Here is a 459,218-nt window from a genome sequence, read left to right as displayed (position 1 = left end):
AGCGCGCGCCGATCGGCGCGTTGCTGGCCCGTGGCGAGCGGTTCGGGCTCATCCGCTTCGGTTCGCGTACCGACGTCTACCTGCCGGCGGACGCCGCGGAGCCGCTTGTCGGGCCGGGCGACAAGGTGATCGGTGGAGCGAGTGTGATCGCCCGCTGGCGCTGAGACCGGGCGGTACCGGCAGTCCAACCGGAAAGGGCGTCGCGGCCTGGCCGCGACGCCCTTTCGGTAGTTTCCGGATCAGACGATGGTGCGACGCTGGCGCAGCCAGAGCACCGGACCACTGACCAGGTAACCGACCACGATCAGCCCGAAGGTGAGCCGGACGTCGATCAGGGCGCCGATCACCGGAGCGAGCCAGACCCACGGCGGCAGCTTGACCAGGCGGGCGAGCTTCGCGTACGGGAAGCTGCTGACCATGGTGAAGGCGAGCAGCGCCACCCCGGCGATCTGCACCGCCCCCGGCACCGGCATGCCGATCACCACCATCAGGGCCAGCACGGCGGCTGCCATCGTGGTGGGTACGCCGGAGAAGAACCGCCCGTCGTTCGGCGAGACGTTGAACCGTGCCAGGCGGATGGCGGCGCAGGCGGCGACGAGCGCGGCGGCCACCGCGGCGGCGGCGGTCGGCGCGGAGCCGGCCAGCGACGCGTAGACCACCACGGGTGCGGCGAGCCCGAAGGAGCACATGTCGGCAAGCGAGTCCATCTGGGCGCCGAACGGGCTGGACACCCCGAGCTTGCGGGCCAGCGCGCCGTCCAGGCCGTCGAACGCGACGCAGGCGATCAGGAGAAGCGCGGCCAGCCGCACCTCGCCCTGCATGGCGACGAAGATCGCGTTGATGCCGAGCAGCAGGCTGGCCAGGGTGCAGGCGTTGACCAGGGCGAACTTCATCCGCCGGGCCGGGGTACGCTCGCCCGGCAGCAGCGGCGCCGGTGTCGCTGTCGACCCCTCCAGCACCGCAGCGGGCGCGACGGGCGGGTTGACAGTCACCGGGCCGACCAGCTGGCTGACCGGGGCGATCGTCTCCATCCCGGTGCGGTGGAACCGCTTGAGGCCGTACCGGCGACGCGGCCGGTCCTGGTACCGCGGCTCGGGCAACAGGTCGGTCCCGCCGTGCAGTTCCGCACCTCGGCGGCCGACGCGGACCAGCAGGACCTGGCGGGCGAGGGTGCCGCTGCGGCGCAGCGGGCCCGTCCAGCTTCGCCCTGCGGGACGCGGGCTGTCAGTAGTACGACGCCGGCGCCATGGGGCTCTCGGCACGTTTCCTCCATCACCGGATCGGCTTACCGCCGCGTGGGCGGGCGTCCGGCTGTCTCGTGCCGGACCTTCCTGGTCCGGCAGCCGTTTTGCGGAGTACACCATCGCACAGGGGGTGGGGGAATGGCGATAGCTGCCGGCGGTACTTATACCCCCCGTAACCGCGCGAACCGCCGTCTTATTCCCATCCCGGACAGCATCGCCCGTTTTCCACCCCTGCCCTGCCTCGACTGTACCGGAGGTCGTCCGCACCGGCTCGGTGGCGAGATCAGCCAGCTGCACCCACGGTGGGTCACCTCGACGGCCCAAGGACCATCTCGGCGATCCCCGTCAACGAAAGATTCGGCAGCTCAGAGCTGGTGAACCAGGCAGCACGAGCAGTGGAACCGCCGGCCAGTTCGGTCACTGCCGGTTCGGTCGGCGCATCGACAGCCACCCGGTAGACGACCCGGACGCCGTGCCAGTCGATGGGGTACCCCTCCGGCCCCAGGGCCGCCGGGTTGTGCAGGTTGTCGACCCCGATCAGCTCGGTCACCCGGCCCAGCTGGCCGGACTCCTCGACCAGTTCCCGTAGCAGCGCGGTGACGGGTTGTTCACCATGATCGGTACCCCCGCCGGGCAGGTGCCACTGTCCCGCTCCGGGATAGCCCTCGGCGATCAGGGTCAGCAACACCCGTCCATCCGGATCGGTGACCACCCCGTACGCCCCGAACCGCTGCCGGCGACATTGCGCACCCGGACTTGCGAACGGTTCCCGACGGCGCGGCGTACCGGCCGGCAGCGGAACAACCGGCAGACCGAGAGCCTCGGCGGTGAACGGCAGCAGCGGCAGCGCCGCCGCCTGGTCCAGGGTCAGCCAACGGGCCAGATCGGTGCTGCCCTCGCGCTCGGCACGCAGCCGCCCGCCCACCGCGGTCAGCTCGAACAGCAGCCGATCGGTGTGCAGCGCCACATCTAAGTCCGGGTACGGCACCACATCCGCGACGACCGCCCGCAGCCCGGCCACCTCGACGGTCAGCCCGGTCTCCTCGGTGACCTCACGGACCACCGCGTGCGCGGGATGTTCGGCGTGTTCCAGCCCGCCACCCGGCAGCGACCAGACTCCGGGAAAATCCGCGTACCCGGACCCCCGCACCAGCAACACCCGCCGCTCGGCGTCCCGCAGCACCCCATAAGCCCCCACCCGCCGCACCCGCTCCACCCCACCCACCCTCCCCCGCCCCACCCTCGCCCGCCCCACCCTCCCCCGCCCCACCATCGTTGCGTCGATCATGAAGTTATCGCCACGCGCCGTGGCGTGTCCCGGCAATAACTTCATGATCGACGCACGCAGTGGCGGGGGTCGGGGGTGGGGGGTGGGGGGTGGGAGATTGGGGGGTTAGGTTAGGCGGGCGGCTTGGACGGCTTCGGCGGTGACCTCGGTGAGGCGGTCGGTGGGCAGGGCACCGAGTTCTTCCCGGGCGAACCAGCGGGCCTCACAGGTAGAGCCGCCGATGTCGCCGACGGTGGGTGGGGCCGGCTGGTCGACCACCACGCGGTAGAAGGCGCGCACCCCGTGCCAGTCGATCGGGTAGCCCTCCGGGCCGAGCGAGGCGGCGTCCCGGTGACTGGCCACCCCGAGCAGCTCGACGAGCCGCCCGGTCTGCCCGGTCTCCTCGACCAGTTCCCGGATCAGCGCCGCACCCGGCTGCTCGCCGTAGTCGGTGCCGCCGCCGGGCAGGTGCCAGCAGCCCGCGCCCGGGTACCCGTCGGAGACCCGGGTCAACAGCACCCGCCCCTCCGGGTCGGTGACCACTGCGTACGCGGCGAAGCGCTGCGCCCGGTGCAGCCCGTCCGGGCCGGGCACCGCGTAGAAGGAGGGAAACTCCGGTGCCTCGTCGGGCACGATGTCGGCCGACGAGGCGGGCAGCCCGAGAGCGCGGGCGGTGAACGACCGGAGCGGCAACCGCGCCGCCTCGTCCCGGGTGAACCAGCGGGCCAGGTCGGTCGGCCGGTCGACCCGGTCGGTCAGCGAGCCGCCCCGGACCGACACCCGGTAGACCAACCGGTCGGTGTGGATGGTGATGCCCCGCTCGGGCAGCGCCCGCATGTCGGCAAGCACGTCGTGCAGGCCGGCGACGGCCACCGACAGGCCGGTCTCGGCGGCGGTCTCGCGGACGACTGTGTGGTGTGGATCCTCGCCGTGGTCGACCGCCCCGCCGGGCAGGGACCACGTGCCAGGGGTGCCGGAGCGCTCCGATGCGCGGACCAGCAGCACTCGCTCTACGGAATCAGTACAGACTGCGTATGCCGCGATCCTGCGCAGCGGCTCCAGCATGGTGGTCACGGGGCCAAATTCTCCCCGCCGCCCGTTACCGACGCGGAAAAGAGTCGGATTCCTGACTGACTACTCGCCCCTGAGAGGCAGTTCAGGGTAGGGATCCGGGCGGTCACCGAGGTCGATACGCTCCGCGACGAGGACCGTGGAGACATGACCTCCACACCTCACGCTCCGTACCGTCAACTGCGCCGCCCGACCACCGACCGGATGATCGCCGGGGTGGCCAGCGGCCTCGGCCGCTACTTCGCCGTCGACCCCACGTTGATCCGAGTGGCCTTCGCCGTCGTCACGCTGGTGACCGGCGGGATCGCCGCCCTCGCGTACCCGATCATGTGGTTCCTGATGCCCGAGGAGCCGGCCGGCGCGCCCGCCTGGCCGCACCCGGCGCCCGGCGCGCCACACGGCCCCACCGCCACGCCCGCGCAGCCGGCCGCCACCCCGCACCCCGCCTGGCCGTTCCCCGGGCCGACCGGTCCGGTGCCGCACGCCGGACCGCCGGCACCCACCACCTGGCCGCCGGCCGCCACCCCGCCCGCGCCGGCTCCGCACGTCCCGCCCGCACGGCCTGAACCGTCGGTACCTGCCGACACCGGGCCGACCCGGTCCGAGGGCCCGTCGGCCCAGCCCGGGGCCACGCCAGCGAATCCCGACGGCCTGCCGGCACAGCCCGCGACCGGCCCGGCCGGAGCAGACGCCGGACCGGAACGTGCGGACACCACGCCGGAGGCCGGGACGACGCCGGAGTCGGCGCCGCGACCGGCGCCTCAGCCGCCCGCGTGAGGCGTCGCTCCGACGGGCAACCGCGTCACTCCCACTCGATGGTGCCCGGCGGCTTGCTGGTGACGTCCAGCACCACCCGGTTGACCTCGGCCACCTCGTTGGTGATCCGGGTGGAGATCCGGGCGATCACGTCGTAGGGCAGGCGGGACCAGTCGGCGGTCATCGCGTCCTCGCTGGAGACCGGGCGCAGCACCACGGGATGCCCGTAGCTGCGCCCGTCACCCTGCACACCGACGCTGCGCACATCGGCCAGCAGCACCACCGGGAACTGCCAGACGTCCCGGTCGAGACCGGCGGCGCTGAGTTCCTGGCGGGCGATGAAGTCGGCCCGGCGGAGCACGTCCAGCCGCTCCTGGTCGACCGCTCCGATGATCCGGATGGCCAGGCCGGGGCCGGGGAACGGGTGTCGCCAGACCATCGCCTCGGGCAGCCCGAGCTGGAGGCCCAGCGTACGGACCTCGTCCTTGAACAGCGTGCGCAGCGGCTCGACCAGGGCGAACTTCAGGTCCTCGGGCAGGCCGCCGACGTTGTGATGGCTCTTGATGTTGGCGGTGCCGGTGCCGCCGCCGGACTCGACCACGTCCGGGTAGAGGGTGCCCTGCACCAGGAACTCGACGTCGCCGTGGGAGGCGATCTCCCGGGCGGCGGCCTCGAAGACCCGGATGAACTCCCGGCCGATGATCTTTCGCTTCTGCTCCGGGTCGGTCACCCCCGCCAGCGCGCCGAGGAACCTGTCGGCCGCGTCGACGACCTTGAGCTTGATGCCGGTGGCCGCGACGTAGTCCTTCTCCACCTGCTCGGCCTCACCCGCGCGCAGCAGACCGTGGTCGACGAAGACGCAGGTCAGCTGGTCGCCGACGGCCTTGTGCACGAGCGCGGCGGCGACCGCCGAGTCGACCCCGCCGCTCAGCCCGCAGATGACCTCCTTGTCGCCGACCTGCTCGCGGATCCGGGTCACCTGCTCGTCGATGATGTTCTCGGCCGTCCAGGTCGGCTCGATCCCGGCGATCTCGTAGAGGAAGCGGGTGAGCATCTCCTGCCCGTGCGCCGTGTGCCCCACCTCCGGGTGGAACTGCACGCCCGCCCGGCGGCCGGACAGGTCCTCGAACGCGGCGACCGGCGCACCCGCCGACTCGGCGGTCACCGTGAAGCCCTCCGGCGCCTCGGTCACGCAGTCTCCGTGACTCATCCACACCGGCAGGTCGGCCGGCAGGTCGCGGAGCAGTACGCCCGGGTCCAGCAGGCGGGGACGCAGCGGGGTGCCCCCGTACTCGCGGCCGCCGGTGCGCGCCACCGTGCCGCCGAGGGAGCGGGCCATCGCCTGGAACCCGTAGCAGATGCCGAAGACCGGCACGCCCGCGGTGAACAACCCGTCGTCGACCTGCGGCGCACCCGGCTCGTAGACGCTGGCCGGGCCGCCGGACAGGATGATCGCGGCGGGGTTCTTGGCCAGCATCTCGGCCACGGGCATGGTGTGCGGGACGATCTCGGAGTAGACCTTCGCCTCACGTACCCGGCGCGCGATCAGCTGGGCGTACTGGGCTCCGAAGTCGACCACGAGGACAGGACGCGGCAGGCTCATAGCCGGCAATCCTACCCAGCGTGACGTTCCCTCCCCCCGCCCACCGCCCCCGTCGACACATCCCCGTCGATCTTGCACTTTCGGTCGCCGTTACGCCTGTCATGCCCCGTTATGCGGCGACACAAAGTGCAAGATCGCGGCGCGTCAGGGGTGGGGGATGGCGGGGTGGTTCGGGGGATGGGAGGGATGGGGTGGTATGGGGAGCCTAGGGGTGGGCGGGGGTCGGGGTCGTTCTTGTTGGGCCAGCGGGACATGGCGCGTTCGGCCTGGGCGGTGATGGTGAGGGACGGGTTGACACCGAGGTTGGCGGAGACGGCAGCGCCGTCCACGACGTGCAGGCCGGGGTGGCCGTAGACGCGGTGGTAGGGGTCGATCACGCCGTCGGCCGGGGTGGCGCCGATCACCGCACCCCCCAGGATGTGCGCGGTCACCGGGATGTCGAACGGCTCGGTCAGCGCGCCGCCGGGCGTACCGTCGATCTCCTCGGCGAGCAGCCGGACGGCCCGGTTGCCGGCCGGGATCCAGGCCGGGTTGGGGGTGCCGTGTCCCGGTCCGGAGACCAGCCGGCGGCCGAGCGGCCCGCGCCGCAGCCGGAGGGTGATCGAGTTGTCCGCTGACTGCATGACCAGGGCGATCACCGTACGCTCCGACCAGTTCCGGACCGAGAGCATCCGGGCAGCCAATCGTGGGTGCCGGAGCAACTGCCCGACCCACCGGCGCAGCCGGTGCGGCCCGCCGTCGACAAGCAGCGACTGGAGCAAACCCATCGCGTTCGAGCCCCGGCCGTAGCGGACCGGCTCGATGTGGGTCTGCGGATCGGGGTGGAACGAGCTGGTGATGGCCACCCCCTCGGTGAAGTCCACGCCCCGCTCGCGGGCGCGCCGGTGCGGGACGGAGGCACCGAGGATCGCCTCCGAGTTGGTCCTGGTCAGTTCGCCGAGCCGGGACGAGAGCCCGGGCAGGTCACCACCTTCCCGCATCGCGTGCAGCAACCGCTGGGTGCCCAGCGCTCCGGCGGCGAAGACCACCTGGTCGGCGTGGATCACCTGCCGGTTGCGGCGTAACCAGGCGCCGGTGCGCTCGGTGTGCACCTGGTACCCGCCGTCGACCGGCCGCACCGCGACCACCGTGGTCAGCGGATGCACCCGCGCTCCGAGCCGCTCGGCCAGCCAGAGATAGTTCTTGACGAGCGTGTTCTTCGCCCCGATCCGGCAGCCGGTCATGCAGGCACCGCAGTGGGTGCAGCCGGTACGCTCCGGGCCGGCCCCGCCGAAGTACGGGTCGGCGACCCGCTCCCCCGGCCGTCCGAGGTACACACCGACCGGGGTGGCGTGGAAGGTGTGCCCCACCCCCATCCGTTCGGCGACCCGCCGCATCGCCCGGTCCGCGCCGGTGGCGACCGGGTACGTGGTCACGCCGAGCATCCGTTTCGCCTGTTCGTAGTGCGGGGCCAGCTCGGAACGCCAGTCGGTGAGGTGCCGCCACTGGGGGTCGTCGTAGAAGCCGTCGAGCGGTTCGTAGAGGGTGTTGGCGTACGCAAGCGAACCACCACCGACGCCGGCTCCGGACAACACCAGCACCCCGCCGCCGGCCCGCCGGTCGGCGGCCCGGAGCAGGGTGATGCGTTGGAGGCCGAAGCAGCCCAGCCGCGGTGCCCACAGGAAGCGGCGCAGCCGCCACGACGTCTGTGGGAACTCGTCGTCGGCGAACCGCCGGCCCGCCTCCAGTACGCCCACCGAGTAGCCCTTCTCGGCCAGCCGCAACGCGGCGACGCTGCCGCCGAACCCCGACCCGATGACCACCACGTCGTACCGCATGCACGCATCATTACTCGTGAGTAGCTCTCGCGCCAGGACCCGATCACGCGCGATCATGCTCGGCACCGCGTCAGTTTCGCCCGACCGGGACGCAACCACGAGCCCGGCTCAGCGCGTTGGACCGGTAGACCCAGGGCGGGTGTCGAGGCCCTCCGTCGAGCCGAGGCGGATTCGCCGGCGGCCCGGGACTTCGACGGACGCCCCTAAGAAAGCGGGGGATGATGCTCGGAGGAGACCGAAAACGGTTGACGTTGGTGTTGGCCGGTCTGGCCACGCTGGCGGTGGTCGCGGTGATCGGCGTGGTGGTGGCCCGTACGGTGAGCGACGACCGCCGGACACCGGCCGCCGCCACCGGCAGCCCGAGCGCGTCACCAAGCGCCAGCCCCAGCCCGAGCCCGCCGCCGGGGGCCGACATCACCGGCCCACTCAACCTGCTGCTGGTCGGGGTCGACACCCGGGTGAGCGTGCCCGGCTGGGAGCCGCACGCCGACGCCGTACTCGTGCTGCACGTACCGGCGGGGCTGTCCCAGGCGTACCTCTTCTCCCTCCCCCGGGATCTGGTGGTGGACATCCCGGCGTACAAGGCGGCCGGCTACCCGGGCGGACGGACCAAACTCACCCACGCGATGAGCTACGGCAGCCGGGTGCCGGACCGCCCCAAGCGCCCCGACCCCGCCCAGGGGTACGAACTGCTACGCCGGACGGTGAGCGACTACACCGGCCTCCGCATCGACGCGGGCGCGGTGCTCACCTTCGGCGGCTTCGACGAGCTGGTCGACAGCCTGGGCGGCGTGGACCTCCGCATCGACCAGCGGGTCGTGTCACGGCACCGGCAGCCCGACGGCAAGCACCGGGAGCCGGGCCCGGGCGTGGGCGGCTACGTCGGACCGCAGATGGTGTACGAGCCCGGCGAGCGGCACCTCAACGGTTGGCAGGCACTCGACTACGCCCGCCAGCGTTACCTGCCCGGTGGCGACTACGCCCGGCAACGCCACCACCAGCAGCTGATCCGCGCGCTGATCGGGAAGATCCTCGACCAGGACCTGGCCCGGCAGCCCGAGCGGGTCGAACAGGTGGTCGCCGCGCTCGGCGACGCGCTGCTCTACGTCGGCGGCCGGCGGATCGTGGACTTCGCGTACGCCCTCGGCACGCTGTCGCCGCAGGCGGTCACGCTTGTCGGGCTGCCCGGTGCGTCGGTGGGCCGGGGCAACGCCTACCGGGGAGAGGAACTGACAGCCGTCGGCCGCCGCTTCCTCACCGAACTACGCGCCGGCAAGGCCGACGCCTTCCTGGCCGACAATCCGAAACTGAAGGTGAAGAGCTGAGCAGCCCGCCACCGGGCGAGGAACGCGTCGCCCGGTGGCGGACACCGCACTAGAGACGCTTCGGAGCGGCGGGCTTCTTCTTGCCGTAGAGCCAGGCGTCGAAGAGCTTGTCCAGCTTCTTACCGGAGACCCGCTCGGCCAGCGCCACGAACTCCTCGGTGGTGGCGTTGGCGTCGCGCTTCTCCCGCGCCCAGGTCTTGAGGATCTCGAAGAACGCCTTGTCGCCCACGGACACCCGCAGGGCGTGCACAGTCATCGCGCCCCGCTGGTAGACCGACTCACTGAACATGTTCTTCACCCCCGGCTTGCCGGGCGGCGTACGCCAGACCTCCGCCGGCACCCGCGCCATCCGGATGTCGAACGCCTCCTTCGCGGTGAACTCGTCGGTGTGCTCGGCCCACAACCACTCGGCGTACGACGAGAGCCCCTCGTTGAGCCAGATGTCCTGCCACCGGCTCAGCGCCACGCTGTTGCCGAACCACTGGTGGGCGACCTCGTGCGCGACGACGCCGGTGTTCTCGCCCCGCCGGAAGAAGCCCGCCGAGTAGACCGACCGGCTCTGCGTCTCCAACGCGTACCGGATCCGCTCGTCCGAGACGACCACACCGCCGTACGCCTCGACCGGGTACGGGCCGAAGACGGTCTCCAGGTAGTCGGCCACCTTGATGGTCTTGGCCATCGAGGCGTCCGCCGCGCCCTTGGACACCTTCGTGGTCACCGCGTTGAACACCGGTCGTCCCTTGTGGCTGCCCTCGGTGATCCGGAACTTCCCGATCGTCACCATGCTCAGGTAACTGGCCATCGGCGTGTTCTCGGCCCAGCGCCAGGTGGTCCAGCCGGCCGTGCTGGTCTTGCCGCCCGGAACGCCGTTGCTGATCGCGGTCAGCCCGTCCGGGACGGTGATCTCGAACCGGTAGGTGGCCTTGTCCGAGGGGTGGTCGTTGACCGGGAACCAGGTACTCGCCGACTCGGGCTGGCCGAGGGCTATCGCCCCGTCGCTGGTGTGCAGCCAGCCACCCTCGCCGACCGCCTGGTTCTTCAACGACTTCGGCTTGCCTGCGTACGTGATCTCGGTGGTGAATTCCCCGCCGGACACCAGCCCGTCGGCCGGAGTGACGACCAGTTCGTTCTTCTCCTGCCGGTGTTGTGCGGGCTCACCGTCCACGGTGACCGCGCTCACCTTCAGGTGAGCCGGGTCGAGGTTGAACGACGACAGGTCGGCCGTCGCCTTCGCCTGGATCGCGGTGACGCCGCTCAACCGGTCCTTCGCCGGGTCGTAGCGGACCTTCACCGTGTAGCCGGCGACGTCGTACCCGCCGTTGCCGTAGCTGGGAAAGTACGGATCGCCGGCCCCGGCGGCACCCGGCTGGAAGTCCGGTGCCGGCGCGGCCGACCCACTCGGCGTTGCCGCGCTCGGCTCCGTCTCCTCCGGGGCGGCCGAATCACAGCCGGTCAGCCCCAACGCCCCCACCAGCAGCAGAGCCACGCTCCGCCGAAGGTGCGTCCGCACACCTGTCATCGCACGTCCTCCCCGTGACACGTGACCGACCGACGGCCGGCCCACGCGATCGACTCAGTCCGATCGCAGGCCGCAGCCTACCGATCAAGTGATCACGGGAAGAACGTCGATCCGGCAGTGACCGCGAACCGTTCTCCGGCCGAGAGTGCCCGGGCGGATGAGGCGCCCGTCAGGGCAGGCCGGGTGCGGCGCTGCCGGTGAGCCAGGTGTCGAAGAACGAGCCCAGGTCGCGGCCGGATACCCGCTCGGCCAGGGCGACGAAGTCGGCGGTGGTGGCGGTGCCGTCGCGACGTTCGCTTGTCCACGTCCGCAGGATCTCGAAGAAGGCGTCGTCGCCGACGGTCCGCCGCAGGGCGTGCACGGTCAGCGCGCCACGCTTGTAGACGGCGGTGCTGAACATCTGACCGGGGCCGGGATCGAGGGTGCGCCGGGACCATTCGGTGGCCGCGTACTGGAGTTCGAAGTTGCGCTGGGCACTGCGCCCGCCGTCGTGCTCCTCCCACAGCCACTCGGCGTAGCTGGCGAAGCCCTCGTTGAGCCAGATGTCACCCCAACGGGCCAGCGCCACACTGTTGCCGAACCACTGGTGGGCCAGTTCGTGGGCGACCACGCTGTAGTTCGGCTCGCCACCGCGGAAGAAGCCGGGCCCGTAGACCGGCCGGGACTGGGTCTCCAGCGCGTACCCGATCCGGCTGTCGGAAACCACCACCCCGCCGTACGACTCGAAGGGGTACGGCCCGAAGCGGGTGGTCAGAAAGTCGGCGATCTCGCCGGTACGGGCCAGGGAGGTCGCCGCCGGCCCGGTCGCCGGCAGTCCGTCCGGTACGGCGGTGACCATGGGCTTGCCGGCGTGCTCGCCGGTCTGGACCCGGTAGTCGCCGATCACCAACGTGCTCAGGTAACTCGCCATCGGCGAGCGCTCGGCCCAGCGCCAGGTGGTCCAGCCGTCGGCGCTGGTCCGCTCCCCCGGTACGCCGTTGCTGAGCGCGGCGAGCCCGTCCGGCACCGTCACCTCAAGGTCGTACGTGGCCTTGTCCGACGGATGGTCGTTGACCGGGAACCAGGTCGCCGCCGAGTACGGCTGGCCGAGGGCGATCGCGCCGTCGTCGGTGTGCTGGAAGCCGCCACTGCCCAGCACACCGTCGGCATCCGCCTCGGGCACACCGCCGTAGGCGACCTCCACTGTGAACCGACTACCGGAGTCGAGGCCACGGGCCGGGGTGACCACCAGTTCGCTGTCGTCCCGCCGGTGCTCGGCCGGGGCACCGTCCACGGTCACCGAGCTGACCTCCAGCCCGGACAGGTCCAGGTTGAAGCGGGACAACCCGTGGGTGGCGGTCGCGGTGATCTCGGCGCGGCCGGTGAGCCGGTCGTCCGCCGGGTCGTACCGCACCCCGAGCCGGTAGTGGGCGACGTCGTACCCGCCGTTGCCGCTGCCCGGCACGTACGGGTCGCCGAGGTCGGCGCTACCCGCCCGGAACCCGGCAGACTCCCGGTCCCCGATGCCGCCGACCAGCACCACCGCCGCCACCACGGCGACGACCACGGCCGCCACGCCGGCCCACCACCACCTGCCTGACCTGCCATTCACCAGGTCGAGCCTACTGCCGCCCTGGGGGTCAGCGGTCGAGGACGAGGCCGACCTTCTGGAACTCCTTGAGGTCGCGGTAGCCGCACTTGGCCATCGCGCGGCGCAGGCCGCCGAAGAGGTTGAGCTGACCGTCGGGCTCGTCGGCGGGGCCGAAGAGGAGGCGCTCCATCGAGCCGAGCGGCTCGCCGGCGGCCTCGAACGCGCCACGGGGCAGCGACGGGTGGCTCGCCGCCGAGTGCCACCAGGACCCGCCGGCCGGCGCCTCCTCGCAGAGCGACAAGGGCTCACCGAGCATCACCGCGTCCGCACCGCAGCCGAGGGCCTTGGCGATGTCGCCGGAGGTCCGGATGTCGCCGTCGGCGATCAGGTGCACGTACCGCCCGCCGGTCTCGTCGAGGTAGTCGCGCCGGGCCGCGGCGGCGTCGGCGATCGCGGTGGCCATCGGTACCCGGATGCCGAGCACCGACTCGGTGGTGGACCACTCGTCCCCGCCGATACCGATGATCACGCCGGCCGCGCCGGTGCGCATCAGGTGCAGGGCGGTCTTGTAGTCGGTGCAGCCGCCGACGATGACCGGGAGGTCGAGGTCGGCGATGAACTCCTTGAGGTTGAGCGGCTCGTCGGTGGTCGAGACGTGCTCGGCCGAGACGATGGTGCCCTGGATGACCAGGATGTCGACGCCCGCGTCGAGGATGACAGGCGCCAGCGCCAGGGTGTGCTGCGGGGAGACCCGCACCGCCACCGTGCCGCCACCCTCGCGCAGCTCCCGGACCCGTTCGGTGATCAGATCCGGCCGGATCGGCTCGGCGTACACCTCCTGGAGCCGTTTGGTGGCGCGGGCGTCCTCGTCGAGACCGCCGAGCTCCTCCAGCACCTTGCTCGGGTTCTCGTAGCGGGTCCACAGCCCTTCGACGTTGAGTACGCCGAGCCCGCCGAGCTGACCGAGCCGCACGGCCGAGGCCGGGCTCATCGTGGCGTCGGAGGGGTGCCCGACACACGGAATGCCGAACTGGTACGCGTCGAGCTGCCACCCGGTCGAGACGTCGTCGACGTCCCGGGTCCGGCGGGACGGCACGATGGCGATGTCGTCCAGGTGGTAGCCGCGTTGCGCGGTCTTACCCAGCCCGATCTCGACCACGTCACGCATGGGGCACTCCAGATGTGTTCGGGGGTGGTGGGAGGGGTCAGCGGGTGTGGTAGTTGGGCGCTTCGACGGTCATCTGGATGTCGTGCGGGTGGCTCTCCTTGAGCCCGGCCGCGGTGATCCGGATGAGCTGACCCCGCTGGTGCAGCTCGGGGATGCTCTCCGCGCCCGCGTACCCCATCGCCAGCCGCAGGCCGCCGACCAGCTGATGGGCCACCCGGGCCAACGGCCCACGGTACGGCACCTGACCCTCGACGCCCTCCGGGACCAGCTTCTCGTCGCTCGTCACGTCCTGCTGGAAGTAGCGGTCCTTGGAGTACGACTTGGCCTGCCCGCGCGACTGCATGGCACCGAGGGAACCCATGCCGCGGTACGTCTTGAACTGCTTGCCGTTGACGAAGATCAGCTCACCGGGGCTCTCCTCGCAGCCCGCCAGCAGGCTGCCGAGCATCACCGTGTCCGCACCGGCGACCAGGGCCTTGGCGATGTCACCCGAATACTGGATGCCGCCGTCGCCGATGACCGGCACGCCGGCCGGGCGGGCCGCCCGAGCGGCCTCCATGATCGCTGTGATCTGCGGAACGCCGACGCCCGCCACGATCCGGGTGGTGCAGATGGCGCCCGGTCCGACTCCTACCTTCACGCCGTCGGCTCCGGCGTCGACAAGCGCCTTCGCACCGGCGTAGGTCGCCACGTTGCCGCCGACGATGTCGACGGCGACGTCCTTCTTGAGCCGGCTGACCATCTCCAGCACCGCGCGCTGGTGACCGTGGGCGGTGTCCACGATGATGACGTCGACGCCGGCCTCGACCAGGGCCCGGGCGCGCTTGTACGCGTCCTCGCCGACACCGATGGCCGCCGCCACCCGCAGCCGCCCCGCCTCGTCCTTGGTGGCGCTCGGGTACTGCTCGCTCTTGGTGAAGTCCTTGACGGTGATCAGCCCACGCAGCTTGCCGGAGCCGTCGACGATCGGCAGCTTCTCGACCTTGTGCTGGCGCAGCAGGCCGAGCGCCTCGTCCTTGCTCACCCCGACCGGAGCGGTGACCAGCGGCGCCTTGGTCATGATCTCGCGGACCGGCACGGCCGGGTCGGAGACGAAGCGCATGTCCCGGTTGGTGACGATGCCCACCAGTTGACCGTCGGCGTCCACCACCGGCACCCCCGAGATGCGGTAGCGCCCGCAGAGCTGGTCGACCTCGCGCAGGGTGTCGTCCGGGCTCGCCGTCACCGGGTTGGTGATCATGCCGGACTCGGAGCGCTTGACCAGGTCGACCTGGAGCGCCTGGTCCTCCACCGAGAGGTTGCGGTGCAGCACGCCGATGCCACCCTGGCGGGCCATCGCGATCGCCATCCGGGCCTCGGTGACCGTGTCCATCGCGCTGGACAGCAGCGGGATGGAGAGCGAGACGTTGCGGGTCAGCCGGGTGATGGTGTTCACCCGGCTCGGCACCACGTCGGACTCGCCGGGCTGGAGCAGCACGTCGTCGAAGGTCAGCCCCAGCGGCACCACCCTGGCCGAACCGGCGGGCAGCTCGGGCAGATGACCGCCCAGCTCGCCGCCCTCGATGCCGGCGGACGGGTCGGTACGGGGCGAATTCTCCACGATTGCTCTCCTGAGCTGCTCGAACCGGGCTTCAGCGAGGTGGCACGGGGGGCACCGGCGAACGCCGGGCGAGGGTGCGTCAGCCTCATCGTACCCACTGAAGCTTTCACCACCTGAACCGCGCGGCACCCGCCCCGGTAACGGCTCGCGCGACCGGGGGACAGGCGTCGACGGTGGCATGGGACTACGGTGAGGGGGTGCACGACGATCCCATCGACCCGTTCACCGGCGACCCGACCGATCCGGCGGCCGACCTGGACACCCCCGGCGACGACGCGCCGCTGGACCCACTGACCGACGTCGAGCGCCAGGACGTGCTTGAGGATCTCGCCGACCTGGAGATCTACCAGGCGCTGCTCGCGCCGATCGGCGTACGCGGGCTCGTCATCGAATGTGAGGACTGTCGGGAACCGCACTACTTCGACTGGGATCTGCTCCGGGGAAATCTGCGACACCTGCTCAGCTCCGGGCGACCCCGGGTGCACGAGCCGGCCTACGATCCCGACCCCGACCACTACGTCACCTGGGACTACGCGCGCGGCTACGCCGACGGCGTGCACGACACCCTCAGCGAAGGCACCGAGGACGAGTCCGGCGCCGACCGCTGACCGGCCACCGCCAACTCAGCGACACAGGGCGGCGGACGAAATCGGCCGGCCGGGCCGGCCGGCTAGTTCACGCGACCAGCCCGGCCCGGAATCCGGCGGCCACGGCGTGCGCCCGATCGCGGGCACCGAGCTTGCGGAACAGCCGTCGGGCGTGAGTCTTCACGGTGTCCTCGGAGACGAACAGTTCCCGGCCGATCTCGGCGTTGCTCTTGCCTTCCGCCATCCCGAGCAGCACCTGCAGCTCCCGTTCGGTGAGGCCGATCGTGGCCCGGTCGGGCCGGGTCGGTGACGGCTTCTCCGGCTCGGACTCGGCACCCGCCTCGGCCGGGTCGTCGCCGCGCTGCGCCGGCACCATCGCCGGCCCGCCTGCCGCGTCCGTACCCGGCCAGGTGGTCTGTGCCTCGCCACCGGTGCGACCGCCGGGCCCGGGCCGGGCGGGGCCACCGACGGCTGCGGCATCCCGGGCGGGGTCAGCGATTCGGTGCCGGTTGGCCCGGCCGGGCGCGGCCAGCAGCAGCAGCGCCTTGGCGACTGCGCTCGTCAGATCCTGGTCGACTCCCTGGATGAGCCCGCGCGCCCCGGCGCCGATTGTCGCCGCCGCCGCCTCGGACTCCTCGGCGCCGAGCAGCAGGACAGCGGCCTGCGGGGCGCGGGCCAGCACCCGGCGGACGAAGCCGACGCTGTCGGGGCGGGTGAGCGCGGTGTCGGCGAGCACCACGTCAGCCGGACGCTCGGCCAACCGCAACATCACCTCAGGGTCGGAGACCGCCGTCCGGACGGCACCCGACAATCCCAACCGCGCTGCCGCGGAGGTCAGGTGCTGCGCCGCGAGCGGCGTTCGAACGCACACGAGAACGGTACGCACAGGCATCTCCTCTCCGCTGACGAGCAGACCACGACCAGCCCCGGTCGGGAGGAGGTTCCGGGCAATCCTCCCAACTTTTCCGACAGACAGGGCATATGCCGCAATTCGTCAAGTGTTCTGGATCAAAGACGTGTGAGGCGAGGGACGCCCGGGTAGGGAGTGGCCAGGCCGGGAACGGTGCGCCTGCGCGGCCCGCCGCCCGGACAACCGGCCACAAGCTGTCTCGCGGTGCCGCGCGAGAGGAGGGGTGCTGATGTCGAACGTACGTAGACTGCCCGGACCCATCATCGACCTCTGGGACTGGCAGCGGCTCGGTGCCTGCCGGGGCCGCGACAGCGCCCAGTTCTTCCACCCCGACGGCGAGCGGGGCTCGTCCCGGCTGCGCCGGGAATCCTCCGCCAAGGCCGTCTGCCGTGCCTGCCCGGTCCGCGCCGAGTGCGCCGCGCACGCCCTTGCGGTACGCGAGCCGTACGGCGTGTGGGGTGGCTTCAGCGAGTCCGAGCGACTGCGCCTGCTCGCGGTCGGCTGGGAGGACCTCGCCGACCGCCGGCAGACCCGTGTCGACGTCAACCGGCTGGAGGCCCGGCTGGGCAGTTCCCACCGGTCGACGATGCCCATCCAACGCAACGTCGCCTGACCAACCGCACCACCGGCGCCGCGCCCCCACCGCAGGGGCGCGGCGCCGCCCTGCCCCCCGCCCCCGCCCCCGCCCCCGTCCCTGACCTCGTTGATCATGAAGTTGTTGTCGCGCCATCGGCGTGTCGACGACAACAACTTCATGATCAACCAGGCTGGGGTGGGGTGGGTGGGTGGGTGGGCGGGGGTCAGGTGATGGTGAGGGTTACGGAGTGCCAGCCGGTTGCGCCGTTGGGGGCGACGCCGCGCGGCTCGCCGGTCTGCGTCTCGCCGGTGCTGTCCGTCGCCCGGACCTGGAGGGTGTGCTCGCCAGGGGTGGCCGGCCACTGCCACGACCACTGCACCCAGGTGTCCACCGAGATCGTCGGCGCCAGTTGAGCCTCCTGCCAGGGCCCCTCGTCGACGCGTACCTCGACGCGGTCAATGCCCCGGTGCTGCGCCCAGGCGACGCCGGCGACGGTGACCGGGCCGGCGGCCGGGCGGTTGCGTGGGCGGGGCGTGTCGATCCGCGACTGCGTCTTCACCGGTCCCTGCGCCGACCAGCCCCGGGGAACCCAGTACGCGTCGAAGTCAGCGAAGCTGGTCAACTCCAACTCGGTGATCCACTTGCACGCCGACACGTAGCCGTACAGGCCGGGCACCACCATCCGGACCGGGAAACCGTGCTGCACCGGGAGCGGCTCGCCGTTCATGCCGACGGCGAGCAGCGCGTCCCGTCCGTCACGCAGCGCGGCCGTCGGGGTGCCACAGGTCCAACCGTCCACCGAACGCCCGACCACCTGGTCGGCGCCGTCCAGCGGCCCCACCTCGTCGAGCAGATCCCGGATCGGTACGCCGAGCCAGCGCGCGTTGCCGATCAGGTCGCCGCCGACCTCGTTCGAGACGCAGGCGAGCGTCACGTACCGCTCCACCATGGGTCGGGCCAGCAGATCGGCGTAGCTCAGCGTGATCGGGTTGCGGACCCGGCCGTGAATGCGCAGCTGCCAGGTCGCGGGATCGACCTGCGGCACCACGAGCGCGGTGTCGATCCGGTAGAAGCTGCGGTTCGACGTGACGTAGCTGGCCAGCCCGGGCTGGGCCAGGTCAGCGCCGGCCGGCACCGGTGGTGCGGCGGAGACGGGGGCCGGCAGCGTGATCGCCTCGCGGGCGGCCGACACGCCCTGACGGCCGGCCAGCCACCGCCCGGCGACTCCCCCGACGGCGGCCACCCCGAGCACGGTCCCGACGCCGGTGAGGAACCGCCGCCGCGAGTCCGGATCGACCCGCCGCCCCGGCCCTCCGGGGACCGACGGGTCGCCCGAGGCTGGCGGATTTCCGAGGGCCGGCGGGCCGGCCGGTGTCGGTGGGGACCAGGGCCACGGGTCCAGTTCCAGCGGGCCGGCGACGAACGTCCAGAGCGCCAGTCCGCCGACCGCCGCACCGACAAGTGACGGCAGCACGTCGGCGGCGTCCGCGCCGGCCCGGGTCAGGGCCGCCGCCGCGCCGATCCCGCCGAAGACGGCGATGCCGGCCAGTCCCACCGTCAGCCGGCGGGCGGCCAGCATGCCCAACAGGGCGGCGAAGCCGCCGAGCAGCAGCGCCGTACCCACCAGCAGGGCGATCTTGTCGTACGTGCCGAAGACCTCGATGCCGAACCGCTTGACCGGTTCGGGGGCGGTGTCCACCACGAGGCCGCCGACCGCGACGAGCGGCGACGAGCGGGGGCCGGTCAGGGCGGCAACCAGTTCGGCGGTGCCGATGGCCGCCGCAGCGGCGGCGACGCCGGCCAGGGCGGCGAACCGAGGTGTCGTGCTGCTCACCCGCCAAGTGTTTCCCACCGACCACCGGTCCGGTAGTCGGCGTCAGCGTTCGTAACCTCTCGTCACCGGTACGCCGACTCAAAGCGCGTGGGGCGCACCGTCTCGTCGACGGTGCGCCCCACGTTCGGCGTACGGCAGGGCTCAGAAGCCCGGGCCGTGCTGGTGGCTGTGACCGTGACCGTGGCCGTGCGAGTGGCCGTGGCCGCCCGCGGTGGGCTCCGGCTCGGCCGGCTTCTCCACCACGAGGCTCTCGGTGGTGAGCAGCAGACCGGCGATCGACGCGGCGTTGGTGACCGCGTTGCGGGTCACCTTGACCGGGTCGATGATGCCCGACTTGGTCAGGTCGACGTACTCGCCGATGGCGGCGTCGAGGCCGTGGCCCCAGTCGCTGTCGGTGACCTTCTGCACGACGACGTAGCCGTCGTGGCCGGCGTTCTGGGCGATCCAGCGCAGCGGCTCGACAAGTGCCTTACGCACGATCGACACGCCGACCTTCTCGTCGCCGGTGAAGCCGAGGTCGTCGGCGAGCACCGGCAGGATCTGCGCCAGGGCGGCACCGCCGCCGGGCACCGTACCCTCCTCGACCGCGGCCTTGGTCGCGGCGATGGCGTCCTCGATGCGGTGCTTGCGCTCCTTCATCTCGACCTCGGTGGCCGCGCCGACCTTGACCACGGCGATGCCACCGGAGAGCTTCGCCAGCCGCTCGGCCAGCTTCTCCCGGTCCCACTCGGAGTCCGAGGCCTCGATCTCCTTGCGGATCTGGGCGACCCGGTCGGCGACCTCGCTGGCCTGGCCACCACCGTCGACGACAGTGGTGGTCTCCTTGTCGACCACGATGCGCCGGGCGCTGCCCAGCACCTCCAGGCCGACCTGGTCGAGCTTGTAGCCCAGTTCCGGGGCGACCAGCTCGGCGCCGGTGAGGATCGCCATGTCCTGGAGCATCGCCTTGCGGCGGTCACCGAAGCCGGGCGCCTTGACCGCGCAGACCTTGATGGTCTTGCGGATCGCGTTGACCACCAGGGTGGACAGCGCCTGACCCTCGACGTCCTCGGCGATGATGAGCAGCGGCTTGTTGTTCTGGAGGACCTTCTCCAGCAGCGGCAGCAGCTCCTCGATCGCGGAGATCTTCTGCGTGGTGATCAGGACGTACGCGTCCTCCAGCACCGACTCCTGCGACTCCGCGTCGGTGACGAAGTTCGGCGAGATGAAGCCCTTGTCGAACTGGAGGCCCTCGGTGACGTCCAGCTCGGTGTGCAGGGCGGAGCCCTCCTCGACGGTGATGACACCGTCGCGGCCGACCTTCTCCATCGCCTCGGCGATCAGCTCGCCGATGGTGGCGTCCTGCGCGGAGATCGTCGCCACGTGCGCGACAGACTTCTTGTCGGAGACGTCCACCGCCTTGCCGAGCAGCGCCTCGGAGACCTTGGCGGCGGCAGCGTCGATGCCCCGCTTGAGGCCGGCCGGGTTGGCGCCCGCGGTGACGTTACGCAGACCCTCGCGGACCATGGCCTGGGCGAGCACGGTCGCGGTGGTGGTCCCGTCGCCGGCGACGTCGTTGGTCTTGGTCGCCACCTCCTTGACCAACTGCGCGCCGAGGTTCTCGTACGGGTTGGTGAGCTCGATCTCCTTGGCGATGGTCACGCCATCGTTGGTGATCGTCGGCGCACCGAATTTCTTGTCGAGGACGACGTTGCGCCCGCGCGGCCCGAGGGTGACCTTGACCGCGTCGGCGAGCGCGTTGACACCGTGCTCCAGCAGGTGCCGGGCGTCGTCCGAGAAGCTCAGGATCTTCGCCATCTATGTCCCTTCGAAAGCGACGTTGCCCCGGCCCGGCGAGCCGGACCGGGGCAACGACACTGATCGGTTGCTTACTTCTCGATGACCGCGAGGACGTCGCGGGCGGAGAGCACCAGGTACTCCTCGCCGGCGTACTTGACCTCGGTGCCGCCGTACTTCGAGTAGAGAACGGTGTCGCCGACGGAGACGTCGATCGGCACGCGGTTGCCCTTGTCGTCGATCCGGCCCGGGCCGACAGCGAGGACGGTGCCCTCCTGCGGCTTCTCCTTGGCGGTGTCGGGGATCACGATGCCCGAGGCGGTGGTGGTCTCGGCCTCGTTCGCCTGGACCACGATGCGGTCCTCGAGCGGCTTGATCGCAACCTTGGTCGCGGTAGTCACGGGCATACCCTCCTGGGGTACTTGGTTTCGTTGCCGATCGGCATGCCGACCGGCGTCAATCTGCCACATGCCACCGGGCGGGGCCGTCGTCGCGGGTGCCGGTCCGCCTGGCGTTCAACCCCCGGACACCAGGGCCCGAAGGTTGGCACCCTCAGGGTGAGAGTGCTAATCGCAGGTTATTCCTCGGCTAGCACTCCGTCAAGGAGAGTGCCAATCCGCCACCCTCGTGTCGCCGCTCTTCCGCACCCACGTCACCACTTTTCCCGCACTGTTCCGCAGTCGTTCGCCAGGGTTGACCGCAACACGCCGACAGTGACTTCCCCGCCGATCGGTCGACCCTTACTCTCCGGCGCGACAACGTCACGGAGGGCGGACAGATGGCGGACATCCCAACTCTTGGATTCCTGCGCGACCAGTTGCGTCGGGCTCGCAAGGTGCGCGGGCTCAGCCAGGAGGAGCTGAGCAAGATGATCAACTACTCCCCGTCGGCGGTGAGCGCGATGGAGATCGGCCCGAACCAGCTGAGCGCCGACTACCTGGCCCGGTTCGACAAGGTGCTGGAGACCGGCGGCCTCTTCGTCGGGATGCTGGAGCTGATCCGGCTGCACGCCGAGCCGGACTGGTTCCGGCCGTGGGGCGAGATCGAGCGGGAGGCGGTCGCGCTGCGCTGGTACGACCCGGCAGTGGTGCCGGGCCTGCTCCAGACCGAGGCGTACGCGCGGGCGATGCTGCGGGTCGGTCCACCGCTCAGCCACGAGCAGATCGAGAAGCGGGTGCTGGCCCGGATGGCCCGGCAGGAGGTGCTCGCCCGTGAGGAGCCGCCACAGCTCGTCGCGGTGCTCGACGAGCAGGTGCTGCGCCGGCAGGTGGGCGAGCGCGCGACGATGCGCGAGCAGGTGGAGCACCTGCGCAGCCTCGCCGACCGCCCGCACGTCCAGGTGCGGATCATCCCGGCCGAGACCCCGTGGTACGGCGGGCTTGCCGGCCCGTTCGTGCTGGCTCGGCTCGCCGACGGCACCGAGGTGGCGCACCTGGACAACCAGCTCCGGGGGCACACTGTGGACAGCCCGAACGACCTTGCCAGTCTGGGGCGGCGTTGGGAGACTGTGGCCGGTGAGGCGCTGCCGCGCCGGCAGTCCGCCCGCCTGATCGAGGAAGTGGCGAAGTCATGGACCTGACCCGTGCCGCCTGGCGCAAATCCTCCCGCAGCAATCAGAATGGCGGCGCCTGCGTCGAGGTCGCCGACAACCTGCCCGGCGTGGTCGCCGTACGCGACAGCAAGGACCCGGCCGGCCCGGCACTCACCTTCACCCCGCCCGCCTGGCGCACCTTCATCACCACCCACCGCCCCACTCACTGACCCCCACCGCCACCGCCGAGCCCGCCCGGCCGGCCGGCCAGCCGCACGTTGATCGTCTGCACTTCAGTGACTCGGACATCGGCGTGTCGACTCACTGAAGTGCAGACGATCACGCCGCGCCCCGGCGGGTGCCTGCCCCGGGGCGCGTGGGTCAGGCTGGTGCGGGTCGGGAGAATGGGCGGGTGGATCTGGAGCAGTTCGGCGCGTTGCGTACCGCTGAGGGGTCGGCCGCGCTCGACGCGGCGGCCCGGGTGGCCGGCGACGATCCGCTGACCGCGGCGGCGGCGCTGCGTTCGGCCGGGGTGCCGGCCGGGCTCGCGGCGGCGGCGCTGACCCAGGCGGAGCTGCGCCGCCGGGCGACCGGCAAGTTCGGGCCGGCGGCGGCCGGCATGTTCTTCACCCGGCCCGGCCTGGAGCAGGCCACCCGACGGGTCGTCGCCGACCGGCGGGCGCGGCGGCTGCGCGCCGCGGGGGTGCGCACGCTTGCCGACCTGGGCTGCGGGCTGGGGGCCGACGCGCTCGCCGCCGCTCGCGCCGGCATCCGGGTGTACGCGGTCGAGGCGGACCCGCTCACCGCCGCGCTGGCCGAGGCGAACGCTCGGGCCGCCGGGCTGGCCGACCTGGTCACCGTCGAGTGTGGCGACGCGACCGCGTTCGACGTGACAGGGGTCGAGGCGGTCTTCTGCGACCCGGCCCGACGCCGGGCCGGCACCGGCCGGCGGATCTTCGACCCGAACTCGTACTCGCCGTCGTGGGACTTCGTGACCGGCCTGGCCGAACGGGTGCCGCGCACGGTGGTGAAGGTCGCGCCGGGGATCGACCACGCGTTGATCCCGCCCGACGCGGAGGCGGAGTGGGTGAGCGTGGACGGCGACCTGGTCGAGGCGGCCCTCTGGTGCGGTGAGCTGGCCGAGCTGCCCCGCCGCGCGACAGTGCTGAAGGAGAAACTTCCGGCTGACGTCCCGAGCGGAGCAACAGCTTCCTCCGGTCACCCGGCGGACGGCGGAACCCACCACACCGACGGAGCCGGCGGCGGAAGCCGGCACACCGACGGCCCGGCGACGTACCAGCTGACCGGAACGGGGGCACGTGAGGCAGCGGTCGGGACGGTGCGACGCTTCGTCTACGACCCGGATCCGGCGGTGGTCCGGGCTCACCTGGTGGCCGAGCTGGCCGCCGAGCTGGACGCCACGTTGGCCGACCCGACAATCGCCTACCTCTACGCGGACGCGGCACGGCCCACGCCGTACGCCCGCTGCCTGGAGGTGACCGACGTGCTGCCGTTCTCCCTCAAACGGCTCCGGGCGCTGCTGCGGGAGCGGCGGGTCGGCCGGGTGGAGATCCTCAAGCGTGGCTCCGCGCTGGAGCCCGAACGGCTCCGACGCGACCTGCGGCTGACCGGTGACCAGCCGGCGAGCCTGGTGCTCACCCGGGTCGCTGCCGCTCCGACGGTTCTGGTCTGCCGGCCGGCGGCCTGAACCCGACCCGGCACACCACCGGCTGGGAAGACACTGGTTCGGGCATCGGGCCGGGGCTACCTTGGCGGTCATGGCGGGACGTGGCACCCCGGCGATCGCGCTGCTGGCACAGCGGAAGGTCGACCACCGCACCCATCCGTACGATGTCTCGCCTGACGAGCCCAACTACGGCGCGCTTGTCGCCGCCGCGCTCGCGGTGACGCCGCAACGGGTCTTCAAGACCCTGGTCACCGAGGTCGACGGAGCGTTGACCGTGGCGGTGGTGCCGGTCACCGGCGGACTCGACCTCAAGGCACTTGCGGCGGCCGTCGGCGGCAAGCGGGCCACGCTTGCCGACCGGGTGGTGGCCGAGCGGGCCACCGGGTACGTCCGGGGCGGCATCAGCCCGCTGGGCCAGCGACGGCGGCTGCCCACGGTGCTCGACGTCTCCGCCCTTGACCATCCGACCGTGTACGTCTCGGCCGGCCGCCGGGGACTCCAGGTGGAGCTGGCCCCCACCGATCTGGTCACCCTCACCGGAGCCCGAACCGCATCCGTCGCCACCGGCTGATCCTCGCCGCCGGCTGATCCGCCCGGGCGTCCGGAGCCGAATCGGACGCCGGGTACCGGAACACGGACGGTGGCGGCACGGTGTCGAGGGCGTTGCTGAATTGTTACCGCCGACAACAAACTCGTGTCCGGCTCACCCTTGTGCTGGCGTGTGGCGCGCAATACGTTGCCGGACACAACAAAACAAAACACCGACACCCTTCCCCACCCTCGAAAGGACCCTGCACATGCGCAAGGGCTTCCTCGCCGTCGGCACCGTGGGCCTGCTGGCCCTCGGCAGCCTGACGGCCTGCGGCGACGATTCCGGCGGCGACCAGGCCGGCTCCGACGTGACCCCGAAGATCGGCGTGATCCTGCCGGACAGCAAGTCCTCCGCCCGCTGGGAGGGCGCCGACCGCAAGTTCCTCCAGGCCGCCTTCGAGGCCGCCGGCGTCGAGTACGACATCCAGAACGCCCAGGGCGACAAGACCGCGTTCCAGACCATCGCCGACCAGATGATCACGAGTGGCGTCACCGCGCTGATGATCGTGAACCTGGACTCCGGCACCGGCAAGGCCGTCCTCGACAAGGCCAAGTCGCAGGGCGTCGCCACCATCGACTACGACCGCCTCACCCTCGGCGGCTCGGCGGAGTACTACGTCAGCTTCGACAACGAGGCCGTCGGCAAGCTCCAGGGCGAGGGTCTGGCCAAGTGCCTGACCGACCAGAAGGCCGAGAAGCCGGTCGTGGCGTACCTGAACGGGTCGCCGACCGACAACAACGCCACCCTGTTCAAGAACGGCTACGACTCGGTCCTCAAGCCCAAGTTCGACGCGAACGAATACGTCAAGGGCCCGGACCAGTCCGTGCCGGACTGGGACAACGCCCAGGCCGCCACGATCTTCGAGCAGATGCTCACCCAGACCGGCGGCAAGATCGACGGTGTGCTGGCCGCGAACGACGGCCTCGGCAACGCCGCCATCTCGGTGCTGAAGAAGAACAACCTCAACGGCAAGGTCCCGGTGACCGGCCAGGACGCCACCACGCAGGGCCTGCAGAACATCCTCGCCGGCGACCAGTGCATGACCGTCTACAAGGCGGTCAAGCAGGAGGCCGACGCCGCCGCCGAGCTGGCCATCGCGCTGGCCAAGGGCGAGCGCAAGGAGACCGGCCAGACCGTCAAGGACCCGGAGGGCAACCGGGACGTGCCCGCCGTCCTCCTCACCCCGCAGGCGATCTACAAGGAGAACGTCAAGGACGTCATCGCCGACGGTTTCGTGACCAAGGAAGAGGTCTGCACCGGCGACTTCGCCGCGCTGTGCACCGAAGCGGGCATCAGCTGACCTCACCCGCCTAGGCGGCGCCGCCCGGCACGGTAAACCCGTGCCGGGCGGCCTGCCGCCGCTGGACGGGCTCCGATCTCCCTCCGTGACAAAGGAGAACCCCGTGTCCGCGACCCCTCTGCTGGAGCTACGCGGGATCGACAAGAGTTTCGGTCCCGTCCAGGTGCTACGCGACGTCGCCTTCGCCGCCTACCCGGGCGAGGTCACCGCGCTCGTCGGTGACAACGGCGCCGGCAAGTCGACCCTGGTCAAGTGCATCAGCGGCATCTACCCGACCGACGCCGGGCAGTTCGTCTTCGACGGCCGGCCGGTGAACATCCACAGCCCGCGTGACGCCGCAGCGCTCGGCATCGAGGTCGTCTACCAGGACCTCGCGCTCTGCGACAACCTCGACATCGTGCAGAACATGTTCCTCGGCCGCGAGAAGCGCAGCGGCATCGTCCTCGACGAGCCGACCATGGAACAGATGGCGGCCGAGACCCTCGCCGGGCTTTCCGTACGCACCGTCAAGTCGCTGCGCCAGCACGTCGCCAGTCTCTCCGGCGGCCAACGCCAGACGGTGGCGATCGCCAAGGCGGTGCTCTGGAACAGCAGGCTGGTGATCCTGGACGAGCCGACCGCCGCGTTGGGCGTCGCGCAGACCGCCCAGGTGCTTGAACTGGTCCGGCGGCTGGCCGACAACGGCCTGGCCGTCGTGCTCATCTCGCACAACATGAACGACGTCTTCGCCGTCTCCGACCGCATCGCCGCGCTCTACCTCGGCCAGATGGTCGCCCAGGTGAAGACCACCGACATCACTCACGCGCAGGTGGTCGAACTGATCACCGCCGGCCGCTCGGGCGAACTCGGGCTGGCCAGCGAAGCGGCCACCAACGGCAACGGCGCGGCGCCGGCCGACAGCACCACGGGAGGCGTCTCATGAGCACCACAGCCGTCAAGCAGGACGGTCCCGCCGCCGTCACGTCGACGCCGTCCGTCGGCAACCATGTGCGCGACTACTGGCGACGGGTACGCGGTGGCGACATCGGAGCCCTGCCCGCCGTCCTCGGCCTGCTCGTCCTCTGCACGGTCTTCTCGATCCTGCGGCCGTCGTTTCTCAGCGCCGGGAACTTCGCCAACCTGTTCACCCAGGGCGCGGCGGTCACGCTGATCGCGATGGGCCTGGTCTTCGTCCTGCTGCTGGGTGAGATCGACCTGTCAGCCGGTTTCGCCAGCGGCGTCTGCGCGGCGGTGCTGGCCAACGTGGTGACCGTGCTCGGACACCCCTGGTACGTCGCGGTGGCCGCCGCCGTGCTCACCGGCATGGTGATCGGCACGATCCTCGGCCTCCTGGTCGCCAAGATCGGCATTCCCTCCTTCGTGGTCACCCTGGCCGGCTTCCTGGCCTTCCAGGGCGTGGTGCTGCTGCTGATGGAGCAGGGCCGCAACATCTCGGTACGCGACCCGGTGCTGGTCGCGATCGCCAACCGCAACCTGCCGCCGCTGCTCGGCTGGGCGCTCGCCGCCGTGGCAGTCGCCGGGTACGCCGCCGTGCAGCTACTCCGTCACCGCAACCGCGCGGCGCGGGGCCTGGTCACCGACCCGATCACGGTGGTGCTCGCCCGGGTCGGCGGGCTGGCGGTCATCCTCGGCCTCGCGGTCTACATGCTCAACCTGGAGCGCAGCCGCAACGTGCTGATCAGCTCGCTCAAGGGCGTGCCGATCGTGGTGCCGATCATCGCCGTGCTGCTCATCATCGGGACCTTCGTGCTCCATCGCACCAGCTACGGCCGGCACATCTACGCGGTCGGCGGCAACAAGGAGGCCGCCCGCCGGGCCGGTATCAACGTGGACCGGATCCGCATCTCGGTCTTCGTCATCTGCTCCACCATGGCCGCGATCGGCGGCATCGTCGCCGCGAGCCGGGCCAACTCGGTCGACCCGAACACCGGTGGCAGCAACGTGCTGCTCTACGCCGTGGGCGCGGCCGTGATCGGTGGTACCAGCCTCTTCGGCGGCAAGGGCCGGGTGCTGGACGCGGTGCTCGGTGGCGCCGTGGTCGCGGTGATCGACAACGGCATGGGCCTGATGGGCTACAGCTCGGGCGTCAAGTACGTGGTCACCGGCGTGGTGCTGCTTCTGGCGGCAAGCGTCGACGCCCTGTCGCGCCGACGAGCCGCCGCCACCGGCAGCCGCTGATCCGCTCCACCGAAAGTAGTCACAACCGATGCGCGTGGGACCGAGCCAGGACGAGATTCGTCGACAGAATCTCGGTGCCCTGCTGCGCTTCGTGCACGTGCACGGTGCGACCACGCGCGCGGAACTGACCACCGCGCTCGGGTTGAACCGGAGCACCATCGGCGCGCTCACCGCCGACCTCGCCGCGGCCGGCCTGGTGACTGAGGGGGCGCCGAGGGAAACCGGCCGGGCCGGACGACCGTCGCTTGTCGTCCGGCCCGAGTCGGACCGGGTCTTCGCGTACGCGTACAGCATCGAGGTGGACCGGCTGCGGGCCGCGCGGGTCGGGCTGGGCGGCGCGGTGCTCGACCGCCGGGAGCTGGACCGTCCACGCGGTCTCACCGCCGCGGAGGCCGCGCCGCTGCTGGCCGGAGCGGTCAAGGAGATGCGCCAGGCGTTGCCGGAGGACGCCGTCTGCGTCGGTGCCGGGGTGGCGGTCTGCGGCATGGTCCGCCGAGACGACGGCCTGGTCCGGCTCGGACCGACCACCGGATGGGTGGACGAACCCATCGGCACGGCCCTCGGCACCGAACTCGGGGTCGACGTGCCGGTCACCGTCGGGAACGTGGCCGACGTGGCGGCCTTCGCCGAACACGCCCGTGGTGCGGCGGCCGGCTGCGACAACGTCATCTACCTCTACGGCGACGTCGGCGTCGGCGCCGGGATCATCGCCGGCGGGCGGCGGCTGACCGGGCACGGCGGTTACAGCGGCGAGGTGGGCCACATGGTGGTGGCCCGGGACGGGGCCCGCTGTGAATGCGGCAACCGGGGTTGCTGGGAGACCGAGATCGGCGAGCACGGGCTGCTCCGGGCCGCCGGCCGCTCGGACGCCCGGGGTCAGGAGGCGATGTTGGCGGTCTTCGACGCCGCCGACCGAGGGGACGCCCGGGCCCAGATCGCGGTACGGCAGGCCGGCGACTGGCTCGGCTTCGGCGTCGCCAACCTGGTGAACATCTTCAACCCGGAGATGGTCATCTTCGGCGGCACCATGCGCGACCTCTATCTGGCCGCCGCCGCCCAGGTGCGCAGCCGGCTCAACTCGAACGGGCTGCCGGCCTGTCTGGAGCACGTCCGGCTGCGTACGCCCAAGCTCGGTGCCGACGCTCCCCTGGTCGGTGCCGCCGAACTGGCCTTCGACCGGCTGCTGGCCGACCCGCTCGACGTTAGCTGACCTCCAGTTCCAGATTTCGCGAGCCGGTTTCGCCAACCGGTGAACTGATCGGTCGCACAATCCGTACCTGGTTGCGGGACGGCCGACGGGGTGCGGACGTCCGACGCTCAACCGATCGGTTCTCGTCCGAGGAGGCGCCGCAGACATGGCACCGCTGGATTCCACTCGTCGCCGGCAGGGCAACCGGTCCCGTCGCTTGGCGGTGCTGCTCACCACGATCGCCGCAGCTCTCGTCGTCCTGCCCGGCATGGCGCTGGGCGCACCCGCCGCCCAGCAGCTCGCCGCCGCCGACCAGGCCCTGCTCGACGGGGTGCGGCTGGCCGGGCTCTGGGAGATGCCGGCCGGGCAGATGGCCGCCGAGAAGGGCCAGTCGAAGGTGGTCCGGGAGATCGGCGCGGAGATCGCCCGGCAGCACGAGGAACTGGACCGACTCACCGTGGAGGCGGCCAACAAGCTCGGTGCGACCATCCCGAACCAGCCGACCGCCGAACAGCAGGACTGGCTGAATGAGATGAAGGACGCCAGGGGCGCCCGCTTCGACCAGATCTTCGTCACCCGGCTGCGGGTCGCCCACGGAAAGATCTTCCCGGTCATCGGGGCGGTCCGGGCCAGTACCCGCAACGATGTCGTCCGCGACCTGGCCGACGCGACGAACAAGTTCGTCGGCGACCACATGATCATGCTGGAGAGCACCGGGCTGGTCCGCTGGGCCGAGCTACCGCCGGCCGCACTGCCGGCCCCCGGCAACGACGGCCTGCTCGCTGCCGCGTCGGCCAACACCGGCCCACAGATCGGCGTCAGCAACACGCTGATCTGGGCGATCTTCCTCGGCGCCCTCGGCACCGGCGGCTTCCTCACGTACCGCATGTTCCGCCGCAGCTGACCGCCACCACCTGATTCGATGACAGTTCGTACCCGAGCCGCTGCCCTGCTCGGGCTGATCCTCGTCGCACTGTGCGCCGCCCTGGGCTCCGCCGGCCCAGCGGCGGCGCACGCCGTCGTGGTGGCCACCACCCCGCAACGCGACGAGGTGCTCGGGTACGCCCCGCGCGAAGTGCTCGTGACCTTCAGCGAGACCATCGCCGTGGTCCCCGGTCGGGTGCAGGTCCTCGCCCCCGACGGCAAGCGGATAAACGTCGGCGAACCGGAGGTCCGGGACCGGACCATCCGGATCGCCCTGCGGCCCTCGGATCGTCCGCTCGGCACCTACCTGGTCAGCTACCGCGTCATCTCGGCGGACAGCCACCCGGTCGCGGGCAGTTTCACCTTCGCCGCCGGAGCGCCCTCGGCGACCCCGCCCGCGCCGGCCCTGGCGGATTCCGAGTCGCCGGCCGGGGTACTCGTCCCGGCCGCCAAGTACCTCGGGTACCTGGGGCTGCTCCTGGCGGTCGGCCCGCCGCTGCTCACCGCGACAATGTGGCCCCGACGCCGGTCCCGCAGGGGAGCGACAGTCGTGGCATTTGGCGGGCTCGGGCTGGTCGCCGCCGGCACCCTCGGCACCTGGGTCGGGCAGGCGGCCCAGGTGGTGGGTGCGCCGGTCGGTCAACTCACCCCGACCGACCTGAGGGCGGTCGCGGACAGCGACGTCGGAGTGGTGCTGGCGGTACGCCTGGCACTTGTCGGTCTGGCGGCGGCCCTGCTGCCGGCCGTGATGCGGGGTGGCAGTTCGTCGGCCGGTCGCGTCGCCGGCGCAGGCCGGTTACCCGGTGCGGCACTTGCGGTGATCGGCCTGGCCGGGCTCGTCACCTGGCCGCTGGCCGGGCACCCGGTCGCCTCGCCGGTGCCGCCGGTGAGCATCGTGCTGACCACGGTGCACATCGCCGGGGTCACCGTCTGGTTGGGTGGGCTGCTCACCCTCACCGTGTTCCTGCTTCGGGGCACCCACGAGCGGGTCCTCGCCCGGATCCTGCCAGCCTGGTCCAGGTGGGCCACGCTGGCCGTGGCCTGGCTCGTCACCGCCGGAGTCCTTCAGGCCGCCATCGAACTCGGTCGGCTCTCGGCCCTGTGGGGCAGCACCTACGGCCGTCTCCTCCTGGCCAAGGCGGCGCTGCTGGCCGGGGTGCTGGCCGTCGCGGCCGGACAGCGTCGACTGATCCGCCGCCGGGTCGCGGCGAGCCGGCCCAGGTGGATCACCCGAGCGGCCGGTGTGGAACTCGCCGTGACCGCTGTGGTGCTGGCGCTTACCGCGGTGCTGGTACAGACACCCCCCGGCCGCACCGCCGGCTCAGCGGCCGACGGGGTGACCCGGGAGGGCGTCGCGCAGTCGATCACCACCGATCTGTTCACCCTTCAGTTCGACATCTACCCGGCGGTCTCCGGCACCACGAACAGCCTGCACGCGTACGTCTACACCCCGCAGGCGAAGGAGTTGCCGGTGGCGGAGTGGACGGTCACCGCGGCCCTGCCGGCGGCCGGCATCGAGCCGATCACCGTCGACGTGTTCGCGCTGGAGCCGCACCACGGCAGCGCCGAGATCCACTTCCCGGTCGCCGGGGACTGGACGCTGCGGATCAGTGCCCGGACCAGCGAGATCGACCGCTCCACCGCCACCACCACGGTGACCATCCGCTGACCGGCGCGCTCCACGCCGCCGTCGAACCAGCGGCCGGCCCGGGTCGCGTCAGCGGTCGACCTGGGTGAAGTCCCAGGAATGCGGCTGCCGGGCGAGCAGCATCACCGGCGGGTCCGGCAGCGGCCGAGGGCTGCTGCGCCACTTGGAGATCACCACGACCCGGTGGTCGGTCGAGGAGAAGACCTCACTGGACAGGTGCAGCGGGTCGTGCTCGAACTCGGGCAGCGCGCTGTCGCAGACCCAGGTGATCAGGTCGGCGAGCGCGTACGGCTCCGCCCGTGCCTCCCACATCCGTACGATCACGTCGCCGTCCTCCTCAGACACTGACAGTGGTCAGCGGCAGGGCCGAATCCGCGGGCAGGTCGAGCCGGCTGGGCGCGACACCCGAGGCGACCAGGTGCGCGCCGAGGGCGGCCACCATCGCGCCGTTGTCGGTGCACAGGCCCGGCCGGGGCACCCGGACGCGGATGCCGTGCCGGGCGGCCCGCTGCTCGGCCATCGCCCGCAGCCGCGAGTTGGCCGCCACTCCCCCGCCGATCACAAGCGTCTCCACACCCTGGCCACGGCAGGCGTCCATGGCCTTGTCCACGAGCACGTCGCAGACCGCCTCCTGGAAGGACGCGGCCACGTCCGCGATCGGGACCGGTTCGCCGGCCCGCTCGCGGGCCTCCACCCACCGAGCCACAGCTGTCTTCAACCCGGAGAAGGAGAAGTCGTGCCGGTGCGCGACGAGATCCTTCGCGGCGGTCAGGCCACGCGGGAAGGCGATCGCCGCCGGGTCACCGGCCCGGGCCTCCCGATCGATGTACGGCCCACCGGGGAACGGCAGTCCGAGCAGGCGGGCCACCTTGTCGAACGCCTCGCCGGCCGCGTCGTCGATGGTGGCACCCAGCGGCGTGACGCCCCGGGCCAGGTCGTCGACGAGCAGCAGCGACGAATGACCGCCGGAAACCAGCAGCGCGATCGCCGGTTCGGGCAGCGGACCGTGTTCCAGCGTGTCCACCGCGACGTGCGCGGCGAGATGGTTTACGCCGTACACCGGCTTCTCGGCGGCCACCGCGTACCCCTTGGCCGCCGCCACCCCGACCAGCAGCGCACCGGCCAGTCCCGGCCCGGCGGTGACAGCTATCGCGTCGATGTCGGCGAGCGTCACCCCCGCCTCGGTCAGCGCCCGCTCCATGGTCGGCACGATCGCCTCCAGGTGCGCCCGGCTGGCCACCTCCGGCACCACCCCGCCGAACCGGGCGTGCTGGTCCACGCTGGACGCGAGCGCGTCGGCGAGCAGGGTGTGCCCGCGTACGACACCGACACCTGTCTCGTCGCACGAGGTCTCGATGCCGAGGATCAGTGGTTCGTCAGCCATGCGATGTCTCAGTCCTGGGTGCGCTGCATCACCAGCGCGTCGGTGTTGCTCGATTGGTAGTAGCCGCGTCGCACGCCGATCGGCTCGAATCCGTGCATCGCGTAGAGCCGCTGGGCCGGCGCGTTGTCGGCGGCGACCTCCAACAGCACGGCGCGTACACCCACCCGGTTGGCCTCGGTGAGCAGCGCCTCCAGCAGCAGCCGGCCGATCCCCCGGCGCTGCGCGTCCCGCCGGACCGCGACGTTCTGCACCCACGCCTCGTCGGGCGGAGCGACCGCCAGCCCGGCGTAGCCGAGCACGCCGCCGCCGTCGTCGGTGACCACCCGGTAGAAGTGCCCGTGGGACAGTTCGTTCCAGAACATCGCCGCGGACCACTGCTCGGCACCGAAGAGGTCCGCCTCGATCGGCAACACCTCGTCGATGTGCCACCAGCGGAACCGGGCCGGCCCCGACCGGCTCACGGCAGCACCGGCTTGCGCACGGTGGCCGCCACCGCGTCCGGACGGCGCAGGTAGAGCGGGGTGAGCGGATCACCGGGGGCACCGGCGCGGATCCGCTCCGCGGCCAGGGCGGCGAGCGCAACCGCGTCCGGATAGCGGGGCTCGGCCCGCAGCGGCAGGCCCAGGATCTCGGCGTAGCGGTGGGCACCGTCGCCGACGGCAGCGGTCACGCCCAACTCCCGGGCCCGCTCGGCGGCCACCGCGGGCGCGCCGACCTCCGGCCCGACCAGGCGTTCGCCGGCCCCGTCGTAGACCGCCCAGTAGATCTCCCGGCGCCGCGCGTCGCTTGCCGCCAGCACCGGCTCACCGGTCGCCGCCGGCTGGCCGATGGCGTCCAGCGAGCAGACACCGTACGCCGGGATGCCGAGCACCTGACTCATGGTGGCTGCGGTGACCAGCCCCACCCGCAGCCCGGTGAACGGGCCCGGGCCGAGCCCGGCGACGACCGCCCCCAGGTCGGCCGGCCGGACGCCGACGTCGGTGAGCACCCCGTCCACCTGCGGTGCGAGCAGTTCACCGTGCGCCCGCGCGTCGACCGTGCACCGGTGCGCCCGGGCCGTGACGCCACTCGCGGTGACCTCGACGAGCGCCGCGGTCACCGCCGGGGTCGAGCTGTCCACCACCAGTACGAGCACAATGAACCAGCCTAGCCGTATCGCCTCCGGCCCTTGGACGCCCGCCCGCCATCGCCGCCGGGTCGTAGCGCTCGCGCGCACCGCACCCAGGACGAGTTGTTTCGGGGCCAGGCCATGAGCCTGGCCCCGAAACGACGGATCAGTTGCGGCGGCTCCACTGCTGGTTTGCGCCACCCCAGCAGCTGTACAGCTGGATCATCGCCCCGTTACCGCTGCCACCGGCGTCGAGGCACAGCCCTGACTGCACTCCGGTGATCGTGCCGTTGGAGTTGATGTTCCACTGCTGGTTCGCGCCGCTGTGGCAGTCATACAACTGAATCCGGGTGCCGTTGCTCGTGCTGGAGTTCGGCACGTCCAGGCACTTGCCGTTCACCGTCAGCTGCCGGCTCGAGGTGTGGGTGAACCGCTGGTTCGAGCCACCCCAGCAGTCATACAACTGGATCTGGGTGCCGTTGCTGGTGCTGGAGTTCGGCACGTCCAGGCACCGGCCGGACTGCTGACCGACGATCATCTGGCCGGACCCGCCACTGGGCGGCGGGGTGGTCGGGTTGGGCGGGTTGGTCGGGCCGGGGCCGGGGGTGCCGCCTTCCGTGAGGGTGATGTCCGAGCTTCCCTGGCTCTGGTAACCCTCGGTCGCCATGATCTGGTAGTAGTGGTTGCCGAGGTTCAGGCCAACACGGGCCCACGCGTCGAAGTGGTTGGCGGTGGTGATGGTGCCGCTGCTGCGCTTCTGCTGCCGGACGCTCCAGTACTGGTAGAACGTCTGGGTGCCGTCGATCGAGGGCTGGTTGACCCGCTGGCTGCGCAGGATGTCGTAGGTGCCACCGTCGGTGGTCACGCTGCCCAGCCGGGTGGCGCCGCTGCTCGGGTTGTAGCTGCCGAAGTTCTCGACGATGTAGTACTCCACGAGCGGGTTGCGGGTCCAGCCGTACAGCGCGAGGTAGCTGTTGTTGTTGCCCGGGTTGTAGCTGCCCGAGTAGCTGATCGTGCGGCGGGTGCCAGGGTTCCAGCCCTTACCGCCGACCCAGTTGTTGGTGCTCCTGCTCCACGAACTGGTGTAGCGACCGTTCTCGCGCAACACCATGCAGGCGTCGCCGCTGTCCTTCCAGAACGAGAAGAAGAACCCGTTGTGGGTGCCTTCCGTGTTCGAACAGACCTGCCGGTCGGCCTCGGCCTGGGCGGGGCTGGCCGAGATCGCGACGGTGCCGGTGGTGGCCAACACCGCGGCGAAGGCGGCGGCAGCCAGCATCCTGACGCGGCCGCGTCGGCGACTCTTGGGGTGGGTGGGGACTTCGTTCATGGTGGTGTGCTTCTCCCTGCGAGAGGCGGCGTGACGTGATCGGCGGGGTGCGGGTGGTTGAGGGACGGTCACCACGCGCCGATGCCACGCCATAGTTGTACGAATTGCCGGACTGTCAGTTGTGTGGGTACTCCACTGCCACTTTGCGTCGCCACTGACCCCCAGACTTGAGACGTTAGCGAGCATCTATATTTCCGATATCGTTATCCAACGATCGACGACAGTCAAGGAATGTCGTCCGACCGGCTCCATCGACCAACCAGGCGGATGTCGCCGCCTGGTACGTGCGGGCGGCGTGGGGGCAGGAGCACACGGCTCAGCCGGCCGAGCGCTCCCAGTCGATTGTGGGCAGGCCGGCGTCGGCGAGCGCCTTGTTGGCCGCGCTGAACGGCCGGCTGCCGAGGAAGCCACGCGGGTTCATCGGGCTCGGGTGGCCCGCCTCCAACACCACGTGCTGCGGGTTGGTGACAAGCGCCGCCTTCTTGCGCGCGTAGCCGCCCCAGAGCAGAAAGACCACCCGGGAGTCCAGCGCGTCGAGTGCCCTGATTGTCGCGTCGGTGAACTCCTCCCAGCCCCGGTTCGCGTGCGAGCCGGGGGCACCCTGTCGCACGGTCAGCACCGAGTTGAGCAGCAGCACGCCCTGCGCCGCCCAGCCGTCGAGGTTGCCGCTGCGCGGCTTCGGCACGCCCAGATCCTCGCCCAGCTCCTTGAAGACGTTGCGCAGCGACGGCGGCACCGACACCCCCTCGCGCACGCTGAAGCTGAGCCCGTGGGCCTGGCCCGCGCGGTGGTAGGGATCCTGCCCGAGGATCAACACCCGGCAGGCCGACGGCGCGCAGCGCCGATAGGCCGAGAACAGATCCTCGACCGGCGGAAAGACCGGGCCGGCGGCGTACTCCCCGGCGACGAACTCGGCCAACGCGGACACCCGGGCCGGGTCGAGATGGGGGGTCAGCACCGCCCGCCACTCGTCGGGGAGCAGCGCCAGCAGGTCGAGAGCGGGGGTGTCGTCGGGCATCGGCAACCTCTCACCGGTCGGAACGTCTGCGGGCACTGTAGGTACCGGGTACGACAGCGCTCAGCCCAGGGCGGCGAGGCGCTCCGCCCAGTCGCCACCGACCGGCTCCAGCTCCGCCGTGCGGGTGTCGTCGTCGTGCCGGTGCAGACGGATCCGCAGATGGGCATCGGCAAGCTGTTCGACAAGCCCTTCGCCCCACTCGACAACTGTCACCGACTCGTCGACCGAAGCGTCAAGGTCGAGGGCGTCGATCTCGGCCCGGGGGTCGCCCGCCTCACCCAACCGGTACGCGTCGGCGTGCACAAGCGCCACCGCTCGCCCGCCGGCCGGGTCCGGGCGGTGCACCCGGGCGATCACGAACGTCGGCGAGGTGACGTCGCCGAGCACCCCCAGGCCGGTGCCGATCCCTCGGGTCAGCGCGGTCTTGCCGGCGCCCAGCGGACCGGTGAGCAGCACCAGGTCACCGGCGCGCAGCAGCCCGGCCAGCCGTTGCCCGAAGGCGTGGGTGTCCGCGACCGTCGGCAGCACGACAGCGGTCACGAGTCGTCCCGCCCGCAGGTGTCGAGGAAGCGGAGCAACGCGGCGTTGACCTCGTCGGCGTGCTCCAGCATCACCACGTGACCGCTGTCGGGGATCCTGACGAACTCGGCGTGCGGCAGCCGCCGGACGATCTCCTCCGAGTGCGTCAGCGGGGTGATCATGTCCTTGTCGCCGACGATCACCAGCACCGGCGTGCCGGCCAACGCGGCAAGTGCCGGGAACCGGGAGTGGGTCGCCAGGGTACGCAGGTAGCGGGTCACCGTGTCGGCGGAGGTACGGGAGTTCATCTCCTCCACGTACGACACGAGCGCAGGGCTCGGTTGTCGGGTGCCGAAGCCGTACCTGCGGGTCAGCAGCCAGGCCACGTTCGTGGTCGAGCGGCGGGCCCTGTCGATCACCGCCCCGCCGTACCTGGTGACGTTTCCCGCCATGTAGAGCACCGGCGCACCCACCCGACCCAGCAGGGCGGGCGCGACCAGCTTCGTCTCCGCGAGCAACCCGCCCGACGTGGCCATCAGCACGGTGCCCACCACCCGGTCGCCGAACATCTCCGGGTACAGCTCGGCCAGGGCCATGATGGTCATGCCGCCCATCGAGTGACCGACGAGCACAAGTGGCCCCTCCGGGGCGGCCCGGTCGATCACCCGGCGCAGCGTGCGGCCGAGCGTGGTCAGGTCGTACTCGCCGCTCTCCAGCCGCCCGGACCGGCCGTGCCCCGGCTGGTCGTACGCGACGATCCGGTGCTCGCCCCGCTCGGCGAGCAGTTTGCGCTGGAAGTGGAAGGTCCCCATGTCCAGGCAGAAGCCGTGCACCAGCAGCACCGTCGGGTTGCCCTCGACCGGCCGGGTCGGCTCGACCACCTCGACGTGGATGTCGGTGCCGTCGCTCATCTCCAGCCGGTACGCCTCGTCGTACCGCTGATCGCCGAAGACCTCGTCGGCGTACGCGTCGGCGGGGTCCGCCTTGAGCCGGCGGACCAGGGCGCGTTCCGTGGCGACGCCGGCGGCCAGTCCGGCGGCGGCCACCCCCAGCGCCGCGCCGACCAGACCTGCGGCCTTTCCGGCGGTGGTCCGGGGCCGGGGGATCTGCCAGCCGGTCATGTCCGGTCGCCGTCGTAGACGCGGGGTACCCGGGTGCTGCCGAACCGGGTGACGATCTCGTAGTTGATGGTGCCGACGGCCTCGGCCCAGTCGTCGGCCGTGGGCTCCCCCTCGGACCCGTCGCCGAACAGGGTCGCCACATCGCCGGCGGCCACCGGGTCGTCGCCGCAGTCGAGGACGAACTGGTCCATGCAGACCCGGCCGGAGATGGTCCGGCGTACCCCGCCGAGTTGCACCGGGCCGGAGTTCGAGGCGTGCCGCGGCACCCCGTCGGCGTAGCCGAGCGGCACCACGGCCAGGTTCGCCTCCCGCTCGGTCGTGTAGGTGTGGCCGTAGGAGACGCCGGCACCGGCCGGCACCCGCTTGGTCAGCATCACCCGGGCACGGGCGGTCATCGCCGGACGCAGCCCGTACGTCTCGCCCGCCACCGGGGAGAGGCCGTAGACGGCAAGCCCCGGACGGACCAGGTCGAAGTGGGTGTCCGGCCGGGTCAGGGTGGCCGCCGAGTTGGCCAGGTGCCGGTAGCGCGGGCGCAGCCCGGCCCGCTCCACCATGGCCAGCCCCTCATGGAAGACCGCCACCTGCCGATCCGTGGTCGGATGACCGGGCAGGTCCGCATACACGAAGTGGCTCCACACCCCCACCACCTCGACAAGTCCGTCGGCCTGTGCCTTCGCGGCGGCGTCGAGCAGGGTCGGCCAGTCGGCGACAGTCGCGCCGCCCCGGGCCAACCCGGTGTCGATCTTCAGGTGCAGCCGGGCGGGCCGCCCGGCCGTCCGGCTCGCCGCCAGCATCTCGTCGAGCTGCGGCAGGCTTGCCACGCCCAGGTCGACGCCGGCCGTCACGCCGCGGTGCAGCGGCAGCCCCGGCGCGAGCAGCCAGGCCAGCACCGGGGCCTCGATGCCGGCCGCGCGCAGCGCCAGCGCCTCGTCCAGGGTGCAGACACCGAGCCAGTCCGCCCCGGCGTCGAGCGCGGCCCGGGCCGCCGGGACCATGCCGTGGCCGTAGCCGTCGCCCTTCACCACCGCCATCAGTTCCGCGCTGGTGCCGGCGCGCAGCCGGTCCACGTTCTCCCGGATCGCGTCAAGGTCGACACGTACCTCGGCCTGCCACATGCTCCCACCCTACTTTCCGCCCTGATCACCACGGCGGGTACTCAGGGCAGACGGGCCAGCACGGCACGCAGCGCGACGGCGACGTCCGGCGCGGTCACCGGGCCGCCCCGGGCCGCGTCCCGACCGGCCAGCCCGTGCAGGTACGCCGCGGCGGCGGCGGCCCGCTCGGCCGGCAGCCCCGCCGCCAGCAACGAGCCGAGCAGTCCGGCCAGCACGTCGCCGGTGCCACCGGTGGCCAGCGCGGGGGTGCCGGTCGGATTGACGTACGCCCGCCCGTCCGGTGTGCCGATCACCGTGCGATCCCCCTTGAGCAGCACCACCGCGTTCATCCAGGCGGCCAGTCGAAGCGCGGCGGCGACCCGGTCGGCACCCGGTTCCTCCCCGCAGAGCCGGGTGAACTCCCGGTCGTGCGGGGTGACCACGATAGGCGCGTCCCGTCGGCGCAACTGGTCGGCGAGGGAACCGTCGACAAGCAGGGTCAACGCGTCCGCGTCCAGCACCACCGGCACCGGCGCGGCGAGCACCGTCCGCAGCTCGGTGGCCGCCCGCTCGTCGGTGCCCAACCCGGACCCGCACACCCACGCCTGCACCCGGCCGGCGTCGGACACCCGGCCGGTGGCGATCACCGAGGGATGCTCACGCACCACCTCGTCCCGCGCGCCACCGGCGTAGCGGACCAGGCCGGTCGGACCGGCGAGCGCGCCGCCGACGGAGAGCACCGCCGCACCCGGATACGTCGCGGAACCGGTGGCCACGCCGACCACCCCTCGGGTGTACTTCTCCGAGCTGGGGCCGAGCCTCGGGTACCAGTCGGCCACGTCCGACCATTCCACGAGGTGCAGCGCGGGGCTGCCGCGCAGCCACGGCGTCAACCCGATGTCGACGAGTTCCACCTCGCCGGCCAGCGCGGCGGCGGGGCCGACCGCAAGTGCCGGCTTCAGCGCGCCGAAGGCGACAGTCACGTCGGCACGTACCGCGTTCGGCCGGCCGGACGATGTCAGCGGCACCGCTCCGGTGTCCACCGCGACGCCGCTGGGCACGTCCACCGCCACCACCGTCGCCCGTTCGCCGTCACGTCCCCGGTGCCGCAGCAGACTCGCCGCCAACTGCTCGGCGGTCTCCCGCAGGCCACCCCGGCCACCGATGCCGACGATCCCGTCGAGCACCACGTCGACCACGGCCGGCGGTCGCGAGACGACCCGCCCGCCGGCCGCGCGCAGCGCGGCCAGTCCTTCGGTGTGGACCCGCTCAGGGCTGAGCAGCAACGCCGACACGGCGGCACCGCGCCGGGCGAGCCGGGCGCCCGCGTACAGGGCGTCGCCACCGTTGTCGCCGGAGCCGACGAGCAGCAGCACCGGCGCGGCGTACACCCCGCCGCGTTCGGCGAGCAGCAGCGCGCAGCGGCGGGCCAGTCCGGCGGCGGCGCGTTGCATCAACGTGCCGGGCGGCAGGGTGGCCATCAGGGCCGCCTCCGCCGCGCGTACGTCCGCGACCCGCCAGACCGGTCTCATGCCACACCCCGTTCCCCGATCACCCGGCCAACCCTACCGGCGCGCGGGCCGCAAGATAGCCGTCGGCCGCGCGTCCGGCAACGCCTGTGGACGAACCGGGGGTACGCCCACCGCCGGCTGTCCACAGGGCACCATGGCCGGCACCAGCGCCGCCTAGCGTCGTCGGCGTTGTGCTGACGCCGGGCGGGAGGAACCGATGGCCGAGGAGAAGCTGGCCGTACGACCGGAGCTGCTGCACCGGGTCGGGCTGTCACTTGGTGACACCGGCTACCGGTTGGCGAACGGGATGGCCGGCGGGGCAGGGCTCACCGCACCGGCCGGGGAGTGGTCGACGGCGCGGGCACTCGCCGCTCTGGAGACGGCCGTGCACGCCTGGTCCGGGCGGCTCGGTGCCCGGATCGCGGAGACCGGCGACGCGGTGCGCGCCGCCGCCGGGGCGTACGAGTCGGTGGACGACCGGGCCGCCGCCCGCCTCTCCGCCCTGCCCCGATGAGCGCACCGGTGGCTGTCGGCTACGCCCAGCTCGCCACGGCCGACCCGGCCGCGTGGCGGGCCACCGGGTCGGCCTGGGCGAGTCTGGCCGGGGTGGCCGAGCGGCGGGCCGGTGAGCTTGCCGATGGTGGCGTCACCCTGCGCACCGGCTGGTCCGGCAGTGCCGCCGAATCGGCAGGTGCCCGGCTGGCGGGGCTGCGTGACGACCTTGTCGCGCTGGTGCCGGTCGCGATCGAGACCGACCAGGTGCTCGCCGAGTTCGCCGCCCGGTTGGTGGCCGCCCGGGCCCGGCTGGCGACGGCCGTGGCGGCGGCCACCGCCACGGGTGTGCTGATCGACCGCCGGGGTGGCGTACGCGCCGACCCGAGCCGGGTGCCGTCCGACCGCGCCGACGCGACGGTGGCCCAGGTGGCCACGGCCCTGCGGGATGCCCTCGACCTGGCCGCGCGGGCCGACCGGGACGCCACGACCCGCCTCGGGCGGCTGGCCGGGGCCGCCGGCACCGGCTGGACGTCCCGGCCAGCGTCGTACCGTCCGCCGCCGGACGCCGAGCCCGGTGTGGTACGGCGCTGGTGGGCCGGGCTCACACCCGCCGAGCGCCGCTGGCTCGTGGTGCACGAGCCGGAGCAGACCGGCCGGCTCGACGGGGTGCCGGCCGACGCCCGTGACCAGGCCAACCGGCTGCTGCTCGCGGCCCGCCGCGCGGCACTCACCGAGCTGTGGGAGCAGTTGCTGGCCCGGGTGCCCCGGGGCCCGCTGGAAGTGGCCGGGCTGCGTGGCGTCGAGGGCAGACTGTCCGGGCTGGACGCGCTCGTCGACCGGCTGGAGTCGACCCAGCAGCCCCGGGCGTACCTGCTGGGTCTGGACGTCGGCGGTGAGGGCCGGGCGGTGGTGGCCCTGGGCAACCCGGACCGGGCCTCGGACGTGCTCACCTACGTGCCGGGGATGACCGCCGGGCTCGGCGACGCCACGGGTGAGCTGGGCCGGGCGGCACGGGTGCTGGCCCGCTGCGCCGAGCTGGCCCCGGGTGAGCAGACCTCGGCGGTGCTCTGGCTGGATTACGACGCCCCGGATTTCCTGCACGAGGCGGCCTGGGACGGGCAGGCCCGCGCGGCCGGGGAGGCGCTGCACCGGTTCCAGGAGGGGCTACGGGCCACCCACGACGACCCGCCCGGGCGGCAGACCGTGCTCGGGCACAGCTACGGGTCGCTTGTGGTGGGCACCGCCGCCCGCGACCACGGCCTCGCCGCCGACGCGCTGGTCTTCGTCGGCTCACCGGGGGTAGGCGTGGCGCACGCGGCCGACCTGGGGTTGCCACCCGGGCAGGTGTGGGCAAGCACCGCACCTGACGACGTGATCCGGCTGACCCGCCCCCCTGAGGAACTGGCCCTGCGGGCGGCGCTCGGCACCTCCCCGGTCGGCACGATCGCCGGTTGGCTGGCCGGGCCGGGCGACGAACTGTGGTTCGGGCGCGACCCGGCCGAGCCGGGCTTCGGGGGGCGGACGTTTCCCAGCGGCCGGTACGGCCACACCGGCTACTGGCATCCGGACAATCCGGCGCTGGACGGCATGGCGCGGGTGGTGCTGGGCAGGTGACGAGCCCTGGGCTACTCCACTGTGACGGACTTGGCGAGGTTGCGCGGCTGGTCGACGTCGTGGCCCCGGGCGGCGGCGATCTCGGCCGCGAGCACCTGGAGCGGCACCGTGGTGACGAGCGGCGCGAGCAGCGTGGGCGTACGCGGGACGTAGATCAGGTGATCGGCGTACCGGACGACCGACTCGTCGCCCTCCTCGGCGATCACGATGGTGCGGGCACCACGCGCGCGTACCTCCTGGATGTTGGAGACGACCTTGTCGTGCAGCATGCCCCGACCCACCGGCGACGGAACGATGCAGATCACCGGGGTGTTCTCGTCGATGAGCGAGATCGGGCCGTGCTTCAGCTCGCCTGCGGCGAAGCCCTCGGCGTGCATGTACGCCAACTCCTTGAGCTTCAGCGCACCCTCCAGCGCCACCGGGTAGCCGACGTGCCGGCCGATGAACAGGATCGTCGGTTCGCCGCGCAGCTCGCGGCCCAGCTCGCGGACCGGCTCGACCCGCCCGAGCAGGTCCCGCAGCTTGTCCGGCACCTGGTGGAGCTGCTCCACCACGGCCGCCACCTCATCGGCGAACTTGACCCCGCGCACCTGGGCCAGGTGCAGGCCGATCAGGTAGCAGGCGACAAGCTGGGTGAGGAACGCCTTGGTCGAGGCGACGGCGATCTCCGGCCCACCGTGGGTGTAGAGGACGGCGTCGGACTCCCGGGGAATCGTGGAGCCGTTGGTGTTGCAGATCGCCAGCACCCGGGCCTTCTGCTCCTTGGCGTGCCGCAGCGCCATCAGGGTGTCCATGGTCTCGCCGGACTGGGAGATCACCACGATCAGGGTGGACCGGTCCAGCACCGGGTCGCGGTAGCGGAACTCGCTGGCTAGCTCCACCTCGCAGGGGATCCGGGTCCAGTGCTCGATCGCGTACTTCGCCACCATGCCGGCGTGGTAGGAGGTGCCGCAGGCGACGATGAAGACCTTGTCGACGTCGCGCAGGTCCTGGTCGCTGAGGCGGACCTCGTCCAGCATGATCTCGCCGGTCTCGGTGAGCCGGCCGAGCAACGTGTCGGCTACCGCCTCCGGCTGCTCGGCGATCTCCTTGAGCATGAACCAGTCGTAACCGCCCTTCTCCGCGGCGGAGGAGTCCCAGTCGATGTGGAAGTCCTTGCCGCTGGCCGGCTGGCCGTCGAAGTCGGTGATCTCGATGCTGTCCCCGGTGATCAGGACGATCTGGTCCTGGCCCAACTCGACCGCGTCCCGGGTGTGCTCGATGAACGCGGCGACGTCGCTGGCGAGGTAGTTCTCCCCGTCACCACGGCCGACCACAAGGGGTGAGTTGCGGCGGGCGCCGACCACCGCGCCGGGAATCGCCGCGTCGACGGCGAGCAGCGTGAAGGCCCCTTCCAGCCGCTGGCAGACCACGCGCATGGCGGCGGTCAGCAGGTGCGGCCCGTCCGGCTGGCCGGCGGCGCGCAGGTCGGTCAGGGCAGCGGAAAGCAGGTGCGCGGCGCACTCGGTGTCGGTGTCGCTGGCGAAGGTGACGCCCTGGTCCTCCAGCTCGGTCCGGAGCTTGGCGAAGTTCTCGATGATCCCGTTGTGGATCACCGCGACCCGGCCGTCGGGCGACAGGTGCGGGTGGGCGTTGCGGTCCGTGGGGCCGCCGTGGGTGGCCCACCGGGTGTGCCCGATGCCCGTGGTGCCGTCGCCGATGCCGATCGGGCTGGCGCCGCAGCCGGCCGGGTCCTCGGCCGCCCGCTCGGAGAGCACCTTCTCCAGGTTGGCCAGCTTGCCTGCCTTCTTCTCGGTCAGCAGCTCGCCGTCGCAGACGATGGCGACGCCTGCCGAGTCGTAGCCGCGGTACTCCAACCGCCGCAAGCCGTCGAGCACGATGCCGAGCGCCGGTCGGGCGCCGGCGTAACCCACGATTCCACACATGGGTGGCAGCCTAACCAGTTTCGCTCACAATGTCTGCTCGAAAGCGGGGTAAACAATCACTGAATTTGAGCGATTTGGCGATGGCGGTGGAAGGTTGCCACAAACCACGCAGCCGGTGGGTGGGCAGGGCACGTGATCGCAGCCGTACCCTGACGGGCGTGACGAGCAGTGATGTCGACCCGCTGGTGGCCCGGATGCGCCCGTTCGGGACGACCGTCTTCGCCGAGATGTCCGCCCTCGCGACGCGTACCGGCGCGGTGAACCTCGGCCAGGGTTTCCCGGACACCGACGGCCCGCCCGAGATGCTCGCCGCCGCGGCGGAGGCCCTGGCCGCCGGCCGCAACCAGTACCCACCCGGTCCCGGCATCGCCGAACTACGGGCGGCCGTGGCGGCACACCAGCGCCGCTTCTGGGGGCTGGAGTACGACCCGGACGGCGAGGTGGTGATCACCGCCGGGGCCACCGAGGCGGTCGCCGCGGCCATTCTCGCCCTCTGCGAGCCCGGCGACGAGGTCGTCTGCTTCGAGCCCTACTACGACTCGTACGCCGCCTCGATCGCCCTGGCCGGCGCGACCCGGCGACCGGTGACCCTCCGTCCCGGCGTCGACGGGCGGTACGCCTTCGACCCCGACGACCTGCGGAACGCGTTCGGTGCCCGGACCCGGCTGGTGCTGCTCAACTCGCCGCACAACCCGACAGGCAAGGTGTTCACCCCGGACGAGCTGGCCCTGGTCGCGCAACTGTGCCAGGAGCACGGCACGTACGCGGTCACCGACGAGGTCTACGAGCACCTCGCCTTCACCGACGCGGCGAGCGGGCACGTGCCGCTGGCCACGCTGCCCGGGATGCGCGAGCGGACCCTGCGGATCTCCTCGGCCGGCAAGACCTTCTCCTGCACCGGCTGGAAGGTGGGCTGGGCCAGCGGGCCGGCGGCACTGGTGTCGGCACTGCTGCGGGTCAAGCAGTTCCTCACCTTCGTCAACGCCGCACCCCTGCAACCTGCGGTGGCGGTGGCACTCGCCCTGCCCGACGACTACTTCACCGCTTTCCGGGCCGACCTGCAGGCCCGCCGCGATCAACTGATCGACGGGCTGACCGCTGCCGGGTTCGACGTGTTCACCCCGGAGGGCACGTACTTCGTGACCGCCGACATCACCGCCCTCGGAGGCACCGACGGGGTCGACTTCTGCCGCACGCTGCCCGAGCGGTCCGGCGTGGTGGCGGTACCCACCCAGGTCTTCTACGACGACCCCGAGGCCGGTCGGCGGCTGATCCGGTTCGCCTTCTGCAAACGCCCCGAGGTGCTGGCCGAGGCGGTGACCCGGCTGCGCCGGCTGCCCGAGGTCCGGTGACCGGACCGGCGTCAGTACGCAACGTGAGCCGTACCGGTGTCGACCGGCGCCGCGCCGAGCGCCGACCGCGTGGCTCGGGCTCGCCGCCGCGCCGCCGACCAGGCCAGCACCATCGCCGCGAGGAAGAGCGCGGGTGCGAGCTGAGCGAATTCGGCTGCCGAACGGATGTCGTCGGTGACCGCGAGGTAGCGGGCACGCTCGGCCGCATCCTGCCATTCCCCAGGGTCCAACCCGAGGTAGTCGTGCACGAGGATGAGCGTGCAGGCCGCCGGCACCGTGACGAGCAGCAGGGGCAGCCGGCCTCGGGTCGACCGACGTAGCGCGGCCCACCAGGTCAGGGCGGCGAGTGCCAGCGTGCCGACCATGGTGAGCACCGATGCGGTGCCGAAGGTGGGCCACCAGACGTTGCGCCGGTCCAGTTCGTTCGCGGTCGCGCCGTACACGGTCAGCCAGGGCAGCGCGAGGCCGGCGAGCAGCGCCAAGGTGCCGGCCGCGGCAGCGACGATCCGGCCGGCGCCCGGCCACCAACTGGCCAGCACCACTGCGGTGAGGGCTGCCACGACGAGCACCGCGAACGTCAGCCCGGAGCTTTCGTAGGCGAACCAGATGGCCCCGTAGTCCCGGTCCAGGGCGGGCGCCACCCGGCGCACGATCTCAGCCCAGCGGGCGGCACCCTCGTCCGGCGTCGACGAGAGGCGACAAGCGGCACCGGCCAGGACCGTCGACATGGCCAGCAGGGCGCCACCCGCCGCGACGGCGGCGGTCCGTCCCGCGTACCCGGGCAGCGTCACCGAGGCCAACGTCAGCAGCACCACCGGCACCACCAGGAGCAGGTACGCCCATCCCCACCCGCCGATCTCCGTGACGCTGAGCCCGACCGTCGAATCCTGGTGAAGGAGCGAGCCGGCCCTGCTGCCCAGCACCTCGATCGTCACCTCGGACCACGGTGTCGCCACGGAGCCGATGATCAGCGCCAGGACGATCAAGATCATGAGCAGTCGACCCCAGCGGGCCCCGAGCCAGCTCTGCGGTGTCCCGGGCGGCGCCTCGTCCAGCGCACTGTCGGCGGGTTGCCCGACGGAACCGGGAGAAGCTGGGTGGGACACAGTCACCCCCGTGAGACGTGGTGTCCGCCCCTACGGCGGCCGGCGGCCATCGTCCCACGGCGCTCGACACGGTAGGGGGACACCCGTCCGGCCACAGTGGAGCCGACCACCGCAGTCGGTCAGGGTCAGGCCGGGCTGGCGGTTCGGACGTGGTCGGCGATGCGCTCGGCGACCTCGCGGGCGGTCTGCTCGGTGGCCGCCTCGACCATCACCCGGACCAGTGGCTCGGTACCCGACGGGCGCAGCAGCACCCGGCCGGTCTCGCCCAGCTCGGCCTCGGCCCGCTCGACCTCGGCGCGTACCGCGGGCGCGGCGGCGCCGACGGTGCGGTCGCCGACCGGCACGTTGATCAGCACCTGCGGCAGCTTGGTGACCACGCTGGCGAGGTCCGCCAGGGTGCGGCCGGTGGCCGCGATGCGGGCCATCAGGTGCAGCCCGGTGAGGACCCCGTCACCTGTGGTCGCGTACGCCGGCATCACGATGTGGCCGCTCTGCTCGCCGCCCAGGGCGTAACCGGAGGCACGCAGCTCCTCAAGCACGTACCGGTCGCCGACCTTGGTCTCGACCAGCCGGATTCCCTCGGCGGACATCGCCAGGCGTAGACCGAGGTTGCTCATCACGGTGGCGACCAGGGTGTCTCCGGTCAGCGTGCCGGCCTCCCGCATGGCCAGCGCCAGGATCGCCATCACCTGGTCGCCGTCGACCTCGTCGCCGTCGGCGGTCACGGCCACGCACCTGTCGGCGTCGCCGTCGTGCGCGATGCCGAGATGCGCCCCGTGCTCCACCACGGCCTGGCGCAGCGCCTCGATGTGGTTTGAGCCGCACCCGTCGTTGATGTTGAGCCCGTCCGGCTCGGCGTGGATCGCGACGACCTCGGCGCCGGCCTCCCGGTAGACCGCCGGAGCGACCTCGGCAGCGGCGCCGTTGGCGCAGTCGACCACGACCTTGATCCCGTCGAGCCGGTGCGCCGCGGTGCCGGAGACGTGCTGCACGTAGTGGTTCGCGCCGTCGAGCAGGTCGTGCACCCGGCCCACGCCGGCACCCACCGGACGCTTCCAGGCGCTTGCGGCGTTGGCCTCGATAGCCGCCTCGATCCGCATCTCGATCTCGTCGGGGAGCTTGTGCCCACCGGCGGCGAACAACTTGATCCCGTTGTCCGGCATCGGATTGTGCGAGGCCGACAGCATCACCCCGAGATCCGCCTTGGCCTCTGCGGTGAGGAACGCCACCGCCGGCGTGGGCAGCACACCGACCCGGATCACCGTGGCGCCCGCGCTTGTCAGCCCGGCCACCACGGCCGCCTCGAGCATCTCGCCGCTGGCCCGGGTGTCCCGGCCCACCACTGCCAGTGGAGCGCGGCCACGATCCGACTCGGCGAGGGTGTGGGCGGCCGCGACGGCCACCGAGAGCGCCAACTCCGGGGTGAGATCGGCGTTCGCCCGCCCGCGTACGCCGTCCGTGCCGAACAACCGGCCCATACCCACAAACCTCCGATGAACTGCCGATACAGGAAGAGTGCCTTGTCGTGAAGCGACGGAAACGGCCGGCCCACCTCCCCTGTCGAGGGGAGGCGGACCGGCCGTCCGTCAGAAGTACAAGGTGCGGCTGGAGATCAGCGCTTCGAGTACTGGGGAGCCTTACGGGCCTTCTTGAGGCCGTACTTCTTGCTCTCCTTGACCCGGGCGTCCCGGGTCAGGAAGCCGGCCTTCTTCAGGGCCGGACGGTCGTCGGGCTCGCTGACGATCAGCGCCCGGGCGATGGCCAGCCGCAGCGCACCGGCCTGGCCGGTGGTGCCGCCGCCACGCAGGTTGGCGATGACGTCGAACGCCTCGGGCTTCTCGGCGGTGACCAGCGGATCCTTGATCAGCTGCTGGTGCACCTTGCTCGGGAAGTACGCCTCCAGGTCACGCCCGTTGCAGGTGATCTTGCCGGTGCCCGGCACGATGCGCACCCGGACGATGGCCTCCTTGCGCCGACCCACGGTCTGGATCGGGCGGTCACCACGAGGCGCGCGCGCGACGGGCGCCGGCGCCTCGGTGGCCTCAGGGGCGACCTCGGTGGCGGTGATGTCGGTCATGCTGCTTCCTTCGCCCGCGCTCACTGCGCGATCTGCTTGATCTCGAACGGCATCGGCTGCTGCGCGCCGTGCGGGTGCTCGGCACCGGCGTAGACCTTCAGCTTCTTGATGAGCTGACGGCCGAGCTTGTTGTGCGGGAGCATCCCCTTCACCGCCAGCTCGATGGCCCGCTCGGGACGCTTCGCCAACAGCTCCTCGTAGCCGACCTGCTTCAGGCCACCCGGGTATCCGGAGTGCCGGTAAGCGATCTTCTGCTGGCGCTTGTTGCCGGTCAGCGCGACCTTGCCCGCGTTCACGACGACGACGAAGTCGCCCGTGTCAACGTGCGGCGCGAAAGTCGGCTTGTGCTTGCCCCGCAGCAGCGTGGCGGCGTGGGTGGCCAGGCGGCCCAGCACGACATCAGAGGCGTCGATGACGTGCCACTGACGCTCGATCTCACCCGGCTTCGGGCTGTACGTACGCACAGGTCTACCTTGTCTCGTCGTCGGTCTGGGGTAGCGCGCCGAGGTGACCAGGGCTACCCAGCCGGACCAGCGCGCACGAACGACCAAGCGTACCTTAGGCGGCACGCCACAGATGTCGTACAACAGCAGGCAACGATACCCGCAGCCCCACCGGCCGGTCAAAACGGGGTCCGGCTGGCGGGGCAAGCGGGGCTCGTATGACGACCGTCACACCCCGGCGCGGGCCATCCGGCTGCCCGGACGCAGGTAAGCCACCCAGGTGACCACCAGCAGTACCAGGAAGAACCCGACGTAGAAGCGCAATGCCGGCTGGATGCCCCCGTACGTCGACCGGGCCCAGGCGTAACAGATCGGTACCAGGAAGCCACCGAAGGCACCGACCGCGGAGATGATGCCCAGGGCACCGGCGGCCTGCCGGCGCATCGCCAGCATCACCTCCGGCGTGCCGCCCCGTTCCTCCCCCTTGACCTGGAAGATCCTGCTGATCATCCGGTAGGTGGAGCCGTTGCCGACGCCGGTGGCCACGAAGAGCAGCAGGAAGGCCGCGAAGAACAGGCCCATGCTGCGTCGCTCGACCGACCAGAGCGCGCCCAGGGCACCGACCGCCATCAGCACGAAGCTGGCCACCGTCACCCGGGCCCCGCCGACGATGTCGGACAGCCGGCCACCGAACGGCCGACAGAGCGAGCCCACCCCCGCGCCGAGGAACGCCCAGGCCAGTGCGACGTCCGGCCGGCCGAACACCGAGTTGAGCAGGGTGGGAAAGGCTGCCGAGTAGCCGATGAACGAGCCGAAGGTGCCGATGTAGAGCAGCGACATGATCCACGTGTCGCGGTGCCGCAGCGACGACCAGACCGGCCGCACGTCGGCCTTCGCCTCGACCAGGTTGTCCATGAACAGGTACGCGCAGACGGCCGCGATCACCGCGAGCGGGATGTACATCAGTCCGGCCCGGGCCAGCGCGAGACCGCCACCGAGCACGATCACCTGGGGCACCACGAACTGCACGACGGCCACCCCGATGTTGCCGCCCGCCGCGTTCAGCCCCAGCGCCCATCCCTTCTCCCGCTCCGGATAGAAGAAGGAGATGTTGGCCATGCTGGAGGCGAAGTTGCCGCCGCCGAACCCGGCCGTGGCCGCGATCAACAGCAGCGACACGAAGCCGATCTCCGGGTGCTCGACCGCCCACGCGAGTCCGGCACAGGGCACGATCAGCAGCAACGCGGAGATGACTGTCCAGTTGCGGCCGCCGAAGACCGGCACGGCGAAGGTGTAGGGCAACCGCAGCAGGGCGCCGACCCCGCTGGGCACGGCGGTCAGCCAGAGCGCCTGGCTGGTGGTGAGCTGCCAGCCGGCGTCGCCGAGCCGCACGACGACGATGCTCCAGAGCAGCCATACGGAGAAGCCGATGTGTTCGGCGAAGATCGACCAGGTGAGGTTGCGCCGGGCGACGCCGCTACCGATCCGCCGCCAGAAGGCCGGATCCTCGGGTGCCCAGTGCCCGATCCACCGCCCCGGTCGGCGGTCCAGGCTCTCCTCGTCGATTACCGTCGGCTGTGCGCTCGTGGTGGTCATGGCGCAGAAGCTAGGCAGCCGCCGTTACCACGGCGTTCGCCGTTCGGGTCGGCCCGGCAACGGGGATCGCACCACCCAGCGGCGACGGTGGTGAGGAGCGCGGTGCGGCACAGTCGCTGTCAGAGTTGCTGGAGGATCCGCAACGCCCGGTCCACCCGCCGCATGGTGTCCGTGTCGGCGACGTCCACGCACTCGGTGAACCACTTCTTCATCGGTGAGGAGATCCGGTCGGGCATCACCACCCGATCCTCCATCGGCACCGCAAGCGGCGAGTCACGCAGCAGCGCCGCCTCCACCACCTCGGCCACGATCACGATGGGCACGGCCGTCGAGTTGTAGACATCGGAACTGATCACCAGGCCGAGGCGCTCCCGGGCACCTTCGATCCGCCAGACCTCGCCCCTACGCAGCACGCGGCGGACCACCGAAGAGCAGGTCGTCGACCATGCCGACCTCCTGTGCGTCGGCCAGGGCGGCGGATTCCAGATCCAGCCCGGCCCGCCCGACCGCGGCGGCGTGCGCGGCGAAGACCTCGCGCAGCGCCTTCTCCCGGGCCGCCTGGTCCATCCAGGCGGAGAGCGAGAGCCCTTCCCGCTTGGCGAACCGCCGGGCGTCCGCGATCGTCTCGTCAGCGAACGACAGAGTCACCTTGGCTGTCATACCGGCAGACTACCCGCCGGTATGACCCATAGTCATCCCCGAAGGTTCCCCACCCGCCGGGCTGCCGCGGCCGACCTCGTGGCGCCGGTTCAGCCCGGCGCGTGGCCGCCGATCACGGCGAAGCGCCACGCCTTGAAGAAGCAGTCCACGTCCGCCAGGCCCGCCTCGGTCAGCCAGCGGCACTGCTCCGTCACCGGTGCGGGGCGGTCGTAGGCCATCCGTTGCCCGGCAGCGGCGATCTCGGCGGAATCGGAGCCGAGCGCTGCGACCTGTGCCAGCCAGACCTCGTGGTAGCGCCGGTCCAGTTCCGGGGTCGGGCCGGCCACCTGCTCGGCGTTGACGAAGACCCCACCGGGCACCAGCGCACCGGCCGCCCGCCGGTAGAGGTCGCGCTTGGCGGCGTCGTCCAGGTGGTGAATGGCCAACGCGCTCACCACCGCGTCGTAGCGCCCGGCGGGCAGCGGGTCAGCCAGGTCGGCCACCACCACCTGGTGCGCGACGCCCCGGCCGGCCAACCGCTCGGCGGCGACGGCCAGCATCTGTGGTGCGACGTCCACAAGGGTCAGCCGTACGCCCGGCACGACTGCGGAGAGTAACGACGACAGCAGACCGGTCCCGGCGCCGAGATCGAGCACCTCGGGCGTACGCCCGGCCGCCAGAGCGGTCCGCAACCGTGGCGCGGCCACCTCCACGGCGGTGGAGTAGAACGCGTCGAAACAGGGGATCAGCCTGCGGCGCGCGGCGTCGTAGTCGCCCGCCACCGCGTCGAACGCCTCGGCAACACTCACGACAGCCTCCCATATAGCAGGATCATTGTTCCACATTGTAGACCTCGCGAGCCGGCTCTCAGCCGCGGTGCGGTGTGAGCGGCTCTTGACAGGACCGAAACAAACGGGACGCGGACCGGAAACTGCCCAACGGCACGCTTTGCCGACATGACAGACGGTGCACGGCCGGCGACGCGACCGGGGCGGGAGCCCCGGGAGGTGGCCACCCACTGCCCGTACTGCGCCCTCCAGTGCGGGATGATCCTGCGCGAGGAGGACGACGCGGTAAGCGTGCTCCCCCGCCAGTTCCCCACCAACCGGGGCGGCCTGTGCCAGAAGGGCTGGACCTCGGCCGAGCTGCTCAGCCACCCGCAGCGGTTGACAAGTCCCCTGCTGCGCGACCCGGCCAGCGGCGAGCTGCGCCCGGCCAGCTGGGACGCCGCGCTGGACCGGATCACCACAGGCATTCGCGACGTGCAGGAGCAGCACGGCCGCGACGCCGTCGCCGTCTTCGGGGGCGGCGGGCTCACGAACGAGAAGGCGTACGCCCTGGGCCGGTTCGCGCGGGTGGCGCTGGGCACCCGGCACATCGACTACAACGGACGGTTCTGCATGTCGTCGGCGGCGGCCGCCGGCATGCGGGCCTTCGGGGTGGACCGGGGGCTGCCGTTCCCGCTGTCCGACCTGGGTCGGGCGGACACCCTGCTGCTGGTCGGCGCGAACCCGGCGGAGACCATGCCGCCGCTGATGCGCTGGCTGACCGAGCAACGGGAGCGGGGCGGCCGGCTGATCGTGGTCGACCCTCGGGTCACCGCCACCGCCCGGCAGGCCGACCTGCACCTGCAACCGCTGCCCGGCACCGACCTGGCGGTGGCCAACGCGCTGCTGCACATCGCCCTGACCGAGGGGTACGTCGACGGCGACTACGTCGCCACCCGTACCACCGGGTTCACCGAGGTGCGGCGCACCGTGGCGGGCTGGTGGCCGGCGCGCGCCGAAGCGCTCTCCGGGGTGCCAGTGGCCGATCTGGAAGAGACAGCGCGGGCCCTCGGCACCGCGGGACGAGCGATCATCCTCACCGCACGCGGCGCCGAACAGCACGCCAAGGGCGTCGACACCGTCACCGGCTTCGTCAACCTCGCCCTCGCGCTGGGTCTGCCCGGCCGTCCCGGCTCCGGGTACGGCTGCCTCACCGGGCAGGGCAACGGGCAGGGCGGTCGGGAGCACGGGCAGAAGGCCGACCAGCTCCCGGGGTACCGACGCATCGACGATCTGGAGGCCCGGGCCCACGTCGCACAGGTCTGGGGAGTGCCCGCCGACGAGCTGCCCGGGCCGGGCGTGCCGGCGTACCAGCTGCTGGACTCGCTCGGCACCGACCAGGGGCCACGGGCGCTGCTGGTGTTCGGCTCGAACCCGGTGGTCTCCGCACCCCGCGCCGCCCGGATCGAGGGCCGCCTGCGCGACCTGGACCTGCTCGTCGTCACCGACTTCCTGCTCTCCGAGACGGCGGCGCTGGCCGACGTGGTACTACCCACCGCCCAGTGGGCCGAGGAGGACGGCACGATGACCAATCTGGAAGGGCGGGTGCTGCGCCGCCGGGCGCTCCGTCCGCCCCCGGCGGGTGTCCGCACCGACCTGTCGATCCTGGCCGCTCTCTCCAACCGTCTCCGATCGCCGGGGCGGCAGCCGTCCGACGACCCGCACACGGTCTTCGCCGAGCTGCGCCGCGCCTCGGCCGGTGGCATCGCCGACTACGCGGGGATCAGCTGGGACCGGATCGACGCCGCCGACGGTGTCTACTGGCCGTGCCCGGACGACGAAGGGCCCGACTCCCCCCGGCTCTTCACCCACCGCTTCGCCACCGCAGACGGGTTGGCCCGGTTCCACCCCGTGGAGCACCGACCGGCGGCCGAGGAGGTCTGCGCCGACTACCCGCTGTACTTCACCACCGGCCGGGTGCTCGCCCAGTACCAGTCCGGCACCCAGACGCGCCGGGTGGCCGCGCTGCGCCGGGCGGCCCCCGAGGCGTTCGTGGAGCTGCATCCGGACCTCGCCGAACGGCTGGGCGTCGCCGACGGCGAGCCGGTCCGGGTGCTCTCGCGGCGCGGCGAGTTCCAGGCGCCGGCCCGGCTCAGCCCGGGCATCCGACCGGACACCGTCTTCGCGCCGTTCCACTGGGGTGGGCGGGCGCGGGCGAACTCCGTCACCAACGACGCCGTCGACCCGATCTCCGGCATGCCGGAGTTCAAGATCTGCGCGGTACGGGTGGAGAAGGCATGACCGGGCACAGCGAGCGGGTCGTGGTGGTCGGCAACGGGATGGCCGGTGCCCGGGTGGCCGCGGAACTACACGCCCGTGGCGAGGACCTCAAGGTCACCGTGCTCGGCGCGGAACCGCACCCCGCGTACAACCGGATCATGCTGTCCACCCTGCTCACCGGCAAGATCGGCGAGTCGGACGTGGAGCTGGCGGAGGTCGCCGGACGCGGCGTGGACCTGCGTACCGGGGTGACGGTGAACGCTGTCGACCGGGCCACCGGCCAGGTACGCACCGACGACGGCGACCGGATCCCGTACGACCACCTGGTCCTCGCCACCGGCAGCCGGGCGGTGGTGCCCGCGCTACCCGGGCTCGACCCGGAGCAGCTGCCGGAACGGGTGATCCCGTTCCGCACCCTTGATGACTGCCGGCGCATCCTCGCCCTCACCGGCACCGCCCGGCGCGCCCTGGTGCTCGGCGGCGGGCTGCTCGGCCTGGAGGCCGCCCGAGGGCTGGCCATCCGCGGGCTCGACGTGGGCGTGGTGCACCGGGTGCCGTACCTGATGGACCGTCAGCTCGACCCGGCCGCCGGTGCCATGCTCGCCGGCACGCTCGCCGGTCTCGGGGTGACCACGCACCTGGCTGTGGAACCGACAGCGGTACACGCCGACGCCGCAGGGGTGCGGCTGGAGCTGTCCGACGGTAGGTCGCTCGACGCCGACCTGCTGGTGCTCGCCTGCGGCGTACGCCCCGACACCGCGCTCGCCGCGGCGGCCGGCCTGGCCGTGGACCGGGGTGTGCTCGTCGACGACCGCCTGCGCACCAGCGACCGACGCATCTCCGCGATCGGCGACTGCGCCCAGCACGACGGCACGCTGACCGGGCTGGTGGCACCGGCCTGGACGCAGGCCCGGGTGGTGGCCCAGGTGGTGACCGGGCAGGACCCGCTGGCCCGGTACCGGCCCCGACCGGCGGTCACCCGGCTCAAGGCGGCCGGCATCGATCTCGCCGCGATGGGTGACCCGACGGGTGGCCCCGGCGAGGAGCTGACCTTCGCCGACCCGGCCCGGGGCACGTACGCCTGGCTGCGCATTCACGACGAGCGGTTGGCCGCCGCGATCCTGCTCGGCGACAACCCCTCGGTGGGCACGGTGATCCAACTGTTCGACCGTGGTCACCCGGTGCCCACCGACCGGCGGGCGCTGCTGCTCGGCCGGGCTGTCGGCGGGGCTGTCCCGGCACCGGCCGCGTCACCGGCGCTGATGCCGGACGCGGCCACCGTCTGTCAGTGCAACACGGTGAGCAAGGGCGCTCTCGTGCGGTGTTGGCGGGACGGCGCTCGCACTGTCGACGCCGTGGTCGCGGGGACTCGGGCCGGCACCGGCTGCGGCGGATGCCGCGACGCGGTGGCCGGCATCGTCGACTGGTTGTCCAGAACGGATCCGGTGGAGGTGGGGCGATGACCGGCGGAAACGTGGTCGTCATCGGCAACGGCATGGTCGGCCAGCGGTTCGTGGACGCGTTGCGGGCCCGCGACCCACAGGGTCGGTGGCGGGTCACGGTGCTCGCCGAGGAAAGCTGGCCGGCGTACGACCGGGTGCGGCTCTCGGCGTACTTCGACGGCGCCGACGAGGAGGACCTGAACCTGCACACCCCGCACGACGGGGTGGAGTTGCGACTCGGCGAGCCGGCCACCGGCGTGGACCGGAGCCGCCGGGTGGTGACCACCACCGTCGGCGAGCACCCGTACGACGTCCTGGTGTTCGCCACCGGGTCGTACCCGTTCGTGCCGCCGGTGCCGGGCGCGGACCTGTCAGGCGTCTTCGTCTACCGGACCCTTGACGACCTCGCCGCCATCCGCCGGTACGCGAAGGACCGCCGCACCGGGGCGGTGATCGGGGGCGGGCTGCTCGGCCTGGAGGCGGCGAACGCGCTGCGCCTGCTCGGGCTGACCACAAGCGTCGTGGAGTTCGCCCCACGGCTGATGCCGGTGCAGGTGGACACCGCCGGTGGCGCGATGCTCCGCCGCTACGTCGAGGACCTGGACGTGTCCTGCCACCTGGGCGTGGCCACCACCGCGCTGCGGCCCGGCGCGGACGGGACCGTGGCCGCCCTGGAACTCGCCGACGGCGCGGTGATCGAGGCCGATCTGGTGGTGGTGGCCGCCGGCATCCGGCCCCGGGACGAACTGGCCCGGGCAGCCGGCCTCGACATCGGTCCGCGCGGTGGCGTACTCGTCGACGCCGCCTGCCGCACCACCGACGAGCGGATCTACGCGGTCGGCGAGTGCGCGGCGGTCGACGGCACCTGCTACGGCCTGGTCGCCCCGGGCTACGCGATGGCCGAGGTGGTGGCCGACCGGTTGGTCGGCGGCGCCGCCACGTTCCCCGGCGCGGACACCGCCACCAAGCTCAAGCTGCTCGGCGTCGACGTCGCCTCGTTCGGCGACGCGCACGGCGCCACGCCGGGCTGCCTGGACGTCACCTGGACCGACCCGGCCGCCCGGGTCTACGCCAAGCTGGTCCTCTCCGACGACGCGTCGACGCTGCTCGGTGGGGTGCTGGTCGGCGACGCCAGCGCGTACCCGACACTGCGCGCCAGCGTCGGCGGGCCGCTGCCGGCCGCTCCGCTGGCCCTGCTGGCCGGCGACGACGCGGTGGGAGCCACGGCCGGTGCCCTGCCCGCGACCGCCCAGGTCTGCTCCTGCAACGCGGTGACCCGGGGGGACATCGACTCGGCCATCGCGGACGGCTGCGCCGACGTGGCCGCCCTGAAGGGGTGCACCCGGGCCGGCACGAGTTGTGGCTCCTGCGTACCCATGCTCAAGCAGTTGCTCGACGCGGCCGGTGTCGTCCAGTCCAAGGCGCTGTGCGAGCACTTCGACGTCAGCCGGCAGGAGCTGTTCGACATCGTCCGGGTGCGCGGCATCAGGACGTTCTCCCGGCTGATCGCCGAGCATGGTCGGGGACGGGGCTGCGACATCTGCAAACCGGTCGTCGCCTCGATCCTCGCCTCGCTCGGCAACGGTCACATCCTCGACGGCGAGCAGGCCTCGTTGCAGGACACCAACGACCATTTCCTGGCGAACCTGCAACGCGACGGAAGCTACTCGGTGGTGCCCCGGATCCCGGGTGGCGAGATCACCCCGGAGAAGCTGATCATCATCGGCGAGGTGGCCCGCGACTTCAACCTCTACACCAAGATCACCGGCGGGCAGCGGATCGACCTGTTCGGCGCCCGGGTGGACCAGCTCCCGCAGATCTGGCGACGGCTTGTCGACGCCGGGTTCGAGTCCGGGCACGCGTACGGCAAGGCGCTGCGCACGGTGAAGTCCTGCGTCGGCTCCACCTGGTGCCGTTACGGGGTGCAGGACTCGGTCGGACTGGCCGTCGCCCTGGAACTGCGCTATCGGGGCCTCCGCGCCCCACACAAAATCAAGTCGGCGGTCTCCGGCTGCGCCCGGGAATGTGCCGAGGCCCGCAGCAAGGATTTCGGGGTGATCGCCACGGAAACCGGCTGGAACCTCTACGTCGGCGGCAACGGCGGCTTCCGGCCGCGGCACGCCGACCTGTTCGCCACCGACCTGTCCACCGAAGCGCTTGTCACGCTCATCGACAGGTTCCTGATGTACTACATCCGTACCGCCGACCGGTTGCAACGCACCGCCGCCTGGATCGAGGCGATGGAGGGTGGCCTGGACCACCTCCGGGCGGTCATCGTGGAGGACTCACTCGGCCTCTGCGCCGAACTCGACGCCGCGATGGCCCGGCACGTGGTGTCCTACTCGGACGAGTGGCGGGACGTGCTGGGCGACGCGGACCGGCTGCGCCGGTTCACCTCGTTCGTCAACGCGCCGGAGGTGCCCGACCCGTCGATCACCTTCGTCAGCGAACGCGGGCAACCGGTACCCGTCGGCGGACATCCATCCGACCCGCAGGGCCGCCAGCCGGTCGCGCTCGGCCTGCCGGAGGTGCGTCGATGACCGCCGCGACGGTACTGAGCTGGGTCACCGTCTGCCCGTTGGATCGCCTCGACGAGGACCGGGGCGTCGCCGCCCTGGTCGCCGGGGTGCAGGTGGCGATCTTCCGGACCGCGGACGGGCTGTACGCGATCGACAACCTCGACCCGGTCTCCGGGGCGTACGTGCTCTCCCGCGGCATCGTGGGCAGCCGGGGCGAGGTGCCGACGGTCGCGTCGCCGCTGCACAAGCAGGTGTACGACCTGCGCACGGGGGACTGTCTCGACCTGCCGGGCGTTTCGGTCGCCCGGCACCAGGTCCGTTGCCACAACGGCATGGTCGAGGTGCGGCTGCGACAGGAGGGCTGATGCGCGAGGAACTGGCCGGCTTCACCATCGGGGTGACCGCCGACCGGCGGCGGGACGAACTCGCCGCGCTGCTCCAACGGCGCGGTGCCCGGGTGGTGCTCGCCCCCGCCCTGCGGATCGTGCCGCTCGCGGACGACACCGAGTTGCGCGAGGCCACCCGGGCCTGCCTGGAACGGCCACCCGACATCCTGATGGCCAACACCGGCATCGGGATGCGCGGGTGGCTGGAGGCCGCTGAGGGTTGGGGGCTCGCCGAGCCGCTGCGTGGGATCCTCGGTGACGCGTACGTGGTGGCCCGGGGGCCCAAGGCCCGCGGCGCGATCCGGGCGGCCGGCCTGTACGACCAGTGGTCGCCCGCCTCGGAGAGCTGTGACGAGGTGGTCGATCACCTGCGCCAGCGGGGCGTGTCCGGTCAGGTGATCGCCATGCAGCTGCATGGCGAACGGCAGCCGGAGTGCACCCGGGCGCTGGAAGAGGCGGGCGCCACAGTCATCGAGATCCCGGTCTACCGCTGGGCCCCACCTACCGACCCGGCGCCGCTGCATCGGCTTGTCGACCTGGTGGCGGGGCGACTTGTCGACGCGGTCACCTTCACCTCGGCGCCGGCCGTGGAGGCGCTGCTGCGGGCCGCCGGCGATCGTACGGACGCGGTGCTGGACGCGCTGCGCGGTGACGTGCTGGCCAGTTGCGTCGGGCACGTCACCGCCGAGCCGCTGGTCCGACGGGGGGTGCCGGTGAGCGCGCCGAGCCGGGCCCGGCTCGGCGCGCTGGTCCGCACCATCGTCGACGAACTGCCCCGCCGTACGGTGACCATCAAGGTCGCCGGGCATCTGCTCACCCTGCGCGGCCATGCGGCGGTGGTCGACGGTGAGCTGCGCCCACTGGCCCCCGCGCCGATGGCCGTGCTGCGAGCGTTGGCCCAGACCCCCGGCCGGGTGCTGTCGCGTACCGCACTGCTGCGGACGCTGCCCCGGGGTGCCGACGAGCACGCCGTGGAGATGGCGGTGGCCCGGCTGCGGGCCGGCCTGAAGGCACCACGCGTCGTGCAGACGGTGGTCAAACGGGGCTACCGCCTCCGCGTCGACTGACGCGGCGGGGTCCTCCCGCCGGCCCGGTCTCGGCCGGACCGGTGGGAGGACGCCGCGAACCCAGGGCCTATCCGACCGGGGTCGGGAAGCCTCGGTCGTGCTCGGCCTGGAGTCGCGCCATGGCGTGCTCGACGACCGTCACCAGAACGCTCTTGACCGACTCCCGCTGCCGGGCGTCGGTCATCACCAACGGCACGTCCGGCGAGATGGCCAACGCCTCGCGCACCTCGTCCAGCTCGTACTGAGGCGCGCCGTCGAACCGGTTGAGCGCGACGACGTACGGCAGGTTGCGGTTCTCGAAGTAGTCGAGCGGGGCGAACGCGTCGGTGATGCGGCGCGTGTCCACAAGTACCGCGGCACCTACCGCACCACGGATGATCTCGTCCCACATGAACCAGAACCGGGTCTGCCCAGGCGTGCCGAAGAGGTACAGGATCAGATCCTGCGCCATGGTGATCCGGCCGAAGTCCATGGCGACCGTGGTGGTCTCCTTGCCCGGCACCTTGGACGGGTCGTCGATGCCGACTCCGGCCGAGGTCATCACCGCCTCGGTGGTCAGCGGTGTGATCTCGGAGATCGCACCGACAAGCGTGGTCTTACCGACACCGAAGCCACCCGCGACGACGATCTTCGCGGAGATGATTCCCCGGCTCTGGCGGGCCCCGGCGGGGTCATAGCTCGCGAAGTCCACTCAGCACCCTTCCCAGCATTTCCATCCGCTCCTCGTAACCTGTGGCGGGAGCGGCCGTCTGTAGCGTCAACAGGCCCTCGGCCACCATGTCGGCGACCAGCACCCGGGCGACACCCAGCGGTAACCGGGTGTACGCGGCGATCTCCGCCAGCGACTCGGGCCGGCCCTCGCAGACCATGGCGATGCGATGCTTGTCGTGCCCGGCGAAACGTGACTCGGCGATCTGCGTGGGACTGGCCACCAACACCGCTTCCAGGGCGATGTCCTGCAACGGCTCGGTCCGGCCCCGGGTGACCGCGTACGGCCGGACCAACGCACCCCGTGGGTCACGTTGCCGATCCATCCGCGATCACCTCCTCTGCCTTCCGCCGGTCTGGTGCACCCGTTACGACCGCACCGCGTCCCGGGGCAGCGGTACCAGCGCCGCACCGACCCGTTCCACGAGCAGCGCCATCTCGTAGCCCACCTGGCCGACGTCGCAGCTGCGCGCCGCGAGCACCGCCATCGACGACCCGTCACTGATGGACATCAGGAACAGGTAGCCACTGTCCATTTCGATCACTGTCTGCAACACCCCGCCGGCGCTGAACATCCGCGCGGCGCCCTCGGTCAGGCTCACCACACCGGAGGTGATCGCGGCGAGCTGGTCCGCCCGGTCGGTCGGCAGGTCCCGGGAGGAGGCGAGCAACAGCCCGTCCGCGGACACCGCCACCACGTGGGCGATGCCTGCCACGCTGTCGGCGAAGTTGCTGAGCAGCCAACCCATGTCCTGTATGGCCGCTGGCCTGTTCATCGGCTCGTCTCCTTGGTCGAGGTGCTGTTCTGACTCGCTCCGGCCGTCCGACCACGCTGGACGCCTCGGTGGTAGGCCGACAGCAGACCGCGTACTTCGTCGGGGGTCCGGCGGCCGTGCTCACGCCCGCCGCGTGGCTCGATGCCACCCGGCACGAGCTGTGCCTGGGGCACCCGCTTCGGCAGCCCCGACCGGGTGGTACCGGCGGGGGTGGGCTCGGCCGCCCGACTGGCCCGTGACCAGCCCTCGTCGGCCGCCGTCCGCCAGGCGTCGTCCTCCGTTTGACCCGCTTCGGGCCGGGCGGACTGCGGTGGCGCGGACGGTGGTGGCGGCGTGGGCGAGGTCGGCGGCGCGCTCGGCGCCGGACCGGTCGTGCTGGCGGACGAGGCAGTGTACGACGGTGGCGGCGCTGGCGGCGCGGCGGCGGCCGTACCCGGCGTCCGCGTCGGTGCCGGCGCGGGTGTCGCGGCGGCGGCCGCACCCGGCGTACGGGTCGGCAACGGACTCCGTCCCCTGGTCGGCTCGACCGGGGGCGCCGGTGGTCCGGCAGCCGGCTGCGGGGCCGGCTCGTCGAACTGGGGCCGGCTGAAGATCGTGGTGACGTCGTTGCCGTGCGACCGGAACCAGACCGCCTCCATCTCCCGGAAGATGGGCGAGTCGGAGGTCCGCTCCGGTGGGGCGGTGATCGGCCGCGTCGGGGGTGGAGCGGTGGCGGCCAGGCTGGCGCCCAGCCCACGGAACCCGGAGCCGTCGAAACCGGTACCGCCGGGTTGCTGGCCGGCGGTCGGCGCGAATCCCGTAGGTGCGGCCACCCCCGCACCCGCGACCGGTCCCACCGGCAGCCCGGGCGCGGCGGCCTGGCTGTGGTCGCCGGCACCCCGGCTCGGCAGCGGGTCCAGGGTGGGTTGCGCGACAGTCGGCGTACCCGCGTTGAATCCGCTGAAGGCGGGCGGCGGCGTACGGGCCGGCGGCGGGTCCGCCGGAGCGGCCCCCGTTTCCGGCCAGGTCGGGCCGGCGGGAGTGCCGTTGTGCCACCTGTCGACAAGGGTGGCGGTGCTGCCGCGACCCGTGCCCCCGGCCGGATCGCCGAGGCCCACCGACGCGAGTGGGGGCTGCTCGACCGCGAGCGGCTGCCGGGGCCGGGTGATCGCCTGGTCGCGACCGCGCAGGCTGGGCAGCACCACGGTGGCGGCGGGCAGGGTGACCTGGGCGACGGTGCCGCCTTCGACGTTGCGGCGCAGCTCGACCCGGATGCCGTAGCGGGCCGCCAGGCGGCTGACCACCGCCAGACCCATCAGGCGGAACGCCGCGACGTCAACAGTGGACGGCGCGGACAGCCGCCGGTTGAGCGAGTCCAACTGCTCGTCGGTGAGGCCGAGACCCCGGTCCTCGATCTGGATGAGCACGTAGTCCCGGATTCGCCGCCCGTCGGCGACAACAGTGGTGTTGGGCGGCGAGAAGCGGGTGGCGTTGTCGAGCAGTTCGGCCACCAGCCGTACCACGTCGTTCACCGCGTGGGCGGCCACCGACACGTCGGTGTCGACGGTGCCGAACTCGATCCGGTTGTAGAGCTCGACCTCGGACTGCGCGGCCCGCAGCACGTCCACCAGCAGGGCGTCGTCGCGGCGCGGCACGGCCGAGTCCGCTCCGGCCAGCACGAGCAGGTTCTCGTCGTTGCGGCGCATCCGGGTGGCGAGGTGGTCGAGTTCGAAGAGCTGCGCGAGCCGCTTCGGGTCCTCCTCGCCGCGCTCGATCGCGTCCAGCTCGCCGATCATGCGGTCGACCAGGGTCTGACTGCGCCGGGCCAGGTTCAGGAACATCGCCGAGACGCTTGTCCGCAGGGCCGCCTGTTCGGCCGCGACCCGGACCGCCTCCCGGTGCACGACGTTGAAGGCCAGTGCGACCTGCCCCACCTCGTCGCGGTTGTTGAGCTGGATCGGGTCGCGTACCTCGCGGACGATCTCGTCGACGCTGCCGTCACTGACGTTGCCCATCCCCTGTAGCCGCCGCACCGCCTCCGGCAGGTCGTGGTTCGCCACGGAGAGCGCGCCCTCCCGCAGCCGGCGCAGGGAGTGGTTCAACGAGCGGGCCAGCACCACGGCCAGGGTCACCGCGATGATCAGCGTGAGCAGCACCAGCGTCGTCTCGACGACGGCCTGCTGGATGACGTCCGAACGGGCCTGCTCGGCCTGGTCGAGCAGCTGGCTCTGCAACTCGATCTCGGCCCACCGCATCAGCTCGTTGACCGCGCCGATCGCTGCCGAGGCCTCCTGCGCGGTGAACGGCGCGCGCTGGTTGACCGACCGGCTGAGATCGGTGGCGACCCGGTCGGCAAGCACCACCGCGTCACCGGAAACGGTGCTCTCGACAAGCGCCCGCTGCGCCGGGTCGGCGGCGAGCGAGAAGGCCACGAGCGCCTCCTGCTGCCCGGTGAGGGTGGCCACGAAGGAGGAGAACTGCTCGTTGTCCAGTCGGCCGGCGCTGAGTGCGGTGAAGGCGACCGCCTCCTCCTCGGCCACTGCCGCCTTCGCCCGGGCGAAGGCGGCGACCGCCCGGCGGGTGTCGCCGAGTTCCTCGTCGCCGGGCAGCTGGGCCAGCCCGTCGCCGTAGGCGACCAGGTCGTTGAGGACCACGCCGTAGCGCAACGCCGCCTCGGCTACCTCCATCTGCTGGCGGGCGAGCACCTCCTGCCGGGTGCCGTCGAGGGTGTCCAGGTGTGCGTCGATGGCCGCGAGCCGGTCCCGGATCGCGGCCGGCGCGTCGTCGATCCTGGCTCGCTCCGCGCGGTACTCGTCGATCCGCTGCTGGGTCTCCCGGACCCGCAGGTTGTACGCGTCGGCCCGCTGCTGCGGTGCGGCGAGGAAGGCCGCCGCCGCCATCCGCTCGGCGTGCAACTCGTTCGTCAGCGCGGAGACGTCGATGGACAGAGCCGTGAGAGCGCGGGACTGGCTCGCGTCGTAGGCACCCTCACCGACGGAGACCAGGCGTACCGTGGCCAGCGCGATGACCGCCGCCACCGGCACGACCAGGATCAGCGCCAGCTTGGACCGGATCCGGGCGTCGCGCAGCCGGGGCAGCCGACCGCCGTTTTTCGGCGCGGCGTCACCGCTGGCGGGCAGGGTCGTCGGTCCGGTGCTCACGACATCGCCTCCGTCGTTTTCTTCCCGCCAGAACCGCCGACCCGTGCGCCGGGCAACGGCCGGCGCCACGCGCGGCACGGCCGCGATTTCATCAGACGAGATCGTGTTTGGGAAGCCGCAGGAGGGCAGGAAACGGTCGGACGGCACGCAACCCGTGATCCGGTCAACTAATACCTACATTTCCACAGCGCCCCTGAACAGGGCATGTAACTCCAGAGTGGCCATACGTGTCGCCACAGTGAGCATTTGAAAACATTTGGTTACACCAACATGTGGGATCGGCGTCCCGAAACGTCATCGCTGGCCCGCTTGACCGCAGCGCCCGGCATTGGCAAGGTTTTGCAGGCTTCGCGCACACGGTACGGCAGCGCCGTCTCATTATCCACAGAGGACGGACGCGCCGCCGGTGACCGGGCCCCGCCCGTGCCGCATCAGGAGGACAGAGTTGACCCCCTTCCGCTCCGCGACCGCCACGGCGCTCGTGTCGACAGTGCTCGCCACCACCCTCGTCGGCTGTCAGATCGGTGGGGACGAGCAGGACACGAGCCCGATCGTGATCGCCGCCGACCTGGAACTCTCCGGGGCCGCGGCCGGGGTCGGCAAGGCATATCGGCAGGCCCTGGAACTGAAGCGCGATCAGTTGAACGCCTCCGGCGCGCTCAACGGCCGTACCGTCGAACTATTGTTGAAGGACAACCGATCCGACGCCAGTGAGTCGCTACGGAACATCGTCGACTTCAGCAACGATAAGAGAGTCACCGCCATCATCATGGGCGGCTGCAACGAATGCGCTGTCGGCGCGGTGCGCACGGTCAATGAGAAGCAGATCCCGACCGTCGCACTCGCCGCAGCCGGCGCTGTGGTGAACCCGGTCGCGGAACGCCGCTACATGTTCAAACTGGCCCCCAACGCCGACGACAACGCCGGGGCGCTCACCGTCGAGCTGCGGCGCCGCAACATCGACACAGTCGGTCTCCTGCGCAGCGACGACGCGTACGGCCAGGAGGGTGCCACCGCCCTGCGCCGCGAGTTCAGCAAGGTCGGCATCCAGGTGCTGGCCGAGGCGACCGTCCGTGGCACCGACACGGAACTGGACGGGCAGGCCGGGCGACTGGCCTCGGCCGACCCCGACGCTCTGGTCATCTGGACCCCGCCGGAGCAGGCGATGCTCGCCTCCAGCGCGGTCAAGCGGGCCAACTACACAGGCGCCCTGTTCCTGGACGCCTCGGCCGCGGGCGACCTCTTCCTCGGGCCAGCCGCCAGGTCGGCGGAACGGGCCACCCTGGTCTTCACCCAGACGATGGTGATCGACGACGTGATCGCGACCACCCCCGCGAAGGCCGCCCGCCGTCAGTGGTTCCAGGACTACACGGCCCGCTTCGGTGGGTACCACGGCTCCGCCTCGTTCGCCGCTGACGCGATCCAGCTGATCGCCGACGCGGAGCTACGGGCCGGCGGACCGGTCGGTGAGGTCGACCGCAACCGCCTCCGCGACGTGCTGGAGACGTCCCAGATGGACGGCCTGTCCGGCCCGATCCGGATGACCCCCGACAACCACTCCGGACTCATGCCGCAGGCGCTGACGACCCTGATCGCCCGCAACGGCAGGTGGCGCCTGGCGGGCTGAGCCGGCCCGGCCGGCTCAGCGGCTGGACGTGGTTTCCCGCAGCCAGGGCAGGCTGCGCCGCTCGATGACGACAAGCGCGGCGTAGAGCAGGATGCTGACCAGGGCGACGAGGATGATCGCGGCCCACGCGGTGGCGGTGTCGCCGATGCCGGCGTACTGCTGGATCACGTAGCCGAGGCCGCCCTCGCCGGCCTGGAACTCGCCGATCACGGCACCGATCGCGGCCAGTGGCATGGCGACCTTCAGGCCCACGAAGATCTGCGGAAGCGCGGCCGGGAAGCGGACCTTTCGGAACGCCTGCCAACGGGAGGCGTTCCAGGACCGCACCAGCTCGGCCAGTTCGGCGGGGGTGGTGGTCAGGCCGGTGGCGGTGGACAGCACGATCGGGAAGAAGCAGAGCAGGAAGACCATGGTGAGGATCGGCTTCTGACCCCAACCGAGCGCCACCACCAGCAGCGGGCCCAGGGTGATCTTCGGGACCGCGTTGACCGCTACCAGCAGCGGGGTGAACATCCGCTCGACCGTCCGGGAGGCGGCCAGCGCCAGGCCGATCAGCACCCCGGCCACCGCGGAGAGTGCGAAGCCGATCAGGATCTCGCCGGTGGTGGCGACGGTGTGCTCCAGCAGCCGGGCCGGTCGGTCGGAGAATGCCGCGAACACGTCGCCGGGCGGCGGCAGGGCAGCCGGGTGGATCAGCTCCAGCCGGGCCACCAGCCACCAGAGGCCGAGCGCGACGAGCAGCCCGGCGGCCGGTAGCACCGTCGCCGTCGTACCCGAGCGCAGGTCACCCGCTCGCCACCGGCGGCCACCCGGTGCGGCCGGGGACTGCTCGGGTGCGAGCGTCGCCTCCGGCTCCCGTGGTCGGACGTCGGTCATCGGATCCTCCTGCGGTTCGGCGCATTCGTGAACGGGGAGCGGAGTACGCCGCACCGCCGATGCGGTGCGGCGTACTCCGTGCGGTGATACCGGGCGACCTCAGGCCTTCGGTGCCAGGTTGAAGTCGATGATCTGGTCGGGGGTGAGATCCGACTTCAGGGCGCCGGCGCCGCGCAGGATCGCGATGCTCTTGGCGACCCGGCCGCTGTCCAGCGTGCCCAGCGCGGTGCCGGAGTTGCTGGAGCGGACGTACCCGGCCATCAGCTGCAACTCGGCGGCGGCAGCGGCGGGCACGACCGCCTCGGCGTTCTTGGCCAGGATCTCGGCCGCCTCCTGCGGGTTCGCCAGGGCGTACTCCAGGCCCTTGAGCAGCGCCTCGCTGAACCGCTTGACCTGCTCCGGCTTCTCGCTGGCGTACTGCTTCGAGGTGATCAGCACGTTGCCGTAGAGGTCCTGCATCACGTTGCTGTACGGCAGCAGCACGGCCTTCTTCTTGGTCACCGCCTCGATGGTCGGCTGGCCGACCACGAACTGGCCGATGCCGTCCACCGATCCGGAGGCCAGCGTGCCCATCAGCGTCTGCGCCTCGCCGTTGACCCACTTCACCTTGGTGTAGTCGATGCCGGCCAGCCGCGCGTACGTCGGGAAGAGGTTGCGGACCACCGAGCCGGGGGTGTCGGCGAGAGTCTTGCCCTCCAGGTCCTTGGGCGTGTTGATACCCGTGCCCTCGACGGTGGCGATGGCGGCCATGGTGCGCTGCTGGATGGCGGCCACCGCCACGAAGTCCTGGGCCTCGCCATTGCCGAACTGGAGCAGACCGCCGGTCAGGTCGATCGGACCGAACTGTGCCTGGCCGCCGACGACCGTCTGGATGATCGAGCCGGTGCCCTGCCCGGGCTTGATCTCGACCTCGAAGCCGGCGTCCTTGAAGTAGCCCTTCTCCTTGGCCACCCAGGCGTAGGCGTCGCGGCCGAAGTTGCCGAACGACGTGAGGTAGGTCACCTGCTCCAACGACGAACCCACGCCGTTGTCGTCGGCGTCGTCCGATCCGCTGCTGCACGCGGAGACCATGGCGAGGGCGGTGGCCATCGTGGCCGCGGCGACCGTGCGGGTCAGCCTTCTCATCAGTGCACCTTGTCCTTTCCAACCGGGGCGTCGGGCCGCCGGGAGGGAGTTGTCGGAGGCGGCACCGGCAGCCGGATGGAAGCCGACACCGCGTATCGAGGGGACTCTCGCGGGCACAGCGTACGAGAACCACACAGTTGCGACGCCAGGCTTACCGGGTTGCGGAACGGAAACAAAGTGATGTCCACCCCGGACGGTGCGATACCGGGCCGAGGCCGATAGCCTTTGCCAGTTCCTGACTTTCCACTCAGGGGAGGCCCGTCGGCGATGATCCGACTCTCCGAGGTGTCCCGCACCTTCGACGGCCGCGCCGGCCGGGTCGAGGCGTTGCGGGGCATCGACCTCGACGTCGCCGAGGGTGAGTTCGTCGCGGTTCTCGGCCGCTCCGGGTGCGGCAAGTCCACCCTGCTGCGGCTGATCTCCGGCCTGATTCCGGTCACCTCCGGCGAGGTCACCGTCGCCGGCAAGCCGGTCACCGGACCGCGCCGGGACATCGCCATGCTGTTCCAGCGGCCGGCCCTGCTTCCCTGGCGCACCGTCCTGGACAACGTCCTGCTGCCGGTGGAGATCTTCGGCTGGAAGCGGGCTCAGCACCGCGAGCGGGCCCGGGACCTGCTCGACGTGGCCGGGTTGTCCGGCTTCGAGAAGCGGCTGCCACACGAGCTGTCCGGTGGCATGCAGCAGCGGGTCTCGCTGTGCCGGTCGCTGATCGGCGACCCCCGGGTGATGCTGATGGACGAACCCTTCTCCGCGCTCGACGCGCTCACCCGCGAGGAACTCGCCGGCGAACTCCAGCGGGTGCACATGCGCAACGGCGCGACTGTCGTCTTCGTCACCCACTCCATCGACGAGGCGGTGCTGCTCGCCGACCGGGTGGTGGTGCTCAGCCCCCGCCCCGGCCGCGTCCGCAAGGTCGTCGAGGTGACGATTCCCCGCCCGCGCACCCTGGGTCGCAACGCGCACCTGGCGGACGTCGCCCGGGTCAGTGCCGACCTGCACGAACTGCTTATGGAACGTGACCAGCCGGCGGCAGCCGTTACGGAGGGACGATGAGCGAGCGCAGCGAGCGAATCATTCGGCTCAGTGCGGTGGTGCCTCATCGCGGCGCCGAGCGCAGCGAGGTGGCGCGATGAGCGTGCGGGTTGCCGTCTTCACCGAGCCGCACCGGGGCGCCACCTACGACGACCAGCTCCGCTTCGCCCGGCTCGCCGAACAGGGCGGCTTCGACGCCTTCCTCCGGGCCGACCACTACCAGGCCATGGGCGACGAACCCGCCCCACCCGGGCCGACCGACGCCTGGCTGACCCTGGCGGCGCTCGCCCGGGAGACCAGCCGGATCCGGTTGGGCACGCTTGTCACCTCGGCGACCTTCCGGCTGCCCGGCCCGCTGGCGGTGATGGTGGCCCAGGTCGACCAGATGAGCGGCGGCCGGGTCGAGCTGGGCATCGGCGCCGGCTGGTACGCCCGGGAGCACGTCTCGTACGGCATCCCGTTCCCCAGCACCAGCGAACGCTTCGACCGCCTCGCCGAGCAGCTCGAAGTGATCACCGGACTGTGGCGCACCCCGTCCGGCGGGACCTTCAGCTACGACGGTGACCACTACCGGCTCACCGACTGTCCGGCCCTGCCCCGACCGGTGCAGACGCCGGGCCCACCGGTGATCGTCGGTGGGCGGGGCCCGAAGCGCACCCCGGAACTCGCCGCCCGGTACGCCGACGAGTTCAACGTCCCGTTCACAAGCGTCGAGCAGGCACGCGAGGCGTACGAGCGGGTGCAGGAGGCATGTCACCGGGTCGACCGACCCGGCACCGGGCGCAAGCCGTTGACCCTCTCGGCCGGGATCGTGGTGGCGATCGGCCGTACCGACAGCGAGGCCCGGCGGCGAGCGGCGCCGCTGCACGTCAAGAGCGCCCTGCCGCCCGAGGACCCGGTGGTCGGCTCACCACAGCAACTTGTCGACCGGATCGGCGAGTTCGCGGCGATCGGTGCCACCCGGGTGCACCTCCGCCTGATCGATCTCACCGACCTGGACCACCTGGAGCTGATCGCCGCCGAGGTGCTCCCCCGACTGGACGGAACCCGATGACCGAGACGCCACCCGAGGTCTCCACGCTCGACCCCGCACAGGCGCTCGGCCCGGTGGGGCAGGAGATCGTCTTCGAGAACGACCGGGTCCGGGTCTGGCACATCCGGTTGGAGCCCGGTGAACGCCAGCCGCTGCACCGGCACGACCACCCCTACCTCGTGGTGGCCGTTCAGGGCGCGAAGAACCTCATACAGACCGTCGACGGCGTACGGATCGACGCCGACGAACCGACAGGTGGGGTGGTCTACCGCGATCCGGGTGCGGTGCACATGCTCACGAACGTCGGCGACACGACATACCTGGCCCGGCTGGTCGAGCTCAAGTAGACCCGCCGCGAGCAGGTCATACGTCCGTCCACGGCGTGCCGGTGGCGATTGGTGGAAACGGACCGTAACGTGCCGGTCATGGCCCATCGGACATCGAGCCGACTACTGTTCACCGCCTTCGGCGTGAGCCTGCTGGCCGGTGCCGGTCAGCTCGGCCTCGCCTTCGGCTTCGGGATCGTCCGGCTCACCGGCACCTTCACCGGCGCGAGCATCAACCAGTGGCCGGCACAGCTCGTCTGGGCCGGCTGGTTCGCCACGAACGCCGCCGTCATCGGTGCCGTGCTCACCGAACGGCTGGCCCGGCCCGGTGGGCAGCTCACCGGCACTGCCCGGCAACTGGCCGTCGCGGGCAGCGCCGCGCTGGGTGCCACGGTCGTGGCACCGCTGTGCATGCAGCCGGCCCGCAGCGCCGAACTCATCTCGGTCGATCCGGTCTGGGCCGTGGCCATCTGCGCCGGTCTCGGCGCGGTGGTCGGTGCCGGTGCCGCGCTGGCCGTGCTGGTCCGGCCGCCGTTGGCCTGGAACATGGCGGCTGTCGCCGCGGTGGTATGGCTGCTCGCGTTGCTCTCGGTGCTGCCGTCGCTGGGGGCGACCGGACCACTGACCCCGGTACGCCTCGGCGTGCTGGAACCGGCCTGGCTCGCCGCCGGCACCGCGCAGCAACTGGCCCTGCTGCTCCTGCCGATGGTGACCTTGCTGGCCGGCGCGACGACTGCGGCGGTGGCCCGGTGGCGTGGGCATCCACCGCTTGTCAGCGGACCCAGCGGGGTCGCCGGACCGGTGCTGGTGGCGTTCGCCTACCTGGCCGCCGGCCCCGGTGACCCGGGCGATCGGTACCAGCTCACCCCCTACTACGCGGCGCTCATCGCTGTGGTGGTCGGCGCGCTCGGGTCGGCCGCCGCTGCCCTGCTGCCCTGGACGGCCACCGGCTGGCTCACCCAGCGAGCCGCCGCCCCCGCCAGCAGGACCGCCATCGAGCCGACCGCCATCCTCCAGCCGCTGCCCGCGACCCCCGCGATCCCCTCGTCGGCAGGCACCCCGGCTGGCGCTGACGCCCCGGCCACCGCTGACGCCCCGGCCACCGCTGACGCCTCGGCCGCCGCTGACGGCTCACCGCCGCACTGGCACTGGCCGATCGCGCACACCGACCCGTCCGCCGTGACGACCACGCCGACCGCCAGCACTGCGGGTGCCCGCACCGAGGCCGCCGCCGTCACCGCACCACAGGCAGCCGCACCGCAGGCAGCCGCACCGCAGGCAGCCGCACCGCAGGCAGCCGCACCGACGATCGACGCACCGGTCGAGGACAGCGAGCGCCCTCGGGACGAGACACGCTCAGACGACAGCGAACGCTCCGGTGCTGTCGGCCAGGCCGACGGCAAGCCCGGGGCGACCGATCCGGCGCCGGTGGGTGACGGCAGCGACCTTCCCCGGACGACACCCACCACTGTGGAGACGGAGACGTCGGCGGTTCCCGTCGGCAAGACCCCGACGCCCCGACGCACCCGCACGCCCCGCACCCCAGCCGCAGCCGCAGCTCCTGCCCCGGCCCCGGCTCCCGCCCCGGCCCCGGCTCCCGCCCCGGCCCCGGCTCCCGCCCCGGCCCCGGCTCCCGCCCCGGCCCCGGCTCCCGCCCCGGCCCCGGCCCCGGCTCCCGCCCCGGCCCGCCCCGGCTCCGGCCCCGGCTCCGGCCCCGGCTCCGGCTCCGGCCCCGGCTCCGGCTCCGGCTCCGGCCACTGTCCCGGCCCTGGACGCTGTCCCGTCGACCGGGACAGTGGCGGCGCAGGACACACCTGTCGAGTGGCCGGCTGAGCCCGGCGACCCAGTCCACCAGCCGGCACCGGCGGGTGGTGCCGAAGCCGAAGCGGTGGGGGCGGAGTCACCCGAGGCGACACCTCGGCCACGGCAGTTCTCGTTGCCCGATCTCGGGCGAGCGACGGCCGAATCCGACGGGCCGGCCGCGCCCGGCATCGCGGCGACTCTCCCGGAGAACCCGGAAGTCTCCATCGAGACGTCCGCCGCCGCCCGGGACCTGTCGGCCGCCTTCACGAAACCACCTGCCGTACGGGCCGAGGACGTCCAGCCGGACGGCGAGCCGGAGAAGGGCCGACGCGGGCTGTTCCGGCGGGGCAGGTCCCGCTCCGGAGAGGGTGCGGCGACCGATCAGGACGAGCCGCTGGCGGCCCAGGACGAGGAGTACGTGGACTGGGTCGCCGGGCTCAGCCGGCCACTCGACGACGACGAACCGACGCCGCCGAAGGAGCCCCGCCGCTCCCTGCGATCGACCGGGCGGCACCACAAGCGCTGAGGGTGGAGCGGCGAGTGTGGGACCTCATGTCTGGGTGACATGATCATGTCACCCAGACATGAGGGCGCTCAAGACATCCTCGTCCTCCGGCCCGGAGCGATCAGGCCAGCGGCAGGTAGACCTTCCCACCGGAGGCGACGAACTCGTCGGATTTGTCCTGCATGCCGCGGGCGGCGTACTCCTTGAGATCCTGGGTGATCTTCATCGAGCAGAATTTCGGCCCGCACATCGAGCAGAAGTGCGCGGTCTTCGCCGGCTCGGCGGGCAGCGTCGCGTCGTGGTAGGACCGCGCGGTCTCCGGGTCCAGCGATAGGTTGAACTGGTCGGCCCAGCGGAACTCGAACCTCGCCTTGGACAACGCGTCGTCCCACGCCTGTGCCCCCGGATGGCCCTTCGCCAGGTCGGCCGCGTGCGCCGCGATCTTGTACGCGATCACGCCGGCCTTCACGTCGTCCCGATCCGGCAGTCCGAGGTGCTCCTTCGGCGTGACGTAACAGAGCATGGCGGTGCCGAACATACCGATCATCGCGGCCCCGATGGCCGAGGTGATGTGGTCGTACGCGGGCGCGATGTCCGTGGTCAGCGGGCCGAGCGTGTAGAACGGCGCCTCGTGGCACCACTCCTGCTGGAGGTCGACGTTCTCCTTGATCTTGTGCATCGGCACGTGCCCGGGCCCCTCGATCATCACCTGCACGTCGTACTCCCAGGCGATCTTCGTCAGCTCGCCGAGCGTACGCAGCTCAGCGAACTGCGCCTCGTCGTTGGCGTCCGCGATCGAACCGGGCCGCAGACCGTCGCCCAGGGAGAATGTCACGTCGTAACGGGCCAGGATCTCGCACAGCTCCCGGAAGTTGGTGTAGAGGAAGTTCTCCTCGTGATGCGCCAGGCACCAGGCGGCCATGATGGAACCGCCCCGGGACACGATGCCGGTGACCCGGTCCACCGCCAACGGCACGTACGGCAGCAGCACCCCGGCGTGCACCGTCATGTAGTCCACGCCCTGCTCAGCCTGCTCGACGACGGTGTCCCGGAACACCTCCCAGCTCAGCTTCACCGGATCGCCGCCGACCTTCTCCAGCGCCTGGTAGATCGGTACCGTGCCGATCGGCACCGGTGAGTTGCGCACGATCGCCTCGCGCGTCTCGTGGATCCGCTTGCCGGTGGACAGGTCCATCACGGTGTCCGCACCCCACCGGGTGGCCCAGGTCAGCTTCTCCACCTCCTCGGCCACCGACGAGGTCACCGCCGAGGTGCCGATGTTCGCGTTGACCTTGACCAGGAACGCCTTGCCGATGATCGCCGGCTCGCACTCCGGGTGGTTGACGTTGAGCGGCAGCACGGCCCGTCCCGCCGCGATCTCGTCCCGGACGAACTCCGGCGCCATCCCCTCCCGGATCGCCACGAACTCCATCTCCGGCGTGACGACACCGGCCCGCGCGTACGCGAGTTGCGTCGGCCGCTTGCCGTCCGAGCCGGCCAGCGGCGTCCCGGCACCGCGTACCGGCGCCACGTCGGCCCGCTCCGCGATCCACGGTCCACGCAACGGCGCCAGCCCCACCTCCGGATCGGAGCCCGGGCCGGAGGTGTCGTAGAGCCGTACCGGTGGGTTGTCCCCGGTCAGCTCCACCTCCGCGAACGGCACCCGGATGTCCGGTCGGGATCCCTCGACGTACACCTTGCGACGTGCCTGCATGAAAGCCTCCCTGATCAGGCGGACCAGCCGAAGTGGTCCATCGGTCCGCGTCCCGCTCCCAGCTCCCAGTCCCGCGCGCCGGTCAGCGCACGGGTCACGTACTCCTTCGCGGCGCCGACCGCCGCCGGCACCGGATCGCCGAACGCCAGCCGCACCGTCACGGCCGCCGAGAACGAGCAACCGGTGCCGTGGGTGTGCCGGGTCGGCACCCGCGGGGCACGCAGCACGGTCGTCCCCTCCGGGCCGTGCAGCACGTCCACCGCCTCGTCGCCGGCGTCCACGTCGCCGCCGGTGACGATCACCCACTCCGGTCCACCGGCCGCCAGAGCCCGCGCCGCGGTGGTCATCTCCGCCACGTCGGTCACGGCCGCCCCGGTGAGGGCGGCGGCCTCCGCGCTGTTCGGGGTCGCCACCCGGGCGTACGGCAGCAACCGCTCCACCGCCTCCACCACGCCGAGCTGATGCCCGCTGGTGGCCACCAGCACCGGGTCGACGACCAGTTGCGGCAGCCGACCCGCCGCCGCCGCGTCGGCGATCGCGGCCGCCACCGCCGGGGTGCCCAGCATCCCGGTCTTGACCGCCCGCACCGCGAAGTCCGACAGCACACTGTCGAGCTGGTCGGTGACCAGTTGCGGGGGCAGCGGCAGCACCGCGTCCACACCCCTGGTGTTCTGCGCGGTGACCGCCGTGAGCACGCTCGTGCCGTACGCGCCGAGCGCGGCGAAGACCTTCAGGTCGGCCTGGATGCCGGCACCGCCACCGGAGTCGGAACCGGCGACGGTGAGCACGGTCGTGGGGGTCACGGCACTTCCTCTTGGTTGTTGGTCTGGGGTTCCGTGGTTGCGGTTGGGGGCTGCGGCCGACCGTGCCCACTCCGGGCGGTCAGGCTTGATCCCTGCGTGGGCACGGTCGGCCGCGGACCCGTCGTGGTCGGTCCCGCCGGAACGTGCCGGCTTGGGGGATTCAAGGTCGTCTGGGCCTGGTAGACGGTCGGCTGCGGACCCGTCGTGGTCCGTCCGGTCGGGAATTGCCGGCTTGCGGGCTCCGGAGTGGTCGCCTCGGTTCTGGTGGCCTGTGCGAAGGCTCGGGTCAGCGTGCTGGCTGCGGCGGTCGGGTCGTCGGCGCGCATGACGGCGCCGAGGACTGCGACGCCGGTGGCGCCGGCGACGGCACAGGCGCGTGCCTGGGCGGGCGTCTCGATGCCGCCGAGGGACAGCACGGGCACCGGGCTCAGCCGGATCAGCTCGGCCAGGCCTTCGGGGCGCAGGGGCGGGCCGTAGCCGGGCTTGGTCCGGGTGGGAAAGACCGGTGAGAGGGTGACGTAGTCCTCGGTGGTGAGGCGGCGCAGTTCCGACGCGTCATGGCAGGAGCGACCGACCAGGTCGGCGGCGGGCGGCGGATAGGGGCCGGCCGCCGACAGGTGCAGCGCGACCGGCGACCGGCTGGTTCCGGTGGCGCCGAGCGCAGCGCGGTCGGGATCGCCGTGGTCGATCAGTGGGTCGGGGCCGGCGACGATGAGGGTTCCGCCGGCCTCGGTCAGGATCGACCGCAGCTCGGCGGCGAGGGCGAGGCGCTCGACGCGCGGCAGATCCTTCTCCCGCAGCACCACCCAGCGCACTCCCCCGGCCACGGCCGCCGCCACCACCCGAACCAGCCCACCCCGCGCCACCCGCCGATCCGTCAGCAGCACCACCCCCGAGGGCACCTGGATCTTGGTACGAACCGGCCCCTGGAGGGGCGCTCCCGGGCCAGGATCCACGAGATCTGTTTGTGCGGTCACAGGTGGGGGCGGCCTTCGTCTTGGGTGGAGGCGAGGGCGTGGAAGCGGCGGGGGATGCGACCGGCGGCGTGGGCGAGGCGGCCGGCGGTGATCGCGTACCGCATCGCGGTGGCCATCGCCACCGGGTCCGCCGCCCGGGTCACCGCGCTGGCCAGCAGCACCGCGTCGCAGCCCAGCTCCATGGCGAGCGCCGCGTCGGAGGCGGTGCCGATACCGGCGTCCAGGATCACCGGCACGCCGACGTCCTGCCGGATGAGCCGGATGTGGTGCGGGTTGTTGATCCCCAGGCCGGAGCCGATCGGCGCGCCGGCCGGCATCACCGCGGCGCAACCGACGTCGGCCAGCCGCCGCGCCAGCACCGGGTCGTCGGAGGTGTACGGCAGCACGGTGAACCCGTCGTCGACAAGTTCCTCGGCGGCGCGCAGCAGTTCCACCCCGTCGGGCAGCAACGTGCGCTCGTCGCCGATCACCTCCAGCTTGATCCAGTCGGTCTCGAACGCGTCCCGGGCCAGCCGGGCCACCTTCACCGCCTCGCCCGCCGTGTAGCAGCCGGCGGTGTTGGGCAGCAGCCGCACGCCACACCTGTCGAGCAGGTCCAGCAGACCGCCGGGGCCGCTCGGCACCGTCTCCACCCGACGCAGCGCCAGGGTGACCAGCTCGGTGCCGGACGCCCGGATCGCCTGCTCCAGCACGTGCAGGTTGGCCGCGCCACCGGTACCGAGGATCAGCCGGGAGTTGAACCGCACCCCGCCCAGCTCGAAGCCGGTCGACTCGTTCGCCATCCGACTCACCCGCCCTGGGCGGCGCTGAGCACCTCGACCCGGTCACCGCCGCGCAGCACCGTCGCCGGCCAGCCGGTACGCGGTACCACCTCACCGTTTACCGCCACCGCCACGCCACGCTGCTGGCCGGTGACGTCGCGGACCAGGTCGGCCACCGTCAACCCGTCCGGCAGGCTGCGACCGGCACCGTTCACCGTCAGTTCCACGAGTCATCCCTCCGTCGCTGGCTGGAAGGTGCTGCCGGCGGCAACCGCGCCCACCACGTCCGACAGGTCGGCGAACCGGTCCGGCCGGAAGGGAGCGAGCAGCGGGTCGGCGCTGCCACCTCCGATGATCAGTTCGGTGATCAGGTCTGCGGTGACCGGCGTGAGGACTATCCCGTGTCGGTGGTGACCAGCGGCGACGAGCACGTCCGGGTGCCCCGGCAACGGCCCCAGGATCGGGGCGTTGTCCGGCGTGCCTGGGCGCAACCCCGCCAACGTCTCCACCAGGTCGTACTCGGCGATCTCCGGCAGCAGGTCGACGGCGGCCCGCAGCAGCCGCAGCACCGCTCCGGCGGAGATGTCCAGGTCGGAGCGCTCCTCGACGGTCGCGCCGACGACCACCTCGCCGCTGTCCCGCGGCACCAGGTAGACGTGCTCGCCGTCGGCGTACCCCCGGATCACGTGCCGGAAGCCCGGCGGGCCGCCATCGGGCGCGCGCAGTCGCAGCACCTGCCCCTTCACCGGACGGACCGGCAGGCCGGTCAGGGCCGCGACGCCGCAGCCGGCGGCGACCACTGTCACGCCGGCCGTGATGTCGGACAGCCGGCGTACCGGCTCGGCGACCAGCACCGCTCCGGCCCGCTGCGCCGCCAGCCGCAGCGCCGGCACCAGCCGGCGCGGATCGACCTGGTGGTCGGTGGCGGCGAGCGCGCCGCCGCGCACCCGGGGCGCCAACGCCGGCTCGCGCTCGCGTAGCTGGGACGGGCGCAGCGGGGTCACCGGCAACCCCAGCCCCTGCTGGTACGCCCAGAGCCGGCGCGCCTCGGCAAGGTCGTCCGCGGTGAGCCCGACCACCAGGGTGCCCTCGGTCCGGTAGCCGATGTCGGCGCCGGTCGCCTCGGTGAGTGCGGCGGCGAACCCGGGCCAGCGGTCGGCCGACTCGGTCAACAGGCCGGTCAGCTCCCGCTCGCCGAAGTACGCCTCGGCGACCGGCGCCAGCATTCCGGCGGCCACGTGCGAGGCACCGGACCCGGGCGCCGGATCGTGCACCACCACCCGCATGCCACGGCTGGCGCACCGCCAGGCCACCGCCCAGCCGATCGGGCCGCCCCCCACGACCGCCACATCCGGCCGGTGCCGGGTCAGGTCGGTGGTGGCGGGATCGCCGGTCACCATGTCAGCGCCCGAACCAGGTCGGCGGCGGCGCGGGCGGGATCGGTGGCCCCGGAGAGCGCACCGATCACCGCCACCCCGTACGCGCCGGCGGCCCGCAACTCGGGCACGTCCGCCGCCGTCACCCCACCGATGGCGATCACCGGCACCTCGACCGCCTCGACCACCGCCCGGACACCTGCCACACCTATCGGCGGTGGCAGCCCGTCCTTGGTGGCGGTGGCGCGGCACGGCCCGACGCCCAGGTAGCTCGCCCCGTCAGTGACCGCCGCGAGCGCGGTTGCCGGTTGCCGCGCGGTGGCACCGAGCACGGCCGTTGGGCCGAGCACCTGCCGGGCCGCTGCCACGGGCAGGTCGTCGGCACCGACGTGACCACCTGCGGCACCGGTGGCCAGCGCCACGTGCAGTCGGTCGTTGACCAGGCACGGCACCTCGTACGGCGCACAGCGGGCGAGCACCTGCCGGGTCAGCTCGTACGCCTGCCGGTCGGTCGCGCTGTCCTCGACCCGGACCTGCACCACCAGTTCGGCATGGGCCACCGGCAGCACGGCATCAAGCACGGCGAGCGGATCCCGCCCGGGTCGGGTGTCGGTGATGAGATGCAGTCGTCCGAGGGACGGCACGGCAACACTCCTCCCTGCGCCGGCATTACCCGGATCAGGTTCGACGGTCGGGGGCTCACAGCCCCCCTCTCAGCCCGGTACACCGGGCTCCCGTGGGTTCGTTGGGTGTCACCGTACGTCGTTTCGCCGGCTCCGCCAACCCCCGTCCTGCGCCGTCGGCCGGGGCGAGGGCTGCCCAATCGTGCCGACCCGCCGCAGCCTGCTGAACCGACTCGCAGCAGCACGGCCGCCGAGGAAAGGCACCGATATACAGCGACTCACACCAATAAAGACTGGCCCCGTTACCAAAACGTTACAAGGGCCTACCTTGCTCGAAACTAGATTCACTAACGCCAATTGAGTGATCGGATCGGCTTGTCGCCACCCAGACCTCGCTCGTCAGGTATGGGCGGTCGGACCGACGGGAGTGACCACCGCCGTCCACTCCGACCCGTACCACGGACAGAGGAGATCTTCGTGCCCCGACCCCGTCGGCGGCGAGCACCGCTCGCCGCAGCGACCATGGCGCTACTCGCCCTTGTACTCATCCTGGCCGCCGCACCGGCCCCGATCGCCGGCCCGGCCGCCGCCCAGGCCGCCGTACCGGTCGCCGCGGCGGAGGCGGAGCCGTACTCCGTCCTCGTCTTCTCCAAGACCGCCGGATTCCGGCACGACTCGATCCCGGCCGGCATCAGCGCGATCCAGCAACTCGGCACGGCTAACGGGTTCACCGTCACCACCACCGAGGACAGCGCCGCCTTCACCGACACCAACCTGGCCAGGTTCAGGGCGGTCATCTGGTTGTCGACCACGGGTGACGTGCTCAACGCCAGCCAGCAGGCGGCCTTCGAGCGCTACATCCGCGCCGGCGGCGGATACGTCGGCGTGCACGCCGCGTCCGACACCGAGTACGACTGGGCCTGGTACGGCCAACTGGTCGGTGCCTACTTCAACAGCCACCCGGCCAACCAGACGGCCACGGTGAAGGTCGAGGACACCACCCACGAGTCGACCCGGCATCTGCCGGACCGGTGGTCCCGTTTCGACGAGTGGTACAACTTCCGCACCAACCCCCGCGCCCGCCAGGTGCAGGTGCTGGCCTCCCTCGACGAGCGCAGCTACAGCCCGGGCAGCGGGGCGATGGGGCACGACCACCCGATCGCCTGGTGCCAGAACTTCGACGGTGGCCGGTCCTGGTACACAGGGGGCGGGCACACCCAGGATTCCTTCACCAACGCCGAGTTCCGGCAACACCTCCTCGGTGGTATCCAGACCGCGGCCGGGGTGGTGCACGCCGACTGTGGTGCCGGCCGAGCCGCCAGCTTCGAGAAGGTGACGCTGGACAGCAACACCAGCAACCCGATGGAGCTGGACATCGCGCCCGACGGCCGGGTCTTCTACATCGAACGCGACGGCCGGGTGCAGATCATCAAGCCGGACACCGGCCAGACGGTCACCGCGCTGCGGCTGAGCGTCTTCGCGGGTAACGAGGACGGCCTCCTCGGCATCCGACTCGACCCCAACTTCGGCAGCAACGGGTGGGTCTGGCTCTACTACGCCCCGAGCGCGGGCGGCTCCCGCAACCACCTGTCCCGGTTCACCGTCACCGGGGACACGATCAACCCGTCGAGCGAGCGCGTGGTGCTGGAGGTGCCCACCCAGCGCAACACCTGCTGCCACATGGGCGGGACGATGGTCTTCGACTCGGCCGGCAACCTTTACCTGGCCACCGGGGACAACACCAACCCCTTCGAGTCCAGTGGCTACAGCCCGTTGGACGAGCGCTCCGGCCGGTCGGACTACGACTCGCAGCGCACCGCCGGGAACACCAACGACCTGCGCGGCAAGGTGCTCCGGATCCGGCCGCAGGCCGACGGGACGTACACCATCCCGAGCGGAAACCTCTTCGCCCCGGGCACCGCGCGGACCCGCCCGGAGATCTACGCGATGGGCCTGCGCAACCCGTTCCGGATCGGCATCGACCGGGTCACCAACGTGCTCTACGTCGCCGACTACGGCCCGGACGCCACCACCGCCAACGCGAACCGGGGCCCGGAGGGTCTGGTCGAGTGGAACATCGTCGACCGGCCCGGCAACTTCGGCTGGCCGTACTGCCACGGCAACAACCAGGCGTACAACGACTACCAGTTCCCGTCCGGCCCGAGCGGGGCGAAGTTCAACTGCTCCGCGCCGGTGAACAACTCCCCCAACAACACCGGCCTGACCAACCTGCCGGCGGCCATCCCAGCCACTGTCGACTACGGCTACGGCGGCAACAGCCGCTTCCCGGAGATCGGCGGCGGCGGAGCCCCCATGGCCGGCCCCGTCTACCGGTACGACCCGACCATCTCGTCCCGCCGCCAGTGGCCGGCGTACTTCGACGGCAAGTCGATCTTCGGCGAGTGGAACCAGTCGCGGATGTACACCATGCAGGTCAGCCGGGACGGCAAGTCCCTTGTCGACATCAACCGGATCCTCGACCAGATGACCTTCGTCCGGCCGATGGACTTCGAGTTCGGCCCCGACGGCGCGCTGTACCTGATCGAGTGGGGCAGCGGCTTCGGCGGCAACAACGACAACTCCGGCGTCTACCGGATCGACTACACAGCCGGTGCCCGCGCCCCGATCGCGGTCGCCTCGGCGAACCCCACCTCCGGAGCGCCACCGCTCGCCGTCACCTTCTCCAGCGCCGGCTCGCGCGACCCCGACGGCGGGACGCTCACCTACGCCTGGACGTTCGGCGACGGCGGCACCTCCACCCAGGCCAACCCGACCCACACGTACACCCGGTCCGGGAGTTACACGGCGCAGCTCCGGGTGACCAACCCGGCGGGACGGAGCGCGGTGGCGAACGTGCCGGTCACCGTCGGCAACACGGCACCGACCGTGACCATCGAGTTCCCGCCCGATGGTGGCTTCTTCGCCTGGGGTGACCAGGTCGCCTACACCGTCAAGGTCACCGACCCGGAGGACGGGACGATCGACTGCGACGACGTCGAACTCCAGGTCCTGCTCGGCCACGACGAGCACGCCCACCCGCTGGAGCGGCACACCGGCTGCACCGGCACGGTGCAGACCCAGCTCGCCGACGGCCACGGGGCGGACGCGAACGTCTTCACCGTGCTGGAGGCGACCTACACCGACAGGGGCGGGTCCGACGGGGCCGAGCCGCAGACCGGCCGGGCGCTCGTGGTCCTCCAGCCGAAACGGAAGCAGGCCGAGTACTACTCCGCCACCGGGCGGGTGACGGGTGCCACCGGGGGCGGCACCGCCGGGGTCGAGCGGGAGACCACAGGTGACACCGCCGGCGGCGGACAGAACATCGGATTCATCGAGGACGGCGACTGGTGGTCGGTGAGTCCGGCCAGCCTGACCGGCGTCACCTCGATCCAGTTCCGGGTCGCCTCGGCCACCTCCGGCGGTCGGATCGAGGTACGCGCCGGAGCCGCGAACGGACCGCTGATCACCACTGCGACCGTGGCCGGCACCGGAGAGTGGCAGACGTACACCGACATCACCGCGCAGATACCCAACGGTGCCGCCGCGGAGGGCGCGTTGTACTTCGTCGCCCGGGACCCGAATGGCGGCTCCGGCACCCTGTTCAATGTCAACTGGATGGACTTCGTCGGCCCCGGGGTGAGCGGCAACGCCCCACCGACGGTCGCCGCCACGGCCACCCCGACCAGCGGGACCGGGCCACTGGCCGTGACCTTCACCGGTACGGCGACCGACCCGGACGGGGACACCCCCCTGACGTACGCCTGGGACTTCGGCGACGGCGCGACCGCGAACACGCTGAGCGCCACCCACACGTACACCACGCCGGGCAGCTACACCGCCACCCTGACGGTCACCGACAGCCGGGGTGCCCGGGGGCAGGCGAGCGTGCCGATCCGGGTCGACGGGGCGGGCAACCCCTGCCAGGGACCGCAGGGACCACAACGGTCCGACGAGTTCACCGGCACCTCGCTGGACCTCCAGCGGTGGACAGGCGTGGTGCGGGGGAACACCTCGTACTCGGTCGCCGACGGTTCGCTGCGGCTGCCCACCTCGGCGGGCGACCTGTACGGCACCCGCAACGACGCCACCAACCTGGTGCTCCAGCCCGCGCCCAGCGGAGCCTGGCAGGCGACCACCCGGGTGACCCTGGCGGCCCGGGCCGACTACCAGCAGGCCGGTCTGCTCATCTACGGCGACGACGACAACTACGCCAAGTTGGACCTGCTCTACGGTGGCAGCCGCCGGGTGGAGTTCATCAGGGAGAGCGCCGGGACGCCGCGCAACGAGAGCACGGACTCCACCGCAGCGCCGACCGGTGACACCATCCATCTGCGACTGACGAGCGACGGGACGAACCTGACCGCCGCCTACTCGACCGACGGGCAGACCTTCACCGCGGTCGGCCGGTCCGCCGCGCTGGCCGGGATCACCAACCCCCGGATCGGTCTCTTCGCCCTCAACGGCGGCACCACCGCACCCGTGGTGAACGCCCAGTTCGACTGGTTCCGGATCACCCCGGACATCACCACCGGCGCCGTCACGCCGTCGGACGAGTTCACCGGCGGCAGCCTGGAGAAGTGCCGGTGGAACGCCATCGTGCGGGAGGATGCGACCCGCTACCGGGTGACCGACGGCGCGCTGCGCGTCGACGTGCCGAACGGTGACATCTACGGCACCGGCAACACCGGGCCGACGAACTTCATCCTCCAGAACAGCCCGGCCGGGAACTGGACCGTGCAGACCCGGGTCGACGGCAGCCTGCTCAATGAGCAGTACCAGCAGGCGGGCCTGCTGGTGTACGCCGACGACGACAACTACCTCAAGTTCGACTACGTCACGGACAACGCGGCCGGTCAGGCGGTCTCGCGGCGGATCGAGTTCCGCAGCGAGGTCGGCGGGGCTGTGCAGAGTACGCAGCCACAGGCGACCGGCCTGACCCAGGGGATCTGGCACCTGCGGCTGACCCGCAGCGGAAACACCTTCACCGCCGCGTACTCGGCCGACGGCACGAGTTGGACGAGCCTGGGGTCGTTGACGAGTACCGCGGTCGGGACGACCCCGAGGGTGGGCCTGTTCACGCTCGGTGCCAACCAGACCGCCGCCAAGACGGCAGCGTTCGACTACTTCCGACTCACGCCCGGGTAGTCAGCCGGCCCAGCCGCTCCATCGATGCCGGCCCGTATCTCCACCCCGAGGTACGGGCCGGCGCTGGTGGCGGTTTGGGTGGGCTGTGCGGGAATGTCACCCCCATTTACCGAAACGTTATCCATCGAAGTCTTGCCATTAATCGTTTCAACGGAACTAATTTGTTCAACGACTCGACATAAATGCTGGTACGGCGCCATCGGCACGGTGTCCGAACCGGCTCCATTTGGGACGGTCTTCGGCGAGCCGTCCCCCGCAACCCACGTCGAGTAACGACAGAGGAGACCGGAGTGCCCCGACCACCCCGTGCCCGCGTACCCATCACCGCCACACTTCTCACCCTCGGCCTCGCCGCGACCGGCCTCGCCGGTGTCCCTGCCGCACAGGCCGCGCCGAGCACCGAGACAGTTGCGCAGAGCACCCCCGTCCAGCAGGCCAAGCCGATGGCGGCTCCACAAGCCGCAGCCGACGAGTTCTCGGTGCTGGTCTTCTCCAAGACCGCAGGCTTCCGCCACGCCTCCATTCCCACAGGCATCGCCGCCATCCAGGAACTCGGCGCGGAACACGGCTTCACCGTCGACACCACCGAGGACGGCGCCGCCTTCACCGACGCGAACCTGGCCCAGTACCGGGCCGTCATCTGGCTCTCCACCACCGGAGACGTGCTGACCGCCGACCAGCAGGCGGCGTTCGAGCGCTACATCCAGGCCGGTGGCGGCTACGCAGGCATCCACGCCGCCGCCGACACCGAGTACAGCTGGTCCTGGTACGGCGAACTGGTGGGGGCGTACTTCAACAGCCACCCGGCCAACCAGACGGCCACCGTCAAGGTCGAGGATCCGGCGCACCCCTCCACCGCGCACCTGCCGGAGCGCTGGTCCCGGTACGACGAGTGGTACAACTACCGCACCAACCCGCGTGGTGCGGTGCACGTGCTGGCCACCCTCGACGAGACCAGCTACTCCGCCGGGTCCGGGGCCATGGGACACGACCACCCGATCGCCTGGTGTCAGGACTACGACGGCGGCCGAGCCTGGTACACCGGCGGTGGTCACACCGACGAGTCGTACGCCGAACCGGGGTTCCGTACCCACCTGCTCGGTGGTATCCGCACCGCGGCCGGGATCGAGGGTGCCGACTGCGGGGCGTCGCTGACCGCCAGCTTCGAGAAGGTGACGCTGGACAGCAACACCAGCAACCCGATGGAGCTGGACATCGCGCCCGACGGCCGGGTCTTCTACATCGAACGCGACGGCCGGGTGCAGATCGTCAAGCCGGACACCGGCAACACGGTCACCGCCATCGACCTCGACGTCTTCACCGGCAACGAGGACGGCCTGATCGGCATCCGCCTCGACCCGGACTTCGCCACCAACAACTGGGTGTATCTCTACTACGCCCCGAACGACGGGGTGGCGCGCAACCTGCTCTCCCGGTTCACGGTCAGCGGTGACTCGATCGACGCGGCCACCGAGAAGGTCGTGCTCCAGGTCGACACCCAACGCAACACCTGCTGCCACGCCGGCGGCACCATGACGTTCGACTCCGCCGGCAACCTCTACCTGGCCACCGGGGACAACACCAACCCGTTCTCCTCGGACGCGTACACGCCCATCGACGAGCGGCCCGGACGCGCCGACTACGACGCGCAGCGCACCTCCGGCAACACCAACGACCTGCGCGGCAAGGTGATCCGGATCCACCCGGAGGACGACGGGACGTACACCGTCCCGGAGGGCAACCTCTTCCCGCCGGGCACGGAGAAGACCCGTCCCGAGATCTTCGCGATGGGTTTCCGCAACCCGTTCCGGATCGGCATCGACCCGGCCACCGACACCCTCTACGTCGCCGACTACGGCCCGGACGCCGGGTCGGACAACCCGAACCGTGGCCCCGAGGGCCTGGTCGAGTGGAACATCGTCGCCGAACCGGGCAACTACGGCTGGCCGTACTGCACGGGGACCAACGAGGCGTACAACGACTACCAGTTCCCCTCCGGCCCGAGCGGGCCGAAGTTCGACTGCGCCGCGGTGGTGAACAACTCGCCGAACAACACCGGCCTGACCAACCTCCCGCCGGCCATCCCGGCCACCGTCGACTACGGCTACGGCGGTGACCCGCGCTACCCGGAGATCGGTGGCGGTGGTGCGCCGATGGGCGGCCCGGTCTACCGGTACGACGCCGACCTCGACTCGGCTCGCAAGTGGCCGGCGTACTACGACGGCAAGGCGCTCCTCGGCGAGTGGAACCAGTCGAAGATGTACACGATGCAGGTCACCGAGGACGGCAAGGAACTGGTCGACATCAACCAGTTGCTCACCGGGATGTCCTTCATCCGCCCGATGGACTTCGAGTTCGGTCCGGACGGCGCGATGTACCTGATCGAGTGGGGTAGCGGCTTCGGCGGCAACAACGACAACTCCGGCGTCTACCGGATCGACTACATCGCCGGTGACCGGGCGCCGATCGCGGTGGCCAGCGCCGAACCGACCTCCGGGCCGGCCCCGCTGGAGGTGGTCTTCTCCAGCGCCGGTTCCCGTGACCCCGACGGTGGCACGCTCACCTACGCCTGGACCTTCGGCGACGGCGGCACCTCCACCGAGGCGAACCCCACCCACACGTACACCTCGCCGGGCAACTACACCGCCCAGCTCACCGTCACCAACGCTAAGGGGCGTACGGCGGTGGCGAACGTGCCGATCACGGTCGGCAACACCGCGCCGACTGTGGAGATCGAGTTCCCGCCGGACGGTGGTTTCTTCAACTGGGGCGACCAGGTCAAGTACACGATCAAGGTGACCGACCCGGAGGACGGCGAGATCGACTGCGCCGACGTCCAGCTCCAGGTCCTGCTCGGTCACGACGAGCACGCCCACCCGCTGGAGCAGCACACCGGCTGCACCGGCATGGTGCAGACCCAGCTCGCCGCCGGGCACGGCGCCGAGGCGGACGTCTTCACCGTCCTGGAGGCCACCTACACCGACCAGGGCGGCACCGGTGGGGCCGACCCGCTGACCGGCCGGGACATCGAGATCCTCCAGCCCAAGCGCAAGCAGGCCGAGTACTTCACCGACACCGGCCGGGCCGAGAACGGCACCGGCGGCGGCGACCCCGGCGTGATGCGCGAGGCCAGCGGTGACTCCGCCGGCGGCGGACAGAACATCGGCGCGATCGAGGACGGCGACTGGTGGTCGCTCGTCCCGGCCGACCTGACCGAGATCGACGAGATCCGGTTCCGGGTCGCGTCCGCGACCAGCGGCGGCGTGATCGAGGTACGGGCCGGCGCGGTCGACGGCCCGGTGGTCGCCACGGCCACCGTGCCGGGTACCGGCGACTGGCAGACCTACACCGACGTCACCGCGCCGGTGACAGGTGCGGCGAGCGGTTCGCTGTACTTCGTGGCCCAGGATCCGGCGGGCGGCTCGGGTTCGCTGTTCAACGTCAACTGGGCGGATTTCGTCGGCAAGGGCGTCACCGACAACGCACCGCCGGTGGTCACCGCCACCGCCACGCCGGCCACCGGCACCGCACCGGTCACCATCGCGTTCGGCGGCACCGCCACCGACCCCGAGGGCGACACCCCGCTGACGTACGAGTGGGACTTCGGTGACGGCGGCACGGCCGACACGCTGAACGCCGAGCACACCTACGCCGCGCCCGGCAACTTCACCGCCACCCTGACGGTGACCGACAGTCGGGGTGCCCGGTCGTACGCCACCGTGCCGGTCCGGGTCGAATCGCCGAACACCTCCTGCCTCGGGGCACGATCGGACAACTTCGACGGCGACACGCTCAACCGCGACCGGTGGAGCAGCGTGGTGCGGGAGAACCAGCTCCTGTCCGTCTCCGACGGCACGCTGCGACTTCCCACCGAGGCCGGTGACCTCTACGGCAGCCGCAACGACGCGACAAACCTGGTGCTCCAGCCCGCGCCGACGGGTGCCTGGCAGGCGACCACGAAGGTCACTGTCCCGGTGACGGCCACCTACCAGCAGGCCGGTCTGATCGTCTACGGCGACGACGACAACTACGCCAAGGTCGACCTGCTCTACAACGGCAGCCGGCGGGTGGAGTTCCTCCGGGAGACTGCCGGCACGCCGCGCAACGACAGTGCCGACAACGTCGCCGCACCGGAGGGTGACACCGTCTACCTGCGGATCAGCAGCGACGGCACCAACCTGACCGCGGAGATGTCGGCCGACGGGCAGACCTACAGCCCGGTCGGGCGGTCCGCCGAGCTGGCCGGCATCGAGAACCCGCGGATCGGCCTGTTCGCCCTCAACGGTGGCACCGACGCCCCCGTCGTGGATGCCGCGTTCGACTGGTTCCAGGTGACGCCGGACGAGCCGGCCGGGCCGGTCGACCCGTCCGACGACTTCGACGGCATCTCGCTGGACAAGTGCCGGTGGAACGCGATCCTGCGGGAGGACCCGAGCACCTACCGGGTCAGCGGCGGCAAGCTGTACGTCGACGTGCCCAACGGTGACATCTACGGCACCAACAACACCGATCCGACGAACTTCATTCTGCAGAACGCCCCGACCGGCGACTGGACGATGGAGACCAAGATCGACGGCAGTCTGCTGGACGAGCAGTACCAGCAGGCGGGTCTGATCGTGTACGGCGACGACGACAACTACCTCAAGTTCGACTTCGTGGTGGACAACCAGGCCGGCCAGCCGGTGTCTCGGCGGATCGAGTTCCGCAGCGAGATCGGCGGATCGATCCAGGATCCCCAGCCGGGTGCGGAGAACCTGACCTCGTCCGAGTGGTACCTGCGGGTGTCGCGCGCCGGTGACACCTTCACCGCGTCGTACTCGGCGGACGGCACCACCTGGACGGCGTTGACCGAGCTGGTCAACGCGGCCGTGGGGGCGACCCCGAAGGTGGGCGTGTTCACCCTCAGCGGCAACCAGACCGCCTCGAAGTCGGCGTCGTTCGACTACTTCCGGTTCTCCACAGAGGCCGGACCGGACGACGACACCGCGCCCGTCACCACGGCCGAGGTGTCCGGCACCCCGGTCGAGGGTTGGCTCACCGGCCCGGCGACTGTCACCTTGACCGCCGCCGACAACGACGGCGGCAGCGGGGTGGCTCGCACCGAGTACCAGCTCGACGACGCCACCACCTGGACCGCCTACACCGCGCCGGTGCAGGTGACCGGGGACGGCGAGCACGAGCTGCGGTTCCGCTCGGTGGACGAGGCCGGCAACGTGGAGGAGACGAAGACGGTCGCCGTCCGCATCGACGCCACCGCGCCGGTCAGCACCGCGACGTTCGCTCCGGCGAACGACGAGGGCTGGCACGACGGCACCATCCCGGTGGTGCTCACCTCGACCGATGCCGGTTCCGGGGTGAAGCTGCTGGAGTGGTCGCTGGACGGCGGCGACTGGACGCCGTACACCGAGCCGGTGCAGATCAGTGGTGACGGGGACCACGAGCTGCTCTACCGGGCCACCGACACCGCCGGCAACGCCGAGACGCTCAAGTCGGCGGTGGTCCGGATCGACGGCACCAAGCCCACCCTGCTGGTCTCCGGCATCGCCGACGGCCAGCTCTACGGGGACAGCCAGGACGTCCGGGTGTCGTGGCAGGCGGTCGACCCGACCTCGGGCATCGCCTCAGTGGTCGGTCAACTCGACGACCGCCCGTATGTCAGCGGCACGCTCCAGGCGATGTACGAGCTGCCGTTGGGCCTGCACGAGCTGACCGTCACGGCGACCGACAAGGCGGGCAACGCCACCACCGCGTCGGTCCGCTTCTTCGTCACCACCTCGTTCCGGGACATGCAGAACCTGCTGGACCGGTTCAAGGCGACGGGCCGGCTCTCCACGAAGGCACACAACCAGTTGTCGAAGCGACTCTCCAACGCCCGTACGGCGGAGGCGGAGGGCAACGACAAGCGGGCGATCAACCAGCTCACCGCGTTCCGGACGCTTGCCGGTGACGCCGAGCTGGTCGGCGAGGCGGAGATCCGGGACGTGCTGATCCGGGACGCCGACGCCATGATCGTCCGGCTCGGTGGCACGGCCAGTAAGACCGGCGTACAGGCCAACGACGGCGAGTCCGTCAAGGGCGCCGGCCGCCTCGGCGGCGACCCCACCCGCCTGGCCCCGGGGCGTCGCCTCTGAGCGACAGTTCCCGGTAGCACAAAGGGGCCCCGTCCGGCAGCAGCCGGGCGGGGCCCCGCCATGTTCCCGGTTACCGGTCGAGCACCGCCCGCAGGGCCTTCAGGTCGTCCTCGGTGGGGTGCCAGGTGCCGGCTTCGGCGTTGGCGCGTACCTGCTCGGGTGTGGTGGCTCCGGCGATGACCGAGGTGACCGCCGGCTGGGCCGCCAGGCCGCCGATCGCCACGTGCAGCATCGGCACCCCGCGTTCCGCGGCGTACGCCTCGATGCCCTCGATGGTGTCCCAGTCGGCGGCGGCGAGGCGCTGGGCGTACCGTCCGCCACCGGCCAGGCGGCTGCCGGCCGGTGGTGCCTCACCCCGCTTGTACTTGCCGGTGAGCAGCCCGTTCGCCAGCGGGAAGAACGGCAGCATGCCCAGCCCGAACCGGTCGCAGGCCGGCAGCACCTCGATCTCGGCGTCCCGGTTCAGCAGGCTGTAGTGGTTCTGGGCGCTGACGAACCGGGCGAACCCCCGGGTCTTCGCCGTCCAGTCCGCGTCGGCGATCTGCCAGCCGGTGAAGTTGGAGTTGCCGAGGTACCGCACCTTGCCGGCGCGGACCAGATCGTCCAGGGCGGACAGCGTCTCGTCGATCGGCGTACCCGGGTCCGGCTCGTGGAACTGGTACAGGTCGATGTGGTCGGTGTCCAGTCGACGCAAGGACGCCTCGACGGCCCGGATCACGTACCGCCGCGAGCCGCGTACCCCGAAGTCCCGTCCGTTGCCACCGGCCATCGACATGCCGAACTTGGTCGCCAGCACCACGTCGTCCCGGCGGCCCTTGAGGGCCGCGCCGAGCTGTGCCTCCGACGCGCCGTGCGGCTCGCCGTAGATGTCGGCGGTGTCGAAGAAGTTGATCCCGGCGTCGAGGGCCGCGTCGACCACCGCGCGGGTGCCGTCGAGATCCAGTTTGCGGCCGAAGTTGTTGCAGCCGATCCCCACCACGGACACCACGAGCCCGGAGTCGCCCAACCGGCGATAGGTCATCTCACTCACGAGATCACCATATGTCGCCCCGTCGGGTGGTCGCAGGGCCGACCACCGTTACGGGTGTGGTGGTCAGCCCACGTCCCAGACCGGCTCGTCGGTCTCGACCACCTCACCGTCGCCACGGAACAGCAGGAACCTGTCGAAGGTCCGGGTGAACCAGCGGTCGTGGGTGACCGCCACCACCGTGCCGGAGAAGGCGGTGAGCCCGGCTTCCAGCGCCTCCGCCGAGGCCAGGTCGAGGTTGTCGGTGGGCTCGTCGAGCAGCAGCATCGTCGCGCCTGACAGTTCCAGCAGCAGCACCAGGAAGCGGGCCTGCTGGCCACCGGAGAGGGTGCCGAAGCGCTGGTCACCCTGCCCCGCCAGCTCGTACCGGGACAGCGCCGCCATGGCCGCGTGCCGGTCCATGCCGGACCGGTGCTCGTCGCCCCGCCAGAGGATCTCGACGAGCGTCTTCGCCATCAGTTCCGGCCGGTCGTGGGTCTGGGAGAAGTGACCGGGACGCACCCGCGCGCCGAGTCGGGCCACCCCGTCGTGGGCCACCGGGGCCAGCGCCGCCGCACCGTCGACGGGGCCGTTCGCCGGGTCCGGATCCGTTCCGCCCCGGGCCAGCAACCGCAGGAAGTGCGACTTGCCGGTGCCGTTGGCGCCGAGCACCGCGAGCCGGTCGCCGTACCACAGCTCCAGGTCGAAGGGGTAGGTCAGGCCGTCCAGCTCCAGCTGCTCGCAGACCAGCGCGCGCTTGCCGGTCCGCCCGCCGGCCAGCCGCATCCGGATGTCCTGCTCCTTCGGCGGCACGGGCGGCGGCCCGGCCTCCTCGAACTTGCGCAACCGGGTCTGCGCCGCCTGGTAGCGCGAGGCCATCCCATCGTTGTACGCGGCCTTCTGCTTGTACATCAGCATCAGCTCACGCAGCTTCTGGTGCTCCTCGTCCCAGCGTTTGCGCTGCTCGTCGAGGCGGGCGTGGCGGGCCACCCGCGCCTCGTGCCAGCTGGCGAAGCCGCCCGGGTGCACCCAGGCGCTGCCGCCCTCCACCGCGACCACCCGGTCGGCTGTGTGCGCCAGCAGCTCCCGGTCGTGCGAGACGTAGAGCACCGACTTGGCGGACTCCCGCAGCCGCGCCTCCAGCCAGCGTTTGCCGGGCACGTCGAGGAAGTTGTCCGGCTCGTCGAGCAGCAGCACCTCGTCGGGGCCACGCAGCAGCAGCTCCAGAGCGAAGCGCTTCTGCTGCCCACCGGAGAGAGTGCGGACCGGACGGTGCCGGGCGGTCTCCCAGGGCAGGTCGAGGACGATCGTGGCGACGGTGTCGAAGAGCACCTCGGCGTCGTACCCGCCGGTCTCGCCCCAGGCCGCCAACGCGTCGGCGTACGCCAGCTGGGCCTTGCCGGCGGCGGTGCTGTACTTGCCGCGCAGCTCGGCCTCGCGCATGGCCGCCTCGGTCTCGGTCAGCCGGCGACCGGCGTCGCGCAGGGCCGGCGGGGCGAGCGACAGGGCCAGGTCGGCAAGTGTCGACTCGTCGCCGATCATGCCGATGAACTGGCGCATGACGCCGAGCCCACCGGTACGCGCGATGGTGCCGGTGGGCACCGGCAGGTCACCGGCGACCATCCGCAGCAACGTCGTCTTGCCCGCCCCGTTCGGCCCGACAAGCGCCACCTTTGCGCCCTCACCGACCCGGAACGACACGTCGGCGAAGAGCTGCCGCCCGTCCGGGAGGACATGCCCGACCGCCGCCACGTCCACGTATCCCACGCGGGCATCCTGCCCGAGCCGGACCGGCCGGCCAACCGATTACCCGGTCAGTGGGTGACGCGCAACACCCGGAATCCCTTCTGGCTGGCGTGTCGGGTCACCTGCCAGCCCTGCTGGAGCAGCCAACCCTGCAACGAGTCACCGCCGAGGTGGCGGGCCACCACCAGCCAGCCGACGCCGTCCGGAGCGAGCCGGGGCAACCAGCGCAGCAGCAGTTGGTGCAGCTCGTCCTTGCCGACCCGGATCGGCGGGTTGGACCAGATCTGCGCGAAGCGGAGGTCGGCGGGTACCTCCTCGGGGGCCGTCACCCGCAGCCGGCCGGACAGCCCGAGCCGGGCGGCGTTCTCGGCGGTCAGCCCCCGGGCCCGCTCGTTCACGTCCACCGCCCAGGTCGTGGCCGTGGGGGCGACGGTGGCGAGCACGCAGGCGATCGGGCCGAAACCACAGCCTAGGTCGAGCAGAGCGCCGGTGGTCGTGGGAGCCGGTGGCTCGGCCTTGCGCAGCAACACGGCGGTGCCGGGGTCGAGGCGGCTGGCTGAGAAGACCCCGGACGCCGAGACCAGGGTGTAGTCGCGCCCGGCGACGGTGAACTGCACCTCGCGTGCCCGGGCGGGCGCGTCCGGCTCGGCGGTGAAGTAATGGTCCCCGGTCACGCGGGCCATTCTCGCACCGAGCCGGATCCGGCCGACGGTGCGGCTGTCGCAGTGGATCCGACACGTCCATCCACCGCATTTCGGCAAAATACCTTCTAAAGGGATAAACATCCCTACTCTGGACGACATGGTGTATCGGTACGACTCCGATGAGGACGCATACGTCCCCTACCGGGACGACGAGCCCGAGGACGTCGCGCCCCGGCCCGGCCCGCCGCCCCCGGCAGGGCCGTCCCCGTCGCGCTTCCCCACCCCGTCGCTGGCCCGGCCGAACCAGATCATGTTGCCGTCATCGGCACCGCCACGCGAGGCGTTCCCCGCCACGCAGCAGGAGCCGGCACCACGGTACGACGCGGCACCTGTCGCACCCGACGAACCGCCGCCTGTCGGCGTGGCGGCGGCACCGCCGGAGGCCGGCACCACGACTGTCGTGCCGCCCCGCCGGGGTGGCGGTCGCACCTGGCAGGTGCTGATCGGCGGCGCCGCGGCGCTGGTGCTCCTCGCCCTCTGCGGGCTCACCGCCGCGACCCTGCTGGACGGCCGGACCCTGATCGGTCAGCAGGCCGCGCCCAGCGCCGGACCGGACACCACCCGCGGGACGGTGCCCGCCGAGGCGAGCGATCTCGATTCCCGCGACACCGACCAGGCACCGCTCACCGCCCGCGAGGTCTTCCCCGCCAGCACCCTCACCGTCGGCGACGGCGAGAACGGCTACGAGGTGCTGCGCACCCAGTCCAGCGCCAGTTGCCCGGTGGCCGCCACCGGTGAGGTCGGGGAACTGCTGGTGCGGCTCGGCTGCAACCAGGTCGTGCGGGCCACCCTAAGCACCCCGGACGGCGACCATCTGGTCACCGCGGGGCTGTTCAACCTCACCGACAGGTCCAGCGCCGAGCGGGCCCGGGACCGGATCCGCCAGCTGCTCGACGAGCGGCAGGGCCGCTTCCGTGGCATGTCGGCAGGCGACGACACCGAGGTCATCGCCACCGCGCCGGCCCGGGTCGGCTGGCAGGTACGCGGTCACTACATCGCCTACGCGGTGGTCGCCCGCACCGACGGCGCCACCATCCGGGCCGGTGACACCACGGTCCGCGAGATTCTCTTCGACATGCTCGAACAGCACCTCAGCCAGGGCGTGCTGGAGCGGCGGGCCGAAGGCGGGACGGCGAGCCAGCCGACCGAGGCACCCTCCGACGACACCGGCGACCAGGGCGAGTCCACCGAGGACTGAGCCACCGGCGGACGGCGGGAGGCGCCGCCTCAGCTGTCGGCGGGAACCCGCAGCCGGCGGGTGGCCTCGGCCCGGCGTGCGTACTCGTCGGGATCGTCCGGGTAGCCGACCGCCACCAGGGTCAGCCCGTGCGCCGGTGCCACTGTCACCTCGCTGGCCCGCTCCCGTCGGGCCAGCAGGTCGGCCGGCCACCGCTCGGACCGGCGGCCGTCACCGGCGACCAGCATGGCACCGACCAGGCTGCGGACCATCGCCTGACAGAACGCGTCGGCCTGCACGGTGGCGACCAGGATCCCGTCGGCGTCCCGCCGCCAGTCCAGCCTGGTCACCTCCCGCAGCGTGGTGGCGTTCTCCTTGCGCCGGCAGTACGCGGCGAAGTCGTGCTCCCCCACCAGGCCGGCCGCCGCGGCGGCGAGGCGGTCGAGGTCGAGTACCCGGGGCCAGGCCAGGATCTCGTGCCGGCGCAGCGGATCGCACCCCCACGGCGCGTCGGTCACCCGGTACTCGTAGCGGCGGAAGGTCGCCGAGAAACGGGCGTCGAAGGTGGCCGGCACCGCCCGCATCGCCCGCACCCGCACATCGGTCGGAAGCAGCCGGGCCAGCCGACGCAGCAGCCGCCCCTCGTGGGCGCTCCAGACCTCGGTGGGCAGGTCGAGGTGGCAGACCTGCCCGGTGGCGTGCACCCCGGCGTCGGTGCGGCCGGCGACTGTCAGCCCGATCGCGACGCCGGCGCCGAGCACCAGGTCCAGCGTCTCGGCAAGCACTCCCGCGACGGTCCGCCGCTGCGGCTGGGCGGCCCAACCGGAGAAGGCGGTGCCGTCGTACGCGACATCCAGCCGCAGCCGGGTGCGCTCCTGCACGTGGTACCTCCCAAGGCGCTGTGACGACGTCCCCGCCCGGCCTGGGGCGGGCCCAGGCCGCGGTCGAGAACCTCGCGAGACCCTAAGGGTCGGGCCCGGCACCCCAGGGGGTACCGGGCCCGACAACGGCCTGGATCAGGCCTTGCCTTCCTCGGTGGCCAGGTCGCTGTCCTCGCGGGCAGCGGCGGTGTCACCGGAGGCCGACTGCGGCGGCTCGGCGTCCTGGTCGGCCGACCGCGACGCGGGGGCCTCCTCGGCCGGTGCCAGCGCCTCGACCTTGTCCTGCTGCGCGGCCTTGCGGCCGGCGGTCTTCTTGTTCGCCTTCGGCTCGGCGACCTGAAGCTCCTCGACCAGCTCGATGATCGCCATCGGTGCGGCGTCACCCTTGCGCGGACCGGTCTTCACGATCCGGGTGTAGCCGCCATTGCGGTTGGCGTACCGCGGCGCGATCTGGTCGAACAGGGCGTAGACCACGTCCTTGTCCTTGACCACGGTAAGCACCCGCCGACGCGACGCGAGGTCGCCCCGCTTGGCCTTGGTGATCAGCTGCTCGGCGAGCGGACGCAGCCGCCGAGCCTTGGTCTCGGTGGTCTGGATCTTGCCGTGCTGGAACAGCGCGGTGGCCAGGTTGGCCAGCATCAGCCGCTCGTGCGCGGGGCTGCCGCCGAGGCGGGGGCCCTTGGTGGGCGTGGGCATGCTTGGTGCTCCTCAGGTGTGGCGGCAGCGCGGACTAGAGCTGCTCGGTCTCGCGGTAGTCGTCGGTGTCGTAGTCAGCCTCGCCGAAGGTGTCCACGACGTGCGCCGGGTCGAAGTTCGGGGCCGAGTCCTTCAGCCCGAGACCCATCCCGGCGAGCTTCATCTTGACCTCGTCGATCGACTTCTGGCCGAAGTTGCGGATGTCGAGGAGGTCGGCCTCGGTACGCCCGATGAGCTCACCAACGGAGTTGATGCCCTCGCGCTTGAGGCAGTTGTAGGAGCGGACGGTCAGGTCCAGCTCCTCGATCGGCAGGGCCAGGTCCGCCGCCAGCTGCGCGTCCTGCGGAGACGGGCCGATGTCGATGCCCTCGGCGGTCTCGTCCAGCTCACGGGCCAGCCCGAACAGCTCCACGAGCGTCGAACCGGCCGAGGCCAGTGCGGTACGCGGCCCCATCGACGGCTTGGTTTCGACGTCGATGATCAGCCGGTCGAAGTCCGTCCGCTGCTCGACACGGGTCGCCTCGACGCGGTAGGTCACCTTGAGCACCGGGGAGTAGATCGAGTCGACCGGGATCCGGCCGATCTCCGCGCCCGCCTGCTTGTTCTGTGCCGCGGTGACGTAACCACGACCCCGCTCGACGGTCAGCTCCATGTCGAGCCGGCCCTTGCCGTTGAGGGTGGCCAGCTTCAGGTCCGGGTTGTGCACCGAGACACCGGCCGGAGGCTGGATGTCACCGGCGGTCACGTCGCCCGGGCCCTGCTTACGCAGGTACATGCTGACCGGCTCGTCGTGCTCGGAGCTGACGCAGAGCTCCTTGATGTTCATGACGAGCTCGACCACGTCCTCCTTGACCCCGGGGATCGTGGTGAACTCGTGCAGCACCCCGTCGATCTTGATCGAGGTGACCGCCGCACCCGGGATGGAGGACAGCAGCGTACGCCGCAGCGAGTTGCCCAGGGTGTAGCCGAAGCCCGGCTCCAGCGGCTCGATGGTGAACCGGGACCGGGTCTCGTTGATCGACTCCTCGGAGAGGGTCGGTCGCTGGCTGATGAGCATGTTTTCTCTTCTCTTCCGGGACGCCCGCTATATGACGCCCACGACACAAACTGTTCCGGTGGCCCGCCCCCGCCGGGGGCGGGCCACCGCAACGAGCCCTTACTTGGAGTAGAGCTCGACGATCAGCTGCTCCTGGACCTGGGTGTCGATCACCTGTCGGGCCGGGAGCGAGTGCACCAGGACCTTCATCTGGCTGGGGATCGCCTCCAACCACGCCGGAACGGTCTTGGAGCCGGCCTCGGCCTGGGCCACGATGAACGGGGTGAGCTCCTTGCTCTTGCCCCGGACCTCGATGATGTCGTGCTCCTTGACGCGGTACGACGGGATGTCGACCTTCTTGCCGTTCACCGTGAAGTGACCGTGCTTGACCAGCTGACGGGCCATGTCACGGGACTTGGCGTAGCCGGCCCGGTAGACCACGTTGTCCAGCCGCGACTCGAGGATCTGCAGCAGCACCTCGCCGGTCTTGGCCTTCTTGCCCACGGCTTCCTCGTAGTAGCCGCGGAACTGCTTCTCCAGCACGCCGTACACGCGGCGGGCCTTCTGCTTCTCCCGGAGCTGGAGCAGGTACTCCGTCTCCTTCGTGCGGCCGCGGCCGTGCTGCCCGGGCGGGAACGGCCGGGACTCGAACGGGCACTTCGGACCATCGCACTTGCTGCCCTTGAGGAACAGCTTCATCTTCTCCCGACGGCAACGGCGGCAGTCGGCACCGGTGTAACGAGCCATCTCTCTCTACCTCTCAGACCCGACGACGCTTCGGCGGACGGCACCCGTTGTGCGGCTGCGGGGTGACGTCGGAGATCTGCCCGACCTCAAGGCCCACGGCCTGCAGCGAACGGATGGCGGTCTCCCGGCCGGAGCCGGGGCCCTTGACGAACACGTCGACCTTGCGCATGCCGTGCTCCATGGCCCGACGCGCGGCGGCCTCGGCGGCCAGCTGCGCGGCGAACGGAGTCGACTTGCGGGAGCCCTTGAAGCCCACCTGGCCGGAGGAGGCCCAGGAGATGACGGCACCAGTCGGATCGGTGATCGAGACGATGGTGTTGTTGAAGGTGCTCTTGATGTGCGCCTGCCCGTGGGCGACGTTCTTACGTTCCTTGCGCCGGACCTTCTTGACAGCGGCTCCGGCACGAGCCTTCGGTGGCATAAGTCTTGTGCGCTCCTGTTTCGGTTCTCGATCGGCTTCCGGTCTTCCGCCCCGCTGATTCCGTGGACACCGGTTCCAGTTGGAGCCCGGCCGGCCTCGGCGGAGAACGACCAGAATTCCGGTTTAAGAACTACTTCTTGCCGGGCTTCTTCTTGCCGGCGACGGTCCGCTTCGGGCCCTTGCGGGTCCGCGCGTTGGTCTTGGTCCGCTGGCCACGCACGGGCAGGCCCCGGCGGTGCCGGATGCCGGCGTAGCAGCCGATCTCGACCTTGCGGCGGATGTCAGCGGCGACCTCGCGGCGCAGGTCGCCTTCAACCTTGTAGTTGGCCTCGATGTGGTTCCGGAGCTGGACCAGCTCCTCGTCCGTGAGGTCCCGGACGCGCTTGTCCGGCGAGATGCCGGTAGCGCCGAGCGTCTCCAGGGCGCGGGTGCGGCCCACGCCGAAGATGTAGGTGAGCGCGATCTCCATCCGCTTTTCGCGGGGGAGGTCGACGCCGACTAGACGTGCCATGTGCGGGCGTACTCCTCGTGGTGTGCTGGCGAAGGTGTGGACCCGTCCCACCCCGCTACCGGCCGTCCCTGTCCTCCCGACGCCGATGGCGCCGGCGACCGGGATCGGTCGCTGCCCGAGCGGGCCCCGGCCTTCGACCGGGGGTCAACCACGATTGAGTACGCGCTGCGCACCGCTCGCGGCTGGGACGAGCATGTGTGATGTGTGGGCTGGTTCAGCCCTGGCGCTGCTTGTGGCGCGGGTCGGTGCAGATGACCATGACCCGGCCGTGCCGGCGGATCACCCGGCACTTGTTGCAGATCCTCTTGACGCTCGGCTTGACCTTCACGGTTGCCTTACTTCCCATCTGGCCCGGCGCCACGAGGCGCGACACCGGACGTCGAAGACGGACACGGGACGTTCCCGGCCGCCGTCAGGCTTACTTGTAGCGGTAGACGATGCGCCCGCGGGTCAGGTCGTACGGCGAGAGCTCGACGACGACTCGATCCTCCGGCAGGATGCGGATGTAGTGCTGCCGCATCTTGCCGCTGATGTGAGCCAGCACCTTGTGGCCGTTGGCGAGCTCCACCCGGAACATGGCGTTCGGCAGGGGCTCGATTACCCGACCTTCGATCTCGATGGCTCCGTCTTTTTTCGGCATGTCCTCCGCTGTCCTGACGTCGGTTACTCCGGACGGCCCACAACGTCTTACACGGGTGCTTGACCAAGATCAGGCTTCCCGCGCCAGCCGCGGCTCCGCGTCCCACCGAAGCGCTGGTGGGCATGGCGGAGTGGACGCTGTGCGCCGATCAGAAAGTGTACGCCCGCCTGCACGCCGTCGCCAAACCGACAGGCCACCTGACCCCGTCCCAGCCCGAGAATCGGGACGTTCAGCCCAGATCGCCCCGGTCAGGGCGGTGCGCCGGCTCGCTCCCCGGCGCACCGGTGGCCTCGCCGGTATCAGTACCCGCCCGGCCAGCGGGCGTTGCCGCGCCGTGGCCGGTGTCGCCGGCCACCGCCCGCGCGTCACCGGAAACGCCGTCCGTCGGCAGCGCGGCACCGCCGCTTGTCGGCCTCCCGCCGATGGCATCGGGCTGCTGCTGACCGAGGGCCTTGCGCTCCCGCTTGAGAGCGCGCCTCTCCGCTTTTCGCTGCCGGCGGCGCTCCTGCTCCGCCGCCCACCGCCGAGGCTCACCGCTCGCCAGTCCGGTGGCGGTACGCACCAGCAGCACCGCACCCCACGGACCCGCGACCCAACCCGGCCAGAAGTAGAGCGCGTCACGGGTCGCCAGCGAGCTGACCGCCCAGATCGCCACCACGATCCCGACCACCTTCAGCCAGGGCTCCCAGACCTCGGCCAGCCAGCGCGCGGTCAGCCCGCGTCCACCGTCGGCCGGCACTGGCACATCCGGGCCCCGGGGCGTCGGCACCACCGCACCGGCGGGCACCGGCAGATCACCGAGAAGGACGTCCAACTCGGCGTACGTGCGGGCGGCGTAGGCCCGCTGCAACCGCTCGTCGTACTCGTGCAGGTCGAGTCGGCCCTCGTCGAGGGCGCTCCGGAGGCGTTCGGCGACGGCCTGCCGGTCGGAGTCCGCTGCCCGCATGGCGTCCCGCTCGTCCATGCCGGCAAGCATGCCACCGCGCTGCCACTGCCGCCGAACGGGCGGCCCGGTGGGTCAGTGCTTCCGGCTCGGCCCGCCCGCGCGGGTGCCCGTCACGCGGTCGTCGAGGCGCTCGGCTGGCGAGCGGTCACCAGATCACCCAGGCGGGCCCGGCCGCCGTCGTGAGCGGTGAGCACCCACACCCCGTCGGGCAGCAGGGCCATGCTGTGCTCGACGTGTGCGGCACGCGAGCCGTCGCGGGTGACAACGGTCCAGCCGTCGGCGAGTTCCGCCGTACGCGGCGAACCCATAGTGATCATCGGCTCGATGGCCAGCGCCAGCCCCGGCACCAACCGCGGCCCCTTGCCCGGCCGCCCGTGGTTGAGCACGTGCGGGTCCTGATGCATCTCGGTGCCGATGCCGTGCCCGCCGTAGCCGTCGACGATGCCGTAGCGCCCCGCCTTACGGACCGCGCGCTCCACCGCGTGCGAGATGTCGGTAAGCCGGCCCTTGCCGCTGGCGGCGCCGCGAGCGGCCGCGGCGATCCCGGCCCACATCGCGTCCTCGGCCACCTCGGCCATCCGCAGCAGCGCCGGATCCACCTCGCCCACGCCGACCGTGATCGCCGCGTCGCCGTGCCACCCGTCGAGCACCGCTCCGCAGTCGATCGAAATCAGGTCGCCGTCGGCGAGGACCTGCTTCGGCGACGGGATGGCGTGCACGATCTGCTCGTTGACCGAGGAACAGATCGACGCCGGGAACCCGTGGTAGCCCTTGAACGACGGGACCGCTCCCGCCTCGCGGATCGTGGTCTCGGCGATCTCGTCCAGGTCGGCGGTGCTCACCCCCGGGGCGACCGCCTCCCGCATCCGGCGAAGTGCCGCCGCGACCACGAGGCCGGCAGCCCGCATCTTCTCGATCTGCTCAGGAGTCTTCAGCTGGATGTCCAGCTGGGGACGACGCATGGAGGCGCTACCTTTCGTTGCCCAAACAGCGGGGTACGACCCGCGTACCCCGCTGTTCGCACTCTATCCGGCTGGCGGCCGGGCGACCTCAGCCCCCGTACGACCGAAGGGCGTCGATGGCGCGGACCGTGACGTCCTCCACCGGGCCGGTGGCGTCGATGCCCACCAACTTGCCCTGCGCGCCGTAGTAGTCCACAAGCGGCGCGGTCTTCTCGGCGTACTCCCGCAGCCGGGCCGCGATGGTCTCCGGCTTGTCGTCGTCGCGCTGGAACAGCTCCGCGCCACAACGGTCGCAGATGCTGTCCCGGCTGGTCGGGTCGAACTCGACATGCCAGATCTTGCCGCAGCCCCGGCAGGTACGCCGACCGGAGAGCCGTCGGATCACCTCGTCGTCGTCGACGACCAGTTCGAGCACGATGTCCAGCGCCGTCCCGAGGTCCGCGAGGAGCTTGTCCAGCGCGGCGGCCTGCGGGGTGGTGCGCGGAAACCCGTCGAGCAGGAAGCCGTCGGCGGCGTCCGGCTCGGCGAGCCGGTCCCGAACCATGTTGATGGTGACCTCGTCCGGTACCAGCTTGCCGGCGTCCATGTATCGCTTGGCCTCGACGCCGAGCGGGGTGCCCTGGGACACGTTGGCCCGGAAGATGTCGCCGGTCGAGATCTTCGGCACGGACAGGTGCGCGGCGATGAACTCCGCCTGTGTGCCCTTGCCCGCGCCCGGCGGGCCAACCAGAACCAGTCTCATCTACCGCAGGAACCCTTCGTAGTTCCGCTGCATCAGTTGGCTCTCGATCTGCTTGCTCGTCTCCAGAGCCACGCCGACCATGATCAGCACTGCGGTACCACCGAACGGGAAGTTGAGGTACTGCTGCCGGTCCAGCCAGATGAAGAAGAAGTTCGGCAGGATCGAGATGGTCGCGAGGTACAGCGCGCCCGGCAGGGTGATGCGACTGAGGATGAAGTCCAGGTAGTCGGCGGTCGGCTTGCCGGGACGGATGCCCGGCACGAAGCCGCCGTACTTCTTCATGTTGTCCGCGACCTCGGTCGGGTTGAACGTGATCGAGACGTAGAAGTAGGTGAAGAAGATGATCAGCAGGAAGTAGACCACGATGTAGATCGGGCTGGTCGGGTCGACCAGGTTGTTCTGGATCCACGCCTGGGTCTTGCCCGGGTCATTCTGGTCGAAGAACTGCAGCGCCAGTTGCGGCAGGTAGAGCAGCGACGAACCGAAGATGACCGGGATCACACCCGCCTGGTTGACCTTCAGCGGGATGTAGGTCGAGGTGCCGCCGTACATCCGCCGGCCGATCATGCGCTTGGCGTACTGCACCGGGATGCGGCGCTGTGCCTGCTCGATGAAGGTGACAGCGGTGATGACCACCAGGACCAGCGCGATGACGAGGAAGAACTTCCACCAGCCCTGACTCTCCTTGATCCGCCAGCCCTCGCTGGGGAGGCGGGCCGCGATCGAGGTGAAGATCAGGACGGACATGCCGTTGCCGACGCCGCGGTCGGTGATCAGCTCACCGAGCCACATGACCATGCCGGTACCGGCGGTCATCGTCATCACCAGGATGGACAGGGTCAGCCAGTCCGGGATGCCGGTGCCGGTCGGGATGATCTCCTCGTTGCACTGGTTGTTGAACAGCTGCCCGGAGCGGGCCAGCGCCACGAACGCCGAGGCCTGCAGAACACCCAGCCCCAGCGTCAGGTAGCGGGTGTACTGGGTGATCTTCGCCTGGCCGGCCTGGCCCTCCTTGCGGAGCTGCTCCAGCCGGGGAATGACCACCGTCAGCAGCTGCAGGATGATCGACGCGGTGATGTAGGGCATGATGCCCAGCGCGAAGATCGACAGCTGCAGCAGCGCGCCGCCGGAGAAGAGGTCGAGCAGGTTCAGTACGCCTGTGGAGCCCTCAATGGACTCCAGGCACTTCTGCACGTTGCCGTACGAGACGCCCGGGCTGGGCACCGTGGCGCCGAGCCGGTAGATCGCGATGATGCCGACTGTGAACAGCAGCTTCTTGCGCAGGTCAGGCGTACGGAACGCACTGAGAAAGGCGGACAGCAACTTCTTCCTCCTGCGCGAGGCGGGCCGCCGGTCGTCCCTGGCGGATCGGGGTGGGTTCCGGGCAAGTGCCCGATATCCATGGCTGGGAAGGGACTCTAACAGCCCGATCCCGGTCCGGGCAGATGTGCCCGGCTACATAAACCGAAACCGATGTTACCGGGCGCACAGGCCCGTTGTAGACCATGGCGCCCGCCAGCTGGGATCAACTGGCGGGCGCCATGGGTAAAACAGCTCTACAGCTCGGTGACCGAGCCGCCGGCGGCGGTGATCTTTTCCTTGGCCGACGCGCTGAACGCGTGCGCCGACACCTGGAGAGCCACCCCACCGAGATCCCCGGTGCCGAGGACCTTCACCGGCTGCCCCTTGCGGACCGCGCCGGCCTCGACCATCTCGGTCGGGCCGACCTGGCCACCGTTGGGGAACAGCTCGGCCAGGCGGTCCAGGTTTACCACCTGGAAGACCACCTTGAACTTGTTCTTGAAGCCCTTCAGCTTCGGCAGGCGCATGTGGATGGGCATCTGCCCACCCTCGAACGCCGCCGAGATGTTCTTCCGGGCCTTCGAACCCTTGGTACCGCGACCGGCGGTCTTGCCCTTGGAGCCCTCACCGCGACCCACACGGGTCTTCGCGGTCTTGGCACCCGGCGCCGGACGCAGGTGGTGGACCTTGATCGTCATTACTCGACCTCCTCGACCTTCACGAGGTGGTTGACCGTGAAGATCATGCCGCGAATCTCGGGCCGGTCCTCCTTGACCACCACGTCATTGATCCGCTTGAGACCGAGCGAACGCAGCGACTCGCGCTGGTTCCGCTTGGTCCCGATCTCGGAACGGACCTGGGTGACCTTGAGACGTGCCATCAGGACGCCACCCCCGCCCGCGACGCCAGCATGGCCGCCGGCGCGACGTCCTCCACCGGCAGACCCCGCCGCGCGGCAACGGCCTCCGGGGACTCAAGCCCCTTCAGCGCGGCCACGGTGGCGTGCACGATGTTGATCGGGTTCGACGAGCCCAGGCTCTTGGAGAGCACGTCGTGGATGCCCGCGCACTCCAGCACGGCACGGACCGGACCACCGGCGATGACACCCGTACCGGCGGAGGCCGGCTTGAGCAGCACCACCCCGGCGGCGTCCTCGCCCGTGACCGGGTGCGGGATCGAGGAACCGATCCGCGGCACCTTGAAGAAGTGCTTCTTGGCCTCCTCGACGCCCTTGGCGATCGCCGCGGGCACCTCCTTGGCCTTTCCGTAGCCCACGCCCACGGTGCCGTCGCCGTCGCCCACGATCACCAGGGCGGTGAAGCTGAAGCGACGACCACCCTTCACGACCTTGGCGACGCGGTTGATCGCGACGACCCGCTCGAGGTGCGGGGTCTTCTCGGCGGGCGCGTTTCCGCGGCCGCCCTCACGGCGGTTGTCGCGGCGACCACCCTCGTTGCCACCGGACCCGCCGCCACGGCGCTGTTGACCTGGCATCAGCAGCCTTCCTTCTCTCTCGTGACGGGGATTGTCAGAACTCGAGCCCGGCTTCGCGGGCGGCGTCGGCAAGCGCGGCGACCCGCCCCGCGTACCGGTTGCCACCGCGGTCGAAGACGACCTTGGAGATGCCAGCGGCCTTGGCCCGCTCGGCCAGCAGCGTGCCGACCTTGCCAGCCAGGGCGCTCTTGTCGCCCTCCGTGCCGCGCACCGAGGCGTCCAGGGTCGAGGCCGACGCCAGGGTGTGACCCTTGGTGTCGTCGACGATCTGGGCGACGATGTGCCGCAGCGAACGGGTGACCACCAGGCGGGGACGCGCGGCGGTGCCGCTGACGTTCTTGCGCACTCGGAAGTGCCGCCGCGCCCGCCCGACGGCACGCTTGGCGGCGACGCCGCGGCGGCGCTTGAGCAGCGTGGCGCTCACTTCTTACCTGCCTTTCCGGCCTTGCGTCGGATGATTTCGCCCTGGTACTTCACGCCCTTGCCCTTGTAGGGCTCCGGCGGGCGAATCTTCCGGATGTTGGCGGCGACCTCACCGACGAGTTGCTTGTCGATGCCGGCCACGTGGAACAGCGTCGGGCGTTCCACCGTGAAGGTGATGCCCTCGGGCGCCTGCACCTGCACCGGGTGCGAGAACCCGAGCGCGAACTCCAGGTCCTTGCCCTTGGCGGTGACCCGGTAACCGGTGCCGGCGATCTCCAGGCTCTTACGGTAGCCCTCGGTGACCCCGACGATCATGTTGGCGACCAGGGTACGGCTCAGGCCGTGCAGTTCCTTGGCCTTGCGCTCGTCGTTCGGGCGGTTGACGCTCAGTTGCCCGTCCTCGGCCCGCTCGATGGTGATCGGCTCGGCCAGGGTGTGCGACAGCTCGCCCTTGGGGCCCTTGACCTTGACGGTCCGGCCGTCGATCGTCACGTCGACGCCGGATGGCACCGGGATCGACTTACGTCCAATACGCGACATTTCTACCTGTCTCCCGTTACCAGACGAAGGCGAGGACTTCCCCGCCAACGCTCCGCTTGCGGGCCTGCCGGTCGGTGAGCAGTCCCTGGGACGTCGAAATGATCGCCACGCCCAGCCCACCGAGCACCCGGGGGAGCCCGTCCGACTTGGCGTACACCCGCAGACCGGGCTTGGAGACGCGCTTGATACCGGCCAGGCTCCGCTCCCGGTTCTGGCCGTACTTCAGCTCGACGACCAGTCGCTTGCCGACGGCTCCCTCTTCGGGCTCCTCGACCGCCCAGGTGGCGATGTAACCCTCGGACTTGAGGACCTCGGCGATGTTCGCCTTGATCTTCGAGTAGGGCATCGTCACCCGGTCGTGGTACGCCTGGTTGGCGTTACGCAGACGCGTGAGCATGTCTGCGATCGGGTCGGTCATCGTCATGAAAACTCGTCAACCTTTCTCGCCGGGGTTCCCGCGACACGTCGCAGGCCTACGGCGAAGAGACAGTCCAGCTGATGCGCCGAAGCGCGCCGGGCTATTACCAGGAAGCCTTGGACACGCCGGGCAGCTCACCGCGGTGGGCCATCTCCCGGATGCACACCCGGCAGAGCCCGAACTTGCGGTAGACCGCCTTGGGACGCCCGCACCGCTGGCAGCGGGTGTACGCGCGAACCGAGAACTTCGGCTTCGCGGCCGCCTTGAGGATCAGCGCCTTCTTGGCCATCTCAGTTCTCCTTGAACGGGAAGCCCAGGAGCTTCAGCAGCGCCCGGCCCTCGTCGTCGGTCGTGGCGGTCGTGACCACCGTGATGTCCATGCCCCGCTGGCGATCGATCTTGTCCTGGTCGATCTCGTGGAACACCGACTGCTCGGTCAGACCGAACGTGTAGTTGCCGTGCCCGTCGAGCTTGCGCCCGTCGAGGCCGCGGAAGTCACGGATACGCGGCAGCGCGATGGAGAGCAGCCGGTCCAGGAACTCCCACATCCGGTCGCCGCGCAGGGTCACCTTCGCGCCGATCGGCATGCCTTCCCGCAGCTTGAACTGCGCGATGGACTTCGTCGCCCGCCGGACCTGCGGCTTCTGACCGGTGATCGTGGCCAGGTCGCGGACCGCGCCGTCGATGAGCTTGGCGTCCCGGGCAGCCTCGCCCACACCCATGTTCACGACGATCTTGACCAGCCGCGGCACCTGCATCGGGTTGCCGTACTCGTACTGCTCGCGCAGCTGGGCGATGATCTCGTTGCGGTACCGCTCCTTGAGGCGCGGCATCGTCTTGGTTTCGGTAGCCGTGGTCATCACAGGTCCTTACCGGTGCTACGCGCGATGCGAACCTTCTGGCCGTTCTCGTCGATCCGGTAGCCGACGCGGGTCGGCTTGCCGTCGGAGTCCACGACCATCACGTTCGAGACGTGGATCGGGGCCTCCTGGGTGACGATGCCACCGGTCTTGGCGCCACGCTGGGTGGTGCTGATGCGGGTGTGCTTCTTGATCCGGTTCACGCCCTCGACCAGGACCTTGTCCTGCCGCGGGTAGGCCGCGATGACCTTGCCCTTGGCACCCTTGTCCTTGCCGGCGATGACGACGACCGTGTCGCCCTTCTTGACCTTCACGGTCACAACACCTCCGGCGCGAGAGAGATGATCTTCATGAACCGCTTGTCCCGCAGCTCGCGACCGACCGGGCCGAAGATACGGGTACCGCGCGGATCCCCACCGTCCTTGATGATGACGGCGGCGTTCTCGTCGAAGCGGATGTACGAGCCGTCCGGACGCCGCCTCTCCTTGGCGGTGCGGACGACGACGGCCTTGACCACGTCGCCCTTCTTCACACCGGCACCCGGGATCGCGTCCTTGACGGTGGCCACGATGACGTCGCCGATGCTCGCGTAGCGCCGACCGGAGCCACCGAGAACCCGGATGCACAGGATCTCCCGGGCACCCGTGTTGTCGGCGACGCGCAGTCGCGACTCCTGCTGAATCACGTCTATCTCCTATGTCTGCCGGTTCTCCGGCCGCCGGGGCAGCCGGAGCCTGGCGGAACCTGCGCCCGACCTTCCCGGCCGAGCTCGAGCCTTCGCTACTTGGCCTTCTCGAGGATCTCCACGAGCCGCCACCGCTTGGTGGCGGAGAGCGGCCGGGTCTCCATGATCAGGACGCGGTCGCCGATGCCAGCCGAGTTCTGCTCGTCGTGGACCTTGAGCTTGCTGGTCCGGCGCATGATCTTGCCGTACAGCGCGTGCTTGACCCGGTCCTCGACCTCGACCACGACGGTCTTTTCCATCTTGTCGCTGACCACGAGGCCCTCACGGACCTTGCGGCGGCCCCGCGGCTGGGTGGCGGTCGTGTTCTCGCTCATGAAGCAGTCACCTCAGTCGGCGCGGCCGAGAGCCCCAGCTCACGCTCACGCATGATCGTGTAGATCCGGGCAATCTCCCGACGGATGACCTGCAGCCGCCGGTTGTTGTCCAGCTGCCCGGTCGCGGCCTGCACGCGGAGGTTGAACAGCTCCGCCTTGGCCTCACGCAGCTTCGTGACCAGCTCCTCCTCGGAGAGCTCACGCAGCTCGGAGGCCTTAACGCCCGCTGCCATCAGGATTCACCCACTTCGCGCGTAACAATGCGGCACTTCATCGGGAGCTTGTGGATCGCGCGACGCATCGCCTCTCGCGCGATCTGCTCGTTCGGGAAGGACATCTCGAAGAGAACCCGCCCGGGCTTGACATTCGCGACCCACCACTCGGGCGAGCCCTTACCGGAACCCATCCGGGTTTCCGCCGGCTTCTTGGTGAGGGCCTGGTCCGGGAAGATGGTGATCCAGACCTTGCCGCCACGCTTGATGTGGCGGGTCATCGCGATACGCGCCGACTCGATCTGCCGGTTGGTCACGTACGCCGGTTCCAGAGCCTGGATCCCGAACTCGCCGAACACCACCCGGTTGCCGCCCTTGGACGCGCCGCTGCGGTCCGGGTGGTGCGGCTTGCGGAAGCCCTTCGGGGGCTTGCGCGGCATCAGCATCTGTCAGCCCTCCTGCTGCGTTTCTGCCGGAGCCGAAGCAGCCGCCGCGACAGCAGCGCTGTCGACCGGCTCGCCACTCGGCGTCTCGGCCTGCTGCGCGACGGTCGTCGCGGCAGCCCGGCCGGCCTCGGTGCCACCGGAGGTCGTGCCGGACGAACCCGACCGACCGCGGCGCGGCCGCTCGGGCCGGTCACCGCGCTCCCGGCGCGGGCGCGACGGCGCCTCGGCCGGAGTCTCCCGACCCGGCACCGCGTCACCCTTGTAGATCCAGACCTTCACGCCGATGCGGCCGAAGGTGGTACGGGCCTCGAAGAAGCCGTACTCGATGTTGGCCCGCAGCGTGTGCAGCGGAACCCGACCCTCGCGGTAGAACTCCGTGCGGCTCATCTCGGCGCCGCCGAGGCGGCCCGAGACCTGCACCCGGATGCCCTTGCACATCGGGTTCTTCATCGCCGACTGCATCGCCTTACGCATCGCGCGGCGGAAGCTGACCCGGCTGGAGAGCTGCTCGGCAACGCCCTGGGCGACCAGCTGCGCGTCCGACTCGGGGTTCTTCACCTCGATGATGTTCAGCTGCACCTGCTTGCCGGTGAGCTTCTCCAGCTCGCCGCGGATCCGGTCGGCCTCCGCACCCTTACGGCCGATGACGATGCCCGGCCGGGCGGTGTGGATGTCGACGCGGACCCGGTCGCGGGTGCGCTCGATGTCAACCTTGGAGATGCCGGCGCGCTCCAGCCCCTTGGACATCATCCGGCGGATCTTGACATCCTCGCCGATGTAGTCCTTGTAGAGCTTGTCCGCGAACCAGCGGGACTTCCAGTCGGTCGAGATGCCGAGCCGGAACCCGTGCGGGTGAACCTTCTGACCCATTACTCGGCGCCCTCCGTGTTGCTCTGCGTCTCGGCCGGCGCGGTCTGCTTCGCCGGAGCCGCCTTGTTCGCCGACTTCCTCGGCGCGGCCGGCGCGACCGCCTCGACCGCCACGGTGATGTGGCAGGTGCGCTTACGGATCCGGTACGCCCGGCCCTGCGCCCGTGGCTGGAACCGCTTCATCGTCGGGCCCTCGTCCACGAACGCCTCGCTGACGAGCAACGCGTCGGGGTCCAGCCGCTCGTTGTTCTCCGCGTTGGCGATCGCGCTAGCGAGCACCTTGTACACCTGCTCGCTCGCGGCCTGCGGCGCGAACTGCAGCACCGTGAGCGCCTCCTTCGCGGGCAGGCCGCGGACGAGGTTGACCACCCGGCGCGCCTTCATCGGCGAGATGCGCACATGCCGCGCAACCGCCCGCGCGCCCGGAAGCACCGGAGCGTCGCCCTTTCCTGGCATCGCTGTAACCCCTTGATCCTCTATCCGTATGCCCGCGGCGTCAGCGCCGGCGGCTCTTCCGGTCGTCCTTCTCGTGACCCTTGAACGTGCGGGTCAGCGCGAACTCGCCGAGCTTGTGCCCGACCATCGCCTCGGTCACGAACACCGGGACGTGCTTGCGTCCGTCGTGTACGGCGATCGTGTGTCCCAGCATCTCCGGGATGATCGTCGAGCGCCGCGACCAGGTCTTGATGACGTTCTTCGAGCCCTTCTCGTTCTGCGTCTCCACCTTCTTGAGCAGGTGGTCGTCGATGAACGGGCCCTTCTTCAGGCTGCGAGGCATGTCTTATCTCCCTCAGCCGCGCTTACGCGTGGCGTAGCGACGGCGGACGATCAGCCGGTCACTCGGCTGGCCCTTACGACGGGTGCGGCCCTCGGGCTTACCCTGCGGGTTGACCGGGTGGCGACCACCGGAGGTCTTGCCCTCACCACCACCGTGCGGGTGGTCGACCGGGTTCATGGCGACACCGCGCACGGTCGGGCGCTTGCCCTTCCAACGCATCCGGCCGGCCTTGCCCCAGTTGATGTTTGACTGGTCGGCGTTGCCGATCTCACCGATGCTGGCGCGGCAGCGCACGTCCACCCGCCGGATCTCGCCGGACGGCATCCGCAGGGTCGCGTACGCGCCCTCCCGGCCGAGCAGCTGGATGCCGACGCCGGCCGAACGGGCCAGCTTGGCGCCGCCGCCCGGACGCAGCTCCACGTTGTGGATGGTGGTACCGACCGGGATGTTGCGCAGCGGCAGGTTGTTGCCCGGCTTGATGTCGGCGCTCGGACCGGACTCGACCGCGTCGCCCTGCTTCAGGTCCTTCGGCGCGATGATGTAACGCTTCTCGCCATCGGCGTAGTGCAGCAGCGCGATCCGCGCGGTGCGGTTCGGGTCGTACTCGATGTGCGCGACCTTGGCCGGCACGCCGTCCTTGTCGACCCGCTTGAAGTCGATGATCCGGTACTGACGCTTGTGACCGCCACCCTGGTGCCGGGCGGTGATCCGGCCGTGCACGTTCCGGCCGCCCTTCTTGGGCAGCGGAGCCAGCAGCGACTTCTCGGGCGTCGACCGGGTGATCTCGGCGAAGTCGGCGACGCTTGAGCCACGCCGGCCCGGCGTCGTCGGCTTGTACTTACGAATAGCCATTGTCTACACCCCTCAGCTGACCGGGCCGCCGAAGGCCTCGATGCGGTCGCCCTCAGCCAGCTTCACCATCGCCCGCTTGGTGTCCTTGCGCTTGCCGAACCCGGTACGGGTCCGCTTGCGCTTGCCCTCGCGGTTGAGCGTGTTGACCGTCAGGACACGGACGTTGAAGATCTGCTCGATAGCGATCTTGATCGCCGTCTTGTTCGCGTCCGGGTGCACCAGGAAGGTGTACCAGTTGCGGTTCAGCTCGCTGTAGCTCTTCTCCGAGACGACCGGCGCGACGATGATGTCGCGCGGATCGGCGATCGTGCTCACTTGCCACCCTCCTCGGTGGTCTCGGCCGGAACGCCCAGGAACTCGTCCAGGGCCTCCTTGGTGAAGACCACATCGTCGGCCACCAGCACGTCGTACGTGTTGAGCTGGCCAGCCTCGATCAGGTGCACCCGCGGCTCGTTGCGCAGCGACACCCAGTTCAGCTCGTCGGTGCTGCTCAGCACGACCAGCACCCGACGGGCGGTGGTCAGCTTGGCGAGCGCGGTCAGCGCGGCCTTGGTCGACGGCTTCTCGCCCGAGACGAACGCCTCGACGACATGCACCTGCCCGGCGCGCGCCCGGTCCGACAGGGCGCCACGCAGCGCGGCGGCCTTCATCTTCTTCGGGGTGCGCTGGCTGTAGTCACGCGGCACCGGGCCGTGGACCACGCCGCCGCCGGCGAACTGCGGCGCGCGGATCGAGCCCTGCCGGGCCCGACCGGTGCCCTTCTGCTTGTACGGCTTCTTGCCGCCGCCGGAAACCTCGCCCCGGGTCTTGGTCTTGTGGGTGCCCTGCCGAGCGGCAGCGAGCTGCGCCACGACGACCTGGTGCATCAGCGCGATGTTGGCCTGCGCGTCGAAGATGTCGGCGGGCAGTTCGACCGAGCCGGTCTTGGTGCCCTCTGAGTTGAGGACGTCAACGGTGGTCACTTGCCCACACCGCCCTTCTTCGCCTTTGCCTTGGCCGCGGTGCGGACCAGGACCAGCGCGCCCTTGGGGCCCGGAATGGCGCCACGGACGAGCAGGAGATTGTTCTCGGTGTCGACCGCCTGGACGGTCAGGTTCTGCACGGTGTAGCGCACGCCACCCATGCGGCCGGCCATCCGGGTGCCCTTGAAGACGCGACCCGGGGTGGCGCAGGCGCCGATGGAGCCCGGCGAGCGGTGCTTGCGCTCGACACCGTGGCTGGCGCGCAGACCGTGGAAGCCGTGCCGCTTCATCGGGCCGGCGTAGCCCTTGCCCTTGGTCTTGCCGGTCACGTCGATCGAGACGCCCGCCGGGAACTCCTCGACCGTGACCTCCTGGCCGAGCGAGTACTCCGCGGCGTCGTTGGTGCGCAGCTCGACGATGTGTCGGCGCGGCGCCACGTCGGCCTTGGCGTAGTGCCCGCGCAGCGGCTTCTTGGCCTTTCGCGGGTCGATCGTCCCGTACGCCAGCTGGACCGCGGAGTAACCGTCCTTGTCGGCGTCACGAACCTGGGTGATGACGCAGGGGCCGGCCTGAACCACGGTCACCGGGACAACGCGGTTGTTGTCCCAGACCTGGGTCATGCCGAGCTTCGCGCCCAGGATCCCCTTAACTTGCCTGTCCATGTGTCCGGTCCCTACAGCTTGATCTCGATGTCGACGCCAGCCGGCAGGTCGAGGCGCATGAGCGAGTCGACCGTCTTCGGGGTCGGGTCGATGATGTCGATCAGTCGCTTGTGCGTACGCATCTCGAAGTGCTCGCGCGAGTCCTTGTACTTGTGCGGCGAGCGGATGACGCAGAAACGGTTGATCTCCGTGGGCAGCGGCACCGGGCCCGCGACCTGCGCCCCGGTACGCGTCACCGTCTCGACGATCTTCCGAGCCGAGGAGTCGACGACCTCGTGGTCATAGGCCTTGAGCCGGATGCGGATCTTCTGTCCCGCCATGGTGGCTTCTGTTCCTTCTCTCGATGCCGCTGTGTTGCGGGTGCCTGTACCGGCTGGCACAGACCCTCTTCGCCCACCCCCGCGGTCGGGCGTGTCGCGCCCTGTGGTCAGGCTCCGCCCCGGGACACCGGAGCGAGCCTGACCGCGGTGGGTCCAGGCGCCGATCGCACTGTGGCGACCTGAACGCCGTGCGAGGGTGGTTGACGGACGGGCCGCCAACCACCCCACGCCCGACTGCTCTGCCTACCCGGAGGTTCAGCGGAAGCCGAACACGGGCGGCGAACTGTCGTTACGCAACCTGACTAGTATGCCGCACGACCGGCGGCGGGTCTAATCGGGGTTACCCAGCTCACTTGATGATCTTGGTGACGCGACCAGCGCCGACCGTACGGCCACCCTCCCGGATCGCGAACTTGAGGTTGTCCTCCATCGCGATGGGCTGGATCAGCTTCACGGTCATCGTGGTGTTGTCGCCAGGCATGACCATCTCGGTGCCCTCGGGGAGGGTGACGACACCGGTGACGTCCGTGGTCCGGAAGTAGAACTGCGGACGGTAGTTCTGGAAGAACGGGGTGTGCCGGCCGCCCTCCTCCTTGGAGAGGATGTAGACCGTCGCCTCGAACTCGGTGTGCGGGGTGCTGGTGCCCGGCTTGACGACCACCATGCCGCGCTCGACGTCCTCGCGCTTGATGCCCCGCAGCAGCAGACCGACGTTCTCACCCGCGCGGGCCTCGTCGAGCAGCTTGCGGAACATCTCGATGCCGGTGCAGACCGTCTTCTGCGACTTCTCGCGGATACCGACGATCTCCACCTCCTCGTTCGGCTTGAGCACGCCGCGCTCCGCGCGACCGGTGACGACGGTGCCACGACCGGTGATCGTGAAGACGTCCTCGATCGGCATCAGGAACGGCTTCTCGGTCTCGCGCTCCGGCTGCGGGATCGCGGTGTCAACCGCGTTCATCAGCTCCAGGAGGCGGCCGGTCCACTCCGGGTCGCCCTCAAGGGCCTTGAGCGCCGAGACACGCACGACCGGCAGGTCGTCGCCCGGGTACTCCTGGGCCGAGAGCAGCTCACGGACCTCGAGCTCGACGAGCTCCAGGAGCTCCTCGTCGTCGACCATGTCGCTCTTGTTCAGCGCCACGACGATGTACGGCACGCCGACCTGGCGGGCCAGCAGCACGTGCTCGCGGGTCTGCGGCATCGGGCCGTCGGTCGCCGCGACCACCAGGATCGCGCCGTCCATCTGGGCGGCACCGGTGATCATGTTCTTGATGTAGTCGGCGTGACCGGGGCAGTCGACGTGCGCGTAGTGCCGCGCCTCGGTCTGGTACTCGACGTGTGCGATCGAGATCGTGATGCCGCGGGCCTTCTCCTCGGGCGCCTTGTCGATCTCGTCGAACGGCGTGTACGGGTTCAGGTCCGGGTACTGGTCGTGCAGGACCTTGGTGATGGCCGCCGTCAGCGTCGTCTTACCGTGGTCGATGTGACCAATGGTGCCGATGTTGACGTGCGGCTTAGTCCGCTCGAACTTCGCCTTCGCCACTGGTGTCCTCCTGTGGACTTCTTGGTTCGTTCGCCCCGGCGCGCCAGGTCGGCGCTTAGGACTCTGTCGACAGCCTTTCCGGCCTGACGGCCGGAGAGCTTTTGTGGGTTCTGCGGCGATGAAGCCTACAGGCCCGGAATTCACACAATCCGACCGAGGTGGTCGCGGTCCGGGATTGCTCCCGCGACCACCTCGGATCATCCGATCACGTCAGGTGAGCGTCACTCACCCGTCGCCTTGGCGATGATCTCCTTCGCCACCGAGGCCGGAACCTCCGCGTAGGAGTCGAACTGCATGCTGTAGCTAGCCCGGCCCTGGGTCTTCGACCGCAGGTCGCCGACATAGCCGAACATCTCCGACAACGGCACCAGCGCACGGACGACACGGGCGCCACTGCGCTCCTCCATCGCCTGGATGATGCCGCGTCGGGAGTTGAGGTCGCCGATGACGTCACCCATGTTCTCCTCGGGAGTGGTGACCTCAACAGCCATCATCGGCTCGAGCAGTGCGGGGTCGGCCTTGCGGGCCGCCTCCTTCATCACCATCGAGCCGGCGATCTTGAATGCCATCTCGGACGAGTCGACCTCGTGGTACTGGCCGTCCAACAGGGTCAGCTTGACGCCGACCAGCGGGAAGCCGGCGAGGATGCCGTACTGCATGGCGTCCTGCGCACCCGCGTCCACCGACGGGATGAACTCCCGGGGGATGCGGCCACCGGTGACGGCGTTAGCGAACTCGTACGTCGGCGCGTCGTTCCCCAGCGGCAGCGGCTCCAGGCTGATGATCACCCGGGCGTACTGGCCGGAACCACCGGTCTGCTTCTTGTGGGTGTACTCGACCTTCTCCACCTTGCGGCGGATGGTCTCGCGGTACGCCACCTGCGGCTTACCGATGTTCGCCTCGACGTTGAACTCGCGGCGCATCCGGTCGACCAGGATGTCCAGGTGCAGCTCGCCCATGCCGGAGATGACCGTCTGACCGGTCTGGTCGTCCAGCTTGACGCGGAAGGTCGGGTCCTCCTCGGCCAGCCGCTGGATGGCGGTGCTGAGCTTCTCCTGGTCGGCCTTGGTCTTCGGCTCGATGGCCACCTCGATGACCGGCTCCGGGAAGGTCATCGACTCCAGGATGACCGGGTTCGCCGGGTCGCAGAGAGTGTCACCGGTGGTGGTCTGCTTCAGACCCTGCACCGCGATGATGTCGCCAGCCTGGGCGGAGCTGCGCTCTTCCCGCTTGTTGGCGTGCATCTGGTAGATCTTGCCGATCCGCTCCTTGCGGTCCTTGGTGGAGTTGACCACCTGGGAGCCGGACTCGAGCGTGCCGGAGTAGATCCGCACGTAGGTGAGCTTGCCGAGGTGCTTGTCCGTCTGGATCTTGAAGGCCAGGCCGGAGAACGGCTCGGACACCGACGGCTTGCGCTGCATCGGGGTCTCACCGTCGGTGGCCGTACCCTCGATCGCCGGGATGTCCAGCGGCGACGGCAGGTACGCGACAACCGCGTCCAGCATCGGCTGGATGCCCTTGTTCTTGAAGGCGGTGCCGGTGAGGACCGGGTTGGCCTTGCCGCCGATGGTGGCCCGACGGATGGCGGCCTTGATCTCCTCAGTGGAGATCTCCTCGCCCTCCAGGTACTTCTCCATCACCGAGTCGTCGACGTCGGCCAGGGTCTCCATCAGCTTCTCGCGCCACTCGGCGGCGGAGTCGGCCAGCTCGGCCGGGATCTCCTCGACCGCGTAGTCCTCACCCTTCTGGGTCTCGCCACGCCAGGTGAGGGCACGCATCTCGACGAGGTCGACCACGCCGATGAAGTCGGACTCGGCGCCGATCGGGATCTGAAGCACCAGCGGGGTGGCGTTCAGCCGGTCGATCATCATCTGCACGCAGCGGAAGAAGTCGGCACCGGTGCGGTCGAGCTTGTTGACGAAGCACATCCGCGGGACGTTGTACTTGTCCGCCTGGCGCCAGACGTTCTCGGTCTGCGGCTCCACGCCGGCCACACCGTCGTAGACCGCGACGGCACCGTCCAGCACCCGCAGCGACCGCTCCACCTCGACCGTGAAGTCGACGTGGCCGGGCGTGTCGATGATCTGGATCGTGTGGCCCTTCCACTCGCACTTCGTGGCGGCGGAAGTGATGGTGATACCGCGCTCCTGCTCCTGCTCCATCCAGTCCATGACGGCAGCGCCCTCGTGGACCTCACCGATCTTGTACGTGATGCCGGTGTAGAACAGGATTCGCTCGGTGGTGGTGGTCTTACCGGCATCGATGTGGGCCATGATGCCGATGTTGCGTACGTTGGCGAGCGCGTCTGCGGCGGCCACTTCAATCCCTACTTATCGTCGTCTCGACACAACTGGTGGCGGTCCCGGCACCGGATGGCGCCGGGACCAGGGTGTTACCAGCGGTAGTGCGCGAAGGCCTTGTTGGACTCGGCCATCTTGTGCGTGTCCTCGCGCCGCTTGACGGCGGCACCGAGGCCGTTGCTCGCGTCCAGCAGCTCGTTCATCAGCCGCTCGATCATGGTCTTCTCACGCCGGGCGCGGGCGTAGGTGACCAACCAGCGCAGGCCGAGCGTGGTGGCGCGGGCCGGCCGGACCTCGACCGGAACCTGGTAGGTCGCGCCACCGACACGGCGGCTGCGTACCTCGAGGGTCGGCTTGACGTTGTCCATGGCGCGCTTGAGGGTGACGACCGGGTCGGTACCGGACTTCTCCCGGCAGCCCTCCAGGGCGGCGTACACGACGCGCTCGGCGAGCTGACGCTTGCCGCGCAGCAGAATCTTGTTCACCAGCTGCGTGACCAGCGGCGAGTTGTACACCGGGTCAGCGACCAGCGGCCGCCGCGGAGCAGGTCCTTTACGCGGCATGTCAGCTCTTCTCCTTCTTCGCGCCGTAACGGCTGCGCGCCTGCTTGCGGTTGCGGACACCCTGGGTGTCCAGCGAACCGCGGACGATCTTGTAACGCACACCGGGGAGGTCCTTCACCCGGCCACCACGCACGAGCACGATCGAGTGCTCCTGCAGGTTGTGCCCGACACCGGGGATGTAGGCGGTCACCTCGACCTGGCTGCTGAGCTTGACACGAGCGACCTTGCGCAGCGCCGAGTTCGGCTTCTTCGGGGTGGTGGTGTACACCCGGGTGCACACGCCCCGCCGCTGCGGGGAGCCCTTGAGCGCCGGGGTCTTGGTCTTGGTCGTCTTCGCCTGACGGCCCTTTCGGACCAACTGCTGAATGGTGGGCACCGGGTTTCTCCGCTCCCTTCGGCCGCCTGTCGCGGCCGCGCCGTCTGCCGTAGCCGATCTCGTGATCGGCTCTCCTACATTCCGACCAGGGCCACCTCGCGGTGGTCCCGGCACCCGCGGTCGGGCGTGTCGCCCGGCTCACGGTTCCCGTCCGGCGCTCGCGCGCAGACCCGGGGTTTGTCACCGGCACACGGAGGCCGCAGGCCGGATCTTCTGGCTCAGTCGTGGCGCCGCCCGGATAAGGGATCACCGGCTCCAGCGCACGCACGAGTTGCCCGGGCTGGCCCGGGCACAAGGGGAAAGAGTACCTACCACAGCCGTGCAGGTCAAAACGGAAGGCCTACCGAACGTCGCACCGCTTGCCGGCTGGCCTCTGTCGCACTGCCCGCCCGTGATGGGCACCTACGGATACAAGTGTACCGGCTCCACCGGAAACCGGCCCGTGAGCCCCCAGCCTGGGTCGCCGTCCCGGCCCAGGCCGGCCTAGGCGAGCACCAGCAACAACGCCAGCCCCACGCCCACCAGGCAGAGCAGCAGCCCGGCCCCGCCACAACTGATTCCCGCGATGGCCAGGCCACGGCCGGTGAACCGGACCGCCGGCGGAGGCGCCGGGCGCCGGATCTGCCGCAGGCCGAGCAGGCCGGCCACCACGGCACCGGCGCCGATGAGGCCACCGAGCGCGGCGAAGGCGCCCGCGGCCCAGGCCCCGTTCGCCCCTCCCCCGATGGCCCCGAAGCAGATGACCAGGATCGAGACCAGGATCGAGGTGATACCGGCCACCAGCGAGCCGACCGCCAGGCCGGAGGCGACCGGGGGCACGTCGAGGTGCACCACCGCGAACGGCGTACCGGGCACCGGCTCGACCCGCTTCGGCGGTCGGGGACGGTCCTGCGGTGGTGGTGGCTGCTGCCCCCAGCCCGAACCGCCGGCTGGCCGACCCGGCGGCGACGGCGCCCCCGACATCGGCCCGACGGCTGGTGGACCCGCGGCCGATGCCCCGAAGGCCGCAGGAACGGGCGGTGCCGAACCAGGCGGCGGACCGTAAGCCGGCGACCCAGGCGGCGGACCGAAGGGCGAAGCGGCGGCCGGCGGACCGTAAGCGGGCGAGCCAGGCGGACCGTAAGCCGGCGAGCCGGGGGGCGAGCCGGGCGGACCGTAAGCCGGCGAGCCGGGGGCGGGCCGAAGGGCGAACCGGCGGGCGACGGCCCGAGGGCTGGCGATCCGAGGGCTGGCGGTCCGGACGGCGGGGGGACGGGCGTCGCACCGGTTGCCGGCGGGACGGCCTGCTCCGGTTCGGGCTGTTCGGGCCCGGGCCGGGCCCATCCCGTCAGGTCGGCATCGGGGCGCCCGGCGGTGGGCTGAGCGGCTTCGCCGCCCTCGGGGCGCGCCGGTTCCGTCACGGGATCCTCCTTGTCGGGCAGCGTCCACGCACCGCGCGACGGACACCGGTCAGGCTACCGTCGCCAGTCAGCCCCTCGGTGCCGGGCGCGAGGACGTGCGGATCGCCCCCGTTACCTTTTTGATCGTCCCCAGCCGGGGACTCCTCGGTCGCCCGGCCCGGTATGACTTACTGCCCCTGTCGTACGGATGATCCGGGGGGTGTTGTCGCCGGTCGGGTGGCGTCGGCGGACCGCTGATAGGGACCCGGCCGCCCCGCCTGGGGTTGGTCTCTTCGTAACGTGGATGCCGGCAGTCCGACGCCTAGACGCGGCGGCCGAGGCCACCGCAGGGGAGGAGACGAGGGGTGCGCGACGGGTTCGGCGTCTTCGTGGGACTCGACGTCGGCAAAGAGGGACACCACGCGGTCGCGCTGAGCTGCGAGGGTAAGCGGCTGCATGACGCCACGTTGCCTAACACCGAGGCGGGACTGCGCAAGCTGTTCGACAAACTCGCCCGGCACGGCCTGATCCTGGTGGTGGTCGACCAGCCCGCCTCGATCGGCGCGCTGCCCGTGGCCGTCGCCCGCGCGTGTGGGCATCAGGTGGCCTACCTGCCGGGTCTGGTCATGCGTCGGCTGGCCGACCTGCATCCCGGCACGGCCAAGACCGATGCCCGAGACGCCTATGTGATCGCGGATGCCGCCCGGACCCTGCCGCACACGCTGCGCCGGGTCGACACCGGCGACGAGGCCCTGGCCGAGCTGGAAGTCCTGGTCGGCTTCGACGACGACCTCGCCGGTGAGGTCACCCGCGTGACCAACCGGATTCGTGGGCTGCTCACCCAGATCCACCCGCCGCTGGAGCGGGTCCTCGGCCCGAACGTGCAGCACAAGGCAGTCCTGGAGTTGCTGTCGAGGTGCGGCGGACCGGCCGGGCTGCGCAAGGCCGGCCGAGCGAAACTCCTCGACATCGTCAAGGCCCGCGCACCACGGATGGGTGCTCGCCTGGTCGAGCAGATCCTCGCCGCGCTCGCCGCGCAGACCGTGATCGTGCCTGGCACCACAGCTGCCGAGACCGTCCTGCCCCGCCTGGCCGACAGCCTGCGTGACCTGCTGCGCCAGCGTGACCAACTCGCCGGCCAAGTCGAGGAGATGCTTGATGCACACCCTCTTGCCGGGGTCCTGACCTCGATGCCCGGCATCGGCGTCAGGACCGCAGCCCGCATCCTGCTCGAAGTCGGCGACGGCACCGCCTTCCCCACCTCCGGCCACCTCGCCGCATACGCCGGCCTGGCCCCGGTCACCCGACGATCCGGCACCAGCATCCGCGGCGAGCACCCACCGAAGAGCGGCAACAAGCAACTCAAACGCGCGTTCTTCCTGTCCGCGTTCGCCGCTCTGGCCGACCCGGCCAGCCGCACCTACTACGACCGCAAACGAACAGAAGGCAAGAAGCACAACGCCGCCCTCATCTGTCTGGCACGACGCCGTGTTGACGTCCTCCACGCCATGCTGCGCACCAAGACCCCCTACCAGCCGAAACCGGCGAACGAACCCCGCCTCGCGGCTTGACAAAACCCATAGGGACACCCCCCCGGCTCAGTCGACGTCGGGCGCGAAGTCCTGCCCGTACGGCGCCTCGGCGAGCCGGATCACCCCGATCACCAACGCCACCACCACGCTTACCGCGACCAGCACCAGGCCCGTCCAGGCCAGCCGCTCGCCGCGACGCAACCAGGCCGCGCCGGTCAGGAAACCCGCCGAGGCGTACGCCTCCCGGCGCGCCTGCCGGGCCAGGTGCAGGGCCACCGTGGCCGGTACCACGCCACCGATCAGCAGCCCGGTCAGTGCCGCCATCAGGCCGAGGGCGAAGACGGCCCGGGCCTTTGTCGCCCGGACCGGATCCGGGTCGAGTGGGTGACGCGGTGCCGACGCGGTGGGCGCCGATCCGGGTGCGATCGTCATGACCACATGATGCCCCCGTCGACGGGTGTCCGCGCCGTACCCACGGCACGGCGTCGGCAGGCAGCGCTGAAACGTCCCCTCCCCGCGCGGAGATGGTCCGGAACACGAGGAGGCCCCGGCGTGGGTACGCCGGGGCCTCCTACGTCAACGCGCGGTCTAGCGGTACGACCCGAAGTCGAAGTCGTCGAGCGGGACCGCCTGGCCACTGGCCGGCCCGAAGCCGTAGTCGGTCTCCGGGTAGCCGGTCATCGAGTAGACCTTGGCCTTCGCCTCCTCGGTCGGCTCGACCCGAACGTTGCGGTACTTGCTGATGCCGGTACCGGCCGGGATGAGCTTACCGATGATCACGTTCTCCTTGAGACCGATGAGCGAGTCGCTGCGGGCGTGGATCGCCGCGTCGGTCAGCACCCGGGTGGTCTCCTGGAAGGAGGCCGCCGAGAGCCAGGAGTCGGTGGCCAGCGAGGCCTTGGTGATACCCATCAGCACCGGACGACCGGCGGCGGGCTCGCCGCCCTCGCCGACGAGTCGGCGGTTCTCCGACTCGAACAGCGCCCGGTCGACAAGCACGCCCGGCAGGAACTCGGTCGAGCCGGAGTCGATGACCGTCACCCGCTTGAGCATCTGGCGGATGATGATCTCGATGTGCTTGTCGTGGATGAGCACACCCTGCGAGCGGTAGACCTCCTGGACCTCCTGGGTCAGGTGGACCTGGACCGCCCGCGGGCCGAGGATGCGCAGCAGCTCGTGCGGGTCGATGGTGCCCTCGGTGAGCTTCTCGCCGACCTCGACGTGATCGCCGTCGTGGGCCCGCAGCCGGACCCGCTTCGAGATCTTGTCGTAGACGATCTCGTCGCTGCCGTCGTCCGGGATGACCACGATCTTGCGCGACCGCTCGCCGTCCTCGATCCGGATCCGGCCGGGGGTGTCGGCGATGGGCGCCTTGCCCTTCGGGATCCGGGCTTCGAAGATCTCCTGGACACGCGGCAGACCCTGGGTGATGTCCTCACCCGCGACACCACCGGTGTGGAAGGTACGCATCGTCAGCTGCGTACCCGGCTCACCGATGGACTGGGCGGCGATGATGCCGACCGCCTCGCCGACGTCGACGATCTTGCCGGTCGGCAGCGAGCGGCCGTAGCACGCACCGCAGACGCCCAGCTTCGACTCGCAGGTGAGCACGCTGCGCACCCGGACGTTCTCGACGCCAGCGGCAACGATCTTGTCCACCAGGATCGAGTTGATGTCCGCGCCCCGCTCGGCGACCACGGTGCCGTCCGGCCCCTTGATGTCGTCGGCCAGGGTACGGGCGTGCACGCTTGTCTCAGCGTGCTCGTGCACCACGAGAGTGCCGCCTTCGGCGGCCGCCGGACTGCTGACGTCGATCCTCTGACCCACTTGCATCGGGATGGCCCGGTCGGTGCCGCAGTCCTCCTCGCGGATGATGACGTCCTGCGAGACGTCCACCAGACGCCGGGTCAGGTAACCCGAGTCGGCGGTACGCAGGGCGGTGTCCGCGAGGCCCTTGCGGGCACCGTGCGTGGAGATGAAGTACTCCAGCACGGACAGACCCTCCCGGTAGCTGGCCTTGATCGGCCGCGGGATGATCTCGCCCTTCGGGTTGGCCACCAGACCACGGATCGCCGCGATCTGCCGGAGCTGGAGAAGGTTACCGCGAGCACCCGAGTTGATCATCTTCCACAGCGGGTTCTCCTGCGGCAGCGCGGTGTCCATCTCCTTGGCGACCTCGTTCGTCGCCTTGGTCCAGATCTCGATGAGTTCGCCGCGACGCTCCTCGGCGGTCATCAGACCACGCTGGTACTGCTTGTCGATCCGGTCGGCTTCCTTCTCGTACCGCTCCAGGATCTCCCGCTTGCGCGGCGGAGCGATGACGTCCTCCATGCCGATGGTCACGCCGGACCAGGTGGCCCAGTGGAAACCGGCCTCCTTGAGCCCGTCGAGGGTGGCCGCCAGGGCCACCTTCGGGAACCGCTCGGCGAGGTCGTTGACGATCGCGGAGAGCTGACCCTTGCGGATCTCGTAGTTCACGAACCGGTAGCCCTGCGGCAGGGTCTCGTTGAACAGCACCCGACCGAGGGTGGTCTCCACCGTCAGCGGCTCGCCCGGAACCCAGCCCTCGGGGGCCGTCCAGGGCTGCCCGCCAGCGCCGTTGTCGACCTCGACCACGTCCCGCAGGCGAATCTTCACCGGCGCCTGCAGGTGCAGCTCGCCGTTGTCGTACGCCATCCGCGCCTCGGCGTCCGAGCTGAACGCCCGGCCCTCCCCGCGCTCACCGGTGGTGAGGTGGGTCAGGTGGTAGAGCCCGATGACCATGTCCTGGGTGGGCATGGTGACCGGCTTGCCGTCGGCCGGCTTGAGGATGTTGTTCGACGACAGCATCAGGATCCGCGCCTCGGCCTGGGCCTCGGCGGACAGCGGCACGTGCACCGCCATCTGGTCACCGTCGAAGTCGGCGTTGAACGCGGTGCAGACCAGCGGGTGGATCTGGATGGCCTTGCCCTCGACCAGCTGCGGCTCGAAGGCCTGGATGCCCAGTCGGTGCAGGGTGGGAGCCCGGTTGAGCAGCACCGGGTGCTCGCCGATGACCTCTTCCAGCACGTCCCACACGACCGGCCGCTGCCGCTCGACCATCCGCTTGGCGGACTTGATGTTCTGTGCGTGGTTGAGGTCGACAAGCCGCTTCATCACGAACGGCTTGAACAGCTCCAGCGCCATCTGCTTGGGCAGGCCGCACTGGTGCAGCTTGAGCTTCGGGCCGACCACGATGACCGAACGGCCGGAGTAGTCGACGCGCTTGCCCAGCAGGTTCTGCCGGAACCGGCCCTGCTTGCCCTTGAGCATGTCGGACAACGACTTGAGCGGACGGTTACCCGGGCCGGTGACCGGCCGGCCGCGGCGACCGTTGTCGAACAGCGCGTCGACGGCCTCCTGCAGCATCCGCTTCTCGTTGTTGACGATGATCTCGGGCGCGCCGAGGTCGATCAGCCGCTTGAGCCGGTTGTTCCGGTTGATCACGCGGCGGTAGAGGTCGTTCAGGTCGCTGGTGGCGAAGCGGCCACCGTCGAGCTGCACCATCGGGCGCAGGTCCGGCGGGATGACCGGCACGCAGTCCAGCACCATGCCGAGCGGCGAGTTGCGGGTGTTCTGGAACGCGGCGACGACCTTGAGTCGCTTGAGCGCCCGGATCTTCCGCTGACCCTTACCGGTACGGATCGTCTCCCGCAGGCTCTCCGCCTCGGCCTCAAGGTCCATGTTCTGGACCAGGGCCTTGATCGCCTCGGCGCCCATGCCACCGGTGAAGTACTCGCCGAACCTGTCGCGCAGCTCACGGTAGAGCAGCTCGTCGGTGACCAGCTGCTTCGAGTCGAGCTTGCGGAAGGTGTCAAGCACCTCGTCCAGGCGGTCGATCTCGCGCTGGGCCCGGTCGCGGATCTGGCGCATCTCGCGCTCTCCGCCCTCCTTGACCTTGCGCCGAACGTCCGCCTTCGCGCCCTCGGCCTCCAGCTCGGCCAGGTCGGCCTCAAGCTTCGCGGCCCGCTTCTCGATCTCCGAGTCGCGGCTGTTCTCGGACTGCCGCTTCTCGGCCAGGATTTCGTTCTCGATGGTCGAGAGGTCACGGTGACGCGCTTCGGCGTCAACGCTCGTCACGACGTACGAGGCGAAGTAGATGATCTTTTCGAGGTCCTTCGGAGCGAGGTCCAGCAGGTAACCCAGCCGGCTCGGCACGCCCTTGAAGTACCAGATGTGGGTCACCGGAGCAGCCAGCTCGATGTGGCCCATCCGCTCACGGCGGACCTTCGAGCGGGTCACCTCGACGCCGCAGCGCTCACAGATGATGCCCTTGAACCGGACCCGCTTGTACTTACCGCAGTAGCACTCCCAGTCCCGCTGCGGACCGAAGATCTTCTCGCAGAAGAGCCCGTCCTTCTCCGGCTTGAGGGTGCGGTAGTTGATCGTCTCGGGCTTCTTGACTTCGCCGTGCGACCACTGACGAATGTCGTCCGCGGTCGCCAGCCCAATTCGCAACTCGTCGAAAAAGTTGACGTCGAGCACGTTCAAATCCCTCACACGTCGCTTGGTGCGTCAGCAGCTCACCGGGTTTTGGTTTCGGGGCGGAACGACCCATGAAGGGATCAAACCTGACCGCCCGGAGTGGGTCGCCCCGCCCCGAAACCCCAACGTCACACTTCCTCGACCGAGCTCGGCTCCCGCCGGGACAGGTCGATACCCAGTTCTTCCGCGGCCCGGAACACCTCGTCGTCGGTCTCGCGCATCTCCAGGGCCACGCCGTCGCTGGAGAGCACCTCAACATTGAGGCACAGCGACTGCAGCTCCTTGAGCAGCACCTTGAACGACTCCGGGATGCCCGGCTCGGGGATGTTCTCGCCCTTGACGATGGCCTCGTAGACCTTCACCCGACCGAGAACATCGTCGGACTTGATCGTCAGCAGCTCCTGCAGGGCGTACGCGGCACCGTATGCCTGCATCGCCCAGCACTCCATCTCACCGAAGCGCTGGCCACCGAACTGCGCCTTACCACCCAGCGGCTGCTGCGTGATCATCGAGTACGGGCCGGTCGACCGAGCGTGGATCTTGTCGTCGACCAGGTGGTTGAGCTTCAGGATGTAGATGTAGCCGACGGCGATCGGATCGGGCAGCGGCTCGCCGGAGCGACCGTCGAACAGCTGCGCCTTACCGGAGGAACCGATCAGCTGCCGACCGTCCCGGTTGGGCAGGGTCGACGCGAGCAGACCGGAGATCTCCTCCTCGCGGGCACCGTCGAAGACCGGGGTGGCCACGTTGGTGTCCGGCTCGGAGGAGTCGGCGCCGATGCCCTGAAGCTGGCGCTTCCACTCGGCGTCGTCGCCGTCGACCTGCCAACCGGTCTTTGCCACCCAGCCCAGGTGAGTCTCCAGCACCTGGCCGATGTTCATCCGGCTCGGCACACCCAGTGGGTTGAGCACGATGTCGACAGGGGTGCCGTCCTCCAGGAACGGCATGTCCTCGACCGGCAGGATCTTCGAGATGACGCCCTTGTTGCCGTGCCGGCCGGCGAGCTTGTCGCCGTCCTGGATCTTCCGCTTCTGGGCGACGTAGACCCGGACCAGCTCGTTGACGCCCGGCGGCAGCTCGTCGCCGTCCTCGCGGGAGAAGGTACGCACGCCGATGACCGTGCCGGTCTCGCCGTGCGGCACCTTCAGCGAGGTGTCCCGGACCTCACGCGCCTTCTCACCGAAGATCGCGCGGAGCAGCCGCTCCTCCGGAGTCAGCTCGGTCTCGCCCTTCGGGGTGACCTTGCCGACCAGGATGTCGCCGGGGACGACCTCGGCACCGATCCGGATGATTCCGCGCTCGTCGAGGTCAGCGAGCATCTCCTCGCTGACGTTCGGGATGTCGCGGGTGATCTCCTCCGGGCCGAGCTTGGTGTCCCGCGCGTCGACCTCGTGCTCCTCGATGTGGATCGAGGTGAGCACGTCCTGCTGCACGAGACGCTGCGACAGGATGATCGCGTCCTCGTAGTTGTGCCCCTCCCAACACATGAACGCCACGAGCAGGTTGCGCCCGAGCGCCATCTCGCCCTCGTCGGTGCACGGACCGTCGGCGATGACCTGGCCGGCCTCGACCCGGTCACCCTCGAAGACCACAGGCTTCTGGTTGACGCAGGAGCCGGCGTTGGAGCGGCGGAACTTGTGCAGCAGGTACGTCCGGCGGTGGCCGTCGTCCTGGTGGACCGTGATGTAGTCGGCGCAGAGGTCCTCGACCACGCCACCGACCTCGGCCACGACCACGTCACCGGCGTCGACGGCGGCCCGGTACTCCATGCCGGTACCGACCAGCGGAGACTCGGCCTTGACCAGCGGCACCGCCTGACGCTGCATGTTCGCGCCCATCAGGGCCCGGTTCGCGTCGTCGTGCTCCAGGAACGGGATCATCGCGGTGGCGACCGAGGTCATCTGCCGCGGCGACACGTCCATGTAGTCCACGGCGGCCGGCGTGACGTCCTCGGTCTCGCCGCCCTTACGCCGGACCAGGACGCGGTCCTCGGCGAACGTGCCGTCGGCCCGCAGCGGGGCGTTGGCCTGCGCCTTGACGAACCGGTCCTCCTCGTCTGCGGTCAGGTAGTCGATCTGGTCGGTGACCCGACCGTCAATGACCTTCCGGTACGGCGTCTCGATGAAGCCGAACGGGTTGACCCGGGCGAAGGTGGACAGCGCGCCGATCAGACCGATGTTCGGGCCTTCCGGCGTCTCGATCGGGCACATCCGGCCGTAGTGGGACGGGTGCACGTCGCGGACCTCGAAGCCGGCCCGCTCCCGGGACAGACCACCGGGGCCGAGCGCGCTCAGCCGCCGCCGGTGGGTCAGGCCCGCCAGCGGGTTGGTCTGGTCCATGAACTGGGACAGCTGCGAGGTGCCGAAGAACTCCCGGATCGCGGCGACGACCGGCCGGATGTTGATCAGGGTCTGCGGCGTGATCGCCTCGACGTCCTGGGTGGTCATCCGCTCGCGAACGACCCGCTCCATCCGGGACAGGCCGACCCGAACCTGGTTCTGGATCAGCTCGCCCACGGTACGCAGCCGCCGGTTGCCGAAGTGGTCGATGTCGTCGGCCTCGTAGCCCTCCTCACCGGCGTGCAGCCGGCAGAGGTACTCCACGGTGGCGACGATGTCGTCCTCGGTCAGTGTGCCGGTGGTGATCGGCACGCCCAGCTCGAGCTTCTTGTTGAACTTGTACCGACCGACCTTGGCTACGTCGTACCGCTTCGGGTTGAAGAAGAGGTTGTCGAGCAGGGTCTGGGCGTTCTCGCGGGTCGGCGGCTCGCCAGGGCGCAGCTTCCGGTAGATGTCGAGTAGCGCCTCGTCCTGGCCGGCGATGTGGTCCTTCTCGAGCGTGGTCATCATCAGCTCGGACCAGCCGAACTTCTCACGGATCTGCTCGGCCGACCATCCGATGGCCTTGAGCAGGACCGTGACGGCCTGCCGGCGCTTGCGGTCGATGCGGACGCCGACCGTGTCACGCTTGTCGATGTCAAACTCCAGCCAGGCACCCCGGCTCGGGATGACCTTGACGCTGGAGAGGTCGCGGTCGGAGGTCTTGTCCGGCTGCTTGTCGAAGTACACGCCCGGCGAGCGGACGAGTTGGCTGACCACCACACGCTCGGTGCCGTTGATGATGAAGGTGCCCTTCGGCGTCATCATCGGGAAGTCACCCATGAACACCGTCTGGCTCTTGATCTCGCCGGTGGTGTTGTTGGTGAACTCCGCGGTCACGAACAGTGGCGCGCAGTAGGTGAGGTCCTTCTCCTTGCACTCCTCGATCGAGGCCTTGACCTCGTCGAAGCGCGGCGCGGAGAAGGACAGCGACATAGTGCCGGAAAAGTCCTCAATGGGACTGATCTCGTCGAGGATTTCCGCGAGACCCGAGCGTGCGTGCGGGTCGTCCGCCGACCGGCCCTGCCAAGCCTCGTTGCCGACGAGCCAGTCGAAGGACTCGTTCTGAATGGCGAGGAGGTTGGGGACCTCGAGGTGTTCGGTGATCCGACCGAAGGAAACTCGGCGGGGAGCGAATGCGCTCGACGTACGACTGGTCTTCGCAGGGCGGGAAGCTGCCAAGATGCGTCCTTCCGAGGACCGGTGCTGCAGAACGGCTGGTACGCGTGCACTCCAATGACCCCACCAGAAAATATCCATAAACGGACATTTCCGAGCAGGGGTCAAGTCGGAAGGCAGCGCAAACTAGCAGTGTAGCCGAGAGGCTAACCGCTGTCCAGCCCACCCCGCAGGTTGTTGCGGAACGTGCCTCGGGACCCCTCGAACGGGGTCGCACCGGGCCGCTCGGAACGCAACGTCCCTGCCGGTCGCCCGGGGTCCGCAGTGGCGAGTGGTGCTGCCGCTGCATTACCCGCGCGGTGGCCGTCGCAAGCGCGGAAGGTCTTGCTGATGCCAGCGTGCCTGGCAGCCCAGGGCCGCGTCAAGGGCCATGGTCGGCATCGGACGCTCTTTCCCACCGACGGGCGAGCCCGCAAACCCGGCCGACCCGCCACGGACCTGGTTGGACGCCCTGGTCAGACCGCTTGTGGGCAGGTCCACGAACACGGCGGACGGCGATCCGCTGTCGGATCGCCGCCCGCCGCGACGTGGTGTGCCCCAGATCAGGTGAGCCGGGACGGCCCAGGTGGGACTCAGGTCACTTGAGGGTGACCTTGGCGCCCTCGCCCTCGAGCTTGGCCTTGGCCTTGTCCGCGGCCTCCTTGTTGACCTTCTCCAGAACCGCCTTCGGGGCGGCCTCGACCAGGTCCTTGGCCTCCTTGAGGCCCAGGCCGGTCAGCTCACGCACGACCTTGATGACCTGGATCTTCTTGCCACCGTCCGCGTCGAGGATGACGTCGAACTCGTCCTTCTCCGGCTCGGCCTCGGCGGCAGCGCCACCAGCGGCCGGACCGGCCATCATCATCGCGGCCGGGGCGGCGGCGGTGACCTCGAAGGTCTCCTCGAACTGCTTCACGAACTCGGAGAGCTCGATCAGCGTCATCTCCTTGAACGCGTCGAGCAGCTCGTCGGTGCTGAGCTTCGCCATGTCTGGCGTCCTTTCCTAATGGTTCAAACTAAGAACGTGGTGCGCCGGCGCGGCCTCAGGCCGCCTCGGCGCCTTCCTTCTCGCGCTTGTCCTGCAGGGCGGCCGCCAGGCGGGCGGTCTTCGACAGCGGGGCCTGGAACAGGGCCGCGGCCTTGCTCAGGTTGCCCTTCATCGCGCCGGCCAGCTTGGCCAGCAGCACCTCGCGGGACTCCAGGTCGGCGAGCTTCGTGACCTCGGCCGCGGAAATGGCCTTGCCCTCGAAGACGCCGCCCTTGATGACGAGCTTCGGGTTGGCCTTCGCGAAGTCGCGAAGGCCCTTCGCCGCCTCGACGACGTCGCCCGAAACGAAAGTCAGCGCGGTAGGACCGGTGAACAGCTCGTCGAGGCCGGAGATGCCCGCGTCTGCCGCGGCACGCTTGGCCAGCGTGTTCTTGGCAACCGTGTAGCTGGTCTCCTTGCCGAGCGAGCGCCGCAGCTGGGTGAGCTGGGAGACCGTCAGACCGCGGTACTCGGTCAGCACGGTGGCACCCGCGCTCCGGAAGCTTTCGGTCAGCTCTGCGACGGCCGTGGCCTTGTCGGCCCGGATCGGCTTGTCCGCCATGTCCCTCCTCTCTCGTTGCTCGAGGCTGGTCACCGTCGCAGGCGAGCGCCTGTGACGGGGCGGAGGTGTCGCGGCAACAGAAAAGCCCCGGCGCAGGGCGCACGGGGCGAGGACGGCGGAAATCTCGTGGTCGGCGGACCACAGATGCTGCCGATGTCGCTTGCCGCCCTACGCGGGTCGCCCGTCTTCGCGGGACCTTCGACCGTGCCGAGGCACGGTGACCAGCGGTCTCTGGGTGGAACTTCGCGCATCAGGCTACGCGACACCTGCGGTGACCGCCAAATCGCCCCCCGTCCGGCCGGCCGCGACGTCCGTCACCGGACCGGCCGGTCGCCGCTGCGGCGACCAGGAACGTCGCGGCTAGGCACGCCGGGTGCGGGCGCGGGCGTAGCCGGTGAGCGCCACCGCCGCCCAGGCCAGCGCCCACGCCGTGAGCAGCAGGGCGGTCGACCCGGGTAGCGGTCCGACAAGCGCCTTGGCGGTGGGGAGCAGCGGCGGCGCCAGCCACGGCGCGATCGACTTCGAGAGCCCGAGCACCAGGGCGCAGACCGAGCCGAGGGTGAGCACCGCCACACCGTACGCCGCGCTGCGGGTGATCACCCGGCTGGCCAGCGCACCCAACGCCACGGCCGCCGGCAGGGCGAGCAGATGCGCCCAGAGGCCGAGGGCCACCCCTGCGGGAACCGACAGTTGCCCGGGCAGGCTCGGACCGGTGACCCCACCGACCAACCAGGGGAAGACCAGGGCGATCAGCACCAGACCGAGACCAGCCACCGCCGCGGCGACCAGGCCGGCCGCCTGCTCTCGCGCCGGGCCGACCGCGACCAGGGCCAACCGGCGCTGCACGTCCGGCTCCACGTCCAGCAGGATCTTGGTCTGCCAGGCCAGCACGGGGAAGAGCACCACTGCCGACACGCCGTAGGCCTCCGCCGGCTGGGCCCGACCCCCGCCGTAGAGGATGCCGAGGGTGAGCAGGCCGGCCAGGATCGGTGCCAGCGCCCGTCCGGTACGCAGGAAGCCGGCCAGCCGGAACCGGACCAGGGCGGTCACCGGGCCACCTCGGACGGCGGTTCCGCCGCCGGGCGCGTGGCCTCGGGTGGTGCGCTCTGGCCGCGTACCCGCAGGACGTGGTGGCCCTCGGCGCGCAGGCGGACGACGGTGGCCGGCAACTGCCCGACCGGGACCTCCAGCTCGACCACCGCGACCGCCGTCGCGTCCGACGGGGCGCGTTCGACCACGGCCCCGTCGGCCACCCGCCACTCCCGCGCGCCGGGCAACCGGACCGTTTCCCCTCGGTGGTCGCTGACCAGCACCGATCCTCCGTCGGCGAGCACCTCGTCGACCACCTGCGGGACCAGTTCGCGGGCCACCGCGTCCAGTCCCTCCCACGGCTCGTCGAGGACGAGCAGGCCGGGTGGACGCAGCAGGGCCTGGGCCAGGCCGACCTTCTGCGCGGTGCCCTTCGACAGCTGGGCGAGCCGGACCGTGCGGAACGGACCGAGACCCAGCCGGTCGACCCAGTGCCGAACCGTCCGGTCCGCCTCGCCCGGGGACAGCCCGGCGACCCGGGCCATCGAGACGAGGTAGCCGTCGACGGTGAACGGCTGGTCGGTCGGGAAACGCTCCGGCACCCAACCCACCACCGACGGCCGGTCGAGCACCCGGCCCCGGGACGGCCGCAGGACTCCGGCGGCGAGCTGGAGCAGTGTCGACTTGCCGGCACCGTTGCGGCCGAGCACCACCACCGCCTCGCCCGGCGCGACGCCTACCGTCACCTGGCGCAGCACCCACGGACCGCGCCTGTGGTACCGCAGCCCGACGTCCTCCAGCCACATGCCGCGAGCCTGCCACAGCGGACAGACGAACGCGGCCCCGCCACGAGTGGCGGGGCCGCGTCGGTGCGTCGTGCTCAGCTGTCGGCCGAGCCCTCCTGCAGGTTCTTCACCACGTTCGGGTCGACCGGCACGCCCGGCCCCATCGTGGTGGTGAGGGTGACCTTCTTGAGGTACTTGCCCTTCGCGGCCGACGGCTTGGCGCGCAGCACCTCGTCGAGGACGGCCGCGTAGTTGTCGACCAACTGGGCCTCGGAGAACGAGGCCTTACCGATGATCAGGTGCAGGTTCGAGTGCTTGTCCACCCGGAAGGTGATCTTACCGCCCTTGATGTCCGAGACGGCCTTGGTGACGTCCATGGTCACCGTGCCGGTCTTCGGGTTCGGCATCAGACCGCGCGGGCCCAGGATCCGCGCAATCCGGCCGATCTTGGCCATCTGGTCGGGCGTGGCGATCGCCGCGTCGAAGTCCAGCCAACCACCCTGGATCCGGGCGACCAGCTCGTCGGTGCCCACCTCGTCGGCACCGGCGGCGACGGCCTCCTCGGCCTTCGCGCCGGCCGCGAAGACGATCACGCGGGCGGTCTTACCGGTGCCGTGCGGCAGGTTGACCGTGCCGCGGACCATCTGGTCCGCCTTACGGGGGTCGACGCCGAGGCGCATCGCGACCTCGACCGTGGCGTCGAACTTGGTGGCGGTGCTCTCCTTGGCCAGCTTGACGGCCTCGACGGGGGTGTAGAGCTTCGACCGGTCGATGGCCTCGGCGGCCTTGCGGTAGCTCTTGCTGCGCTGCATGTTCTGTCTACTCCTGTGGTCTCTGGCGGGCCGCGGTGCTCGCGCGCCCTCCCACGATCCGTACGGGTCGGTGGTGGCCGACGTCAGTCGGTGACGTTCAGGCCCATCGACCGGGCGGTGCCGGCGATGATCTTCTCAGCCTGGTCGAGGTCGTTGGCGTTGAGGTCGGCCATCTTCTTCTCGGCGATCTCCCGCAGCTGGGCCCGGGTCACCGAACCGACCTTCTGCGTGTGCGGGACGCCCGAGCCCTTCTGCACACCGGCGGCCTTGATCAGCAGCCGGGCGGCGGGCGGGGTCTTCAGCACGAAGGTGAAGGAGCGGTCCTCGTACACGCTGATCTCGGCGGGGACGATGTCGCCCCGCTGCGACTCGGTCTGCGCGTTGTACGACTTGCAGAACTCCATGATGTTCACGCCGTGCTGACCGAGTGCGGGACCGACCGGCGGCGCCGGAGTGGCCTGGCCCGCCGGCAGCTGAAGCGTGAACGTCTTGACTAGCTTCTTCTTCGGAGGCATGTCTCTTCCTGGGGCTTGGAACTGGGAAAGGTTCACACGACACCGCCGTCGGGGCGCGCACGGTCAGCGCGCATGCGACGGCGGCGACGTTCTAGGGTAGCGCAGACCTGGATCCCGGCAGCCACGGAGGTGGGCCGGCCGGGTGAACCGGACGAACGACGACCGGCGGCGGTTGCCCGCCGCCGGCAGTCGACGAATCAGATCTTGGCGACCTGGTTGAAGTTCAGCTCCACCGGCGTCTCCCGGCCGAAGATCGACACCAGCACCTTGAGCTTCTGCTGGTCGGCGTTGATCTCGCTGATCGTGGCCGGCAGCGAGGCGAATGCGCCGTCGGTGACCGTGACCGAGTCGCCGACCTCGAAGTCGAGGACCTTGACCTCCGGCTTGGCCTTCTTCTGCTCGGTCTCGACGGCCGGCGCCAGCCACTTGAGCACCTCGTCGAGGCTCAGTGGCGCGGGGCGGTCGGCCCGGTCCGTGGCGCCGACGAAGCCGGTGACCCCGGGAGTGTTCCGCACGCAGGAGTAGGACTCCGCGGTCAACTCCATCCGAACGAGGATGTAGCCGGGGAAGACCTTGGCCTGCACCTGGGAACGCTTGCCGTTCTTGACCTCGACCTCTTCCCGGGTCGGTACCTCGACCTGGTAGATGTACTCCTCCATGTCGAGGGAGGTGATCCGGGTCTCGAGGTTGGTCTTGACCTTGTTCTCGTAACCGGCGTACGAGTGCACCACGTACCAGTCGCCCGGTGCGTAGCGCAGCTTCTGCCGCAGCTCCGCGACCGGGTCGAAGTCCTCCTCGGGAGCGGGCTCGGTCATGGCGAACTCCGGCTCGTTGGCGGCCTCGACCGACTCGTCACCAGCCGCCGTCGCCACCGTGGACTGCTCGTCCGGGGTCTCGGCGGTCTCGTCGTACTCAGGCACGCTTGCTCACTTCCGTCACTATCGCACGTTCAGCCGGTCAGCTGGGGTTGCCGAAGACCCACAACACGCCCTTGGCGAAGCCGTAGTCCAGGACAGCCACGATCGTCAGCATCACCGTGACGAACGCGATCACCACCGCCGTGTAGGTCAGCAGTTCCTTGCGGGTCGGCCAGATGACCTTACGCAGTTCGGCCACGACCTCGCGGATGAAACGCGCGATGCGGCCGAAGAGGCCCACCCGGTCGCCGTCGGTACGCGTCTTGCGACCGTCGGCGGAATCCGCCACGGCCCGCGAACGGGTGGCGGTACCACCCCGCGAAACCGGCTCGTCCGCGTCGGTGGCGTCGTCCTCGGCGTTGTCGTTGACGACCTCGTCGTTCAGGCGCTCGTCGTCGGCGTCCTCGCCGCGCCGCTTGTTGTCGGCCACTTCGCCCTCCGTCGCGGGATGTCGGTGTCGCACGCGGTGGGCGTGCGCGGCGCTTGGTCACGCCGGCCGGACCAACCGTCCCGGGACGGGCCGCGGCCGGCGGATCAACCGGAAGGCCCGATGCCTCGGAACCTCCCCGCCGATGCCACCACCACGGGCCGGACGCCACCAGAAGGTGGCGGGGACCCACGGAACGGTCAGGCCTGAGGCGCAGGGGTGACAGGACTTGAACCTGCAGCCTGCGGTTTTGGAGACCGCTGCTCTGCCAATTGAGCTACACCCCTGTGCGGCAACGCTCGCCCCACCCGGTCACACGACCAGGCAGGGGTCACTTGCCCCACGGCGGACCAGTGTACGGGTACCGACCCGACTTTCCCAACCGGTCTACCCGACGCGCCGCCCGGTGCTGGTCAGCCGGTCGTACGCACGGTGGCCCGCGCCTGCGACAGCACCTTTTCACCGAGACAGGTGGCGGTCACGTCCAGCCTGGTCAGACCCGCATCGGTCACCTCCCGGACCACTGCCGTCACTACGATCTCGGTGCCGGAGTCGTCGTCGGGGACCACCACCGGGCGGGTGAACCGCACACCGAAGTCGACAACCGCGTCGGGCGAGCCGGCCCAGGTGGTGACCGCCCGACCGACGAGAGCCATGGTGAACATGCCGTGGGCGATCACCCCGGGCAGACCCACAGTCGTGGCGAACCTGTCGCTCCAGTGGATCGGGTTGAAGTCGCCCGAGGCGCCGGCGTAACGGACCAGGTCCGCCCGGGTCACCCGGAACGTCTGGGTGGGCAGTTCCATCTCAGGCCTCCCCGCGTACCACGAGCTTGGACCAGACCGCGACCACCGACTCGCCGGCGGTCGTGCTCACGTCGGTCCGGGTGGTCAGGAACTCGTGGCCACCACGGCTGGTGATGTCCTCGACGGTGTTGACGCAGACCAACTCGTCGCCGGCCACCACCGGCCGGCTGTACGCGAACCGCTGGTCGCCGTGGACCACCCGGCTGTAGTCGATGCCGAGCGCCGGGTCCTCGATGAGCTGACGGCTGGCGGCCATGGTGATCACCACCGGAAAGGTCGGCGGCGCGACCACGTCCGGGTGGCCCATCGCGCGGGCCGCCTCCGGGTCGTGGTGGGCGGGATCGGTGGCACCGATCGCCGTCGCGAACTCGCGGATCTTCTCTCGGCCCACCTGATAGGGGGCGGTCGGCGGATAGGTCCGGCCGACGAAGGACTGGTCCAGGGGCATGCCGCGAACCTACACGCAGAGCACGATCGCCGATCCGAGCGGTCGGCGGCGGCTCAGGCCGCGCCGTCCGTACGGACCGGCGATCATGACACGTGCGGAGCCGGGCCAGTCGGCCCGGACGGGTTCAGCGCGTCTCGCGGTGCAGGGTGTGCCGCCCGTCCCGGGGGCAGAACTTCTTCAGCTCGATGCGGTCCGGGTCGTTACGACGGTTCTTGCGCGTGATGTAGTTGCGCTCCTTGCACTCCACACACGCCAAAGTGATCTTCGGCCGGACATCGGTCGCCTTCGCCACGGCGGAGTGCCTTCCTCGCTAACGGATACAACTACGGCGCTGAAGCCTACGCGCCACCTGGTCGGACATGCAAAGCGGGCGCCTGTGGCGCCCGTCCCACCGACCGCCGGAGACACTCCGGGGCGGACGAGAGTAGCGGTGGCCGGACTTGAACCGGCGACACAGCGATTATGAGCCGCTTGCTCTGCCATCTGAGCTACACCGCCGCGGTGGGCCCAGCCGGACCCTCTGAGCCCCCTTACGGAATCGAACCGTAGACCTTCTCCTTACCATGGAGACGCTCTGCCGACTGAGCTAAGGGGGCCTGCGCGATCACTCGGTGCCCGCGCAGAGGTAAGAGTACACGGCCCCAACCGGCTGGTGAAATCGGATCCCCCGGTACGCCGTACGGCCAGCTCAGGGCACCACACGCAGTCTCGGAAGCTCACTGCTGGAGATCGACTCCGGGTCGATCTGGGCGCCGAACCACGCCTCCAGACGCTCGAACGGCAGCGGTCGGCTGAACAGGAAACCCTGCCCGACCTCGCACCCGATGTCCTGGAGCAACTCCAGGGTCAGCTCACTCTCCACCCCCTCGGCCACCACGGTGAGGCCGAACTGCTGGGAGAGATTGACCACGGCGTTGACGATCGCCAGGTCCCCGGGATCCGTGGCCATGCCCTGCACGAAGGAATGGTCGACCTTCACCTCGTGCACGGGCAGGCGGCGCAGGTGGGCCAGCGAGGAACTGCCGGTGCCGAAGTCGTCCACCGAGAGCCGTACGCCCAAATCCCGCAGGCGGCGCAGGGTCGGGATCGGACGCTCGGTGCCGTCCAGCACGCCGGCTTCCGGGATCTCCAGGGTCAGCAACTGCGCCGGAACGCCGTACTCCTCCAGCAACTCCCGCACCCGCTCCGGGAAATGCTGGTCGGTGAGGGTACGCGCGGAGAGGTTGACCGCGACGGCGAGAGACTGGCCGCCGTGCGCCCAGTCCCGGCTGTGCCGCAACCCTTCCCGGAGCACGAACTCGGTGAGCCGGCCGAGCTGGCCGGTGTGCTCGGCCACCGCGACGAAGTCCGCCGGGGTGACCGAACCGTGCGTCGGGTGCTCCCAACGGGCCAGGCACTCCACCCCGATGAGCCGGCGATCCCGCAGCGTCACCTTGGGCTGGTAGTAGACCTCCAGCTCGCCGTTGTCGAGAGCGCTGCGCAGGTCCCCCGCGAGGCCGAGCCGGTGCAGCGACCGCGACTCCAACGCCGGCGTGTAAAGCTGCACGCTGCCCGGCACCGCCTTGGCCGCCGTCGCGGCCACGTCCACCCGCTGCAGCAGGGTCGCCGGCGCGTCACCGTGATCCGGGTGTACGACCACCCCGACCGCGGTGTCCACGTCCAGCGTGAGCGAGTCGAAGACCATCTCGTCGCGGATCTGTTCCCGCAACTGGCCGGCCAGCTCGACCGCCGCCTCGGCGCTCTCCAGCCGCATGGTCACCAGGAACTCGTCGCCACCGGCCCGCCCGACGAGCGCGGCCGACGGCACACAGCCACGCAGCCGGTCGGCCACCTCGACCAGGACCTTGTCCCCCGCGGCATGGCCGAGCGCCTCGTTGACCTGACGCAGCCGGTCGACGTCGAAGAGCAGCAAGGCGACCACCTCGCCGGGAGCCCGGATCCGGACCGCCTCGGCCAGCGCACCGAGGATGCGACGACGGTTGGGCAGCTTCGTGAGCGCGTCGTGGTACGCGTCGTGCCGCAGCCGGTCGACCAGGCGGGAATTCTCCAGCGCGACCGCGGCGTGCGCGGCGACCGTCTCGAAGACGGGCACGTCCGGGCTACGGAAGAAGTTGGTGTCGCCGAGCCGGTTCGCCACTTCCACGGTGCCGATGACCGCCTTGCCGGATCGCAGCGGCACCACGATCACATCCTTGATCGCTGTCGACCCCAGCGCCCCGCGCAGCTCAGGATCACCCCCGAGCCGCTGGCTCACCGCCACTGTCTCCTGGCGACCCATCGCGGCATCCCGCAGCGCCGTTGGACTGGGTGTGGAGTCGAGCAGCCCCGGCTTGCCCTCCTGGGCGGTCAACAGGACCTCCGGGTGCCGCCCCTGTCTCGGCAACCACAGGGTGGCGTACTCCGCCTGCATCAGGCTCCGGATCCGGACCAGCAGCACGTCGATGAGGTTTCCCTCCGGCCCGCTCTCACTTATCGCCTTGGTCAGCTCGTACATCTCCGACAGCGTGCGGTGCTGTCGCAGGAACTGCGCGTACGAGCCGTAGATCAAGGCAAACGCCACGGCCAGCCCGGCGAAGAGGAGAACCGCCCAGGCAGTGATCTCCAGCGCGATGATGACCAGCAGGCCGATGCAGAGGTTGACCGCGCCGGCGAGCAGCATCGACGGTGCTGCTCGGATCACCTCCTGCCCGGCCGGCCAGCCCTGCACGACAGTGAACACGGCCGCCATCGCCGCGAGACCGACCACCATGTGAGTGGCGATCGCGGCCATCAGAACAGCCCAGGTGGCCGGACCGACACCCTCCGGCTGCGGCAGAAGGTGATAGACGGCGGTGGCCAGAGATGTCGCGGCCGCCGCGAGGGCGACATTGAACCAGAACTTGGCGGGCAGCAGCCGCCGCCGCACCTGCACCACGAGTGTGGCCACCGTGAACGCCACCACCACCGACAGCGGCGGCAGCAGATACAGCGCGACGACCAGGGGAATCTCGGTGAACAGAATGCCGAGTGCCTGACGGCGCACCACGATGTTGATGGTGGGCATGGTGGCGACGACCATCGCCACCATGAGCAGCAGGGTCAGCGGCAGCTCACCAACTGCCGGATCGACAGTCACTCCCAGCAGCAGGGCGACGACGATCGCACAGAGCGCCAACGGCCCGGTGATGAACCAGGCGTGTTCCGTCTGCCGACGCGGAGGGCGCAGACGAGACGTCATGGGCCCCCTTGCGCCTCAGAGCCGGCCGACGCCGGCGGTTGCCACAGCGGGACGATCGCCCGTCAACGCACCACTGAGTTCATCGTCGGCATCTGCCAGTCGACCCCGTTCGTCCTGAAGTCGCCTTCTGTAACCACGCTCGCCGCAGCCGCCAGGCCGAGGACCAGAGCGAGGGAGCCGAGCAGCCGGCCCAAGCGTTGAGCAGACATTATGTGCTCCTGGTGGGGTGATGAGGGTACGTGTTGAGGGCCCTCCGATGGTGCCACAGCAGGTCGGTTGCTGGAAAGTTCACCGAGCCCGCGATGGCCCATCGGTCGCCGCAGGCCACGCCGCCGCACCGGTCGGCGACACATCCGGGCAGGTCAGAGCCGACGAGCCGGCAACCGGACAGGAAGAAGAGGCTAACCGCGCAATAGTTTCCTTAAGGCGGCGAAGCGGATCTTGCGGACAATCGACGGATCCCTAGAACACTGTGGACAATCATGTCGAGTCGTGCCGCTTCGCGAGCCCTCAGCTACCGGCAGTCAACCTACCGGACCCCGAGTCGACCACGGTCACTCCCCACCGCTGCCAGAGTAGGCCGGATAGGCCAACCCAGCCACCCCCATGAATATCCTGACTGTCACTCCCGGGCCGTGTGCAGGCCACCGACCCAGGATTCCTCGGCGGTCGGCAGGCGGCCCACCCCTGCGTGGCGAGCCCCGGGTCCACCCGGGTGGGGTAGCCGCCGCCGCCGACATCGTCGAGACACCCGCGCCGGGGATAGAACTGCACGCCGGGACACGATCAAGACCGATGCGTGAGAGGCCCGCGCGCCGTGAGCAGACATCGAACGAGAACGCTCGAGATTCACGGCAGAGGCCCCTGACCGGCGTTGACGCTGGTCAGGGGCCTCTTTTCGCACCTGGTGGCGGGTAGAGGATTCGAACCTCTGTAGCTTTCGCGACGGATTTACAGTCCGCTCCCATTGGCCGCTCGGGCAACCCGCCAAGGCGTACCACCGCACCGTGGCGCGGCGGCGGAAGCAAGGATAGCGGCTCCACCCGTTGCTGCCGCAACCGGGTACCGTCAGGGAGTCGTACCCCTGGGCAACCAGGGCCAAAGGATCACAAATCAGCCGGACAGCAGGAGCATGAGTATGGCAGCGAACCCGTCGTTCGACATCGTGAGCAAGGTCGATCGCCAGGAGGTCGACAACGCCCTCCGGCAGGCGGAGAAGGAACTCGGGACGCGATTCGACTTTCGGGGCACGGGCGCGGCGGTCTCCTGGTCCGGCGAGGAGGCGATCAGCCTCCAGGCGGAGACCGAGGAGCGGGTCCGGGCCGCGTTGGACGTGTTCAAGGAGAAGCTGGTCAAGCGGAACATCTCGCTGAAGTCGCTGGACGCGGGCGACCCGCGCCCCTCGGGCAAGATCTTCAAGATCGACGCCAAGGTGATCCAGGGTATCGACCAGGACAAGGCGAAGGCGATCAGCAAGAAGATCCGCGACGAGGGCCCCAAGGGCGTCCAGGCCCAGATCCAGGGCGACCAGCTGCGCGTCACCGGCAAGAAGCGGGACGACCTCCAGGCGGTCATCGCGCTGCTCAAGGCCGAGGACTTCGGCGTGGCCCTCCAGTTCACCAACTACCGCTGAGCCGGCCGGCGTCGCCGGTCCCGCAAGTGGTTCAGTCGTCGGACCTGTGTCGCAGCCAGACGTACGACACGGGTTGGCCCTGGTTCCACTCGTCCGCCTGGTCCGGCGGCACCAGGTCGAAGCCGGCGGCGGTGTAGCACCGCAGCGCCTGGGTGTTGTCGGGGTACAACCGCATCAGCACCGCCGGATGGTGCTCCCGGGCCAGGGTGGCGAGCAGGGTGACCATCCGGCGGCCCAGGCCCCGGCCACGGTGTGCCGGGGCCACGATGAGGCGGGCCAGTTCCACCTCGGCCTCGTCATCGTCGAGCCACAACTCGCCGTACCCGACAGGTTCCCCGGCGACGAGGGCGAGGTACGCGCGCACGTCGGGCTCGGTGCCCCAACGGATGACGTCCTCCGACGTCACCCGGTCCAGTGAGCACCAGCGGCGGCTCTCCTGCGGAGAGGTCGCCCAGCTTGCCACGACTGTCGGGTGGGTCGGGCCCGGCACGGTCAGTTCCATGCTCGCCTCCTCAGCGCGCTGAGGCTACCGCCCGCCGTCGGCGGAAGAAACTTGCCGGCGTACCCCGGTGTGGTTTCGGGGTCAGGCCGTGGCGGGCTGCTCGGCGCGGACGGCGGTGGCCTCCGCGCGGGCGATGGGGCCGCCGGGCAGCGCGGCGACCGCCGCCCCGACGGCAACCGCCGCACCGGCGAACAGGAAGGCCCAGGGCACGCCGCCGGCGTTGTCGATGATCAGGCCGGAGACCGCGCCGCCGACCGCGCTCGCGCCGACCGACATGGTCACCACCCAGGTGTACGCCTCGTTCAGCATGCCGCTCGGCGAGATCCGCCCGACCAGGGTGTTCTCCAGGGTGAGCGCGGGAGCGATGGCGGCTCCGCCGAGCAGCAGCGCGGCACCCAGCGCGCCCGGCGTGGGCATCACGGCGAAGACGGCGAAGCTGCCGGCGAGCCCGGCGAGCAGCCAGGCGAACAGGCGTGTCATGTTGCGTGCCGGCCGGCGGACGCCGAACCAGAACCCGCCGATCGCGCTGCCGATCCCCCAGACGGCCAACAGCAGGCCAGCGAGGCTGTCCGGGTCGTCCGGGCTGTAGCGGCTGGCGAAGGCCGGAACTGTCACCCCGGCCGATCCGAAGGCGATGCCGATGCTGGCCACGCAGAGCAGCAGGGCCGGAAAGCCGCCGACCCGAAGCGGACCGAGACCACGGGCATGGTGTTCCCGGGCGTGCGGGCGCCAGCCGCGCATGGCCTGGCCGAGCGCTACCGACAGGGTGCCGACCAGGGTCACCACCGCAGCACCGATAAGTGCCGTACCGGCGTCGGCGAACAGCACGAATCCGGCCACCAGCAGCGGGCCGAGCACAAAGACGATCTCGAACAGGGTGGTCTCGGCGGCGAGCGCGGTGTTGCGGAGGTGGTACCGGCCGGAGTCGAAGTTGGTCAGGTCGTTCCAGGCACCCCGGATCGCGGCGGTCATCGGCGGGTACGTCCCACCGGCCACCGCCGAGGCGAGCAGCACCAGCGCGAACGGAACGTCGTCGGCGCGGGCTGCCCAGAGTAGCCCGCCCAGGGCCAGCGGATGGGCGATCGCGGTGCCGACAAGCACCGGGGTGGGACCGATCCGGTCGGCGATCCGGCCGGCCACCGGGCTCAGGGCCGCGCCGCAGAGTGCGTAGCAGCCACCGGCCACGGCCGCCAGCGAGTAGCGCCCGGTCACCCCCTCGACGACGAGCAGCAGCGCCAGCGGCGTCATGCCGATCCCGAGGCGTCCGATGATGCCGGTGATCAGCAGGGTGGGCGCGCCCGGGATCTGCCAGACAGCCAGATATCGGCGCAGCCCAGCCACAGCGGACCTCCACGAATGTAATGAGCGAGACTCGGTTAGACCCTAACGCCCCGCGCCCGACAGGCGATCCGGTCCGGACCTGTGGCGGCGCTCACCCACCGCCCGCAGCCCGCCTCCCGGCCCCGGAAGCCGCAGCCCTGCCGGCGAGCCGGACGACGAGGCCGAGTGCCCTGCCCTCGCGCGACTGCGCCCGGCTCTCGGGGTGCCGCAATCTGCCCGCTCGGGCCACCTTCGAGCGGCCGACATACCGCAACTCGCGCTGCCCCGACCCGGCGAGACGGAGCCGCCCGCGCCGGGCGGACCGGGCGCAGGCGGCGAAGGTGTCGATCGGGCAGAGGCGGTAGGGCGGCGAAAAAGCCCGACCGGCACCGGGCCAGACGGCCGGTGCCGGTCGGGTACCGCAACAGGTGGTCGACGCTGACCCCCGGCGGGTCAGCGCTGGTGACGCACCGGGCCCAGCTGGGTCGCCAGTTGCTCAAGCCGGGCGACCCGCTGCTCCATCGGCGGGTGGGTGGCGAAGAGCGCGGCCACCCCGCCGCCCCGGAACGGGTTGGCGATCATCAGGTGCGCGGTGCTGGTGAGTTGGCCCTCGGCCGGCAACGGCCGACGCTGGGCACCCATGTGGATCTTCCGCAGGGCGCTGGCCAGCGCCAGCGGGTCCCGGGTGAGTTCGGCACCCGACGCGTCCGCCTGGAACTCGCGGCTGCGGCTGATCGACAGTTGGATGACTGTCGCGGCGATCGGCCCCAGGATGATGGTGAGCAGCAGGACCAGCGGGTTCGGGCCGTCATCGTCGCTGTTGCCGCCCAGCGGGATGAACAAAGCGAGGTTCGCCAGCATGGTGATGATGCCGGCCAGGCCGGCCGCCACGCTGGAGATGAGGATGTCCCGGTTGTAGACGTGCGACAGCTCGTGACCGATAACGCCCCGCAACTCACGGTAGTCGAGCAGCTCGACGATCCCCTGGGTGACGCAGACGGCCGCGTTCTGCGGGTTGCGTCCGGTGGCGAACGCGTTGGGCTGGGCGGTCGGGCTCAGGTAGAGCCGGGGCATGGGCTGCCGCGCCTCGGCGGCCAACTCCCGAACCATCTGGTACAGCTCGGGGAACTGGGCCTCGCTCACCGGTTGTGCCCGCATCGAGCGGAGTGCCAGCTTGTCGGAGTAGAAGTACGTGACGCCGTTCATCACCAGCGACACGAGTACGGCGATGACCAAACCGCCACTGCCGCCGAACCAGTAACCCACCGCCAGGATCAGCGAGGTGAGCAGGCCGAGCAGCGCGGCGGTCTTCAGACGGTTGTGGTGCACGATCACTCCTTCGGTGCACGGATGCCGGGATCCGCTGACCGGTACAACACACAGGTACCCGCCAACCATCCGTCTCATGACTGAGAGTTACCTGAGCAACGTCACCTGCGGGAATGGGCGCGTTGACAGCTCAGGTTCACCTTCCGGCGAGATCGAGCACGACCTGCGGCGCGAAGCCGACGGCCAGGGCCACCACCGTCGCCACCGCCAGCGCCACGGCAACCGCGCGCGCGGGCCGGACGGCGGGGGCCGTGACCTCCCCAACCGGGGCGTAGAGCAGTGCGGCGGCGCGCAGGTAGTAGGCCAGGCCGATGACCGCGTTGACCGCCACCACCAGGGCGAGCCAGCCCGCGCCACCGCCGAGCAGCGACCGGACCACAGTCACCTTGGCGAAGAGCCCGGCCAGGCCGGGTGGCAGGCCGGCGAGGCCGATAAGCGCGAACGCCAGCCCGGCACCGACCCACGGGTGCCGGCGGGCCGCACCGCGCAGGTCGTCGAGGCTGCCACCGTCCGCGCCGGCCGGGCGCAGCGCCACCACACCGGCGAAGGCGGCCAGTTCCAGCAGCACGAAGAAGACGGCGTACGCCAGGGCGGCGGCGTACGCGGCGGTGCGGGTGTCCGCGTCGGCGGTCAGGGCCAGCGCGCCGAGCGGGGCGAGGATGTAGCCCGCCTGGGCCACCGAGGACCAGGCGAGCAGCCGTACGGTGCGCCGCTGGCGCAGTGCCACCAGGTTGCCAACGGTCATGGTCAGCGCGGCGACCACCGCCAGCACCGGGCCGGTCACCTCCGACGGCAGCGCGTGCCGCACCACCGCCAGCAGGGCGATCACCCCGCCCAGCTTCGACGCGGTGGACAGGTACGCGGCGACCGGCAGCGGTGCCCCGTCGTAGGTTGCCGGTGCCCAGGCGTGGAACGGCACCGCAGCCACCTTGAACGCCAGTCCCGCCACCACGAGCGTCACCGCGACAGTGGTCAACGGCAGGTCGAGCAGCGCCTCGTCGGCGAGGAGGGTGCCCAGCCGTTCCAGGTGCAGCCCGCCGGTCACCGCGTAGAGCAGCGCGGCACCGAGCAGGGTCAGTGTGGTGGCCACCACGCTGACCACGAAGAAGGTCACCGCCGCCTCGGCACTGGCCAGGCTGCCCCGGCGCAGCCCGACCAGGACGTACAGCGGCAGGGTGAGCACCTCCACCGCCACGATCAGGGTGATCAGGTCGCCGGCCGCGCCGAGCACCACGCCACCTGTCATCGAGCAGGCGAGCAGGAAGCAGTACTCCCCCACCGGGGTGTTCCCGGCCCGCAGCAGCGGCCCGGACAACGCCAGCACCCCGAGCACGAGCAGCGCCACAAGCGCGGCGACCAGGGCGGCCCGGCCGCCGAAGACGTACGAACAGTCGGGGCCGACGCAGAACGTGCGTCGTTCGGCTCCCGAACCGACCACCGCCGCGCCGACCGCGGTGGCGACCGCCCCGGCGGCCGCCGTGACCACGGTTGCCACCGGTCGGGCGACCAGCAGGTCCACCAGCAGCACCAGCACCGCCGTCCCGGCGGCCAGGTACGCCGGCAGCAGCGCCACATGGTCGACGGCCTGCACCAGACTCGGCTCGCTCATCGCGCCACCTCGCTACGCTCGGCGCCGCGACGAGGCACCACCACACTGAGCCAAATCATTCGCTCGCTGCGCTCGCTCATCGCAGCACTCCCACCAGGGCCTCGACCGGGGCTTCGGCGACGCCGAGGACGAGCGTCGGGGCCAGCCCGACGGCCAGCGCGAACAGCACCAGCGGCACCCAGGCGACCAGTTCGGCCCCGGCCAGGCCGGGACCGAGCGCGGCGACCACCGGGGTGGGTTCGCCGTGGGTCACCCGCCGCAGCAGCCGCAGCAGGTACGCGGCCGTCAGCGCCCCGCCGGTCGCGGCCAGCACCGCAAGCGTGGTCCACAACACCCCACCGGACTCGACGGCGGCGACCACGGCGAACGCCTCGCCCCAGAAGCCGGCCAGCCCGGGCAGCCCCAGCGAGGCGACGGCCGCGAACGCGAGCAGCCCGGACAGGCGCGGGGCGGTCTCCCGCAGCCCGGACAACTCGCTCAGCTCGCCGGTGTGGGCTCGATCCTTGATCGCCCCGGCCAGGAAGAACAGCAGACCCGTGATGATGCCGTGGGCGACGTTGCCGATCAGCGCCGCCTGGATGCCGGTGGCGGTGAGCGTGGCGACCCCGAGCAGGACGAAGCCCATGTGTCCGACGCTGGAGTAGGCGATCAACCGTTTCAGCTCGGTCTGGGCCAGGCAGACCAGGGAGCCGACCAGGATGGCGGCGACGGCGAGCACACCGAGCACGGGTGCCGCCCACCGGGCACCCTCGGGGGCCACGCCGACGGCGACCCGGATCAGACCGTACGTACCCATCTTGAGCAGCACCCCGGCGAGCAGCACGCTGCCGACCGTGGGTGCCTGGGTGTGGGCGTCGGGCAGCCACGAGTGCAGCGGCCACAGCGGACTCTTCACCGCGAAGGCCAGCGCGAGCAGGGTGAAGGCGACGAGCTGGGTGGTGCGGGACAGTTCGGTGCCGCCGGTGAGCGCCACGATGTCGGCGGTGCCGGCGGCGGCCACCACGACGTACACCCCGACCAGCAGCAGCACCGAACCGAAAAGGGTGTAGAGGGCGAACTTGCGCCCCGCCCGCCGCCGCGCGTCGTGCGACGCCGGGTCGGTGCCGTCGCCTCCCCAACCGACGATGATCGCGTACATCGGCAGCAGGACGACCTCGAAGAAGAGGAAGAACAGCACCAGGTCGAGGGCGAGGAAGGTGCCGAGGATGCCGACCTCGACGACCAGCAGCAGCGCCACCAGGGCCCGGCCGTCGCCACCGCCCGGCACCCGCCAGAGGGTGTAGCCGCAGCACAGCAGGGTGAGCAGGGCGGTGAGGACCACCAGCGGCCAGGAGATGCCGTCCACGCCCAGGTGGAAACGCAGGTCCAGCCCGGGCACCCAGGGCCTGTCGACGGTGTGCCAGGGACGCACCGCACCTGCGGCATCCGGCGGTGCGTACGCCGACCAACCGGCCGCCCGCCCGCCGACCAGCGCCACCGCCGCGACGAGGGTCAGCGCGGCGGCCACGGTACCCACGATCCGGGCCGCCCGGTCGCGTGGGGTGACCGCCACCGCCAGCGCGCCGAGCGCCGGCACCGCGAGCACCGCCACCAGCAGGAACTCCCCGACGCTCATGCCCACCCTCCGCTGTGCTGCGGGTCGGCATCAGGCACCCAGACGCTGAGTTGATGATTCGCTCGCTGGCGCTCGCTCATGCCGTCGCTCCGATCAAAGCTGCGGCCAGGCCGATCAGCAGCGCGCCGGCCAGCACCGCGGCGACGGCCCGGGGCAACGCCGCCCGGTGCAGGACGCCCAGGCCGCCGCCGAGGGCACGGGTGGCCCGTCCGGTGCCGGTGACCGCACCGTCCACCACCCGTTCGTCGGTGGTACGCGCCATCCGCGCCACCGCGATCGTCGGTCGTACGACAAGGGTGTGCTGCACGTCGTCGAGCCGGAACGCGCGGGCGAAGACCGGCCGCAGCGGGCCGAGCGCCGCCGCCGGATCGGCACCGGCACCCCGTCGCCAGCCGGCCCCCGCCAGTCCGGCGCCGAGCACGAGCAGTGCCAGCGGCAGCAGCACCGTCGGGGTGAGGTGGATCAGCCCGTCCGGCGGCAGCAGATCCGACACGGCGTCGGACCCGACTGGCGGAGTGGGTTGCAGTTGCCGGGAGAACCAGCCCGGGAAGCCGGCCAGGCCGAGCAGCGCCGCCGGTACGGCCAGCGCCAGCACCGGCCAGCGGAGCACGGCCGGCGGGTCGTGCGGTGGCCGGGCCAGCGGGGTGCGGGGCGTACCGAAGAAGGTGCGCAGCAGCAGCCGGGTGGCGTACCAGGCGGTGACGGCCACACCAACCAGCCCGGCGAGCCAGACCAGCCAGCCCAGCCAGGCCGGTGCGGGGCCGTCGCCGTGCAGCGCGGCCTCCTCGGCGGCGGCGAGCACCCCTTCCTTGCTCCAGAAGCCGGACAGTGGCGGTACGCCGGCCAGCGCGCCGAGCCCGATCAGCGTGCACCAGAAGGTCACAGGCATGCTGTGTCGCAGCCCACCCATCCGGGACATCAGCGTGGTGCCCACGGCGTGGATCACCGCACCGGCGGCGAGGAACAGCAGCGCCTTGAACGCCGCGTGGGTGAGCAGGTGGAACAGCGCCGCCGGTGGGGAGCCGACGGCGAGTGCCCCGGTCATGTAGCCGATCTGCGAGACCGTCGACCAGGCGAGCACCCGCTTGATGTCGTCCTGCGCGGTGGCCGCCAGCGCGCCCAGCAGGAGGGTCACCGAGGCCATCACGCCGAGCACGATCAACGCGGTCGGGGTGGCCTCGAAGAGCGGCCACAGCCGGGTGACCGCGTACACGCCGGCGGCGACCATCGTCGCGGCGTGGATCAACGCGGAGATCGGGGTCGGTCCGGCCATCGCGTCGGGCAGCCAGGTGTGCAGCGGGAACTGGGCGCTCTTGCCGGCCACCCCGGCGAGCAGCAGCAGGCAGGCCGCGGTGAGCGTGGCGGTGCCGTGGTCGTGGGCGAGCACGTCGCCGATCCGGAAGCTGCCCGCCGAGACGCCGAGCAGGGCGATGCCGAGCAGGAAGCCGACGTCGCCGACCCGGGTCACCAGGAACGCCTTCATCGCGGCGGCCGGTGCCTCCGGCAGTCGCCGGTCGTGGGCGATGAGCAGGTACGAGCAGAGCCCCATCACCTCCCAGCCGACAAGCAGCAGGATCAGGTCCCCGGAGACCACCACCAGCAGCATCGCGGCGGTGAAGAGACTGACCTGCGCCGCGTACGGCGGATAGCGGTGATCGGGCTCGTCGGGCGGCCCCTGCCGGAGGTAGCCGGTCGAGTAGATCTGCACGGCCAGGGCGACAGCGGTGACCGCGACGGCGACCAGGGCGGCGGCACCGTCGAGGCGTACCCCGAGGGTGACGGTGAGCCCGCCCAACTCGATCCAGGTGGTCGAGGACTCGGCCGGGCCGTCCAGGGTGGCGAGCAGGGCCACCGCCAGGGCGAGAGCGCCGGCCGCGCCGGTCACCCCGAGGGCCGCGGCGGTGCGGCGGGCGGTCGACTCGCCGAGGGTCGAACCAGCTGGCGACGGTGGCAGCAGCAGCCCGGCCAGGCCGGCGAGCAGCGGTACGGCCGGCAGCAACGCAGCAAACGTCGTGGCGCTCACCGCTGTCCCTCCGGTGCGCTTCCGGCAGCCGGGGACGCCCCGCCACCCGTGGTGGCCGGTACCGGTCCCCCGGCGTGGGGTTCGGCTTCCCCGGCTTGCCGTTCGGCCAGGGGAATCTCGTCGACGGCGACGCTGGCCCGCATCCGGTAGAGCTGGAGGACGATCGCCAACCCGACCCCGATCTCGGCGGCGGCCAGCACGATGACGAAGAGCGCGAAGACCTGGCCGCCGTGCGGCAGCACCGCCCGGGCCGTGGTGTCGGCGGTGACCAGAATCAGGTTCACCGCGTTGAGCATCAACTCGACGGCCATCAGCACCAGCACCGCGTTGCGCCGCCGCAGCACGCCGTACACGCCGAGACCGAACAGCAGCGCGGCGGTGACGTACGGGATGACAGGTCTCACCGCGACCGCCCCCGATCACCCGTCGCCTCGTCCCTGGTGGCGCCGATGTCGGGACGGGACAGCACGATGGCGCCCACGAGCGCCGAGAGCAGCAGCACCGACAGCACCTCGAAGGGCAGCACCCAGTTGCTGAAGACCTGCTCACCGATGCGCTCGGCGTTCCCCGCCTCGGGCAGGTCCACTGTCGTCCAGCGGTACGCGTCGACGAGCAACGCCGCCAGTCCGAGCCCGGCACCACCGCCGATGAGCGCTGCCGGCCAGCCGGGGCGGTCCAGGTCGTCGGAGGCGCCGATCGGCGCGCGGGTCAGCATCACGGCGAACAGCAGCAGCACCACCACCGCGCCGACGTAGATCAGCACCTGCACCCAGGCGACCAGTTCGGCGGCGAGCACCAGGTACATGCCGGCCACCGCGCCGAGGCAGACCACCAGGTAGAGCCCCGCACGGACCAGGTGCCGGGTGCCCACCACAAGCGCCGCCGAGCCGACCGCCACCGCGCCGAGGGCGAGCAGCAGCACGTCCACGCCGGTCACGCGGACGTACCTTCGTCGTCGGCGGGGGGTGACGCGGGCCGGCGCTCGGGGCGTACCGCCGGTGTGGTCGGGCGGGCAGCGGGTGCGCCGGGGACGGCGGCCTTGCGCGCGGCGGCGGTCTCCTCCTTGGCCGGCTCACCGTTCGGGTCGTGGGCCGGGGGTGGCGGCACCGTGGCCATCCACTCGCCCAGGTGGTCCTTGTCGTGCAGCAGGTCCTTGATGTCGTACTCGGCGTACTCGAACTCCGGCGACCAGTAGAGCGCGTCGAAGGGGCAGACCTCGATGCAGATGCCGCAGTACATGCAGAGGGAGAAGTCGATGTCGAACCGGTCGAGCACGTTGCGCTGCCGAGCCCGGGCGGCCCCCGGCACCGCCACCTCCTCCTTGTGCGAGTCGATGTAGATGCACCAGTCCGGACACTCGCGGGCGCAGAGCATGCAGACCGTGCAGTTCTCCTCCAGCAGCGCGATCACCCCACGCGAGCGGGGCGGCAGCTCAGGGGCGACGTCCGGGTACTGCTGGGTGGTGGAGCGTTTCGTCATCGTCTTCAACGTGACGGCGAGCCCCTTGACCAGGCCGCTGCCGGGCAGACCGGTCGCCTCGCTTCGCTCGCGCTCGCTCATGCCGAACATCCTGCCCTGTGGCCACCGCGCGCGCGACCACCACCCGGGGGTTGCCGACAGTACGGTGGCCACGGGGAGAACGACGCACCGGAAAGGACCCGTCAATGACCGCCGCGCTGCACGACGACAACCCGGCGCCGGGCGAGTGAACGACGGACGCCCTCGACCGCCTGCCCGACGACGGCCGCCGCCCCGGCCACCGGGCCGGTCGGAGGAAGATCCGCCATGATGGGGATGAGGACGAGTCGGGCACACCCTGGGGGCGACATGGGCGAGGACGGCAAGGGCACCGGCGGCAGGTACGTCGAGCCGGGTGAGTTCAAGCGGGACCAGAACTACATCACCACCCGGATCACCGCCGACGGACGGGACGGCTATCCGGTCGAGCCGGGGCGCTACCGGTTGGTGGTCAGCCGCGCCTGCCCGTGGGCGAACCGTCTGATCATCGTGCGCCGGCTGCTCGGCCTGGAGGACGCCATCTCGATGGGCGTCGCCGGTCCGACGCACGACGCCCGGAGCTGGACCTTCGATCTCGACCCGGACGGGCGGGACCCGGTGCTCGGCATCGAGCGCATCCAGGACGCCTACTTCGCCCGCTACCCGGACTACCCCCGGGGCATCACCGTGCCGGCCCTCGTCGACATACCCACCGGGCAGGTGGTGACGAACGACTACGCCCAGATGAGCCTGGACCTGTCCACCGAGTGGACCGCGCACCACCGCCCCGGGGCGCCGCAGCTCTATCCGGAACACCTGCGGGCCGAGATCGACGAGGTGAACGCGGTGGTTTTCGCCGACGTCAACAACGGCGTCTACAGGTGCGGCTTCGCCGGCAGTCAGGACGCGTACGAGCGGGCGTACCGGCGGCTGTTCGACCGGCTCGACTGGCTCAGTGAGCGACTGGCCGGGCAGCGTTACCTGGTCGGCGACACGATCACCGAGGCCGACGTGCGCCTGTTCACCACACTTGTCCGCTTCGACCCGGTGTACCACGGCCACTTCAAGTGCAACCGGCAGAAGCTCAGCGAGATGCCGGTGCTGTGGGCGTACGCCCGGGACCTGTTCACCACCCCCGGCTTCGGTGACACCATCGACTTCGACCACATCAAGCGGCACTACTACGAGGTGCACCGGGACATCAACCCGACGGGCGTGGTGCCCCTCGGCCCCGACCTGTCGAACTGGCTCACCCCACACGACCGCGAGGCACTCGGCGGCCACCCCTTCGGCACCGGCACCCCGCCCTCACCCCCACCCCCACCGAACGCGTCAACCCCACCCACACCCCCTCCCCACCCCCTAGCCCCCGCCCGCCCACGCCCCGTTGATCATGAAGTTGTTGTCACGACACGCCGAACAGGGCGGCAACAACTTCATGATCAACGGGGAGAGAGGGGGGTGGGGGGCGCGGAGAGGGGGTGGGGTTAGAGGGTTAGGCGGATGGCGGCGGTTAGGACTAGTTGGGCGAGGGCGGCGGGGACCAGGACGAGCCAGCAGAGGCGTTGGAGCTGGTCCTCGCGGAGGCGTGGGTAGGAGACCCGGAGCCAGATGATCACGAAGCTGACGGCGGCTACCTTCAGCAGGGTCCAGAGCCAGCCGAGCTGCGCGTCGGCGAACGGGCCCTGCCAGCCGCCGAGGAACAGCACCGTGGTGAGCGCGGCGATCACCACGATGCCCACGTACTCGGCAAGCAGCAGGAACGCGAAGCGCAGGCCGGTGTACTCGGTCAGATAGCCGAAGACCAGCTCCGAGTCGGCAACCGGCATGTCGAAGGGCGGTCGGCGGATCTCCGCCAGGCCGGCCACGAAGAAGATCACCATCGCCGGCGCCTGCCAGAGCAGCCACCACGGCTGCCACGCCTCGACGATGCCGGAGAGGCTGAGCGTCCCGGCGGCCATCGCCACCGACGCGGCAGCCAGCACCAGCGGCAGCTCGTAGCCGAGCAGCTGGGCCGCGCCGCGCAGCCCGCCGAGCAGGCTGTACTTGTTGGCCGACGCCCAGGCCGACATGAGCACGGCCAGCACGCCCACACCGACCACCGCGAGCACGAAGAAGAGCCCGACGTCGAGTGGCTGCCCGACCAGGTCGTTCGGGCCGAGCGGGATCACCAGCAGGGCCAGCAGGTACGGCACCAGCGCCACCGCCGGAGCCAGCCGGAACACCTGCCGGTCGGCGGCGCGCGGGGTGACGTCCTCCTTCTGGACGAACTTCACCCCGTCGGCGATCAACTGCGCCCAGCCGTGGAACCCACCCGCGTACATCGGGCCGAGTCGGCCCTGCATGTGCGCCATCACCTTGTGCTCTGCCTGCCCGACTAGCAGCGGCAGGACGAGGAAGGCGGCGAGCACCCCGCCGATCCGGATGACAAGCTCCAGCCAGAGCGGCATCAGGCCCTACCTCCATCGTCCGGCGCCGGACCATCCTCAGGCACCGGACCGCCGGCCGGTGCCGGACCGTCGGGAACGTCCGGTGCCGGACCGCCGGGGCCGGGCCGAGGCGCCGCCGACTCCCCGGCGGAGCCGGCAGCCCCGGGGGTACGCGGCCCGCGGGCACCCGGTGCCGGACGGGCCGGGCGCTCCCGGGCGGGGCGGGCCGGGGTGCCGCCGCGCGGCCCCTCCCCCACCCCACCGGCACCGGCCGGGGTCGGCACGACTCCCCACTCGCCCGGCGCGGGCACGCCCGGTGGCCGGATCGGGCGGCGTCCACCGCCGGCCTCCGACTCACCCGGTTCCTTCGCACCTGGCCAGGGCTTCGCCACCCGCGAGGCCAGTACGAAATCCTTGCGCAGCGGACGCCCCTCGAACTCCGGTGGCAGCAGCAGCGGACGCAGGTCGGCGTGCCCGGCGAAGTCGATGCCGAACATCTCGTGGGTCTCCCGCTCGTGCCAGGCGGCACCCGGATAGACCGCCACCACGGAGTCGACTGTGGGTGTCTCGCGGGGCACCCGGGCGCGCAGCAGCACACCGTGCCGGTGCGGGGTGGACCAGAGGTGGGCCACCACGTCGAAGCCGTCGGCCAGCTCGTCCACCGCCGACAGCCAGTCGAAGTAGTCGCAGGCCAGCTCGGCGTCGTCGCGGGCGGCCAGCAACGCGTCCCGCCAGGCGTGCGGGGGTACGTCGACGGTGGCCCGGGAATGGACCTGACCGCCGGAGACCGTCGCGGTGGCCTCGACGGGCGCGAGCAGCGCGACGAGCCGCTGGCCGACCTCTTCCGGTGTCATGCCGCTGATCCTAGGCCCTGGGGCCGGAGTCCTCGGTCGCGCCGAGGCGGAGCCAGGCGACGGCCGGCAGGGGTGGAACTGGTCGGGCGCCTGAGTGACGGTGCACGCGGGCGGGTGATTCTTGCGGGCTTCGCCGACTCCGGCCGTCGAAGGCCAGCAGGATGGACCCGTGCGCGCTGTGACCGTCATCCCCGGAGTGCCCGGCTCGCTGCGGCTGCTCGACGACTACCCGGAACCGGCCCTCGAAGAGGGACCGATCCTGGTGGAGGCGGTGTCGGTGGGCGTCTGCGGAACCGACATCGAGATCATCGAAGGGCAGTACGGCGAGGCACCGCCCGACACCGACCACCTGGTGCTCGGTCACGAGTCACTGGGCCGGGTGCTTGAGGATCCCACCGGCACCCGGCAACCCGGCGACCTGGTGGCGGGGATAGTCCGGCACCCCGATCCGATGCCCTGCCCGAACTGCGCGGTGGGCGAGTGGGACATGTGCCGCAACGGCCTGTTCACCGAGCACGGCATCAAGGCGCTGCCGGGCTTCGCCCGCGAGCGGTGGCGGTTGCAACCCCGCTTCGCCGTGGGACTCGACCCCTCGCTGATCGAGGTGGGCATGCTGCTCGAACCGACGAGTGTGATGGTCAAGGCATGGGACCACGTCGACCGGATCGGTCTGCGGGCCGAGTGGCAGCCCCGTACCGCGCTGATCACCGGCGCCGGACCGATCGGCCTGCTCGCCGCGCTGCTGGCCAGCCAGCGAGGTCTCTCCGTGCACGTGCTCGACCTGGCCACCGAGGGGCCGAAGCCGGCGCTCGCCGGCGCGCTCGGGGCGACGTACCACTCCGGACCGCTCGATCAGCTCGACCTCGAACCGGACGTCATCATCGAGTGCACAGGCGCGCCGGTGGTCGTGCTGGAGGCGATGTGCAAGGTCGGCCCCAACGGGATCGTCTGCCTGGCCGGGGTGTCCAGCGGCGGCCGGACCATCGACTTCGACGCGGGCGCGCTCAACCGCACCCTCGTCCTGGAGAACAACGTCGTCTTCGGCTCGGTCAACGCCAATCGGCGGCACTGGGAGGGCGCCGCCGAGGCGCTGTCCAAGGCCGACCCGGCCTGGCTCGCGTCGCTGATCACCCGCCGGGTGCCGCTGGCCGGGTACGCCAGCGCCTACTCCCCCGGACCGCAGGACATCAAGGTCGTCCTCGACTTCGCCGCCTGAACGGCCGCCCGGACCCCGGTCAGATGCCCGGCAGCCGGCCGTTGCGGAACAGGTCGACGAAGAGCTGGTGATCCTGCCGGGCACGTACGCCGTACGTGTGGGCGAAGTCGACAAGGTGCCCGACGAAGCCGGCGGTGTCCGCGTCGACGGCGGCCACGATGGCCTCCTCGGTCGAATAGTCGACCAGGTCGTGGCTGGACTCGTCGTCGGCCACCGAGTGCATCCGGGCGACCGCCCGCCCCAGATCGGCGAGCACCCCGGCCAGGTCCTCCGGCTCGTTGACGTCCGCCCAGTCGAGGTCTGCCGCGTACGGGGACACCTCGGCGACGAGTTGGCCGACGCCGTCGAGTTCGGTGAAACCCACCCACGGGTCGGCGTGTGCCTGCAGGGCCCGTTGGGACTCGGCGGTGCGGTGTCCCTGGTGCCGGAAGTAGCCGCGAACCCGTTCGTCGTCGATGTACCGCGCCACCGCCGGCACCTGAGCCTGCTTCATGTAGATCAGGACGTCGTTCTCCAGCGCCTGGGTGTGCCCCTCCAGCAGGAGGTTGTACGACGGCAGTCCGGCCGAGCCGATGCCCACGCCCTTGCGCAGCACCACGTCCTTGATCTGTGTGGCGAGCGGCCGGGCCTCGGCCGTGGCGGCCGGCAGCGTCTCCAGGTACGCCTCGAACGCCGCGCACACCCGCGCCCGCACCTCACCGTCGATCTCGTACACCCCGTCGCCGAGGGAGAAGCGCCGCTCGTAGTTGTCGATTGTGGTCTGCCCGCGCAGCAGGTCGACCCGGGTGTTCAGGCGGGCCTGCTGGAGCACCCGGCGCAGCACCCCGTCGGCGTTGTCCAGGGTGATCGAGCCGATGGCGTCGTCCCCACCGGCGGCGATGGCCCGCAGTTCGACCAGGTACGCGTTGGCGAAGCAGGTGACCAGGTCGCTGATGACCCGGTCGGAGAGCGCCTTGGTGTAGCCGATCAACGCCACGCTGGCGACGAACCGCCGCAGGTCCCAGGTGAACGGCCCGACGTACGCCTCGTCGAAGTCGTTGACGTTGAAGACGAGCTGGCCGGAGCCGTTCATGTAGGTGCCGAAGTTCTCCGCGTGCAGGTCGCCGTGGATCCACACCCGGCTGGTCTGCGCGTCCAGGAAACGGTCGTCGGCGAAGTCGCCACGCTGGTCGGCGTAGAAGAGGCTGGCACTGCCCCGGTAGAAGGCGAACGGCGAGGCGGCCATCTTGCGGAACTTGCGCCGGAAGGCGGCCGGGTCGAGCGCCATCAGGGTGCCGAACTCCTCGGTCAGCACCTCGATGATGAAGGCGGAACGCTCCTCCGCGACGTCGGTCATGATCCGTACGCTAGCGAAGCCTCACCACCCTGGCGGCCAACCGAGCGAACGGTCTCCGCCGACGACCGGACCACCGCCCGGACACGGCCGGACACCCGGGTCAGGTGTTCGGTGGGCGTACCGGCGGCGCGGTCAGGGAGGCGACCGAGCGGGTCGGCGCGCCGTCGCGGGGTGGGGCGTCGACGGGCGCGGCGAGCGGGTCGGTGCGGGGCACCCCGCCGATGCCGGACTGCTCGGCGGCGATCTTCTCCTGCAGGCGGAGGATGCCGTGCAGCAGCGCCTCCGGCCGAGGCGGGCAGCCGGGCACGTAGACGTCGACCGGGATGAGCTGGTCGACACCCTTGGTCACCGAGTACGAGTCCCAGTACGGACCACCGCAGTTGGAGCAGGCACCGAACGAGATCACGTATTTCGGCTCGGGCATCTGGTCGTAGAGCCGCTTGATCGCCGGGGCCATCTTGTCGGTGACGGTGCCGGAGACCACCATCAGGTCGGCCTGCCGGGGCCCGTGCGCGAACGGGATCACGCCGAGTCGCATGAAGTCGTGCCGGGACATGCTTGTCGCGATGAACTCGATGGCGCAGCAGGCCAGGCCGAAGTTGAAGACCCAGAGCGAGTAGCGCCGACCCCAGTTGAGCACGAACCGGATCGGCTCACCGAGCACCGCAGGCAGCTGCACGACCGCTCCCCCTCCCGTCCCCGACAGTCAACCACAGCGTCTGATGCCGGAAACCCGGGCCGGCGGGGGATCGCGCGCTCTGCACCTCGGGGCGACATCGGCCCGCCTGTCTCCGACCGGACAGTGGATGTCAGCCATGGCGCGACAACCCGCGCAACCCGAGCTGACATCTGGGCGTGTGATCGATGTGACCGCGCCGGCGGCATGCTCACGGGGAGGACCAGATGACGGTGACCAGGGAGCCGCAGCTCGACGATCCGCCGCCGGAGGGGGCAGCGAGGCACCCGGACGGACCGACGACGGTCGACTTCGATGGTCTTTACCACGCACATTTCCGATCGCTGACCATCCAGCTCACTGCCTACTGCGGTGATCTGGCCCAAGCACAGGACATGGTGCAGGAGGCGTTCTGCCGGGCGTTCGCGCGCTGGTCCCGGGTGTCGCGGTACGAGGACCCGGTGGCGTGGGTCCGCCGGGTGGCGTGGAACCTGACCACGAGCCGCTGGCGGCGGACGCGGACGGCTCAGGCATGGCTGCACCGGCAGCGTGAGGAATACGTGCCGGGGCCGGGACCGGATCGCGTCGCATTGACCGCGGCGCTGGCCGGCCTACCCGCCAACCAGCGCCGCGCGGTGGTGCTGCACTACCTGGCCGATCTCAGCGTCGCGCAGATCGCGGTTCAGGAGGATGTACCGGAGGGCACCGTCAAGTCCTGGCTGCACCGAGGGCGGGCCGCGCTGGCTGCGCAACTCACCCCCACGAATGAGGTGAACCACCATGACTGAGCCCGACGACATCATGGTCGGCGGCGAGTTCGCCAAGTTCCGCGCGGCGTACGCCCCGGTGGTGCATCCGGCCGGGACGGCCGCGGTTCGGCGGACCGTCCGCCGACGCCGCCAGCGGACAGTGGTGGTCACTGCGACGGCCGTGATACTTGCCGTGGCGATTCCGGTGGGCGCGAACGCCGCCCTGGACTGGCGGCCCGACCCGTCTCCGGCTCCCGCCCAGACCATCGCCCCGAGCCCGTCCGAGAGCACGTCGCCGCCGGCAACGACACCGACGTCGTCGGCGTCGCCGAGCACGGTCAGCCCGAGCCGGGCCGTGCCGGACGGGCGGATCAGCCGGTCCGAACTCCTGGGCGCTCAAGTCGACCTACCGGCGTGGGCGCCTGGCTCGACCTGCACGGCGGGGCCGACCCGGATCGCCACCGAGCACCTGGACGAGGACGACGTGCTGTTGGACGGCCTCGTCCACGGCGACGTGGACGGCGACGGCGCGGTCGAGACGGTCGCCCTGCTCCGCTGCCAACTCTTCCAGCAGGGCCCGTCCCAGGTGGTGGCGCTCGACCGGGATGCCCACGGCCGGATCGTCGTCCTCGGCCAGGTAGCCCGATCTGCCAAGACGGCCCCCCAGTGGTTGCTGGACACGCAGGTCACCGACCGGGGCACGGTCCGGGTGGAGATGGCCGACCGCGCGCCCACTCCTGATTGGTCGCTGGACTGGTCGCAGCGCCAGTGGCGCGACTACCGGTGGTCCGGAACGCGCTTCACCCAGGTGGACGGGCCGACCTCGTTCGGCCCGAACCCGCACCTGGTCGATCTGACGGTCACCGCCGGCAACGCGACGTGGAGCGCGCCGGACGCGGACGGCGCGCGTACCGGGACGATCGCCGTAACAGTGCGGAACCTCAGCGCGGTCCCGGCCGGCCTGGTCAAACTGCACCTGCGCATGCAGGTGGGCACGGTCGCGGACGGTGGCGACTGGTCGACCTGCCGGGACGGGGCACCGCCGAAGGGACCGATCATCTGCCGGTTCGGCCCGCTGGGCCCCGGCGCGGAACGGACCTTCCGGTTCGGGCTTCGTAACACGAACCACGCCAGCGGCACCGGCATCGCCGAGGTGACGCCGGTCGGCAGCGACGCCGACCCGCTCATGGACCCGAACCAGGACAACGACGAGGATCGCTACGCGTACGGCTGCATCGCTGTCGGGCTTCCGGCAGAAGAGTCCGCAACCGGATCGACGCCCGTCGCGTGCCACTGATGACACCGCGCGGACGAGCCGCGCGGTGACGGGGACCACGGGAGGACCTTCCAGATGAGGACACGTACCGGACGTCGGCTGGCCGGCATCCTGCTCGGCACCGGCGCGATGTTGCTGCCGCTCGCCGCACCGGCCACCGCCGCGCCCAACACCGGCAGCCCCACCGCCGACATCTCGGTGGGTCGGCTGGTGCTCGAACCGACCGGCCGCGGCTACCACGGCAGCCTGCCGGTCACGGTGACCAACAACGGCCCGGACGCCACCTACTTCAGCGTCCATGTCGTCGAGCCGGTCGCCGGTTCGCTGGGCAGGCTCGACCCGGAGGAGGCGTGCGGCTTCGGCGCGCCGAAGGACAACCGGCGGACGGCCACCTGCTCGGTGCCCGGCGGCGACATCGAGCCGGGCGAGAGCCGGTCGTTCTCGATCACCTTCGACGTCCTCACCCCGACCCGGGACGTCGCGATGATCGCGAAGGGCGGGCGCATCTCGGTAAACGTCGGCGACGGCCGGGACGAGGTCGCCGACCGGGCCAGCTTCGCCGCCCGCTTCCGCTCCACCTCGGGCTCGCTGCGCCACCCGGTGCCCTACGTCCAGGACACCCAGGCCCGCGCCGACATCACCACGGCCGGGTCGGTGACGCTGACCCGACAGGCCGACGGCAGCTACCAGGGCCGGCTGCCGGTGACCGTGGGGTGGGCCGGCGACACCGCGCACGAGTACCTGTTCGCCGAGGCGACCGGCCTGCCGGCGGGCGTGGTGATCTGGGGCACCGACCCGCAGGACGCGCCGAGCTCCTTCACCAACTTCGTCGTGCCGGGCGACCGCTTCATGACCGGCGAGAAGCGGAGCTTCGACGTCCTGCTGCGCGCCGGGCCGGAGACCGTCCCGGGCGACCTCGGCAACGTCTCGTTGCAGCTCAGCACCCAGTGGTACGGCAACTCCGTGGCCGACGCCGACCCAACCGACAACACCGCCTCGTTCACCGTCCGGGTGACCGACGCGGCCTGACCGCACCCTCGTCCGGCCGGTGCCCACGGGCACCGGCCGAACGTCGTCGGTCACCAGACCGGGCGCTGGAGCAGCCCGACGAACTCCACCAGCAGCCGCTCCCGCACCGCCGCCGGGGCGGCGTCGAGCAGCGTGTTGACCACCGCCATCCGGTCCGGAGCACCAGCGCCACCGCCCAGGCCGAGCCCTTCGGCCAGCCCCGCCACCAGCTCCGGCGTGAGCGCCTCCGGGGTGAGGCTGCCGGCCATCGCCAGCAGGTCGGACGGCAGCTCGACCGGCCCGGCGGCGCGGGCCGCGGCGACCGCGTCGGCCAGCGCCGGACCGAACTCGACCACCCGCGCCGCCACCGCGGCAGTCACCGTGAGGTGCACGCTGGCCGGCAGGTCGGCGTACCGGAGCTGTGGTTGAGTGTGCCAACCCCGCGCGGTCAGCTCGTCCACCAGCAGGAAAAGGTCGAGCGTGGGATCGTCGGCGGTGAAACAGACCACTGTCGACTCCGGCTCGGCGACCAGCCGCAGCCCGTCGGTGTCGCGTACCGCGTCGGCGAGCGTACGCACCGCCGCCCAGGTTCGGCGGGTCAGCTCCAGGTAGCCGTCGTCGCCGAGGTGCCGCAGGGTGGCGTACGCGGCGGCGATCGGCCCGCCGGAGCGGGTGGAGGAGATCACCGGGTTGATCATCGTGTAGCCGGGCCAGTCGGCGTACGCGAAGTACTGTGGGGCGCGCAGTTGCGGATCGCGGTGCAGCAGCACCGACACGCCCTTCGGCGCGTACGCGTACTTGTGCAGGTCCACCGAGATCGAGGTGACACCGGGCACGGCGAGGTCGAACGGGGGCACCGGCGCGCCGAGGCGCCGCAGGTACGGCAGGGTCCAGCCACCGAAGCAGGCGTCCACGTGACAGCGGACCCCGGCGGCGGCGGCCACCTCGGCGATCTGCTCGACCGGGTCCACGACGCCGTGCGCGTACGAGGGTGCGGAGCAGGCCACAAGCACCGTCTCCGGTCGGATGGCGGCGGCCACATCGGCGGCTGCCGGCCGCAGGGTGGTCGGGTCGACAGGCACCGTGTCGAGCGCCATCCGCAGGTAGTGGGCCGCCTTGGCGAACGCGGCATGGGCGCTGGCCGGTACCACGATCCGGGGTGCCGCGATGTCCGGCCGGGCGTCCCGGGCGGTCTTGACGGCCAGGATGAGCGACTCGGTGCCGCCGCTTGTGACGCTGCCGACGACGTCCGGCGCGCTCGTGCCCGGCCCGCCGCCGAGCAGCCGCGCCGCCGCCGCGACAAGCATGTTCTCCATGGCGAGCAGGGACGGGAAGGCGGTCGGGTCGAGCCCGTTGACGTGGGCGCTCTCCGCGTACGCGGCGGCGGCGAGCGCGTCCAGCCCGGGCACCGCCGGGTCGTAGACGTACGCGAACAGCCGCCCGCCGTGGGTCGGCCGGTCCATCGCCCGCAGCTCGCGGATCTCCGCCAGCACCTGCTCCGCCGGCACGCCCTCGTTCGGCAGCGCGGCCCTGCTCTCGTCGATCATGGAGTTGTGGTGCCCTTTCCGTGGTCTGCTGCGGATTTTGTTCCTGCGACAACTGCATGATCGGTGGCCGGGGGCGGGGTGGAGGTGGAGAGGCGGGCGGGGGTGAGGTCGTAGGGGCGGAGCAGGAGGGTGGCCAGGCCGATCAGGAGGGCGGGAAGGACCGTGAAGCCGAGCAAGACGCCGAGGCGGGCGGTGTCGGACTGGGTGGCGGCGGTGCCGGTGCTGGAGGAGACGTAGCCGGTGAGGGCGAGCACCAGCCCGTAGATGCCGGGGCCGAGGGCCAGTCCGAAGGTCTCGCCGGCCGTCCACACTCCGGTGAAGACGCCGGCCTGTCGACGCCCGGTACGCGCGGTGTCGTAGGCGATGCAGTCCGGGAGCATGGCCAGCGCGAACACCTGCTGCCCGGCGTACCCGACGCCGAGCATCGCGACGAGCAGGTAGACCACGGCGGCCGGCAGGACCGGTGCGGCGACCAACGCCAGCCCTCCAGCCGACAGGATCAACGACGCCGCCACCAGGGCGGCGAGCTTGCCCACCCGGGCACCCACCCGGGACCAGAGCGGCATCACCACGAGCGCCGGCCCGACGAAGCAGGCGAACAGCACTGTCGGACCTGTCGCCGAGTCCCGCAGCACGTGGTCGGCGAAGTACTGGACTCCGGCGAGGATGGTGGCCACTCCGGCGGACTGCACCACGAAGCAGAGCAGCAGTGCCCGGAAGGGTCGGTTGCGGGCCGCGACGGTGAGTTGGGCGCGCAGGCTCGGCTCGCTCTCGCCGACCGCGCCCTGCGGGGCGGACCGGGTGCCGAGGAAAGCACCGACCGCGCCGAGCGCGATCAGGGCGGCCACGAAGACACCCATCCACCGGTGCCCGGGGACTCCTCCGCCGGCCGCGTCGCGCACCAGCGGGGCCACCGCACCGGCGACCAGGATGGCCAGTGCCAGCACCGCGATCCGCCAGGTCATCATCCGGGTACGTTCGGCGTAGTCGCTTGTCAGCTCGGCCGGCATCGCCACGTACGGCACCTGGAAGAAGGCGAACGCCGTAGCGGTGGCCAGGAAGGCGACGGCGACGTACGCCCCGGACGCCGGACCGGCACCGAACGGCGCGGCGAAGATGGCCCCGAAGAGTACGGCCAGCGCCAGCCCAGCGAAGAGCAGGTACGGGCGGCGGGCACCCCACCGCGACCGGGTGCGGTCGGAGATCCGCCCGGCGACCGGGTTGACAAGCACGTCCCATGCCTTCGGCAGCAGCACCAGCAGGGCGGCCACGCCGGCGGCCACACCTAGTGTGTCGGTGAGATACGGCAACAGCAGCAGGCCCGGCACGGTGCCGAAGGCCCCCGTCGCCAGCGAGCCGAGCGCGTAGCCGGCATGCACACCGCGCGGCAGCGCGCCGGCGGCGGCATCCGGGGGCGTGCCCGACGGGACGGCGGCGGTGGTGGTGGCTGCCGGGCCGGAGGCGGGCGCGGGCAGGCCGGGTGCGGGCGGTGGGCCGGAGCCACCCGGCGGCGCGGTCATGGGGCCGAATATTACTCACGTTATGGCAGAGGTCACATCCCCTGCCCGGGCGACCACGCGGCCGACCGCATGTCCACTCCGGTACCGCGCAACGGTGTCCCCTCGGCGAGCCAACGCGCCCGTGCCTCGCGGGCCAACCGGGGTGGCAGCCCACCGGCCGCGTTCACCACCCGGTGCCACGGCGCCCCACCGCCGTGGCGCGCCATGATCGCCCCGACCAACCGTGCCGACGCCCGTCCGGAGCGCTCGGCCAACGCGTCGGCCAACGCCCCGTACGACATCACCCGGCCGGGCGGGATCCGGTCGACAAGTTCCAGCACCGCCTCGACGTACTCGTCAGGTGTCACAAGCGGCCAGACTATGGGAACGGCGGCGGGCCTCGCCGCGACGACAGCGCAGAATGGGCGGGTGCGCGACGCAGTCACGGCGGCCCGGCGGGTCGTTGTCAAGATCGGGTCCTCCTCGTTGACCACCCCCGACGGCGGGCTGGACGACGGGCGGGTCGACGCGCTTGTCGACGCCCTCGGCCGGCGTGGTGCCGACGGCCGCGAGGTGGTGCTGGTCTCCTCCGGCGCGATCGCCGCCGGCCTCGCCCCACTCGGCCTGCCCCGGCGACCGCGTGACCTGGCCACCCAGCAGGCCGCCGCGAGCGTCGGCCAGGGCCTGCTGATCGGGCGGTACGCGGCTGCCTTCGCCCGGCACGGCCGCACCGTCGGCCAGGTACTGCTCACCGTCGACGACGTGACCCGGCGGGCCCACTACCGCAACGCGTACCGCACCCTGCGCAAGCTGCTCGACCTGCGGGCGGTGCCGATCGTCAACGAGAACGACACGGTCGCCACCGAGGAGATCCGGTTCGGCGACAACGACCGGCTGGCCGCCTTGGTCGCCGCGCTCGTCGACGCCGACCTGCTGGTGCTCCTCTCCGACGTCGACGCGCTCTGGACCGGCGACCCGACCCGACCCAACTCCCGCCGCATCGCCGAGGTACGCGACGAGACGGACCTGGCCGGTGTCGAGATCGGCGGCACCGGCCGCGCCGGGGTCGGCACCGGCGGCATGGTGACGAAGGTCGAGGCGGCCCGGATCGCCACCGGCTTCGGCATCCCGGTGGTGCTCACCTCCGCCGGCCAGGCGGCTGCCGCGCTGGCTGGGGAGCCGGTCGGCACCTTCTTCCACCCGAGCCTCCGACGCCCCGCCGCCCGGCTGTTCTGGCTCGCCCACGCCACCGCCCCCAGGGGCCGGCTGCACCTCGACCCCGGGGCGGTCGCTGCCGTGGTGGGCCGACGGAAGTCCCTGCTACCGGCCGGGATCACCGCCGTCGACGGGGCGTTCACCGCAGGCGACCCGGTCGACCTCGTCGACACCTCGGGCGCACCGGTGGCCCGAGGACTCGTGAACTACGACGCGATCGAGCTGCCCGGCCTGCTCGGGCGCTCCACCGCCGACCTTGCCGCGGCGCTCGGCCCGGCGTACGAACGAGAGGTCGTCCACCGCGACGACCTGGTGCTGCTGTGAACTGCCCCGAACCGGGCCGACATCTGAGGAGTGGGACATGAGCGTGAGCGAGCAGGCCCGTCGGGCGCGAACGGCGGCGGAGACGCTTGCCGTCGCGACGCGTACCGCCAAGGACGCCGCGCTGCACGCGATGGCCGACGCGCTCGTGGCGCGTACGCCGGAGATCCTGGCCGCGAACGGCGCGGACCTGGCGGCCGGACGCGACGCCGGGCTGAGCGCGGCCGTGCTGGACCGGCTCGCCCTCGACGAGGGGCGGATGGCCGGCATCGCCGACGCGCTGCGCCAGATGGCCGCGTTGCCCGACCCGGTGGGCGAGGTGGTCCGCGGCTCGACCCTGCCCAACGGGCTGGAGCTGCGGCAGATCCGGGTGCCGTTCGGCGTGGTCGGCGTCATCTACGAGGGTCGGCCAAACGTGACAGTGGACGCCGCCGGGATCTGCCTGAAGGCCGGCAACGCGGCGCTGCTGCGCGGTTCCTCCTCGGCCGCGCACTCCAATGCCGCCCTGGTCGCGGTGCTGCGGGACGCACTCGGCGAGGCCGGTCTGCCGGCAGACGCGGTGCAGCTTGTCGACGCCAGCACCCGCGACTCGGTCAAGGAGCTGATGCGGGCCCGGGGGTTTGTCGACGTGCTGATCCCGCGCGGCGGCGCGTCGCTGATCCGCACCGTGGTCGAGGAGTCGACGGTGCCGGTGATCGAGACCGGGGTGGGCAACTGCCACGTCTACGTGGACGCCGCCGCCGACGTGTCAATGGCGGTCGCGATCACCCTGAACGCGAAGACGCAACGCCTGTCCACCTGCAACACCGCCGAGTCGCTGCTGGTGCACGCCGACATCGCGGACGCTTTCCTGCCTGCTGCGCTTGCCGCGTTCGCCGAGGCCGGGGTGACAGTGCACGGCGACGCGCGGGTCGCGGCGTACTCCGACGCCGTGGTCCCGGCCACCGACGAGGACTTCGGCACCGAGTACCTCGCCGCGGACATCTCCGCCGCCGTCGTCGACTCACTCGACGCGGCGGTCACGCACATCCGGCGGTACGGCAGCGGCCACACCGAGGCGATCGTCACCGACTCGCAGTCGGCCGCCCGGGAGTTCGTGGCCCGGGTCGACTCGGCGGCCGTGATGGTCAACGCCTCCACCCGGTTCACCGACGGCGGCGAGTTCGGCTTCGGTGCCGAGATCGGCATCTCCACCCAGAAGCTGCACGCCCGCGGCCCCATGGGCCTCCCCGAACTGACAAGCACCAAGTACGTAGTGACCGGCACCGGCCACCTCCGCCCCTAACCCACCCCCACCCGCGCCGCCCGGGCCGCCCTCCGCGATCTTGCACTTCCGGTCGCCGATACGGACCTATTGCCCCACTTTGCAGAGGCAGTAACTGCAAGATCGCGGAGGACGGGGGCGAGGGCGGGAGGGCGGGGGCGGGGCGGGGGATTAGCGGAAGGCGCGGATGACGGAGAGGGTGGCGTGTACGTCGAACTGGTGGCCGTCGTCGCTGCTCCAGCCGCCGTCGCTGCGCTGTGTCTCGGTGAGCCGGCGTCGGGCGGCGACGAGCGTCCACTCCTGATGGTCGACGCCCACCCGGCGCAGCGTCACGGCGAGCCAGGCGGCGTCGGCCGCCGACGCCTGCGGTAGCCGCTCCGCCAGCACCGCCTTGATCTGCGCCGACTCGTAGAACATCTGCTGCCGGTGCAGGACGGCCGCGCTGAGCCAACCGGCGGCCAGGAAGGACGGCCAACTACCGTCCGGGCGCAGTTGGGCGGCGAGCGCCTGGCTGGCGGCGTACACCACCCCGGCGTACGCCCCGCCGACCCGGTGATCCAACGGCCCGGCGGCCCGCGCGTCCAGCCCGGCCACGGTGAGCCAGAAGGCCGCGTTGGCGGTCAGGTACAGCCGGGCCTCCGGGTCGCCCGGACGCGCCCACTCCGGTGCGGAGTCCGCGAGGGCCTGGTCCTCCTCCCAGCAGCCGTCACGCTGCTGACCGGCGGCAAGCCAGTCCAGCGCTCGTCGGGCGCTCGGGCGGCTCAGCGCCCCCAGGTCGTCAAGTTCGGCGAGGCGGAAGCAGGTCGCGTCGACCGAGGCGACCTCCTCGCCCCAGGAGGCCGGCCAGCCGCCGCCGAGCGTCTGCCCGACCTCGGCGCTGTCGAGCACCTCCGGCGGTGGCTGCGTGCCCGTGCGCAACCAGGACAGGCGGGCACGCTCCACCGCGTCCCCGTGAGCCACCACGAACCCGATCGCGGCGTCGATGTCGACCACGGCGGCCACGCTACCGGCGCAAACGCGATCCCGCCTCAGGAGGACGGATAGGTGAGATCCGACCGACGGCAGGGTGGCGGCGAGGGGCCCCTCCCCCATGGACGTGGTGGAGGGGCCCCTCGGCCGCGGATCAGTACGCGGGCAGCGAGGGATCGATCTGCTTGATCCAGGAGAGCACGCCGCCCTGCACGTGCACCGCGTCGCGGAAACCGGCCGCCTTCAACGCGGCAAGCGCCTCCGCGGAGCGGACACCGGACTTGCAGTGCAGCACGATCTGCCGGTCCTGCGGGAGCTTGGACAGCGCGTCACCGGAGAGGATCTCCCCCTTGGGGATCAGGGTGGCCCCGGGGATCCGGACGATCTCGTACTCGGCCGGCTCCCGGACGTCGACGAGGAAGATGTCCTTGCCGGCGTCCTGCCACTCCTTCAGCTCGGACGCGGTGATCGTCGCGTCGACCACCGCCTCCTGGGCTTCCACCGACACCGCACCGCAGAAGTCCTCGTAGTCCTCCATCAGATCGGTGAGGGTCGGGTTCTCGCCGCAGAGCACGCAGTTCGGGTCCTTGCGGACCTTGATCTTGCGGTAGCTCATCTCCAAGGCGTCGTAGACCATCAACCGGCCGACAAGCGGCTCGCCGATGCCGGCGAGCAGCTTGATCGCCTCGTTGACCTGGATCGAGCCGATCGAGGCGCAGAGCACACCGAGGACGCCGCCCTCGGCGCAGGAGGGGACCATGCCCGGCGGCGGGGGCTCCGGGTAGAGGCAGCGGTAGCAGGGGCCGTGCTCGGCCCAGAACACCGAAGCCTGGCCGTCGAACCGGTAGATCGACCCCCAGACGTACGGCTTGCCGAGCAGCACCGCCGCGTCGTTGACCATGTACCGGGTGGCGAAGTTGTCGGTGCCGTCGACGATCAGGTCGTACTCGGCGAAGATCTCGCGGACGTTGTCCCGGTCCAGCGCGGTGTTGTGGATCTCGACGTTCACCAGCGGGTTGATCTCGCGGATGCTCGCCGCGGCCGACTCGGCCTTGGACCGGCCGATGTCGGAGACGCCGTGGATGATCTGGCGCTGGAGGTTGGACTCGTCGACGGTGTCGAAGTCGATGATCCCCAGGGTGCCGACCCCCGCCGCGGCCAGGTACATCAGGGCGGGAGAGCCGAGACCACCGGCGCCGACACACAGCACCCGGGCGTTCTTCAGCCGCTTCTGCCCGGTGACCCCGACGTCGGGGATGATCAGGTGGCGCGAGTAGCGGCGGATCTCGTCAACGGTCAGCTCGGCGGCGGGTTCGACGAGCGGGGGCAGCGACACGGTGGACTCCCCGGGATCGATGTGGTGGACAACCGGGCCATTGTCGCTCGCCGACGTGCCCATCGACCATGAGCAGCGACACGTCGCCCGTTATGCGGGAGCGGGAATACCCGACGGGCCGGTAACGCTGGCCGCCGCGATCAGCCGATCAGCTCACCGGCGTGCCGACGCCCGTCGAGAATCGGCCAGGCGTTCGGCAGGCAGCCGTCCAGGCCGTACGTCTGCTGCTGCATGACCGGTGCCGGGGCCCCCGGCACCGGACACGCCTCGTGCCCCTCCCCGAACTCGTGCCCGACCTCATGGTTGATCACGTACGCCCGGTAGACCTCCAGCGGTGCGCCGTAGTCCGGCACCGCCTCCAGCCAGCGGGCCAGGTTGATGATCACCTGCCCGGGCAGCCGGCACGAGGTGTAGCCCTCCGTGCTCAGTCCTCCCTCGGCACACATCGCCTCCGAGGTACGCGGGGTGGCCAGGTAGACGGTGAAGTCCGCCGGTTCCGCCTCGGCGACCCGCTGCACGCGCAGTTGGCCCGTGCCGATCCAGCTGCGCGGATCGGCCAGCACCACGTCCACTTCGGCGGCGAAGGCGGCCGGATCCTGGCCGGCGCCCTCTTCCACGGCGACCCGGTAGCGGGCCACCGGACCGGCCTCGCCCTGCACGGGCGACTCGTCACCGGCCACCGTGAAGCTGCCGGCGCCCACCCACGGGTACCGGGCCGGCCCGGCCCGCTCGTCGCCGCCCGCCCCGTACGCGATCCGGTCGCCGAAGCCCTGCTCCGGCTCGGCCACCCGCTGACCGGCCCGCCCCAGCAGCACCGCTGCGGTGGCGGCCAGCACCAGCACCATGCCCAGGGTCACGGCCGTCCGGTGCGGTACTACAGGTCGGGGGTGACGAACTCCGGGCCCAGGTGGATCTTCCGGGCGATCAAAACCGCGCCAAAGGGGTGAAGAGGGCATGACGCCATGGTCGCACTCTATTCCGGCACATCACCGCATTTTTGTCGGCCGGCTGTCGCTCAGAGTGGCGGACCCGCGTACCGCCGGCCGTCCAGGTACGGCCACGGATTGGCGACGCACCCCTTGAGGAAGAGGGTCTGCTGCATCATCACGGGCGCCGGCTCGCCACGCCCCGGGCATCGCTCGTGCCGGTTACCCAACTCGTGGCCGACCTCATGATTGATCACGTACGTCCGGTAGAGCGACAGCGGCACGTCCGCCTCGACGAAGTGCGGCACCGACAGCCGCCACCGGTCCAGGTTGATGATCACCTTTCCGGGCGCACGGCAGGAGGTGTACGGCCTGCCACCGACCCGGATGTCCACACCCCCGGCAGCACACATCCGGCCCGCCGTACCGGCCGTGGCCAGGTAGACGGTGAAGTCGTGACGAGCGGTGCCGTCGACCTGCCGCAACCGCAGCCGCCCGCTGTCCACCCAACTGCCCGGACCGGCCAGCGCCGTCCGCACCGCCAGGGCGAACTCGCCCGCGTCCACGCCGGAGCCCGACTCCACAGCCACCCGGTACCGCCGGACACCGCCCGCGGTGCCCAGCACCGGGCCGGTTCCGTCGTCGTAGCCGAACCGACCCGGGCCGCGCGACGGAATCGAACCCGGCTCCTGCAGGACCGGCACCTCGGGCGACGGGGACACGGCCACCGGCGACGACGTCGGCGACTCCACTGGTGTCGGGGACGGCGGCGTCACGGCCGGCGCTGAGGCCACCCGGGCGACCTCCTCGGCCGCCCCCGAGCCCATACCGGCGCCACCGGCCACCATCGCCACCGCAGCGCCAACGGCGGCCACCAGCACCGCCACCCGGATCAGCCCACCCGGCCCGGACCGCCGTCGCCGCCCCCGGCCACCGGCCGGCCCGGTCCGGTCCGCCGCCCGATCGTGGTCGGCGCCCCTCCGTCGGCTGGCGTGACGGCCAGCGGAGCGCGCCGATCGACGACGGTTACCAGGGCTGTGCACCCGGTCATCCTGCCAGGTCCGCCCGGCGGGCGGGTTCCCCCGTCTCGGCGAGCAGCCCCAGCACGGCCCGGGCCACCAGACGCGGCACCTCCAGTTGGGCCACGTGACCGACACCATTGATCATCAAAAGTCGGCTGTCCGGGATCACCCGGGCGGTCTGCGGCGCCACCCGCACGTCGACCAGCCGGTCCTGCCGTCCCCCGATGACAAGCGACGGGGCACGGACCGTACCCGCCATCCGCCACAGCGACCCCGACCCCGGCAGGTACGACCGCACGAAGCTGGACACCAGACCCCGGAAGGTACGCACATAAGCCGCCGCGTAGTGCTCCGCCTCGTAGCGGACCCGGATCTCCTCAAGCGCCTCGCGTCGTCGCTGGTCGCAGATCCGGCTGAGATCGGCCACGCACGCCTCCATCACCTGCTGGGCCATCACCTCCGGCGTCAGTTGGGCCAGCCGCCAGGCGGCCACCCGTTCGCTGCGGGGGATCGCCAGCAGCGGCAGCATCCGCCCCTGCAACGACCGGCGGAAGTCCAGGAACGGCAGGGCCGGCGAGACCAGGGTCAGCGTCCGGACCAGATCCGGCCGGAGCGCGGCCACCCGCACCGAGATCGCGCCGCCGAGCGAGTTGCCGAACAGGTGCACCGGCCCACGATCGGAGTACTCGATCCAGCGGATCACCCGCTCCGCGAAGACCGGCACGGTGTACCGCCGGCCCGGCTCGCTCCGACCGAAGCCGGGCAGGTCGATCGCCTGACCGTCCAGCCGGTCGGCGAGCAGCCCCGCCAGGTCGGTCCAGTTCTGCGACGAGCCGCCCAGGCCGTGCACGTACAGCGCCGGCTCGGCGTCCGGGCTGGTGGCCGGCGTTTGCCGGACGTAGGTGACAGCCCCGTCGAGTCGTACCTCGCGCCCCGGCCAGGGCGGTGGGACCGAGTGGGCGGGCAACAGCCGTTCGGGCCAGAGGGTGGCAGGCTTCACCGTTCCAGTCTGCCTGGAACGGTTCACGCCAGCAGCGCCTCCAGTCGACGGTTGACCGCGGCCAGGGTCGCCCGCACCACCGCCTGTCGTGGATCGCCGGCCACCAGGGCGGAACCGGCCAACTGTTCGACCCACCCGTCGCAGACCAGCAGCACCACGACGGTGGCCACCTCACAGTTGCCGAAGGGCACCACCGCCGCGTGCTCCACGAAGCATCGTCCACGTTCCGCCGTGGGGACGGCGGCGTAGAGCAGCTCGTCGATGGCGGCCGCCGCCGCGACGCCACACAGTCGCAGCACGAACCCGTCCACCGCTGGCCCGGTGGCGTGCCCGGACGCGTTCTGGTCGCCCGCGACCAGCCGGACCTCAACGGTGGCGTCGAGCCCGAACGTGCTCACCTGGACGTGGTCGAGGACCACCCGGGGGCCCGGCACGCCGCCGGTGTCCAGCGGTCGCGACGGCGCGGACTCGGTGGTGGTGAGTTGCCCGCCGGAATAGGAGGCGCCCAACGTCACCGGACTGCCCGACGCACCCGACTCGTCCACGACCGCCCGACCCCGGTTCGGCGTCGGTGACTGCCGGCGTCGCCGGATGGTCTCCGGCACCGTCTCCGGCCGGCTCGGGGAAGTCTCCGTCCGGGTGCCGCCGGGGCGGGCGGACGGACGCCGTGGCTCGGCCACCGGACGGGTCTCCGTCGCCTCGCTCCGACCCTCCGGGGAGCGGCGACGCACCGGCCCGGCGGGGACGCCGGGCAGGCCGCGCGGTGCCGCCGCCAACCCCATCCGTTCCTGCAACAGGCGGGCGACCTGCCGGCTCACCTCGGCCGGGTCGGCCCCGTCAGCAAGGTCGAGGCGCAGGCTGTGAGCCCCAGCGGGGGTACGCCGCAGGGCAGCGTCGCGGACGCCCTCGACGCCTCGGACAGCCGCGAGGATGGCGTTGACGTCGAAGCCCTCCGGCCGGTCCCGCAGCGGGGCCGGCTCGTCCTCACGGCGCAGATGGGTGGCGATCCGGGCGAGTTCCGGGGTTTCGGCGGGTGGCTCCACAGCTGGCGGCTCCGGCACGACGGGCACGTCCGGTTCGGCGGGGACGCGCTGCGGCAACACCGCCGTGGTGCTGTCCCGCGGACGGTCACCGGCCGGCTCGGTCGGCGGGACCGGATCCGGCGCGGAGCGGCGTGCCGCGTAGGGGGCTGCACCCGTCGGGACGGGCGCAGAGGGAGTGCGGTCACGGCGGCCGGGCTCACCTGTGACCTGGTCGGTCGGGGCCGCCCCGGCGGTCGGACCCGGCGGGGCGGTCGGGGCCGGCGGGGCGGGAGCCGAGGCGGGCGCGGATGTCGGCTCGTCTGGAACCGGCCGCAACCGGAACGGTCGATACCCGGGCGGGTCGGCGGCCGACCGGGCCTCGGTGACCTGTGGCGTCGGGCCGGGCTCGGGTGTCTCCGGCCGGCCCGGCGGGTCAGGAGGAGCGCTTGTGGTGAGGGGGGCCGGCCGGCTGCTGGCCGGTGGCGCGCTCGTCGGGTCGACGGCACCGGACGGCGCGCCGGCCGGTGGAGAACTGGCCGGACGCAGCGCCCACGGCAGGCGCTCGTCTGTCGGTTGGCCGCCGGACCGGTTCCCCCACGGCGGAGGCTCCTCGTGTCGCGTACCCCAGGGCAGGCCCTCGCTCGCCGGTGCGCCACTGACCGGCGGCAACGCCCACGACGGACGCTCCTCGGTCGGCGGCACCTCGGCGGCGCGTGCCCAGGACGGGCGCTCCTCGGCGGGCGGCACCTCGGGCGTACGCGCCCATGACGGACGCGGCTGGACCGGGGCGGCGTCTGTCGGACCGCCGCTGACCGGCGGCAACGCCCAGGACGGACGTTCCTCGGTAGGCGGGAGGTCGGCCGAGCGAGCCCACGAGGGACGCGGCTGGGCCGGTGGTGCGCTCGTCGGATCGACGGCCGTCGGCTGGTCGGTCGGCTCGGACGCGGTGGGTGACTGCCCTTCCGGGGTGGGCTCGCCGTCCCTGCGCGGTTCGTACGGGCGGGGCCGCTCGGCACGTACCGGCTCGTACGGGCGGGTCGGCTCGGCGCGTACCGGTTCGTACGGGCGGCTGGGCTCACTCGCCCAGTTCCGGGCCGGCACCTCGCCGGACCGGCGATCGGCGGGATCACTCTCGTCGCGCGCCCACGGCGGTGCCCAGTCACTGGCCGGGCCGGGCTGTGCCCAACTGGGCCGGTCCGCGTCCGGGCCGTCTCCGGACCATTCCGCGGTCGGCGCGTGCAGACCGGGTGGCATCTCGAAGCCGGAGGCGGCGGTGCCGACCGGCGGCACCTGCATGGCCGGGGGTGACGAGGTCGGTAGACCGGGACCGGAGGTGATCGGCTGCTCACCGGATGGGACCGGGCGGGGCGCCGGTACGACGAGCCGGTCCTTGCCGGGGTCCTGGCCCGGCCCGGGCAGGCCGGGCGGCGCACTGACCGGGGCGTGCCGCCCGGCGGGCGACTGGTCCGCGACGGGGCTGCCGTTCACCTGGTGGCCGTTGACGTGGTTGCCGTTGACCCGGGCGGGCCGCTCGGGCTCCGCCTGCTCACCGACGGGAGCGGGCAGGTCGGCGTGGCGTGACGAGGCGGTGGCCCAACCGGACGGAGACTCGAACCTGGGGCTGGTTGTGCCGGAACCCGGCACCACCTCCGGACCCCACGACCAGTCGGTCGGCGGCGGGGCCCACCCGTTGCCGGAACGGGCCAGGTCATCGCGCTGACCCGTCCCGTCACCGTGCTCTCCCGGGGTGGCGGCACCGGGTTGCCCTGTTTCACTCACCGCGCGCTCCTTGGTCGCCCCCGCTGAGGCTACCGTGTGGCGACAGTGGCGATAAGTTACAGCGGCGGGCCAATTCCGCGAGGGGCTGCGAGGCCCCGACCGGTTCGGGTGAAATGCCGGCCCGTACGACAACCTCGGAGGTTCCCATGACCGCTGTGGGGAACGGCGCCCAGACCGCCGGCCGACCCACGCGCCTGCCCCGTTCGGCGCGCCGTAAGCAGCTACTCGCCGCTGCTCAGGAGGTGTTCGTCGCGCAGGGCTACCATGCTGCGGCCATGGACGACATCGCCGAGCGGGCCGGGGTCTCCAAGCCGGTGCTGTATCAGCACTTCCCCGGCAAGATGGAGCTGTATCTCGCGCTGCTCGACACGCACTGTGACGCGATCGTCGCCAAGGTGCACGACGCCATGGCGAGCACTACCGACAACAAGGAGCGGGTCAGCGCGTCGGTGCGGGCGTACTTCGACTTCGTCGACCACGAGAGCGAAGCCTTCCGGCTGGTCTTCGAGTCGGATCTGCGCAACGAGCCGGCCGTGCGGCAGCGCGTGGAGCGGGTCGAGCAGGGCTGTATCGCGGCGATCACCGACACGATCATCTCCGACACCGGGGTCAGCCGGGCCCGCGCCGAACTGCTCGCTTCGGGCCTGGTGGGCGCGGCCGAGACCGCCGCGCAGTTCTGGTTGGCCGGTGGCCGTCAGGTGCCCAAGGCCGAGGCCGAGGCGCTGGTCGCGGCGCTGTCCTGGCGGGGCATCGCCAGCTTCCCCCTGCAAGGTGAGTCAGCCTGAACTTCGACCTCGTGATCGGATAGCCTTCGCTGGGCGGCCATTCCGCCCGATGGAGGAGGCACAGTGGAGGTCAAGATCGGCGTGCAGTACGCGCCGCGCGAGCTGGTCCTGGAGAGCGCACAGTCGCCGGCCGAGATCGAGCGGATCGTGACCGACGCCGTCGCCAGGGGCGAGGGCACTCTCTCCCTGACCGACGAGAAGGGCCGGCGGATCATCGTGCCGGTCGGCAAGGTCGCCTACGTCGAGATCGCCGAGGCGTCCCCGCGGGCTGTCGGTTTCACCGTCCGCTGACGCAGGGCGAGGGCCGGCGGCGCGACCGGCGGTCCCGCTCAGTTGTTGAGCCCGGCGGCGGCCATCCGCGCGGTGTGCGCGGCGGTCAGCCGCCGGAACAATTCGGCCACGTCCACCTGACCGCTCGCGGCGATCAGCGCGGTGAGCGCACCGTGGTCGGCGGCGGCGACCCGGCCCGCCTGTGAGAGCGCCTCGCCGACCAGACGTCGGGCCCACATCGACAGCCGGCCCGCCACTCTCGGATCGGTCTCGATGGCGAGCCGGATCTCGGTGGCGGCGAACTCCGCGTACCGCGACTCGTGCAGCACGTCGAGGACCAGTTGGCGGTCGGGCTCCCCCAGCGCGACGGCGATCTCCCGGAGAAAGTCGTCGGTGATCGCGTCACCGACGTACGCCTTGGTGACCGCCTCCGCCCAGTCCCGCGGTTCGGTCGAGTCGTGGTACGCCTGCAGTGGTGTGACGTACGCCGCCATCGCGTCGTCGGGCAGCACCCCGAGCACGGTGAGCCGGTCGGCCACCCGCCGATAGTTGGCGATCTCGGCGGCGGCCATCTCACTCAGCGCGGCCCGGCGACGCAGGTCGGGCGCGAGCCGGGCGTCGGCCGCCATCCGGTCGAAAGCGAGCAGTTCACCCAGGGCCACCAGGCCGAGCAGGTCGGTGACGGCGTGGCCGGGTGGGGTGGGGGCGGACACCAGCGCAGGCTACCGTCCGCCGGCAGCGTCGACCGGCCCGCGAGGCCCACCCGGGAACCGTCAAATGTGAGACAGGTCACATGCAAACCTTTGCGTCGGCGCTCGTCGCCTCGGAATCGAGACGCTGTTTGGCCCGTTCAGGTAGCATGGAGCAGTTGCCGTAGGTGCCGATCCCGGGCGGAGCTCAACTCCGATCCGGTCGAAACGACCCACCGGCGCGCGTGCGGCCCGGTCCGCTCGGCTTTCTGCCGCCGACCGTGTGGCCCGCGTCATACCGAACGCGCCCTGAGGACATGACGGGGCGCACCCACGAGAGGGCACCCCCAAATCCACATGAGTGAGCCGATTCAAGAACTGATCGAGGGCCAGGAACTGGTCCCGACCGCCCCGGTCCGACCGGAGGCACCGACCTTCGCGGATCTCGGCGCCCGCGCCGAGACCGTCGACGCGCTGGCTGCGGCCGGCATCACCCGCGCCTTCGCCATCCAGGAGTACGCGCTACCGATCGCGCTGCGCGGGGCCGACCTGATCGGGCAGGCCCCGACCGGCACCGGCAAGACGCTGGGCTTCGGCGTACCGCTGCTGGAGCGGGTCTTCGCACCGGACGAGGGCGGCGACGGACTGCCGCAGGCCCTCGTCGTCGTACCCACCCGCGAGCTGGGCATCCAGGTTGCCAAGGACATCGCCGCGGCCAGCCGGACCCGGGGCGTACGCGTGCTGCCGATCTACGGCGGCGTCGCGTACGAACCGCAGATCGAGGCGTTGCGCAAGGGCGTGGAGATCCTCGTCGGCACGCCGGGCCGCCTGCTCGACCTCGCCAAGCAGAAGCACCTGCGCCTGCACGGGGTACGCGCCCTGGTGCTGGACGAGGCCGACCGGATGCTCGACCTCGGCTTCCTCGACGACGTCGAGCGGATCCTGGCGATGCTGCCGGAGGACCGGCAGACGATGCTCTTCAGCGCGACCATGCCGGACCCGATCGTGACGCTCTCCCGGCGCTTCCTGCGCCACCCGATCACGATCCACGCGGGGCACACGGCCGAGACCGGTCCCTCGCCGCAGACCGAGCAACTCGTCTACCGCACCCACTCGATGAACAAGATCGAGATCGTGGCCCGGATCCTCCAGGCCGAGAGTCGTGGCCTGACCATCATCTTCACCCGGACCAAGCGGGCCGCCGACCGGGTCGCCGAGGACCTGGACTTCCGTGGCTTCGCGGTCGCGGCGGTGCACGGCGACCTCGGGCAGGGCGCCCGCGAGCGGGCCCTGCGGGCCTTCCGGGCTGGGAAGATCGACACTCTGGTCGCCACCGACGTGGCGGCTCGGGGCATCGACGTGAGCGGCGTCACCCACGTGATCAACTATGACTGCCCGGAGGACCAGGACACCTACACCCACCGGATCGGCCGCACCGGCCGGGCCGGCGCGAGCGGTGTCGCGGTGACCTTCGTCGACTGGGACGACATGCCCCGCTGGCGGATCATCGACAAGACACTCGGCCTGGACATGCCCGAGCCGCCGGAGACGTACCACACCTCTCCGCATCTCTACACCGACCTGCACATCTCCACCGAGATCACCGGCACCCTGCCGACCGCCGAGCGCACCCGCGCCGGGTTGGCCGCCGAGGTCGAGGAAGACCTGGGCGGTGGCCGGCCCCGCCGGGGCGAGCCACGCGGCACCCGCCGTCGGGGTCGTGGCGAGAGCGGCCGGAGCGAGGGTGGCCGTGGGCGCGGCGACGGTGGGCGCCGGCAGGACGGCGCCGACGCCACGCCCGATGAGGCCGCCGGGAGCGCCGCCGAGGACGGCACCCGTACCCCTCGACGTCGCCGGCGTCGCCGGGCCGGCGAGGCGGTGGCGGGCACCGAGTCCGCCGCGACCCCCGTCGACGGCACCCCGGTCGAGGCGGCCACCGGCCGCAGCGAGGACACCGCCGGTGAGGCGGCCGGCCGGCCGCGCCGTCGCCGTCGCCGTCGTGGTGCCGCGTCCGGCAGCGGTACGCCGGCCGAAGCGACAACCGACTGACGTCGTACCGCCCGAGGCGGCGGCGAAGGGCCAGTTCGCTGGACCGACCTGCCGCCCCCGGGCGGTACGTCATGTCCGGCCCCTTTGCTCTGCTTCACTGCACGCACCGGTTCCCAACCGAAACCGGTGCGTCGGTTGAGGCAGAGCTGACGGGTGGCAGCGCGGTCGGCGGCCGGCCGCTGACCGCCGGATGACGATGCCGTCCGGCCGTCCCTGGAAGATGGAGCGATGCCCGAACCACTGGACTCCGCCCTGGCCGAGGTCCGCTCGATGCTGCTCGGACCGGCCCTCACCCGAGCCGTGGCGGCCGGACGGCGGCGCGGCCAGCGTCCCTCGATGGTCCGGGCCGAGCTGCGGCCGGTCGCCCTCAAGACCGGTCAACGGTTGCAGATCTCGACCTCCGACGGGGCCCGGCCACACACCCGGAACCTGCCCCCCGGCCCGGAGGCCGACGCGGCAGTGGAGGCGCTGCTGGCCGAGCCGTTCGGCAACTGGCACGTGGAGACCGCGGACGCCACCCTGCAACTGCGGGTCACCAAATCGGGCGAGGCACAGGTGCACCGCGGCGCGGCGACCCGGCCGACCGGCCCGGTGGCAGCGTCCGGGCACGACCGGGCCAAGGAGTACCTGCTCGACCCGGGTGATCCGCTCTTCGCCGCGATCGGCGGCTCGGCGGCCAAGCGACGGCAGGTGGACGCCTTCCTCCGGGCGCTGACCGCCACGCTGCCCGACGATCTGGCCGGGCAGTTGGACCGCCCGCTACGGGTGGTGGACCTCGGCTGCGGCAACGCCTACCTGACCTTCGCCGCGTACCGCTACCTGTCCCGGTCCGGCCTCGACGTCGAACTGGTCGGTGTGGACGTACGCGACGACCAGCGCCGCCGCAACACCGAACTGGCCGAGCAGCTGGGCTGGGCCGACCGGGTGCGGTTCGTCGCCGGCACGATCGCCGACGCGGCCGTCGGACCACCACCGGACCTGGTGCTCGCGCTGCACGCCTGCGACACCGCCACCGACGAGGCGCTGGCCCGGGCGGTGGGCTGGCACGCCCGCTGGGTGCTCGCCGCGCCCTGCTGCCACCACGACATAGCGGCGCAACTGCGCAACCGGCCGACGCCGGCGCCGTACGACCTGCTCACCCGGCAGGGCATCCTGCGGGAGCGCTTCGCGGACGTCCTCACCGACGCGCTGCGGGCCGGGCTGCTGCGGCTGCACGGTTACCGGGCCGAGGTGGTCGAGTTCGTCGACTCCGCACACACTCCGCGGAACCTGCTCATCCGGGCCCGCCGCACCGGCGCCGACCCGACCGCCGCCCAGCGCGCTGAGTACCGGGACCTGACCGCCGAGTGGCAGCTCACGCCCCGGCTGGAGACTCTGCTCACGCAGCCACCGCCGACGATGTGACGGATTCGCGTCCCGCCACCCGACATCGTCTGGTCAATCAGTCAATTGCTCGATGCCGTCGGCGTACTACTCTCGAAGGGCGCACCGTGGGGTGCCGGTCGGGAGGGAAGACCCACCGGATGGGTTCGGCAGAGGTTTCGCCGCAGATGGCCTTCGCGCGTTTCGTGCGCCGTGCCATCGACGACGCCCGCGAGGAGCGCGGCTGGACTGTCACCGACCTGGCCGCCCACACCGGCGTCGGTCGCTCGACGGTCTTCCGCTGGCTGGCCGGTGACTGGCAGGACTACCCCGAACTGGCAAAGGTCCGCGGTTTCTGCGCCGCACTCGATCTGCCGGTGGCGGCGGCCTTCCGCGCGCTCGGCCTGCCCGACGCCGGCCCCGGGTCGTGGCGACGCGGCGACGAGGGCCCGGTGGAGGCCGACGTGCGGGTGATCCTGCAACGGTTGGCGGACCCGGCGGTGCCGGCCGAGGAGAAGCACCACATCCGCGACCTGCTGCGCTACCTGGCCCGACGGCCGATCCGCCGACCCGCCGACCCCACCACCACCCCGATGCGCCGGACGGCAGGCTGACAGCGCCTACGGCACGGAGACCGTGAACTCTGCCGTGCGTACCGCTCCCCCGGTCGCGAAGTCCAGATAGAGGCGGTACCGCCCGGGTCCCGGGGTGGTGAGCCAGAACCGGATCGTCCCGTCGATCAGCTCCGGCTCCGGGTGCACGTGCAGGTAGCCGAGGTCGCCTTCGCGCAGCGCGACGAGGTGTCCGTACGCACCGAGGTAACGCTCCAGCGCCGGGGCCCCGCCGTCCGCTCCGGCGATCCGGAAGCTGACCGGCACGGTGAGCCCGGGCTGGGGAGCACCCTGGTAATCGACGGTGAGTCCGTCGACAGTGCTCGTGGTCGACGCGGTGGGCAGGTCACGGGGCGTGTAGTCGCCGGGCGCGACCAGGTCCACCCCGAGCGTCGTCGCCGTCTGCCTGCCGTCGTCGGCGAGGGCTGTGAAATCGGCGTACGCCCGCCAGACGCCCGGCGACGGCAGCGTCAGCGGCACCGACCAGGTGCCGTCCTCGGCCATTGTCGGGTGCAGGTGCTGGTATCCGGACAGGTCCCGACGCACCACGATCACGTGCATCGGCTTGTCGTGCACGACCGCGAACCGGGTGACCGCCCGACGCTGCCGGTCCCGGATCTGGAACCGCAGCTCACCGGCCTGCCCGGCGGTGAACTCGGCGGCCAGCGGGGTCAGCGTGTAACCGTCGCGGCTGACCGCCAGGCCACCGGCCTCGGCCGCCGCGTCCTGGTCGGCACCGTGCGAGTGCGCGCCGAGACCCGGGGCATGGGTGTGGTCGGCAAGCGCGCTGTCCGTCCCGCCCGCCGCCGAGGCGCCACCGCCGCCGTTGATCCGCCCGAGCCCGAATCCGAGCAGCACCGCCAGGACGAGCCCGCCGACCACCAGGGCCAGCCGCAGCGTGGCCCGATCCGGTGTAGCCGAGGCCACACCGGGGCCCTGGCCGGCCGGAGCCACGCCGGGGCCCGCCGCCTGCCGCTCGGCGGTACGCACCGACCCGAGCGTGGGCGCGTCGGGTGCCTGGTCAGCCATGCGCCCACCGTACCGCCGTCAGTTCGGCCACCCGCCGACCCCGCACCCACCCGTCCCCGGCACGCCCCGGGTACCGGGCACGGCTGAGGGGACTGTCACCGAAGCAGGAGCGTCCCGGCCCGGGTACTACGCCGCGAGGGCGAGGGCCAACGGGAGGACGGCTCGTGCACCGGCGCGGCGGAGTTCCCGGGCCGCCATCGTCATGGTCCAGCCGGAGTCGACGAGGTCGTCCACCAGCAGCACCGGACCATCCAGGTCGGCGACGGCGGCGGCGAGGTCGCCGGGGACGGTGAGGGTGCCGTGCAGGGCGCGTACCCGCTGGGCGCTGTTGCCGCGCGGACCGTCCGCGGCCACCGAACCGGCGGAGACCACCTGGCCCAGCAGCGGCAGCCGACCGACCGCGGCGATCCGCTCGGCCAGCGAACCGACGAGCGCCGGGCGGTTCCGGGAGCTGACCGAGACCACGCCGGCCGGGCGATCCGGCCAGGGGTCGTCACCGTGTGCCCACGCCTTGAGCACCTCGACGACCGCTGCGGCCACGTCGTCGGGCACCGGACCGTCCGACGCGCCCGGCCCGACCAGGCCCCGCAGCCGACCACCCCAGCCGAGGTCCGACAGCCGGCCGACAGCCCGGCCCGGCAGCGCCTGCTCCGCCGGGGCGATGCGCCCCTTCAGCGGTACGCCCACCGACTCCAGCCCGGTCGGCCAGAGCTTCTTCGGCGCGATCTGGACCCCGGGTCGGCCGAGGAAGGTCTGCGCGGCGGTGAGCGCGGCAGGTGACACCTCGGGCGGGAACAGCGGCTCGGCGCACCTGTCGCACCGGCCGCAGTTGACAGCTTCCGCATCGTCGAGGCATTCGCGCAGGTAGCGCATCCGGCAGCCGGTCGTCGCGGCGTACTCGATCATGGCTTGTTGTTCGGTGGTGCGGGCGGCGGCGACGCGGCGCAGCCGGGCCTCGTCGTAGGTCCAGGGTTCGCCGGTGGCGAGCCAGCCGCCGCGTACCCGGCGGACCGCGCCGTCCACGTCGAGCACCTTGAGCATCAGCTCCAGCCGAGCCCGGCGCAGGTCCACCACGGGTTCCAGCGCCTGCGTCGACAGCGGCCGGTCGGTGTGCAGGGCCGCCAGCACCGCGCGGACCTGTTCCTCCGGCGGGAAGGCCAACGAGGCGAAGTACCGCCAGATGGCCGCGTCCTCGGCACCGGGCAGCAACAGCACCTCGGCGTGCTCGACGGCCCGCCCGGCCCGCCCCACCTGCTGGTAGTACGCGATAGGGGACGGCGGCGCGCCGAGGTGCACGACGAAGCCGAGATCCGGTTTGTCGAACCCCATGCCGAGCGCACTCGTGGCGACCAGGGCTTTGATCTTGTTGTCCAGCAGGTCCTGCTCGGCGGCGCGGCGGTCGGCGTCCTCGGCCTGCCCGGTGTACGCGGCCACCGCCCAGCCGCGCGAGCGGAGGAACTCGGCGGTCTCGGTCGCCGAGGCCACGGTCAACGTGTAGACGATGCCGGAGCCGGGGAGCCGGTCCAGGTGGTCGGCGAGCCAACCGAGCCGGTGCGCCGGGCTCGGCAGGTCGAGCACACCCAGCCGTAGCGACTCCCGGTCCAGGCTGCCGCGCAGCACCAGGACGTCCGGGCGCGGCCCGGTCGCGGCTGCCGGTTCGGTGCCCAACTGCTCGGCAACGTCCCGGGTCACCCGGGCGTTGGCGGTGGCTGTCGTCGCGAGCACCGGGGTGCGGTCGGGCAGGTTGCCGAGGAAGGTACGCAGCCGGCGGTAGTCCGGCCGGAAGTCGTGCCCCCAGTCCGACACGCAGTGCGCCTCGTCGACCACCAGCAGACCGGTGGTGGCGGCGAGCCTCGGCAGCACGCCGTCCCGGAAGTCCGGGTTGTTGAGCCGCTCCGGACTGATCAGCAACACGTCCACAGCGCCCGCGTGGATCTCGGCGGTGATCTCCTCCCACTCGTCCAGGTTCGCCGAGTTGATGGTGCGGGCCCGGATCCCGGCCCGGGCCGCCGCGTCGACCTGGTTCCGCATCAACGCCAGCAGCGGCGAGACGATCACGGTCGGGCCGGTGGGTCCGGCCCCGGCACCCCGGCCGTCGCGGTCGCGCAACAGCGCTGTCGCCACGAAGTACACAGCCGACTTGCCCCACCCGGTGCGCTGCACGCAGAGCACCCGTCGCCGGTCCACCACCAGCGCCTCGATCGCCCGCCACTGGTCCTCGCGGAGCCGGGCCTGCGCGCCGGCCAGCCGCCGCAGCACCGCCTCGGCCCGCTGCCGTACCGCCGTCCGTTCCTGGCTCATCCGACGTTTCTACCAGCGCCGCGACGGCAGAGCCGGACCGCGGCCGGGAGTGTGTTCTACCATTCCCGTTCGATCCCGGAGAAAGAGACGAGATGACTCAGCGAACCGGCACCACCGCCACGACCCGGCGTCTCGCGGCCGTGGCCGCCGCCCTGCTGGCCGCGACAATGGTGGCCGGCTGCGACGACGAGGCCACCCCGGAGGCGGCTCCACCGCCACCGGACCCGAAGCAGGAGTTGCTGGCGGCCGTGCCGGGTGAACAGGACCCGGCCTTCCGCTTCACCACGAGCGACGCCTCGGGTGACGTCTCGGGTGTGGTCGATCCGACGAACCGGGGCATGGACATCGACACCGTCACCAAGGACAAGGACTTCACCCTGGAGATGTCCTTCCGGATGGTCGAGTCACGCACCTGGATGAAGGTGAACTTCAAGGGCGCCAAGGACATCCAGAAGCTGATGAAGCTGCCCACCAAGTGGATGGCGCTGGACCCGGCGAAGATCGAGGGCCCGGACTCGCTGCCCACCTACGAGGGCACTGATCCGGGCAACGCCGACGCGATCATCCGCGCGGCCACCGACGTCCAGGCCGGCGAGCCCGGGACGTACACCGGAGTGGTGGACCTGTCCGCCGCGCCCGAGCTGGCTGACGCTCTGGAGGGCGTGGCCGCGCTCGGTGACGCTGCCGGGCAGCTACCGCTCAGCGCGGTGGTCGGCGCGGACGGCAACCTGTCCTCGCTGACGCTGGAGATCCCGGCCGCCGGCAAGAAGAAGGCGTCCGAGTACGTGGTCGAGTACTTCGATTTCGGCGCCGCTCCCGAGGTTGTCGCGTTCACCGACGCGCAGGCCCAGCAGGCTCCCTCCGCCGCGTACGACCTGCTCAACGGCTGACCGTCCGCGTCTCGACCAGGTGGTTCGCGGCCCGTCCGACCCCGGTCGGTGACACGAACCTCCTGATCGACGCGGCACCACGGCCCGGTCAGCGACCGAGCACCGACCCGCCGTTCACCCCGAGCACCTGGCCGGTTACGTAGCCGGCGGCGGGGCTGGCCAGGTACCGCACCGACTCGGCGACGTCGTCCGGCACCCCGGCCCGTCCGACAAGGGTCGCCGCCACCCGCTGCGCGTGGCCCTCCGGGGTCATCCGGCCGACGAAGAACTCGGTCTCCGCGACGTAGCCCGGGCTTACCACGTTCACCGTGATCTGGTCCGGTCCGAGCTGGGCCGCCAGGCTGTACGCCCAGCCGTGCAGCGCCGCCTTCGCCGCCGAGTACGCGTCGCCGCCACCGCGCTGCGCGGCGATCGAGCTGATCAGGATCACCCGTCCGCCGGGCCGCCGCAGTGCCGGCCGCAACGCCTCGGTGAGCAGCACCGCGGTGAGCACGTTGGTGTCCAGGGTCGCCCGCCAGTTCGCGGCGATCCCGGCCAACGTGTCACTGTCCGCGCTGTGGTAGCCGCCGGCGTTGTTGACGACCACGTCGACCGGCCGCCCACCGACCGCCTCGACCACCTTCACCACCTGGTCGGGGTCGGTGAGGTCCGCCGTCACGGCCCGGATCGCTTCGGGACGGCCGGATTCGGCTCCGATCCGCTCGGCCGCCGCCGTGAGCACCTCCTCGCGCCGGCCCACGACGAGCACCGAGCACCCGTCCTCGATGAGCGCCCGCGCCACGGCCGCCCCGATGCCCGTACCGCCGCCGCTGACCACGGCCAACCGCTCACTCATGCTGTCCTCCCCATTACCGCCTGTCCCGCACGCGCCCGTCCGACCCGTCACGGCCGGGCCGTAGCGCGACGGTGACCAGCCGGATGCCCGGCTGGCCGGACCGAAGCGCCGGTCCGACCACCGATCATGAGGCTAGCGCGGCGGGACGGCACGCCGTTGTGCCGTCCCGCCGGCCTCACGATCAGCCCTGACGCCGGGAGCCGGGACGCAGGGAGTCGCGGAGCAGCGCCAGCCGAGGGGCGAGGCTGGCCAGGCCGCCGGGGAAGAAGTAGACGGCCAGGATGAAGACGGTGCCGAGCACGAACAGCGGCTGGGACAGTGGCCGGCTGAGGAACGCCGGCAACGCGTTCACCGCGTCGGAGGTGCCGAACGACACCAGTCGATGATCGAGGTACATGTAGAGGATGCCGCCGAGCACCGGGCCCCACCGGGTACCCGGCCCGCCGAGGACCACCATCACCAGCAGGGACAGGGTCAGCTCGCTGCTGGTGATGTGCGGCGAGGCACCGCCGACGATCAGGCAGTAGACCACTCCGCCGGCCGACGCGAGACCGCCGGCCAGGGTGAAGGCGACGAGCTTGAACCGGTACGGATCCAGCCCGAGCACGCCGATGCGACGCTCGTCGTCGCGCAGTCCGGCCAGCACCCGACCGGTAGGTGAGCCGCTGACCCGGTGCACCACGAACACCACCACCACGAGGTACGCCAGCGCCAGCCAGTACAGGTTGACCGTGTTGGCGACCCCGACCAGCCCGTCCGGCAGCCCGGCGACGTCCAGCGGCAGTCCCTCCTCACCACCGGTGAGGCCGCCGAAGTCCCGAGCCACCAGGATCGCCCCGACCTGCGCGAACGCCAGCGTCACCATGGCGAAGGCAATGCCGACGGTACGCAGCGCCACCGCGCCGAGCAGGCCGGCGAGAATCGTGCCACCGACGATTGCCAGCGGCGCGGCCTGCCACAACGGCAGCCCGGCCCGGGTGATCAGGATGTCGGTGCCGTAGACACCTGCGGCGAAGTAGAGGGCGTGGCCGAAGGAGAGCATCCCGGTGCGCCCGAACAGCAGGTCGTAACCGGCCGCCAGACCACCGAAGACCAGACACACGGCGAGCAGTTGCAGAGTGCCCGGCGAGTTCAGCGCACCCTCGAAGATGCCCGGCAGATGCAACGTCGAGTACGGCAGGATCACCGCCACCGCCAGCGCGACGAGCGGCAGGAACGGGCAGACCCGGCCCCAGCGGCCCGGTTCCTCGGTCAACTCGTCGGGCACCGCAGCCGGCGGTGCCGGAACCTCGGGACTCTTGACCTCGGTCATGCCGTAACCGCCTTTCCGGCGATGCCCTGCGGGCGCAGCAGCAGCACCACGGCCAGCAGTGCCACCACGCAGATGTCACCCAGCCCGGAGGTGCCGTAGTAGTTGACGAACTGTTGCAGCAGCCCGACCGCGACCGCCGCGTACGCGGACCCGACCACCGAGCCCATGCCGCCGATGACCACCACGATGAACGCGAAGATCAGCAGCGAGCCGCCCTGCTGCGGCGAGACCGTGCCGAAGTAGACGCTGCCCAGCGCCCCGGCCAACGCCGCCGCCGCCCCGCCGATGGCGAAGACCAGGGTGAACGCCTTGCGCACGTCGATGCCCAGCGCGGTCACCATCTCCCGGTTCTCCACCCCGGCCCGGATGATCAGGCCGTAGCGGGTCCAGCGGAGGAAGGCGAGAATCGCACCGAGTACCAGCGTCGCGGCGACGATCAGCAGCAGCCCTCCGTTGGGCACCTGCGCGCCGAATATCGAGGTCACCTCGCGGGTCCACGCCGGGCGCGGGAACGGTCGGGCGTCCGCACCCCAGGTGGCCTGCAACAGCGCCACGCCGGCGAGCGACAGACCGACGGTGACAAGGACCTGCTCGATGGTGCGCGAGTAGAGCGGCCGGATCAGCACCAGCTCGACCAGGACCGCCATCAGCGTGCCGGCGGCCACCCCGAAGGCGACCGCGACCACGAAGCCGAGGCCGTCGGGGCCGGCGCCGGGCAGGTTGCCCGCAGCCCACCAGGTGGCGTACGCGCCGACGCCGAGGAAGAGCCCGTGGGCGAAGTTGAGCACGTCGGCCAGGCCGAAGACCAGCGACAGTCCGGAGGCGACCAGGAAGTAGAGGGCTGCCAGCCCGAGACCGGTGAGCGTCAACAGAATGATCGCGTCCATCAGCTACCGTCCTCCGGGGCCGACGCGGCGGCGGCCGGCTGGCCGGCGGTCTTGTGGTCGGCGACCGGCCCGGCGGGCTGGTGGCCCTCCGCCGAGCCGACGCCGAGCAGGGACCGGGTCAGCGCGGTCTCCAACAGCAACTCCTGGGCGTCACCGGTCCAGGCGACCCGGCCGGCGGCGAGCACCACCGCGTCGCGGGCGAGCCGCCGGACCACCGCCAGGTTCTGCTCGACAAGCAGCACCGGCACCGACTCCGCGACCCGTTCCAGCACCTCGGCCACCTCGGTCACCACCTTCGGTGCCAACCCCTTGGTCGGCTCGTCGACAAGCAGCAGTCGGTTGTCGTTGAGCAGCACCCGACCGATGGCGAGCATCTGCTGCTGCCCACCGGAGAGCGAGCCGGCCCGCTGCCGGGACCGCCGGTCCAGCTCGGGAAAGAGCGCGAACACCCGGTCGTACGCCGGAGTGGTGCCGCGCCGCTCGGCGAGCCGCAGGTTCTCCGCGACGGTGAGGCCGGCGAAGACGCAGCGGTCCTCCGGGACGTAGCCGAGCCCACCGCGGACCAGCCGGTGGGTCCGCTGGGACAGCAGGCTCTGCGCACCCATCCGGACCGTGCCGCGCACCTCGCCGTTACGCGGGGTCAGCCCCACGACGGCGCGCAGCGTGGTGGTCTTGCCGACCCCGTTGCGGCCGAGCAGCACGGTGACCCCGGTCGGCGCCACAGTGAACGACACTCCCTGAAGGATGTGCAGCCCGGCGATCCGGACCGACAGATCCTCCACGGTCAATACCGGTTCGCTCACAGCGACTCCCCGAGATAGGCCTCTTGTACTGTCGGGTTGGCCATCACCGTCTCCGGTGTGTCGCAGGCCAGCAGCGCGCCGTGGTGCATCACGGCGATCCGGTCGGCCAGTTCGAGGATCACGTCCATGTGGTGCTCGACCATCAGCACCGCCCGGCCGCTGTCGCCGGTCAACGAGCGGATCACCTGGACCAGCTCCGGCACGTCCTCGGCGCTGACCCCGGCCATCGGCTCGTCGAGCAGCATCACCCGTGGCTCGCCGGCGAGCAGCAGGGCGATCTCCAGCTTCCGCTTCTCGCCGTGGGCGAGGGTGCCGGCCAGCGCCGTACCCCGGTGGGCCAGGCCGACCCGGTCGAGCGCCGCGTCGGCGGCGGCGGCGACCTCCCGGTCGGCCGCCGCCCGCCGCCACAACTTCAGCGAACCCCCGCGGTGTGCCTGCACGGCGAGCCGGACGTTCTCCCGCACGCTCAGCGAGCCGAAGACCGAGGACGCCTGGAAGGTACGGCCCAGGCCCAGCCGGGCCCGCCGGTACGGCGGCAGGTCGGAGATGTCCTGCCCGTCCAGGGTGACCCGACCTTCGGTGGCCCGGCGCAGGCCGGTGATCAGGTTGAACAGTGAGGTCTTGCCGGCACCGTTGGGGCCGATCACGCCGAGGAACTCCCCGGGTGCCAGGTCCAGGTAGACGGAGTCGACGATGGAGACCTCACCGATCCGCCAGGTCAGACCGCGGGTGGCGAGCATCTCCGGTCAGCCCTTCATCGCCTGGACCGGCGGCGCGGTCTCGTCACCGGTGAGCGCCTTCTGCGCGGCTGCGGTGAAGGCGTCGCCGCTGCCGGTCAGGCTCGCCTGGTACATCGGCTGGAGCAGCGCGTGGTCCTCGGCGCGGATGGTCATGCTGCCCTTCACGCTCTCGAAGCTCCAGCCCTCCAGCGCGGTGACCATCTTGTCGACGTCGTCGCCGCCCTCGGCCGCGGCGCGGACCACCATCTGCGCGGCGGCGAACCCGTCCGGGTGGAACAGGTCGAGCGTGCCGCCGGGGACCTTCGCCTTCGCGGCCTTGGCCGCCTCGGTGTCGCTGGCACCGTCGAAGTAGTGCGACAGGAAGGAGATCTTGCTGCCGGCGGCGCCGAAGGTCGGCCAGGAGGCACGGATGTCCAGACCGGTGACGACAGTGGTGGAGGTGAGCACGCCCTGCTGGTCGAGGGTCTGCCACATCGCCGGAGCGGTGGTGCCGGCCCAGGCGACGAAGAGGAGGTCCGGCTTGGCGGACTTGATCTGGCTGGCGAACGGGGTGAACTCGGTCGCGCTGGCCGGCGCCCGGACGGCGCTGACGCTCGCGCCGGCTCCGCCGATGACCGCCTTGACCGCCGCCTCGTTGGCGTCGCCGAAGGCACCGTCCTGGGCGAAGACCACCACCTTCTTGCCGGCCGGGTCACCGATGAACGACTTCGCCGTCACCACGTCCTGGTACGACTGCCGACCGGAGCGGAACGTGTACTTGTTCGCGCCGGTCACCGCGTCGGTGGCGGCCGGCCCGGAGATGAACAGCACCTTGTTCTGGGCGGCGATCGGAGCGACCTGAAGCGCCACACCCGAGGCCGTGGAACCAGCGATGATCTTGTTGCCCTTGCCGATCAGGTCCTTGGCCGCGGAGACCGCCTTGGCCGGGTCGCCCGCGTCGTCGACCTCGGTGATCTCGATCGCCCGATCGCCCACCTTGTTGGTGCCGTTGGTGGCGAAGTCCAGGCCCGCCCTGAACCCCTCGATGTACTGCTTTCCGTAACTGGCCAGCGCTCCCGACTGGGAGTAGACCAGACCAACCTTCACCGGCGCGGCGCTGTCGCCGCCGCCGTTGGCGGTGTCCTGGGGGCTGCCACAGGCCGTGGCGGCGATCGCCGCGGCCATCATCGTGGCGGCGGAGATGAACACCCGCCGTGTCGTCCGGACCGTCATTGCGACTCCACGTGAGGACTCAGAGGAAGGAAAACCTTATGTGTCGGCTCACGCTAGAAGTGACGTCACCCACGGGCTATGTGGCGGAAACACACAAGTAACAGGGTTGGGATGGCCAGCCCTTACAAGCTTGGCGCCCCGGGCGCTCCGGCCCGCCCGAGCGGCGGGCACCGCTCCCACGACACCGGCCCGCCTTGTGTCGCCCACCCCCACGGTCCGCCGCCCACTCGCGGGCGCGGCTGCTCTCTGGCGATGGCGGGTTGCGGCACGTCGGGGCCTCCGGGCAAGCCCAAGGCACGAGTTGCGGCTCCTGCGCACCGGCCGCCCGCCTGCGCTGATTCTTCGACAACTTCGGGGATGTTGCTGGGTCGACCCCCAGCGGAGGCAGCAACATCCCCGAAGTTGCAGGGCGCTCGGAGCGGGGTGGAGCGGGGTGGGGGTCAGGGGCGGGGTAGGGCGGCGCGGGCGGCCACGGCGGTGTCGGGGTGATCGGTGAAGACGCCGTCGAGGCCCAGCCGGTAGAACAGCTCGTACTCGGCCTGGATGTCGCCGCGGGCGTTCGGGTCGGCGCCGATCCGGAAGTCCGCCGGAAGGAACTGGTTCTCCGCCCGGAAGGTCCAGGCGTGCACGATCAGCTTCTCCTTGTGCGCGTCCCGGACCAGGGTCGTCGGGGTGAGCAGCCTGCCGGCGGTGTCGCGCGGCACGATGAGGTTCTTGTTGGCGCCGATCCCGTCGGCGTAGCGCGAGATCCATTTGAGGCCGGCGGGAGTGGCCAGGTCACGGTAGGTGCGGGTGTCCCCGGCCACGGTGAAATCGTACGGCCGGCCGGTGGCGTCGAGCAGCTGGGCCAACCGCACCTCGGTCAGCCGATCCAACCGCCGCAGGTTCGCCGTCTCGAAGGACTGGATGATGACCGGCGAGTTCCGCTTCGTCCAACCTGCCCGACGTAGCGTCTCGACCAGGGGATCCTCCAGCGGCAGGCCGATCGAGGCGAAGTACGTCGGGTGCTTGGTCTCCGGGTAGACACCGATCACCCGGCCACGTGCCTTGCCCTCGACCCGGGCCAGGTCGATCACCTCCTGGAAGGTGGGCACCTGGAACTGGCCGTCGAACGCGGTGTTCGTCACCCGTACCTGGGGCAGCCGCTCCTTGGCCCGCAGCGTCCGCAGCTCGGTGAGGGTGAAGTCCTCGGTGAACCAACCGGTCACCGACACGCCGTCGATGGTCTTCGTGGTCCGGCGGTCGGCGAACTCCGTCCTGGCCGCCACGTCGGTCGTACCGCTGATCTCGTTCTCGTGCCGGGCGACGAGCACGCCGTCGGCGGTCGCAACCAGATCAGGCTCGATGTAGTCGGCACCCATCCGGATCGCCAGCCGGTACGCCTCAAGCGTGTGCTCCGGCCGGTAGCCGCTGGCACCCCGGTGACCGATGACGATGGGCTGGTCACCGACGCGGGCCGGGTCCGTGCCGCCGGTCGGCTTCGCCGTGGCGACCATGGGCGTGGCCACGGCGGCGGCGAGCAGGGTCACCGTCACACCGAGGGCGGAAAGGGTACGTCGCAACGCGGTCTCCTTGGTTCGTCGGGAACCGCCTCAGCAGACCTGCCCGGGCTGACCGTCAGTTGGTCCGCGGCTGACCATCCGGTGAATCCTCCACCTTTGCGTCCGTTGAAGCAGCGCAAGGGTGAGTCGGCGGGACGGGTGGGAGGGATGGCGGTTCCGGCCCGGAACGGGTGGGTGGAATCGGAAGATTGTCTGGTGCGTCGGTTCCTTCGTCACCCGGTGCGGCTCGTGCCGCTCGTCTTCCTGGTGGCGATCCTGATCGGCACCGGCCTGCTGATGCTGCGCCCGATGACCATCGAGTACCAGCACACCCCGTTCATGACCGCGCTCTTCACCGCCACGTCGGCCATCTCGGTCACCGGCCTGACCGTCACCGACACCCCGAACTACTGGTCCGGCCCTGGGCTGGTGCTCATCACGGTGCTCACCCAACTGGGCGGGCTCGGCATCCTGACCGGTGCCGCGCTGGTGATCCTCACCGTGTCCCGGCGGCTCGGTCTGCACAACCGGATGCTGGTGCAGGCCGAGACCGCTGAGTACGGGCTCGGCGACGTACGCCGGCTGCTGGCACACATCGCCGGCACGGTGTTCGCCTGCGAGCTGGTGATGGCGCTCCTCGTCACGGCACGTCTCTGGCTGGCCTACGACTATCCGTTCTGGCGGGCCCTCTGGACGGGCTCGTTCCACGCGGTGCAGGCGTTCAACAACTCCGGCTTCTCGCTCTACAGCGACGGACTGCTGGCGTTCTCCCGCGACCCCTGGGTCAGTCTGCCGTTGGCTCTCGGCGCCATCGTCGGCGGACTCGGCTTTCCGGCAATGTTCGAGGCGGTCCGCGAATGGCGGCAGCCGGCCCGGTGGGCGGTCGCCACCAAGTTGACCATCTGGGGCAGCGTCGTCCTGGTCGCCTTCGGTGGGATCGCGTTCCTGGCCGCCGAGTGGGCCAACCCGTGGACGGTCGGCCAGTACGACGTTCCCGGCAAGGTGGTCGCCGGGTTCACGCAGATCGCGCTGGCCCGCACCGGCGGCTTCGAGGTGGTACCGACCGAACTGCTCCGGGAGGAGAGCTACACGCTGCTGATCGGGCTGATGTTCATCGGGGGCGGCAGCGCCAGCACCGCCGGTGGGATCAAGGTCTCCACCTTCTTCCTGCTCGCCTTCGTCATCTGGGCCGAGGTCCGCGGCGAGCCGGACGTCACGGTCGGGCACCGACGGGTCGCCACCGCCAGCCAGCGGCAGGCTCTCACCGTGGCGCTGCTCAGCGTCGCGATCGTGGCCGCCGGGACCGCCGCGCTCATCGCGATGACCGACAAGCTGCCGTTCTACGCCGCGCTGTTCGAGGTCACGTCGGCGTTCAGCACCACCGGGCTCTCGGTGGGCGTCCTGTCGTCCCTGTCGGACGGAGGCCAGTTACTGCTGACCGTGCTCATGTACGTCGGCCGGGTGGGGCCGCTCACCTTCGGCTCGGCGATTGCCCTGAACACCCGGCGCCGGCTCTACCGCTACCCAGAGGAGCAACCAGTTGTCGGATAGGAAGCCAGACGAGGGGGGCGTCGCGGTGATCGGCCTCGGCCGGTTCGGCAGTCACCTGGCCGAATCGCTCTCCGCCCTTGGCCGCGAGGTGCTGGCCATCGACCGGGACGCCCAGCAGGTGCAGAAGTGGTCGCCGATGCTCGACCAGGTGGCGCAGGCCGACGCCACCGACGAGGAGGCGCTACGTCAGCTCGGGGTGACCGACCTGGGCCGGGCGGTGGTGGCGATCGGTGCCTCCGTCGAGGCCAGCGTGCTCACCGTGCTCGCCCTGGTGGAGCTGGGCGTACCGCAGATCTGGGCCCGGGCGACGTCGGGGCAGCACGCGAAGATCCTCTCCTCGGTCGGCGCACACCGCGTGATCTTTCCCGAGGCGGAGACCGGCGAGCGGCTGGCCCACCTGATCATCAGTCGGATGCTCGACTTCGTGGAGTTCGGCGAGGCCTTCGCGGTGGCGCGGATCCGCGTTCCGCGGTCGCTTGCGGGTCACCCCGTCAGCGAGGTCCGACTGCTGGACCGCTACGGCGTACGGGTGATCGGGATCAAGCGGCCCGGCGAGGAGCGGTACCGATACGCCTCCGATGTCCTGGAACTCCCCGAGGAGACGATTCTCATCGTGGAAGGGACCATCGAAAATATCCAGCGCTTCGCCACGCTGTCCTGACCGGTCAGCTCACCGGCCCGGGCCCTTGCCCGGCTTGGCCGGCTGCGGCTTCCCGCCGCCCTTGCCCTTCTCCTTGCCGTCCGGCTTTGACTTCTCGGGCTTTGTCTTCTTCGCCTTGGGTTTGGTGTCGCCGGAGCCGCCGGAACCGGCCTTCCCGGCCGCCGCCTTCACCGTCTTGGCCGGGGCTGACTTGGCGGGGGCCGGCCTGGTGGTGGGCGCGGTGCCGGCCACTCCGGAAACCTGCACCCCGCACCGCGCCGTGCCGACCCGGAACTCCACCGGCAGCGGGTTCGTCCCGGTGTACCGCCCGGTCAGGTTCAGTTTCTCGGTGGCACCGGGTGCCAGTGCGGGCCGCTGGGGCGCCGGCTGCACCGCCACGGCCCGCCCCTGCTGCCGTACCGGCGCCGGCGTCGCGGCGGTCACCTTCTGCTCGCCGGGGAAGGCGAAGCTCATGGTCCAGTCGCGCAGCTCACGGTCGCCAGTGTTGGTCAGACTCAACTCCGCGGTGAAGTCCTTGCCGGAATCCTTGCGCAGCGCGTACGTGACCTGGCAGGGAATCTCCTGTTCGCCGCCGATGCGCGCCTGGGTCGGCTGGTCGATCCCGCCGCTGGCGGAGCTGTGCGACGTGACTCCCCAGACCGCCGCCGTGATGACCATCAGACCGGCGGCGGCCGCCACCGCCTCGACCCGACGTCGGCGGTGCAGTCCGCGCCGGGTGCGCAGGCCCGCCAGGGGCAGCGCATCGGTCGCCGCGGACCAGGGCAGGATCGTGGTACCGGCGTCCGCCAGCGACTGCGGACCGGTCTCACCGGTGCCGACACCCACTGGCACCGCCGGCACCTTGCCGGCCGCCGCGGCGAGGACCCGGGCCAGATCAGCGGTGTCCGGCCGGTCCGCCGGTCGCTTCGCCAGGCAGCGGTGGACGAGGTCGGCGACACCGCCAGGCAGGTCCGGTACGTCGGGCATCGGCTCCGGCTCGCGGTACATGTGGGCCCGCAGCATCTGCGTGGTGGTGTCGGCCTGCCAGGGCAACCGGCCGGTGAGCATCCGGTACAGCAGCAGCCCGACCGCGTACACGTCGGTGGCCGGGCTGACCTGACCGTTGTCGAGCCGCTCTGGGGCGAGGTACGCCGGGGTGCCGAGCAGGGTGCCGTCGGGGCCCTTCTCGCTCTCGCCCACCAGGGCGGAGATCCCGAAGTCGACGACCTTCACACCGGTCGCGGTGAGCATCACGTTGCCGGGGGTGACGTCGCGGTGCACCACGCCTCGGGCGTGCGCGGTGGCCAACGCGGAGGCGACCTCGGCCGCCACCGTCACCGCCTCCCGCCACGGCAGTCGTCCGTCGCGGGCCAGCCGGGCGGTCAGCGGACCGCCGTCGATCAACTCCATCACCACGTACGGCACGGTCAACCCGACCTGCACGGACTCGCCGTAGTCGTACACGCTCGTGATGTTGGGGTGGCACAGCCGGGCGGCGGCCTGGGCCTCGATCCTGATCCGGTGCCGGAACGCCCGGTCACTGGCCAGCCGGGACGCGAGGACCTTGACCGCCACCTGCCTGCCGAGCACCTCGTCGTAGCCCCGCCAGACCACCGACATGCCGCCCGCGCCGAGCTGTTCGATGAGCCGGTACCGCTCACCGAGCAGTTGCGCTCCCCTGCTTACCCCACCACCCATGGTCGGCGTTGTTGCCCGACGTGAGGCCGCCTACACCTTTCTGGGCTGATTCGGTCACGGATGTCACCCGATCAGGCGGTGGCGAGCAGTTGGTCCACCGGAGCGTAGTCGTCGGTGAGCACGAGCGCGTCGCCGACGAAGTCCGTCAGGTCGCCGCCGCTGAGCAGGCTGACCGGTTCGTTGGCGTCGTCGAGGCGGGCCCGTACCGCGGCCAGCGGCAACGGCGCGTCGGAGGCCACGATGAGGAAGTTGGCACCCCGCTCGCCGGCCAGCGCCTCCGGCGGCGCGATCAGCGCGACATGCCCGAACTCGGCGGCGACGGTGGCCACCTCGCTGCGGATGAACCGCAGCGGCGGGTAGTCGATGACGTTCTGCACGTAGACCCCGCCCGGCCGGGTCACCCGGCGGATCTCGGCGGCCATCTCCCGGGTGGCCAGGTGCCAGGGCACCACCAGGTGCCCGAAGGCGTCGCCCACCACGTAGTCGCGGCTGTCGGTCGCCTCGGCGGCCACCAGCATCCGGGCGTCACCCACCACCGCCCGCAGGTCCGGTCCCTGGCGTACGCCGAGTCGACGCTCGCTCAGCTCGACCAGCCCGCCGTCGATCTCGAACACCAGGTTGTCGGTGCCCGGTCGGGTGGCGGTCAGGTAGCGCGGCACGGTGAAGCCGCCCCCGCCCAGGTGCAGCGCGTCGAGCCGTTGCCCCTCCGGCGCGACCACGTCGGCCACCGCGCCGATCCACCGGGTGTACGCGTACTCCAGGTGGGTCGGGTCGTTCAGGTCGACGTACGAGTGCTGGGCCGAGTTGAGCAGCAGGGTCCGCCCGCTGGCCCGGCCGGGATCGGCCTGGATCCGGGCGCAGTGGTACGCGGTCTCCACATCGCAGGGGTCCGGGGCGACCATGGTCAGCCCGGCCCCGGCCAGACCGAGCACCGCCAGGGCGGCCTTGACCCGGGCCGGCCCGGGGAGGGCGGCCCGGTCCTGCCGGTGCAGGTACACCCCGAGCGCGATACCTGTGATGCCGAGGGAGGCGGCCAGCCCGAACAGGATCACGGTGCTGGGCAGCGCGGCTACCAGCACGAAGCCGGTGACCAGGGTGGCCGTGACCGCCCCGAGCGTGCCGATGCCGGAGAGCCGCCCGACCACCTGGCCGGTGCGGCGCAGGTCGGCGAGCTGGAGCTTGATCACCAGTGGGCTGACCGAGGAGAGCAGCATCGCGGGTGCGAACACGGCGACCGCGACCAGCAGCAGCACCGCGCTTTCCGCCCCACCGCGCAGCACCTCACCGGCGTACCGCACCGCGGGCAGGGTGATCGCGGTGGCGATGCCGGAGAGCACCAGCGCCGGGGCCAGCAGCGTACGCGGATTGCGCCGGTCGGCCAGCCAGCCGCCCGCCCACGCCCCGTACGCGATCGCCGCCAGCGCGATGCCGATGACCGAGCTGGTCACCTGGAGGGTGACCCCGACGTACGGCCCGACCAGGCGCAACGCGGCGGTCTCCAGGACCAGGACGGCACCGCTGGAGTAGAAGACCAGGAACGCGGCGAGCCCGTTGGGCAGGGCCCGGGGCACCTGCGGCAGGGACGGCGCGGACGTGGCCACCACGTCAGGCGATGGAGAGTTCATCGTGGCGATGGTACGCAGCGATCCGCCGCGTGTACGTCAATGCATCGAAAGATGAACGTGGTTCGTGTGATCAGCGGCCGGACTGCCGCTCCCGCCGTACGCCCGCCAGCCGGTGCCCGGGTGCCAGATCTGGCGGTACCAGATCACGTACAGCACGCCGAGCCGGTCCGCGTTACGGACGTGCCAGGCGGCCAGGCTGTCCCCGTACGACTTGTCGCCGCCGGTGGCCGTACGGTCCTCGAAGCCGTTCGTGGCGGCGGAGAAGTCGCAGGCCCGCCCCTTGGGGTGTTCACCGGAACCACCGCTGCGGTAGCAGGAGACGTGCCGCTTGTAGCCGGCCGCCTGGGTCTGCTTCAGCGCGTGCAGGGTGCGCGGGGTGATGCATCCCGAGGTGGTCGGGTCGCTCACCGAACACGACTCGCCGGGCCAGGAGCCGTCGGAGTTCCGGGGTGCCGGCTTCGCCGAGGTCGAGCTGCCGCCGCTGAACCCGCCGCTGCTGCCCGAGCTGACCGCCGCCAGGGCCGCCTCGGCCTCCCGCTTCTTCTTCGCCATCACGGCCAACTGCTTGGTCTGCTCGCGCACCTCGGCGTTTATCGCGAGCTTGGCCTGGCGGGCCTGCTCGCGCGCCTCGGTCATCTCCCGGATCCGGCGGCTGTCCCGCTGGGCCATCATGTCGAGGTTGGCGGCCCGCTGCACGAACGCCTCCGGGGTCGCGCTGTCCAGCAACACGGCCGCCGGGCTGAGCCGCCCGACCCGGTAGGACTGCGCGGCCACCTCACCGACCATGGCGGTCAGCTCGTCCAGCCGGCCCTCCATCGCGGTCAGCTCCTTGGCCAGCTGCTTCTGCCGCTTCTTGGAGCCGTCCAGCTTTCGTTTCGCGTCGACGTGCGCCTTGGCGGTTGCCTCCAGGGCATCGCGCAGCTTCTTGCTGCCGCCCTCGTTGGGCTCGGCGTACGCCGGCACGGCACCCACGCCGAGCAGCAGCGCCACGGCGGCGAGCAGGGCGATCAGCGGCCGGTGGGCGTACCGCCGGACGGGCATGGACCTGCGCACGAAAGCATCCTTTCGTCAGCCGCCGGCCCCCGATGACTCACTGCGCGGCGGCGACCCCCGCCGGCGCCGGTCGGCGGCCTGCTGGCGGAAGGCCGCCGGTCAGGATACCGGAACCAGCCTTCTCGACCACCCCCCGACCCTCACCCCCCACCAAACCTCCACCCCCCGCAACCACCCCATCACCCTCCGCGCATTCAGCCACGTTGATCATGAAGTTAGCGGCATTTTGATCTCTACTGCCGCTAACTTCATGATCAATGCGAGGCGGAGGAGGTCAGGTGGGGAGGAGGGTGGTGTGGACGTCGGTCCAGACCTGTTCGTTGACGGCGACCAGGAGGCCGTGTTCGGTGTCGGCGGGGTGGTAGTCCGTCCCGTCGAGTCGGCGGGCCACCCCGCCCGCCGCCCGCACCAGCAAGGTGCCCGGGCCGTGGTCCCAGGGCAGGGTCCGCCAGAACAACACGAACTGCTGGTGGCCGGTGAGCACGTCGAGATACTCGCGACCGGCGCAGTGCTGCCCCGGCAGTAGCTCGCCGAGCTGTGCGCCGCCTGCCTCCACCGTGCGCCGGGAGGGCCCCGGCAGGAACTTCGTCATCGCGGCACCCCGCAATTCACCCATCGGCGGTGCCCCGTCGGGCAGGTGCAACGGCTGACCGTCCAGGTACGTGCCCTCGCCGGTACGGGCGGTCGCCAGCGCGTCGGCCAGCGGATCGAACACCCACGCGGCCACCGGTTCACCATCGGTGAGCAGGGAGACCATCAACGCGAACGGGCGGCGGCCGGCCGCGAAGTTGGCGGTGCCGTCCACCGGGTCGACGAGCCACACGTCGCCCGAGGCGCGCAGGTGACGCAGCAGGTCAGGATCGTCGGCCACCGCCTCCTCGCCGACCACCACCGAACCGGGGCGCAACCGGAGCAACCCGGCGCTGATCATCACCTCGGCCCGGCGGTCGGCGACGGTGACCAGCTCACCGGGGGCCTTCTCGGTCACGTCGGCGGCGTCGAGATGGCGGAACAACGGCAGTACGACGCGGTCGGCGGCCTCCCGCAGCAGCCCGGCGACGTCGTCGAGCAGGGTGTCAACCACGCGGCGGCAGCTTCACCACGCTGACGAAGAACTCGTCGATCTGCCGGACCACCGAGATGAACTGCTCGAAGTCCACAGGCTTCGTCACGTACGCGTTCGCGTGCAACTGGTAGCTGCGCAGGATGTCCTCGTCGGCCTGGGAGGTGGTCAGCACCACCACCGGGATCCGGCAGAACTGCTCATCCCTCTTGATCTCCTCCAGCACCTCCCGGCCGTCGCGGCGGGGCAGGTTCAGGTCGAGCAGGATCAGGTCCGGCAGCACCGCGTCCGCGTACTGGCCCTCGCGACGCAGGTAGGCCAACGCCTCGGCACCGTCGGAGACGACGTTGAGCCGGTTGCGTAGCTTGTGCTCCTCGAACGCCTCCTGGGTCATCAGCACGTCACCCGGGTCGTCCTCGACCAGAAGCACCTCGATCGGGCTGTTGCCGTCCGCCGGCGCGGTCATCCCACCGCCTCCTTCATGCCGCCTGTCCCACCGCCGGCCGGGGACTGGCCAACGACAGCCGAGGGGCGCTCCGATTCGCCGCCGGCCTCGGCGCCGACGGTACCGTCACCCGCCCGGACCTCGTCATCGACCCGGTCTGTCGCCACGTCCGTCGGCTCGGCCCCGTCCGCACCCGACCCGTCCACACCGGTGCCGCGCTCCGCGGCCTCGATGTCGGCGGGCAGCGCGGGCAGGGTGAAACGGATCGCCGTACCTTCGGGCACATCCGTGTCCACCCAGACCCGACCACCGTGGTACTCGACGATCTTCTTGACGATCGCCAGCCCGATCCCGGTACCCGGGTACGCGTCCTTGGCGTGCAACCGCTGGAAGATGACGAAGATCTTGTCGGCGAACTCCGGCTCGATCCCGATGCCGTTGTCCTGGCAGGTGATCTCCCAATCGTCGCCGATCAGCCGGGCCGAGACGTGCACCTTCGGCGGAACATCCGCCCGACGGAACTTCACCGAGTTGCTGACCAGGTTGACAAGCAGGTTGGTCAGCAGGGGCTCCTCACCGCGGATCACCGGCAGCTCGCCCCAGGTCAGCTCGGCGTCGGCGTACTGCCGGGCCGGCTCGGTCTGCCCCGCCACCTCCTCCATCAGGCGGTTCAGGTCAACCTCGGTGAAACCGGCGGTGAGCCGACCGATCCGGGAGAACGCCAACAGGTCGTTGATCAGCCGCTGCATCCGCTGCGCGCCGTCCACCGCGAAGGCGATGTACTGGTCGGCCCGCTCGTCGAGCCGCCCGGCGTAACGCCGCTGGAGCAGCTGGCAGAAGCTCGCCACCTTGCGTAGCGGCTCCTGGAGGTCGTGCGAGGCGACGTAGGCGAACTGTTCCAGGTCACGGTTGGACCGGGTCAGCTCCTCGGCCTGCTTCTGCAACTGGGTGTTGACCCACTCGATCCGCTCCCGCGCCTCCCGCACCTCGGCCAGGTCCGCCGCGATCTTCTGCCGCATCGCGTCCACGTCCTCGCCGAGCCGCCGGAACTCCGGCGGACCGGTGCCGGTGATGCCGTGGCCGTAGTCACCGACGGCGACCTCCCGGATCTGCCCGGCCAGGCTGGTCAGCGGACGGATCACCATCCGTTCCAGCGAGGTGAGCAGCACCACCCCGGCGACCAGTACCACGAGCGCCGCGATGACCAGCAGCAGCACCAGCAGGTTGCTGGTGCTGCGGACGTCCGTGGCGGCCTCCTCGCGCACCTCGAGGATGCCGTTCTGCAGCACGTCGACGGCGACCCGGATCTGGTCGAACTGCTGCCGCGACTGATCGGTGAGCAACTGCTGGCCAGCGACGGTGCCACCGGCGTCGATGGCGGCGATGACCGGCAGGGCGACGGTCTGTCGCCACTGCTCCGCCTGCTGCTGCACCAGCTGGAACTCGTCACGCAGCTCCGGGTATGTGGTCAACAGTCGGTCCATCGAGGTGGCCAGTTGCTGCTCACGCTGCCGACCGGTGTCGAACGGGACGAGGTCCTCCCGCTCACCTGTCAACGCGTACCCCCGGATCGCGGTCTCCTGGTCGACCAGGACCGCGAGCAGTTCCTGGGACTGGGCGCGCAGCGGACCTGTCACGTTGAGCACCGCGTCGATGTGCGCCCGGTTGCGGGCCGCGACCACGGTCTCCGCAACCGCCACCCCGATCAGCAGCAGCCCGACGATCGCGACAAGCACCGCCAGCCGACCGCGCAGACTCCAGCCGGCACCCGTACTCGTCACCGGCCACCGCCCCGCGTGACCAGCAGCATCGCCACGTCGTCGGCGAACGGGCCGTTGTTGAGCTGCTCGGCCCGGCCGACCAACCAGGCCGGCAGATCCGACAGCGGAACCGCCCGGCTGGCCGGCTCGCTCAGCAGGCGGGTCAGGCCGGGCACGTCGAGCCGTTCGTCGCCCGCGCCCACCCGGCCCTCGATCAGACCATCGGTGTACATCAGCAGAGACCAGTCCTCGGTGTCGAACTTCAGGTCGAAGGCGACCGGCCGGCGGGGCCGTACGCCGAGCAGCAGACCACCCGGCGCCGGCACCTGAGTCACCCGCCCACCGGCGAGCAGCACCGGTGGCGGATGACCGGCCAGTCGCACCGTCGCCCGGTCGGCGTTGAGGTCCAACCGGGCCGTCGCCACGGTCGCGAAAATCTCCTGAAGCCGGCGCTCGCTCATCAGCACCTGTTCCAGTGCGGGCAGCACCTCGTCGTCCGGCACCCCGGCGAGGATCAGCGCCCGCCAGGCCACCCGCAGCTCGACGCCGAGGGCCGCCTCGTCCACGCCGTGCCCGCAGACGTCGCCGATGATCAGATCCACCCGGTCGGGGCGGGTCTGCACCACGTCGTAGAAGTCGCCGCCGATCAGGGCGGCGTGCCGGCCGGGCCGGTAGAAGGTGTGCACCGCGATCTGGTCGGTCGACATCAGCGGCTGGGGCAGCAGGCCGCGCTCCAACCGGGCCGACTCGGCCTGGCGCAGCTCCACCTCCCGCAGCCGGCGCGCGTTCTCGTCGGCCCGTTTACGCTCCACCGCGTAGCGCAGCGCCCGGGTCAGCAGCACCCCGTCCACCTGGCCCTTGACCAGGTAGTCCTGGGCCCCCTCGGCGACCGCCACGATGCCCAGGTGCTCGTCGGTGCGGCCGGTGAGCACACAGACGGCCGCGCTGCCGGACATCTCCAGCACCTGCCGAAGCCCGTCCAGCCCCTGCGCGTCGGGCAGACCCAGGTCGAGCAGTACGCAGTCGACGCCGGCGATCCTCCGGCGGGCCTCGCTCAGGCTGGTCGCCACCAGCAGGTCGATCCCGGAATTCGTCTCGGCCAGCAGCTCGCCGACCAGGAAGGCGTCGCCCTCGTCGTCCTCGACCAGCAGCACACGCAGCCGCTCTCCGGGGGGCAGGTTCGGATTGCCACCCAGCCCGCCCTGCGGATACGGCCACGACACGACGGAGGGACCGGTCATCCCGGTCCCCCGGGCCGGCCGGCTCACCGCCGCGACTGGCGGAAGATCGCTGGTGATGTCGGGCTCCTTCCGAGTGCCCCGCTGATCCTGTATTAGACAACGTTCGCACACAACATGACGGGGCACCCTCAGGTGGCATGGAGGATGATGTGCACCCCAGAACCACCCCTCGCGAGGAGTCACCCGTGGGCGCACCCCCCAGCCCCGCCGCCGACCGCGCCCTCACCCGGCCCCGTCGACGCCCGCTCGCCGCGCTGGCGGCACTCGTCGCGCTCGTCGCCGTCGGCGCGGGCGCTCTGCTCGATCTTCGCCCGCCGGCACCCCGGCCGGCCGACACGCCGACCGGCGAGTTCAGCGCGGGGCGCGCGTACCCGCACGTGACGCAGGTCGCCGGCCGGCCGCACGTCGCGGGCAGCCCGGCCAACGACGAGGTCCGCGCCTACCTGGAAGGGGTACTGCGCGGCCTCGGGTTGGAGACGCAGGTGCAGGACACCGTCGCCGAGGAGGCCGGGCAGCTCAGCGGCGCGGCGGGCGGCGCCACCCTGGCCCGGGTGCGCAACGTGGTGGCCCGGCTGCCCGGCACCGATCCGACCGGCACGGTGTTCCTTGTCGCCCACTACGACGCGGTGCAGACCGGGCCGGGCGGCAACGACGACGCCGCCGGGGTCGCCACCATCCTGGAAGTGGCCCGCGCGCTGACGGACGGCCCGGCACCCCGTAACGACGTCGTCTTCGTGCTCACCGACGCCGAGGAGGCGTGCCTCTGCGGAGCCTCGACGTTCGCCTCCGAGCACCCGCTGGCCGCCGGCAAGGGAGTGGTGCTCAACCTGGAGGCACGGGGCCGCACCGGTCCGGTGATCATGTTCGAGACGTCGCCGGAGAACGCCCGTCTGGTCGAGGTCTTCGGCCGGGCCGCGCCGCACCCGGTGGGCACCTCGTTCGCGGTGGAGGTGTACCGCGCCCTGCCCAACGACACCGACTTCACCGCCTTCCTCGACGAAGGGTTCCTCGGGCTGAACTCGGCGTACCTGGACGGCGGCGCGATCTATCACACGCCGTTGGACACCCCGGCCTCGATGGACCGGGCCAGCCTCCAGCATCACGGTGACAACTCCCTCGGTCTCGCCCGGGAGTTCGGTCGGATCGACCTCGGTGACCTGCGCGCCGGCCACGACGCCACCTACTTCCCCGTCCCCGGCGGTCTCGCCCGCTACCCCGGCTGGCTGGTGCTGCCGTTGGCCCTGCTGGCGCTGGGCGGCGTGGTCGTGCTCGGCTGGCTGGCCCGACGCCGGAACCGGGTCACCACCGGTCGGCTGGCCGCCGGCTTCGGCCTGGCCCTGGTGCCGATCGTGGTGGCCCCACTGGGCGCCCAGCTCCTCTGGGCGGCGATCCTCGCCCTGCGACCGGGCAACGCCGAACTGCTCGACCCGTACCGGCCGACCTGGTACCGGTTGGCCGTGCTGGCGCTCGCCGCCGCCGTCGTGTTCGCCTGGTACGCGCTCAGCCGACGCCGGCTCGGCCCGGCCGCCCTGGCCATCGGCGGGCTCGGCTGGCTGGCGCTGCTCGGCGTGCTGCTCGCCTTCCTGGCACCCGGTGGGGCCTACCTGGCGACCCTGCCCGCGCTGGCCGGGGCGCTCGGCGGGCTGGTGGCGCTGGCCACCCGCCTCGACGGTCCGGTACCGGTGATCGCGGTGACCGTCGCGGCCGCGGTCGCGGTGATCCTGCTGCTCCCCACTGTGGTACTGCTCTTCCCGGCGCTGGGCATGGCGATGGGCGGCGTCGCGGCGCTCTTCGCGGTGCTGCTCGGGCTGGCCGCGCTGCCCGTGGTCGACCTGCTGCACCCGCAGGCCGGCGGCCAGCGGGGCATGGTGGCGCTGCGGGCCCGCCGACTCGGCGCCCTGCCCGCCGGGGCCGCCGCGCTGGCCGCTGTGGTCCTCGCCGGGACCGGCATCGCCGTCGACAGGTTCGACGCCGCGCACCCCGCGCCCACCCACCTGATGTACGCGCTGGACGCCGGCACCGCCCAGGCCCGCTGGCTGAGTCACGAGAGCGAGCCACAGCCCTGGACCGCCGAGTACGTGGACGGACCGGTCCAGGTCGCCGACGAGTTCCCCGGTATCGGCGGCGACGAGCTGCTCGGCGGCCCGGCACAGCCGGCGGACCTGCCCGCGCCCCGGCTGGACGTCCTTGCCGACACCACCGCCGCTGGTGCGCGCACGCTGACCCTCCGGCTCACCCCGCAACGCCAGGTACGCCTGGCCACCCTGCACGTCGACACGTCCACCGCGACGGTGCGCGAAGCCCGGGTGGCGGGCCGTGCGGTGCCGGTGGAGGAACGCGACGGCCGCTGGGGCTTCGGGGTGGTCTTCCACGCCCCACCGCGCGAAGGCATCGAGGTCACGCTCACCGTCACCCCGAAGGCGGACCGCATCGCGCTGCGGGCCATGGACGCCAGCGACGGCCTGGACGCACTCCCCGGCTTCCGCCCCCGCCCACCCGGCGTCGGCATCACCGGCTCCCACACCTCCGAAATGCTCGCCGTAGCCCGCACCTACCCCCTCTAGCCCCCACCCCGCACCCCGCGATCTTGCACTTTTCGTCCCCGCAAAACAGGACATAGCAACCATAAGGACGACCGAAAGTGCAAGATCGCGGGTGGAGGTGGAGGGGCGGAGGGGGTGGTTACTTCCAGCGGAAGTGGATGAAGAGGCGGCCGAAGTTTTTGGAGTCCTTCTCGACTCGGTGGTAGAGCTGCTTGACGTCCTTCTGGTCGAGGAAGCGCAGCACGCGCTTCTTGAGCTGGCCGGAGCCCTTGCCCGGAATGATCTCGACGAGGGTGGCCTTCTTGGCCACCGCCTCGTCCATGATCCCGCGCAGTGCCCGGTCGATGTCGTGGCCCTTGTTGAAGATGTCGTGCAGGTCCAGCTTCAGCTTCATGCCACGTCCACCGTCCGGTTGGCTGTCATGCGGCCCATGGTAGGCAGGTCGCCAGCCGGCCCGGGACGTCGCGAGGGCAGCCCGTTCGGGCTGCCCTCGCGACACATGTTCGGGATCAACGACCGCCGCCTACCCGGGTCTCGACGCGGCGCAGGGCCGCCGTGTAGTCGTCGTGGGACGAGTGCATGGCCGCGGCGATGCGCAGGTGCCGCAGCGCGTCGGTGTACCTGTTGAGTCGCTCCAGCGTCCGGCCCAGCACGTGGTGGGCGTAGTGGTCGCTGGGGTTGCGGTCGACCAGCTCTCGCAGCTGCTCCTCGGCGCGGCTGAGCTGCGCCGACTGGAAGTAGGCCCGGGCCAGCAACTGCCGCACGGCGGCGTTGTCCGGCTCCGCCTCGATGATCGGTTCGAGCAGCCGGGCCGCGCTGCTCGGGTCGCCCGCCTCGAAGAACAGGGTCGCCCGCCGGTATTCGGCCAGAAGATCCATGCCGCCACCCCCTCCGTTCGCACCACTGCTCCGACGCTGGCACAACACCTGCGGTACCGCGACTGTTCCCGGTCGCTTTCCTGGCCGAATGGCGGTCTTCAGACGGTGGCGAGGTCCCAGGCGCGGACGCCACCGACAATGCCGGCGCTGTTGGGGACCACCACCACGTCGTCACCCATCCGGGTGAGCTGCTCGGGGCGGATCCGCCGCGAGTTCCCCCCGCCCAGGTACAGCCGGTCCCAACGGAACACCGGGCGCAGGCCCTCGACCACCTGCCGGATCCGCCGGGACCAGAACGCGTCGCCCAGCCGGCGGCGCTCCGGTTCACCCACGTACGTGTCGTAGGTCGTGCCCCAGCGCACCGGAGCGTGTGACAGTTCGAGGTGCGGGGCGAGCACCCCACCGTCGAAGAGGGCGCTGCCCAGCCCGGTGCCGAGGGTCAGTACCAGTTCGCAGCCGGTGCCGGCGACCACCCCGGCGCCGTGCACCTCGGCGTCGTTGAGCACAAGCGCCGGCAGGCCGAACGCGGCCGAGAGCGCGCTGCGCGCGTCGAACCCGGACCACTCGGCGAGCAGCTCCGGGTCGGTCCGGCTGCGCGGCCCGGAGCGGGTCACGTAGTGCGGGGTGGCCACCACCACGCCGTGCCGGATCATGCCGGGCATCCCCACCGTCACCCGATCCGCCGCCGGCAGTCGACCGCCGAGTTCCACGAGGGTCTGCACGAACAGGCCCGGCGGCAGCGGGTACGGCGTCGGCACCCGCATCGGCTGGGCCCGCATGGTGCCCGCGCCGTCGAGGACCGACGCCTTGATCCCGCCGCCCCCGCAGTCGATCGCCAGAGTGGTCAACACGCACGTGAGTCTGCCTCGTCGCGGGGGTCGCCGCGCGGCGACGGGTAGGCTCGGCTGCTTGTGAGCGCCACGCTGATCGCCAAGGACCTCGCCGCCGGGCACGGGGAACGAACCCTCTTCACCGGCCTGGACCTCGTGGTCGCCCCCGGTGACGTGGTCGGCCTGGTCGGGGCCAACGGAGCCGGCAAGTCGACGCTGCTGCGTACGCTCGCCGGTCTGTTGCCGGTCGAGGCCGGCAGCGTCGCGGTGAGCCCGCCCGGCGCGAGCGTCGGGCACCTGCCCCAGGAGCCGGAGCGCCGCCCCGGGGAGACGGTCCGGGAGTTCCTGGCCCGCCGCACCGGCGTGACCGGAGCGCAGTTCGCCCTCGACGCGGCGACGGAGGCGCTTACCGCCGGCCGGCCGGGCGCGGACGACGCGTACGCCGCCGCGCTGGAGAGTTGGCTCGGGCTGGGCGGGGCCGATCTGGACGAGCGGGCCGAGGAGGTGGCCGCCGAACTGGGACTCGCCGTTGATCTCGATCAGGAGATGACGAGCCTCTCCGGCGGACAGGCCGCCCGAGCCGGGTTGGCGTCGCTGCTGCTCAGCCGGTACGACATCTTCCTGCTCGACGAGCCGACGAACGATCTCGACCTGGCCGGTCTGGACCGGTTGGAGGGCTTCGTCACCGGACTGCGCGCCGGCACGGTGCTGGTCAGCCACGACCGGGAGTTCCTGGCCCGCACGGTGACCTCGGTGCTGGAGCTGGACCTGCACCAGCAGCAGGTGAACCACTTCGGTGGCGGATACGCGGCGTACCTGGAGGAGCGGGAGGTGGCCCGCCGCCAGGCGCGCGCCGACTACGAGGAGTACGCCGACACCCGGGCCGGGCTCCAGGCACGGGCGCGTACCCAGCGGGCCTGGATGGAGAAGGGGGTCCGCAACGCCCGGCGCAAGGCCACCGACAACGACAAGATCGGCCGGAAGTTCCGGTCCGATGCGTCCGAGAAGCAGGCTGCCAAGGCCAGACAGACCGAGCGGCTGATCGAACGCCTGGAGGTGGTCGAGGAGCCGCGCAAGGAGTGGGAGCTACGGATGGAGATCGCCGCCGCGCCCCGCGCCGGCGCCGTCGTGGCCACTCTCCGCGACGCCGTGGTACGCCGGGGCGATTTCACCCTCGGCCCGGTGAACCTTCAGATCGACTGGGCGGACCGGGTGGCGGTGACCGGGGCGAACGGTTCCGGCAAGTCGACCCTGCTGGCGGCCCTGCTGGGCCGGTTACCGCTGGACGCCGGCCAGGCCACGCTCGGGCCTGGTGTGGTGATCGGCGAGGTGGACCAGGCTCGGGGACTGTTCCTCGGGGACGTACCGCTGCTGGACGCCTTCCGGGCCGCGTTGCCGGAGGTGTCCCCGGCGGACGCGCGTACGCTGCTGGCCAAGTTCGGCCTGCGCGCACAGCACGTGCTGCGACCCGCCGCGACGCTCTCCCCGGGCGAGCGGACCCGGGCCGCGTTGGCCCTGTTGCAGGGGCGCGGCGTCAACCTGCTGGTGCTGGACGAGCCGACGAACCACCTCGACCTGCCGGCCATCGAACAACTGGAGTCCGCGCTGGCCAGCTACGGGGGCACGCTGCTGCTGGTCACCCATGACCGACGGATGCTGGAGGCGGTACGCCTCGACCGGCGGTTGCGGGTGGACGCCGGGCGGATCACCGAGTTGTGATCCGGACGACAGACGGCGGCTTCTGGCACGAATTTCAAGGACAACCAACGCATATCGGTCAACTATCCGGGTAACGGGCGGGCCGGAGGTGGCCGGTATGGTCGCGTTGGCACACACCCCGCCCTCCGCCGAGCGGCTGCGGGCGGTGGACGGTTTCCTCACCGAGGCGTGGACGGACCAGGTCCGTCACGACGAGAGACTGCGTCCGCTCGCGGTCGAGGTGCGCTTCGACCGGGGCGTCGCCCACCTGACCGGCGAGGTCGACGACCCGACACAGTTGCGACTGGTGCGCGAGCAGGTGGGCCGACTGGCCGGCGTCTTCGGCGTTTGGTGCCGGGTGCGGGTGGGTGGACGCGACCCGGTGGTGGTCGACCTGGGCTGCGGCGGCACCAAGCAGTGGCCGGGCAATCTCGGGCTCGACATCTTTCCCGCGCCGGGGGTGGACGCGGTAGCCGACCTGTCCGGCTCTCTGCCGCTGGCCGACGACTCGGTCGACGTACTGTTCGCGGTACACATCCTGGAGCACCTCATCGACTTCCTGCCGCTGCTGGACGAGTGCCATCGGGTGCTCCGACCCGGCGGTGTGCTGCACGTCATGAGCCCCTGGTGGGGCCATGTGAACGCGGTGGCCGACCCGACCCACGTGCGACTGCTGGACGTGCAGACGATCAAGGGTGTCTGCGTGATGCGACCGCCGGGAACCCCGCGCTGGCACCCGCTGCACGCCGGCAGCGACGGCGCGTCCATCTTCGCCGACCTCACACCGTTGGGTCCGGACGACGACGGCCCCTCCGCCGCCCACCTGGCCCGTTTCTTCGACTGACCGAGCGACCACTGCCCTGGACACCATCGGTGTCCAGGGCATTCGTCTGTTTCGGCACAGGTCACCAATATTTCTCGTGGGTAACACCGGCAGGCCGCGCCATTGATCGACACTGATCGAACCCCGGTGACTCGCCGGTAACAAGTGGCTCCACCGCACACCCCCGCGGAGGTACGACCATGCCCAGACGTCTCGCCAGCCTCCTCGCCTCTGGCCTCCTCGCGCTGCTCACCGCCCTCGCCGTGGCCTCCCCCGCCACGGCGGCCGTCACTCCACAGCAGAAGCTGTCCGTCCTGTCCAGTTGGACCCAGACCAGCGCCAGCAGCTACAACGCCTGGTACTCCGCCCGACAGAACCGGGCGCCCTGGGCCGAGTACAACTTCGACTGGTCCACCGACTACTGCTCGTCCAGCCCGGACAACCCGCTCGGGTTCAAGTTCAGCCTCTCCTGCGCCCGCCACGACTTCGGCTACCGCAACTACAAGGCGGTCGGCCAGTTCAGCGCCACCAAACCGCGCCTCGACAGCGCCTTCTACGAAGACCTGAAGCGCTCCTGCGCCACCTACAACTCAGTTGTCCGGCCGGCCTGCCTGAGCCTGGCGTGGACCTACTACCAGGCGGTCGCCATCTTCGGATCGGTAGCCGCCGTCCAGCAGTCCGACATCGACCGGGCGGCTCGGATGAAGGCCGACGCCGAGCGCCGCGCTCGCGCCTGACCAGCACAGCGGGACGCCCGGCCGGCACCACGGCCGGGCGTCTCCGGGTCAGGCGTCCCGGGTGAGACGTCCCGGGTCAGGCGTGCTCGGTGTGGCGGTCGACGGTGCTGGGTTGACGCGGCGCGGAGCGCCCCCTGGCGAACCGCCCGGAATCGGCAGCCAGATCGGGGTGCTCGACACCGAGTGCCAGCGCGACCGCCTCGTCCAGCCCCAGGTCGGCGCCCTCCCCGTACGCCTCGTCGAAGGCGGCGTCGCCGAGCACCCGCCGCAACGCGGCCTGCCGTTCCGTCCAGTACGCCTCGTAGATGCCCGGCGTCGACCGCAGACCCGCCCGGGTCGCCTGGGCGGCGCCGAAGAGCCGGGCCCCGGTCAGCGGCTGGTCACCGACGGCGCAGCGCACCGCGATGGCGTTCAACGTGTCGCAGGCCCGCCCGTGGAAGCCGTGATTCATCCGGGACCGGAGCGCCACCAGCAGATGCTCGTGCGCGGCCACCAGGTCGCCACGGGCCAACGCGACCATGCCGAGCAGCATGTCCACCGAGCGTCGGCCCCGGTCGACCGGCCGGGACGCCTCCACCGGACGGGCCGCGCCGAGCAGTTCCGCCGCCTCGTCGAGCGCCCCCCGCCGCCACAGCAACTCGGCCAGCCGGAACACGGCGAACAACGACTCCGACTCGACCCCCTGTTCCTGAGCCCAGTCGATGACCTCCCGGCAGACCCGCTCCGCCTCGGCGAACTGCCCCATATCGACAAGCGGAGCTGCCCGGCCCGCCAGCACCCGGGCCAGCAGACCGGCGTCCGCCGCCTGACGGGCGGCTGCCTCCGCCCGCTGCGAGAAGCGCAGCTCCTCGCCGAACTCGCCGTCGCCCCCGGCGTGCAGGGAGTGCATGTGATAGGCCGCCGCCAGCTCGTCCTCCGGGATCGCCTCGCCGGTCTCGGCCAGTCGGCCGTACAACCGGAACAGCCAGAGCCGTCCCTCCCGGGCCAGTCCGCGCTCGCGCCACCACTGGTCCAGCCCGCCGGCCAGCCGGAGACCGGCCCGGGCGCTGCCACCCGTGGCACACCAGCGCAGCGCGGCCCGCAACTCCCCGGCGAGTGGATCCAGCGCGTACAGCGAGAGAGTCACCGGTTGCCCGTCCGGGCCGAGGTGCGCCCGCTCCAGGGCGTGCGCCGACCAGGCCACGTGCCGGTCACGGGCGGCCTGCTCCTCGCCGGCCTCGGCGAGCCGCCGCGCCGCGTAGGCCCGGATCGGGTCGAGCATCCGGTACGTGCAACCGGTCGCGTGCGGCTCCGCCAACACCATGGACTTGTCGACAAGCACCGAGAGCGGGTCGAGCGGGTCGTCGTCGAGCAACCACTCCACAGTCGGCAGGTCGACCGGACCGGCGAAGACCGCCAGCCAGCGCAACAGTCGCGCCGCACGGGGCCCGAGCGTCCGGTAGGACCAGGTGACCGTGGCCTGCATGGTGAGGTGCCGTTCGAGAGCCGAACGGGCCACCGCCCGGGTGGCCGGGGTCGAGGGGCTGAGACCGGTGGCCGCCGCGGCCAGGTCGACGGTGTCCCGCTGGTTGCCGGCGTTACCCCGATCGGCTGGCGGGGGCAGTGGGTCCGCACGGCCGGCGTCGAGCGTGCCGAGGACGTCGTCGAGACGCTCGGCGAGCTGACCCACCGAGAGCACCCGCAGCCGGGCCGCGGCCAACTCGATGGCCAGCGGCAACCCGTCCAGCCGCCGCACCACCCGGCGTACGTCGGCCGACTCGGACGGGTCGGGCTGCCGGCCGCCCCGGGCCGCCGCCGTACGGTCCAGCAGCAGGGCAACCGCATCGCTCTCGGTGCCGTCCGGGGCCGGATCGACGGACAACGGCGGGATCCGCCACACCACCTCGCCCGGCAGCCCCAACGGTTCCCGGGTCGTCGCCAGCACCCGCACCCCACCGCCACCGGCGAGCAGCCGGGACACCGCCTCGGCGCAGGATGCCGGCTGCGCGTCGCAGGTGTCGAGGACGATGAGCATCCGGCGGGGAGCGGCGTACTCCACGAGGGTGTCGACCATCGGACGGCCCGGCTCCGGGCGCAGCCCGAGCACGGCGGCGACCGCGAAGGCGACGAGCCCGGGGTCGGTGACCGCGGCGATGTCGACGAACCAGACCCCGTCCGGGTACTCGTCCACCAGGTCGGTGGCTAACTCGACGGCCAGCCGGGTCTTGCCGCTGCCACCCGCGCCGAGCACGGTGACCAGCCGGTGTCGGGCAACCAGTCGTCTCAGCTCGGCGCGCTCGGTCTGCCGACCGACGAACGTGGTCACCTGGATCGGCAGGTTGTGCGCCACCGCGTCGGCCGTACGCGGGCGCGGGAACTGCCGCTCCAGGCCGGGCGCGACGAGTTGGAAGAGCCGTTCCCGGTCGTCGAAGCCACGCAGCCGGTGCAGCCCGAGGTCGAGCAGGGAGGCGCCGGCCGGCAGTGGATCGGCTCGCCGCGCCGTGGCAGCCGAGCAGAGGACCTGTCCGCCGTGCGCGGCGGCGGCGACCCGGGCCGCCCGGTGCACCTCGGGGCTGGCGTACTCGCCGTCACGTGGCTCCGCCCAGCCGGTGTGCAGTCCCATCCGGACCCGGGGAGCAGACTCGGGAGTCGGCCAGTCGTGCTCTCCGAGGGCCCGCTGCGCGGTCAGACACGCGGTCAACGCCGCCCCGGCATCATCGAAGGCCAGAAAGAACGAGTCGCCCTCGGTCAGCAGCTCCGCGCCCTCGGTCGCCGCGATCGTCCGGCGCAGCAGCCGCCGGTGCTCGGCCAGCACCGGCCGATAGCCGGACCCGAGCAGTTGGGCCAACCGGGTGGAGCCCTCGATGTCGGTGAAAACAAAGGTCACCCAGCCGGTCGGGAGGTGCATCCGTCGCGGCATGCGTGGAACCTCCCCCCTGGTCTCGGCACCATACTTCCCGAAACCAGATCATCACGCATCGTGAGAACGGCCGGCCGAGGCTCCGACCCAAGGTGCCATCGGACCCGGCGTCCGGGCAAGGCCGGCATCACCCGTACCACCCATCCACCAGCGGGCCCGGCGTGGTCAGCAGCCGCAGCCGCCACCGCAGCAGCCGCCGCCGGTCGGCGCGGGTGCGGCGCCTGACCCGCCGCCACCTCGGCCGGTGACCGCGACCGTGGAGAGCAGTTTCACCGTGTCGGCGTGCCCCTGTGGGCAGGGCGCCGGCTCACCGGCCCGCGCCATCGGACGGTTGACCTCGAAGGTGTCGCCGCAGGCGCGACAACGGAACTCGTACCGGGGCATGGCATCAGCCTACGACCGGACCTGACGTCAGCGGTGACATGGGTGATACTCGACTTGTGGCAGACGGCGAAGAGCGCACGACCCTTCGGCCCCTCCGACCGGCCACGCCGCGCGCCGGCTCCGACGCCGGGCCGGACAGGCCGGCGACCGGCTTGCCCCGGCCCCGCCGGCCCTGGCTGGGGCCCGGCAGACCGGTCGACGAAGCGGCACCGGAGGCACCGACCACCGAGCCGGTTTCCGCAGCGCCCGTCGACGACGCCGCAGACACGTCGACCGGCGATGCGCCTTCCGCAAGCACGGACGGCACCGCGCCGGACAACACCGCAGCAGCCGACACCGCAGCGGACAGCACCGCAGCCGCAGGCACCGCCGCCGCAGGCACCGCGCCGGACAGCACCGCAGCCGCAGGCACGAAGCGCGGCGCCACGACCGGGCCGGGCGACGCTTCCGACGCCGAGTCCGGGCCCAAGACCACTGTCGAGCAGTCCACTGCGGAATCCGGTGCACCGGCAGCCCGGCGCCGCCGGGCTCGCTTCGCGCACGCCGTACGTCTGCCCGGGCCCCGGGCTGCGGCCCGGGCGACCCGCGACTGGTCCCGGCGGCCCAGTGGCCGGCTGACCCTGCCCGGCGTGTTTCTGCTCGCCCTGGTCGCCGCGACCGCCGGAGCCGGCGCGCTGCTGGTGCCCGCGACCCTCGACGCACCGCGTCAGGTGGCGGCGGACGCCACCGCCGACGTGCCTGACGCGCTGCCCGGCGACCTGCCGCCGTCCGGCGCGGCCCCGCCACCCGGGCAGTTCCCGCCGCCCACCGCGACCCTGCCGCCGGGCGTGACTCCGCCGGGTGCCGTCGGACCGGCAGGTGGGCGCCCGTCCGACGCGTTGGCCGGCTGGGCCCGCGACGCGGGCGCCAAGGTCGGCATCGACCCGATCGCCATGCAGGCGTACGGCTACGCCGAGCTGGTGCTCGCCGAAACCGATCGCGCCTGCGGCCTGAGCTGGACCACGTTGGCCGCGATCGGTCTGGTCGAGTCCCGCCACGGTCAGGCCAACAACGCCCAGCTCGGCGCGGACGGCCGGGCGGTCCCGGAGATCATCGGTCTGCCGCTGGACGGTCAGGGCAACCGGATGCGGATTGCTGACACCGACCGGGGTGAGCTGGACCGCGACACCACCTACGACCGGGCGATCGGGCCGATGCAGTTCATCCCGACCACCTGGGAGGAGATCGGTGCCGACGCGGACAACGACGGCCGCAAGGACCCGCACAACATCCACGACGCCGCGCTCGCCGCCGGCATGTACCTGTGCAAAGGCGGCCGGAATCTCACCATTCCGGGTGACTGGTGGAACGCGATTCTGTCGTACAACGATGTCCGAAGGTATGCCCAGGACGTCTTCGACGCCGCCAACCGATACGGACAGGCCAGTCGCACGTGAAGTGATCGTCCGCATACATTGGAGAACTGGACACTTCCCCCCGGCAGCGGTTAACGGCAAGCTAGACGGGTGATGGTGCGCGAGTGGGACCCCAGGACCGCGTCGTCCGCCGAGATCGCGTCGCTGCTGGACACGCTGAACGCGGTCCTGGCGGCCGATCTCCCGCAGGATCCGCCGTGGCGGGAGAGTTCCCTGCGGGAGTACCTCGCCGAGGTGATGCCGGGCGAACGACGGATCTCCTGGATCGCCCAGGAAGATCCGGATGCCGACGGCAATCCGGGAGCCATCCTCGGGCAGGTGCACGTGTTGCTGCTCGGCAACATCGGTGTGCTCGAGGTGCTGGTCCACCCGGCCGTGCGACGCGGTGGCCTCGGCCGTGATCTCGTCCTGCGCGCGGCCCGCCGCGTTTACCAGGAGGGCTTCGAGTCCATCGGGGTGGAGGTGGTCGGCGACACTCCCGCCGTCGCCTTCTACGAGTCGCTCGGCTTCACTCAGGAGTACGTCGAGACCCGCAGCGTCCTCGACCTCTCCGGCGTCGACTGGGCCGAGTTGGCGGAGATGTCCACAGGTGTCGGTGCCGGCTACCGCGTCCAGTTCCACCCCGGCGGTCCGCCGGACGAGCTGATCGAGGCGTACGCGCGGGCCAAGGCCGAGGTCCGGGACATCGAGGACGGCGAGCTACGACCCAGCTCGTACGATCCGCAGCGGCTCCGGGACAGCCTCGACTGTCTGCACCGACGGGGCATGAAGCCGTACATCGTGCTCGCCCTGCACGAGCAGTCGGGTGAGGTGGCCGGCCTGACGGAGGTGGTCGTGCCGGCTCAGCACCCGACCCGCGCCGACCAGTACGACACGATCGTGGTGCAGGACCACCGCGGCTACGGCATCGACCGGGCGATCAAGGCCCGGATGCTGCTGGAGCTACGCTCGGCCGAGCCGCAGCTGACCGAGGTGCAGACCTGGAACGCACAGGCCAACGAAGCCATGCTCAAGGTCAACGCCGAGTTGGGCTACCGCACCGACCGGGACTGGTGCGAGTACAGCGTCGACGTCGCCGAGCTGGTCCACCGCCTCGACGCCACGCGCTGAGCTGTCAGGCCCCGGGTTCCTCGGGCCGTCGGTCTCCTACCAGGTGCGCGGATCCGGTGGTGGCGGTACGTTCCGGTACTTGGCCACCCGTACCTCCCACTGACTGCGGCGCCGCCGTGCCTCCCGGTCGGCCCGGGATCGGTGGTAGGTCTCCGGCGCCGCCAACAACGCCATGGTCAGCCGCAGCCGCAGGGGGTTGGCGTGCGCTGCGGGCGGGCGGTCAGTAGCGCTGGCGGAGCAGCTGGGCAGCCTCGACGGCCCAGTAGGTGAGGATGATCTGGGCGCCGGCGCGGCGGATGGAGGTGAGCGTCTCCAGCATCACCCGCTCCCGGTCGATCCAGCCGTTCGCGGCGGCCGCCTCGACAGTCGCGTACTCGCCGGAGACCTGGTAGGCCGCCACGGGGACGTCCACGGCGGCGCGGACCGACGCCACCACGTCGAGGTACGGCAACGCCGGCTTGACCATCACCATGTCGGCACCCTCGGCGACGTCCAGTGCGACCTCGCGTAGCGACTCACGTAGGTTCGCCGGATCCTGCTGGTAGGCCCGCCGGTCGCCTTCCAGCGCCGACTCCACCGCGTCCCGGAAGGGGCCGAAGAAGGCCGAGGCGTACTTCACGGCGTACGCCAGCACGGCCACGTCGGTGTGACCCGCCGCGTCGAGTGCCTGGCGTACCACCCCGACCTGGCCGTCCATCATCCCGGACGGACCGACCACCCCGACCCCGGCGGCGGCCTGGGCCACGGCCATCTCGGCGTAGGCGGCGAGGGTGGCGTCGTTGTCGACCTCACCGGCCGGGGTGAGCAACCCGCAGTGCCCGTGCGAGGTGAACTCGTCCAGGCAGAGGTCACTCATCACCACCGTGGCGTCGCCGACCTCGGCGACCACGTCACGGATCGCGACGTTCAGGATGCCGTTCGGGTCGATGCCGCCGGACCCGTACTCGTCGCGCGACGCCGGAACCCCGAACAGCATGATCCCGCCGACGCCGGCCTGCACCGCCTCCACCGCCGCCTTGCGCAGCGAATCGCGCGAGTGCTGGAGCACACCCGGCAGCGAGGAGATGGCGCGCGGCTCGGTGAGCCCCTCCTTGACGAACATCGGCACGACCAGCTCGGCCGGGTCGACGCGGGTTTCGGAGACCAGCCGACGCATCGCCGCGGTGCGACGCAGCCGACGGGGCCGAATCTCTGGGTACGGCATGAACCCTCCCTGACGACCGTCCGGAGCCGGAACGGCTACCGGAACCTCAGCGCGGTCGGCCCCTGGACCTTCGAACCACGGCGCTGCTTCGCCGGCATCGCGGCGAGCTTCTCCCGCAGCTCGACGGCGTAGCCGGCGAGCGCCTCCACCAGATCGGGCACCGACGCGTGCGGCGGTTGGACGTCGACCCGCAGGCCGAACTCCGTAGCGGTCTCCGCCGTCTTGGGCCCGATGACAGCGACAACGGTACGCGTGTGCGGCTTGCCGGCGATGCCGACCAGGTTCCGGACCGTGGAGGACGAGGTGAACAGCACCGCGTCGAATCCGCCCGACTTGATCGCGTCCCGGATCTCGGCGGGCGGCGGAGCAGCCCGGACCGTCCGGTACGCGGTCACGTCGTCGACCTCCCAGCCGCGCTCGGTGAGCCCCGCGGCGAGTGTCTCGGTGGCGATGTCGGCACGAGGCAGCAGCACCCGGCCGACCGGGTCGAGCACCTCGTCGTGCGGCGAGAACTCGGCCAGCAGCCCCTCGGAGGACTGCTCACCGGACGGGATCAGCTCCGGCTGGATGCCGAAGGCACGGACGGCGTCGGCGGTGGCGTCGCCGATACAGGCGATCTTGACGCCGCCGAAGTGCCGGGCGTCCAGGCCGTGCTCGGCGAACTTCTCCCAGACCGCCCGCACCGCGTTGACCGACGTGAAGATGACCCAGGCGTACCTGCCGTCGACCAGGCCCTTGACCGCCCGCTCCATCTGGGCCGGGGTACGCGGCGGCTCCACCGCGATGGTCGGCACCTCGCAGGGGATCGCCCCGTAGGCACGCAGCCGGGCACTCATCGCGCCGGCCTGCTCCTTGGTCCGGGGCACCAGCACCTTCCAGCCGTACAGCGGGCGGTTCTCCCACCAGCTGAGCTTGTCCCGCTGGCCCACACCGTCGCCGACGGTCAGCACGACCCGGCCGGTGAAGCCGAGTGCCGCCGCGACGAAGGAGTCCACGGTCGACGTGGTGGTGTACTGCGTCTCTCCGGTGCCGTCGCCGGTCACCCCGACGTCGGTGGCACCGTCGACGCCGGCGGCGAGCAGCCCGTCACGGATCGCGGCCAGGTCGCCGGCGTCGACAGCCAGCGCCAGCGAACCGCGCTGCACGGCTGCCGCCAGCGCGTCGAAGTCCAGGTTGCTGACGTCCTCGACGTCGGCAGCGGTGCGTACGCCCGGCAGCGGCACACCCGCGTAGGTGGCCACCCCCTCGGCCTGGCCGACCCCGGGCACCACCTCGAAGTGCGCGGCGGTGCGCGCCACCGCCTGCACCTCCTTGACCACCGAGTCGTGGCCGAACGGGTCGCCGGCCACCAGGTGCACCGCGTTCTGCCCGGAACGGGCCGCCGAGATCAAGATCTTGGCCACGTCGCCCGGCGCGCCTTCGGCCGGGGTGAACTGGGCGTCGGACCTGGCCTCGGCCCGGACGACGTCGAGCAGCGACTCGGGGACTCCCCGGTCGTACACCACCTGGTCGGCGTCGACCAGGGCGTCGTGCGCCCGGCGGGTCAGCAGGCCCGGGTCGCCGGGTCCTGCCCCGACGAACGCGATGCGGCCTACGGGCTTACGGGTGCGGGTCATTCTGTGCTCCCAAATTGCTGGGTCCCCGGGCCGTCGTGTCCTTGCGGGCCGAGGATCGAGTCGGCGCCGAGGTCGAGGAGTTCGGCGGCGAGTGCCTTACCGATCTCCGCCGCATCGGCGGGCGTTCCGGTGCGGGACAGCCGGATCTCGCGGGTGCCGTCCGGGCTGATCACCGCCCCGCGCAGGTAGATCTCCTCGCCGGTCTCGCCCTCGGCGAGTTCGGCGTGGGCGGCGACCGGAGCGGAGCATCCGGCCTCCAGGGTGGCCAGCATCGCCCGCTCCGCGGTGACCGTGGCGCGTGACGGTGCGTGGTCGAGCGTGGCGAGCAACTCGACCAGGTCGGTGTCGTCGATCCGGCACTCCACCGCCAGCGCCCCCTGAGCGGGAGCCGGCAGCATCAGCATCGGGTCGAGCGTTTCGGTGACGACGTCGGCGCGGTCGATGCGGGCCAGGCCCGCCCGGGCCAGGACGACGGCGTCCAGGTCGGCTTCCGGGCCGAGCACCCGGGCCAGCCGGGTGTCGATGTTGCCCCGGATCGGGGTGACCGACAGTGGCATGCCCAACGCGTGCAGCTGGGCGATCCGGCGCAGCGCGCCGGTGCCGACGACCGCGCCGGGATCGAGTTCGGTAAGCGTCCTGCCGTCACGGGCGACGAGCGCGTCGCGTGGATCCTGTCGCGGCGGCACCGCGGCGATGTGCAGCCCCGCCGCGGTCGCGGTGGGCAGGTCCTTGTACGAGTGGACCGCGAAGTCGATCGTCCCGGCGACCAGGGCGTCGCGCAGCGCGGAGACGAAGACACCGACCCCGAGCCGGTGCACCGGCGCGTTGGACCGGTCGCCGGCGGTGACCACCTCGACCAGCTCGACGGGGCGGCCGGTCCGCGCGGTGAGCGCTTCGGCGACCTGCCTGGACTGGGCCATTGCCAGTTTGCTGCCCCGGGTACCGAGGCGCAGTGGGGCCTCGTTCATCGCTCGCCTCCGGCGGGTGGGGTGATGTCCGGCACGGTGTCCACCGGCGACGTCTGCGGGACCTGAAGATCGAACAGCTCACGCAGCAGGGCCGCGTACTGGTCACCGCCGGGTTCGGCGGCGAGCTGGCGGACCCGGACGGTGGGCTGGTGCAGCAGCCGCTGGACCACCCGGTGCACGGTACGGGCCACCTCGGCCCGCTGGTCGTCACTGAGGTCGGGACGGCGCTGCGCGAGCCGACGCAGCTCGGCGGTGACCACGTCATCGGCCCGGCCGCGCAGGGCGGCGACGGTCGGGGCCACGTCGGCGCCGCGCAGCCAGCTGAGGAACGACTCGACCTCACCGGCCACGATCCGCTCGACGGCGGCGGCGTCCGCGGCGACCGGGCCGTCGGCGAGCAGCGCCGCCATCCGGTCGATGTCGATCACCTCGACGCCGGGCAGCTCGGCGACGCCCGGGCCGACGTCCCGTGGTACCGCCAGGTCGAGCAGGACCAGCGGGCCACGGCCGGGGTCACGGCCGGCGGCCGCCGAGGCGACCACCTCGCGGGTGAGAACCGGCTCGGCGGACGCGGTGGCGGCCACCACGATGTCCACGGTGGAGAGCGTGTCGGCCAACTCGGTCATCGGGCGCGCGCCGGCACCGTACGACTCGGCCAGCCGGACGGCCCGGTCGGTGCTCCGGTTCGTCACGGTCAGCGGCCCGGCCCCGAGCCGGGAGAGCGTCGCCACGCCCAGCGAGCCCATCGCCCCGGCCCCGACGATCAGCGCGGGACGACCGGTGAGGTCGTCGTCGAGGTGGCCGGCGGCGAGCCCCAGCGCGGCGGTGACCACGCTCTGACCGGCACGGTCGATGCCGGTCTCCGAGTGGGCCCGCTTGCCGACCCGCAGCGCCTGCTGCATCAGCTCGTGCAGCAGCCGGCCGGCGGTGTCCGCGGCGCTGGCCCAGTGGTAGGCGTCACGCAGCTGCCCGAGGATCTGAGCCTCGCCGATCACCATCGAGTCCAGGCCGGCGGCCACCCGGAAGACGTGGTCCACCGCTGCCGAATCGAAGTGCACGTAGAGGTGGTTGGCCAGCGCGGCCGGCTGGCAGCCCGCCTGCTCGGCGAGGATGGCGCAGATGTCGCCGAGGCCGCCGTGGAAGCCCGACACCGTCGCGTAGACCTCCACCCGGTTGCAGGTGGAGACGAGGACGGCCTCGCTCACGTACGGCTGCGCGACCAGGCGCCCCAGGGTGTGGTCGAGCCCGCTGGGTGACACCGCGAGCCGTTCCAGCGTGGCGACCGGTGCGGTGCGGTACGACGCGCCCACGACGAGGAGTTTCACGTGCCGATCGCCTCCTGGCTCTCGGTGACCGCGAGACCACCCGGCAGGGCGGTGAGGGCAGACCCACCGGCGGCGGGGAGCGCGGTCAGGGATGCCTTGCGGTGCTCGTGGAACGACAGGATCTGCAACTCGATGGCGAGGTCGACCTTGCGCACGTCGACCCCGTCCGGCACCGAGAGTACGCACGGCGCGAAGTTCAGGATGCTTGTCACGCCGACGGCGACCAACTGGTCCGCCACGCGCTGCGCGGAGGCGGCCGGGGTGGCAATGACACCGATCGCGATGGATTCCTCGGCAGCCACCCGGGGCAGCTCGTCGATGTGCAGTACGACCAGGTTGTTGATCTCCTCGCCGACCCGCTCCTGGTCGGCGTCGAAGAGCGCGGCGATCCGGAATCCACGGCTGGCGAAGCCGTCGTAGCCGGCCAGGGCGTGACCGAGGTTACCCACCCCCACCAGGGCGACGGCCCGGCGCTGGGTGAGTCCGAGCACGTACTCGATCTGATCGATCAGCAGCCCGACGTCGTAGCCGACGCCCCGGGTGCCGTACGAGCCGAGTTGGGACAGGTCCTTGCGGAGCTTGGCCGAGTTCACCCCGGCGGCATTGGCCAACCCTTCGCTGGAAACCGTCTCGTGACCGGTTTCAGCGAGATTGTGCAGGGCACGTAGATACTCGGGGAGCCGGGCCACCGTCGCCTCGGGTAGGTCCGGGAGCGCCGGTACGGCACCTGCGCGACGGGGCGCGCCAGGGTGACGGTGCTGACTCATGAGACTCCGTGCGGTGCGATCCTCGACCAACTCCACTGGTCGGCCGTTTCGGGACTCCCACTGGCGACCGATGTTGCCGGCTGTGCTAGCAGGGCGCGTCGGAATTACAGAGTAGGCGCTTGTGAAGACGTGCACAAATCGCGATCTTGCTGGCACGGCCCGCGCCCCCACCGGCCCCTCCATCCCACAAGATCGATCACCACCTCGCCGTAAGCACCCGCGCGATTATCCCTCAATACCGACTTCTCCGACCAATCCCACACCGCTCCCGCCCCCATTCCAATTGGCGGATCATGAAGTTATCGCCCCGACACGCCGATTCGGAGCGCGACAGGTTCATGATCGACGGGGTGAACCGGCGACAGTGGTGGCGAGGGTCACGGCCTCGGTGAGGGTGTCGGCGACCGGGTGGCCGGCGGCGAGCAGGCGGGAACGGTCGGTGAAACCGCCGGTGTAGAGGACGGCGCGGGCACCCACGGAGAGCGCCGCGTCGGCGTCGTCGAGCGAGTCGCCGATCAGCACCACCGACCGGCCGTCGACGCCCAGGGCGTCGAGGTGCCGTGCCAGTGACTCCGCCTTCCGGTCGCCGCCGACCTGCGCCCGCAGCCCGTCGACCCGGGCGAACCGGCCGCTCAGGCCGTAGGTCTCGACGGCCGGCACCAGCTCGTCGTGAAACCACATCGACAACAGGGACTGACTGCCCGGCCAGGCCGCCATCGCGTCCACGGCGTCGTGCGCCAGCTCACACGTGGTCAGACCGACCCGGTACGCGTCGTGGAAGATCTTGTCCAGTCGACCGAAGGCGTCGTCGTCCACCGCTCGACCGAGCACCTCCGCGTAGTAGTCGGCGATCGGCCGGCGGAACCGGACCCGGTGTTCCTCGGGCGTGACGCTCGGCCCGCCCTCGCTGGCGAAGGCCGCGTTGGTGCAGGCCACCACGAGGCGGAGATCGTTGAGCAGGGTGCCGTTCCAGTCCCACACCAGATGAGGGCTCGCAGGGGTCATCGCCGCACCCTATCCGGCACACCTGGGGCGCGGAGGCCCCAGAGAACACGCTCTCAGAGCTGCGGGGTGGTCAGGTCCCGCAGCAGCCGCTCCTCCTCGACCCGCCAGTAGCCGTGTTCCCTGCCGTCGAGCAGCACCACCGGCAACCGGTCGCCGTACTCACGCTCCAACTCCACGTCACCGCTGACGTCCCGCTCGGTCCACCTGTCGCCGGTGACCGCGACCACCCGGTCGAGCGCCGCCTTGGCGTCCTCGCAGAGGTGGCAGCCGGGACGGGTGATCAGAGTCAGGCGGGGCTCACGCATCGGTCTCCTCCGTCGTGCCGAGCACGGTCTTGCGTACCTTCCCGATCACCGAGCGCGGCAGCACGTCGACGAACTCGACCTCGGTCGGGCACTTGAATCTGGCCAGATTACGCGTGCAGTGGGCGATCAGCTCGGTACCGGCCACCTCGGCCTGCGGCACCACGTACGCCCGGACAGTCTCCCCGGATCTCGGGTGTGGCACACCCACTACCGCCGACTCCGCCACCGCCGGATGCGCCGACAACACCAGTTCCACCTCGTGCGGGTACACGTTGAAGCCGTTGACCAGGATCAGCTCGCCGATCCGGTCGACCAGGAAGAGATCGCCATCGGCATCGGCGTACGCGACGTCGCCGGTGGCCCACCAGCCGTCGGCATCCGGTCCACCCGCGCCGTCCGGCCAGTAGCCGGCGAAGAGGTTCGCGCCACGAACCACGAGCTGTCCCGGATCGGTGCCCGTCGCGGGGTCGGTGAGGTCCATCTCGTCCGGATCGTCGTCGGCCGCGGCGACCCCGTCGCGCCACAGCTCAGTACCGTCCGCCCCGACCAGCCGGACCTGGACGCCGGGCAGGGGGCGGCCGATCGAACCGGGCCTGGGCTCACCACTGACCAGGGTCGAGGTGAGCACCGGGGCGGTCTCGGTCAGGCCGTACCCGACGTGCACCGGGTGACCGGCCGCCTCGGTGAAGCGCGCCGCGTCGACCGGCTCCAGCGGCGCCGCGCCGCAGACCACGAGCCGCACCGCGGCCATCGCCGCGGCGAGACTGTCCGGGTCCGCCCGGGACCAGGTCCGCACCATCGACGGTACGCCCACCAGCACGCTGACCCGGTGCCGGGCGATCTCGGCGAGCGCCGCGTCGGAGCCCGGATCGTCGACGAGCACCCCGGTCGCGGCGTTGTGGATCACCGCGCCCAGCCCGGCGTTCAGGCCGTAGGCGTGGAACAGCGGCAGAGCCAGCAGCACCGTGTCGTCCGGACCGACCACCGGCGGCTCGATCCGGCCCACCTGTTCGTGGTTGACCGCCAACGCGCCGTGCGAGAGCATCGCTCCCTTCGGCCAGCCCGAGGTCCCCGAGGTGTAGAGCAGCAACGCCAGATCGTCGGCCTCCCGGGTCGGGAACGTCTGGTCGCCGCCGGCCGTCGGCACGCTCGTGTGCACCTCGACGAGCGCGGGAAGCTCCAGCTCCGCCACCAGATCCCGGACCCGCTCGGTGGCGATCAGCACCGACGTGCCCGAGTCCGCCAGGATGTGCCGCAGTTCGCGGGCGGCCAGGTCGGGATTCACAGGTACCGCCGTCAAGCCGGCCCGCAGTACGCCGAGCAGGCTGGTCACGAACTCCGGCACGTTGGGCAGCGCCACGGCGACCCGCGCAGCCGGCTGGGCCGCGCCGGAGCCCGGCACCGCGTCGGCAAGCGCCCGGGCCACCCCGCTCACCGCCTCGTCCAGTTCGGACCAGGTGATCGTCCGGTCCTGCCAGTGCAACGCGGGCTTGCCGGGGTGCAGTTCAGCGGCCCGGCGGAGGCGGTCGGCGAGGTTGGGACCGGCGACTGGGTCAGGATCCTGCACGGTGGCTGAGTCTGGCACAGCCCGATCCGCACGGCCACGCCCGCGAACCACCTGTCACCATCGGCCTCCCCGCCGCGGGAGACCGCCCGAGCCGTCCGGAAAGGTGCGGCCAGTCCCGTCGACGGAACCCGGCCACGTCACCGACGGTGCGGTACAGGTGCGACGCCACCGCACTACCGGACGTCCGACCCCGGTCCGACGCCAGCCTCCACCGGACCGGGCAACCCTTGCCGATACCGCCCCTCACCAGCAGCAACAGCGAATCCACTGGGGATCACCCCAACCGCCGGTTGTCAACCACACCCGACGGACAACCGGTCCGCCGGGTCGGCGACACGTCGGGAAATACTTTGGCCCTGTGTAACGGACTTGCCACGCGCGGGTGACGTTGGCCCTATCATCACTCGGGTCGGCTCACCCCATTTGCCGTGAGTCGACACCCCTCAGCCCGAGGAGGCCCCCGTGCCGTTGAGCGCATTGGACCAGCACCTCAAGGGGAACTGCCGCCCGCCGGCACACCCCGGAGCCACCCTGCCCGACGGGGCAACGACCGGTCACCCGGTCGTTGCCGGCCCGGCGGCCACCGGCGGAACGGAGGCGGCGCGATGACCGCCTTCGGCTTCGCCGAGCGTCCGGTCGGCCTGACCGGCCCGACCGCCCGTACTCCGATAAACGAACGCGGCGGCGGCCACGACGCGTCGGACGCCTTGGCCAACCTCGCTGTCCGGGGTGACGGTGCCGCGCGGCGCGTCGGCAGCCGACCCCACCAGAACGAGCCGCCACATCGACCACCCGTGCCCGGGGGGAACGCCAAACCCGCAGGTGGGCGGGTCGCCTCCCCGAACCGCCCGACGATGCCGGCCCAGGCGCGGCGCAGCGGGGACGCGCCCGTCGAGGTGTCCACCACCGAAACCGCGGTACTTCCGGCGGTCACCGAGCCGGCCGGCACCTCGACCGGGTTCCCGAGCCGCCCGGATCCGTCCGATCCGGCGACCGAGGTCTGGGCCCTCGTCGAACGTGCCCAGGCGGGCGAGGCCGAGGCATTCGGGCTGATCTACGACCGCTATGTGGACACCGTGTTCCGCTTCGTCTACTTCCGGGTCGGCAATCGACAACTCGCCGAGGACCTCACCTCGGACACCTTCCTGCGCGCCCTCAAGCGGATCGGCAGCTTCACCTGGCAGGGCCGGGACCTCGGTGCCTGGCTTGTGACAATCGCGCGCAACCTGGTCGCCGACCACTTCAAGTCCGGGCGGTACCGACTGGAGGTGACCACCGGCGATGTCCTCGACGCCGACCGGGAGGATCGGGGCCCGGAGGGCAGCCCGGAGGCGGCGGTGGTGGAGCACATCACGAACGTCGCCCTGTTGAGTGCGGTGAAGCGCCTCAACCCCGAGCAGCAGGAGTGCATCGTGCTCCGTTTCCTGCAGGGCTTCTCGGTGGCCGAGACCGCCCGGGCGATGGGTAAGAACGAGGGCGCGATCAAGGCACTCCAGTATCGGGCGGTCCGGGCCCTGGCCCGGCTGCTTCCGGACGGCTTCCAGCCGTGATCGTCGGCACCGCCAGAGGCTGTGGTTCCTGCCCGTATCTGGGCTCCTTCGAGCCGGAAGCGATCACTTTGCGTGATTTCGACACCGGCCGGGCCGTAACCCGCCCCGGGCACGGCGCGTTTCTCCGGGTGCGACCGATGACAGGCCGGACACTCTCGGAGTCGACCGGGTGACCTGCGACGGTGCCGCCGGCGGCCAACTGCCGTGGTGTCACGAGGTCATCGATCGCTGGCGGTGAACGCGGCCGACCGGCCGTGACCAGCGAGAGGAGGTGCCACGGTGGACAACGCCCTCTTCTCCCGTCGGCGCGCCGAGCGCTTCGCGCAGCTTCTCGACGAAGCGAACGGCGGCCGACGGCATCACGTACGTTCCCGGGACGACGAGGGGCTCGTGCCCCTCGTCACGCTCGGCCGACGACTCGGGGCCAACCCGCCGGCCGCCGACGTCGATCCGGAGTTCCGCACCGGCCTGCGGGCGATGTTGCTGGCCACCGCGGCCCGCGAGGGCGTCGGCGCGCCGGCCCCCGCCCGGCCGGCAGAGAAGGCAGCGTCCAGTCGTGGGTCGCTGCTACCTGCGGTCACCGCCCGCCGGGCCCGCGCCCGCGGCGCGATCCTGATCGGTATCGCCGCCGGTGCCGTGGCCGTGTCCGGCATCTCGGCCGCCAGCGAGGACGCGGTGCCCGGCGACGCGTTGTACGGGATGAAGCGCGGCACCGAACGGGCTCAGCTCGCGCTCACCAGCTCCGACATCAGCCGAGGCCAGCTCTTCCTCGACTTCGCCCGCACCCGGTTGGCCGAGGCGTCCACCTTGCGGGGCAGCCAGAGCGGATACAGCGCCGTGCTCGACGACATGGACGCCGACACCCGACAGGGCGTACGCCTGCTCTCCGGTGCTGCCGCGCAGCGCTCGGATGCCGCGGCGCTGGCCGCGGTCGACGCGTTCCTCACCGACCAGCGGCGTTCCCTGAACGCGCTGGAGGGCCGGGGCTCCCGGGCCGACCGGGTACGCACAAGTGAGTCCCTGGCGCTGCTGGAGACCGTCGCCGAGCGGGCCAACGCCATGCGCGCTGCCATCGCCTGCGGTCAGGAACTCACCGCCACCAGCGACACGCTCGGCCCGATCCCCGCCGCCTGCTCCTGACGACCGGTCAGGCGCTCCGGCCTGCATGGTCCTCGAGAAGAAGTTCGACATCGATGAGCGGTTCCTCGAGGCCGTGATTCTCCGTGCGCCTGGAGTCTAAGGGCCGAACGGGTCGGGGCGACGCTCCAGCAGCTGGTGCAGGGTCTGCTGGATAGTCTCCCGTACCTGGTCGGCGAGGTTGAACACGACAAGCGGGTCGTCCGCCGAATCCATCAGGTGCTCGGTCGGGATCGGCGGGCAGAACTCGATGAGCCACTTGCTCGGCAACGGCACCATGCCCAGCGGCCCGAGCCAGGGGAACGTCGGTGTCACCGGAAAATACGGCAGCTTGAGCAGGCGGGCCAGGGGCTTGATGTCGGCAAGCATCGGATAGATCTCCTCGCCGCCGACGATCGCCACCGGGATGATCGGGGTGCCGGTGCGGAGCGCCGCCGAGACGAAACCGCCCCGCCCGAACCGTTGCAGCTTGTAGCGGTCCGCGTACAACTTGCCGATGCCCTTGAAGCCCTCCGGGAAGACACCCACCAACTCGCCGTTGCGCATCAGCCGCTCGGCGTCCGGGTTGCAGGCCATCGTGCCGCCGGTCTTGCGGGCGATCTCGGAGACCACAGGCATCCGGAAGACCAGGTCCGCGCCGAGCAGCCGCAGGTAGCGATGGTCGGGGTGCTCGTGGTGCAGCGCGGTGGAGAGGATCAGCGCGTCGAGGGCGACGGTGCCGGAGTGGTTGCCGACGACGAGTCCCGGCCCGTCAGCGGGTACGTGCGCCAACCCGGTGACCTCGGTGCGGAACCAGTCGCGGTAGAGCCGACGCAGCAGCGGATGGAAGACCGCCTCGGTCAGTTCCGGGTCGAAGCCGAACTCGTCCACCTCGTAGTCGCCGGCCAGCCGTCGCCGTAGGAAGGCCAGGCCGCTGGCGACCCGGCGGTCCCAGACGTCGCCCACCTGCTCCGGTGCGGCCGGGCGGTGCCCGTTGCGCCGTGCCGGGTCCGCGTCGGGCGTCACCGGCGTCGGCAGCGCGTACCTGTCGTCGAGACGCGCCTCGTCATGCTGTTCCTCGGGCCCGGTCACGACCGCTCCCGGACGGCGGCGCGGACCTGCCTGATGTGCTCCAGCACCACCTGCTCGGCGGCGGCCAACTGTTCCCGGGTCACCACGGCACGCCCGTGGTGCGCCCGGATGAAGTCGTCGAAGGCGACGGCGGTGGAGCGGGGCGAAAAAGCGTACTCCCGCTCCAGCCGCGAGATGTCCACCACCCGGCCGTGCACGAAGAGGTCGACCTGGTCCAGGCCGTACCGGCCGAAGCCCATCACCCGGGCGAGCGCGACGGCACCGGACAGCCCGGGCTCCAGCACCGGTACGGCGACCCGCCCGGCTCGGCGGATCGCCTGCGACAGCGCGAGCACTCCGGGCCCGGCGACGTTGAAGGTGCCGGGATGGTCCTCGACCACCGACCGGCGCAGCACCTCCAGCGCGTCGTCGAAGTGCAGGAACTGCAGCCGGGCGTCCCGACCGAGGATGGTGGGCACCACCGGCTGCGCGAAGTAGCGGGTGAGCGTGGTGTCGGCAGTCGAGCCGATGAACGGTGCGAAGCGCAGCACGGTGGCGGTGACGTCACCGCGCCGACGACGGAAGCCGCGGACGTACCCCTCGATGTCGAGGATGTCGCGGCCGAAGCCGCCTCGCGGCACCTCGCGCGGCTCGGTCTCCTCGGTGAAGACGGCCGGATCGCGGAACGACGCACCGTACGCAGCGGTGGAGGAGCGGACCACGATCTTGCGCAGCCGTGGTGCCCGCTGACACGCGGCGAGCAACTGCATGGTGCCGATGACGTTCTGTTCCTTCATCGCCGCCCGGCCACCTTGTTGTGGATCCGGGGAGCTGACCAGGGCCAGGTGCACCACGGTGTCCACGTCGAGGTCGGCGAGGAGACCCCCCACCGACCCGGCGTCGACCCGGATCCGTTCGACCCGGTCGAGCAGTGCGTCGACCTCGGGTCCCGGCTCCGGCAGGTCGATGCCGATGACCCGGTCGATCCGCGGGTCGGCGGCGAGCCGGGCGGCGACGTGCGCGCCGAGATAACGACTGACTCCGGTCACGACGACGACCCCCGGAGGGCTCTGGGAGCCACCGGGGTCATGTCTCGCACCTACCCCGGCAGGTGGGATCGAGCCGAGGCAGCCGCGGCCTGATCACCTGAGCCTCCGAGGGTCGACAGTTGGCGAGGGACGGACGCCGGGACCAGGCCCGGCGTCGGTCACTTGCCGAGACGGCGACGCTGGACGCGGGTCTTGCGCAGCAGCTTGCGGTGCTTCTTCTTAGCCATGCGCTTGCGGCGCTTCTTGACCACCGAGCCCATACGACAGCCTTTCGATGCAACGTGCGGCGCGACCGGGAGGACACCACGAACCCGTGGCGTCGACGACCGCTTGCGGACAGGGACCGGACCGGCGGGGTGGGCGGCGGAGCGCACCAGCGGTCACGATCGGAGTCCAGCGTAGCGGGACCGCGTCAGCAGGACCAACGCGCCCCCGCTCGATGCCCGTTCCACCGGGCCCACGTGACCCGGCCCGCACCAGGTCAGGCGGTCTCCTGGAAGGCGCCGCGCAGGTACTCGTGCACCGCGTGCTCGGGAACCCGGAACGACCTGCCCACCCGTACGGCGGTCAGCTCACCGCTGTGCACCAGGCGGTAGACAGTCATCTTCGACACCCGCATGACCGTCGCCACCTCGGCGACGGTCAGGAACTTGACCTCCGACAGCCGACCGTCGGACTGCGACCCGGCCATGGCTCACCCGACCCATCCCATGCCCGGCGCGTGCCGCCACACGGGTCCTCCCGCGCGGCCGGCGACGCGCGTGTTACCAGTACGGTAGCGGGGCGGCTGTGACCGGCGCGATCCCTTCCTGCAACTGATCATGACCCGACCCCGGGCTGACGACGAAAAACCCCTGGTCGGGTGCCGTACCCGGAATTTCGGCAACGATCAACCTCGGCCGCGGGTATCGGGGAGATCACTCGGCGCGCAGGGCCACCACCGGATCGAGTCGACCGGCCCGTTGGGCGGGTACCACCCCGAAGATGATGCCGACGGCCGCCGAGACGCCGAACGCCAGTGCCAGCGACCACCAGGTCACCGCCGCCGGGATGGGCGACAGGGCAGCCACCAGCAGTGCGCCACCCACGCCGAGGGCCATCCCGGTCAGCCCACCGACGGAGGTCAGCAGCACCGCCTCCAGCAGGAACTGCACGCCGATGTCCCGGGGACGGGCACCCACCGCCTTGCGCAACCCGATCTCCCGGGTCCGCTCCCGGACCGAAACCAGCATGATGTTGGAGACGCCGACCCCACCGACCAGCAGCGAGATGCCGGCGATGGCGGCCAGTACGCCGGTCAGGATGCCGAGGATGTCGCCAAGCACACCGAGGATCTGCTCCTGGGTGACGGCGCTGAACTCGGTGCCCGGATGCCGGCCGTTCAGTTCGGCCACGATCCGGTCACCCAGCTCGTCGATCCGTTCCCGGTCCGGAGCCTTCACCGCTATGGCGTCGACCCGCTGGGTGCCGTAGAGCCGCTGCGCCGCCGTCACCGGTACGTGCACCTCGTCGTCCCGGTCCACGCCGAGGCTCTGCCCGAGCGGCACGAAGACGCCGATCACCCGGAAGCGGACGCCGGCCACGTTGATCTGCTGGCCGACCGCCTCCCGGTCAGGAAACAGGGAACGGGCCACCGAGTCGCCGAGCACCGCGACCCGCCGACCGGTGTCCACGTCGGAACCGGTCAGGTAACGGCCTCGCCCCAACTCCCGGGCGAACACCGTCGGGGTCGTCTCCAGCACCCCCTGGACGGTGGTGAAGTCCTCCCGGTTGCCGGCCCGCACGGTCGCACCGGAGGCGACAGTCACGGCCACCCGGCTCGGATCACCCACCACCCGGCCGACGGCGTCCACGTCCTGGAGGGTGAGCGGGGAGAGCGCCGGCGCACTGCCCACGTCGAGTCGTCCCGGCACGACCAGCAGCAGGTTGGAGCCCAGACCCTCCACCTGCTGTTCCACCCGCTGCTTTGTGCCGGTGCCGATGGCCACCAGCAACACCACGGAGGCCACTCCGATGACCACCCCGAGCATGGTCAGCGCGCTGCGCATCCGGTTCGCGCGCAGGGCGTCCCACGCCACCCGCCATGCCTCGGCCACCCTCACGCGTCGGCCCCGCCGTCCGCCGGGCGTGTCCCGCCCGCGGCGTCGCCGCCGCGCCCCGACACCGCCGTCCCGCCAGCCGGGCTGGCCGCGGTGTCGGCGACGACCACGCCGTCCCGCATCGCGATGCGTCGCCGGGCCCGGGCCGCCACCTCCGCGTCGTGGGTGACCATCACCAGCGCCACCCCGGACTCGACGTTCAGTCGTTCCAGCAGTTCCAGCACGGCCGCACCGGTGGTGCTGTCCAGGTTGCCGGTCGGCTCGTCGGCCAGCAGCACGGTCGGGTCGGTGACCAGGGCCCGGGCGATCGCCACCCGCTGCTGCTCGCCGCCGGAGAGCTGGTTGGGCCGGTGATGCAGCCGATGCCCCAGGCCGACCCGGCCGAGCATCGCGGCGGCGCGCTCACGCCGCTGGCGGGCGCCCACGCCCCGGTACACCAGCGGCAACGCCACGTTGTCCACCGCCGAGGTACGCGGCAGCAGATGAAACGCCTGGAACACGAAGCCGATGGTCTCGTTGCGCAGCCGGGCCAGCTCCGGGGCGGAGAGGGTGCCCACCTCCCGGCCACCGATCACCAGACGGCCACCGCTGGGTCGGTCCAGGCCGCCGAGCAGGTGCATCAGGGTGGACTTGCCGGACCCGGAGGGCCCGATCAGCGCCACGTAGTCCCCGGCTCCGACGGTCAGCGACACGCCCCGCAGGGCGGGCACGGAGACGCCGTCCAACTCGTACGTCCGGGACACGTCGAACGCCTCGATGGCCGGACCCCGGCTCACCCGATCTCCTGGCCCTCGCGGACCTGGTCGGTGCCCCGGATGACGATCCGGTCGCCGGCCTGTACCCCGTCGACGATCTGCACCAGGTCCTGGCCCTGCACGCCGACGGTGACCACCGCCCGGTCGGCCCGACCGTCGCGGACCAGCCAGACCGTGTCCCGCCCGTCGACCGAGATGAGCGCCGACGCCGGCACGGTCACCGCGTCCGCTTCCTCGCGGACCCGCAGTCGCAGCACCGCGTTCATGCCGGGGCGCGGAGTGGGCGCGGGCTCGGCCTCACCGAAGCTGCCGGGGCCGAGGGAGAGTCGTACCCGGTAACTCACCCCACCCCGGGCCGACGTGCTGGGCAGCACGTCGATCGACCGGACCGTGGCCAGGTAGCTGGCACCGGTGACGGCGTCCAGTTCGACGGTGCCGGTCAGCCCGGGCCGGACCAGCAGCACGTCCGTCTCGTCGACCTCGGCGAGCAGACCCAGCTCGCGGTTGTCCACCACGGTCAGTACCGGCGTGCCGGCGGTGACCCGACCGCCCACCGGGACCGCGCTGTCCACGCCCGGCGGCGGGCCAGCGGGCGCGCCGAGGGCCTCCGCACCGATCCCCGACGGCATCCCACCCGATTCGAGCAGCCCGGCTAGCGCCCCCGCCGAACCAGCGCCGGTGCTGACGCCGCCCGGTTGCACCACCCCGGCGATCGGGGCACGCAGGGTCAACGCGTCGACATTCGCCTTGGCCAGGTCGTACGCCTGCTGGGCCTGAAGTCGCTGCGCGGTGGCGAGCGCGCTGACGGCGGAGTTCAGGTTCCGGACGCCGCGTTGCACCTCCCGTACCGCCCGGTCGGCGGCTCGGGCCGCCGAGTCGTACCGTCGCTGTGCCGCCTCGACCTGGGTGAGCAGCGCCTTCCGCAGCTCCGGGTCACTGATCTTCGCGGCTGCGGCACGGGCGGCGGCGTGCGTCTGCTCGGCGGCGCGGTCGGTGCCGCGCAGCGAACCGGCGAGGTCACCGCCGCCACCGCCACCACCGGCGCGCTTCGCGGCGTTCAACGCGGTACGGGCCTGGCGGAGCCGTTCCCGGGCCGACGGTGAGCTGATCACAGCGAGCACCTGGCCGCGCTTGACCCGCTGACCCGGCTCCACCCGGAGGCGGGCCAGCGTGCCGTCGGCCGGGGCGGTGAGGGTCGCCGCCGCCCGGGCGACGACAGTGGCGGGGGCGTCGATCTCCTCGGCCACGGCGGCTCGTGCCGCTGCGGCGAGCGTGATCGACGGTTCGTCGCCACCGCAGGAGGCGGCGGTGGTGAGGGTCAGTACGGTGACGGCGAGCAGGACGGTGAGCAGGCGGAGCCGCGTGGCTGGCAGCCGCGGCGAGTCGGAGCGGCGCACGGGACACATGCTACGAGCCCCTGTCGATATCGCCTCGACCAGGGCACCAGGTCAGCGCACGGCTGCGCGGATGTACGCGACGCACTCCTTGTGCAGTTTGGACCAGGACTCATCGAAGATCTCCTCGGAGGTCTGCCGCGGGATCCGGCGGTCGTGCAGCACGACCTTTGCGAAGGCCAGCAGGCGTTCCTCACCGAAGCGTTCGAGGAAATAGCGGGCAGCAAGGTACGCGATGCCGTAGCTGCCGGTCACCGCCCTGTCCGTGGTGTCCTCCTCAGGGGCGATCGTGTCGAGTTTGCCGTCCCAGTCCCCCTTGACCAGCCGCCGGGTGTCGCTCAGTCCGCCGTACCGGGCGACGGGCTGGCCGTCGACCGCCGCGAGTTCCGCCAGCCCCTCGACCAGCCACCAGGTCGACTCGTCCGAGTAGTCCCGCTTCTCGGGCAGGGTGGCGGCGTGCGCCAGCTCGTGCCGGAGCACCTCGTCGAGGCCGGGACCGTAGTCGAAGCTGTCGGGTGCGAGTACCAGCTCATAATGTCCCCCACCGACGTTCACCGCGTAGCCCGCGCTCCACTCCGGATGGTCCCCGCCGTACCAGCGTTTCCACTCCTTCGGTCCGGCGTAGAAGATCCGGTACCGGTCGGGCTTCGTACCGGCCACCACGTACTCGTCGGCCACCTTCGCGGCGGCCTCGGCCCGCCGCAGCAGGCCCGGCAGGCGGTTCCGGTACGCCGGTGGTACGGCCACGATCGTGCGCTTACCCGTCTTGGTGGTCAGCGCGCTGACCTCCCAGGGGAGGCTCCCCGGTTGCCCGTTGGCCCGGTCGCCGATGGTCGGGGCCGGCTTCGACCTGCCGATCGCGAGCAACCGGGGCTCGGCCCCGTCGCGCCACCGGGTCTCGACGATGAGTGGGCTCGGCCGGCAGTCCGGCACCACGAAGCAGTACTGGAACTCGACTGCCAGACGCCACTCTCCGGCCTTGCCGGCCGTCATCGGCAGGCTGCTCGGACGGGCCTGCCAGCGTGTCACCCGCAGCGCCCGCAGCGCGGCGAACCGTTGGCGCAGATCACCCCGGGCGGCGGGGGTCGCGATCCCCACGAACCCGGTCCGGTCGCCGCTGAGCAGCGCGGCGGCCTGCTTGTCGAGCTGCGCGGTGATCCGTTCGGCGACCTGTCGGGCGGCGACTGTGGTCGGGTTCTCCGTCGGCGAGGCTGCCGTGGCCGGCTCGCCGACCACGCCGTCAGACAGCCCACCGGTCAGCAGCACCGCCGGGATGCCGGCGCTCAGCGCCAGCACCACCGCCACCACAGCGGCCCACAGTGGCCATCGACGACGCCGCCGGCGCTCGGGGACCGGACTGACGTCCGGCACCACCGCAGCCGGATGGGCCGCCGGCACCGCAGCCGTTGCCGGCGCCACGGCCGTCGCGTGGTCGCTCGGCACATCTGTCGGGTCGGTCGCCGATGCTGCTTCCGATGTGGACGCCGTGGAACCGGTCAGCGGCTCCGCTGCCGTCGGCTCGTTCGGTGCCGCACCGGTCGGCGCTGGCTGGTCGTCGCCCGCATGGACCCCGTGATTCACCGGCGAAGGGTACGGCCTGCGGTGGCGCTGACGGAAGGGTGATCAACCGGGCGCTGTCACGGTCGGTACGTTCAGGCAGGGTCGGGTTTCCTCGATGCGGGCCAGGACGAGAACGCCACGCCCAGCGCGGCGATCATCCGGTCGAAGGAACCGTCGACCTCGCGGGGCAGCCCGAAGTCACCCGTCGCCTCCAGCGAGACGAAGCCGTGCACCGCCGCACGGAACATCCGGACCCCGTCCACCGCGGCGTCGCCTTCGATGCCGTACCCCCGCAGGATGGCGTAGACGACGCCGACCGCGCGTTCCCCGGCGGCCAGGTGGGCCGGGTCGGCCGGATCCGGCACCCGCTGGGTGGCGGGATAGCGGCCGGGGTGGCGACGGGCGTACGAGCGGTAGGCGTCGGCGACGGCCCGTAGCGCCTCCTCGCCGCTGCGGCCGGCGGCGGCGGTGGTCATCTCGTCGGCGATCTCGGCGGTGGCCAGGGCGGACAACTGCTGCGCAAGCGCGTCGGCGCCCTTGACGTGCTTGTAGAGGCTGGGTAGGGCCACGCCGAGCCGGTTCGCCAGCGCGGCGAGGGTGAGCCGGTGATACCCGACCTCGTCGACGAGCCGGGCCGCCTCGCGTACCACGATCTGCGCGTTGAGCCCGGCCCTAGGCACGGTTGGCCGCCGCCAGGAAGTTGACCAGCTCGCTCGCCGTCGCCTCCGGACGGTCGGCGTGCGGGTAGTGACCGGCCTCCGTGATCATCCTCGCCTCGGCGACCGGAAAGAGCCGCCGGGCCGCCCGGGCCTCGGCGCCCGGGTCGGGGAAGTCGGGATCCTTCGTGCCCATCAGCACCAGCACCGGCTGGCGCACCTGCGGGGCGCGGGCAGTCCAGTGCGGCCGCACCGGATGGATCACGCCGCGCAGGGGTGCCATCCGGCCCGGGCGGCGCAGCGCCGCCACCAGCTGCCGGCGGTACTCCGCGTCGTCGGCTGGACGGTGCACGGGGAAGAGCGTGCGGTGGAACAGGCCGAACAGCCGTGGACTGCGCAGCACCAGGTGCTGGGCCAGCCGCATGAAGGGGTTGAGCTTCGGCTGACCGACGAACGCACCGACCAGCACGATGCCGTTGACCAGGTCCGGCGCATCGGTGGCGGCGAAGACCACGGCCGCGCCACTTGACGAGTTACCCACCAGGACCGCCGGACCGCCACCCAGGTCGCGAACCACCGCGAGCAGGTCGGCACCCACCTCCACCGGGGCGTACGACGGCCAGCCGGTGCTGGAGTCGCCATGCCCGCGTACGTCGATCGAGGCCACCCGGTAGCCCGCCGTCACCAGCAACGGAATCAGGTGTCGGTACGAGTGGCGGTTCTCCCCCATGCCGTGCGAGAGCACCACAAGCGGCCCCTGCCCGTGCACCTGGTAGGCGATCCGGCCACCGGCGCGCTCCACGAAGCTAGTTGTCATAGCCGCTAGGCTAATAGCATTAGCCAGCTCGGTCAAGGGATAGCGCGTACGGCCGACCGGGCCGGTCGGCGGTACGGGTACGGGTACGGGTACGGACCGAGCTACTTCCTGGAGGCCAGCGCGCGGGCGAAGAAGGCCAGGTTGGCGGGGCGTTCGGCGAGACGGCGCATCAGATAGCCGTACCAGTCGTCGCCGTAGGGCACGTAGGTGCGCACCGTGTAACCCTCGCCGACCAGGCGGGCCTGCTCCTCCGGCCGGATGCCGTAGAGCATCTGGAACTCGAAGCGGTCGGGGTCACGGTCGAACCAGCGCGCCCGGTCCTCGCCGATGGCGATCAGGCGCGGGTCGTGGGTGGCGAGCATCGGATAGCCGTCGCCGGACATCAGGATGTTGAGGCACCGGACGTACGACTTGTCGACCTCGCGGGCCGACTGGTAGGCCACCGACTCCGGCTCCCGGTACGCGCCCTTGCACAACCGCACCCGGGAGCCGGCCGACGCCAGCTCGCGGCAGTCGGACTCGGTACGCCGCAGGTACGCCTGCAGCACCGCGCCGGTCGACGGGTGGTCCTTGCGGAGCTTGGCCAGGATGTCCAGGGTCGAGTCGGTGGTGGTGTGGTCCTCCATGTCCAGGGTGACCGTGGTGCCCGCCGCCTCGGCGGCGGCGCAGATCGCCCTGGCGTTGTCGTAGGCGAGTTGTTCGTCGAACGCCTGGCCGAGCGCGGAGAGCTTCACACTCACCTCGGCGGCGGGTGTCAGCTTCGCGTCGGCGAGCATCCGCAGCAGCGTGAGGTACTCGTCCCGGGTGGCGTTGGCCTGTTCACCGGTCACGGTGTCCTCACCGAGATTGTCGAGGGTGACCGCGAGACCGTCGGCGACGAGTTCGCGGGTCGCGCGCAACGCGTCGTCGGTCTTGGCGCCGGCGACGAACCGGCGGACGACGTCCCGGGAGAACGGGGCCGTCGCGACGAGCCGCTCGACCCGGGTTGACCGGGAGGCGGCGAGGATGACGGAACGGAGCATGAGCCGAGCGTAACGTCCACCCGACCGCCAGGTACGTTCCCCGTCGTCCCCGGGCCCGGGGCGGACGGGATGGCGTTCATCGGTTACAACCATGTCGTGGAACAACGCCCCCGCCGCCGACTCCGGTCGGCCTCCGTGCAGCTCGGCGCGCTCACCGCTCTGGCGCTCGCCCTCTCCGGCTGCAACATGACCTCCGACGACGACGATGACGACTGCGCCCTCGGCCCCACCGGTGGCGGTGAGACGGTGGCCATGGCCATGCGGGTGCCGGCACCCGCGGCCGAGGGCAGCGGCGGCCGGGTCGCGCCCGAGCCGGTCGGCGCGTCCGTGCCCGAACGCGGCGGTTTCGGCACCCACCTCGCCTCCTGCGGCGGCTGATCGTGCGCCGCGAGTCGACCTCACCGCGCCCCGACTGGGACGCCACCATCCGCGAGCAGGGCCTGGTCTACGTCGACACGGGGCTACCCGACGGTGGGGTGATGTCGTACTGGGACGAGACCGCGACGTACGCCTTCGAACTGGACGAGGTGCTGCGCCTGGAGGAGGCGACCGAGGAACTGCACCGGATGTCGCTGGCCGCCGCCGAACACGTGGTGAAGCGCAACAGGTACGCCGAGTTCGGCATCCCGGCCTGGGCCGCCGAGGCGGTCGCCCGGTCGTTGCGGGAGGCGCCACCCACCCTCTACGGCCGCTTCGACCTCTGGTACGACGGCAGCTGGCCGCCGAAGATGCTGGAGTACAACGCCGACACCCCTACCGCACTCGTCGAGGCGAGCATCATCCAGTGGTACTGGCTGGAGCACACCCGGCCGGAGCTGGACCAGTGGAACAGCCTGCACGAGCGGCTCGTCGGCGCCTGGGCGAAGATCGGCGCCGGGCTGTACGACCGGCGGGTGCACGTGGTCTGGTCGAACGAGGAGGAGACCGGCGAGGACCACATGACCGCCGGCTACCTGGCCGAAACCGCCCGCCAGGCGGGGCTGGATGTCGACCTGCTGCCGATCCAGGAGCTCGGCTGGGACGGCCGGCGCTTCGTCGACGCCGCCGACCGCCCGGTCACCACCTGCTTCAAGCTCTACCCGTGGGAGTGGATGCTCGCCGAACCGTACGGTCCGTTGGCGGTGCGACCGGGCACCCCGACCACCTGGATCGAGCCGGCCTGGAAGCTGCTGCTGTCCAACAAGGCGCTGCTGGCCGTGCTGTGGGAGCTGTACCCGGGGCACGAGCTGCTGCTACCGGCATATCTCGACACACCGCGCGGGATGTCCGAGTACGTCGCGAAGCCGCTGCTCGGTCGGGAGGGTGCCGCGGTGCGGATCGTCACCCCGGGCGGGGAGGTCAGCAATCCGGGCGACTACGGTGACGAGGGCTTCTGCTACCAGGAGTTCCGGGCGTTGCCCGAGTTCGCCGGTAACCGCATGGTGCTCGGCAGCTGGATCGTCGACGGCGAGTCGGCGGGTGCCGGCCTGCGGGAGAGCGCCAGTCTGATCACCGACGGCTACGCCCGGTTCCTGCCGCACTACATCGACGCGCCACGCCCGGGATGAGTCGTCTACGGTTGGGGCGTGGACTTCGACGCGTACGCCCGGACCGGGGTTGACCTCGTCAACGCGCGACTGGACGACCTCGACGACCTGCGCGCCCTCTTCTGCGACGACCAGGAGTGGATGCGCGAGGAGGTCGCGGAGCGGGATCTGCCAACCTTCCGGCGCGCACAGAAGCGGCTGCGTGACGTCTTCGCGTACGGCACGTCGGGGCGGGACGCCCAGGCCGTGAGCGAGCTGAACTCGCTGCTGGAGACGTTCCCGGTGCAGCCGCGCATCTCAGGGCACGACTCCAGCGACTGGCACATGCACGTGACCAGCCGGGGCGCCTCGGTCAGCTCGGAGTACCTCGCCGGCGCGGTGTGGGGCCTGTCGGTCTGGCTGTGCGAGTACGGCAGCGCCCGGTTCGGTGTCTGCGCCGACGACCGCTGCGGCAACGTCTACCTGGACACCTCGTCCAACTGCTGCCGGCGGTTCTGCTCGGAGCGCTGCGCCACCCGCTCGCACGTGGCCGCCCATCGGGCCCGCAAGCGGGCCGCCGTGCCCAGCCAGCCGGACCCGCTGACACCGGTTTCCTGAGCCGCCCCGATCGAGGTGGCGCGGCGACGGTCAGGCGTCGACCGGGGACGGCGTGTTCAGGTGCTGACGGGCGAAGGCCAGCGCCTCGCGTAGATCCGCCTCGCGGACCTGCCGGCTCTTCGCGCCCCGGGTGGTCACCTCCACCGCCACCGAGCCGGTGAAGCCCCGCCCGGCCAGCGAGCGCAGCAGCTCGGCGCAGGGCTGGTTGCCGCGTCCGGGCACCAGGTGCTCGTCGCGTCCCTCGCCGGTGCCGTCGCCGAGATGCACGTGGGCCAGGCCGTCGCCCATCCGGTCGGCCATCGCCAGGGCGTCGGTGTGCGAGGCCGCGCAGTGCGACAGGTCGAGCGTGTACGAGGCGTAACCGGCCTCGGTGGGATCCCAGCCGGGGACGTACGGCACGAACTGACGGCCCGCCATCCGGACCGGATACATGTTCTCCACCGCGAACCGCAGGCCCCCGAACTCACCGGCCACCCGGTCGAGTCCTTCGGCGAAGCCTCGCGCGTACTCCCGCTGCCAGGTGAACGGCGGGTGCACCACGACGGTCGGCGCCTCCAGCGTCTCGGCCAGCACCGCTGCCCGGCGGAGCCGCTCCCACGGATCTGGGCTCCACACCCGCTGCGTCACCAGCAGACAGGGAGCGTGCACGGAGAGCACCGGCACTCCGTAATGGTCGGACAGGCCCCGCAGCGCGCCGGCGTCCTGGCTGACCGCATCGGTCCACACCATCACCTCGAGGCCGTCGTAGCCGTGCGTCGCGGCCAGCTGAAACGCCGCCGCGGTCCGCTCAGGGAAGACCGAGGAACTGGACAGGAGCACCGGCACGCGGGAAGTCACACCACCGAGGGTAGCCGCCGTGCGTCGAGACACCATGACGAGAGTACGTAAACCGGACAGCGAGGACGACGGGGATCACACAGGTGCCAGTCGATCCAGCCGGCTGAGGATCACACCTTCCCGTAGTGCCCACGGACAGACATCGAGGGAGTCGACCCCGAGTCGACGCATCACCGCCTCGGCGACCACGGCACCGGCCAGCAGTTGATGGGAGCGCCCGGCGCTGACCCCCTCCAACTCGACAAGCTGAGCGGGTGGGATGTGCCGGATGAAGCCGAGCACCTGCCGCAGCCCGGACCGGGTGAGCCGGCGTCGGGCCCAGAGTCCGGCCCCGCTGGGTGCCGCACCGGCGAGCCGGGCCAGCGTACGGAAGGTCTTCGAGGTCGCCACCGGCCGTTCCCAACCCACCTCGGTCATCCGCTCGACCACCGGATCGAGGTGGGCGTCGACGTACTGCCGCAGCTTCTCCACCGTCTCCGGGGTGGGCGGGGCGGTGCTCTCCGGATCGACGCCGAGCCGGTCCCGGGTCAGCCGGCCGGCTCCCAGCGGCAGGGACACCGCGACGTCCGGATCCTCGTCGATACCCGCCGCGATCTCCAGCGAGCCGCCGCCGATGTCCAGCACCAACAGCCGCCCGGCGGACCACCCGAACCACCGTCGGACGGCCAGAAACGTCATCCGCGCCTCGTCGGCGCCGGAGAGCACCTCCAGCCGTACGCCTGTGGAGTCCCGCACCCGGGCGAGCACGTCGGCCGCGTTCGTGGCGTCGCGCACCGCGGAGGTGGCGAACGCGATCAGCTCGTCCACCTCCAGTTCGGTGGCCGCCACACGCGCCGCGTCCACCGCCGTGACCAGGGCGTCCGCGCCGACCTCGCGGAGCGCGCCGTCCGGGCCGATCTGCTCGGCGAGGCGCAGCACCGCCTTCTCCGAGTGCGCCGGCCACGGGTGCGCGCCGCGATGGGCGTCGACCACCAGCAGGTGCACAGTGTTCGAACCGACGTCGAGGACACCCAGTCGCATGGGAGAACCCTAGGCCCACCCGGTTCTCGCCACTCGGCGACCTGCCCGCCGCACCACGCGTACGCTGGCCGGGTGACAGGGCAGATCGAACTCCGTGTGCTGGTGGACGACCCGGCCGACCCGCGCAGCCGGGAGGTGCCGCTGGACTTCCCCCGGGAGTGGATCGAGTTCGTCGACCCGGCTGACGAACAGCACCTGATCCGGGCCGACCTCACCTGGTTGCTGTCCCGCTGGACCTGCATCTTCGGCCGGGGCTGCCACGGCATCATCGCCGGCCGGTCGGCCGACGGCTGCTGCTCGCACGGTGCGTTCTTCACCGACTCCGACGACGAGTCGCGGGTCCGTGCCGCGGTGAAGCGGCTGACCCCGCAGACCTGGCAGCACTACCGGCGCGGGTTCAAGAACTGGACCGCGAATGACACCGTCGACGGCAAGACACCGGCCCGGCGCACCGCCACCCAGGGCGCTGACGGTCCCTGTGTCTTTCTCAACGACGCGGACTTCCCGGGCGGAGGCGGCTGCGCGCTGCACGCCCAGGCGCTGCGCGACGGGGCGCATCCGCTGGAGTACAAGCCGGACGTGTGCTGGCAACTGCCGATCCGCCGCGATCAGGAGTGGGTGAAGCGGCCGGACAACACGAAGGTGCTGGTGTCCACGCTCGCCGAGTTCGACAGACGCGGCTGGGGTGCCGGTGGGCACGACCTCGACTGGTGGTGCACCTCCTCGACCGATGCGCACGTAGGGGCGGACCCGATGTACCTGTCGTACGCCCCGGAGCTGACCGCGCTGATCGGCGCGGCCGCATACGCCCGGTTGGCCGAGCTGTGCGCGGCCCGGACGCGCCGGGGCCTCGTCGCCCCCCACCCCGCCGACGGCGTCTGACGCGGGCGTCAGGCGGCGTCCGTTGCCGGTCGGCCTGGCCACGCGCCGCAGCAAGCCCTCACACCGGGTAACCATCTGCCTCCGACCCGACCACTCCCCTGCCGCCGAGCAGGAGACTGGCTGGGTCGCTGCGGCGTCACGCAACGCAGCTCCGTCTGGGTCGTGACAGATCGTCATCAACGACGGCGGTCAGGAGCGGGTGTGGGTCGGGTCGGGTCGGCTCAGGGCTCGAACTTGTAGCCGAGACCGCGCACCGTGACGATGTGGCGTGGGGTGGAGGGTTCCGGCTCGATCTTGGAGCGCAGCCGCTTGACGTGTACGTCAAGTGTCTTCGTGTCGCCCACGTAGTCGGCGCCCCAGACCCGGTCGATCAACTGGCCCCGGGTGAGCACCCGACCCGCATTGCGCAGCAGCAGCTCAAGCAGCTCGAACTCTTTGAGCGGCAACTGCACAGTGCCCCCGTCAACGGTCACCACATGCCGCTCGATGTCCATCCGGACCGGCCCGGCGGCGAGGGTCGGCACGCCCGACTCGGGTGCCTCCGGGCTCTGCCGGCGTAGCACCGCGCGGATCCGGGCGACCAGTTCGCGGGGAGAGTACGGCTTTGTCACGTAGTCGTCGGCGCCGATCTCCAGGCCGACCACCTTGTCGATCTCACTGTCCCGTGCGGTGACCATGATGATCGGCACGGGCGAGCGCTGGCGCAGCTGCCGGCAGACCTCGGTACCGGACATCTCCGGCAGCATCAGGTCAAGCAGGACGATGTCGGCGCCGGTCCGGTCGAACTCGGTGAGAGCCGACGTCCCCGTGGCGGCCACGGAAACCTCGAACCCCTCCTTGCGGAGCATGTACGACAGGGCGTCTGAGAACGACTCCTCGTCCTCGACCACCAGAACTCGACTCAACGGGCGTTTCCTTTCCATCGGTCGGACCGGGCGGAACCCGGCCTGATCCACATGCGGTCAGTCCTGCCGAAGCTCGGCCGCGCCGGCCTCGATCCCAGCAGGCGGCAGTGTCGCCAGCAGGTCGTCCGGCGGGCGGGCGGGCAGCCGGAGGGTGAACGTCGACCCACCACCAAGAGTGCTCGCCACATCCACCCGGCCGCCATGGTTGCTCGCGATGTGCTTGACGATCGCCAGCCCCAGGCCGGTGCCGCCGGTCGCGCGGGAGCGCGCCTGGTCGGCCCGGTAGAACCGTTCGAAGATGCGGTCGACGTCGGTGGGGGCGATGCCGATGCCCTGGTCGGTGACCGCGATCTCCACCTGCTCCTCGGTGGCCCGGGCGGCGATGCGTACCGTCGTGTCCTCGCCGGAGTAGTTGAGGGCGTTCTCCACCAGATTCGCCACCGCGGTCGCGAGCTGGTTGTCGCTGCCGTACACGGTCAGTCCCCGCTCGGCCTCGACCGTCACCTCGATCCGACGGGCGGCGGCGGCGGTCCGGGTGCGATCGATCACCTCGGAGAGCACCCAGTCCACCGCGACCGGTTCGGGTGCCGGCTGCGGTTCAGCGCCCTGGACCCGGGTCAGCTCCAGCAACTCCTGCACCAGCCGCCCCAACCGGGTCGACTCGTGCTGGATGCGCTCGGCGAACCGCCGGGCCGCGACCAGGTCCTCGGAGAGGTCCGGGCGCCCCACGTCGGCCGGCTCGGTGGCGTCCAGCAGTGCCTCGGCGAGCAACTGCAACGCGCCTATCGGGGTCTTCAGCTCGTGACTGACGTTTGCCACGAAGTCACGGCGGACCCGGGCCAGCCGGTGCGACTCGGTCACGTCGGCCGCTTCCACGGCGATGTAGCCGTTGCCCAGGCCCATCGCCCGTAGGTGCACACCGAGCGGGTTCTCTCCGGCGTTGTCGCGACCTCGGGGCAGGTCCAGCTCGATCTCGCGCCGCACGCCGGTCCGGCGCACCTGACCCGCGAGGGTACGGATCAACGGATGCGCCATGATCGAACCGGGCCGGCCACCGGTCCGCAGCAGCCCCATCGCCCGCGCCGCCGGATTGACAAGTACCGGCACATCATCTGCGTCGAGCACCACGACCCCCGCGCGCAGCGAGTCGATCGCGCGGCGGCCGAGCCCGACCTGCACTTCGTCGACGATCGCGAGCCTCCCCTTACCGAACGGGATCATGCGGGACAACCACAGGCCGGCGGCCACCCCGACCACCAGGGCCGCAGCCACACCCACCGTCACCGCCCACGTCACCCGGCGATCGTAGGGTCATTGTTAACCCGGCTATCGCCCAGAACAGGACGAAGCACTCTCACTTCCGGGAAAGTTCACCCGCGCGTCCGGCTTAGTTCATCAGCGTTCACCTCCGGTCCGCCCGAGAGCCCTAGTTTGGCGGCGTACCTGCGCAAAGCATGTCGGCGGGATCGCCGGCACCGACGGACAGGACGTGAGAATGCGCGACGAGTTCCGAGCCGAACTTCAGGCCGTCAGCCAACTGCTTGTCGAGATGGCCGAGGGAGTTCGGGCGGCGTTGCGGCAGGCGACCCGGGCCCTGCTCACCGCCGACCGCCGGGCCGCCGAGTCCGTGATCGAGCGGGACGCGGAGATCGACGGGCTCTACCGTCAGGTCGAGGAGCGGGTCTGCGATCTGCTGGCCCGTCAGGCCCCTGTCGCCTCCGACCTGCGCGCCATGATCACGGCGCTGCACGTGGCGGCCGATCTGGAGCGGATGGGTGACCTGGCCGACCACGTCGCCAAGACGGCATCGCGCCGGCACCCGTCGCCGGCCGTGCCGGCCGAGCTGCGTCCGGTCTTCACCGACATGGCGACCATCGCCGATCGGATGGCCGAGAAGATCGCCTCGGTGCTGGCGCACCCCGACGCCGATCTCGCCGCCGAGCTGGACGGCGACGACGACGCCATGGACGAGTTGCACAAGGGGTTGTTCGGGGTGCTGCTCGGCGCGGACTGGCCGTACGGCGTGGAGACAGCCATCGACGCCACCCTGCTCGGTCGCTTCTACGAGCGCTTCGCCGACCACGCGGTCAACAGTGCCGAGCACGTGGTCTACCTGATCACCGGCGAACCCGTCACCCCCGCCTGAGCATGACGAGGGGCCCCGGCGTCGGCCGGGGCCCCTCGTCGCGGTGTCTCGGTCAGCGCCCCTGGTTGGCCACCGCGGCGGCGGCGGCCTTGGCGGCCTCCGGGTCGAGGTAGGTGCCGCCCAGCGTCTGGGGCCGCAGCAGCGGGTCCAGGTCGTAGCGCAGCGGGATTCCGGTCGGGATGTTGAGCTTCGCGATCGCCTCGTCGCTGATCTGGTCCAGGTGCTTGACCAGCGCCCGCAGCGAGTTGCCGTGCGCGGCCACCAGCACGGTACGGCCGGCCAGGATGTCCGGCACGATCGAGTCGTACCAGTACGGCAACATCCGCTCGACGACATCCTTGAGGCACTCGGTGCGCGGCATCAGCTCGGTCGGCAGCAGCGCGTAACGCGGATCACCCACCTGCGACCACTCGTCGTCGTCCGCGATCGGTGGCGGCGGGGTGTCGTACGACCGGCGCCAGAGCATGAACTGCTCCTCGCCGTACTCCTCAAGGGTCTGTTTCTTGTTCTTGCCCTGGAGCGCGCCGTAGTGGCGCTCGTTGAGCCGCCACGACCGGCGCACCGCGATCCAGTGGCGGTCGGCGGCGTTCAACGCCAACTCGGCGGTCCGGATGGCGCGGCGCATCACGCTCGTCTGCACCACGTCCGGCAGCAGGCCGTGTTCGCGCAGCAGTTCGCCGCCGCGGCGCGCCTCGTTCTCCCCCTTCGTGGTCAGGTCGACGTCGACCCAGCCGGTGAAGAGGTTCTTGGCGTTCCAGTCGCTCTCGCCGTGCCGAAGCAGGACCAGCGTCCCGACGGTGGGCCCCTCGCTAGCTGTCATGCCGATCATCCTGCCGCAACCCCGAACGGCCCGCGCGGGAAGGGTGGTGACGACCACCACGTGGAAATAGAGGTGACCTTGATTCCGGCACGCCATTAGGTTGGTAAGGATCCAAAAGATAATCAGGCATTACGGAAACGGAGGCGCCGGCGTGCGCGCGATGCGGGGTTGGTTCCGGGACACCACAGGCGGGCTACCGAGGACCTTCTGGTACCTCTGGACGGGCACGCTGATCAACCGGCTCGGCTCGTTCGTCCTGGTCTTCCTCGCCATCTACCTGACCCAGGAACGCGGCTTCTCCGCCGCACAGGCCGGCCTGGTGCTCGGCGCGTGGGGTGTCGGCGGTGCGGTCGGCACCACCGCCGGAGGCACCCTGACCGACCGGTGGGGCCGTCGGCCGACGCTGCTCACCGCGCATCTCGGCGCCGCGACAATGATGCTCGCCCTGGGCTTCGCCCGGGACCTGTGGACTGTCGCGGCGGGCGCGTTGCTGCTCGGCCTCTTCGCCGAGGCGGCCCGCCCGGCGTTCGGCGCGATGATGATCGACGTGGTGTCGGAGCGGGATCGGCTGCGCGCCTTCTCGCTCAACTACTGGGCGATCAACCTCGGCTTCGCCTGTGCCGCAGTGCTCGCCGGCTTCGCCGCGCAGGCCGGCTACCTGCTGCTCTTCGTGGTCAACGCGGCCACCACAGTGGTCACCGCGCTGATCATCTTCGTGAAGGTGCGGGAGACCCGGACGGTCACCGTCGACATGCCGCGCGGCGGCGCCCCGGCCGGCGCCCTGCGGGCCATCCTGAGCGACCGGGTGTACCTCGGTTTCGTCGCCCTGAACCTGCTCGGGGCACTTGTCTTCCTCCAGCACATCTCGATGCTGCCGATCGCGATGGCCGACTCCGGTCTGAGCCCCGCCACGTACGGATCGGTGATCGCGCTCAACGGCGTCCTGATCGTGGCCGGCCAACTCTTCGTACCTCGGTTGATCAAGGGACGCAGCCGGTCCCACGTGCTCGCCCTGGCCGCGGTGGTGATGGGCGCGGGCTTCGGGCTCACCGCGTTCGCCGACGTCGCCTGGTTCTACGGACTGACGGTGCTGATCTGGACCCTCGGTGAGATGCTCAACTCGCCGTCAAACGCCACCCTCATCGCCGAGCTCTCCCCCGCCGAACTGCGCGGCCGGTACCAGGGCGTCTTCTCGCTCTCCTGGCAACTGGCCGGAGCGGCGGCACCCATCCTCGGCGGGCTGGTGCGGGAGCAGGCCGGCAACGCCACCCTCTGGTTCGGTTGTGCGGTGATCGGCCTGGTGATGGCGGTGGGCCACCTGCTGTCCGGGCCGGCCCGGGAGCGGCGGGCCGTCGCCCTGCGTACCGCAGGTGCCGCGCCGGTGGTCACGGTGCAGTCGACCGCGCCGCAGCCCGCCGCACCGCAGGCGGCCGAGCCGGTGGCCACCTCCCGGGGGTGAACCCCGACGTCCCTCCCGTCAGGCGACCCGGCAAGATCTGTTAGGTGTCCGAACAGATGGGCGGGGTCGAGGTGCCGACCGAGCAGCAGCACGAACGGCCGCCGGTCGGGGCGCTTCGTCGCTGGCTGGCCGACACCGCAGGCGGCCTGCCCGCGACCTTCTGGTACCTCTGGGCCGGCCTACTGATCAACCGGGCCGGCGCGTTCGCGATGCTCTTCCTGTCGCTCTACCTGACTGCGGCCCGGGGTGCCAGCGAGTCGCTGGCCGGCGTGGTGGTCGGCGGGTACGGCGCGGGCGGTGCCGCCGGGGTGCTGCTCGGTGGGGTCCTGGCCGACCGGTGGGGCCGACGTTCGACCCTGGTGGCGGCGCATCTGGTGACCGCCGCCCTGATGGTCGCGCTGGCTCTCAGCCAACACCTCGGCGTGATCGCGGTGCTCGCCCTGCTGGTCGGAGTGACGCACTCCATGCCGAGCCCCGCCTTCGTCGCCGCGATCGTCGACGTGGTACCGGAGCACCGCCGGTCCCGCGCCTTCAACCTGCAGTTCTGGGCGTTCAACCTGGGCATGGCTGTCGCCTCGGTGCTTGCCGGGCTACTGGCTGAGGCGAGCTACATGGCCCTCTTCCTGGTCGACGCAGTCGCCACGTTCGCCACCGCCGCGCTCATCGCCTGGAAGGTCCCGGAGACCCTGACCCGCCGTCGGATTCCGGCGACCCCGGCTGCCGACACCCGCCGATCGCGTCGCCCGGGACTGCACACCGCGTTGACCGATCGGCATTTCCTGGTTTTCGTCGGGCTGACCTTCGTGCTGGCCGTACTGACCATGCAGGCGTCGACGATCATGCCGCTGGCCATGCGCGCCGACGGGTTGGGGCCGTCGTCGTACGGCGCGGTGGTGGCCCTCGGTGGCGTCCTGATCGTGCTCGGGCAGCTGTTCGTACCACGGCTCATCGACCGCCACCGGAAAGCGCACGTGCTGGCCCTGTCGACGGCGCTGCTCGCGGTCGGCTTCGGCGCGCTCGCCGTCGCCGACGATCTCGCGTTCTACCTGAGCGCCTGCGTGGTCTGGACGGTCGGCTCGATGCTGGCCGCGCCACCCAACGCACAGATCAACGCGGACCTGGCACCACAGGCGCTGCGGGCCCGCTATCAGTCGGTGTTCTACCTGGCGTTCCCGGCGGCGTCGTTCATCGCGCCGACGCTCGGCGGTTTCAGCCTGCAACTGTGGGGCGACGGGCACTGGCTGCTGGTCGGCGCGCTGGGTCTGCTGGCCGCCGGTGTGCACCTGCTCGCCGGGCCGTCCCGGGAACGACGGGTGGCCGCCCTGCGTCATCAGCGGGAACGGGTTGAGCCGTCGCTGGCCGGGCAGTCCTGAGCGCACGCGTAATGCCCGGTACGAGACGTACCGGGCATTTCACGTCGTACGACCGGCGGCGGCGGGCGACACTCACCCCCGTAAGCGACGCCCGCTCGCGCCGCCGGTCCAAACAGGTGGGCCACCGTCCCCCAACGGTGTCGGTCCACCCGTCCCCCGCGTCTCGCCCGGCTGCACAGATCTGATCGATCCGCCGCTCCCCCGAACGGCACCGAGCGTGACGCGGTGCAATAAAGTTAATGCGGCCCGACCTCGCGATTCAACCTGAGCGACTGTCTCGCCCGTCACAGCCACCGAATCCCTGGGAGACGGCGCCTAGGCCCTCGGTCAAGGCCAACAGCGGGTACCCGAGGGCTATTCCCGCAAACCTCTCACCCGTCTTCCCGATCGGGTGATTCGGTCCGGAAGAAGTTGCTCTGCCGACCGTCCCGCAGCTGCTCCTGGTAGATCAGGTTCAGCCGACGCATGTCGAATGTGTGAAACCACTCGTCCCAGGTGATCTCGCGGATCCGGCTGCTCTCCCGGTAACCCGGGATGTTGAAGGTCAGCACCCCGGCCCGCCCCTCGCGCTCGGTACCGCCGATCGTCGCCGGCTTGGCACCCCGCTCACGGGCCCACCGCCGGATCACGTCGTGGTTGGTGGTGACCAGGCTGCGGCCGGGACGTTCCGGCCGGTCCTGGAGCGAGGAGATCAACTGCGACGACCGGATCGACCGCGAACTCGACCGCCCGGTCCGCGCCGCGCCACCGGCGGCAGACCGCCGGCTGGGTGCCGCCTTCCGGGGGCGGGTGGCCGTGCTGCTGGGCCCGCCGGCCGTGGTCGACTTCCGGGGGGCCGACTTCCGCGCGCCGGCCACGCTCTTGCGCGCCGTACCCGTCGTGGTCTTGCGGGCGGCGCTCGTGGTCTTGGGGGCGGCGCCCGCGCTCGACCTGCCCGCCGTACCGGTCGCCTTGCGGGCCGCGGCGGCCCGCTTCGTGGGAGTGGCCCGTTTCGCCGGAGCGGCCCGTTTCGCCGGAGCGGCCCGTTTCGCGGGTGCCGACTTGGCCCGCCCCGGCGCGGTCCGGCTGGACGCCGTCTGCCTGGTGCCGGATGCCTTCGTGGCGCTGGCCCGGCCGGCCGGACCGCTACTGCGACGCCCGGCACCGCCGGACCGCATCGCCTTCGCCAGCGTCTTCACCAGTTCCGGCTTGCGGAGGGCCGAGATGCCGGAGACCCCGTACCGCCGCAGTTGTCCCCGAATGTCGTCCACCCGCATCCGGGAGATCTCCGACTCGGAGATCCGTGGCGTGTTCGGGGTCTGGTTACCACCCTGCCGCCTGGTCCTGGTCGCGGTCCCGCCGCGACCCGAGCTGCTTCGCTGAGCCATGGACGCTCACGCTCCTCGACACTCGCCGTCTCGGCGCGGCGGGTCCCAACGCCGCACCGCGCGCAGCGGCTTACCCGTCAGGAGCCGTCCGAACCTCCGGCGGCCGGCGGAGCCGACCCAGCAGCCGCCGAGGGCTCGAACAGGTGCGCGAAGGCCGCCAGATTCGCTGTTGACTCGCCCCGCTTCACCCGCCACTCCCACTCGCGGCGGATCGAGCTGCCGAACCCGATCTCCAGCATCGTGTCGAAGGACTCGTCGGCGTAGGTCAGCACCGCACCGAGCAGCCGGTCCAGCTCGTCGGCGTCCACCCCTTGCGGGTTGACCCGGCCGGTCAGGTAGACGTCGCCGACCGCGTCGATGGAGAACGAGACGGCGTACATCTTGGCGTTGCGCTGCAACAACCAGGCCCACAGCTCCTCACGCCGCTCGTCCGGCTGGCGCATCACGAACGCCTCGATCCGCAGCGCGTGCTCGCCGACGATCAGGTTGCAGATCGTCTTGAGCTTGTGCGTACCGGGCAGGGTCACCGCGTACGACCCCGGGCCGGTGGACTCGCAGGCAAGTTCCCGCTCCGCGCAGACGGACTCGATCAGGGCACCGAGATCGCTCATCGGTCCAACTCTACGGCGACCACCACCGGTCCGCCCGGCTGCCGGCCCGTCACCGCTGGCCCGCTGAGCCGGGACTGTCCGGTACCTCAGCAGCGGGAGCCGGTGAGTTCGGCGGTGAGGCCGGCCCGGCGGTCGGCGATCGCCTCACCGTAGACGGCGAGCAGGCCGGCAGCGGTGCGGTGCCAGGAGAAGTCCCGGGCGTGCCGGGCGGCGCCGACGGACAACTCGGCCCGTCGGGCCGGGTCGGGCAGCAGGCGGGCCAGCGTACCCGCCCAGTCCACCGGATCGTGTCCGCGCACCAGCACCCCGCTGACCTGGTCGCGCACCGCGGTGATCAGGCCACCGACGGCGGCGGCCACCACCGGCGTACCGCAGGCCTGGGCCTCCAACGCGACCAGACCGAAGGATTCGTTGTACGACGGCACCGCGACCAGGTCGGCCGCCTGGTAGAGCAGGGGAAGTTCCGCTCCGGTGCGGGGTGGCAGGAAGTGCACCCGGTCGGCGACGCCGAGCGAGGCGGCCAACTCGATCAGAGCGGTGGGTCGGTCGAGCCCGGTGCCGCTGGGGCCGCCGCAGATCACCACCGCGACCTCCCGGGCCAGCTCGGCGTCCCGCGCCCGCAGGGCGGCGATCGCGCGGATGAGCACGTCGGGAGCCTTCAACGGCTGGATCCGCCCGACGAAGGCGACCAGATGGCCGCGGGTGGGCAGGCCCAACCGGAGCCGGGCGGCGGTGCTGGCGGCGTCCCGGTCACCTGCGACGGGACGGAACCGCTCCAGGTCGACGCCGGGCTCGACCACGGTGACCCGGGTGGGATCGGCGTCGTACCGGCCGATCAGGTCCCGCGCCTCGACCCTGGTGTTCGCCACCAGCCGGTCGGCCTCCGCGATCACCTGTTCCTCGCCGATCACCCGCGCCTTGGGCTCCGGCCGGTCACCGGCGGCCAACTGCGCGTTCTTCACCTTGGCCAGGGTGTGCGCGGTGTGCACAAGCGGCACCCCCCAGCGGTCCTTGGCCAGCCAGCCGACCTGTCCGGAGAGCCAGTAGTGGGAGTGGATGAGGTCGTAGTGGCCTGGCGGTCGCGCTGCCTCGGCGCGCAGCACGCCCGCGGTGAACGCGCAGAGCTGACCGGGCAGTTCCTCCTTGGTGAGGCCCTCCAGCGGACCGGCCATCACGTGCCGGACGTGCACCCCGGGGGCGACCTCCACCACCGGCGGCAGGTCACCTGAGGTGGCCCGGGTGAAGATCTCGACCTCGACGTTCGCCTCGGCCAACCGCCGGGAGACCTCCAGGATGTAGACGTTCATGCCGCCGGCGTCCCCGGTGCCCGGCTGGTGCAGCGGTGAGGTGTGTACCGACAGGGTCGCGATCCGCCGGGGTCGCGGCCACGGCAGGGAACCACGCTGACGACCGACACCGGTGTGCTCTTCCGCCACGTCCGCTCCCTTTGCCACGGTTGATGCCGTCCCCGCACGACCGGCGCTCCTGCGTCAACACTCCACGCCGGATGTCATCTTCCCGATCGGCGGCGGGAAATACGTCGGGCAGGGCCCCGGGCGTGACCGACCTCATGGCGACCGCGCCCACCACCGCCCGGCGGCGGGGAGCGAGAATGGCCGGATGAGTCGTGTCGCGATCGTCACCGGGGCGTCCAGCGGGATCGGCGCCGCCACCGCCCGGCGGCTCGCCGGCGAGGGCTTCCACGTGCTCGCCGCGGCACGACGTACCGACCGGCTTGTCGAACTGGTCGCCGGAATCACCGCCACCGGCGGCTCGGCCACCGCGGTCGACTGCGACGTGACCTCCGACGAGTCGGTGGCCGATTTGGCCCGGGCCGCGCAGCAGGCCGGCGGGCCGGTGACTCTCCTGGTGAACAACGCGGGCGGGGCACGGGGGCTGGATCCGGTGGAGTCCGGCGCGATCGGTGACTGGCAGTGGATGTACGACGTGAACGTGCTCGGCACGCTACGGGTCACCCAGGCGCTGCTGCCGATGCTTGAGGGCTCCGGGGCGGGCACGATCGTCGTCGTCTCGTCGACCGCCGGCTTCACCGTGTACGAGGGCGGGGGCGGCTACACCGCGGCGAAGCACGCGCAGACCGCGATCGCCGGCACCTTGCGGCTGGAGTTGTGTGGGCGTCCGGTGCGGGTGATCGAGATCGACCCCGGCATGGTGAAGACCGACGAGTTCTCGTTGACCCGCTTCGGTGGGGACGTCGAGCGGGCGGAGGCGGTCTACGCCGGTGTCGCCGAGCCGCTGCTCGCCGAGGACGTCGCCGACTGCATCGCCTGGTGCGCCACCCGGCCGCAGCACGTGAACGTGGACCGTCTCGTGGTCCGGCCGCTGGCCCAGGCCGCCCAGCACAAGGTGCACCGGACGGGCTGATGGTGGTGCCGGCGCCCCGGCCGCTCGGCGCGGTCACCCGGGGGACGACGCATCCCAACCGGCTCCGCCGGGTGGACAACTGGATCGTGGAGACCTGCGCCGAGCCGCTGCGCGCCGCACCGGACCCGCTTGTGGTGGACCTCGGCTACGGTGCGACCCCGGTGACGGCTGTGGAGTTGCGGTCCCGGCTCGCCGCCCGGGTCCGCGCTGACGTGCGGGTGGTCGGGCTGGAGATCGATCCGGTACGCGTCTCCGACGCGCAGCCCGCCGCCGATCCACCAGGTCTCACCTTCGCCCGCGGTGGCTTCGAGTTGGCCGGCCTGCGTCCCGCCCTGGTCCGCGCGTTGAACGTGCTGCGCCAGTACGACGAGAGCGAGGTGGCCGGCGCATGGGCCACGATGCGCGCCGGGCTGGCGCCGGGCGGGCTGGTGGTGGAGGGCACCTGCGACGAGTTGGGGCGCCTCGGCGGGTGGGTGCTGCTCGATGCCGACGGGCCGCGCTCACTGACCCTGGCCGCCCGACTGGCGACCATGCGCACTCCGGCTGAACTGGCCGAGCGGCTGCCGAAGGCGCTGATCCACCGCAACGTACCGGGTGAGCGGATCCACGACCTGATCCGGGCGCTTGACGACGCCTGGCACGCCGCCGCCGGCTACGCCCCCTTCGGCCCCCGCCAGCGCTGGCTGCACACCGTGTCGGCCGTCCGCGCCCAGGGCTGGCCGGTCCTCGACCGCCCCCGCCACTGGCGCCACGGCCGCCTCACCCTCCCCTGGCCCACAATCGCCCCCACCCGCCTGTCGCGTCGATCATGAAGTTATTGCGCAGGAAAGGGCTTGCCGGACACAACAACCTCATGATCGACGAGGCGCTGGAGGTGGGATGGACGGCCCGGGGGCCCGGGGGCCCGGGGGGGTCAGAGGGTGCAGTTGATGAGGACGGGTTCGGGGTGGAGGGTTACGCCGAAGCGGGTCTGGACGCCGTCGCGGATCTCCCGGGCCAGGGTGAGCAGGGCCTGGGTGCTGGCGGTGCCGGTGGGGTTGGTCAGGGCGAGGGTGTGCTTGGTGGAGATGGCGGTGCCCTCGGGGCCGGGATACCCCTTGCCGAACCCGGCCTTGTCGATCAGCCAGGCGGCGCTGACCTTGACCAAGCCGCCGGCCCCGGGCCACGCCGGTGGCTCGCCCAGTTCGGCGGCCTGCTGCCGCAGCCGTTCGTACGCGGCAGCGTCGAGGACCGGATTCGTGAAGAACGAACCGACCGAGCGGGTGTCCGGGTCGCCCGCGTCGAGCACCATGCCCTTGCCGGCGCGCAGCCCCAGCACCGTGGCCCGGGCCTGCGCCAACGGCACCCGGTCACCGACCTCGACGCCGAGCGCCCGGGCCAGTTCCGCGTAGCGCACCGGACCGGACAGCGGCGAGCGGGCCAGCCGGAAGTCGACCGAGAGCACCACCCAGCGTTCGTTGTACTTGAAGATGCTGGACCGGTACGCGAAGCCGCACTCGGCCGCCTCGACCTGCCCGACCGTGCCGGTCGTCCGGTCGTAGACCTGCACGGCGGTGATGGTCTCGGCGACCTCCTGCCCGTACGCTCCGACGTTCTGGATCGGGGTGGCACCGGTCGAGCCGGGGATGCCGGACAGGCACTCCAACCCCGACCAACCGTTGCGTACCGTCGCGGCGACCAGGTCGTCCCACGGCTCGCCGGCCTCGACCCGTACCGTCACGGTCTGCTCGTTTTCACTGAGCACCCGCAGCCCCCGGGAACGGACGAGGACCACGGTGCCGGGGAAACCCGCGTCACCGATCACCACGTTGCTTCCGCCGGCGAGCAGGAGGATCTCGGAGTCCGCCTCGCGTACCAGGCTGACGATCTCGTCGGCGGTGACGGCGGTGACGACCCGGCCGGCCGCCCCACCCAGGCACAATGTCGTATATTGCGCCAGATCGCCCGTGCTGGCGGGTTGCGCGGCGGCTGTCGGCTGGGCGTAGACGTCAGACACGTCTCTCACCCTAGGCTGAGGGGTAGCCGTGGCACCCACTGGTGGCCCGGTCACCCCCGGGAGGATGGCGATGAGCAGACTGCACGGCACCAAGGACTTCTGGATCGGTGCGCTCCGGGCGGAGGGCCCGGCGTTCGCGGCCGCGGTGGCCGAGGCGCCACCCGAGACTCCCGTGCTGTCCTGCCCCGGTTGGACCGTGACCGATCTGACCCGCCATCTCGCCGGAATCTACCGGTGGGTGCACGACGTGGCCGGCTCGGGCGATCCGGCGGCACCGCAGCAGAGCCGGTCCCAGCCGGTCGAGCCGGCGGCCGGCGTCACCGCCGTCCAGCAGTGGCAGCAGGCGTACGACGAGCTGATGGCGCTCTTCGACACCCTCGACCCGGAGGCCCCGGCGTGGAACTGGGCGCCCCAACCGAAGAAGGCGGCCTTCTGGCCACGCCGGATGGCCCATGAGACGGCGGTGCACCGCTGGGACGCCCAGCTCGCCATCGCCGCAGGCGAGCCGATCGAGGCCAAGCTCGCGGCCGACGGGGTGAGCGAGGTGCTGGACACCTGGTTGCCGGCGGGCCGGCGCAAGTCGGGCGGCCCGTGGCAGGGCGTCGTCCGGTTGACCGCCACCGACGCCGCTCAGGAGTGGTACCTGCGGCTGCGTGGCGAGGGGGTCGCCCTGCTCGACACCGGCACCATCCTCGACCACGACGACCATCACGCCCGGGCGCAGGTCAGCGGCACCGCCAGCGACCTGCTGCTGGCGCTCTGGGGGCGGGTCAGCTTCGACACGCTGACCGTCTCGGGTGACCGCGCGCTGCTCGACGGGGTCCGCACCGGCTGAGCACTGCTTTCACGGGCGGCCCCTTCCCCGGCGGGAGGGGCCGCCCGTGGCCATTCTGTGACCCCTCCCGAGAGAGCGCTCTCTTGACACCGGTCCGGGGCGGACCGCAGGCTACGAGAGAGCGCTCTCAGAAACTATTCCACCACCACCCCGACCTGAGAGGGGTCATCAGACAATGGGCACATTCCCGCGTCACCGCCTCGCGGCGGTCGCTCTGGCCGCCACCGGCGTCCTGCTCGTCACCAGCGGCTGCGGCGGCGGCGACGAGGCCGCCGGGGACGGCAAGATAACGCTCACCGTCGACGTCTTCGGGCAGTTCGGCTACGAGCAGCTCTACCAGCAGTACATGGACGCCAACCCGAACGTCAAGATCGTCGAGCGGGGCACCGGCGGCAACCTCGACGAGTACTCGCCGAAGCTGACCCAGTGGCTCGCCGCGGGCAAGGGCGCCGGCGACGTGGTGGCCATCGAAGAGGGCCTGATGGTCGAGTACAAGGCCAACCCGGACAACTTCGTGAACCTGCTCGACCACGGTGCCGCCGATCTCAAGGGCAACTTCCTGGAGTGGAAGTGGAACCAGGGCCTCACCGCCGACGGCCAGAAGCTGATCGGGCTCGGCACCGACGTGGGCGGCATGGCCATGTGCTACCGCACCGACCTGTTCGAGAAGGCGGGCCTGCCGACCGACCGTGAGCAGGTCTCCGCACTCTGGCCGACGTGGGAGGCGTACATCGCCACCGGCGAGAAGTTCAAGGCCGCCAACACCGGTGCGGCGTTCCTGGACGCGGCCACCAACACCTTCAACACGATCGTGCTCCAGACGGCCGGCAACGCGCAGGGCTACCACTACTACGACACCAGCGACAACCTGGTGGTGGACAGCAACCCGGCGGTGAAGCAGGCCTGGGACACCACAATGAACATCATCAACGCCGGCCTGTCGGGCAAGTACGGCTCCTGGTCGGAGGAGTGGGTCTCCGCCTTCAAGCAGGCCAAGTTCGCCACCATCGCCTGCCCCGCCTGGATGACCGGCGTGATCGAGGGCAACGCCGGGCCGGAGGCCAAGGGGAAGTGGGACATCGCCCGGGTGCCGGGCAACGGCGGCAACTGGGGCGGCTCGCACCTGGCCGTGCCTCGGCAGAGCAAGCACCAGGACGAGGCGGTCAAGCTGGCCAAGTTCCTGACCAGCTCCGAGGGCCACATCGGCGCGTTCAAGGCCAAGGGTCCGCTGCCGTCCTCGCCGCAGGCGCTCGACGACCCCGCCATCACCGAGGCCACGAACGCGTACTTCTCCGACGCACCGGTCGGCAAGATCTTCGGTGAGGGCGCGAAGACGCTGAAGCCGGTCTACATGGGCCCGAAGAACCAGGCCGTCCGCACCGAGGTGGAGAACGCGGTCCGCACCGTCGAGCTGGGGCAGCGCAACCCCGAGCAGGGCTGGCAGGACGCGATCAACAACGCCAAAAAGGCCGCCGCCAAGTAACCGGCCCGACGGCCTCATCCCCGCCGCCGGTCCAGGGTCCGCCGCGTCTCGACGCGTACGGCGATCCACCCTGGACCGGCGCGGGGCGGGGGCGTGGAAAGGAGTCAACGGGTCATGGCGTTGCAGCTCGACGCGCGACCGCCGGCAAGACCGGCATCGCGTGCCACCCGCCCGTCCCGGGCCGGCCGGCTGAGCCGGATCGACGCGAAGTACTCGCCCTACCTCTACATCGCCCCGTTCTTCGTGATCTTCGCGATCTTCGGGGCCTGGCCGCTGGCGTACACCTTCTGGGTGTCCCTGCACGACTGGGACCTGCTGGGCAGCGATCCCACCTTCATCGGCGCGGAGAACTACACCCGGCTGCTTGTCGACAGCGACTTCTGGCACTCGGTGGTCAACACCCTCGGCATCTTCGTCCTCAGCACCCTCCCGCAACTGCTCGCCGCGCTCTGGCTGGCGAACCTGCTCAACCGGCAGCTCCGCATGCGGACCGGCTGGCGGATGGCGGTGCTGGTGCCGAACGTCACCTCCACGGCCGCCGTGGCGATCGTGTTCGGGGTGCTGTTCGGTCGCGAGTTCGGCATGGTCAACTGGCTGCTCGACCTGGTCGGCGTCGACGGCATCGAGTGGAAGTCCAACCGGTTCGCCTCCTGGGTCGCCATCTCGACAATGGTCGACTGGCGCTGGACCGGCTACAACGCGCTGATCTTCCTGGCCGCCATGCAGGCCATCCCCCGCGATCTCTACGAGGCGGCGGCGATCGACGGCGCGAACCGGGCCCGACAGTTCTGGACCATCACCGTGCCGCTGCTCAAGCCGACGATCATCTTCTGCGTCATCATCTCCACGATCGGCGGGCTCCAACTGTTCACCGAGCCCCGGCTGTTCCACTCCGGCACCAACGCGATCCGCGGCGGGCCGATGCGCGAGTCGCAGACGATGACCATGTACATGTTCGAGAACGCCTTCGCGCCCTACTACAACTTCGGCTACGGGTCCGCTGTCGCCTGGCTGCTCTTCGCCCTGATCGCCATCGTCGCGGCGATCAACGTACTGATCATCCGCCGGCTCGGCACCGGCGCCCGGCCGGACACCGGCAAGCGGAAGGGAGGCTCCCGATGAGCGAGCGCAGCGAGCGAATCACCCGGCTCAGTGCGGCGGTGGCTCATCGTGACGCCGAGCGCAGCGAGGTGGCGCGATGAGCCGGCTGTGGCGGGCGAGCCCGCTCACGTACTTCGCGCTTGTCGCCGCCGGGGTGCTGTCGGTCTTCCCGATCTACTGGATGTTCGTGGTGGCCAGCCGGTCCAGCGACGCGATGGGTCAATTGCCGCCGCCGGTGACTCCCGGCGGCAACCTGGGTGCGAACATCTCCCGGCTGTTCGCCAACACCGACGCCTACTTCCTGACCGGCCTGATCAACTCGGCGATCGTCGCCGTCGTGGTCACCGCCTCGGTGGTGCTGTTCTCCACCCTGGCCGGGTTCGCCTTCGCCAAGCTGCGCTTCCGGGGCAGCAACGCGCTGCTGATGATCATCATCGCGACGATGATGGTGCCCACCCAGCTCGGCATCATCCCGCTGTACATGCTGATGACGAAGCTGAACCTGAACGACCGGCTGCCGGCCGTGATCATGCCGGCGCTGGTCACCGGGTTCGGGGTGTTCATGATGCGGCAGTACGCCGGGCAGGCGGTCAGCAGCGAGCTGATCGAGGCGGCCCGGGTGGATGGTTGCGGTACCGCCCGCATCTACTGGAATGTGGTGGTGCCGGCACTGCGGCCGGCCGCCGCCGTGCTCGGTCTGCTCACCTTCATGACCACCTGGAACGACTTCCTCTGGCCGTACGCGGTGCTCAACGACCCGGAGAATCCCACAGTGCAGCTATCGTTGCGGGCCCTGTCTGACGGCTACTACCAGGACATGTCCCAGGTCTTCACCGGCACAGCCATCGCCACGCTGCCCCTGCTGCTGGTATTCGTCCTGTTCGGCCGCCAGATCATCGGCGGGATCATGGAAGGTGCGGTCAAGGCGTGACTGAGTTCAAATTTCCGGACAACTTTCTCTGGGGTACGGCCACCGCGGCGTACCAGATCGAGGGCGCGGCCCGCGACGACGGGCGCGGCGAGTCGATCTGGGACACCTTCAGCCGTACCCCCGGCAAGGTGCACGCCGGCCACACCGGTGACGTCGCCTGCGACCACTACCACAGGTACGCCGACGATGTCGCGATGATGGCGGAGCTGGGGTTGCAGGCGTACCGCTTCTCGGTGTCCTGGCCCCGCATCCAGCCCGACGGCAGCGGCCCGGTCAACCCCCGTGGCCTGGACTTCTACGACCGGCTGACGGATGCCCTGCTGGGCCGGGGCATCGACCCGATCATCACGCTGTACCACTGGGACCTGCCGCAGACGTTGCAGGATCGGGGCGGGTGGACCAACCGGGACACCGCCGAGCACTTCGCCACCTACGCCTCCGCCATGTACGCCCGCCTGGGCGACCGGGTCGGCACCTGGACCACGCTCAACGAGCCGTGGTGCTCGGCGTACCTCGGCTACGGCAACGGGGTACACGCGCCCGGCGTGCAGGACCCGGGTGCCGCCTTCAGCGCCGTCCATCACCTGCTGCTCGCCCACGGCCTGGCCGTCCAGGCGCTGCGCGCCGGTGGCGCCGGCCGCGTCGGGGTCACGCTCAATCCCGCCGACGTACGCCCCGCCGACCCGAACAGCGCCGCCGACGCCGCGGCCGCACGCCTGGTCGACGGTCTGCACAACCGGATCTTTCTCGATCCGCTGCTGGTCGGCGGCTACCCGGACGACGTCCGGGAGCATGTCGCGGGGATCGTGGAGCCGACCTTCATCGAGGATGGCGACGAGAAAATCATCGCGGCGCCGATCGACCTGCTGGGGATCAACTACTACGCGCCGACCTACGTCGCCGGGCGGCCGGACGGTGCCGGTGGCGGCGGGGCGTACCCGGGTACCGAGGGTGCTGTGCAGTTCCTGGCACCTGTCGGGCCGCTCACCGACATGGGCTGGATGATCGAACCGGCCGGACTGACCCGGCTGCTGGAACGCATCGCCACCGACTACCCGGCGGTGCCGCTGCTGATCACCGAGAACGGCGCGGCCTTCCCGGACAAGACCGCCGACCCGGCGACCCCCCTGCAGGACTCGGACCGGATCGCCTACCTCGACGGCCACCTGCGCGCCGCGCACGAGGCCATCGCCCGGGGCGTCGACCTGCGCGGCTATCTCGTATGGTCATTGCTTGACAACTTCGAGTGGGCCGAGGGGTACCGTAAGCGATTCGGCATCGTGCACGTCGACTACCTCACTCAGCGGCGTACACCGAAGTCCAGCGCCCGGTGGTACCAGGAGGTGATCTCCCGGAACGGGCTGTGACGAGGTGGTGGTTTCTCCGATGACGGGGGCGCAGCGGCCCACTCTGGAAGCGGTGGCACGACGGGCCGGGGTGTCCCGGGCCACCGTCTCCCGGGTGGTGAACGGCTCGACCACGGTCGCCGAGCCGATCCAGGAGGCGGTCCGCCTGGCGGTCGCCGAGCTGGGGTACGTGCCGAACCTGGCCGCACGCACCCTCGTCACCCAGCGGACCGACTCGATCGCCCTGGTGATGCCGGAGGAGGCCACCCGGGTCTTCTCCGACGACCAGGTCTTCCCGGGGATCATCCGCGGCGCCGCGCAGGAGTTGGAGGCCGCCGACAAGCAACTGGTGCTGATGCTTGCCGGGTCACCGGCCGGGCATGAGCGGGTCGCCCGGTACACCACCGGGCGGCACGTCGACGGTGTGCTCTTCGCCTCGCTGCACGGGGCCGATCCGCTGCCCGCCCGGCTGGCCGCGCTTGGCATCCCGGTGGTGTGCAGCGGCCGGCCGCTCGACGGCGCTGACGTGCCGTACATCGACGTCGACCAGGTCGGCGGGGTGACCCGGGCGGTGCGCCACCTGATCGACAGCGGTCGCCGACGCATCGCCACCATCGCCGGTCCGCAGGACATGGTCGCCGGCATCGAAAGGCTGGCCGGCTACCGGGACACTGTCCTCGCCGCCGGGCTGCCGGAGATGGTGGCGGTGGGCGACTTCACCCGCGAGTCCGGGGCCGCGGCGATGCGTCAACTGCTCGCCGCCCACCCCGACCTGGACGCCGTCTTCGCCGCGTCGGACCTGATGGCGCACGCCGCCCTGCGTACGCTGCGGGAGGCCGGGCGGCGGGTGCCCGAGGACGTGGCGGTGATCGGCTTCGACGACATCGAGACCGCCGCCTACACCGATCCGCCGCTGACCACCGTCCGGCAACCGATCGTGGAACTGGGCCGGCAGGGCACCCGACTGCTGCTCCGCCTCGCCGCCGGGGAACAGGTCGAGCCGGCGCTCATCCTGCCCACCGAGCTGATCATCCGCGAGTCCGCCTGAGCTGCGACGGTTAATCCCGTGGCGATCGGCCCGACCGGCTGGTTAGCCTGCCGCGCATGTCCAATCCGGTACAGCTGCCGCACGTGTCCGCACTCTCCGACGTCGCCGAGTACGCGTACCTGGCCACCGTGGAACCGGCCGCCCGGCTGGTCTTCACCGCGGGCGCCTGCCCGCTGGACAGTACGGGGCGGACCGTCGCACCTGGTGATCACGCGGCTCAGGCCCGGCAGGTGATGGCCAACCTGGAAACCGCGCTGCGGGCCGCTGACGCGGCGCTCACGGACGTCGTCAAGACCACGGTCTATGTGGCGTCGTCCCGGCAGGCGGACCTGGTCACGGTCTGGCAGGTCGTACGGAACGCCTTCGGCGACCACAATCCGCCCAGCACCCTGCTCGGCGTGACCGTGCTCGGCTACCCCGACCAACTCGTCGAGGTCGAGGCGATCGCCGCCGTACCGGCCCACTGACCGCCACCCGAAGGAGGAGCAGTACGAGAGTCACAACGGCTAACCTGCCGCGCATGTCGAACTCCAGAAGGCGGCCAACCGCGCTGATTCGTCCCGCGCACCCGGACCACGCGCCAGCGGTGGTGGCGCTGCGTACGCTCGTGTTTCCGTTCCTGGTCCGCGGGGTCGCGTCCACCCGGCAGCTGATCTCGACGCCACCAGCCGGACAGCACTGGCGCGGTTTCGTCGCCGAGGTCGACAGCCAGGTCGTCGGCTGGGTGTCGGCGTCCCGCAACACCAACACCAGCGCGGCCGTCGGCGAGGTGTCACTGCTGCACGTGCACCCCGACCAGCGGCGACGCGGAATCGGCGGCGCGCTGCTGGCCAGGGCGATCGAGCATCTCGCTCCGCTCGGCCTGGCCCGGCTCCGTGGGCGTGCACTGCCGGAGGCGCTGCCGTTCGCCCGCCGGCACGGCTTCACCCCGAGCCGGCAGGAGCACTTCTCGGCCCTGGAACTGCCCGCACCACCGCCGCTGCCGGCGGCCCCCGGTGGCGTCCGACTGGTCCCGCTGGCCGAGGTCGACCCCCGCCGGGTCCACCGGGTCGACACGCTGGCCTGTGTCGACGAACCTGGGGACGTGCCCTCCGACGCCATCGGATATGCCACCTGGTGCGCCGACACCTGGGACAACGTCGGACTGGACCGGCAGGCCAGCATGGGCGCCGAGATCGATGGCGAGTTGGTGTCGATAAGTCTGGTGAAGCGCGACGGCGAGCGGATGTGGTCGGACTACACCGCGACCGTGCCGGATTTTCGTGGCCGGGGGTTGGCTCGGTTGGTGAAGCTGGCCGCGCTGCACCGGGCGGCGGCGCGCGGGGTCACGATCGCCTACACCGGGAACGACGCGGCGAACGCGGCGATGCTGGCGGTCAACAACCGGCTCGGCTACCGGCCGGTGGCCACCCAGTGGTCCTGCGTGCGCGAGCTACCACCGCACTAGCTCTCCGCGTACACCCGTTCGGCGATCGCGTGGGTGTCGGTGCCGAACAACACCAGCCGGGCCGCGGTGAGGTTCGTCGGCGTCGCCGAGCGCAGCACCGACAGGGCCTGACGAACGGCGTCCTCGACCGGCCAACCGTAGACCCCGGCGGAGATCAGCGGAAAGGCGATGGTGGTCGCGCCCAACTCGTCGGCGACCGAGAGACTGTTGGCGTAGCAGCCGCGCAGCAGTGCCGAACGGTCCTCGGTGTCCGACCAGACCGGGCCGACCGTGTGCACCACCCACCGGGCCGGCAGGTCACCGGCGGTGGTGGCGACCGCCTGCCCGGTCGGCAGGCCCCGCCCGTAGCGGGAGGCGCGTAGCGCGCGGCATTCGGCGAGGATCGCCGGCCCGCCCCGGCGGTGGATCGCGCCGTCGACTCCCCCGCCGCCCAGCAACGACGAGTTCGCCGCGTTGACCACCACGTCCACCTGCTCGGCGGTGATGTCTCCCGCTACCAGGGTGATGTCCATGTCAGCCCTCCGTGATGGGTTGGCCGAGTGAGCGGCGGGCCAGCAGGGTGGCACCGGCCACCGCGGCCGGCATCAGCAGTACCGCGCCGAGTGGGATCAGGAAGCACACGAAGACCGCGACTCCGAAGCCGAGTGAGGTGGCTCGGTCCACTTTGAGCGCCGCGCGGCGGTCCGGCAGTCGCTTGCCGCGCCGGGAGAAGGGCGCGCCGACAAGTTCCACGGCGAGCAGCCAACCGCCCACCGCCGCACCGATGACCGGCACCACGGTCTGGCCGACAAGCGGAATGAACCCGGCGGCGAACAACGGCACGCCGAACAACGCGGCCAGGGCGACAAGACGGAGCGAGTCGGCGGCGCTGCGCCGCAGCGACGGCCAGAACGGCACCTCGATCGCGTCCGGCGTGCCGCCGTAGCGCTGCTCCACCCGCTCGGAGATCTTCTCGTAGAACGGGTCGCCGACGGCCAGGGTGACAGCGGTGAAGGTGAGGACGGTGAGCAGGCCGCCGAGGCCGAGGAAGGCCAGGCCGGCGATCACCCGGGCCATGCTCCGGGCCGTCGTGGGCCAGTCGTCGGCGAACGGGGTGGCCGCGGCGGCCAGGTCGTCGACGAAGAAGACCAGCAGAGCGTACGCGGACACGAAGATCGCCCCGGAGAGCAGCGCCGGGATGACGCCGAGCAGCATCAGGCCCGGGTTGCGTACGTACAGACCGACGCCCCGCAGCAGCAGCGTGGCCCCGCTGACGAAGCGGCGGCCCGTGCCCACGGCGGTGGAGGGAATCTCGGATGCGTGCACGTCCAGGAGCGTAGTCACTCGTCGGCGCATCCACCGGTTGACGGATCGCCGGAATCAACCGGAGCTGACGAAGATCACCTACAGCCGGTCGATTCGCCGCCGGCCTGCGTTCGCGACCCTTGATTCCTACCCGAGAACCCGACGGCGAGAGGCGGTGGCCATGCCGGTCATCGAGGTGGCCAGCCTGCACAAGCGGTACGGCGGGACAGTGGCGGTCGCGGACGTGTCCTTCAGCGTCGAGGCCGGCGAGATCTTCGGCGTACTCGGACCGAACGGCGCCGGCAAGACCACCACTGTGGAGTGCGTCGCCGGGCTGCGCGTCCCAGACGGGGGCGGGGTGTCGGTCCTCGGGCTCGACCCCCGCCGGGACGCCGCCCGGCTGCGCCAACAGGTCGGGGTGCAGCTTCAGGAGAGCCAACTGCCCGACCGGCTCCGGGTCGCCGAGGCGTTGGAGCTCTACGCCTCGTTCTACCGCGACCCCGCCGACCCGGCGCAACTCATCGACGAGCTGGGCCTCGACAGTAAGCGGAACACACCGTACGACAAGCTCTCCGGCGGCCAGAAGCAGCGCCTCTCCGTCGCGCTGGCGCTTGTCGGTAACCCGCAGATCGCGATCCTGGACGAGTTGACCACCGGGTTGGACCCGCAGGCCCGCCGGGACACCTGGGATCTGATCGAGCGGGTCCGGGGCCGCGGCGTGACCATCCTGCTGGTCACCCACTTCATGGAGGAGGCCGAGCGGCTCTGCGACCGCCTCGCCGTGATCGACAAGGGCCGGGTGGTGGCCCTGGACAGCCCGGCCGGACTGGTCTCGGCAGTGGTACCCGAGCAGCGCGTCCGGTTCCGGCCGTCCGCACCACTCGACGACCGGCTGCTGACCGATCTGCCGCAGGTCTCCGCTGTGACCCGCAGCGGCAGCCAGGTCGTGGTGACAGGCACCGACGACATGCTGCACGCGGTCACCTCGGTGCTCGCCCGCCACCAGATCATCGCCGCCGACCTACGGCTGGAACAGGCCACGCTCGACGACGCGTTCGTCGAGCTGACCGGGCGCCGGCTCGCCGACTGAGGGGAACTCAATGCACGCCTTCGGCCAGATCCTCAAGACTGAGGCGAAGCTGCACCTGCGGGACATCCCGACAATGGTGCTCACCGTCGCCCTGCCCACCCTGATCCTGGTGGTGCTCGGGCTGATTCCCACGCTGCGCGAGCCCAGCCCGGACCTCGACAACAAGTCCTTCGTCACGTACTTCACCCCGTCGCTGCTGGTGGTCACGCTGGCGATGGTCTCGGTGAACGCGTTGCCCACGGTGCTGGCCACCTACCGGGAGCGCGGCATTCTCCGCCGGCTGGCCACCACACCTGCGAGTCCGCTGGCGTTGCTGGCCGCCCAGCTCGTGCTGGCCCTGGTGGGCATCCTGGCCAGCGCGGTGCTCCTCGCGGTGGTCGCCCGGGTCGCGTTCGGCACCCCGCTGCCGCAGCATCCGCTGGGGTTCGCGGCGGCGCTGGTCCTGGGTACGGCTGCGCTGCTCGCGGTGGGGCTGCTGGTGGCGGCCGTCGCGCCCACCGCCAAGTCGGCCCAGGCGCTGGCGGTACCGGTGTTCATGCTGATCATGTTCTTCGGTGGGGTGTACCTGCCCCGGTTCCTGCTGCCCGATTTCCTGGCCGACGTGGGCGCCTACACGCCGCCCGGCGTCCAGGCACTGCTCGACGCCTGGACCGGCACCGCACCGCACCCGCTGCACCTGGGGATAATGGCGGTCATCGCCGTGGCGGCCGGCGCCGCAGCGGCGAAGCTGTTCCGCTGGGAGTGAACGAGCGGTGAGCGGGGACGGGATGACCAGCTGCGAAGGCGACCGGACGGTCGGCCTCGCCGGAGACAGGACCGGCGACGACGATCGGCTGGCCGACTGGCGGGCGCGGGAGGCGCGTCTGCAGCGGGTGCTGCCGTACTGCGGACTGCTCGTGGGGTCGCTGTTGGCCACCTTCGCGCCGGCACCCGGCGGCCTGCCGCTGGCGCCCACGCTCGTCGTCGCCGGCGCATCCGCCGCGTGGATCGCCTGGTTCCACACCCTGCACCCACAGTGGCAGGAGCGGCGCAGGTTGATGGCCGGCTACTACGTCGGCCTGCTCACCTTCGCCGCTGTCCTGGTGTGTTCGAGCCCGTGGTACGGATTCTTCGCCTGGATCGGGTTCCTGCACGCCTTCGCCCTGCTCAGCGGAGGGTGGCGGTTCGTCGGGATGGGCTGCACCGCCGTGCTGGTCGCCACCGCCCAGGGCGGCGGCCTGCCCCGGTCGTGGTCGCACTTCACGCTGTGGCTGGTGCTTGTGCTGTTCAACCTGGTGGTGGCCGGCGCGGTGAGCTGGCTGAGCTACGTGGGCGAACGGGAGGAGGCGAAGCGCAAGCGGCTGGTGGCGGAACTCGCCGCGGCCAACCAGCAACTCGCCGAGACGGTACGGGAGAACGAAGGGCTGCACGCCCAGCTCATCACCCAGGCTCGCGAGGCCGGCGTACTTGACGAGCGGCAGCGGATGGCACAGGAGATCCACGACACGCTGGCGCAGGGGCTGACCGGCATCATCACCCAACTGGAGGCGGCCGAGCAGACCCGCGACCGCTCGGCCGACTGGCGTCGGCACGTCGACAATGCCCTGGCGCTGGCCCGGGAGAGCCTCACCGAAGCCCGCCGGTCGGTCCGGGCGTTGCGCCCCGAGCCCCTGGAGACGGCCCGCCTTCCCGACGCGCTCTCCGAGCTGGGGGAGCGCTGGTCGGCCCTGCACGGGGTGGCGGCCAACGTCAACACGACTGGGACGCCCCGGCCGCTGCACCCGGAGATCGAGGTGACGTTGCTGCGGGCCGCGCAGGAGGCGCTGAGCAATGTGGCCCGGCACGCCGCCGCGTCGCGGGTCGGGCTGACCCTGTCGTACATGTCGGACGTGGTCACCCTGGATGTCCGTGACGACGGCTCGGGGTTCGACGTGACCGACCGGTCGGCAACGCCGGACCAGGACGGAAGCTACGGCCTGACCGCGATGCGGCAGCGGGTGACCCGGGTCGGTGGCCAACTGGCAGTCGAGTCCGAACCGGGTGCCGGCACCGCCGTCTCGGCCTCGGTGCCGGCCCTGCCCGGAGCCGCCGCATGACCGCCCCGGTACGCCTGCTCATCGTCGACGATCATCCGGTGGTGCGGGACGGGCTGCGGGGCATGTTCGCCGGTGACCCCGGGTTCGAGGTGGTGGGCGAGGCGGCGGACGGCGCGGAGGCCCTGACCATGGTCGCCCGTCACCGCCCCGACGTGGTGCTGATGGACCTGCGGATGCCGGGGATGGACGGGGTGACCGCGATCGGCCACCTCGTCGCGGCCGGCAGCCCGGTGAAGGTGCTGGTGCTCACCACGTACGACACCGACGCGGACGTGCTGCCGGCGGTCGAGGCCGGCGCCACCGGTTACCTGCTCAAGGACGCGCCCCGCGACGAACTGGTGCGGGCGGTACGGGCCGCCGCCCGGGGCGAGTCGGTGCTCTCGCCAAGCGTGGCCGGCCGGCTGATGGGTCGCCTGCGGACGCCACGCCAGCCGGCCGAGGAACCGCTGAGCCAGCGCGAGTTGGAGGTGCTCACCCTGGTGGCCCGTGGCTCGTCGAACCGCGAGGCCGCCGCGCGCCTGTTCATCAGCGAGGCCACGGTCAAGACCCACCTGCTGCACGTCTACGCCAAGCTCGGGGTCAACGACCGGGCTGCCGCCGTGGCCGTCGCGTACGACAGGGGTTTGTTGACCCCCGGCGGACGGTGACCGGCGGTGCGCGCGTCGCGGTTGCTGTCGCTGCTGCTGTTGCTCCAGTCCCGTGAGGCGATGACGGCGACCGAGCTGGCCCGTGAGCTGGAGGTCTCCGAGCGAACGGTCTACCGGGACGTGCTGGCGCTCTCCGCCGCCGGGGTGCCGGTCTACGCCGACCGGGGGCGGGCCGGTGGCTACCGGCTGCTCGGCGGCTACCGGACCCGGCTGACCGGGATGACCCGGGACGAGGCGGAGGCGTTGTTCCTCGCCGGGCTGCCCGGCCCGGCCGGTGACATGGGACTTGCCGACGCGGTGGCGGCGGCGCAGCTCAAGGTGCTCGCCGCGCTGCCGCCGAGCCTGCGCGACGCACCGGCCCGCACCGGCCAGCGGTTCCACCTGGACGTGCCCGGCTGGTACCACCACCAGAACGCCCCGCCGTCGTGGCTCACCGAACTGGCCGACGCGGTCTGGCGGGACCGGGTGGTGACACTGCGCTACCGGCGCGGGGAGCACGAGGTCACCCGCCGGGTCTGCCCGTACGGCCTGGTCCTCAAGAGCGGGACCTGGTATCTCGTCGGCCGGGTCGGCGAGGACGTCCGCACCTACCGGGTGGACCGGGTCACCTCTGTCGAACAGCACGAGGAGGGCTTCGACCGGGAGCCGGACTTCGACCTGGCCGCCCACTGGCAACGACAGGCCACCTCGTTCCTGCGGAGCATGCTGCGGGCCGAGGTGACGCTCCGGCTGAGCCCCGCCGGCCTGCGCCGGCTCCGGCACCTGATCGACACCCCCTTCGGGTACGACGAGGCGGTCGCCGCCGCGACCGGGCCCGACGAACAGGGCTGGTCGACGATCCGGCTACCCGTCGAGTCCGAGGAGGTGGCGTACGCCCAGGTGCTCGGGCTCGGCCCGGAGGTGGAGGTGCTCGATCCGCCCGAGTTGCGGGCGCGGCTGGCCGAGGCGGCGGCCCGGACCGCCGCCCACTACGCCGCTGATCGTCGGCCGCAGGCCGGCGAAGGCGGCCAGCCGTGAGCCGCCTACCAGCGAGGACAGCGACGGTGCGCCGCCGACCGGCGTGCACAGCCAACCGGCGTGCCCAACCGGCCGGCGTGCCCAAACCGATCGGCGTGCCCGACCGGCCGCCGTGCCCGACCGATCGGCGGCCGACGGTCAGCGGTAGCCGGTGACGTCGGCGGGGCGACCGGCGTCGACCACCTCGCTGATGTACCGGAAGGCGTCCGGCTGGCTGCCGTCGACGTCGGTGAAGCCGTACACCTTTGCCAGTGCCCCGGCGGAGACCGACTGGCCACTCCAGCGTGCCCGGTCCGGGTCGGCGGCGAGCGCGGCGACCGCTCGGCCGACGAAGGCCGGGGTCTCCGAGATGAGGAAGTGCGGATCCTTTGCCGCGCCGTCGCGCCAGTTGGCCTCGGTCACACCGAAGTGCTCAAGCATCGCTTCGGACCGCAGCCAGCCCGGGCTGAGCGCGACCGCCGTGCCGTCGTACGGCTTGAGTTCATGCGCCCAGCTGAAGGCGAGCCGGTTGACCGAGGTCTTGGCCAGGTCGTAGAAGACCGAGAGCCGATAGTTGTCGTCGTTGTACGCCTTCGTGCCGTCCCCGATCTCCACCACCAGTCCACCGGGCCGACGGATCAGCAGCGGCAGCGCGAAGTGACTGGTGATCACATGCGTGTCGACCGCCAGCCGCAGCGTCCGGAAACCGGCGTCGAGCGGCTGCTCCCAGACCGGCTTCTCCCAGGTGATCAGCGGATCTGCCCCCCACACGTCGTTCACCAGCACGTCGAGCCGCCCCTGCTCGGCGTCGATCCGCTCGACGAGGGCCCGCACCTCGTCGGGCACCAGGTGGTCGGTCCGGACCGCGATGCCGGTGCCGCCGGCAGCGGTGACCAGTTCGGCGGTCTCCTCGATGGTCTCCGGGCGGTCGAGTTCGGAGCGGCCGGCGCGGCTGCTGCGGCCGGTCGCGTACACGGTGGCCCCCGCCGCGCCCAGTTGCACGGCGATCTGCCGGCCGGCACCCCGCGTCGCCCCGGCGACCAGCGCCACCCGCCCAGTCAACGATGTCGTCATGCCCGCCACGTTGCCAGCAATACCTGACACCCGGCGTCAGATTTCCCGACGATCCGCTGCGTGATCTGCCGGCGAAATCGCGACAGCCGCCGCCCGCGACCTCCGGCATCCAGGGCCTCTCCGCGCGCCTGACACGCCAAGACGCCGTATTCCGTGACCGAGCACGCCCGTGACCGAGCACGGGTGTGCCTCGGCGCGGGTGTCAGTCGGCGAGGCGGATGCGGACCCGGCGGTTGGCCCGTCCCTTGCTCTCCACCTTGACCACCCGCACCTTGCCGATCTGCGCCGTCGACGCGACATGGGTGCCGCCGTCGGCCTGCACGTCCAGCCCCACGATGTCGACGATGCGGACCTCCACCTCGTCGGGCGGGATCAGGTTCGACTGGGTACGGATGATGTCCGGCAGCGCCAGCGCCTCCTCGCGCGGCAGCACCCGGGTGGCGACCGAGCGGTCCGCCGCCACCTCGGCGTTCACCAACTCCTCGATGCGGGTCTTGAAGTCGGCAGGCACCTCGGGCAGGTTGAAGTCCATCCGGGCCTCGCCGGGTTCCATGTTGCCGCCGGTGACCAGCGCGCCGAAGTCGCGGAACACCACGCCGCAGAGCACGTGCAGACCGGAATGGGTACGCATCAGGCGGCTGCGCCGCTCGTCCTCCACCGCACCGGTGACCATGGTGCCGACCGGCGGCAGCGGGTCACCCTCGGCCGGGATCAGCCACAGGTCGTCGCCCTTGCGGGTGCCGACGATCCGGGTCTGCACCCCCTGCCACAGCAGTACGCCGTGGTCCGGTGGCTGGCCGCCGCCACCCGGGTAGAACGCCGAACGGTCCAACACCACGCCCTGCTCCGGGTCGGCGTGCAGAACTGTGCACTCCCACTCCCGCAGGGTCGGATCGGCGAGATCGAGTCGGTGCGTACGGCCGTGGTGTGTGACGCCCATGACAGGGCAGGCTACCCGTTGAGGAAGTCCGAGATCCGCCCGCGCAGGTCGGCGCGTTCCGTCCAGAGCACACCGGGACGGTCGTACCGGTGCAGGGTCGCCCGGGGCAGCACGGCGGCGAGCTGCTCGGCCACCTCCACCGGGTGCAGGTCGTCGCCCTCGGCCGCGATCACCAGCGCCGGCGCGGTCACCCGGGCGAGCACGCTGGCGTCGGGCAGTGGAGCCTGCTCCGGCAGGTCGACCAGCCCGGCGGCGAGTCCGTCACGCAGCAGATGGTCGAGCCGCTGCCGCAGGTAGGCCCAGCCGGCCGGGGTGTTGCGTACGGCCGGTGGCAGCTCGGTGGAGACGACCTCCGCCGCCGCTGAGGCGTCCCCGCTCTCCACCGCCGACAGCAGTTCGGTCAGCCGCGCCCGGGCGACGTTTCCGCGTGGCCGGTCGAGCGCGGCAGGAAGGAAGAAGACGAGCCGCTCGAACCGTTCCGGGCTCTCGGCGAGCAGGCGACAGAGCGCACCCGCGCCCAGGCTGGCTCCGAAGGCGCGCGTCGCGCCGCTGAGATCGGCGACCGCCCGCAGGTCACGGGCCAGATCGAGATAGCTCCACGGGCCCTCGGGCGCGTCGGAACGGCCGTGGCCACGGAACTGGAAGAAGACCCGACGACCGGTGACACCGCTGCCGAAGGGTCGGGTGGTGGCGATGCCGTTGGCCAGCCCGTGCGCGAAGACGGTGACCGGGTCACCGACACCTGTCACCAACCGCTCCAGCCGTACGCCGTGTGGGGTGGCGACCAGTTCGGTTTCCGGATCGGGCAACGGCGGCCGGCCGGTACGCGGAGCACCCGGACCGGGACCCCAAGTGCGTGGTCCCCCGTCCGGTGGTGGTGGCCAGCGGAAGGATCTCACCAGGACCCTCTGTTGTCGCCCAGGTCGCGTAGTCCGACCCGGACGTCGAGCAGGTAGATAAGCGCCGCGGCCACGCCGATCAGCCCGAAGATGCTGAGGGTGGAGCGGGTGAGGAGAGTGAGCAGGAGGGTGACCGCCAGGATCGCGATCCAGCCGCCCTTCGGCAGGGTGCCGATGGCCGGGAAGGCATCGGAGCGCTGCGTCACGGCGTGCACGAGAGCCACCCCCTGCACGATCAGTGCGAAGACGAACAGGATCAGCTCGATCACGAAGCGGACGTCGAAGACGAAGATCGGCGCGGCGTTGGCCATGACGGCAAGCTTATGCCGGCGACCCCGGGTCCGTGGCGACAGGACTGTCCGGGATCGCCGGCTGGTGACTCACTGGCTCCGCTTGGTGCCCCGGGGCAGCTTCGCCGACGGGCCGTCGGTCCGCTTGGTGGCGGTCTGCCGGGTGGTCGACTTCGCCCGGGTGGCCCGCTTCGCGGCAGCCGGCTTGGCCTCCACGATCTCGGCCACCTCGGCCGGGCTCGGCACCTCGGCGGTCGCGGCCTTCTTGACGGTGCCGGCCTTCTTCACGGCCGCCGTCGGCTCGGCGGGGACGGCCGGCGTGGTGGCTACGGTCGGCGTGGTGGCCTCGACCGGCATGGTGGCCTCGGTCGCCTCGATGTCGGCGTTCACCGTGTCGGCGGCCTCCAGCACGCCGGTGCCGACAACCCGCTCACCCCGGGCCACCAGCGCACCGTACGCGGCCAACGCCCGCATCTGGGCGGCCTGGGCACCGGCAACGACGACTGCCGCGTTGCGGGTGGCCATCTCGCGCAGCCGGTCCAGGTCGGCCGCTTCCCGCAGCTTGGCCAGGTCGGCCGTCTCGCGGAGCTTGTTCAGGTCAGCGGCCTCGCGGAGCTTGGCCAGGTCGGCGTGCTCGCGGAGCTTGGCCAGGTCTGCCGGTGGGGCTGCCTTCTGCCGCAGCGACTCGGCCGTCCGGTTGGCGTTACGCAGCGTGTCGTTCGCCTTCTGGCGCAGCTCGAAGCCGGTGACGACGGCCTTGCCGCCGAGCTCGTTGACGACCCGTCCGCCGTCGGCGACGACACGGTCACGCAGCTCACCGACCACGGTGGGCAGTTTGCGCAGCTGCTGCAGGGCCAGCTCACCGGCGCCGGCCGCGGCGTAGATCGGGGCAGGGATGCGATTGGTCTTCGGCTGGGTCATGACTACTTCTCCTCCTGGGCCGCGGTCGCGGTCTTGCGGACCACCTTGCGGGCGGCCTTCCTGGCTGGGGTGCTGTTCGGCGCGGGAGCGGTACCCGCCTCGGTCACCGCGACCGACTCGAGCACCGCTTCGGTCGGGGTGCCCGCCGCGGTGGTGGGTCCGGTCGCGGCCAGATTGGCCACGTCGGGGGCGGTGACGTCATTCGCGTCGGAACTGCCGGCCGCATCGCTCGCGGCGAATCCGCCGGTTTCGCCGCTCGCGGCCGGGGTGTCGGTCTCGCCGGTCGCACCGCTCATCGTGGCGGTCGCTTCGGCCAGCCGGGCATTCTCCCGGCGGAATGTCTCGTAGATCTGAGTCAGGGACTGTTTCTGGGCCATCGTCAGGTCCGCGTCGACCGCGATGGCGGCCAGCACACCCTGGCCCTCCTTGTCGTCGAGCAGCCCGGCCCGCAGGTACATCGCCGGAGTGGAGACCCGCAACGCGCTGGCGAGCTGCTGGAGCACCTCGGCGCTCGGGCGGCGCAGGCCGCGCTCGATCTGGCTGAGATAGGGGTTACTGACCCCCGCCTGGTCGGCCAGTTGCCGGAGCGAAATCTTCGCGTTCCGCCGCAGGTCACGAATGAACCCGCCGACGTCGGGAAGGTCCTTGGGAGTGGCCATGACTCAACGCTAGCCCGCGCTGCTAGCAGCTGCAAGCAAAGTGCTAGCCAGAGTTAGCGACGTCTCATTACCAGCTTGCGAACCTCTCGCGCCCGGTCGTACCGTCCTGCGGTGACCAAGATCCAGGTTAATGGAGCCCTGCTGGCGTACGACGAGGCCGGCACCGGTTCGCCTGTCGTACTGCTGCACGCGGGTATCGCCGACCGCCGCATGTGGCGCGACCAGATCGCGCCGCTCGCGACCCGGCACCGGGTGATCGCCCTCGACCTGCGCGGCTACGGGGAGTCCGAGCTGCCGCCGAGCGCCTTCGCCCACCACGACGACGTGGTCGGCCTGCTCGACGCCCTCGGGTTGGCCAGCGCCGCACTTGTCGGCTGCTCCTTCGGCGGGGCGGTGGCGATCGACACCGCGCTCGCCCACCCGCACCGGGTGAGCGCGCTCGCCCTGCTCGGTACCGCGGTTTCCGGTCACGAATGGTCGGAGCAGACGAACGACCTGTGGGAGAACCTGGTCGGCGACGTCGACCCGGAGGACTTCGCCGCTACGGCCGCGGGTGAGGTGCGGTTCTGGGTGGTCGGCCCGGAACGTGAGCCGGCGGACCTGGACCCGGAGCTGATCGCCTTCGCCACCGAGATGGACGAACGCGCACTCGCCGCCGAACTGGCGCTCAGCGCCGTGGACGTGGCCGAACTCGACCCGCCGGCCATCGGGCGGCTCGCCGAGCTGACCATGCCCGTACTGGTCGCGGCCGGCGCGGCCGACGTACCCGACATCCGCCACCTGGCCGATCGCATCGCGGCCGAGGCACCACACGCGGCACGCCTACCCGACATACCGAACGCCGCCCACCTGTTCCCCCTGGAACACCCCACCCAGACCACCTCCGCCCTCCTCACCTTCCTCCCCTGACACCCACCCCCATCCCGTCGATCTTGCACTTCCGGTCGCCGAAATGCCCGGTCCGACCAGGTTCGCGGGGACGAAAAGTGCAAGATCGCGGGGGTGGGGTGGGTGGGGGGTGGGGTTACCAGAGGGGGCGGGTGGCGCCTACGGGGAGGGTGGCGCCGAAGATCGGCAGCTCGGCGAACTCGGTCAGGACCGGGGCGTCGACGCCGAGCCGGCGCAGGGCCGAGACCAGGACCGGCATCCGGGCGCGGCCAGCACCGTCGTCGATTTTGAGCGCCACGGCACCGACGCCGGGCAGAGCCGTGGCGATGACACCCTCCGCGCCGATCTTCGCCAACAGCCCGGGTACGCCCCGCATCAGTCGGGTGTCGTCCGCCTGCGTACCGCCGACCACCTCGGGGTGGGCCCGCATCGCGTCGGCCACCTTCCCCGCCCCGGTGTCGGCGTCGGCGGCGACCAACCGCAGGTACGCCGTGGCCAGTCCGGTCAACGACGCGGACAGCACCGGGGCACCACAGCCGTCCACGCCGACCGCCACCGCCTCCTCGCCGGTGAACTCCTCCACGGTGTCGCGCAGCGACCGCTGGAGCGGGTGGTCGGCGCGCCAGTAGCCGTCCACGGGCCAACCGGCGGAGCGGCAGGTCAGCAGCATTCCGGCGTGCTTGCCGGAACAGTTCATCTGGAGCCGGGTCGGCCCGCCCCCGGCCCGCAGCACCGCCATCCGCGCCTCGTCGCCCGCCGGCAGGTCCGGTGGGCAGTGCAGGGCGTCCTCGTCGAACCCGGCATCCGCGAGCAGCCCGGCGACCCGGGCCAGGTGGAATTCCTCCCCGGCGTGACTGGCCGCGACGATGGCCAGCTCGGCGGGCTCGGTGAGCGACAGGCCGGCACGGAGCATCCCGACCGCCTGCATCGGCTTGTTCGACGAACGGGGGAAGATCGGCGAGGTGACGTCCCCCGCGCTGGCCAGGGGCGCGCCGGTGCTGTCGAGCACCACCACCGACCCACGGTGCACACCCTCCACGAAGCCGGACCGGACCACCTCGGCGAGCGGTACGCCGCCCTCGTACGTCTTTCCCACGACGTGGACGGTACCGAGGCATCGGCCCGCGCTCACGCGGGGGTGAGCAGGGAGTCCACCTCCGGGGGTAAAGAACGCCGGGCGACTGGTGCCTTACAGGCCGAGCAGTTCACGGGCCTCGGCGGTGGTCAGCGGCGGACGCTGCGCGAGCTGGGCAAAGCCGACCGCACGCGCGACCAGCTGCATGTTCGACTCCACCGGACGGCCCTTGGCGTAGGTGACCGTGTCCTCCATCCCGACCCGCAGGTGTCCGCCGGCCGAGAGCGCGGCGAGCAGCACCGGAAGGCTGGTGCGGCCGATGCCGGTCGCCGAGAAGGTGGTGCCCTCGGGCAGATCCCGGAGCATCTGCTGAGCCGCGACGAGCGTCGCTGTGGTGCCCGGCATGCCACCCGGCACGCCCATCACGAAGTCGACGTGGACGTGGCCGCCGTGCGGCAGGCCGTACTTCCCCAACAGTCGCTGGAGTGCGCTGAGGTGGCCGAGATCGAAGATCTCGTACTCCGGCACGATGCCCCGTTCCTGCATCCGGGTGTGCAGGTCGACGATGAACTCCCAGCGGTTGAGGAAGACCTCGTCGCCGAAGTTGACGGTCCCCATGGTGCAGGAGGCCATGTCCGGTCCCGCGTCCAGCACAGCGAGGCGGTCGGCCTCCGGGTCGGTGACCGCACCCCCGGTGGACAGCTGCACGATCAGGCCGGTGCCCTCGCGGAGCGCCGCCACGGTCGCGCGGAGCCGCCCCTGGTCCAGGGTCGGCCGGGCCGCGTCGTCCCGGATGTGCACGTGGATCACGGAGGCACCCAGCGCTTCGCACTCCTTGGCGGTGAGCAGCAGCTCGTCGAGGGTCACCGGCAGCGCCGGCACCTCGGTCTTCGCCGACTCCGCGCCGGTGGGGGCAACCGTGATCAACGTCCCTGTCGTCATGCCGGCGATCTTAGAACGCGCCGGTCGCCGACGGTGTCGGTGGCTACGACGGGTCGATGGCGGCGGCGCTGTCGCCGACGCGGAGGGCGGCGTCGTCGGGCACCGAACGCTTGACCACCGCGAGCGCGACCTGACCCAGCTCGTGGTGCAGCACCGCCGTGCCGACGAAGCCGACGGTACGGCCGTCAAGCGTCACCGGGGTACCGGCGACCGGCAGTTGGTCGGTGGACACCCCGTCGAGGTGCAGCAGCACCAACCGGCGCGGCGGACGGCCCATGTTGTGCACCCGGGCGACCGTCTCCTGCCCCCGGTAGCAGCCCTTGTCGAGGTGCACGGCCGGGGCGATCAGGTTCACCTCGGCGGGGATCGTCCGGTGGTCGGTGTCGACGCCGACCCGGGCCCGCCGGGCGGCCACCCGCACCGCCTCGTACGCCCACAGACCGACCGGCGGCACCCCGTTGTCACGCAGCCGCGCGACAACCTGGTCCATCGCGGGCCGGGGCACCAGCAGGTCCACCCCGAGCGGACCGCGCCGGGCCCACCCACCCTGCGGCAGCGGCTGTACGTCGTAGCGGGCGGTCGGGCGGGGCGGCAGCTCCCCCGACCGGAACTTCGGGCCGGGCAGGCCCACCACGTCCGGCTCGGCGAGCGGTGGCACGTCGAGCAGGGCCACCGCCTCGGCGGTCTTCGGGCCGACAAGCGACAGCAGCGCGTGCTCGGCGGTGGCGTCACGCGGGTCGACCTGGCTGAAGAAGCGCATCTTCTCCAGATATGTCAACAGCCCGGCGGTCGCCCCCGGCTCGGTGTCGAGCCAGGTGGTGTCGCCGTCCTCGGCCACCATGGCGTGCTGCTCGACATGGCCGTGCGGCGACAGCACGAGCAGTTCCGTGCCCTGCCCGGGGCTCAACTCGGCCAGGTGCTGGGTGGTGAGGGTGTGCAGCCAGGAGATGCGCTCCGCACCCGGCACCGCGATGACGCCCCGGTGGGACCGGTCAACCAGGCCGACCTCGGTGTCGAGCTGACGCTGCTCGCGCAGCGGGTCGCCGTAGTGCGCGGCCACGCCCCGCACGCCGGCTGCGGCGTGCGCCGGCTCCGGCTGGTCCCGACTGGCCTCGTCGATGCTCTCCACGGCCACCGCGCCGGCAATGTCGATCATGCCTGTTCCCCGTTTCCGCACCGCGCGCAGAGGCCGAAGAAGGAGACGTGGCCGATGTCCACCCGGAAGCCCCGTTCCCCGGCCAACTGGTCGGAGAGCGGACGCATCAGTTCTGGATCCATCTCGTCGATCGCGCCGCACTCGCGGCAGACCAGGTGTACGTGCTGGTCCTCTCCGGCGGCGTGGTAGGTCGGCGACCCGTGCGAGAGGTGGGTGTGGGTGACCAGGCCGAGCCGCTCCAGCAGCTCCAGCGTGCGGTAGATGGTGGTGATGTTGACCCCGGCGGCCACCTCGCGTACTGCGGTGTGCACCTGCTCAGGGGTGGCGTGCCCAAGGTCCAGCACCGCCTGGAGGATCAGCTGTCGTTGCGCCGTCAGCCGCAGCCCACGGGCGCGGAGCAGTTCCGCGAGGGAGGATTCGGACACCCACCGATCATAGTTCGGCGCTGCGGGTACCTCCCCGCGCGACCGGTACCGCACTATGCTCGGCCCCCGTGGTGACCTCCCGGATCGGTGTGCTGGGTCAAGGGCGGCTGCCGGCCGGTGAGCCGGTGCTGCGCGGCGACGATCTCGGCGTACTGCGAGGTGACGGGCTCTTCGAGACCATGCACCTACGCGACGGACGGGCCTGGCTGCGCGAGGAGCACCTGACCCGGCTGCGGACCGGCGCGGCGGCCGTGGAACTGACCCTGCCGGCGGATGCCGCCCTGGTGGAGCTACTGGACGAGGTCGCCGACGGGTGGCCGGCCGAGATCGAGGGTGCCCTGCGGCTGATCTGCACCCGGGGGCCGGAGGGCGGCGGCCCGCCCACCGTGTACGCCACCCTGTCGGAGGTCGCCCCCGCGGCCCGGCAGGCCCGACACGACGGGGTGAGTGTGGCCACCCTCTCCCTGGGGGTGCCCGCCGAGGCCCGCCCGGAACTGGACTGGCTTCCGGTGGGCATCAAGTCGACGTCGTACGGGGCGAGCAGCGCCGCCCGACGCTGGGCCGTCCGGGCCGGCGTGGACGACGTGCTCTGGGTCTCCTCCGACGGGTACGCACTGGAAGGACCGACAGCCAACCTCGTCTGGCTGGCCGGGGAGACGCTCTGCACGGTGCCCGCCGGCCGCACCGGCATCCTGCCCGGCACCACTGTCGCCTGGTTGCTCGCCCACTGCGCCGAGGTCGGCTGCGGCGCCGCCGAGCGCATGGTGACCCCGGCAGGTCTGCGCGAGGCCGACGGGGTTTGGCTCACCTCGTCGGTACGCGGCCTGGTCGCGGTGCACACCCTCGACGGTGAGCCGCTGTCTCGCAGCCCGCTTACCCGGGCGTTGCAGGAGTTGCTCGGCTTTCCGCTGCCGTAGGCCGCGTTTCCTGGGGCTCGCCGGAGCTGGTGCGGTGACCAGCACGTTCACCGGGCCCGGCCGAGGCCCCGGCAGGGCGCACGAACGGGCCCGGTTCGAGGCGGATCAGCCGGCGACCCGGATGAGGCGGGCGGACAGGTGCGGGGACAACGGCTGGCCGACGGCGGCCATGTCCTGCGCGTAGAGCAGGGCACCCTCGACGATGCCGAAGAGGCGGTGCCCGGCGGTGACCTCCTTCGCGGTGGCGGTGCGCACCACCGCGTCGGTGACGAACTCCACCTGGGTGCCCTTGCGCCGGCCGAGGTGCAGCTCCATCACCCCGGTCGGGGTGGTCAGCAGGGCCTCCAGCTCGTCGGTGGCCCGGTCGCCGTTCAGCACCGGACGCCACCAGCCGACCTCCCGGCCGGCCGGCCGCACCGGACGGCTCTGCTCGTCGAGGATCCACGCCCGCGACTCGTAGTGCAGGAACGGCCGCCCGTCGTGGCTGATCCGGATCTCCTGGGCGAAGTCGAAGTCCTCGATTGTGGGAAAGCCACCTCGTCCGCGCCCTCGCCACACGCCGATGTACGGCAGCAGGCCGTCGAGCGCGGGGTGCAGCTTCGGGCCGACCCGCAGGTCGTGGCTCTCCTCGAAGGGGTACGCCTCGACCGGCGGCGCGTTCAGCCAGGGCGGCGGCGCCAACGGATTGTCGTCACTGCTCGCACTCACCGGATCACCTTCGTTCGCGACTGCGGGGCTCGCAAAACCGGCTCACTCCTCGCACTCACCGGATCACCACTTGCCTCTCGATATGCGTACCGCCAGGTAGACCAGGCCACCGGCGAGCGCGCCCAGGCCGGCGACCAGCAGGCTGACGAACCCGATCTCGGTGACCATCCGGGTCATCCTATGCTGGCGCACATGGCCCGCACTCTCGTCGTCAAGGCCACCGCCGGCGCCGACGCACCGGAACGGTGCGCCCAGGCATTCACCGTGGCAGCCACCGCAGCCGCCGCCGGGGTGCCCGTCTCCCTCTGGCTGACCGGGGAGTCGACCTGGTTCGCACTGCCCGGTCGGGCGCAGAACTTCGAGCTGCCGCACTCCGCCCCGCTGGCCGAGCTGCTGCACGTGATCCTCGCCACCGGCACGGTGACGGCCTGCACCCAGTGCGCCGCCCGCCGGGACATCGACTCCGGCGACGTGATCCCCGGGGTACGGATCGCCGGGGCCGCCGTCTTCGTCGAGGAGACGATGGCCGAGGGCGCGCAGGCGCTCATCTACTGACTCGCCGGACAGCGTCCGGGAAGGCTCGGCGGCCAGCGCCCGGCAAGGCGTCGGAACCCGCCCGGCAAGGCGGGCGAATGCCTACGATTCGGATGTGACCGAGGCGACCCAGCAGTTCTTCGCGACCCTGCCGGCCCGCGCCCCGGAGGTCCTGCGCGGTCCGGCCACGGGAACGCTGCGGATCGACCTGACCGAAGGGCATCGCACCGAGCACTGGCTGGTCCGGATGCGGCCGGGAGTCGCCGAGGTCGGGCAGGGCGCGGACCCGGGAGACGCCACCTGGTACTGCTCGGTGGAGCTCTTCGACCGGTTGGTCACCGGACGGGCGCAGGCCATCGCCACGACGTTCCGCAACGAGAGCACCTTCCGTGGCGACGTGGTGCTGTTCCTCGCCTTCCGCCGGTTCCTCCCGTCCGCGCCCGGCACCCGGGATCCGCGCGAGGTGGCCCGCGAGCATGCCAGGTGGACCCGGTGAAGGAACTGGTGAGCATCCTCGACGGCAACACCTTCCTGGTCAGCGACCGTCGCGGGGACGTGGAGCCGTCGCTGGACTTCCCCACCGGCCTGTTCTCCTTCGACACCCGTTTCCTCTCCACCTGGCTGCTGCTGATCGACGGCGAACGCCTGCACGCCCTCTCCATCGACGATTCCGAATCCCACAAGACCCGCTACTTCCTGGTGCCGGGCGAACCGACCCATTTCCTGGACGCGAAGGTCTCGGTGATCAGGAGTCGGGCGATAAGCGGCGACCTGTCCGAAGAGTTGACAGTGCTCAACCACTCCGGGCAGGAGATGAGCTTCACCGTCCGGATGGAGATGGCCGCCGACTTCGCGGACATCTTCGAGATCAAGGACACCCGGAGCAAGAAGGGGCACAACACCGCCTTCCCCGGCGAGGACTCGTTGCGGCTGACCTACCGCCGGGACGCGTTCCATCGCGAGACGACGATCCACAGCACTGCCGCGGCCCAGGTCGACCGCCGGGGCATGACCTTTCCGATCCGGATCGGGCCGCACGGCGAGTGGACCACCCGGCTGACGGTCAACACGGTGATCTACGGTGCCCGCGGTCAGGACGTCCGCTCCCTGCTCCCCTTCGCGGGCAGCCGGACGACGGCCGCCATCGAGGCCGAACACGCCGAGTTCATCGCCCGGGCGCCGAAGCTGGGCTGCGACTGCGAGCCGCTGGCCGGGGCGTACCGGCGCAGTCTGACCGACCTGGCCGCGCTGCGGTACGAGTCGATAGCGCTCGGCGTCCGCCTGATGGCCGCCGGCCTGCCCTGGTTCATGACCCTGTTCGGCCGGGACAGCATCTTCACCTCGCTTCAGGTGCTGCCCTTCGTGCCGGAGCTGATCCCACCGACGTTGACCATGCTGGCGGGGCTCCAGGGCCACCGGGTGGACGACTTCCGCGACGAGGAGCCGGGCAAGATCCTGCACGAGTTGCGCTACGGCGAGACCGCCGGCTTCGAGGAGCAGCCCCACACGCCGTACTACGGCGCGGCCGACTCGACAGCCCTGTTCGTGATCCTGCTGGACGAGTACGAGCGGTGGACCGGGGACGTCGCGTTGGTCAAACGGTTGGAGGCCTCGGTGCGGGCCGCGCTGACCTGGATCGACACCTACGGCGACCTGCTCGGCACCGGATACGTCTGGTACCAGACCCGCAGCCCACAGGTCGGCCTGGAGAACCAGTGCTGGAAGGACTCCTGGGACGCGATCTGCTACGCCGACGGTCGGCTGCCGAGCTTCCCCCGGGCCACCTGCGAGTTGCAGGGCTACGCCTACGACGCCAAGCTGCGCGGCGCGCGGATGGCCCGGCTGCACTGGAACGACCCGATCTACGCCGACCGGCTGGAACGCGAGGCCGCCGCGCTGAAGGAACGCTTCAACAGGGACTTCTGGCTGCCCGACAAGGAGTACTACGCGCTGGCCCTGGACTCCGACGGCAGCCCGGTCGACGCCCTCACCAGCAACATCGGGCACCTGCTCTGGAGCGGCATCGTCGAGGAATCCCGGGCCCGGCGGGTCGCCGAACACCTGGTCGGTCCCCGGCTCTTCTCCGGCTGGGGCGTCCGTACCCTCGCCGACGACCAGGGCCGCTACAACCCGATCGGCTACCACGTCGGCACCGTCTGGCCGTTCGACAACTCGATAATCGCGTGGGGGCTGTGGAAGTACGGTCTCCGGGAGGAGGCGGGAAAGATCTGCGAGTCGATGTTGGCGGCGTCCCGCTACTTCGCCGGTCGACTGCCGGAGGCGTTCGCCGGCTACGAACGCGACCTGACCGACTACCCGGTCGAGTACCCGACCGCGTGCAGCCCGCAGGCCTGGTCGGCGGGCACCCCGCTGCTGCTGCTCCGGGTCATGCTCGGACTCGAACCGCAGGGCGAACACCTGATCATCGACCCGTACGTGCCGCCCGGGATGGGCCGGGTGGAACTGCTGGACATCCCCGGTCGGTGGGGTCGGGTGGACGCGCTGGGTCGCAGCCGCGACGAGGGTCCGAGCCGGCCGGACTGAGCAGCCAGCCCGTAGCGCGGCTCAGCCGGGGCAACCAGTGGTCGCGGAGACCACGACCTGCTCCGGCTGGAAATCGGCGAGCACCGCGACGCCGTCGCGCCGGTAGGCGTACACCTCGGGGGTTTCCACCACCGGCGTGCCGCCGGCCAACGGCGCGAGCGCGGCCTGCGGGCCCGTGGCCACCTGGTCGACGACGGACCGGACGGTACGGGCCACCCCGCCACCGGGGCAGGGAGCGCTCACCACCGACTCCGGGTCGTCGGCCCCGCCACCGAGCGCGCGCACCGCCTCGCCCAGCGCGCCGACCTCGGGGCCCGCCGGGGCGCTCCCGGCCGGGTCGTAGTCGTCGCCCACCGGTCGACACCCGGTGTCGACAGTGAACCGGATCCGACCCTCGGTCGCCGGCCGCCCGGTCACCGTGACGAACTCGCCCGCGTCGCCGCGCAGGCGGGGACCGTCGGGAGTGAGCCGGACACCGGCCCGCCACCGCGCCGGCAGCCGGTCGGCGATCCGCTCCAGCAGGGCCTGTTCCTCGCCCACCGGCGCGGCCAGATCGACGGCGCGGGTCAGCGTCGCACCGTCGGCGAGGGGGCTGATCCGGCAACCCCGGTCGACCTCGGGTGGGGTCAGCGCCGGCACGCCGCCGTCAGCCGCCGCAACCAGTTCACCGACGGCACCGTCGACCACCGATCCGGCCTGGGTGAGGGTGCGTTGTTCCCGGACGGTCGGCGGGTCCTGGGCCGACGAGACCCAGGTGAGGCCGGCCAACAGCACCGCCCAGACCACAGTCGCCGCGATCAGCCACCGCGGCCACCTGGGGCCGGCGGCCGGTGGTCGAGGGCCGGTCGGTGGGGGGTACCCGGTGTGGACGGCGCTGCTCACCAGGTCATCGTGTCACGCCGGGCGCGACCTTCCGTCGGGACGCCCGTCGGCCGCCTCCGGCGGCGTGCTCAGCCGGTAGCCGACGCCGCGTACGGTCTGCACCTGCGGCCCGTCGACAAGCGTCCGCAGCTTGCGACGCAACCGCTTCACCGCCGAGTGCAGGATCGCCGTGTCGCCGAGATAGGCACCGCCCCAGACGGAGGCGAACAGCCGCTCGTAACTCCACACCGTGACAGGTGGACTGACCAGCCGGGCCAACAACTCCCGCTCGGTACGGGTCAGCCCCAGCGGCGTGCCGCGCCAGGTGACCAGGTGCCCGGCCCGGTCGACCACCAGGTCCCCCCAGTTGGCCGGCCGGGCCGTGCGGCGCTCGTCGTGATCGTCGCTCGGCCCGGCCGGCTCCGGCGACGGGGCGGGGAACATGGCCCGCAGCTGGGCGAGGTCGGCGCAGATCACCACCGGCCCGACACCGTCCAGCCGCTGCACCACCCGCTGCCGGACGGTGGCGTCGGAGCTGACGCAGACCACTATCGGAAACTCTGGACCGGACACGACGCCTCCCCCGAGCGCAACCCTCTGACCTGCGACTTCCCTCGATCGCCAAAGACGGTCACCGATGACGCCCGATTCAGCCTAACGGTCAGAATCGCGCCTCGTCACTGACCGAGTACTGACCGACGCCGTCCATTGATCACTGACGGTCGGCGCAAGAGCATGACTCTCAGCGGGCGGAGGCACCACCACCGGCCACCCACATCGCCCCGGCCGCTCCGCGCCGCCGCGTCGCGGCGCGCGGGTGTGCGGGCCCGAACGGATCGGGACCGACGACGTGGGGAGGAACCTTGTTCACACGACCATCCACCCGGTCGCCACGATGGCGGGCGGTGGCGGTGCTGACCGCAGCCGTGCTGTGCGTCACCGGCCAGCCCGCCATCGCCGCGCCGACCCAACCGCCGGTGGCGCACCGAGCCACCGTCGACCCGGCGCTGCTCGACCAGCTCGGCACCACGTCGACCGCACCGTTCCTGGTCTATCTGACCGAGACCGCGCCGCTGGCGCAGGCCGGTCGGCTCCGCGACCCCGACGCCCGGGCCGGCGAGGTGCACCGGCTGCTCACCGACACGGCCGACCGCACCCAACGCGATCTGCGTGCGCTGCTCGACGAGCGCAAGGTGCCGCACACCGCGTACTGGATCGCCAACGCGCTGCGGGTGGAGGGTGACAAGGCGCTGCTCGACGAGATCGCCCGCCGGCCGGAGGTGGCCCGGATCACGCCGAGCCGCAGCTATCCGCTGATCCAGCCCACCGCGACCGAGGTCACGCGGGCCCGGACCGCCGCCGTCGAATGGGGACTGACGAACATCGGCGCGCCCCGGGTCTGGGACGAGTTCGGTGCTCGTGGCGAGGGTGTCGTGGTCGCCAACATCGACAGTGGCGTGCGCTACGACCATGCCGCCCTCGTCGGCTCCTACCGGGGCAACCTCGGCGGCGGCAGCTTCGACCACGCGTACAACTGGTTCGACCCGGCCGGTGTGTGCGCCGGCACCGCGCCCTGCGACAACAACGACCACGGCACCCACACGATGGGCACCATGGTCGGTGACGACGGTGCGGGCAACCAGATCGGCGTCGCCCCCGGCGCGAAATGGATCGCCGCCAAGGGCTGCGAGTCGGACAACTGCACGGACGCCTCGCTGCTCGCCGCCGGTCAGTGGGTGCTCGCCCCCACCGACGCCGCCGGCCAGAACCCTCGACCCGACCTCCGCCCGGACATCGTGAACAACTCCTGGGGCGGGGACGGGGGTGACCCCTGGTACCAGCAGACGCTCGACGCCTGGCGGGCCGCCGGCATGTTCCCGGTCTTCTCCTCCGGCAACGACGGTCCGGCCTGTGGCAGCGCCGGTTCACCCGGTGACTACCCGAACGCCTACGCGGTCGGCGCGTACGACGTGAACAACACGATCGCCGGATTCTCCGGGCGCGGCTCCGGTACCGAACCGCTGAAGCCCAACATCGCCGCGCCGGGCAGCAGCGTCCGGTCCAGTGTCCGTAACGGTGGGTACGCCTCGTTCAGCGGCACCTCGATGGCCGCGCCGCACGTGGCCGGCACCGTGGCACTGCTCTGGGCGGCGGCTCCCGGTCTGCGCGGAGACCTCGCCGCCACCGAGGAACTGCTGGACCGCACGGCCCGCGACGTCGACGCCACCACCTGCGGAGGCACGTCGGCCGACAACAACGTCTTCGGTGAGGGGCGGCTCGACGCGTACGCGGCGGTGCGGGACGCACCCCGTGGACCGGTCGGTCGGGTCACCGGTGTGGTCACCGACTCCGCTGACGACGATCCGGTGTCCGGCGCGACGGTGACCGACGGCACCCGCAGCAGCACCACCGGCGCCGACGGGCGGTACACGCTCAGCGTGCCGGCCGGCGAGACCACCCTCTCGGTCAGCGCCTTCGGCTACGCCGAGCAGTCGGCGACCGTCACGGTGCCCGACGGCGGCACCGTCAGCCGGGACTTCAGCCTGCTCGCCACCCCGACGGTCACGGTGAGCGGAAAGGTCACCGACGGTTCCGGCCACGGCTGGCCGTTGTACGCCAGGATCGAGGTCGCCGGCCGGCCCGGTGATCCGGTCTTCACCGATCCGGTGACCGGCCGCTACTCCTTCACCCTGCCCGGCAACACCACATACCGGCTGACCGTGACCGCCCGGTACCCGGGTTACCGCACCGTCACCCGCGAGGTGGCCGTGGGCGGTGACGACACAACCGTGAACGTGGCGGTACCCGTCGACGCCGCCTGCACCGCGGCCGGGTACACGGCGCAGTTCGGCACGCCGCTGCTCACGCAGAGCTTCGACGGGACGAGCGCACCTGCCGGCTGGACGGTGACGAACCGGACCGCCTCCGGCGGCTGGGTCTTCAACGATCCCCGCTCCCGGGGCAACCTCACCGGCGGCAGCGGTGGCTTCGCCATCATCGACAGCGACGCCCTCGGCTCCGGCAACACGCAGGACACCGACCTGATCGCCCCGCCGATCGACATGTCCACGACGGCAGCACCGGTGCTGCGGTTCCGCAGCGACTGGCGGGCCGTCGGCATCAGCGACACCGCCGACATCGACGTCTCCACCGACGCCGGGGCGACCTGGACGAACGTCTGGCACCAGACCGCCAGCCGACGTGGTCCCCGGATCGAGGAGGTGCCGCTCGACCCGGCCGCGAACGCCGCGTCCGCGCTCGTTCGATTCCGGTTCAAGGGCACCTTCGCCTGGTGGTGGCAGGTGGACGACGTAGAGGTGGTCAACCGGGAATGCTCGCCGGTGCCCGGCGGGCTGGTGGTCGGCACCACCACCGACCGCAACACCGGCGACCCGCTCAACGGCGTGACCGTGGTCAGCGACGACCGTCCGGAGAACATGGCGGTCTCGGCGGCCACGCCCGAGGACCCGGCCGAGCCGGACGGCTTCTACTGGCTTTTCTCGGACCTCACCGGCACCCACCCGTTCACCGCCGACCGCACGCCCTACGCGCCGGTCACCAAGGATGTGGCGGTCACCGCCGACAAGGTCAAGCGGGCGAACTTCGCCCTCGCCGCCGGTCGGCTGACCGTCGGCCCGACGACGATCGAGTCGCACCAGCCGTACGGCAGCACCCGCACCACCCGGGTGACGGTTCGCAACACCGGTACCGCGCCGGCAAGCGTCGACCTGCTGGAACGCGCCGGCCAGTTCGAACTGCTCAGGCGGGACGGCGCACCGCTGCGGGAGCAGAAGATGAAGGGGATCAGCAAGGCCCGCACCGGCACCGCGTACGGCGGGGCGGCACCCGAGGCCACGATCGCCGAGGACGAGGCGTGGAGCGAGATCGCCAAGCTGCCGGCGGCCATCTTCGACAACGCCGCCGCATGGCTGGACGGGAAGATCTACTCGGTCGGTGGTGGCGGTGGCACCGGCACCGAGCGCAAGGCCTGGGCGTACGACCCGGGGCCTGGCGCCTGGACGGCCCTGCCCGACCTGCCGACGGTGCGGTCCAAGCCCGCCGCGGCGGCGGTCGGCGGCAAACTCTACGTGATCGGAGGTTGGGGCGCTGACGACGCGACAGTCGCCACCGTCGACGTCTTCGACCCGGCCGCCGGAACCTGGAGCACCCTGCCGGGGGTGACGAACCCGGCCCCGGTCGCGGCGGCCGGTGCGGCGGTGGTCGGTGGGAAGGTCTACCTCGTGGGTGGCTGCGCGGACGCCACCTGCACCGACAGCGACGGGCTGGTGGTCTTCGACGCGGCGACCGGCACGTTCAGCACCGGCGCCGCCTACCCGCACCCGGTGTCGTGGCTGGCCTGCGGCGGGATCGGTGCCTCGGTCTACTGTGCCGGCGGCACGGGCAGCACCGAGTACACCGACGCCTACCGGTACGACCCCGCTGCGGACAGTTGGAGCCCGCTGCCGGAGCTGCCGCTGGAGCTGTGGGGTTCGCAGTACGCGGCGGCCGGTGGGCTGCTGGTGCTGGCCGGCGGGGTGACCGACGGGTCGACGGCGGTCACCAACCGCACCGTCGGCTTCGACCCGGTAACCGGAGCCTGGCGGGACCTGCCGAACGTCCGGTTCAGCAGGTACCGGGGGGCCGCCGCGTGCGGCGCGTACAAGGTCGGCGGATCGCCCAGTTCCTTCGTGGGCAGCGCGGACAGCGAACGGCTCGGTGGCCTGGAACAATGCGCCGCCGACGCGGACCTGCCCTGGTTGGGCAGCTCCCCGACCGCGTTCACCCTGGCACCTGGTGAGTCGCGGACGGTGACCGTCACCCTCACCGCCACCGAGGCGGCGGGCGTCGCCCAACCCGGCCGGTACGCGGGCGAACTCGCCGTCGCCTCCGACACCCCCTACCCGGTCACCCCGGTCTCGGTGGAGATGAACGTGTCGCCACCGGCCAGCTGGGGCAAGATCCGGGGCACCGTCACGGGTACGACCTGCGGCGGCGTCACGGTCGGCATCCCGGCCACGGTACGGGTGAACCTGCTCTCGGCCGGCACCGGCACCACGCTGACGGCCGACGCCAACGGCCGTTACGCCTGGTGGCTGCCGAAGGGCCGCTACGAGGTGATCGTGGCCAAGGACGGCTGGGTGCCGCAGGTGCAGCGGCACCGGGTCGAGGCGGGCATCGTCGGCACGCTCGACTTCGCCCTGGATCCGGTCGCCAACTGCACCAGAGCCACCGGAATCTGACCCTCCCGCACCACGGGGCGCCGACCCTCCCGGGCCGGCGCCCCGCCAGAGATACCCCGCGGTTTCGGGGACACTGCCGCATCCGGCCGTCATCGAAGCAGCAACGTCAGCGCAGTTGCGCGGTGGCCCGGACGGCGCGTGGCCCGCGTTCCTCCGGCGGGAGGTACGCGGGCCACGGGACGATCAGCGCGTGGGTCAGTCGGTGACGGTGACGGACACCTCGTTGATGCCGCGACCGGCGGTCACCGTGGTGTCCCCGTTGCCCTGGCGGGAGAGCGCCCGCAACGTCCAGGCACCAGGTGCGGCGAAGAAGCGGAACTGACCGGCCGGTGAGGTCACCACCTCGGCGGTGAACTCACCTGTCGAGTCGAGCAGCCGGACGTACGCGCCGGGCACCGCCTCGCCCGCCGCGGAGCGGACGACACCGGTGATGACGGTCTCCCGCTCCAGGTCGAGGCCGGCCGGCAGCGGGGCGGCCTGGTCCGGGGCGGCGCAGCCGGCGGCGGCGGTGCTCGCTGCGGTGGGTGCGGTCATCTCAGGCCTCCCCCGGCTCATCGCCGAGCGCCACCGGCACACCGACAAGCGAGCCGTACTCGGTCCACGATCCGTCGTAGTTCTTCACGTTGCGGTGGCCCAGCAGCTCCTGGAGGACGAACCAGGTGTGCGAGGAGCGCTCGCCGATCCGGCAGTAGGCGATCGTCTCCTTGCTGTCGTCCAGCCCGGCCTCACCGTAGATCTTGCGCAGCTCGTCGTCGGACTTGAAGGTGCCGTCCTCGTTTGCCGCCTTCGACCACGGCACGCTGATAGCGGTCGGGATGTGGCCACCGCGCTGCGCCTGCTCCTGCGGCAGGTGAGCGGGGGCGAGCAGGCGGCCGGCGTACTCGTCGGGGCTGCGCACGTCGACCAGGTTCTTGGTGCCGATCGCGTCGACGACCTCGTCGCGGAAGGCCCGGATGGTGGTGTCCGGGTCGCCGGCGGTGTACTGCGTCGCGGGGCGGGTCACCGCGTCCCTGACCAGCGGGCGGGCGTCCAGCTCCCACTTCTTGCGACCGCCGTCGAGCAGCTTGACGTCGCGGTGGCCGTAGAGCTTGAAGTACCAGTACGCGTACGCGGCGAACCAGTTGTTGTTGCCGCCGTAGAGGATGACGGTGTCGTCGTTGCTGATGCCCCGCTCGGAGAGCAGCGCCTCGAACTGGGTCTTGTTGACGAAGTCCCGGCGGACCGGGTCCTGAAGGTCGGTCTTCCAGTCCAGCTTGATGGCACCGGCGATGTGGCCGGAGTCGTAGGCCGAGGTGTCCTCGTCGACCTCGACGAAGACGACGCCCGGGGCGTCGAGGTTCTTCTCGGCCCACTCGGCCGAGACGAGTGCGGTGTCGCGACTCATCAGATCACTCCCTGGTGAGGATGGATGGTGAGCCAGCGCGCGGAGGTCGTGGGATGTGGAGGTGTCGCACCACGCGCGGGACCCATAGCTAGGAACGGATCACGGGTTCGTGCGACGGCGCCGCTGCCGGGCGTTTGGTGGGATGCACCGGGAACTAGGTACGCGACCCCGAGTGCCTTGGCCGCTGAGCGGCCCGAGACAGCCCCGCCGTCAGATGACGGGGCGACACAGGCAGGTGGCCACGCGGCACAGGTCGACCGCGCGCCGTTTGGTGAGGAGCGTCCCCATGAGCAGGGAGCCTACCAGCGATCCCAGATATCTCTACCGGCCCGACCAGCATCCGGGACGCCGGGCCGGCGATCAGCCGGCCGAGTTGATCGGCACGTCCCGTGCGTCGGCGGTCACCGTCAGCCCCTGCGGCTGCGGCCGGACCTCGCGGACGGTGAGCTGGAACGGCAACTCCGGCAGGGGCACGTCGACCGAGATGCTGCGGGCGAAGTTGTTCACCAGGGTGCGGGCCAACGGCACGTCCGGCAGCCCTTCGGCGTTCAGGTCGTCGAACTTCAACGCCACCTGCCCCTCCTCGCCGACGACGATGTCGGCGGTACCGGTGACGGTCAGCCGCTGGCCGAGGACGTCCACCGGGGCGGTGACGGCGAGTTGCCCGTCCCGCTCGCCGAGGGTCAGCCCTTCCCGGTCGAGCAGGGCCGCCAGGCTCTGGTAGCTGATGGTGCCGGTGCCCTTCACCGTCTCGGCCACCACCTCACCCTGGCCGGTGCGCAGGGTGTCGAGCGAGGCCCGTACGTTCCGGGCGTCGACGTCCAGGCTGGGCAGCGCGACCGCGTCGCCCTGCACCGACGCCTGCACGTCCCGCAGCTTGATCGAGATGCGTTCGTACCGGCCGTCGAGCACCTGGGTGAGGAACGGGAAGCCGCCCACCTCGACCTCGGGCGGCGAGGACTGCGCCCCCTGCTCGGCGACCTGCTGACGCACTTCGTCGGCGATGGTGCGCTCGGCCACGCTCGCGGCCACCCGGTCGGCGATGGCGACCAGTCCGGCGAGTACGAGCAGCAGCACGACGAACCCGATGAGCACCTTGCGTCCACGTCGCCGTGGCCGCTGTCCGTACGCCTGCTCCTGCTCCACGCCGCCTCCTGTCTCGTCGTACCTCGATGCCGCCAGCGGCGACCCGGTGGTACCCCTGGTCCGGATTTCTCAATCTCGCGCGGCCGGCACGTGCCGCCAGGTGCCGGCTGTCAGAGCACCAGCCGGCACATCAGGTACGCGGCCGGCGCCGCCATCGCGAAACCGCCGAGCGGCCCCTGCACGTGCCGGGCGGCCCAGACCGATGGCACCTCGCCGGCCATCAGTCGACCCGCCTCCGCGTAGCTGACGGCGAGGTCACCGAGCACTGCGACAACGGCCGCCACCAGGCCGATGATCGCGGCCCGGGTAGGGGTGAACGGGGTGACCAGGTACCCACCGAGAAGCGCACTGGCCAGGGTGCCGACCATGGCGCCGCCGACCACTCCCGCCGCGCCCCTGGGCACCTGCGGCGCCAGTCGCGGCCAGGCCGCGACGGCGTCGGTCAGTCGGGCGACGGTAAGCGCCACCCCGGCCGCGGTGAGGCAGACGGCTATCGCCTGGGTGCCGGCCGGGATCCGGGTGAGCACGATGAGCGTGGCGAAGGCGACCACCCCGAAGACGATTGTCGCGGTGGTCCGCAGCGAGTCGGTCACCCGGACCCGGTCCACCCGCCGGACCAGTTGGCCGAGCACCGCGGCGAGCACCCCGCCGACCGCGACGTACAGCAGCGGCGCCAACCGGGCCTCGGCCGACCGTACGGCCACGACGTCGGCCGTCACCGCGGTCAGCGCGCCGACCCCGAGGACGACCGCCAACGCGGGCGGCCGGGTGACCATTGTCCAGGCGAGCAGGAAGAGCACCTGCACGGTGAGCACCACGAGGGTGAAGGGCAGCCGGTACCCAGGATTGGAGGTCTGCGCGGCGAGCACCAGGCCGAGGCCGAGCAGCGCGGCGAAGCCGCCGATGGCGAGGGAGAGCTGCCGGCGTACCTCGACCGGCGGTTCCTCGTCCTCCTCGTCGTCAGCGTCCGGCTCGTCGTCGGGACGGCGGGCCGAACCGCCACGGCGCAGCCGGCGTGGGCCACGGGAGCGCCGCTCGTCGGTCTCCACGACCGGACCGGTACCGGGCGGGGCGGACGCGTCCTCGGTCCACGGGTCACGGCCGGTCTCGGGCGAGTTGGAGGAAAACACCCACCGATCGTGCCAGACCAACCTCACATCGCGGGTGCCAGCGTTTCCGCGACGTTAAAACCTGAGCCGCGATCAGGGGCAGATGGGGCAAAGAGGAAACCGCGTCGAGGTCGCGCCCGACCAATCGGTTACGCTCAACGGCGAAACCCGCCCGTCAGCGACGCCGGGACCCACGGAAGTTCCCAGCGCCACACCCCGCAGGCGTGCCGCTGGTCGCGCGCGGCCGCTACCGGCCGCCGGGACGGAGGTGATCGTGGAGATCCTGCTGTTGGTGACCGCCCGGGCAGGCGAACCATCCGCAGTGCTACCGGCACTGGACCTGCTGCCGCACTCGGTTCGCACCGCACCCCGCGACGTCCGCACCCTGGTCGCTGGCCCGAGCCCGGACGCCGTGCTTGTCGACGCCCGCTCCGAGCTGAGCGAGGCCCGGGCCACCTGCCGGATGCTGCACGCCACCGGGCTCGGCGTACCGCTCGTCGCGGTGGTCACCGAGGCCGGACTGATCGCACTGAACGCCGACTGGGGCGTCGACGACGTCATCCTCGCCTCCGCCGGCCCGGCCGAGGTGGAGGCCCGGCTGCGGCTCGCGGTCGGCAGACTGAGCAACGCGACAGCCGGTGCCGGCGGTTCCATCCGGGCCGGCGAGCTGATGATCGACCCGGACACCTACGCCGCGAAGCTCAAGGGTCGCCCGCTCGACCTCACCTACAAGGAGTTCGAGCTGCTGAAGTTCCTCGCCCAGCACCCGGGTCGGGTGTTCACCCGCGATCAGTTGCTGCGCGAGGTGTGGGGCTACGACTACTTCGGCGGCACCCGGACTGTCGACGTGCACGTTCGCCGCCTGCGCGCGAAGCTCGGCTCCGAGTACGAGTCGATGATCGGGACCGTGCGGCAGGTTGGCTACAAGTTCGTGGTGCCACCGTCGCGGACCCTGTCGGAGGCTGCCGAGCACACGCCGCTGCCGGTGCGCGCCCTCAGCATCGAAGGCTAAAATTCCGATATGCCCTTTTTGGTCGACTGGCAGGTCTTATCGTGACTGCCAGTTGACCAGCGGGGGCTTTGGTGGGCGGTAACCAGGTGGGGGCGGCACGAGCCGTCGGAATCATCACGCTCGTGGTGACGGCGGTGCTCGGCACGGCGTACCTGCTCGGACGAAGCCTGGTACCGGACCCGTCGCGCACCGACACCGCTGTCACCGCGACCGGCGCGGACCACCCCGAGTACGCCGACCAGTCCGCACCTATCGACGCCGAACCCGACGCCAGCCGTTCGCCGCACGCCGGGCTGGACGGGTCGCAAGGCTCCGACGAACAGGAGCAGGACCCGAACATCGGCCCGATGGGTACCCGGGTGAGCACCGGCACCGCAGGCGTCGCGCTCACCTTCGACGACGGTCCGCACCCCGACTACACCCCCCAGGTCCTCGCGATCCTGCGGGACTACCACGTCACGGCCACCTTCTGCGTGGTCGGCAAGAACGCTCAGGCGTACCCGTGGCTGGTCGAGCAGATCGTGGCCGAGGGGCACACGCTGTGCAACCACAGCTGGGACCATGACGTCGCCCTGGGCGCCCGCTCACCCGATGCGATCCGGGCCGATCTGATGCGGACCAGCGAGGCGATCCGCGCCGCGGTGCCGGACGCTCCTATCGCCTGGTACCGGCAGCCCGGCGGCGCCTGGACCTACCCGGTCATCTCCGTCTCCCGGGACCTCGGCATGACACCGCTGCACTGGACGCTGGACCCGTCCGACTGGCGGGCGCCCGGAGCCAGCCGGATCGCCAGCTCCGTGCTCAACGCGGCGCGGCCCGGCTCGATAGTCCTGCTGCACGACGCGGGCGGCGACCGTCAGGGCACCGTCAACGCGCTGTACCGGATCCTGCCGGAACTGGCTGGCCGGTTCGAGGTTCAGGCGCTGCCGCCGCGCGGACTGTGACGGGCGCACCACCCGCCACTCGGACCGGCGCGCCCGCGCTACGGTTACGGTGATGCGATGAGCAGCACCCAGTCGGGCAGCGACCAGGTCAGCCGTGTCGACCGACTCGGTCCGGCGGAGATCGCCGAGGTGCTGGCGCTCGCCCGTACGGCAGGTGACGCCGACGGTGCGGACCCGATGGACGAACATGTGCTGCTCCGACTGCGCGACGAGCATGCCGCGGCGAGCCATCTGGTTGCGCGTGCCGCGGACGGCACCCTCACCGGGTACGCCCACCTCGACACGACCGACCCGGAGAGCGGGGTCGGTGTGGAGCTGATGGTGCACCCCGCGTACCGGCGGCGGGGCACCGGGCGGGCGTTGGCCCGGGGAGTGCTGGCCACCGCAGCCGGGCCGCTGCGGGCGTGGGCGCACGGCGACCACCCATCGGCGGCGGCCCTCGCGGTGGATCTCGGCTTCCAGCGCGCCCGGGTCCTCTGGCAACTGCGTCGACCGCTCGACGCCCCGCTGTCCGCACCGCGCCTGCCCGACGGGGTGACCCTGCGCGCGTTCCGCCCCGGCAGCGACGACGACGCCTGGCTGGCCCTCAACGCGCGAGCCTTCGCCGACCATCCGGAGCAGGGCCGGTGGACTGCCGAGGACCTGCGGGTACGCCTCGCCGAGCCGTGGTTCGACCCGGCCGGCTTCCTGCTCGCCGTCGAGTCGGCGACCGGTCGGCTGCTCGGCTTCCACTGGACGAAGGTGCACGAGCGACCCGGTTCCGCCCGCATCGGTGAGGTGTACGTGCTCGGGGTGGAGCCCACCGCGCACGGTGGCGGGCTCGGCCGGGCCCTGACCACGGCCGGGCTGGCGTACCTGCGCGACAAGCGCGGGCTGGACCGGGTGATGCTCTACGTCGACGAGTCGAACACCGGCGCGGTGGCGCTCTACGAGCGGCTCGGCTTCGCCCGCTGGGCCGCCCACGTCAGCTACCAGCTCGGCTGATCCGCCTCAGGGCAGGTGGAACCGGGGCTGGTCCGCGTCGGAGAGGTCCAGGCGGGGCGTGATCGGGGTGACCGCGTCCCGGGTCGCCGCCGCCCGGGCCACCGCCGCGAGGTCGGCGCAGGCGGCCACCTCGCCGAGGGTGACCAGGGTGGGCGGGAGCATGGTCAACTCGCCGGCCGCGGCCCGCTCCCCCACGTCGGCGGGCCGGATCCACAGCGTGTGGTCGGCCTCACCGGAGACGTCGCGGGTCCGCTGCCCCTCCGGCAGCAGCGCCACGAAGAAGTACGTGTCGAACCGGCGCGGCTCGAACTCCGGGGTCACCCACCGGCTCCACGGCAGCAGCAGATCCGACCGGAGGGTCAGCCCCCGCCCGGCGAGCAGGTCGGCGAAGCCGGTACGCCGCTGCTCCAGATCGGCCCGGGCGGCCTCCCAACCGTCGTCGCTGACGTCACCGACGACCCGGGCCGGATCCGGCCCGGCGAGCAGCACGCCGGCCTCCTCGAAGACCTCGCGGGCCGCCGCGCAGACCACCGCCTGTGCCGCCGCCGGGGCCAGTCCGAGGCGTACGCCCCAGTCCGTCGGTGTCGGGCCGGCCCAGTCCAGGTGGGTGGTGGAGTCCGAGGGGTCCACCCCACCGCCCGGGAAGGCGTACACGCCGCCGAACGTCATCGCCGCGACCCGGCGGATCAGGTAGACCTCGAAGCCGTCATCGGCGGGGCGGAGCAGCAGCACCGTGGCGGCCACCCTGGGCACCGCCGGCGCCGCGCCGGAGGACCGGAAGCGCCGGGCGTGCTCCACAAGCGCCGGCGGCACCGGGAAGCCCCTGTCGGTCCTCATGCGCCGAGCCTAGTCCCGACCCGTGGATGCGCAGTACAGCCCCCTGCTGATCTTCGGTAGCGTCGCGCCATGACTCGTTGGGGCATCCTGGCCACCGGCCACATCGCCGCCCGCTTCGCCGAGGACCTCCGGCTGGTGCCGGGGGCCGAACTTGTCGCGGTCGGCTCACGTACCGCCGAGTCCGCGAGGCGCTTCGCGGAACGGCACGGCGCAGCACGGGCGTACGGCTCCTGGGCGGAACTGGCCGCCGACGCCGACGTCGACGTGGTCTATGTCGCCACCCCGCACGCCGCCCACCACGAGGCGGCCCTGACCTGCCTCACCGCCGGTCGGCCGGTGCTGCTGGAGAAGCCGTTCACTCTCGACCTGGCCACCAGCACCGAACTGATCGACACCGCCCGCGCCGCCGGGGTCTTCCTCATGGAGGCGATGTGGATGCGGTGCAACCCGCTCATCAGGCGGGTCTGCCAACTGATCGCCGACGGCGCGATCGGCACGTTGACCGGGCTCCGGGCCGACTTCGGCGTCGCCGGGCCGTTCCCGCCCGAACACCGGATGCGCGCCCGGGCACTTGGCGGCGGCGCACTGCTGGATCTCGGCGTCTACCCGGTCAGCCTGGCCCACCTGCTGCTGGGCGTGCCGCAGCACGTGCGGTCCTGGGCGAAGCTCGGTCCGGAGGGCACCGACGAGAACACAGGTCTGGTGTTCGGTTACGACTCCGGGGCGGTGGCCACGTTGAGCTGCGGCATGGTGGGGGCCTCCGGGCTCACCGCCTCGATCACCGGCAGCACCGGCCGGATCGACCTGCCCGAGCCGTTCTTCCGGCCCGATGGGTTCACCCTGCACCGCGCGGGCGCGGAGCCGGAGACGATCACCGAGGAGCTTGCGGGTTCGGGCTACCAGCACGAGGCCGTCGAGGTGCAGCGGTGCCTGGCCGAGGGGCTGACCGAGAGCCCGCTGGTGCCGCACTCGGCCACGCTGGAGATCATGGGCCTGCTGGACGACATCCGCGCCCAGATCGGCGTCTCCTACATCTGACGGCTGGTGGAAGGGCCCCTGGCCGACCAGGGGCCCTCGACCAGCTCAGCTGAACAGCGGACGGACCAGGAAGTACATCAGGGCGCCGATCGAGCCGGCGGCGGGGAAGGTCAGGATCCAGGCTCCGATGATGTTGCCGGCCACGCCCCACCGCACGGCGGAGAGCCGCTTGGTGGCACCCACACCCATGATCGCCGAGGTGATCGTGTGCGTGGTCGAGATCGGCGCGCCGAGCACCAGGGCGTTGAAGTAGAGCACGCCGCTGGCCACCGTCTCGGCCGCGAAGCCCTCCGGTGGACGCAGGTCGATGATCTTCCGACCCAGGGTCCGGATGATCCGCCAACCACCGGCGTAGGTGCCGGCCGCCAGCACCGCCGCCGAGGTCCAGAACGCCCACTCCGGGATGTACGTCGCGTCGTCCTGGAAGCCACCGACGAAGAGGGCCAGCACCACGATGCCGATGGTCTTGGCGGCGTCCTGCATGCCGTGGCCTACCGACATGGCCGCCGCCGAGGCGGTCTGGGCCCAGCGGAAGCCCCGGTTCAGCTTGCCCGGGTGCCCGTTCCGGAAGATCCACTGCACCGCGACCATCACGATGTAGCCGAGGATGAAGCCGACCATCGGCGACAGGATCATCGGGATGATCACGTTCTCCCCGATGCCGGTCCAGAGCACCGTCCCGGAAGCGGCGACCGTCGAGCCGACCAGGCCGCCGATCAGGGCGTGCGAGGACGACGAGGGCAGGCCGAAGTACCAGGTGATGATGTTCCAGGTGATCGCGCCGATCACCCCGGCGAAGACGATGCCGAGGCTGGAGACGCCGGTGGGCAGTTCGACCAGGCCGCTGCCGACGGTCTTGGCGACCTCGGCGCCGAAGTGGGCACCGATGAAGTTGCCGACCGCCGCCATGGCCAGGGCGACCCGTGGGGTCAGCGCCCGGGTGGAGATGCTTGTCGCGATCGCGTTGGCGGCATCGTGGAAGCCGTTGGTGTAGTCGAACACCAGGGCCACCCCGATCACCGCCAGCACGGCGATGAGCTCGGGACTCACAGGCTCAGGACTCCTTGACCGCGATGGTCTCGACGGTGTTGGCGACGTGCTCGAAGGCGTCGCAGGCGGCCTCCAGCTCGTCGGCGACCTCCTTCATCTTCAGCACGGTCAACGCGTCGTACTCACCGGAGAACAGCCGCACCAGCAGCATCCGGTAGGCCTGGTCACCGTCGTTCTCCAGCCGGTTGATCTCGATCCAGTAGTCCTCGAGATCCTTCATCGACTTCAACCGGGGCATCGCGTCAGCGGTCAGCTTCGCCTGCTGGTCGAGCACGTGCACCAGCTCGTGCATCTCCCGTGGCAACGACGGCAGCTTGGTCAGCCCGTAGAGGTAGAGCAGGTTGCCCACCGCCTCCAGGTGGTCCATCACGTCGTCCAGGAGGCTGCCGAGCCGGTAGATGTCCTCGCGGTCGAACGGGGTGACGAACGTGGAGTTGATCTTCTTGTACAACTCGTGGGTGATCTGGTCGCTGTCGTGCTCCACCTCGGTGAGCCGCTCGCTCACCGACTGCACCTCAACGTCGGGCAGGGCCAGCTCGTTGAGCAGCTCGGTACCCCGGACCAGGTTCTGCGCGGCCCTGGTGAAGAGCTCGTAGAAAGCGCCCTCGTTGGGGCGGAAGGAAAACCTCACAGCACGGACCTCGTCGTGTCGGGTGGAAGGGGTGGCAGCCCGCCGCTCGGCGCCCTGCTGAGGGAATGCTAGGGAACCGTCAGATCGGCGATTCGCCGGCCCACCCCTGGCCAGATCGCATTCACCGCTCGTTCAACTTCTGTTCACCTTCACCGGCCCCGTGGTTCCCAGCAGCCGCTCCCGTTCCCGCTCGATGTCGAAGTCGGCTGGCGGATACCCCAGATCAAGAGTGTCGAACGTCTCACGCAGCAGGTGCGCCACCGCCCAGTCCCGGTACCACTTGCGGTCGGCCGGCACCACGTACCACGGCGCCAGATCCGTACCGCACCTGGCCAGGACCTCGGCGTACGCGGCCTGGTAGTCGTCCCAACGGGCCCGGGCGTCGACGTCCGACGGGTGGTACTTCCAGTGCTTCGTCGGATCGTCCAGGCGGGCCAGCAGCCGCCGCGCCTGCTCGGTGTTGGAGATGTGCAGGAAGACCTTGACCACCACCACCCCGGCGTCGGTCAACTCCCGCTCGAACTCGTCGATCTCCGCGTACCGGGGCCGCCAGACGTCCTCCGGAGCCCGCTCCTGGACCCGGGGCACCAGCACGTCCTCGTAGTGCGAGCGGTTGAAGACCCCCAGGTGCCCCGGCGGTGGCAGGGCCCGGCGGATCCGCCACAGGAAGTGGTGCCGCAGTTCCTCGGCGGTCGGCGGGCCGAACGCCCGGATGTGCACGCCGAGTGGATTCATCGCCCCGACCACCCGCTTGACCGTGCCGTCCTTGCCACCGCAGTCCATCGCCTGAAGCACCAGCAGCACCCGCCGTCCGACGCCGGGGTCGGCCTTGGCACCGGCGAACAGCATCTCCTGCCGGCCGGCCAGCCCCGCGCCCAGCCGGGCGACCTGCCGCCGGGCCCAGGTCTTGCGGTCCGGCCAGGTCACCTCGGGGCCGGGCAGCCCCGGAGTCGAGCGGGTGTCGATCTCCCCGAGGTCGACAGGTCCACCGGGCGGCACCCGGAGCAGGTCGCGTACCGCGCCGCCGGTCGGCGCCACCACGTCAAAGCCACAGTCGTCCACCATCGGAGCATCATCACCCGCAGACCGTCGGTCCGCGAGACGGCGCCGCGTCGTGCCCGGCTGGGTTCGACGCTGCCGGGGGAGGCGGTCAGACCACCAGGGCCAACCACTTGCGGTACGAGGTGGCGAACGGCTCCGTGCCGTCACCGAGCGCGCCGAGCAGCCAGCGGGCCGCCGCCTCGGCCTCCGCCACCAGGTCGTCCGGGTACCCGAACCGGGCCCGGTGCTCGGCGAACTCGTCCTCGTCGCGCAGCTCGACCAGGCCGGTCTCGCGACGCCTGACCACGTCCAGGTCGAGGTCGATCAGGTGGACGGTGTCCTCGCCCTCCCAGCGGGCCGGGCTGGCGATGTCGCAGTAGACCTCGCTGGTGCGCGGCGGCGGGTTGAACATGCCCGTCCACCAGGCGTGGTGCGGCACCAGCAGCACGAAGGGAATCTGCTCGACCGACGGCCGGCCGTGGTAGACCGAGCTGGTGCCGGCCGACACGCCGAGCCAGATGCCGAGGTCGTCCTCGGCCAGCCGGCGGGCCGGGTAGTCGCGGTGGGCGCTGCCGTCGAACTTGCGGTAGATCACACGGATCACGTCGCTCGGCATGAGTCGCACCCTAGCCGATTCCGCCCACGCGTCGCCGTCGGGAAGTTACCGGACGACGTGGCCGTGTTTTCCGTTCGGTGCCACCACGACACGGCTGTTCGGTACCGACCACGTCCGCCCCGGCGGGTACCGTGCCACGGTGACTCCGCCCCGCACCGCAACCGGCACCGGCACCACCCGCGGCAAGGCACGCCGGCGAGGCGACCGGCCCGGCGGAGCCGAGCTGTTGTCAGCCGCGGTCGGAGCGGTGCCGGGCGGTACGGCCCGGCCGGGCCAGCAGCGGATGACCACCGCGATCGAGGAGTGCGTCCGCACCGGCGACCACCTTCTGGTGCAGGCCGGCACGGGTACCGGCAAATCGCTGGCGTACCTCGCCCCGGCGTTGACCGTGGACGGTCCGGTGGTGGTCTCCACCGCCACCCTGGCGTTGCAGTCCCAACTGGTGGAGCACGACCTGCCCCGGCTGGCCGACGCCGTCGAACCGTTGCTCGGACGACGCCCCACGTTCGCCGTCCTCAAGGGCCGGCACCACTACCTCTGCCTGGCCCGGCTGGAGAACTCCACGGCGGACGAACCCGAGGACACGCTCTTCGACAGCCCGGCCGAGAGTCCCGGTGGCACGCGCTGGCTCGGTGCGGCCGGCCGGTTGGGCAAGCAGGTCCAGCGCCTGCGGGACTGGGCCCTGGAGACCGACACCGGTGACCGCGACGAGTTGGACCCGGGTGTCGATGACCAGACGTGGCGGCTGGTCTCCATGCCGGCCCGCGAGTGCGTCGGCGCCTCCCGCTGCCCGTACGGGGCGGAGTGCTTCGCCGAGGCGTCCCGGGCGCGGGCCCGGGAGGCGGACATCGTGGTGACGAACCACAGCCTGCTCGCGGTCGACATGCTCGCCGGACGCCACATCGTTCCGCCCCACCGGCTCCTCGTCGTCGACGAGGCCCACGAGCTGGCTGACCGGGTCTCCTCGGCGGCCCAGGCGGAGCTGACCCCGGAGCTGATCGACAGGTCCGCCCGGCGGGCCCGTCCACTGCTGCGGCCCGAGACAGCCGAGGCGTTGACCGCGTCCGGTGACGCCCTGGCGGTCGGCCTGGCCGAGGCACCGGTCGGGCGGATCACCAGCGGGCTGCCCGGCCCGCTGCGGGAAGCGTGCACCCTGCTGGACGCCGCCACCCGTACCGCCCTGGACAGCATCGGCGACGTCAAGGCCGACGACCCCGACCCGGTACGCAAGCAGCAGGCCAAGGCCGTTCTCGACGAGTTGTCCACCACCGCCCAGCGACTGCTGGAGGAAGCCGAGCACGACGTCGCCTGGGTGGAGCGCAACGACGTCACCGGGCGGCGGGCGCTCGTGGTCGCGCCACTGTCGGTCGCCGGCACCCTGGCCACCCACCTCTACGACGAGCGGACCGTGGTGGCCACCTCGGCCACCCTCGCGCTGGGCGGGCGGTTCGACACGGTGGCCCGGGCCCTGGGCCTCGACTCACCGCCACCCAGCCCACCGTCGCCGGCCGCCACCGCCCTGGCCGCGGCCACCCGGCGACCGTCCACGCCGGAGGATACGGCGGGTGCTACGGCACCGGCCCCGCCGGACCCCGCCGACGGGTTGACCGACTCCGGGCTCGGCTGGCGTTCGCTGGACGTTGGCTCGCCGTTCGACTACCCCCGGCAGGGCATCCTCTACGTGGCCGCCCACCTCCCCCGTCCGGCGGCCTCCGGGCTGCCCGAGGCCGCCGGAGAGGAACTGCTCGCGCTGGTCACCGCGCTCGGCGGTCGTACGCTCGGGCTCTTCTCCTCTCGACGGGCCGCGCAGCAGGCGGCGGAGCTGCTGCGCGCCCGGACCGACCTGCCGGTGCTGCTCCAGGGTGAGGAGGCGCTGCCGCTGCTGGTCCGGCGCTTCCGGGAGGAACGATCGAGCTGTCTGTTCGGGGTGATGTCGCTGTGGCAGGGCGTCGACGTTCCTGGTGATTCGTGCCAGCTGGTGGTGATCGACAGGCTGCCCTTCCCGCGCCCCGACGAACCGCTCGCGGCGGCCCGGGCGGCGGCTGTCGACGCGCAGGGCGGCTCCGGCTTCGCGGCGGTGAGCGTCCCGATCGCTGCGGTGCGGCTGGCCCAGGGCGTGGGCCGGTTGATCCGGGCAAACGGTGACCGGGGCGTGGTGGCGGTGCTCGACTCCCGGCTGGAGACGGCCCGCAGCTACGGCTCGTTCCTGCGCCGCTCGCTGCCGCCGTTCTGGTACACGACCCGCCCGGAGGTGGCCCGGGGCGCGCTGACCCGCCTGGCGGCGAGCTGAGCCGTCCCCGTGCCGCAGCCGGCCACCGACGCCGGCCGCCCGTCGCGGCGTGGCCGCGCAGCGGGGTCAGGGTGCCCGGGAGGCGACGACGACGGCGTCGGGCGGGGTGTCCGGGACGCGCCGGGCGGCGAGGCGACGGACCGCGGTGTTGAGCACCGCGATGATGGGCACGGCGACCAACGCGCCGGTGATCCCGGCGAGCACCACGCCGGCCGCCAGACCGATGATCACTGCGAGCGGATGGATGGCGACCGCCCTGCCCATGATCAACGGCTGGAGGATGTGCCCCTCCACCTGCTGCACGCCGATCACCACGCCAAGGATGATCAACGCGGTCACTGGGCCGCTGTCGACGAGCGCCACGAGCACCGCCACGCCTCCGGAGAGGGTCGCGCCGACGATCGGGATGAACGCGCCGAGGAAGACCAGGGCGGCCAGTGGGAAGGCGAACGGGATGTCGAAGATCACCAGGAAGATGCCGATGCCGACGGCGTCGATGAAGGCGACGAGCACCGTCGCCCGGACGTAGGCGACGAGCGTCGCCCAGGCGGCCCGGCCGGCGTCGTCGACCTTCCAGCGCGCGGCGACCGGCAGCAACCGGACCAGGAAACGCCAGATCATGTTGCCGTCGCGCAGGAAGAAGAAGGTGGCGAAGAGGACCAGCACCGTGCCGGTCAGCACCTCGGCCAGGGTGGCTGCGGTGGAGAGGGCGCCGCTGGTGAACCGCTCGGTGTTGTTGTTGACCCACTGCTGGGTCTCCTCGATGTACCTGTCGAGGTCGTTGTCCGACAGGTGCAGCGGCCCGGTCTTGAGCCAGTCCTGGATCTGTTGCAGACCCTGGGTCGACTTCGCGGTCAGTTCCGGAACACCCTTGATGAACTCGTTGACGACCAGGGTGAGCGTGCCGATCACCGCGGCCAGCCCGGCGACCAGCACCACCGCGGTTGCCAGTGACCTCGGCAGCCGGCCCCGGAGCAGCCAGCCGACAGCGGGTGCCAGCAGCGCCGACAGCAGCAGCGCCACGGCCAACGGAATGATCACGATGCTGATCGTGCCGACGAACTTCAGCAGGGCCCAGAAGACGATGCCGATGACGATCAGTCGCCAGCACCAGGCGGCGGCGATCCGCAGCGCGTGTGGCACGTCGGCGTCGTCGCGACTGGAGGTGGAGTTGTGCGTCGGGGTGGGCGTTTCGGCACCGACCACGGTTGCCACCGGTGGTGCCGCCGGCCCGGGGCTCGACGGCGAGGCCACGCTGGCCGGCTCCGGGACGTCGGGCGGCGTCTCGCGACCCGCTCGGACCGATTCCCGGCCCGACTCGTACGCGCGACGCAGCCGTCCGCGTATCCGCTCGAAGCGGCTCAAGCGCACCTCCCGGCAGATCTTGGCCTGCGCACTGCGTCAGGTCGGACAGGATACGCCCGACCAGGCAACGGTAGGACGAATTCGCCACCCACAGTGCCCCACCGTCCGGTGCGCTAACCCGATGACCACCGACGGCCGGCGGGGACCGACACGGTAGCGTCTGCGGCGTGACCGCCGACCCGAACCTCGACACCGGCCTGCCCATCCGGTTGCTGCACGACCGCGTGCTGGTGCGGATGGAGGGCAGCGAGGGCGAGCGGCGTTCCAGCGCCGGCATCGTGATTCCCGCTACCGCGGCCGTGGGCAAACGCCTGGCGTGGGCCACGGCCGTCGGCGTCGGCCCCAACGTACGATCCATCGTCTCCGGCGACCGGGTGCTCTTCGACCCCGACGACCGCTCCGAGGTCGAGTTGCACGGCCGCGGCTACGTGCTGCTGCGGGAACGCGACGTACACGCGGTGGCCGCCGAGCGGATCGAGGAGAACGCGACAGGTCTCTACCTCTGACGGTTCCGCGACCCTCCACCGGCCCACGCGTCGTTTGCCGCGCTCCCCGACGGGAAGCCAGCCGCACCACCGGCCTGGGGAGGGACGATGCCGGTATTCGTGAAGAAGGTGCTGGCCTGGGGCAGCCTCGCGTTCCTGATCTACTTCATGGCGTTCCGGCCGGAGGGCGCGGCGCAGATGTTCAAGGCCATCGGTGCGGCCCTGATGATGATGGCCCAGGGGCTCGGAGACTTCCTCACCAGCCTGATGACCTGAGCGCCCGCCCGCCCGGTCGACGGGCGGGCGGACCGGGTGGTCAGCGGTGACCGGGCGGCCAGGGGGCGGGCCGTGGCTCGTACCAGCCCGGTTGGCCGTAGCCAGCGGGAAAGGCGGGCGGCGGAGGCGGCGGAGTGAGCACCACCGGGATCGGGACCACCGGCTCATCGGGTGCCTCCACCGCCCGCTGTGAACCGTCGGGAAAACGCAGGTGGTAACGGTGCCCGTCCCAGACGCCGACAGGTGACTGCGGGTCCCGACCGACGAAGTACGACCGGTATGCGGCGATGGAGTGCAACAGTTCCTGTTCCTCCCGGGCCGTCCGCTCCCGGTCGACCGGGCGGCGGTCCAGACCCCGGGTGGCACCATCGCGAAGCAGCGCCAACCGGGTGGCCGCGAACTGGTAGCCGCGCATCGCCCGTAGACCGGCGTCGCCGGCCACCCGCCGGGCCCACACCCGAGCCGCGTGCCGTCGGCCGAGGCTGCTCAGCGCGGCCACCTCCGGTGGCGTGAGCCAGCCGGCCCGGACGTAGTCCGGCAGCACCCGTTCGGTGAGCCGCCCCTCCCAGGCCCGCAGCCAGACGGCCAGGCCGACCATGCCGAAGAAGATCGGCACCATCACGCCAACGAAGCCGAAGAGGGAGATCAGCACCTCGCCGGTGGCCTGGGTCAGCGTCGGCAGCAGGTTCCACGCCCCGTGCAGCATCATCGCCAGCAACAGTCCGGCGACCGGGGCGAAGAACCGCACCCGGCGGTCCGCCGACCGGGCGGCGATACCGAGACCGATACCGGCCATCGAGGTGAACAACGGGTGGGCGAACCCGAAGAGCAGGATCCGGACGATGAAGATGGCGATCACCTGTTGCGCCCCGGTCGCCGGCCCGTACTGCTCGACTCCCGTGGCGTATCCGTACCCACCCAGGTAGAGGATGTTCTCCACCATCGCGAAGCCGATCGCGGAGAGCCCGCAGTAGACGAGGCCGTCGGTGATGCCCGACCATTCCCGCCGCCGGAAGACCAGCAGCAGGATCGGGCCGAGTGTCTTTGTCAGTTCCTCGATGAAGGGCGCGACCAGCACGGCGGTGAGCGCGACGGGCAGGCCCTGGTCCTCGAACCAGCCGGCCGCCGTCTCGTTGACCGTCAGCGACGCCGCCGTGGAGACGAAGGCGCCCCAGGCGAAGCAGAAGACCAGGTACTTCAGCGGCTCGGGCTCGTAGCGGTCGAGCCAGAGGAAACAGGCCACCAGCACCGGGACCGGCAGGACCGCGGCGGCGGTACCGACAAGCAGGGCCTCCGGGCCGAGGCTGGTACCGAGGGTGAAGAGCATGAAGATCGCGCAGGCCGCGATCAGGATGATCACCCCGATCAGCACCAGCGCCCGTCGCCAGCTGAGCCGGCGTCGTGGCATTCCGGGTACGCCACCACCCGCGCCGGGAGCGGCGGGCACGGACGGCGACGGCGGCAGAGATCCGCCGGACGGGGTGACGGCCATGCGGTCAGCGTAGTCATGCCCGGCCCGTCGGGCCGGGCGCATGGCCGCCCCGGCGGACTCAGCCGACCGGGGGCGCTGCGGGCCGCTGCACGGCCGGCTCCGGACCGGCCGGTGCCCCCGGTCGGTCCAGTTCACCGAAGGAGCTTCGGACCAGCCGGTTGGCCTCCTCCTGGCTGATGCCGGAGGCCACCAGCAGGTCACTGGCGGTGGTACGCACCTGGGCCACCACTACGCTGCCGGAGAAGCCGACCCCGTCCCCGTACGCCCGGCCGGCCTCGCTGACGGCGCGCAGCGACCGCTCCCGGGCCTGCTCGGGCTCCTCGCCGTGAGCGAACTCCTTCTGTAGCTGGCGTACCGACTCGGCCAGGTGAGCGACCGCGTCCGGCATCGGCTCCGGGACCGGCTCGTCGTCCTCCACCAGGGTCACCGCGCGACGGATCAGGGTGCCGCTGTTCCGCATCGCCCGGTCGATCGGGTCGGCCGCCTCCGCGTAGTGGGTGAGTTCGCTGCGCCGGTGCCACCGGGCCGGGGAGAGCAGCGCGGTCTCCTTGGCACCCTCGATCGCCTCGGCGAAGGTGGACAGCTCATCCTTGTTGTCGCGTAACCGGTCCAGCGCACCCTGGATCTTGTCCCGATCACGTTCCCGCAGCCCCTCAGCGGCGCGTTCGAGCTGCTCGGCGAGCAGGTCCAGCGCAGGCCGGGCCGCCCGGTTGAGCACCCGCAGCGGGTTGAGCGGCAGCAGGATCGCGGTGACCAGCAACGCGATGCTGCCGCCGACGATCGCGTCGATGAACCGGGGTATCTCCAGATCCTCGACCGACGGGCTGAGCGTGACGATCAGCACCGCGGTCGCCGCGGCCTGGATGACGATGGCGACGCTGCCGCCGGCGAAGACGGTGAGCACGATGGCGGAGGTGACCACCAGTCCGAGCTGCCACGGCCCGGTGCCGAGGAAGTAGATCAGCAGGTCGCCGACGAAGACCCCGACACCCACCCCGAGGATCAGCTCGATGGTCCGGCGGAACCGCTGCCCCACCGAGACGGCCAGCGTGCCGACGGCGGAGATCGGGGCGAAGACCGGCTGCGGATTGCCGAGCAGCTCGTGCGCGGCCACCCAGGACAGCCCGGCCGCCAGACCCGCCTGGGCGGCGAGGCCCAGCGACAGGCGCACCCGGTGCAGGCGGTCGCGCAGGGTGGCCTTTCCACGGTGGTGGAGCTGCGCCATCGTGCCGGCGATCCGGGCCGAGTCCACGTCGGACCGGCCGTCACGCGTACCGTCACGGCGCAGCAGCCGAGACAGTCCGTTCCGGGCCACCGCCATGGCCGGGACTACCCGCCTGGCGCGCGGACATTCCCGCCGAAGCGGTACATCTCTCCGGTCCGACGGCAGCGCGTCCCGGGCCCGTCACCCGATGGGGCAGACTCGGCCCGGTGACAGGGTTGATCGCGCGATGGCGTGCCGCCGCCCGGGCAGCCGGGGCTGTCGACCCGGCGTCGGTCGAGGCCGCCGGGGCCGAGCTGCTCGCCCGATGGCGGGAGCCGCACCGGCACTACCACACGGTCGCGCACCTGGTCGCCGTGCTCGACGTGATCGACAGGTACGCCTCGACCGCGCGCCGACCCGATCTGGTCCGACTCGCCGCCTGGTGCCACGACGCGGTGTACGACCCTCGCGCGTCCGGCGACCGCAACGAGCGCGACAGTGCGGAGCTGGCCGACACCCTGCTCATCGGGTTGGGGCTGCCCGCTGCCGCGGTGGCCGAGGTGAATCGACTGGTCCTGCTCACCGCCGGTCATGTGGTGGATCCGGCGGACACCGAGGGCGCGCTGCTCTGCGACGCCGACCTGGCCGTACTGGCCGCACCACCACCGGAGTACGACAGGTATGCCGCCGCGATCCGCCAGGAGTACGCCCACGTCCCCGAGCCGCACTACCGCACCGCCCGCGCCCAGGTACTCACCGCCCTGCTAGCCCTACCCACCCTCTACCGCATCCCCACACTGGCCGCCCACTGGACCCACCCCGCCCACACAAACCTCACCCGCGAACTAACCAGCCTCTCCCCTGACCCCACCCCACCCCCGCCGCGATCATGCAGTTGTGGCAGGTGTTACGGGCGATATACCCGCTTTGTCACGTGCCACAACTGCATGATCGGCGCGGCGTCGGGTGGGGCGGGAGAGGTGTTTGGGGCGGCGGAGGTTGGCGGCGCGGAGCAGGCGGACGATGTCGCGGCTGGGTACGACCTGCGCGCCAAGCCAGACGGCCATCGCGAAGCGGTCCGCAGGGATGTCGTAGTGGTCCCGGTCGAAGCCACGCCGGGGGGCACCCAGCATCTCGGCGAAGGCGTGCAGTTCGGCGAGGGAGACGTCACTGATCAGGTGCGACCAGAGGCGGCCGCGCCCCGGCCAGGACGGCCGGTCCACGTAGATCACGGTAGCCACCGTACCGGGCACCGACTCAGGTTGATGATCACCAGTGACCGGTCGTAGCCTCGGCCACATGGCCACCTCCCCGCTCCTCGACGACCTGCGTGCCGCGCTCGGGCCGGAGGCGGTACTCACCGATCCGGACCTGCTGCGCGGGCACGAGCGGGACGAGGCCGACCTGTGTGCCTCGGCGACCCCGCTCGTGGTGACCCGGCCGCGCAGCACCGAGGAGGTCGTCGAGGTGGTCCGGGCAGCCGGACGGTACGGCGTACCTGTGGTGCCGCAGGGTGCGCGTACCGGGCTGGCGGGCGCGGCGAACGCGGTCGACGGCGCTGTGGTGATCAGCACCACCGCGATGGACGCGATCCTGGAGATCGACCCGGTGAGTCGGATCGCTGTCGTCCAGCCGGGAGTGGTCAACGCCGCGCTCAGCGCAGCGGTCGGTGCGCAGGGGCTGTGGTACCCGCCGGACCCGGGTTCCTGGGAGTCGTCCACCATCGGCGGCAACGTCGCCACCAACGCGGGTGGGATGTGCTGCGTCAAGTACGGCGTGACCACCGAGTACGTGCTCGGCCTGGAGGTGGTGCTCGCCTCCGGCGAGGTGCTGCGTACCGGGCGGCGTACCGCCAAGGGCGTGGCCGGTTACGACCTGACCCGGCTCTTCGTCGGCTCGGAGGGCACCCTCGGAGTGATCACCGAGGTGACCGTGGCGTTGCGGCCGGCACCCGCGGAGTCGCTGACCCTGGTGGCCGTCTTCGGCTCGACCACGGAGGCCGGTGAGGCGGTGGCCCGGATCGCCGCCCAGGGGCTCTCCCCCAGCCTGCTGGAACTGCTCGACCGCACCCACCTGGCGGCGATCGAAGCGTACCGTCCGATGGGGTTGCGCACCGACGCCGAGGCGCTGCTGCTGGCCGCCGCCGACACCGGCCCCCGGGCGGCGGCGGACCTGGCCGAGTTGGCTGCGGCCTGCGAGGCGGCCGGCGCCGAGGAGGTGTACGCGGCCACCGACGCCGTGGAGGCCGCCGCGTTGTTGCAGGCCCGCCGGTTGGCCCACCCGGCCATGGAGAAGTACGCCGCGGACACGTACCCGGGCGGCAATGGCGGACTGATCATCGACGACCTGGCGGTACCCCGGGGAACTCTGGCCGCGCTGCTCGACGGGGTGGCCCGGATCGCGGCCGAGTGCCAGGTGCCGATCGGTGTGGTCGGTCATGCCGGTGACGGCAACATGCACCCCAACATCGTGGTCGACAGAGCCGATCCGGCGAGCCTGGAGCGCGGCCGTCGGGCCTTCGACGAGATCATGCGGTTGGGGCTGGACCTCGGCGGCACCTGCACCGGTGAGCACGGCGTCGGCCTGCTCAAGCGGGACTGGCTGGCCCGGGAGATCGGTCCGGTGGGGGTCCGGGTACACCACGCGATCAAGGCGGCGCTCGACCCAACCGGCCTGCTCAACCCCGGAAAGGTGCTCTGACCCGCGTCAGCCGACCATCTCGGCGGGCGTGTTCTGGGTGAGCAGCAGCAGGATCTCCTCGGCCACCGGCGGCCGTTCCTCCCCCGGGCAGTCCTGGGAGGTGATCAGGCCCGCTGCGGTCAACAGGCTTGAGGTGAGAGCGCCGACGCAACTGACCCGGTAACCGCGCGCCTCGTCGGTCTCCCGAGCCAGGTCCGGCTCGGCCAGGAGCTGCTGTAGGCGCTCCCGCTGCTCCTCGCTCAACGCGCCGGTCGAGGTGACCCCGTCGCCGGCGCAGTCGATGCACTCCCAGCGCCCGTCCGGCTCCACGTTCAGGGTGCGTAGCGGCCCGTCAGGACCGTGATTCTGCAGCAGGCTGACCCGGCCCTTTCCGGTGGTGGTGGCCCCCGCACCGCCGGGTTGCCCGGCAGCCGGCGCGCTCGCCTCCACGGACGGGTCGGAGCGATCACCGAAGGGGGCACAGCCGCTGAGGACGATCGCCAGCAGGGCGATGCCGGGCAGGAAGGCCAGTCGTGATCGGGAAAGCGCCATCACTCGCGGAACTTACCCCACCGTAGGTAGCGAGCGTAACCCGCCGGATGGATATCCATGCTCAACGATCTCCAGAGTGGATCGGTCAGCGGGCCAGGCCCGCCGCGCCGTCGTCGGCACCCCGATCCGCCGGGTATCCCCGCACGTCCGGGGCACCGAGTCGCGCGGCGTCGGCTGTCGCGTCGTCCGGCATCAGCTGGGACTGCCGCTCGGCCTCAACCCGGGCCCGGTAATGGATCACCTCCCGGGTCCGTCGGGCCGCGTCCCAGCCCAGCACCGCACCCATCAGCTCCGCTGTGTGCTCCGCCGACTCCAGGCCCCGGTGCGCAGTCTCGAAGGAGATGCGGGTACGCCGGGTGAGCACGTCCTCCAGGTGCAACGCCCCTTCGGCGCGGGCCGCGTACGTCACCTCGGCGGCGAGGTACTCCGGCGCACCGGCCAGCGGGGAGGCCAGCAGCGGATCGGCGTCGATCAGGGCGAACAGGTCGAGGGTCAGGCTGCCGTAGCGCTCCAGCAGGTGCTCCACCACACCCACCGGCAACCCGTGGCGGCGGGCCAGATCCGCCCGGTCCCGCCACATCGCCGTGTACCCGTCCGCGCCGAGCAGCGGCAGGTCCGCGGTACGCGACACACGCTGGCCGCCGAGCCGCCGCACCGCCCGGTCCACCACGTCGGCGGCCATAACCCGGTACGTCGTGTACTTGCCACCGGCCACCAGCAGGAGCCCGAGCATCGGCTCCATGACGGCGTGCTCCCGGGAGAGCTTCGAGGTGGAGTCCGCCTCGCCGGCCAGCAACGGACGCAGTCCGGCGTAGACACCCTCGATGTCGGCGGTGGTCAGCGGGCGGTCCAGCACCGTGTTGACCTGCCGGAGCAGGTACTCGATGTCGCTGGCGGAGGCGGCCGGATGCGAACGGTCCAACCGCCAGTCGGTGTCCGTGGTACCGATGATCCAGTGCCCACCCCACGGAATGACGAACAGGACACTTGTGGCCGTACGCAGGATCAGTCCGGTCTCACCGGTGATCGCCGAGCGGGGCACCACCAGGTGCACGCCCTTGGACGCCCGGACCCGGATACCGGGCCGTAGCCCGACGTCGTTGAGCATCCGCGACATGTCGTCGGTCCAGACACCCGTGGCGGCGATGACCGTGCGGGCGCGTACCTCGAACTCGGCTTCGGGTGAGTCGGCGGGTGCCTCCAGGTCGCGGACCCGCACCCCGATGACCTCCCGCGCCTGTCGGATCAGCCCGACCGCGCGGGCGCTGCTCACCACCGTCGCGCCCAGGCTGGCGGCGGTGCGGGCCAACGTCACCACCAGACGGGCGTCGTCGACCTGCCCGTCGTGGTAGCGGATCGCGCCGGCCAGGCCGTCGGAGCGCAGGCTCGGAAAGACCCGGCGGGCACCCTCCCGACTCAGGTGCCGGTGCAACGGCATCCCCCGGCCGCCGCCGAACAGGCCGGCGAACGCGTCGTACGCGGCCACCCCGGCACCGTAGTAGGCCCGACGCAGCAGCCGGGCGGGCAGGTCACGGACGCCCTGACCGGCGGGGAGCGGCACCAGGAACGGCACGGGCCGCACCAGGTGCGGCGCCAGCCGGGTGGCCAGCAGCCCGCGCTCGGTGAGCGCCTCGTGCACCAGGCCCAACTCCAACTGTTCCAGGTAGCGCAGACCACCGTGGATCAGCTTGCTGGACCGGCTGGAGGTGCCGGCGGCGAAGTCGCGCGCCTCGACCAGGGCCACCTTGAGGCCCCGGGAGGCGGCGTCGACTGCCGCCCCGGCGCCGGTCACCCCGCCCCCGATCACCAGCACGTCGAACCGCTCGGCGCGCAACCGACGCAGGTCGGCGGCGCGGCGGGCGGGCGAGAGCTGCCCGGCAACGGACCGCAGAACGTTCGGATCACGCACCCGTCCACGTTAACCGCCCCGGCGCTCCCCCGACACGTGCCGGCACCGGCACCTCCGTCGGTTCCCCGGCAGCCGTCGGGTTTCGGAAGCGGCCGGGCCGTACTGTGTGCGGATGCGGGCGGAACCCACCACACCCGGCTCGACCGGTAGCCCCTGGGCGATCGTCGCGGCGGTGTTCGCCGGCTGCTGGACGGTCGCGGTAACGGTCCTGGCGCAGACCGGCGGCTGGGCCGTCGACCAGGTGGTGCTGATCGGCGGACTGGACCGGCTGGTGCCGCTCTGGCCGGTGGTCTGCCTGCTCACCGTGCTGCTGATCGCCGCCGCGACGCTGCCGTTGGCCCTGATTCCCCGCTCGGCGGCGGTCCGCGTCACCGGACGACTCTGGTTCGCCGGTGCGCTCGTGCTCGGCGTGCTCGGGCTACTGCGGACGATCCCTCCGGTGCACCACGAGGCGTACCTCGCCGCGTTGGCCCTCGTGGCGATGCTGCTGGCGGTGGTGACGACCCGGCTACCCGCCCACGTCCTCGGCCCCGGCCGACGACCCGAAACCTGGCAGCCCGAGTCCGCCCCCGGGCACCACGAACCCGGCGCGGTCACCGCCAAGCCCGTCGGCGATCCCGGCGCGGTCACCGCCGAGCCCGTCGGCGATCCCGGCGCGGAGGCGGTGGACCCGGCCGGACGGCCGGCGCGACTCAACGCACGTCCGTCGGTGGCGGCCCTGCTCGCCGTGGCGGCCGGGCTCGCCCTGCTGCTGCCCTGGGTCTGGTTGGGCGCGCTCGGCGGGCTGTTGGAGACCATTGTCGCCGGACTGGGCGCGGCAGCCGTCGGCGTGCTGGCCGCGGCGCTGCTCGATGCCCGGTTCTGGGCTCGCTTCGAGGCCGGCGAGCCACCTCGACCGGCCCGCCTGGTGCTGGTGGGCGGTCTCGTCGCCGGGGTGGTGCTGCTGCTGGTGGGTGCCGGCACCGGCCACTCCGGTGCGCAACTACCGCTGCTGGTGACGCTGCCGCCCACCGGTTTCGCGTTGGCCGCGCTGCGGGCGGTGACCCACCGTCCGGCCACTGGACGCGGCGTCGCCCACCCGGAGGCCGGACACGGCCGGCCCGGGCACCCGATCGCCGGGCCCGTGATCGCCCGTCATCCGGCCGGAGCGGACGGCCGGGCACCGACCGCCTGGCTGGTCGGGCTCGGCGTGTTCGGCCCGTTGGCCTTCACCGATCCGGAGGAGGTCAGCCTGCTGCTGGTCGGCACCCGCGACGTGCCGTTCTGGGTGGCGGCCGCGACCGGGGCCGCACTCGCCGTCGGGCTGGTGCTCGCCGTCGGGTACGCCCTGCTGCTGGCCCGCCCCTCGGCCCGCGTGCCCAGCCGGGCGCTGGCCGGCGCGAGCGCCCTGACGCTGCTGGTCACGGTCGGCCTGGTCGGCGGCGCGGCGGGCCAGCCCGGACTACACGGGGAACGGCTCTTCGTGCTGCTGCGGGAACAGGCGGACCTGAGCGGGGTGAGCGGCGGGCCCGGTCGGGCGGGCCGGGACGCCCGGGCCGGAGAGGTCTACCGGCGGCTCGTCGACACCGCCGACCGGACCCAGGCCGACCTGCGGCGGGACCTGCGCCGGGCACGGTTGCCGCACACCCCTTACTACCTGGTCAACGCGATCGAGGTGGATGGTGGTCCGGCGGTGCGGGCCTGGCTGTCCCGCCGCCCCGAGGTGGCCCGGGTACTTGTCAACCAGCGGCTGCGGCCGTTGCCGGCCCCCGCCGACAGCGCCACCGGCAACGCCCCGCCCCCGTCCGGCCCACCGTGGCACATCACCATGATCGGCGCGGATCGGGTCTGGTCCGAGCTGAACGTCACCGGCACCGGGGTGACCGTGGGCAGTTCCGACTCGGGGGTGGACGGGCGTCATCCGACCCTGGCCCAGGGCTTCCGGGGTGGCGACGACTCGTGGTTCGACCCGTGGAACGGCACCGGGGCACCGGCTGACCGCAGCGGGCACGGCACCCACACGATGGGCAGCGCGGTCGGGCGGGACGGCATCGGCGTGGCCCCCGGGGCGCAGTGGGTGGGCTGCGTCAACCTCGACCGCAACCTGGGAAATCCGGCCGCCTACCTCGACTGCCTCCAGTTCATGCTGGCGCCCTTCCCGCCCGGTGGCGATCCGTTCCGGCAGGGCCGGCCCGCCCGGGCACCGGAGATCCTGACCAACTCGTGGGGCTGCCCACCGATCGAGGGCTGCGATCCGCGAGCGCTGCGGCCGGCCACGGCGGCGTTGGAGGTCGCCGGCATCCTCGTCGTCGCGGCGGCCGGCAACACCGGCCCATTCTGCGGTTCCGTGCAGGACCCCCGGCACCGTACGCGGACGTGCTGACCGTCGGCGCGGTGGACGACCGGCGGCGGGTGACCGCCTTCTCCTCCCGTGGCCCGACGATCTCGGGGGCGACGAAACCGGATCTGATGGCACCGGGGGCGAAGGTCGTTTCGGCGATGCCGGGCGGCGGGTACGCCGTGCTCGACGGCACCTCGATGGCCACGCCGCAGGTGGCCGGCGTGGTCGCGCTGATGTGGTCGGCCAACCCTGAACTCATCGGCGATCTGGACCGGACCCGGCGGATTCTGATCGAGACGGCGGACCCGGTCGAGACCAACGACCCGTCCCGGGATCAGACTGACGACTGCGGCGGCCCGCCGAACATCGCCGGTGCCGGCCTGGTCGACGCGTACGAGGCAGTCTCGGCGGCCCGTGGTTGATCGAGGACCAGGGACGACGACACCGCCGAGACACAGCGGAAGGGGCGGACCGCTGACGCGGCCCGCCCCTTCCGGCGTTGGAGCTGGACTCAGAAGTCCATGTCCCCGCCACCCGGACCAGCCGGGGCGGCCGGGGTCTTCTCCGGCTTGTCCGCCACGACGGCCTCGGTGGTGAGGAACAGCGCGGCGATCGACGCGGCGTTCTGCAGCGCCGAGCGAGTCACCTTGGCCGGGTCGATGATGCCCGCGGCCAGCAGGTCGACGTACTCGCCGGACGCGGCGTTCAGACCGTGACCCGAGTCGAGGTTGCGAACGCGCTCGACCACGACGCCGCCCTCAAGGCCGGCGTTGACGGCGATCTGCCGCAGCGGGGCGTCGAGCGCGATCTTGACGATCTGCGCACCGGTCGCCTCGTCACCGGCCAGGTCCAACTTGTCGAAGGCGGTCTTGCCGGCCTGCACCAGCGCGACACCACCACCCGGGACGATGCCCTCCTCGACGGCGGCCTTGGCGTTGCGGACCGCGTCCTCGATGCGGTGCTTGCGCTCCTTGAGCTCGACCTCGGTGGCCGCGCCGACCTTGATCACCGCAACGCCGCCGGCCAGCTTGGCCAGCCGCTCCTGCAGCTTCTCCCGGTCGTAGTCGGAGTCACTCTTGTCGATCTCGGCCCGGATCTGGTTGACCCGGCCCTGGATCTGCTCGGCGTCGCCGGCACCGTCGACGATGGTGGTCTCGTCCTTGGTCACCACGACCTTGCGGGCGCGGCCCAGCATGTCGAGACCGGCGGCGTCCAGCTTGAGGCCGACCTCCTCGCTGATGACCTGGCCACCGGTGAGGATGGCGATGTCGGTCAGCATGGCCTTGCGGCGGTCACCGAAGCCCGGCGCCTTGACGGCGACCGACTTGAAGGTGCCCCGGACCTTGTTGACGACCAGGGTGGCCAGGGCCTCGCCCTCGAGGTCCTCGGCGATGATCAGCAGCGGCTTGCCGCCCTGCATGACCTTCTCCAGGATCGGGAGCAGGTCCTTGACCGACGAGATCTTGCTGTTCGCGATCAGGATGTACGGGTCGTCGAAGACGGCCTCCATACGCTCCGGGTCGGTCATGAAGTAGGCCGAGATGTAGCCCTTGTCGAAGCGCATGCCCTCGGTGAGCTCAAGCTCCAGACCGAAGGTGTTGCTCTCCTCGACGGTGATGACGCCTTCCTTGCCGACCTTGTCCATCGCCTCGGCGATGATCTCGCCGACGGTGTTGTCACCGGCGGAGATGGAGGCGGTGGAGGCGATCTGCTCCTTGGTCTCAACGTCCTTGGCGAGCTTCAGCAGCTCCTCCGAGACGCTGGCCACGGCAGCCTCGATGCCCCGCTTCAGGGCCATCGGGTTGGCACCGGCGGCCACGTTGCGCAGGCCCTCGCGAACGAGAGCCTGAGCCAGGACGGTCGCCGTCGTCGTGCCGTCGCCGGCCACGTCGTCGGTCTTCTTGGCGACCTCCTTGACCAGCTCGGCGCCGATCTTCTCGTACGGGTCCTCGAGCTCGATCTCCTTGGCGATGCTCACACCATCGTTGGTGATGGTGGGGGCACCCCACTTCTTCTCGAGCACGACGTTGCGGCCCTTGGGGCCGAGCGTCACCTTCACGGCGTCGGCGAGCTGGTTCATGCCCCGCTCGAGGCCGCGGCGCGCCTCTTCGTCGAACGCGATCATCTTGGCCATACGGCGTTGTCCTCCTGGACACTCACGGGCCACCCGAGTGTGTGCCCCGGATGGGCCGTCTGGTGTACGCACCTTGGGACGTCGCCACCTGGCGACGGCGACGTCTCCTCGGCCGGGCCGGATAGCCCGCGACGACTGACCGCGTGCCCCACCCGTGGTTATGTCACGAGCGCGACCGCAGCCCCACCGTCCCGACCAACTGGCACTCACGCCATGCGAGTGCCAATGACTTGTTTAGCACTCTCCCCTGCCGAGTGCAAGCACGATCGCCCGGGTCAGCCGAGTTCGGCCGCCAGTTGCGTGCCGTTCACCGGCCCCTCGTGCGCCCGCTGCTCGGCGTAGGTGACAACGAGCCCGACCATCTGCGCGAGGTACGCCGGCAGCGTCAGCACGGTGACCACCGCGATCGTCAGCACCACACCCACAGCCGTACCCGGGGCGTCCAGCGGAGTGGCGCCGAAGGGCAGGATCGCCAGCGACTCGACCAGGCTCGCGACAAGCGAGAGCCCGATCACGGCAGCGCCCACCAGCGCCACCCGACCGAGCAGCAGCCCCAGCCGGTCACGCAGCATCCGGTGCGAGCGGCTCAGCGGGTCGTGCCGTTCGAAGAGGTAGACCGGACCGGCCATGGCCAACGCGAAGGCCGCGTACACGCCGGGCAGGAAGCAGAGGCAGAACCCGAAGGTGACGATCAGGGTGATGAGCAACGTCCAGCCCCAGAGCCCGAGCGCCCGACGCAGCCCGTAGCGCAGGGCGGCACCGAGGTCGACCGGCTGGCCGGCGGCCTGCCGGGCGATCACCCAGGTGCCGGCGGCCCAGCCGACGCACTGCACCAGGCCGAGCAGCAGGCTGCCGGTGACCAGCACGAGCAGGAGCGTCGCGAGATCGGTCCAGAAGTTCGCCGGCAGCGCGGCGGAGTCGCTGGCGAGTTGGGCATCCCAACGGGCCGAGGGGTCCACGGCCAGCACCAGCACCGACAGCACCGCGGCCGGCACCACCTGGGTGAGCATCAGGATCGGTAGCAGCTCCCGCCAGCCCCGACGGGCGGCGCCCAGGCAGCGCGCGAACCAGCCGCCGAGCCCGGCCCCGGGTGGGGTGACCAGGGCGTCGGAGGGGTCGAGCCCGTAGCCGACCGGGTGTGGATACCAACCGTAGGGCTGCTGGCCGGGATAGGCCGGCGGGCCCGGGTAGGGCGTCGTGCCGACGTAGGGCGGCTGGCCGGGCGGCGGACCGTACGGAGGCGGACCGTAGGGAGGAGCATCGGGCGAGGGCGGGCCGGGCGGAGGCGGCTGATCGGCCCAACCGGCGGTGGGCGGTTCCGGCTCGCCCGGCGGCGAGGAGAGCGGACCTGTCGGGGGCGGCTGGTCGGACATGAACCCTCCTCAGCGACGGCTGGATCGGTCCATGATCTTCCCTTGTGGGGCGCCGGCACCGCAGCCCCCTCCGGCCATGGTCACGCCACCCCGACGACGATCGGTCAATGGGGTGGGTGGTCAGCGCTCAGATGACGCGTACCCGCTCGGCCTGCGGGCCCTTCTGACCCTGGGCGATCTCGAACTCCACCCGTTGGCCGTCGTCCAGCGCCTTGTAGCCGTCCATCTCGATCGCGGAGAAGTGGACGAAGACGTCCTGCCCGCCGTCGACGGCGATGAAGCCGTAGCCCTTCTCGGCGTTGAACCACTTCACGGTGCCCTGTGCCACGGTGTTTTCCTCACTCTGCACGGCGTTCCACTACCTCGGGTCGCCGGCGCGCCGGCACCCGGAAACCACCGGTTTCGGGCGATCGCGACGACCGCTGAAACGGGTGACCGAAATCGCACGCTACACGAGGAGTGACGACCGCGCACGACCACAAATCGGGCGTATTACGTTCACCCGCATCGTCGTACGTCATTGTGATAAGCATGCGGGCATGACGAGCGTCACCGGCGGAACACGCGTACGTGGAGCGGTAATCCGCCGGGTCGAGCCAGCCGACGCGGCCCGGATGCGTGCGCTACGCCTGGAGATGCTCGCGGACGCGCCGCTGGCGTTCCTGGAGACGATCGCCGAGGCCGCGGCCCGACCCCACGCCGAATACGCCGCCCGCGTCGCCCAGGTCTCGGCCGGCCCGGACACGGCGCAGTTCGTGGCCGATCCGGGCGGCCGGCTGGTCGGGCACGCCGGCGGGGTCACCCACCCGACCGAGCCGGGCGTGACAGTGATCTACGCCGTCTACATCACGCCGACCTGGCGCGGTACCGGCCTGCTCGCGGATCTGGTCGACGGGGTGGCGGGCTGGTCCCGGGCCTGCGGACGGGAGGAGCTGATGCTTGAGGTGGTGGTCGGCAACGACCGCGCCTACCGGGCCTACCAGCGGCTGGGCTTCGTCGACACCGGGGTCCGCCTGCCGCACCCGAACATCCCCGCCCTGCGCGAACTCCAGATGCGCAGGGCGGTGTAGGCCGCAGCCCCTACGCGTGCCGGCGGCTCTGCACGATGCGGAACCGGTTCGCCACGTACGCCCCGTCGGTCAACGCCGAGTTGGCCGCCGCGTTCGCCCCGCTGCCGTGGAAGTCGGAGAAGGCCGCCGACTGGTTCACGAAGACACCACCCGTGAGGTTCGCCGACAGGTGCACCCCGACCTCGACAGCGGTCGCCTCGGTGGCGTCCAACACCGCGTCGTCGGTGGAGTAGACGGCCGCGGTGAGAGCGCCCTTCTCACCCACTGTCGAGCGCAGGATCTCCAGGCTGTGCGCGGTGGAGTCGGTGGCGATGGCGAAGGAGATCGGCCCGAACCACTCCCGCGAGTAGGTAGCGGTGTCGTCGGCGTCGAGCTTGACGATTGTCGGGGTACGCACGACGGCGTCCGGGAACGACGGGTGCTCGACGGTACGCGACTCCAGCACCGGCGCACCGACCTTGGCGACCTCGTCCAGCCGCTCCAGCACACCGTCGTTGACGATCGCGCCGGTCAGCTCCACTCCCCGGGCCGGATCGCCGGTGAGCTTGCCGACCGCCGCGGCGATGCCGCCGGCCACCTCGTCGAAGCTCTTGTGCCCCTGGTCGGTGTCGACGCCATCCCGGGGGATGAGGATGTTCTGCGAGGTGGTGCACATCTGGCCGCTGTAGAGCGTCAGCGTGAAGCCCAGGTTGCGGCACATTCCGGCGAAGTCGTCGGTGGAGTCGATCACGACCGTGTTGAGCCCGGCCTTCTCGGTGTACACCGCCGCCTGCCGGGCGTTGGCCTCCAGCCAGTCGCCGTACTCGGTGGAGCCGGTGAAGTCGACGATCCGCACCGCCGGGTGCAGGGCCAGCGTCGAGGCAAGCTTCTCGCCGGGGGCCTCCGGGGCCAGCAGCACCAGGTTCGGGTCGAAGCCGGCCTCGGCGAGCACCTCGCGGGCGTACCTGACGGTGACGGCCAGCGGCAGCACGGCGCGCGGGTGCGGCTTGACCACGACGGGGTTGCCGGTGACAAGCGAGGCGAACAGACCCGGGTACGAGTTCCAGGTCGGGAAGGTGTTGCAGCCGATGACCAGGGCCACCCCCCGGGGCACCACGTGGAAGGTCTTGCTCATCCGCAGTGGGTCGCCCTTGCCGGCGGCCTTCTCCCAGGCGGCGGTGCCCGGGTGCCGGGTCATCTCCGCGTACGAGTAGGCAAGCGCCTCAAGCGCGCGGTCCAGCGCGTGCGCCCCGCCGGCCTGGAAAGCCATCACGAACGCCTGACCGCTGGTGAACTGCACCGCGTTGGCCAGCTCGAAGATGTTCTGGTGCAGCCGGTCGAGGATCTCCAGGCAGACGCCCACCCGGGTCTGCGGGCCGGCGTCACGCCAGGCGGGCAGCGCGGCGGACGCGGCGGCGACCAGCTGCTCGGCGTCGGCGTGCGGGTAGCGCACGTTCAGCGCGACGCCGAACGGGCTCTGCTCGGTGGCGACCCGGTCGCCGTCGCCCGGCTGGTCGAGCGGAAAATCTCCGCCCAGGTACGCCTCGAAGGCTGCCTTGCCGTCGGCGGCGGCGGTCTCGCCGTACACCCGTGGGCTGGGGGATTCCGGGTAGGCGGACCAGTATCCCCGCTCCGTGATCGCGGTCAGCGCGCGGTTGAGGGTCTCGGCGTGCCTGTCGTAGCGGGGGTGCGGGGTCTCCGTCATGCCCGCCATCATGCAACACGAAGCCCTCAGATCAGTAGGGGCGTGTCACAACTTCAGATGGTCAGCTGCCAGTTGCTCCAGCGGTCCAGCACCCGGAAACCGAGCTGCTCGTTGATCGCGATCATGTGATCGTTGCTGCCCGCGTTGAAGGTGTCGATCACTCGTACGGCCGGCTCGTGGGCGAGCAGGTGCCGCAAATTTTCGATCTTGGCAAGCAGGCCCAGCCGGTGACCCCGGTGCTCCGGGTCGACGATGGTGATCTGCTGGAACGAGTGCCAGTCCGCTGACGCACCGACGTCCAGCAGCGTCCACGCGACAAGCCGGCCGGTCGCCTGGTGGCGGACACCGACGTGGTAACGCCGCCGGCCACGGGCCTCCAGCGCCAGTTCGGTGCCGCGGAGACGATCGGCGTCGACCTGCTCCGGCTCCCACGCCAGGTCACCCATTGGCGCGTCGGCGAGCAGCCGCCCGTCGAGGTACGCCACGTCGGCGGCCAGGTCGTCGGGAGTACGGCCACGCCAGTGCAGCACCTCGTAGCCGACCGCCCGGGACCGGGCGTCGGCCAGCAGCGCGTCCAGCCGTGCCTGGTCCAGATCGGCGGTGTCCAGCCGCCGTCGCACGTCGGGCAGGGCGTCGACCGCGCCGAAGGCGGTGGCGAAGGCAGCGCCCACCGAGGGACGGTCGGGTGCCCCGGGCGGGTGCGCCAGGCTCATCGCGCTGACCCGTTTGCGCCCGTGCTCGCGCAGCACGGCGAGGCCGTGCTGGACCAGCGCCCGGCCCACCCCCCGACGCCGGTACGCCGGGTGCACGACCAGGTCGGCGGAGGCGTTCTCGGTGTTGTCCAGCTGCGGCAGGTCGAGCACGAGGTGGCCGGCGGGCTCACCGTCGAGGTGGGCCAGCAGGTTGACAGGTGCGTTGCCCGGCATCGGATGACGCACCATCGCCAGGAACCGTTGCCGACAGAAGGGTGGGAAGTCGGGCAGATCGGCGGCGACGTGCGCCGCGCCGATCCGGTACGCCTGCTCGATCGCCTGCTCGTCGGCGGGACCGAAGGGGGTGACGGTGACGGTCATGCCGGCAGCCTGCGCCAGAGACAGGCGAGCGGGCCAGCGAATTTTCGCTGGCCCGCTCGGACGTTGGTCGGGAGGGACGATCGCACAACGCCTCCGGCGCTGGGTCGTAAAGACTGAAAGTCTACGGCGAAGCGCCCTCCCGCACGGAGCATCTTGCGCCGTCCGTTTGCGGTCGTCAAGTCCCCGGCGGCGTGTTTCGCTCACTCCCTGCGAAATGCCGCTTACTCCCCGACCGTCGCGGTCAGCTCAGCAGGCCCGCGTCCCGGGCCGCGCGCAGCGACGGCTTGATCCGGTGGGTGGGGCCGACCTCACCGGCCACCGCGTCGAGCGTCTTCAGCCCCTCGCCGGTGTTGAACACCACCGTCTCGGCGGTCGGGTCCAACCGGCCCGACTCGACAAGCTTGCGCAGCACCGCCACGGTCACCCCGCCGGCCGTCTCCGCGAAGACCCCTGTGGTACGCGCCAACAGGCGCACCCCCGCGCGGATCTCGTCGTCGTCGGCGTGATCCATCCAGCCACCGGTACGACGCACCGCCTCCAGGGCGTACAGCCCGGCCGCCGGGTCGCCGATGTTCAGCGACTTGGCGATGCCTGTGGGCTTGACCGGGGTGATGGCGTCGGTGCCGCCGTGCAGTGCGGTGGCGATCGGGTTGCAACCGGCGGACTGCGCGCCGAACACCTTCCAACCGCCGGCCGGGGCCTCGACCAGGCCGATCTCGACAAGCTCGCTGAACGCCTTGTCGATCTTGGTGAGCAGTTCGCCCGAGGCCATCGGAATGACCACCTGGGCGGGGATCCGCCAGCCGAGTTGCTCGGCCACCTCGTACCCGAGCGTCTTGGACCCCTCCGCGTAGTAGGGCCGCACGTTGACGTTGACGAACGCGGTGTCCTCGAACTCGTCGGTCTCGACGAGCTCGCCACAGAGCCGATTCACGTCGTCGTACGACCCGTCGATGGCGACCAAGTCGCCGCCGTAGACGGCGGTGGTGACGACCTTGCCCTGCTCCAGGTCGCTCGGGATGAAGACCACGGACGGTGCACCGACCCGGGCGGCGTGCGCGGCGACGGAGTTGGCCAGGTTACCGGTGGAGGCGCAGGCGAACCGGGAGAAACCCAGCGCGCGGGCGGCGGTAAGCGCGACCGACACCACCCGGTCCTTGAACGAGTGGGTGGGATTGGCGCTGTCGTCCTTGACCCACAGCGGAGCGGTGATGCCCAACTCGGCGGCGAGCCGGTCGGCGGCCACCAGCGGGGTGAACCCCGGGTCCAGGGTGACCCTGGCGGCCGGGTCCTGGCCGGCGGGCAGCAGGGCGGCGTACCGCCAGAGATTGCGCGGGCCGGCCTCGATCTGCTCGCGGGTCACGCTGGCGAGCGCGGCCGGGTCGTAGTCGACCTCCAGCGGGCCGAAGCACTCGTAACAGGCGTGTTGGGCGGCGAGCGGGTAGCGGGCCGAACAGGCCCGGCAGACCAGGGCGCGGGCGGGGCTGGCGGCGGTGTCGATGCCGGACGGGGCGAGCGTCGACGTCATGTCGAAGTCCTCTCATCTTTCCCCGCATCGCACCCTGCGGCGGGGACGGAATTGGCACCTGCCCCGCCGAACGCTCAACGGTGAGCGTGCGAGGTGGTTGCCGGGGCGTCGTCGGGCCGTATCCCTCAGCCCCTCTGGATGAGGTATGCAGTTGTGTGGCCGAGTCTAGGCAATCCGGGCGCGGCCGTCGCCGGTCAATCCCAGCCTGTGAGCGAAACCTCAGCGGCGCCGTCGCGTGCCCCGGCGCCGCTGAGGCACTGCCGTCAGGCCGGGACGGATCGTGGTTCAGCCCGATCCAGGGCGACAGTCGCGTCCCCGCGCCGCCACAGGTTGTCCACTGCCCAGGTGCCCGGACCGAGCACCGCGATCAGGAAGAACGACCAGCAGAAGAGCACGGACAACTCGCCGTGGTTGCGCAGCGGCAGCAGCGCCTCGGGCTGGTGGACCACGAAGTACGCGTAGGCCATGGAGCCCGACGCCAGCAGGGCCGCGGGCCGGGTGAACAGCCCCAGGAGCACGAGGCCGCCACAGACCAACTGGATCAGCGCGGCGTACCAGCCGGGCCACTGGCCCAGGGGTACGGCCTCGCCGGTGCCACGGTTGCCGCCGAAGATCCCGAACACGGACGACATGCCGTGAATGAGGAACAACAACCCGATGACGATGCGGAACAGGGACAGAGCCGGCCCGCCGAACCGGTCAGCACGCATTGGTACCTCCTACGAGTGGGGTGGTGGTACCAGAATGCGGAAGTCATAAATAGTTGTCGATGCAATCTCTCTTCGTGGGAACGCTCCCACACTCATCCTAGTGGGCGGAGCTTCCGGAAACCGCAGCTGTTTCTCCCACCCGGACCGGAGTAGCTGGTCCGGCACCGGCCGGAGCGGGCGGAGTATGCCGCCGTCCGCGCGACCCGACGAGACCCGACCCGACCTCGTGGTCCGCGCACACCCACGGCGGGGCCACAGGCCGCGGCGGCCGGTGCGACGATGCTCGGATGCCAGGCGCAACGTTCCGCAGCCCGACCACCGGTCTCCGTCGGCTCGTCGCCGTGCCGATCGCGGGCGCCGCAGCGCTCGCCCTCCTCGCCGGCTGCGCCCCGGTCGGCGACGGGGTGGGCGCACCGGTCGGCCCGGTGCCGACCTCCAGCGCGCCCGGCGACCCGATGTCCGGCGCGCTCGGTGACACGCCGTCCCGTGACCGCGATCCCGGCGTCGACAACGGCCCGACCTCCGGCTGCCCCGACTCCGGTGTGCGGATCACCTACCGCGGCGTCAGTGCCGCCATGGGGCTGCGGGCGATGGGCCTCGAACTTGTCAACTGCGGTGACCACCCCTACCGGCTGCACGGGTATCCGGAGCCGCGACTGCGGGACGCGGACGGCAATGCCATTTCGGTCCGGGTGATCCACGGCGCGACAGGAATCACGTCCGGCTTCGACAAGCCACCCCGGCCGTTGGTGTTGGCTCCCGGCGAGGCGGCCGGTGCCGCGCTGCTCTGGCGCAACCTGGTCGACGACCCGACGGTGGTGGCGACGAACGCCGAGCACCTCGACGTCGCCCCGCTGCGCGGTCAGCCCGCCCAGCGGGTCGTCATGCAGGGGCGGATCGACCTGGGCAACACCGACCGGCTCGGGGTCAGCGCCTGGCGGAAACAGGAGCCGAGAACGCCGGAGCCGACGCGGGCAGCGCCCGACCCGCCGCCCACCACACCGGTCCCGCTGCTCTGACCACGTTCGGGTGCGCTCAGCTGGTGATGTCCTTGCGGGTGAAGCGCCAGAAGGCCAGGCCCCAGAACACCGTCGCGTAGCAGATCGCCGAGACGGTGCCCCGGACGATGTCGTCGGTCTGCACGGGTGTGGAGAGCAACCCCAACCAGGCGGTGCTGTAGTGCGTCGGTAGGAACGACCGGATGGCGCCGAGCGCGGTGATCTGATCCAGGATGCTGGAGAGAATCCACAGCAGCACCGCGCCACCCACCGCGCCGAGCGCCGCGTCGGTGGTCACCGAGAGCAGGAACGCCAGGCCCGCGACCACCAACAGGACGATCGCCAGGTACCCGAGCACCGCGAGCAGCCGCAGCAGCCCCTCGCCCGGTGCCAACTGCGCGGCGACCGTGCTGCGCAGCGGCGACCAGCCGTAGCGCAGGGTGCCGATGGCCAGCGCGGTGCCGGCGAGCAGCACCAACGCGAGCGCCGAGTAGGCGAGTGCGACAAGCAGCTTCACCGTGAGCAGTCGGGCCCGAGGCACCGGAATCGCCAGCAGGTAGCGCAGGCTCCCCCAACTCGCCTCGCTCGCCACCGTGTCACCGCAGAACAGCGCCACCACGACGACCAGCAGGAACGATGCCGACACGAAGATGGTGAAGAGGGTGAAGTTCAGACCACCGGAGGTGGCGAGATCGATCAGGCTGCCGAACTCGCCCCCGCCGTTGTCGTCGTCGTTGGTGTCGAACTGGAACGCGATCAGGATGATCAGCGGCAGCAGCACCATGAAGCCGAGCGCCAACTGGGTCCGCCGACGCGACGCCTGCCTGCGGAACTCCGCACCGAACGGCAGCGTCCGGGCGGGTCGGTAGCCGGCCGCCGCTCCCGAGGCGGCAACGCTTGTCGTGTCCCGCGTCGGCTCGACAGTCGATTCCGCCATCACCGGTCCCCGCTTCCCCGAGAGTTCTCGCCCACCAGGGCGAGGAAGGCGTCCTCCAGGCGGCGCCGGGGCACCACCCGGTCCACTGCGATCCCGGCCCGGACCAGCTCGGCGACCACCTCGCTGCGGGCGGTGCCGTTGGTGTCCACCACCAGGTGCCCGTCGGCGTCGTCCAGGACGCGTACGCCGCCGAGACCGTCGAGCACGGTACGGGCCGCGGTCGGGTCGTTCACCTCGAACAGCACGCTCGGCGAGTCACCGACGATCTCCTCGACCGGTCCGGAGGCCACGATCCGGCCCTTGTTCACCACCACGGCGTGGGTGCAGGTCTGTTCCACCTCAGCGAGCAGGTGACTGGAGACCAGCACCGCCCGACCGTCAGTGGCGTACCGCTGGAGCACCCGACGCATCTCGGCGATCTGTGGCGGGTCCAACCCGTCGGTCGGTTCGTCGAGCACCAGCAGTTCGGGCAGGCCGAGCATGGCCTGGGCGATGGCCAACCGCTGCCGCATGCCGTGGCTGTACTTGCGTACCCGCCGGTGCACCGAGGAGCCCAGGCCGGCGATCTCCAGTGCCTGCTCGAAGTGGGCGTCGGCCTCCGGTCGGCCGGTCGCCCGCCAGTACGCCTTCAGGTTCTCCAGGCCGGACAGGTGCGGCAGGAACCCCGGCCCCTCCACCAGTGCGCCGATCCGCGACAGGACTGGCGAGCCGGGCACCAGCCGGTGCCCGAAGACGTAGATCTCCCCGGCGGTGGGCTGGGTCAACCCCATCAGCACCCGCAGGGTGGTGGTCTTGCCGGCGCCGTTGGGCCCGAGCAGGCCGACCACCTGACCGGGGTGCACCTCGAAGTCCACCTCGGAGACGGCGACGAAGCCGTCGGCGTACTCCTTGCGTAGCCGGCGCACCGCCAGCGGGGTGTCCGCGTACTCCGGATGCACGGAGGTGTCCTGGCGACGGTGCCGGCGGCGCAGCACGGCCACGAGCACGACGAGCCCGACCACGATGGCGGTGATCAACCCCACGAGCACCCAGCGCCAGAGCGCCGCCTCGGTGGGGATCGGGTCGCTGTCGACAGTGGGCAGGCTGACAGGTGTGTCACCGACCGCGACGGTGTAGACCGCCGGCTCGATCGGGGTCGTGTACGCCTGGTCCGAGGTGGCCACCACCAGCCGGAGCCGGTGCCCGGCCTCCACCCGGTGCACGATCGCCGGCAGGGTCACGGTTACCGGCGTGGCGGCGTCCACGCTCGCCGGGAGGTCGCTGAGCCGGATCGGCGCGATCAGCCCGCTGGGCAGGGTGGCCGCCCCCTCCGGGTCGACCACGTAGAGCTTGGCGAAGAGGACGGCCTCGCCGCTGGTCGACGCGGCGCGCAGCGAAACGGTCGGCGCACCGACGATGTCGACCGCCTCGGTCAACGGCTCGGACTCGAACCGCGCGTGCTGCCCGGGTATGTCGCCGGCCACCCCGCCGAGCAGCGAACTCAACGAGCCGGCGAACGGCACCGAGGAGATCGCGGCGGGGTTGCCGCCGGGTGGGTTGGCCACCGGCTGAGCCGGACCGGCGACGGCCACCTCGACCCGGGAGTCGCCGCCGATACCGGGATAGTCCTCGGTGCGGTAACCGGTGGCGACCAACCCACGGTCCATCGCGTCGAAGCCGGCGATCCGCGAGAAGGTGAAGGTGTCGCCGGGCGAGTCACCGTCGCCGGCCACGTAGTGGTCGAGCCACTGCGCGGTGAGGAACTTCACCCGGTCGGAGTCGGTCTGCGGTCCGGAGCCGCCGTCGTGGCCGCCGGTGAACCAGGCGACCCGGACCGGCGTGCCGTTCGCGGCGATGCCCCGGGCGTTGGCGTCGGCCTCGGCCAGCGGGAAGAGGGTGTCCGCCGCACCCTGGACGAGCAGGGTGGGTGCCGTGATCCGGTCCAGCACGCCGGCCGGGCTGGACCGGCGCAGCAGATCGACGGCGCCCTGGTCGGCCCGACCGGTGGCGGCGATGCGCAGGTACGCGGCGCAGACGTCGGCGGCGAACCGGCCGCAGGAGGGATCGGGCAGACCGCCGACGGTCGGTGCGCCGGGTGCGGTGCCCGGCCCCTGGCCCGGGGCGGGGCTGGGCGGCCCGGCGCCCGGCGCGCCCTCCGGCGTCTCGGCGTCGGTGCCGGAGATCCCGGCCGGGCCGGAGCCGACGTTTCCGCCGCCGCCGAAGAAGATGCCCGCCCAGCCGGACTTGAACACGCCATCGACCGGTTCGCCGCCGGTGCTCTCCGGCAGGAACGCGCGGGACAGGTCATTCCAAGTGATCATGGGAACGATCGCGTCGACCCGCTGATCCTGAGCGGCGAGCAGCAACGACAGCGCACCGCCGTAGGAGCCGCCGACCACGCCCACCCGGGGGTCACCCGTGGCGTCGGTACGGATCTCCGGCCGTTCGGCGAGCCAGTCCAGCAGCCGCTGGGCGTCGCGTACCTCGTGGTCGGGGCTGTCCAGGTGGATCTCGCCGCCGCTGCGGCCGAAACCGCGCGCGGTCCAGGTCAGTACGGCGTACCCCCGGTCGGCCAGGTCCTCGGCGTCGGTGCGGACCGACGTCTTCGTGCCGCCGAAGCCGTGGGCGAGCAGCACCGCGGGCACCTCACGGCCGGCTGCGGCGTCACGCGGAAGATACAGGGTGGTGTCCAGGTCGACCGGCTCGTCGCCGTTGGGTCCGGACCGGACGGTGAGTATCGCGGACTCGGTGCGAAAGCTCGGCCGGTCCGGCCAGACCGCCCACACCACCGCCGCCGCCAGCAGGACGACAGCCGCGGTGGCGGCGACGGCCCGGCGGCCGGTGGGCAGGGCACGTCGCATCCGCGCGGCCGAGAACGGCGATCTCATTGGGCACACGGTACGGCCCGAAACCTGAGTATTAGCTGAGATCCGCCGTACGTCCGTTCTGGTAGCCCGATCGTCATCCGGCGAAGGTCATCCGCACAGCGTCCAGTCGGCGAACCTTTGGGATGAGTTCGCATCGTGGAAATTCCCGCCTTTCATCAGAATCTATACTCAAGCATGCCTATCTTCCACATGAGTGACACCCACGGTGAGCAAATTGATCGCCGTGAGTCACATCGCTCGAAGTGACGCAAAACTGACGGTTGCCGACCGATCTCAGACCACCAGCCTTCGATTAGTTTTCCGGTCCGGCGCACGGGACCGGCTCGTCGACGCCGTCGGACAACCTGCGCCACGCCGGAGGAGACAACCATGACCGTTCCCGCTCCGCGGGTCCGTCGCCGGCCCCGGACACCGGGCCGGCTGTTGCCGCTGCTACTCGTCACCGCGCTGCTGCTGCCGGTGGCGTTCCTCGTCGTACAGGCACACCAGTTCGTCGACACCGACCGCGACGTCGTCGTGCGGGAACGACTCGGCGTCGAATACCTTCGCGCCCTCGGTCCGGTGACCGACGCGCTTGTCGACGCGCAGAGCGCCGCCGTCACCGGACGGTCGTTGCGCCGGGACACCCTCGACCAGGCGGTCGAGCGGGCCGCGACTGTCGACGCGCGCATCGGTGGCGAGTTGAGCACCAGCGAGCGGTGGGCCGGGCTGCGCGCGAAGTTGGAGGCCCTGCCCGAACGCTCACTCGCCGACCCGGAGGCCGCCTTCACCGTGTACAGCGAGGTCACCGACCTGCTGCTGGCGCTGCACGGCAAGGTCCGGGAGACCTCCGGCCTGGTCCGGGACTCCGGAGTCGACGCGTACTTCCTGCAGGACGGCGTCGGGGAGGAGATGCCGGAGGCGGTGGTCGCCGCCGGCCGACTCACCGACCTGACCGTCCTGATGAACCGCCGGCCCGCCGCCCAACAGGTCCAGTCGCTGAGCCAGCTTGCCACCCTCCGGGGTGCCGCCCTGCAACCCGCGAACGACCTGGCCAACAACCTGCGGTCGGTGGTGGAGAACACGGAGAGCGCCGACCTGGGCGCGACAGTGCTCACCCCCTTCGACGCCTACCAGCGGGCCGTCGAGGCGATGGCGCTGTACTCACAGCCTGTCGACCGGGCAGGCACGCTCGACACGACCCGCCTCCTCGCGGCCCGCAACGAGGCGCAGCAGGCCGCGAGGCAGCTCCAACCGGTCCTCCTCGATGAGATCGACAGGCTGTTGGCGGAGCGACTCGACGGGTTGGACCAAGACCGTCTGCTGATCCTCGGCGCGGGCGGCCTCGCCGCACTGCTGCTGATCGGCCTTGCGGTGAGCGGCTGGATGTCCCGTCCAAGAGACACGTCGGTCGCCACCGCGGGTGGCGTCACCCCGGCACCGCCGTCCGGTGCCCGGTGGGATCCCGTCGGATCACGTCCCGCCGAGCGGCCACCGGCGCTTCAGCCGGTGGGACAGCTCCACGAGCCGGATCGGTGGAGGCCCTTCGATGCTGCTCGGTAGGCTCCGGATCCGCGGCAAACTCACCCTGTTGGTGACCATTCCCCTGCTCTGCATGCTGGGACTCACCCTGCCCGTGGTCTGGGAACGAACCGGCGTCGCCCAACGGGCCGGCGACATCGACCAGACCGTCCAGATCGCCAGCCGGGTCGGCACCCTGCTCCAGCACCTCCAGCGGGAACGCATGCTCGCCATCGGTCTCCTGCTCGGGCAGGTCGAGCGCAGTGCGCTGGTGCAGGAGATCGCGGAGGTGGACGACCGGATCGTCGACCTGCGGGTCGACTTCGACGACGACCTGCCGACCGAGGTGGACAGGGCGTTGGACGGCGTCAAGCAACTGGCCGAGGTACGCACGGCCGTGCTGGCCGGACAGGCGGCGCCGCCGCAGGTCATCGGCGCGTACGGGCCGGTCCACCTCGCCCTGATCGACTCACTGCGGCTGCCGTACGACGTGGACACCCGGACGCCCGCCGGGCGGCAGACGCTGGCCCTGGACAGCATCCTGCGCAAGAGCGAGGGACTCAGCGGCGGCGGTGCCCTGATCGTGCTGGTCGCCGCCTCACCGAACCCACAGTTCGCCACCGCCTTCGTGGCCAACATGGCCACCCTCCAGTCGGAGAGCAGCAAGATGCTCGGTCTGCTCACCCCGGAGCAGCAGGCGCTGGTGAACATCGAGCAGACCGCCGTGGACGCCCGGACCAGCCCGGAGTTCCTCCAACAGAGCGCCCAGGACCCGGCGGCAGCGGTGGCGGACATCCCCATCCAGGCCCTCTTCCCGACCGTCTCCTCACTGATCACGCTGGGTCAGTTCGTTGAGAAGAAGCTGGTCGCCGACGTGACCGCCGAGGTACGCGCACAACGGCAGGCGGCGCTGTCCGGGGCGTACTGGGTGACCGGGCTGGTCGCGTTGATCCTGGTCGGTGTGGTGCTGCTCGCGCTGGCCATCGGCCGTACGGTGACCGGGCCGCTGACCCGCCTCACCCGCTCCGCCGACCGGGTCGCCCGGGTAGCCGAGTCCGAACTGGTCCGGGTGGCCGACGACGAGACCGACAACGCCCAACCTGTCCGCCTCGATCCGGTCGACGTCGGTGCCCGGGACGAGGTCGGCGACCTGGCCCGGGCCTTCGAACGGGTGCAGAACACGGCCGCGAGGCTCGTGGAACGGCAGGCCGCGAGCCGGCGCAACGTGGCCCAGATGTTCGGTCACGTCGGCCGGCGTACGCAGAACCTGGTCGGTCGGCAGATCGCCCTGATCGACAGGTTGGAGCAGCAGGAAACCGACCCGGGGCGGCTGGAGAACCTGTACCGGCTCGACCACATCTCCAGCCGGCTGCGGCGCAACGCCGGCAACCTGGTGGTGCTCTCCGGTGCGGTGGGCGACGTCGCGCACGTCGCGCCGGTTCCGCTGGCAAACGTGGTCCGCCTCGCCCTCGGTGAGATCGAGGACTACACCCGGGTGGACGTCCAGGTGCCGACCGAGGCGGCGGCGGCACCGGCGATCGTCGGCGACCTGGTGCTGGCGCTGGCCGAACTGATGGAGAACGCCACGGTCTTCTCACCGCCGCACACCAGGGTGCTGGTCAGCGGCGAACTCACCGAGCACGGCGTACAGCTCACCGTGGTGGACCACGGCATCGGCATGACCGAGGCGCGGCTGACCGACGAGAACGCCCGCCTCACCCGACGGGAACGGCTGGACCTCGCCCCGACCGAGGTGCTGGGTCTGTTCGTGGTGGGTCGGCTGGCCCGCCGGCACCGCTGGGCGGTCGGCCTCTCCGCGACCCCCGGTGGCGGTGTCACCGCCACCCTCCAGATTCCCCGTACGTCGCTTGTCGTCGGGCCACCCGAGCCGGCCGGTCCCCCGATCGCGCCGGTCGGTCGGGCCACCCCACCGGCCGCCCTCCCGGCCCGGCAGCAGCCGGAGCCGGTGCCAGTGGCCTGGGACACCCCGGCCACGCTCGACCCGGTCGGCCCGGCGACGGAACCCGCGGTGGTGCCGGCCGGGTTCAACCCGACGCTGCTGACCCGGGCCACCGAGAGCATGGAGCTCACCGAGTCCTGGGACGCCTTCGCCACCGCGCCGGAGACCGCCGGGATGACCGGGACGGAACCGGCCGCCCCGGCCGGGATCGACGCGGCGACCGTGACGGTGCCGCAGGCCGCACCGACGTCGGCGGCCCCACCGGCCCCGATGCCCGGCATCCGGCAGCGGGTGCCGGGGGCCAGCCTGCCGAGGACGGCGCCGAAGATGGGTCCGGTCGACGCCACGGGCGTCGACCCGAATGCCGCCCGCGCCGCGGTCGAGGCGTTCGAATCAGGGGTACGCCGGGCCGAGGAGAGTCAGGCCGACGCCCTGCCACAGCCGGTCGAGCCGCCGGCTCCGGCGGGGCTGTCCCAGCTGTCCCGCAGGGTGCCCGGTGCCAACCTGATCGCGCAGCTGCCACAGCAACCGCTCGCCCAGGACCCGGGCGATCCGGCCGAGGTGCGCGATCGCATAAACGCGTTCGAGACGGGCGTCGCCCGGGCTCTGCGCGACGTCCGTAACGACCGCAGCGACAACGAAGGAACGCCACGGTGACCAGCCCGCACGTGCACGAGAACCTCGACCACCAGAGCCATCCGGCGGGCGACCTCAGCCCCGAGGCCCGTACCTTCAACTGGCTGCTGGACTCCTTCACCTCCGGCACCGCCGGGGTGCTGGAGGCGATCGCCGTGTCGTCGGACGGCCTGCTGATGGCCATGTCCGCGATCAAGGACAGGTCCAACGCGGAGCGGCTCGCGGCGGTGGTCTCCGGCATGACCAGCCTGGCCGGTGGGGCCGCCAGTTGGTACGCCTTGGGCGGCCTGAACCGGGTCGTGGTGGACATGGCCGAGGGTTATCTCCTGATCAGCGCGATCAGCAGCGGTTCGGTGCTCGGCGTGGTCGCCGACCGCTCGGCGAACCTGGGCACCGTCGCCTACGAGATGACCCTCTTCGCCGGTCGGGCCGGTGGTGCGCTAACCCCGCGTCTGATCGCCGAACTCAAGAACTCCGTACAGCAATGAATCCCGACGCCGCCGGCGCCGATCAGGAGCCGGTGATTCGCATCCGGCCCTACCTGCGCGAGTCCTCCCCGGCCGGCTCCGCCGGCCCGGCGGGCGCACCGGCGGCGATCGGATCGGAGCCCGAGGAGGCCGGGCCGACCGGGCCCCGCCCCTTCGTGCTGACCGCCGGCCGGGTGGCCGGCGCCGACCCCACGATCGGCCTGGAGACCCAGGTGACCGCCCGGCCGACCACCGAGCCGTGGACCGTCGTGGCCACCCGGTTGAGCCCGGAGCTCCAGGCCATCGTGGCGCTCTGCGGTGAGCCGATCTCGGTGGCCGAGATATCCGCCAAGACCCGGTTGCACTTCGGCGTGACCCGGGTGCTTGTCGGCGACCTGCGCGCCGCCGGCCACCTGGACGTGCACGTGACCGACGCCGACGACGCCCTCGACCCCGACGTCATCCTGCGAGTGATTGATGGACTTCGTGCAATCTCCTGACTGGCCCGCAGCACCACCGGGCGCGCTCGCCGCCAACAGCGCCGCGGCCCGCTACGGCGGTCCCGCACCGACTCCGCCGTCGATCGGCCGGGCCACCGCGCCTCCGCCGCCCGCCCACTCCGCCACGGCACCGCCGCCGTACCGGCCGCCGGCCGCGACGCCAGCCGCCACGGGTACGCAGCGGGCGACGCCGCCGATCCCGGTGAAGATCCTGGTGGCCGGTGGCTTCGGGGTGGGCAAGACCACCACCGTGGGTTCGATCTCGGAGATCGCCCCGCTGACCACCGAGGCGGAGATGACCACCGCCGGAATCGGGGTCGACGACCCTGGTCAGCGCTCCGGAAAGACCACCACCACGGTGGCGATGGACTTCGGTTGTGTCACCATCGATCGCAGCCTGAAGCTCTACCTGTTCGGCACACCGGGCCAGACCCGTTTCGGCTTCATGTGGGACGACCTGGCCCGGGGTGCGCTCGGCGCGCTGGTGGTGGTCGACAGCGCCCGGCTCGACGACTGCTACCCGGCGATCGATTTCTTCGAACGGGCGGGACTGCCGTTCGTGGTCGGGGTGAACGCTTTCGACGGGCGGTTGGCGCACGACCTCGGTGCGATCCGGTGGGCTCTGGCGATCGGCGAACATGTACCTCTGGTGCAGTTCGACGCGCGGGACCGGCTCTCGGTCCGGGACGCCCTGCTGGTCGTCCTGGACCGCGCGCTGGACCGGGCCACCCGGGAGAAACGGGCCTGAGCCGACCGGCTCGCAGGCCCCTCGTGGGAAGGGGTGAGGCGGATGAGAGGCGGACTGGACGAGACTCTGGCCCGGATGCGTCGGCGCGAGGAGGCGCTACGCCGACGGGCCACGGACCCGACCGTGCCGGCCGACGACCAGCCGAGTCCGGAGCCGGACCCGGGGCACGGGTCCGATCACGGGCGGAGCCGGAGCGAAAGCCGCAACGCGGGACCTGGCTGGGCCGGTGTCCGCGAACCGGCCCACGAGGCGCCGGCACGGCACCCGGTGGAAGACGTTGCCGAGGCACTGCGCGCAGCCGTCGCGGCGCATCCGGGGGCGTCTGTCGCCGCCCGCGTCGAGCATGACGGGCAGGCGTACGACCTGCGGGTGGCCTGGGCGGACCAGGAGGTCACCGTCAGCGGGCAGCCCGCCGCGCCGCCGCCTTCCTGGCCACTGTCGGTCAAGACCGTGCCCGGTTGGTCCGCCGCCCAGGAGGGGCTGAGCGAGGATCCGGCGGCCCGGTTGGCCGAGCTGATCCGCCGGGATCCGTCGCTGCTCACCGGGGAGGAGCCGGCCGGCTGACCGGACCACGGGTGATCAGGCGCTAGGGTCGGGCGGTGGGCGAACCCGAGCTGAACCTGATCGCGAGCCTGCGGCCGGCCGCACTGGATGCCCGACGGGGCATCGTCCGGCTGCACCCGGAGGCGCTCACCGCCCTCGCGCTGCGCCCGGGTGACCCGGTCCGGCTCGCCGGGCGACGGGTTACCGCCGGCCTCGTCGCGCCGGCCGAGAGCACGGCCAGCGCCGCCCTGCTACACGCCGACGACCTGATGCTGGGCAACCTCGGCGTCCGGGACGGTGGGCAGGTGCGGCTGAGCCCTGCTCCGGTCACCCCCGCCCGCCGGGTGCTGGTCGCCGGGCCCGCTGAGATCGTCGCGGTGGTCTCCCCGGAGATGCTGCGGCTGGCACTGCTCGGCAAGGTGGTCACCACCGGGGACGACGTCTCCCTGCTGCCCCAGGACGTGCTGCCGGACGCGTCGACCCGCACGCTGGTCGAGGCGGCCCGGCGCAGCCTCTCCACCCGGGTCGGCTACGCGTGGACCAGCACCCTGCTGCGGGTGCTTGCCGCCGAGCCGGACCCGGGCGCGCTCGTCACCATGGACACCCTGGTGGCCTGGGAGCACGGCCCGGCCACCCACGGCGGCACCGCCGCGGGTGGCGTCCGGGTGGCAGACGGCCGGATCGCGGGCGGTGCCGGCGGCAGTCTTGTCCGGGCCGTGAAGCGGGGTGGGGAGGCCCTGCGGGCCGGCGTGGGACCTGACCCGGAGACTGTCCGGGCCGACGAGGCGAGCGGGTCGGACGTGCCGTCGGTGGACGAGCTGCCGGGCCTGCGCGCCCAGGCCGAGGAGCTGACCGAGCTGCTCGACCTCGGCTTCCACCACCGGGAGGTACTCGGCCGGCTGGGCACCACAGTGGCGCTGGGGGTGCTGGTGAGCGGACCCGCCGGCTCGGGCAAGGCGGCACTGGTCCGGGCGGTGGCCGCCCAGGTCGGTGCCCGGGTGCATCAGCTCTGGGCACCGGAGGTGGCGGCGCTGACGAACGACTCGGCCGCGACCCGACTCCGGACGGTGACGGCCGAGACGCTTGCCGACGGGCCGGCCGTGCTGCTGGTCACCGACGTGGAGGCGCTGGCCCCGGCGGAGGCTCCCGGACCGGTGGCGACAGTGTTCCGGCAGTGCGTGGCACAGCTCGTACGGGCCGGAGCGGCGGTGGTCGGCACCAGCAGCCGCCCGGAGGCGGTCGACCCGGCCCTCCGCGCCCCGGACCTGCTCTCGCTGCGGATCGACGTGCCGCTGCCCGACGCCAGCCTGCGCCGGGAGCAGTTGACCGTGCTGACCCGCCCGGTGCCGCTCGCCGAGGACGTACGGCTGGACGAGGTCGCCGCGCGTACCCCCGGTTTCGTCGCCGCCGACCTGGCCGCGCTGGTCCGCGAGGCCGGCGTACGCGCGGCCCTGCGGCAGAAGTCGGCGCAGACGCCCACGGTGCTGATGGCGGACTTCACCGCCGCCCTGGAGGTGGTGCGGCCGACCACCATGGCCGCCGCCACCCTCGAACTGGCCCGGGTGACCCTCGACGACGTCGGTGACCTGGTGGAGGTCAAGCAGACACTCACCGAGTCGGTGCTGTGGCCACTCACCTACCCGGACACCTTCGCCCGGCTCGGGGTGCACCCACCACGCGGGGTGCTGCTCTACGGTCCGCCGGGCTGCGGCAAGACCTACCTGGTGACCGCGCTGGCCGGGACCGGCCGGGCGAACGTGCTGTCGGTCAAGGGCGCGGAGCTGCTGTCCAAGTGGGTAGGCGAGAGCGAACGGGCGGTGCGGGAACTGTTCCGTCGGGCCCGGGAGGCCGCCCCCACGCTTGTCTTCCTCGACGAGGTCGACGCCCTCGCCCCGGTACGCGGCCAGGCCACCGACGGCGGCACCACCGACCGGGTGGTCGCCTCGCTGCTGACCGAGCTGGACGGGGTGGAGGCGCTGCGCAACGTCGTGGTGGTCGGCGCGACAAACCGTCCCGACCTGGTCGATCCGGCGCTGCTGCGCCCGGGGCGGCTGGAACGGCTGGTCTACGTGCCGCCACCGGACGCCGAGGCCCGCACGGAGATCCTGCGGGCCGCCGCCCGCACCGTGCCGCTCGCCGAGGGTGTCGACCTTCCCGCCCTGGGGGCTGAGTTGGACGGGTTCTCGGCCGCCGACTGCGCGGCGCTGGTCCGGGAGGCCGCGCTGGCCGCGATGCGTGAGTCGCTCACCGCCTCCACGGTCACCGCCGAGCACGTCGCCACGGCCCGGTCGCGGATCCGCCCGTCCCTGGACCCGGCCCAGGTCGCCTGGCTCGCCGCGTACGCCGAGCAGCGCGGCTGAGCAGGTCGGTCAACAGGGGGCCGTGTCGTCAAGCGAGATCTCGGCGTACACCCGGTCGTCGGCCTCGCGCAGCTTCGCGCCGCACCTTCCGAGGACGGAGAGCGCACCGCGATTCTGCGGTGTGGTGTCCGCTACCACTGTCCGCATGCCCGCCGCTGCCGCCAGATGCAACAGCTCGCGCAGCGCTGCCGCGCCGATCCCCTGCCCACGAGCCGACCGGCCGAGCCACATGCCCACCTCGGCGACGCCGGGCTCGTCCCGTCGGCTCATCCGGATCATGCCGACCACCTCACCGCCCGCCACGATCGCGTACATCGCGCTGCGGGCGGACCCACCGAGCCCGCCGAAGCTGGCCCGGTGGAACTCCCGGAACGCCTCCCGCCGCGCGTGCGACCAACCGGCCGGCGCCTCCACCGGCGGCATCACGTCGGCCGGCTCCGCCTCGGCCACCGCCACGGAGAGCAACGGTTCGAGATTCTGCTCGTCCACCGGCTCCAACCGGACCGCACCAGTCACGTGCCGCAGTCTTCCGCGCCTGACGCCGCACGTCCACCCGGTTGGAAACGACAGGCCCCTCCGGTGGAACGGACCGACCGGTCGGGTCGATCCGCCTCCCGGGTCACGCTCCGCGATCGTCCGGCCGGTCGAACTCGCAGTAGACGACGGAGGCGTCATCGGCCGCCTTGTGCCGGCGTCGCCGCTCGGGGTGGTCCCGTTCGGCGACGCGTACCCGGTCGATGAGTGCGTCCGGACCCTCCGTGGCCACCACGTCCAACAGGCCGGACCAGCCGAGCAGGCCGAACTCCTCGACCGCGGCGGAGGCACCGTCGGAGAGCAGTACGGCGCGACGCAACGCCGCCGGCCCGTGCCGAGGCACCGTTCCGACCACCGCGTGGTAGGCCGCGTCGGGATCGGCGGCGGCGACCCAGTAACCGTGGGTACGGTTCATCCGCTCCCGCTGCACCGTGACGGCGCGCCGGAACCGGGTGGCCCGGTCGGTCGACCCGGGCAGCAGGTCGGCGGTCTCACGCAGGTCCGCCGCCGAAGCGGCCAGCCGGTCGTCGATCACCACGTCGACGCGCCCACCGGTGTCGAGCACCAGCGGGCTGTCACAGAGCACCAGATAGTCGACCTGGTCACCGCCGTCGCGGAGTAGACACACGGTGCTCGACGGGGTTCCGGGATGGTCGAGGTCGCACTGCTCGCCGTGGTCGGAACGGACCGCGAGGATCGCCGCGGCCAGGTTGCTCACAAGCGTCGCGGCCGGTCGGGCGGCCTCCGCCAGGCCGAGTCGGGCGGCCAGGTGCTGGACGTACCACTGCGGCCCGTGTACGCAGCCGGTGTCGAAACCCTCCGGCACGGTGGCGCCGTCCAGCACCCCGACCAGCGACCCGAACCGGAACACCAGGTCCTCGTTGGCCGCCCGACCCGGTGGCGGGGCGGACGCGGACCGTACCCGCATGGTGGGTGCGGTCCCGACCGCCGCACCCCGCCGACGCTCGTCCGGGGCCGCTTCGGGCACACCGGTGTCCGGATGCGCCGTTCGTCCCGGCTGTCTGGGCCCCCCGCCGCTCATCGCCACCTCCCCGCGCCCCGGCCTACCCACCTCGGGCCGGAAGACACTCCTTGGCCAGGTCAGCGGCGTCGGTTGCGGGCCCGGGAGGCGCGCAGCCGCACCAGCCGGCCCACCAGCACCGGGTCGGCGGCCAGCGCCGCCGGATTGTCCAGCAGCGCGTTCAACAGTTGGTAGTAGCGGGTGGCCGAGAGCCCGAACCGGTCCCGGATGGCCTGCTCCTTGGCACCGGCGTGCCGCCACCACTGCCGTTCGAAGGCGAGCATCTCCCGTTCCCGCTCGTCCAGCCCGCCGGCCGGGGCCGCTTCCCCGCCGGCGTCGGCAGGTGGCTCCTCCGCGTCCGGCGACGTCAACTCGACCTCGGGGGCGGATCTCGGCGGTGGCACCGCGACGGCGTCCGGACCGGTAGGCGCTGCCGGGGTGGCGTCGGCGGGCTGCATCGTGCTCCTCATCCGGGGCGGCCGGCACGGCAACGCCAACCTGGCCCATCAGCCTAACGAGGGCCGTCACCTGCCGCATCCCGCCGGACGGCGGCACCAGCGCGGGGCAGGGCGGACCGCCCCGGCGAGGGACGGTCCGCCACCGGCCGGCTCAGGTGATGTCGCGCCGCCGCATCGTCCACAGCGCCGCGCCGAGGAAGAGGACGACCCCGACGGTGAACAGCACAGACGAGTGCTGCCAGGTGATGTCCAGGGTGGCCGGCTCACACTCACCTGTGTAGGTGGCGTTGCAGGCTTGCCAGTCCTGAAGCGTGACCTTCTTGGTCATCCAGGCGATGGCGTAGGTGGGCAGCAGCCACGCCTCGGCGAAGCGCACCTGCGCCATGGAGAGCAGGATGCCGAGCCCGACCTGGCCGACCACCATCACCGCGATCGCCCCGCCGAGCGCCATCGCGGTGTGCCGGCCGAGCGAGGCCAGGGCGAAGCCCACAGTCGCCGCGACAAGTGCCAGCACGATGCCGCGCAACCCGCCGATGAGGAACGACTGCCAGGTCCCGGAGGTCATCCCCTCGGTGGTGCCGCGCAGGTTGGCGACCAGCCACATGCTGCCGAACCAGGCCGCCGTGGCGGGCAGCGCCAGCGCGAGCAGCCCGGTCAGCAGCGCGCCCAGCTTGGTCAGCAGGACGGTCAGCCGCTTCGGCCGCCAGAGCAGCAGGTTCATCATCCCGCCGGTGCTCCACTCGGCACCCACGAACGAGGCACCGACCACGAACCCGACCATGGCCAGGATCCCGGCGAGCGGGATCAGCAACTCGCCGAAGCTCTTCCGGAAGTCGAAGGTCGAGGGCAGGAACCACTGCTCCTCGATCGACTCCCGGGGCGGCGGCGTGATCTCGGCGCAGTCGGCCGGGTAGTAGTCGACGCTCTCACCTGCCGCCTTCGCCCGCTCGCAGTTCGCGCGTTCCTGCTCGGCCCAGCGCACCTGCTCCTGGTGCTGCTGGTCGGCGGCCCGCCGTGCCTCGGCGAACTGGTCCGGGCCGATCTTCTGGTTGCTGAAGAACATGCCGGCCACCACCAGGACCAGCACCAGCAGGCCACCGGCGGTCATCCAGCGGGCGAAGCGACGCTTGGCCAACCGGCGTAGTTCGGTACGGAAGAGACTCACGCGCCCCAACCTCCTGCGGCGGGCGCGGACGGCGCCGTCCCGTCGATTCGTACGGACTGGTCGACCTGCCGGTGCTGGCCGGGTACCGGCGCGGTGGCGGTCAGTTCGAGGAAGACGCTCTCCAGGTCGACAGCGATCGGCGCGAGTTCGCTGACGTAGAGGCCCTGCTCGGCCAGGAGTCGGGTGACCGTGGCCGGCTTGTCCACCCCGGCGAGCATCAGGTGGTCGTCGTTCGTGGTGACGCGTACCCCGGCCCGGGTCAGTGCCGTGGCGGCGACCGGAAGGTCGGTGACCGCCTCCAGCCGCACCCGGACCCCGCCGGAGGAGTGCTGCGCCAGCACCTCGTCGACGGGGCCGAAGGCGACCCGCCGGCCCAGCGAGATGATGGTGACCGAGTCGCAGATCAGCTGGATCTCGCCGAGGATGTGGCTGGAGAGCACCACTGTCATGCCGGCCTCGGAGAGGTTGCGCATCAGCGTCCGCATCTCCCGGATGCCGCCCGGGTCGAGACCGTTTGCCGGCTCGTCCAGGATCAGCAGCCGCGGGTTCTTCAGCAGCGCGGAGGCGACCGCGAGCCGCTGTTTCATGCCGAGCGAGTACGTCTTGACCCGCTCACCGGCCCGGTCGCGCAGACCGACAAGTTCCAGCACCTCGTCGACCCGCTGCTGGGGCAGGTCACCGGCGCCGGCCAGCAGCGACAGCGTGTCCCACGCGGTGAAGTGCGGGAAGAACTGCGGGCTCTCCACGATCGCGCCGACCTGCGGGGCGACCTGGTCCAGCGTCCCGGGCACCTCGTGCCCGAGGATCGCCATCCGGCCGCCGTCCGGCCGGATCAGGCCGAGCAGCGTACGCAGCGTGGTGGTCTTGCCCGACCCGTTGGGGCCGAGGAAGCCGTGCACCTGGCCCGCCTCGACCCGCATGTCGAAGCCGTCCAGGGCGTTGCGGGTGCCACGGCGTCGGCTTCGGTACGTCTTTCGTAGACCTTCGATCTCCAGGACAGCTGGCAAGCTGCACCTCCCCCGTTGGTGTGTGGGCGACGACGACACCATACGCGGTATGCAGCCGCAGGCAATACCCGGTATGCAGCGCCACGCCGGAATGGAAGATTTCGATACGGTGAGCGTCGGCGACGCGACGCCGCGTCAGCCCTCAGGCGCAGATGACGTGGACGCCTGCGGCGCGGAAGGCGTCGACCACCTCGGGTGCCGCGCCGGAGTCGGTGACAAGCGTCTCGACCCGGTCGACAGGGCAGATCCGGGCGAAGGCGTGACCGCCCAGCTTGGACGAATCCGCGATGATCACCACCCGCTTCGCCCGCGCCACCATGAGGTTGTTCATCGCCGCCTCGCCCTCGTGATGGGCTGCGGCGCCGAGCAGCGGATCGATGGCGTCCACCCCGAGCAACGCCACGTCCAGGGTGACCTCACGCAGCAGCGCCCCGCCCAGCGGACCGACCAGCTCGAACGATTTCGGCCGGACCACGCCGCCGGCCACCACCACCTTCATCCGGGACCGGACGAGCAACTCGTTCGCGATGTTCAGCGCGTTCGTGACCACCGTCAACTGCGCGCCCTCGGCGTTGGTGTTGAGATCCGGGCGTACCGCGAGCGCCCGGGCCACCTCGGTGCTCGTGGTGCCGCCGTTGAGGCCGACCACCGTGCCCGGGGAGACGAGCGCCGCCGCGGCCGCGCCGATGCGCTGCTTCTCCGCCGAGTGCTTTGCCGTCTTGTAGCGCAGCGGCAGGTCGTACGAGACCCCGTTGGCGACCGCGCCACCCCGGGTACGGGTGATCATCTGCTGCTGCGCGAGTTGGTCGAAGTCCCGCCGGATGGTCGCCTGGGAGACGTCCAGCCGATCGGCGGCTTCCTCGACGGTGACCCGGCCCGAGTCGGTGAGCATTTCGAGCAGGGCGTTCCATCTCGCGTAGCGGTCCACCCCGGGCCTCCATGTCTGCACGATCTGTGCTTGGTTGCGTGCACACTAGTGCTCGAAACTAGGAAGTGGCAAAAACCAGGTCTGCTCGATCGCTCCTGCGGTTGCCATTTCCGGTGAGTTTCACGCAGAATGGCGCGCGAAAGACGGGATTAACGAGCCGTAATGAGCAAGGCTCCGCCTCCGAGGAGTTCCCATGGCGTACGTCCACGCGGAGATCGCGAGCCAGCCGGACTGCTGGCGACAGGCGAGCGAGCTGGCTCCGGCGATGCTCGACCGCCTCCCCGGCCCCGGTGAGCGGGTCGCCGTCGTCGGCTGCGGCACGTCGTGGTTCATGGCCATGGCGTACGCGGCCCGCCGGGAGGCCGCCGGCCAGGGCGAGACCGATGCCTTCCAGGCCAGCGAGTTTCCCGCCGGCCGCCGCTACGACCGGCTGTTGGCGATCACCCGCTCCGGCACCACCACCGAGGTACTGGACCTGCTCGCCGGGCTGCGTGGCCGCGTCCCGACCACGGTGCTGGTCGGCGACCCCGCGTCACCCGTGGTGGAGACCGCGGACGCCGCCGTCACCATGCCGTTCGCCGACGAACGCTCAGTGGTGCAGACCCGCTTCGCCACCACCGCACTGGCGCTGCTCCGCGCCCACCTCGGCGACAACATGACAGCCCTGGTCGCCGACGCGGAGGTGGCCGTCCGGGCCCCGCTGCCGATCGATCCGAGCCTGATCGAACAGGTCACCTTCCTCGGTCGCGGCTGGACGGTCGGGCTGGCCCAGGAGGCCGCGCTGAAGTGCCGCGAGACCGCCACCTTCTGGGCCGAGGCGTACCCCGCGATGGACTACCGGCACGGCCCCATCTCGGTGGCCGCCCCGGGCCGGCTGGTCTGGGCCTTCGGCGAGCTGCCCGACGGGCTGCCCGAGGACGTCGCCGCCACCGGCGCGTCCTTCGCCCACAGCCGCACCCACGGCTACCGGACGGTGCTCGGCCGGTGGGCGGCCGGGCGTACCCCCGTCGACCCGATGGCCGACCTGATCCTGGCCCAACGCTTCGCCGTCGCCCTCGCCACCAGCCGTGGCCTCGACCCCGACGCGCCCCGGCACCTGAGCCGCTCCGTGGTGCTCACGTGATCTCCTCGCCACAGGTGCGGCGGCCAGGAACGTCTGCGGCGTCGCGGCGAGGTCCAGGTGGGGTTCCGGTCGCGTCGAGGTGTCAGGTGACGCGGTGGCGGTGAACGGCGGAGAGGTCGCCGTCGCGCTGGACGTGGGCGGCACCGGGATGAAGTGCGCCCTGGTCGGGGCGGACGGTGCGGTGCGGCATGCCGAACGACACCCCACCGACGCCGAGCGCGGTCCCGACGCCGTGGTCGAGACGATCCTGACGGTGGCCGAAGGGCTGGCCGGCAAGGCGCGGGCGGACGGGCTCACCCCGACGGCGCTCGGCATCGTGGTGCCGGGCGTCGTGGACGAGGCGCACGGCGTGGCGGTCTGGTCGGCGAACGTCGGCTTCCGGGACGTACCCCTGCGCGACCTGGCGTCGGCTCGGCTCGGCCTGCCCACGGCGCTCGGCCACGACGTGCGCGCCGGTGGCCTCGCCGAAGCGCGGCTGGGCGCCGGTCGCGACGCCGGGCACGTGCTCTTCGTGGCGATCGGTACCGGCATCGCCGCCGCGCACGTGGTGGCCGGCTCGGCCGCCACCGGTGCGCACGGCGCGGCCGGGGAACTCGGTCACATCCTGGTCCGCCCGGACGGGCCGGTCTGCGGTTGCGGACGGCGGGGCTGCCTGGAGGCCGTCGCCTCCGCCTCATCCGTCGCCCGCCGCTACGCCGAACTCATCGGCACGACATCGGACGGTGGGTCCGCCGCCGACGCCGGCCCGGAACGGACCATGGTGACTGCCGCCGAGGTGGCCGCGCGGGCGGCGGGCGGCGAGGAGTTGGCCACCCGGGTCTGGCGAGAGGCGGTCGAGGCACTTGCCGACGGGCTCGCCACCGGCCAGGCCCTGTACGACGTGGAGACGATCGTCCTGGGCGGTGGCCTCGCCCAGGCCGGCGCCGGTCTGTTCGACCCGCTGCGTGCCGCGCTGCGGGACCGGCTGACCTTCCACCGGGAGCCGCGACTGGTCCCGGCCGTCCTCGGCGACGAGGCGGGCTGCCTCGGTGCCGCCCTACTCGCCCTCGACAAGTTGGAGACGCCATGACCCTACGGGTGAACGGCAAGGTGGTGACGCCCGGCGGGGTGATCTCGCAGGGTTGCGTCGAGGTCCGAGGTGACCGGATCAGTGCGGTCGCCGAGTACCCGTCGGTGCGCGACGGGCACTGGATCGTGCCCGGCTTCGTCGACATCCACAGCCACGGCGGTGGCGGGCACACCTTCACCACCGGTGACGCCGGGCAGGCGCGGGCCGCCGCCGCGTTCCACCTGAGGCACGGCACCACAAGCCTGCTGGCCAGCCTGGTCAGCTCGCCGTTCGAGCTGATGCGCTCGGCCACCGCCGCGTTCGCGCCGCTGGTCCGCGACGGCGTGCTGGCCGGCATCCACTACGAGGGGCCGTATCTCTCCGCCGCCCGATGCGGCGCGCAGAATCCGGAGTTCCTGCGGGACCCGTCCACCGACGAGCTGACCGAACTGATCAAGATCGGCGACGGGGCGGTCCGGATGGTCACCCTCGCCCCCGAGCGGGCCGGCGCGCTGGAGGCCGTGGAACTGCTCACCCGGCACGGGGTGGTCGCCGCGGTGGGGCACACCGACGGCACGTACGAGCAGACCCGCGCCGCCGTGGCGGCGGGCGCGAGCGTCGGCACCCACCTGTTCAACGGGATGCGCCCGGTGCACCACCGGGAGCCCGGCCCCGTGGTGGCGCTGCTCACCGCACCGAACGTGATCTGCGAGTTGGTCGCCGACGGAGTGCACCTGCACGAGGGGACACTGACCTTCGCCACCTCGAACGCCGGGCCGGAACGGTGTGCCCTCATCACCGACGCGATGGCGGCCGCCGGCATGCCGGACGGCGAGTACGAGTTGGGTGGCCAGGCGGTGACAGTTACTGACGGAGTGGCCCGCCTCTCCCGCGACGGGGCGATCGCGGGTAGCACGTTGACCATGGACGCGGCGCTGCGCAGGACGGTCGCCGCCGGGGTCTCGGTCCCCGACGCGGTACGCATGGCGTCCACCACGCCGGCCCTAGCCGTCGGCCTCGGCGACCAGGTGGGCACCCTCCAGGTCGGGCTCCGCGCCGACCTGGTGGTGCTCGACGACGACCTGGAGATCGTCCGGGTGATGCGGGCCGGCACCTGGGTCGAGTGAGCCGGCAGCAGGTCAGCCCGCCGAGATCTCCACGCCGAGGACCGCCTGTTCGTCGGGGCGGTGCACGAGCACGTCCGACAGGAACGACTGCACCGCGTGGCGCATCCCGACGTCCCGACCGGCCTGCTCGGAGAGCAGCCACTTGTGCTCGATGATCTGGGCGAACAGCTCCTGTGGCTCCAGCTTCCGCCGCAGATGCGTGGGTACCGCCCGGACAACCGGCTCGAAGACCTCGGTCAGCCAGCGGTGCGCGGCCTGCTGTTCGTCGGTCAGGTCGCTCTCCGCCCGGTACGCGTCGAGGTCGTTGAGCAGCTTGCGGGCCTGGTTCTCCTCGGCGTCCAGCCCGGTCAGGCGGAGCAGCCGCCGGTGGTGGTACCCGGCGTCGACCACCTTCGGCCGGATCAGGTACCGGCCGTTGTCGATCGTCGACATGGCCACCTCCGCCACGTCGAAGCCCATCTCGTTGAGCCGACGGATGCGCCCCTCGATGTCGCGCCGGGCCTCCCGCTCGACCTGCTGCTCGTAGGTGATCTCGTGCCAGAGCCGCTCGTAGCGCTGCACCACCTCTTCGCAGACGACCTCGGGATCGATCGAGTCGTGCAGCAGGCCGGCCGCCTGAAGGTCGAGCGCCTCACCGAAGATGTTCACCCGGGCGATCTCAAGGTCCTCGCCACGCTGGCCGTTGGAGAGCACGCTGCGCAACGCGCCGGTCTCGGCGTCGACAAGGTACGCGGCGAAGGCTCCCGCGTCCCGGCGGAACAGCGTGTTCGACAGCGAGCAGTCGCCCCAGAAGAAGCCGGTCAGGTGCATCCGGACCAGCAGCGCGGCGAGCGCGTCGAGCAGCCGTCCCATCGTCCCCGGCCGCAGCGTGTGCGAGAACAGCGCCCGGTAGGGCAGGGAGAACTGGAGGTGACGGGTGATGAGTACGGGGTCCAGCGGCTCACCGGCGTCGGATTCCCGGTCGGCGACGATCGCCACCGCCTTCACCGACGGGAAGTCGATCCGTTCCAGGGCGCGCAGCAGGTCGTACTCCCGCTCGGCCACCCGCTCGCCGGTCTCCTTCACCGCGTAGACGTGCCCGCCCAACTGCACGAAACGCACCACGTGCCGGGAGATGCCCTGCGGCAGCGCGACCAGGTGTTCAGCCGGCCACTGCTCCAGCGGTGTCGACCAGGGAAGGTCGAGCAACGCCGGGTCGACGAGGGCCGAGGTGATCCGCACGGCGTCAAGTTTGACGTTTCCTCCGCCGGAACGCCTCCCTACGTGGCTCGGCCCACAGTCGCCGGCCACCGGACGCACCGCGCGGGCCGGTAGCGTGATCGGGGTGCGGGAGACGACATCGGTACGCCGGAGAGTCCGCCTGGCGCCGGTACGCCCGGCCGGCTGGTGGTTCGACGCCGTACTGCTGGCCGGGTTCGTGGCGCTCACCGCCACGCTGGCCCGGGGTCACCTGCTCGGTCTCGACCTCGCCGTCAGCGAGTGGGCCTTCACCCACGACCCGGCCCCGCTGTACTGGACCGCCCGGGTGTTCAACCTGCTCGGTCAGGGCGGCGGGCTGCTGCTGCCGCTCTCCGGTGCACTGGCGGTGGCGGTGGCCTGGCGCCGTCGGACGATCCGGCCGTTCCTGCTGGTCGCGGGCGCCCTCCTGGTCACCATGGTGACAATCGGCCCACTCAAGCTCTGGACGGATCGAGCGGCACCCACCGCCTCGGTCAGGGAGCCGTTCCTGGCTCCGGAGGAGGCCGTGCAGATCTTCAACCACCTGCCGGCCGGCGCCTACTCGATGTCGTACCCGTCGGGGCACGTGGCCAACGCGATCGTCTGGTACGGGGTGATCGCCCTGCTGCTGGTCTCGCTCACCGTCGGCCGGCTGCCCACCGGGCTGTACCGGCTGGTTCGTTACGCGCCACCGGCGATCCTGCTGGTCACCACCACCTACCTCAACTTCCACTGGCTCACCGACGGGCTGGCCGCCCTGCTGCTGGGGCTGCTGCTGGACCGGCTGCTGCACCGGGTGCCCTGGGACGACCTGCCGCTGCCCGGTCGCCTCCGGCAGTGGGACGGGCCGTTCATCAGGCACCGCTAGGGTGCCGCTGTGGAGCAGCTAGCACGCCGGCTGGGCGTACCGGACGCCGTCGTCATCGGGCTCGGGTCGATGCTCGGCGCGGGCATCTTCGTGGTCTTCGCCCCGGCCGCCGCGGCGGCGGGCGGCACCGGGCTGCTTGTCGCCCTGGCCCTGGCCGGGTTCATCGCGTTCTGCAACGCGACAAGTTCCGCCCGGCTGGCCGCCCGCTATCCCGAGTCCGGCGGCACCTACGTCTACGGCCGGGAGCGGCTGAACCCGTTCGCCGGGTTCCTCGCCGGCTGGGGCTTCGTGATCGGCAAGACGGCCAGTTGCGCGGCGATGGCGCTGACCATCGGCGCGTACCTCTGGCCGGGGCAGGCCCGGCTCGTCGCGGTGCTGGCGGTCGTCGCGGTGACCGCGGTGAACCTGCGCGGTATCGGCAAGACCGCCGCCGCCACCCGGATCCTGGTGCTGCTGGTGCTCGCCGTGCTCGCACTCGTCGCCGTGGCGGGCGCGACGAGCGTCTCGATCGACCGGATCGACCAGCCCGGCGGCTCGGCCCGAGGCGTGCTGACCGCTGCCGGGTTGCTCTTCTTCGCCTTCGCCGGGTACGCCCGGATCGCCACCCTCGGCGAGGAGGTGCGCGATCCACAGCGCACCATCCCCCGGGCGGTGCCGTTGGCGCTCGGTCTGGTGCTGGTGATCTACCTGATCCTCGGGGTGGTGGCCGTCGGGGTGCTCGGCGCGGACCGGCTGGCCGCCTCCGCCGCACCGCTGGCCGACGTGGTGGGCGCGGCCGGGCTGCCCGGCCTGGAGTGGGTGGTGCGGGCCGGCGCGACGATCGCGGTGACCGGGGTGCTGCTCTCCCTGCTGGCCGGGGTGGGTCGCACCACGCTGGCGATGGCCCGCCGCCGGGACCTGCCCGCCGGGCTGGCCGCCGTGCATCCCGTGCACCAGGTGCCGCACCGGGCCGAGCTGGCGGTGGCGGCCGTGGTGATCCTGGTCGTCGTGCTCGGCGACGTGCGGGGGGCGATCGGTTTCTCCGCCTGCACCGTGCTCGTCTACTACGCCATCACCAACGCCGCGGCGTTGACCCTGGGGCGGGAACCGGAACGGAAGCTGCCGGTGCAGGCACTCGCCGTGGCGGGGCTGCTCGGTTGCGTACTGCTCGCCGTCAACCTGCCGCTGGCCAGCGTGCTCGCCGGCTTCGGCGTGCTCGCCCTCGGCGCCGCCTGGTACGCCCTCCGGTCAGCCCGCCGCTGACAGGGTCACTCCGTCGCTTCGCGCGGTACCGGTGTGCCGGACGGCGGGGAAGGCTCCGGTGGCGCGACCTCGCGGAGCAACGCGTTCAGGCCGGCGCGGCGGGCCACCACCGTGAGCCGGTCACCCGCCACGATCACCATTCGTGGGTCCGGTGACCAGTCGAGGCGCTGGCCGGCGCGGGCGTGCGCGAGCAGGCGTACGCTGCCGGCCCGCCCGACAGTGGCGAGCGTCCGACCGTCCAGGTCCGAGCCGGCGGCCACCGGGACCTCGGTGACCAGAAGCGCGTGCCGGCCCACCGGGATGGTGGCGATCACCGCCCGGTCCAGCAGGGCGGCGGCGAACGACGGTGCGGCCAGGTAGGAGACGCTGCGTGAGGTCCCGATGCCGAAGGCCCGCTGCACGCGTTCGGCGAAATCGCCGTCGAAGAGCCGCAGCACCACCCGAAGCTGGTCGTCGAGGGCCCGGGCGTTGAGCGCCGCCCGCAGGTTGGCCCCGTCGTCGGTGGAGACCACCACAAGCGCCTGGCAGGTCGCCACCGAGGCGGCCCGCAGCGTCTCCTCCTGCGCCGCGTCGCCCACCACGAGCGGTACGCCGAGCCGCCGGGCCAGCCCGCCGCCACGCGCGTCCGCGCTCTTGTCGATCGCCACCACCTCGACGCCGAAGTCGTTGAGCTGGGCCATCACCCGGGTACCGATGTTGCCCAGCCCGACCACCACGACGTGCCCCGAGCGCTCGGGCAGGATCCGCCCGGTGTGCATGGCCAGCCGGGCCCGGACCACCCCGTCGACCACCACCGCCGTGATCAGCGGAATCAGCGCCAGCCCGGCGAGGTTGAGCACCACCTGCATGACCTGCTCGGCGGCCGACTTGCCGGTGTCCGGATCCTGCCCGGTCAGGGTGGTGACCAGGGTCAGGTAGAGCGCGTCGCCCCAGCCGACGTGCGCCGCGCTGGCGTACAGCCCACCCAGGGCGGCCACCATGGCGAGCAGCACGAGCACCGCGATCCCGATCTTCCGGGTGGCGAAGCTGCGGATCGCGCGGAGCACCATCGCCACCGGCCGACGCCGTCGCCGCGCCCGGACCAGCCGCCGCGCCGCCAGCTCGGTGCCGGCCGGCCGGCCGACGGCCTCGGCGAGCACCACGTCGGCATCCTGGTCGTCGGCGGGCAGCACCAGATCCTGCTGGTTGTCGCGGGTGTCGGCCACCCCGCAGACGATCTCGCTCGGGCGTACGTCGTCGCGGCGGGCCACGTAGAGGGTGCGCCCGCCGTGCCGGAAGTGCGTGGGCGCGACCTCGCCGAGCGCGGCGGCCACGAAGGCCGGTGCGGCCATCGAGGCGTCCGAGAGCACCGCCGAGTCGGGAAAGATCTGCCGTACGCCGTTGGCCAGGCCGGTGTTGAACATCCGCACCACCAGGCGCAGTCGGGGCTCCACCTCCTGTGCGCAGAGCGCGGCGTGCATGTTGCCCACGTCGTCCTGATGCAGCAGGGCCAGCCCGGCGGCGTCGACGAGCCCCGCCCGCCGGAAGGTGACCTCGTCCAGCCGGTCGGCCCGGATCACCTCGATGCCCGGCAGGTCCCGGCCGTCCGGCCCGGGAGAACGCCGACGGTCCGGCACGATCAGGGTGATCCGTACCCGGCCGGCCTGTGTCTCTCCGGCGAGCATCGTCCGGACCACCCAGTAGGCGAGCGGATCCTGCCCGCAGATCACGTAGTGTGCCCGGGACTCCCCGTTGACCCGCAACCGGCGGCCGGCCCGCAGGGCCCGATCCAGCAGCGGCTCCGCCATGCCCCGCATGGTAGTCAGCCGGTCGCAGCCCGCGCAGCCCGTCATGATCGTGGCTGCCGCGCCACGGCATGTCCGGGCCGACGACGGGTAGGGCAGCGGCATGCAGACCTTCCTGCCGTACCCGGACTTTCTGGCCAGCGCCCGGACGCTGGACCAGCGACGGCTCGGCAAACAGCGGGTGGAGGCGATCCAGGTGCTGCGCGGGTTGACCCGCCCCACCTACGGCTGGCGCAACCACCCGGCGGTGAAGATGTGGGCCGGGTACGAGGAGGCCCTGACCCGGTACGGGCTGGACGTCTGTGCGGTCTGGTGCGCGGCCGGCCGGGCCGACACCTGCGCCACCACGCTGGCCGTCGACCTGGCCGCCGCCTGCGGCGTCGAGCAGGTCCGCACCCAGCAGGAACTCGCCGTCGGCGGGGAGCTGCCGCCGTGGCTCGGCCGGACCGAGGTGCATCTGAGCCACCGTTCGTCGCTGCTCCGCAAGGATCCGGCGCACTACCGCCCGCTGTTCGGCGACGACGTCCCCGACGACCTGGACTACGTCTGGCCCGCCTCCGACCGCCCCCGCCGTTGCCTCCCATGAACGGGAGAGCACACTGATCGGGGAGGTTCCCCATGACCCTGTCGCAGTTGGCCGGACGGCTCATCGGCGTACGTCGGCACCTGGTCGACCCCGGCGGGGGTGGCGCTCCCCGGGTGCCGCGCCCGGTCACCGCGGTGGTCGTCGGCGGCGGCATCGCCGGCATGTCAGCGGCGGTGGTGCTCGCCGAACGCGGCGTCGAGGTGACAGTGCTGGAGGCCGCACCGACCCTGGGCGGCCGGCTCGGTGCCTGGCCGGAAACCCTCGCCGACGGCACCTGCCAGGTCAACGAGCACGGCTTCCACGCCTTCTTCCGGCAGTACTACAACTGGCGGAACATCCTGCGCCGGATCGACCCGGCACTGCGTTTCCTGCGGCCGGTCCCCGGCTATCCGGTGCTCAGCGCCGAGTGGCCGACCGAGGAGTTCGGGCGGCTGCCGCCCGCGCCGCCGGCGAACCTGCTCACCCTGCTCGCCCGCAGCCCCAGCCTGCGCCTGCGGGATCTGCGCGGAATGGACCGGGACGCGGCCCTGCCACTGCTGACGTACGACCCGGTACGCACCTACGCCGAGTTCGACCACACCACCGCCGACGAGTTGCTCGACTCGCTGCGCCTGCCCGACCGGGCCCGGGCGATGCTCTTCGAGGTCTTCTCCCACTCGTTCTTCAACCACGAGGCGGACATGTCGGCCGCCGAGATGATCGCGCAGTTCCACTTCTACCTGCTCGGCAACCCGGAGGGACTGGCCTTCGACTGTCCCGACGAGGACTACGCCACGGCGATCTGGGGGCCGCTGGCCCGGCACGTCGAGGGCCACGGCGGCCGGATCCGCACCGGCGAGCCGGTGACCGGCCTGCACCGCGACGCCGACGGCTGGCAGGTGTGCAGCACCGAGGGCACGTACCAAGCCGGACATGTGGTGCTCGCCGTCGACCCGCCTGCCCTCGCCGCCCTGGTCGCGGCGTCACCGTCGCTTGCCGAGCAGGCCCCGGCAGTGGTGGCGGCGATGCCCGCGTACGGTCGGCCCGGCCCGCCGTACGCGGTCGCCCGCTACTGGTGCGACGGCGACGTCGCCCCCGAACGGGCGATCTTCAGTGGAGTGTCCCGACAGGCCACCCTGGACTCGGTGACGCTCTACCACCGGCTGGAACGCGAGTCCCGCGAGTGGGCCGAACGCACCGGCGGCTCGGTGATCGAGCTGCACGCGTACGCCTGCGAACCGGACGTGCCCGCCGCCGACCTGGCCGAACGGATGCGGGCCGAACTTGCCGTGCTCTGGCCGGAGACGACCCGGCTGCGGGTACGGGAGGTGCGCGCCCGGGTCGAGGCGAAGGCGCCGGCCTTCGCGCCGGGTGGCCACACCGGACGGCCAGGTGTCCGCACCGACGCCATAGGTCTCTATCTGGCCGGCGACGGCATCGGCACCGAATTCCCCAGCGCGCTCATGGAACGCGCGGCGGCCACAGGTGTCCTCGCGGCGAACCACATCCTGCGTGCCGAGGGCGGTGCGGCCGAGCCGCTGCACTCGATCCGGCCGCGTGGTCTGCTCGCCCGGCGCTGACCTCCAGGTCCCGGCCCGGCCGTCGCTCGCTGCCGGCGCGGCCATCGAAATGCGTTGCCGCCTCACCTCGACCGCACCTACCGTGATCGCGCAAGGTCAACAGCCGTTCCGGGAGTCCGTCATGTCGAGGTTCCACGTCACCACCGCCAGGTCGGCGGTGTGGCCGGGCTCGCGGATGCTCGGCGGTTGGCGCACCGAACGCCCCCAGGGTGGCCGCCAAGGCTGACGCGTACCGCCGCACGCCGAGCCGTCCACCCGCACCCGGGACCGGGCGGCTCGTCGCCGTCCGCCCGTACGTCCGTCACCGTCCTGGAGGGAGACACCGGTGGACGCCGTCCTCGTCATCAACGCCGACCTCGGCCCGCTGCACCGGGTCACCGTCAAGCACGCGATCCGGATGCTCTGCCGCCGGGTCGCCGAGATCCACGAGGCGGTGCCGGACCGGGTCATCGGGGTCTTTCCGGTGCCCCGGGTGGTCCGGCTGGTGCGCTACGTGGTGACCCGCTGGCGGATGCGCGCCGGGCCGGCCTGGTCCCGGGCCGGGGTGTTACGTCGTGACGGCAGGTGCTGCGCGTACTGCGACGGGCCGGCCGACACCATCGACCACGTCCTGCCCCGCTCGCGCGGCGGCCGGAACACCTGGAAGAACACGACGGCCGCCTGCTACGCCTGCAACCAGCGCAAGGGGGACCGGACGCCGGCCGAGGCGGGCATGCCGCTGCGGCGCGTACCTGTCGTACCGAGCTGGGCGGCGCTGGCCGAGCGGTGACGGACCGGCCGGCGGGCACAGGGGGCGGCGTCGGGGAACATCTCCCCGGTGCCGCGCCCGCCGGCCCCGGTCCGCCGCTTCAGCGTCGGGCGGGCGGCGTCCACCCGAAGCGTGGTGCGCGACGCTCGTGGAAGGCCGCCACACCCTCCCGAGCCTCGCCACTGGCCCGCACCTGCCCGTGCCACCAGGCCATCCGACCCTCGTCCGGCCGACCGTCGACGATTTCCTTGGCGGCGGCGACACTGAGCTGCGAACGCTCGGCGATCACGCCGGTGAGCCCGTCGACCCGGGCGGCCAGGTCGGCACCGGGCAGCACCTCGTCGACCAGGCCCATCCGCAACGCCCGGTCGGCGTCCACCAACTCGCCGGTGAACAGCAGGTGCTTGGCCGCTGCCGGGCCGACCAGCCGGGACAGCCGGTGCGTGGTGGGCGCCGGGTAGACCAGCCCCAGCCGGGCCGGCGGTACGCCAAAACGCGCGTCGACCGCGGCTATCCGCAGGTCACAGGCGACCGCCAGCTGACAGCCGCCACCGACGCAGGCACCACGGACGGCGGCCACTGTCGGCTTGGCGAAGGTGGCCAGCCGCTCCTCCGCCACGACGGCGATGCTGCCGTCACCGGCCGCCAGCAGCTCGTCCAGATCACCAAGATCCGCACCCGCGCAGAAGGTGTCGTCGGCACCGGTCAGCACCACGACGCGTACCGCCGGGTCGACCTCCAGACCGTCGAGCAGCACCGGTAGCTGCCGCCACATGGCCGGAGTCATCGCGTTACGCCGGCCAGGATTGCGGATCACCACCGTGGCCACCGCACCCGCGACCTCGACCACCAGGCCCGCGTCAGCCATCGCCCACCGTCCCTCCGCCGCACCACTCCGTACGTCACCTGCGGCGACCTTAGCGACGTCGCCCGCCGCGCCCGCCCGGTGGGCCCGGTCCGGCGAGCCCCACCCGACGACCGCCGCTGTACGTCTGATCGCTGCCCGGCATTCACCTCGGGGCCGCTCACGCCCCCTAGCGTCACCGTGCGCGCACGTCGTAGTCGGCACGAGTGAGCAGGTGGTCATGCCATCCACACCCGAGGTCAGCGTGGTCATCCCCACCTTCGCCCGCCCGGCGTTGGTGACCCGCGCGGTCCGCAGCGTCCTCGCGCAGACCGTCACCGACATCGAGGTGATCGTCGTGGTCGACGGTCCCGACGAGGCGACCGGCAAGGCCCTCGCCGAGATCGGTGATCCCCGACTGCGCGTGGTGGAGCTGCCCGGCAAGGGTGGCGCGCCAAACGCCCGCAACACCGGCGTACGCGAGGCGCTCGCCCCCTGGACCGCCCTGCTCGACGACGACGACGAGTGGCTACCCACAAAGCTCGCCGTCCAGCTTGAGCTGGCCCGCAGCGCGACGGTGCGCAGCCCGATCATCGCCAGTCGGCTGGTCAACAAGACGCCCCGGGCGCAGTTCGTGATGCCCCGGCGGCTGCCGGAGCCGGGCGAGCCGATCTGCGAGTACCTCACCCTTCGGCGCGGGCTGTTCCACGGTGACGGGTTCATTCAGACCTCGACCATCATGGCGCCGACCGAGCTGCTGCGCCGGGTGCCGTTCACCGTCGGTCTGCGCCGGCAGCAGGAACTGGACTGGACCGTACGGGCGATCAGCCACCCCGATGTCGAGTTGCTCATCGCCGCCGAACCGCTCGTGCTCTGGCACCAGGACGAGGACCGGCCACGGATCAGCCTCAGCTCGCCGTGGGAGGCGCAGTTGGAGTGGCTGCGCGGCATCCGACCACTGATCACCCCACGGGCGTACGCGGCCATCACGATGAGCATCATCAGCTCGATGGCCGCGCCCACGCGCAGTTTCCGGGTCTTCCGGCTGCTGCTCGCCGAGGCCCGCCGGCACGGCCGGCCGGGCGTCGTCGACTACCTGACGTTCCTCCAGATCTGGCTGCTCCCACCGCAGCTACGGCACCGGGTCCGCGACCTGATCCTCGGCCGTGGCCGGCGAGGTGGCCAGGCCACCTCGGACGACCTGGTGGCCGTCGACGGGTCCCGGGCCGACGTCGCCTTCCCGGTCGGCACCCACGCCGAGGAGCGGGCCGGGACGGCGGAGATCGGGGCCGATGTCCGGCGATAGGGTCGCCGTGATCTGGCGCAGCTGCCTGTTACCCGGCTCGGAGACCTTCATCCGCAACCAGGGCGACGCGCTGCCCACCTGGCGCCCGCTCTATCTGGGTGCCGTCCGGGTGCCCTCACCGTTGTCCCGGGACAGTGACGTGGTGCTGTGCCCGGACACGCCGCGTGGCCGCCGCGAGTGGCTGCGGTTGCGGCTGACCGGCGGTTCGCCCAGGTTGCGTCGGCTGCTGGCCCGGCTACGGCCCGACGTGGTGCACGCCCACTTCGGCGGGGACGGCTGGTTGGTCAGCCGTACCGCCGTCGAGCTGGGCATCCCGCTTGTCGTCACCCTGCACGGTCTCGACGTCACCCGGCAGGCGGCGGCACCCGGACCACGCGGTGCCCGGCACCGACGGAACCTACGGACCGTGTTCGGCCGGGCCGCGCTGATCCTGGCCGTCTCCGGAGCGATCCGGGACCGGGCGGTGGAGCTGGGTGCGGATCCGGACAAGGTCCGCGTACATCACACCGGGGTGCCGGTGCCGCCGGAGCCGGCGACCGGGCCGAAGCGGTGGGACGTCGTCTTCGTGGGGCGTTTCGTCGAGAAGAAGGGGGTCGAGGATCTCGTCGAGGCGCTGGGCATGCTGTCGGAGCTGCGCCCCCGCGTGCTGCTCGTCGGCGCCGGGCCACTGCACGACCAGGTACGCCTCCGCGCGGCACAGTTGGGCGTGGACGCCACGTTCGCCGGTGCGCTGGCACCGCCCGAGGTGATGCGGCACATCGCCGAGGCCCGGATTCTCGCGGCACCGTCGCGTACCGCCTCGGACGGCGACACGGAGGGTCTGCCCACCACGATCCTGGAGTCGTTGAGTCTCGGCGTGCCGGTCGTGTCCACGTACCACAGTGGCATCCCGGAGGCGGTCACCCACGAGTCGAACGGCCTGCTCTGTGCGGAAGGCGACCGCCCGGCCCTGGCGGCCAACCTCCGCCGCCTGCTCACCGACGCCTCGCTGCGCGACCAACTCGGCAAGGCCGCCCGGCACCGCGCCGAAACCGACTTCGACCTGCACCACCAGACCCGCCGCCTCGAATCCCGCTACGACTCCCTCCTCCCCCCACCCTGACCGGGTCGGGTCAGTCGGTGGGGTGGAGGCGGCGGATGGCGGAACGGGCGGTGCGGCGGGCGGTGCGGGCACCGGCCAGCAGGAGACGGCCGGCCCGTGCGGTGGGGGTGCCGTGCAGCAGTGAGACGATCCGGCGCAGCCGTTTCAACTCGTCGTCACGCTCGGTCAACGTCCGTTCGTACCATCCGTGGAGCGCGCGCGACTCGGACAGCTCGCGGGCCAGCCGGTCCCGGTCCGCCAGCAGTTCCCGCCATCCGCCAGCAACCGCACCTGCCACGTGGTCGACCGATGCTCCCGGCTCCCGACCGGCCATCGTGGTCAGCATGGCGGCCAGCTCACCGGCCGGCCAGAGGTCGGCGAGTCCGGCGTCGACAAGCCGGGACGCCAGCCGCCGCAGCACCAGCATCGGCTCGGTGGGCTCGACCAGACCGTGCCAGGTGCCGGCCGGGGTGACGACCACGGCGTCCGCGGGCATCCCCGCCGCATCACCGGACTGCCAGCCGGTGAGCAGCGCCCGCACCGCCGGCAGGTCCCGCCGCATCGACGCGGCCACCACCAGATCCTCGACGGTACGCCCCGACGGAACGGCCTCGCCGTCGGCGAACCGCCACCCGCCCGCCGGATCCCGGCCCACCTCCCGGAGCCGGCCGTCCTGCATCAGTAGTGCCGCAGGCGCCGCCGCACCGGCCAGGTCGGCCTCAGAACGGGCGCGCGCGGCGGGCTGATCAGCCGGGGTGAGCAGATCCGGCAGGCGTTCGCCGAGCAACACCCAGGCGGGCGCGAGTTCGACGGCGATCCCGTTCCGGACAGCGGATCCGGCAAGCCGACCCGGGTCGACCAGCAGCGGTGCGGTCGGCACGGGGCCGTCGGGTCCGATGGCCGGGGCGCACGCCCCGCCCCCGCCGTCACTGTTGACGGCCCGGTCGCTGAGGACGGCCTGGAGGAAGCCGGTCAGGTGCGGGTCGGCAAGCAGGTCCGTGCCGAGCAGGGCGGTGGGCGCGAGGGGGGACGGGAAAGCCGCCCAGGTGCCGCCGACCCGCAGACCCGACGCCGTGAGCCGGGCCCGCAGCCGGGCCGGACCGGCCGGCCGGGTGTCGTCGTACTCGCCGAGGGCCGCCCAGTCGGAGTCGGTGCCCGGCGGCGACGGCGCCAGCAACCGGTGCGTCCCGAGCGGATTCTCGACCCCGAGCAGCAGCCGACCGCCGGGCCGCAGCACCGATACCAGCAGGTCGAACGCCTCGCCCCAGGACAGTTGGGCACCCTCGACCGAAGCGAGACGGTCCAGCCCGGCCAGGGCGACAACCGTGTCGTACGGGCGCGTGCCGGCGAGTTTCTCGGGGCCACCGCAGCAGACCCGCACCCCGGGGCTGCCCGCGTAGCGGGCGGCCAGGGACTCGGCGTCCGGCAGTCCCCGCACCAGCACGGTCAGGTCGGTCGAGGGCAGCGCGTCGAGCAGGTGCGGGTGGTGCGGCCCCGCCACCAGCGTGCGGCCGGACGCGACGGACAGCAGGGCGGCCAGTTCCGGTCCGCGTACCGGGCCCGGGCCGTGTGCGCCGTCAAGATCAGACCAGGCGAGCATCTCGCCACCGAGCAGGTGCACCTCGCAGAGTTGATGATTCGCTCGCTGTCGCTCGCTCATGCCGGCCCTCCGCTGCGCTGCGGGCCGCCATGAGGCACCAGCGCACAGAGTTGATGATTCGCTCGCTGTCGCTCGCTCATGCCCGCCCTCCGCTGCGCTGCGGGCCGCCATGAGGCACCAGCGCACAGAGTTGATGATTCGCTCGCTGTCGCTCGCTCATGTGTCGACCTCCGTGCGGTGCCGGTCGGCGGGATCGGGCCAGCGGAACAACCGGCGCAGCTCGGCCGGGGGCAGCAGCCGGTCGGCACCCAGCTCGGTGACGGCCAGGGCGCGGGCGACCGCCGGATCGACCTGGGGGCCGTGCAGGTCCGCCCACTGCCTGCGGATCCGCGGCTGGCCGCCCCAGATCGGCACCTCGCCGGCCAGGTGCATCGGGTCGCCGTAGACGGCCGGTTCGCAGCCGGCCAGGATGCCGTAGAAGACCGCGCTGCACAGCCGGTTCGAGGCGACCCGGCGGTGTCGGCGCAGCTCGGCCAGTTGCCGGTGGAGGAAACCCGGGTCAAGGTCCCGCCACCGGCCGCCCCGGTATCCGTGGCAGACGACCCGGAAACCGGCCCGCTCGTAGTGCTGGCGCACCCGGGTCGACAGGTACTCCTGCCAGTAGAGGCAGACGGTGACCGGGCCCGGTTCGACAGCGCGGATCTCGTCGATCAGCCGGCCGTGGTCGCCGACTACCTGTTGCCCCTCCCAACCGTGGAACGGGTACCAGATGGTCCCCTCCCGCTGGGGCGGACCGTCCGGTTCCAGCGCCAGCAGGTACGCCCACGGGGCGCCGACCACGTACGTCTGTCGGCGGCCGAGGGACCACGCCCGCCGCCGGGTCCGCTCCGACCAGAGGAACAGCGGTACGCCCGGCACGAACTCGTGGTCGTAGGCCATCCCGTCGCCGATGTTCCAACCGTGCTGGAGGTAGCCGTGGATACGGGGCGGATCCCGGTCGTCGAGGCCGCAGTAGCGGGCCAGCACGTGGGAGTGCCCGTAGTAGTGGTTGGCGTGGTGCACGGTGGCGGACGCCCCTGGTCGTGGTGCCGGGTCTCGGCGGGACGGGTGGAGGCGGAGCCTAACCGGCCCGTCTGAACACCCGGCCACGCCGAGATGTCCGCCCGGTGTGCCATGCGCGATAAAGATGGAGCCCCCGGCCGGGATCGAACCGGCGACATCCCGCTTACAAGGCGGGTGCTCTGGCCAGCTGAGCTACAGGGGCGTTGTGTCGTGGTCAGCATAGCGACAGGCGTCCGGTTTTCCTGCTCGGCATGGCTCCCGAGCATGGGAAACGTCAACATCCCGACGTGTGGGCGTCGATTCGTGTCCGAGCGTGCCCGAGTGACCGGAATGCGAATGCTTCGGAAGTACCGGGCCACCGCGGACCTTGGCATTGCGGCGAAAGCCGTTTACCGTGCAGTGACACGGCCGACACGGGCTCGCCCCGCGCCGGCCGTGGCGCCGGTACGGAGCTTCCGTGCCGGTTGCTCCTTCACTCGGATCGTCCGGCACGTTCCTGCCGGTGAAAGGAAGCGTCCCCTCATGGCTACGGTCACCTACGCGAAGGCGTCCCGGATCTATCCGGGCACCGAACGCCCCGCGGTCAACCAGCTCGACCTTCAGATCGGCGACGGCGAGTTCCTCGTCCTCGTCGGCCCCTCCGGTTGTGGTAAGTCCACCAGCCTGCGCATGCTCGCCGGCCTGGAGGATGTCGACGACGGCGCGATCTACATCGACGACCGGGACGTCACCCACCTGCCGCCGAAGGCCCGCGACATCGCGATGGTCTTCCAGAACTACGCCCTCTACCCGCACATGACGGTGTACGAGAACATGGCGTTCGCGCTCAAGCTGCGCAAGACCTCCAAGTCGGAGATCGACCGTCGGGTCAAGGAGGCGGCGGCACTGCTCCAGCTGGAGGAGTACCTCAGCCGTAAGCCCAAGGCGCTCTCCGGTGGTCAGCGCCAGCGGGTCGCGATGGGCCGGGCCATCGTCCGGGAGCCGCAGGTCTTCCTGATGGACGAGCCGCTGTCGAACCTCGACGCCAAGCTGCGGGTGCAGACCCGTACGCAGATCGCGTCGCTGCAGGCCAAGCTCGGCATCACCACCGTCTACGTCACCCACGACCAGGTCGAGGCCATGACCATGGGTCACCGGGTGGCGGTCATGCTCGACGGTGTGCTCCAGCAGGTCGACACCCCGCGGACGCTCTACGACGCCCCGGCAAACGTCTTCGTCGCCGGCTTCATCGGCTCGCCCGCCATGAACATCAAGACCGTCTCGTTCAGCGAGCAGGGTGCGGCGTTCGCCGAGATGCTCGTGCCGCTGACCCGCGAGCAGGCCGAGGCGGCCAACTCCGAGGGCGGCAACGGCAAGGTGACCGTGGGCTTCCGTCCGGAGGACTGCGACATCGTCAGCCCGACCGAGGGTGGCATGCCGGTCGTGGTCGAGCTGGTCGAGGACCTGGGCTCTGACGCCAACGTCTACGGCCACGCGGCGCTCGACGGTGCCTCCGAGCGGTTCGTGGTCCGTACCGACCGGCGGACCATGCCGAACATGGGCGACACGATCTTCGTGAAGCCGCGTACCGGCCAGAGTCACGTCTTCCACGCCGCCACCGGGCAGCGCATCTGACGTAGCAACCGTGAAGGGGCGGTCCGCCGATGGCGGGCCGCCCCTTTTCGCGTACGCTCTCCGGTTTCTCAGCCCTCGACGGCCCGACGGCGCGCCACCTCGGCCAGGGTGACGGCGGCGGCCACGCTCGCGTTCAGCGACTCCACCTCGGAGATCATCGGGATGCTGACGGTGAGGTCACAGGTCTGCCCGACCAGGCGGGACAGTCCCCGCCCCTCGGAGCCGACCACCACGACCAGCGGACCGACGGCGGCCTCCAGGTCGTACAGATCCGTCTCCCCGTCGGCGTCCAGGCCGACCACCACGAACCCGGCGTCCCGGCAGGCCTTCAGCGACCGGGTCAGGTTTGTCACCTGGGCCACCGGTACCCGGGCCGCCGCGCCCGCGCTGGTCCGCCAGGCGGTGGCGGTGATCCCCGCGGCCCGCCGCTCCGGCACGAAGACGCCCTGCGCGCCGAACGCGGCGGCGGACCGGATCACCGCGCCGAGGTTACGCGGATCGGTGACCCCGTCCAGCGCCACCAGCAGCGGTGCCGGTTGTTCGAGTGCGGCGGCGACCAGGTCGTCGAACGACTCGTAGGCGAACGGTGGCACCTGGAGACCGACGCCCTGGTGCAGCACGCCCCCGGTCATCCGGTCCAGCTCGGCACGGCTGACCTCAAGGATCGCGATGCCCCGGTCGGCGGCCGTACGGATGATCTCCTTGACCCGGTCGTCGACGTCGATGCCCTGTGCCGTGTAGAGCGCGGTCGCCGGGACCTGGGTACGCAGCGCCTCCAGCACCGGGTTACGGCCGACCAGCAGCTCCGGGGTGTCCTTGGCCGGGTTGGACTTGCGGCCCGGCGCGACCCGGGGTCCGCTGCGCCCGGCGGGCTGCCTGCCCCGGGCCGGCTTCGCGACGGCCGCGCCCCGGCCGCCACCCTTGCCCCAGGTGGTGTCCTTGCTGCCCGGCTGACCGATCTTCGGGGCACGCCCCTCCTCGGCGGCCGCCCGGCGCTCCTTCTCCTGCTTCCAGGCGGTGCGCTGCGGCAGCTTCTCGGTGCCGGAGTATGCCTTGTGCCAGGGTCGCTCGTCGGCCGGCAACGTCCGGCCACGCCCGGCGAGGGAGTCCCGGTTCTTTCCGCCGGACCCCTTCTGGGCACTAGCCTTCGACGCCACTCGCCGGCCACGGCGCTGAGAATTGCCGGCCATCAGTCATGCTCTCCAATAGTCCAACGCGGTCCCTGTGGGGTGTCCTCGACCACCACTCCGGCCCGCTTGAGTTGATCCCGCAGCGCGTCGGCGGCTGCCCAGTCCTTGCGGACCCGGGCCTGCGCGCGCTGTTCCAGTGCCAGGGCGATCAGGGAGTCCACCACGCCACGGAGGTCGCTCGCCCGGGCTCCGCCGGTCCACGCCGGGTCGAGAGGGTCGACTCCGAGGATATCCAGCATCGCGCGGACGCTGGCCAGCGCGGTGCGGACCGTCACATCGTCCCCGCCGGCAAGCGCGTTGTTGCCGTCCCGCAGCACCTCGTGCAGCGCCGCCAGCGCGGCCGAGGTGTTCAGGTCGTCGTCCATCGCCGCGACGAACGCGGCGGGCAGCTCGCCGGCACCGCCCGCGCCCACCCGTTCCACGGCCCGCGTCACGAAACCCTCGATCCGCCGGTACGCGACTGCCGCCTCGCGCAACGCCTCCTCGGAGTAGTCGATCCGCGAACGGTAGTGGGCGGCCACGTAGTAGTAGCGCAGCTCGACCGGGCGCACCCCGAGCGAGGCGACGTACGCCAGATCGAGCGCGTTCCCCAGCGACTTGCCCATCTTCGCCCCACCGATGCTGAGCAGCCCGTGATGCACCCAGTACCTGGCGAAGGGCAGGCCGGCGGCCTGGGACTGGGCCAACTCGTTCTCGTGGTGCGGGAAGGTCAGGTCGAGCCCGCCGCCGTGGATGTCGAACTCCGGGCCCAGATAGCGCCAGCACATCGCCGAGCACTCGATGTGCCAGCCGGGTCGGCCCCGCCCCCACGGCGACGGCCAGTAGGCGTCCGCCGGCTCGTCCGGCTTGACGCCCTTCCAGAGGGCGAAGTCACGCGGGTCGCGCTTACCGCGCTCCGGGGCCTCGCAGGCGGACTGCATGTCCTCCGGCGACTGGTTGGACAACGCCCCGTACGACGGCCAGGAAGCCACGTCGAAGTACACGTCAGCAGAGCCGTCGGTGGCCGGATAGGCGTGCCCCCGCTCGATCAACTGCGCGATCAGGTCATGCATCTCGGGAATGTGACCGGTCGCCCGTGGTTCGTACGTGGGCGGCAGCACGTTCAACGCCCGGTACGCCTCGGCGAGCTTCACCTCGTTGGCGTACGCGATCGACCAGAAGGGCAGCTGCTGCTCCTGCGCCTTGACCAGGATCTTGTCGTCGATGTCCGTCACGTTGCGGATGAAGGTGACCTGGAGACCGGCGACGGACAGCCACCGACGCAGCACGTCGTAGTTGACGCCGGAGCGAAGATGGCCGATGTGCGGCGGCGCCTGAAGGGTGAGACCACACAGGTAGACCCCCACCTTGCCGGCTTCCCGCGGGACGAAGTCCCGCACCGATCGGGTGGCGGTGTCATACAGGCGTAGCGTCACCGTACAAGGGTAGCCGTCCGCTGTTGCCTGGTCGGTCGGAGCCTGGTAGCACCCCGCCGGCCGGCACCTGCCGACGGCCACCCACTGCCCGTACGCTGCTGGTCGTGAGCACTCCACCGACGCCCGGCGCCACCCCACCACCGGGGGTGCCCGGCGGGCCGGTGCCGGGCGGGTCGACGCCTGAGCGACCTCCGGCCGGTGGGTCTGTGCCGGGCGGGGAGGCGTCGCAGACGTTGGACCGGGGTCTACGGTTGCTGCACCTGGTGGCGGACATCCCCGGCGGTCTGACAGTCACCGAGGCCGCGAACCAGTTGGGCATCGGTCGGGCCGCCGTCTACCGGCTGGTCGGGCCGCTGGCCGGGCACGGGATGCTGCGCCGTGACGCCGACGGCCGACTGCGCCTCGGCGTCGGGGTACTGCACCTGGCCCGGCGGGCCCAGCCGCTGCTCGCCGAGGGTGCGCTGCCCGCGCTGCGGCGGCTCGCCGAACAGGCCGGAGCCACCGCCCACCTGACGGTGGTGGAGGGTGGCGAGGGGGTCGCGCTGGCCGTGGTCGAGCCGAGTTGGACGTCGTTCCACGTCGCGTACCGGACCGGGGCCCGGCACCCGCTGGAGCGCGGTGCCGCCGGGCGGGCCATCCTGGCCGGTCGGGCAGGCGACGCCGGCCCGGTGAGCACCGCAGGTGAGTTGCAACCCGGCGCGTACGGGGTGGCCGCGCCGGTGATCGGGGTGCCCGGCCTGGAGGCGAGCGTCGGGGTGGTGGCCCTGGCGCCGCTGGACGCCGAGGCGACAGGTGCGCAGGTGCTGGCCGCCGCCACCGCCATCGCCACCGCCCTGACCTGACCTGCCGCCGGGAGCGCGGATGGCGCCGGTGACGCCCGACCGGGCCGAGGGAGGCCAACCCGGAGGACCAGACCGCCGATCAGCCCAGGCCGCCCACCACCCAGCCGGTCAACACGGGCCAGCCCGCAGATCAGGACGGGCCAGCCCACCGGCGATCAGGACGCGTAATGGCCGGGCTGAGAGGTTCCAGCCCGGCCACCACATTGCCGATCAGGACGTCTGCGTCCCGGCCCGGTTACCGGCCGGGCTTGACCGTCACCGCCGCGTACGCGTCGATGATGCCGTGGCCGTAGAAGCCGTTGAAGCTGCGCGAGCCGTCGCAGTAGGCGTCGAACTCAGCCGGCCGGCCCTCGTTGACGTAGCTCACCAGCCGAGGCTCCGGGCAGGCCCGCTCGGCAGCCGTCCGGAGGAGCTGCCGCTCGACCAGGTCCGGCGCCATGCCGTAACCACTGCGGCCCTGCTGCTTGCCGTAGCGGCTGACGATGAGCGCGGCCACCCCGGAGGCGTGCGGTGCCGCCATCGAGGTGCCCTGGAGGTAGGTGTAGTACCCGCACTCCCCGTTGGCCTTGCACTCCTTGAACACGAAGGTCTCGGCGCCGGCCACGATGTTGCCGTCCTCGTCGACCGCGCCCTCCTCCTGGAGGACCTTCTTCGGGTAGGTGGAGAGGATCATGTTGGCGTCGGTACGGAACGTGTCGGTGCCGAAGCCGTCGCGGAACCAGCCACCCGGCGCGGCGACAGCCGTCTGCTCGGTGCCGTAGTTGGAGTAGTCCGCCTTCTTACCGGAGGGGCCGACCGCGGAGACGCTGATGACGTGCGGCCCTTCGGTGGGCAGATCCCAGCAGCTGTCGTTGTCGATCTCCCGCGGGTACGGCGCGACGTCACCGTAGTTCGGGCTGGAGACGTCGGTACGCGGATCGCCCAGGTCCTCGTGGTTGTTGCCGAGCGCGCCGACCAGGGTGACGCCCCGGTTGTGGGCGAAGGTCAGGGCCCGCTTCACGGCCCTGATGGTGGCCCGCTGCGCGGCCTGGGCCTCCGGCGAGTCGGCCGGGTTGGCGGTGCAGTTGTAGAGCCACGGGTCGACGTAGAACGACATGTTGACCACGTCGAGGCCCGACCTGCCCGCGTGCAGCAGTGCGTTGACCACCGGGTTGAGGAAGAAGTAGCCGGAGTCCTGACCGCCCTTGAGGTTCACCAGGGACACCTTGGGAGCGACGCCGGAGAGGCCGAAACCGTTCGCGGCGGCGCCGATGGTGCCGGCTACGTGGGTGCCGTGACCGCCGTCGTCGGTGCCGGCCGGGTCGAGGCAGCTCGCCACCTCGCACTCGCCGTCGATCTCCGGGATGTCGGGCGCGAAGTTGCGCGACAGCGCCCAGTTGAAGTTGGGCGCGATGTCGGGGTGGCTGGCGTCCACGCCGGTGTCGAGGACGCCGACGGTGACCCGACGGTCGCCGGGCTCCACCTTGCGCGCCTTGTCGGCCCGGATCATCTCCAGACCCCAGAGCTTGTCGTCCAGCGGGTCGAGCTTCTTGCCCCGGTGCTTACCGGCGCCCTTGGCGGCCGCCGCGGCCAGCAGGTTCTCCTGCTCGACGCGGTCGAGACGCGGTTTGCGTCCGATCGCCTTCTCCTCCGCCGCGCCGATCAGGGCGGCGGCGGAAGTCGCCTTCGTCGCGAAGTCAGCCCGGTCGGTCGTCACCTGGTACACACCGACCTCGTCGCTGCGGGACACCACGGTCCCGCCAGCCGACCGGATCGCGGCGATCGCCGCGTCCGCGGAGACGCCGTCCTCGGCGACCACGGTGAAGGTCCGCAGGTCCGCAGGCTCGGCGCTGGCCGGCACACCCAGACCTGTCACCGTGAGTGTCAGTGCCGCCGCGGTCGCGACGACGCCGACGGTGAAGCGCTTGCTCACCACATTGAATCCTCTCGTTGAGGGACTGGCGTCATCAGACATCAACGCGTGAGGTTTCGCCAGAGCAGCGTCTGAATCGCGGCGGAAGATCCGCTTCGCCGGAAAGATCAGCCAGCACGGTGGGCAGCTCAGCAAGCGTCGAGATCACGGCGTCCGGCACCACACCGGCCGGCAGCCGCTCACCCCGGCGGTCGAGCCAGACGGCCCGTAGGCCGGCCTGCTGCGCGCCGACCACGTCGTGCGCCAGGTTGTCGCCGACGTGCACCACCTGGGCCGGGTCCACTCCGGCGGCCGCACACACCGCCGCGTAGAAATCCGGGTCAGGTTTCTTCGGCACCCCCTCGCGGTGCGCGTACACCTCGAAGGTGAACTCGCCGGCGAGGCCGCAGCGTTCGGCGTAGCTGTTGCCGTTGCTGGCGAGACCCAGCGTCCAGCGGTGGCGCAGGGCGGCCAGTGCCGGCAGCGCGTCGGCGAACGGCCGGGTCAGCGCGAAGCGGCGGGCGAAGAAGAGTGCACTGATCCTGTCCAGGTGGGCACCGAGACCCGCCCGGTCCAGGGACCGGGCCAGGGCAGCACGCCGGATCTCGGCCACCGGCGCGGCGGCGAGATCCCCGAAGACCGCGCCCCAGTCCGATTCCAGGTCCGCGAGGGTGACGCCGGCCGCGACCGGGGTCAGCCGCCGCATCTGCACAAGTAAAGCCTCCAGCCCGGCGGTGACGGCCGGCCGCAGATCGACAAGGGTCTCGTCGGCATCGAACACCACTGTGGTCAGCATGCCGCCAGCCTGTCACCGCAGGGCCGGCTCCGCCGTCTCCGGGCGGGTGGGCGCGACGGGGCTGCGCAGCTCGTCCAGGCGGACCAGCGCCACACCCGCGACGATCAGCAGTCCGCCGAACAGTTGCACCACGGTCGGCAGCTCCCCCAGTACCAGCCAGGCGATCAGGACCGCGAACATCACCTCGGTCAGCCCGACGAACGAGGCCAGCCGGGAACCGAGCGTCCGTACCGCGGCGATCCCGGCCAGATAGGCGACCACAGCGGCCACCAGCGTCAGGCCGGCGATCGGCACCAACCAACTGGTCTGCATGCCGGCGAACTGCACGGTGTCGAAGGTGGCCCGCAGCGGGAGGGCCCCGGTCAGGCCGAGCAGCAGCAGCACGCCGGCACCTGCGGCCATCCCGCCGCTGGCCATCACCATCGACGGCAGGGCCGGGTCGACCCGGCCGGCGAGCACGAAGTACCCGGCCAACCCGACCGCCGCGCCGAGCCCCCAGAGCACGCCGACCAGGTCGAGTCGGCCCGCCCCGGTCAGGTCGAGCACGAAGACCAGGCCGGCCATGGCCGCTGCCGACCCGGCGACGGTCAGCCGACGGGGACGCTGGCCCTGCACCAGCCAGGTCCAGCCGACGACGAGAACGATGCCCAGGTACTCCAGCAGCAGCGCGACGCCGACCGGCAGGTAGCGCACCGCGTTGAAGAAGCACGCCTGGGCGACCGCGACACCGAGCAGCCCGAAGACGCCGATCGAGGCGAGGTTGCGGCGCAGCACCTGCCACCGACCGCGCAGGACGAGCATGGCGGGCACTGCCAGGATCAGGGCGGCGATGCCGACCCGGGCGATGACCACCGCCTCGGCCGACCAGCCGTCGTCGATCAGGGACCGGGCGAAGGTGCCCGAGGTGGCGAAGGTGATCGCAGAGAGCAACGCCAGCGCGAGGCCGGTACCCGCGGCGGACGGTTGACGCATGGGCTCTCCTTGGCACGACTGCCCGCCATGGGCAAAAATAGGTTACGCCGATGACGCTAGACCCGGGCCACGACAGGAGTCAAGTTGCTTTTCGCCCATGACACCGAGTGTTCGCTCATCGCTACCGCCGCGCTTGTGAACACCGCCGGTTCCGACGGAGAGACACTCCTGGACGTCGCCGCCCTCGACGCCTTCTACAACGTCCACTCCTACAGTGGTCGGCACGAACACACAGATGCCGAACTACGGGCCGTACGCGCGCTACGCCCTCGGCTACGCCGGATCTGGTACGCCGAGGTCGAGGAGATCGTCTCGATCGTCAACGCCCTGCTCCGCGAACACCGGGCGCTGCCCCAGCTCATCACCCACGACACCGAGCCGTACCACCTGCACGCCGTGCCCCGGGACGCTCCGCTGGCCACCCGGATGGCTGTCGAGGCGGCGATGGCGATCGCCGACGTGGTACGCGGTGGTGAACTGCGCCGGCTGCGCATCTGCGACCACCCCGACTGCGACAACGTGCTCGTCGACCTCTCCAAGAACCGTTCCCGCCGGTTCTGCGAGGCCGGCTGCGGCAACCGGGCCGCGGTCAGCGCCTACCGGGCCCGCAAGGCCGCCGCCCGCTCCTGACCCGATGACCAGCGGACCGACGAGTCGATCAAGCCCGGCCGGACGGGCGGGGTCAGGGGTGGGTCATCCGGAGCAGGTCGAGTGCCTCGTCCAACTGGGTCTCGGAGAGCTTGCCGGAGTCGACGTGGCCCCGCGAGATCACCACCTCCTTGATGGAGATCTGCTTCTCCAGCGCCTCCTTGGCGATCGAGGCGGCCTCGTCGTACCCGAGGTGACGGTTCAACGGGGTGACGATCGACGGCGAGCCCTCGGCGTACGACAGGCAGACCTCGGCGTCCGCGACCAGGCCGACCACGCACCGGTCGGCGAGCAGGCGGCTCGACGCGGCGATCAACCGAATCGACTCCAGCAGGTTGCGGCCCATCACCGGCAGCATGACGTTCAGCTCGAAGTCGCCCTGCGAGCCGGCGAAGGCCACTGTCGCGTCGTTGCCGACCACCTGCGCGCAGACCTGCCGGACGGCCTCGCAGACCACCGGGTTGACCTTGCCCGGCATGATCGACGAACCCGGCTGGAGGTCCGGGATGCGCAGTTCCCGCAGGCCGGCGCGGGGGCCGGAACCCATCCAACGGATGTCGTTGGCAATCTTGTAGAGCCCGACCGCGACGGTGCGCAGTTGCCCAGACGTCTCGACCAGGGCGTCCCGCGCACCCTGCGCCTCGAAATGGTTGCGCGCCTCGGTCAACGGCAGCCCGGTCGAGGCACGCAGCTTCTCGATCACCCGGGCGGCGAAGCCGAGCGGGGTGTTGATGCCGGTGCCGACCGCAGTACCGCCCAGCGGCAGCTCGGCCAGCCGGGGCAACGCGGCCTGGAGGCGTTCGATGCCGTAGCGGACCTGGGCGGCGTACCCGCCGAACTCCTGCCCGAGCGTCACCGGGGTGGCGTCCATCAGGTGCGTACGCCCGGCCTTCACGACGGTCTCGAACTCCGACGACTTCGCCTCCAGCGCGGCGGCCAGGTGGTCCAGCGCCGGCAGCAGATCCCGTACGACGGCCTCGGTGGCCGCCAGATGGATCGACGAGGGGAAGACGTCGTTACTGGACTGCGAGGCGTTGACGTCGTCGTTGGGGTGAACGCTGCTGCCCAGTTCCCGCCCGGCCAGGGTGGCGATCACCTCGTTGGTGTTCATGTTTGACGACGTGCCGGAGCCGGTCTGGAACACGTCCACCGGAAACTGGTCGTCGTACCCGCCGTCGGCCACGTGCGCCGCGGCTGCGGCGATCGCCGCGGCAACGTTCGCGTCGATCACCCCCAGGTCGCCGTTCACCTCGGCCGCAGCACCCTTGATCTGAGCCAGCGCCCGGATCTGGGCCGGCTCGATCCCCCGGCCGGAGATCGGGAAGTTCTGCACCGCCCGCTGCGTCTGGGCCCGCCACAGCGCCTCGGCGGGCACCTCCACCTCGCCCATCGAGTCGCGTTCGATCCGGTACCCGGTGCTCTCTGGAGTCGTCACGCGTACCATCCTGCCGCGCACCGCGACGACGTGCAGATGTTCGCCCCAGCCGCGCGATTCCGGATGAGCCACCGAGCCGGCCGGGAGCCAGCTTCCACCCGAAAGTCTGGCGCTTCCCAGGCAGTGACGCTCTTAAGATCGTCGAGATCTCGCCACTCCGCTCAGGAGGTTTGCACGTTGCATGACAACGGGGGTACCACCGGCATGCGCATCGTACGCCAGTGGCGCGCGCCACGCCGATTTCTCATCACCGGCGTAGCCGCCCTGCTCACCGCACCGCTCGCCGTGCTCGTCACCACGCCGGCGACCGCCGGCGTGACGAGGTTCGAGCGTGCGACGAGCGTCGGCTACACCGACGCCAAGCAGCCGTCCGTCGCGTTCCCGGTCGGCACCACCGACAAGGTGCCGGTCGGTTCCTGGACGTCCGACGAGGGCAACCACACCTCTCGGGCGTACTTCACCTTCGACCTCACCCGCTATCAGGGCAAGGACGTCATCCGCGCCTACGGAGTCGTCGGCGAGTCGTCGGTGACCGACTGCGAGAAGCCTCGCAAGATCGAGATTTGGCGCACCGACACGCCGGCACAGCCCCCGACCTGGAAAACCGCACCGCGGGTACACGAGCGTGCCGGTGACGTCTTCGATTCCCCCGCCTGCCCGGCCAGCTACCTGGAACTCGACCTCACCGAGACGCTGCGCCGGGCGGTTGCCGACGGGCAGGACAAACTCACCCTGATGGCCCGGATCGCCGGGAAACACGAGAAGAAGAAGCCCTTCAGCCGGTGGATCACGCCGTTGGGCATCTCGATCGAGGCGAACGCCGCGCCCGACGTACCCAGCGCGTTGGCTGTCGCCGGTCTCGCCTGCGCGGACGGTCGCCTGATCGGCACCACCACGCCGGTGCTCCGCGCCGAGGTCACCGACCCGGACAAGGTCGACGGGATGGCCGGAGATCAGGTGACCGCGACCTTCGCCTGGTGGCCGGTGGATCGGCCCACCGAGCGCACCGAGTGGACGTCCTACCGCGACTACGCGCCGACCTACTTCAGCTACACCGTGCCGGAGGGCCGGATGGTCCACGGCGGGACGTACGCCTTCTCGGTGCGCGCCGCCGACCAGCACGCCAACTCCGCCTGGTCACCGGAGTGCCGGTTCACCGTCGACACGGTGCGCCCGCCGGCCCCGACGGTCACCTCCACCGACTACCCGTCCGACTGGAGCCAGCCGGGTCACGGCGGCCCGGGCATTCCCGGCACCTTCCACCTCAGCGCGCCGGGCGCGGACGACATCGCCGGCTACTACTACGGTGAGAGCTTCCCAAGCTCCTACGTGGCCGCCGACGAGTCAGGGGCCGCCACCATCAGCCACGCACCGACCCGCAACCATCGCAACCATCTGTACGTGCAGGCCGTGGACCGGACCGGCAACCGCTCGGCACAGACGACGTACGAGTTCCTCGTGCGTGACACCGCACCCCGGATCACCGACGGAAATCCGGACGGCGCGATCGGCGAGGCCCGCGAGTTGATGTTCACGCCCGGCATGGAGGACGTGGTCGAGTACACCTACCGGCTCAACGACGACGAGCCGATCACCGTGCCGGCCGGGGCTGATGGTAAAGCCACTGTGACGGTCACTCCCCGCAAGTCCGGCTTGAACCGGCTCACCGTGACCAGTCGGACCGCCGGCGGGCTGCCCAGCGGCGAAGGTCGGTTCAACTTCTACCTGGCGACCGAGCCCACCGTCTCATCGGAGCAGTACCCGATCGGCGGCGGCGAAGGCGCCCTTGTCGGTACCCCTGGCACGTTCGTCTTCCGTCCCGGCATGCCCGGCGTGACCGAGTACGTCTGGTCGGTGGCCGGCGGACCGGAGCAGACGGTCGCCGCCGAGGCGGACCGTACGGCCAGCGTGACCTTCACCTCCACCTTCGGCGGGTTCCACTGGATGGAGGTCTACAGCCGGACCGCCGACGGCATCGTCTCCGAGACCGCCTCGGCGTACTTCGAAGCGACGTCGTGGGCACCGACGATCGAGTCGGCGGACTACCCCGTCTATCAGGAGAACGGCGGACCGGGCGTCGCCGGTGACTTCACCTTCCGCCCGACCCACGACGGCGTGACCGGTTACGTCTACACCTTCGAGGGCGAGCAGGAGCGGACCGTCACGACTGGCGCCGACGGGGTCGCCACGATCAGCTGGACGCCGCAGTCCTACCCCGCCGACCGTTCCGGCTGGGTGCGGCTCACCGTACGCGCCAAAATGGGGTCGATCGTCTCGGACGAGACCGAGCACTCGTTCATACTCAACCGGCTGGCCCCGACCGTGAGCAGCTCGGACTACCCGCCCACCGGCGGCGGCGGCCCGAACGTCGCGGGCCAGTTCACGCTGACCGCGCAGATGCCCGGCAGCACCGAGTTCGTGTACCGGTACAACGGGGAGGAGCGGACGGTCGCCGCCGGAGCCGACGGCACCGCGACGATCACGTTGACCCCGCAGTACGACGGCGGCAACTACCTGTACGTGTCGAGCAGGACCGCGTCGGGCATCACGTCCGGCGAGGACTACTACTACTTCTACGTCCGCTCCGAGGGCTGAGGCCCGGTACGACAGGGGCGCCGGGCGGAAGCCCGGCGCCCCTCGTCATCCCGATGTGATCAGCGGCTGCCGATGGTGAGGACCGGCTTGGTGACCTCGGCGAAGAAGTCGTTGCCCTTGTCGTCGACGACGATGAAGGCGGGGAAGTCCTCGACCTCGATCTTCCAGACCGCCTCCATGCCCAGCTCGGCGTACTCCAGGACGTCGACCCGCTTGATGCAGTCCTGGGCGAGCCGGGCCGCCGGGCCACCGATCGAGCCGAGGTAGAACCCGCCGTGCTGCTCGCAGGAGCGGGTCACCTGCGCCGACCGGTTGCCCTTGGCCAGCATCACCATCGAGCCACCGGCGGCCTGGAACTTCGCCACGTACGCGTCCATCCGGCCGGCGGTGGTCGGGCCGAACGAGCCGGACGCGTAGCCCTCCGGGGTCTTCGCCGGCCCGGCGTAGTAGACGGCGTGATCGCGCAGGTACTGCGGCATCGGCTCGCCCGCGTCCAGCCGCTCGGCGATCTTCGCGTGGGCGATGTCCCGGGCCACCACCAGCGGTCCGCTCAACGACAGCCGGGTCTTCACCGGGTACTTGGACAGCTCGGCGCGGATCTCGTCCATCGGCCGGTTGAGGTCGACGCGGACCACCTCGGTGGTGTCGAGCTGCGCTTCGGTGACGTCCGGCAGGTAGCGGGCCGGGTCGGTTTCGAGTCGCTCCAGCCACACCCCCGACGGGGTGATCTTGGCGACCGCCTGCCGGTCCGCCGAGCAGGAGACGGCGATCGCCACCGGGCAGGACGCGCCGTGCCGGGGCAGCCGCACCACCCGCACGTCGTGGCAGAAGTAACGCCCGCCGAACTGCGCGCCGATGCCGAAGTTGCGGGTCAACTCCAGCACCTCGGCCTCCAGCTCCAGGTCCCGGAAGCCGTGCGCGGTCATCGAACCGGAGGTGGGCAGGGCGTCGAGGTACTTCGCGGAGGCGTACTTGGCGGTCTTGAGGGCGTACTCGGCGCTGGTGCCGCCGATCACCACCGCAAGGTGGTACGGCGGGCAGGCGGAGGTGCCGATCAGGCGCAGCTTCTCCTCCAGGAACTGCATCATCCGCGTCGGGTTCAGCAGCGCCTTCGTCTCCTGGTAGAGGTACGACTTGTTGGCCGAACCGCCGCCCTTCGCCATGAAGAGGAACTTGTACGCGTCCGGATGGCCGTCCGGGTCCTCGGCGTACAGCTCGACCTGAGCGGGCAGGTTGCTGCCGGTGTTGCGTTCCTCCCACATGGTGAGCGGGGCGAGTTGCGAGTAGCGCAGGTTCAACCTGGTGTACGCCTGCCAGACGCCGCGCGAGATCGCCTCGGCGTCGGAGCCGTCGGTGAGCACGTGCCGACCCCGCTTGCCCATCACGATCGCGGTGCCGGTGTCCTGGCACATCGGCAGCACCCCGCCAGCGGCGATGTTGGCGTTGCGCAGCAGGTCCAGGGCGACGAAGCGGTCGTTCGGGGAGGCCGCCGGGTCGTCGATGATCGACCGTAGCTGGGCCAGGTGCGCGGGCCGCAGGAAGTGCGCGATGTCGTGCATCGCCTCGGCAGTGAGCGCGGTCAGTGCGGCCGGCTCGACAGTCAGGAACCGGCGACCGCCCGGCCCGTTCACCACGTCGACGCCCTCGTCGGTGACCAGCCGGTACTCGGTCTGGTCCGGTCCGGTGGGCAGCAGCGGGGCGTACGCGAAGTCGGCACCGGTCACGACGACGCTCCGCTTCGTTCCGGGCCGCCGTGCGGCACCACCGCACCGGGCCGATGATTCGCTCGCTGCCGCTCGCGCACGGCGACACTCCGCTTCGCTCCGGGTCGCCGTGCGGCACCACCCGCACTGAGCTGATGATTCGCTCGCTGCCGCTCGCTCATGACGGCAAAGCCTAGGGCAGAAGGTTCGGTCCGTCCCACCCGCCGGGGGCCGCGATCATTTACCGGGGTCAGGGGCGGCACACAGCTCGTTCTTCGGACCGCAGCTGTCCTGGGGCTGCGGCACCGCACCGCTGCCGGCGGGCCCCGGGTTCGCCTCGTCGGCGTCACCCGGGGTACCACCGGCCGTCGCGCCGAAGCGGACGTACCCGATCTCCCGGCCCTCCCCGATCACCATGCCGGCGGGTCCGACGGCCAGGGCGTTCGCCGAGGTACGCAGCACAGCCAGTTCCCGCCCGGTTCGCGGATCGAGCGCGACCAGTCGGTTGGGTTTCTCATCGGTGACGATCGCCGCGTACGGGGTGAGGGCGGCGCCTGCCTTCCTGCCGGCCGGCCGGTTCCACCTCGTCCGCTCGGCGCCGAGTTCGCGGGCCGAGACGGTAGCCCCGTCGGCGGTGCGGACCAGCGCGTACCTGTCGTCCACCGCGAGCACCCGTTCGGCGTTGGCGGTGACCAGCAGCAGCCGCCCGTCGTACCCGTCGAGGACCGCCTCCCGACCGTCCGGCGAGACGCCGAGCAGCACGTTGCGGGCACCGTACGGGTCTTCCCGCTGCACGCAACCGGCACTGTCGGCGGTGCGGAGGTTGAGCCCCGTCTGCTGCCACGCCTCCTGGCCGGTGGCCGAGTCCCGACCGGAGATGGCGTAGTAGCAGGTACCGTCCTGCGAACGGGCGGTGATGCGCAGCAGTCGCCCGCCGATCACGGCGAGCCGCTCCTCCCGGCCGGGCTCGACGTTCTGGAGCACCCGCCCGGTGGCGGTGTCCACCACGTGCACCCGGCCGTCGACCGGGAAGCCGAGCAGCGGCGGTACCGCCTCCGGGCCGGCCACCTCACCGTCGATCCGGTTGCTGTCCAGTCGCCGGGTGTCGAGCAGGTTCGGGTTGTCGGCGAGCAGGCCGGTGCTCACTCCGGGCAGGAAGGCGGTCCACAGCGGAGTGGTGCCGCGCGGATCCCAGGCACTCAGGGTGCAGTCGGTTGCCTCCACGCAGCGCGCGTCAAGCAGCAGGTTGCGGTAGGTCCAGACGGCCACCGCGTCGTCGTCGCGGCGGCGGGTCACCCCGGTGGTGGGGTCGAGCACCTCGTACCCCTTGACCAGCAGCTTGCCCACGACGACCACGGCTTCCGGCCCGGCCCCGGTGACCGCGCTCCAGTCCGCCTTGCGCTCCCAGAGCTGGGTCCCGGCGGCCAGGCTGCGCGCCTCGACCCGGGTGCGCTGCTCGATCACGACGCTCTCCCCGGCAATGGTGACGCTGCGCGGGGTACCGCCGATACGCTGCTGCCAGACCACATCCGGCTGGGAGATCGGTTGGGGCCGGTTGACCCAGTCCCACATGGTGGGGAACGGGTTCCAGACTCCGGTAGCGGCCAGCACCACCACCGTGATCAGGCCGAGCAGGAGCCAGCTTCGTACGCCGAGGCCGCTCCCCTTCGCCACCGGAACACGGTAGCCATCCGCGCCGAGCACCGCCCGCACCGCCCCGCGTGTCGCGCCAGGAAGATCGCACCGGCCATCGCACCGACGGCGGTTGACTCAGCGGTCAGCGGACACCGTCGGAGCGGGCACGGTCGGCGTGGATTCCGCCGGGAGGGCCGGAGAGCGCCGGCCGCCGGGAGTGAGGACCGGCCACAGGGCCAGCGTCGCGACGAGCGAGGCAGCCCCGGCGCCCGCCATCACCACACCCGGGGCGAGCACCTCGCTCAGCGCGCCGGCCCCGGCGGCGGCCAGCCCCTGCGCCGCCATCATGCCGGTGCTGACCAGGCCGAACGCCTGCCCCCGACGGTTCTCGGGGACCGCGTCGAGGAACCGTCGGGCCAGCCCGAGCTGGTAGGCGAAACCCCCGGTGGCCACCGCGAACAGCGCCGCCGCGGGCAGCAGCGCCGGCCGGGCCAGAAACGCCAGCATGGGTACGCCCAACAGCAGGGCGAGCCACGGCGTCAAGAGTTCCCGTCGGGCCGGTGCGACGAACCGCCCCACCAGCAGGTCGCCGACGAGCATGCCGCCCGCACCGGCCATCAGCAGGACACCGGCGCTGGCCCCTGGGCCCAGGTCGGCCGCGTACGGCACCGCCACTCCCTCGGCACCGACCAGCAGCGACCCGGGCAGCCACTGGGCGAGCAGCAGCCCCCGGATCCGGCGGTCGGCCAGCAGGTGCCGGTTCACCCGCAGGGTCTCCCGGAACGCGCCGACCCTCGGGCCGCCGCCCGCCCGTCCAGCGCGTGCCGGGCGGCGGGTGACCCCGAAGCGCACAAGCAACGCGGAGAGGCCACAGGTCACCGCGGTCAGCCAGAGCGCGCCGTACGGCCCGACCAGGCTGAGCAACAGGCCACCGACGGCGAACCCGGCGACCTGTGTGCCCCCGGAGGCCACGGTGAGCAGCGAACGACCCAGCACGTAGGTGTCGCCGTGCAGCATCTCGGGCAGCAACGCGCTCCGCGAGGCGCTGCTCACCGGACCGAAGAGGGCCACCACGGCGACCAGGCCGAGCATCGCCGGCGGGGACAGCGCGCCCGTGGCGAGCACCACCACCATGGCCAGGCGCACCAGGTCGTACCCGACGATCAGGGCCCGACCCGGCCACCTGTCGGCGAGCGCCAGCAGGAACAGCCCACCCAGCGCGTGCGGCAGGAATCCGGTCACGTACGCGAGGGCGGCCAGCAGGCCGGAGCCGGTGCGCTCGTAGACGAGGACGGAGAGGGCCAGCATCTTCACCGTCTCGCCGATGATGAAGATGCCGTAGCTGGCGAAGAGCACCCGGAACTCGGCGACGGCGAAGACGTCCCGGAAGGTGGCCGGCCGGTCGACCACTTTCGGCGTGCTCATGCTGGTCTCGTTCACGCCAGCCAGCCTGGTGGCGGTTGCCGGACCCGCTCTATCCTTTCGCTGAAGAACGAAAGGTCAGGCGATGCGGATCGAGGTCACCCCGGCGGACGTGGCGGCCAGCCGGTACGCCATCTCACCGCTGGGCGAGGCGGTCTGGGCCCTGCGCGTCCACACCGGCCAGCACGCCGTGCCGGGCCTGGCCCCCTGGGTGGCCCGTACCCGACAGGCGTTCGAGCGGCTGCGCCGGGACCAGCCGGCGGTGGGCGCGCTGATGGCGCTGCTGCGCCGGGGCGGCTACAACGCCGACTTCATCCAGCCACCGCCGGACGGCATCGGCCGCAGCTTCGCCGACGAGTTGGCAGTGGTCCGGGCCACCCCGCTCGGGCAGGCTCGCGACGAGCTGACCCGCAACCTCGTCGGGCTGGGCACCCCACCGGCGTACGCTCGCCGGATCTACGACTCACCGGACGTCGTGGACCGGCTGGCCGACGCGATCGAGGCGTCCTGGGCCACCCTGGTGCAGCCGGACTGGCCGCGACTGCGGGCGGTGCTGGAACGGGACCTGGTGCATCGCGCGGGCCGCCTGCTCGCGTACGGCTGGGGGGCCGCCGTGTCGGACCTGGACCCGAGGCTGCGCTGGGTCTCCGGCGGCGGCCTCGGCGCGATCGAGGTGGCCGACCGCGACCCCCGCAGCTACTCCCTCGGCGGCCAGGGGCTGCTCTTCATCCCCACCGTCTTCGGCATGATGATCAACTACGTCGAGCCGCCCTGGCCGTTCGCGATCGTCTACCGCGCCTCCGGAGTGGCCGAACTGCTCGGCCCGCCCGACCCGGGCCGCCCCGAGGACGCGCTGGACCGGTTGGTCGGGCGGTCCCGCGCGGCGGTGCTGCGGGCGCTCGCGCTGCCCGCCACGACCAGCCAGCTCGTCGTGCAGCTCGGGATGAGCCTGGGCGGCGTCGGCGACCACCTGTCCGTACTGCGCGACGCCGGCCTGATCACCCGGGTCCGGTCCGGCCGGTCCGTGCGCTACCGCCGCACCCCGCTCGGCGACGCGCTGGCGGAGAACTGACGAGCATCACCGCACCGCCGAGCGCAGCAGCGGCAGGACGCGGTAGGGGATCTGCTCGGCGAGCGCGATGATCGTGGAGGCGCGGGTGATCCCCTCGTACGCCACGATCTGGTCGATCACCCGTTGCAGGTCGGTGTTGGAGCGGGCCACGATCCGACAGAGCAGATCTCCCGAGCCGGTGATGGTGTGCGCCTCCAGCACCTCGGGGATCGCCGCCAGGTGGCGGGTGACCGGGTCGTGCCCGTGCCGCTGGCTGATCTCCAGGGTGACGAAGCTGGTCACCGTGAAGCCGAGCGCGGCCGGGCCGAGATCCGGCCCGAACCCGGCGATGACCCCCCGCCCGACCAGCTTGTCGAGCCGCGCCTGGACGGTCCCCCGGGCCACGTGGAGCCGGCGCGAGCATTCCAGCACGCCGATCCGGGGTTCCTCGGCGAGCAGCTCGATGAGTCGCACATCCAGCTCGTCGAGCTGGGCAACCTGACCAGTGTTCATGCGTGAACACCATACCGTTTGTGCAACCTGACCAGCGTAGGCGGAGAGGGTTGCCCAGTACGCCGGGTCACCGCGATGCTCGGCACAGCAGCACACGATCCCGTCGGCCCACCAGGCCGGGCGGTACGCGAGGGAGGCCACCATGACCCAGGCGATCGACCGACCCCAGTCGACCGAGGAGGTGGACGTCGACGCCCTCGTCGGCGCCGTCGACCACGACACCAGCGAGGACCCGTTCCCGGTCAAGGGCCTCGACCACGTGCGTTTCCTGGTGGGCAACGCCAAGCAGGCCGCGCACTACTACTCGACCGCCTTCGGCATGACCTGTGTGGCGTACCGGGGACCGGAGCAGGGCTACCGCGACCACGCCGAGTACGTGCTGACCAGCGGATCGGCCCGGTTCGTGCTCACCGGCGCGGTACGCCCCGACGCCGAGGGGGCCGAGCACGTCGCCCGGCACAGCGACGGGGTCAGCGACATCGCGCTTGAGGTGCCCGACGTCGACGCCGCGTACGCGCACGCCACCGCGCAGGGCGCGACCGGCCTGGTGGAGCCGCACGACGTGACCGACGAGCACGGGAGCGTACGGCTGGCCGCCATCGCCACCTACGGCGACACCCGGCACACGCTCGTGGACCGGTCCCGCTACCAGGGCCCGTTCCTGCCCGGCTTCGCCACCCGGGGTCCGATCGTGGACCGGCAGCCGATGATCGACGCCGGGATCCAGCCGAAGCGCTTCTTCCAGGCGGTCGACCACGTGGTCGGCAACGTCGAGCTGGGCCGGATGGACGAGTGGGTCGAGTTCTACCGCCGGGTCATGGGCTTCACCAACATGGCCGAGTTCATCGGCGACGACATCGCCACCGACTACTCGGCGCTGATGAGCAAGGTCGTGGCGAACGGCACCCGCAAGGTGAAGTTCCCGCTCAACGAGCCGGCCATCGCCAAGAAGAAGTCGCAGATCGACGAGTACCTGGAGTTCTACCAGGGCCCGGGTGCCCAGCATATCGCCGTGGCCACGAACGACATTCTGGCCAGCGTCGACGCGATGCGGGCGGCCGGCGTCGACTTCCTCGAAACCCCGGACTCGTACTACGACGACCCGGAGCTGCGGGCCCGGATCGGTGAGGTACGCGTACCGATCGAGGAACTCAAGTCCCGCAAGATCCTGGTGGACCGGGACGAGGACGGCTACCTGCTGCAGATTTTCACCAAGCCGGTGCAGGACCGTCCGACCGTCTTCTTCGAGCTGATCGAGCGGCACGGCTCGCTCGGCTTCGGCAAGGGCAACTTCAAGGCCCTCTTCGAGGCCATCGAGCGGGAGCAGGAGAAGCGCGGCAACCTGTAACACTGTCGAGCGTGACCCAGCCTCCCGTGCTTCCGACGCCGGCCGGCGGGCCTGTGCCCCCGGCCGGCGGTGCCGTGCCGCCGACGGGCCAGCCGCATCCGATCCCGCCACAGTTCGCCCCGCCCAGCCCGGCATCGCCAGGGTGGGCACCCGGACCTCCGCCCCCGGGTTGGGGCCCGGTGCAGCCCCCGGTGCTCGGCCCGGGCGGGCAGCCGCTGGCGAGCTTCGGTGACCGGCTGCTGGCGTACCTGATCGACACGGCGATCGCGACCGGAGTCCTGATGGTGCTCCTCGTACCGGTCTTCCTGTTTTTCTCGTGGCGGGTACTCTCCACGCTCAGCTGGACCAACCCGGACGGCACACCCGCCGAGCCGGACCTGGCCACGATGTTCACCGATCTCGTGCTGCCGATGCTGGTGCTACAGGCCGGGCTGATCGTGCTGTTGCTGGGGCTGTACTGGCTCTATCACGTCGAATATCTCAAGCGCACCGGACAGACCTTCGGCAAGAAGGCGATGAAGCTGCGCGTGGTCTCCCTCGACCCGACCCGCACCCTGGACCGTCGGATGGCCGGCAAGCGGTACCTCGTGCAGTTCGTCGGCGGGTCCCTGGTGCCCGGCGGCAGTTACGTCGACGGCCTCTGGCAGTTGTGGGACAAGCCCTGGCAGCAGTGCCTCCACGACAAGTTCGCCGGGACCGTCGTCGTTAAGGTGTCGAGGTGAACGAGCGCAGCGAGGCCGTGACGTGAGCGTGGCACCCGGTTGGTACGTCGACCCCGCCGACCCGGAAACCCGCAGGTACTGGGACGGCGAGGGCTGGATCGGCGCGCCCATCCCGGTGGACGCGACGCCGCCTGAGGGCCCACCCCCGCCCGAGCCCGAGCCGTCGCCGGAGCCCACCTCCCCGGCGTCCGCCTCGGCACCGCCCGCAACCGACCTGCCGTCCGGCGGCACCCCGCCGGCCACCTGGCCGCAAGGCCCGCCGACCGGGCAGCCGGGCGGCGGAACGCCACCGGGTTGGCCCGGCGGTCAGGGGCATGCGAGCGCGCCGCCGACCTGGCCGACAGGTGACCCGTCGCAGGGGCCGCCGCCCGGCTGGCCGTACCCGACCTGGCCCGGGCGACCGCCGGCACCCCGTCCGCACGGGATGCCGCTTGCCCCATTCGGTGCCCGGCTGGCTGCCCGGCTTATCGACTTCGGCATCGTCTTCGCGCTCAACGCCCTGGTCAACGGCTGGTTCGTCTGGCGCTACCTCCAGGAACTCTCCGCACCACTCGACGAGTTCTGGCGTCGGGTGCAGGACCAGGACCGCACCTCCGACCCGCTGCCCGCCGCCGGTGATCAGGCCGGCGCGCTCGTGGTGACGATCCTGCTCATCGCCACCTCGCTCTGGCTGGCGTACGAGGTGCCGTCGATGGCCGCCCGCGGGCAGACCTTCGGCAAGCGGCTGTTGCGCGTCCGGGCGGTACCTGTCGAGGCGGACGCGCCACTCGGCTTCGGCCGGGCGCTGCGCCGCTGGAACACCCTCGGCCTGCCCACGCTGCTGTGGTACTGCTGCGGTCTCGGCCTGCTGCTCCAGTTGATCGACGCGCTCTCACCGCTCTTCGACCATCCGCTACGGCAGGCGCTGCACGACAAGCGGGCGCAGACCGTTGTGGTTCGGCTTCCACGTACCCCCGACGACCCCGCCAACCCTCCGGGAGAGACCAGATGACCGACGGACGACACCAGGCGGCGGTACGGCTGACCCGCGCCGACCTGGACGCGCTGCCCAACTACGTGCCCGGACGCAGCCCGGCCGACCTGGCCCGTGAGCTGGGCCTGCCCGAAGCCATCAAGCTGGCCAGCAACGAGGTGCCGTACGGCCCGCTGCCCGGTGTGGTGGAGGCGGTAGCCGAGGCCGTCGCCGGGGTGCACCGCTACCCGGACATGGGCGTGGTGGCGCTCCGCCAGGCGCTCGCCGAGCGGTACGGGGTGGACGCCGACCGGGTGGCGACCGGCTGCGGCTCGGTGGCGCTGGCCGAGCACCTGGTGCGCGCCACCTGCCTGCCCGGCGACGAACTCGTCTACTCGTGGCGCTCGTTCGAGGCGTACCCGATCATCGCGGCGACCAGCGGTGCGACGAGCGTGCAGGTGCCGAACGACGCCGGGCACGGGCACGACCTGACGGCGATGGCCGCGGCGGTGACCGACCGCACCCGGATGATCCTGGTCTGCAACCCCAACAACCCGACCGGCACCGCCGTACGCCGCGCCGAGCTGGACCGATTCCTCGACGCCGTACCTGACGACGTGCTTGTGGTGATCGACGAGGCGTACCGGGAGTTCGTCACCGACCCGGAGGTGCCGGACGGGCTGAGCTACGCCGACCGGCCGAACGTGGCGGTGCTGCGCACCCTGTCCAAGGCGTGGGGGCTGGCCGGCCTGCGGATCGGCTTCCTGGTCGCGCAGCCGCAGGTGGCCGCGGCGGTCCGCAAGGTCGTCACGCCGTTCTCGACGAGTATGGCCGCCCAGGCGGGCGCGTTGGCCGCCCTGGCTCAGGCCGACGAGGTGCGTCGGCGGTGCGCGTTGGTGGTGGCCGAACGCGAACGCGTGAGCGAGGCCGTGAGCAAGCTCGTCCCCGGCGTACCGGCCAGCCAGTCGAACTTCGTCTGGCTGCCGCTGGGCGACCGGTCGGTGGCGTTCGGCAAGGCGTGCGAGTCGCGGGGTGTGATCGTCCGCCCGTTCCCCGGTGACGGGGTGCGGGTCACCATCGGTACGCCGGCCGAGAACGACACCTTTCTGGCGGCGGCCGAGAAAGCACTGGGCTGATCCAGGGCCGTACCGGGCCGGTCCGCCATCCCCCAGCGGACCGGCCCGGAGTCTGCTACCCCTGCGGCACCGGCTCGCGGTGCTGCGCCCGCCGCCGGTACGCGAAGCCGAACAGCAGCGCCAGCACCAGCCCCGAGGCGACCAGCCCACCGGCCAGCACGGTGCTCGACCGGTCGGCATCGGCCGCCGCCGGAACTGTCGTACCGCCGAAGCTGACCGTGCCGCTGGCACTGCGTTTCGTCCAGCCGCTGGCCAGGTCGAGCTTTCCTGACCAGGGCCCGTCGGGCAGGCGGGAATCCAGCGCGACGCGGACGGTGGTGCTGCCGCCGAGCGGGAGCGTCGCGGCCTCGACCCGGACCGGATCGGTGGAGAGACCGCCCGGCCCGTCGGCGAGCCGAAGCTCGCCGGCCAGATCGAGTGCCCGCTGCCCGGTGTTGCGCACGTCGGCGGTGACGATCGGCGTGCCGTCGGGCTCCCGGAGGCCGGTCAGCGGCCCAATCTCGAAGCCGGACGGCGGCTCCCCACCCGGACCCACCGAGAGGTAGACCCGGATGCCGGCGCGACCCACGTTGCGGATCTGCTGGCCGTCGGTGCCGGAGATCTCGGCCCAGACCACCCCGTACCGCTCACCGGCTTCGGCGGCGCGCGGCACCCGGATGGTGACAAGTGCCTCCGCCTCCTCACCGGCGGCCAGCGCCTCCTCGCCGGGCTCCACTTTGATCCAGCTGCTCAGCTCGTTCTCGGTCCGGTCCGGCGCGATGACGAAACCCTTCTTTGTCACCGCTGCCGCGGCGGCGTAGAGCGCAACCTTGCGCTGGACCTCCGAGGAGTTCTTGAACACGATGCGTCGCTTGATCGTGGTGCCGGGCTTGACGTGGTCGACGATGTACTTGTGCGCCCGGGAGTCGTCGCGGCGGTTCAGCGGCGCGTCGAGCAGGCGCACCCCGACCGAGACGGCAGGGCCGCTGGGGCTCGGTGACGCACTGCCGGTCGGCTGCGGCGACTTGGATCGACCGTCCCGACGGTCGGCCGCCGGCAGGTCGACGACATCGGGTGGAGCCGGTTCGACGCGTGCCACCGCGCGGGGCACCGGCGCCGCCCCGGGCGCGGCAGACGCCGGCGCCCCGGCCGTGACCAGGACGGCCACGGCCAGGGCGAGGGCGCTGACACGGTCATGACACCGAATGGGTGATCACCCCCGAGTAGGTGCCGCCGACCGCACCGCCCGGAATGGTGATCCGGATGTCCGGTGCCCAGGTCGCGGAGTTGTTGCCGGAGCCGGAGGTCTTGGAGAAGGCGACCCGGGGCAGGTTCAGGGTCACCGCGTCGGACTGGGTGGGCTGGCCGGGGACGAAGGTGCCGGTGCCGGTCGTCGAGATCGCTCCGCCGGACCAGTACTCGACGAGGTTCGGCAGGATGGTCTCCTCGGGCGCACCACTGCCGGTGGTGAAGGCACTGCTGCTCACCGTGGCCGTCCAGGTGGCGTTGAGCGCCGCCCGGCTGTCGGTGACCGTGACGTTGCCGATCTCACCGGTGATGCTGGAGCCGGCGAACGCCGCCCCGAGGTTCACTGCCGGTGGGACGGCGATGTCCAGGTTGGCGGTGGAGACCGTGAAGGTCACGATGGTGTCGCCGGACGGCGCAGCGGCGGCGGGGGCCGCCAGGGCCACCACGGTGGCCGCGGCGGCGGTCAGGGTAAGAAGTGGCTTCCTCATGTCGATGACGCTAAAGCGGACAGCGGGCCCGGGTGACGGCTTCTTGGACAAATACCTCATTAGGCGACAGAGTGGGTGATCGTGCCCGTGTAGACGCCGGCGATGATGCCGTTCGGCACGACGATGCGGACGCTCGGGGTCCAGGCGACCCGGTTGTTACCGTTGCCGGAGGTCTTCCGGAAGGCTTCCCGGGTGACGTTCAGGGCCACCGCCTGCGCCTGGGTGGGCTGGCCGGGCACCAGCGTGCCGCCGCCGGTGCTCTGCACCGCCGGCCCTGACCAGTAGGACACCGCGGCGTTGGAGATGGTCCGCTGTGCCCCACCCCCGCCGGTGGTGAAAATCGTGGCGGAGACGGTCGCCACCCAGGTGTTCGGGTTGGTCGGGCCGCGAACGTCGGTGACCTCGACCCGACCCAGCGACCCGGTCAGTACCCCGCCGGTGAAGGCGGTGCCGAGGTTGACGGCGGCCGGCACGGTGATGTCGACCCCGACGGTCTTGACCAGCCGGACCGTCCTCCCGACCGGGGCGGCGGCCTCCGCCGGAGCGGCGGCGACGAAGACGACGATCACGCCCGTCAGGGCTGCCAAGAAGCGCACAGTGAGACTATAAGTAACTTATGTCCGTTTTGTCGAGCAGGTGGCCCGTCCCGACCCTTCAGGTCGCGGCGACGATGAGCGCTTCGGGGGTGAGGTAGTACCGCTGGTCGTCAGCGTCGGGATCGACAGGCCGGCGCAGCCGTTCCACCACCACGTACCCGTCGGCGGCGTATGCGTCACCAGGTGCCCATCCGATGCCGTCGGAGCCGATGTCGAGGACGAACCCGGACAGTCGCGCACCGGTGGCCGGGTCCAGCGTGACGAGTTCGTTCGCCTCGGTCAGCACGTGCACCCGACCGGGCTGGACGGCGATCACCCGCCCCGGACCGACCTCGACCCGCCAGCGCTCCGCACCGCCGGGCACGGCCCGGCCGACGAGCACCCCACCGACCACGCTCACCGCCGTCCCGTCGACAAGTTCGGTGGCCGTGCCGTCCAGAACCGGCGCCCGGACCGGTTCTGCCGGGCCGAGCAGCCAGCTTTGCGCGGACGCGTCCCCGGGCCCGGCGGTCCGCAGCGCGGCACAGCCGACGCCGCCGGGCTCGCAGCCGAGCAGCGTCGCCGTCAGCTCGCCACCGGCATCCGGCGGTCGCCACCTGGCCGTCACCACGCCCGTCGCGGCGTCCCGGAACTCGACCACCACCGGGCCGTCGCAGTCGTCAACGGTCAGCAGCCGGCCACCGGAGCCGCTGCCCACCGGCTCGCGGCAACCGGAACCCACAGCCGCCCGCCACAGCTGCCCACCGTCGGCCAGGTCGACGGCACGGACCTCACCGTCGCCGGAGCTGACGACCACGTGGCGGCCGTCGGCGGTCCGGCTCACCACGAGACCACCCGGCCGCCAGACGACAGCTGTGCCGGTGCGCCGAGTTGTCCGCTCCGCCGCCGGCTCCGGCCCGGCCGACCGCCAGGCGACCCGACCGGTACGCGCGTCGAGCGCCACCAGTTGCCCATCCGACCAGCGGCTCACCACTGTCGTGCCGCTCGTCACCACCGCGTCCAGGCTCGCCGGCCAACGCCGGAAGGACCAGTACGGGGTGCGCCGGCTGCGACCGTCGACCGGCTGGTCGGCATAGACCTGCCGAGGCGCGGCGTACACCCGCAGCCGGCCGTCGATGATCAGCGGAGCGACCGGCAGACGCCCGGTCACCCCGGGAGCCGGCATGCTCCGCGCCGGGTAGTCGCCCCGAGCGGGGGTGCTCACCTCGGCCGGTGCCAGGACCCGGTACGCGATGACCCCGACAGCCGCGGCGACACCCACCGCCGCCACCGCCGCCACGATCCGCCGCCGACCTGCCCACCCCATGCCGCACCTCCGCACGGCACCCTACCCAGCCGCCTCGGGGCGCGTCCTCGCCCCCGAGCGCCCGCCGCCCGGCATGGGCCGGGACGCACAGCGGGGTGGGTGCCGGGTCAGGCGACTTCGGCGCGACGGGCACCGGCTGCGGCGGCCAGCGCGGCGAGGTCCTGCCGCAACACCTGCTCGGCCGCCCGCACGGCCAGGCCACCGAGCAGCAACGCGAGCGCCCGGCCGGTCGTCGCGGCCGGCTGGGCCCGCACCGTCACCGTCACCGAGGTGTGACGACGCCCGCGACGACGGGCGTCCCGGAGCGTCCAGGCGATCCGGTAGTCGACGCCGTCACCCGGCGAGCCGAGGACCAGCCGCCGGGGCGGCTCGGCGGCCAGCACGACGAACTCCTCGGAAACCGTGCCACCGCCCGGTCGGGTCCGGGTCTCACGCCAGGACGTACCCGGGCCGAACCCGCCGGGCGTCAGCAGGTGCACCGGCCGACCGCCAGACCTGGGCCGGGTCAGGTCGGTGAGCACCCGCCAGCAGTCGGCCGCCGGCACCGCGACCAGACCGTGGACCGCAACAGTCGACATGCCACCTCCCGTGGCACCGACGGTACGCGGCGTGAACGTGGCTCGGGGTCCCCGATCGGAGAACCACCCCGCCGGAGACCCCCTGCGGGCGTCAGCCGACGAAGCGGCCGGCCCGGATCGCGTCGACGAATGCGGTCCAGCCCGGCGGGCTCACCACCAGCACCGGTCCGGCCTGGTCCTTCGAGTCGCGTATGCCCACCACACCGTGGACACCTGCGAGGTTGTCGGCCACCTCGACGCAGAGGCCCTGGTCGTTGGAGCGGCTGCTGGTGCGCCAGACCGCGTCCACGAGATCGTGCATCGTCGTCATCTCCCTCAGTTTCGACGTTCCGCCAGCCGGGGCCGGGCCGACCGGAAACGGGGGGCACCGGTCGACCCGGCGCGGCATGGCGACGGAATTCCGAGGCGATCAACGAAGACGGTGACGGTCTTTGATCGCACCCGCTGTGCGATCAAGGACAGCTGTCGGGTTCAGGTCAGTTCGCTGGCAGGACAGTGCCCGTGACCTCGCCCAACGTGAGGGTGGTGCCGTCCGGGCCGAGTGCGGTGGCGGTGATCGTCACCGTGTCACCGTCGGCGAGGAAGGTACGTTCGGTCCCGCCCACGGTGACCGGCTCGGTGCCGCCCCAGCTGAGTTCCAGGAACGAGCCGACCTGGTCCCGGCGGGGGCCGGAGACGGTGCCGGAGGCGTAGAGGTCGCCGGTGCGCAGCGCGGCACCGTTGACGGTGAGGTGCGCCAACTGCTGGGCCGGGGTCCAGTACATGCCGGCGAAGGGTGGCTCACTCACCGGCTCCCCGTTCCAGATCACCGTCAGCCGCAGGTCCAGCCCCAGGTGTGGTTCGCACCGCAGATAGTCCGCCACCGGCGGATCCTGCTCCGGGCCGGCGACGAACGCGTGCCGCAGGGCGTCAAGCGGGGTGACCCAGGCAGCCACCGAGGTGGCGAACGACTTGCCCAGGAACGGCCCGAGCGGCTGGTACTCCCAGGCCTGGATGTCCCGCGCCGACCAGTCGTTGACGAGCACGACACCGAAGACGTGGTCGGCGAAGTCGGCGGCGGCCACCCGGCGGCCGAGCGGGCTCGGTACGCCGACCACGAACCCGACTTCGGCCTCGATGTCCAGCCGCGCCGAGGGACCGAATGTCGGCCCCTCGGAGCTGGGCCGCTGCCCCTGTGGTCGGACCACCGGGGTGCCGGAGACCACCACCGTGCCGGCCCGGCCGTGGTAGCCGATCGGCAGGTGTTTCCAGTTCGGCAGCAGCGGCGGCTGGCCGGGACGGAAGATCAGGCCGACGTTCGACGCGTGGTGTTCCGAGGAGTAGAAGTCGACGTAGTCGGCGACCTCGAAGGGCAGCTCCATCCGCACCTGTGCCAGCGGCACGAGCAGCGGCTCCACCGCCGCCCGATGCGCCGGGTCGGTGAGCAGCTCGGCGATCCGATCCCGTACGGCGGTCCACTGCGGACGGCCCAGCGCAAGGAACGAGTTGAGCGTCGACTGACGCAGCGCACCGCCGGCCAGCACCAGCTCGGCGGCCTCCGCGCCGGCCAGGTCCAGGACCAGGTCGCCGACCCGTACGCCGATGCGCGGCTCGGCGTCGCCCACCCGGAACACCCCGTACGGCAGGTGGTGCACCCCGTACCCGGAACCCGCCGCACCCGGCACCCAGCTCACTGGCTGACTCTCGCTCATGACTCGACGCCTCCGTTCACCAGCCCGAGCCGGATCAGATCGGTTAGTGGTTCCACGATGCTGCACGACCCGAACCCCACCCACAGCGGGCGCGCCGAGTCGTGCCGACCGTCGACCGCCTGGACCAGCGGCCGCTCGTCGCGGACGGTGAGCAGCTCGGCGACGGCACCGACGGTCGCCCCGTCGGCGGCGGCCAGGGTCGCGGCGAGCACGTTGCCGAATCCGTGGTGGGTGAAGCCGGTCTCCGGGTCCACGTGCCGGACCGCGTGGTGCAGCCCGGCGGTCAGCTTGAACGGCAGTTCCCGGTCCCGGCAGGCGCAGATCACCGCGGCCAGTTCGGCAGGTGTGGGGAACAGTTCGGCGGCCAGCCCACCGGTGCGGAACTTGGCGGCGACAGGCACGCCGCGGGCACGTGCGTCAGCGAGGGTGTCCAGCGCGCCCATCAGGCCGAAGGTGAGCGGGATTTCCGCGTAGACGGGGACGCCGTCCAGCCGCTCGGCGAGCTTCACCAGCTCGGCGAGCCCAGGTTGCGAATCCTCGCCCCGGCGGGCGACCGGCGCCTCGATCTGCCGGGCGGTCACCCCGAGCGGAGGCAGGAACGACAGCGCGACGGGCAGCCTGTCGAGCCCGGTGTCACCGATCAGCCCGATCGCGACGTTCTCCGCCGGGTCGACCAGACCGCTCAGCTCGCCCGCCGTGATCGTCGAGGCGGGCAGCAGCAGCGGGCCGACCAGGTCGGCGTACCACGCGGTGCGGTGCCGCCGGTGGGCGGTCACGGCGTCCGGCAGCGGCGCACTGCCGGGCGGAAAGACCGCGGCGTCGTCGACCAGGCCAGCGACAAGAGTGGGCAGCTGCGTTGACACGAGACAAGAATGTACGGGACGCTTCAAGAAGCGGACAACAGCGTCCGGTTATCGGACGCAGCGGACCGGGAGGGCGAGATGCCGTACTACCGCAGCGTCGGCGAGCTGCCACGTAAGCGCCACACCCAGTTCCGGCAGCCGGACGGCAGCCTCTACACCGAGGAGCTGATGGGCCAGGAGGGCTTTTCCTCCGACTCCTCCCTGCTCTACCACCGTTACGCTCCGACCGCGATCGTCGCCGCCGAGGAGTTCACCCCGCCGGCCGTGACCCGGGCGCCCAATCTGCCGCTCAAGCCCCGTCACCTGCGTACCCACAAGCTCGACGGGACCGGCGCGGACCCGATCCTCGGCCGGCGGTACCTGCTCGCCAACGACGACGTGCGGATCGCCTACGTGCTGGCCGACCGCCCGTCCCCGCTGTTCCGCGACGCCACCGGCGACCAGTGCCTCTACGTCGAGGCGGGCACCCTGCGGGTCGAGTCGACGTTCGGTGTGCTCGACGCGGTGCCCGGCGACTACGTCATCATCCCGACCTCGACGGTGCACCGGCTGGTACCCACCGGAGACGCCCCGACCCGGCTGCTCGCCGTGGAGGCGTCCGGGCACATCGGCCCGCCCAAGCGCTACCTCTCCGTACGCGGACAGTTCCTGGAACACTCGCCGTACTGCGAGCGCGACGTCCGGGGGCCGGACACCCCGCTGCTCGTCGACGGCACCGACGTCGAGGTGCTGGTCCGCCACCGACGCGGCTGGACCCGGCACGTTTACGCCAACCACCCGTTCGACGTGGTCGGCTGGGACGGGCACCTCTACCCCTGGGCGTTCTCCATCCACGACTTCGAACCGATCACCGGCCGGATCCACCAGCCGCCACCTGTGCACCAGACCTTCGCCGGCCCGAATTTCGTGATCTGCTCGTTCGTTCCCCGCAAGGTCGACTACCACCCGGACGCCATTCCGGTGCCCTACCACCACCACAACGTCGACTCCGACGAGATGCTCTTCTACACCGGGGGCAACTACGAGGCGCGGCGCGGCTCCGGCATCGAGCAGGGCTCCATCTCGCTGCACCCGTCCGGCTTCACCCACGGACCGCAGCCAGGCGCGGCGGAACGCTCCATCGGCGTGGACTTCTTCGACGAACTGGCGGTCATGGTCGACACCTTCCGCCCGCTCGACCTCTGCGACGCGGCGGCCGAGTGCGAAGACGACGGGTACGCCTGGACCTGGGCGCGCCGCCCCTGAGGTCGCGCCGTGGCGCGACCCTGCGGAGCCCGGCTGTCGTCGGTCAGGCGACCGGCCTGCCGACGATCGCCAACCGGGCGGCGGTGGCTACCGCGATGGCCAGGACCAGTGGCCACGGGCTGCCGGTCAGGGCGTAGAGCAGGATCAGCACCGGCGCGGCGGCGGCCGCGTAGACGGCCAGGGCGAGCGGACGGTCGGTGCGCCGCAGCACCGGCAGCACGGTCCGGGTCAGGCCGGGCAGCCGGGACGCGTGCTGCCGGAGCACGATGCCACCGCCAACGGCCGCCACCACGGCCAGCAGTCGGGAGAACCCGGAGCCGGTCGCTGTCGAACAGGCGACCACTGTGGCGGCAACCACCGACCAACCGGCTCCCCAGAGCACGAACTGCCGGAGCGCCGCCGGCACCGGCTGGCGTGCCACGACCGGCCCGGTACCGGTCTGGTCCGGCCCGGCCGGCCAGGCTTCGCCACGCCCCCGCTCCGAGTCTCCGGCGCGACCGGGCACCGGCCCGCCGGTGGGTATGTCTGCGCCCTGCGCCGGCCAGCTCGGGCGTTCCTCCGGCCCGCCGGGACGGCTGGCGTCGACGTCGCCAGCCGCCGAACGCTCCGCCTCGTCCGGGTCACGTCCCGGCCGGTCCGGCTCGTCGCCGGCCTCGTCCGGCCGGCTCGATTCGTCGCGCACCTCGTCGGCGCGGCGCGGATCCGTCGGGGGCAGGCTCGCCACCGCCGCTTCGGCAAGCCGCTCCAGCGCGCTGCTCCACCGCCGCTGCTCCAGCCGCAGCACCCCGACGTCCTCGCCCGCCTCCGCGAGTCGCGGGTCCAGTCGAAGCGCCTCCCGGTAGGCCCGCTCCGCCAGGTCGTACATCCGCATGTTGGCCGCGACCAGACCCAGCACCAGGTGGCCCTGCGGCTCCTCGGGGGCCAGCTCCACCCCGCGCCAGGCCGCGTTCAACGCCGGCTGACCGTTGCGGGAGCCGGCCAGGATCGCCGCCGCGCTGCGCTGGGCGTACGCGTCCGCCGGCCCCAGGGCCAGGATCTCGTCGGCGGTACGGGCGGCCTCGGCGTACCGTTCGAGGTCGCCGAGGGCCAGCCCACGGGCAACGAGCGCGGGCACCTGCCCCGGCGCGGCGGCCACCGCTGCCTCGGCGGCGGCGAGCGCCTCGGTCGGTCGGCCGGCGGCCAACTGCACCCGGGCCAGCATCGTCGACACCGTGGCGTCGGCCGGGTCGAGGGCCAGGGCGAAGCCCAGCTCTGCCACGGCCTCGTCGTAACGGCCCAGCTCAGCGAGGAGCGTGGCACGTTCGAGGTAGCCGTCGGCGGCGGGCGGGTCGGTGGGGACGTCGGGGGACATCGCGGCGAGCCTAGGCGCTCGGCTGCTCGTACACCAGGGCGACGGCGATCCCGGCGAGCCCCTCACCGCGCCCGGTGAAGCCCAGGCCGTCGGTGGTGGCGGCGGAGACGGTGACAGGTGCGCCGACGGCCTCCGACAGCACCTGCTGCGCCTCGTCCCGACGTGGGCCGATCTTCGGGCGGTTCCCCACCACCTGCACCGACACGTTGCCGATGGCGAAACCGGCGGAGCGTACCCGGCGGGCCGACTCGGTGAGCAGGGCCACCCCACTCGCTCCGGCCCATTCGGGCTGGCCCACCCCGAAGTTGGCCCCGAGATCGCCCAGACCGGCGGCCGAGAGCAACGCGTTGCAGGCAGCGTGGGCGGCCACGTCCGCGTCCGAGTGCCCGGCCAGGCCGTCCTGATCCGGCCAGTGCAGACCGGCGACCCAGCACGGCCGACCAACCTCGAAGGCGTGCACGTCGGTCCCGATGGCCACCCGAGGAACGATCATGATTTGAGGGTACGCGCTAGCGGGCTGTCGCCAGCAGATGCTCGGCCAGCGCCAGATCGAACGGCCTGGTGATCTTCAGGGCGTGCTCCGAACCGGGCACGCAATGCACCGGCACGCCGTGCTTCTCCACCAGCCCGGCGTCGTCGGTGAGGGCGTCGGCGGCAGCGGCGTGCGCGGCGGTCAGCACCGTCCGGCGGAATCCCTGGGGGGTCTGCACGGCACGCAACGCGGCCCGGTCGACGGTGCCGAGCACCATCTCGTCCGCGTCGACCTCCTTGATCGTGTCGACGACCGGCAGCACCGGGATCACCGCGTCATGACCAGCCCGGACCGCGGCCGCCACCGACTCCACGAGTGCGGGCGGGGTGAGCGCGCGGGCCGCGTCGTGCACCAGGATGATCTCGGGGCCGGCGGGTACCGCAGCGAGCGCGGCGGCCACCGAGGCCTGCCGCTCCGCGCCACCGGGCACCACGGTCACCGGGGCGATCGGCGCGAGCAGCGCACGCACGGAGGTGATCTCCGCGGCCGGAGCGGCTACCACGATGCTGTGCACCGAGGCGGCTGCGGCCAACCGACGGACCGCGTGCACCAGCAGCGGTTCACCGGCCAGCAGCCGCAGCGCCTTCGGACGGCCGGGCCCGAGGCGTACGCCGGCACCGGCCGCAGGCACGAGGACCGCGACGTCACCGCGCGGATTGAGCTGCGCGGTCACGTCGCGGTCCTCGACGGTTTGTTCACTACTAATCGGGTACGACGATGCTGCGTGGACTAGGCCTCGGTCAGCACCTTGTCGAGCAGCGTCTCCGCTTCGTCCTTGGTGCTCTTCTCGGCCAGCGCCACCTCGCCGACCAGAATGTCACGGGCCTTGGCGAGCATGCGCTTCTCGCCCGCGGACAGCCCCCGCTCCCGCTCGCGACGCCACAGGTCGCGGACGACCTCGGCCACCTTCAGCGGGTTGCCGGAGGCCAGCTTCTCCAGATTCGCCTTGTAACGCCGCGACCAGTTGGTCGGCTCCTCGGTGTGCGGAGCCCGGAGAACGTCGAAGACCTTGCCGAGGCCCTCTTCGCCCACCACCTCGCGCACACCCACGATCTCGGCGTTCTCGGCCGGTACCCGGACCGTCAGGTCACCCTGCGCGACCCTCAGGACGAGGTACTGCTTGGGCTCGCCCTTGATGACCCGAGTCTCGATTGCCTCGATGAGTGCGGCCCCGTGGTGGGGGTAAACAACGGTCTCGCCGACACTGAAAACCATAGGTTCGAAACCCCTTTCGCTGTGTCTAGGGTAACACGCTCAGGCACCGATGTCTCACCGCTGTCCTGACCGTTGGCGCAGCTCAGGGGCCCTGTGAGAGGTATTTCTTCGGCTTGACAGACCATCCAGACGATGATTCGAACACGCTCAGTAACCTTGGGATGACCCCCCGGACATCACCGTCATGGACGTGGAGATCCGGGAGAGCAAGCGCCGAGGCCCTGCAACACACCGCGCTGGAGATCAAGGGCTACGCACCCGTTCCATGGTATCCCGCCGCAGCTCGACGCGGGCAGCGGTAGCGGTACCCGGCCCGGTGCGGGACGCTTGACGAGTGCCGCGTCCGCGCACCTGTGAGGTTTCAGGGGGTCGTAATGGGCAAGGCTGACGCCGATGGTCCCGGACTGCCCGACCTGCCGCCGGAGTGGGGCCGGGTGGTCATTCCGGACGACATAGCGGCCCTGGCGGACGAGGCCGAGCAGATCCGTCGCGAGCTGCGGCGGGCGGCGGCGGGCCGCCGTCGCTGGCGTCCGCCTACCGGACCGGTGATCGTGCTGATCGTCGCGGTTCTCACCACCATCGCCGGCCTGGCCGCCGTCACCTGGCTCCGGGCCGGCCGGACCGGACCGAGCGCCAGCACGCCCGAGCCGACGCCGGCACAGCTGACCGGCCGTCCCCTGCCCGCGCTGGACCTGGTCGACGCCGGGCAGTCGCCGGTGCCGCTACGCGGGCTGCTCCCGGTCGTGGTGCTGCTGGTGGACGGCTGCACCTGCCCGGAGCAGGTCGCCGAGGCGGCGAGGTCGGCACCGCCCGGGGTGACCGTGGTCACCGTAGCCGACACCCGGCCCCGGGCAGCGCCGGCCGGGGCCCCGGTTCGAGCCCTCGCCGATCCCGCCGGCGGCCTGCGCGCCTTTCTGCACGTGCCGGCCAGCCCGGACGGCGTGACCGCCCTGCTCGCCGACCGAACCGGCCGAATCACGCTGATGGTGCCCGAGGTGGCCTCGATCAGCGATCACCGGGCCGAGCTGTCCCGGCTGGCCGGCTGACCCACGGCGAGCGCCGACAGCCGCTCAGCGCAGAGCGATCAACCGAGCCTCGACCTGGATCGAATCCGAGCCGGCGGGCGAGAACGACAACCGCACCGGAGCGCCGGTACCTGTGACTTCCACCAGGATCAGACCACCGTCACAGGCCACCGTCATCGGGGCCGCTGACCGTGCACCCCGCACGGCGACCAGCAGTTCCCCCGGACCGGTACAGCTCAGGCGCAACAGGTGCCGCTCACCGGAGCTCATCTGGGTCTGCCGGACGACCACACCGCCGGAGCTGAGCCTGGCCCGCTCGGTCCACACCAGCTCAGCCCCACTGGCGCGGCTCCAACCCGGCCGCGTGGCGTCGGCAGGCCCCCGGGACTCGCCGCCCACCCCCGCCACCGCGCCGGTACGCGCGTCGACGAGCACGGAGGCCGCGGCACCGGGAAACTCCCGCACGACCTCGCCGGTGACCTCATCCTCGCGCCAGTACGTGGCGGCCGACGACCCGCCCGGCGCGACACCGCCGCTGGCGACCTCCGGAGCCTGCACCCGCCACCACCAGCCACCGAGGGTCAACGCCGCCACCCCGACGGCGACCAGAAGGGCCCCGCGTAGCCGATGAATGGCATCGACGTCCATGTTTGAAGAGTAGCCCCGCCGAAAGGTCAGGCGTGGCGTTCCAGCAGGGCCGCGTAGAGCGTCAGGCCGGGACCGAAGGCCAGCATCACCACCCGACGCGGTGCCGGTGCCGACCGGAACAGACGGTCGAGGATCAACAGCACCGTCGGCGAGGAACAGTTCCCGTGCTCGCTCAACGTCTCCCTGGACGCCGCCATGGCGGCGGGCGACAGCCCCAACTCACGTTCCACCACGTTGAGGATGCGTGGGCCGCCCGGGTGCACGGCCCAGCCGTCCACCTCCGACCGGCGGGTGCCGTGCCGGGCCAGCACCTCGTCGACCAAACCCCGGACGTGCGTCGACAGCACCTGCGGCACCTTCGGCGACAGCCCCATCCGAAAGCCGGTGTCGGTGACCTCCCAGGTCATGTGGTCCGCGGTGGAGGTGTCGGTCACCGAGGCGACCTCACGCACGGCGTACCCCCGACCACCGGGCACGACCACGGCGGCGACCGCGGCGTCGGAGAAGAGTGCGTGGGAGACGATCTGCTGGGTGTCCATCCGAGCCGTGGAGGGCTGCAGGTGCAGGCTGGTCAACTCGGCGCAGAGCAGCAGCGCGGGACGCCCCCGTGCGGTGACGAAGTCACTCGCCGCGCCCAACCCCGGCAGGGCCGCGTAGCAGCCCATGTGACCGACGAACATCCGCTGGGTCGTGGCGGCCATGCCCAGGTCCCGGGCGAGCAGGATGTCCAGCCCCGGGGTGGCGTACCCGGTGCAGGAGCACACCACGAAGAGGCCGACGTCCTGGGCGTCCAGCCCGGCGGCGGTCAGTGCCCGGCCGACCGCCTCCTTGCCCAGCGGCAGCGCCTCAACCTGGTAGCGGAGCATCCGGCGCTCGGTCGGCCAGTCGGAGACGTCCTCGAGTAGCGGGTTGACCGCCGCCTGCCGCCGGGTCACCCCCGAGTGCGCGAAGATCCGCTCGGCCAGCGCGCGGGTGGAGCCGGAGAAGTGCTGGGAGAAGAACCTCTCCCACAACTCCTGTTGGTCAGCCGAGGGCGGATGGGCCGTGCCCAGGCCCGCGATCACCGGTACGGACACGGTCCCACCTTCCTCTCGCAAGCTCACATCTGACGCTCATCAGCCCAGCACTCGTACGCACGCGGAGCCCTTGAGCTCCTTCCTCACGCTCACCAACGAGGAGTCGATCCGTCACGGTCCGGGTCACCGCCGAGTGTGGCGATGCCGAGCCAGTCGGCGCAGACGTCGGAGGTGGCCGGGTGCAGCGATCCGCACCGGGCGTCGCGGTACAGCCGCTCCAGCGGATGACCCCGTCGGGTGGCCGAGGTGCCGGCCGCCTCCAGCATGGACGCTGCCACCTCCGCCGCGGTGGTGCCGGCCAGCAGCTTCGCCCGCCACACCCACCTGTTTGTCTCCTCGTCGCCAGGTGCCTCGTCCACCCGTCGGGCGGCCTCGGCGACCACCAGCTCGGCCGCCGCCACCGCGGCGTCGGCGCGGCCCAGTCGGGCCCGTACCGCCGGCAGCCCGGCGAGGTTGCGGGCGTTCAGGTGCTCGGCGGCGGCGTCGACAGCCGCCCGGGCCACCCCCACGTAGACGGCCGCGTAACTGGCCACCAGCCAGTGCGGCATGAGCTGGGCCACCACCAGGGCCAGCCCTTCGACCCCGCCGAGCAGCCGATCGGCCTCGACCGTGACGTCGAGGTGCAGGTCGTGCGAGGCGGTGGCGCGCATGCCGAGGGCGTCCCAGGTCGGCTCGACGGTGAGACCCTCGCCGGCCGGCACCAGGAACTGCGAGACCACCGACGGATCGGCGGCGCTGCGGGCGGCCACCAGGTAGCCGTCGGCGTGACCGGCACCGGAGCAGAAGGTCTTGCTGCCCTTGATCCGCCAGCCTCCGTCGACCGGCTCGTAGACCGTGGCGAGCTGGGACAGCCGGGCGCCCGCGCCCCGCTCGCTCATCGCGACCGCGTACCACGACCCATCGGCCGCCGCCCGTAACAGCCGGTCTCGGGCGGCCAGCGCCTCCGCCGGTACGCCGAGCGCCTCGGCCAGCTCCTCGGTGACCGCGCCGAGCGCCCCGGTCACCGAAGCGTGCATGTTGAACACCAGCGCGGTGGCGCCGTTGCCCCGGGCCAGCTCGGTGGCGACGGCCGCGTACTCCGCGAAGGTGGCACCGGCACCGCCCAGTTCGGCGGGGACCATCAGACCGAACAGCCCCGCCGTACGCAGGTCGGCGAAGTCATCGACCGGGAACGAACCGTCCCGGTCGTGCGTGGCGGCCCGCGCCGCCAGTCGGGGCGCCAGCCGCCGAGCCGCCGCCGACGCTCCACTGCGCTCGGTCATGGATGGAACCCCCTCTTCGGCCATTCCCATACCCTCACCTGGATCAGCTATCCGTCGCGTAGCCCGTGGCCCTGGTAGAGCACCGCCCTCGACCCGGTCGGCACGATGCGTGGTGCCTGACCGGTCGGCGTCGCGGCACCCCGCACCTGCCGGACCAGCCACCGCAGCAGCCCCGGTACGCCCGGCCGGACACCCCGCACCCGCAGGTCGACGCCGTGCCGGGCGCACTCGGCGACCAGCTCGCGATCGTCCACGAACAACCGCGGGTCGTGGATGCCGCGCGGCACTGTCGGCAGTCGCTCGGCGATGTGGACAGCGACCAACCGGGCCAGCGCGGTGTCGTTCAGGGTGTCCAGCACCAGCAGTCCGCCGGGGCGCAGCAGACGACACGCCTCGGCCACCGCCGCCCGCCAGTCCGGTACGTGCTCCAGCAGCTCGCCGGCGGCGACCACGTCGGCGCACCCGTCCACGAGTGGGACCGCCGTGGCGTCGCCGTTGACCGCCGTCACGCCGTGCGCCGCCGCCTGAGCCAGCGCCGAGCGGGTGAGGTCCACCCCCACGTGTCGGTAGCCCTTGCCGGCCAGGTGCGGGGCGAGCAGCCCGGCCCCACAGCCCAGGTCGACCAGGAGCGCGCCGGGTCGCGTCGCCGGGGGCACCAGCGCGGCCCTTGCCCGGGCCAGCCAGTGCAGCATGGCGAACACGCCATCCGGCCGCCACCACTCGTCCGCCAGGTCGTCGTACTGGCGCGGATCATTGCGGGGCAGCACGAGGCCAGCGTCACGCATGGCAACGAGCGTGGCACGACTCCCCGGTAACGACCAGACTTCCGTTATGTCGTCGACGGTGTTAGGGCTGGTCAGAGCGAGCCATCCGGAGCCGACCGCGGCGGTCACCACAGTGGCCGGCCTGCTGGCCGTCGGCGTCGGTCATCCACCCGGCGGCGTCGTCGCGGTGGTGCTCACCGTGGCTGCCAGCCAGTTCACGGTCGGGTGGACGAACGATCTGCTCGACGCGGATCGCGACGCCACGGTCGGGCGTACCGACAAGCCGCTGGCCTCCGGCGCGCTCGGGCGGCGTACCGTCGCGGTGGCCGCCGCCGTGGCCGCGACGGCAACAGTTGCCCTGGCTCTGACGACCAACCCGGCGGCGGCGCTCTGCGCCATCGTCGCCCTGGTCTCGGCGCTGCTCTACGACTGGCCGCTGAAGTCCACGGCGGTCTCGGTGCTGCCGTACGCGATCTCCTTCGGCGCGCTGCCCGCCTTCGTGGTGCTGGCCCTGCCCGGTGCGCCGGCCCCGCCGGCCTGGCTGGTTGCCGCGGCGGCACTGCTCGGTGCGGGCGCCCATTTCGCGAACGTGCTGCCGGACTTCGCCGACGACGCCAGGACCGGGGTGCGCGGGCTACCGCACCGGCTCGGCCCGACGGGTAGCCGGGCGGCCGCCGTCGGACTGCTGATCGCGGCGACCGTCACACTTGTGCTCGGACCGCCCGGACCACCGACGGGCGTGGGCCTCGCAGCGGTCGTCGCCGCCGTCGTGATCTTCATCGTCGCCTGGCACCTCGGCCGGGTCGACGAACGCGCCGGGGCTCGGCCGGTGGCCGCCTTCCGGGCGGTGCTGCTGGTCGCCCTGATCGACGTCGTCCTGCTGGTCACGAGCGGTCGACTGGTCTGAGCTCTCACCCCGGCAGGTGGCCCCGCCGGGTCCGCGTGCGGGCCACGATCAGCTCCAACTACCCTGGAGCCCGGTCTGCGCGGGTATGGCCAGCGGTTCCGGCGGGTGAGCCGGGAGTGATCGTGACGAGGAGGACCGACGTGACGCGCTCGATCAGGGGTTCCCGGCGGGCTGCCGTGCTGCTGCCCGGGATCGCGGCGGCAGCCGGGCTGCTGCTGTCCGGGTGCGGCGCCGGCCAGATCTCCGAGACGGCCAACAAGGTGCCGTCGGTCCAGGGCGCCAACATCCAGGCCGGCGACGGGAAGTACGCCGTACGCGGCGCCCTGGTCGCCTATCCCGGTGTCGAGGGCTACCAGGCCGGCGAAAACGCCCCGCTCAACGTCGTCCTCTACAACGACTCCCGAGACCCGGTGACGGTGACCGTCACCTCGCCGGACGCCCGTGAGGTGGTGATCACCACGGTCGCCGCCGCGACGAGCCCGTCGCCGACCGTCTCCCCGTCACCTGAGCAGTCCCCCGAGGGCTCCCCCTCGCCGGACAACTCAGCCTCGCCGGACAACTCCGCCTCGCCGGACAGCTCGCCGTCGCCGGACGACTCGCCGTCGCCCAGCCCGACCGAATCGCCCTCCACCGGTCCGGCCCGGATCGAGATCCCCCCGCTGAGCTACGTGCAGCTGAACACCGAGGGTGAGCAGGTGCTCCAGCTCGTCGGGCTGAACGAGGCCCTGCTCGCCGGCCAGAATGTCACGCTGACCTTCGACTTCAACGGCGAGACGGTCACCACCCCCGCGCCGATCGCCGTACCGCTCTCCCCGGCGCCGCAGCCGTCTCCGGTCATCGAGCGGCACACCGAGTACGAGGGCGAAGGCGGCCACTGAGCCCGTCCAGGTGCGTCCCGACGGCGCCGTCGGCGTGGTGCAGCCATGCCGACGGCGCCGTCGTCGTACCCGGGGGTTAGCGTCGGTCGGGTGAGCATCTCCCGATCGACCCCGTCCCGGGCGGGCACCGGCTCGCGAGGCCGGGCCGCCGCTCGCGAGCCCCGCCCCGCGTACGAGTGCGACGCCTGCGGACACCAACCACCGAAGTGGGTCGGACGCTGTCCCGAGTGCGGCGAGTGGGGTTCCGTGGTCGAGTGCACGATCACCGGCCCGACCGTCTCGGGTCGGGTGGTGAGCTCACGGATGCCCGCCGAGCCGGCCCGACCCATCGCCACCATCAGCGCGGCACCGGCCCGGGCCCGGCCCACCGGGGTCGGCGAGCTGGACCGTGTCCTCGGTGGCGGCCTGGTCCCCGGTGCCGTGGTGCTGCTCGCCGGGGAGCCGGGGGTCGGCAAGTCAACCCTGCTGCTCGACGTCGCCCAGCAGTGGGCCGCCGGGGCGGGCAGCCCGTCGCTGGTGGTCAGCGGTGAAGAGTCGGTCAGCCAGGTGCGGCTGCGGGCGGAGCGCATGGGCACCCTGCACGACCAGCTCTTCCTGGCCGCCGAGAGCGACCTCGCGGCGGTGCTCGGTCATCTCGACGCGGTCAAGCCCGGCCTGCTCGTCCTCGACTCGGTACAGACCATCTCCACCACCGGCACCGAGGGCGTACCCGGCGGGGTGACCCAGGTCCGAGCGGTCACCGCCGCCCTGGTCGCGGTGGCCAAGGAACGCGGAATCGCCACCGTGCTGGTCGGCCACGTCACCAAGGACGGCCAGGTCGCCGGTCCTCGGGTGCTCGAACATCTGGTCGACGTGGTGCTGCACTTCGAAGGCGACAAGCACTCGTCCCTGCGGATGGTGCGTGGTGTCAAGAACCGCTTCGGCGCCGCCGACGAGGTCGGCTGCTTCGAGATGCACGAGGGCGGCATCAGCAGCCTCGCCGACCCGTCCGGGCTGTTTCTGACGCGCTACTCCGAGCCGGTCCCGGGCACCTGCGTGACGGTGGCGATGGAGGGGCGTCGGGCACTGCTCACCGAGGTTCAGGCGCTGATCGGCGCCACGGTGGCCGGCTCGCCCCGGCGTACCGTCTCCGGGCTGGACTCCGCCCGGCTGGCGATGGTGCTGGCGGTGCTCCAGCGCCGTACCGAACGGCTCACCCTGCACGACCGGGAGGTCTTCGCGGCCACCGTGGGCGGCATCCGGGTGGTGGAGCCCGCGGCCGACCTCGCGGTCGCCCTCGCCGTCGCCTCCGGAGGGCTCAACCTGGCGATCGCGCCGCACCTGGTGGCGATCGGTGAGGTCGGCCTCACCGGCGAGGTACGCCGGGTGGGCGCGGTGCCACGGCGGCTGGCCGAGGCGGCCCGGCTCGGTTTCCGGCTCGCTCTCGTGCCGCCCGGTTGCGGTCCGACGAGCACCGGCGCCGGCCCGGAGCAGCTGCGAGTGATCGAGGTCACTGATGTCCGCTCGGCGTTGCAGGCGGCGGCGCGGGCGTCAGCGGAGTGAGCCCTCCACCGGGCAGGCCGGGCGGAATCGTGACACATCACAGTAACCGCGAGAGCACCCACCGCAGGGCAGTCCGTAGACTGTGCCCGTGCCGATCGACCGCGATACCACCAAGCCTGCCGGCGCGACGCCCCACGCCCGCACCGCTGCCGTGGGCTCGCCCGCCCGACCGATCAGCGTGAGCGTGACCGGGGGCGGCGTCGCCGGAGACCCGCTGCGCGCCAACCTGGCTCTGATGGCACCGGGCACCGCGTTGCGCGACGGGCTGGAGCGGATCCTGCGGGGTCGGACGGGCGCGTTGATCGTGCTCGGCTACGACAAGGTGGTCGAGGGCCTCTGCACCGGCGGCTTCCCGCTGGACGTCGAATTCTCCGCGACCCGGGTCCGCGAGCTGTGCAAGATGGACGGCGCGGTGGTGCTCTCCAGCGACGGGACCCGGATCGTCCGGGCGGCGGTGCACCTGATGCCCGATCCGACCATCCCGACCGAGGAGTCCGGCACCCGGCACCGCACCGCCGAGCGGGTCGCCCGCCAGACCGGCTACCCGGTCATCTCGGTCAGCCAGTCCATGCGCATCATCAGCCTCTACGTCAACGGCCAGCGGCACGTGCTCGACGACTCGGCGGCGATCCTCTCCCGCGCGAATCAGGCGCTCGCCACGCTGGAGCGGTACAAGCTCCGCCTGGACGAGGTCTCCGGCACCCTGTCCGCCCTGGAGATCGAGGATCTGGTCACCGTACGTGACGCGGTGGCGGTGGTGCAGCGACTGGAGATGGTCCGCCGGATCGCCGACGAGATCGCCGGTTACGTGGTGGAGCTGGGCACCGACGGGCGGTTGCTCGCCCTTCAGCTTGACGAGTTGATGGCCGGCGTCGACGCCGACCGCACCCTGGTCATTCGCGACTACCTGCCCACCGGCCGCAAGTCCCGGACTCTCGACGAGGCGCTTGTCGAGCTGGACCTGCTCAGCGCCACCGAACTGATCGACCTGGTCTCGGTGGCCAAGGCGATCGGCTATCCGGCCGCCTCGGACGCGCTGGACGCCGCGGTCAGCCCGCGCGGGTTCCGGCTGCTGGCCAAGGTACCCCGGCTTCCGACAGCCGTGGTCGACCGGCTGGTGGTGCACTTCGGCAGCCTGCAACGGCTGCTGGGTGCCACGGTGGAGGATCTCCAGACGGTCGAGGGCGTCGGTGACGCCCGGGCCCGGGGCGTCCGCGAGGGGCTGTCACGGCTGGCCGAGGCGTCCATCCTGGAACGCTACGTCTGACCGGCTGCCGGAGATCCCCGGCCGAGCGCGGCATACGCCGGGCGGCCCGAGGATTTCCGACCGCCGCTGAGCGCTGACTACCTGATGACCAGCTTCGCGGGCTGGCTCAGCTTGGTGCCCACCCGGGCGAAGACCTGGTACGTGCCGGCCGGCACGGTAGGTCCGTTGGCCACCCCGTTGGCGCACCGGCTGCTGTCCTTACCGTTCCAGTTGACCTGGTACGAGCGTTCGAAGCCGGGGGTGAAGGACTGCACGTCCGACCCGGCGGCCGTGCCGCAGGTGTCCGAGGACCAGACCACCTCGGCACCGGCCTTGAGGTAAAGCTCCTGGGCGGTGGCGCCGACGTCTCGGCTGCACGTCCGATCCGACCTGTTACGGACCTTCAGGTTCAGGTCGACTGTGGCCCCCGAGGCCACCTGCGCGGGCAGCACCACTGCGGTCACCGAGAGTTCGCTGTCCGCGCAGTTACCCTCGTCCGCGACCGGATCCACGGCTGGCGGGTCGTTGCTGAGGCTCGGCTCGGTGTCCGGACCGGAGTCGGCCTCGTCCCCCGGGGTGGACGGGTCCGCCCCGGCATCACCGGACGGCGGTGAACCGGTCTGCGGGGTCAGCACCGACCCCGTCGGCTCCGGCGCGCCGGTCGTCACGCCCGGCTCGGGCTGCCCGTTCCCTGTCGCGTCGTTGCCCCCGTCGGGCCCGTTGCACGAGTAGAGCAGGACAATCAGGAAGAGCAGCACCGCACCGAGCACGACGGCGCGACGCCGCCAGTACACGGTGGGAGGCAGGGGGCCGACCGTCAGACGCATGATGTCTCCACCGTAGCGGCGGCGGGTGCGACGGACGGCAGCGACGCGCCGTGGCTCGCCCGACCCATCGGATCCGACCCTCCATTCACGACGGTTCGCTCCGGCGACGGTCACTCAGCGCAACTGCCGCTCCGGCTCAGAGGTAGACCTTTCGCTGGTAGATCGCGTGTGCGCCGGCCACCCGGTCCAGAAACAGCGCTCCGGCGCAGTGGTCGATCTCGTGTTGCAGGGCACGTGCCTCGAAGCCGTCCGTCACCAGGCGTACGGTTTCGCCGCTGCCCGGCAGCGCGCCCTCCACCACCAGCCGGCTCGCCCGCTTCACGTCACCAGTCAGGTCCGGCACCGACATGCACCCCTCCCGGCCGGCCTTCCACCGGGTCGCCTCGACCACCCGGGCGTTACAGAGCACGAAGACACCATGCCCGGTGACCGTCTTGGGATGCCCGGTGACGTCCACCGCGAAGATCTGAGCGCTCACCCCGACCTGTGGAGCCGCCAGTCCGACACAGCCGGGCGACACCCGCATCGTGGCGACCAGGTCGGCGGCGAGTCGTACCGTCTCACCAGCGGTCGGGTCGACCTCGTCGCCCGGCCGGCTGAGCACCGGGTCCGGGGCGCAGACCACCGGGATGACCTGGCCGCCGCCAAGCGACTCGGGTACCCAGTCACCGAGGCCCACGTACGCCTCGGCCTGCGGATCCAGCTTCGGCCCGTCCAGTGCGCCGCTCACAGCACGTCCGGTTCGGCGGGCCGGAGGGTGACCTCGACGCCGAGACCGGTAGCGGCCTCGGACAGCCGGCCGGCGAGCGTGTCGGCGGTACCCGGGGGCAGTTCCACCTCGGCGACCACCACGTAGAGCGCCCCCGCCAGGCGGGTGCTCAGGTCGGTGACGTTGCCGCCGGCGTCGGCAAGCACCCGCGTCATCGCGGCCACGATGCCCATCCGGTCGGCACCGTGCACCGCCATCACGTACGGTTCACCGGCCGGTGCCGTCTCACCGTCCGGCGTCACCGCGCTGACGGTCGCCAGCAGCTGACCATCGGCGGCCAGTGGTGCCAGCGCAGCCTCGACCTCGGCGGCGGCCGGGCCGACGCAGATCAGGGTCATCGCGAAGTGTCCCCGTAGCCGGGTCATGGTGCTGTCGGTGAGGTTGGCCCCGAGCCGGGCGAGCACCTCGGCGACGTCAGCCACGATGCCGGGCCGGTCCCGGCCGATGACGGTGATCGCAAGCTCGTTCATCCGGGCATTCTGCCCGATCGTCAGCCGCCGTCGGCGTCGGCCCGCCCGACCGTCCGATCGGCGGGATCAGCGCACGTGACATCATCGGCGCGCGATGACAGAGGCGACATTCGCCGGCCGGGTGAGCCGGTGGTACGAACAGCACGCGCGGGACCTGCCGTGGCGCAGGCCCGAGGTGAGCCCGTGGGCGATCCTGGTCAGCGAGGTCATGCTTCAGCAGACCCCGGTTGCCCGGGTGGTGCCCGCCTGGCTGGCGTGGCTGGAGCGCTGGCCGACACCGGCCGCGCTGGCCGCGTCGAGTCCGGCCGAGGCGATCCGGATGTGGGGACGGCTCGGCTACCCCCGTCGAGCGGTGCGGCTGCACGACTGCGCGACGGCCATCGTGGAGCGCCACGGCGGCGCGGTACCGGACCGGCTGGAGCAGTTGCTCGCGCTGCCCGGCGTCGGCACGTACACCGCCCGGGCGGTGGCCGCCTTCGCGTACGGCCAGCGTCACCCGGTGGTCGACACGAACGTCCGCCGGGTGGTCTGTCGGGCGGTGGCCGGCGAACCGGATGCCGGCCCGACCACCCGACCCGCGGATCTGGTCGCCACCGAGGAGCTGCTGCCCGCCGAGCCGGCCGCTGCCGCCCTGGCCAGCGCCGCGATCATGGAACTGGGGGCGGTCGTCTGCACCGCCCGGTCGCCTCGCTGCGACGCGTGCCCGGTCGAGTCGACCTGCGCCTGGCGGGCCTCCGGGCAGCCCGCTCCACCCGGTCCGACCCGCCGCCCTCAGCGGTACGCGGGCACCGACCGTCAGGTGCGCGGCCTGCTGCTGGGGGTGCTGCGGGAGGCCAGCGGCCCGGTACCGCACCAGCGCCTGGACCAGGTCTGGGCGGACGAGGTGCAGCGCGCTCGCGCACTTGCCGGCCTGGTCACCGACGGGTTGGTCGAGCCGGTCGGCGACGCCTCGTTCCGACTGATCGGGGATGGCCCACCGGCACCGGTGGCCGGCTGAGGACCGGTCATCGTCGACGACCCACCGATAACCGGTGGCAGGCTGAGGGCCGGCCCCGAACGGGACCGGCCCTCAGCGTTCGATTTTCGGCTGATGGATCAGGCGGAATAGCCGCGGCTGGCGATCCAGTCGGCAAGCGCGTCGGTGCTGATCCAGTACTCGGCCCGGGCGGCGTCGGCCGAGTCAGCGATCTTCATCTGGTCGCCGCCGTCGCGGTAACCGGTCACCGCGATGTAGTGGCCACCCTCGAAGGTGTGGCTGCCCCCGGCCAGGTCGGTGGCGGTGCCGACCACGTTGGCCACCACGCCCCGGCCATCGTCGACGGCACGGACGACGTCCTCGCGCAGCCTGTTGGTCTCGGCGCGATCGGCGGCCTGACCGGGGATCTCAACCGTGCGGTAGACATCCTTGCCGGCCTTGCGGTTGAGGGCCTCGGTGATCAGGTACGCCGAGTCGGTGCCCCGCTCGGTGGTGCCCATCTCGCGGGCCAGGTCGTCCTGGGACACGTCCTTGTTCAGGATGCTCAGGGTGTTACGCACCGCCGCCGGGCCGCAGTAGTAGAAGTTCGGCTGGGCCTGGTAGCGCACCTTGAGCTGTCGCTCGCCCTTGCCGTGCCCCCGCTCGGTCACCGCGGTCAGCGGGTCCGAGCTGGGCGGAGCAGCCAGCGCGCCCACCGGGCCGGCGATCATTCCACCGGCGCAGACGGCACCGGCGGCGGTCAGGACAGCCTTGCGGATCGAACTCGTCATGATCATTGCCTTCCGTCTCGGGGGATCGACACGACACCAGGAGAAGGGAGGATGCGGATACCGCGTCGGGATGAGGCGGCGCGGACGCGCCTGCCCGGATCTGCGACGACCTCTGCGGGCCCGGCATTTCCGGGTGGGCCGGAGGCAGCGGCCGTCGCGGTTACTCCCGGTACAACGGCCCCCGGCACCGGTCCATGCCCAGGCAAACCGTGACCGCCGTCACGACAAATACCCACGAATCAGACATCGACCCTAGGTGGGCAGCCGGCGCGCGGACGCAGCCCCCTGAACGGTTCACCCCCGCCCGGCACCGCAGCCCGACAGCCGCTCGCCCGACTCGATGCGGGCAGCGGGCCGGACGGGCAGCGAGGCAGACCGGGGCCGATCCCCGACAGACGGCGACGGCCCGGTGGCATTCGCCACCGGGCCGTCGTTGCTTTCGGCTGACTACCTACTCGTCCGCGCCAGCGGGGGCCGTCGTCCCGCCGAGGTCGGCCGGCACGGCGTCCGGCACCTCCACCGGCCGGTCAGACCCCTTGAAGACGAGCTTGGACTTGTCGATGTCGTTCGGGTCGCCGTCGCAGTCCACCACGACGATCTGACCCGGGGTCAGCTCGTTGAACAGGATCCGCTCGGAGAGGTTGTCCTCGATGTCGCGCTGGATCGTGCGACGCAGCGGACGCGCCCCGAGCACCGGGTCGAAGCCCTTCTTCGCCAGGTACTTCTTGGCGTTGTCGGTCAGCTCCAGGCCCATGTCCTTGTTCCGCAGCTGGGTCTCGATCCGCTGGATCATGATGTCCACGATCGAGAGGATCTCGTTCTCGCGCAGCTGGTGGAAGACGATTGTGTCGTCGATCCGGTTCAGGAACTCGGGCCGGAAGTGCTGCTTGAGCTCGTCGTTGACCTTCTGCTTCATCCGGTCGTAGTTGGACTCGGAGTCCTCCGACGCCTGGAAGCCCAGCGAGACCGCCTTGGCGACGTCCCGGGTGCCCAGGTTGGTGGTCAGGATGATGACCGTGTTCTTGAAGTCCACGATCCGGCCCTGACCGTCGGTGAGCCGACCGTCCTCCAGGATCTGCAGGAGCGTGTTGAACACGTCCGGGTGGGCCTTCTCGATCTCGTCGAAGAGCACCACGCTGAACGGCCGACGCCGCACCTTCTCGGTCAGCTGCCCGCCCTCGTCGTAGCCGACGTAGCCGGGAGGGGCACCCACCAGCCGGGAGACGGTGTACCGGTCGTGGAACTCGGACATGTCCAGCTGGATCAGGGCGTCCTCGCTGCCGAACAGGAACTCCGCGAGAGCCTTGGACAGCTCGGTCTTACCCACGCCGGACGGGCCGGCGAAGATGAACGAGCCCGACGGGCGCTTGGGGTCCTTCAGGCCGGCCCGGGTACGCCGGATCGCCTTCGAGACCGCCTTGACCGCGTCCTCCTGGCCGATGACGCGCTTGTGCAGCTCGTCCTCCATGCGCAGCAGGCGCGAGGTCTCCTCCTCGGTCAGCTTGTAGACCGGGATGCCCGTCCAGTTGCCGAGCACCTCGGCGATCTGCTCGTCGTCGACCTCGCTGACGACGTCCAGGTCACCGGCCTTCCACTCCTTCTCCCGCTGTGCCTTCTGGCCCAGCAGCTGCTTCTCCTTGTCCCGCAGCTGCGCGGCGCGCTCGAAGTCCTGCGCGTCGATCGCGGACTCCTTGTCGCGGCGCACCTGCGCGATGCGCTCGTCGAAGTCGCGCAGGTCTGGCGGCGCGGTCATCCGGCGGATCCGCATCCGGGCACCGGCCTCGTCGATGAGGTCGATCGCCTTGTCCGGCAGGAACCGGTCGGAGATGTACCGATCGGCAAGCGTCGCGGCAGCCACGAGCGCCGCGTCGGTGATCGAGACGCGGTGGTGCGCCTCGTACCGGTCCCGCAGGCCCTTGAGGATCTCGATGGTGTGCGCCAGCGACGGCTCGCCGACCTGGATGGGCTGGAAGCGCCGCTCCAGCGCGGCGTCCTTCTCCAGGTGCTTGCGGTACTCGTCGAGCGTGGTCGCGCCGATGGTCTGCAGCTCACCACGGGCCAGCATCGGCTTGAGGATGCTCGCCGCGTCGATCGCGCCCTCGGCCGCACCAGCGCCGACGAGGGTGTGGATCTCGTCGATGAACAGGATGATGTCGCCCCGGGTGCGGATCTCCTTGAGCACCTTCTTGAGGCGCTCCTCGAAGTCACCGCGGTACCGGGAACCGGCCACCAGCGCGCCCAGGTCGAGCGTGTAGAGCTGCTTGTCCTTGAGCGTCTCGGGCACCTCGCCCTTGATGATCTTCTGGGACAGTCCCTCGACCACTGCGGTCTTACCGACGCCGGGCTCGCCGATCAGGACCGGGTTGTTCTTGGTCCGGCGGGAGAGCACCTGCATCACCCGCTCGATCTCCTTCTCGCGCCCGATCACCGGGTCGAGCTTGCCCTCCCGGGCGGCCTGGGTCAGGTTCCGACCGAACTGGTCCAGCACCAGGCTTGTCGACGGCGCGGCCTCACCCGGCGCGGTGCCGGCCGCAGCCGGCTCCTTGCCCTGGTAGCCGGAGAGCAGCTGGATCACCTGCTGGCGGACCCGGTTCAGGTCGGCGCCGAGCTTGACCAGCACCTGGGCGGCGACGCCCTCACCCTCACGGATCAGCCCGAGCAGGATGTGCTCGGTGCCGATGTAGTTGTGGCCGAGCTGAAGCGCCTCACGTAGCGACAGCTCCAGCACCTTCTTGGCCCGCGGCGTGAACGGAATGTGCCCGCTCGGTGCCTGCTGACCCTGGCCGATGATCTCCTCGACCTGCTGGCGGACGCCCTCCAGGGAGATGCCGAGGCTCTCCAGGGCCTTCGCCGCGACGCCTTCACCTTCGTGGATCAGACCCAGCAGGATGTGTTCCGTACCGATGTAGTTGTGGTTGAGCATCCGGGCCTCTTCTTGGGCCAGGACGACAACCCGTCGCGCTCGGTCGGTGAACCGCTCGAACATGCCCTCGTGCTCCTCACGTGCCGTGCGCACTCGATCTTGGTGGTCAAGACTCTCGGCGGGGCCGGATACGCAAGCGCCCGGGACGGGCGTCCGCGCCTCATTACTCTATCGCCGCGAGCCGACTCGGCTGACCTCGTGTGTCTGCGTCGTAGGCCCGGTACGCGTCGTTTTGCACAACCATCCACGCTCAACGGGTGTTCCGGGCGTGGTCTGTGTACGCGCAGAGCGAAATTCGACCCGGCGGTCGGGACCTCCGGGAACACCGCACGGGGGCGTCCCGGCCCGGGACGGCACCACGACGGGCCATCCACAGGTTGTGGACAACGCGTCCACTGGCTGTGGACAACGCGCGGTACGCCCCGAATAGTCCCCGGCGACGGCGACGCCGACCCGGAGCGTCTCCGGGCCGGCGTCGTGGCTGACCGTACTGCGGGTCGGTCTCAGTGACCGGCCTTCGAGTGGTACTCGTCGACGATCTCCTGGGGGATCCGGCCCCGGTCCGAGATGTCCTTACCCGACTTGCGCGCCCAGGCCCGGATGGCCTTGTTCTGCTCGCGGTCGGCGGTGGCACCGCCCCGACCACGGGCAGCCCGGCCGCCGACGACCACACCGCCGCGACCGACCTTGGTGCCGTGGGCGATGTACGGGGCGAATACCTCGCGCAATTTCTCGGCGTTCGAACCTGACAGGTCGATCTCGTACTGAACACCGTCGAGCGCGAACTTGACGGTCTCGTCCGCGTCCCCGCCGTCCAGGTCATCGACCAGCTTGTGAATGATCTGCTTGGCCACGTCCCACATTCCTTTCGAGCAGGGTTGATCCTGCCAACTGCAGAAGCACAATAACCCGTCTGATGCTTGTCGCGTCAATAGGATGCGGTAACGAGGCGGAAAGTTTCCGTACGACTACTCCGGGCGGACCAACGGGAAGAGGATGGTTTCCCGAATTCCCAGGCCGGTCAGCGCCATCAGGAGGCGGTCGATTCCCATTCCCATGCCACCGGCCGGCGGCATTCCGTACTCCATCGCCCGGAGAAAGTCCTCGTCCAGTCGCATCGCCTCGTCATCGCCCCGAGCAGCCAGTTGCGCCTGGGCCACCAGCCGTTCCCGCTGCACCACCGGGTCGACCAGCTCGGAGTACGCGGTGCCCAGTTCGAAACCGAGCACGTACAGGTCCCACTTCTCGGCCAGGCCCGGCACGCTGCGGTGGGACCGGGTCAGCGGACTCGTCTCCTCCGGGTAGTCACGCACGAACGTGGGTGCCACCAGACCGGGTACGACCAGTTCCTCGAACAGTTCCTCGGCGAGCTTGCCCGACCCCCACTTGGGGTCGACGGCCAGGCCCACCTTGTCCGCGTACTCGACCAGGCGAGCGTGCTCGGTGTGCACCGTGACCTCCTCGCCGAGCGCCTCGGAAAGCACGCCGAAGAGGGTGACCGAACGCCACTCGCCACCGAGGTCGAACTCCCGACCGTCGGCGTGGGTGACCACAGTCGATCCGGAGACCGCGATCGCCGCCCGCTGGACGAGATTGCGGGTCAACTCGGCCATCGTGTTGTAGTCGCCGTACGCCTCGTACGCCTCCAGCATGGCGAACTCGGGCGAGTGCGAAGAGTCGATGCCCTCATTACGGAAGTTGCGGTTGATCTCGAAGACCCGCTCGACGCCACCGACGACGGCACGCTTCAAAAACAGTTCCGGAGCGATTCGAAGATACAGATCGGTGTCGAGTGCATTGCTGTGGGTCACGAAAGGCCGGGCGGTCGCACCCCCATGGAGCAACTGCAACATCGGGGTCTCCACCTCGAGGTAACCCTCGCCGTGCAACGAATCGCGCAGACTGCGCAACGCCGCCGCCCGGGTACGCACCATCTGCCGCGCCTGCGGACGGACGACCAGGTCGACGTAGCGCTGCCGGACCCGGGCCTCCTCGCTGAGCGGCTTGTGTGCCACCGGAAGCGGGCGCAACGCCTTGGCGGTGACCGCCCACTCATCGGCCAGCACCGACAACTCACCCCGGCGGCTGGTGATCACCTCTCCGGTCACCCCGACGTGGTCGCCGAGATCCACCAGGCGCTTCCAGTCCTCCAGCCGGTCCGCGCCGACCCGGTCCAGCGACAGCATGGCCTGCAACTCGGTGCCGTCACCCTCGCGCAGGGTGGCGAAACAGAGCTTGCCGGTGTTCCGCACGAAGATCACCCGACCGGTGACCGAGACCCGGTCGCCGGTGGCGGTGTCGGTGGCCAGGTCGGCGTAGCGCTCGCGCAACTGGCTCAGCGTGCTGGTACGCGGGTATCCGATCGGATAGGGCTGCACACCGTCGGCGAGCATCCGGTCCCGCTTCTCCCGGCGGACCTTCATCTGCTCGGGAAGGTCGTCGGCGGGGTCGACTGGCACAGGGCTCTGTTGGGTCACGGCACGCTTCCTCAGCGGGAGAATTCGGGCGGGGTCAGGGCCGAGCGTACTCAAACCCCTCCGCGACCGTTACTGGATAGTCTGCCCGCCATGACCGACCCCACCGGGGCCCTCTCCTTCGGGTCCGCCGCCGCCGACTACGACAGGTACCGCCCCCGCTATCCGGTGGCGGCGCTGCGGTGGGCGCTCGACGGCATCGACGCCCCCGCGCAACTTGTCGATCTCGGCGCCGGGACCGGCATCCTGGCGCGTGGGCTGCTCACCCTGGGCCACCGGGTGACCGCCGTCGAACCCGACCCCGGCATGCGGACCCAGCTGGCCTCTGCCGATTCCGCTGTGCACGCCCTCGACGGCAGCGCCGAGGCGGTACCGCTGCCCGACGGGTACGCCGACGCCGTCCTCACCGGCCAGGCGTACCACTGGTTCGACAGGTCACGGGCGCATGCCGAGATCGCCCGGGTGCTGCGGCCCGGTGGGGTCTTCGCCCCGATCTGGAACCTGCGGGACGACGGCGTCGACTGGGTGGCCGAGCTGAGCCGGATCGCCGAGATCGGCGACACCGTCGAGCACCTACGGCAGAGCGTCACCGACTTCGGCGACTCGTTCACCGCTCCCCAGTGGGCCGAGTTCACCCACACCACCACGCTGACCCCCGAGGAACTGCTCGGCCTGGTCCGCACCCGCTCCCACTACCTGACCGCCACACCCGCCCGGCGCGCCGAGGTCGACCACCAGGTCCGCACCCTCCTACACACCCACCCCGACCTGACCACCAGCGACACCATCACGCTCCCCTACACCACCCTCGTAGCCCGCACCCAAAAAACCTGAACCAAAGCACCAGACCGCGACAGACGGACGAGCCCCCACCACAGACGGACGAACCCCCACCACCACAGACCCCACCCGCCAGCGGACGGATGACGCGTACCCACCGAAAGGGTTTCCGGGCAGCCCGACCGGCGCAGGGATCAAGCCTGACCGCCCGGAGCCGGTCGGGCTGCCCGGAAACCCCCACCGCAACCACCGGAGCCGGTCGGGCTGCCCGGAAACCCCACCGCAACCACAAAACCAACCCAAAAGCGTCAGACGTTCCGCTCGTACACCATGCGCAGCCCGATCAGCGTGATCATCGGTTCGTGATGCGTGATAGTCCGGCACTCGTTGAGCACCAGCGAGGCCAGCCCACCCGTCGCGATCACCGCCTTCAGCTCGCCCATCTCGGCGGCCATCCGCTCGACGATCCGGTCCACCTGGCCGGCGAACCCGAAGTAGAGGCCCGCCTGGAGGCACTCGACGGTGTTCTTGCCGATCACCGAGCGGGGCCGGGTCGCCTCGACCTTGCGCAGTTGGGCGGCGCGGGCGGCGAGCGCGTCGAACGAGATCTCGATGCCCGGGGCGAACGCGCCACCGAGGAACTCGCCCCGCCCACTGATCACGTCGAAGTTGGTGGTGGTACCGAAGTCGACGACGATCGACGGCCCGCCGTAGAGGGTGTAGGCGGCCAGGGTGTTCACCACCCGGTCCGCGCCGACCTCCTTCGGATTGTCGATGGCCAACTGCACCCCGGTCCGTACGCCGGGCTCCACGATGACGCTCGGCAGTTCCCCGTAGTAGCGGGTCAGCATGGTCCGCAGCGAGCGAAGGGCCGCCGGGACCGTCGAGCAGGCGGCCACGCCGGTGATCTCGACGGCGTCGCCGGCGAGCAGCCCCCGGAACATCAGACCCAGTTCGTCGGCGGTCGAGCGGGCATCGGTCTTGATCCGCCAGGAGTGCACCAGCTTGTCGCCGTCGAAGGTCGCCAGCACGGTGTTGGTGTTCCCGATGTCGATGCAGAGCAGCACGCACGCAGCCTAGACGGGTTCACCGCGTGCGCAGGTCCAGGGCGATGTCCAGGATCGGTGAGGAGTGGGTGAGCGCGCCGACGGAGAGGAAATCCACGCCTGTCGCGCCCACCGCCGCCGCGTCGGCGAGGGTCAGCCCGCCGGTCGCCTCCAGCTCGGCCCGGTCACCGACGGCGGCGACCACCTCGGCGAGCACCGCCGGGGGCATGTTGTCCAGCAGGAGGAAGTCGGCTCCGGCCTCGACCGCCTCCACCGCCTCGGCGGGGGTGTCCACCTCCACCTGCACCGGCACCTCCGGGAACGCCTCCCGGACCCGCCGATAGGCGGCGGCGACACCACCGGCCGCGAACTTGTGGTTGTCCTTGACCATCGCGACGTCGTGCAGGCCCATCCGCTTGTTGGTGCCTCCGCCGGCGCGGACCGCGTACTTCTCCAGGGCCCGCAGCCCCGGGGTGGTCTTGCGGGTGTCCAGCACCATCGCCTTGCTGCCGGCCAGCGCGTCCGCCCAGGCCCGGGTGTGGGTGGCCACCCCGGACATGCGACAGAGCAGGTTGAGGGCGGTCCGTTCGGCGGTGAGCAGCACCCGGGTGGGGCCGGTCACCGTGGCCAGCACGTCCCCCCGGGCCACCTGCTCGCCGTCGTGGGCCACGAACGAGATCCCGACGGTACGCCCGATCCCGGTGGCCTCGGCGGCCAACTCGAACACGGCGGCGGCGACGGCCAGTCCGGCCACCACACCGTCGGCGCGGGCCACCACGTCGGCGGTGTCCGTCTGGGCAGCCGGGATGGTGGCGGTGCTTGTCACGTCGAGCCCGTCGGGGCCGAGGTCCTCGACGAGCGCGTTCTCGATGATCCGACGCACCTGGTCCGGGTCCAGCCCAGCCTCGCGCAACATCCGCTCCGTCTCGCTGGTCATCGCGTCTCCTCCCACCTGGTGGTCAACCGACCCTGTCCGCCGACGGCACCGACCAGGTGGCCGTGCCACCGCTCGTCGGCCACCGGGAAGTCCTCCCGCCAGTGGCAGCCCCGGGTCTCCTGGCGGGCGTATGCGGCGGCGACGAGCGTGGCGGCCACGGTGACCAGGTTCGTCGCCTCCCAGTCGGCGGTGCGCGGGGTGCCCCGAGCGACGCCCAGTTCGACCAGTTCGGCGGCGGTCGCGGTGAGCGTCGCGGCCGAGCGGAGCACGCCGGCACCCCTGGTCATCGCCCGCTGCAACACCGGCGTCGTCGCGGCCGGCAGCACCCAGCCGCCCTCGCCCCGCCACGCCCCGGTGTCCGCCGGGCGGGCCTGCTCGGGCAGGCCGGACGCGATGTCGTCGGCGATCCGCCGGGAGAAGACCAGCCCTTCCAGCAGCGAGTTGCTGGCCAGCCGGTTCGCGCCGTGCACGCCGGTGCAGGCGACCTCGCCGCAGGCGTACAGGCCGGGGATGGAGGTCCGACCGCGCAGGTCGGTGCGGACCCCACCGGAGGCGTAGTGCGCGGCCGGGGCCACCGGGATCAGGTCGGTTCCCGGGTCGACCCCGATGGCCAGGCACGACGCGACGATCGTCGGAAACCGCCGGGCCAGGAAGTCGCCGCCGAGGTGGCGGGCATCGAGGTGGACGTGGTCGGCGCCGGTGGCCAGCAGCACCCGGTGGATGCCCTTGGCGACCACGTCCCGGGGTGCCAACTCGGCCAGTTCGTGCTGGCCGAGCATGAAGCGTTTACCGTCGGCGTCCACCAGGTGGGCGCCCTCGCCCCGCAGCGCCTCGGAGACCAGCGGCTGCTGCGCGTGGCCGGCGCCGGGCACCCGGGAGTGCTCCGGCACGATCAGCGCGGTCGGATGGAACTGCACGAACTCCACGTCGGTGACCGCCGCGCCGGCCCGCATGGCCAGGGCGACCCCGTCACCTGTGGAGACCGCCGGATTGGTGGTGGCCGCGAAGATCTGCCCCATCCCGCCGGTGGCCAGCACCACCGCGCGGGCCAGCAGGGCACCGACACCGTCCTCACTGCCCTCGCCGAGCACGTGCAGCGTGATCCCGCACGCCGCGCCGAGCCCGCCCGGCCCGTCGCCGGGTGCCCGGAGCAGATCCAGCACCAGGGCGTGCTCGACAAGCCTGATCCACGGGTCGCGGCGTACCGCCTCGTGCAGCGCCCGCTGCACCTCCGCACCCGTGGCGTCGCCGCCCGCGTGCACGATGCGGTCGGCCCGGTGCCCGCCCTCCCGGGTGAGCATCAACGAGCCGTCGGTGTTGCGGTCGAACTCGGCACCGAGGCGCATGAGTTCCCGTAGCCGGGTCGGCCCCTCCTCGACCAGTACGCGGACCGCGGCCGGGTCACACAGGCCCACGCCGGCGATCTCGGTGTCGGAGGCATGCATGGTCGGGGTGTCGGCCGGGTCGAGCACCGCGGCGATGCCGCCCTGCGCCCACCTGGTCGATCCCTCGTCCATGTCGACCTTGGTGACCACTGTGACGTGCAGGCCAGCCTCGCGCAGATGCAACGCGGCGGTCAGCCCGGCCACTCCGGAGCCGACCACGATCACGTCGGTGGTCTCCACCCAGCCCGGCGCCGGAGCGGCCAGGCGGCTCGGCAGCACCGGCAGGCCGACGGTCGGTACGTCCATGCCCACAGTCAACCCGAATGCCTTTCGCCTCGGGCGGCGGGGGCGGGACGAGTGGTTCCGGCTACTTCGTCCGGACCGGAAGTTCGCCCGGGCCGGCGCCCTTGAGCGTCCCGGTCACCCGACGTTCGCTGAGCCACAGGTAGCAGCGGATTCCCCGGTCGCCCACCCGCCACCGGCCGGCGCTGGGCGGACGCACCACCACATCGGTACGGAAGACGAGGTCATCGTCGTCCGGCAGGCCGGCAAAGCGGGCGAGGACCGATCGGCACCCGGCGTAGAAGGGCGCCCACTGCGCGCTGCGCGTCGGGTACGGGCGGTCCGGGGCGGCCCAAACCCCGGCGAACTCGGCGTCGTGGCGCTCGGTGCACGCCACCGGAACCAGGGTCTGCACCACGCCGCCCCCGTCGGTACGCGTCTGCTGGCAGCCCAGTCGCAGCGGGGACGGAGTCCGCAACGCGTCGCGGAGCGACCCGGTACGCAGCACGACCCGGGCACCCGCCTCCACCGTGCTGACCTCCATCAGATCGCAGCGGTACCAGCGCGAGCCGGCCACCCAGCCCGGCTCGGACGGCACCGCGACCGCCAACCGGAGCCGCCCGGCCCGCCAGTTGTCACCGACGTAGCCGTTGGCCCGGTTGTCGCAGTCGGCGAAGGCGGTACGCAGTTCCGCCGAACCGGTGGACGGCGGTTCGTCGCGTGCGGCGGGGAAGGCGCCGACGTGCACCGTCTCCACCCGGTGCGGCGCGGCGCAGTCCACCGGCGCGTACGCCCCGAGCGGCACCACCTCGGCGAAGTCGGCCTCGTGACAGACCCCGACGGCCGGCGTGAAGGGCCCCGGCGGCGGCAACGCGGCCCAGTCGTCGACCAGGTCGCCATCCAGCCCCCCGGTCGACCCACAGCCGGACAGCAGCGCCGCCACGATGAAAGTGGTGACCAGGGTCCTCGTCGCACGCTGCATGACGCCGCCTCCCCCAGTCAGCGGCCGTCCCCCGACGGCGCCTCTCAGGGTAACCAGAAATGACCTTCCGGTGACAGACCGGATTCGCGGTGTGATCGCCGCAGCCGGTCGGGAAGGGCGCGGGGATGCCGAGCAAGCCTGGCACCCGGAGTGGACCCCCCGCTACACCGACAGCGGGTTGGGCACCGGGGTGCCGGCGGTGCCGGGAGCGGCGACCGACGGATCGGCACCGAGGTCGACGACCTTGTTGTCCGCGTCCACATGCACCACCCGAGGGCGGTACGTCCGCGCCTCGGCATCGTCCATCTGCCCGTACGAGATGAGGATGATCAGGTCGCCGGGCTGCACCAGGCGGGCGGCGGCACCGTTGATACCGATCACACCGCTGCCCCGCCGGCCCGGGATCACGTACGTCTCCAGCCGGGCGCCGTTTGTGATGTCGACGATCGCCACCTGCTCGCCGGGGAGCAGGTCAGCGGCGTCGAGCAGATCCTCGTCGACGGTCACCGAGCCGACGTAGTGCAGGTCCGCCTGGGTCACCGTGGCCCGGTGGATCTTGGACTTGAGCATCGTGCGGAACATCGGGACGCCTTTCGGGTTCAGGTGTGGTCAGGAGGCCGGGTCGAGTCGGACCGGAGCGTTGTCGATCAGCCGGGTGCCGCCCACCCAGGCCGCCACCAGCAACCGGGCCGGGCCACGGACCGGCCCGGGCTCCAGATCCGGATCGGTGAGCACCAGGTAGTCGAGGCGCGCGCCGGGTTCGCCGGCGCCGAAGGCGACGTGCGCCGCGGTCAGGACCGCTGCGGCATCGCCGCCGGCCGAGGCGGCCTCGGCGCCCGCCCGCAACGCCCGGGACAGGCTCAACGCCACAGTCCGCTCGGCCGGCGAGAGATAGCGGTTGCGGCTGGACAGGGCAAGTCCGTCCGGTTCCCGGACGGTGGGCACCCCGATCACCTCGACCGGGACGTCCAGGTCCCGGCACATCCGCCGGACCAGGGTCAGCTGCTGGTAGTCCTTCTCGCCGAAGAAGGTCAGGTCCGCGCGGGTGAGCTGGAGCAGTTTCAGCACCACGGTGAGCACGCCGTGGAAGAAACCGGGCCGACTCAGCCCCTCCAGGTCCTCGCCGAGCGGCCCCGGGTTGACCCGGACCGCCGGCTCGCCGCCGGGGTACATCTCCGTCACCGAGGGCGCGAAGACCAGGTCCGCGCCGGCCCGCCGGCACACTTCAAGATCGTCTTCCAGGGTACGCGGGTAGCTGTCGAAGTCCTCGTTCGGCCCGAACTGGAGCGGGTTCACGAAGATCGTCACGATCACGTGGTCAGCGCGCGACCGGGCCTCCCGCAGCAGCGTCTGATGCCCCTCGTGCAGCGCACCCATGGTCATCACCACGGCCACCGTCCCGGTCCGGGCGGCTCGCGCCCTGGCCAGGTCGGCGCGGGTGTGTACCAGCTCCGTCACCTGCTCCACCTCGCTCGACACCTCTCCCCCGGCGGTCACGCCGCCACCCCGCTCCGGTAGCCGTCCAGGACGCCGAGCAGGGGTGCCGCGTCGGCCTGACGTAGCCGGCCGGCCGCCACGGCCCGGTCGGCGGTACGCCGCGCCAGGACGAGGTACGGCTCGACCGACTCGGGCGCGGTGGCGGCGAGCCGCGCCAGGTGCCGTCGCACCGTGCCCGCGTCGCCACGGGAAACCGGGCCGGTCAACGCGTCGTCGCCGAGGCGCAACGCGTTCTCCAGCGCGGCCCGCAGCAACGGGGCGAGCACCTTCTCGGGCTGGCCCACCCCGGCGTCGCGCAGCCGGTCGCCCGCCTCGTTGACCAGGGTCACCAGGTGGTTGGCGCCGTGCGCCAAAGCCGCGTGGTACAGCGGCCGGTCCGCCTCGGCGATCCACTCGGGCACCCCGCCGAGGTCGACCACCAGTCGGGCGGCAAGCGGGCGCAGGTCGGCCGGCGCGGTCACCCCGTACGAGATGCCGGGCAGCCGGCCGAGGTCGTCGGGCGTGCCGGCGAAGGTCATCGCGGGATGCAACGCCAGCGGTCGGGCACCGGCCGCGCTGGCCGGTGCCAGCACCGCCAGGCCGTGCGCCCCCGACGTGTGCGCGATCACCTGGCCGGGACGCAGTGCGCCGTCGGCGGCCAGGTCGGCCACCACCCCGGCCAGCGCGTCGTCCGGTACGGCGATCAGCAGCAGGTCGGTGGCGGCCCGGGCGACCTCGGCCGCCGGACTGGGTGAGACGGTCGGCAGGAGCAGCGCCAGGCGGGCCCGGGAGGCGCCGGACTCGCCGGTGGCGGCGACCACCCGGTGGCCCGCAGCGGCCAGCGCGGCACCCAGGGTGGCACCCACCCGTCCGGCGCCGATGACTCCGACGGTGAGCACGGAAGCGGTGGCGACCCGGGCCGATGCCACGGTCGCGGGCCGCCGAAGGGCGGCCGAGTGGGTGCGCGGCAATGCGCTCATGTCACGATCCAGTCCTCGAGACGGGGTACCGGTCGGGGCAAGTATGCGTCGCTGACGCGGATCTGAAACAAGGATGTGTGAAATCGTTCACCGGTGTGAGGAGGGCCCCATGTCGATGCGCTGGCGGGACGCGATGCGGCGGGCGCTCTACGGGCCCGACGGCTTCTTCGTCTCCGGTGCCGGACCGGCGGCCCATTTCCGGACCAGCGTGCACGCCTCTCCGATCTTCACCTCGACGCTGCTGCGGTTGATTCACCAGCTCGACGCCGCCCTGGGCTTCCCCGACCGCTTCGACGTGGTGGACCTGGGTGCGGGGCGGGGTGAACTGCTCGGCGCTCTCTCCGCTGCGGTCACCGTGGGGGTTGCCGGGGAGCCCGCCCGCTCCGGGCGGTCAGGCTTGATCCCTGCGCGGGCGGGCTCCCCGGAAACCCTGACCACCACGGCCGCCGTCCGCCCCTGCCCGGGTGGTGTCTCGTCCGGGTCCGCCGATTCGTCGCCGTCGGCGCCGGTTCCGCTGGCTCGGCGGGTACGGTTCACCGCCGTCGAACTCGCCCCGCGCCCCGAGAACCTTCCCGACCAGATCGCCTGGACGAACCAGATCCCCACCACCATCACCGGCCTGCTCCTGGCCACCGAGTGGCTCGACAACATCCCCCTCGACCTCGCCACCCACACCGACCACAACTGGCACTACCTCCTCGTCGACCCCACCACCGCAGCCGAGACGACAGGCGAACAAATCAGCCCCGCTGACCTCGACTGGCTGACCACCTGGTGGCCCTCCCCGACCGACCAGCCTCCCGGGGCGTGGACCAGCACGGACGACCCGGACCCCCCTCAGCAGACCGCAACGGACGGGTCGGGCTCGACCAGGTCGGGTTTCCGGGCAGCCCGGCCGGCGCAGGGATCAAGCCTGACCGCCCGGAGCCGGCCGGGCTGCCCGGAAACCCCCACGGACCACACCCTTACGGACCGCATACCGCAGATGGGGCGGGCGGAGATCGGGCGGACCAGGGACGAGGCGTGGGCCGACGCGGTCGGGCACGTCGACCGAGGGCTGGCGTTGGCCGTGGACTACGGCCACCTGCGTGCGGAACGGCCGATCGACGGAACGCTCACCGGGTACCGGGGCGGACGACAGGTGCCCCCGGTGCCGGACGGCTCCTGCGACGTCACCGCGCACGTCGCCATGGACTCGGTCGCCTCCGCCGGTGAGCGGGTCGCCAGGTGTGCGTACGTCCTGACCTCGCAGCGGGAGGCGTTGCGAGCGCTCGGGGCCGACGGTGGGCGACCGCCGCTGAGCCTGGCCGCCAGCGACCCGGCCGGCTACCTGCGGGCGCTGGCCACCGCGTCGGCGGCGGCCGAGCTGACCGACCCGGCCGGCCTCGGCGGCCACCTGTGGCTGTGGCAGCCGGTCGGCCTGCCCACCGACCGGCTACCACCCCTTGCGGTCCTCGCCGACGGACCGCGCAGCTGATGGGTGATCACCGCCCGGCCGAACGGTTCATGGCACGATGGCGGGCATGACCACGGGCGAGCTGCGCGAGCTGACCGTCGGCACCGGAGCCGGCTTGGTGGCGGGCACCGGCGGAGAGCAGCTCGGCGCGGACATGGTGCTGAACATCGGACCGCAGCACCCCTCCACGCACGGCGTGCTGCGACTCAAGCTCGTCCTCGACGGCGAGCGGGTGCTCGCCGCCGAACCGGTCGTCGGCTACATGCACCGCGGTGCCGAGAAGCTGTTCGAGGTACGCGACTACCGGCAGATCATCGTGCTGGCCAACCGGCACGACTGGCTCTCGGCCTTCGCCAACGAACTGGGCGTGGTGCTCGCCGTCGAACGGCTGATGGGCATGGAGGTGCCCGAGCGCGCCACCTGGCTACGGATGGCGCTCGCCGAACTGAACCGGGTGCTCAACCACCTGATGTTCCTCGGCTCGTACCCGCTGGAGATCGGCGCGATCACCCCGATGTTCTACGCCTTCCGGGAACGGGAGACGCTCCAGACGGTGATGGAGGAGGTCTCCGGCGGGCGGATCCACTACATGTTCAACCGGGTCGGCGGCCTGAAGGAGGAGGTGCCCGCCGGCTGGACCGGGCGGGCCCGTACCGCCATCGGCGAGGTACGGCGGCGGATGCCGGACCTGGACAATCTGATCCGGCGCAACGAGATCTTCCTGGCCCGGACCGTCGGCGTGGGGGTGCTGTCGGCGGCCGAGGCGGCCGCGTTCGGGGCGTCCGGTCCGGTCGCCCGAGCCTCCGGGCTCGATCTGGACCTGCGCCGGGACGAGCCGTACCTGGCCTACGACCAGCTTGACGTGCCGGTGGTCACCAAGACTGCCGGCGACTGCCACGCCCGCTTCGAGGTGCTGCTCGACCAGGTGTACGCCTCGCTCGATCTGGCGGAGCAGTGCCTCGACCGGGTCGACCGGCTCACCGGACCGATAAACACCAGGCTGCCGAAGGTACTCAAGGCACCCGAGGGACACACCTACGCCTGGACGGAGAACCCGCTCGGGATCAACGGCTACTACCTCGTCTCGCGGGGCGAAAAGACGCCGTGGCGACTGAAACTGCGCACCGCCTCGTACGCGAACGTGCAGGCCCTGGCCACCCTGCTGCCCGGCTGTCTGGTGCCGGACCTGATCGCCATTCTCGGCTCGATGTTCTTCGTGGTGGGCGACATCGACAAATGACGGCCACCGCTGCGACGTCAACCGCGGGTGGCGGCCGTAGCGGTCAGCGCCAACGGCCAGCGCCGCCGTCGTGCGCTGCCGGGCCGTAGCCCGGCTCCTCCACGTGGTGCCGGCGGCCGTACGGCTCCCCGCCCGGGCGTTGTCCGCGCGTGGTTTCGGGCTGATACCCGTACGCCGGCTCCGACGGATAGCCGCGTACCGGTTCGGGCTGGTACCCACGCGCTGGTTCGGGCTGGTGACCACGTTGACGGGGCGGTCGCCACTCCGGGGGCACCGGCACCCCGCCGGCGGGCAGTGCTGGGCGGCTCTCCGGCTCACCCCAGCCGTCCCGCCGGGCTTCGTCGCCGTGGACGTCCCGGTGCGGCTCCTCGCGACGTACGCTCGCCCAGCGGTCCTCCATCCGGTACTCGGTGCCGGCCGGATCGGCGTGCATCTCGGCCCGACGCTCGCCGACCCGCAGCTCACGCCCCCGGTCGTCGTCGCGTACCGCTGCCCACCGGTCCCCGGCCCGAAGCTGTGCCCAGTACTGCCCGGTGTCGTCCGCCCGATGCCCCCGCGCCGCCGGAACCGGATCGGCGGGGGTCTCCCAACGTTGACCACCCGCGTCCCAGCCCCGATCGTCGCGCGCACCCCAGTCGCGGTCGTCCCGGACCCGCGCGGGCTCGTCCGGATAGCCGGAGCCGCTGTCCCGGGCGGTGGACCAGTCGTCGGGCGCGGCGGACCAGCGGCTCTCCTCCTGCGGTGGCGGCCAGGCGCGCTCCGGCTCGCGGGCCGAGCCGGACCAGGACCGTTCGTCGGCACGGGACGAGCCGGACCAGGGCCGCTCCTCGTCCTGGGCCGCCCCGGACCAGGAGTGCTCGTCCGGGCGCTCCGTGCCGGACCAGCGACGGCTCTCGTCCCGACGGGGACGTTCGTCGCCGTCGGACCAGGAGTTGTCGTCCCGTTCGGTGCCGGGGCCGCCCCGTCCGTGCTGCGCTCCCGACCACGCCGCCGGGTATCCGCCGTATCGGCCGCCGGACTCCCCCACCCCACCGTCCACGATCGTGTGCCGGGTGGTCACATGCACCGTCTCGGTGTGTCGGACCACCCGAGCGGCCTCGGCCCATGCTCATCTGGGCGATTGTCCTGCTCCGGGCGGCCCGGCGAGCCGTAGACACCGGCCGAGCCGCTGGCCGGGCGATCGTTCGTGGGCCCGGGTCGCTCCCCGCCGTACCCTCCGGTCGGTCCGGGAGCGGGCTGGGCCGTGCCGTACACCCCGGCCTGGGCGGCGACGCGTTCGGCCGGCCGCGACGGTGCCTCCGGGGCCGGTACCCGGGCCCGCCCCGGGCCGGACGGCTCGTCGTTCTGGACGGCGGAGACGCCACCGGAGTCGACCCGTCGACGCAACCCGGCCAGCGCTTCCTGCACCCGCTGGACCTCGTCGAGCGCCTGGTTGCCGCGTTGGGCGGCGGCCACGATCTCACCGCGCAGCTCCCGCCGCAGCTCGTCGACCTCCTCGCGGAGTTCCTCGGCCTGCGGCCCGCCGCCGTCGGTGCGCAGCGCGATGGAGAGCCCGATCAGCACCACGGCCAGGATGGCCAGCACCGCGGCGAACCGCAGCGGCCCGTTGCCGTCCGCCACAAGCAGTATCAGCGCCGCGACGGGAGCCAGGGCCACACCGCCCCAGAAGAGCAGGGTGAGCAGCTTGCGCGTATCGGCGGGCACCGGGGCGGGCATGGGTCCGCAGCCTACCGAGAGTTGCGTCACCTGGGAACGGCTCGACGGCAGGTCTCTGCCGCACTCGCCGGAAGGTCGCCGCCGCGAGCGCCGACGGGGTGCCCGACAGCACCCCAGACAGGTTCATGACCAGCAAAGACACGGCGCCCCGGCCAAGTCGGCCGGGGCACCGTGGTCCTGGCGCAGACGCTCAGCTCTGGGCGTACGCCGCATCGGTCGAGAAGACCAGACCGACACTTATCGTGCCGTTGCGCAGACCCGTCTTGGTCAACGGGCCGCCCTGGTCGAGCGAGGAGAACGAGCCGACCGCCAGCCCGTAGGTCTGCTCCAGGCCGGGCTTGCAGAACGGGCGCTCCTGGCACTCCGGCGGGCCACCCAGCACCGTTGCCGTGCCCGAGCACTTCTCGGCCAGTTCGGAGAGGGTCCGTACGCCGTACTTCTCGGAGAACTCCCGGGTCACGGCGAAGGCGTTCTGGTTCTGTGCGGCGGCCGGTGCGCCGAAGGTCAGCCCCGCCTTGCCACCCAGGTCGCGCAGCGCGGTGACGGTCTTGTCGACGTCCGGCGAGGAGACCGGCTGGCCACCGCTGTTCGCCTTGCCGTTGAGGAACTCGGCGAGCGTGGCCGCGTACTCCGGGACGACCTGGACCTCGCCCTTCTCCAGCGCCGGCTCGTACAACTCCCGGTTACCGATCTGCTGCACGCTTACCTGGTAGCCGGCGGCGGAAAGCTGGATCTTGTAAAGCTCCGCGATGATCTCGCTCTCGGTGAAGTTGCCCGCCCCGACGGTGATCTGCCCGCCCGGGCCCTTCTCCACGCCGTCGGTGAGCGAGTTGGCCTCGGCGAACTCCTGCGCCGCCGCCTGCGCGCTCTTGCGGTCCACGTCGACCGCCTTGTTGAGCTGCACCAGCTTCGGCGTGTCGAGCACCGCGGAGACCTTGTCGAGCGCGGCGATCAGCTGCGGCGTCGCCACCTCGCTGTTGATCGCCGGAATGATGTTGTCGGCGTTCTGCAGTGACTTGTCGTCCTCGAGTGCGATCAACTGCTCGCCGGCCACCGGAGCGCAGCCCTCACCCGAGGCTCCCTGCTGGGGTGCCTCGGTGCCGGACGAACCGGCGTCGCCGCAGCCCGCCAGCACCGTCGCCGCCGCGACCGCCCCCACGACCGCGATGGACAGTCTTCTACCTGCGCGCATCAGCCCGCCTTCCGTGTCCCGGCGCGGCCCGGGTGGGCCGGCCGCGTGTCCGACGGGCGATCCGCGCTGTGGCCGCCCGCGATTCCACCCAACATCCTGACGTAGCCCTCCGACAACCCGACGAGGCGTTCGTCACCGGAACGTCACCCATCGGTGTCACCACACCCTCGTCGATTCTCACCCGACCGACCACACGCGCCCGGGAACGCCGACGCCCCGGTGCGGTGGTCCGCAGGTCAGGTGCCGGTGACGGCGTCCGCCGCGCGGCGTCCGGCACCACGCCGGACCCGGCGTAGCGGGCGGGGGGTGACCAGCCGTTCGACAAGAGCGAAGAGCAGTTCGACACTTACCGCGAGCCCGGCGACCAGCAGCCCGCCGGCCAGGATCTGGCCACCACCCACCGCGATGCTCAAGCCGAACCCGAAGCGGATGATCTCTCCCAGGCCGCCGCCGTTGACAAATGTCGCGAGCGCTGCCGTGGCGACCACCTGGACGGCGGCCGTCCGGAAGCCGGCCGCGAGGTAGGGCACCGCCAACGGCAGTTCCACCCGCCGCAGCACCTGCGCCCCGGTCATGCCCATGCCACGGGCCGCCTCCCGCGTCTCCGCATCGACCTGCCGCACCCCGGTGTACGCGTTCGCCAGCAACGGCGGCACGGCGAAGACCGCCAGGGCGACCACCACCGCCGGACGGCCGAAGCCCAGGAAGGTCAGCGGAAGGATGGTCAGCAGCGCCAGTGTGGGCACCGCCAGGGTGAGATTGGAGATGAGCACCACCAGCCCACCGCCCCGGCCGGTGTGCCCCAGCCAGAGGCCCAACGGCCAGGCCACCAGGCAGCCCAGCAGCACCGCGGCGGCCGACATGCTGACGTGCTCGCCGAGCCGGTCCAGGATCCCGCCCGGGTTGGTCCAGTTCAGCGGATCGTTGAGCCAGACCACCGCCTGCGACACCGGGTTCATCGCGGCCTCCGGCAGGTTCGGCGGTGCCGGTCACGTCGTCCCACGCCAGCGGCGCTCATCCGGCCCGCCCGCGCAGCCATGGGGTGAGCAGCCGGCCAGCCCCGATCAGGACCAGGTCGAGCACCAGAGCGAGCAGGACACAGAGCAGCGTCCCGGTCATGATCTGGGCCTTGTAGAGGTTGTTCTGGAAGCCGGCGAAGATGATCTGCCCGAGCCCACCCCGCCCGATCACCACGCCGACCGTCACCAGCGCCACCGTGGAGACCGTGGCCAACCGCAGGCCGGTCAGGATGCCCGGTACCGCCAGCGGCAACTCGATCCGCAACAGGCGGCCCCAGCGGCCGTAACCCATGCCCTCGGCCGCCTCCCGCACCTCGGCCGGCACCTGGTTGAGCCCGGCGACGGTGTTGCGGACGATCACCAGCAACGCGTACAGCACCACCACGCTCAGCACAGTAGCGACGCCGATGCCCAGATAGGGCGCCACGAATGCGAACAGGGCCAGGGAGGGGACCGTGTAGAGCACTCCGGTCAGTGCGAGAATCGGCCCGGTGAGCGGCCGGTACCAGTACGCCACCACGGCCAGCGGGACGGCGATCAGCGCGGCGATGAGCACCGCCCGCAGGGTCAGCGTGGTGTGCTCCCGCAGGGCGTTGAGCACCGTGTCAGAGTTGTCCCGCACGTACTGCCAGGAGAACCACGGGTTACCCGGATCAGCCCGGTAGCTCAGGCGGAAGGACATACGTGGACGTTACCCCGGGTGTCGACGGTGATCGTCGCGCGGCGTCGATCACTCTCGACGGCATCGGCAAACGCTACCCGGACGGCACCGAGGCGGTCCGAGAACTCAGGCTGCACGTCGCCGAGGGCGAACTCGTCGTACTGATCGGCCCGTCGGGTTGCGGCAAGTCGACGGTGCTGCGGATGATCAACCGGCTGATCGAGCCGACCGCCGGCCGGATTCTGCTCGGCGGCTCCGACGTCACCCGGGTCGACCCGGTGAAACTGCGCCGGCAGATCGGCTACGTCATCCAGAACGTCGGGCTCTTCCCGCACCAGACGGTGGCCGCCAACGTGGCCACGGTGCCCCGGCTGCTCGGCTGGGCCGCCGACTCCGTTCGCCGTCGGGTCGAGGAACTGCTGGACCTGGTCGGTCTCGATCCGGCGCAGTTCGGCCGGCGTTATCCCCACGAACTCTCCGGTGGCCAACGGCAACGGGTCGGGGTGGCCCGGGCGCTCGCGGCCGACCCGGTGGTGCTGCTGATGGACGAGCCCTTCTCCGCCGTGGACCCGATCGTGCGGACCCGGCTCCAGGAGGAGTTCCTGCGGTTGCAGGCGGAGGTACGCAAGACCATCGTCCTGGTCACCCACGACCTGGACGAGGCCGTCCGGCTCGGTGACCGGATAGCGGTGCTCTCCGAGGGCGGCCGGTTGGAGCAGTACGACACCCCGGCGGCGCTGCTCGGCGCTCCCGCCACCGGGTTCGTCCGCGAGTTCGTCGGCGCCGACCGGGGCATCCGCCGGCTGGCCGTCACTCCGGTGACCCGGGAGGTGCTCGATCCGCTGCCGGTCGACGGCGGTGCGGACCTGCCGGCGGTGCCGCTGGGCGGCTCGGCGTACGACGCGCTGGCCGTGCTGCTCACCGCCGCAGGTGGGCAGGCGGTGGTCACCGAGGACGGACGCCCGGTCGGGACGCTCAGCCGGGAGCGCATCCTGACCCTGACGGAACCAGCAGGCTGAGGCACTCGCCGGGATCGACCGGGTCCGACGGCGCTGCCGACGGACCCGGTCGTGCCGTCAGCGCCGACCCCGGTAACCGCCGAGGGTGGCGATGCCGATGATCCAGCCGACGAAGAGGCCGTACTCCGCGCCGTCGCCCGCAGCCTGGAAGGCGCCCAGCAGCGACGGGTTGGTCCGGATCAGCGTGGTGAGCAGGGCGGCGAACGCCCCGGCGAAGACGAACGCCGCCCAGCCGGCGAAGAACTGGCTGATGGTGCCCCGGGCGCGGGCGAGCTGGGAGCCCGGCAGCAGGTAGAGGAACACGAAGGTGAGGACGACCACGAGGATCGCCCTCAGGTCGTCGGCGAAGATCTCCTGAATCGAGTCGGAGGAGTCGAATCGCCAGGCCGGCCAGGCGAGCAGTCTGAGGAACCAGCCGCCGGCGCTGTCCGGATCTGTGTTGTCCCTGGCCCAGTCGACGTACCACGGGCTGCCGAAGACCAGGACCAGGATGAGCGCGGCGAGCGTGCCAGCGCCCGGTGCGGACTTGTATCGATTGGTGAGAGCCATGGCCTCGCTAGTTCCCAGCGGATCGACGCAGGCAAACGCGAGGCGTCATTTATGGTATTACGCGCGTTTGACGCCGCCCTAGTGCTTCATCAGGTAGTCGATGAACGCGGCGCGCAACAGTGGCGCGGACTCCTCGTAGCCGTGCCCGGTCATCTCACGCCAGAGGGCGACCGCCTCGTCGACGGTGGGCCCCACCGAGTTCGGCGCACCGTCCAGCGCTGCGGCCTCGTCCGCATTCGGCAGGTGCCGCAACACCGACCAGAAGAACCGCACGTCGCGACGCTCCCGGGCGAGGGTGAAGGCGCGTTCGCGCAGTTCCTCGGTGGAGAGGACGTCCAACTCCTCGAACGACCGGCCGCCGGAGATCGATGATGTGTCGGTCATGTGCCGAGCCTAACCGTCGAGATCACTCTCGGCGCGCCGACGCCGCGCAGCGCGCTGCCGACCGGTCACCTGTCGTCCGCCTCCCAGGTCCGTTGGCCACTTTCCCAGCGTCGGGTCCCCCACGGGTCCGTGCCGCTGGCGGTGGGTTGGGTCGGCAGCACGGGCGGCCAGTCACCGACCGGCTGCGGCTGCGCCACACTCCACCCGCCACCGGTGGCGGGTTCGGTGGGCGGTGGCGGGGGCAGCGCACCGACTGCCGGCGCCGGGCGTCCGTACGTCTCGACCAGGCGGGTGACGCCAAGGCCGACGGCCAACGCCGCCCCGCCGACCATCCAGTGACTGACCGTCCAGCCCCGGGCCTGTGCGTACGCCAGGAACAGCCCGATCGCGCCAGCCGTCAGCAGCGTGCCGAAGACGCCGCCGCGCAGCCCGAACGCGCTGGTGCCGGCGAGCAGCGTGGCACCTACCGCCAGCACCGTCCAGTCCAACCCCGCCGCCGGTGTCACAGCTCCGTCGGTCGAGGCGATCAGTACGCCGGCGAGAGTCGCGAGCACGGTGGAGCAGACGTACCCGACGGTGGCGACGACGGCCGCCGCAGCGCCCCGCCGACGGGCCGGGTCGGCCGCCGGACGGAACCGCCCGACCAACCGACGAATCGGGCTCACCGCCCCGAAGAGCCCGCCGAACACCGCGATCGCGGCAAAGCCGACGAACAGTTGTCCGGCGGTGCCCCGCGGGTCGTAGTCCCCCTGCACCAGGACGGGTGCGGAGCGTTCCTCGATGTAGACGATGACACCTGCCGCACCACCGAGGCTCGCCACCCAACCGGGCACGTGCAGCAGCACGACCACCAGCCCGAGCAGGAGCCCACCGATCGCGGCCACCGCGGCGGCCGTGCCGACGGCGCCGAGCACCCCGCGGTCGCTCTGTTCGGCGAAGTGCAGCCCGGCCGCGACAGCCACCGGGCCGATCGCGAGGTTGACCGCGGCGGTACGCAGCGTCAACCCGGCGGCCAGTGCCAGCAGACCCAGGCCGACCACGTCGACGATGAGATCCCGCAACCCGCTGCCGCGCAGCACCGCCGGATCCTCCCGCCACACCAGGTAGACAAGTGCGCCGAAGCCGAGCAGCAGCAGCGTCTCCCAGACGATGTAGACGCCGAACCGGTCCCGGCCCGGCTCGGCGTCGGGTTCGTCGAGGGGCTCCGCCCCGGTCGCGGGACCGACCGAGGCAGGCTCCGTCGGTCCACCACGGTCCGGTTCGTCGTACCCCATGATCTATGCCTCCCAGCGGCCGTCCGGACTCCACCGACGCACGGGCGGACCGGCGGCGCGGCGTTGCCTTTCGGTCGCAGGCACCGTACCCGCGCCCCGGAGCCGGGCGTAACCCCCTGGCTGGGCGGGTACCACGCGGCCCAGGCCCTGTGTCGAAGTCCTCGGTCGAGCCGAGGCGGAGTCCAGGCGGCGGTCCGGCAAGGCGGGGATTGGTCCGGATACCGGTGTTGTATCCGGACCAATCCCTGAAGCGGCCGGTCGTCGCCTGGGCCCGCCGCAGGCCGGCCAGGGACTTCGACACAGGGCCTAACGGTGACCCGGGCGGCTCTCCCAGTCGTCCGGCTCATGTTCGTCATCCGGCCGCTCCGGGACCCGGCACGACCTCTCCAGCCAGAGCGCGGCGGCGACCAGGGCGGCCGAGGCCAGCAGGCCGGCGATGGCCGCCGGGCGATCGTCGGCAGCCGCCCGCGTCGGCTGCACGAACAACCAACCGGTCAGCCCCGCGTACCAGCCGGTGAAGATGGCACCGACAAGCGCGGACGCCTTGGCCAGTACGACGAACCGGGCAACCATCAACGGATTGACCGGGTCACGGCCGGGCCGACGCTCGATCCGCCCCCGGGTGTTGATCGCGGCGTACGCCTCCAGCACGGCAAGCCCGGCCAGCGTCACCACCGGCAGCCAGGGCAGTGGCGGCAACCGGTCGTAGTAGATGCCGCTGATCAGCAGCCAGGCCACCGCCGCGGCAGCGAGGGCGGCCACCACCAGGGTCGAGATGCGGGTTGGTCCCATCCGCGACCCGTCGGGCGGTGGGGAAACGCTCATGCCGTCGACTCTAACGTCAGATCCGGCCGAGGGCTCAGTTCCGGCACCCCGGCGGCGGCCGGCCCATTGACGAGCAGGTCGGTCAGCCAACCGTGCCCGGGCAGTTGACCGTAGGGCTGGATGTCGATCCACGGTCGCAGCACGAAGGCCCGTAGATGCGCCCGGGGATGCGGCAGGGTCAGTTCGGGGTCCTCGCTGAGCACCGGGCGGTCGTCTTCGGTCCACACCGCGACGACATCGACGTCGAGGGTGCGGGGCCCGAAGCGTCGACCCGGGTCCCGGACGCGGCCCGCGGCGGCCTCCGCCGCCCGACCCCGCGCCAGCCAGTCGTAGGGGCCGGCGGCCGGATCCGCGGCCAACAGCACCGCGTTCAGGTACGCCGGCTGCTCGGTGTCGCCCCACGGCGGGGTCTCGTAGACCCCGGAGACCACGAGGACACTGTCACCGAGGACGGCCAGCGCGGTGCGCAGGTGACCGAACCGGTCGCCGAGGTTGCTGCCGAGGGAGAGCACGGCGCGGGTCATCGGGTACGCCTCCGGTACATGGTCACGGCCACGTCGGTGAAGGCGTGCGGGACCGGAGCCTCGGGTTTGTGCACGGTGACCGTCACGCCTGTCACCCGGGGATCCGTCAGGCAGACCTCGATCAGCCGGTCAGCGAGGGTCTCGATCAGGTTCACCGGCTCGCCGGTGATCACCTCGACCAGCCGTTCGGCCAGCTCGCCGTAGTGCACGGTGTCCCGTACGTCGTCGGACCGGGCGGCCGGGCGCAGATCGAGTTCGAGCAACGCGTCGACGACGAACTCCTGACCGTTGGCGCGTTCGAAGTCGTACACCCCGTGCCGGCCGTGCGCCCGTAGACCGGTCAGTTCGATCCGATCGGTCATCGCCGGGCCCGCCCCTCGACTGCGGCCTCCCCGACGCCGCCCGGCCGCACGGCGTCCCGTGCACCCGGCCCGGTGGCGGTCGACGCGACGGCCTCGGCCGGCAGCGGGGCAGTCAGGCGGGGACGGCCGGTGGCCTGCCAGACGGCGAGGGCGTCGACTGTGGCGCGCACGTCGTGCACCCGTACCCCCCAGGCGCCGGCGGCCACCGCGAGCAGGCTGGTGGCGACCGTGGCCGTCTCCCGCCCGGTGGTGGGTCGGTGCGCACCGTCGGGGCCGGCCAGCAGTTGACCCAGATACGACTTGCGGCTCGCGCCGAACAGCAGCGGGTAGCCGAGCGCGACCAGTTCGGGCAGCCGGGCGCTGAGCTGCCAGTTGTGGGCGGCGTTCTTGGCGAAGCCGAGACCCGGATCGACGATGATGCGATCCGCGGCGACCCCGGCGGCGAGCGCCGCGTCCACCCGCTTGCCGAGTTCGGCACGGACGTCGGCGACCACGTCGCCGTAGCTGGCCAACTCGCTCATCCGGCGGGAGTGGCCGCGCCAGTGCATCAGCACCCAGGGACAGCCGGCGTCGCTGACCACCCGGGCCATGTCGGGGTCGGCGAGCCCGCCCGAGACGTCGTTCACTACCACCGCCCCGGCGTGCAGCGCCGCCACGGCCACCCGGGCACGGGTGGTGTCGATGCTGACCGGGACACCTGCCGAGGCCAGCGCGCGAATGACCGGCACCACCCGGGCGGCCTCGGTCTCCGCGTCGATCCGGTCGGCGCCGGGCCGGGTCGACTCTCCACCGACATCCACCAACCCTGCTCCGTCGGCTCGCAGCCGGACGCCGTGTGCGACAGCAGCCTCGACGTCGGCGTAGCGTCCGCCGTCGGAGAAGGAGTCGGGCGTGACGTTCAGGACGCCCATCACCACCGGGGCCGGAGCCCGCACCAGATCGGTCACGAGTAGGACGGTACCGGGCCCGTCGCCCGCCACAGACCGCCCGGTCGAAGGCCCTGACATGGCAATTGGAACAGGTGTACGATCGGTCGTCCGGGTCGGTTCGGGCAGCATCTTCGCGGCTTGTCGCAAAGGGGGGCGGCCCGTACGCTGTGGAATTGCCCAGCATAGAGATGGCGACGGTTGGAGGGAGGGCCGAAACGGGACAACCCGCCCAAAAATCGCCACCGTCCGTGGCGGTTGTCGTACGCAGGGTCTTGGACGCTGCGCACAGTGAGCACCGATCCCGCCAGGCTTGCCTACTGCACCACCGCGGCGCCGCCGGCCGCGACTTGGGGAGGTTTCAGTGATCGCCATCGAGCTGATGGAAACGGCGTCCACAAGCGTCGGCCACCTGCTCTCCACTTTGGCGTCGTCGATCCCGTTCGCCGCCGAGGAGCCGAAGGGAATCGACACCGAGGGTGTCGTCACCTTCTTCGCCAGCAAGATCGCTCCGATCCTGTTGGCCGTGCTGGGCGTCATCTTCATCGGCCGCGCCAGCCGGGGCGAGATCTCCAAGGTGCTGACCAGCTCGGCCATCGCGATCGTCGGGTTGGCCTTCATCGCCGGAGCCGCCACCCTCTTCTTCATCGGCGACTTCCTGATCAACCTCATCTTCGAATAGGCGCGGGCACGAGATGCGGCTGCGCACCGACGACGACATCTACCGGGCTCGCCTGGTCTATCTCGGCCCGCCCGGTTACACCCTTCCGGTCCACCTGCCGTACGCCCAGTACGGACTGTTCATGCTGCTCGTTCCCCTCTACATGTTCATCCACTGGCTGTTCACGTTGCAGGTCGAGCTCTTCCCCGCCTGGGAGATCGCCCTCGCCATCGTGACCACCTCGTTCGTCTTCCGGTACGTCGACCCGGACCGTCCGGCGCGCATGGTGATCCGCACCGCGCTGACCGACTGGCGACGCACCCGGGAGCCGGCCGCCGAGCAGCGCGATCCGCGTCTGGTCGGCAGCAGGATCAGGATCCGGGAGGAACTGGCATGACCGGCTGCACGCCGCACGGGCCGAACGAGGACACGGGCAGGGCGATCGCATGAGCCGCTCCGCCACGCCGGGATCCCCGGCCGGACGTCCAGCCGCACCGCACGGTAACCGTGCGCGTTCGTTCGACTACCCTGAATCCAGCGAGCTGGACGAGTCCACGCTGGATCCGGCGCTCGCCACCACCCCGGGTCACGGCAGCGTCGGTGTGTTCCAGGCGCCCCGCCCGGTGCAGCGCCGGGCGGTTCCGGCCGAACCGGTACCGACCAGCCGGGACAGCGCAGACATCGACTCTCCGTTCCTCGATCTGTTCGGCGGCGCGTACCCCCGGCCCGGTTCCGCCCAGCGTCCCGCCCGGGCCCTGCCGCAGCAGCCGCACCCCGCGCCACCCGCGCTCGGCCCCGCGCCGGCAGCCCATCGCGCGGCGCCGCCACCGGCGCCACCGCGACCGGTCGGCCCCGCACCCGCCACGTCACCGGTCCGCGTGGACGACGGCGCGGTGGCCGCCACGAGCCCGCCCCCGGCCCCCTCCCGGGTGGTGCCGACCTCCGGCGACAGGTTGCCGAGCGCCCGACCACCCGCCGACGACCGCCCCGCCGGTGACGATCATCCGGTCCGCGAGGAACGCCGCGCCCGTGAGCACGGCCCGGCACCTGCCGACGCCGCTACCCGGACGCCCCGCCGGGTAGCGCCGCCGGCCACCACCCCGGCCCCCCGGCAGCGATCCGTGGAGCACCGTGACCGGCCGGTCAAGCCGGTCCGCGTCCGACCGCCGAAGATCAAATTTGGCGATCGGGATCCGTCGGTCGAGCTGGCCATCACCGAGATCGCCGGTCACCTGACCTTCACCCCCAACACGGTCACCGCCTGGTACTGGCTGCCCGAGGTGCGCTGGGCCTTCCGCCCGGACGCGGAACGCGAGGCGTTGCTCTCGGCCATCTCGGAGCAGTACGCCGGCCTGGCCGGCTTCCGGCTGCACCTGCGCCGGACCACCCGCCCCTTCCCGGCGGACGAGTGGGCCCGCACCATCGACGCGAACACCGCCGCGCCACTGCCCGACGTGCCCGGCACACCAGGCTGGGCCGAGCATCTGGTCGCCGCCCAGCGACACCTGCTCTCGGTCAATCACGCCGAGGGCCAGACCTACCTCGGAGTCACCTTCGCCCGACGGTCACTCGGCGACTCGCTCACCGAACGGCTGCTGCGCACCTTCGGCCGCGGCGTCGCCGACGGCGAACGGCGCAAGCTCGGCCGCACCGTCGAACAGTTCGACGAGGTGCTCGGCGCGTTCGGCATGCGCGGCCGTCGGGTCACCGCGCACGAGTTGGAATGGCTGCTCTACCGGTCGGTGGCGCTCTGCATGGCACCCCCCGGCACGCTCTCGCCCATCACCGACGGACGCTGGGAACGCGGCGACCTGCTCGCCCTCACCGAACAGGTCGAGCGCTACCGCACGCCGTACGGTTCCACTGTCAAGCTGGTCCACCGGATGACCGGCGAGGAGCGGCACGTGGCGGTGCTCGCCGTGGGCCGGATGGAGCCGCTGGAGATCCCCGAGCGACACGAACCCTGGCTGCACTTCCACGAGCGACTGCCCTGGCCGATGGAGCTCTCCACCCGGGTCGACATCCTCGGTTCCGGCGACTCCTTCCGCAACCTGGAACACCGGCTCCGGATGATCCGCTCACAGCAGCTCGACTACGCCGAACACGGCATCGACGCCCCGCCCGAGCTGGAGCGACTCGCCAAGCGCGCCCTGGTGATCGGCGACGAGATGACCACCGGCCTGCCGGTGGACTCCGCCCGCGCCCACGGTTGGCACCGGATCGCGGTGGGTGGTCGTACCCGGGAAGAGTGCCTGGAACGGGCTCGCCGGCTCATCCAGCTCTACTCCCGCGAGCTGCGCATCTCCCTGCAACACCCGAAGAACCAGGACTGGCTGGCCCGCGAGTTCATCCCCGGCGAACCGATCGCCAACACCGGCTACGTGCGCAGGATGCCGGTCAACCTGCTCGCGGCGGCGCTGCCGCAGGCCGCCTCGACGGTAGGTGACCGGCGCGGCGACCTGATCGGGCGTACCGCGGGCACCTGCCGCCGCCCGGTCTTCCTCGACCTGCACTTCCCGATGGAGGTGCGGGAGCGCTCCGGCCTGGCGGTCTTCGTGGCCGAGCCGGGTGGTGGCAAGTCCACGCTGCTCGGCGCGTTGGGCTACCTCGCGGCCCGCCGCGGCGTGCAGGTGACCCTGCTCGACCCCTCCGGCCCACTGGCCCGACTCTGCGCCATGCCGGAGCTTCGGCCGTACTCACGAGTGCTGAACCTGACCGGCTCCGAACACGGCACCCTGGCGCCGTACTCGCTGATCCCGACACCATTGCGCAGCGAGTTCGCCACCGGGGCCGCCGGTGACCGGGAGTTCGAGATCGCGGTCTCCAACGCGCGGGCCGAGCGCCGGATGCTGGTACAGGACATCTGCATGATGCTGGTGCCGCCGCAGGTCGCCCGGGAAGCCTCCACCGCCACGCTGTTCCGGCACGCCGTACGCCAGGTACCCGCCGAGGAGACCTCCACCCTGGACGACGTGGTCACCTGTCTCGGCCAGCTCGACGACGATGCCGGCCGGGAACTGGCAAACCTGCTGCTGGACACCGCCGAGATGCCACTGGCGATGCTCTTCTTCGGTCGCCCACCGGACGGACTACTCGGCCCGGACGCGGCGCTCACCGTGATCACCATGGCCGGCCTGCGACTGCCCGACCTCAAGATCGAACGCGAATACTGGTCGGCTGAGGAGGCGCTCGCCCTGCCGATGCTGCACACCGCACACCGGTTGGCGGTCCGCCGCTGCTACGGCGGCTCGATGGCCTCGCGGAAGCTTGTCGGACTGGACGAGGCGCACTTCATGGAGGGGTGGCGCTCCGGCCGGTCCTTCCTCGTCCGGCTCGCCCGCGACTCCCGCAAGTGGAACCTCGCCGCGCTTGTCGCCTCGCAGAACCCGCGGGACATCCTCGGCCTAGACGTGCAGAACCTCGTCTCCACCGTGTTCGTCGGCCGGATCGCCGAGGACGCCGAGATCGCCTCCGAGGCGCTGCGGCTGCTGCGCGTACCTGTCGACGACGGCTACGAGGCCACTCTCGCCTCGCTCTCCACCGCCGACGCCACCTCGGCCAACCGGCTCGGCTTCCGAGAGTTCGTCATGCGTGACGTCGACGGCCGGGTCCAGAAGGTCCGCGTCGACGTCTCCTACGTGGACGGACTGCTGGACCACCTCGACACCACCCCCGCCGCCATCGCCGCCGCCGCAGGGGTGCTACCAACCGTGCTGCCTGACATGGAGGCGTGACATGGCGAGGGCCCGGGCACGGATCACGGCGCTCCTCCTGGCACTCGGCGTCCTCGCCGCAGCCACGATCAGCTGGCCCGGGCTCACGGCCACACCGGCGTACGCCGCGCCGGCCACGTACCAGGCCGCGGCCGAGCTCTGCACGACCGAGGAATGGCAGGTCGACTTCCGCGCCTGCGTCGCCAAGCTGCAACAGGTGGCATCTACTGAGATCAACTGCCGTCAGCCGCCGACGCCGAGCGCGCCGGACTCCGGTATCGCCGGGTGGTTCGCTTCCCGTCCTGATGCCTCCAAACTTCCCGGCCCGAAGGGCTACTACACCGACTACGGCTACGCCGGCTACAGCTACAACACATATGACATCGAAACTGGGTGCGCGACCGGGCTGCTGCATCCGGACTACAAGTTCACAAACACAATCGCCAACGGCGAGTTCATGATGGCGACGGCGATCATCGGCGCCTCGAACGCGCTGCGCGAACGCGCCTGGGAGCCGGGCACGATGTGGGGCTGGGCGGACCCGCTCGTGGACCAGGCCACCAAGGCGATCTACCAGAAGGTGTTCAGCGTCTTCGGCATCGTCACGCTCTGCGTTGTCGGGCTCTACCTGCTCTGGCGCTCCCGCCAGTCCGACATGAGCAGCGCGATGACCACCGCGGGGTGGGCGTTGGTGGTGATGGTGGCGGTGACCGCGCTGGCTGCCTGGCCGGTCAAGTCCGCGAACCTCGCCGACGGCGCCCTCGTCTCCACTCTCGGTGTCGTGCACGACGCCGTTGGCCCCGCCGCCAAGGACGTGCCGCCGGACCGGTGCGCGATGCCCAACCCGGACGCCTGCACGGACAAGCGTCCGCCGGCGGTCCGGGCCAGCGACACGGCCGCGGAGGCGATGCTCTACCGGAACTGGCTACGCGGCGTGCTCGGCTCGGCCGACAGTGAAACCGCCAAGAAGTACGGTGCCGCACTCTACGACGCCAAATCGCTGTCCTGGGAGGAAACGGAGAAGATCCGGGCCAATCCGCAGACGCGCGAGGCCACCATCAGCGCCAAGAACCAGCAGTGGATGACGGTAGCGCAGCAAATCAAGCAGGAGGATCCGGAAGCCTACGAGTACCTGAAGGGTGTCCGCGACATGGACCGGGTGGGAGCCGGGTTCATCGCGGTGCTCGCCGCCCTGCTCTTCGCGATGTTCGACCTGACCGCGTCGCTGCTGGTGCTGCTCGGCTTCCTGATCTTCCGGTGGGCGGTGATCGCGGCACCGATCCTGGGCACCATCGGTCTGCTCCGCCCGGCCAGCGCCGGCCTGCGGCGGCTGGGCAACGCGGTGGTGGCGGCACTGTTCAACATCGCGATCTTCGGTACCGGTGCCGCCATCTACCTCTTCGCTGTCGACCTGATCATGAGCACGGCCACCCTTCCCGGCTGGCTGCAGGTAGTGCTGGTCTGGCTCTGCGGGGTGGTCGGCTGGCTGCTGCTGCGCCCGTACCGCCGGATCACCCAGCTCGGCGGCAAGGACAACAGCGAGGCGGTCAGTTCGGCAGGCTCCTGGCACCGCAGGTTCTTCCGGGACATGCGCACCGCGGCCCGGCTCGACGTCGCCGAGCCAGGCGGCACCGCCGAGCCAAGCGTCGGGCGGCGCCGGGCGATCACACCGGAGCAGCCGAAGGTACGGCCGGAGGCTCGTCCGGACCCCGTCCCCAGCGGCGCACCCGCTGCCGCGAAGCGGACGGACGACCGTGCGGCCGGCGGTGCCGACGAGCAGAGCCGGGAGCAGCGCCCCAAGCGGGCAGCCGCGCCCAAGCCCCGTCGTCGACAGCCAGCCTCCTGGACCGAGCCGGACGTGCCGGATGAGAACCCCTCCTACGTCATCTACCGTCCCGGATCGGCCGAACGGACCCCAGAGAAACCAGCACCGCGGGTCCGCTCCGAGGCACGGTGACACTCGTGCGGCGGGCCATCGAGTTCCTGTTCCTGCGGCTGCTACGGTCCCGGCTGGGTGTCGCACTCGGCATCGCCGTGCTGGTGCTCGGGGTGGTCGGGGCGGCCCGGCTGGTGGCCGGCCCGACCGACCTGGCCTCCGGGCTGAGTAATCGCCCGGCCGAACCGATCACCACGGTGCACCCGACCACCGGGGACGACGGCGCGATCTCCACGACCACGACGCCGTCCCCGGTCACCCGGCCCGGCCAGCCGGCTCCGGAACTGGTCGCCGAACGTTTCGTCGCAGCCTGGCTCGGCCGTCCGGGGCAGACCGCCGAGGACTGGCACGACGCACTGCGTCCGCTCTCCACCGCCAGCCTCACCGAGAAGCTCGCGGGCGCCGACCCTACCGATGTACCCGCTGGCACGGTCACCGGCGATGTGACCCTCAGCCCTCGCGGTGAGACCTTCGTGGAGGCCACGATCCCCCTCGACGGCGGGCAACTCCGGCTCGAGCTGCTGGGGCTCGACGGACGCTGGCTGGTGGACGCGGTGGATTGGAGCAGGGATGAGTGAGCAGAGCCGTCCCCGCCGGCCGGTCCGGACCGGTGCCCTCGCCGCCGCGCTCACCGCGACGTTGGCACTGCTCTGCTGCACCGGTGGCGCTGGTGCCTTCTTCCTCACCGAGCTGGGTGGCGACGCCGCCGAGCAGCTGGCCCCGGCCAGTATGGACTGCACCGGCGACTTCGAGGTCGACGTGACCGGCAAGATGCCGCGCTTCGCCGAGTACGGCGAACGCCAGTTGCGGAACGCCGCCGTGATCATCAAGGTCGGTCAGGAGATGAAGGTGCCGCCGCGGGGCTGGGTGATCGCCGTGGCGACCGCCATGCAGGAGTCGCGGCTGCTGAACCTGGCCAACAGCACTGTCGGCGGGTCGCAGGACATTCCCAACGAGGGGATCGGGGCCGATCACGACTCCGTCGGTCTCTTCCAGCAGCGGGCCTCGTGGGGCACTGTCGCCCAGCGGATGAACCCCGAGTACGCGTCCCGCAAGTTCTACGAGAAGCTCGTCGAAGTGCCCGGCTGGGAGAAACTTCCGCTGACGGTAGCCGCCCAGCAGGTCCAGATCAGCGCCTTCCCGGACGCGTACGCGAAGCACGAGGAACTCGCCGCCCGCATCGTAGACGCGCTGGCCGGCGGTGCGGCGCGGACCGCGCTGATCGCGGGAGAGGAGGTGTGTGACGCGGCCGCAGGCGGTGAGGTCGCCGCCTCCGGTTGGACCGCACCCATTCCGGGTGGGGTCGGCTCCGGATTCCGAACCGCCAGTCGGCCCGGGCACAACGGTGTGGACATCGCCGCTCCGAAGGGCACACTGATCAGAGTCGCGGCCACCGGCCGCGTGCTGGTCTCCCGCTGTGACCCCGACCGGAGAGGACGACTCACCTGCAACGTGGACGGCTGGCCCGGCAAGGGCGGCTGCGGCTGGTTCGTCGACGTGCTGCACGCTCAGGGTTTCATCACCCGCTACTGTCATCTGGTGAGTCGTCCCCGGGTCGCCGCGGGCGACACGGTGCAGGCTGGTGAGGTGATCGGCGAGGTGGGCAGCAGTGGCAACTCCTCCGGGCCGCACCTGCACTTCGAGGTGCACGTCGAAGGCGATCGCAGCAGCCGGGGCGCCATCGACCCGGTGCCGTTCATGCTGTCGAAGGGCGCGCCGTTGAAGGGCGCCGGGTGAACCACCCGCCATCATGACCGAACCACTTCCGGACCCGTTCGCCGACCAGCCCGACTGGGCTCCCCAGCCGCCCCGCCCGATCGAGATCGTTCCCGCTGCCGGAAACGTCGAGCTACGCGGACGGCGGGTACGTGTCGGGCTGCCCGGACTGGGGTGGCGTGCCGACCTGCGGGCCGACGAACGGGTGGTGCAGAACAGCCGCACCTACGTCCCGGTCATCCCGGAACACGAGTGGTACCGCGCGGAATCCGACCAGGTCGAGGTGTTCGCCCCACTGGTGCCGGTCGAACGGGTGTGGGTCGAGACGGTAGGCCGACCGGTCACGCCGACAACGGACGGCGGGTTGCGTCTCGTCTCGCTCGACGCTCCCGCCCACCGGGCGCCGACCCCGGTCTTCGAGGCGGACTCGGTCACCGGACGACGGGTGGTGCACATGGTGGGCGCCGTCGAGCACCGCGACCTGCGCGCCGTCACCGAGACCTACTCGGGCGCCGAGGGCGACATCTGCGTACGGGTGACACCCGAGGTGGAGTGGTACCGCTGGGCCTGGCGCGGCCAGACACCGACCACCCTGGAGGTGCCGGTCCATCTGCTCTGGGTGGAGTGAGGCTAGCTGGCCACAGCCGCGGAACAGACCCGCCAGTCATCGTTCAACCGCGTGGTAAAAGCCCACGCCTGCCGGTCGCTCTGTCGGATGCCATCAACCACTGCAGAAAAAGTCAGGTCGACGCGCACTTCAGCGTTATTGCCGTTGCGATCTACTCGGAGCATCCCCCAGACGGTCGACATTGTCGTCCCGAATCGCACCTCTCGGGCAGCTAGGTCGTCCCTCAGCCGGCGAAGCTGATCCAGATCGGTGCTGCCCTCGCAGGTGAAAAGCGACGCGCGGACGTCATTGCGGTCGACCAGGAAGGCACGGAGGTAGTTGTCCACCACCACGTCGGGGGCGCTGCGGTCGGGGGTGGTGGCGCGGTCGTAGACGAGGTACCCGACCACCCCTCCGGTCAGGCAGAGCGCCGCGACCACAGCAGCGATCACGGCCAGTACCGTACGCAGGCGTCGCCGGGGCTGGCGCGGGGCTGGCGCGACAGCGGGCGGCGCCAGTTCCTCCGGCGGGGTCCTCTGCGCCGGTACGCGGGAGACCTGGGAACCGGCGGAGGGCGGCACTGATTCCACCCCCTGAGGCTATCGGCTGGCGGCCCAGGACCCAATGCCCCGGATTCGGCAGATAGTGACGGAACATTGCCGATGGGTGAGATCCACGACAACACCGGCGCAGCGCCGCCGCGCATCCCGGAGGTCGAGCCTCCGCTGGGATACCGTCGTTGCTGCCCGGCGAGTGGGTGCCGACCTCGGGCGGAGGAGGTGGACACGGTGGGCGGTCCGAAGGCACGGACGCTCCGCGCCGCCGCGTTGCACCGCCGAGCTGCCGCGACGGTCACGGCGGCGTCGACGATCCTCGACGAGACCCGTCCCGTTCCGGCTGACCAGCGCCGCCAGTACGCGCTGGCCGAGCGGCTACGCGACGCGGCAGCCGTCCTCGCGCCCGGGTGGGCCGGGTCCACGCTGGACGCTGTCGAGCCGGCACATCCCGCCGGCTCGGAGCCACCGCCGTTCGTCCGGGTGGGGACGGCCGCCCCGCTGGATGACGCACGTTTCCCGGCGCTGGTGCCGATGTTCGGCAGTGGCCACCTCGTGGTGGACACCGACGCGTACGACCCACGGGTCGCCGGGCTGCTGCGGGCCGTACTGCTGCGGTTGCTGGCGGCGACACCGGCGGGAGCGCTGCTGGTGCGGGCGGTGGATGCGACGGGTGCCGTGCTGGCGCCGTTCGCGGCGCTCGGTGACGCCGGGGTGCTGGCCCCGCCGGCCACCGACGCCGAAGGTCTGCAGGCGGTGCTGGCGGAGGCGGAGCGGTGGGTGGCACCGGAAGCCTCCGGCCCCCGTCGGCACGACCGGGCGCTGCTGCTGGTGCTGGCGGCGCTCCCCGAGCCACAGCTACCAGATGATCTGGCGCGCATCGAGGCGCTCGCCGAGCAGGGGCCGGCGGCCGGGCTGCACCTGGTGGTGGCGGGGTGGCCGCCGGCCGGTAGAGCGGCACTGGCCAGGGCTACGCCGCTGGCGATGCGGACGGCCTACGCGTTGCTCGGTGATCCGCCGGGCGCGGCCTTCGCCGGTGGCGGTACTGACGGCGGGCTGAACTCCCCGGTCTTCGTGGACCCGGATCCGCCGGCCGAACTTGTCGACACCGTGTGTCGTCGGATCGCCGCCCAGATCGAGGCCGGCAGTCGGCTCTCCCTGTCGCACCTGTTGCCGCCGTTGGACGACCTGTGGCAGGCGGCCGGGACGGACGGGCTGAGCAGCACCGTGGGCGACGCCGGCGGGCGGCCGGTTTCGCTCGGCTTCACCGAACTGACTCCGCACTGGCTGGTGAGCGGCCGGTCGCGGGGCTGTCGGTCCACCTTCCTGACCACGGCGTTGCTCGGTCTCGTCGCTCGGTACGGCCCGGACGAGTTGGCGCTGTATCTGGTGGACCTGGGGAACGGTGAATCCTTTGCGGAGTTTCTGCAGACCGAGCGGGACCGGTCCTGGATTCCACAGGTCCGGGCGGCCGCGATGGCCGCCGACCGGGAGTACGTGCTGGACCTGCTGGACCAGTTGACGGCCGAGGTGCACAGGCGGGCGGAGGCGTCCGCCCGCGCGGGTGGGCAGCGGTTCGCCGAGCTGCGCGCACATCGCCCGCTCCCCCGGATCGTCTGTGTGCTGGAGAACCTGCCGGCGCTCTTCGCCGAGCGGGATCGCCTGGCAGCCGAGGTGGCCGTCCGGTTGGATGCGCTGGCTCGGACCGGGCGGGCGTACGGTGTCCATCTGGTTCTGGCCGGCGAGGGTGACCTGGGCCTGGGCGCCCGGTCGGAGGGCGGGCAGCGGGACTCGCTGCTGGGCCAGTTCCCGGTGCGGGTGGCGCTGCCTGGCGGCGGAGCGGTGCTGGAGCCCACGAACGATGCCGCAGCCGGCCTGCCGGTGGGCAGCGCGGTGGTGAACACCGCCGGCGGACTCGGCGGTCCACGGGGAGCGATCCGTGGTCACGAGCGGATGGTCCGGTTCCCCGATCCCGCGGACGAGCCGGCGGCGGTGGCCGGGCTGCGCCACCGGCTCTGGGAGGCCCGCCCGCCGGACGCCACGCCACCCGCCGTCTTCGCCGGGTACGCGCGTCCCCTGCTGAACAACGATCCCCGCTACCGGGCAGCGGTAGCCGGCCAGTCGGTGGCCCCGGCCGCGTTGCTCGGGCGGGCGGTTGACGTCGCGCGCAGCACCGCGACGGTGCCGTTCGGGCCGGCGGCGGGGCGGAATCTCGCGGTTCTCGGTCCACGCCCTGGGGCGTGTCGCCTGCTGGCGACGGCCGCCCACAGTACGGCGGCCCACCATGCGGTGGGTACGGCGCGCTTCGTGGTCGCGGCCCCGGATGTCGAGGCCGGACCGTTGGCCGACGCGCTCGTCGCGGAGTTGGCCGAGCGCCACCGGGTCGACCGGGTGGACCTGGCTGGTCTGGTCGCCGTGGCGGACGCCGGTGAGCCGGCGTACCTGGTGGTCTTCGGGCTGGATGTGGCGCCGGCCGAGCAGCTACCGCCGGCCCGGCTGCGGGCCCTGCTGCGCGACGGGCCGCCGGCCGGGCAGCATCTGCTCGGTTGGTGGCGCACGGTGCCCTCGTTCGCGACGCTCATGGAACCGGACGAGACGGTGGACAAGTTGACAGCGGTGGCGGTGGCGGGTGTGCCGGGGGCTCAGCTCACTCAGGTCTTCGGCCGCCCGGTGGAGTGGCGGCCCAGGCCCGACCGGGTGGTGCTCTGGGACGGGCCGGGAGAGCGCGGCGTGGTGCTGGTTCCGTACGACGTGCCGGGCAGCGCGGAGGGGGAGTCCGGATGACGCTCGATCATTCGCCGGTCACCAATGCTGGGCCGGTGCGTCAGCGGACGGCCGGCGCAGCCGGGGATCCGGTGCGGGCCGCCTGGGCCGACTACCTGGCCGCGGCCCGGCAGCTCGACGGGGTGCGCCGTGGCGCGGCGACCGCCGCGGGCGAGCAGGCCCGTGCGGTCCAGGCCGCCCGGGAGGAGCTGACCGGGGTGCGCACCCGGTTGGCACCACAGGAGAGCCGGCTCCGTGAGCTGGGCGTACCACCGATCTCGCTGGTGCCGACGCCGCCGGAACTGGCTGAGGCGACCCGGTCGATGAGCGGCGGTCCGACTGCGGTGCTGGCCGCGTTGCGGGACGCCCGACGGTCAGCTGTCGGTGCGGACGACACGCTCGCCGCCCGGGGTCTGCCCCGGGTCGCGCACTGGCCGGCCCGCTCCCGCAACCTGCTGGTGTACGGACCGCTCGGGCTGCTCGTCCCGATCCTTCTGATGGTGGTCTTTCTGCTGGCCGGTACCGGTGCGGTGACCGCGTTGGCGGTGCTGGTGGGGCTGCCGGCGCCGGCCGTCGCGTTCGGCCTGGGCTGGATACTCGTGGGCCGCTGCTTCCCACCCGGCCCGGGAGAGCGGGTGGACCGTACGCCACGGTTCGGCGCGCTGGCCTGCCTGGTCCCTGCCGTGGTGGTGAACGCGGGGATCGTACTGGCGATGCTGTCGTCCTGAGGCGACCGGCGGTCAGCGCGGGATGATCAGGGCCATCGCCTCGGCCCGGGACTTGGCGTCGCGCTGCAGGGTGCCTCGCACCGCGGACGTGATGGTCTTGGCACCGGACTTCTGGATGCCCCGCATCGCCATGCACATGTGCTCGCATTCGAGCACGACGACCACGCCACGCGGATCCAGCCGCTTCATCAGCAGGTCGGCGATCTGCGAGGTGAGCCGTTCCTGCACCTGCGGTCGTCGGGCGAAGACCTCGACCAGCCGAGCCAGCTTGGACAGCCCGGTGATCCGCCCGTCGGGGCCGGGGATGTAGCCGATGTGGGCACTGCCCCGGAAGGGCAGCAGGTGATGCTCGCAGAGACTCATCACGTCGATGTCCCGGACCAGCACCAGCTCCTCGTGGTTGGCCTCGAAGGTGGTGGTGAGCACGGTGGCCGGGTCGACGCGTAGGCCGGCGAAGAGTTCCGCGTACGCCCGGGCGACCCGGGCCGGGGTCTGCTGGAGTCCGTCGCGGTCCGGGTCCTCCCCGACCGCGATGAGGATCTCGCGGACCGCCCTCTCGATCCGGCCGAGGTCCATGGTGTCCTCGACGGGACGGCCGGTGAGCCGTCCGTTGATCAGCCGCGCGGCGATGTAGTCGAGGCCGTCGGTGTCGGGTTCGGTGGCGGAGGCGGCCAGTCCCCGCTGTGGGAAACTGGCCGCCGTGTCGTCGGTGCTCAGTGCGAACCGTCCGAGGAGTTGTTGGAGCTGCCGCCACCAACGGTCGCCTGCGCACCGTCGGCCTCGGCCTGCACCTTCAACGCGTCCTTCTCCGCCGGGGTGAGCACGGGCGGCTCGGTGGAGGGCTGACGCTTGCCGAAGCCGTTGTACGGGGCCATCGGCGGGCGCTTCACCACCCGGGCGCAGATCCGGGCCATGTCGGCGGTGGAGAGGGTCTCCTTCTCCATCAGCTCCAGCACGATGTTGTCCAGGACGTCCCGGTACTCGACCAGGATCTCCCAGGCCTCGTCGTGGGCCAGCTCGATCAGGGCCCGCATCTCGCCGTCGATCTCGGCGGCGACCGCGTCGGAGTAGTCCCGCTCGTGGCCCATGTTGCGACCGAGGAACGGCTCGTCGCCGCTGGTGCCGTACTTGATCGCGCCGAGCTTGGAGCTCATGCCGTACTGGGTGATCATCGCGCGGGCCAGTGCGGTGGCCTTCTCGATGTCGTTGCCGGCACCTGTGGTGGGCTCGTGGAAGACGAGTTCCTCGGCGGCCCGGCCGCCCAGCGCGTACGCCAGGGTGTCGATCATCTCGGCGCGGGTCTGGGTGTACTTGTCCTCCGTGGGCAGCACCAGGGTGTGGCCCAGGGAGCGCCCGCGGGACAGGATCGTCACCTTGTGCACAGGTGCGGCGTGCGGTAGCGCCCAGGCGACAAGCGCGTGCCCACCCTCGTGGTACGCGGTGATCTTCTTTTCCTGGTCACTCATCACCCGGGTGCGCCGCTGCGGACCGGCGATCACACGGTCGATCGACTCTTCGAGCGAGTCGTTGGAGATGGCCCGCTGGTCCTTGCGGGCGGTCAGCAGGGCCGCCTCGTTGATCACGTTGGCGAGGTCGGCGCCACTGAAGCCCGGCGTCCGCTTGGCCACCGAGTCGAGGTCGACGTCGGGCGCGAACGGCTTGCCCTTGGCGTGCACCCGCAGGATGGCCTTGCGACCCTCCATGTCGGGGGCGTCGACCGGGATCTGCCTGTCGAACCGGCCCGGGCGCAGCAGCGCCGGGTCGAGGATGTCCGGCCGGTTGGTGGCGGCGATCAGGATCACGCCGCCCTTGACGTCGAAGCCGTCCATCTCGACGAGGAGCTGGTTCAGGGTCTGCTCGCGCTCGTCGTGGCCGCCGCCCATGCCGGCGCCACGGTGCCGACCGACGGCGTCGATCTCGTCGACGAAGACGATCGCGGGCGCGTTCGTCTTGGCCTGCTCGAACAGGTCGCGGACCCGGCTCGCGCCGACGCCGACGAACATCTCGACGAAGTCGGAACCGGAGATCGAGTAGAACGGCACCCCGGCCTCGCCGGCCACCGCGCGGGCGAGCAGCGTCTTACCGGTACCGGGCGGGCCGAAGAGGAGCACGCCCTTGGGGATCTTCGCGCCGAGCGCCTGGTACTTCGCCGGGTTCTGCAGGAAGTCCTTGATCTCGTGCAGCTCCTCGACGGCCTCCTCCGAGCCCGCCACGTCGGCGAACGTCGTCTTCGGAGTGTCCTTGGTGATCATCTTCGCCTTGGACTTGCCGAAGTTGAGCACCCGGGAGCCGCCGCCCTGCATCTGCGACATGAAGAACAGCAGCAGCAGCACGAGCAGCACGATGGGAAGCAGGTTGACCAGCAGGCTGACCCAGATGCTGTCGGACGACACCTCGGTGTCGGCCGGCCCGGTGACCCGGTTGTTGGCCTTGGCGTCGAGGACCTGGTTCCAGACCTCGTTGCCGACCTCGTAGGGGAACTGGGCCTCGATCAGCTTCGTGGTGGTGTCGCCGAACTCGGTCTCCTCGGCCAGCTCGAGCTGGATCGTCTGTTCCTTGTCCTGGAAGACGACCTTCTCGATGCCGCCCTTGTTGAGCTGGTCGAGCGCGACGGACGTGTCCACCCGGTGGTAGCTGGGTCCACCGGTGAACAACTGACTGAGCACGACGGCGCCGAGGATGACCAGGATGACCCAGAACACCGGTCGGCGGAAGAAACGCGTACGTTCCATGCTGTTGTCGAGCGCCGAGACGCCCGCATCCTCCTGATCGACGTCCTGACCGACTGTGGGTGTCGCCGCCTGGGCGGCTGCCGGAGCCGCCGTGCGGGCCGGCCTCGACCCCGGGGCGCGATTGCCGCGCCACGGTCATTCGACGGTACACCGTGCGAGACGGATATGAGCTTGCGAGCCCAGCACTTACGCGCACGGCGAACCGGATGTCAGCCGGCGTGTCCCGGAGTCGGATCCCCGGGTCACCGTCGTCAAAGGTAGTCCGATCAGCTGAAAGTCGGCTGAACGTCGGGTGGGCGCGCCCGGGGCGGCACCGTGGCGGACGGCGTGGCGGGCCTCGCACGGCACCGCACGACGGGTACCGGGCCGGTCAGGAGCGGGCGTAGACCTCCGGCTTGAGCACCCCGACGTACGGCAGCTCCCGGTAGCGCTCACCGAAGTCCAGCCCGTATCCGACGACGAACTCGGTCGGGATGTCGAAGCCGACGTACCTGACCGGCACCGTCACCTTGACCGCGTCCGGCTTGCGGAACAGGGCGACCACCTCGACGCTCGCCGCCGACCGCGACTCCAGGTAGCGCAGCAGCCAGGACAGGGTCAGCCCGGAGTCGACGATGTCCTCCACGACGACGACGTGCCGACCGGCGATGTCCCGGTCGAGGTCCTTGAGGATGCGCACCACGCCGGAGGAGGTGGTGCCCTGCCCGTACGAGGAGATGGCCATGAAGTCCAGCTCGGCCGGGGGCCCGTGCCGACCCAGCGCCCGGGCGAAGTCGGCCATGAACATGACAGCGCCCTTGAGCACGCAGACGAGCAGCAGCCCGTCGGTGACGTGTGCGTAGTCCGCGGAGACCTGCTTGGCGAGTTCCGCTGTCTTCTCGCGGATCTGCGCCTCAGAAATGATCACGTGGTCGATGTCGGCGTCGTACCAGGAGCCGTCAGCCATGACCCTAGCCTGCCGTACGCCCCGGGTTCACTGTCGGCGGGGCCGCCCGTTTCGGGGCCGCCCCGCCAAGAGATTTTTCGGACGAACGGAACATTCGTCTCAGCACCGGTGGGACTGCCACCTCCGACCCCCGTCGGACGGCTTCCAGTCCGCCGAGTCACGGCTGTCGGCGGTCAGCCCCAGAGCGGACAGCAGGGCGAGGGACAGGAAGAAGAGCAGGAAGAACAGGAAACCCATGGCGGCGCTCGCTTTCTGACGTCTGCGGTTGTCGTGTCGCCGCCGGTGCGCACCGGACATCTGCCAGTCTGCGCACCCCGCCAACTCTCGGACAGTGGCAGGAATGCCAGTCCTCCTCGATTTTCCGCCACCCGCGCGGTTATCCTCGTCACATGCTTCGTTCAGTCGCCGTACTCGTTCTGGACGGGGTGGCCCCGTTCGAACTGGGCGTACTCGCTGAGGTGTTCGGCACCGACCGCACCGCCGACGGGCTACCCGGCTACCGCTTCGACGTGTGTGGACCCGGGCAGGTCCCGGTGCGTACCTCGGCCGGCTTTCACCTGGTGCCGAACGCCGGCCTGGAGCCGCTGGAGCAGGCGGACCTGGTGGCCGTTCCGGCGCACGACCCCGCCACCACCGCCCCGGCCGAGGTCCACGAGGCGCTGCGTCGGGCCGCCGACCGGGGCGCGTACCTGTTCAGCGTGTGTGCCGGCGCGTACCTGCTGGGCGAGGCGGGACTGCTCGACGGCCGGGAGTGCACCACGCACTGGCGGCACGTCGACGAGTTGCAGCGTCGGCACCCGAGCGCCCGGGTGCGCTGCAACTCGCTCTATGTGCAGGACGGCCGCCTGCTCACCAGCGCGGGCACCGCCGCCGGCATCGACGCCTGCCTGCACCTGGTCCGCCAGGAACACGGCTCGGCCACCGCCACCCGACTCGCCCGACGGATGGTGGTGCCCCCGCACCGCGACGGCGGACAGGCCCAGTACATCGAGGCGCCGATCCCGAAGGCACCGGAGGCACCCACCCTGGAACCGGTGCTGGAATGGCTGATGGGACATCTGGACCGGCAGACCACAGTCGACGAGCTGGCCGCACGGGCCGGAATGGCACCACGGACGTTCGCTCGCCGCTTCCGGGCCGAGACCGGCACCACGCCGCATGACTGGCTGACAAACCAACGCGTCCTACTGGCCCGCCGGCTGTTGGAGGACACCACGCTCACGGTGGAGGCGGTTGCCGATCGGGCCGGCTTCGGCGACGCCGCCGCCCTGCGGCACCACTTCACCCGCCGGGTCGGCGCCACGCCGCAGGCGTACCGCACCACATTCCGCGATCGGGCCCTCACCGGTTGACCTGCACCACCGGCCGGCGGTGCAGGTCAGAAGCCTCCGGCGGCACCGTCGACCCGGGCCTCGGAACCGACGACGTAGCCCCCGTCGGCGCGACGCCAGATCGCCTGGCCGTAGCCGAAGACCGTGGGATCGGGCGGGACGACCACCTGGTGGCCCCGAGCCCGCAGTTCGGCCACCAGGGCCGCACCGCCAGGCCCCATGGTGAGCTGCTCCTCGACCAGCACAGCGCGCCCCGCGTGCCAGTACCAGCGCGGGGCGTCCAGCGCCGCCTGCGGGTCGAGGCCCGCGTCCACGCTCGCCGAGACCAGCTGAACGTGCCCCTGAGGCTGCATGTGCCCGCCCATCACCCCGAACGGCCCCACCGGCGTGCCCTGTCGGGTCAGGAACCCGGGGATGATCGTGTGGTACGGCCGCTTCCCCGGGCCGACCACATTGGGGTGGCCCGCGTCGAGCCGGAAGCCGAGACCGCGATTCTGCAGCGCGAAGCCGTACCCGGGCAGCACCACGTGCGAACCGAAGGCGAGGTACGTGGACTGGATCAGGCTGACCATCATGCCGCCCTCGTCAGCCGTGCAGAGGTAGACCGTCCCACCGCGCTCCGGTACGCCGGCCACCGGGTCGGCCGCCACCTCCGTGACGGCCGCCCGACGCCGCGCCAGATGTTCGGGCGTGAGCAGCCCCGATGGGACCGGAGCCTGGTCGGGGTCGGCGACGTGGGCGTGGGCGTCGGCGAAGCCCAACTTGACCGCCTCGACCTGCCGGTGCAGCCAACGCGATCCGTCAGCGGTATCGAATCCGTCCAGGATGCCCAGGGCGAGCAGGGCGGCCAGACCCTGTCCGTTCGGCGGCAGCTCCCACACCTCGTGGTCCCGATAGCGCACCGACACCGGATCGACCCAGACGCTGGCATGGGCGGCCAGGTCCGCTGCGGTGAGCAGCCCACCGGTCCGAGCCGCGTGCTCGGTCAGGTCGGCGGCGATCCGTCCCCGGTAGAACTCCTCCGCCCCGCTGTCGGCGATCAGCCGTAGCGTCCGCGCCGCAGCCGGGTTGCGCCACCGCTCGCCCGCGCGGGGTGCCCGGCCATCCGGCGCGAAGACCCGCCCGAACTCCGCGTACTCGGGACCGGTCAGGTCGGCGTGCCCGGCGACCGCGCGGGACCAGGCCAGCGCTGTCGCGGTGGAGACCGGGTGCCCCTGCTCGGCGTAGCCGATGGCGTCGGTGAACAGGTCCGCGAACGGCAGTGATCCGAACCGCTCGTGCAGGTCCCGCCAGCCCGCCGGCACCCCCGGCACGGTCACCGGCAACCAGCCCCGGGCCGGCATCGCCGGGCCGACCGCCTGGGCGCCGCCCAGCGCTTCGTCGGGCTCGGCGCCGTGGCCGCCGGTCGCCGCGAGCACCAGGTCCCGGGTCAGCCCGGCGGGCGACCGGCCGGAGGCGTTCAAGCCGTGTAGCCGCTCGCCGTCCCAGACGATGGCGAAGAGGTCACCGCCGATGTCGTTGGAGGGTGGTTGCACGACGGTGAGCGTGCTGGCGGCGGCCACCGCAGCGTCCACGGCGTTGCCGCCGCGCCGCAGCACGGCCAGGCCGGCGGCCACGGCCAGCGGTTGGCTGGTGGCCACGGCGGCACGCGGCGCGTACAGCGGTTGCCGAGGGTGGTTCATCGGTCCACGACCGCCTCGTCGGGCGTGGTCCCCGTCGCCTGCGGCACAGTCGTTCGGCAGGTCGGCGCCGGTGGCACCTCCGACACCAGCCGATCACCCCGGCGGAGCACCCGCAGCCCGCCCGGCAGGTAGCTGGCTCGCTGGCCCCGCCACGCCGTGACCAGCGCGTCGAGCGCGGTGAGGTGGCGATGCGACAATGCGGCCGGCGGCGTGCCCAACTCGTGGGCCCAGGCACGCAGCACCCGACCGCGCACCGCGGCTGCCAGGTCCGCGAGCGTTTTGACGGCCAGTCCACCGTCGGGGTGCCGGGCCTGACCCAACGCCGTGTCGGCGAGTTCGTCGAGGACCGCGTTGTCCGCCGCCACCAGCGCGGCGGTCCGGGCGAGGTTGTCCAGCACGCCCGGCCCGAGCGCCCGAACCAGCACCGGCAGCACGTCACTCCGGATCCGGGACCGGGCGTAGGCCGGGTCGCTGTTGTGGGGATCGTCCCAGGGAGCCAGCCCGAGGGCCGCGCAGGCGGCACGGGTCTCCGCCCGCCCGATCTCCAACAGCGGCCGTACCAGGGGGGTGCCGGCCAGGTCCCGGCGGGCCGGCATGCCGGCGAGCCCGCGCGGGCCGGCGCCCCGGGCCAGCGCGAGCAACACCGTCTCCGCCTGGTCGTCCCGGGTGTGGCCGGTGAGCAGCGCCGAAGCGCCGTGCCGCCGAGCGGCCTCGGCCAACGCCTGGTAGCGGGCGGCGCGGGCGGCAGCCTCGGGGCCACCGGGACGGCCGCCTACCTCGACCCGGACCGCCTCCACAGGTGCCAGGCCGGCCTGCTCCGCCCAGCGTGCCACCGCCTCGGCTCGGTGCCCCGACCCGGCCTGCAACCCGTGGTCGACGGTGACCAGCCCGGCGGTGCGACCCGCCCGGGGTGCCACGAACGCGGTGGCCGCGGCCAGGGCCAGCGAGTCGGCTCCGCCCGAGCAGGCGACCAGCACCGGACCGTCAGTCGGCAGGTCGGCCAACGCACGTCGGACCGCGATCCGGATCGCGGCCACCGGCGGGGCGAGCGGGGCCATCGGTGCGGCGACGCGCTCAGCCGGCGGTCGGCACCGGGCCGACCGGCCCGTGCACCCGCGCCACCCAGGCGTCCGGTTCGCTCAGCTCGGAGAGCCGGGGCAGGGTCAGCGGCGACTCGAAGACCCGGTTGAAGCCGGCCATGCCGACCCGATCCACCACGGCGTGCACGAACTTCCGACCCTCGGCGTACTGGCGCATCTTGACGTCGATGCCGATCAGTCGCCGGATCGCCTTCTCCACCGGGTTACCGGCCTCGCGCCGCCGGTTGAAGCCGGCCCGGATCCGCTCCACGCTCGGGATCACCTGCGGGCCGACGCCGTCCATCACGAACTCGGCGTGCCCCTCCAGCAGGGTCATCAGGGCGGTCAGCCGGTCCAGCACGGCCCGCTGCCCGGGGGTCTGCACGATGTCCAGCACACTGGACCGGCTCTGCGGGTCACGGACCGCGTCGGCGAGGGTGCTCACCCCCCGGCGCAGTCGCTCCAGCAGGTGCTCGCCGCCCTGCGCGGCGTCGACGAACGCCTGCACCTCACCGAGGAAGTAGGCCCGCATCCAGGGCACCGCGGTGAACTGCGTCCGGTGGGTCACCTCGTGCAAGCAGACCCAGAGCCGGAAGTCACGCGGATCCGCGCCCAGCTTGCGCTCGACCTCGACGATGTTCGGCGCGACCAGCAGCAGTTGCCCCGGATCCGCGGAGAAGACCTCGTACTGCCCGAGGACCCGGCCGGAAAGGTAGGCCAGCACGGTGCCGGCCTGCACCCCGGTCACCCGGGAACCGATCGCCTCGGTGAGCGCACCGGGCTGCTTGTCCTGCGCGAGCCGACCGACCAGCGGGGTGATCACCTCGCGGAGGCCGGCGACGTTCGTCGCCGCCCAGTCACGCCTGTCGACCACTCGCACCGGCGGATGGGTGACCTGCGAGGTCAGCCCGGTGTAGTCGGCGACGTGCCCGGCCGCCTCGTCGGTCAACCGGCGCAGCTCGAAAACCACATCGGTGGCCTCGTCGTACGTCACCCGGGGGCCCGACTTGCCCAGAGCCCCCGCC

420 protein-coding genes, 5 tRNA genes, 11 pseudogenes and 2 riboswitches (2 of these 438 cut by a window edge) are annotated in these 459,218 nt (G+C 71.5%); of the genes and pseudogenes, 144 read left to right on the top strand and 292 right to left on the bottom strand.

Annotated features, from left to right (window positions below; translation table 11 throughout):
* Window positions 1-164: the 3' portion of a phosphatidylserine decarboxylase gene (locus CLT74_RS25960; RefSeq protein ID WP_099849747.1), read on the top strand. Its footprint begins 1,084 nt before the window's first position; 164 of the gene's 1,248 nt are visible here — the last part of the coding sequence; the start codon falls outside the window, past its left edge; it ends in the stop codon at window positions 162-164.
* A 75-nt stretch (window positions 165-239) separates the two neighbouring features.
* Here CLT74_RS25960 and CLT74_RS25955 read toward each other — a convergent pair whose 3' ends face one another.
* From CLT74_RS25955 to CLT74_RS25945, 3 genes are all read right to left on the bottom strand, one after another.
* Window positions 240-1,187 (bottom strand): CDP-alcohol phosphatidyltransferase family protein, encoded by a 948-nt coding sequence (locus CLT74_RS25955; RefSeq protein WP_099852931.1) that lies wholly within the window; start codon window positions 1,185-1,187, stop codon window positions 240-242.
* A gap of 364 nt (window positions 1,188-1,551) precedes the next feature.
* Window positions 1,552-2,460, bottom strand: coding sequence for an NUDIX domain-containing protein (locus tag CLT74_RS25950; RefSeq protein ID WP_099849745.1), 909 nt, complete (start codon window positions 2,458-2,460; stop codon window positions 1,552-1,554).
* A gap of 177 nt (window positions 2,461-2,637) precedes the next feature.
* Complete coding sequence (locus tag CLT74_RS25945) at window positions 2,638-3,585, bottom strand: NUDIX hydrolase (protein ID WP_099849743.1); 948 nt, start codon at window positions 3,583-3,585, stop codon at window positions 2,638-2,640.
* A gap of 144 nt (window positions 3,586-3,729) precedes the next feature.
* Between CLT74_RS25945 and CLT74_RS25940 the strand changes: the two are divergent.
* Window positions 3,730-4,071 (top strand): annotated as a pseudogene (locus CLT74_RS25940) (PspC domain-containing protein); the annotation flags it as partial.
* Between the two features lie 313 nt (window positions 4,072-4,384).
* Here the strand turns inward: CLT74_RS25940 and guaA are convergent.
* Both guaA and CLT74_RS25930 read right to left on the bottom strand, forming a co-directional pair.
* Window positions 4,385-5,941, bottom strand: coding sequence for a glutamine-hydrolyzing GMP synthase (gene guaA / locus CLT74_RS25935; protein WP_099849741.1), 1,557 nt, complete (start codon window positions 5,939-5,941; stop codon window positions 4,385-4,387).
* Window positions 5,942-6,078: 137 nt separating this feature from the next.
* Window positions 6,079-7,758: pseudogene (locus CLT74_RS25930) on the bottom strand (FAD-dependent oxidoreductase); the annotation flags it as partial.
* A gap of 218 nt (window positions 7,759-7,976) precedes the next feature.
* Between CLT74_RS25930 and CLT74_RS25925 the strand changes: the two are divergent.
* Window positions 7,977-9,083 carry an LCP family glycopolymer transferase gene (locus CLT74_RS25925; RefSeq protein ID WP_099849737.1) on the top strand — a complete coding sequence of 369 codons (1,107 nt, stop codon included), beginning with the start codon at window positions 7,977-7,979 and terminating at the stop codon, window positions 9,081-9,083.
* Window positions 9,084-9,132: 49 nt separating this feature from the next.
* On the opposite strand, the gene CLT74_RS25920 is transcribed toward CLT74_RS25925, so the two are convergent.
* The 4 genes from CLT74_RS25920 to guaB form a co-directional block, all read right to left on the bottom strand.
* The gene (locus tag CLT74_RS25920) at window positions 9,133-10,602 is read right to left on the bottom strand and encodes a M1 family metallopeptidase (RefSeq protein WP_099849735.1); all 1,470 of its coding nucleotides are present in this window, start codon (window positions 10,600-10,602) and stop codon (window positions 9,133-9,135) included.
* A 169-nt stretch (window positions 10,603-10,771) separates the two neighbouring features.
* Complete coding sequence (locus CLT74_RS25915; protein ID WP_486582572.1) at window positions 10,772-12,193, bottom strand: M1 family metallopeptidase; 1,422 nt, start codon at window positions 12,191-12,193, stop codon at window positions 10,772-10,774.
* Between the two features lie 28 nt (window positions 12,194-12,221).
* Complete coding sequence (locus CLT74_RS25910) at window positions 12,222-13,340, bottom strand: GuaB3 family IMP dehydrogenase-related protein (protein ID WP_099849731.1); 1,119 nt, start codon at window positions 13,338-13,340, stop codon at window positions 12,222-12,224.
* A gap of 37 nt (window positions 13,341-13,377) precedes the next feature.
* A complete protein-coding gene (gene guaB, locus CLT74_RS25905; protein WP_099849729.1) occupies window positions 13,378-14,940 on the bottom strand; it encodes an IMP dehydrogenase in 1,563 nt (520 codons plus the stop codon).
* 197 nt (window positions 14,941-15,137) lie between these two features.
* Here guaB and CLT74_RS25900 point away from each other — a divergent pair, with 197 nt between their 5' ends.
* Entirely contained in the window at window positions 15,138-15,548 is a 411-nt protein-coding gene (locus CLT74_RS25900) for a DUF5319 domain-containing protein (protein ID WP_099852928.1), read from the top strand.
* 67 nt (window positions 15,549-15,615) lie between these two features.
* Here CLT74_RS25900 and CLT74_RS25895 read toward each other — a convergent pair whose 3' ends face one another.
* A complete protein-coding gene (locus CLT74_RS25895) occupies window positions 15,616-16,413 on the bottom strand; it encodes a response regulator transcription factor (protein WP_099849727.1) in 798 nt (265 codons plus the stop codon).
* Window positions 16,414-16,666: 253 nt separating this feature from the next.
* Here CLT74_RS25895 and CLT74_RS25890 point away from each other — a divergent pair, with 253 nt between their 5' ends.
* On the top strand, window positions 16,667-17,050 hold the full coding sequence (locus CLT74_RS25890; protein WP_099852924.1) for a WhiB family transcriptional regulator: 384 nt from the start codon (window positions 16,667-16,669) through the stop codon (window positions 17,048-17,050).
* 187 nt (window positions 17,051-17,237) lie between these two features.
* Here CLT74_RS25890 and CLT74_RS25885 read toward each other — a convergent pair whose 3' ends face one another.
* From CLT74_RS25885 to groES, 3 genes are all read right to left on the bottom strand, one after another.
* Window positions 17,238-18,848 (bottom strand): molybdopterin-dependent oxidoreductase, encoded by a 1,611-nt coding sequence (locus tag CLT74_RS25885; RefSeq protein ID WP_099849724.1) that lies wholly within the window; start codon window positions 18,846-18,848, stop codon window positions 17,238-17,240.
* Between the two features lie 141 nt (window positions 18,849-18,989).
* Complete coding sequence (groL, locus tag CLT74_RS25880; protein ID WP_099849722.1) at window positions 18,990-20,645, bottom strand: chaperonin GroEL; 1,656 nt, start codon at window positions 20,643-20,645, stop codon at window positions 18,990-18,992.
* Window positions 20,646-20,716: 71 nt separating this feature from the next.
* Window positions 20,717-21,031 carry a co-chaperone GroES gene (groES, locus tag CLT74_RS25875; protein ID WP_089155197.1) on the bottom strand — a complete coding sequence of 105 codons (315 nt, stop codon included), beginning with the start codon at window positions 21,029-21,031 and terminating at the stop codon, window positions 20,717-20,719.
* A gap of 371 nt (window positions 21,032-21,402) precedes the next feature.
* On the opposite strand from groES, the gene CLT74_RS25870 reads away from it, so the two are divergent.
* The 10 genes from CLT74_RS25870 (at window position 21,403) to CLT74_RS25825 (ending at window position 31,694) form a co-directional block, all read left to right on the top strand.
* A complete protein-coding gene (locus tag CLT74_RS25870; protein WP_099849720.1) occupies window positions 21,403-22,203 on the top strand; it encodes a Scr1 family TA system antitoxin-like transcriptional regulator in 801 nt (266 codons plus the stop codon).
* Entirely contained in the window at window positions 22,194-22,385 is a 192-nt protein-coding gene (locus CLT74_RS25865) for a DUF397 domain-containing protein (RefSeq protein WP_099849718.1), read from the top strand. The genes CLT74_RS25870 and CLT74_RS25865 overlap by 10 nt, the downstream gene beginning before the upstream one ends.
* Before the next feature lie 182 nt (window positions 22,386-22,567).
* On the top strand, window positions 22,568-23,863 hold the full coding sequence (locus tag CLT74_RS25860; protein ID WP_099849717.1) for a THUMP-like domain-containing protein: 1,296 nt from the start codon (window positions 22,568-22,570) through the stop codon (window positions 23,861-23,863).
* Window positions 23,864-23,933: 70 nt separating this feature from the next.
* Window positions 23,934-24,413, top strand: a complete 480-nt coding sequence (gene ybaK / locus CLT74_RS25855; protein WP_099849715.1) for a Cys-tRNA(Pro) deacylase — start codon at window positions 23,934-23,936, stop codon at window positions 24,411-24,413.
* A 226-nt stretch (window positions 24,414-24,639) separates the two neighbouring features.
* Complete coding sequence (locus tag CLT74_RS25850) at window positions 24,640-25,734, top strand: substrate-binding domain-containing protein (RefSeq protein WP_099849713.1); 1,095 nt, start codon at window positions 24,640-24,642, stop codon at window positions 25,732-25,734.
* A 103-nt stretch (window positions 25,735-25,837) separates the two neighbouring features.
* Complete coding sequence (locus CLT74_RS25845) at window positions 25,838-26,656, top strand: ATP-binding cassette domain-containing protein (RefSeq protein WP_099849711.1); 819 nt, start codon at window positions 25,838-25,840, stop codon at window positions 26,654-26,656.
* On the top strand, window positions 26,653-27,912 hold the full coding sequence (locus CLT74_RS25840; RefSeq protein ID WP_099849709.1) for an ABC transporter permease subunit: 1,260 nt from the start codon (window positions 26,653-26,655) through the stop codon (window positions 27,910-27,912). The genes CLT74_RS25845 and CLT74_RS25840 overlap by 4 nt, the downstream gene beginning before the upstream one ends.
* A gap of 28 nt (window positions 27,913-27,940) precedes the next feature.
* The gene (locus tag CLT74_RS25835) at window positions 27,941-29,122 is read left to right on the top strand and encodes an ROK family protein (protein WP_099849707.1); all 1,182 of its coding nucleotides are present in this window, start codon (window positions 27,941-27,943) and stop codon (window positions 29,120-29,122) included.
* Between the two features lie 145 nt (window positions 29,123-29,267).
* On the top strand, window positions 29,268-30,005 hold the full coding sequence (locus CLT74_RS25830; RefSeq protein ID WP_099849705.1) for a DUF4142 domain-containing protein: 738 nt from the start codon (window positions 29,268-29,270) through the stop codon (window positions 30,003-30,005).
* A gap of 18 nt (window positions 30,006-30,023) precedes the next feature.
* Window positions 30,024-31,694 carry a copper resistance protein CopC/CopD gene (locus tag CLT74_RS25825; RefSeq protein WP_099849703.1) on the top strand — a complete coding sequence of 557 codons (1,671 nt, stop codon included), beginning with the start codon at window positions 30,024-30,026 and terminating at the stop codon, window positions 31,692-31,694.
* A gap of 48 nt (window positions 31,695-31,742) precedes the next feature.
* On the opposite strand, the gene CLT74_RS25820 is transcribed toward CLT74_RS25825, so the two are convergent.
* From CLT74_RS25820 to CLT74_RS25775, 10 genes are all read right to left on the bottom strand, one after another.
* Window positions 31,743-31,997, bottom strand: coding sequence for a hypothetical protein (locus CLT74_RS25820; protein ID WP_099852920.1), 255 nt, complete (start codon window positions 31,995-31,997; stop codon window positions 31,743-31,745).
* Between the two features lie 13 nt (window positions 31,998-32,010).
* On the bottom strand, window positions 32,011-33,057 hold the full coding sequence (gene tsaD, locus CLT74_RS25815; protein WP_099849701.1) for a tRNA (adenosine(37)-N6)-threonylcarbamoyltransferase complex transferase subunit TsaD: 1,047 nt from the start codon (window positions 33,055-33,057) through the stop codon (window positions 32,011-32,013).
* 8 nt (window positions 33,058-33,065) lie between these two features.
* A complete protein-coding gene (gene rimI, locus CLT74_RS25810) occupies window positions 33,066-33,518 on the bottom strand; it encodes a ribosomal protein S18-alanine N-acetyltransferase (protein ID WP_099849699.1) in 453 nt (150 codons plus the stop codon).
* Window positions 33,515-34,192: a tRNA (adenosine(37)-N6)-threonylcarbamoyltransferase complex dimerization subunit type 1 TsaB gene (gene tsaB / locus CLT74_RS25805; protein WP_099849697.1), complete on the bottom strand. Its 678-nt coding sequence runs from the start codon at window positions 34,190-34,192 to the stop codon at window positions 33,515-33,517. Before tsaB ends, rimI begins: the two co-directional genes overlap by 4 nt.
* A gap of 139 nt (window positions 34,193-34,331) precedes the next feature.
* Complete coding sequence (locus CLT74_RS25800; RefSeq protein WP_199172263.1) at window positions 34,332-35,492, bottom strand: glycoside hydrolase family 11 protein; 1,161 nt, start codon at window positions 35,490-35,492, stop codon at window positions 34,332-34,334.
* Between the two features lie 316 nt (window positions 35,493-35,808).
* Window positions 35,809-36,510 (bottom strand): uracil-DNA glycosylase, encoded by a 702-nt coding sequence (gene ung, locus CLT74_RS25795; RefSeq protein WP_099849692.1) that lies wholly within the window; start codon window positions 36,508-36,510, stop codon window positions 35,809-35,811.
* 60 nt (window positions 36,511-36,570) lie between these two features.
* On the bottom strand, window positions 36,571-37,050 hold the full coding sequence (gene tsaE, locus CLT74_RS25790; protein ID WP_099849690.1) for a tRNA (adenosine(37)-N6)-threonylcarbamoyltransferase complex ATPase subunit type 1 TsaE: 480 nt from the start codon (window positions 37,048-37,050) through the stop codon (window positions 36,571-36,573).
* Window positions 37,047-38,150, bottom strand: coding sequence for an alpha/beta fold hydrolase (locus tag CLT74_RS25785; protein ID WP_099849688.1), 1,104 nt, complete (start codon window positions 38,148-38,150; stop codon window positions 37,047-37,049). The genes tsaE and CLT74_RS25785 overlap by 4 nt, the downstream gene beginning before the upstream one ends.
* A complete protein-coding gene (gene alr / locus CLT74_RS25780) occupies window positions 38,147-39,265 on the bottom strand; it encodes an alanine racemase (protein ID WP_099849686.1) in 1,119 nt (372 codons plus the stop codon). Before alr ends, CLT74_RS25785 begins: the two co-directional genes overlap by 4 nt.
* 41 nt (window positions 39,266-39,306) lie before the next feature.
* Window positions 39,307-40,776, bottom strand: a complete 1,470-nt coding sequence (locus tag CLT74_RS25775) for an NAD(P)H-hydrate dehydratase (protein WP_099849684.1) — start codon at window positions 40,774-40,776, stop codon at window positions 39,307-39,309.
* Window positions 40,777-40,972: 196 nt separating this feature from the next.
* On the opposite strand from CLT74_RS25775, the gene CLT74_RS25770 reads away from it, so the two are divergent.
* Both CLT74_RS25770 and CLT74_RS25765 read left to right on the top strand, forming a co-directional pair.
* Window positions 40,973-41,269 (top strand): type VII secretion target, encoded by a 297-nt coding sequence (locus tag CLT74_RS25770; RefSeq protein ID WP_099849682.1) that lies wholly within the window; start codon window positions 40,973-40,975, stop codon window positions 41,267-41,269.
* A complete protein-coding gene (locus tag CLT74_RS25765) occupies window positions 41,266-42,864 on the top strand; it encodes an alpha/beta hydrolase (RefSeq protein ID WP_099849680.1) in 1,599 nt (532 codons plus the stop codon). Before CLT74_RS25770 ends, CLT74_RS25765 begins: the two co-directional genes overlap by 4 nt.
* Window positions 42,865-42,875: 11 nt before the next feature.
* On the opposite strand, the gene glmS is transcribed toward CLT74_RS25765, so the two are convergent.
* The gene (glmS, locus tag CLT74_RS25760) at window positions 42,876-44,789 is read right to left on the bottom strand and encodes a glutamine--fructose-6-phosphate transaminase (isomerizing) (protein WP_099849678.1); all 1,914 of its coding nucleotides are present in this window, start codon (window positions 44,787-44,789) and stop codon (window positions 42,876-42,878) included.
* Between the two features lie 158 nt (window positions 44,790-44,947).
* On the opposite strand from glmS, the gene CLT74_RS25755 reads away from it, so the two are divergent.
* Window positions 44,948-46,141 carry a pyridoxal phosphate-dependent aminotransferase gene (locus CLT74_RS25755; RefSeq protein ID WP_099849676.1) on the top strand — a complete coding sequence of 398 codons (1,194 nt, stop codon included), beginning with the start codon at window positions 44,948-44,950 and terminating at the stop codon, window positions 46,139-46,141.
* 11 nt (window positions 46,142-46,152) lie between these two features.
* On the opposite strand, the gene CLT74_RS25750 is transcribed toward CLT74_RS25755, so the two are convergent.
* From CLT74_RS25750 to CLT74_RS25715, 8 genes are all read right to left on the bottom strand, one after another.
* The gene (locus CLT74_RS25750; RefSeq protein ID WP_143697207.1) at window positions 46,153-47,247 is read right to left on the bottom strand and encodes a hypothetical protein; all 1,095 of its coding nucleotides are present in this window, start codon (window positions 47,245-47,247) and stop codon (window positions 46,153-46,155) included.
* Between the two features lie 125 nt (window positions 47,248-47,372).
* A complete protein-coding gene (gene glmM / locus CLT74_RS25745) occupies window positions 47,373-48,725 on the bottom strand; it encodes a phosphoglucosamine mutase (protein WP_099849672.1) in 1,353 nt (450 codons plus the stop codon).
* Between the two features lie 134 nt (window positions 48,726-48,859).
* Window positions 48,860-49,324, bottom strand: coding sequence for a 30S ribosomal protein S9 (gene rpsI, locus CLT74_RS25740; protein WP_018784602.1), 465 nt, complete (start codon window positions 49,322-49,324; stop codon window positions 48,860-48,862).
* 20 nt (window positions 49,325-49,344) lie between these two features.
* Window positions 49,345-49,788: a 50S ribosomal protein L13 gene (gene rplM / locus CLT74_RS25735; RefSeq protein WP_099849671.1), complete on the bottom strand. Its 444-nt coding sequence runs from the start codon at window positions 49,786-49,788 to the stop codon at window positions 49,345-49,347.
* Between the two features lie 207 nt (window positions 49,789-49,995).
* Window positions 49,996-51,363, bottom strand: a complete 1,368-nt coding sequence (locus CLT74_RS25730; protein WP_099849669.1) for an MFS transporter — start codon at window positions 51,361-51,363, stop codon at window positions 49,996-49,998.
* 119 nt (window positions 51,364-51,482) lie between these two features.
* Window positions 51,483-51,788 carry a type II toxin-antitoxin system PemK/MazF family toxin gene (locus CLT74_RS25725; RefSeq protein WP_199172262.1) on the bottom strand — a complete coding sequence of 102 codons (306 nt, stop codon included), beginning with the start codon at window positions 51,786-51,788 and terminating at the stop codon, window positions 51,483-51,485.
* On the bottom strand, window positions 51,766-52,023 hold the full coding sequence (locus CLT74_RS25720; RefSeq protein ID WP_099849667.1) for a hypothetical protein: 258 nt from the start codon (window positions 52,021-52,023) through the stop codon (window positions 51,766-51,768). Before CLT74_RS25720 ends, CLT74_RS25725 begins: the two co-directional genes overlap by 23 nt.
* Before the next feature lie 89 nt (window positions 52,024-52,112).
* Window positions 52,113-52,811 (bottom strand): class I SAM-dependent methyltransferase, encoded by a 699-nt coding sequence (locus tag CLT74_RS25715; RefSeq protein ID WP_099849665.1) that lies wholly within the window; start codon window positions 52,809-52,811, stop codon window positions 52,113-52,115.
* A 147-nt stretch (window positions 52,812-52,958) separates the two neighbouring features.
* Here CLT74_RS25715 and CLT74_RS25710 point away from each other — a divergent pair, with 147 nt between their 5' ends.
* The 5 genes from CLT74_RS25710 to CLT74_RS25690 are packed head-to-tail and all read left to right on the top strand — an operon-like array spanning window position 52,959 to window position 60,463.
* Complete coding sequence (locus CLT74_RS25710; protein ID WP_099849663.1) at window positions 52,959-55,070, top strand: molybdopterin oxidoreductase family protein; 2,112 nt, start codon at window positions 52,959-52,961, stop codon at window positions 55,068-55,070.
* A complete protein-coding gene (locus tag CLT74_RS25705) occupies window positions 55,067-56,512 on the top strand; it encodes an FAD-dependent oxidoreductase (RefSeq protein WP_099849661.1) in 1,446 nt (481 codons plus the stop codon). The genes CLT74_RS25710 and CLT74_RS25705 overlap by 4 nt, the downstream gene beginning before the upstream one ends.
* Window positions 56,509-59,031 carry a nitrite reductase large subunit NirB gene (gene nirB / locus CLT74_RS25700; protein ID WP_099849659.1) on the top strand — a complete coding sequence of 841 codons (2,523 nt, stop codon included), beginning with the start codon at window positions 56,509-56,511 and terminating at the stop codon, window positions 59,029-59,031. The genes CLT74_RS25705 and nirB overlap by 4 nt, the downstream gene beginning before the upstream one ends.
* The gene (nirD, locus tag CLT74_RS25695) at window positions 59,028-59,375 is read left to right on the top strand and encodes a nitrite reductase small subunit NirD (protein ID WP_099849657.1); all 348 of its coding nucleotides are present in this window, start codon (window positions 59,028-59,030) and stop codon (window positions 59,373-59,375) included. Before nirB ends, nirD begins: the two co-directional genes overlap by 4 nt.
* Window positions 59,375-60,463, top strand: a complete 1,089-nt coding sequence (locus CLT74_RS25690; RefSeq protein ID WP_099849655.1) for a uroporphyrinogen-III synthase — start codon at window positions 59,375-59,377, stop codon at window positions 60,461-60,463. The genes nirD and CLT74_RS25690 overlap by 1 nt, the downstream gene beginning before the upstream one ends.
* A gap of 67 nt (window positions 60,464-60,530) precedes the next feature.
* On the opposite strand, the gene CLT74_RS25685 is transcribed toward CLT74_RS25690, so the two are convergent.
* From CLT74_RS25685 to CLT74_RS25670, 4 genes are read right to left on the bottom strand one after another with little or no spacing between them, the layout of a single operon-like run.
* Entirely contained in the window at window positions 60,531-61,154 is a 624-nt protein-coding gene (locus CLT74_RS25685) for a GTP-binding protein (RefSeq protein WP_099849653.1), read from the bottom strand.
* Window positions 61,135-61,497: a DUF742 domain-containing protein gene (locus CLT74_RS25680; protein ID WP_099849651.1), complete on the bottom strand. Its 363-nt coding sequence runs from the start codon at window positions 61,495-61,497 to the stop codon at window positions 61,135-61,137. Before CLT74_RS25680 ends, CLT74_RS25685 begins: the two co-directional genes overlap by 20 nt.
* Before the next feature lie 42 nt (window positions 61,498-61,539).
* Complete coding sequence (locus CLT74_RS25675; protein WP_099849649.1) at window positions 61,540-61,947, bottom strand: roadblock/LC7 domain-containing protein; 408 nt, start codon at window positions 61,945-61,947, stop codon at window positions 61,540-61,542.
* Window positions 61,944-65,087: a sensor histidine kinase gene (locus CLT74_RS25670; protein ID WP_099849647.1), complete on the bottom strand. Its 3,144-nt coding sequence runs from the start codon at window positions 65,085-65,087 to the stop codon at window positions 61,944-61,946. Before CLT74_RS25670 ends, CLT74_RS25675 begins: the two co-directional genes overlap by 4 nt.
* Before the next feature lie 445 nt (window positions 65,088-65,532).
* Between CLT74_RS25670 and CLT74_RS25665 the strand changes: the two genes are divergently transcribed.
* Entirely contained in the window at window positions 65,533-66,714 is a 1,182-nt protein-coding gene (locus CLT74_RS25665; protein ID WP_099849645.1) for an ABC transporter substrate-binding protein, read from the top strand.
* Window positions 66,715-66,729: 15 nt separating this feature from the next.
* On the opposite strand, the gene CLT74_RS25660 is transcribed toward CLT74_RS25665, so the two are convergent.
* Both CLT74_RS25660 and CLT74_RS25655 read right to left on the bottom strand, forming a co-directional pair.
* Window positions 66,730-67,590, bottom strand: coding sequence for an ABC transporter permease (locus CLT74_RS25660; RefSeq protein WP_099849643.1), 861 nt, complete (start codon window positions 67,588-67,590; stop codon window positions 66,730-66,732).
* A gap of 99 nt (window positions 67,591-67,689) precedes the next feature.
* Window positions 67,690-68,715 carry an ABC transporter substrate-binding protein gene (locus tag CLT74_RS25655; RefSeq protein WP_099849641.1) on the bottom strand — a complete coding sequence of 342 codons (1,026 nt, stop codon included), beginning with the start codon at window positions 68,713-68,715 and terminating at the stop codon, window positions 67,690-67,692.
* A 267-nt stretch (window positions 68,716-68,982) separates the two neighbouring features.
* Here CLT74_RS25655 and CLT74_RS25650 point away from each other — a divergent pair, with 267 nt between their 5' ends.
* The 5 genes from CLT74_RS25650 to CLT74_RS30545 all read left to right on the top strand — a co-directional run bounded on the left by CLT74_RS25650 (window position 68,983) and on the right by CLT74_RS30545 (window position 73,435).
* Window positions 68,983-69,768 carry an ABC transporter ATP-binding protein gene (locus tag CLT74_RS25650; protein WP_099849639.1) on the top strand — a complete coding sequence of 262 codons (786 nt, stop codon included), beginning with the start codon at window positions 68,983-68,985 and terminating at the stop codon, window positions 69,766-69,768.
* An 82-nt stretch (window positions 69,769-69,850) separates the two neighbouring features.
* Window positions 69,851-70,801 (top strand): LLM class F420-dependent oxidoreductase, encoded by a 951-nt coding sequence (locus CLT74_RS25645; protein ID WP_099852914.1) that lies wholly within the window; start codon window positions 69,851-69,853, stop codon window positions 70,799-70,801.
* A complete protein-coding gene (locus CLT74_RS25640; RefSeq protein WP_099849637.1) occupies window positions 70,798-71,127 on the top strand; it encodes a cupin domain-containing protein in 330 nt (109 codons plus the stop codon). Before CLT74_RS25645 ends, CLT74_RS25640 begins: the two co-directional genes overlap by 4 nt.
* 78 nt (window positions 71,128-71,205) lie before the next feature.
* Window positions 71,206-72,939 (top strand): hypothetical protein, encoded by a 1,734-nt coding sequence (locus tag CLT74_RS30550; protein ID WP_158240293.1) that lies wholly within the window; start codon window positions 71,206-71,208, stop codon window positions 72,937-72,939.
* Window positions 72,940-72,994: 55 nt separating this feature from the next.
* Entirely contained in the window at window positions 72,995-73,435 is a 441-nt protein-coding gene (locus tag CLT74_RS30545; protein ID WP_158240292.1) for a hypothetical protein, read from the top strand.
* Between the two features lie 100 nt (window positions 73,436-73,535).
* On the opposite strand, the gene thiC is transcribed toward CLT74_RS30545, so the two are convergent.
* The 7 genes and pseudogenes from thiC to thiE all read right to left on the bottom strand — a co-directional run bounded on the left by thiC (window position 73,536) and on the right by thiE (window position 79,689).
* A complete protein-coding gene (gene thiC / locus CLT74_RS25630) occupies window positions 73,536-75,128 on the bottom strand; it encodes a phosphomethylpyrimidine synthase ThiC (protein ID WP_099849635.1) in 1,593 nt (530 codons plus the stop codon).
* A 14-nt stretch (window positions 75,129-75,142) separates the two neighbouring features.
* Complete coding sequence (thiD, locus tag CLT74_RS25625) at window positions 75,143-75,931, bottom strand: bifunctional hydroxymethylpyrimidine kinase/phosphomethylpyrimidine kinase (RefSeq protein ID WP_099849633.1); 789 nt, start codon at window positions 75,929-75,931, stop codon at window positions 75,143-75,145.
* A gap of 275 nt (window positions 75,932-76,206) precedes the next feature.
* Window positions 76,207-76,839, bottom strand: a pseudogene (locus CLT74_RS25620) (thiamine phosphate synthase); the annotation flags it as partial.
* A gap of 65 nt (window positions 76,840-76,904) precedes the next feature.
* Entirely contained in the window at window positions 76,905-77,690 is a 786-nt protein-coding gene (locus CLT74_RS25615) for a thiazole synthase (protein WP_099852907.1), read from the bottom strand.
* A gap of 5 nt (window positions 77,691-77,695) precedes the next feature.
* The gene (thiS, locus tag CLT74_RS25610) at window positions 77,696-77,896 is read right to left on the bottom strand and encodes a sulfur carrier protein ThiS (RefSeq protein WP_099849631.1); all 201 of its coding nucleotides are present in this window, start codon (window positions 77,894-77,896) and stop codon (window positions 77,696-77,698) included.
* 3 nt (window positions 77,897-77,899) lie between these two features.
* Entirely contained in the window at window positions 77,900-79,069 is a 1,170-nt protein-coding gene (gene thiO / locus CLT74_RS25605; protein WP_099849629.1) for a glycine oxidase ThiO, read from the bottom strand.
* Window positions 79,063-79,689, bottom strand: a complete 627-nt coding sequence (thiE, locus tag CLT74_RS25600) for a thiamine phosphate synthase (RefSeq protein ID WP_099849627.1) — start codon at window positions 79,687-79,689, stop codon at window positions 79,063-79,065. The genes thiO and thiE overlap by 7 nt, the downstream gene beginning before the upstream one ends.
* Window positions 79,684-79,793, bottom strand: a riboswitch (TPP riboswitch). (Overlaps the previous gene by 6 nt.)
* Window positions 79,794-80,145: 352 nt before the next feature.
* On the opposite strand from thiE, the gene CLT74_RS25595 reads away from it, so the two are divergent.
* Both CLT74_RS25595 and CLT74_RS25590 read left to right on the top strand, forming a co-directional pair.
* A complete protein-coding gene (locus CLT74_RS25595; protein WP_099852904.1) occupies window positions 80,146-84,813 on the top strand; it encodes a ThuA domain-containing protein in 4,668 nt (1,555 codons plus the stop codon).
* A gap of 290 nt (window positions 84,814-85,103) precedes the next feature.
* Window positions 85,104-90,944, top strand: a complete 5,841-nt coding sequence (locus CLT74_RS25590) for a ThuA domain-containing protein (protein ID WP_099849625.1) — start codon at window positions 85,104-85,106, stop codon at window positions 90,942-90,944.
* A 70-nt stretch (window positions 90,945-91,014) separates the two neighbouring features.
* On the opposite strand, the gene CLT74_RS25585 is transcribed toward CLT74_RS25590, so the two are convergent.
* The 3 genes from CLT74_RS25585 to CLT74_RS25575 form a co-directional block, all read right to left on the bottom strand.
* Window positions 91,015-91,965 carry an aldo/keto reductase gene (locus CLT74_RS25585; RefSeq protein WP_099849623.1) on the bottom strand — a complete coding sequence of 317 codons (951 nt, stop codon included), beginning with the start codon at window positions 91,963-91,965 and terminating at the stop codon, window positions 91,015-91,017.
* Window positions 91,966-92,037: 72 nt separating this feature from the next.
* A complete protein-coding gene (locus CLT74_RS25580) occupies window positions 92,038-93,717 on the bottom strand; it encodes an ATP-binding cassette domain-containing protein (RefSeq protein ID WP_099849621.1) in 1,680 nt (559 codons plus the stop codon).
* Window positions 93,718-93,764: 47 nt separating this feature from the next.
* Entirely contained in the window at window positions 93,765-94,370 is a 606-nt protein-coding gene (locus CLT74_RS25575) for a methyltransferase (RefSeq protein ID WP_099852901.1), read from the bottom strand.
* A gap of 127 nt (window positions 94,371-94,497) precedes the next feature.
* Here CLT74_RS25575 and CLT74_RS25570 point away from each other — a divergent pair, with 127 nt between their 5' ends.
* A complete protein-coding gene (locus CLT74_RS25570; RefSeq protein WP_099849619.1) occupies window positions 94,498-95,598 on the top strand; it encodes a hypothetical protein in 1,101 nt (366 codons plus the stop codon).
* A gap of 29 nt (window positions 95,599-95,627) precedes the next feature.
* Here CLT74_RS25570 and truA read toward each other — a convergent pair whose 3' ends face one another.
* The 38 genes and pseudogenes from truA to CLT74_RS25380 all read right to left on the bottom strand — a co-directional run bounded on the left by truA (window position 95,628) and on the right by CLT74_RS25380 (window position 119,993).
* Window positions 95,628-96,458: a tRNA pseudouridine(38-40) synthase TruA gene (gene truA / locus CLT74_RS25565; RefSeq protein ID WP_099849617.1), complete on the bottom strand. Its 831-nt coding sequence runs from the start codon at window positions 96,456-96,458 to the stop codon at window positions 95,628-95,630.
* Window positions 96,459-96,593: 135 nt separating this feature from the next.
* Window positions 96,594-97,154, bottom strand: a complete 561-nt coding sequence (gene rplQ / locus CLT74_RS25560) for a 50S ribosomal protein L17 (protein WP_099849615.1) — start codon at window positions 97,152-97,154, stop codon at window positions 96,594-96,596.
* A gap of 34 nt (window positions 97,155-97,188) precedes the next feature.
* The gene (locus CLT74_RS25555) at window positions 97,189-98,211 is read right to left on the bottom strand and encodes a DNA-directed RNA polymerase subunit alpha (RefSeq protein ID WP_091079335.1); all 1,023 of its coding nucleotides are present in this window, start codon (window positions 98,209-98,211) and stop codon (window positions 97,189-97,191) included.
* Window positions 98,212-98,310: 99 nt separating this feature from the next.
* The gene (rpsD, locus tag CLT74_RS25550) at window positions 98,311-98,937 is read right to left on the bottom strand and encodes a 30S ribosomal protein S4 (protein ID WP_091290324.1); all 627 of its coding nucleotides are present in this window, start codon (window positions 98,935-98,937) and stop codon (window positions 98,311-98,313) included.
* Between the two features lie 13 nt (window positions 98,938-98,950).
* A complete protein-coding gene (gene rpsK / locus CLT74_RS25545; protein WP_013288613.1) occupies window positions 98,951-99,358 on the bottom strand; it encodes a 30S ribosomal protein S11 in 408 nt (135 codons plus the stop codon).
* A gap of 130 nt (window positions 99,359-99,488) precedes the next feature.
* Window positions 99,489-99,869, bottom strand: coding sequence for a 30S ribosomal protein S13 (gene rpsM, locus CLT74_RS25540; protein WP_099849613.1), 381 nt, complete (start codon window positions 99,867-99,869; stop codon window positions 99,489-99,491).
* A gap of 214 nt (window positions 99,870-100,083) precedes the next feature.
* Window positions 100,084-100,197 (bottom strand): 50S ribosomal protein L36, encoded by a 114-nt coding sequence (gene rpmJ / locus CLT74_RS25535; protein WP_012184307.1) that lies wholly within the window; start codon window positions 100,195-100,197, stop codon window positions 100,084-100,086.
* A 90-nt stretch (window positions 100,198-100,287) separates the two neighbouring features.
* The gene (gene infA / locus CLT74_RS25530) at window positions 100,288-100,509 is read right to left on the bottom strand and encodes a translation initiation factor IF-1 (protein ID WP_007073013.1); all 222 of its coding nucleotides are present in this window, start codon (window positions 100,507-100,509) and stop codon (window positions 100,288-100,290) included.
* Between the two features lie 427 nt (window positions 100,510-100,936).
* Window positions 100,937-101,473, bottom strand: a pseudogene (locus tag CLT74_RS25525) (DUF1707 SHOCT-like domain-containing protein); the annotation flags it as partial.
* A gap of 92 nt (window positions 101,474-101,565) precedes the next feature.
* On the bottom strand, window positions 101,566-102,417 hold the full coding sequence (gene map, locus CLT74_RS25520) for a type I methionyl aminopeptidase (protein WP_099849611.1): 852 nt from the start codon (window positions 102,415-102,417) through the stop codon (window positions 101,566-101,568).
* A gap of 88 nt (window positions 102,418-102,505) precedes the next feature.
* On the bottom strand, window positions 102,506-103,159 hold the full coding sequence (locus CLT74_RS25515; protein WP_099849609.1) for an adenylate kinase: 654 nt from the start codon (window positions 103,157-103,159) through the stop codon (window positions 102,506-102,508).
* Window positions 103,160-104,482: a preprotein translocase subunit SecY gene (gene secY, locus CLT74_RS25510; protein WP_099849607.1), complete on the bottom strand. Its 1,323-nt coding sequence runs from the start codon at window positions 104,480-104,482 to the stop codon at window positions 103,160-103,162.
* A 233-nt stretch (window positions 104,483-104,715) separates the two neighbouring features.
* Window positions 104,716-105,159: a 50S ribosomal protein L15 gene (gene rplO / locus CLT74_RS25505; RefSeq protein ID WP_099849605.1), complete on the bottom strand. Its 444-nt coding sequence runs from the start codon at window positions 105,157-105,159 to the stop codon at window positions 104,716-104,718.
* Window positions 105,159-105,341, bottom strand: coding sequence for a 50S ribosomal protein L30 (rpmD, locus tag CLT74_RS25500; RefSeq protein ID WP_018784560.1), 183 nt, complete (start codon window positions 105,339-105,341; stop codon window positions 105,159-105,161). The genes rplO and rpmD overlap by 1 nt, the downstream gene beginning before the upstream one ends.
* Entirely contained in the window at window positions 105,341-105,955 is a 615-nt protein-coding gene (rpsE, locus tag CLT74_RS25495) for a 30S ribosomal protein S5 (protein ID WP_099849603.1), read from the bottom strand. Before rpsE ends, rpmD begins: the two co-directional genes overlap by 1 nt.
* 34 nt (window positions 105,956-105,989) lie before the next feature.
* On the bottom strand, window positions 105,990-106,379 hold the full coding sequence (gene rplR / locus CLT74_RS25490) for a 50S ribosomal protein L18 (protein WP_093403621.1): 390 nt from the start codon (window positions 106,377-106,379) through the stop codon (window positions 105,990-105,992).
* Complete coding sequence (rplF, locus tag CLT74_RS25485; protein WP_099849600.1) at window positions 106,376-106,918, bottom strand: 50S ribosomal protein L6; 543 nt, start codon at window positions 106,916-106,918, stop codon at window positions 106,376-106,378. The genes rplR and rplF overlap by 4 nt, the downstream gene beginning before the upstream one ends.
* A gap of 16 nt (window positions 106,919-106,934) precedes the next feature.
* The gene (gene rpsH / locus CLT74_RS25480) at window positions 106,935-107,342 is read right to left on the bottom strand and encodes a 30S ribosomal protein S8 (RefSeq protein ID WP_093403619.1); all 408 of its coding nucleotides are present in this window, start codon (window positions 107,340-107,342) and stop codon (window positions 106,935-106,937) included.
* A gap of 97 nt (window positions 107,343-107,439) precedes the next feature.
* Window positions 107,440-107,625 carry a type Z 30S ribosomal protein S14 gene (locus CLT74_RS25475; RefSeq protein ID WP_007073023.1) on the bottom strand — a complete coding sequence of 62 codons (186 nt, stop codon included), beginning with the start codon at window positions 107,623-107,625 and terminating at the stop codon, window positions 107,440-107,442.
* Between the two features lies 1 nt (window position 107,626).
* On the bottom strand, window positions 107,627-108,196 hold the full coding sequence (rplE, locus tag CLT74_RS25470; protein WP_093403618.1) for a 50S ribosomal protein L5: 570 nt from the start codon (window positions 108,194-108,196) through the stop codon (window positions 107,627-107,629).
* Window positions 108,196-108,516 (bottom strand): 50S ribosomal protein L24, encoded by a 321-nt coding sequence (rplX, locus tag CLT74_RS25465; RefSeq protein WP_170863408.1) that lies wholly within the window; start codon window positions 108,514-108,516, stop codon window positions 108,196-108,198. The genes rplE and rplX overlap by 1 nt, the downstream gene beginning before the upstream one ends.
* The gene (gene rplN / locus CLT74_RS25460; RefSeq protein ID WP_007465279.1) at window positions 108,513-108,881 is read right to left on the bottom strand and encodes a 50S ribosomal protein L14; all 369 of its coding nucleotides are present in this window, start codon (window positions 108,879-108,881) and stop codon (window positions 108,513-108,515) included. Before rplN ends, rplX begins: the two co-directional genes overlap by 4 nt.
* 95 nt (window positions 108,882-108,976) lie before the next feature.
* Window positions 108,977-109,255 carry a 30S ribosomal protein S17 gene (rpsQ, locus tag CLT74_RS25455; RefSeq protein ID WP_099849597.1) on the bottom strand — a complete coding sequence of 93 codons (279 nt, stop codon included), beginning with the start codon at window positions 109,253-109,255 and terminating at the stop codon, window positions 108,977-108,979.
* The gene (gene rpmC / locus CLT74_RS25450) at window positions 109,252-109,488 is read right to left on the bottom strand and encodes a 50S ribosomal protein L29 (RefSeq protein ID WP_007073028.1); all 237 of its coding nucleotides are present in this window, start codon (window positions 109,486-109,488) and stop codon (window positions 109,252-109,254) included. The genes rpsQ and rpmC overlap by 4 nt, the downstream gene beginning before the upstream one ends.
* A complete protein-coding gene (gene rplP, locus CLT74_RS25445; RefSeq protein ID WP_007465292.1) occupies window positions 109,488-109,913 on the bottom strand; it encodes a 50S ribosomal protein L16 in 426 nt (141 codons plus the stop codon). The genes rpmC and rplP overlap by 1 nt, the downstream gene beginning before the upstream one ends.
* A gap of 3 nt (window positions 109,914-109,916) precedes the next feature.
* The gene (gene rpsC, locus CLT74_RS25440; RefSeq protein WP_093403615.1) at window positions 109,917-110,783 is read right to left on the bottom strand and encodes a 30S ribosomal protein S3; all 867 of its coding nucleotides are present in this window, start codon (window positions 110,781-110,783) and stop codon (window positions 109,917-109,919) included.
* Window positions 110,783-111,238: a 50S ribosomal protein L22 gene (rplV, locus tag CLT74_RS25435; protein WP_093403614.1), complete on the bottom strand. Its 456-nt coding sequence runs from the start codon at window positions 111,236-111,238 to the stop codon at window positions 110,783-110,785. The genes rpsC and rplV overlap by 1 nt, the downstream gene beginning before the upstream one ends.
* Window positions 111,239-111,278: 40 nt before the next feature.
* Window positions 111,279-111,560 carry a 30S ribosomal protein S19 gene (rpsS, locus tag CLT74_RS25430; RefSeq protein ID WP_013735950.1) on the bottom strand — a complete coding sequence of 94 codons (282 nt, stop codon included), beginning with the start codon at window positions 111,558-111,560 and terminating at the stop codon, window positions 111,279-111,281.
* A 12-nt stretch (window positions 111,561-111,572) separates the two neighbouring features.
* Entirely contained in the window at window positions 111,573-112,412 is an 840-nt protein-coding gene (gene rplB / locus CLT74_RS25425) for a 50S ribosomal protein L2 (protein WP_099849595.1), read from the bottom strand.
* A gap of 12 nt (window positions 112,413-112,424) precedes the next feature.
* Window positions 112,425-112,727 (bottom strand): 50S ribosomal protein L23, encoded by a 303-nt coding sequence (gene rplW / locus CLT74_RS25420; RefSeq protein ID WP_093403611.1) that lies wholly within the window; start codon window positions 112,725-112,727, stop codon window positions 112,425-112,427.
* Entirely contained in the window at window positions 112,724-113,374 is a 651-nt protein-coding gene (gene rplD, locus CLT74_RS25415; RefSeq protein ID WP_099849593.1) for a 50S ribosomal protein L4, read from the bottom strand. Before rplD ends, rplW begins: the two co-directional genes overlap by 4 nt.
* Window positions 113,371-114,036 (bottom strand): 50S ribosomal protein L3, encoded by a 666-nt coding sequence (gene rplC / locus CLT74_RS25410; RefSeq protein WP_099849591.1) that lies wholly within the window; start codon window positions 114,034-114,036, stop codon window positions 113,371-113,373. Before rplC ends, rplD begins: the two co-directional genes overlap by 4 nt.
* An 11-nt stretch (window positions 114,037-114,047) precedes the next feature.
* Window positions 114,048-114,356 (bottom strand): 30S ribosomal protein S10, encoded by a 309-nt coding sequence (gene rpsJ, locus CLT74_RS25405; protein ID WP_007073037.1) that lies wholly within the window; start codon window positions 114,354-114,356, stop codon window positions 114,048-114,050.
* Window positions 114,357-114,705: 349 nt separating this feature from the next.
* Window positions 114,706-115,899, bottom strand: a complete 1,194-nt coding sequence (gene tuf, locus CLT74_RS25400; RefSeq protein ID WP_099849588.1) for an elongation factor Tu — start codon at window positions 115,897-115,899, stop codon at window positions 114,706-114,708.
* 221 nt (window positions 115,900-116,120) lie between these two features.
* Window positions 116,121-118,217, bottom strand: a complete 2,097-nt coding sequence (gene fusA, locus CLT74_RS25395) for an elongation factor G (RefSeq protein ID WP_099849586.1) — start codon at window positions 118,215-118,217, stop codon at window positions 116,121-116,123.
* Between the two features lie 74 nt (window positions 118,218-118,291).
* On the bottom strand, window positions 118,292-118,762 hold the full coding sequence (gene rpsG / locus CLT74_RS25390) for a 30S ribosomal protein S7 (protein WP_093403604.1): 471 nt from the start codon (window positions 118,760-118,762) through the stop codon (window positions 118,292-118,294).
* Window position 118,763: 1 nt separating this feature from the next.
* Complete coding sequence (rpsL, locus tag CLT74_RS25385) at window positions 118,764-119,138, bottom strand: 30S ribosomal protein S12 (RefSeq protein WP_013735958.1); 375 nt, start codon at window positions 119,136-119,138, stop codon at window positions 118,764-118,766.
* Between the two features lie 483 nt (window positions 119,139-119,621).
* Window positions 119,622-119,993 (bottom strand): hypothetical protein, encoded by a 372-nt coding sequence (locus CLT74_RS25380; protein ID WP_099849583.1) that lies wholly within the window; start codon window positions 119,991-119,993, stop codon window positions 119,622-119,624.
* An 889-nt stretch (window positions 119,994-120,882) separates the two neighbouring features.
* Between CLT74_RS25380 and CLT74_RS25375 the strand changes: the two genes are divergently transcribed.
* Complete coding sequence (locus CLT74_RS25375; protein ID WP_143697104.1) at window positions 120,883-122,088, top strand: IS110 family RNA-guided transposase; 1,206 nt, start codon at window positions 120,883-120,885, stop codon at window positions 122,086-122,088.
* Between the two features lie 27 nt (window positions 122,089-122,115).
* On the opposite strand, the gene CLT74_RS25370 is transcribed toward CLT74_RS25375, so the two are convergent.
* The 20 genes from CLT74_RS25370 to CLT74_RS25280 all read right to left on the bottom strand — a co-directional run bounded on the left by CLT74_RS25370 (window position 122,116) and on the right by CLT74_RS25280 (window position 141,622).
* Window positions 122,116-122,481 (bottom strand): hypothetical protein, encoded by a 366-nt coding sequence (locus CLT74_RS25370; protein WP_099852893.1) that lies wholly within the window; start codon window positions 122,479-122,481, stop codon window positions 122,116-122,118.
* A gap of 156 nt (window positions 122,482-122,637) precedes the next feature.
* Window positions 122,638-126,552 (bottom strand): DNA-directed RNA polymerase subunit beta', encoded by a 3,915-nt coding sequence (locus CLT74_RS25365; protein ID WP_099852889.1) that lies wholly within the window; start codon window positions 126,550-126,552, stop codon window positions 122,638-122,640.
* A gap of 128 nt (window positions 126,553-126,680) precedes the next feature.
* On the bottom strand, window positions 126,681-130,112 hold the full coding sequence (gene rpoB / locus CLT74_RS25360) for a DNA-directed RNA polymerase subunit beta (protein WP_099849581.1): 3,432 nt from the start codon (window positions 130,110-130,112) through the stop codon (window positions 126,681-126,683).
* Between the two features lie 574 nt (window positions 130,113-130,686).
* Window positions 130,687-131,076 (bottom strand): 50S ribosomal protein L7/L12, encoded by a 390-nt coding sequence (gene rplL / locus CLT74_RS25355; protein WP_099849579.1) that lies wholly within the window; start codon window positions 131,074-131,076, stop codon window positions 130,687-130,689.
* A 55-nt stretch (window positions 131,077-131,131) separates the two neighbouring features.
* Entirely contained in the window at window positions 131,132-131,677 is a 546-nt protein-coding gene (rplJ, locus tag CLT74_RS25350) for a 50S ribosomal protein L10 (protein ID WP_013735964.1), read from the bottom strand.
* Between the two features lie 360 nt (window positions 131,678-132,037).
* Window positions 132,038-132,727 (bottom strand): hypothetical protein, encoded by a 690-nt coding sequence (locus CLT74_RS25345; protein WP_099849576.1) that lies wholly within the window; start codon window positions 132,725-132,727, stop codon window positions 132,038-132,040.
* Window positions 132,724-133,512 carry an ATP-binding cassette domain-containing protein gene (locus CLT74_RS25340; RefSeq protein WP_099849575.1) on the bottom strand — a complete coding sequence of 263 codons (789 nt, stop codon included), beginning with the start codon at window positions 133,510-133,512 and terminating at the stop codon, window positions 132,724-132,726. Before CLT74_RS25340 ends, CLT74_RS25345 begins: the two co-directional genes overlap by 4 nt.
* Window positions 133,513-133,586: 74 nt before the next feature.
* Window positions 133,587-134,303: a 50S ribosomal protein L1 gene (gene rplA / locus CLT74_RS25335; protein WP_099849572.1), complete on the bottom strand. Its 717-nt coding sequence runs from the start codon at window positions 134,301-134,303 to the stop codon at window positions 133,587-133,589.
* An 83-nt stretch (window positions 134,304-134,386) separates the two neighbouring features.
* A complete protein-coding gene (gene rplK / locus CLT74_RS25330) occupies window positions 134,387-134,818 on the bottom strand; it encodes a 50S ribosomal protein L11 (protein ID WP_093403591.1) in 432 nt (143 codons plus the stop codon).
* A 197-nt stretch (window positions 134,819-135,015) separates the two neighbouring features.
* Entirely contained in the window at window positions 135,016-135,738 is a 723-nt protein-coding gene (gene nusG / locus CLT74_RS25325) for a transcription termination/antitermination protein NusG (RefSeq protein ID WP_099849570.1), read from the bottom strand.
* A 37-nt stretch (window positions 135,739-135,775) separates the two neighbouring features.
* A complete protein-coding gene (gene secE / locus CLT74_RS25320; RefSeq protein WP_099849568.1) occupies window positions 135,776-136,165 on the bottom strand; it encodes a preprotein translocase subunit SecE in 390 nt (129 codons plus the stop codon).
* A 211-nt stretch (window positions 136,166-136,376) separates the two neighbouring features.
* Window positions 136,377-136,449, bottom strand: a tRNA-Trp gene (locus CLT74_RS25315).
* Between the two features lie 126 nt (window positions 136,450-136,575).
* Entirely contained in the window at window positions 136,576-136,968 is a 393-nt protein-coding gene (locus CLT74_RS25310) for a MaoC family dehydratase (RefSeq protein ID WP_099849566.1), read from the bottom strand.
* A 1-nt stretch (window position 136,969) separates the two neighbouring features.
* Window positions 136,970-137,416, bottom strand: coding sequence for a MaoC family dehydratase N-terminal domain-containing protein (locus tag CLT74_RS25305; RefSeq protein WP_099849564.1), 447 nt, complete (start codon window positions 137,414-137,416; stop codon window positions 136,970-136,972).
* Between the two features lie 124 nt (window positions 137,417-137,540).
* Window positions 137,541-137,708, bottom strand: a complete 168-nt coding sequence (rpmG, locus tag CLT74_RS25300; protein WP_093403583.1) for a 50S ribosomal protein L33 — start codon at window positions 137,706-137,708, stop codon at window positions 137,541-137,543.
* Window positions 137,709-137,841: 133 nt separating this feature from the next.
* A tRNA-Met gene (locus tag CLT74_RS25295) sits at window positions 137,842-137,914 on the bottom strand.
* Window positions 137,915-137,939: 25 nt separating this feature from the next.
* Window positions 137,940-138,012 (bottom strand) — tRNA-Thr (locus tag CLT74_RS25290).
* Window positions 138,013-138,104: 92 nt separating this feature from the next.
* Entirely contained in the window at window positions 138,105-140,633 is a 2,529-nt protein-coding gene (locus CLT74_RS25285) for a bifunctional diguanylate cyclase/phosphodiesterase (RefSeq protein WP_099849562.1), read from the bottom strand.
* Between the two features lie 62 nt (window positions 140,634-140,695).
* Window positions 140,696-140,842, bottom strand: coding sequence for a hypothetical protein (locus CLT74_RS30540; protein WP_158240291.1), 147 nt, complete (start codon window positions 140,840-140,842; stop codon window positions 140,696-140,698).
* A 696-nt stretch (window positions 140,843-141,538) separates the two neighbouring features.
* A tRNA-Tyr gene (locus CLT74_RS25280) sits at window positions 141,539-141,622 on the bottom strand.
* Between the two features lie 149 nt (window positions 141,623-141,771).
* Between CLT74_RS25280 and CLT74_RS25275 the strand changes: the two genes are divergently transcribed.
* Entirely contained in the window at window positions 141,772-142,266 is a 495-nt protein-coding gene (locus CLT74_RS25275; protein WP_099849560.1) for a YajQ family cyclic di-GMP-binding protein, read from the top strand.
* 31 nt (window positions 142,267-142,297) lie between these two features.
* Here the strand turns inward: CLT74_RS25275 and CLT74_RS25270 are convergent, their stop codons facing one another.
* The 10 genes from CLT74_RS25270 to CLT74_RS31560 all read right to left on the bottom strand — a co-directional run bounded on the left by CLT74_RS25270 (window position 142,298) and on the right by CLT74_RS31560 (window position 152,451).
* Window positions 142,298-142,768, bottom strand: a complete 471-nt coding sequence (locus CLT74_RS25270; RefSeq protein ID WP_099849558.1) for a GNAT family N-acetyltransferase — start codon at window positions 142,766-142,768, stop codon at window positions 142,298-142,300.
* 81 nt (window positions 142,769-142,849) lie between these two features.
* Window positions 142,850-144,109: an MFS transporter gene (locus CLT74_RS25265; protein ID WP_099849556.1), complete on the bottom strand. Its 1,260-nt coding sequence runs from the start codon at window positions 144,107-144,109 to the stop codon at window positions 142,850-142,852.
* Window positions 144,110-144,541: 432 nt separating this feature from the next.
* Window positions 144,542-145,417, bottom strand: coding sequence for a zinc metalloprotease HtpX (gene htpX, locus CLT74_RS25260; protein WP_099852886.1), 876 nt, complete (start codon window positions 145,415-145,417; stop codon window positions 144,542-144,544).
* A 136-nt stretch (window positions 145,418-145,553) separates the two neighbouring features.
* On the bottom strand, window positions 145,554-147,026 hold the full coding sequence (locus CLT74_RS25255; RefSeq protein ID WP_099849554.1) for a proton-conducting transporter transmembrane domain-containing protein: 1,473 nt from the start codon (window positions 147,024-147,026) through the stop codon (window positions 145,554-145,556).
* Between the two features lie 76 nt (window positions 147,027-147,102).
* A complete protein-coding gene (locus tag CLT74_RS25250; protein ID WP_099849552.1) occupies window positions 147,103-148,641 on the bottom strand; it encodes an NADH-quinone oxidoreductase subunit M in 1,539 nt (512 codons plus the stop codon).
* A gap of 76 nt (window positions 148,642-148,717) precedes the next feature.
* On the bottom strand, window positions 148,718-150,664 hold the full coding sequence (locus CLT74_RS25245; protein ID WP_099849550.1) for an NADH-quinone oxidoreductase subunit L: 1,947 nt from the start codon (window positions 150,662-150,664) through the stop codon (window positions 148,718-148,720).
* A complete protein-coding gene (gene nuoK, locus CLT74_RS25240; protein WP_099849548.1) occupies window positions 150,661-151,068 on the bottom strand; it encodes an NADH-quinone oxidoreductase subunit NuoK in 408 nt (135 codons plus the stop codon). Before nuoK ends, CLT74_RS25245 begins: the two co-directional genes overlap by 4 nt.
* Complete coding sequence (locus CLT74_RS25235) at window positions 151,065-151,601, bottom strand: NADH-quinone oxidoreductase subunit J (RefSeq protein WP_099849545.1); 537 nt, start codon at window positions 151,599-151,601, stop codon at window positions 151,065-151,067. Before CLT74_RS25235 ends, nuoK begins: the two co-directional genes overlap by 4 nt.
* Window positions 151,598-152,233, bottom strand: a complete 636-nt coding sequence (locus CLT74_RS25230; protein ID WP_099849543.1) for a 4Fe-4S binding protein — start codon at window positions 152,231-152,233, stop codon at window positions 151,598-151,600. The genes CLT74_RS25235 and CLT74_RS25230 overlap by 4 nt, the downstream gene beginning before the upstream one ends.
* 92 nt (window positions 152,234-152,325) lie before the next feature.
* Window positions 152,326-152,451, bottom strand: a complete 126-nt coding sequence (locus CLT74_RS31560; RefSeq protein WP_486582571.1) for a hypothetical protein — start codon at window positions 152,449-152,451, stop codon at window positions 152,326-152,328.
* A gap of 7 nt (window positions 152,452-152,458) precedes the next feature.
* On the opposite strand from CLT74_RS31560, the pseudogene CLT74_RS25225 reads away from it, so the two are divergent.
* A pseudogene (locus CLT74_RS25225) lies at window positions 152,459-153,552 on the top strand (glutathione S-transferase family protein).
* Between the two features lie 96 nt (window positions 153,553-153,648).
* On the opposite strand, the gene CLT74_RS25220 reads toward CLT74_RS25225, so the two are convergent.
* Window positions 153,649-154,611, bottom strand: coding sequence for a complex I subunit 1 family protein (locus CLT74_RS25220; RefSeq protein ID WP_099849536.1), 963 nt, complete (start codon window positions 154,609-154,611; stop codon window positions 153,649-153,651).
* Window positions 154,612-154,847: 236 nt separating this feature from the next.
* Window positions 154,848-155,444: pseudogene (locus CLT74_RS25215) on the bottom strand (NADH-quinone oxidoreductase subunit C); the annotation flags it as partial.
* 169 nt (window positions 155,445-155,613) lie between these two features.
* Between CLT74_RS25215 and CLT74_RS25210 the strand changes: the two are divergent.
* Window positions 155,614-156,660, top strand: a complete 1,047-nt coding sequence (locus CLT74_RS25210) for a glucose 1-dehydrogenase (RefSeq protein WP_099849531.1) — start codon at window positions 155,614-155,616, stop codon at window positions 156,658-156,660.
* A 19-nt stretch (window positions 156,661-156,679) separates the two neighbouring features.
* Here the strand turns inward: CLT74_RS25210 and CLT74_RS25205 are convergent, their stop codons facing one another.
* Both CLT74_RS25205 and CLT74_RS25200 read right to left on the bottom strand, forming a co-directional pair.
* Window positions 156,680-157,996, bottom strand: a complete 1,317-nt coding sequence (locus CLT74_RS25205) for a DUF2252 domain-containing protein (protein WP_099849528.1) — start codon at window positions 157,994-157,996, stop codon at window positions 156,680-156,682.
* Between the two features lie 100 nt (window positions 157,997-158,096).
* Entirely contained in the window at window positions 158,097-158,675 is a 579-nt protein-coding gene (locus tag CLT74_RS25200) for a NuoB/complex I 20 kDa subunit family protein (protein ID WP_099849525.1), read from the bottom strand.
* A 224-nt stretch (window positions 158,676-158,899) separates the two neighbouring features.
* Here CLT74_RS25200 and CLT74_RS25195 point away from each other — a divergent pair, with 224 nt between their 5' ends.
* The 3 genes from CLT74_RS25195 to CLT74_RS25185 are packed head-to-tail and all read left to right on the top strand — an operon-like array spanning window position 158,900 to window position 161,726.
* Window positions 158,900-159,460, top strand: coding sequence for a SigE family RNA polymerase sigma factor (locus tag CLT74_RS25195; RefSeq protein ID WP_099849523.1), 561 nt, complete (start codon window positions 158,900-158,902; stop codon window positions 159,458-159,460).
* On the top strand, window positions 159,453-160,718 hold the full coding sequence (locus CLT74_RS25190; protein ID WP_099849521.1) for a hypothetical protein: 1,266 nt from the start codon (window positions 159,453-159,455) through the stop codon (window positions 160,716-160,718). The genes CLT74_RS25195 and CLT74_RS25190 overlap by 8 nt, the downstream gene beginning before the upstream one ends.
* Window positions 160,719-160,772: 54 nt before the next feature.
* A complete protein-coding gene (locus CLT74_RS25185) occupies window positions 160,773-161,726 on the top strand; it encodes a hypothetical protein (RefSeq protein ID WP_099849519.1) in 954 nt (317 codons plus the stop codon).
* A gap of 50 nt (window positions 161,727-161,776) precedes the next feature.
* On the opposite strand, the gene CLT74_RS25180 is transcribed toward CLT74_RS25185, so the two are convergent.
* The 3 genes from CLT74_RS25180 to CLT74_RS25170 are packed head-to-tail and all read right to left on the bottom strand — an operon-like array spanning window position 161,777 to window position 165,119.
* Window positions 161,777-163,252 (bottom strand): aminotransferase class V-fold PLP-dependent enzyme, encoded by a 1,476-nt coding sequence (locus CLT74_RS25180; RefSeq protein ID WP_099849517.1) that lies wholly within the window; start codon window positions 163,250-163,252, stop codon window positions 161,777-161,779.
* Complete coding sequence (locus CLT74_RS25175; RefSeq protein WP_099849515.1) at window positions 163,249-164,772, bottom strand: MFS transporter; 1,524 nt, start codon at window positions 164,770-164,772, stop codon at window positions 163,249-163,251. Before CLT74_RS25175 ends, CLT74_RS25180 begins: the two co-directional genes overlap by 4 nt.
* 32 nt (window positions 164,773-164,804) lie before the next feature.
* Window positions 164,805-165,119, bottom strand: coding sequence for an MGMT family protein (locus tag CLT74_RS25170; protein WP_099849512.1), 315 nt, complete (start codon window positions 165,117-165,119; stop codon window positions 164,805-164,807).
* 61 nt (window positions 165,120-165,180) lie between these two features.
* Here CLT74_RS25170 and proB point away from each other — a divergent pair, with 61 nt between their 5' ends.
* Both proB and CLT74_RS25160 read left to right on the top strand, forming a co-directional pair.
* Complete coding sequence (proB, locus tag CLT74_RS25165) at window positions 165,181-166,290, top strand: glutamate 5-kinase (RefSeq protein WP_199172260.1); 1,110 nt, start codon at window positions 165,181-165,183, stop codon at window positions 166,288-166,290.
* Between the two features lie 37 nt (window positions 166,291-166,327).
* Window positions 166,328-167,572, top strand: a complete 1,245-nt coding sequence (locus CLT74_RS25160) for a glutamate-5-semialdehyde dehydrogenase (RefSeq protein ID WP_099849506.1) — start codon at window positions 166,328-166,330, stop codon at window positions 167,570-167,572.
* A 150-nt stretch (window positions 167,573-167,722) separates the two neighbouring features.
* Here CLT74_RS25160 and CLT74_RS25155 read toward each other — a convergent pair whose 3' ends face one another.
* The 6 genes from CLT74_RS25155 to CLT74_RS25130 all read right to left on the bottom strand — a co-directional run bounded on the left by CLT74_RS25155 (window position 167,723) and on the right by CLT74_RS25130 (window position 175,605).
* The gene (locus CLT74_RS25155) at window positions 167,723-168,643 is read right to left on the bottom strand and encodes a squalene--hopene cyclase (protein ID WP_099849504.1); all 921 of its coding nucleotides are present in this window, start codon (window positions 168,641-168,643) and stop codon (window positions 167,723-167,725) included.
* Between the two features lie 31 nt (window positions 168,644-168,674).
* Entirely contained in the window at window positions 168,675-169,856 is a 1,182-nt protein-coding gene (gene moeZ / locus CLT74_RS25150) for an adenylyltransferase/sulfurtransferase MoeZ (RefSeq protein ID WP_099852883.1), read from the bottom strand.
* 140 nt (window positions 169,857-169,996) lie between these two features.
* Window positions 169,997-170,713: a DUF3152 domain-containing protein gene (locus CLT74_RS25145; RefSeq protein WP_486582570.1), complete on the bottom strand. Its 717-nt coding sequence runs from the start codon at window positions 170,711-170,713 to the stop codon at window positions 169,997-169,999.
* A gap of 158 nt (window positions 170,714-170,871) precedes the next feature.
* Window positions 170,872-171,669, bottom strand: coding sequence for a DUF3152 domain-containing protein (locus tag CLT74_RS25140; RefSeq protein ID WP_486582569.1), 798 nt, complete (start codon window positions 171,667-171,669; stop codon window positions 170,872-170,874).
* Between the two features lie 160 nt (window positions 171,670-171,829).
* The gene (locus CLT74_RS25135) at window positions 171,830-172,804 is read right to left on the bottom strand and encodes an alpha/beta hydrolase (protein ID WP_099849497.1); all 975 of its coding nucleotides are present in this window, start codon (window positions 172,802-172,804) and stop codon (window positions 171,830-171,832) included.
* 23 nt (window positions 172,805-172,827) lie between these two features.
* Complete coding sequence (locus CLT74_RS25130; RefSeq protein WP_099849494.1) at window positions 172,828-175,605, bottom strand: hypothetical protein; 2,778 nt, start codon at window positions 175,603-175,605, stop codon at window positions 172,828-172,830.
* Window positions 175,606-175,751: 146 nt separating this feature from the next.
* On the opposite strand from CLT74_RS25130, the gene CLT74_RS25125 reads away from it, so the two are divergent.
* Window positions 175,752-176,390 (top strand): TetR/AcrR family transcriptional regulator, encoded by a 639-nt coding sequence (locus tag CLT74_RS25125; protein ID WP_099849492.1) that lies wholly within the window; start codon window positions 175,752-175,754, stop codon window positions 176,388-176,390.
* 63 nt (window positions 176,391-176,453) lie between these two features.
* Window positions 176,454-176,681 carry a DUF3107 domain-containing protein gene (locus CLT74_RS25120; RefSeq protein ID WP_099849490.1) on the top strand — a complete coding sequence of 76 codons (228 nt, stop codon included), beginning with the start codon at window positions 176,454-176,456 and terminating at the stop codon, window positions 176,679-176,681.
* Between the two features lie 38 nt (window positions 176,682-176,719).
* Here the strand turns inward: CLT74_RS25120 and CLT74_RS25115 are convergent, their stop codons facing one another.
* A complete protein-coding gene (locus CLT74_RS25115; RefSeq protein ID WP_099849488.1) occupies window positions 176,720-177,373 on the bottom strand; it encodes a ferritin-like fold-containing protein in 654 nt (217 codons plus the stop codon).
* A 333-nt stretch (window positions 177,374-177,706) separates the two neighbouring features.
* Between CLT74_RS25115 and CLT74_RS25110 the strand changes: the two genes are divergently transcribed.
* From CLT74_RS25110 to CLT74_RS25100, 3 genes are all read left to right on the top strand, one after another.
* On the top strand, window positions 177,707-179,398 hold the full coding sequence (locus CLT74_RS25110; RefSeq protein WP_099849486.1) for a DEAD/DEAH box helicase: 1,692 nt from the start codon (window positions 177,707-177,709) through the stop codon (window positions 179,396-179,398).
* A 228-nt stretch (window positions 179,399-179,626) separates the two neighbouring features.
* The gene (locus CLT74_RS25105; RefSeq protein ID WP_099849483.1) at window positions 179,627-180,802 is read left to right on the top strand and encodes a class I SAM-dependent methyltransferase; all 1,176 of its coding nucleotides are present in this window, start codon (window positions 179,627-179,629) and stop codon (window positions 180,800-180,802) included.
* Between the two features lie 119 nt (window positions 180,803-180,921).
* Window positions 180,922-181,374: a helix-turn-helix domain-containing protein gene (locus CLT74_RS25100; RefSeq protein ID WP_099849480.1), complete on the top strand. Its 453-nt coding sequence runs from the start codon at window positions 180,922-180,924 to the stop codon at window positions 181,372-181,374.
* Between the two features lie 6 nt (window positions 181,375-181,380).
* Here CLT74_RS25100 and CLT74_RS25095 read toward each other — a convergent pair whose 3' ends face one another.
* Together CLT74_RS25095 and CLT74_RS25090 are read right to left on the bottom strand one after the other, a co-directional pair.
* The gene (locus CLT74_RS25095; RefSeq protein WP_486582568.1) at window positions 181,381-182,400 is read right to left on the bottom strand and encodes a hypothetical protein; all 1,020 of its coding nucleotides are present in this window, start codon (window positions 182,398-182,400) and stop codon (window positions 181,381-181,383) included.
* A gap of 126 nt (window positions 182,401-182,526) precedes the next feature.
* Window positions 182,527-184,701, bottom strand: coding sequence for a DEAD/DEAH box helicase (locus CLT74_RS25090; RefSeq protein ID WP_099849478.1), 2,175 nt, complete (start codon window positions 184,699-184,701; stop codon window positions 182,527-182,529).
* A gap of 92 nt (window positions 184,702-184,793) precedes the next feature.
* On the opposite strand from CLT74_RS25090, the gene CLT74_RS25085 reads away from it, so the two are divergent.
* On the top strand, window positions 184,794-185,591 hold the full coding sequence (locus CLT74_RS25085; RefSeq protein ID WP_099849475.1) for a hypothetical protein: 798 nt from the start codon (window positions 184,794-184,796) through the stop codon (window positions 185,589-185,591).
* Window positions 185,592-185,679: 88 nt separating this feature from the next.
* Here the strand turns inward: CLT74_RS25085 and CLT74_RS25080 are convergent, their stop codons facing one another.
* From CLT74_RS25080 to CLT74_RS25050, 7 genes are all read right to left on the bottom strand, one after another.
* Window positions 185,680-186,426 (bottom strand): SDR family oxidoreductase, encoded by a 747-nt coding sequence (locus CLT74_RS25080; protein WP_099849472.1) that lies wholly within the window; start codon window positions 186,424-186,426, stop codon window positions 185,680-185,682.
* A gap of 181 nt (window positions 186,427-186,607) precedes the next feature.
* Window positions 186,608-187,738 carry a branched-chain amino acid ABC transporter permease gene (locus CLT74_RS25075; protein WP_099849470.1) on the bottom strand — a complete coding sequence of 377 codons (1,131 nt, stop codon included), beginning with the start codon at window positions 187,736-187,738 and terminating at the stop codon, window positions 186,608-186,610.
* Window positions 187,735-188,625, bottom strand: coding sequence for a branched-chain amino acid ABC transporter permease (locus CLT74_RS25070; RefSeq protein ID WP_099849468.1), 891 nt, complete (start codon window positions 188,623-188,625; stop codon window positions 187,735-187,737). Before CLT74_RS25070 ends, CLT74_RS25075 begins: the two co-directional genes overlap by 4 nt.
* Window positions 188,625-189,428, bottom strand: a complete 804-nt coding sequence (locus tag CLT74_RS25065) for a branched-chain amino acid ABC transporter ATP-binding protein (RefSeq protein WP_486582567.1) — start codon at window positions 189,426-189,428, stop codon at window positions 188,625-188,627. Before CLT74_RS25065 ends, CLT74_RS25070 begins: the two co-directional genes overlap by 1 nt.
* On the bottom strand, window positions 189,425-190,168 hold the full coding sequence (locus CLT74_RS25060) for an ABC transporter ATP-binding protein (RefSeq protein ID WP_099849466.1): 744 nt from the start codon (window positions 190,166-190,168) through the stop codon (window positions 189,425-189,427). The genes CLT74_RS25065 and CLT74_RS25060 overlap by 4 nt, the downstream gene beginning before the upstream one ends.
* A gap of 6 nt (window positions 190,169-190,174) precedes the next feature.
* Complete coding sequence (locus CLT74_RS25055) at window positions 190,175-191,380, bottom strand: substrate-binding domain-containing protein (RefSeq protein WP_099849464.1); 1,206 nt, start codon at window positions 191,378-191,380, stop codon at window positions 190,175-190,177.
* 440 nt (window positions 191,381-191,820) lie between these two features.
* Window positions 191,821-192,942 (bottom strand): glycerophosphodiester phosphodiesterase, encoded by a 1,122-nt coding sequence (locus CLT74_RS25050; protein ID WP_099849461.1) that lies wholly within the window; start codon window positions 192,940-192,942, stop codon window positions 191,821-191,823.
* A gap of 195 nt (window positions 192,943-193,137) precedes the next feature.
* On the opposite strand from CLT74_RS25050, the gene CLT74_RS25045 reads away from it, so the two are divergent.
* Together CLT74_RS25045 and CLT74_RS25040 are read left to right on the top strand one after the other, a co-directional pair.
* A complete protein-coding gene (locus tag CLT74_RS25045; protein ID WP_099849459.1) occupies window positions 193,138-194,472 on the top strand; it encodes a potassium transporter TrkG in 1,335 nt (444 codons plus the stop codon).
* A complete protein-coding gene (locus CLT74_RS25040; protein ID WP_099849457.1) occupies window positions 194,462-195,133 on the top strand; it encodes a potassium channel family protein in 672 nt (223 codons plus the stop codon). The genes CLT74_RS25045 and CLT74_RS25040 overlap by 11 nt, the downstream gene beginning before the upstream one ends.
* A gap of 9 nt (window positions 195,134-195,142) precedes the next feature.
* Here the strand turns inward: CLT74_RS25040 and CLT74_RS25035 are convergent, their stop codons facing one another.
* From CLT74_RS25035 to CLT74_RS25005, 7 genes are all read right to left on the bottom strand, one after another.
* Entirely contained in the window at window positions 195,143-196,810 is a 1,668-nt protein-coding gene (locus CLT74_RS25035) for a serine/threonine-protein kinase (protein ID WP_099849455.1), read from the bottom strand.
* Window positions 196,811-196,881: 71 nt separating this feature from the next.
* A complete protein-coding gene (locus tag CLT74_RS25030; RefSeq protein ID WP_099849452.1) occupies window positions 196,882-198,435 on the bottom strand; it encodes a fused MFS/spermidine synthase in 1,554 nt (517 codons plus the stop codon).
* Window positions 198,436-198,471: 36 nt separating this feature from the next.
* Window positions 198,472-199,476, bottom strand: coding sequence for a VldE C-terminal domain-containing protein (locus CLT74_RS25025; RefSeq protein ID WP_099849449.1), 1,005 nt, complete (start codon window positions 199,474-199,476; stop codon window positions 198,472-198,474).
* A 286-nt stretch (window positions 199,477-199,762) separates the two neighbouring features.
* On the bottom strand, window positions 199,763-200,572 hold the full coding sequence (locus tag CLT74_RS25020; RefSeq protein ID WP_099849446.1) for an inositol monophosphatase family protein: 810 nt from the start codon (window positions 200,570-200,572) through the stop codon (window positions 199,763-199,765).
* Window positions 200,565-201,017 (bottom strand): response regulator, encoded by a 453-nt coding sequence (locus CLT74_RS25015; protein ID WP_099849444.1) that lies wholly within the window; start codon window positions 201,015-201,017, stop codon window positions 200,565-200,567. Before CLT74_RS25015 ends, CLT74_RS25020 begins: the two co-directional genes overlap by 8 nt.
* Complete coding sequence (locus CLT74_RS25010) at window positions 201,014-202,777, bottom strand: sensor histidine kinase (protein WP_099849442.1); 1,764 nt, start codon at window positions 202,775-202,777, stop codon at window positions 201,014-201,016. The genes CLT74_RS25015 and CLT74_RS25010 overlap by 4 nt, the downstream gene beginning before the upstream one ends.
* Window positions 202,774-204,024 carry a fused response regulator/phosphatase gene (locus CLT74_RS25005; RefSeq protein ID WP_199172259.1) on the bottom strand — a complete coding sequence of 417 codons (1,251 nt, stop codon included), beginning with the start codon at window positions 204,022-204,024 and terminating at the stop codon, window positions 202,774-202,776. The genes CLT74_RS25010 and CLT74_RS25005 overlap by 4 nt, the downstream gene beginning before the upstream one ends.
* A 158-nt stretch (window positions 204,025-204,182) precedes the next feature.
* Here CLT74_RS25005 and CLT74_RS25000 point away from each other — a divergent pair, with 158 nt between their 5' ends.
* Window positions 204,183-206,561 carry a M28 family peptidase gene (locus tag CLT74_RS25000; RefSeq protein ID WP_099849440.1) on the top strand — a complete coding sequence of 793 codons (2,379 nt, stop codon included), beginning with the start codon at window positions 204,183-204,185 and terminating at the stop codon, window positions 206,559-206,561.
* A 118-nt stretch (window positions 206,562-206,679) separates the two neighbouring features.
* Here CLT74_RS25000 and CLT74_RS24995 read toward each other — a convergent pair whose 3' ends face one another.
* From CLT74_RS24995 to CLT74_RS24985, 3 genes are all read right to left on the bottom strand, one after another.
* Window positions 206,680-206,934 (bottom strand): Smr/MutS family protein, encoded by a 255-nt coding sequence (locus CLT74_RS24995; protein ID WP_099849438.1) that lies wholly within the window; start codon window positions 206,932-206,934, stop codon window positions 206,680-206,682.
* Between the two features lie 115 nt (window positions 206,935-207,049).
* On the bottom strand, window positions 207,050-207,418 hold the full coding sequence (locus CLT74_RS24990; protein WP_099849435.1) for a tetratricopeptide repeat protein: 369 nt from the start codon (window positions 207,416-207,418) through the stop codon (window positions 207,050-207,052).
* Window positions 207,419-207,516: 98 nt separating this feature from the next.
* Window positions 207,517-208,269 carry an ROK family protein gene (locus CLT74_RS24985; RefSeq protein WP_099849433.1) on the bottom strand — a complete coding sequence of 251 codons (753 nt, stop codon included), beginning with the start codon at window positions 208,267-208,269 and terminating at the stop codon, window positions 207,517-207,519.
* A gap of 60 nt (window positions 208,270-208,329) precedes the next feature.
* On the opposite strand from CLT74_RS24985, the gene CLT74_RS24980 reads away from it, so the two are divergent.
* The 3 genes from CLT74_RS24980 to CLT74_RS24970 all read left to right on the top strand — a co-directional run bounded on the left by CLT74_RS24980 (window position 208,330) and on the right by CLT74_RS24970 (window position 211,506).
* Window positions 208,330-209,967, top strand: coding sequence for an ABC-F family ATP-binding cassette domain-containing protein (locus CLT74_RS24980; RefSeq protein ID WP_099849431.1), 1,638 nt, complete (start codon window positions 208,330-208,332; stop codon window positions 209,965-209,967).
* A 97-nt stretch (window positions 209,968-210,064) separates the two neighbouring features.
* Window positions 210,065-210,790, top strand: coding sequence for a BON domain-containing class I SAM-dependent methyltransferase (locus tag CLT74_RS24975; protein WP_099852872.1), 726 nt, complete (start codon window positions 210,065-210,067; stop codon window positions 210,788-210,790).
* 179 nt (window positions 210,791-210,969) lie between these two features.
* Window positions 210,970-211,506, top strand: a complete 537-nt coding sequence (locus CLT74_RS24970) for a phospholipase (protein ID WP_099849428.1) — start codon at window positions 210,970-210,972, stop codon at window positions 211,504-211,506.
* A gap of 76 nt (window positions 211,507-211,582) precedes the next feature.
* On the opposite strand, the gene CLT74_RS24965 is transcribed toward CLT74_RS24970, so the two are convergent.
* The gene (locus CLT74_RS24965) at window positions 211,583-214,405 is read right to left on the bottom strand and encodes a winged helix-turn-helix domain-containing protein (RefSeq protein WP_099849425.1); all 2,823 of its coding nucleotides are present in this window, start codon (window positions 214,403-214,405) and stop codon (window positions 211,583-211,585) included.
* 165 nt (window positions 214,406-214,570) lie between these two features.
* Window positions 214,571-214,789, bottom strand: coding sequence for an FmdB family zinc ribbon protein (locus CLT74_RS24960; RefSeq protein WP_099849422.1), 219 nt, complete (start codon window positions 214,787-214,789; stop codon window positions 214,571-214,573).
* Window positions 214,790-214,845: 56 nt separating this feature from the next.
* On the opposite strand from CLT74_RS24960, the gene CLT74_RS24955 reads away from it, so the two are divergent.
* Both CLT74_RS24955 and CLT74_RS24950 read left to right on the top strand, forming a co-directional pair.
* Window positions 214,846-216,225, top strand: coding sequence for a lytic murein transglycosylase (locus tag CLT74_RS24955; RefSeq protein ID WP_099849420.1), 1,380 nt, complete (start codon window positions 214,846-214,848; stop codon window positions 216,223-216,225).
* 72 nt (window positions 216,226-216,297) lie between these two features.
* Window positions 216,298-217,314 (top strand): GNAT family N-acetyltransferase, encoded by a 1,017-nt coding sequence (locus tag CLT74_RS24950; protein WP_099849418.1) that lies wholly within the window; start codon window positions 216,298-216,300, stop codon window positions 217,312-217,314.
* Window positions 217,315-217,534: 220 nt separating this feature from the next.
* Here CLT74_RS24950 and hemB read toward each other — a convergent pair whose 3' ends face one another.
* The 8 genes from hemB to CLT74_RS24905 form a co-directional block, all read right to left on the bottom strand.
* On the bottom strand, window positions 217,535-218,518 hold the full coding sequence (gene hemB / locus CLT74_RS24940; protein WP_099849415.1) for a porphobilinogen synthase: 984 nt from the start codon (window positions 218,516-218,518) through the stop codon (window positions 217,535-217,537).
* A gap of 35 nt (window positions 218,519-218,553) precedes the next feature.
* Window positions 218,554-220,134, bottom strand: coding sequence for a bifunctional uroporphyrinogen-III C-methyltransferase/uroporphyrinogen-III synthase (locus CLT74_RS24935; protein ID WP_099849413.1), 1,581 nt, complete (start codon window positions 220,132-220,134; stop codon window positions 218,554-218,556).
* On the bottom strand, window positions 220,131-221,102 hold the full coding sequence (hemC, locus tag CLT74_RS24930; protein ID WP_099849411.1) for a hydroxymethylbilane synthase: 972 nt from the start codon (window positions 221,100-221,102) through the stop codon (window positions 220,131-220,133). The genes CLT74_RS24935 and hemC overlap by 4 nt, the downstream gene beginning before the upstream one ends.
* Window positions 221,099-222,427, bottom strand: a complete 1,329-nt coding sequence (locus CLT74_RS24925; RefSeq protein WP_099849408.1) for a glutamyl-tRNA reductase — start codon at window positions 222,425-222,427, stop codon at window positions 221,099-221,101. The genes hemC and CLT74_RS24925 overlap by 4 nt, the downstream gene beginning before the upstream one ends.
* The gene (locus CLT74_RS24920) at window positions 222,424-223,194 is read right to left on the bottom strand and encodes a redox-sensing transcriptional repressor Rex (RefSeq protein WP_099852867.1); all 771 of its coding nucleotides are present in this window, start codon (window positions 223,192-223,194) and stop codon (window positions 222,424-222,426) included. Before CLT74_RS24920 ends, CLT74_RS24925 begins: the two co-directional genes overlap by 4 nt.
* 336 nt (window positions 223,195-223,530) lie before the next feature.
* Entirely contained in the window at window positions 223,531-224,199 is a 669-nt protein-coding gene (locus tag CLT74_RS24915; protein WP_099849405.1) for an HAD hydrolase-like protein, read from the bottom strand.
* Between the two features lie 53 nt (window positions 224,200-224,252).
* The gene (locus CLT74_RS24910; RefSeq protein ID WP_093403479.1) at window positions 224,253-224,504 is read right to left on the bottom strand and encodes a glutaredoxin family protein; all 252 of its coding nucleotides are present in this window, start codon (window positions 224,502-224,504) and stop codon (window positions 224,253-224,255) included.
* On the bottom strand, window positions 224,497-226,071 hold the full coding sequence (locus CLT74_RS24905; protein WP_486582566.1) for an AMP-binding protein: 1,575 nt from the start codon (window positions 226,069-226,071) through the stop codon (window positions 224,497-224,499). The genes CLT74_RS24910 and CLT74_RS24905 overlap by 8 nt, the downstream gene beginning before the upstream one ends.
* 605 nt (window positions 226,072-226,676) lie before the next feature.
* Between CLT74_RS24905 and CLT74_RS24900 the strand changes: the two genes are divergently transcribed.
* Window positions 226,677-227,621: an ECF subfamily RNA polymerase sigma factor, BldN family gene (locus CLT74_RS24900; protein ID WP_099849400.1), complete on the top strand. Its 945-nt coding sequence runs from the start codon at window positions 226,677-226,679 to the stop codon at window positions 227,619-227,621.
* Window positions 227,622-227,900: 279 nt separating this feature from the next.
* Window positions 227,901-228,761, top strand: coding sequence for a DUF5667 domain-containing protein (locus tag CLT74_RS24895; RefSeq protein WP_099849397.1), 861 nt, complete (start codon window positions 227,901-227,903; stop codon window positions 228,759-228,761).
* 96 nt (window positions 228,762-228,857) lie between these two features.
* On the opposite strand, the gene CLT74_RS24890 is transcribed toward CLT74_RS24895, so the two are convergent.
* From CLT74_RS24890 to CLT74_RS24840, 11 genes are all read right to left on the bottom strand, one after another.
* Window positions 228,858-229,763, bottom strand: a complete 906-nt coding sequence (locus tag CLT74_RS24890; protein ID WP_099852864.1) for a lysophospholipid acyltransferase family protein — start codon at window positions 229,761-229,763, stop codon at window positions 228,858-228,860.
* A gap of 62 nt (window positions 229,764-229,825) precedes the next feature.
* Window positions 229,826-230,926 carry an NAD-dependent epimerase/dehydratase family protein gene (locus tag CLT74_RS24885; RefSeq protein ID WP_099849395.1) on the bottom strand — a complete coding sequence of 367 codons (1,101 nt, stop codon included), beginning with the start codon at window positions 230,924-230,926 and terminating at the stop codon, window positions 229,826-229,828.
* Window positions 230,927-231,015: 89 nt separating this feature from the next.
* Window positions 231,016-231,117 (bottom strand): 30S ribosomal protein bS22, encoded by a 102-nt coding sequence (locus CLT74_RS24880; protein WP_007465623.1) that lies wholly within the window; start codon window positions 231,115-231,117, stop codon window positions 231,016-231,018.
* Window positions 231,118-231,338: 221 nt separating this feature from the next.
* Complete coding sequence (locus tag CLT74_RS24875; RefSeq protein WP_007465625.1) at window positions 231,339-231,548, bottom strand: helix-turn-helix domain-containing protein; 210 nt, start codon at window positions 231,546-231,548, stop codon at window positions 231,339-231,341.
* Between the two features lie 226 nt (window positions 231,549-231,774).
* Window positions 231,775-232,959 carry an ABC transporter permease gene (locus CLT74_RS24870; RefSeq protein WP_099849393.1) on the bottom strand — a complete coding sequence of 395 codons (1,185 nt, stop codon included), beginning with the start codon at window positions 232,957-232,959 and terminating at the stop codon, window positions 231,775-231,777.
* Entirely contained in the window at window positions 232,956-233,732 is a 777-nt protein-coding gene (locus tag CLT74_RS24865) for an ABC transporter ATP-binding protein (protein ID WP_486582565.1), read from the bottom strand. Before CLT74_RS24865 ends, CLT74_RS24870 begins: the two co-directional genes overlap by 4 nt.
* Window positions 233,729-235,117 carry a permuted SH3 domain-containing protein gene (locus tag CLT74_RS24860; protein ID WP_099849390.1) on the bottom strand — a complete coding sequence of 463 codons (1,389 nt, stop codon included), beginning with the start codon at window positions 235,115-235,117 and terminating at the stop codon, window positions 233,729-233,731. The genes CLT74_RS24865 and CLT74_RS24860 overlap by 4 nt, the downstream gene beginning before the upstream one ends.
* Window positions 235,118-235,159: 42 nt before the next feature.
* Window positions 235,160-236,686 carry a hypothetical protein gene (locus CLT74_RS24855; RefSeq protein WP_486582564.1) on the bottom strand — a complete coding sequence of 509 codons (1,527 nt, stop codon included), beginning with the start codon at window positions 236,684-236,686 and terminating at the stop codon, window positions 235,160-235,162.
* Window positions 236,687-236,757: 71 nt separating this feature from the next.
* Window positions 236,758-237,345 carry a TetR/AcrR family transcriptional regulator gene (locus CLT74_RS24850; protein WP_099849388.1) on the bottom strand — a complete coding sequence of 196 codons (588 nt, stop codon included), beginning with the start codon at window positions 237,343-237,345 and terminating at the stop codon, window positions 236,758-236,760.
* Window positions 237,338-238,138: an alpha/beta fold hydrolase gene (locus CLT74_RS24845; protein WP_099849386.1), complete on the bottom strand. Its 801-nt coding sequence runs from the start codon at window positions 238,136-238,138 to the stop codon at window positions 237,338-237,340. The genes CLT74_RS24850 and CLT74_RS24845 overlap by 8 nt, the downstream gene beginning before the upstream one ends.
* 101 nt (window positions 238,139-238,239) lie before the next feature.
* The gene (locus CLT74_RS24840) at window positions 238,240-239,160 is read right to left on the bottom strand and encodes a proline dehydrogenase family protein (RefSeq protein WP_099849383.1); all 921 of its coding nucleotides are present in this window, start codon (window positions 239,158-239,160) and stop codon (window positions 238,240-238,242) included.
* 69 nt (window positions 239,161-239,229) lie between these two features.
* Between CLT74_RS24840 and CLT74_RS24835 the strand changes: the two genes are divergently transcribed.
* From CLT74_RS24835 to CLT74_RS24825, 3 genes are read left to right on the top strand one after another with little or no spacing between them, the layout of a single operon-like run.
* A complete protein-coding gene (locus CLT74_RS24835) occupies window positions 239,230-239,538 on the top strand; it encodes a hypothetical protein (protein ID WP_486582563.1) in 309 nt (102 codons plus the stop codon).
* A 2-nt stretch (window positions 239,539-239,540) separates the two neighbouring features.
* Window positions 239,541-240,707 carry a glutathionylspermidine synthase family protein gene (locus CLT74_RS24830; protein WP_099849380.1) on the top strand — a complete coding sequence of 389 codons (1,167 nt, stop codon included), beginning with the start codon at window positions 239,541-239,543 and terminating at the stop codon, window positions 240,705-240,707.
* 18 nt (window positions 240,708-240,725) lie between these two features.
* Complete coding sequence (locus tag CLT74_RS24825; RefSeq protein WP_099849377.1) at window positions 240,726-241,283, top strand: CGNR zinc finger domain-containing protein; 558 nt, start codon at window positions 240,726-240,728, stop codon at window positions 241,281-241,283.
* Between the two features lie 30 nt (window positions 241,284-241,313).
* On the opposite strand, the gene CLT74_RS24820 is transcribed toward CLT74_RS24825, so the two are convergent.
* Together CLT74_RS24820 and CLT74_RS24815 are read right to left on the bottom strand one after the other, a co-directional pair.
* On the bottom strand, window positions 241,314-242,120 hold the full coding sequence (locus CLT74_RS24820) for a sugar phosphate isomerase/epimerase family protein (protein ID WP_199172258.1): 807 nt from the start codon (window positions 242,118-242,120) through the stop codon (window positions 241,314-241,316).
* Window positions 242,121-242,195: 75 nt separating this feature from the next.
* Entirely contained in the window at window positions 242,196-243,140 is a 945-nt protein-coding gene (locus CLT74_RS24815; protein ID WP_099849375.1) for a Ppx/GppA phosphatase family protein, read from the bottom strand.
* 72 nt (window positions 243,141-243,212) lie between these two features.
* On the opposite strand from CLT74_RS24815, the gene CLT74_RS24810 reads away from it, so the two are divergent.
* Window positions 243,213-244,022 (top strand): DUF3109 family protein, encoded by an 810-nt coding sequence (locus CLT74_RS24810; RefSeq protein ID WP_099849372.1) that lies wholly within the window; start codon window positions 243,213-243,215, stop codon window positions 244,020-244,022.
* 221 nt (window positions 244,023-244,243) lie between these two features.
* Here the strand turns inward: CLT74_RS24810 and CLT74_RS24805 are convergent, their stop codons facing one another.
* Together CLT74_RS24805 and CLT74_RS24800 are read right to left on the bottom strand one after the other, a co-directional pair.
* Window positions 244,244-244,927, bottom strand: coding sequence for a response regulator transcription factor (locus CLT74_RS24805; protein WP_099852850.1), 684 nt, complete (start codon window positions 244,925-244,927; stop codon window positions 244,244-244,246).
* Window positions 244,928-244,984: 57 nt separating this feature from the next.
* Window positions 244,985-246,175 (bottom strand): ATP-binding protein, encoded by a 1,191-nt coding sequence (locus tag CLT74_RS24800; protein WP_486582762.1) that lies wholly within the window; start codon window positions 246,173-246,175, stop codon window positions 244,985-244,987.
* A 247-nt stretch (window positions 246,176-246,422) separates the two neighbouring features.
* Here CLT74_RS24800 and phoU point away from each other — a divergent pair, with 247 nt between their 5' ends.
* A complete protein-coding gene (phoU, locus tag CLT74_RS24795) occupies window positions 246,423-247,073 on the top strand; it encodes a phosphate signaling complex protein PhoU (RefSeq protein WP_099849370.1) in 651 nt (216 codons plus the stop codon).
* A gap of 52 nt (window positions 247,074-247,125) precedes the next feature.
* Here the strand turns inward: phoU and CLT74_RS24790 are convergent, their stop codons facing one another.
* A complete protein-coding gene (locus CLT74_RS24790; protein WP_099852843.1) occupies window positions 247,126-247,893 on the bottom strand; it encodes a phosphoglyceromutase in 768 nt (255 codons plus the stop codon).
* Window positions 247,894-248,044: 151 nt separating this feature from the next.
* Here CLT74_RS24790 and CLT74_RS24785 point away from each other — a divergent pair, with 151 nt between their 5' ends.
* Together CLT74_RS24785 and CLT74_RS24780 are read left to right on the top strand one after the other, a co-directional pair.
* Window positions 248,045-249,352 carry an MDR family MFS transporter gene (locus CLT74_RS24785; RefSeq protein WP_099849369.1) on the top strand — a complete coding sequence of 436 codons (1,308 nt, stop codon included), beginning with the start codon at window positions 248,045-248,047 and terminating at the stop codon, window positions 249,350-249,352.
* Window positions 249,353-249,408: 56 nt separating this feature from the next.
* A complete protein-coding gene (locus CLT74_RS24780; RefSeq protein WP_099852840.1) occupies window positions 249,409-250,725 on the top strand; it encodes an MFS transporter in 1,317 nt (438 codons plus the stop codon).
* Window positions 250,726-251,096: 371 nt separating this feature from the next.
* Here the strand turns inward: CLT74_RS24780 and CLT74_RS24775 are convergent, their stop codons facing one another.
* The 3 genes from CLT74_RS24775 to mshA form a co-directional block, all read right to left on the bottom strand.
* Entirely contained in the window at window positions 251,097-251,981 is an 885-nt protein-coding gene (locus CLT74_RS24775) for a hypothetical protein (protein WP_486582761.1), read from the bottom strand.
* Between the two features lie 188 nt (window positions 251,982-252,169).
* Window positions 252,170-252,703: a type III secretion system chaperone family protein gene (locus CLT74_RS24770; RefSeq protein ID WP_099849365.1), complete on the bottom strand. Its 534-nt coding sequence runs from the start codon at window positions 252,701-252,703 to the stop codon at window positions 252,170-252,172.
* An 86-nt stretch (window positions 252,704-252,789) separates the two neighbouring features.
* On the bottom strand, window positions 252,790-254,139 hold the full coding sequence (mshA, locus tag CLT74_RS24765) for a D-inositol-3-phosphate glycosyltransferase (RefSeq protein WP_099849363.1): 1,350 nt from the start codon (window positions 254,137-254,139) through the stop codon (window positions 252,790-252,792).
* Between the two features lie 184 nt (window positions 254,140-254,323).
* On the opposite strand from mshA, the gene CLT74_RS24760 reads away from it, so the two are divergent.
* Window positions 254,324-255,088, top strand: coding sequence for an SDR family oxidoreductase (locus tag CLT74_RS24760; protein ID WP_099849360.1), 765 nt, complete (start codon window positions 254,324-254,326; stop codon window positions 255,086-255,088).
* Complete coding sequence (locus tag CLT74_RS24755; RefSeq protein ID WP_099849358.1) at window positions 255,088-255,900, top strand: SAM-dependent methyltransferase; 813 nt, start codon at window positions 255,088-255,090, stop codon at window positions 255,898-255,900. The genes CLT74_RS24760 and CLT74_RS24755 overlap by 1 nt, the downstream gene beginning before the upstream one ends.
* 101 nt (window positions 255,901-256,001) lie before the next feature.
* Here the strand turns inward: CLT74_RS24755 and CLT74_RS24750 are convergent, their stop codons facing one another.
* Window positions 256,002-257,084, bottom strand: a complete 1,083-nt coding sequence (locus CLT74_RS24750) for a UDP-N-acetylmuramate dehydrogenase (protein WP_099849356.1) — start codon at window positions 257,082-257,084, stop codon at window positions 256,002-256,004.
* A gap of 70 nt (window positions 257,085-257,154) precedes the next feature.
* On the opposite strand from CLT74_RS24750, the gene CLT74_RS24745 reads away from it, so the two are divergent.
* The 8 genes from CLT74_RS24745 (at window position 257,155) to CLT74_RS24710 (ending at window position 265,275) form a co-directional block, all read left to right on the top strand.
* On the top strand, window positions 257,155-257,919 hold the full coding sequence (locus CLT74_RS24745) for a maleylpyruvate isomerase family mycothiol-dependent enzyme (RefSeq protein ID WP_099852837.1): 765 nt from the start codon (window positions 257,155-257,157) through the stop codon (window positions 257,917-257,919).
* 175 nt (window positions 257,920-258,094) lie between these two features.
* On the top strand, window positions 258,095-259,402 hold the full coding sequence (locus CLT74_RS24740) for an extracellular solute-binding protein (RefSeq protein ID WP_099849353.1): 1,308 nt from the start codon (window positions 258,095-258,097) through the stop codon (window positions 259,400-259,402).
* A gap of 114 nt (window positions 259,403-259,516) precedes the next feature.
* Window positions 259,517-260,524, top strand: coding sequence for a carbohydrate ABC transporter permease (locus CLT74_RS24735; RefSeq protein ID WP_099849351.1), 1,008 nt, complete (start codon window positions 259,517-259,519; stop codon window positions 260,522-260,524).
* 76 nt (window positions 260,525-260,600) lie between these two features.
* A complete protein-coding gene (locus CLT74_RS24730; protein ID WP_099849347.1) occupies window positions 260,601-261,434 on the top strand; it encodes a carbohydrate ABC transporter permease in 834 nt (277 codons plus the stop codon).
* Window positions 261,431-262,801: a GH1 family beta-glucosidase gene (locus CLT74_RS24725; protein ID WP_099849345.1), complete on the top strand. Its 1,371-nt coding sequence runs from the start codon at window positions 261,431-261,433 to the stop codon at window positions 262,799-262,801. The genes CLT74_RS24730 and CLT74_RS24725 overlap by 4 nt, the downstream gene beginning before the upstream one ends.
* 19 nt (window positions 262,802-262,820) lie before the next feature.
* Entirely contained in the window at window positions 262,821-263,828 is a 1,008-nt protein-coding gene (locus CLT74_RS24720) for a LacI family DNA-binding transcriptional regulator (protein ID WP_099849342.1), read from the top strand.
* Window positions 263,829-263,884: 56 nt separating this feature from the next.
* A complete protein-coding gene (locus CLT74_RS24715; protein WP_099849340.1) occupies window positions 263,885-264,295 on the top strand; it encodes a RidA family protein in 411 nt (136 codons plus the stop codon).
* 53 nt (window positions 264,296-264,348) lie between these two features.
* Window positions 264,349-265,275 (top strand): GNAT family N-acetyltransferase, encoded by a 927-nt coding sequence (locus CLT74_RS24710; RefSeq protein WP_099849338.1) that lies wholly within the window; start codon window positions 264,349-264,351, stop codon window positions 265,273-265,275.
* Here the strand turns inward: CLT74_RS24710 and CLT74_RS24705 are convergent.
* Window positions 265,272-265,787, bottom strand: coding sequence for an O-acetyl-ADP-ribose deacetylase (locus CLT74_RS24705; RefSeq protein WP_099849335.1), 516 nt, complete (start codon window positions 265,785-265,787; stop codon window positions 265,272-265,274). The genes CLT74_RS24710 and CLT74_RS24705 overlap by 4 nt on opposite strands.
* Window position 265,788: 1 nt before the next feature.
* On the bottom strand, window positions 265,789-266,610 hold the full coding sequence (locus CLT74_RS24700; protein ID WP_486582562.1) for an EI24 domain-containing protein: 822 nt from the start codon (window positions 266,608-266,610) through the stop codon (window positions 265,789-265,791).
* A 130-nt stretch (window positions 266,611-266,740) separates the two neighbouring features.
* Between CLT74_RS24700 and CLT74_RS24695 the strand changes: the two genes are divergently transcribed.
* The 5 genes from CLT74_RS24695 to CLT74_RS24675 are packed head-to-tail and all read left to right on the top strand — an operon-like array spanning window position 266,741 to window position 271,388.
* Window positions 266,741-267,649: an ABC transporter ATP-binding protein gene (locus tag CLT74_RS24695; RefSeq protein WP_099852834.1), complete on the top strand. Its 909-nt coding sequence runs from the start codon at window positions 266,741-266,743 to the stop codon at window positions 267,647-267,649.
* A gap of 10 nt (window positions 267,650-267,659) precedes the next feature.
* Window positions 267,660-268,394, top strand: coding sequence for an ABC transporter permease (locus tag CLT74_RS24690; protein ID WP_099849331.1), 735 nt, complete (start codon window positions 267,660-267,662; stop codon window positions 268,392-268,394).
* A 22-nt stretch (window positions 268,395-268,416) separates the two neighbouring features.
* Window positions 268,417-269,724: a sensor histidine kinase gene (locus tag CLT74_RS24685; RefSeq protein WP_099849329.1), complete on the top strand. Its 1,308-nt coding sequence runs from the start codon at window positions 268,417-268,419 to the stop codon at window positions 269,722-269,724.
* Window positions 269,721-270,371, top strand: a complete 651-nt coding sequence (locus CLT74_RS24680) for a response regulator transcription factor (RefSeq protein WP_099849326.1) — start codon at window positions 269,721-269,723, stop codon at window positions 270,369-270,371. Before CLT74_RS24685 ends, CLT74_RS24680 begins: the two co-directional genes overlap by 4 nt.
* Before the next feature lie 6 nt (window positions 270,372-270,377).
* A complete protein-coding gene (locus CLT74_RS24675) occupies window positions 270,378-271,388 on the top strand; it encodes a WYL domain-containing protein (RefSeq protein ID WP_099849319.1) in 1,011 nt (336 codons plus the stop codon).
* A 138-nt stretch (window positions 271,389-271,526) separates the two neighbouring features.
* On the opposite strand, the gene CLT74_RS24670 is transcribed toward CLT74_RS24675, so the two are convergent.
* From CLT74_RS24670 to CLT74_RS24645, 6 genes are all read right to left on the bottom strand, one after another.
* The gene (locus CLT74_RS24670; protein WP_099849317.1) at window positions 271,527-272,441 is read right to left on the bottom strand and encodes an SDR family oxidoreductase; all 915 of its coding nucleotides are present in this window, start codon (window positions 272,439-272,441) and stop codon (window positions 271,527-271,529) included.
* Between the two features lie 202 nt (window positions 272,442-272,643).
* Complete coding sequence (locus tag CLT74_RS24665) at window positions 272,644-273,381, bottom strand: alanyl-tRNA editing protein (protein ID WP_099849314.1); 738 nt, start codon at window positions 273,379-273,381, stop codon at window positions 272,644-272,646.
* Between the two features lie 11 nt (window positions 273,382-273,392).
* Window positions 273,393-274,280: an alpha/beta fold hydrolase gene (locus CLT74_RS24660; RefSeq protein WP_099849312.1), complete on the bottom strand. Its 888-nt coding sequence runs from the start codon at window positions 274,278-274,280 to the stop codon at window positions 273,393-273,395.
* A complete protein-coding gene (locus CLT74_RS24655) occupies window positions 274,277-274,591 on the bottom strand; it encodes a DUF2516 family protein (RefSeq protein ID WP_099849309.1) in 315 nt (104 codons plus the stop codon). Before CLT74_RS24655 ends, CLT74_RS24660 begins: the two co-directional genes overlap by 4 nt.
* Window positions 274,592-274,660: 69 nt before the next feature.
* Entirely contained in the window at window positions 274,661-275,491 is an 831-nt protein-coding gene (locus tag CLT74_RS24650) for a hypothetical protein (protein ID WP_099849306.1), read from the bottom strand.
* 2 nt (window positions 275,492-275,493) lie between these two features.
* Window positions 275,494-276,150 carry a helix-turn-helix domain-containing protein gene (locus CLT74_RS24645; RefSeq protein WP_099849303.1) on the bottom strand — a complete coding sequence of 219 codons (657 nt, stop codon included), beginning with the start codon at window positions 276,148-276,150 and terminating at the stop codon, window positions 275,494-275,496.
* Window positions 276,151-276,261: 111 nt separating this feature from the next.
* On the opposite strand from CLT74_RS24645, the gene CLT74_RS24640 reads away from it, so the two are divergent.
* Entirely contained in the window at window positions 276,262-277,059 is a 798-nt protein-coding gene (locus tag CLT74_RS24640; RefSeq protein WP_099849300.1) for an alpha/beta fold hydrolase, read from the top strand.
* Window positions 277,060-277,174: 115 nt separating this feature from the next.
* Here the strand turns inward: CLT74_RS24640 and CLT74_RS24635 are convergent, their stop codons facing one another.
* The 4 genes from CLT74_RS24635 to CLT74_RS24620 all read right to left on the bottom strand — a co-directional run bounded on the left by CLT74_RS24635 (window position 277,175) and on the right by CLT74_RS24620 (window position 280,636).
* Window positions 277,175-278,134, bottom strand: a complete 960-nt coding sequence (locus tag CLT74_RS24635; RefSeq protein ID WP_099849298.1) for an asparaginase — start codon at window positions 278,132-278,134, stop codon at window positions 277,175-277,177.
* Window positions 278,135-278,227: 93 nt separating this feature from the next.
* Entirely contained in the window at window positions 278,228-279,055 is an 828-nt protein-coding gene (locus tag CLT74_RS24630) for a beta-keto acid cleavage family enzyme (RefSeq protein WP_099849295.1), read from the bottom strand.
* A 43-nt stretch (window positions 279,056-279,098) separates the two neighbouring features.
* Window positions 279,099-280,211: a CAF17-like 4Fe-4S cluster assembly/insertion protein YgfZ gene (gene ygfZ / locus CLT74_RS24625; protein WP_099849293.1), complete on the bottom strand. Its 1,113-nt coding sequence runs from the start codon at window positions 280,209-280,211 to the stop codon at window positions 279,099-279,101.
* Window positions 280,208-280,636, bottom strand: a complete 429-nt coding sequence (locus CLT74_RS24620) for a Fur family transcriptional regulator (RefSeq protein WP_099852831.1) — start codon at window positions 280,634-280,636, stop codon at window positions 280,208-280,210. The genes ygfZ and CLT74_RS24620 overlap by 4 nt, the downstream gene beginning before the upstream one ends.
* Before the next feature lie 68 nt (window positions 280,637-280,704).
* On the opposite strand from CLT74_RS24620, the gene CLT74_RS24615 reads away from it, so the two are divergent.
* Complete coding sequence (locus CLT74_RS24615) at window positions 280,705-281,553, top strand: aminotransferase class IV (RefSeq protein ID WP_099849291.1); 849 nt, start codon at window positions 280,705-280,707, stop codon at window positions 281,551-281,553.
* Between the two features lie 105 nt (window positions 281,554-281,658).
* On the opposite strand, the gene CLT74_RS24610 is transcribed toward CLT74_RS24615, so the two are convergent.
* Window positions 281,659-282,261 carry a heme-binding beta-barrel domain-containing protein gene (locus tag CLT74_RS24610; RefSeq protein WP_099849288.1) on the bottom strand — a complete coding sequence of 201 codons (603 nt, stop codon included), beginning with the start codon at window positions 282,259-282,261 and terminating at the stop codon, window positions 281,659-281,661.
* A 63-nt stretch (window positions 282,262-282,324) separates the two neighbouring features.
* Window positions 282,325-282,429 carry a small membrane protein MtfM gene (gene mtfM, locus CLT74_RS31555; protein ID WP_046570768.1) on the bottom strand — a complete coding sequence of 35 codons (105 nt, stop codon included), beginning with the start codon at window positions 282,427-282,429 and terminating at the stop codon, window positions 282,325-282,327.
* A gap of 12 nt (window positions 282,430-282,441) precedes the next feature.
* On the opposite strand from mtfM, the gene CLT74_RS24605 reads away from it, so the two are divergent.
* From CLT74_RS24605 to CLT74_RS24595, 3 genes are all read left to right on the top strand, one after another.
* The gene (locus CLT74_RS24605) at window positions 282,442-282,816 is read left to right on the top strand and encodes a DsrE family protein (protein ID WP_099849286.1); all 375 of its coding nucleotides are present in this window, start codon (window positions 282,442-282,444) and stop codon (window positions 282,814-282,816) included.
* A 94-nt stretch (window positions 282,817-282,910) separates the two neighbouring features.
* The gene (locus CLT74_RS24600; protein WP_099849284.1) at window positions 282,911-283,291 is read left to right on the top strand and encodes an SCP2 sterol-binding domain-containing protein; all 381 of its coding nucleotides are present in this window, start codon (window positions 282,911-282,913) and stop codon (window positions 283,289-283,291) included.
* Window positions 283,288-285,339, top strand: a complete 2,052-nt coding sequence (locus tag CLT74_RS24595) for a glycogen debranching N-terminal domain-containing protein (RefSeq protein ID WP_099852828.1) — start codon at window positions 283,288-283,290, stop codon at window positions 285,337-285,339. The genes CLT74_RS24600 and CLT74_RS24595 overlap by 4 nt, the downstream gene beginning before the upstream one ends.
* 21 nt (window positions 285,340-285,360) lie before the next feature.
* Here the strand turns inward: CLT74_RS24595 and CLT74_RS24590 are convergent, their stop codons facing one another.
* Window positions 285,361-286,221 carry a hypothetical protein gene (locus CLT74_RS24590; RefSeq protein ID WP_099849282.1) on the bottom strand — a complete coding sequence of 287 codons (861 nt, stop codon included), beginning with the start codon at window positions 286,219-286,221 and terminating at the stop codon, window positions 285,361-285,363.
* 12 nt (window positions 286,222-286,233) lie between these two features.
* Window positions 286,234-286,773 (bottom strand): winged helix-turn-helix domain-containing protein, encoded by a 540-nt coding sequence (locus CLT74_RS24585; protein WP_099849280.1) that lies wholly within the window; start codon window positions 286,771-286,773, stop codon window positions 286,234-286,236.
* 290 nt (window positions 286,774-287,063) lie between these two features.
* Between CLT74_RS24585 and CLT74_RS24580 the strand changes: the two genes are divergently transcribed.
* Window positions 287,064-291,440: a S8 family serine peptidase gene (locus CLT74_RS24580; RefSeq protein ID WP_099849278.1), complete on the top strand. Its 4,377-nt coding sequence runs from the start codon at window positions 287,064-287,066 to the stop codon at window positions 291,438-291,440.
* 195 nt (window positions 291,441-291,635) lie between these two features.
* Here CLT74_RS24580 and CLT74_RS24575 read toward each other — a convergent pair whose 3' ends face one another.
* From CLT74_RS24575 to CLT74_RS24560, 5 genes are all read right to left on the bottom strand, one after another.
* Window positions 291,636-291,974, bottom strand: coding sequence for a DUF1416 domain-containing protein (locus CLT74_RS24575; protein WP_099849276.1), 339 nt, complete (start codon window positions 291,972-291,974; stop codon window positions 291,636-291,638).
* Window position 291,975: 1 nt separating this feature from the next.
* Complete coding sequence (locus tag CLT74_RS24570) at window positions 291,976-292,824, bottom strand: sulfurtransferase (protein WP_099849274.1); 849 nt, start codon at window positions 292,822-292,824, stop codon at window positions 291,976-291,978.
* Between the two features lie 210 nt (window positions 292,825-293,034).
* Window positions 293,035-293,112 carry an Ms5788A family Cys-rich leader peptide gene (locus CLT74_RS31550; protein WP_311202345.1) on the bottom strand — a complete coding sequence of 26 codons (78 nt, stop codon included), beginning with the start codon at window positions 293,110-293,112 and terminating at the stop codon, window positions 293,035-293,037.
* Window positions 293,113-293,184: 72 nt separating this feature from the next.
* Entirely contained in the window at window positions 293,185-293,970 is a 786-nt protein-coding gene (locus tag CLT74_RS24565; RefSeq protein WP_099849271.1) for an LmeA family phospholipid-binding protein, read from the bottom strand.
* Window positions 293,971-294,080: 110 nt separating this feature from the next.
* Window positions 294,081-295,100 (bottom strand): hypothetical protein, encoded by a 1,020-nt coding sequence (locus tag CLT74_RS24560; protein WP_099852823.1) that lies wholly within the window; start codon window positions 295,098-295,100, stop codon window positions 294,081-294,083.
* A gap of 247 nt (window positions 295,101-295,347) precedes the next feature.
* Here CLT74_RS24560 and CLT74_RS24555 point away from each other — a divergent pair, with 247 nt between their 5' ends.
* The 3 genes from CLT74_RS24555 to mshD all read left to right on the top strand — a co-directional run bounded on the left by CLT74_RS24555 (window position 295,348) and on the right by mshD (window position 298,019).
* On the top strand, window positions 295,348-296,091 hold the full coding sequence (locus CLT74_RS24555; RefSeq protein WP_199172257.1) for a response regulator transcription factor: 744 nt from the start codon (window positions 295,348-295,350) through the stop codon (window positions 296,089-296,091).
* Window positions 296,092-296,159: 68 nt separating this feature from the next.
* The gene (locus tag CLT74_RS24550) at window positions 296,160-297,035 is read left to right on the top strand and encodes a polysaccharide deacetylase family protein (RefSeq protein WP_486582561.1); all 876 of its coding nucleotides are present in this window, start codon (window positions 296,160-296,162) and stop codon (window positions 297,033-297,035) included.
* A 57-nt stretch (window positions 297,036-297,092) separates the two neighbouring features.
* Entirely contained in the window at window positions 297,093-298,019 is a 927-nt protein-coding gene (gene mshD, locus CLT74_RS24545) for a mycothiol synthase (RefSeq protein WP_099849267.1), read from the top strand.
* Between the two features lie 6 nt (window positions 298,020-298,025).
* Here the strand turns inward: mshD and CLT74_RS24540 are convergent, their stop codons facing one another.
* Complete coding sequence (locus CLT74_RS24540; RefSeq protein WP_099849265.1) at window positions 298,026-298,856, bottom strand: NUDIX domain-containing protein; 831 nt, start codon at window positions 298,854-298,856, stop codon at window positions 298,026-298,028.
* Window positions 298,857-298,925: 69 nt separating this feature from the next.
* Between CLT74_RS24540 and CLT74_RS24535 the strand changes: the two genes are divergently transcribed.
* Window positions 298,926-299,894: a Gfo/Idh/MocA family protein gene (locus CLT74_RS24535; protein WP_099849262.1), complete on the top strand. Its 969-nt coding sequence runs from the start codon at window positions 298,926-298,928 to the stop codon at window positions 299,892-299,894.
* 45 nt (window positions 299,895-299,939) lie between these two features.
* Here CLT74_RS24535 and CLT74_RS24530 read toward each other — a convergent pair whose 3' ends face one another.
* From CLT74_RS24530 to CLT74_RS24515, 4 genes are all read right to left on the bottom strand, one after another.
* Window positions 299,940-300,944 (bottom strand): inorganic phosphate transporter, encoded by a 1,005-nt coding sequence (locus tag CLT74_RS24530; RefSeq protein ID WP_099849259.1) that lies wholly within the window; start codon window positions 300,942-300,944, stop codon window positions 299,940-299,942.
* 4 nt (window positions 300,945-300,948) lie between these two features.
* On the bottom strand, window positions 300,949-301,575 hold the full coding sequence (locus CLT74_RS24525; RefSeq protein ID WP_099849257.1) for a DUF47 domain-containing protein: 627 nt from the start codon (window positions 301,573-301,575) through the stop codon (window positions 300,949-300,951).
* Between the two features lie 132 nt (window positions 301,576-301,707).
* Entirely contained in the window at window positions 301,708-302,640 is a 933-nt protein-coding gene (locus CLT74_RS24520; RefSeq protein ID WP_099849255.1) for a PPK2 family polyphosphate kinase, read from the bottom strand.
* A gap of 85 nt (window positions 302,641-302,725) precedes the next feature.
* A complete protein-coding gene (locus tag CLT74_RS24515) occupies window positions 302,726-303,232 on the bottom strand; it encodes a ribonuclease FAU-1 family protein (RefSeq protein WP_099849253.1) in 507 nt (168 codons plus the stop codon).
* A 139-nt stretch (window positions 303,233-303,371) separates the two neighbouring features.
* On the opposite strand from CLT74_RS24515, the gene CLT74_RS24510 reads away from it, so the two are divergent.
* A complete protein-coding gene (locus tag CLT74_RS24510; RefSeq protein ID WP_099852813.1) occupies window positions 303,372-305,522 on the top strand; it encodes an ATP-dependent DNA helicase in 2,151 nt (716 codons plus the stop codon).
* 66 nt (window positions 305,523-305,588) lie between these two features.
* Here the strand turns inward: CLT74_RS24510 and CLT74_RS24505 are convergent, their stop codons facing one another.
* Window positions 305,589-306,887, bottom strand: a complete 1,299-nt coding sequence (locus CLT74_RS24505) for an AI-2E family transporter (protein ID WP_486582560.1) — start codon at window positions 306,885-306,887, stop codon at window positions 305,589-305,591.
* Between the two features lie 167 nt (window positions 306,888-307,054).
* Here CLT74_RS24505 and CLT74_RS24500 point away from each other — a divergent pair, with 167 nt between their 5' ends.
* Both CLT74_RS24500 and CLT74_RS30910 read left to right on the top strand, forming a co-directional pair.
* Complete coding sequence (locus CLT74_RS24500) at window positions 307,055-307,393, top strand: GroES family chaperonin (protein ID WP_099849248.1); 339 nt, start codon at window positions 307,055-307,057, stop codon at window positions 307,391-307,393.
* Window positions 307,394-307,480: 87 nt separating this feature from the next.
* Window positions 307,481-307,648 (top strand): hypothetical protein, encoded by a 168-nt coding sequence (locus CLT74_RS30910; RefSeq protein ID WP_166458800.1) that lies wholly within the window; start codon window positions 307,481-307,483, stop codon window positions 307,646-307,648.
* A 40-nt stretch (window positions 307,649-307,688) separates the two neighbouring features.
* Here CLT74_RS30910 and CLT74_RS24495 read toward each other — a convergent pair whose 3' ends face one another.
* The 3 genes from CLT74_RS24495 to CLT74_RS24480 form a co-directional block, all read right to left on the bottom strand.
* On the bottom strand, window positions 307,689-309,182 hold the full coding sequence (locus CLT74_RS24495; RefSeq protein WP_099852810.1) for a PrsW family intramembrane metalloprotease: 1,494 nt from the start codon (window positions 309,180-309,182) through the stop codon (window positions 307,689-307,691).
* Window positions 309,183-309,198: 16 nt separating this feature from the next.
* Window positions 309,199-310,455, bottom strand: a complete 1,257-nt coding sequence (locus CLT74_RS24490) for an FUSC family protein (RefSeq protein WP_486582760.1) — start codon at window positions 310,453-310,455, stop codon at window positions 309,199-309,201.
* 776 nt (window positions 310,456-311,231) lie between these two features.
* Window positions 311,232-311,645 (bottom strand): DUF4031 domain-containing protein, encoded by a 414-nt coding sequence (locus CLT74_RS24480; RefSeq protein ID WP_486582759.1) that lies wholly within the window; start codon window positions 311,643-311,645, stop codon window positions 311,232-311,234.
* On the opposite strand from CLT74_RS24480, the gene CLT74_RS24475 reads away from it, so the two are divergent.
* Complete coding sequence (locus tag CLT74_RS24475) at window positions 311,644-313,044, top strand: FAD-linked oxidase C-terminal domain-containing protein (protein WP_099852801.1); 1,401 nt, start codon at window positions 311,644-311,646, stop codon at window positions 313,042-313,044. The two genes, CLT74_RS24480 and CLT74_RS24475, sit on opposite strands and share 2 nt — an antisense overlap.
* A 6-nt stretch (window positions 313,045-313,050) precedes the next feature.
* On the opposite strand, the gene CLT74_RS24470 is transcribed toward CLT74_RS24475, so the two are convergent.
* Together CLT74_RS24470 and CLT74_RS24465 are read right to left on the bottom strand one after the other, a co-directional pair.
* On the bottom strand, window positions 313,051-313,575 hold the full coding sequence (locus CLT74_RS24470; RefSeq protein WP_199172255.1) for a hypothetical protein: 525 nt from the start codon (window positions 313,573-313,575) through the stop codon (window positions 313,051-313,053).
* 85 nt (window positions 313,576-313,660) lie between these two features.
* Window positions 313,661-315,484, bottom strand: coding sequence for a glycerol-3-phosphate dehydrogenase/oxidase (locus CLT74_RS24465; RefSeq protein WP_099849241.1), 1,824 nt, complete (start codon window positions 315,482-315,484; stop codon window positions 313,661-313,663).
* A gap of 112 nt (window positions 315,485-315,596) precedes the next feature.
* Between CLT74_RS24465 and CLT74_RS24460 the strand changes: the two are divergent.
* Window positions 315,597-318,226: pseudogene (locus CLT74_RS24460) on the top strand (S8 family serine peptidase).
* Between the two features lie 89 nt (window positions 318,227-318,315).
* Here CLT74_RS24460 and groL (CLT74_RS24455) read toward each other — a convergent pair.
* From groL (CLT74_RS24455) to CLT74_RS24445, 3 genes are all read right to left on the bottom strand, one after another.
* Entirely contained in the window at window positions 318,316-319,938 is a 1,623-nt protein-coding gene (gene groL, locus CLT74_RS24455) for a chaperonin GroEL (RefSeq protein ID WP_099849239.1), read from the bottom strand.
* 275 nt (window positions 319,939-320,213) lie between these two features.
* Entirely contained in the window at window positions 320,214-321,311 is a 1,098-nt protein-coding gene (locus CLT74_RS24450) for a hypothetical protein (protein ID WP_099849236.1), read from the bottom strand.
* A gap of 127 nt (window positions 321,312-321,438) precedes the next feature.
* Window positions 321,439-321,639 (bottom strand): cold-shock protein, encoded by a 201-nt coding sequence (locus CLT74_RS24445; protein ID WP_099852798.1) that lies wholly within the window; start codon window positions 321,637-321,639, stop codon window positions 321,439-321,441.
* 211 nt (window positions 321,640-321,850) lie between these two features.
* Here CLT74_RS24445 and CLT74_RS24440 point away from each other — a divergent pair, with 211 nt between their 5' ends.
* Window positions 321,851-322,381 carry a GNAT family N-acetyltransferase gene (locus CLT74_RS24440; RefSeq protein WP_099849234.1) on the top strand — a complete coding sequence of 177 codons (531 nt, stop codon included), beginning with the start codon at window positions 321,851-321,853 and terminating at the stop codon, window positions 322,379-322,381.
* A 10-nt stretch (window positions 322,382-322,391) separates the two neighbouring features.
* On the opposite strand, the gene paaN is transcribed toward CLT74_RS24440, so the two are convergent.
* The 4 genes from paaN to CLT74_RS24420 all read right to left on the bottom strand — a co-directional run bounded on the left by paaN (window position 322,392) and on the right by CLT74_RS24420 (window position 327,376).
* Entirely contained in the window at window positions 322,392-324,065 is a 1,674-nt protein-coding gene (paaN, locus tag CLT74_RS24435; RefSeq protein WP_199172254.1) for a phenylacetic acid degradation protein PaaN, read from the bottom strand.
* Window positions 324,066-324,118: 53 nt separating this feature from the next.
* A complete protein-coding gene (locus CLT74_RS24430; protein WP_099849229.1) occupies window positions 324,119-325,138 on the bottom strand; it encodes a GNAT family N-acetyltransferase in 1,020 nt (339 codons plus the stop codon).
* A 241-nt stretch (window positions 325,139-325,379) separates the two neighbouring features.
* Window positions 325,380-326,666: a threonine synthase gene (gene thrC / locus CLT74_RS24425; RefSeq protein WP_099849226.1), complete on the bottom strand. Its 1,287-nt coding sequence runs from the start codon at window positions 326,664-326,666 to the stop codon at window positions 325,380-325,382.
* A 9-nt stretch (window positions 326,667-326,675) separates the two neighbouring features.
* Window positions 326,676-326,811, bottom strand: a riboswitch (SAM riboswitch).
* Window positions 326,812-326,929: 118 nt separating this feature from the next.
* Window positions 326,930-327,376 carry a DoxX family protein gene (locus tag CLT74_RS24420; RefSeq protein WP_099849224.1) on the bottom strand — a complete coding sequence of 149 codons (447 nt, stop codon included), beginning with the start codon at window positions 327,374-327,376 and terminating at the stop codon, window positions 326,930-326,932.
* A 287-nt stretch (window positions 327,377-327,663) separates the two neighbouring features.
* Between CLT74_RS24420 and CLT74_RS24415 the strand changes: the two genes are divergently transcribed.
* Complete coding sequence (locus CLT74_RS24415; RefSeq protein WP_099849222.1) at window positions 327,664-328,395, top strand: DUF4232 domain-containing protein; 732 nt, start codon at window positions 327,664-327,666, stop codon at window positions 328,393-328,395.
* Between the two features lie 16 nt (window positions 328,396-328,411).
* Here CLT74_RS24415 and CLT74_RS24410 read toward each other — a convergent pair whose 3' ends face one another.
* Both CLT74_RS24410 and CLT74_RS24405 read right to left on the bottom strand, forming a co-directional pair.
* Complete coding sequence (locus tag CLT74_RS24410) at window positions 328,412-329,311, bottom strand: ABC transporter permease subunit (RefSeq protein ID WP_099849220.1); 900 nt, start codon at window positions 329,309-329,311, stop codon at window positions 328,412-328,414.
* A complete protein-coding gene (locus CLT74_RS24405) occupies window positions 329,311-332,178 on the bottom strand; it encodes an alpha/beta fold hydrolase (protein WP_099849217.1) in 2,868 nt (955 codons plus the stop codon). Before CLT74_RS24405 ends, CLT74_RS24410 begins: the two co-directional genes overlap by 1 nt.
* Window positions 332,179-332,547: 369 nt before the next feature.
* On the opposite strand from CLT74_RS24405, the gene CLT74_RS24400 reads away from it, so the two are divergent.
* From CLT74_RS24400 to CLT74_RS24370, 8 genes and pseudogenes are all read left to right on the top strand, one after another.
* Window positions 332,548-333,720 carry a hypothetical protein gene (locus CLT74_RS24400; RefSeq protein WP_099849215.1) on the top strand — a complete coding sequence of 391 codons (1,173 nt, stop codon included), beginning with the start codon at window positions 332,548-332,550 and terminating at the stop codon, window positions 333,718-333,720.
* Entirely contained in the window at window positions 333,707-336,295 is a 2,589-nt protein-coding gene (locus tag CLT74_RS24395) for a nitrate- and nitrite sensing domain-containing protein (protein WP_099849213.1), read from the top strand. The genes CLT74_RS24400 and CLT74_RS24395 overlap by 14 nt, the downstream gene beginning before the upstream one ends.
* On the top strand, window positions 336,292-336,762 hold the full coding sequence (locus CLT74_RS24390) for a roadblock/LC7 domain-containing protein (protein ID WP_093403345.1): 471 nt from the start codon (window positions 336,292-336,294) through the stop codon (window positions 336,760-336,762). The genes CLT74_RS24395 and CLT74_RS24390 overlap by 4 nt, the downstream gene beginning before the upstream one ends.
* The gene (locus tag CLT74_RS24385; protein ID WP_099849211.1) at window positions 336,759-337,241 is read left to right on the top strand and encodes a DUF742 domain-containing protein; all 483 of its coding nucleotides are present in this window, start codon (window positions 336,759-336,761) and stop codon (window positions 337,239-337,241) included. Before CLT74_RS24390 ends, CLT74_RS24385 begins: the two co-directional genes overlap by 4 nt.
* Window positions 337,219-337,989: an ATP/GTP-binding protein gene (locus CLT74_RS24380; protein WP_199172253.1), complete on the top strand. Its 771-nt coding sequence runs from the start codon at window positions 337,219-337,221 to the stop codon at window positions 337,987-337,989. The genes CLT74_RS24385 and CLT74_RS24380 overlap by 23 nt, the downstream gene beginning before the upstream one ends.
* Window positions 337,990-338,031: 42 nt before the next feature.
* Window positions 338,032-338,553: a hypothetical protein gene (locus CLT74_RS24375; RefSeq protein WP_099849210.1), complete on the top strand. Its 522-nt coding sequence runs from the start codon at window positions 338,032-338,034 to the stop codon at window positions 338,551-338,553.
* A 35-nt stretch (window positions 338,554-338,588) separates the two neighbouring features.
* Window positions 338,589-339,183: pseudogene (locus CLT74_RS31545) on the top strand (AAA family ATPase); the annotation flags it as partial.
* A 149-nt stretch (window positions 339,184-339,332) separates the two neighbouring features.
* A pseudogene (locus CLT74_RS24370) lies at window positions 339,333-340,892 on the top strand (AAA family ATPase); the annotation flags it as partial.
* Window positions 340,893-340,901: 9 nt separating this feature from the next.
* Here CLT74_RS24370 and CLT74_RS24365 read toward each other — a convergent pair.
* From CLT74_RS24365 to CLT74_RS24340, 6 genes are all read right to left on the bottom strand, one after another.
* Window positions 340,902-341,408, bottom strand: a complete 507-nt coding sequence (locus CLT74_RS24365; RefSeq protein WP_099849206.1) for a GNAT family N-acetyltransferase — start codon at window positions 341,406-341,408, stop codon at window positions 340,902-340,904.
* Between the two features lie 103 nt (window positions 341,409-341,511).
* A complete protein-coding gene (locus CLT74_RS24360; protein WP_486582559.1) occupies window positions 341,512-342,468 on the bottom strand; it encodes a hypothetical protein in 957 nt (318 codons plus the stop codon).
* 59 nt (window positions 342,469-342,527) lie between these two features.
* Window positions 342,528-342,917, bottom strand: a complete 390-nt coding sequence (locus CLT74_RS24355) for a DUF3263 domain-containing protein (RefSeq protein ID WP_486582558.1) — start codon at window positions 342,915-342,917, stop codon at window positions 342,528-342,530.
* Between the two features lie 139 nt (window positions 342,918-343,056).
* On the bottom strand, window positions 343,057-344,070 hold the full coding sequence (locus tag CLT74_RS24350; RefSeq protein ID WP_099849198.1) for an ABC transporter permease subunit: 1,014 nt from the start codon (window positions 344,068-344,070) through the stop codon (window positions 343,057-343,059).
* A complete protein-coding gene (locus tag CLT74_RS24345) occupies window positions 344,067-345,077 on the bottom strand; it encodes an ABC transporter ATP-binding protein (protein WP_099849196.1) in 1,011 nt (336 codons plus the stop codon). Before CLT74_RS24345 ends, CLT74_RS24350 begins: the two co-directional genes overlap by 4 nt.
* A gap of 142 nt (window positions 345,078-345,219) precedes the next feature.
* The gene (locus tag CLT74_RS24340; RefSeq protein WP_099849193.1) at window positions 345,220-346,005 is read right to left on the bottom strand and encodes a DeoR/GlpR family DNA-binding transcription regulator; all 786 of its coding nucleotides are present in this window, start codon (window positions 346,003-346,005) and stop codon (window positions 345,220-345,222) included.
* 193 nt (window positions 346,006-346,198) lie between these two features.
* Between CLT74_RS24340 and CLT74_RS24335 the strand changes: the two genes are divergently transcribed.
* The 3 genes from CLT74_RS24335 to nagA all read left to right on the top strand — a co-directional run bounded on the left by CLT74_RS24335 (window position 346,199) and on the right by nagA (window position 349,303).
* Window positions 346,199-347,128 (top strand): sugar isomerase, encoded by a 930-nt coding sequence (locus CLT74_RS24335; RefSeq protein WP_099849190.1) that lies wholly within the window; start codon window positions 346,199-346,201, stop codon window positions 347,126-347,128.
* 94 nt (window positions 347,129-347,222) lie between these two features.
* Window positions 347,223-348,197, top strand: coding sequence for an ROK family protein (locus CLT74_RS24330; protein ID WP_099849188.1), 975 nt, complete (start codon window positions 347,223-347,225; stop codon window positions 348,195-348,197).
* Window positions 348,194-349,303: an N-acetylglucosamine-6-phosphate deacetylase gene (gene nagA, locus CLT74_RS24325; RefSeq protein WP_099849186.1), complete on the top strand. Its 1,110-nt coding sequence runs from the start codon at window positions 348,194-348,196 to the stop codon at window positions 349,301-349,303. Before CLT74_RS24330 ends, nagA begins: the two co-directional genes overlap by 4 nt.
* A 12-nt stretch (window positions 349,304-349,315) precedes the next feature.
* Here the strand turns inward: nagA and CLT74_RS24320 are convergent, their stop codons facing one another.
* Entirely contained in the window at window positions 349,316-350,524 is a 1,209-nt protein-coding gene (locus CLT74_RS24320) for a DUF4032 domain-containing protein (protein ID WP_099849183.1), read from the bottom strand.
* A 103-nt stretch (window positions 350,525-350,627) separates the two neighbouring features.
* Here CLT74_RS24320 and CLT74_RS24315 point away from each other — a divergent pair, with 103 nt between their 5' ends.
* The gene (locus CLT74_RS24315) at window positions 350,628-351,389 is read left to right on the top strand and encodes a phosphatase PAP2 family protein (RefSeq protein WP_099852791.1); all 762 of its coding nucleotides are present in this window, start codon (window positions 350,628-350,630) and stop codon (window positions 351,387-351,389) included.
* Window positions 351,390-351,398: 9 nt separating this feature from the next.
* The gene (locus CLT74_RS24310) at window positions 351,399-352,631 is read left to right on the top strand and encodes an APC family permease (protein WP_099849180.1); all 1,233 of its coding nucleotides are present in this window, start codon (window positions 351,399-351,401) and stop codon (window positions 352,629-352,631) included.
* Window positions 352,632-352,636: 5 nt separating this feature from the next.
* On the opposite strand, the gene CLT74_RS24305 is transcribed toward CLT74_RS24310, so the two are convergent.
* A complete protein-coding gene (locus CLT74_RS24305) occupies window positions 352,637-354,427 on the bottom strand; it encodes an NAD-binding protein (protein WP_099849177.1) in 1,791 nt (596 codons plus the stop codon).
* Window positions 354,428-354,518: 91 nt separating this feature from the next.
* Between CLT74_RS24305 and CLT74_RS24300 the strand changes: the two genes are divergently transcribed.
* The 3 genes from CLT74_RS24300 to CLT74_RS24285 all read left to right on the top strand — a co-directional run bounded on the left by CLT74_RS24300 (window position 354,519) and on the right by CLT74_RS24285 (window position 357,329).
* Window positions 354,519-355,001, top strand: coding sequence for an MSMEG_6728 family protein (locus tag CLT74_RS24300; protein ID WP_099849173.1), 483 nt, complete (start codon window positions 354,519-354,521; stop codon window positions 354,999-355,001).
* 32 nt (window positions 355,002-355,033) lie between these two features.
* A complete protein-coding gene (locus CLT74_RS24295) occupies window positions 355,034-356,560 on the top strand; it encodes an FAD-dependent oxidoreductase (RefSeq protein ID WP_099849170.1) in 1,527 nt (508 codons plus the stop codon).
* A gap of 325 nt (window positions 356,561-356,885) precedes the next feature.
* Window positions 356,886-357,329: an HNH endonuclease gene (locus CLT74_RS24285; RefSeq protein ID WP_099849163.1), complete on the top strand. Its 444-nt coding sequence runs from the start codon at window positions 356,886-356,888 to the stop codon at window positions 357,327-357,329.
* 79 nt (window positions 357,330-357,408) lie between these two features.
* On the opposite strand, the gene CLT74_RS24280 is transcribed toward CLT74_RS24285, so the two are convergent.
* Entirely contained in the window at window positions 357,409-358,176 is a 768-nt protein-coding gene (locus CLT74_RS24280; protein ID WP_099849160.1) for an enoyl-CoA hydratase/isomerase family protein, read from the bottom strand.
* A gap of 217 nt (window positions 358,177-358,393) precedes the next feature.
* Between CLT74_RS24280 and CLT74_RS24275 the strand changes: the two genes are divergently transcribed.
* Window positions 358,394-359,458, top strand: coding sequence for a glycosyltransferase family 2 protein (locus CLT74_RS24275; protein ID WP_486582557.1), 1,065 nt, complete (start codon window positions 358,394-358,396; stop codon window positions 359,456-359,458).
* Window positions 359,445-360,560 carry a glycosyltransferase gene (locus CLT74_RS24270; RefSeq protein ID WP_099852788.1) on the top strand — a complete coding sequence of 372 codons (1,116 nt, stop codon included), beginning with the start codon at window positions 359,445-359,447 and terminating at the stop codon, window positions 360,558-360,560. The genes CLT74_RS24275 and CLT74_RS24270 overlap by 14 nt, the downstream gene beginning before the upstream one ends.
* Before the next feature lie 10 nt (window positions 360,561-360,570).
* Here CLT74_RS24270 and CLT74_RS24265 read toward each other — a convergent pair whose 3' ends face one another.
* The 3 genes from CLT74_RS24265 to CLT74_RS24255 all read right to left on the bottom strand — a co-directional run bounded on the left by CLT74_RS24265 (window position 360,571) and on the right by CLT74_RS24255 (window position 363,403).
* On the bottom strand, window positions 360,571-362,199 hold the full coding sequence (locus CLT74_RS24265; protein ID WP_143697206.1) for a hypothetical protein: 1,629 nt from the start codon (window positions 362,197-362,199) through the stop codon (window positions 360,571-360,573).
* A gap of 156 nt (window positions 362,200-362,355) precedes the next feature.
* Entirely contained in the window at window positions 362,356-363,201 is an 846-nt protein-coding gene (locus CLT74_RS24260) for a hypothetical protein (protein WP_099849156.1), read from the bottom strand.
* Between the two features lie 125 nt (window positions 363,202-363,326).
* Window positions 363,327-363,403 (bottom strand) — tRNA-Thr (locus CLT74_RS24255).
* 320 nt (window positions 363,404-363,723) lie between these two features.
* Between CLT74_RS24255 and CLT74_RS24250 the strand changes: the two genes are divergently transcribed.
* Entirely contained in the window at window positions 363,724-364,815 is a 1,092-nt protein-coding gene (locus CLT74_RS24250) for a sn-glycerol-3-phosphate ABC transporter ATP-binding protein UgpC (protein ID WP_099849153.1), read from the top strand.
* A 68-nt stretch (window positions 364,816-364,883) separates the two neighbouring features.
* On the opposite strand, the gene rlmB is transcribed toward CLT74_RS24250, so the two are convergent.
* The gene (rlmB, locus tag CLT74_RS24245) at window positions 364,884-366,005 is read right to left on the bottom strand and encodes a 23S rRNA (guanosine(2251)-2'-O)-methyltransferase RlmB (protein ID WP_099849150.1); all 1,122 of its coding nucleotides are present in this window, start codon (window positions 366,003-366,005) and stop codon (window positions 364,884-364,886) included.
* Window positions 366,005-367,420, bottom strand: a complete 1,416-nt coding sequence (cysS, locus tag CLT74_RS24240; RefSeq protein WP_099849148.1) for a cysteine--tRNA ligase — start codon at window positions 367,418-367,420, stop codon at window positions 366,005-366,007. The genes rlmB and cysS overlap by 1 nt, the downstream gene beginning before the upstream one ends.
* A gap of 161 nt (window positions 367,421-367,581) precedes the next feature.
* Between cysS and CLT74_RS24235 the strand changes: the two genes are divergently transcribed.
* Window positions 367,582-368,262, top strand: a complete 681-nt coding sequence (locus CLT74_RS24235) for an IclR family transcriptional regulator (RefSeq protein ID WP_486582758.1) — start codon at window positions 367,582-367,584, stop codon at window positions 368,260-368,262.
* Window positions 368,263-368,497: 235 nt separating this feature from the next.
* On the opposite strand, the gene CLT74_RS24230 is transcribed toward CLT74_RS24235, so the two are convergent.
* The 3 genes from CLT74_RS24230 to CLT74_RS24220 are packed head-to-tail and all read right to left on the bottom strand — an operon-like array spanning window position 368,498 to window position 371,921.
* Window positions 368,498-370,174, bottom strand: coding sequence for a S8 family serine peptidase (locus tag CLT74_RS24230; RefSeq protein ID WP_099849143.1), 1,677 nt, complete (start codon window positions 370,172-370,174; stop codon window positions 368,498-368,500).
* 34 nt (window positions 370,175-370,208) lie between these two features.
* The gene (locus tag CLT74_RS24225) at window positions 370,209-370,949 is read right to left on the bottom strand and encodes an HAD family hydrolase (protein WP_099849141.1); all 741 of its coding nucleotides are present in this window, start codon (window positions 370,947-370,949) and stop codon (window positions 370,209-370,211) included.
* A 12-nt stretch (window positions 370,950-370,961) separates the two neighbouring features.
* Window positions 370,962-371,921 carry a DMT family transporter gene (locus CLT74_RS24220; RefSeq protein WP_099849139.1) on the bottom strand — a complete coding sequence of 320 codons (960 nt, stop codon included), beginning with the start codon at window positions 371,919-371,921 and terminating at the stop codon, window positions 370,962-370,964.
* Between the two features lie 84 nt (window positions 371,922-372,005).
* Between CLT74_RS24220 and CLT74_RS24215 the strand changes: the two genes are divergently transcribed.
* Window positions 372,006-372,551: a CGNR zinc finger domain-containing protein gene (locus CLT74_RS24215; RefSeq protein ID WP_099849137.1), complete on the top strand. Its 546-nt coding sequence runs from the start codon at window positions 372,006-372,008 to the stop codon at window positions 372,549-372,551.
* A gap of 52 nt (window positions 372,552-372,603) precedes the next feature.
* On the opposite strand, the gene CLT74_RS24210 is transcribed toward CLT74_RS24215, so the two are convergent.
* Window positions 372,604-374,013: a class II fumarate hydratase gene (locus CLT74_RS24210; protein WP_199172251.1), complete on the bottom strand. Its 1,410-nt coding sequence runs from the start codon at window positions 374,011-374,013 to the stop codon at window positions 372,604-372,606.
* Between the two features lie 195 nt (window positions 374,014-374,208).
* Between CLT74_RS24210 and CLT74_RS24205 the strand changes: the two genes are divergently transcribed.
* Complete coding sequence (locus CLT74_RS24205; RefSeq protein WP_143697205.1) at window positions 374,209-376,599, top strand: hypothetical protein; 2,391 nt, start codon at window positions 374,209-374,211, stop codon at window positions 376,597-376,599.
* 59 nt (window positions 376,600-376,658) lie between these two features.
* On the opposite strand, the gene CLT74_RS24200 is transcribed toward CLT74_RS24205, so the two are convergent.
* The 3 genes from CLT74_RS24200 to CLT74_RS24190 form a co-directional block, all read right to left on the bottom strand.
* Window positions 376,659-378,323, bottom strand: a complete 1,665-nt coding sequence (locus tag CLT74_RS24200; protein ID WP_099849133.1) for a fumarate hydratase — start codon at window positions 378,321-378,323, stop codon at window positions 376,659-376,661.
* 216 nt (window positions 378,324-378,539) lie between these two features.
* On the bottom strand, window positions 378,540-379,976 hold the full coding sequence (locus tag CLT74_RS24195; protein ID WP_099852781.1) for an outer membrane protein assembly factor BamB family protein: 1,437 nt from the start codon (window positions 379,974-379,976) through the stop codon (window positions 378,540-378,542).
* A 96-nt stretch (window positions 379,977-380,072) separates the two neighbouring features.
* Window positions 380,073-381,362 (bottom strand): MFS transporter, encoded by a 1,290-nt coding sequence (locus CLT74_RS24190; RefSeq protein ID WP_099852778.1) that lies wholly within the window; start codon window positions 381,360-381,362, stop codon window positions 380,073-380,075.
* 82 nt (window positions 381,363-381,444) lie between these two features.
* On the opposite strand from CLT74_RS24190, the gene CLT74_RS24185 reads away from it, so the two are divergent.
* Entirely contained in the window at window positions 381,445-382,431 is a 987-nt protein-coding gene (locus CLT74_RS24185) for a winged helix-turn-helix domain-containing protein (RefSeq protein WP_099849131.1), read from the top strand.
* 6 nt (window positions 382,432-382,437) lie between these two features.
* Here CLT74_RS24185 and CLT74_RS24180 read toward each other — a convergent pair whose 3' ends face one another.
* Entirely contained in the window at window positions 382,438-382,923 is a 486-nt protein-coding gene (locus tag CLT74_RS24180; RefSeq protein ID WP_099849129.1) for an Lrp/AsnC family transcriptional regulator, read from the bottom strand.
* Window positions 382,924-383,065: 142 nt separating this feature from the next.
* On the opposite strand from CLT74_RS24180, the gene hppD reads away from it, so the two are divergent.
* From hppD to hisC, 4 genes are all read left to right on the top strand, one after another.
* Entirely contained in the window at window positions 383,066-384,271 is a 1,206-nt protein-coding gene (gene hppD, locus CLT74_RS24175) for a 4-hydroxyphenylpyruvate dioxygenase (protein ID WP_099849126.1), read from the top strand.
* A gap of 179 nt (window positions 384,272-384,450) precedes the next feature.
* Window positions 384,451-384,993: an RDD family protein gene (locus tag CLT74_RS24170; protein ID WP_486582556.1), complete on the top strand. Its 543-nt coding sequence runs from the start codon at window positions 384,451-384,453 to the stop codon at window positions 384,991-384,993.
* 22 nt (window positions 384,994-385,015) lie between these two features.
* Window positions 385,016-385,984 carry an RDD family protein gene (locus CLT74_RS24165; protein ID WP_099849120.1) on the top strand — a complete coding sequence of 323 codons (969 nt, stop codon included), beginning with the start codon at window positions 385,016-385,018 and terminating at the stop codon, window positions 385,982-385,984.
* Window positions 385,981-387,081: a histidinol-phosphate transaminase gene (hisC, locus tag CLT74_RS24160; protein ID WP_099849117.1), complete on the top strand. Its 1,101-nt coding sequence runs from the start codon at window positions 385,981-385,983 to the stop codon at window positions 387,079-387,081. The genes CLT74_RS24165 and hisC overlap by 4 nt, the downstream gene beginning before the upstream one ends.
* A gap of 55 nt (window positions 387,082-387,136) precedes the next feature.
* Here the strand turns inward: hisC and CLT74_RS24155 are convergent, their stop codons facing one another.
* The 8 genes from CLT74_RS24155 to CLT74_RS24120 all read right to left on the bottom strand — a co-directional run bounded on the left by CLT74_RS24155 (window position 387,137) and on the right by CLT74_RS24120 (window position 393,830).
* The gene (locus CLT74_RS24155) at window positions 387,137-388,159 is read right to left on the bottom strand and encodes a hypothetical protein (protein WP_199172250.1); all 1,023 of its coding nucleotides are present in this window, start codon (window positions 388,157-388,159) and stop codon (window positions 387,137-387,139) included.
* 94 nt (window positions 388,160-388,253) lie between these two features.
* Window positions 388,254-388,796 carry a hypothetical protein gene (locus tag CLT74_RS24150; protein ID WP_099849115.1) on the bottom strand — a complete coding sequence of 181 codons (543 nt, stop codon included), beginning with the start codon at window positions 388,794-388,796 and terminating at the stop codon, window positions 388,254-388,256.
* 59 nt (window positions 388,797-388,855) lie between these two features.
* The gene (locus tag CLT74_RS24145; RefSeq protein ID WP_486582555.1) at window positions 388,856-389,383 is read right to left on the bottom strand and encodes a WxL domain-containing protein; all 528 of its coding nucleotides are present in this window, start codon (window positions 389,381-389,383) and stop codon (window positions 388,856-388,858) included.
* Between the two features lie 67 nt (window positions 389,384-389,450).
* A complete protein-coding gene (locus CLT74_RS24140; protein ID WP_099849110.1) occupies window positions 389,451-390,698 on the bottom strand; it encodes an outer membrane protein assembly factor BamB family protein in 1,248 nt (415 codons plus the stop codon).
* A gap of 107 nt (window positions 390,699-390,805) precedes the next feature.
* Window positions 390,806-391,276 carry an SRPBCC family protein gene (locus CLT74_RS24135; RefSeq protein ID WP_099849107.1) on the bottom strand — a complete coding sequence of 157 codons (471 nt, stop codon included), beginning with the start codon at window positions 391,274-391,276 and terminating at the stop codon, window positions 390,806-390,808.
* 91 nt (window positions 391,277-391,367) lie between these two features.
* Entirely contained in the window at window positions 391,368-391,577 is a 210-nt protein-coding gene (locus CLT74_RS24130; RefSeq protein WP_099852772.1) for a DUF397 domain-containing protein, read from the bottom strand.
* A 175-nt stretch (window positions 391,578-391,752) separates the two neighbouring features.
* The gene (fahA, locus tag CLT74_RS24125) at window positions 391,753-392,949 is read right to left on the bottom strand and encodes a fumarylacetoacetase (protein WP_099849104.1); all 1,197 of its coding nucleotides are present in this window, start codon (window positions 392,947-392,949) and stop codon (window positions 391,753-391,755) included.
* A 14-nt stretch (window positions 392,950-392,963) separates the two neighbouring features.
* Window positions 392,964-393,830 (bottom strand): hypothetical protein, encoded by an 867-nt coding sequence (locus tag CLT74_RS24120; protein ID WP_099849102.1) that lies wholly within the window; start codon window positions 393,828-393,830, stop codon window positions 392,964-392,966.
* 78 nt (window positions 393,831-393,908) lie between these two features.
* Here CLT74_RS24120 and CLT74_RS24115 point away from each other — a divergent pair, with 78 nt between their 5' ends.
* Window positions 393,909-395,075 carry a cupin domain-containing protein gene (locus CLT74_RS24115; RefSeq protein ID WP_099849099.1) on the top strand — a complete coding sequence of 389 codons (1,167 nt, stop codon included), beginning with the start codon at window positions 393,909-393,911 and terminating at the stop codon, window positions 395,073-395,075.
* 676 nt (window positions 395,076-395,751) lie between these two features.
* Here CLT74_RS24115 and CLT74_RS31540 read toward each other — a convergent pair.
* From CLT74_RS31540 to CLT74_RS24095, 4 genes and pseudogenes are all read right to left on the bottom strand, one after another.
* Window positions 395,752-396,426: pseudogene (locus CLT74_RS31540) on the bottom strand (tetratricopeptide repeat protein); the annotation flags it as partial.
* A gap of 10 nt (window positions 396,427-396,436) precedes the next feature.
* Complete coding sequence (ispF, locus tag CLT74_RS24105) at window positions 396,437-396,922, bottom strand: 2-C-methyl-D-erythritol 2,4-cyclodiphosphate synthase (RefSeq protein ID WP_099849093.1); 486 nt, start codon at window positions 396,920-396,922, stop codon at window positions 396,437-396,439.
* A gap of 13 nt (window positions 396,923-396,935) precedes the next feature.
* Window positions 396,936-397,631, bottom strand: coding sequence for a 2-C-methyl-D-erythritol 4-phosphate cytidylyltransferase (gene ispD / locus CLT74_RS24100; RefSeq protein WP_099849090.1), 696 nt, complete (start codon window positions 397,629-397,631; stop codon window positions 396,936-396,938).
* Between the two features lie 56 nt (window positions 397,632-397,687).
* Window positions 397,688-398,173: a CarD family transcriptional regulator gene (locus CLT74_RS24095; protein ID WP_007073334.1), complete on the bottom strand. Its 486-nt coding sequence runs from the start codon at window positions 398,171-398,173 to the stop codon at window positions 397,688-397,690.
* Window positions 398,174-398,547: 374 nt separating this feature from the next.
* On the opposite strand from CLT74_RS24095, the gene CLT74_RS24090 reads away from it, so the two are divergent.
* Window positions 398,548-399,219: a hypothetical protein gene (locus CLT74_RS24090; RefSeq protein WP_099849088.1), complete on the top strand. Its 672-nt coding sequence runs from the start codon at window positions 398,548-398,550 to the stop codon at window positions 399,217-399,219.
* Window positions 399,220-399,243: 24 nt separating this feature from the next.
* Here CLT74_RS24090 and CLT74_RS24085 read toward each other — a convergent pair whose 3' ends face one another.
* The 4 genes from CLT74_RS24085 to CLT74_RS24070 form a co-directional block, all read right to left on the bottom strand.
* Entirely contained in the window at window positions 399,244-399,846 is a 603-nt protein-coding gene (locus tag CLT74_RS24085) for a hypothetical protein (protein ID WP_099849086.1), read from the bottom strand.
* 26 nt (window positions 399,847-399,872) lie between these two features.
* Window positions 399,873-400,922, bottom strand: a complete 1,050-nt coding sequence (locus CLT74_RS24080) for a type III polyketide synthase (RefSeq protein WP_099849084.1) — start codon at window positions 400,920-400,922, stop codon at window positions 399,873-399,875.
* A gap of 89 nt (window positions 400,923-401,011) precedes the next feature.
* Complete coding sequence (locus tag CLT74_RS24075; RefSeq protein WP_099849082.1) at window positions 401,012-402,184, bottom strand: acyl-CoA dehydrogenase family protein; 1,173 nt, start codon at window positions 402,182-402,184, stop codon at window positions 401,012-401,014.
* A gap of 47 nt (window positions 402,185-402,231) precedes the next feature.
* Window positions 402,232-402,969 carry a methyltransferase domain-containing protein gene (locus CLT74_RS24070; RefSeq protein WP_099849080.1) on the bottom strand — a complete coding sequence of 246 codons (738 nt, stop codon included), beginning with the start codon at window positions 402,967-402,969 and terminating at the stop codon, window positions 402,232-402,234.
* A 46-nt stretch (window positions 402,970-403,015) separates the two neighbouring features.
* Here CLT74_RS24070 and CLT74_RS24065 point away from each other — a divergent pair, with 46 nt between their 5' ends.
* The 4 genes from CLT74_RS24065 to disA all read left to right on the top strand — a co-directional run bounded on the left by CLT74_RS24065 (window position 403,016) and on the right by disA (window position 407,542).
* Entirely contained in the window at window positions 403,016-403,855 is an 840-nt protein-coding gene (locus CLT74_RS24065) for a UbiA family prenyltransferase (protein WP_099849077.1), read from the top strand.
* Window positions 403,856-403,995: 140 nt separating this feature from the next.
* Window positions 403,996-404,733 carry a hypothetical protein gene (locus CLT74_RS24060; protein ID WP_099849075.1) on the top strand — a complete coding sequence of 246 codons (738 nt, stop codon included), beginning with the start codon at window positions 403,996-403,998 and terminating at the stop codon, window positions 404,731-404,733.
* Window positions 404,734-404,778: 45 nt separating this feature from the next.
* On the top strand, window positions 404,779-406,275 hold the full coding sequence (radA, locus tag CLT74_RS24055; protein ID WP_486582554.1) for a DNA repair protein RadA: 1,497 nt from the start codon (window positions 404,779-404,781) through the stop codon (window positions 406,273-406,275).
* 88 nt (window positions 406,276-406,363) lie between these two features.
* Window positions 406,364-407,542 (top strand): DNA integrity scanning diadenylate cyclase DisA, encoded by a 1,179-nt coding sequence (gene disA / locus CLT74_RS24050; protein ID WP_099849073.1) that lies wholly within the window; start codon window positions 406,364-406,366, stop codon window positions 407,540-407,542.
* Between the two features lie 77 nt (window positions 407,543-407,619).
* Here the strand turns inward: disA and CLT74_RS24045 are convergent, their stop codons facing one another.
* The 3 genes from CLT74_RS24045 to CLT74_RS24035 form a co-directional block, all read right to left on the bottom strand.
* A complete protein-coding gene (locus tag CLT74_RS24045; protein ID WP_099849072.1) occupies window positions 407,620-408,348 on the bottom strand; it encodes a hypothetical protein in 729 nt (242 codons plus the stop codon).
* Window positions 408,349-408,484: 136 nt separating this feature from the next.
* A complete protein-coding gene (locus CLT74_RS24040; protein ID WP_199172249.1) occupies window positions 408,485-409,078 on the bottom strand; it encodes a peptide deformylase in 594 nt (197 codons plus the stop codon).
* Complete coding sequence (locus CLT74_RS24035) at window positions 409,075-409,587, bottom strand: ACT domain-containing protein (protein WP_099849070.1); 513 nt, start codon at window positions 409,585-409,587, stop codon at window positions 409,075-409,077. The genes CLT74_RS24040 and CLT74_RS24035 overlap by 4 nt, the downstream gene beginning before the upstream one ends.
* Before the next feature lie 94 nt (window positions 409,588-409,681).
* Between CLT74_RS24035 and CLT74_RS24030 the strand changes: the two genes are divergently transcribed.
* The gene (locus tag CLT74_RS24030) at window positions 409,682-410,584 is read left to right on the top strand and encodes an A/G-specific adenine glycosylase (protein WP_099849067.1); all 903 of its coding nucleotides are present in this window, start codon (window positions 409,682-409,684) and stop codon (window positions 410,582-410,584) included.
* Between the two features lie 98 nt (window positions 410,585-410,682).
* Here CLT74_RS24030 and CLT74_RS24025 read toward each other — a convergent pair whose 3' ends face one another.
* From CLT74_RS24025 to lysS, 4 genes are all read right to left on the bottom strand, one after another.
* Window positions 410,683-411,336 carry a C39 family peptidase gene (locus tag CLT74_RS24025; protein WP_099852759.1) on the bottom strand — a complete coding sequence of 218 codons (654 nt, stop codon included), beginning with the start codon at window positions 411,334-411,336 and terminating at the stop codon, window positions 410,683-410,685.
* Between the two features lie 448 nt (window positions 411,337-411,784).
* A complete protein-coding gene (locus CLT74_RS24020; protein WP_099852754.1) occupies window positions 411,785-414,319 on the bottom strand; it encodes an ATP-dependent Clp protease ATP-binding subunit in 2,535 nt (844 codons plus the stop codon).
* 440 nt (window positions 414,320-414,759) lie between these two features.
* Window positions 414,760-415,110 carry a histone-like nucleoid-structuring protein Lsr2 gene (locus tag CLT74_RS24015; protein WP_308442350.1) on the bottom strand — a complete coding sequence of 117 codons (351 nt, stop codon included), beginning with the start codon at window positions 415,108-415,110 and terminating at the stop codon, window positions 414,760-414,762.
* A 114-nt stretch (window positions 415,111-415,224) separates the two neighbouring features.
* Window positions 415,225-416,733, bottom strand: coding sequence for a lysine--tRNA ligase (gene lysS / locus CLT74_RS24010; RefSeq protein ID WP_099849063.1), 1,509 nt, complete (start codon window positions 416,731-416,733; stop codon window positions 415,225-415,227).
* 90 nt (window positions 416,734-416,823) lie between these two features.
* Between lysS and CLT74_RS24005 the strand changes: the two genes are divergently transcribed.
* On the top strand, window positions 416,824-417,564 hold the full coding sequence (locus tag CLT74_RS24005; RefSeq protein WP_099849061.1) for a class I SAM-dependent methyltransferase: 741 nt from the start codon (window positions 416,824-416,826) through the stop codon (window positions 417,562-417,564).
* Between the two features lie 254 nt (window positions 417,565-417,818).
* Here the strand turns inward: CLT74_RS24005 and CLT74_RS24000 are convergent, their stop codons facing one another.
* From CLT74_RS24000 to CLT74_RS23970, 7 genes are all read right to left on the bottom strand, one after another.
* Complete coding sequence (locus tag CLT74_RS24000) at window positions 417,819-418,577, bottom strand: type III pantothenate kinase (RefSeq protein WP_093409827.1); 759 nt, start codon at window positions 418,575-418,577, stop codon at window positions 417,819-417,821.
* 19 nt (window positions 418,578-418,596) lie between these two features.
* Window positions 418,597-419,493, bottom strand: a complete 897-nt coding sequence (nadC, locus tag CLT74_RS23995) for a carboxylating nicotinate-nucleotide diphosphorylase (RefSeq protein ID WP_099849059.1) — start codon at window positions 419,491-419,493, stop codon at window positions 418,597-418,599.
* On the bottom strand, window positions 419,490-421,184 hold the full coding sequence (locus tag CLT74_RS23990; protein ID WP_099849057.1) for an L-aspartate oxidase: 1,695 nt from the start codon (window positions 421,182-421,184) through the stop codon (window positions 419,490-419,492). Before CLT74_RS23990 ends, nadC begins: the two co-directional genes overlap by 4 nt.
* A gap of 61 nt (window positions 421,185-421,245) precedes the next feature.
* Window positions 421,246-422,142 (bottom strand): septum formation family protein, encoded by an 897-nt coding sequence (locus CLT74_RS23985; protein ID WP_099849055.1) that lies wholly within the window; start codon window positions 422,140-422,142, stop codon window positions 421,246-421,248.
* 162 nt (window positions 422,143-422,304) lie between these two features.
* The gene (gene panD, locus CLT74_RS23980; protein ID WP_099849053.1) at window positions 422,305-422,724 is read right to left on the bottom strand and encodes an aspartate 1-decarboxylase; all 420 of its coding nucleotides are present in this window, start codon (window positions 422,722-422,724) and stop codon (window positions 422,305-422,307) included.
* A 27-nt stretch (window positions 422,725-422,751) separates the two neighbouring features.
* Window positions 422,752-423,600, bottom strand: a complete 849-nt coding sequence (gene panC, locus CLT74_RS23975) for a pantoate--beta-alanine ligase (RefSeq protein ID WP_099852750.1) — start codon at window positions 423,598-423,600, stop codon at window positions 422,752-422,754.
* 35 nt (window positions 423,601-423,635) lie between these two features.
* Window positions 423,636-424,598, bottom strand: a complete 963-nt coding sequence (locus CLT74_RS23970) for a DUF2520 domain-containing protein (protein WP_099849051.1) — start codon at window positions 424,596-424,598, stop codon at window positions 423,636-423,638.
* Between the two features lie 109 nt (window positions 424,599-424,707).
* On the opposite strand from CLT74_RS23970, the gene CLT74_RS23960 reads away from it, so the two are divergent.
* Window positions 424,708-426,075 carry an SAM-dependent methyltransferase gene (locus CLT74_RS23960; RefSeq protein WP_486582553.1) on the top strand — a complete coding sequence of 456 codons (1,368 nt, stop codon included), beginning with the start codon at window positions 424,708-424,710 and terminating at the stop codon, window positions 426,073-426,075.
* 37 nt (window positions 426,076-426,112) lie between these two features.
* The gene (locus CLT74_RS23955; RefSeq protein ID WP_199172248.1) at window positions 426,113-427,294 is read left to right on the top strand and encodes an NADH-quinone oxidoreductase subunit D-related protein; all 1,182 of its coding nucleotides are present in this window, start codon (window positions 426,113-426,115) and stop codon (window positions 427,292-427,294) included.
* A gap of 43 nt (window positions 427,295-427,337) precedes the next feature.
* On the opposite strand, the gene CLT74_RS23950 is transcribed toward CLT74_RS23955, so the two are convergent.
* The 5 genes from CLT74_RS23950 to CLT74_RS23930 form a co-directional block, all read right to left on the bottom strand.
* A complete protein-coding gene (locus CLT74_RS23950; protein WP_143697204.1) occupies window positions 427,338-428,381 on the bottom strand; it encodes a hypothetical protein in 1,044 nt (347 codons plus the stop codon).
* Window positions 428,351-429,010, bottom strand: a complete 660-nt coding sequence (locus tag CLT74_RS23945) for a hypothetical protein (RefSeq protein WP_099849047.1) — start codon at window positions 429,008-429,010, stop codon at window positions 428,351-428,353. Before CLT74_RS23945 ends, CLT74_RS23950 begins: the two co-directional genes overlap by 31 nt.
* Window positions 429,011-429,200: 190 nt before the next feature.
* A complete protein-coding gene (locus CLT74_RS23940) occupies window positions 429,201-430,202 on the bottom strand; it encodes a glycine betaine ABC transporter substrate-binding protein (protein WP_099849045.1) in 1,002 nt (333 codons plus the stop codon).
* A 236-nt stretch (window positions 430,203-430,438) separates the two neighbouring features.
* On the bottom strand, window positions 430,439-431,161 hold the full coding sequence (locus CLT74_RS23935) for an ABC transporter permease (protein WP_099849043.1): 723 nt from the start codon (window positions 431,159-431,161) through the stop codon (window positions 430,439-430,441).
* 55 nt (window positions 431,162-431,216) lie between these two features.
* On the bottom strand, window positions 431,217-431,903 hold the full coding sequence (locus CLT74_RS23930) for an ABC transporter permease (RefSeq protein WP_099849041.1): 687 nt from the start codon (window positions 431,901-431,903) through the stop codon (window positions 431,217-431,219).
* A gap of 2 nt (window positions 431,904-431,905) precedes the next feature.
* On the opposite strand from CLT74_RS23930, the gene CLT74_RS23925 reads away from it, so the two are divergent.
* Window positions 431,906-432,901: an ABC transporter ATP-binding protein gene (locus tag CLT74_RS23925; RefSeq protein WP_099849039.1), complete on the top strand. Its 996-nt coding sequence runs from the start codon at window positions 431,906-431,908 to the stop codon at window positions 432,899-432,901.
* 57 nt (window positions 432,902-432,958) lie between these two features.
* Here CLT74_RS23925 and CLT74_RS23920 read toward each other — a convergent pair whose 3' ends face one another.
* From CLT74_RS23920 to folP, 7 genes are all read right to left on the bottom strand, one after another.
* Window positions 432,959-433,450: a hypothetical protein gene (locus tag CLT74_RS23920; protein ID WP_099849037.1), complete on the bottom strand. Its 492-nt coding sequence runs from the start codon at window positions 433,448-433,450 to the stop codon at window positions 432,959-432,961.
* Between the two features lie 78 nt (window positions 433,451-433,528).
* Window positions 433,529-433,834 carry a hypothetical protein gene (locus CLT74_RS23915; RefSeq protein WP_093409856.1) on the bottom strand — a complete coding sequence of 102 codons (306 nt, stop codon included), beginning with the start codon at window positions 433,832-433,834 and terminating at the stop codon, window positions 433,529-433,531.
* 65 nt (window positions 433,835-433,899) lie between these two features.
* Window positions 433,900-435,108, bottom strand: coding sequence for an ABC transporter permease (locus tag CLT74_RS23910; protein WP_099849035.1), 1,209 nt, complete (start codon window positions 435,106-435,108; stop codon window positions 433,900-433,902).
* A gap of 306 nt (window positions 435,109-435,414) precedes the next feature.
* Complete coding sequence (locus CLT74_RS23900; RefSeq protein WP_199172421.1) at window positions 435,415-435,900, bottom strand: DUF3180 domain-containing protein; 486 nt, start codon at window positions 435,898-435,900, stop codon at window positions 435,415-435,417.
* Between the two features lie 29 nt (window positions 435,901-435,929).
* Window positions 435,930-436,457, bottom strand: a complete 528-nt coding sequence (gene folK / locus CLT74_RS23895) for a 2-amino-4-hydroxy-6-hydroxymethyldihydropteridine diphosphokinase (RefSeq protein WP_099849029.1) — start codon at window positions 436,455-436,457, stop codon at window positions 435,930-435,932.
* On the bottom strand, window positions 436,454-436,819 hold the full coding sequence (gene folB / locus CLT74_RS23890; RefSeq protein ID WP_099849027.1) for a dihydroneopterin aldolase: 366 nt from the start codon (window positions 436,817-436,819) through the stop codon (window positions 436,454-436,456). Before folB ends, folK begins: the two co-directional genes overlap by 4 nt.
* On the bottom strand, window positions 436,816-437,766 hold the full coding sequence (folP, locus tag CLT74_RS23885) for a dihydropteroate synthase (RefSeq protein ID WP_199172247.1): 951 nt from the start codon (window positions 437,764-437,766) through the stop codon (window positions 436,816-436,818). The genes folB and folP overlap by 4 nt, the downstream gene beginning before the upstream one ends.
* Before the next feature lie 343 nt (window positions 437,767-438,109).
* Between folP and CLT74_RS23880 the strand changes: the two genes are divergently transcribed.
* Genes CLT74_RS23880 through CLT74_RS23850 form a run of 7 tightly spaced genes read left to right on the top strand, consistent with a single transcriptional unit; the run spans window position 438,110 to window position 446,399 of the window.
* Entirely contained in the window at window positions 438,110-438,427 is a 318-nt protein-coding gene (locus CLT74_RS23880) for a hypothetical protein (protein ID WP_099849023.1), read from the top strand.
* A gap of 13 nt (window positions 438,428-438,440) precedes the next feature.
* Window positions 438,441-438,803: a hypothetical protein gene (locus CLT74_RS23875; protein ID WP_093409867.1), complete on the top strand. Its 363-nt coding sequence runs from the start codon at window positions 438,441-438,443 to the stop codon at window positions 438,801-438,803.
* Between the two features lie 49 nt (window positions 438,804-438,852).
* Window positions 438,853-442,140, top strand: a complete 3,288-nt coding sequence (locus CLT74_RS23870; RefSeq protein ID WP_099849022.1) for an ATP-binding protein — start codon at window positions 438,853-438,855, stop codon at window positions 442,138-442,140.
* Between the two features lies 1 nt (window position 442,141).
* On the top strand, window positions 442,142-444,076 hold the full coding sequence (locus tag CLT74_RS23865; RefSeq protein WP_099849020.1) for a hypothetical protein: 1,935 nt from the start codon (window positions 442,142-442,144) through the stop codon (window positions 444,074-444,076).
* Entirely contained in the window at window positions 444,073-444,633 is a 561-nt protein-coding gene (locus CLT74_RS23860; protein ID WP_099849018.1) for a hypothetical protein, read from the top strand. Before CLT74_RS23865 ends, CLT74_RS23860 begins: the two co-directional genes overlap by 4 nt.
* Window positions 444,626-445,792 carry a M23 family metallopeptidase gene (locus CLT74_RS23855; RefSeq protein WP_099849017.1) on the top strand — a complete coding sequence of 389 codons (1,167 nt, stop codon included), beginning with the start codon at window positions 444,626-444,628 and terminating at the stop codon, window positions 445,790-445,792. Before CLT74_RS23860 ends, CLT74_RS23855 begins: the two co-directional genes overlap by 8 nt.
* Window positions 445,793-445,805: 13 nt before the next feature.
* A complete protein-coding gene (locus CLT74_RS23850) occupies window positions 445,806-446,399 on the top strand; it encodes a hypothetical protein (protein ID WP_099849015.1) in 594 nt (197 codons plus the stop codon).
* A 2-nt stretch (window positions 446,400-446,401) separates the two neighbouring features.
* Here the strand turns inward: CLT74_RS23850 and CLT74_RS23845 are convergent, their stop codons facing one another.
* Window positions 446,402-446,959: a hypothetical protein gene (locus CLT74_RS23845; protein WP_099849013.1), complete on the bottom strand. Its 558-nt coding sequence runs from the start codon at window positions 446,957-446,959 to the stop codon at window positions 446,402-446,404.
* 198 nt (window positions 446,960-447,157) lie between these two features.
* Here CLT74_RS23845 and CLT74_RS23840 point away from each other — a divergent pair, with 198 nt between their 5' ends.
* Both CLT74_RS23840 and CLT74_RS23835 read left to right on the top strand, forming a co-directional pair.
* Window positions 447,158-449,716, top strand: a complete 2,559-nt coding sequence (locus tag CLT74_RS23840) for an FtsK/SpoIIIE domain-containing protein (RefSeq protein WP_099849011.1) — start codon at window positions 447,158-447,160, stop codon at window positions 449,714-449,716.
* The gene (locus CLT74_RS23835) at window positions 449,713-450,423 is read left to right on the top strand and encodes a hypothetical protein (protein WP_099849009.1); all 711 of its coding nucleotides are present in this window, start codon (window positions 449,713-449,715) and stop codon (window positions 450,421-450,423) included. The genes CLT74_RS23840 and CLT74_RS23835 overlap by 4 nt, the downstream gene beginning before the upstream one ends.
* A gap of 12 nt (window positions 450,424-450,435) precedes the next feature.
* Here the strand turns inward: CLT74_RS23835 and folE are convergent, their stop codons facing one another.
* From folE to CLT74_RS30905, 4 genes are all read right to left on the bottom strand, one after another.
* Window positions 450,436-451,098, bottom strand: a complete 663-nt coding sequence (folE, locus tag CLT74_RS23830) for a GTP cyclohydrolase I FolE (RefSeq protein WP_199172420.1) — start codon at window positions 451,096-451,098, stop codon at window positions 450,436-450,438.
* A 38-nt stretch (window positions 451,099-451,136) separates the two neighbouring features.
* Window positions 451,137-453,155: an ATP-dependent zinc metalloprotease FtsH gene (gene ftsH, locus CLT74_RS23825; RefSeq protein WP_099849005.1), complete on the bottom strand. Its 2,019-nt coding sequence runs from the start codon at window positions 453,153-453,155 to the stop codon at window positions 451,137-451,139.
* A gap of 370 nt (window positions 453,156-453,525) precedes the next feature.
* Window positions 453,526-454,101 (bottom strand): hypoxanthine phosphoribosyltransferase, encoded by a 576-nt coding sequence (hpt, locus tag CLT74_RS23820; RefSeq protein WP_099849003.1) that lies wholly within the window; start codon window positions 454,099-454,101, stop codon window positions 453,526-453,528.
* Window positions 454,102-454,200: 99 nt separating this feature from the next.
* Window positions 454,201-454,338, bottom strand: a complete 138-nt coding sequence (locus CLT74_RS30905) for a hypothetical protein (protein ID WP_199172246.1) — start codon at window positions 454,336-454,338, stop codon at window positions 454,201-454,203.
* 152 nt (window positions 454,339-454,490) lie between these two features.
* On the opposite strand from CLT74_RS30905, the gene CLT74_RS23815 reads away from it, so the two are divergent.
* A complete protein-coding gene (locus CLT74_RS23815) occupies window positions 454,491-455,453 on the top strand; it encodes a helix-turn-helix domain-containing protein (RefSeq protein ID WP_099849001.1) in 963 nt (320 codons plus the stop codon).
* Window positions 455,454-455,479: 26 nt separating this feature from the next.
* On the opposite strand, the gene CLT74_RS23810 is transcribed toward CLT74_RS23815, so the two are convergent.
* The 3 genes and pseudogenes from CLT74_RS23810 to CLT74_RS23800 all read right to left on the bottom strand — a co-directional run.
* Window positions 455,480-457,114, bottom strand: a complete 1,635-nt coding sequence (locus CLT74_RS23810) for a gamma-glutamyltransferase family protein (RefSeq protein WP_099848999.1) — start codon at window positions 457,112-457,114, stop codon at window positions 455,480-455,482.
* A gap of 65 nt (window positions 457,115-457,179) precedes the next feature.
* Window positions 457,180-458,172 (bottom strand): annotated as a pseudogene (gene tilS, locus CLT74_RS23805) (tRNA lysidine(34) synthetase TilS); the annotation flags it as partial.
* Between the two features lie 16 nt (window positions 458,173-458,188).
* A protein-coding gene (locus tag CLT74_RS23800; protein WP_099848995.1) for a zinc-dependent metalloprotease crosses the window boundary here: on the bottom strand, window positions 458,189-459,218 show its 3' portion. It continues 38 nt past the right edge of the window; only the last 1,030 of its 1,068 coding nucleotides appear in the window; its start codon lies off the right edge, out of view; its stop codon occupies window positions 458,189-458,191.

The sequence above is a fragment of the Verrucosispora sp. CNZ293 genome (assembly GCF_002754655.1).
The sequence above is the reverse complement of the archived record's forward strand: the minus strand, read 5'-3'. Positions and strand labels throughout refer to the sequence as shown.

Coding starts and splice junctions, on each gene's coding strand:
- CLT74_RS24405 (WP_099849217.1), bottom strand. CDS start 332,178: ATGAGATCGCCGTTCTCGGCCGCGCGGATGCGACGTGCCCTGCCCACC.
- rplV (WP_093403614.1), bottom strand. CDS start 111,238: ATGCCAGGAAAGGGCGACGCTCCGGTGCTTCCGGGCGCGCGGGCGGTT.
- CLT74_RS25155 (WP_099849504.1), bottom strand. CDS start 168,643: ATGGGGGAGGGGCCCCTCGCCGCCACCCTGCCGTCGGTCGGATCTCAC.
- CLT74_RS25110 (WP_099849486.1), top strand. CDS start 177,707: ATGAGTGAGCCGATTCAAGAACTGATCGAGGGCCAGGAACTGGTCCCG.
- CLT74_RS23985 (WP_099849055.1), bottom strand. CDS start 422,142: ATGCAGCGTGCGACGAGGACCCTGGTCACCACTTTCATCGTGGCGGCG.
- CLT74_RS24495 (WP_099852810.1), bottom strand. CDS start 309,182: ATGCGCCCGGCCCGACGGGCCGGGCATGACTACGCTGACCGCATGGCC.
- CLT74_RS25890 (WP_099852924.1), top strand. CDS start 16,667: ATGTCGAACGTACGTAGACTGCCCGGACCCATCATCGACCTCTGGGAC.
- CLT74_RS24650 (WP_099849306.1), bottom strand. CDS start 275,491: ATGACCCAGCCGAAGACCAATCGCATCCCTGCCCCGATCTACGCCGCG.
- CLT74_RS24280 (WP_099849160.1), bottom strand. CDS start 358,176: ATGGCTGACGCGGGCCTGGTGGTCGAGGTCGCGGGTGCGGTGGCCACG.
- CLT74_RS25035 (WP_099849455.1), bottom strand. CDS start 196,810: ATGGGTGGTGGGGTAAGCAGGGGAGCGCAACTGCTCGGTGAGCGGTAC.
- CLT74_RS24935 (WP_099849413.1), bottom strand. CDS start 220,134: ATGACCCGCACCCGTAAGCCCGTAGGCCGCATCGCGTTCGTCGGGGCA.
- CLT74_RS24300 (WP_099849173.1), top strand. CDS start 354,519: ATGCAGACCTTCCTGCCGTACCCGGACTTTCTGGCCAGCGCCCGGACG.
- CLT74_RS25175 (WP_099849515.1), bottom strand. CDS start 164,772: ATGACCGCGCCGCCGGGTGGCTCCGGCCCACCGCCCGCACCCGGCCTG.
- CLT74_RS24720 (WP_099849342.1), top strand. CDS start 262,821: ATGACGGGGGCGCAGCGGCCCACTCTGGAAGCGGTGGCACGACGGGCC.
- CLT74_RS24520 (WP_099849255.1), bottom strand. CDS start 302,640: ATGGTGGACGACTGTGGCTTTGACGTGGTGGCGCCGACCGGCGGCGCG.
- CLT74_RS25250 (WP_099849552.1), bottom strand. CDS start 148,641: ATGAGCGTCGGGGAGTTCCTGCTGGTGGCGGTGCTCGCGGTGCCGGCG.
- CLT74_RS25230 (WP_099849543.1), bottom strand. CDS start 152,233: ATGTTCGGCATGAGCGAGCGCGAGCGAAGCGAGGCGACCGGTCTGCCC.
- CLT74_RS25060 (WP_099849466.1), bottom strand. CDS start 190,168: ATGCTCGCCACCCGCGGTCTGACCTGGCGGATCGGTGAGGTCTCCATC.
- CLT74_RS25080 (WP_099849472.1), bottom strand. CDS start 186,426: ATGAGTGAGCGGTTGGCCGTGGTCAGCGGCGGCGGTACGGGCATCGGG.
- CLT74_RS25095 (WP_486582568.1), bottom strand. CDS start 182,400: ATGGCTGACCAGGCACCCGACGCGCCCACGCTCGGGTCGGTGCGTACC.
- CLT74_RS25370 (WP_099852893.1), bottom strand. CDS start 122,481: ATGACGATCGCACCCGGATCGGCGCCCACCGCGTCGGCACCGCGTCAC.
- CLT74_RS25515 (WP_099849609.1), bottom strand. CDS start 103,159: ATGAGACTGGTTCTGGTTGGCCCGCCGGGCGCGGGCAAGGGCACACAG.
- rpsM (WP_099849613.1), bottom strand. CDS start 99,869: ATGGCACGTCTAGTCGGCGTCGACCTCCCCCGCGAAAAGCGGATGGAG.
- CLT74_RS24815 (WP_099849375.1), bottom strand. CDS start 243,140: ATGCGACTGGGTGTCCTCGACGTCGGTTCGAACACTGTGCACCTGCTG.
- CLT74_RS25870 (WP_099849720.1), top strand. CDS start 21,403: ATGGCGGACATCCCAACTCTTGGATTCCTGCGCGACCAGTTGCGTCGG.
- CLT74_RS25615 (WP_099852907.1), bottom strand. CDS start 77,690: ATGGCGAACGAGTCGACCGGCTTCGAGCTGGGCGGGGTGCGGTTCAAC.
- rpsS (WP_013735950.1), bottom strand. CDS start 111,560: ATGCCTCGCAGCCTGAAGAAGGGCCCGTTCATCGACGACCACCTGCTC.
- rplK (WP_093403591.1), bottom strand. CDS start 134,818: ATGCCTCCGAAGAAGAAGCTAGTCAAGACGTTCACGCTTCAGCTGCCG.
- map (WP_099849611.1), bottom strand. CDS start 102,417: ATGCGTCGTCCCCAGCTGGACATCCAGCTGAAGACTCCTGAGCAGATC.
- rplO (WP_099849605.1), bottom strand. CDS start 105,159: ATGACGATCAAGGTCCACCACCTGCGTCCGGCGCCGGGTGCCAAGACC.
- glmM (WP_099849672.1), bottom strand. CDS start 48,725: ATGGGCCGGTTGTTCGGCACGGACGGCGTACGCGGGCGGGCGAACGCC.
- CLT74_RS24035 (WP_099849070.1), bottom strand. CDS start 409,587: ATGAACGAGCTTGCGATCACCGTCATCGGCCGGGACCGGCCCGGCATC.
- CLT74_RS30540 (WP_158240291.1), bottom strand. CDS start 140,842: ATGTCTGCTCAACGCTTGGGCCGGCTGCTCGGCTCCCTCGCTCTGGTC.
- CLT74_RS25585 (WP_099849623.1), bottom strand. CDS start 91,965: ATGACCTATCGCCGGTTGGGCGACTCCGGGCTCGTGGTGTCCGTGGTG.
- rpsD (WP_091290324.1), bottom strand. CDS start 98,937: ATGGCTCGTTACACCGGTGCCGACTGCCGCCGTTGCCGTCGGGAGAAG.
- CLT74_RS24700 (WP_486582562.1), bottom strand. CDS start 266,610: ATGCGCCGACGAGTGACTACGCTCCTGGACGTGCACGCATCCGAGATT.
- CLT74_RS24960 (WP_099849422.1), bottom strand. CDS start 214,789: ATGCCCCGGTACGAGTTCCGTTGTCGCGCCTGCGGCGACACCTTCGAG.
- CLT74_RS25030 (WP_099849452.1), bottom strand. CDS start 198,435: ATGAACTCTCCATCGCCTGACGTGGTGGCCACGTCCGCGCCGTCCCTG.
- CLT74_RS25640 (WP_099849637.1), top strand. CDS start 70,798: ATGACCGAGACGCCACCCGAGGTCTCCACGCTCGACCCCGCACAGGCG.
- rpsG (WP_093403604.1), bottom strand. CDS start 118,762: ATGCCGCGTAAAGGACCTGCTCCGCGGCGGCCGCTGGTCGCTGACCCG.
- infA (WP_007073013.1), bottom strand. CDS start 100,509: ATGCCGAAAAAAGACGGAGCCATCGAGATCGAAGGTCGGGTAATCGAG.
- CLT74_RS23815 (WP_099849001.1), top strand. CDS start 454,491: ATGCTTCGTTCAGTCGCCGTACTCGTTCTGGACGGGGTGGCCCCGTTC.
- CLT74_RS24440 (WP_099849234.1), top strand. CDS start 321,851: ATGACGAGCGTCACCGGCGGAACACGCGTACGTGGAGCGGTAATCCGC.
- CLT74_RS24740 (WP_099849353.1), top strand. CDS start 258,095: ATGGGCACATTCCCGCGTCACCGCCTCGCGGCGGTCGCTCTGGCCGCC.
- CLT74_RS24185 (WP_099849131.1), top strand. CDS start 381,445: ATGCGGATCGAGGTCACCCCGGCGGACGTGGCGGCCAGCCGGTACGCC.
- CLT74_RS24975 (WP_099852872.1), top strand. CDS start 210,065: ATGGTCGCGTTGGCACACACCCCGCCCTCCGCCGAGCGGCTGCGGGCG.
- CLT74_RS24075 (WP_099849082.1), bottom strand. CDS start 402,184: ATGACCGAGCGCAGTGGAGCGTCGGCGGCGGCTCGGCGGCTGGCGCCC.
- CLT74_RS25770 (WP_099849682.1), top strand. CDS start 40,973: ATGGCCGAGGAGAAGCTGGCCGTACGACCGGAGCTGCTGCACCGGGTC.
- rpsC (WP_093403615.1), bottom strand. CDS start 110,783: ATGGGTCAGAAGGTTCACCCGCACGGGTTCCGGCTCGGCATCTCGACC.
- CLT74_RS25775 (WP_099849684.1), bottom strand. CDS start 40,776: ATGAGACCGGTCTGGCGGGTCGCGGACGTACGCGCGGCGGAGGCGGCC.
- CLT74_RS24775 (WP_486582761.1), bottom strand. CDS start 251,981: ATGCGGGTGGACGACATTCGGGGACAACTGCGGCGGTACGGGGTCTCC.
- CLT74_RS24950 (WP_099849418.1), top strand. CDS start 216,298: ATGGTGCGCGAGTGGGACCCCAGGACCGCGTCGTCCGCCGAGATCGCG.
- CLT74_RS25910 (WP_099849731.1), bottom strand. CDS start 13,340: ATGCGTGACGTGGTCGAGATCGGGCTGGGTAAGACCGCGCAACGCGGC.
- rplJ (WP_013735964.1), bottom strand. CDS start 131,677: ATGGCGGACAAGCCGATCCGGGCCGACAAGGCCACGGCCGTCGCAGAG.
- CLT74_RS23930 (WP_099849041.1), bottom strand. CDS start 431,903: ATGTCCTTCCGCCTGAGCTACCGGGCTGATCCGGGTAACCCGTGGTTC.
- nirD (WP_099849657.1), top strand. CDS start 59,028: ATGACCGCCGCGACGGTACTGAGCTGGGTCACCGTCTGCCCGTTGGAT.
- CLT74_RS24965 (WP_099849425.1), bottom strand. CDS start 214,405: ATGCCGCGACGGATGCACCTCCCGACCGGCTGGGTGACCTTTGTTTTC.
- CLT74_RS23940 (WP_099849045.1), bottom strand. CDS start 430,202: ATGCGCGCAGGTAGAAGACTGTCCATCGCGGTCGTGGGGGCGGTCGCG.
- CLT74_RS24715 (WP_099849340.1), top strand. CDS start 263,885: ATGTCCAATCCGGTACAGCTGCCGCACGTGTCCGCACTCTCCGACGTC.
- rplQ (WP_099849615.1), bottom strand. CDS start 97,154: ATGCCCACGCCCACCAAGGGCCCCCGCCTCGGCGGCAGCCCCGCGCAC.
- CLT74_RS24695 (WP_099852834.1), top strand. CDS start 266,741: ATGCCGGTCATCGAGGTGGCCAGCCTGCACAAGCGGTACGGCGGGACA.
- ygfZ (WP_099849293.1), bottom strand. CDS start 280,211: ATGATCGACATTGCCGGCGCGGTGGCCGTGGAGAGCATCGACGAGGCC.
- CLT74_RS24835 (WP_486582563.1), top strand. CDS start 239,230: ATGGCGTTCATCGGTTACAACCATGTCGTGGAACAACGCCCCCGCCGC.
- nagA (WP_099849186.1), top strand. CDS start 348,194: ATGACCCTACGGGTGAACGGCAAGGTGGTGACGCCCGGCGGGGTGATC.
- CLT74_RS24760 (WP_099849360.1), top strand. CDS start 254,324: ATGAGTCGTGTCGCGATCGTCACCGGGGCGTCCAGCGGGATCGGCGCC.
- groL (WP_099849239.1), bottom strand. CDS start 319,938: ATGGCCAAGATGATCGCGTTCGACGAAGAGGCGCGCCGCGGCCTCGAG.
- CLT74_RS24755 (WP_099849358.1), top strand. CDS start 255,088: ATGGTGGTGCCGGCGCCCCGGCCGCTCGGCGCGGTCACCCGGGGGACG.
- CLT74_RS24395 (WP_099849213.1), top strand. CDS start 333,707: ATGCTGCTCGGTAGGCTCCGGATCCGCGGCAAACTCACCCTGTTGGTG.
- CLT74_RS25705 (WP_099849661.1), top strand. CDS start 55,067: ATGACCGGGCACAGCGAGCGGGTCGTGGTGGTCGGCAACGGGATGGCC.
- folB (WP_099849027.1), bottom strand. CDS start 436,819: ATGACCGATCGGATCGAACTGACCGGTCTACGGGCGCACGGCCGGCAC.
- CLT74_RS25660 (WP_099849643.1), bottom strand. CDS start 67,590: ATGACCGACGTCCGACCACGGGAGCCGGAGGCGACGCTCGCACCCGAG.
- CLT74_RS24780 (WP_099852840.1), top strand. CDS start 249,409: ATGGGCGGGGTCGAGGTGCCGACCGAGCAGCAGCACGAACGGCCGCCG.
- CLT74_RS25850 (WP_099849713.1), top strand. CDS start 24,640: ATGCGCAAGGGCTTCCTCGCCGTCGGCACCGTGGGCCTGCTGGCCCTC.
- CLT74_RS24410 (WP_099849220.1), bottom strand. CDS start 329,311: ATGGCGGAATCGACTGTCGAGCCGACGCGGGACACGACAAGCGTTGCC.
- CLT74_RS24335 (WP_099849190.1), top strand. CDS start 346,199: ATGGCGTACGTCCACGCGGAGATCGCGAGCCAGCCGGACTGCTGGCGA.
- rpsK (WP_013288613.1), bottom strand. CDS start 99,358: ATGCCACCGAAGGCTCGTGCCGGAGCCGCTGTCAAGAAGGTCCGGCGC.
- CLT74_RS24275 (WP_486582557.1), top strand. CDS start 358,394: ATGCCATCCACACCCGAGGTCAGCGTGGTCATCCCCACCTTCGCCCGC.
- CLT74_RS24030 (WP_099849067.1), top strand. CDS start 409,682: ATGACAGAGGCGACATTCGCCGGCCGGGTGAGCCGGTGGTACGAACAG.
- CLT74_RS24135 (WP_099849107.1), bottom strand. CDS start 391,276: ATGTCGACTGTTGCGGTCCACGGTCTGGTCGCGGTGCCGGCGGCCGAC.
- rpsI (WP_018784602.1), bottom strand. CDS start 49,324: ATGACCGACATCACCGCCACCGAGGTCGCCCCTGAGGCCACCGAGGCG.
- CLT74_RS24875 (WP_007465625.1), bottom strand. CDS start 231,548: ATGGCCGGGTCGCAGTCCGACGGTCGGCTGTCGGAGGTCAAGTTCCTG.
- panD (WP_099849053.1), bottom strand. CDS start 422,724: ATGTTCCGCACGATGCTCAAGTCCAAGATCCACCGGGCCACGGTGACC.
- CLT74_RS23910 (WP_099849035.1), bottom strand. CDS start 435,108: ATGGGGTACGACGAACCGGACCGTGGTGGACCGACGGAGCCTGCCTCG.
- CLT74_RS23935 (WP_099849043.1), bottom strand. CDS start 431,161: ATGAACCCGGTGTCGCAGGCGGTGGTCTGGCTCAACGATCCGCTGAAC.
- CLT74_RS24415 (WP_099849222.1), top strand. CDS start 327,664: ATGCCAGGCGCAACGTTCCGCAGCCCGACCACCGGTCTCCGTCGGCTC.
- CLT74_RS25055 (WP_099849464.1), bottom strand. CDS start 191,380: ATGACGGTCCGGACGACACGGCGGGTGTTCATCTCCGCCGCCACGATG.
- nirB (WP_099849659.1), top strand. CDS start 56,509: ATGACCGGCGGAAACGTGGTCGTCATCGGCAACGGCATGGTCGGCCAG.
- glmS (WP_099849678.1), bottom strand. CDS start 44,789: ATGTGTGGAATCGTGGGTTACGCCGGCGCCCGACCGGCGCTCGGCATC.
- hpt (WP_099849003.1), bottom strand. CDS start 454,101: ATGGCTGACGGCTCCTGGTACGACGCCGACATCGACCACGTGATCATT.
- CLT74_RS23835 (WP_099849009.1), top strand. CDS start 449,713: ATGACGCTCGATCATTCGCCGGTCACCAATGCTGGGCCGGTGCGTCAG.
- CLT74_RS31550 (WP_311202345.1), bottom strand. CDS start 293,112: ATGGGGACGCTCCTCACCAAACGGCGCGCGGTCGACCTGTGCCGCGTG.
- CLT74_RS25180 (WP_099849517.1), bottom strand. CDS start 163,252: ATGATCGACGAGAGCAGGGCCGCGCTGCCGAACGAGGGCGTGCCGGCG.
- CLT74_RS25305 (WP_099849564.1), bottom strand. CDS start 137,416: ATGCCCCTGGACCAGTCCTTCGTCGGCCGGACCTATCCGCCGACCGCC.
- CLT74_RS25680 (WP_099849651.1), bottom strand. CDS start 61,497: ATGGATCGGCAACGTGACCCACGGGGTGCGTTGGTCCGGCCGTACGCG.
- ung (WP_099849692.1), bottom strand. CDS start 36,510: ATGCCCGACGACACCCCCGCTCTCGACCTGCTGGCGCTGCTCCCCGAC.
- rplC (WP_099849591.1), bottom strand. CDS start 114,036: ATGGACAGGCAAGTTAAGGGGATCCTGGGCGCGAAGCTCGGCATGACC.
- CLT74_RS24355 (WP_486582558.1), bottom strand. CDS start 342,917: ATGAGGAGCACGATGCAGCCCGCCGACGCCACCCCGGCAGCGCCTACC.
- CLT74_RS25090 (WP_099849478.1), bottom strand. CDS start 184,701: ATGAGCCAGGAACGGACGGCGGTACGGCAGCGGGCCGAGGCGGTGCTG.
- CLT74_RS25310 (WP_099849566.1), bottom strand. CDS start 136,968: ATGGAACTGCCCACCCAGACGTTCCGGGTGACCCGGGCGGACCTGGTC.
- CLT74_RS25285 (WP_099849562.1), bottom strand. CDS start 140,633: ATGACGTCTCGTCTGCGCCCTCCGCGTCGGCAGACGGAACACGCCTGG.
- CLT74_RS30905 (WP_199172246.1), bottom strand. CDS start 454,338: ATGGGTTTCCTGTTCTTCCTGCTCTTCTTCCTGTCCCTCGCCCTGCTG.
- CLT74_RS23915 (WP_093409856.1), bottom strand. CDS start 433,834: ATGACCGACACATCATCGATCTCCGGCGGCCGGTCGTTCGAGGAGTTG.
- groES (WP_089155197.1), bottom strand. CDS start 21,031: ATGCCCGTGACTACCGCGACCAAGGTTGCGATCAAGCCGCTCGAGGAC.
- CLT74_RS25185 (WP_099849519.1), top strand. CDS start 160,773: ATGAGGACACGTACCGGACGTCGGCTGGCCGGCATCCTGCTCGGCACC.
- CLT74_RS24090 (WP_099849088.1), top strand. CDS start 398,548: ATGGGCAAGGCTGACGCCGATGGTCCCGGACTGCCCGACCTGCCGCCG.
- CLT74_RS25865 (WP_099849718.1), top strand. CDS start 22,194: ATGGACCTGACCCGTGCCGCCTGGCGCAAATCCTCCCGCAGCAATCAG.
- folK (WP_099849029.1), bottom strand. CDS start 436,457: ATGACCCGCGCCGTGCTCTCCCTCGGCAGCAACCTCGGCGACCGGTTC.
- CLT74_RS24095 (WP_007073334.1), bottom strand. CDS start 398,173: ATGGTTTTCAGTGTCGGCGAGACCGTTGTTTACCCCCACCACGGGGCC.
- CLT74_RS23875 (WP_093409867.1), top strand. CDS start 438,441: ATGCGGCTGCGCACCGACGACGACATCTACCGGGCTCGCCTGGTCTAT.
- CLT74_RS25730 (WP_099849669.1), bottom strand. CDS start 51,363: ATGACCACCACGAGCGCACAGCCGACGGTAATCGACGAGGAGAGCCTG.
- CLT74_RS24645 (WP_099849303.1), bottom strand. CDS start 276,150: ATGGCCACTCCCAAGGACCTTCCCGACGTCGGCGGGTTCATTCGTGAC.
- CLT74_RS23960 (WP_486582553.1), top strand. CDS start 424,708: ATGTCGATGCGCTGGCGGGACGCGATGCGGCGGGCGCTCTACGGGCCC.
- radA (WP_486582554.1), top strand. CDS start 404,779: ATGCCGACGGCGCCGTCGTCGTACCCGGGGGTTAGCGTCGGTCGGGTG.
- CLT74_RS23810 (WP_099848999.1), bottom strand. CDS start 457,114: ATGAACCACCCTCGGCAACCGCTGTACGCGCCGCGTGCCGCCGTGGCC.
- CLT74_RS24915 (WP_099849405.1), bottom strand. CDS start 224,199: ATGACCCCTGCGAGCCCTCATCTGGTGTGGGACTGGAACGGCACCCTG.
- rpmD (WP_018784560.1), bottom strand. CDS start 105,341: ATGGCACGTCTCAAGGTCACCCAGGTCCGTTCCGAGATCGGGACCAAG.
- CLT74_RS25160 (WP_099849506.1), top strand. CDS start 166,328: ATGAGCGTGAGCGAGCAGGCCCGTCGGGCGCGAACGGCGGCGGAGACG.
- CLT74_RS24270 (WP_099852788.1), top strand. CDS start 359,445: ATGTCCGGCGATAGGGTCGCCGTGATCTGGCGCAGCTGCCTGTTACCC.
- CLT74_RS25835 (WP_099849707.1), top strand. CDS start 27,941: ATGCGCGTGGGACCGAGCCAGGACGAGATTCGTCGACAGAATCTCGGT.
- CLT74_RS25800 (WP_199172263.1), bottom strand. CDS start 35,492: ATGAACGAAGTCCCCACCCACCCCAAGAGTCGCCGACGCGGCCGCGTC.
- CLT74_RS24685 (WP_099849329.1), top strand. CDS start 268,417: ATGACCAGCTGCGAAGGCGACCGGACGGTCGGCCTCGCCGGAGACAGG.
- CLT74_RS24515 (WP_099849253.1), bottom strand. CDS start 303,232: ATGCCGAGCGACGTGATCCGTGTGATCTACCGCAAGTTCGACGGCAGC.
- CLT74_RS24910 (WP_093403479.1), bottom strand. CDS start 224,504: ATGCGTGAGCCCCGCCTGACTCTGATCACCCGTCCCGGCTGCCACCTC.
- guaA (WP_099849741.1), bottom strand. CDS start 5,941: ATGAGCCTGCCGCGTCCTGTCCTCGTGGTCGACTTCGGAGCCCAGTAC.
- CLT74_RS24970 (WP_099849428.1), top strand. CDS start 210,970: ATGCCCAGACGTCTCGCCAGCCTCCTCGCCTCTGGCCTCCTCGCGCTG.
- hemB (WP_099849415.1), bottom strand. CDS start 218,518: ATGCCGTACCCAGAGATTCGGCCCCGTCGGCTGCGTCGCACCGCGGCG.
- CLT74_RS25255 (WP_099849554.1), bottom strand. CDS start 147,026: ATGAGCGAGCCGAGTCTGGTGCAGGCCGTCGACCATGTGGCGCTGCTG.
- CLT74_RS25655 (WP_099849641.1), bottom strand. CDS start 68,715: ATGAGAAGGCTGACCCGCACGGTCGCCGCGGCCACGATGGCCACCGCC.
- CLT74_RS25830 (WP_099849705.1), top strand. CDS start 29,268: ATGGCACCGCTGGATTCCACTCGTCGCCGGCAGGGCAACCGGTCCCGT.
- CLT74_RS24375 (WP_099849210.1), top strand. CDS start 338,032: ATGAGAGGCGGACTGGACGAGACTCTGGCCCGGATGCGTCGGCGCGAG.
- mtfM (WP_046570768.1), bottom strand. CDS start 282,429: ATGGTCACCGAGATCGGGTTCGTCAGCCTGCTGGTCGCCGGCCTGGGC.
- CLT74_RS24140 (WP_099849110.1), bottom strand. CDS start 390,698: ATGGGGTGGGCAGGTCGGCGGCGGATCGTGGCGGCGGTGGCGGCGGTG.
- CLT74_RS24360 (WP_486582559.1), bottom strand. CDS start 342,468: ATGAGCGGCGGGGGGCCCAGACAGCCGGGACGAACGGCGCATCCGGAC.
- CLT74_RS24790 (WP_099852843.1), bottom strand. CDS start 247,893: ATGACAGCTAGCGAGGGGCCCACCGTCGGGACGCTGGTCCTGCTTCGG.
- CLT74_RS24470 (WP_199172255.1), bottom strand. CDS start 313,575: ATGGCGCTTTCCCGATCACGACTGGCCTTCCTGCCCGGCATCGCCCTG.
- CLT74_RS23970 (WP_099849051.1), bottom strand. CDS start 424,598: ATGAGCGCATTGCCGCGCACCCACTCGGCCGCCCTTCGGCGGCCCGCG.
- CLT74_RS25720 (WP_099849667.1), bottom strand. CDS start 52,023: ATGACAGCCAAGGTGACTCTGTCGTTCGCTGACGAGACGATCGCGGAC.
- rplE (WP_093403618.1), bottom strand. CDS start 108,196: ATGACCACGGCTACCGAAACCAAGACGATGCCGCGCCTCAAGGAGCGG.
- CLT74_RS24005 (WP_099849061.1), top strand. CDS start 416,824: ATGACCGACCCCACCGGGGCCCTCTCCTTCGGGTCCGCCGCCGCCGAC.
- CLT74_RS24480 (WP_486582759.1), bottom strand. CDS start 311,645: ATGTGGCCGAGGCTACGACCGGTCACTGGTGATCATCAACCTGAGTCG.
- CLT74_RS24880 (WP_007465623.1), bottom strand. CDS start 231,117: ATGGGCTCGGTGGTCAAGAAGCGCCGCAAGCGCATGGCTAAGAAGAAG.
- CLT74_RS24205 (WP_143697205.1), top strand. CDS start 374,209: ATGCGCATCGTACGCCAGTGGCGCGCGCCACGCCGATTTCTCATCACC.
- CLT74_RS24115 (WP_099849099.1), top strand. CDS start 393,909: ATGCCGTACTACCGCAGCGTCGGCGAGCTGCCACGTAAGCGCCACACC.
- groL (WP_099849722.1), bottom strand. CDS start 20,645: ATGGCGAAGATCCTGAGCTTCTCGGACGACGCCCGGCACCTGCTGGAG.
- CLT74_RS25075 (WP_099849470.1), bottom strand. CDS start 187,738: ATGACCGAGGTCAAGAGTCCCGAGGTTCCGGCACCGCCGGCTGCGGTG.
- rplL (WP_099849579.1), bottom strand. CDS start 131,076: ATGGCGAAGCTCAGCACCGACGAGCTGCTCGACGCGTTCAAGGAGATG.
- CLT74_RS25925 (WP_099849737.1), top strand. CDS start 7,977: ATGATGCTCGGAGGAGACCGAAAACGGTTGACGTTGGTGTTGGCCGGT.
- thiO (WP_099849629.1), bottom strand. CDS start 79,069: ATGGTGACCGGCGATCCCGCCACCACCGACCTGACCCGGCACCGGCCG.
- CLT74_RS24570 (WP_099849274.1), bottom strand. CDS start 292,824: ATGAGTCGCGACACCGCACTCGTCTCGGCCGAGTGGGCCGAGAAGAAC.
- CLT74_RS24385 (WP_099849211.1), top strand. CDS start 336,759: ATGAATCCCGACGCCGCCGGCGCCGATCAGGAGCCGGTGATTCGCATC.
- ftsH (WP_099849005.1), bottom strand. CDS start 453,155: ATGGAACGTACGCGTTTCTTCCGCCGACCGGTGTTCTGGGTCATCCTG.
- CLT74_RS24065 (WP_099849077.1), top strand. CDS start 403,016: ATGTCGTCGACGGTGTTAGGGCTGGTCAGAGCGAGCCATCCGGAGCCG.
- CLT74_RS24705 (WP_099849335.1), bottom strand. CDS start 265,787: ATGGACATCACCCTGGTAGCGGGAGACATCACCGCCGAGCAGGTGGAC.
- CLT74_RS24670 (WP_099849317.1), bottom strand. CDS start 272,441: ATGACGACATCGTTGACTGGGCGGGTGGCGCTGGTCGCCGGGGCGACG.
- CLT74_RS25675 (WP_099849649.1), bottom strand. CDS start 61,947: ATGAACAGGCCAGCGGCCATACAGGACATGGGTTGGCTGCTCAGCAAC.
- CLT74_RS25570 (WP_099849619.1), top strand. CDS start 94,498: ATGGTGTATCGGTACGACTCCGATGAGGACGCATACGTCCCCTACCGG.
- CLT74_RS24535 (WP_099849262.1), top strand. CDS start 298,926: ATGACTCGTTGGGGCATCCTGGCCACCGGCCACATCGCCGCCCGCTTC.
- CLT74_RS23870 (WP_099849022.1), top strand. CDS start 438,853: ATGAGCCGCTCCGCCACGCCGGGATCCCCGGCCGGACGTCCAGCCGCA.
- CLT74_RS25825 (WP_099849703.1), top strand. CDS start 30,024: ATGACAGTTCGTACCCGAGCCGCTGCCCTGCTCGGGCTGATCCTCGTC.
- CLT74_RS24305 (WP_099849177.1), bottom strand. CDS start 354,427: ATGCGGGGCATGGCGGAGCCGCTGCTGGATCGGGCCCTGCGGGCCGGC.
- CLT74_RS24665 (WP_099849314.1), bottom strand. CDS start 273,381: ATGGGCGTCACACACCACGGCCGTACGCACCGACTCGATCTCGCCGAT.
- CLT74_RS24250 (WP_099849153.1), top strand. CDS start 363,724: ATGGCTACGGTCACCTACGCGAAGGCGTCCCGGATCTATCCGGGCACC.
- rpsH (WP_093403619.1), bottom strand. CDS start 107,342: ATGACGATGACCGACCCGATCGCAGACATGCTCACGCGTCTGCGTAAC.
- CLT74_RS24920 (WP_099852867.1), bottom strand. CDS start 223,194: ATGAGTCAGCACCGTCACCCTGGCGCGCCCCGTCGCGCAGGTGCCGTA.
- CLT74_RS25785 (WP_099849688.1), bottom strand. CDS start 38,150: ATGACCGGCTGGCAGATCCCCCGGCCCCGGACCACCGCCGGAAAGGCC.
- CLT74_RS24430 (WP_099849229.1), bottom strand. CDS start 325,138: ATGACCGTCACCGTCACCCCCTTCGGTCCCGCCGACGAGCAGGCGATC.
- CLT74_RS24680 (WP_099849326.1), top strand. CDS start 269,721: ATGACCGCCCCGGTACGCCTGCTCATCGTCGACGATCATCCGGTGGTG.
- CLT74_RS25220 (WP_099849536.1), bottom strand. CDS start 154,611: ATGCCGCTCTGGCTGGAGCTTGTCATCCGGATCGGCGGGGTGCTCGCC.
- CLT74_RS24045 (WP_099849072.1), bottom strand. CDS start 408,348: ATGCGTCTGACGGTCGGCCCCCTGCCTCCCACCGTGTACTGGCGGCGT.
- CLT74_RS25100 (WP_099849480.1), top strand. CDS start 180,922: ATGGGTTCGGCAGAGGTTTCGCCGCAGATGGCCTTCGCGCGTTTCGTG.
- CLT74_RS23990 (WP_099849057.1), bottom strand. CDS start 421,184: ATGGACGTACCGACCGTCGGCCTGCCGGTGCTGCCGAGCCGCCTGGCC.
- CLT74_RS24295 (WP_099849170.1), top strand. CDS start 355,034: ATGACCCTGTCGCAGTTGGCCGGACGGCTCATCGGCGTACGTCGGCAC.
- CLT74_RS23855 (WP_099849017.1), top strand. CDS start 444,626: ATGAGTGAGCAGAGCCGTCCCCGCCGGCCGGTCCGGACCGGTGCCCTC.
- CLT74_RS24070 (WP_099849080.1), bottom strand. CDS start 402,969: ATGCGTGACGCTGGCCTCGTGCTGCCCCGCAATGATCCGCGCCAGTAC.
- CLT74_RS25340 (WP_099849575.1), bottom strand. CDS start 133,512: ATGTGGCTGGAGGACGTCGGGCTGCGGTACCACAGGCGCGGTCCGTGG.
- rplP (WP_007465292.1), bottom strand. CDS start 109,913: ATGCTGATGCCGCGCAAGCCCCCGAAGGGCTTCCGCAAGCCGCACCAC.
- CLT74_RS23955 (WP_199172248.1), top strand. CDS start 426,113: ATGGCGGGCATGACCACGGGCGAGCTGCGCGAGCTGACCGTCGGCACC.
- CLT74_RS24420 (WP_099849224.1), bottom strand. CDS start 327,376: ATGCGTGCTGACCGGTTCGGCGGGCCGGCTCTGTCCCTGTTCCGCATC.
- CLT74_RS24085 (WP_099849086.1), bottom strand. CDS start 399,846: ATGGACGTCGATGCCATTCATCGGCTACGCGGGGCCCTTCTGGTCGCC.
- rpsE (WP_099849603.1), bottom strand. CDS start 105,955: ATGCCAGGTCAACAGCGCCGTGGCGGCGGGTCCGGTGGCAACGAGGGT.
- CLT74_RS25690 (WP_099849655.1), top strand. CDS start 59,375: ATGCGCGAGGAACTGGCCGGCTTCACCATCGGGGTGACCGCCGACCGG.
- CLT74_RS23920 (WP_099849037.1), bottom strand. CDS start 433,450: ATGGCTCTCACCAATCGATACAAGTCCGCACCGGGCGCTGGCACGCTC.
- rplA (WP_099849572.1), bottom strand. CDS start 134,303: ATGCAGCGCAGCAAGAGCTACCGCAAGGCCGCCGAGGCCATCGACCGG.
- rpmC (WP_007073028.1), bottom strand. CDS start 109,488: ATGGCAGCGGGCGTTAAGGCCTCCGAGCTGCGTGAGCTCTCCGAGGAG.
- paaN (WP_199172254.1), bottom strand. CDS start 324,065: ATGACGGAGACCCCGCACCCCCGCTACGACAGGCACGCCGAGACCCTC.
- CLT74_RS25070 (WP_099849468.1), bottom strand. CDS start 188,625: ATGGACGCGATCATTCTGTTGACGCTCACCGGTCTCGGGCTGGCAGCC.
- CLT74_RS24020 (WP_099852754.1), bottom strand. CDS start 414,319: ATGTTCGAGCGGTTCACCGACCGAGCGCGACGGGTTGTCGTCCTGGCC.
- CLT74_RS25275 (WP_099849560.1), top strand. CDS start 141,772: ATGGCAGCGAACCCGTCGTTCGACATCGTGAGCAAGGTCGATCGCCAG.
- ybaK (WP_099849715.1), top strand. CDS start 23,934: ATGGCGGGACGTGGCACCCCGGCGATCGCGCTGCTGGCACAGCGGAAG.
- CLT74_RS24730 (WP_099849347.1), top strand. CDS start 260,601: ATGAGCCGGCTGTGGCGGGCGAGCCCGCTCACGTACTTCGCGCTTGTC.
- CLT74_RS25025 (WP_099849449.1), bottom strand. CDS start 199,476: ATGCCCGTCCGGCGGTACGCCCACCGGCCGCTGATCGCCCTGCTCGCC.
- CLT74_RS24735 (WP_099849351.1), top strand. CDS start 259,517: ATGGCGTTGCAGCTCGACGCGCGACCGCCGGCAAGACCGGCATCGCGT.
- rpsJ (WP_007073037.1), bottom strand. CDS start 114,356: ATGGCGGGACAGAAGATCCGCATCCGGCTCAAGGCCTATGACCACGAG.
- CLT74_RS24745 (WP_099852837.1), top strand. CDS start 257,155: ATGAGCAGACTGCACGGCACCAAGGACTTCTGGATCGGTGCGCTCCGG.
- CLT74_RS24450 (WP_099849236.1), bottom strand. CDS start 321,311: ATGTCCGACCAGCCGCCCCCGACAGGTCCGCTCTCCTCGCCGCCGGGC.
- CLT74_RS24655 (WP_099849309.1), bottom strand. CDS start 274,591: ATGGCCAACGCCGCGCCGATCTTCGTCTTCGACGTCCGCTTCGTGATC.
- CLT74_RS24400 (WP_099849215.1), top strand. CDS start 332,548: ATGACCGTTCCCGCTCCGCGGGTCCGTCGCCGGCCCCGGACACCGGGC.
- CLT74_RS25190 (WP_099849521.1), top strand. CDS start 159,453: ATGACTGAGCCCGACGACATCATGGTCGGCGGCGAGTTCGCCAAGTTC.
- CLT74_RS30910 (WP_166458800.1), top strand. CDS start 307,481: ATGCCGGTATTCGTGAAGAAGGTGCTGGCCTGGGGCAGCCTCGCGTTC.
- CLT74_RS24840 (WP_099849383.1), bottom strand. CDS start 239,160: ATGCTCCGTTCCGTCATCCTCGCCGCCTCCCGGTCAACCCGGGTCGAG.
- CLT74_RS25125 (WP_099849492.1), top strand. CDS start 175,752: ATGACCGCTGTGGGGAACGGCGCCCAGACCGCCGGCCGACCCACGCGC.
- alr (WP_099849686.1), bottom strand. CDS start 39,265: ATGTGGCAGGCCGAGGTACGTGTCGACCTTGACGCGATCCGGGAGAAC.
- CLT74_RS24605 (WP_099849286.1), top strand. CDS start 282,442: ATGCTGGCGCACATGGCCCGCACTCTCGTCGTCAAGGCCACCGCCGGC.
- thrC (WP_099849226.1), bottom strand. CDS start 326,666: ATGACGTCGACGCTCGCCCCGTCCGGCATCGACACCGCCGCCAGCCCC.
- CLT74_RS24540 (WP_099849265.1), bottom strand. CDS start 298,856: ATGAGGACCGACAGGGGCTTCCCGGTGCCGCCGGCGCTTGTGGAGCAC.
- CLT74_RS25650 (WP_099849639.1), top strand. CDS start 68,983: ATGATCCGACTCTCCGAGGTGTCCCGCACCTTCGACGGCCGCGCCGGC.
- CLT74_RS25270 (WP_099849558.1), bottom strand. CDS start 142,768: ATGGAACTGACCGTGCCGGGCCCGACCCACCCGACAGTCGTGGCAAGC.
- thiC (WP_099849635.1), bottom strand. CDS start 75,128: ATGCAGGCACGTCGCAAGGTGTACGTCGAGGGATCCCGACCGGACATC.
- tsaD (WP_099849701.1), bottom strand. CDS start 33,057: ATGGCTGACGAACCACTGATCCTCGGCATCGAGACCTCGTGCGACGAG.
- CLT74_RS25195 (WP_099849523.1), top strand. CDS start 158,900: ATGACGGTGACCAGGGAGCCGCAGCTCGACGATCCGCCGCCGGAGGGG.
- hemC (WP_099849411.1), bottom strand. CDS start 221,102: ATGAACGAGGCCCCACTGCGCCTCGGTACCCGGGGCAGCAAACTGGCA.
- CLT74_RS23900 (WP_199172421.1), bottom strand. CDS start 435,900: ATGGGACCAACCCGCATCTCGACCCTGGTGGTGGCCGCCCTCGCTGCC.
- CLT74_RS24575 (WP_099849276.1), bottom strand. CDS start 291,974: ATGACCGCACCCACCGCAGCGAGCACCGCCGCCGCCGGCTGCGCCGCC.
- hisC (WP_099849117.1), top strand. CDS start 385,981: ATGACCGACGGACGACACCAGGCGGCGGTACGGCTGACCCGCGCCGAC.
- CLT74_RS24380 (WP_199172253.1), top strand. CDS start 337,219: ATGGACTTCGTGCAATCTCCTGACTGGCCCGCAGCACCACCGGGCGCG.
- CLT74_RS25475 (WP_007073023.1), bottom strand. CDS start 107,625: ATGGCCAAGAAGGCGCTGATCCTCAAGGCGGCCGCGAAGCCGAAGTTC.
- CLT74_RS25840 (WP_099849709.1), top strand. CDS start 26,653: ATGAGCACCACAGCCGTCAAGCAGGACGGTCCCGCCGCCGTCACGTCG.
- CLT74_RS24180 (WP_099849129.1), bottom strand. CDS start 382,923: ATGAACACTGGTCAGGTTGCCCAGCTCGACGAGCTGGATGTGCGACTC.
- CLT74_RS24475 (WP_099852801.1), top strand. CDS start 311,644: ATGGCCACCTCCCCGCTCCTCGACGACCTGCGTGCCGCGCTCGGGCCG.
- CLT74_RS25555 (WP_091079335.1), bottom strand. CDS start 98,211: ATGCTCATCAGCCAGCGACCGACCCTCTCCGAGGAGTCGATCAACGAG.
- CLT74_RS23850 (WP_099849015.1), top strand. CDS start 445,806: ATGACCGAACCACTTCCGGACCCGTTCGCCGACCAGCCCGACTGGGCT.
- CLT74_RS24150 (WP_099849115.1), bottom strand. CDS start 388,796: ATGAGGAAGCCACTTCTTACCCTGACCGCCGCCGCGGCCACCGTGGTG.
- rlmB (WP_099849150.1), bottom strand. CDS start 366,005: ATGGCCGGCAATTCTCAGCGCCGTGGCCGGCGAGTGGCGTCGAAGGCT.
- CLT74_RS24690 (WP_099849331.1), top strand. CDS start 267,660: ATGCACGCCTTCGGCCAGATCCTCAAGACTGAGGCGAAGCTGCACCTG.
- CLT74_RS25920 (WP_099849735.1), bottom strand. CDS start 10,602: ATGACAGGTGTGCGGACGCACCTTCGGCGGAGCGTGGCTCTGCTGCTG.
- nadC (WP_099849059.1), bottom strand. CDS start 419,493: ATGACCAGCGAGACGGAGCGGATGTTGCGCGAGGCTGGGCTGGACCCG.
- rpsQ (WP_099849597.1), bottom strand. CDS start 109,255: ATGAGCGAGAACACGACCGCCACCCAGCCGCGGGGCCGCCGCAAGGTC.
- CLT74_RS24130 (WP_099852772.1), bottom strand. CDS start 391,577: ATGCACGATCTCGTGGACGCGGTCTGGCGCACCAGCAGCCGCTCCAAC.
- CLT74_RS24845 (WP_099849386.1), bottom strand. CDS start 238,138: ATGACAACTAGCTTCGTGGAGCGCGCCGGTGGCCGGATCGCCTACCAG.
- mshD (WP_099849267.1), top strand. CDS start 297,093: ATGAGCAGCACCCAGTCGGGCAGCGACCAGGTCAGCCGTGTCGACCGA.
- CLT74_RS24225 (WP_099849141.1), bottom strand. CDS start 370,949: ATGCTGACCACAGTGGTGTTCGATGCCGACGAGACCCTTGTCGATCTG.
- CLT74_RS24190 (WP_099852778.1), bottom strand. CDS start 381,362: ATGAGCACGCCGAAAGTGGTCGACCGGCCGGCCACCTTCCGGGACGTC.
- CLT74_RS23945 (WP_099849047.1), bottom strand. CDS start 429,010: ATGCCCGCCCCGGTGCCCGCCGATACGCGCAAGCTGCTCACCCTGCTC.
- CLT74_RS24860 (WP_099849390.1), bottom strand. CDS start 235,117: ATGTGTCCCGTGCGCCGCTCCGACTCGCCGCGGCTGCCAGCCACGCGG.
- CLT74_RS23865 (WP_099849020.1), top strand. CDS start 442,142: ATGGCGAGGGCCCGGGCACGGATCACGGCGCTCCTCCTGGCACTCGGC.
- CLT74_RS24990 (WP_099849435.1), bottom strand. CDS start 207,418: ATGGATCTTCTGGCCGAATACCGGCGGGCGACCCTGTTCTTCGAGGCG.
- CLT74_RS30550 (WP_158240293.1), top strand. CDS start 71,206: ATGGCCCATCGGACATCGAGCCGACTACTGTTCACCGCCTTCGGCGTG.
- CLT74_RS25710 (WP_099849663.1), top strand. CDS start 52,959: ATGACAGACGGTGCACGGCCGGCGACGCGACCGGGGCGGGAGCCCCGG.
- CLT74_RS25015 (WP_099849444.1), bottom strand. CDS start 201,017: ATGACCGCGCCGGCGGACGGCAACAGCCCGATCGAGGTGCTTCTGGTC.
- CLT74_RS24265 (WP_143697206.1), bottom strand. CDS start 362,199: ATGAGCGAGCGACAGCGAGCGAATCATCAACTCTGCGAGGTGCACCTG.
- CLT74_RS24900 (WP_099849400.1), top strand. CDS start 226,677: ATGACCGCCTTCGGCTTCGCCGAGCGTCCGGTCGGCCTGACCGGCCCG.
- CLT74_RS24710 (WP_099849338.1), top strand. CDS start 264,349: ATGTCGAACTCCAGAAGGCGGCCAACCGCGCTGATTCGTCCCGCGCAC.
- CLT74_RS25765 (WP_099849680.1), top strand. CDS start 41,266: ATGAGCGCACCGGTGGCTGTCGGCTACGCCCAGCTCGCCACGGCCGAC.
- CLT74_RS25205 (WP_099849528.1), bottom strand. CDS start 157,996: ATGACCGACGTCGCGGAGGAGCGTTCCGCCTTCATCATCGAGGTGCTG.
- CLT74_RS24995 (WP_099849438.1), bottom strand. CDS start 206,934: ATGAAGCTGAAGCTGGACCTGCACGACATCTTCAACAAGGGCCACGAC.
- CLT74_RS24770 (WP_099849365.1), bottom strand. CDS start 252,703: ATGAGCGATCTCGGTGCCCTGATCGAGTCCGTCTGCGCGGAGCGGGAA.
- phoU (WP_099849370.1), top strand. CDS start 246,423: ATGCGCGACGAGTTCCGAGCCGAACTTCAGGCCGTCAGCCAACTGCTT.
- CLT74_RS31560 (WP_486582571.1), bottom strand. CDS start 152,451: ATGGCGGATCTTCCTCCGACCGGCCCGGTGGCCGGGGCGGCGGCCGTC.
- CLT74_RS24210 (WP_199172251.1), bottom strand. CDS start 374,013: ATGGTACGCGTGACGACTCCAGAGAGCACCGGGTACCGGATCGAACGC.
- CLT74_RS24630 (WP_099849295.1), bottom strand. CDS start 279,055: ATGACGACAGGGACGTTGATCACGGTTGCCCCCACCGGCGCGGAGTCG.
- rplB (WP_099849595.1), bottom strand. CDS start 112,412: ATGGCTATTCGTAAGTACAAGCCGACGACGCCGGGCCGGCGTGGCTCA.
- CLT74_RS24220 (WP_099849139.1), bottom strand. CDS start 371,921: ATGCGTCAACCGTCCGCCGCGGGTACCGGCCTCGCGCTGGCGTTGCTC.
- CLT74_RS25105 (WP_099849483.1), top strand. CDS start 179,627: ATGCCCGAACCACTGGACTCCGCCCTGGCCGAGGTCCGCTCGATGCTG.
- rplF (WP_099849600.1), bottom strand. CDS start 106,918: ATGTCGCGTATTGGACGTAAGTCGATCCCGGTGCCATCCGGCGTCGAC.
- CLT74_RS25085 (WP_099849475.1), top strand. CDS start 184,794: ATGACTCAGCGAACCGGCACCACCGCCACGACCCGGCGTCTCGCGGCC.
- hppD (WP_099849126.1), top strand. CDS start 383,066: ATGACCCAGGCGATCGACCGACCCCAGTCGACCGAGGAGGTGGACGTC.